The organism is Sphingobacterium athyrii, from assembly GCF_003071065.1.
Taxonomy (GTDB): domain Bacteria; phylum Bacteroidota; class Bacteroidia; order Sphingobacteriales; family Sphingobacteriaceae; genus Sphingobacterium; species Sphingobacterium athyrii.
Window position 1 is genome coordinate 851985 of the sequence record NZ_QCXX01000001.1, and the last position, 461373, is coordinate 1313357.

Consider the following 461373-nt stretch of genomic DNA (forward strand, 5'->3'; position numbering starts at 1 on the left):
AGTTCCAAACTCTTCAATCTTAAGTAAGCTGTACTGACGCGATTGAATTCAGAGTTTTCCTTTGGATATCTTCCCGTAAAGGCATAATATCCTTTCACCCATGCTGTTGCCGGATCATAGGGATCAGCGGAAGGATCCACGGGATGCCAGCGATCAAGATATTGTTCCAGCGTTCCACCACCATTTGATCCCCAGATTGCATAGAGAGGTTCTTTATACTGCATGGAACCGAGAGCAGACCCTTGCAATAATAAGTTCATATCAAAATTTTTGTAGGAAGTCTCAAGGTTCATACTATAGTTAACCCAAGGTGTCTGGTCGAAGGCAAAGGGATGCTCATCTTGACCATTAATTTCACCATCTCCATTCCAATCCAGGTATTTATAATCTCCGGGCAATACATCACGTTCCTTATAAATCGGGTAGCTCCAGATATCTGCCCAATTTTCGTATCTACCGGCTGATTCATAGCCAAACTGAAGCCCCTGATAACGATTGTTCAGATTATCATTACGCCAGCGATCATAGGAATTGCTATAAGGTCCATTTTCAACGGAAACCAAATATTTATTCCTTGTTACCGTGGCGATCGCGCGAATATTATAGGAGAAATCATTGATTCTATTGCGATGTTTCAATTCCAGTTCTAGCCCCATATGACGATCACTATCCGCATTTTGCAAGGGCGGAACAGCCCCGATTACTGTAGGGAATTCGCTTTCAGGACGCTTAAATAGTCCTGATCTCGTGCGTTCAAAATAATCCAAGGTAAAACCAAATAAACCATTCCAACCTTCAAAGTCTATACCGGCATTGAATGTTTTTGCAGTAAACCATGTAATTAACTCGTTTGCAATAGGTTTACGCGTAACTCCAGTGACGTATTTACCACCAAAAATATAACCCGGAGCATACTGATTGTTATAGCCGTTTTCGGCATTTCCGCTAGTTGCTGGATAAATATAGCCCGGTAACCAGCCAAAATCCCAGTCTTTGAACTGATCATCACCCAATGCGCCATAACTTGCTCTCAATTTTAACTGATTGACAAAAGAAAGTGCATCACTAGACTTGAAAAACGGTTCTTCAGAAATACGCCAGCCTACTGAAGCTGATGGAAAAAATCCCCATTGATGCCCTTTTGCGAAACGCGACGATCCATCATACCGAAACTGGAATTCAGCGATGTATCGGCCTGCAAAATCGTAGTTCACCCGCCCAAATAAAGCCGATTTCGCTTCGTTGTAGTAATCACTGATCGCGCCATACATTGAAGTCATCTGACCGTCTTCTACGCCAGCGAGCAATTGATCAGAACCAAAAGCAAGATTTTTCAGTCCATAAAAGTTATCGCCGTCACTTTTTTGTGATTCCCATCCCACAAGTCCGGATAGCTTATGTTGCTCCCCAAACGTTCGATCATAATTCAAGATAAATTGCCCCAATACCTGTTGTTTATCGAAAAACTCCCGTTTCATTTGATTCGGGCTGCTCAGATTATAGAGTTTCTGATCATATTTACCCGTTGTTTTATTCAACGCATATTGATAATATTCCTTTCTGAATAGGGAATTGTTATCCGTACGGTAATCATAACTAATCAATGCTTTTGCGGAAAACCCTTGCAGAAGAGGTGATAAATTACTCAGATCGTAGTTCAGCGCAGCGGAGGATTGAAAGGTCTTCTTTTTGAATTTGCGGTATCCGGAAATATCTGCATCCATCATCGCGACAGTATTTTGTTCTAAATCCAGTCCCTCATAATTTAACAAGGTATTTTCGGGATCAGCATACGCGGCGAATAACATCCCCTGTTTCCAATAGTTTCGAATAATATCAACAGAGCTGTTATAGGGATTATTTTGCTGATCGGCCATACCACTAATATTCAGATCCAATTTCAATCCCTTGGCCAATTCTGCCGAAATATTGGAACGTAGGTTGTATTTATTATAATTGAGATCACCTGATTTAAAGAATCCTTGTTGATAAGAATAGCCCCCGCCAATATAATACTGAACTTTATTACTACCGCCAGAAAAGCTAATATCGTGCTGAGTCTGCGGTGCATATTTGGAGAAGATTAACGAGGTCCAGTCTGATGAACGTCGTGTCCCATTTCTAAAATCTTCGAAATCTTTTTCCGTATAAATAGGACTACCACCATTGATGTTGTTCATGGACTTCTCATTGTAGATCGTCATTGCGCTGATCGCATCGGCCAATACAGGTAGACCCGAAGGCCTTTGGAAGGTATAAGATCCATTATAATTCACTGTGGTCTTCCCTTCCTTCCCTTTTTTGGTTGTAACCAAAACAACACCATTAGCCGAACGCACCCCATAAATTGCTGCCGATGCATCCTTTAATACCGAAACATCTTCAATATCACTTGGATTCAGGCGTTGAAAGTCTTCGCTCGTACGAGGAACCCCGTCGATCACAACCAGTGGAGCACCAAGTCCACGAATGTCGAAATTAGCACTGTAGGCACCCGGCTCTGCACTTCTCTGCCACACGCGTACGCCGGCCACACGACCCGTCAGCATATTCTGCGGATTTTCATTTTTCGTCTGCCTCATTTCCGTCCCCTTTACGGAGGAAATAGCTCCTGTAAGAGACTGCTTTTTCTGCGTTCCATAACCGACAACAACCACAGTTTCCAACTGTGTATCATCGCTTTGCAACACAACATTAATTGTGGATTTTCCCTCAGTAAGCTCTTCCTTAGCGTTGAAACCAAGTGATTTAAATAAAAGCTTTTTCCCTTCCGGAACACTGATAGTATAACTACCATCCGCATCAGTCGTTGTTTCAATGCGAGTACCGGCATTCTGAACCGATATTGTCACTCCGGCAATAGGCTTATTGTTACTATCGAGCACTTTTCCACTGACATTCTTCTGTTGTGCCCATCCGATGGACGGAATGCCCAGCGCCATCAGCACGAGCAGCGTGCTGAGTCGCCGCCTTGATTTCCCTATATCCTTTTTCATCTTAATAAATTGGTTTTTAAATAGTTATCATACTACCTGATGTATTTCATGAGCTCGAAAGCCCGGTTTTTATTGGTATTCGTTTTTCTTATTCACAATTGTTTATGCCGATCTTTTGTTCATCGCACTATCCGCCGGCCTCATATTGCGATAGCATCGCATACTGTGCCGCATAAGCGAACATGAACATCCCTTCCAGGTTATTTTTGTCTTTGTCCGCATGCCATCCTCCAAGAAGGTCCTGTGGTAATAAACCGGAGCGCAAAAAATGGCTATACCCGTAGTCCAAATTCTGCTGAAAGGTGTCCATGTAACTTCCCGCTTTTTCAAAGACTGGAGAAATCTGAAGAAACCCCCGAAGTAATACACCATTAAACCAGTTGTTAAACCCGTCCGAAGCATAGGTATAATGCGCCGAAACCTGTGAATCAGGCCTGGCAAAGTACCGGAAACTGGCATTCGCGAGTTCCTTTCCTTCTTCCAAATAGATCTTAGATCGGGTCGCGCGGTACAGATCAGCAGCTCCAGAAATCATTGTTCCACTGTTGTAGGAAAAAGAGGTTCCGACGGCTTTCCTTAATTGGGTATTTTTGCGGTATTTTACGCCATCAACAATTTCGTAGGCAATGCTACAATCTGGATAACAGTCGCCCATCATATCGTCATAGACACCTTTATTATTCAATAAGTGATCTTTTTGCCAAGCATAAATCCTTTTAGCAAAATCCAAATAAAAATCACTTTTTCGGATCATTTTAGAACGGCGGGATTGTTTATCCTTGGCATCAATATAATTGTATGTTATCTGGTCCTTCTTTTTCTTATAGATTTCATGCAGCCAGACCAAAGGGCTAACCATTGGGGCATTGCTACAGGCATGTTTGGTCACATATCCGGGGCCCCACGGGATTCCACCGTTCTCATTCCCTTGATCATTGCGGGTACAGTCCCATCCATCCAGGACGTAAGCTGTTAGATATTCTGCTTCTTTCAAATAGGTATCTTTACCGGTCAGGTGATAGGCTTCTATCAACTCGCGTATCATCCACATTTGATCGTCATAAACATTCAGAATACCTGTTGCGTTAGCTTCGCCTTTTTCGCGCGCACGGTCCACCGCATATACTGTCCAGTCCTTAGTTTGTGTAAAAGAAATCAGGTTGAATTTCCCCAAATAATAAGCAGCATTTTCATGGAGCTGGGCCAACAGGTCAACATAGCGCTTATAATGTTTATCAAATAGGCCATGATTCCCCTTTTCTTTTTGCAGTCTGAGACCACTCAATATCGCATTGACAGCTTCTATTGAAGCGGAATACATCCATACGCTTGCCTTTTCTTCGGGACGCACCTTTGTATCCGGGTTATAAAAACGATACATGGCTTGCCTGTCGGCTGAGAAATAAACTTCCATGGACCGATCAACGAGTTCCATCGCACGGACCAAGTTTTGCTCTTGAACAGACTGAAAGTTATTGATATTGATAACAGAAAAGGAGGTTCGTGTTTCACCGTGCGCGTGCCGAACAATCATCATTGATACGCAAGCAACAACAATTAATTGCAGCTTTTTAAAGACTTTCATAAGTAAGATTTCGATTTATAATTAGTTCGAGTTCCCACTGGAAATACCTGCAGGAATTCTAACGCAAGGTAATGTCGAATGATTAATTTTTGGGTTAAAATCGGGTTAAAACGCAAAAATAAAACAATAACCCAGCGACTATTTTTTTATAGCTTAATAGGAGACACAAATGCCTGTCGTGATTGTAACGTAGCTTTTATTTTATTGCGCGCATTTTTTTGCATACTTTTAATCCTGTAAGATATTGATAAGGGATATCCTAACCGTTACGATTTCATAAAAAGCCGACAAGGAACAATCTTTATATTGAACAGCTCATTGTCGACAACTATTGGTTTAAGTTTTTTTGATTGCGCTATGCGACGCTGTATATTATATATTGTTTTTTTACTTTTGATTCCGATACTTTCCCGATCTCAGGGGCTCAAGTTTAGAGCCGGACATGAACCTATAGATAAGCGAACCTCCTATGAATTATTCGACAAAAAGGATATTTCTTTTGAAAAGCAGTTTACCCTAACATTCCAACTATCCATTTATTCATCAAACTCATTAGGCAATATCTTCCGTGTCAAGAATAAAAACAATAACACGGTTTACAATCTATTTTATGATGAGGAGGCCGGAAATTGTATCTTCCGTCTGAATGAAGAAGGCAAAAGTAGCCTGATCATTGCAAAAATAAGCCAACAGCGACTATTTAGAGAAGAGTGGATTGATATCCAATTGACTTTCAACCTTCAAGATCAACTATTTGAACTCAAAATACAAGATCAGACTTTTCAGTCTCCAAAGGTGAAACTACCGCAGCAATATAGCCCCCAGGTTATTTTTGGAAAAAGTGATTACCTGATCGATGTACCAATGATGTCCATCAAAAATGTACGTATTGGAAATAAAAAAAATAATTATTCCTTCCCGCTAAAAGAAAATTCGGGGCATATTGTCCACGATGAAAACGGTACGGCTTATGGGCGTGTCTCCAATCCAACCTGGCTGATTGTGGATTCTTACAAATGGAAAAATATTTTTACTGGCAATTCCCCATCACAGGCCGGTTCTAGTTACAACGAGCGCACAAAAGAGATTTATTATTTTAATCAGGATTCCATTACCATATTCAATGTAAAGAACAATCAGACAAGGAAACTCGCTTTTCCTAACCCCTGCCCTGTCAAACTGGTTTTAGGAAACAATTTTATAGACTCGACGACAAATAAACTATATGTCTATGAGCTTTTTTATACGCAACCTTACTTAGGTCCCACTGTCGCCAGTCTCGATCTTGAAAATTTCGAATGGAAAGTTGAGAGCGACGACCTGATGAAAAAAGAGCTAAACCATCATGGTTCTTTCTATGATGAAAGACATCGGCAGTTCTATATTTTTGGTGGTTACGGAAATATGGCTTATAGTGGCGAATTTAGACGTTATTCCCTAGACTCCGGTAAATGGCAAACCGTAGATGGATGGTCAGGCGATAAAATTTTCCCACGCTATTTTCTGACGGCTGGACAAGGACCTAAGGATCGGACAGCTTATATATTCGGTGGTATGGGAAATGAATCCGGTGAACACATTGTCGGACGAAAATATCTTTATGATTTCTATCAGATTAATCTGGACAGCAAAAAAATCACAAAAAAATGGGATATCGTTTGGAAAGACAAACATATTGTACCTGCCCGTGGTCTGGTCTTCCCTGATAGTGCTCACTTTTATGCCTTATGCTATCCGGAGTATCTGACTAAATCCAATATCCAACTTTACCGCTTTGCTGTTCAAGATGGAAGTTTTGACATATTAGGAGACTCTGTCCCAATCTATTCAGATAAAATAAGTACGCATGCCCAACTTTATTTTGATAAGCAATTGGGACGGCTTTTGATATTGGTTCAAGAATCAAAAGATGACATACAATCTACGCTAAAGGTTTATTCGTTAAATATGACGCCAATAACCCTCGCTGAATTAAATAGCTTCCCCACATACCGTTCAAACCACAAGGTGCTCTTATTGTTGATCTTGTTTGGCACATGTGGGCTTGGCGCTTACTTTATCTGGCGACGAAACCGAAGGAAAAGAAGCATGATCCATAGAACTGAGGAACCAACACTTAGTACGGTTCCAATAACAGTAACAAATCAATTACGACAAAATGATGAATATATTCGCGCTAATTCAATTTTTCTATTTGGCGAGTTTCGTGCTTTTGATCGCAATAAACGCGATATCTCCTATTTATTTAGTACAAAGCTAAAGCAGGCATTTTGCCTCATCTTGTCCCATAGGTCCGGAATCAGCTCGCAATATTTCAGTCAGCTGATGTGGCCTGACAAATCAGAAGATAAGGTAAAAAACTCGCGCGGAGTTACGATCAACCATTTAAGAAAAGTGCTGAGCGAGTTTACAGGAATAGAACTTGTACATAAGCAGGGCCGATTCATTCTTGAAGAAACAGATGAATTCTATTGTGATTATGTCGATTGTATCCAATTGATGGCAAACCCTTCCAATATCAATGAAAGTAGATTAATTCAGATCATTCAAAGAGGTAAGTTTTTACAGGGATTGGATCAACCTATATTTGATGCCCTAAAAACTGAAGTTGAACAAAATTTACTTCCCATTTTACTGGCAGAACTTCAGCAGGCGGATCTCGGACACCAGTATAAAAAAAGTATTGAGCTGGCACATACGATTTTCTTATTGGATCCCTTAAATGAACAGGCTTTATTTTCTGAAATAAGAGCGATGTTTGCTTTAAATCAACAGCATGATGCCCGTATTAAATTTCAGCAATTCTGCCTCAATTATAGACAGCTGATGAATGAGGACTTTCCGCACCACTTGGATAAGATTATATAAATAAGGCCAATCATACGGCGAGGTATGATTGGCCTTATTTATATAAACCACCAAACAATTTAGGAGACCAATACCTCGCGATGACGTTTTACGAATTGCTTTTTGAGCAGATATAGTTTATAATGATCATACAAACCTATAATCAGCAATACGAAACAAACGACATAAAATGTTTTATTGGACAGGTAATTAAAGGAAATTCCGCTGAGTAGTCCCCCTATTACATAACTTGTGACAATGGTCAGCAACAAATGAAACTTATCCACCAAATCTTTATTGCTTCTATTGGCTTCTTTGGTGAACATGGATATCAATATCGCCAAATCTGTTGTTAATCCCGTCAAATGGGTTGTTTTCACAACAGAATTGGATATACTCGCCGTCAGTCCATTTTGCAGGCCCATTGCAAACAATAAGGCTCCGACCAATATTTCGGTTTCCTTTAGCGAATCTTCATAAAAAAGATCGAGGTATATCCCGACAAATAATATACTTAATATCTCCAGCACCAATGGTATCGAATGCGTCAGGTATGCGCTGAACTTTCCCTTTCCATGGATGATAATCAAATTGGAAAACATGCTTCCAATTAAAAACAACAAGATCCAAAACAAAACAACAGCGCCCTGATACCAGTTTCCTTTCGCTATCTCCTGTGCAAAAACGGCATAATATCCTGTTACATTAGATGTAAAGGAAAAAAATACAATAACAGAAGCAACATTGACCATGCCGGCTGAAAATGCCGTTAGTCCGCCCAGCTTAATATTGTCTTGAATCGTCCGATGGTTGCTATATTTCCTTAGCATATTTTTCCTTTCCTTCTTTTTTCAGCACGATACGTGCTATTCCTTTAGTTTGCATATCCAGGTTGAGATGTAAGACGAGCTGGTTTTTATTCAGTTTCTGAATAATAAAGCTTTCTACAAGCTCATTATTTTTACGCAGCTCAAGGATATGTCCCCTTCCTTTTAGAAACCAGTTATATTGTTTATCCTTGTGGTGGGCAACAAAATTCTTCTCACCCATCCTTTCAAAGTGCCAAAGGCCATCCTGTAGTGGCGGCAGATGTGCAATCGCAGCATCCTTAATTTCTTCGTGGATAATCGCCTGTTTTTTGAAAGTTGGTGATTTTTCTACCTTTTCAAAGTACCACCCCTGTTCTTCCCACTCTCCTTCCAAAAGCCTCTCGGGGTTTTCATAAAGCATAACCATTGACGACGCCCCGAAAAGCAACAGTGCCAAAAAAACAAAGTTGAATCTCGCCAGTATTTTTCTTTTAGTAATTAACATCCCATTTTTTATTAAAAAATAAATCCGCCAAGACACTCCTTCCCGTTTTGTTCGTTGCCGGCTTTTCGACAATATTCACATGCTTACGCTTAGTCTTGTTCAAATGCAGCAATGCCTGTCCAACATCAAAGAAATGTCTCGTTCTTTTTTCAAATTGATAATCCGTAGGAATCTTGACCTCGTCAATTCGCGCTCCAGTCAGATAATGATGTAAATAATTGGGATTGTCTGTACCGATAATATCTGCGTAAATATTCAGTTTGCGGTTTTCATATCGATGGCAAATCATCTGACAAGCCTTTAAAAAGTCTTCAGATTGAAGATCATTGAGCCGGTCCTCCAGTGTGATTCCTAATAACTCACTGATTGAAGTGCTGCTCTTATTTCCGTAAACCAAAATAATATCCAGCTGTTCGGCCTGAGACTGCTCGATACTATGGATTACAAAAAAAAGAGAATCAATTGTAAAATCACTTGGAATCAATACACGCGTTGTTTTTGCCATACCCAATTATTTTTTTAACAAAGTTAATTGGCGCGCATGGCAATGGCATGAAGCTAGAATTAGCTTTCCATTAGAATTTTAACAGATTTATTAAAATGAGATTAAAAATACAGCACGAATTAAAATGAGATTAAAACCTAATGTATGTTGGCAGTTCAATCTCTACGGTTGTACCCTCACCAACCACAGAATTAACCTTCAATGTTCCACCGTGTAGTTTGATTATATTTCTCGCCAATGGAAGGCCGATACCGTATCCATCGATTCCACTCGTATTGGAAGCCCTAAAATAGGGATCATAAATATATTCTAATTCTTTTGAAGGAATCCCGATTCCCTTATCTTTTATCAGAATAAACACTTTATTATCCAACGCCCCCAGAGCGATATAAGCTGTCCTATTAGAGGAATATTTACAGGCATTGCTAATGATATTGGATAATGCCAGTTGGAGTAAAATTGCATTTCCATTGACTTTAAGCCGCATACTATCATCAGGTAACAGACTAAAATCAGTCGTAATTTTAAATTTATCGTTGATGGCTTTAACCGTCAACTCGGCATCCATAACAATCTGGTCTATACGAACAGGATTGAACGTTGTTGAATTGCTTACAAAACCTGTACGGGCTAACAACAAAAGTGCTTTGGTCTTTTTTTCTAAATGTTCAGCTGATTCAATAATTTTACCCAATGTACGTTGATATTCGTCAACTGTTCTTTCTTTCGAGAGCGCCAGATCAGCTTGTCCGATTATTGAGGTCAGCGGTGTATTCAACTCATGTGAAGCATTACTGATAAAGTTTTTCTGGGTTTCAAATGAAGTTTCCAAACGCGTCAACATGTTGTTGAATGTAAATGCCAGATCATGAAGCTCACCCTTATATTTCTCTTCGTCAAGCCGTTTATCGAGATTCTCAGAACCAATCTGCTGGACTTCTTTCATCATTGTGAGGATAGGCTTCAAAAATGAACGTTTCATGAATACTGAAACCAACGAGATAAAGAGAATACCCAAAATCAAACTAATAATGAGCAAATTACGCAGGTAAGCCAAGTGATGTGTATAAAAGTAATTTTCAGCCGATGCACCGATAATATAATTTTTATTGTTTTTTGAGAAGTACTTTGTCGAATAGAATTGATGTCCAGCTTTGAAATTTGATGTTCCGGTCTTATTAATTTTATCCCATAACGCTGAATGAAAGCCCTGACTTCTTAAAATCTCCCCGTTCTTATCAAATTCAACAAAAAATTCATGTTGATTATTTAGATTTTCTATAAAATCCAAACTCCACTGATCTGTTTGTGATGCAGATTTACCATTGAGGAATTTTTCCGCCGCAATATTTCTCCGCAGATCCAGGCGTTTATAGAAATCCGTAAAAGCAAAGTTTGTAATCGAATAAAAGATAAAGCCAACGAAACAGCTGACATATATAACTAATATTGCTATTAGATAGATGAGTTTCCTATTGTAATTATTCATTTTAACCTATTCTGCATTCTTAACCAATTTAGTCTTCGATTTTTAACACATAGCCCATTCCGATAACCGTATGGATCGCTTTTTTGTTGGTTACCTTCTCGATTTTCTTTCGTAGGTAATTAACATATACATCAACGACATTTGATCCGATATCAAAATTAATTCCCCATATTTTATCCAGCAACTCACTACGCTCAAATACTTTCTTAGGGCTTTGAATGAATAGTAGAAGTAACCGATATTCGGTACTTGTCAAGTTAAGCTCCTGACCTTCGCAATAGGCAACTTTTTTGTAATCATCAATCGTTAGAAACCCATAATTAAATGTATCTTTCGAAGGTTGTGCTTCGCGTTGTGTTGCCTGAACTATGGATTGCTGTCTACGGATCAACGAACGTATTCTGGCCTTGAGTTCGATGAGTTTAAATGGCTTGGAAAGATAGTCATCGGCGCCATTATCAAGTCCGAGAACCACATTTTCGGGTGTCCCAAGTGCTGTTAACATCATGACTGGCAAATCGGTATACCCCCATTGCCGAATCTGTTTGCAGATATCAAGTCCATTCGTGCCCGGCAAAAGAATATCCAACAGAACAAGAGCAACATCTTGTTTGGCCAATAATTGTTCGAGTCCTTCTGAGCGTCCAAGATGAATCACCCTATAACCTTCTTCCCCCAAACCCTGAACGATTAAATCTGCAACGTCCTGCTCGTCTTCAACCAAAATAATTTTTTGCTCCTCCATATTCGTCATAATCTATATTTCCTGTTATCGCTCCGCATCCAAACCATAAAAATACTGTTTTGATACTATAGACACAAATCCCTTAGCCGTGATAAAGGGTAGCAGGGCTAGATATATCAAAAGAAGTGATTGTTTCCGCAAACAGCGCATCATATACAGGAATAAAAATTGAAAAACTATATTTGTATAACTAGTAATACGGCAGTTTATTTTACGGAATTATCTGATATAGTTCATTTTTTAACCTTAATCAGTGCATCGTTTATTGGTTGTTAGACATAGCCCCCCATTCCTATTTATATGACGGTTAGCGCTATGCTCTGCTAAGCTCACTTGTGAATTGACTTCTTCGCTCTTCTTACGACGTTTGTTAGCGGATTTATCCTCTGCGACACCAATTTTCCAAAAGGAATAAACGTAAAGTTCTTCCCTTTTCCAACCAAGATCCTTACGCAAATAGTTTCGTATTCCTCGAACGGTTGAAAATTCGGCAGCAACATAAGCTAACCGATCCGTATATCCTGTATCCCATCAGAGATCGATTAAAATATCCGCATTAATTTTTCAATTTACTTGGTGGAAATCCAAATTTTCGTCTAAAAGCGTCTGAAAAATGACGCTGATTTTTATACCCAACGGCATCAGAGACTTCACCAATGGTCATATTTTTGTCTAGGATGAGTTTTTTGGCATGTTCCATTTTTGCATCATTCCAAAAACCGAAAACTGTTGTACCAAAAAGCTCCTTAAAGCCCTTCTTTAATGTAAACTCATTTGTCCCAACCAGATGAGCCAGATTGACAAGTGTGTTATTTGAATCCATATTATTCAATAGAAATTCACGGACCGCATAGATTTTATCGACATCAGACTTTTTAAGCGTCGTGTTCGAAAGGCTATTGTCGGCTAACTGCTCCAACTGAAGCAGCAATAATTCCATGATCTTCGCTTCGAGAAATATTTTTTTAAAAATACCCTTACGTTCACAATTTATGATACGATCAATAATAGCATGCATGTCATGGGTAATTCTTCTATTAATATCTGTCAATAAGCCAGATTTTCCCTTTTCAATACTATTTCTAAAGTCATTAAATAAGATGGAATTATCGGGTAAAAATTTCTTAAAAAAATCCGGAGCTAAATTTATCTCACATATCTGGAATTCCTCACACTCCCATTGCATCTGACCACAGAGCGAATTGCCGTAAAGAATATTGTGTTGGTAAGTTCCAAAATCTATGGCTGCAGTTAACATCTCCCCTGCAGCCCGGCTTCTCCCCTTCAATGCAAAATGCATCTCAACCGTCTCAAAGTCACTTTCAAAACGAAACAGTATCCGTTCATACAGATTTGCATGACCAAAGCCAATATGGACTCCATCAAAAAAGATTTCTTTGTAATAGCCTTCACCAAATGGAGCTTCCAGTTGTGTGACGCATTCCTGAATACCGGCATCGATTGAAAAGAACCTCTGCGGATAGTTTCTTTCCAACAATAAACTAGCCGAATCAATATCATAAAGTCTTAATCCCATTCCATATTTCTTTAAGTTTCAACTATTCCTTTTCACGGACTTTTTACTCCTCATTGCATACCCGACGATAGTACTTTTCCTATTATCTTTGACTAAATTACAAATTTATTTAGAATGATTCTTAATTATTTAATACCATTTGGCGTATGCAAAAGAAAAATATCAATCTTGAGCTGTCGTTAACAGATGACATCGACATGCACTTAATCCCGGATAGCATCTATAATAATATCAAAGTCGGTAATCCTCTGGCGAGTAAGCTTGATGTTATCTATGCGGCAGAGAAAGCGATGGTACTGGACTTTGCCTGGGAATTTCCTAAAGGCCTGGACACTTTTGTCCATGATGAACGCTACCCACTTTCTGTTGAACAAAAGCAACAAATTAATTTAGCACGGATATATTTAAAAAACACGCAAAATACGACATCTGGCATCGATATTTCGAGTTCTGACGTATTTTAGTGAGCTATCTACCGGGAAGTAAAGAAGGGGGAAGCAAAATTTAACCCCATTTGAAAAAATCGAATGGGGTTAGACAAAGCAGTTAAACTTAGGAACTATTCAGGGATTTTTAGCAAAGAACGGTGCTCCGCCAGCCAATTTCTTGCCGCATCAGCTTTATCTCTTTTTCCTTCCATTTGTACCAAGAGATCCGCCATCGTCCCCTCATCAAAGTGGATGTGTGAAAAGAGATTTGCCAATTCCGGTTGATCTTCGCCAAAGTCTTTGCGTGCAAAGATTTTAATCTCTTCTGTACTTCCCAATGTCTTTTTAGGATCGTTTAAAAATTTCAATTTCATCTTACCAAACATCCAATGGGGCTGCCAACCCGCCACGACAATCCACCTATGATCCTTAATAGCATTTTGCAGCTCAGTAATCATCGCCACTGTGGATGAATTTATGTGTCTGTAATTCAATTCATAATCTTTAACAACCTGATCTACAGCCGCTGTAATCCCTGCGCCTTTTTCGATCCCAATAATGCTATTATTGAATGCTGCTTCATGCTCTTTCAATTGACCGATATCATCAATGGAAACATAATCGGGCACAACAAGACCATTGCGTGCGGAAGCATAACTGGTACCTATTTCCTTTAGATTTGGGAATTTCGCTACCTTAGCGCCATGTGTCAAAGGTAGCCAGACATCCATATAAAGATCTGTATCGCCATTATTCATCGAAGCCAAGATCATATCTGGGGTAGCACGCTGTATAACCACATGATACCCTTTCTCCTCCATGATCGCTTTGGCAATATAGGTCATCGCAACCCCCTCTGCCCAACCGTCAACCATCCCGATATGGATGATATTATTTTTCTTGCCACTATGACAAGCCGAAAACAAAAGCACGATTACACAGCATACTAGTATCCTAATTTTCATCATTATTTATTTTTTATTTACAAAACCTTGTGTTATCCGGTCTAAAATAATTGCTAGAATCACCACGGATAGTCCACTTTCAAACCCAAGGCCTATGTCAAGATTATTGATTCCCTCAAGAACTCTTTCGCCCAAACCGCCAGCAGCAATCATCCCCGCAATTACCACCATCGATAACGATAGCAATATTGTCTGATTGATCCCGGCAAGAATGGTTTTAGTTGCCAAAGGCAATTCGACCTTAAATAAAATCTGCCGATTGGTTGCTCCAAATGAACGGGCAGCCTCAACAATATCCTTCGGTACCCCATCAATACCCAGCGTGGTCAAGCGAACCGCTGGGGGCATGGCAAAAATGATCGTAGCAAAGGCACCGGGTACTTTTCCGATACTAAAAAACAGTACTGCTGGTATCAGATAGACAAAAGCAGGCATCGTCTGCATTAAATCCAATAAAGGCCGGATGATCTTTGCTGCAAATTTATTTTTGGCCGCCCATATCCCCAGCGGTACAGAAATAAGTAATGCTGTCACCGTCGCGACCAGCACCAAAGCCAATGTCTCCATTGTTTCCGTCCAAAATCCCATCAGATAGATCAATGTCAATCCCAGGAATGTGGTCAGCGCAACGCCTTTACCGGATTTCCACCAGGCCAATGCGGTAAAAAGTGCGATCATAACGAAAAACGGGGTCGCGATCAATAACCATTCAAGACCAAGAATAGACGTATTTCCGGTATTTTTGATCAGGTCAAAAAATGGTTTCAGATTGTCTGTCAACCAATTGACAGCGATGGCTATATATTGTCCTATGTCGATTACTTTATTCATATCTATTGATTATTTGCTTGCTCTTTTAATTCTATGATTTCCTCTTCGTTGTATTTGGTCGCCTCAATAATTAATGAAGTCTGGGTTACGATTCCCAGTAAACGGTTGTGTTCATTGACCACAGCAATGGGCGATCGCACTTCTGATATCAGAGGTAACATTTCCTCCACAGTCACTTCTTTTGATACAGTAGGAACATTTGCGTGAATGATGGCCTCAACGGTCGGTTCTTTGCGTTTGGCCGACTGGATCACTTCGTTGATATGCACAAATCCGAAAAAATGATCATGCAGGTCCACGACAGGTAATATATCTATACCTGAAGCACGCATTTTGCGCAGAGCACCTTCGGGACCATCTTTTTTGAACCGCACAACAGTCGGTTTCTCAAACATCAATGAGCCTGCAGTAATAATTGCTTTCCGATCCACTTTTTCGACAAAAGCTTTCACATAATCACTTGCTGGGTTCGTCAGGATATCCTCAGCAGTACCAATCTGCTCAATTACTCCGTCCTTCATAATGACGATACGATCGCCTAATTTGATGGCTTCGTCGAGATCATGGGTAATAAAGACAATTGTTTTTTGTAGCGTATCCTGTAGTTCAAGCAGCTGATCCTGCATTTCGGCTTTGATCAGAGGATCCAGTGCCGAAAATGCTTCATCCATCAGTAAAACCTCAGGATCATTGGCCAAGGCTCGGGCCAATCCCACGCGTTGCTGCATCCCGCCGGAAAGTTGAGCTGGCAATTGCTGTTCGAAGCCGTTCAATCCAACGATATCAAGAGCCTTTTGCGCTTTTGCTTCACGTGATTCTTTGTCCTCCCCTCTTATTTCCAGTCCAAATGCAGCATTACTCAGCACCGTATGATGCGGCAGCAAGCCGAATTTTTGAAAGACCATACTCATTTCTGTCCTGCGCACCTCCAAAAGCTCTTTATTATTTTTCCCGGTAATATCTTCGTCATTGACAAATACCTTTCCTGAGGTAGGCTCATTCAATCGGTTTAAACAACGAAGTAAGGTCGATTTGCCGCTTCCCGAAAGCCCCATGATCACAAAAAACTCACCTTCATGGATCTCGAAATTCGCTTTGTTGATCCCTATGGTACATGCCGTTTTTTCTAATATTTCTTTCTTCGAAAATCCTTCGTCCAATAATTTCAAAGCCTGTTTCTTTTGTTTACCAAAAACAATGGTTAAATCTTCAACTTTTACCTTTACCTTCCTAGTTTTATCCATTTTTTATTTTTTTTAAACATAAATAAAACAAAAGAGCATGAGTAAACCACTAAGGCTGCACACCTACGTAGTTTTCATTCACATAAAATATCCCTACAGTTGAATTCGTTTGATCGAAATTTTAAACTTCAGTTCAATCTACTTATTAACTAAGACGCTTTACTCTCGGTTCGATAAGAGCAACGATGAAAAAGAAACTAATCTTTTAAAGATGAGCTATGCTAAACACAGCTCCAAAATATACTTCAACAAGTACAACGAACAACTTCGACTGTGCCTCAAAAAGGCTCCAGTCCTAGCGGAATAAACTCACGCCATTCTGTCTTTTGACAGCACAAAGGTACGAAAAATAAATTAAACACCTTTTTAACCACATAGACAACTCACTGTAAGCATATTATAAAAAACACCACACAAAGTAAAAATAGGTGCTAGTAGACACTACCGCGGCAAGCTTTCAGGCCGGCGCATCCGATAGGAAGTCGCTGTGATAGCATGTAAAAATGCTTCGATATCTTTTATTTCCTCTTTACTGAGATTCAAAGGTTGCATTAAAGGATCTGTAACTGGATAAAGTGGATCTTTGGACTTTTGTTCTGGTTTCGCCGAATTCATTTGCATCCCGCTGTTATACATATTCAACAATCCTGTCATATTCCAGAATAATCCATTGTGCATCCATGGATCAGTATTCATGACATCCCGCAACGATGGTGTCCTAAAACGTCCTATATCAGCGGGATCTTTGGTAACCTCATATCGCCCTAGGTCCTGATATTTACGTTTATAATAAGTCAATCCGATGTTATGATAAGCATCATCCGTAAAAAACTGACCATTGTGACAATTCATACATCTCGCTTTTGTCCTGAAGAGATGTAGTCCGCGTACTTCTTGCTCGGATAGCACCTTATAATTACCATCCAAAAACTCGTCAAAGCGACTTCGTCTGCTTGTCAACGTCCGTTGAAAAGCGCCTAAAGCCCTTAAAACCTCTGGCATGGAATAATCTTCCTCTCCAAAGGCCGCTAGAAACAGTTTATTATAGGACGGGATAGCTTTCAATTTTGGAATCAATTTGGTCAGTTCCATGTCCATTTCATGATGCGCTTCGATAGGACCCAACGCCTGCTCTTCCAGCGATTTGGCTCTTCCATCCCAGAACAGTTCTTTTCGCGCATACACATTCAGAAGTGATGGTGTGTTTCGGGTTCCTTCCAAATGGTCGTTGCCGACAGGGACTGTCGATTTATCAGCCCATGATGTTTGGGGATTGTGACAGCTGCTACAGGAGATCTGATTGCTTCCGGACAGAATTGGGTCAAAGAAAAGATATTTTCCCAATTTGACATCCGGCTTCTCCATCAAAGAGAAATAACTTGTATCAATTTTGGGCAATGAGCTAAATTCCTTCCAACTTATCCCAGCATCAATCGTCGGTTTAGGCCACTCGCTTATCGGTCTTCGATAAAGCAACTGAATTTCTTCATTCCATGCTTTTTGTTGATCTTTCATGGAAAGTAAGCCAACCAGCCCGATAATACTGACCAATACTGCAAAATGTTTTTTCATAATTAAAACAACCTTAAATATTTTAAATAAATACCTACTGCTTCTTCACAGCGGTATAGATCTCCTTAGAAAATATACGAAACACCCAATTTGCCTAAAAGCCAATCTTTACCGGGTAAGGCGGACACGTCATAATTCAATGATGTCAAATCACCACGATGCTGATAATCTAATTGAAACTGTACACTCCAGTCTGTTTTGCCCCGATGTGCCATCCATACCCATGATGTTGTCCAGGTGCTGCTTGAGGCTGTCTCATAGAGGTAATCCTGATAAAGAATTTGCTTCGCAAAATTGCCTGTATTTAAATCCGATACACTCAATTTATTTGCTGGGGACCATTGTTTTGAAAAACAAAAAGATCCCAATAGATCTGATCGCTCATTTATGCGAAATCTGTGATTCAGACCGAGGGCCGCTTTGATCTGATCGATATCCATTGCGTTACTGGTTACTCCATCTTTTTTTCTAAGATTTCGTACTGTAATACCGCCTTCTGCCTGAAACTGACGAAAATCAAATAGCCCCTTTATTTGCAACTGATTCTGTTGATAGGTATAATTATTGGATAAATAGGTATAATTAAAGTCTTTCCCCTCTTCAATCTGCCCAATTAAAGCTAGTTTCAATGCTGTTTGGTTATGCATCTGACGGCTCCATAAAAAATCCACTGAACTGATATCCTTTGTATAGTCATTTAACAATGAATAAGTCTGTTTAGAATTATCATTTCTTCTGAAAGACTGTTTTTCATTAATATAGCGCCCGTTTAGGTAGATCCTATCTGCTCCATTCGGTTTTAACAGCAGGTGCCCGCCAATTCCGGTCCGATTGATGACGTCATCATAATTGATCTCGCTTATCTTTTCGCGCGCATTTCCGAAACCATTCATTATCCAGTTAACATACAATGGATCTTCGGTATTTTTTGTATATTTTTCATTTTTATAGCCTACATTTACGCGTTCAGAACCGTAGCCCCAAATACCCGAAAGATGATAAGAAATTTTTGGTAGATTGTGCCCGACACTCAGTTCAAACTGCAAATTCATGTCTTTAACATCTCCCCTTGGGTCATTATTGGAATAATGAGAACCTAATCTATAATCAATCCCCAGGGTAATGGGCAAGCGATTATTTAGGAATGCATGTTGCATTCCGGCATCCAGTTTATATGTTTCCCGATTGTATTTGTTTTTTTTAAACGAGCCAAAATAAACGGGTGCGTCTTCGTTCCATCTCGATTGGTGGCGCAAAGCAGTACTGTCCTCTGAACTATGGTCGTAGGAAAATCGTCCCCAAAAATTAGTCTTTCGCCATTTTGTCTTTCCTTCGGTATAAATATAGGTCTGTTTTAGTCCATCGGCACCTTGAGCGGGCTGGAAACTTCCTTTGGCGATCGACTGTCGAATCCCTAATATGGAAGACTTATTCTTCATTTCCTCAGAAATCCACACCCTATTTCGCACAGCCATATCATGCGACATAATAGATGAAGGCTGGTACCAGTAAAACGTGGGCGCCAGTGAATCCACCGTTGCACTGTTTTTTATTTGTCCTTGCACGGCGATACAGCTTAAAAAATATACGGTAGCGGAAGCAATATATTCAATACTTTTCATCTAAAGAATTATTTATTAATGAACTGCTCACGGTACACTGAGCCTGCAAATAGAAATCGTCCGGGGCGTTTCATTAGCTATTTTTTCAAATTTCATCTGCTTGCTTGACAGGAAGCAGATGAAATAAAATCGTTTAGTGCAATTTAATCCGCAAATCCGAATGGATTTGCTTTTATGACAACGAAATCCACCGTTGAATTATTGGTATCCTTCAATTTTCGGACACCATTCGTGGTTTTGTCGGTTTTTCGCATCACGGATTGCGATGAATAGCCACCAAGTGTTACGAATGTAAAACCTGCATCTAAAGCCGGAGGGAGTTTTTTAGGAATCCTAGCATCTGTCGTATTCGGTTGAACATCTACTGCATCCATAATCCAATTGATTGGCAACTGTCTGTACTTTTTTGCTGTAGAACTTGGTGGATTTATGGACGGTTCAGGGTAGCTAGGAAGGTTTGCTACTGCAGCGCGATCAGCATGTTTAAATATCACATAAGCATCCCGTCCTAAATTATCTAAAATCCAATCGTTGCCCACATAATCCAAAATTTGCACATTAGGTACCTTTGGATTGTCGATATCAGACGCGAATGGTTTATTCCCAGGAATATCACCATAATATACTTCGAAGCTTGCGTTGCTCAGATCAACTGTCAGTTCCGGTTTTTTAATTGTGACTTCTTTTCCGTTATTTCCGACAAACGGTACTTTATGGTTTAAAGCATTCTGCGCAATCACAATACTTTTACCAGGTTCTACAGGATAACTTTTTCCATTTCCGGGAATCATAAACAGATCTCTTAAATAGACATAGTCTGTATTAGCAGCTTCTGCGCCAATCATACCCAATGATTTACTCCAATCCAATTGTCCATTGGCCTGATAGTAAACGGGATCAATTGTTGTCCGCTGTCTCCCCCACAGACGCCCAAAATAAAGGCTATCAGCATATAAAACTCGGTCGGTATTATTATAAACTTCAAAAAACTGATCTCTATAAATAGCCCCTTCTTTATTGTCCGACCCCGCATAATAGATCTGTTTTATAACAAAATTGCCCAAAAGGCCGGCAATTAATTCAAGATCCAAGCTTGAGGAGCTGGTAAGGTTCACTTTTTTTACCGACGCATTAAATGTGACATCTTCAAAAGTAGCTTGCCCCGTTGCATTAAAATACTGTTCTTTGGGAATCGTAATGGAAGCATCGATGTCGTACTCACCTGGCATAATGGAAACCAGATTGACCACACCTTGGGTCGGCGAATAGGTCATACTGTTTTTTGTCGACAGATTAGTCACTTTAACAACTACCTTACCCAGATCTAACTTACCATTTAGTTCCGCGGATGCATATTTTAAATTTAATTTAATATCCAATGGCTGCACACCATTTGTATTATCTTTTTTACAGGAAATAAAAGGTAATAATAGAAAAGGAATCAAATAACGTGTTTTCATATTGTTTAGTTTTTGAGTTTAAAATTTATAGGTTATCTGGGCACCATAGTTCGGCGACGAATTGGGAGCCTTCACCCCTGTCGCCCCAGCTCTGTAAAACCGCGGTTGATAGTCCAGGAAATTATATACATTAAAAGAGAGATAGATATTCTTGCCTATCTCCTTGGCCATATTGAGATTAAAGTTCCAATACATATAATTATTATCGGCATTGACACGATCCGCATCGGCTTTTCTCTTTTCATAGAGTTCGAGATGTTTTGGATTTGTTATATCAAATGGATCAATAACATGATATTCGTAGTCGCGGGTATAGTACCCTACAGGTATAATATCGCCATAAGCAGTTTTGCTATAATTATACAGTTCACAGTCCGCACTCAATTCGATTATCAATCGTAGCGCCGGAAAATGTGTTGAGCTCCGGAACTGCGCTCTGCTCAAATAATTTTTGGTAGACTTAGCGGGGAAAAAACCAATTACAATATCATCCAATGCTGTTCGTTCGGCATTAAACTCTAAACTATTTAATGCTGAGGAATTTGCATTGGCAAACGTAAAGGCAGCCGTTGCCGAAAAAGTTGTCATAAGAGAGGGAATGCGCGGAGCTGAATACATGACCTCAAGGCCGAAGTTGGAGGAACTATTACTATTGTCAAAATACTGATTAGACAACAGATACCGCTTTATTCCGGTCTCGCTGATAACTGGTTTAGCACCGGGGACCGGGATTGCCGAATATGTAGGTAGCTCCCTCACTTCATGAGCCGTAACGGTATTGATACTACGTGCATTCTTTTTATAGAAAAGATTAGTCCGTAAATAATGACCATGTTTGGTCCAGGACAAGGACGATTCTATGGTTTGGCCCATACTACTTTTCAGATTGCTATTATCTTTTTCATACCGTCTCAAATAAATCAAAGCTGTGCTCTCGTCCTCTCTGCCGTTATAAGCATTGAGCAAAATTATCTCATCAAATGTCGGCCCGGGATACAACTGAGCCAATCCGGGAGATTTAAAAGAGAGTCCATAAGCCAGGCCAATCTGTGTGGATTTGGAAAGTGCATAATTGATATTCGTTCTGGGAGAAAAAGAAGAATGACCATTCATTATGTCCCAGCGAAGACCTGCCCTTATGGCCAGGTCTTTATTAAACAATTTCATACGTGCGGCGTCCTCGGCATAGAAACCAAAATTTTGCAAGGCATGTATTAATGAGAAATCGTAATATCGATCTGACCTACTGCCGAGATCCTTCTTGGGTATCGAAGGGTCAGCCATACGCCCTTTACCGCGATTGATATCATAACTGTAATTGGCTCCAAAATTTATTTTATGAACAATACTTCCGGTGATTGCAAAAGCATTCGCTTCAAGTCTACCATTTAAATTTAAAGGTCTATTGTCTGCAGCATCGAGCGCAGTATATTGACCTGGCGCGTATTGTCCCTCCACAATACCTGTCTGAACAGAATCGGTATAGAGCACAACAGCATCATTATAATAATGTTCACGGTAGGTATTCTGCTGGCTGGAGCTTATACCTACATTAAAATTGATGTTTTTGAGAAATTCCTGATCCAATTTGTAACTCGTGCGGCTAGCCGCATTCCAGCCCCAACCACCAAATGAAATGGCATTGGACTGCGGATCATCCGGATCCTTATTCACCCGGTCAATCACTTTATTATAAGATCCCGAAAGAGTTTGTTTTAACCTTTTTTCAGCTCCAAAATAATTTGTCCAGATCAATGTCCCATTAACACGGTCATATTGTTTCAACTTATCTCTGTTGTCCGCATAGGATTTAACATACCCTATATCAGCATTTACTGTCCCCAATTTCTTTCCCAAACGCATACCTTTGGATAAGCCGTATGAGGTGGCATTACTTCGAACCTGAAGCCGGAAAAAAGCCGGTGTTTTACCTGCCTGTCTTTCAATAATAACAGCACCGTTTGATAAATCGCCATAACGAACCGGTGCGACCCCCGATATTACCTCCAAACGTTCGATATTTTCTACAGGGATCTGACGCAGATCAACACCCCCAAAAACATTCTCGCCTGAATAAGACTTTGTAGTCCCTGGTCGGCCCGTCAGTCCATAATCCGAAGGTCTAATCGAATTGGTTGCTCCCGACATCCCAAATATACCGGGGTTACGTCCTTGCATATTCCCGTTATTGCCAAGGGTAATATCATCCATAACGATAGCAACCCCAAAAGCATTATTGAGCTCGTCCGCATTCCGGGAGCCGCTAATAGTTTCCTCAAAGGCTCCACGCAGTGTCAACATTTGCATATCTTGCACGGAAGGTGCAGTATTTTTCCGGTTAGGGAGGCGGTTCAATAGGTCATTTACACTCAGCGCAGGATATCTTTCGATCATTTCGCGGTCAAATACCAGTGAGGAGTTACTTAGTTCCCCCTTTTTTGCCTGTACAGCTACCTCATCGAGTGCGAGACTCATATCCTGCAAGACAAAATTCTCCACTTTTTTTACTGAGTCCAATAAAATCGTCCGCTCAATCCCCTTTTTCCCCAAATAAGAAACCGATAAAGTGATTGTTTTCCCTAACTGCTCGTTTGGAATTTTTAGACTATATTCACCTCGATTATTGGTGATACTTGATAGATCCAGTTGATTCAGCATTACGGTGCTTCCCGACAATAACGCCTTCCTATTATCAGTAACTTTCCCCTGAATTAATACGGATTGTCCATATACATCCAAAACAAGACAAAGGGAGGCAAAAATAGTCCAATATTCTTTTTTCATAAGCACGAACAAAAACGCATTTCAAAACACGCTTGTTTAAAATCGTTCTAAACAGCTGCAAATATATACTATTTGAAAGCATTTATTCAAATTATTTTTAATAAATCTAAATTATAAAACGCAACATAAATCATTAAAGTAATTGAAAAACGCATAAAAATGAAAGCAGATATAAGCTCAATAACTGGATAATAGTTTGTAAATGGATGATCTAAGGGAAGGTAGAAACGGAAAAACGCTGGGTTAATAAAGGGCGCTTCGTCGATGAAAACAATCCGAGAGCAGTTAATTAGGAAAAATTACCATTAAAACCTGGGGTTCATCGGTAAAAAAAGGTCTGTCTTAGGAGTAAGAACAGACCTCGAATGCACGGTAATTAGTGTAGGGGTGTTATAGTTACTTCATCAATAAGTTTCCCCTGTTGGTCAATAATTTTAAAAGACCCTTTAGCAGCTAAATCTACTTTAAGCAAATTGTTGTTGGAATTCACAATAATAGGAAAATTAACCTTATCAGACACCTGTTTAATAATATGCCTATGCAGATGTCCACACAGCATTATTTGCGCACCGGATCTATTTAGAATAGGAACAAATTTATCCAGGATCTCCTGTTCGCCATGCCAACCGCCAAATGGTGGCATATGACATATGATTATCTTATATTTTGCATCTTTATAATCCGGCTTTTCCACGGCTTCCTCTAACCATTTAGCTTGTTCTGTACGGTAATTATCCATCTCTACAATGCCACTGTATTCCATATCAGAATCGGGTTTATCCTCCCCACAGTCCAACACGATAAAAGCCGTTTCACCGTGTTTAAATTGATAATAGAGTTTTCCTGTCGGTGTCGGGAAGTATTGTGGATAAGTGGTAGCGAAAGGCCCTCGAGTTTCATGGTTCCCTCTTGCATAGAACATAGGTTTCTCACTTGCAAATCGTTTGATTGCTGTATCCATAAAACCGTCAAATAGCTGTTGCTCACTCAATAAATTATCGACCATATCACCATTAAAAACAATAAAGTCCTGCTTAGGAAGATCAGAGAGATCAAGTAATTTATTCAACACATCGTTACGACCATGTATATCATTAACCACAGCGAAACGGGTTACTTTAGTCGGTCCGAGCGTCCTGAATATCAGCGGTTCCTGTCGATATACATTGGTTGCTACAATTTTGCCGTATTCCACGTTGACCCCGACATGTTTAGTTACCTCTTGGCTGTATACTCGGTAACGGTATTTTGTCCCTGGTTTTAACCCGTGTAAATTTACTTGGTGAACAGTCCCGACTTTTTTAAAACCATAGGCTGCAGCATAATGTTTAGGTCGCTCAATATGATAAAAATGGCTCGAATCATCTGGCGCCAATTCTACCCAACCCGTTGCTGGACGATCCGTCGTCCATATAATGGATACCGAATGATCGGTCAAGCCTTGGATATAAGGCAAATGTGTCAAGTTAATTTTTTCATCCTGCTGTGCATTACAGTGCAAGGTTACAAACTGTAGTGAGAGGATCACTGCAATACATTGGAGGTACTTATACATAAGATTTAAATTAGGTTTAAAAACGTAGGTCACTCATCATGGATGAGCGACCTAAAATACGAAAATTCTTAATTTCCCCAACCGGGGTTTTGCTTTAAGTTTCTATTTAACTGCAGTTCTTGCACTGGTATCGGATACAAATAGTCTTTAGTTTCATCGAATGCTTTTTTAATATGCGAATTGATGATCACATTTCCTTTATTTCCATTTTCCAACAAAATTTCTGATCCAAGTTTCAGATTGATCAACTTCGCGAGATATAAAATAGGTTGTAGCTATAGATATGAGAATCAATAAAACAGACTATCCCGCAATCCATATTGTGAACACAACGAACTAGCCTTATTTGCAAAAGCATGGCGGTAGTAATCCGGCAATTTTCCATCTGCACCAAATAGTCGCTGATACTTTTGTAATAGCTGAGGATAATGTTTTCCGATAGCGCGCATGACCAATGCGCTATTGTCCGCAGGATCATTTCCGTATAGGGCGAGCGTAGCAGGAAAAACATAACTTGCACCAATAGTCTGAAAAGTCTGAAATAGCAATTCCAGACTCGCCCCAGTATCCGATATATAGGGCAACAGTGGCATCAGACTGACGCCACTATAGAGCCCCTGTTCAAGCGCTTGCCTTAATGCTTCCAATCGTAGTGAGGGCTTAGGAGCCCCCGGTTCGAAAATACCGGCAACGCGATCATCTATAGTCGAAAATGAAAAGGTAACAAACGCCTTATGTGTTAATTTTGACTGAAGATCTTCAGGAAGTATTGCCGCTGCATCAATCTCTCTTAACAAATCAAAATCCCGGGTAACTAAGTTCGACTTCGTAATAATATGTACCGGAAAACGATAGTGCAGGATGACTTCCAGCAACTGTCGGGTAAGCAATTCGGACTGTTCCAGCTGCAGATACGGATCTGTCGCAGAAGAAAGAACGATAATTCCATACTGTTTTTTTCGCGCACGCAGAGACAACTGTTTTTCCAAGAGTTCGACAGCATTGCTTTTCATACTCAATTTTTCAGCCATGTTTATCCCGTACTTACTTCCCCTGATATAGCAATATAAACAATTGAAAGAGCAACCACTATAGGGATTTAGCGTATAATCGTCAAGAAACCAAGGGTCTCTTCGTTTGGTCTTATTGAGAATGGATTTCGCAATTAAACGGCGCATAATATCCCATTCACTTTAAAACGTTCTACCCATACCTCTTGATGCAGGCCACACCTCCTTAAAACCATATTGTGCATAGAGCTGGAAAGCAACACCATCTGCGATCAAACTGACATAACAGCTGTCAGGGAGGTTTGAATTCATATATTCATCAAGCTTCTGCATAATCAGTTTTCCAAGCCCTTTTTTCTGATGTTCAGGGAGCACACAGATGTCAACGACCTGGCAATGGCAAGCACCATCGCCAACAATCCTACCCATACCTACTATTTCATTATCATTGTCCTCATCTAAAATAGCCACACAGCATAGGGAATTTTCCATTCCTAGACGTGCAGCTTCCTCCGTTTTTGGAGATAACCCTGAGTGTTCCCTTAAAAATTGATAGCGCTTATAATCTATCTTCTGATATACGGCTTGATAATGCATAGTAAAATGATCAGTTTATTTGCTATGAAATTATTCATAATAATACATTTTTCAAAACTGCATTGATTATACAATACTAAAAAACACATACATAGTTATTCTAAAATACGAATTCCAGTTGGGGATCAGCACGCTATTTTTCCTTAAATCACCTCAATGAACTGGTTTTCGCTGTATTTTCACGGCCGGAAAATCACTTCGGAGGGGCTAATGCCCCTAAAAAATCTCTATATTCAGTGGATAATCGCAAATATTTAATTTTCAATGCATAATAAATATTTTAATTCATTACCTTTATAGCATTGAAACAAAACTCAACACCAGCCATGTTTATCGGCGCTGTCAAATGGTTCGACAATAACAAAGGATTTGGTACCCTTGCGTTACCTTCCGGAGAAGAACTCTTTGTGCATATACGCAGGTTTAAAATTCCTCCGGAGCATATTATTCAGCCTGCTGAGGTAATAGTCGGAGACAAGAAGTCTGACCCCAAGCGGAGCGGTTACTTAGCCCACAACTGTAAAATCCTCAAGAGACCTGAAGATTGGAAATTCGTCATCTCTCTCTTTGAAAAGGATCATACTGTACTCATCCCCGATAACCACGGCCACGAGCAAAAGCACAATCTCACCTCATTAGCAGCAAGACAATTATTACGAACCCAGGGCAAAGACAACGTAGTTTCCATGTTGACCTCTCATTTTGATGTCCGTTTCAACAGCTCCATTTTCTTAGCTTATGCTGAATTGCTTGACAAAAGTATCTCAGGTATTTTTGAAAAAGAAATAGCATCTGAACTTCTCGCTCAGATTTTCTCATACTTTGGAAACCATGTTTCACATCAGATTTTATTCAGGGTTTGGAAAGAAAGGATGTTCAGGTATATTGGCTATCCGGCCGATGGCGACTATGAGATTCCCGAAGAAGTGCTTAATCTGAACGCAACTGAGATAAATTACGACGATTTAACACGAATCAGGGCTTATAGTTTTGGTAAATCTTTCTGTAATGATTTTGTAGAAGCATTATTTGACGATTTGGAAACAATGGACAAGCAAGATGTTGAGCCCTTGATTCCCTATATTGATTTCCTTGAAAACGAAGATTCTATTGAGAAAATTAATCTAATCATGCAGTAAGGTGAATTGAGAATGGGAATAACAATTGTATTTATTGCTATACTCGTTCTTATACTCATGTTAATTATTCGTTCCAAACTGCCCATAACTCAAAAAATAGCAGTATCAATCGGCACCATTTTACTGCTGTTCTTCCTACTTGCTTATCTATTTATCAGTGGATTCGACAGCGGGAGAACACCGAAAAAAACAGCAGAAGAATTAAATCAAGAAGAAAAAAAATAAAACAACAGTCTTTCAAATATTAAGATAAACGAGTAATTTAGTTAGCGCAAAGCGACCATTAAAACAAGATAAAGCCGTAAGATTAATTAAATTAAAAATAATGCCAGAATTATTATTTACATTACTAATCAAATTCTTACCGAGTCATTATCATATAATTGACTCTTTCCGTAACGACGATGACTTTTTAGCGGTACTGCTCCTGATGGGTTCATTCGTGTTTCTGGCACTCACGGTCATAAGCATCCTTCTTGGTTTACTCTTTGTAGCAACAATCATCCTGCTTATTAGCGCTGGCATTATTTCAACATCGGTTATCGTCGGATTACAACAGCGGTCCGTAACCAAAGGATTCAAAACCCTATTCCTTTCTTCAGCCATTGTGGGCAGCACTATAGTTTCCGTTATATTTTGCATTTTCCTCAATGCAGTTTATGATTGGCACAGCAATAACATGGCTATTCTAATTGGCATCGGCCTGGGCATTGTTTTGGGTATAGGATTAGGTTTACTCGCCTTCAAAGCCATGACTGGACTTGTCAGGTTTTTGACGAATAAATACCGGAAATAACACCCATCTTCGCAAATTATCTCCTTCCTATTCCACATATTTAAACCGAAGAGCCGTTAGACTCGCCTTATCACCATTACCTTCGATCAACGAAACACTAATTTTATACCGTCCTGTTTTGCTGAATTTCATCCAGCCCCAAGGATACCAATTATATACATGCGCCGATTCCTGTTGGTTCTGTAAAAGTTCTCCTGCCGAATTTTCAATACGCCACACCATCCGTCCTTGGCCCGCATAATTCATGTCTATCTGATAGTAGCCTGGCTTTTCAATAACTATTTCATAAGATAACCGGCTTTTTTCTGTCCATTTACTGGCCTGAACGACATGTTTCCATTCACCAAATTTCTCCATCCAGGATTTCCCTTCTTTCGTACAGTTCACCACCTCTCCAAAATCAACAGGAATAACGGTTTCGAGCGCAGGATCAACACCCAGCATTTTTTCGACCTGCGGCGTACCGTCTACCTTAATCTCAATAACGGACACCATCTTATCAGGTGCGATTCTTGGAATGTTAATTTTAAGCCAGTCCTTTTCAAGCGTATAATTTAATTTTTCCTGATTGTCCGTTCCCATGAGTCTGATGGACTGTACCCCTTTGCTCAATCCCGGAACGTATAAGGCTCCATCGGTAGGCCAATGATAGACCAGTAAGGAAATTCGATCCCCCTGTACGGTGGCGTCGCCCCAGGGTAGCGCATGTTTCCAGGGCGATGCTTGCGCACCGTATACAGTTTCTGGATAACGTTTGATCCAAGCACCCGCATTGCGCAGGGCTAAACCCGCCTGATCCGGAATAGAACCATCCGGTTTCGGACCTACGTTCAACATATAGGTACCTCCGCGTGCAACAGTTGATAGCGTTCGCTGCAATAGCTCCTGACTACTCTTCCAGTTGTTATCATACCAAGCGTAACCCCAGGAATCATTGGTCACATCAACAGTTTCCCAGATACCATCCACATTCTCCCTGGGCACTTCCATATCTCCTAGCGTGGAGTAATCGCCCAGCCCATGCCCTACCCTTCCGGAGACATAAGCGCCAGGTTGATTTTTATGCACGAGTTCTACGAGTTTCTGTGCATATTTTTTGTCCATTCCACCCGGTGTATCAAACCAGACCAGTTCTATAGGGCCATAGCCTGTTGTAATTTGCTGTACCTCAGGGTAACATTTCTCCCAAAAATAATCATCAAAAGATTTCGCTTTTCCCTGCGCATCCAGCTTGGGTCCTCCGTTTCCACCGGGATAAGTCCAGTCCTGATTTTGAGAATAATAAAATCCAAAACCAATACCACCTTCCTTACAGGCTTTAGCCAATTCAGTCATCGGATCGCGTTTATAATCCGTCGCATCAACAATATTGAATGGGTTCACTTTCGAATGAAACATCGAAAATCCATCATGGTGTTTACTGGTAATAACGATATAACGCATTCCAGCATCTTTCGCCAGCTGCACAATAGCCTTGGCATCAAACTGATCCGGATGAAAAGAAGACGCTGCCAACTTATATTCCGCAGGGGGAATATTCGCCATGCTCTTGTTCATAAGCCATTCTCCGATTCCATAATAGGTTTTTCCCTGCCATTTATTTGCTAATTGGGAATAAATACCCCAATGAATAAATAGGGCATATTTGCCTTCTCGAAACAGCTTTCCCCTATTTTGTGAAACAGCACTTTTCCCGCCGGCACCATCCCACATCTCTTCCATTCGTTGCGCAAGGGCATGATGTGTACATAATATACTGACTGCTACCCCGAATACGATCGTTTTAAAACTCATCGCTAAAAACTTTGATACATCCGGATACAACATTATACCTTAGGCATACTATACCCATTTTGATAACTTTTAGCCAGATAGCGATCTGCATCCTTATCATTGAAAGTGCGCTTATTTTTATCCCAGTACAGCTTCTTTTTGCTTCGATAAGCAATATTCCCCATCTGGGAGAAAATGGCAATATGAGCACCCGCCTCAATCGGCGCATGCAGTCCTTCACTGGATTTATTGCGAACAGCTTCTATAAAATTGACCATATGCTTATCCAGTCCATTATCTTTTGAAGGTTGAAAAGCAACCGCCTCCATACGACCTTTTTCGGGGATAACCTCCCAGCCTTCACGATTGACCACCAATGTGCCATTATTACCGATAAAAGCGACACCATGTGTTTTTTGATAAGGCCCTAGATCTATTCCTGTTGCCTGTTCCCACTGGACATTGAATCCGTCAAACTCATACACAGTGGTTAAACTATCCGGAGTTTCAGCCGCATCATCAGGATAAGCAAATTTTCCTCCGGCAGCCATAACGGATACCGGATCGGAAACTTTCATTCCGATCAGGGCATAGTCCAGCATATGGACGCCCCAATCTGTCATCAGCCCCCCCGCATAATCCCAGTACCACCTAAAATTAAAATGAAAACGATTGGGATTGAAAGCCCGTTTTGGAGCTGGCCCAAGCCACTTGTCATAATGAACACCGGCCGGAACCGAAGCATCAGGCAGCACCGGAATGCTTTTCATCCAACCTTGATACGCCCAAGCTTTAACCAAACGGATTTTACCCAGTTTTCCACTATGGACAAAAGCCATGGCATCCCTAAAATGCTGCTGGCTCCGTTGCCATTGTCCAACCTGCACCACACGTTTATATTTTTTTGCTGCAGCGACCATGAGCTCGCATTCCCGAATGGAATTCCCAATAGGTTTTTCAACATACACATCTTTTCCCGCTGCAACCGCATCTACCATCTGTAGGCAATGCCAATGATCTGGCGTAGCCACGATCACGACATCCACATCGTTTGCTTTGAGCAGATCTTTATATTCTATATAAGTTTTGACCGTAATATCTCGTTTTTTTAACTCTTCGGCCCTATTCCGAAGTATATTTTCATCTATGTCACAAAGCGCAGTACACTGGACGCCGGGCACCTTCAATATCGCATTTAGATTAGACCAGCCCATTCCATTTACGCCGACCAGCCCGACACGCACAGTTCCAGATTGCCTACCGAAAACAGGTGTATTGGCAAATAGCACTGAGGCTGTCAGGATTCCGGTATTACGGAGAAAATCTTTTCTTTTCATTGTTTAATTTGGTTTAGTTTTGTATTATTTTGATTAGATCTACCATCTTTTTGGTAAAGACGATTCATGCAGCACTTTCCCTAGAGATACCTAATATAACATTTAATCATGAAGATCAGGAAAAATAAGGAAATTCTCTTTCCATTGAAATGAGTTTTACATTTTCAGAAAGTGGTCATCGGTCTTTTGGCGATGTGCCGTCCTGCCTTCATGCCCGAAAAAATGCAACCACCCAAAAATGTCCCTTCCAATGCCCTATAACCATGCATACCTCCGCCTCCAAAACCAGCTACCTCACCGGCGGCATACAGTCCTTCGATGATATGGTCGTCTACTGTCAGAACCTGTGCGTCTAGGTTTGTCTTAATCCCGCCCAACGTCTTACGTGTAAGTACATGTAAACGTACAGCAATCAATGGTCCATTCTTCGGATCCAATATCTTGTGTAGAGACGAGACCCTTCCAAGCCGATCGCCGAGATACTTTCGCGTATTACGGATATAATTGACCTGCGTGTCTTTAGAGAATTTGTTATCCAACTCGCGGTCTCTTGCCATGATCTGTGATTCAATAGATTCGTAATTTAACAGATCATCTCCGGACAGGAGGTTCATTCTTCGGACCAATTCCGATAATGTGTCCGCAACGATAAAATCGACCCCATTCTCCTTAAACGCTTCAACTGGTGCGGGGGCCTTTTTACCGAAAATCCGTTTGAGGAAGAGTTTATAATCCCTATTGGTAATATCTGGATTTTGTTCGGAGCCGGAAAGTGCAAATTCCTTTTTGATGACTTTTTGCGTCAAAATAAACCAGGAATACGAATAGCCACTATCTTGTATATGCTTTAGTGTACCCAACGTATCAAACCCCGGAAAAAAAGGCGCCGGAAGTCTATTTCCTTTCGCATCGAACCATAGTGAAGAAGGACCAGGTAAAATACGTATACCATGATTGGGCCAAATCGGATTCCAGTTCCGTATGCCTTCGGTATAATGCCACATACGATCTTTATTGATCGTATGGGCGCCGATTTCTTCGGCGACCGCAATCATCTTTCCATCTACATATGCCGGAACTCCAGAGATCATTGCGGATGGAGCCGTACCCAACCGTTTAGGCCAGTTCTTTCGTACCAGTTCGTGATTGGCGCCAAGCCCGCCCGAGGCAACGACAACGTGCGGAGCATGATATTCGAAGGTGTCAATGACATTTCTATTGGTCGCAGCCCCCCTTTCTTTATCATCATCTTCTAAAATATCACCAAATACTCCTTTTATAGCACCATTTTCTGTAATCAACCTCGTAACACGATGTCTAAATTTAAATTGCAAGAGTCCATTTTTTTCTGCGGTATAGGCCTTTTCTATAAAAGGTTTAACGACTCCCGTTCCAGTTCCCCAACTTACGTGAAATCTGGGAACCGAGTTTCCGTGACCAGAAGCACGGCCATCTCCACGCTCAGCCCAGCCTACCATAAACATGAATTTAACACCTAGCTTCGTTACATATGCATATTTTTCACCGGCGGCGAATTTCAAGTAGGCATCGGCCCATTGACGGGGCCAGTAATCCGCTGCCCTATCAAAACCTGCGGTACCGAACCAGTCTTGCTGTGCCAACTCCAAAGAATCTTTGATCCCCATACGACGCTGTTGTGGTGAATTGATAAAAAATAGACCGCCAAAAGACCAGAATGCCTGTCCCCCGATATTTCTTTCGGTCTCTTGATCCAATAGAAGTACCTTCTTTCCTGCGTTGGTAATTTCCATTGCCGCAGTTAATCCTGCCAGACCAGTCCCGATAATGATGGCATCAGGTTTAAATTGTTCTTCTATCCGCATACTATAAATATCAATGGGTTCTATATTCTCTACGGTTCTTGTGCGTAAGTTCACTTTTGGTTCCCTTAAATTTACTTGTTTCTCTTCTGAAGTACAAAGAGAAATAAAATTCAATCTGTGAACAAGGAGTGCAAACTATCATTAAAATTATACACAAAAGCAATTTAAGCGGCCTGCTTTAAAGACACACCACCCTTAGGTTTAATTTTTGAACTGCCATAGCATCAGAATCGACACCTAAAAGCATTGAAATCTATCGTTGGCCTACTTTATGGTCACTTATTTTATTTTAGCAAAACAATCAATAATTTCCATTAACGTCAAAGCCTCCTCCATAGGTGCAGGATTTGGACCATTCCCCTCAAAGAAAGCCACTGTACTAGCGATCATGGGATATTGTATATGCTCAGGATGCTCAAATACAAATTCATTCTCTTCATCATCAGATTGAACCGTTACCAAATTGCCAAATATGGAGAAGCTAATCTTCCCGCGGCTACCTATGATCTCACAGCGATCTACATGATCTTCTTGCCTGACATTGAAACACCAGCTTCCATTAAAAACAACCTGATGCTCAAATAATATAGTTCCAGTTGTGTGATCAGCGACAGCAGAGGCTGCATCCTGGATCTGGCTAAATCCTTCAAAAGAAATCGGCAAGCCAAAAAAATACAACATCAGATCCAATTGATGTGGTGCAAGATCAAAAAAATATCCACCTCCGGATATTGCTGGGTCTGTGCGCCAGTCTGCCGCCCCCTTGGTCACTAATTCCGGCAACCGACTTTGCCATAACCGGAGCTGAACAGTCCGAATTATTCCTATCTGTCCAGCATCTAACAACTCTTTTACTTTGAGAAATAGAGGTAACTGTCTTCGATAATGCGCAACCACCAACTTGCCATTAGTCTTTCTGACAACATCCAAAAGCAGCCTTGCTTCATGTGCATTTAAGGTAACCGGTTTCTCAACATAGACATCTTTTCCGGCTTCTAAGGCCTTCAATGCATAGTCAAAATGTGAAGAGGGCGGAGTAGCAATGTAGATGGCATTCAATGCCGGATTGCCCAACATGTCCTCGACCGTCGAATACCAATGCGGGACTTGATGTCTATGGGCATAATCGGCAGCTTTAGCGGCATCTCTCCGCATTACAGCCAATAATCTACTATCTTTAACTTTATTAAACGCGGGACCGCTTTTTTTTTCTGTAACATCGCCGCACCCTATGATTCCCCACCTTACCTTTGCATCTTCCATTTTTATTTATTTTTTGAACTAATCCTCGAACAAACTTTTTTATTCCGGTTTCAGGCGCCCGATAAACGCGTTTTTACCAAGCAAAAATCCGATTGCCTTTTCAATATTTTTACGTCGGCTTTCATCTGTCTTCAAGAAAGAAATGTAACGGATAATCTCTTTTCTTTTGGATGGTGCCAAACGGTCAAAGACTGCTTTTGCCACTTCATTTTCATTCAATGCCCGCTCAAGTTCGGGATGTGGCGCTAAACCTCGTTCAGTGGGATCAAAAATAACAGACACTTTCAATAGTTCACCGATCCGCTTAGGGGAGTTTGCCAACATCTGGGTATTGATATACAATCGCCACTCGCCCTTATACCGTAATAAGGTCTGTTTATAAGCTTTACCATTTACCTTCCCGCAAATAGGGATATATCCCTTATCCACTCCAGCTTCGGCAAAGAGATTACGTAAAATTTCATCGGGCACAAAAACAAAAGGGTTGATTCCTATTATCTCCAATTTGGCTTTAAAGGCAAACATATATATCGACATGTATGGTTTATCCAAAAATTAAGTTGTAGATAGAATCGCTTCTATCAGTTTAAGCTCTTCCTGACTAAAACTTAAATTTTCGAGCGACTTTAACGAATCCGTCAATTGCGCACTGTTTCTCGCTCCGACCAAAACCGATGTCAGGCGTTGATCCTTCAATAACCAGGCAATTGCCATCTGTGCCAATGATTGTCCACGTTGCGCAGCAAGTCCATTCAAAGCAGACAGTTTTGTAACAAGCTCGGATGTAATGGCGGTACTCTTTAAAAAATGCTCTTTTGAGGCCCGAGAATCTGTTGGAATACTACCCTGTAGGTATTTATTGGTCAGTAGGCCTTGGGCCAAAGGGGAGAAAGCGATAATCCCTATCCCCTCTTCATCCAGCACGTTCAACAGCCCTTCTTCCGGGGTACGCACCAACATGGAATACTTTGGTTGGTGGATCAAACAAGGACAATTCAGATCACGTAATATAGCTGCCGCTTCCGTTACCAAATCCGCGGGATAGTTCGATAAGCCTACATAAAGTGCTTTTCCCTGTCGTACAACATCACTTAACGCGCACATGGTTTCTTCCAACGGTGTATTGGGATCATTCCTATGATGATAAAAAATATCAATATAGTCCAACTTTAAACGTTTTAAGCTCTGATGTAGACTCGCTATCACATATTTACGGCTCCCCCAATCGCCATAGGGTCCTTCCCACATCGTATACCCCGCTTTGGTCGATACCAAGAGTTCATCCCGGTATCCGGCAAAATCCGTGGTCAATATCGCTCCAAAATTTTGCTCCGCACTGCCGGGAGGCGGTCCATAATTATTCGCAAGATCAAAATGTGTGATACCGTTGTCAAAAGCCGTACGTAGGGTCTGCCTAAACACTTCTTTCTGATCAATATCACCAAAATTCTGCCATAGTCCAAGGGAAATAGCCGGAAGTTGAATACCACTCTTCCCACATCGCCTGTAGGGCATTATATTATATCGGTTTGGATTGAATGTCACGTTGTCAAGTTTATATATGCAAAATACAAAACTATTTTGAAGAGTCTGAGCAATAACTGTCAATGCGCTAGAAATATTTCGACATGCAACAATTGAATTAAAATTTATACCATTCCACACAACAGATCTATGCTGGTATCACAAATATTTTTATATTTTTGATTATCGTCCATTAATAGCACAGCGTTAAGTAACAATGTCCCATGATCAGTAGATTCTTTAGAAAATTCTATTTACATATTGTGATATGGGTTATTCTGCTCTTACTGCCTTTTATTACCTATCTCTATCAGCCTGACAAAATCGCTGATTTTAAAATCTATTCGGCACTATCCCATCTTGCCAATATCATCTTTCTGGCGAGCAATTTTTATCTACATTGTTACCTTGTCGCGCCGAGGTATTTCTTTGGTCGTAGAAAGATTTTTGCCCTATTTATCGCACTGGGCTTTGTAGCCTACGTCATGCTCAATTATGCAATCGTCTATTTCAACCCCAATGGAGAATTAGCTCATTTTAAAAAGGAGAATATACTTTTTGTTCGTCTTGTTGTCGGTCCTGGAATTATCTATTCGCTTTGCATGATCACCTCGTCCATGATCTTTCTTTATAATGAACAGGCGAGACAAAAGGAACTTAATAAACAAATCGCATTAGAAAAGACTACAGCAGAACTGACTATTTTAAAACTCCAGATCAGTCCACATTTTTTATTTAACACCCTCAACAATATTCGTTGGCTGATCCGCAAACAATCCCCCGATTCCGAGGGTACAATAGTCAAACTGTCCGAAATGCTGCGTTATATACTCTATGAAGTCGATGGACCGAAGGTCGAACTTTTCAAAGAAATTGACCATATGCGCAATTTCATTGCTTTACAGACATTAAGGCTTCCCATTCCGGGGGAAGTTGACCTGAAAATAGAAAGTACCCTCAAGAACAGAATGATCCCTCCTTTATTGTTTATTCATTTTGTAGAAAATGCATTCAAATATGGCGTGGATAGTAAAAATATCCCCAACATACAATTTCAATTCATAGACATTCCGGGCGGACTCGTATTTAAATCTACGAACAAAATATTGCAATATACCGAGCATCGGTCAAATGAAGGCATCGGGTTAACAAATGTGAAACGAAGACTACAGTTGCTTTATCCCAATCGCCACGATCTATCCATCAAAAGAACAGCGGATGGATACTTTGAAGTTGCACTCAGACTAATGACAGATGAAGATTAAATGTATACTAATTGATGACGAACCATTCGCGCTTAATTTGCTGGAGGATGACCTATTGAGTTTTGACCAAATTGAAATTCTACAGAAATTCCATGCCCCTGTCGATGTTGCTGAATACCTAAAAAATCAGGCCGTGGACCTCATTTTTCTGGACATCCAGATGCCCGAACAATTAGGAACAGAGTTTGTCCGGAACCTTGAAGATCCACCCCTATTTATATTTACAACTGCTTATCATCAATATGCTGTTGAGGGATTTGAATTAAATGCAGTAGACTACCTTTTGAAGCCTATTTCAAAAGAACGACTTATGACGGCTATCCGCAAAGTCGAGGATATCATGACACTACGCAACAAACAGGTTGTCGAAAAAGACCATATTATCGTGCATGTGGAGTATAAAAAAACAAAGATTTATCTCAACGAAATCAGCTACATCGAAGGTTTAAAAGATTACGTAAAAATCTATTTGGTTGACCGGCAGACCCCGCTGCTAACCCGAAGTAATTTACGTGGTATGGAGAAGCTATTACCAGCAAGCGATTTCCTACGCATACACAATTCTTTTATTGTTAACAAAGCTAGAATCGAACATTACACACCAGCAAAAATCACATTACCTGAAATCGCTTTACCCATTGGCAAAAAATATGTCAAAAATATGGCGCAGTTCCATATGAAAGCTGCATCGAATCAAGATAACATCATCCGATAACGACCATTCGTCTACACATTTGGTTCGTCGGTCTACAGATGATTGCATAGTATAAAAATCATTTTCAAATTTGCTTGGGGTCAATTTGTCCAACACCGGCTATTGATCCGTATAGCAAAGAAAAAATGAAAAAAATTATAGCAGCACTCCTATTGGCAACCGCTGTTGCCCCATTACATGCCCAAACGGCTCCAAGTGGCCGTCCAAGTAGTTTCTCCGTCGCTGAAGGCAAACTCTCCGGTCAACTGACCGACCTTCAGGGCAAGCCAATCGCACAGGCTTCTGTCAATCTGCTGCGGGTGATCCATGATCAGTCCACGGGCAAAGAGCGGGAGATCTTGTTCAAAAGCACGAGCTCACTCGACAATGGGAAATTTAATTTTACCGCGCTCTCCACTAAAGATAAATGGAAATTAAAAATAAGCTCAGTAGGTTATACCGCTAAAGACATTACTGTCGAATATGGATCCGATGGCAAAGTATTGGATAAAGACCTCGGTACGATCACTTTGGAGAATGATAATCGAAAGCTGGAAGAGGTAACCGTTACCGGCCGTAAAGCTTTATTGGAAATGGATATCGACAAAAAAGTATACAATGTAGAAAAGAATATTGTAGCAGCAGGCGGTACCGCTATTGATGTCATGCGCAATATGCCTTCTGTACAAGTCGATATTGACGGGAATGTCAAACTCCGGAATGCAGCGCCGACTATTTTTGTAGATGGCAAACCGACAACACTAACGCCAGACCAAATACCTGCTGATGTAATCGAAAAGATCGAAATCATCACCAATCCTTCTGCCAAATACGATGCTTCGGGAAGTATGGCCGGAATTTTAAATATTATCCTGAAAAAGAATAAAAAAACAGGTTATAACGGTATGCTTACTCTTGGGGCAGATCGTTTCGGCGGAACCAATTTTATGGGAAGTCTCAATTTGCGTCAGAACAAATTCAACATATCCCTCACAGGAATGAATATGCGTATGCGGACAAATACCGAAGGCGATAGCTACCGGGAAAGCACAATTGATGACATTAATTCTACCGTTAAACAAGATATCGAGGGTAAAACAAAGGGTATGATCACCTTTGGGAGGCTCGGATTAGATTATGACCTTAGTCCCCGCACGACGGTATCTGTTGCCGGAATCTTTGTCGAAGGTAAATTTCGCCCCAATGAAAATACAATGATAACAACGGAATCGCAAGGCAATAGCAATAGAATTTCCGAATCTGAACGTAGTTTCAAACCAAGGGGCTTACAGGCAGGCCTAGTTCAGAAATTCAAAACTGAGGGTGAGGAATTGACTGCGGATTTCAATTATTTCGGTGGAACAAACAAATCTAATGGCACTTACACCACCAATTATTTAGCTGATAACGGGGGAATCATTGGTTCACAGATCCAAAAAAACGATGGCTCTGGAGATAACAAATTCATGACCGTACAGGCAGATTATGTCAAACCATTCAAAAATGGGATGAAACTTGAGACGGGGGTTCGCGCGCAGATCAACAAGCTCAAAAATCTGAATAACAACAGTCTCAAAGCCCGCGGTGAAGATGAGTATAAAGACATCAGCGCTGCGTCAGCCAATTACGACAACAAGAATACAGTCTATGCGGCTTATGCTTCACTTGGTGGCAACCTCAAAGATTGGGTATCTTATAAAGTCGGTATGCGTGTAGAAAATTCCACCTATGACGGTGAATTAATCAACACAAACCAAAAATTCCACAACAGTTATCCGGTCAGTCTCTTTCCTTCACTATTCCTGAGCAAGAAATTGACAAAGAAAGATCAGCTACAGATGAGTGTCACCCGTCGTGTCAATCGTCCTAACTTTTTTCAGTTAATTCCATTTGTTGATTATACAGACAGCTTAAATATCACGCGTGGTAATCCGGACCTCGTTCCGGAGTTTACTACTTCTGGTGAATTGTCTTATAGCCGGACACACGGTAAAGGCACCTTCCTGGCTTCGGTTTACTACAAAAAAACCACGAACCTGATCACCCGTTTCCTGACTCAGGAACTCAATCCCATTACCGATAAAATGGATTTCATCAATACCTATATTAATGCAAATTCCAGCAAAAACTATGGGGCGGAGTTTACCTATACCAATAATTTAAAAAAATGGTGGGACCTTACAGCTGACCTCAATTTCTACAATTCAAAAATTGAAATAGATGACAACACACCATCGGAAGGTATGTGGACCGTATTTGGAAAATTAAATAATACATTCAACCTGAAAAAGAATTGGAACCTTCAGCTCGCCTTTGAATATCAAGGGAAAACAAATATGCCGGTCACACAAAATCAAACCTTTGGTCCGCCAATGAATCAGGCTCAAAGTTCCTCTCAGGGATACATTAAACCGTTTTATGGAATTGATTTTGCCATCAAGAAGAGTTTCTTGAAAAACCAGGCTGCTTCCGTGACATTGGCTGTAAACGATATTTTTAGGACCCGCGGCAATACCATAGTCTCGTCAGGTGATGGTTTCTACCAAAACTATTATCGACTCTCCAATCCGCAGCTTGTCAAATTGAATCTATCCTATCGTTTTGGCAAAATGGACATGAATATGTTCAAGAAAAATAAAAACCAAAATTCGATGGAAGGGATACAGATGCAATAGATACGCACATTTAGATGATCTATTACAGCAGAAAGAGACCAAGTGGATGGTCTCTTTCTGCTGTAATTCTTTTTATATTATCTTTATTTATTAAACCACCTGACATTTATTAAACCACCTGACTCGGGATATTGTATTTCTTTATAATCGGTACAATTTCCCATAAATCATCTATGATATAATCCGGATTGGCTGACTTTAGCTGATCAGCGTGGTGAGCTCCTGTCGTAATACCAATACTTAAAGCACAACCAGCATTCTGACCTTCCTGAATATCAATAATTGAATCCCCTATTTTCACAACAGTTGTGGGATCTGAAATTGAAAAATTGGCTCTTGCAAGATCAATCATATCTGGATAAGGTCTATTTTTAGGTACATCGGATGCCGTAATCAATGCATCAATATCCCGTCCGACAACCCAGTTAAGCTTTTTCAGAAGAGATTCTGCTGTTTTTCGGTCATACCCCGTATTCAACACCCTAAGTATATCCATGTCCTTCAAAACCGCAAAAAGTTCATTGGCGTTTGAATTCGGATAAATATCTTCCACCTCATAAGCTTTCTCAAGTGCTTGTAAAAATGATTGGAATATCTTCTCGGCCAGCTCCTCGTCTTCCACGTTCACACATTTTTTTAAGACGGTCTTAATGGCCTGTAATTTTTCTTTCCCCGCTCCATGCTCCAATACCTCCGTCAGTGGAAGTTCATAACCACCGATTTCATTAATCGCATGGCGAAGTGTCTTATAAACTATATTATTCTCATTTACGGTAGTACCTGCCATGTCAAATACCACCATCTTGATCGCTTCTCTCATCTATTTACTATTAAATGTTTAGCAAAAATAAAAAATTGTTAAACAAAACTAAACTTTTAAATGTTAACTTATTGCTATATTTAAGTTAAGAAGACGCAAGTTAACACAGTACAAAATAATAAGTCCAGCAAATCAAAAATACCTGAAATGGGATCCGAAACCACAGATATCCGGTACCTTTCCCATCATACGTTGCCGTTTCATAATTTAAGTGCCTTATACTGGCGAATATATTTGTCGGTAGTATAAGGATAAAAAAGACAATCAACAGTATACCCGTGAGACGGCTTAGGGAGGGTACAAATAAACCGAAAGCGGCCATGACTTCCAATAATCCGGTCAAATAGATCATTTCTTTTTTCAATGGAATAAAATCAGGAAGCATCAGCATCATACCTTTTGTGTAGATTAGGTGTCCCAGTGAGGTGAAGAATAAGGTTGCAGCTAAAGCGATCTTCCCTGCCAGATGGTAATCCATATAGCCTCTGTATTGTCGTATAACCAAGTTGCCAATGATAAAGACAATAAGTAAAACAAAAAGTGGTTTCATAATCTTTTTTTATTCAAAGCTATAGGCCTTTCTGTTCCCTATCAATGAACAATTGTTAAGAAATTTCCTTCCGGATCCTACTCAGTGACTGAGGTCTGATTCCGATATATGATGCGAGATATTTTAAAGGAATATTTTTAATCAGCTCAGGCTGTTCTCGCATCAGATTGAGATACCTTGTCTTGGCTGAATCTTCAAGAAGGGTGAATTCGCGTTTCATTTTCTTCAAAAATATATCTTCGATTGCCTTACGACCGATAAAATTTCCCACCTGTGTCGTTTTATACACGGTATTCAAATCAGCATAAGATATCCGCCACAAGACACAATCTGTAATCGCTTCAAGATTATAGGACGATGGTGCCTGGGTAAGAAATGAATCATAGGCGCTCACAAAAGAGTTTTCAAATGCAAAACCAAATGTAAAATCATAATCTAATTTTGGAATATTGAACCGAATAATACCTCTTTCAATAAAAGACAGGTATCGCTCTGTTTTACCTATTTCCAGAATCAGTGATCTTTTCGGAAAAACTGCTTTGGTAAGCATCGACGAAAAAATATCCCAGTCCTCCGTCTCCATCGTAATGAGCGAATCGAAATACGCTTTGATTTTATCCATGCTATCCATACTTCAAAACAAGATAAGAACTTCTGGTCAAACATAAAAAACGTAAACTTATTAATTATTTAAGCACTTAATTTCATGGATAAATATTAAATTAATCACTATAAACTTTCATAATGACTTCTATGCCAGACAGCAGTATCAAAATATGGTCCCCATCAAAGAAATTCATCTTCCGATTTTCATTTATTTTCATTTTTTCATTCCTATTTGTATTCAATAATGGCGCCTTTCCGATTTTCGGGTACATCAGCAAACCGCTAACCGACCTTATGCATTGGCTTACTCCCTGGTTTGCGAAAACCATTTTACGGTATCATTACGATTATACGATTTTTATCAATGGCAGTGGAGACACTTCCTATGGCTGGATATCATTACTTCTCCTCCTCATAATTGCTTCGGCAGGTACAATTATCTGGTCTCTGTTTGATGCAAAGCGACCAAACTATGAAACTTTATATTATTGGCTGACCACAGCAATACGTTACTATATTGCACTCATGTTGATAAACTATGGAGTATTCAAAGTAATGCATTTGCAGATGCGACCGCCCTCGCTGGTACAGCTCATGCAGCCCTTGGGCGAATACACTCCAATGGGATTGGCCTGGACATTTATCGGTTTTTCTAAAGGCTACAATATCCTCATTGGCATAGCAGAAATATTGTCGGGACTGCTTCTATTCAGAAAAATGGTTGTATTGGGAGCTTTGGTCACCATTGTTACCAGCATCAACATCATGTCCATCAATTATTTTTACGATGTCCCTGTCAAGATGGTTTCGACCGCACTATTTTTACTTTCACTGTTTTTGTTGCTTCCTTTCGTTCAGACACTGTTTTCCATCTTTATAAAAGGACGACCAGCACAGTTGACCACGATTCAACAACCAAGATTCAATAAAGCCTGGAAGAGAAAAGGACTTGTCATCGTCAAAATACTATTACTTACCGTCTTTGGCGTACAACAGGTAATTGGAATTTTTAAAACCCTGGAGCAGATGAATGCCTACTATAAAAAATCACCGCTCTACGGAATCTACCATTTTGAAAAAAATGATGAGAATATCAAAACCATCCCAAAAGAATGGCGACAGATTATTTTTCAGCATGACAACGATCATGCTTTTGTCCGTGATATAGACTACAATCCACAGACCTTACCGATCTCAATTGATTCCCAAAAACATAAACTCACATTGAACAGTTATCAATACGATTATGCAATCGATCAAAATGGAAATATCTTATTAACGAAGACTGTTGAAAACAGTATGGAAAAAATTAAGCTTATCAAACAGGATCCCAAACAATTGGAATTAAAAAAACATTCTTTTCATTGGATACAGGAATATCCAAACAGCCGATAGACAGCTCTTCAATCGGAAGGCTTTTGTACGAAAATTATCAATATTGTCAACTTTGATCAAAACGCAAACGTTTGTTCAAATTGGCAGTCCGGGCAATAGGGAGGCTCAACGCGAATGCCCCATCCGCCCCGGTAATAAAAACAGTTAAATTATGTATATTGCTTTAACAATTTAATAAACTAGTCAAATACAATTCGTATACATTTTTTTTAATACAGCATGGATACAGCAAGTGATTTTTATCAGCCAATAGCTCTTGCCCAAGATTGGGTCGACGCCTGGAACCAACACCTTTATCTGACCAGAAGAGCTGGTTATGTCACAATTCGTAAGGCAATTTAAACAAATTCAGTTTAAGATTGCAAGAAAAAAGCGACAAACCATCCCTAGTGCATTCAATTACTCTTTTCCTCGCGAACAAGAAAATCATAGGAATACCAAAACTTCAAAAGTGAAAAATCATCAAGACTCCGAAGTGAATAGCTTATGGGAAAATCAAATGAATTACTTTGCTTTTCAAACTCTTTTTTAAATTCCTTTACCAATTTTACTATTCCTTCTAGACCGTTTCCACGTTTGATAAAGCTTTCTTTTTTGCCCCCGCGTAAATAAATCAACAGATCCGAAGCGTTTAGGATCGTTTCCTCTTTTTCAGTCAATGGTTGACCGCTCAGCAATTTATCGAGTGCGTTTTTAAAATCAATTCGCGGAAAATCACTCTCCCCCATCATAATCACATGAGTACCGTAATTCACAACATTCATATAATAGGGATTAAACCCATCCTGCATTAGCTGAACGACATCCTTACTTCGAAAGGCAGACGAAAATTCATTGAGTTGCGCCATTAATGAAAACGAGATATTTTCACTACGCATCAAACAGCTATATGCTCTTTTAATTGTGGTTGAATCATGGTGTTCCACAAGCTTTAAGACACTGTCTACGTCAGGACTATTATTGAGATGATAGCGAATCGACTCATAATCAAAGAAATCTGTCACAGAAAACCCCGACATAGCGGGTTCTGAACTTTTATTTTTTCGGGCATAAGAACGAATACCTTCGAACGTAGGTACGATCTTCACACTTGGAATAACAGGAGTGGTGGGCACTAATGTGATTTTAAACGGCTTATAATGACTGCGCAAGGGAGTTAATCCAACGGTAGGCATGGTATCTTTCAGTCCCCACACCGTTCCCAAATAAAAATTTTTGTCTACGGTTTGGTCCACATAGAGCTGGTTTACCGAAAAACCAACAGAACGACTAATAAATTGATTTTTGTTTGCAAATGTACTACCATCGATCTCCATGGAATCATGATCAACTTCCTCCTTGTCACAACTTGACAATAAAAACAAACCGAGCAACAGTACAAAAAAATATTTCATGATTCAAAAATTACCCGTTCTCCAAAAGTCAAAATATTTCCGTACTAACAGCGGCAAGGCTAAAGGCTTTTGGTTCTCTATCAAAGATATAGAAAAATACTGTTCTAACCTATATAAAAATCAGAATAACAAATGAATAAAAAAAACATCTCCACAAGCACGGGGACAGCATCTTGTGCCACCATCAGAAGATAGAAGTAATCATCAAAGTCGAAAATTCTTAAAAAGCGAAAGCCGCTGAAACGGGGAATTCCGAACGGCTTTCTTCTAACCTAATGAAAAACAGCTATACCGTTGCCAGTAACGTGTTGATCTCCTATTTCAAATATATCAAGTCTATTTCGCCTGTATACCATCTATTTACAATCCGTCTTCGTGATTTACGATTCGTAAATACCCTATGTCTGCAGATGATCGCTGATATTTGACAACCATTAAGGGAAGTTGACCAAAAACTGGCTTATCGGCCATTTGCATCGCTCCAGCAGCAAGCCAGATAAAAATGATTTTTTTATTTTAAATCAGTCTAAATAATCGGAAATAATTGTATGTTTGCGCCGACAAATAATTTAGACTAATTCAATATTAACAATGAAAGGATCTTTTCTGGGGCTTATCTTAAGTTTAGGATTGGTGGGGGCCATGCATCTGGATGTTTCGGCTCAAAGTAAAGGGCTACATGGACGTGTAAAAACGAAAAACGGCGTACCAATTGAGTCAGCAACAGTAACCATTATGGGACTAGGTAAATCAACTTCGACTTCTTCTGATGGCAGTTTTCAATTTTCCAATCTTCCGGATGGAACATATACCCTTCGGATCAAAAGTATAGGAAATGCGATTACAGAACAGAAAGTGACGGTTAAAGACGGTAAGGCTTCAACAGTTAATATCGCGATGAATATTTCTGAGTCCCAGTTGGAGCAGGTTGAGGTACTTGGATACAACTCCCATAACAACCAAACAGTCCATGTTGGAAAAGCTGGCATTATTGATAAAGACTTACCACAAAGTGTACAGATCATCAATGAACAGGTTATTGCCGACCAACAGGTGAATCGGTTAAGTGATGCACTCAAAAATGCAAATGGTGTTGCCTTAGGTGCCAACCGAGGTGGCGTCAATGAAAATTTCTACGCTAGGGGTTATAGTTTAGGCGCGAACAATATTTTTAAGAATGGAATCAGAACAAATAATAGTGCATCTATAGAAGCCTCAACCTTGGAATCCATAGAAATCTTAAAAGGTAGTGCAGCGCTATTATATGGCGGTGTAAGCGGCGGAGCAGTTATCAATATGGTCACTAAAAAACCTAAATTCAACTATGGCGGAGAGGTTAGTTTCCGAACTGGGAGCTATGATTTCTACAAGCCGACTGTTGATGTCTATGGACCATTATCCAATACCGTAGCATTTCGACTGATAGGAACTTATGAAAACGCAAAAAGTTTTCGTGATGTCGTCGAAAATAAACGGACCTACGTAAACCCTTCATTACTCATAAAAGCTTCGGAAAAGACCGAGATTGAAATAAACGGAGATTACATGAAGGCAAACAATACGCCTGATTTTGGTATCGGCACCATTGATGGTAAAATCGATCAATCTATTGGAAGAAAGAGATTTCTTAATACAGTTTGGGCTTTTAATAATACCGAGCAGGCTAATTTCCAAACCGCGTTAAATCACAAATTTAATGACAATTGGAAGCTAAATATCGCATTGGGTGCCCAATCCTACAATAGAGATTACTTCGGTGCAGAACGAGTGCAGATTCAAGCAAACGGCGACTTAAACATTGCTTTGAATAAAACGAGATCTAAAGAAATCACCATGAATCAGCAGGTAAATTTGACCGGTAAATTTTATACTGCCGGAATTAAACATACCATATTGGTCGGTGCTGATGCTGATCAATCCGATGTTAAGAACTTTGCTTTTACAATTTCCGATAAAGGAAATGTAATCGGTGTAGATGGAAAGACAAAAGTCTATGACCTCATAAACATCTATCAACCGGGAGGAGAACGTACGGATATCCCAGATGCATTCTTCAAGAATTCCACGAGAACAGATATTTACCGTTCAGGTGTATTTGTGCAAGATTTAATTGAACTATCGGAAAAATTCAAGGTTTTAGCAGGAGTAAGATACACCTATCAAAAAACTCCGGAGTCTAGGATCATAGATAACCAGGGAAACCATACGTTGACTGAAAATAAACCTGCAGGTCCAAAAATTGATAAAGCATGGTCTCCTAAATTTGGTCTTATTTACCAACCGATTTCTAGTTCAAGCATATTTGTGACTTATGCAAGCAACTTCGAGGCTAACTCTGGATACGATCGTGAATATCGTTCATTAGGACCTTCCATCATCGATCAATATGAATTCGGTGTAAAAAATGAGTTTATGAATGGCCGTTTGACAGCGAATGCTTCCGTATATCGAATTAAAAATAATAGATTCGCCCAAGCGATTATTTCAGAAGATGGCACGATCAAGGATGCGCTGATGAAAGAATTCACCGGAGAAACAGCATCGGACGGTGTTGAGCTGGATTTACGTGGACAGCTTACAGAAGGGTTAAATATTATTGCCGGTTATAGTTATAATTTTAGAAGATATACAAAGACTAGTGAGATGGGGAACGCCGAGGAAGAAAGACAGGTCGGGTCTACACCTCACACCGCAAATGGAACCATATTTTATACCTTGCAAAATGGCAGCTTGAAGGGACTCAAACTAGGATTCTCTTCGTTCTATACCGGAAGACGTAATGCCGGATGGAACAATACGAAAGCAAATATCCGGGATGGTGTAAATCGTCTGATTTCTGTCAGTCCATTTACAACTATTGACTTTTCTGCTGGATACGGCTATAAAAACTGGAGTATTCTTGGAAAACTGTCTAATATTACCAATGCATTTAATTATTACATCCACGAAAATTATAGTGTGAATCCAATTCCACCGCGCGGTTTTATGGCAACGTTGTCGTATAAATTTGAAAAAAGATAGATGAGACTATTTTTTTAGATCTAGAAGAGGACGCTTTTGCACAAAAAAGCGTCCTTTTTTTCTATTTTCTGAATTCAAACAATAGAACTTTATGCTTCATTTTTATTTCTTTTTAAAAGATTGGTTGACAATAAAGCAGTAATGGATGTCGCAGTCAACGCAGAAATTCCAATATTTAGCGTACTGACCAAAAAGTGATCGGAAAGTAAATACATAATACCATAATAAGTAATGGCGTAAGTAACCAAATAAGTGATAAATGCTTTAATAATTTCCATAATATTGACACATGGGATACAGCTACAACAATTTTTGATGCAAATATAAAGAGTTACTTTCCCCCCATTTCCGCCCGCTTACGATTCGTCTTAGATGATTTATGATTCGTCATTTTTAACGATAATAACGGCATAAAAATTCTAACCTCTTGCGTAAATATGATGTACTCCTTCTCTTCCCCAACGTTGTGCGAGAATACCAAGACTGGAAAATTACTGGCTAGCGTGTTAGCTTTTTTGATTCAGACCATATCAATTGTGTTCCACCTTCTTCTTTAATATTTTCAAACGGTCCCGGTAACGGATTGGATTGTTTTCTTGGCTCTCCTAAATAATCACGATCAATCCGAAGTGCTGATCCATTATGATTTTCAAATGGTAATCGGGAAATTATTGTTGGTAACAATGATGTAGAGGTTACCAAGTTTCTCTTTTGTTTAAACCATTTTTTTGAAAACGGAAATTCCAGATAAACTTCTCCATTCATTTCCATTATCTTAACGTCAGCTACTCCACTGGTGTCAATAAATAAATTCTTTTCCACTGCGCCGTGCAGTACATAGGATTTCATTTGCTGCTCGGCATTGGCATGAATTTCGCCCATCCGTTGATTGATCTTATTGGTCGAAACCCCGATACTGCCCTTTAAATAAATATTTCCATCTAACAATACGGGAAGGTAAGCCTTGTTATAATCGCTGATATCCGCCCCTTTCGCAAAAATATTATTGATGAACTGTACGTCGCCACCGGGGTTGTCTTTTAACGCAACAAGCTCTGTTGAGTGCGGTTTAAGATAGGGGGTCAATCGGCTATCGTAGGCAACCACTTCGATTTTTCCAGCAAAAAGATTATGCACAAATGCGGCTCCCTGCGCATTCATTAACAGATTTTTTGTAGAAAGCATGATGTTATTGGCCAATATCGCAGGTCCGTGCGTCACCTCCAAAAATACATCAAGATCATTGTGATCAAAGAGGTTGTTCGTGATCTGTGCTCCTTGAGCCATCCAATCCAACCAAAGTCCCATATTTGTCCGGAAAATGCGATTATTTCTGATGCTCACATCTACGGCTCCGTGGAATTTTATCCCAGCCATTTCCGCCCCTGTAAACAGCCGTTCAATATGAATATCATGGATCGTGTTATGTTCAACTGTACTAAATGAACAGCCCATGCTCCCGACAATACCAGCCTGCTCACAATAGGCAATCTTATTGTTACCTACATAGTGACTACCGATACTATCCTTGTTCCATCCAAAAGTGAGCGCTCTTTTGATTGTGCCGACATAGCCTTCGGCAGACTCTGTATCTTTATTATCGTGGTTATCGCCATATTTGCCCAATGCAATTCCCACACATTTCGAATACTGTATGGTATTATTTACAATACGCCAACCCTTGCTCCAGTGTGTCCCTAAAAGCCCCTCTTGCTCCGCTGTTGGCGGGGCCCAGTTGGTGGCGGCCTGCTCCAGTACAAATCCATCCACAGTAATGAAATTAACAAATGGTTGATCCGGATAAAATACCCGGGGGCGCACATTGATTTCTATCTGATTTTGATTGGGGTCAGTATGTGGAAACCGAGCCCATATAGAGGTTTTTTCTTGGTCTACCGAGGCCCACCAGCCCCCTTTCGATGAGTGATCGTCCATGAGCTTTTGCTTGGATTCAGCTTCCATTAACCAATGCCCGTTGAGATAGACTGCACCACGATGGTACTTCCGTTCTTTTGGCGTAGGCCAAAACCAGTCCCCACGGATCTCTTCTTGATAAGGATTGAATGCCGCAAAGAAAGAATTCGGCAATTCTACCTGCCAGACGTCGTTTTCCAATAACTTCCAGCCTTTTATTTCTTCCGATCCCCTGATGACCACTTTTTCGCCCTTTGCCGCGCGATAAGTAATTCGTTTTGCCTCTGACAGCCCTCCACGCGGCGGAACAATAATTTCACGATATACCCCCGCATGTACGGTGATGGTGTCGCCCGGCATAGCCAGCTTAGCTGCCGCCATTATCGTTCGGAGAGGGTTTTCTTTCGTACCAACCGCCCCATCTTTACCTACAAGGGCAACATGGTATTCATTAAATTTGGATTTTTTTTGCGCATGCAAAGAACCAAAACCTAATAAGAAGCTACATACAATCAACAATTTTACATTCATAAGCATCCAATTATTTCATTACCTTATGTTTAGAATAAACCGAGCATAGGCTTTCTCTTAATATCCTTTTGCCCGTGTCAGCTTTGAAAAGAGCTTTTTACCTGATCCATCTTTATTCAAACGATAGAGATTCCAATGATCCCTATCCAATTCCTCCAGTCTAAAACTTTGGCTCGGATCCACCAAATTCTTTTTCACCCAACTCGGAAAAGCATTTGCTGCGCGTGCGTTCTCCCAGGTACGTAAGGCATTAAAAATTGCATCCTTCTGTGGACAACTTTCCACTTGCTGTTGATTCAACTTCAAGCTATACGTTGATCCCGTACCCACAGACATCGCCTGAATATGCTCGTATTCTTCAACAGTCGATTTTTCAGTAATTGGGAAGTTTCCACCCATTCCCACAGGAAAAAAATTAGCATAACAAACATCGCGCAAATCCTTCCCCTGGCTTGTCGCACTTCCCCATTCCCGTGTCTGGGCATCATACAAATTCTTCCCTCCGCCTACATTCCATATGCTTTGGTAGTGCCATGATCCTTCCGACAAAGTCGCCCCGGTAAAACGGATATCCGCTAAGCCCCGCTGTTTTGCCCGCTCGAACATCTTACGGAAAAAACGTTTCGCTGAATAATAGCCATGACCGTTGTTAAATAAAAATTCCTGACCGTCAAAATCGTAATACCCCAGGCCATTGATCGCACAGACATCCGCATAGTATTCAGCTATTTTATCCTGCAACTGTATATTTGGAATTAACCCGTCATAACCATAGTCAATTGTTACCTGCAACTTATACAGGGTATCAAGTTGCTGATGGAACGTCGCTTTGGAACCCCAATAACCACGTGTCACATTCAATAATCTATATGGTTTGCTCTCACTCACCCCCAAATAATGAATAAGTTCTTTCCCAATTTTAATAATGTTTAAGCTTTTAACATGTCCTTCCCAGCTACCGATTTCTTCCAGATGAGTTGGGTCATCCACATAGATCAGGGTATCCGTCGCATTAATTGCTTTGGCCAGCAGACGCTTTTGCTGGTACCAAATACTGTCACTCGGAACGGGACTTGCATCTTTTGTTCCGGGAGCCAAGGCGTTTGTGATCGGTGTACGACCGATCACAATATTGTGTTTGGCTGCCAGTTGTGCAAATTCTTTATGCGATAGTGCGCTCCCGTCTGAAAATTTCAACGGTTTATGCTCAAAATTTTTACCATCAATATATCCATCATTCCCACGGTCCGGACGTAGAAATCCTTGGTCGTATAAGCTGATTGCTTTAAATCCCAAACGGTCCGCATAACTGATCATATTATCGTAACGACCACCTTCGGTCAGTACATCCGGTACATAGGCGGCAGGATCTTTCACCCACTTGCCATTTACCATTGGATAGGGCAACCCCTCTTTGCGTACAATATCCTGCACAACATCCATTAGGGCCGTACTGTCGGGACTGCCCCAAAAAGCAATCGAAGATCCAATAAAATCTACGCCGGGAATAGGCTGTACCTGCAAGTGATTTGGTCTGTTGGATGGCATATTCGGAATCAACGAATAATAAACTTCACGTGGACTCCTGCGATCCCTGGACTGGTAGGAGATTGAAATCCGTCCATTTTTGTCCACTTCGGCCGCATTTCCATACATAATCCGATAATAAGGTTCTTTATGAGCATAAAAAGCCACATCACTGATACCGTTGCCCCCAAGGGTAAACACCTGTCCTTCATGCAAATCATTTGGCAAAGGAAACCGTGAAGGATCCGGTGAATGGATAATATATTGGAATGGTGCTGCATCCCCCTGAATATCCGCTGTTCCGCCCAAAGTATTATCATTTAACGCCAGCATCCCGATTGCATAATTAACGGATTCACTGGTATCCCTACTCACACCGATAATCTCGCCCAATAAATTAGTGATATTTGTATGGTAGGAACCCCACTGAATCGCCTCAATTTCTTGTGAATTGGTCAATGAAAGCAATTTCATTTTGAAATACTTCGCTTGTGGCAATATGCTGACCCGGGCTGTAGAACCATTTGAATAACGTAGAGTCATGATCTTATCATTCGCAGAATAACTGGCCTGCTCCGGATAATTGTATAACCGTTTTTTGCGTTATAAAGTACCATTAAGGGTGAAGGTTTGTCCACCGGACTAAACTCTCGACTCGGTTTCTTTGTAATATTCTGCATGCTGGTGATATAACCTTTTTGGTCAATCACAATTTTAAAATAATTGGTCTTTAATGTTGTTTGGCTATAGCCCATAGTTGACAAAATTGTCAATCCCACCGTTAGCCCAACGCATCGTAAGCTAGTTTTTAAAAAATTCATTTGCTTTATTTTTAACATCTTATCTCCTCATGGCGTTATTTATAGCACGACCGATACGGTGGTTCCTGCCTTGATTTTAATCTTTTTATTCCAGTCCAAAAATGCATTTTCGCCCAAAGGTTTAGCAGCTTGCGCTGCATCCTCTATTAGCAGCGAGACATTCGCGTCATAGGTTGTTGGGTTGTACAATGACAAAGACAAGCCTTGATTTGTTCTCTTTATTTCTTTCACAACGATGTGATCAAAGACATAAGCCGTTCCTTTGTCCTTACGGACATAAAGCCCCGGAATTTCCAGCGCCATCAGTGCACCATTGGTTTCATTCCAACCTGTTTTGCCGCCATCCCCACGTGATCCGCGGCTATCTGCATCACAATAGGTCAAACGTTCGGTAATCTTTCCATTTGGTTGTATACCTTCCGCATGCGCGTGGATAACATCACGGATCAGGTCGGCATACAGCTTTACACCTGTCTCCCGAAAAAGTTTAAATAAGACATCCCCCGACTGTGTACAGAAGCCCGGAGCACCATGCTTATTCTGCGTACTGGCCCATACGGCGCCTGTAAGATTAGCTCCCAGTTTTGCCAAAGCTGTATTTTCTGGTAGCTGATACGGAAAAGAGACCGTCCACGAAGCCGTATAATTTGCTAGATTTTTTGTCTGTTCCAAATATATATGATCTCCCGTCTGTTCAAAAAGTGTCATCAAGGAAGTTGTCAACGCAATAGCCGTTTCCGAATCCGCATTTTGAAGAATATCGCCACAGGCGCCCGAAGTAAAGCCGACCAACGCAAATTCGCCATAATATTTTTTTGCCGCTTCCTTTGCCACAGCCATGTAATGGTCATTTTGGAAATAGGATGCGGCTAATGCCAGTCCACCGACTGCCATGGCACCGCCAGTGGTGTTATATGCCGCAATCTTACCCGATTCAATGGCCAGATAATTACCCCAAGTTCCCTCCTCCTGCCAAGTTTTCACAAAGGCATCGGCTAATTGTCGGATTGAATTTTCCCATTTTTCAGCAATCAAAGAAGACTTCCCCTGCTTTTTCAATAACATAAATTGCTTCACCATCCAGAATAATACATCAGCATTTTTACGCGTCAGCCCAATGCCGGGATTTAATTTTGCGCCATCCCGATAAATCACTTCCCCATCGGCACCAAGCACATCATAATAATAACCACTAGCTCCACGACCTTGTGATAGCGCAAAATTGAATGTATTGCTCACCCGGCTAAAATGCATCATATCCCCCAATGCAAGCATGGGATAGGTATTGATCAATCCGCCAACCCAACCATAGGACATCCAATCCGCATTCTCAGGACAATAAAACCCCACTCCGTCCTTTGCATAATAACGTTCATCAATATTTTCTGCCATCCGGGATAACACCTCGCTCATAGGCATTAAATTGCGAGGAGCAGCTTCGCGAAAATGCAATTTTCGCTCTTGCATAAAACGTCCATATAGATTAGTGACATTTTCTGCCTGAAATTCCATCCTTGTGACCCGAATTTCCAACTCGTCTCCCTCAGCAACAGCTATTCCACGATCCGGACTATCACTGAAGCCAATAAATTCAGGTTTACGTGATCGTACTCCCGGGGCACTTACCACAAAAGTAGCGATGCTACGATTCGGACTTTCTTCAATAATTAATGCATGGTCTTTCAACTCATTCTTCCAGGTTATCCCCTGATCAGTAAAAAGGAAAACTCCCTTTTTTTTCTTTCTATCGAGATATGCCATTAACGGTGTACTTGTATTGCTAATATTGACTTCCAATTGGGATTTAGCACCAAATTCGGGGGAAAGCTGGGGAATTGGATTTGATGTCAATGCCAGATCTTTTCTAAAATAATCTGTTTTATCAAGACCAGTCGCATATTCGCGATTAACAATTCGCTGTCTATTGCCATTATAGACGACAGCAGGTATCATAACAAAATTGTCACTCGACCAATCATACACATCGAAAGCCACTGCTACGCCCGCATCTTTCATCGCTTTTTTTGCCTTAAAAGTAAAGCGATAGGTCACAGCATTGCTTCCTTTCTTTCTTAAAACCTCCTGTTTCACCTTCCATTTGTCTGACCCTGCACCAATAACAGAGCTTTGTTCCAACTTTGCACCGTTGTAACCACAGTCCAACAAGCGGAAAGTCACCTTATTGTTCTGGTGCTTAGGTAACCAGTCTTGAGAAAAACTGTTGAAAGTGTTTACGCAAAGCAAAAGGCTCCCAATTATCTTTAATATTATATCGCGTTTATTCTTCATTTATAGATTCGCTTATTATGCTGAGGCATACTTTTCAAATTGCAATTTCTCTTATCTATTTTCCAACCTTACATATTATTTATCAGGGACAATAGGTTTATATTAATCATTTCCGAGAATTTTAAAAAAGCGCTAATTCCCATAGAGAGCATTGTTGTATGCTAGTTTAATTTCCTCGTATTTTTGATCTCCACTTCCTTATTCACGGAATGAATGCGCCGTCTTGAACTTGGTTATTTATATTATATACGCTGTTATCGCTAGGTGTAAATTTCGTAATAATGCAAAAGCTGAACCACCAATAAATTGCTCTTTTATTATGTTATTTTGCACATTAAATTTGAAATATACGCTTTATAAATGCTATAAATTAACAAAAATTTTCTCTACCTTTAATGAGACGATGCAACCGGTTGCTATAATACAATGATTTTTAAACCAATTTAAGGCCTTTATTATGATGCAGCATATTTATGAAAATTTCACCTTTCCGCCGGATCAATCCTTTACTGTCCGCAGTGAAGAACTGGAGATCAAAAAATACACTTCGTTAAAGTCGCACGTAAATTTTGAGATTACACTCTTGGAAAATTGTATGGGAAAGCGATTTATTGGTGATCATATCGAAGACTTCGAAGGGGATGAACTGTTGCTATTGGGTAGTTATTTGCCACATTGTTGGCAATACTACAATACGATTGATGCAAACAAACCTGCTAGCGCCACAATTATCCATTTCTACCCTGATTTTCTAGGAAAGGACTTCCTCACTAAGCCGGAGACTATTCTCCTCAACCAATTGTTTATCAATGCTGCTAAAGGGGTATTATTTTCTGGTCCTATTGTCAGACAATCCAAAGAAATTCTCCAAGATATGTTGAACGCGACGGGCTTGTCGCGCGCTGTATTAATGTTACAGCTTTTGGACAAATTAGCCTTATCGCGATCTTATAAAACTTTGTCTTCACCGTCTTTCAACATTATTGAAAATTCAAGTGATGCCAACCGGATTAACAAAGTCTTTGACTACATATTCAAGCATTTTAGGGAAGACATCACTTTAAATGATGTGGCATCCATACTCCCCATGTCCGCATCCGCGTTTTGTCGCTTCTTTAAGATGCAAACCAATCGGACTTTAGTGGATTTTATTAAAGAAATACGCATCGGTCATGCCGCCAAATTATTGATGGAAGGCAAGTATAATATTACTGAGACCTGCTACAAAAGCGGGTACAACAATATTTCAAATTTCAATAAGCATTTTAAAGATGTCAAGGGCAGTTCGCCACGTGAATTTTTAAAGCAATATCGAACATCGGAAGCTATTTACTTTTAAATTCATAAAAAAGCGTTGTTTCCGCCCATTTCTGTCCTTTGGCTGTCCCATGAACGCCTTGCTGGTATGTATTCATCAGTGCATTCCACTCAGCACATTTTGGGCTGTAGGATTCGGCGATTTCCCCCATCTTTCCCAAATCTGAGCCCGCAGGTACCCTCACTGTCATTACAATTAACTTATCGAAACGATAAAGGGCGATTCGTTGATAACCTGCTTTTCTAAATCCAGCTTCAACTTCGGGCCACACCCGCTCATGATAGGACAAGTATTCCTTTAATTCCGCTGCATTGTCAACAATACTTACAACGAACACATGTTCTTCATCGTTTGGCTGTTGGGAACCGGCATTTCCCCCTTTACAATTGATAAATAGCGCTGAACTAAACAGCAGCAATAGATAAATAAGAATTCTCATTTCAAATGTGTTTATTCCATCAGCAAAATTGGAAGATATAATTAAATTGTATGAGCGACCAATCCACTGCTAGTATCAATTAAAATAAATATAAATCATGATCATCACGATCGCCAGCCCCAGCCAAGTCAACCAGACAGCTCTAGGCTGCTGTTTCATCTCACCTTCTTTTCGGTCAAACAAAGTCGGTACTTCCGAATTTCCCGTCGATCTAGTCAAAAGGGAGACAGTGACGATGACTACGCTCAAAACCACAAAAATATAAAAAGAAAGCATTAAAAAATGTGGCCAATAGCCCTGATAGGGATAATTTAACACATGGCAGATACCCAAAAGCAGGCAAGCCAAACCGCCTCCATAAAGTACAACTTCGGCAGCAATACCATTGATACCTCGCCAGATAACTCCCCAGAGAAAGACGACCGCCAGGGGTGGAGCCAGAATAGACACCAAACCTTGAGTCAGATCAAAAAAGCTTTTTCCAGAATAAGAAAATAACATCGCGATTCCTATACCGGCTAATCCAACCAGCACTGTTACCCACCTGCCCATACGTCTTTGCTGGCCAGTGTTCAACATTTTAAACTGTTGAACCACATCCAGCGTAAATACCGTACAGAATGAATTTAAGCTTGAAGATACCGTATCCACCAACGAAGCGATCAATGCTGCAATACTCAACCCCAATAGACCATGTGGCATTAATTGTTTAATCATTGTAATATATGCGTTATCAGCCGCGGTGTCTCTAAACAATACAAAGCACATGATCCCCGGTAAAATAAATATGATCGGCATAATAATCTTAAGTGCTCCGATAAACAATGCTCCGTATTGCCCTTCTTTTAAATCTTTAGCAGCTAGCACCTTTTGCACAATAGTCTGATCAGCACACCAATAATAGATCGCCACGACGGGATACCCCAGCACAATGCCTATCCAAGAATATTCAGGGTTAGTTGCAGGTAAAAACAATTTCCAATACGATTCCGGCGTCTGACTCATCAATGTATCCATAGAACCTATCTTTTGAAAGCCGAGGAAGGTCAAGATAATAGAAGAGACGATAATGATGACGGACTGAAAAATGCCTGTGCGAACAACCGCCTTCAACCCACCAATCGCCGTAAAACTAGTTGCCACAACAGCAATGACGACTATTGCCGGAAACAACCGACAGCCAAAAACCCCCGAAATAAGCAAGCCGCCAGCGTACAAAGCACTACCTAGCCATACCACCAATATGGAAATCAAGCTATATACGATCAAAAAATTATAGGATCTTTTGCCAAAACGGAGCAGGAGAAACTGCGGGATTGTGCTTATTTTGGTCTTTAAATAATAGGGTAAGAAAACCATGGCCAGCAACATCAGGAAAATCCAGGCCAACAATTCGAAATTACTGCCTACAATACCATGGGAAAATCCGATACTCGCAAATCCGATCAACATCGTGGGGCCAGCATTCGCTCCAAAAATAGAGAAACCTATCTGCCACCACTTCAGCGATCGGCCGCCTAAAAATATATCCTGCTGGTTTTTTTCTTTTTTGCTGAAACGAAAACCGATATAAAACAGAGCTACCGCATATAATACTAAAACTAAATAATCAATACTATTAAATGTTAAGCTCATTATATTCTACTTTTATCGTACTACATGCTAACAAGTGGATTGTATCCCGGTACATCCTGTTTTAACCAAACCTGTTCTCTTACAATTTTATTTTCCTTGAAACAATAGTCCCAATTGATTCTCACAGGCAATCCTTCCGATTCTGGTAAATGAAAATATCCATTTTCCAATATTGGGCGAATTAAAAAATATTTTTCCAAGCCATACATCAGGGAATACAAGTACTCGATCGTACTAGTTTCACTTGCTGTAGTCATTAAAAAGCTCGAATATAAGGAATACCCACCGGAAGAAAGCTGCAAATTACGGTCAGCACATAAATCCCTAACCTCCATCCACTCTTTTATTCCACCAAACTGGGTCGGTACGGGCTGTAAATGTTTGACCCCACAATTGGCCAGCATCGGGAAGATCTTGGATGTTCGCTCTGATTCACCATACGCCACCATAACGGCAGTACGTTTACAGAGTTCCTCAATCTGATCGTATGCAGCGGAATGTACGGGTTCTTCGAGCCAACATAGTTCTTCTTCGCCGATGGCATCGATAAATCTAAATACGTCTGCTGAAGACCAGATCTGATTGGCATCCACAGCGACTTGCATCCGGTCGCCAGCCAATTTTCGCACATGTTTTACCCGCTCGATATCGGCAGTCATATTTGTTCCAAAATCCTTCCCGATTTTCATCTTATAACAATCTACTCCAGCGTCCAAAAATAGGGCGACCTCATTTTCCAGCTCTTGTAGCGTGTAATTGGTTCCTCCACCACTGCCATAGATCTTTACGCGGTTGCGTTCTCCGCCGATATAACGATACAGTGGTATACCACGACGTCTGGCTGCCAGATCATGTAAGGCCATATCAACCTGCCCTAATAAAGCCGAGGCAGCACCTTTAAATCCTTCATTTCGAATAGACCAATATAGCTTTGGAAAAAAATCCAGATAAGACATTCCCTCACAATGAAATAATATCGGAAACAGGCAGGTTTCTAAAATATTTGTATAACTGTTATAAACAGGCGCTTCACCAACGTTGCCCTCTATATCCTCAATACGAATGATTGAAAGCCCAAAGCTTGGAAAAGGACCCATTGTTGCATCCTGAAAAGGAGTTATTGTCGCTACAGGTTCTAAAACTCGAATACTAATTTTTTGGATATTAAAAGTCTCCTGATCTATTCTGTTCATCTATTCTCATTAAACGTTTGAAGTACTTCGTTATAAATAGCGGCAGGCAGCCTGCCTCGGTTAATTGCATTTAGGGAATTATTCAGCTGATGTTGATTTGCTGCTCCTATCACTATTTTAAAGGATGCCGGTATGGAGTTTAGAAATCGCAAGGCCAATATATCCAACTCTATACCTAGCCGTTCGGCGATTGAATTTACCCGACCGGCCTGTTTCACCGTTCCGGAATCCAGCCAATCCGGAACCGACTGGGAAAATTGCTGAAAATTGCACCCCAATAAGCCCATATTTAACGGACTTGCAGCATAATACTCTTTTTTGTACTGTTCGCATATCGGAATTGTGCTGTCAAGCGCTTCCAGGTTACAAGCATTCAATCGGTTAAATTCCATGAGCACATCAAATTGCCCGTCTTCTAAAAAAGGGGTAAACCATCTTGGTAAGTTACCACCCAGTCCTATGCGCTTTGCTAAGCCTTGCTCTTTAAAGTGTAACAATTGCCTTACCACTCCCGCAGCCATTTCTTCCGGGACGACGGCAGGTTCATGTAAAAAAAGAACATCGACCTGAGGGATACCAAGGCACTTTAAACTGTTTTCCAAACTTCTTTCCATCCCTGCTGCCGAATAATCATATTCTGCCTCTATAGCACTATGACCTTTTAACCGCCCCACTTTTGTACTAATTTCAGGCTTCACACCGTTCCATTGTTTCAGTACTCGACCAACAAGATTTTCTGCATCCCCATAAGCAGGAGCAGTATCCAATGCAGTAATACCAAGTGACAAAGCGTTAAGTATTACTTTTATAGACTCTTCTATATTCACAATTCCCCAGGCACCGCCCAATGCAGCTGTCCCTAATACGATCTTATCTATTCCGCGGTCATACATGCTATTCAATCAAAATTTCAGCATCTAAAGTACTAAGAAGCCACCATATATTCTTTTAAACTAACAGTCAATACTTTAAGCGCTTTGGTTATATGATACTCCACCCCTTTTAGTGAAATCCCCAATTGTTGAGCGATTTCTTTACCACTAGCACAACTTAAACGGCTCAATTCAAAAATCTCTCTCGTCTTCATAGGCATCGTATCCAGGGTTTTCTGTGTTATTTCCTTAATTTCTTTCAGGAAAATTTGTCCCTCATTTACCTCGTTTAAGTTGTCAATCCACAGTTGCTGTTCCCGCTCGTCCCAGTTATCCATAGGTTCTATCAATTGCCTATGAATTCGCTGATGCTTCAAATAATCCAGCGCTTTATTTTTGATCACTTTTAACAAAAAGCTTTTTGGCGAAAGTAAATTTTCCTCTTGCATTCGTATCCATGTTATCATAAGTGCGTCAGCAGTGATATCTTCGGCAACTGCATCGATATGAACAAAAGATTTTGCAAATAAAAACGACCGGTAGTGATACGCTTTAAATAATTGATCAAAATTGTCTGCTATCTGTTTCATTACAAAGTTTAGAAATGTCGAAAACTTTTGCTTTCATTGCAATGGAGCTTTATTTCTCCTTGCTCAACAAATTGTTCCATTCATATCTGTAAAGTTTCAAATATGTCCACACTTCAACCACGTCAAATTTGACTATTATCGGTGTTTTCTTTGCAGCATCTTACTTTCATGATCATTTATCTTTTTCGCATGTAAATAGAAATCAGCGGAACCAAAAGAGTAAATAAAATAACCTTTATTATTATAAGTTTGATTTTTTTTCTAAAGAATAACTCTTGGTATAAAACGTACAGAATCAGCGCAGCCCTGGTATGCTTCTTGAGAAAAATGAAACCTAAACTATTGCGATCACTGGCGTGATTTGGCTTTCCGTAAAATTTCAAATACACACTCTCTCTGCAAAAGCCACATGCCCAGCTTATCTTCAGCCACACCGTCTGAAAGTTCATAGGTAAAGATAAGCCCTTTATGTTTGTCCAGTTTCACTCCCAAATGTTTCATTACTGCGCTTTTTCCCTTCAGAAAAGAAGAAATTTCGGTGATATGAGACGACAGCAAGAATATACTATTGTCAAATCCGCGGAGGCAGCTGATGAGTTCTAACGTCGCCTCACTGGCATCATTATGATTTGTCCCCTTAAATAGCTCATCCATCAGCACAAACATTTTTTTGCCCTCTGCCAGTAATTCAGCTAAGTGTTTTACGCGAAGTACCTCATTAAAAAAATGGCTGGCACCGGCACTGATATTATCCCCTAGATTTATTGTCGCCGATATGCCATCAAAGAGCACAGTTTCCATCGCGTCTGCGGGAACCGGAAACCCTAGATGTGCCAGATACACGCAGGTACCTATTGTTTTTAATAATGTCGATTTGCCCGTCATATTCGCGCCAGTAAGGTACCATAAGTTACCACTGCTTTCTATTTCAATATCATTCTTGACCGGATTTTCCAAAAAGAGATTATATCCACCCCTGATCCGAATCATATCCGAACCTGGGTCATGATCCTCTATTCCGGGAAATACAAGATGCTTTCCTTTGGTACATTGTGCCACGCCATACAAAGCGTCCAGCTGATACAAAACAGTAAAGACTTCACGTATCGCATTCCGTTTGATATTCCTAAAAAGATAATCGTATTTAATCATTAGTTCCAGTGAAAGTTTATTTTCAAGCAATTTTTCAAACTCTCCCAGATCAATATCTTCCAATACGCGATCAATTTTATTACAATAATCGACAATAACACTTCTGGTAGGATATTGGGAGTTAACAGCGCCAAGAAATACGTTGAGATAGTCTATTATTTTAGCTATTTCATGAATAGAGCGTCTAATTAATAAATCACGTTTCTTAAAATCCGCCGAAAGAAAATTTGCGGTGACAAGCTCTAAATAATAGGAGGTTTTGGTTGGCGAATACGGTTCCAGTGGTAAAGATAAATATTGTTCCAGGTCCTGCATCATATACTTGTCCAAAATATCCGTGATATCTACATCTTGCATAAAACGGATAATCCATTGCCTATCCAATATTTCAGATTTAGCTGAAAGAGGCTCGAGAAAATAGGAATACAGCATATCGCGCCCTCCCAATGTAATCGTACAATCGAACAGATCAAACAAATCTCTACATTGACTGTTCGTAACATTTAAGTCTGCCAGAGTTTGCTTGTCAATAATAAACATATTTCTTAAGGAAGTTTTCTATAGTAGCTTTTTTTACCATATTCCTAAACTTACCTAAAATCACGGCCATTGGCAATACTGTATCAGAATAGTTATACTAAACATCCTCGGGTAAATAAAAAAAGCTCAGCACCCTTACTGGATACTAAGCTTTTTGAATCGGTCACATGTATAATCTTCTTTTACTTATTAGTGAATCTAAACCAGTTAAAGTCAGCATAGCCGTCCACTCCGGCAGCAGTTTTGCTGTAATTGAACAATGCAAAACGGTTTGCTGTCCAAGGCAGGCCCAGCTGCATATTTAGATCGTTGCCAATAACATAAAAGTTTTCTCCATCTGTACTGTAATAAAACCTCGCAATGAACCCCCGATCGGTCACACGCGCCCTCACCCAAAGTTTGTCCCCTCGAAAATCTTCTTTGCTCTCAATAATCTTATCGTCATTGCTCATGATGATTCTACGTTTGCCATCGGTCTGTTCTACCGCAACGAAAGCATAAGGAAATTCAAAAATCCCAAAACCAGCAATATTTCCATTTTTCAGTCCTTTCAGATCAATTTCAATGGTACCCTCCGAACTCGGTCCCTGCACACGTTGAGTCAAAGTATTGCGCGCCGTTTTTAAAGAATCTGCTCGTGAAGCATGTAAACGCATATAGCCTTTGCGTTCTCGAAGTGACCATTTACTATTGTCAGGGTTATGGTTCCATTGCCATTGTAAGCCCAGTTTACTTCCATTGAATTCATCCGTTGTTGCAGGAGTTTTTATCGGATAGGACTTTCCAACGTTAGGTTTCTTGTAAGTAATTACGTCCTTGTTTCCTGTTCCGAGCATCGGCCATCCATCTTCCCATTTGACAGGCAATAGATGAGGAACCCGACCTATGGCACCGCGATCTTGCATGATAATAAACCACCAGTCCCCATTTTTCAATTGCACCATTCCCCCTTGGTGCAGACCGTTATCAGGATAGGAACTATTATCATTGAGAATCAATTTATGCTCATAAGGGCCATAAATATTATCAGAGCGCAAACAGATCTGCCAGCCCTGTGTTCCTCCCGCTGGACAAGTTATATAATATTTGCCGTTGATTTTGTACATGTGAGCACCCTCCATTCCAAAATGTCCCCCAAGTTCATTGGCATTCTTGAAACTCCCCTGCCAGATCTTAACTTTATCGCTCTTCACAGATTTAACATCTGCATTTAATTCTGTTAGATATAATGTACCCTGGCCATGCACGACATAAACCTTACCATTATCGTCGAAGAACAGTCCCGGATCATAGAGATATTCGGGAAAGATTGTCCGCTTCCAGGGACCTTCAGGTTTATCTGCTTCACAGATTGAAAAATTTCCTTTTTCCCGTCCCCAACCATATGGTGTACAGAATCCAGCGTAGAATTTCCCATTGTGGTGCTTCAAGGTTGCTGCCCATGAACCATTCAAGTACAACGTGCCCCCTTCCATATTATAACGGGGATCTTCTTCATAGCGATCCAAGACATAGCCCACCATTTCCCAATTGACCAAGTCTTTCGACTTCACAATCGGCGCCCCGGGTACATAGTGCATGCTCGTCGAGATCATATAAAAGTCATCACCAACACGGATAACATCGGGATCAGGCCAATCGCCCCAAAGCAAGGGATTCGTAAAGGTTCCATTGCCATTGTCTGGGCTCCAAACCTGCTGTGCCAGTGTTTTAGAATAAAAGGTAATTAATAAAACTAAAACAAATGTTAAGCGCAAATATCCTCTCAAAGAGCATCTATTTTTAGTATCTATCATTGTATATTATTGTTTCAAATCTTTCTCAAGTCCACCCTAAAGCCCCTACTTTTTAACTAAATTCAATGGTTCACCTTTCATACGTGTATTGTATCTAATGATAACCTCTGGTTTTTCATCTCCTGTGTTGTCACAAGAAAATGCTACTGCGGAACCACCTTTCGGCAAGGAGGCTGTTCCCTCTACAGATAAAGCAGCTATTAAACGATAATTCTTATCCGTCAAAGTTGCTTTTCCCTTGTGATCTAATAAGATGTATTGATCCTTTTCTAGTTTACCCAGGATTTTGACAATCCCTTTCTCAGTTTTAATAGAAGGGTTTTCGATCACACCATCGCCCTCCACTTTAATTCGCAAAGCGAATGTACTTTCCTCTGGCGACTCCCATGACCAATCTGCGCCACCCGGTTGTCCAGGTTGCATCGAAGAGAGGTCACAATGAAATCTTTTGGACACAAATAATGGATACAGCATAAATTGGGTATCATTGATCTTTTCCAAATGCCATTCGGTATTTGGATCCTTCAATCGCAATTTTTGTTCAGCTGTAAAAACATCGGCAAGTCGCAGTTGATCCCAATTCTTCATGCTTTCCAATAGCTGATCGATCTGTCCATGCTGCTGTAGAGTCTTCATATCGATACTCATTGCATAGCCTGCATCAAACCCTGCAGATTCAGACAGTGCCCATTCCAGATCTTCCAAAGAGGTGGCTTCAAACTTTCTATCCGCTAGCCGCACCAAAAACCAACCCAACATTCGTGGGAACAAGTTCCGATAAAAATAAGCTTGGTTCTTGATCCGGTTTTCGACCTGACCCATACGCATTTCTTCTCCCCAGGGCTCACCCCAATTCATCCGGGTATGGACATGCCATAAATAATGGTCGAGGCGACTGGCGTCATTGATGAGATCCGTTTTATTGTCCAGTCCCCGATAGAAATCCGACACAAATTTGCCCGATGCATAATAATCCTGTCCGGTATACATGCAGCCCTCCAGACCATCAAATGAAATCTGTTTCACACCGGTTTTATTGAAAATTGCGGTCAGTCTTTTGGCATATTCATCCTGAAGCGTTAAATCCGGAAATAAAGTCTTATAGGGATAATCCCATAATTTATAGACACTTTCCTCTATCCCATGGCTTGCTTTTTGGGTACCAAAAGCTCCCCGCACACAATTGGTCAATACCCATTGTTCGCCTTTCTGCTCAGCCTTACCATAGGTAATCAATTCGTCCCCAATCTGTATCGTATTAAGTGAAAGTGGTAGAGAAAAAAGCTGACTATTCTGAACAATAATCTGTTGCTGATTATCGTCCAATGCCGCAATGAGTTTCAATTCGCCCTGTTTGAGTAGATGCTTGCTGGGGACTGGTGTAACATAAGGATCATTCGTTGTCGTAAAGTTAGACAACGTATGAATTCCAATATCGATTCCCCGCTGTGCAGCCCTATCGACCAATTTTTTCATGCCAACATCAGCTTCTGTACTCAATTCTTTACGCCACTCGAAATGTCCCCAATTAAGAAAGGGATCAGGATGGTATAGATTTTTAAATCCCGCGAGTTTCGTTTTTTCCAGCGCAAAGTCCAGGTTCGCCGCCGAAAAATTTGTAATCAAATAAGAACGCATTGCCTCCCGTGAAACCTTGCCCCATTCCCCTGCGATCATCGGATGGGGTAAGCCCTGCTCTACCTCCACTCTTCCGATCCGCGTTAATATCTGGTTGCGTTTATCACCAAAGAGTGCCACTTTAGCCCCAATGATTAATCCATCCGAACCTTCAACAGGCAAGGTCATCATATTGTTCAACCCTTTCACCTGTTGAAGTTCCCTCCCACTCCGATTTTTGGAAGACAACTGAAATATAGTTCCATTTCCAGCATCGACAGCAGCAAAATGTCCATAAGAAATACTAGCAACAGATAGATCACTATTTGCTCCCTTGTAACCGAAAGTTGTACTATAATTCCCAATATAATCTTCGGGAATGCCAGCAACGGTTTTAACATGTAAAGATTGCATACCAAAAGCCAGGTCTTCACCTTGTGCGACGCCCACTACTTCGCCTACAACCTCGTGAAGTTTAATTTTTAAAGGGCCAAACACCAGCAACTTATAATCTGGTGATAATTTTAAGACCTCATAAGTGATTGCTTCCTTATGCTGACCAACTTTCAGTTCGACGGCCTGACCGTCTTCCATCATCAAAGAAAAACGATCCCCGTTAACCTTAAGCCCCTTTGGTTGTATGATTTTTTGATCTTTATACACCGACACGATCGGATATTTGCCAGCCTCGAGAAGTTCCTTACCATCTATTTTGATCGACTTATAGTAACCTTGTTGGTCAAAGCGTATTTGTGTTAAATTCGTTTTTACCTCCTGTGCCAATACAGGAAATCCCACAGCAGAGATCAATAGGACAACCAGAAACGTAATATTTTTCATATAATCTATTTATTTGTATGTAAACAACTATTTATTCGTGTTTATTTAACTGAGGTTATGAGCTCGCTCCTTCGCTTTTTCTAGCCCCCGATTGTCTATCGCAACATGCTATTTGTTTACAAATCGCTCGCTTGTTATTTTGCAGTCAACTTCTAGGTTTTTTATTTTGCTTTCCGCGGTATCAATTCAAGATCAAATCGGTAAGTTACCGTTCCACCAAACCACATCCTAAAATTTGTTCCCCAAACATTATTAAATAGGCAAAAATGTAAGCCGCCATTAATATCTGGTTGGCGCGTTGAATAATTGAGTAGATCACGATCACCAATAGCAACCAACAGTGCATCTTCGCTTCGAATACGTATTTTCCCCGCTGTAGTAACAATTTCGACATAACGATCCAATCCATGCATCTGCCGATTACCACCTTCCACAACATCCAGTATACGAACCTGTTGGCCTAATTTTTCAACGAGTACATCTAAGACGTCATCTGGATAGAAGCTCAACCAATATGCTTCTGGCAGCCGATTGGCGGGTTTATCCACCAAAGTATAGCTCAACTGAATATGATTTGTTTTTTCATCGACCAGATAAGTACTATAAATTTGTGAAGGAAGAACTTGCTGTTCGATTCCACATACAGAACTTAAGATCAATCGATTATATATTTTATTTTTTACTTTATCATAGACAGATTTTTGGAGCGATGCCACCAAAGTACGACTTTCGGACATATCGGGAGTCAGCCCCGGTTTTCCAAAGTCCCGAATAGCCCAGTCCACTTTTTGAGTAAGATAGGAATCCATAAAACGTTCAAATTCCTTAGTCGAAAAACTCTGGTAGCTCAGCTCCCCCATTTTCATACGAAAACCTTTTTGATCCAGTAGGAAGGAGCCGTCCTTGGTAAATTTTTGAGATGCATCCACTCCCTTTGATGCTGGCTTAGAAACCACGGCCAGTTGCTGCAAAACAGCTTCAGCTTCTATCCGCAGATCTTTGGGAAGATAAGACAGCGACCGCTCAATATGGGCTTCCTTTTCGGCCCAAGATGCTTCTATCTTTTTGAACTCCGGTAAAGCTAAAGCTTGTGTAAAGTCTGAAAATCGATACTTATCCCAGTGCTGCAAATGAGTTTTCACATCCAGCCCCCAAGTATGTTCAGCCACAAGTCCCAGATTAATGGCAAAGTGAATAGCAGTTTCACTGGCCGGATTTATACGGCCATCTATAACCCATTTTTCATAACATCTGGATAATGCCCGAAAACGGTTCATCATCAAAGGCGAGCTTCCGAAGCCATGTATCCAGGTGTCACCTATTTCTTGCGCCATCTCAGGGAGCTTATTTTTCATGGGCCTTAATGCTTCAGCCACATCACTTAGGGTAGAAGCTTGTAGCTGGGCATTCGGATAATGTTTCCCTATGGATGCATAAATTTCCTTTACTTGCTGTACCGTATGTGGGCCATGATTATCCCCAGTAAAAGCGATGACTATAGCGGTCTTTCCATCAGGTAGTATCATATCACTACCGTAGTCCTTTTGGTACATCAACATCACCTCACTGCCGTCGGGACTTTTCCAGCGACATAAGGCCGGAACATTGGGAACCTTGCTCGCCGGATTCACCCCAACCTGCAAGAAATCGATTCCATTTTCTTGCAGCAAAGGAACAATACCTCTGGTGTGACCTGGAACGTCAGTCATCTTTGCTGCTTTGGTCTGCTTACCAAATTGACGATCCAGCTTTTTTGATAACTGCAGCATTGTTCCAAACAGGGCTTTATTCAGTGATTCAGATTCCACAGTGTAAGGAATGGCATTCCATACAATATCACCACGACGGATAGCTGATTCCAATTTCGCTTTATTTTCCGGACTCGCCTGTGCCATATAAGTAGCAATCAACCAGGAACCTGTTGTCCAGATATAACGTTCTTTGGCTCCTGAACGTCTTAATTCCTCAGAAACCGCAATGGCTTTCGGAATAAATTCATCGATATAACGTTGCTCGACGACCGAACTGAGTTCAGTAAATCCAATATCAAGATGGGTTTTGAAGATCAAGTGCACTTTCTCTACATCATCCTGTTTTGTCTGTGCATATCCAGCAAATGACATAAATACAAAAAGGAAACAGGGATATAGACTTCTGCGTTTCATGGATAATATGAGGTTTATCTTTATCAAGTATCGTTATTTTCTGTTAAGACGATTGAAAAGGATATATCCCTAAATAGAAAAGTAAGATTGAATGAAAAAATCGGAAATAACATCACCAACGGCTCATAAAAAAGGCCTGTACATGATCGTTTGTACAAGCCTTTTTTGTTGACAAGATTACTTTACTATATAAAGTCCAGCCAAGCAGATAATCAAAAAGAATGCTTTTACGCTCAATTCATTACTGCAAGGGGTCAAAGGTTCCGCCCCACTCTTTGTTCTGAGGTAGCTGATCTGGTTCGATAGAAATCTGTGCCGGATTCAACGAGTTAAACCAATGTTTAAGGCTAAGCTTATAAAATTGATTCGCAGAAGCAGTTTTATCCAAGTTTTCTATGACAACAGCAGAAAACTTGGTTCTTACCGCAGCATTCATAATATTATCGGTATTACCCGGCAGTGCCTGGCCTTTATTCAGCATCAATAATAAACCTCTTCTAGTACCTTGCGTATTTAAGATATCATAACGTTTCCATCTTCTCAAATCATTATATCTAAATCCCTCAAAAGCAAGTTCCACCTGACGCTCATTCATAATTGCCTGGCGAATATCTACCTGCCCAGTTGCTGTAACACCATAATTTGTCGCTGTTCCCGGAGCAATCCCTGCGCGTTTACGAATGGCATATAAAGCATTTAATGCTTCTCCGCTTCGTCCCGTCTCATTTGCAGATTCAGCCAGATTTAGCAACAGTTCGGCATAACGCATCGGTGAAAACCAGCTTTTCGCATTGGCCGCAACGCCTACTAGCGCATTTCTATCCAAGAGCGTATCCAAACCTTTACGTTGAAAAAATCCAGTCACACCATTTTCATCGCCATTTTGAATCAGTGGAGAAATCCCTGAAAACAAACTATTATCCCTAGCAGGAAGTACTGTATTCGGGGTTGCCGTGTCCTTCCAGGTCCAGGCTTGCCAATAAGTGCGTGATCGGGGTGCTGTCATGCCAATTACATTCACATCAGGTGTTGGGTATACCGTACCACCACACCAAATTGTTGCATAGAACCGGTCATCACGATTCGTATAGAAATCCGTCAAAAACTGTTTGTTATATGCTGGATTAGACAATTGATCCTGGTCAAACTGTATCGGGCTACCGTCACGTTTGGGATAGGCGATCAATAAAGGCAATATCGGCTGATCATTGTTTGTACTGCCATTGGTAAATGCAATAGGCCTAATCGGTGCAAAATTCATGTAGCTATCGGGATAATAATATTGTCGTGTCATAATCTGTTCTTTATTGCGCGAATACCAGATCAACCGATAGTTCTCAAAGAGCCCAAATCCTCCAGCATCCGCGGCCTGCACAGCGGCTTTGGCTGCGTTATATGCATTTGTCCAGCGCGTCTGGTCATTTGTTGCATTAAATAATGGGCTGGCGTACCATAACAAGACCCGAGCTTTAAGTCCCAAGGCCGCGGCACGGTTTATCCTGCCATAATCCACCCCGCTGTAATTGGGCGGTAAAACTGAAGCGGATTCATCCAGATCTTTTATGATCTGTGCGATACACTCTGAAGTTTTACTCCGGGGCACCTTCAATGAATTAATGTCACTCCCATTTTGTGTATGCAAGATTAAAGGGACGCCACCTATGGAACGGACCATATCCCAGTATTTCCATGCGCGCCAAAATTTTGCTTCACCGACCAATCTATTTTTTGTCGTTGTACTGATTACCGACTCCGGTACGTCTACCAGTTGGTCCATAAAATAATTGGCCTTATCGATATAGGTATAGTCTAAATTGGTGAAATTGGTTGCCACGTCAACAATACCCTGCTGAAAACTGCCCAAATTCCCCCCCGAGCCATTAATACCTTCGTCCGCATTTGCTCCACTTCCAAGCTGCCATCCGGGCATAAGGCCACCATAAACATCATTTAAATATGCTTTAATCAGAACAGAATCTGTCCAGACATTTTTTGGATTTATTGCTCCGGTATTTTCATAATCCAATCCTTTTGTACACGATGAACCGCCCACAGCAGCAATTAGGACAAGATAAAGAACCGTTTTAAATTGATTTAGATATTTCATTTTGATTTCCTTTTAAGGTTAAAATTTAGAACGTTAAGCTGACACCAGCATTAAATGATTTAACGATAGGGAAAGATGTACCAGCATCCATCTCTGGATCATAGAATTTTTTATTGAATTTGCTGATCACAAAAAGGTTGGATCCCGATACATAGAAGCGAATGTTGTTCGCATATTTTTTATACCACCTTTGAGGAAGATTATAAGCAATGTTCAAAAACTTCAAGCGCACAAAACTTGCATCTGCCAGCCAGAAATTACTGCCACTCGTGTTCACCTGAGCGACCTCATCGTTTGCGCTGTAACGGTAAGGTAACCATGCATCGGTATTCTCCGGACTCCAGGATTCATTTGCCCAAGGGCGCCACATCCGATTCCACTCTACACCACCACTTAAATTATTGAAAGACTTTTTATAACCGAGCGAACCATTGAAATTAGCAGTGATACTTAGACCTTTCCAATCCGCGCTAAGGTTTAACCCCAGCACTTTAGGATTGTTGCTCTTATTCAATACTGTGATATCATTCTCATTAATGGTATTGTCGCCGTTAAAATCTTTGTACGCAAATTGTCCGGGTTTAGGTGCGTTACCTTTAAAATTATAGCCCGGATGAGCCGCCAACAATGCATCTACATCAGCTTGATTTCTGAGCATACGGTCAACCTTATATCCAGTGATCATATTCGCAGAACGGCCATTCCCGATTAAATTCTGATAATCATAGGTGATATTTAAATCTCGTATCGTATACCAAGAATTACCATATGTAAAATTAAGGCCAATATTATAGTTTAAATCACCGGTTCTATTCATATAGTTTACACTAAGATCAATACCATTCGCTTTCATTTCTCCATAATTGACTGAAGGTAAAGGACGACTGAACGTCGGTGGTGTCGATTGGATCCGTGTGCTTAAAATATCATAGGTACGTGTTTCCCAATATTCTGCTGTCGCATTAAAATGTTTCAGGAAACTGATATCAACACCAAAATTTTTATTCAGATATTTCTCCCAGGTAATATTTGCATTTGGAAGAACATCATATTGTATACCCGGATTGAGTGTGGGCGTTTCACCGAAAATCACATTGTTACCAGTCACATACTTATCTTCATATTGCCAGCGTTTGGCATTTGCATCATCCTTGGCTCCGTTTGGATTTATCGCGACGAAGTCATTTCCGGTCAATCCGACTGAAGCTCTGACCTTTAGCGACTCTATTCCATTGACATTTTTAAAAAAGTTTTCCTTAGAGATGACCCAAGCCGCGGAAACCGAAGGGAAAAAGCCCCATCGTTTATCTTTGGGAAAATTGGCAGAGCCATCATAACGATAAGTAAAGGTGGCAACATATTTGTCTGCATAGTCGTAAGCAAATTGTCCGATATAGGATTTACGTCCCACTGTTGGCAGAAAACCATAGCTATTATTAATACTTTTTGTGGCGGTACCACCTACGACCCCCGAACCTCCAGTGGATGCCCACCATTGGTCAGTCATATAGATCGGAAAACCATTTATCTTCGCATCAATACCATCATAACTTCTTTCCTGACGTTCGTACACCAATGCCGCATTGACATGATGTTGACCAAAATCCCTTTCAAAGTTTAGCTGTAAGTTTATTTGATCCTCCTGATTCCAGGCAGCTAATTTTTGAATACCGGGGGTATGATAAGTGAGACGTTCTCCCACAATATTATTTAAATCCCAAACTACGGGCTCTATCTGGGCTAGCTGATAATACGTAAACGGGTGGGAATATATTTTCTGATTGCTATTGTTAAAGGTTTTGATGTAACCAACCTTCGCACTTAAACCTTCTAAAAATGGCATTTTGTAGGTTAAGCTTAAGTTTACAACAGACTTAAGTCCCTCCGACTTATTATATCCCGATAGCCCCTGAGCTTCACCGGATTTATTGGATATCCAAAAATAATCTACAGGTAAGCCTGTCGCGGTAAAAGAAGGCATGTAAGGTTGCCATAGAAGAAGTTTGGGAAACATGTCACCCGTCCAATCCCCTTCGGGTGAATTAAATTTATTATTGTTTAAGCTCAGCCCTGCAAAAACCGAAACGTTTTTTGTTAGATTAGCCGTTATATTGGTTCGAACATTGTATTTTTTTTCATTTGTGTTTTTAATAAAAGTCTCCTGATTAACATAAGAAGCCCCAATAAAATATTGAAGTTTATCGGTTCCTCCCGATGCACTTAAGTTATGCGTGGTGATGGAAGGATTTACATATACATCTTTTAAGTGATCAAAGCCGTAGCCCTTCCCTCCTCCAAAATCCCGGTCTTTAAAATACGCTTTTGCGGTTTCTGTCCAAGGTGTATTGGCCGGGCCACCGGCTTCGCCCCAGATTCTGTTTTGAATCTGCCCCCATTCCATGATACTCGTTAACTCCATGTTTTTCCCGCGGACATCCCGCCCTGTATTCACGGAGTAGTTTATGGCAACTTTTCCCGCCTTACCACGTTTGGTCGTAACCAGGACAACACCTGCGCCGGCTCTGGCTCCATAAGCAGCCGTAGTGGCCGCATCTTTTAAGATAGACACTTCTTCGATTTCATTGGGACTTAAATTATTAAATTCCGCAGCATCAATAGTCACCTTTCCATCAATAACGTACAGCGTGGGAGATGCATTCCATGAACTAGCAGTTCGTATGCGGATATTGGGCTGAGCTCCGGGCACACCGCTGGGCGTGGAGACATACAACCCCGGCATTCTACCTGCCAATAGATTTCCGACAGAAGTCGTGGGGATCTCAATATCCGCTTCCTTAAATTTAACAGATGCAACGGACCCAGCCAGAAGGCCTTTCTTTTGTGTGGTGTAACCGACCACCACAGTTTCATCCAATGCGACAGTGGAGGAAACCATCGCTATAAGTACACCTTGTTTTGCAACGACGGTTATGGGGTTATAACCGATCATAGTTGCTTTTAGGTTTACTCCTTCATTCGCTGTAATTGTAAATTTACCCGCAGCATCGGTCTGTACGGAAGTGAGCGCGGAATTTCCCTGTGCCCCTACAACAACAACTGTAACTCCTGCCAATGGAACTTTTTTCTCCGAGTCCATGACCGTCCCCGATATCTTAATCTGTGAAAAAACATGATGGGACAGCAATAACATAAAGACAATTCCGAGCACCCTAAGGTGCATTTTTAAAATTTCTTTCATAATTTCGAGTTTTTTGGTTTTTCAGAGGTATATTTTATTAATACATCCGTTAACAACAAATAAAAGCCGAATATTTCAGCCAAACCACGCTAATCTTAGCAAACATCTATGTTTTTTTACTTCGCTATTTCACTTTCAGATAGACTTATGAAAAAAATTAACGCCCTTTACAGTATCCTGTAAAGGGCGTTAAAATTAGAAATGTAAATGAGCTGTTAGTCAAACTTATCAGCGTCATATGTAGTATGCGCCTCGGAAAAATCGTCCATGAATTACAGCTAAGTGACGAAAGTCATCTTTTAAAATTATTTAAAAAACAAAAAGGACTTACACGGAATGGATACAGAAAATAAAAATCTTAACAAAAAAAACACCCGATAGCATGGGGTACTCCGGGTGTTTTAGCCATATTATTAACCTATTTTATGAAAAGTGCCCGTGATGGGCAACACTAAAGTAGAAAAAAACTTTGTATAAACAAAATAAAAAGTAAAAAAAATAGATTTTCAACTTCAGCTAAACCGGTTAAACATTGATTTAGACAAACAACATAATCTTCTTTATCCGGTACACAAGCTCGGGCCTAATTAATCCCAAATCCGATAGTAACATCGTAATTACAGGGATATAACAGGGGGTTAACAGGGGTTTAGCAGGGGTAATTCCCTGTTAACTCCCTATTAATACAGTATAAAAGTAGTGTTATTTCACTTTTAATTTCGAAAATGGTATTAACTTGGTAATAAGACGTATACTACGACGCTATTCCATCCTTCCTATCCAGTGAATAATCAAAAATATATAGGCGCTCCCAAAAGAAGATACACGGCTCTGAGATTAGGAGATTTTGCTTAATTTTAGTCCATTAAATAACTGTAAGCTATGACCGGTCGCGAAATTCTCAGGCAACATATCAATAAAACCGTCCATTTAAATGATGAACAATTTGATTATTTCTTTTCTTTTTTCAAACCGGTATCCTTTAAAAAGAAACAATCGATTATCAATATTGGCGATACGGTGGAATGCGAATATTTTGTCCTCAATGGCTGCCTAAAAACTTTTGTTGTCAATGCTGAACAAAAAATGCATATTCTACAGTTTGCCACACAAACTTGGTGGGCATCCGATTATAATGCCTTACACAACTATATGAAAGCAACTGTCAACCTAGATTGTGTAAGCGATGCAGATACGCTTTGTCTACTTGCTGAGGACCGTGAACGTGTATGCAAGGAAATCCATGAAGTGGAGACATTTTTACGATGGCGTTCGAATAAGGGGTATATCGGTTTACAAAAGCGAATTCTATCCCTACTCAACAATGATGCCCGTAGCCGTTATGAGGAATTGATGCTGCAATATCCGGAATTGTACAATCTTGTTCCAAAACATTTGATTGCAGCCTATCTTGGGGTTTCCCGTGAGACGCTCAGCCGGCTCTATCACAGTAAATAATGTGATCTATATCACCAAAACAAACCATTCTTTAAAATGTGATGTACATCACATAGGGGTCTAATGAATTATGCCCTACTTTGTGTTATCATTTAAACAATTAAATTTTTAAAAGATGAAAAAAGAGAACTTAAAGGTATTGGTCGTTTTGACTTCACATGACCAACTGGGAGATACAGGAGCTAAAACAGGTTTTTGGGTGGAAGAGTTTGCAGCTCCCTACTATGTTATGGCCGACGCAGGAGTTACTATCACAATTGCTTCACCCAAGGGTGGACAACCACCTATTGATCCCAAAAGCGCGATGCCTGATTTTCAGACAGCAGCAACAAAACGTTTTGATGCAGATATGGAACTTCAGAACAAATTGGCAAACAGCATTGTCCTAACAGCGGTGGATGAGCAAGATTACGACGCAATTTTCTATCCAGGGGGCCATGGCCCGCTCTGGGACCTTGCAAATGACAAGACTTCTATTGCATTGATTGAATCATTCTGGAAACACAATAAACCTGTAGCCGCTGTATGCCACGCGCCAGGTGTTTTTCGATTTGTTAAGAATACCGATGGTAGTCCACTGGTACAGGGTAAGAGGGTGACAGGCTTTTCCAATTCCGAAGAAGAAGCTGTACAATTGACAAACGTCGTCCCTTTCCTGGTTGAGGATGAACTGGTCAAGCTTGGCGGAAAATACAGTAAAGGTGCAGATTGGAGCAGTCATGTGATCAAAGACGGCAAGCTGATCACCGGTCAAAATCCCGGCTCGTCGGAAGAGACTGCAAGGGAACTATTGGCTCTGCTGGAACAATAAGGCGCTATCAATTAAAATAGCGCTTTCCGTTCTGAAATAGACAATGATACGCTAGGTAATAAACGATGCCAATAACACCAGAATAAAATCCCATTTTTATATATTGAGAACGATAAAAATGGGATTTTTGTTAACTTTCTCCGAATGACTTATATCATTATTTAATTAGTTTCGTTTCCAGTTCCTGAAGGTTATTTGCGCTTGTATTATTCCCGAGGTCGGCGGCCTGTTTCCAATACACCTTTGCTTTTTCGATCTGATATACTTTAATGAAAATATGGTTATTTCGCAGAATAGGCACCGATGATCTTCTTGAGATCGATTCCCTTGCCTAATACGGGTTTAAAAATATCACCCATACTAGTTATCCGTTCCATTGCATTAAAAATAGTAAAATCGGTCATTTTTAAGCCCTTCTTCACCTCATCCCAGTGAAGCGGCATGGATATGGTAGCGCCGGGTTTGGGTCTGACCGAATAGACAGACGCAATGGTCGCATGAGGTCTATTTTGAAGAAAATCCAGATACATTTTCCCTTTTCGGTCACGTACCGTGCGTTCGAGACTAGTATAGGCTGGAATTTCAGCATGTACCAACGTAACGATGATGCGGGCAAATTCTTTAGCCTGATCATACGTGTATTTGTTTCCCAAAGGGATATAAATGTGGAGCCCCGTCGAGCCACTAGTCTTGCAATAACTGGGAACGCCCATACTGTCCAGAATCTGCTTGGTCACCTGAGCTGCTTCGATCACCTGATCAAAAGAGTTTTTATCTGGATCAAGATCAATGATACAGTAGGTTGGATGATCCGGTTTTTTTATCGTGCTATTCCATGGATTCATTTCGATACAACCTAAATTGGCCATATACAATAACGTTGCCTCATCCTTTCCGACTAAATAATGTCGATCTCGATTATCCGCCTCACTTTGATACAAATAAAGTTCGGCCCAATCCGGTGCGGTATCGGTAACATCTTTGAAATAGAACCCCTCTCCATTGATACCATTTGGGAATCGGTTCATGCTTTGCGGCCTACCTTTTAGGTATGGTAAGATAAAGGGGGCAACCTGGTAATAATAATTGATAAGGTCGCCTTTGGTGATCTTTTCCTTTGGCCAAAAAATCTTGTCAAGATTGGTAAACTTGAGCTCCTGCTTATTGATTTTTTTTACTTGGGTTTTCTCTGTTGGATTTAACAAAGTCTTGCGTCCTCCAGCCATACGCGATTTAACCATATGATTCGTTTTATCTTCAACAATCTGTTGTACTGGCTCTTCCTTTTCGAGCATTATTTTCTTTGGATTTTTATCTTCCCGCATACCAACAAACGAAGGATGTCGCATAACGCCATCATTCGTTATTTCCGTAAAACTAACCTCACATACGAGTTCAGGTCGCAACCAAGTCACCGATGCATGTGGTGGATTGGGACGGAAGCGCGAAGGTTTATTGACATTAGGCTCCTCTGCAAAAGGTGTCTCTTCTATGATCAATGGCTTAAATAATGTCATCATTTCTTTTTGCATCTTAGCATTGAAACCGGTACCAACCTTTCCGGTATAAATGAGTTTTTTCTCTTCGTATATGCCTACAAGCAGGCTACTAAATAACTTACCTGAATCATCGTTTAGGGTATAACCACCAATAACAACTTCCTGACGCTTATTGGCTTTAATTTTTAACCAGTCATGTGAGCGATTATTCACGTGATAGCTACTATATTTTCGCTTAGCCATGATCCCTTCCAAGCCTAGCTTTTTCGCCTCCTTAAGAAAGTCGGCTCCGGAAGTATCAAAATGCTCACTGAAAAGAATTTGTTCGCTTTGCGGAAGTACTGTTTTTAAAATGGCTTTTCTTTCGAGAAGAGATAGGTTCTTTAAATCTTTACCCTCATACCACAAGATATCAAATACATAATAGACAAGATCACCATCGGCTTCACTGCGCCAATTCTGCAGACCTCCGAAATTTGCAACACCATTTTTATCCAATACAACCACTTCCCCATCCATAATCGCATTGAGTTTTATTTCCTTGAGCTGATCGTAAATAGGGTAAAACTTTTCATTGAAACTCTTGTCATTTCTAGACTTCAAATCCACGTCCCCTTTATGCATAAAAGCAACTGCCCGATAACCGTCCCATTTCACTTCATAAACCCAGTCACCATTGTCAAAAGGTTTATCAACCAAGGTTGCAAGCATAGGCTCAATATGCGTATAAAAGGCTTGTCTGGGACATTTTTTCAGCAGTTTATCTCGTACCGCCTGAGTTTCTAATTGTTCTCCAGGCTTTGCTTCAAGCTGTTCGCTAATCATTTCAGCAGCTTTTTTTGTTGTACTGTGTTTATCTTTTAGTGTGCTATCTTTTTTAACAATGCTTTTCCCATATACCTTATCTGGTGATTTTTCCATCTGTGCGATGGTCTTACCGGAGATAACGGATTTATCTTTTTTTGTGATATCCTGATCGCTGGCATATTTATCCTCAAGTTTCATCAGCAACCAGCCGTTATCCCCCCGTCCATGAGCCTTGACCAGCGCAAACTCTCCTTTCAGCTTTTTTCCATGAAGCTTGAATTTTAGTTTTCCGGAATAGAGCTGGTGTCTGAGACTTTTGTCCATAGTGGCGATATCATCCTTTGCACCTTCTACGGACTCATATGTTCCTTGATCCCAAACGATCACAGTTCCGCCACCGTATTGACCTTTAGGTATAATTCCCTCGAAATTTCGGTAATCATAGGGATGATCTTCGACCATCATAGCAAGTCGCTTGATCGTTGGATCGAGCGAAGGCCCTTTTGGCACTGCCCAGCTTTTCAGCACTCCATCCATCTCCAAGCGGAAATCATAATGCAAATGAGAGGCATCATGTTTCTGTACAACAAATCTCAGTTCCTTGCCGTTCGGCTTTCCGCCAAAGGGTTCCGGTGTTTTTTCGGCAGTGCGTTTGTTTCTATATTTCGTTAATCCCATAGCACTATTCGTTAATGATAAATAATGTTAATCATAACACAATGCTGCAACTAAAAAGGTTTAAATAAACAAAATATATTTCTCCTGAATGCTGTTATAATTTTCATTACACATCCCATATCAATGTAATATTTTAAATACATTGGCATAGCATTTGTATCAGGTGTTATAAAAATACTAACTATGAAAATAAATTTAATTTTCACTGCATTAGCAGCCGCAGTGCTGTTAGGCAGTTGTAGTGAGGATGATAACCAAGCTACACAAACAACTCCCGTTACCATTAAAATCACGGACGCTCCTGGTTATTATGATGCCATTCATCTAAACATTGATGAAATTGAAATACGTACAAGTTCAGGCAGTGAAAGTTTAGATGTTGACGGAAACCCATTTAACATTCTCAATTATACAATGGGTAAAGATACCGTAATTGCTGGTGATGACGTTCCTTCAGGTATGATTCAGGAAATCAGACTAAAACTTGAAGATGAAGGGAATGAAATTTGGGTTGATGGAACCCGTCATCCGCTCACAACTCCCAGCGGTCAGTCTTCGGGTGTTAAGATAAAAGTGCAAGACGAACTGATTCCCAATGTCGCCTATACACTTTTACTTGATTTTGATGCATCGAAGTCAATCGTACAAACTGGCAATGGTAAATACCTGCTTAAACCGGTCATCCGCGCAATTCCAGTAGCGACTTCAGGTGCAATTACCGGCACTGTTAATCCTGCAGCTTCACTGGCACATGTGTTCGCCATCAATGGAGTCGATACCGTTGGAACTTTAGCTAATTCCGTCGGGAAATTCTATTTTCCGGGGATGTCAGAAGGTACATACAAAATCGTTATTCAACCTACAGTAACAGGTTACATGGACAAAACTATTGAAGACGTTCAAGTTGTAAAGGGAAGCGTTAAAGATATAGGTACTATTTCAGTCCAATAACAAGCGTTAGCTAACAAGAAGCCTATTACGATTATTTTCAAAAGCACGTAGCTTTCTCGAACATAATCGTAATGGGCTTCTTCGCATTCCATATTGTTCGCTCCCTTTTGACCCCCCTCAACTACCAATGGATAACATATTGGCAAAGAGGCGATAAGCTCCGACCACACCAGCGGGAAGTTGCCTAAATAAAGAAAGACTGCTATTGATATAGTAACCTTTGCCTTTTTTACTTACAAGCAACAAGCCGTCTTCGTTTCCCTTATCCGAATTTTGAGTACGCACAATCGGTTCAAACTCTTTACCCCAATCTTTTGGAAAAAACAGCCCCCGATCCTGTATCCAGTTGTCAAAATCTTGCTGACCTATCTTATTCGGATAATTCAGAATCCGATGAGTGGGATTCAAAAAGTGAATAGCCGATTTAGCATCGCTAATCCGTTCGCCTGAAACAGACAAAGGATACGGACCGACCTCCGCGACAGAAAGGTCATAGGGGGTATTGTATTGATTGATCAAAACCCCTCCTGCCTGGATATATTCCTGCAACTGTCCATGAAAATCCACCAGGTACGGATCCGTATTATAAATTCGGAAACCCAAAATTACTGCATCAAAAGCCGATAGATCTGTATCTTTCAATGCTGTAGGAGGTATCAATTCTAAATGATTCACCAGCTGTTTTAAGCTTGCTATAAGTTCGTCATTTTTGCCCGATATGTAAGCAATTCGACTAGCCAGACTTGCAACCGAACTATTTAAAACCCGTAACTCTGCTTTAGGATAATACACCACCTCTTCAATATGGGGATAACTGACCGATTTTATATTATTTTGATGGACACCATAGACAGTTTCGATTTCGAAACCAAGCTTTTGTATTCTTTCAGTATGTCCCAATGACGTTAACTGAAAATTGACTTTTTCAGAAGCATTGCCGCAAATGACCACAGTCTGTTCTTTGGGAAAAAGTTCCAGTCCTTCCGCTCCGGTTAACCTCACGTTGACAGTCTCCACCGTGGCTACATTGGATTGTATCTCAAGTGAAATAGAACGACTTGTAAAATCCGTCAAAACAACTATCTCTGTTTCAAAAGCTCCGGTAAATGCAGGGGAAATAGTGACGGGCTTATTGTTGGTCAACACAGGTACAGTAACTGCGATGGATAAAGCTGCAAACTGTAACTGCAATTTCACTACGGTCGGATTGTCCTGTTGGGGCAGTACAATATCTCCGGAAGACTGGGGAGAATAACTGCCCCTATCTCCCTCCTCCTTTAACCAAATCGGAAATGAGGGATTGATCGTATGACTGAGACGTCCAGTAATTTCAATCCGTTCAGTCTGTGATAATTGATAGGATTCATGATACACGGTTTCAAAAAAGGGAACTGTCACACTGTTCAAGATCAAATCAGACTCCTTTGGTATGTTGACTTGCAAAGATAAGTTAACGTTTGCCCCTGGTACCCACCTGTCATCTGTCGAATTTACTTCGAAAGATGCGCCCAGTGAGCGAAGCAAAAGCAACTCCAAATCACCGCGCTTTTTCTGGATGGCACTATTTGCGGGCACCGTATTCATCCAGAGCAAAATTGTCGCTATGGTCAATGAGAATTCACGATTGTTTTCATAAACATGCTTCATCAGCAAACCATCAACAAGTTTCTTAAAAACAGGAATATACCGGTCCGAAGTTTCTGGTGATGCAAAAAGAGAATCAAGCGCTATTGTATCCACAGGCTCACCCTTCAATAGTTCAAAATATTCAACGGAGGGGGTATGCTGTGTTAAACTAGCCATTGCTTGGGAGCGATGTTTATTGCGGCTTTCGGCAGCTATCTCACCATAATGCACCCCAGAATACCGATTATACACAGGCATGTAAAGCGCAAGATACTCAGGTAAAGGCGTTACATTACCGCCAATATCTTTGACACCACTTTCCCGATAGACGTTCCAAAGAAGATGTTGTGCTTTCCAGACAGACAGCTCCTCTAATTGTTCAGGATATGCCTCCGGATCTGCAGCAAGGTCATAAGCCCGCTCAGTCAAAATTGCCGAACTCTGATGATGGCCATGCAGATCCGGAATATTCGGTGAAAATCGGGTAATAATGACCTGTGGGCGAAAATATCGGATAGTCCATACCATATCGGCGAGTACCGTTTGCTCATTCCATATAAACATGGTTTCATCCGCAGATTCTACAAAGCCAAAGTCCTTTGCACGCGTAAAAAATTGCCTCGTACCTTCCGTCTCTCTCGCAGATAGCGATTCTTGTACACGGAGTACACCTAACTCACTTCCTTTTTCAGCACCTATAAAATTCTGTCCCCCCTCGCCTCGTGTGAGTGACAAATATGCCGCATCAGCAAGCTGGTCCTGAGCAAAAAATGTTAATAGTTTATTATTCTCATCATCGGGATGGGCACCTACATATAAAATTCGATTGAAAACCTTCAACTTGCTTAACTCACGCATGGTGCTATCGTATTTTTTTTGCGTAGAAATTCCGTTTAAAGACTGTTGTCTGGTTTTTTCTGCGAGAAATTTTAATGCCATATCCATCTATTCTTTTAAGTGCGATGGATCAAATATAGGAATAATTTCACAAAGACTACTAATTCGATAGATATTATTATATTTTCTAAAATAAGTGCAATCAAGTGCTAATTGAGGTCTTGTATCGGCTATTATGCATGTTAAAAATCCCCTTAGCTATCGGCAAAACGGGAGCTTATTTTGTATACGTGACCAATAAAATTACGCAACCTCATAACGGCTGTCCCTGGTATTTAATTTGCCAAACTTCGTTTAATTCCTGTTCCAAAAATTTCTGACACTTTTACATCCCGATAAAGATAGTAGGCCGATGACAAAAAATGGCTTTTTTAACTCAAAATCCGACGATAGCATTAAAAAGTATTGTCTTATTATGTTAAACTTTTTGAATTAACACTTTTTAACCGATATATACCGTAGCTTAGCACTTTATCAACAATTAGAATCAACCAACAGAATGCCCTTTTTAGATCATGTACTCCAAACCCCCAGCTACGGATGGAAAGACGACAATGGAGACCTTATTAAACCGAGCCCAAAACAAATATTCAGCGAATTTTTCAAAAGATTGAATGTTTTTAAGGACCAACGCAATTGGCTGCCCTTTTTTAGCTGGCTGAAAGTAGCTTGTCTTATTCCATTTTTCTTTGTTTTTCTCTTTGCCCACCTCAGCTGGTGGACGGTTCTGGCAGCTTTTATTTACAGTATGATCATTATGGGTACGCATGGTACCATCTGGCATCACCGGTTTTCCACACATGGTGCCTTTAAATTTAGAAACTCCTTCTGGCGTTTCTTTACGCAAAATCTCACTATAAATGTAATACCCGAAGAAATTTATGTAATTTCTCATCATGTCCACCATGCAAAATCAGATCAACCCGGAGATCCATACAATGCACAGGCAGGATTTCTCTATTGCTTCTTGGCAGATGTAAACCATCAACCCATTGCCAAAGATCTGAACGAAAACTCTTACAACCGTGTCAAACTGCTTATGAAGCACACTGGCGTTACAGCCAATAGCTATGCACAATATCAAAAATGGGGTTCTTATGTTAATCCGACCCATGCGATTCTATCTTGGGTGTTGAACTGGTCATTTTGGTATATTGTATTCTTTTTGATCGGTGGACACGCTCTGGCCTGTTGCTTATTTGGCGCGGCTGGATTCTGGGCGATTGGCGTACGTACTTTTAATTATGAAGGCCATGCCAAAGGTGAAGATAAACAACGGGAAGGAATAGATTTTAATGAAAAGGACAAATCCATCAATCAACTTTGGCCCGGTATCGTAGCCGGTGAGTGGCACAACAACCATCACCTCTATCCCAAAAGCGCACGGAGTGGTTTTAGGCCTTACCAGATCGATCTGGCCTGGTGTTATATCAAGTTGATGCACAAGTTAGGTGCCGTCAGTAGCTATCGCGACGACAAAAAGCGGTTCAATGAGCAGTACCACAAGCCTTATATTGATGCCAAAAAATAACATTTAATAAAGAGTAACATTGCTATAAACTATTTCACTGGCATTTAACCCTCACGAATCGACAAGCAAAGTAGCTAAATATTAGCTACTTTGTTTGTCGATCCCAACTCTTTATTTAATAATTCATCCGCACGATATACTATAATTCATGCTATCTTGGTTCTGACAGGTAACGAGCCTTATCTATCATTCTAAGGATTTCCCAATCGCCCAATACCTTCTCTGATATATATTCCTTTCGTTTTACTTAGGCTCATTTACTGAGACCATACGCCCCTTTTTGTAAGATCAAATGTTCCGGCCCCTTTGGATCCAAGTTGGTCATAAAAGACAGTTTTTTTTCTCTGGATACAATTTATCTCCTTTCCAGTTGTCAGAACAAATCCAAACGATGACATCATACATTGTTTTTATAAAAAGCGCTTACTGATAAATGGTTATTCTTAGGTTGCCATACTTCGATTCATATCATTCAGGTATAAACGCAGCAAGTTGCGTATTACTTCGGTCAACTTTAAACATCTTCGATCGGTTCTATATAAAAAAGACATTTATATGAAACCATTCAATAACAAAAAAGTTGGACATCGGGGTATGTTCATCTTTCTTATGACAATTATTCCCAACCCGGACCCAAGGGAACGAAGTCCAGATGTAAGTAAGCTAAATAAAGACATCTTCACAGACGAAGACGATAGCACCGCAGATCCGGACGAACATAATAACAATCCAAATACAGATTTATCAGGTATTAAAGATGATCGCACACATGATCCTGAAGAGGCTCAGGATGAGCAGGAAGACAAAGAAGATGATAAACCTGATTTATCCGGCGACATTAACGTCTAAAAAATACCCATGCATTGAAATTGTAATTATCGAAACTCACTGTTATTATGCCATTTTTAAAGTTTCGATAATCAGTTCGTAAAAATACTTAGCAATAGATTAAATACCTGAATCGCATATAGGGCAAACGAAGCAAGCCCTTGGCAGGTCTATTAAATGCAAATAAATCAAATTTAATATGGAAAATAACATCAATAACCCCGAAATTATCAATGACATTATCAAGATCAATAACGATAGAATCGAAGGCTACAAAAAAGCGATCGAACTTGCACACAACCACGGACTGCATGAACTGGAACCAGACTTTAGAAAATACGTCGATCAATCCCAATCATTTATTGCAGATTTGACACCTTACATGGAACTTGAAGGAAAAGAGCCTACAGACGGTACCATGCTCAGCGGTAAACTTTTTAGAGCTTGGATGGGTATAAAAGTGAATGTCACTGGCAATGATAAAAAAAGCCTGCTGGAAAGCTGTGAAAAAGGTGAGGACGCTTTTAAAGCCACTTATAAAAAGGTACTGGAGGAAAACACTGATGAGCTAACGCCCAATGTCAAAAATGTACTGACAATGCAATTAAACAAACAGCTGGAAGCGCATGACAACATAAAAATGTTGCGCGATAATGCTTCGCTATAAATAACTACTGGCTAGGTTAAATTGACATCTGGATTTCTTCACAATCCGAATACCGAAGCCTTCAAGGCTTCGGTATTATTGTTTTACATATACAGGTCACTCCTTATTCAGGTTTCTGGATTTTAGTTCATCATCAAGCGCTTCGTCATTTTTTTTCCAACGCATAAATGCCCAAGCACCCATGACGAGGAGCAGAAATGTGAAAATAGTAATCCCCTTATTCACGATACCATAAATCAATACACCGGCACAAAATCCAACTAGCACGGCATTGATTAATTTGTTGCTTTTTTGCTGCTTTTTTCTTTCCAATAATTCCTGGTCAGTCAATTCATTTAATTCTCGGTCTTTCATAGTGTCAATGTTTTGGTCAGTCTATATGAATCAAATATACACACAAAAAATTATCCGCATATGTCACTACGGGGATATATACTCTTTTTTTTATCAGAAAATGGGATACCCTAAATTCTGTTATGTACTTTAAAAACTTTCTTGGCTTAAGCAAGCCTGGGATCTCATGCATTAATAACGGGAAAATCTCTTTTTAAACCATATTAAAAACCAAACGTGCCAACAAAAAAAGTCTACATAAAATATAATATGTAGACTTTTGGATCTATTCTTTGCCTGCGATTCAGCTGTATGTATATTCCTATAAACGCTGTTCTTAACGCTTTAAAAGGTTATCTTTCTTATTTTAGGCGGACACAAAATGATATCTTAGCTTCCGGCTCCGAGATTTAAATCACCTTCCCTGCCAATATCTTCGGAATTACCAGTTACCGTCGCCTTCAGCATGTTAAAAATATTGACAATCTTATTGGAATTCGAGTCCCAATAATGCGCATCCTGAGGAGTTACACGCACTAGCCTAATATTGGGATCTTCCTTTCCCTTTTTAAACCAGCCTTCCATCATTTTGTTCCAGTAACGATCAATTCTTGCCTGATCCCTGGATAAACTAGCCGTACCATTGACGCTCAAAAAGGTATAATTTTTTGGATCTGCATAAAAGAGCGATACTCTAGGATCATTTTCGATATTTTGATGAGTTTCGCTTTCTGCGGAACAAATATACCATATGTCGCCCGCAGGGTCGACTTCCTGTCTACTCATAGGAACACCATGTGGATATACAGACTCCTTGCCAAAAGAACAAATAGTGCCTACGTCGATCTGATCGATGATTGTTTTCAGTTTATCCAATGCTTCCTGATTGTTCATATTTTTCTCTGCCATAATATGTCGTTTACTATTGAACAACCGCTCCCACCAAATAGTTCGATTAAGTTTGAAACTTGGTACAGGTACTTACCCGGTAAAAGATTATATTTCCCGAACAATATTATCGACATCATACATCACCTTTTTTTGCCATCGGAAACAACATATTTAACAGCGAATCCACCGCATATAGTTCATTTCCCTAAACGGATACTTTCGAAGAGTTTATTCCAATATAACTTGTATTATCATCGCGTAGGTATAGGTATGTTCTTCCTGACATAACTACAGAATTATTTTTGCCATTACCGTATCTGAATTACTAATAAAAATAGTAATTTTACATAAATTACTAAAATATTGATCATGATTGGATTTGACGATAAGTTGAGGATCTTAGCTGATGCGGCAAAATATGATGTCAGCTGCAGCTCCAGTGGGGGAAAACGCAAAAATACCGATGGCATCGGTGATGCATCAGCGAGCGGTATCTGTCATACCTATACCGAGGATGGCCGATGTGTCTCCTTGCTGAAGATTTTAATGACCAACTATTGTATCTACGATTGTTCATTTTGTGTGAGCAGACGTAGCAATGATGTCCAACGAGCTGCATTTTCAGTTAAGGAAGTCGTCGACCTGACGATGAATTTCTATCGTCGTAATTATATCGAAGGCCTGTTTTTAAGTTCCGGTATTTTTAAATCCGCAGACTATACGATGGAAAGATTGATGCTCGTGGTAAAAAAACTTCGCACCGAAGAGAGATTTAATGGCTATATTCACTTAAAAGCTATTCCCGGAGCCAGCGAGTCCTTATTGAAGCAGGCCGGCCTATATGTTGACAGGATGAGTGTCAATCTGGAAATCCCTACGGAGGAGGGCTTAAAGCTTGTTGCTCCGGAAAAAGACCATCAATCCGTCCGTGAGCCTTTGGCGATTGTCAAAAATGAAATCCTTAACATTCAACAGCATAAAAAGATTGTTAAAAAACTTCCGTTGTTTGTCCCCGCGGGCCAAAGTACACAGATGGTCATTGGAGCTACCCCAGAGACAGACCTACAGATTATGCGGACCGCTGATGAATTTTACAAAGATTATAAACTTAAGCGCGTTTATTATTCAGGTTACATACCCATAAACGCCACGGATAGTATGCTTCCACAAATCGGCACCACACCACCTCTTGTGCGTGAAAATAGACTTTATCAAACAGACTGGTTATTGCGGTTCTACGGATTCTCCCTTCATGAAATCCTAAATACCAAACATCAACAGCTTGAACTGGATATAGACCCCAAGCTCGCTTGGGCCTTACGTAATCCCCAGTTCTTTCCGATCGATATCAATACGGCCGATTACAGCTCAATTATTCGAATTCCCGGAATTGGCAGACAGTCCGCAAACAAAATCGTGCAGGCGCGTCAATACGGAAAATTAAAGGAATACCAGTTGCGTAAGCTAGGAATTGCGTTTAACAGAGCCAAATACTTTATGATTTGCGTAGATACCGTTATAAGTGCCGGATTTCATTACCCGGAACAGATTCGAAAAACTCTTATTGGACACCAGACCAGCACCAAATCCAATAGTAGTCAAATGCAGTTAACATTATTTTGATGAACTATATTTTCGATGGAAGTTATTATGGCTATCTATGTTGTGTTTTCGAAGCTTTTGAACGAAAAGAATTTGACGCTATTCCAACCACTTCACAGCAGCTGGAAATCAATATCTTTTCACAGAAACGACAAATCCATTCAGATGAACTTAAAGCCTTACGTATCCTGACCGCAATGAATAAGATAATTGGACTGCAAAATGCCAAGATCTTTTATCACAATTTTCTAAGCGATAGTCCCTCCGAATGGATCAACGGCTTTCGGCTGATGGTAGAACTTTTCAAATCCGGAAAAATAGATATACAGAATTACGGACGGCCAGATCTGCTGCGTCTACATCAGATGGTCAAGAAAGTGAGCCGGGAGAGACACCGGATGCAGGCCTTTATACGATTTGTCAAATCCGACAATGGCTTGTATACAGCTATTGTGGAACCTGATTTTAATGTCATCCCATTGGTAATTAACTTTTTTAAGAATCGCTTTACTGACCAACAGTGGCTGATCTATGATATACGGCGAAATTACGGGTTTTATTATGATTGCCGACGTGTAGAGGAAGTATCTAGCTGTGGTGAAAATGAAGTTCATCCCCCCCACAGTTTGGAAATAGATCTAGACCCCAAGGAAAAAGAATTCCAGCATCTTTGGAAAACCTATTTTAAAAGCACTACGATCGAATCTCGAAAAAATTTAAAACTTCACCTGAGACATGTTCCCAAGCGATATTGGAAATACTTGACCGAAAAACAATAGGCAATCATCGGCGCAGGGCCATTAAATAAAACGTTCATTCGAGGTCCTGCTCCGATCCCCCTTTTTTCGATTATTTAGAGCCGCCGAATAATTTGCTAATGATCCATATAATAATTGCTACGACGACTACAACCAGCAATATACCCGACCAGACACCTGCCTTAAATATACCTTCAATGGCAGCGCAGCCGGAAACAAGGACCAATAAACTCGACATTAAAGCAAAAGGAATTATTTTTTTCATAAGATTATATATTTTACTCATTTAACTAATCATAAGACAATATATAATCTGAAATTGTTTCAAAAAACAAACTACTCCTATATTATTTTATAAAAGCCCTGATTTCTATTATTACAATTCTAGTTACTACCAATGAGCAAGATAGCATCAAAGGAAAAGGTCCGATTGATAACAATCTAGCCTTTAACTATACAATAATCAACTTTTATTTTTTTATCCGGCTTAAATATCTTGCAGACTACATTCCAATTCAGCCAAATATTTCTATTATCCAATAAATTGCCGATATTAAATAGCACATTATCGACATTTACTTGCAATATCTTGCAGCAATTTCTGAACTAATTATTTATTATTGTACGGAATAACTCACCTAGCTCATTATGATAAACAGGGAAAAGAATAGACTAGATTTTACATTGTTAAACATCGGATATGCTGTGCACGATGCAGACTGGAATTTTAAAAATATCAAAAGTCCTTTTGCCAGGATACACTATGTCTGCGAAGGAGAGGCACAGATTATTCTACAGAACGAAGTGATTAAAATGCTCCCCGGGCATCTATACCTGACACCGGCCCATGTCCATCATAGCTATGAATGCATTGGTAAATTCTCGTTATACTATATTCATATTTATGAAAACCCTAATATTACCTCAAGTATTTTTGACCATTATATTTTCCCTAAGGTTATCAAGGCCGATCAACTGTTGCAGGAGCTCATCATCCGTCTTCATCAGATCAATCCTGGAAGTGCTTTGTCTATTTATGACCCTCAGCGTTATGAAAACTCAACCGAATTAATGAGAAGCATTGCCTTACAGGTAGCATCCCCATTTGCTCGTGAAGCCGAAAGCCACGCAATTATACAGTTACTGATGAGCCGGTTCTTAGCCGCCGCAAGCGATAAAATACCTCAGGTCGAAAAGCGCCTCAATCGAGTATTGAACTATATCGACGAGCATATCCACCAGTCCATTTCCATTGACCAACTTGCCGATCTGATCTTTCTTTCCAAAGATCATCTTATCCGGCTTTTTAAAAAACACATGAATGACACCCCTGTGAGCTATATGAACCGAAAAAAAATAGAAAAAGCCCAGTTAATGATGCTGGTTGATGATAGCAGCATTCAGGAACTGAGCTTTAGGTTGGGGTTTGAAAATATATCTTACTTCAATAGACTATTCAAAAAAGTGACCGGAGAGACACCGACAAGTTACAAACGCAGCGTGGCAACATTAACAAATGAGCCATCTACCCCTGATTAAATTATGCCGGAAACGGCCAATTCATCCCAAAATTCCATTGGAATCACCCGATTCACCATCGCCACATTGTCTTTCACTTTTTCCGCTCTACTCGTGTTCAATGCGACTGCTTTGACACCATCAATTCCGAAACCATAAGCAAAACAAGCTTCAGCGGGTTTAACCGCAAATTTTTCACAAATTTCCCAAAATTGCTCTCTCCATTTATATAATGTTTCACCTTCCACACTTTCCCTATTCACCAACTGATAATTGTAGTAATCACTACCGACTAAAAATCCGCCATTAAATACCGCCGAATTGATCACAGCAATATTTGCGGCCGCTAATTTGGCAATAAACTCCAATAATTCTGCCGGATGATCGTGTAATGTTAAACTATTGGCGATCATCACCCAATCCAATTCAACATCCTGAACAATGCGCTGAATAACTTTCCAACTTTTGGACCCGACTCCAACAGCGAGTACCTTGCCTTGATCTTTCAATTCATTCAGCGCACGGTAAGCTTCCAAAATATCCTGATAGCGCTGGTCCTCATCGGCTTGATCCGACGCCTTCGCCAGATATTCATCAGGATCATGTACCGAGACTAATTGTGCTGGATAATCTCCCAACAATTGATTTCCCTGATAAAAACACGATAAGATCCCAGCGTAACTAATGCGCTGTTCAGCATCATAACGAAGCCCTTTCCATACCCCGGGCTCAAAGGTAGGTTCTTCCGTTTCCAAAGGAATACGATACCAGCCGAGTTTGTTGCTGATCAACACCGTTGACGGATCAACATTCAATTGCTTGAGTCCTGCACCTATGGATTCCAACGATAGGCCCGCGCCATATTTACCTGCCGTATCGAAAACAGCCATGCCTTCGGCATGCTGAACACAAGCTCGGATAATTGCTAATTTGTCTGCAAAAGACATTTCTTTATACAAATTGCCTAAACTACTTGTACCATAAATAACTTTTGGAAGCCATGCAAAAGTCGTTTTCCCGATCGCTTTAGACATCATTAATTCTCTTTTTAAGAGACAATTTTACGGAGAATAGTACAATATATTTTATGCTATATCGACTTAAAGTATGCACATATCGACATCATGAAAATACAGCCTCCGATGACGTCATCGTCATTTTTGCTTTCGTCAACACTAAGACACCATTCGTCAAAGATTTTTCCATACTGGTCCGAACATTTGTTTTTTTGCGCATATCAAAACAATAAAAATGAACAGAAAAACAATTTTATCATGCGTTGTACTCTTCGCAATGATGTTAAGCAAAATGGTATTCGCACAGGAACAACCCCGCATTCAGATTGGTATCAAAGGTGGAAGTAGCCTGAACAAACTCAATACGGAACTGGCGGATCTGGACGACAAATACGCCTTGGGCCTTCATCTAGGTGGTATGGCACGTGTCAACTTCGGTAGTGCCTATATTCAAGGGGAGGCCCTCTTCAGCAAACGGAAAGCCGCTCTTAAACCACAAGGACAGACCGAAACCAAACTCAAATGGAATGCGATCGATATTCCCGTGATGGTCGGCTATAAATTCATTCAACAACAGGATATGAACTTACGAGTATTTGCGGGTGCGGTATACAATTACACCTTGAATGATAACCTATCTCCGCTTAAAGCTATTAAAGAAGGTGTCAAACATTTCGATAAGTCCAATATCCAATTTACAGGCGGCCTTGGGGTCGATATCCAAAAGTTCAGCATCGATTTTCGTTACGAACGCGGATTTTCTGACCTTAGCAATTCATTTAAATCCAAGCCACAAGCATTTTCCATTGGGGTAGGTTATTTCTTATTCTAACGTAACCTTTAAACATGAGAACCTTTGGAGGCAATTGTATTCGCCTTCAAAGGTTTTTGTTATATATTTGACTATTTTTGTCCCATGTTTCTCAAAAAAAACTACCTCCATCGGCACCTGTTTCTCACACTCTTCTGGCTTGTCCTCTGGTTTGCCCTGTGGATACAGGTGAAGCAGGATATGGATACAGCCAGCGCACTGATCCATAGTTCATTAATCATGATCTGTTCCATCAGTATCTCACAATTCCTGAGTGACAATATTTTGCCTAAAGCTATTAAGACACAAAAAATGAAGCCTTTTGTTTTCAAAGCTATCTTTTTCGTCCTTATTTTAGCGCTACTGATCAGTGTGGTGGATGTCTATTTTATTATGCATAGCCAAGTACTACCGGAAGATGAACGGGCCTCACTATTACTTGTTCAATGCTATAAATCTATTCCATCCTCTTTGCTGATCAATGGCACAGCCTGTGGCATCCGATTCTATCAGGAACATGCCAATATTCAGCAGGACCATAGCCAGTTGCAGCAGAACTTTCTGGAAAGCCAGCTCAAATTGTTGCAAGATCAGGTCAATCCCCATTTTATGTTCAACGTATTGAATCATATTCATATCCTGATGAAAAAAAATGTAGATATGGCCGATTATTTACTATTAAAATTTTCTGACATCCTACGCTACCAGCTCTATGAATGCAACCAGTCTTTCGTGCTGTTAAGCCGTGAACTGCAATATTTACAGAATTTCATCAGCATTGAACAGATGCGTTGGGGAGATGAACTGGAAGTCAAATGTAATTGGTCACAGTCAACAGAAGATCTCCATATCGTACCGCTGATGTTGATTTGTTTTGTCGAAAATGCCTTCAAACATGTGGACCGGCTTCCAAATCAAAAAGGCAAAATCAGCCTCAACTGTACTGAAAAAAATGGCCATTTCCGATTTCAAATCAGCAACAGCTATCAGGCCTATCCACAACAGGCTTCGACCAGACATTCCGGAATTGGATTGGAAAATGTCAAAAAGAGATTGGAACTGCAATACGAAAAAAACTATTCCCTGACGATCAAAAAGCATGATAACAGCTTTTGTGTCGAATTGACAATTGATCTTAATTGCTAAAAAATGGAACAAACAAAGATGAGATGTATCATCGTAGACGATGAGCCATTGTTACGGCAGCATATTGCCGAAATGACCGAGCAAGTTGATTTTTTGGAGCTTGTGGATACTTTTCCCTCGGCCCTTGCGGCGGCGTCCAGGTTACAACAGGGTGATATCGACCTCATATTTTTGGATATTAATATGCCGTACCTCAATGGGATTGATTTTTTGGAGTCTCTCGAGAATCCACCCCTATGCATTTTTATTACAGCATATTCGGAGTATGCTTTGGAAGGTTTCCGCTTACAGGCCATAGATTATCTCCTAAAACCAATTGTTTTTCAGCGTTTTTTTCAGGCGGCAACCAAAGCCTATCAACAATTTGTGCAACGTAGCAAAACGTTACAGGATCCCAGTCCCAACGACACCATGCTCTTTGTCCGACAAGGCGACGCCTTTGTCAAAATCTCATGGACCGACATTCTTTATGCCGAAAGTATGCAAAATTATACCAAATTACATTTTAAAGAGCGGACACTTACGATCCATCAGACCATGTTGGCACTGGAAGAGGCTTTGCCCGCTAATCATTTCTTTCGTATTCATAAATCTTACCTTGTCAATGTCAACCATATTGATATCATCTCTGGTGGGCGGGTATACATTGCTGAGCAAGAATTGCCCATTTCGCGTACAAAAAGGGAGGAGCTTCTCCAAAACGTCGTTTTTAAGAAGCTCCTCAGCCGTTAATAGGGCATATTCCATTTAAATCCAGCAGAGGCATAGAACGTTGGCGAGAAACGGGGATCAGCCTGTTTCTTGTCTTTGAAAATACTCTTTATGGATCTATCGTTTTCGACATACATCCGTGCGAGTGTGCTTCCCCCCGTTAGTTGTAACTTGAGGTGTTTGCCGAGGTTAAACTGGGGCTGAAGACCAGCTGTCAAAAGCATAAATCCTCCGAGTGTGGACTTTCCGTCCTTTTCGCGTTCGGCCGTCATCCCGTCTAGATTGACCACCGCTCTTAAATCCATAAACTTGTTAACTTGATAAGCAGCGGAAAGACCTTGGGGAAAATTCACATTGAATTTTACTTTTCCATTTGTTTTCCAGTCAAAATACAATCCAGGTAGGATCATCGGTACGCCGAAGCTATTGCTCAATATCGGCCCAAAACCAAAAGCTAAATTGGGTTTAAACCGTTTGATAAAAAGTGCCCCTCCCTGCCCCAGCACATCTTTACCATCTACTTTGACCAGATCAGAATAAACACCAACAGAAGCAAAGGTCAGTAGAGACCAATTTTTCTTTAGCGAGGTCAAATATTGCAGTCCTATCTCAGCATTCAGCATTTCTGTCGGAAAGAGCGATTGCTCATAGTTACGATTTTCCATTTTCGCATAGGCAGCCCCCACTTTCCATGACCAACGTTTGATGTTGCCCATTGAATCCACCTTGGTCGACAAGGGGATCTCAAGATTAAACCGTATCCTTTTGAAATCACTTTTTGAACCAGTCTTTACACTATCTTCCGGTCGGATATAGTTTGATAGCGGTACGTAATCAACAACAACCTGTCCAGATACCGCATTTTGGGCATGTGCCGTCATTGTCGCTAAGCTACTGAACAAGATAGCACATAAAATTTGTTTCTTCATGTTTTTTCAGCAAAGGAAGGTTTTGCTGCTCAGAAGCAGGAAATATTTTGACGTAGTGCTGCTCACCGTTGACCAAATGCATCGCTATTGCGATCTCGACAAAACAACAGCACTATTCTTTGGTATTTAGAAAACAAAGAGCTTGAGGCCCCACTTTATATCTCATCAAACGGTGTATGTAAAAAGGGTGACATCAAAATAAAAAATTAATGCAAGTAAATATATGTAGCATAAAGATTTGCCTTATCGTTATAAATGTTAATGAAATAATTTTATAAACCATTTTATTAAGCCATGAAGCACATTTTATTATTATTGACAGTATTTATTTTTTCCGCATGCTCAAAAGAGAAAGGATACGGCCGGTTTAACTTGAAAGAAGGGCAAGAGGTCGAACTTTTAGTCAGCCACCGTTATGGCTCTATCCATGACCAACCATTACTTTTACCACAAAGTGAATCCCCAGAGCTACCATTGTCTGGCTTTGAGGATCGAGAACCGGGGTATAATTATAAAGTTAAAGCAAAGATGGTTCCTTATAAAGGTCCCGAACTAATGGACGGAGGCCCTTCAGACGTGCTTCAGTTTATTAAAATTATTAGCAAGGAAAAATATACGGATAACGAGACTTTTGAAATATCACTGATACGGGGAATAATCCCCAGCCCCGATGTAGTTATACTTCAAAAGGAAGGAAATAAGTATTTCATCAATATAGGAACCACCATCCATCTCAGCTATAGCGATGAAATCGTCGGCGAAAAATTAGAAGAAATCTGGCAAGCTATAAAACAAAATGTCAATACCGGAAATCGACCAGTATCTAAATGGAAATCCATCCGGGCGACCGTCAGTCATGATCAGAAAAATTTCGGAAAGACATACCTGGTCTCAAAAATCGAACTGGCGGAATAGCGCAACAACTTTCAAAAACGATTCGAGCAACAGGCGAATGAGCTAAATTCTGGCCTGCTGCCGAATCTTGAGGTTATGTAAAAGATCTTAATAGAGTCCTTTAATAAACTGATAGTTTTTTTCTAGACGATCATCACTATGCCACAGCGTATTGTCCTTTAGCATAAATAAGTACAGACTAGAAATATGTATGCCTTGAAAAACCACAATCAATGCTGAAAATATTGCTGTCAACACCGTCAGCCATACAAGAGGCACTTTGTGTTGATACCATGTCCAGGCCGAGGCTATCAATAAAGTGGCCTCTAAGAGATACAAAAAAGACAGATAGCCTCTTGAAACTTTAAATTTTCTCATGCTGTTTATTTTACTATTTCCAAAATCATATAAATGACCTGTCCTAACGCCACGCTTATCAGTATCATATCCAGCAGCAGATCCTTATCACGGTTTAGTTTATTCAAATTCATCGCCTTTTTATTTTATCGACAACACATACTTCGTTATTTCGGTCAGTTCTACCTCCGACAATTGTGGAAAGCCAGGCATTTGCGGGTAATCTACTCTTTTCTTACCCGGCGCTTTGATCCAGTCTTTCAATCCTTTTTCATTGTCGCGATAGATCGTCATCATTTCCTGAATCGGAGGACCTACCAAGCGCTGTTTTTCCTTATGGCAGCTGGAACAATTTTGTTTAAATAACGCCGAACCTTTCGCTAGACTCCCCAACGCGGGATCAATATCCAAGTTTTCAGCATCGCTGACCGGACTTTCCCGGGCCTTTTTACTCATCTGTTCAAACGCCTTAGTTTTTGCTGCCATCAGCTCGCGATGCTGATGCAACGCTTGTTCGCGGTAAAGTTGACGACTTCCTCCATAAACCAGAATAAAAAACAGGATACTGATCAAGACCTTCCAAAATTGTTTATCCCGTTTGAGTTCGTTATCCGCAGACAGTGCTTTCCAAGAAAACCACATCGCTACAAGGAGCATTATCCCACCGACTACCATCAACTCAATGACTTCAAAATTTATCCCCTTTGCAGGTAAACTGATCATAACAATGAGGCCAAAGATTTCCTGTAAACCAAGTCCAACTGTGGTGATATAATAGCCCAGTCTTTTCAATCTGTCCCGGCTGAATGTCTCATACAACAGATGTACCTGGTATGACTTTCTACCGTTATACCAAACGATAAATATACCTGTGACCGTCAGACAAGCACCAATAAACTCCAGATACCGCGGCAGCACATTAGGCAGTGTCAATGCACTTAAAAAACCTTTAATATATCCCCACCGTTCGGGAAACAGCATCAGGTTAACATTTGTCAAGAATATCGTTGGAACAATTAAAAAAATCATCACAGCCAATGCAATGATACTGATGTGCAAATACTTGTAGCTGGCCATTGCTCTCCAAGTATATTTGTGTAAATAGGTCAGCAAAAAAGCAGCGGTTACCAACGGGATAATCATAAACCAGGCCAGCCCCGTTAGCGCATTGGCCGAATAAAAATAGATGGTATAAAGTGTATTGATACTCAGTAAAGGGGCAACCCCAAGTACGACTGCCATACTCTTATTGACCGTCACCGTCTTGGCTATTTCATAAGCAAACAAATCGTAGTCACGATTTTTCAATCCTTTAATTTCTGCCCAAAGAGTAATGATGCTCCCTCCAACCATTAATTTGACGAATATGATATGAAGCAAAAATGAGCCGATCAATAAAGTGACCAATAGCCATTCGGGTAAAGGAAGGTCCAAAGGTAGATCCCTGGGAACGGGTGTAGTAGACACCTGTAGTAAATTCACTTGCATTTTTAAAAGTTCTTTTTTTTATTTTTTTGAAACTAATACTGAATCTCCGTACGCTTTTACTGCTTGCTCCATATTCTGTAACGGATTGACCTTAATACCTTCGACCTGCGCACCCTGCAGGGATTCTCTAGTCCCTTGCAATTGTTTGATGTAAGCAACAATTGCTTCAAGTTCTTTTTTATTTCCGGGAAATGGGGGCATAAACGTACGTCCCTGGTGCATATTGGGGATATAGGCCGACATGGATTCCTCATCCAGCGGCTTGCCCCGTCCATACATTTTTTCAAAAACATCAACGATGGAATTGATGCCATTACTGGTGTGACAACGGCTACAGGTAAGCATGAAAACATTTTTACCAGCCTCGATTTTGTTTTCCGGCGTTATTTCCTGGACTGAAGTATAGGTGGCATGTTTTAAAATTCCTTCCTTTTTATACAGCGCATAGTCTTCTTCCCGCAACAAATTCGAATACATATACCCACCGATGACATAAGGTTTTCGGACAAACTCGCGTACCCGTTCGAAAATCCCCAGAAAACCAAAGATCAATAAACAGGGGACGGTCACCAACATGACGTTTACTTTTTGAGGTTTCCAAATTGCCCAGATCGCAAGCAGAACAGAAAGTATCGTGGCTCCCACAATAAAATACTTGAGTATATCATAATATTCAGCAAAGTCCATCGATCCCACTGCTGTGCTCATATTAGCTTTCATGGCCTCAGGCATTGCATTCCAGTAATAGAGTGCTCCTGCAAGTGCAATCGGTGTCCAGCTCAAGATCCATTTGCCGCCCAGTCTGACCACCTGAATGCGGAGCGTTGATCTTTTTTTTGTAAATAATGTCGTCAGCAACATACCGAATACACCGCCCATCAGCATGGCGACCGGAGTTCTAAAAAATAGCTGTGGAATATAAATTGGATTCGTAAAACCGTTGACAAGACTCTTATGCGTATTCCAATTTCCCGGATCCATCATAAAACTCAGTATGGAAACGATAATAACCATGGTAATCCAGGAAGCAATACTCAAAAATGCGCCAAATCGGATATGTTTCAACTTGGAGCGGAGCGATTTATTGGCGCTTTCCCAGCTCAGGTAGTAAATAGAAATCAGAACTACTTCGGTGACGAAAACGATCCATTCGGTAAACCAAGCCCAATAAAATACCCGAATTAAACTTCCTATCGAGCTAGGGCTGACGAGTGCAACCGTAAACCATATCCCCACACCGGTCATAGCGCCAATGGTCGTCGTAATGATAAAACCGACTTTCATTTTATTATGGATAAGCCTATCCCACTCCCAATCTGCGATCTGGTCCCTGCCAGCACGCTGTACCCCTTTAAACTCAAGCCAAGTAATGTAAGGGATAAAACCTACCGCAAGGCCATGATTGATCATTACATGTATAATCGCCACCGCAGCGATTAAAAATCGGTCATTCAACCAATCTAAATGAAACATTGGAAAATCCATCGCTATTCTTTTTTTCAAAGATCCAGCTATATCCTTTCAAAAAGCAGAAATAACAGTTCCGATACCTTCTATTTCTATCCGATCTCATTCGATAAAGGGTCAACATACTTCCATTTTCGTAACTCTCGCCCATTAGACAGTCAAAGCGTCTTTTTCATCAGATGAAAAAGACGCTTTGACTGTCGTTTATGTCTCCTGGTTTTTTCTAAACTCCTCTGGGCTGCGCCCCTTCTTAGCTTTAAAAAATGTGATGAAATAAGGCACATTTTCAAACCCCAGTTCAAAGGCAATTTCCTTTACCGTTTTGAAGGTATGGTACAATAGGCGCTCCGCCTCCAATACGATCCTATCCCTGATCAGTGCACCACAGCTAATAGCTCTCTTTTCACGACAAATTCGGTTCAGATAATTCACTGAAATATTCAGCCGTTCAGCATAGAAAGACGGAAATCGTTTATGCTTATAATTTTCATCAACCAAGGTCTCAAATGCAACTATTCTTTCCTCCTTTTCATCCATCTGCACAAAGCCGAAATTTTTAGTGATTTGCCGACCCAGCATCTGAAGTAAAATATTCAGATAATTGCGTAGCACTTCTCTTGAACCCAATTTTGCTATATCATATTCCACCTGCATCAATTCCATCAAATGAATACAACGTTCAATTTCATCACTTGTCAATACAAAGCCATGCATCTGGTTACATTTTAAAAAGTTAAAATAATGTATCACTTCCGTATTGTACCGCTGCATAAAAAATGCTTCTGTAAATAGAATAATACATCCTTCAACAGGTACATGATGCTGGAAACTACAGACGCAATTGCAACTTATGCTGACGATATCATGTCTGCCCATGGCATACATTCTTTTATCTGCTACCATCATCAGGTTGCCGCTCTTTATCAACAGCAAGCTGTAGAACGAGCGTGCATGCAATGTGTTCTGGTTTCCCTTGACTTGTAAATACTCGGCTATGGGCATAATAACAATCCCGTTGGAAGCCGAATCAATATCTTCTAGTCTTAAAAAATCTAGTTTTTCTTTTCGTATTACCATTGTCTTAGTCTTTTCATTAATAAAAAATTCAAGGGGAATGGTTATACGATAGGGGGTTTAAAAATCCGCATAAAAATACCTTGAGACAATTGATGACCTCTGGATTGCGGATAACATATTTTTAAAATAAAGCTAAACGGACACTCCGAGCTTACGGCATCGTCAAGTCGTGCGAATAGCAGTATCTCGGCACTTTTCACCTTGACGAGCACATCGCTGACATCCTTCTGTTCGAGTGTTTTTTCGCTAATGTAGCAGAAACCTTTACAGGTCGCGGCAGGACCATAGCGATTGATACATAGGTTTTGTTCGATATAATCACGATTGCATTCAAAGCCAATAAATACCCACAACAGATTTGTTGCCTGCAGGCAAATTGCCCAGGCCATCAGTACACTGAATAGTGCTTTCAATTTGTAGGATTTCATTCGTTTCAATCTATCACTTTGTCACACTATTCCGCTCACGGAGGTATTCCAAAATTGCCCGCGCTTCTTCCTGCTGCAAGCCCAGACTTATCATTGGAGACGCAAACTCCTTACTCAGTGCCTTAGCATCCGGATCTTTGTCAAGCATGGTCGCGGGATCGAGCATCATATTCATGATCCATTCCGGTGTACGGCGCTTGATCACTCCGTCAAGCGATGGACCTACCAGTGTCCGGTCAAAACCATGGCACATTGCACATTTTGAGACGAATAGTTCCACCCCTTTGTTTGCAAGCTGCGCATCGAAGGGTTTGTGTGTAAAAGATGTAATAGCGCCTACCCCTTTGGATCCTTCCGTTTTATAATCCAACATTTCATTAGTTGATTTAGTCTCTGCTGGTGCTGCAGCAGGACCTGTTGAGTCCGTTTTTCTGCCGCCATTGCCTCCACAGGCGATGAGGACAATAAACACAAGACAAGTAAGGACAATATTCATTCTAGCTTTCATTTCGCTCTCTTTTTTATTTTTGTTTAAAACAGTAAATCAGTTTTCCAACCCATATTGCTGCCCGTTAATCAGACAATTCGATATTCTCATCAAGCTTGCTGATCTGACCTAGACAACTGGTGTCCCAATCGGCCCCCGAAACATACACTGGGGAGTAATAAATGGCACGGAAAACTATGCAAAAGTCATCCCTAAAGGGAAAAAGACACAGGGATTGCCTCATTAGTATAAAAAGGCAATCGATTTATCCCGTAAGTTCTTTAAAAAGACATTAAACGAGCGGTGGGTGAAAAATAGAAAAGATGGGGCTGTAAGCATATTCTTCGTTTACTTCCGGAAAAGTGCGTGTTGCGGCAGCTTCGTCATAAACCGAAGTTTCGAAGATAAAATTCAGGGGATTGTTGATAAAGACAACATCGATAATGCGTGTTTCAAGATTTTTTTGCTCCTTTTCTTCGTGCTCACGCATCTTTTTCATCAGTATGCATTGCCCTCTACAGGAAAGGGCTTGTTCGTTAAAGCGGTTGACACATTCATACTTGGCAATATAATCCCTATTGATCTGAAAAACGGTCCATATCCATACTGTTGAGAAGCTTTGTAGGAGCATCAAAGGCAGTAAGATCCATATGAATTGTTTCGCTTTCATGAGTTGGCAATGTAGCAAATATAATAATTGTTGCCATTTGAGCTAGAATTATTTTAGCATTCGCCCTAAAGGATTGATTTAGGGCTGTCCATGTATTCACAAGCGACGATCAGGTATGTTACTATACCTGATCGTTTTACTGCCTAAGGTTTCAAGAAATCCAGCTCAGCTATGGCCAATGAGCGGCCATTTCCGGCAATCACTGTAGATTCAATTTTTACGAAACGTGCTTTTTTAGTATTTTTTAATCTAAATATACGGGCCGTAGGGTCATTGATCAGAATTCGACCAATATCCGGAACACACTTCCGGGATCTTTCACCCAGGCGCTAAGAGCAGCATGTGCTCCGTCAGGAGTGCAGACAGCGGTAATCAGTTGTTCCACTGGGCAGGTGCCTGATTTTAAATAATCCATCACCGCTTCAAAGTCTTTTGGCAATGCGTTCCTTGATCCCATGATATCCAGTTCCTTTTTCACAAAAAACTGTGTATCAAAAGGAATAAGCTCCTTTGCATAACCAATGAAGACCACTCTTCCAGTAAACGTCACCGCATCAATTGCCGCCAGATAGGTTTCCTGTCTACCGACCGCCTCAATGACGACATCGGCGCCCATGAAGTTGGTCAGCTCATCCAGTCGCTGCTTTAAATCCTCCGTCGCTGTATTGATGCTGAATTTTGCGCCAAGACGTTTGGCCAGAGCAAGCTTACTTTCGCTTACGTCTGCAGCGATAACCGAAGCTCCACGTCTGACGGCCCTAATTATTGCCCCTATACCGATCATGCCACATCCCAAGACCAATACGACATCATTATCGGTTACCGATGCCCTATCTACGGCATGAAAGCCCACACTCATCGGTTCGACAAGCGCCAGCTCCTTTGCAGACAGGCCGTCTCCCGGGATTACCTTTTCATAGGGTACCGCTATATAATCCGCCATAGCACCATGACGTTGTACACCCATAGTTTCATTGAATTGACAGGCATTGGGTTTATTATTTTTACATGCGGCACAACGTCCGCAATTGGAATATGGATTTACGGTGACCCGCATACCCATTTGAATTTCAGGTGATACATCCGCTCCTATTTCGACCACCGTCCCCGCAATTTCGTGGCCGGGAATAATGGGCAATCTGACAAGCGGATTCAGTCCCCGAAAGGTGTTGAGGTCAGATCCACAAAACCCTACATAATCTATTTTGAGCAACACATGTCCCACCCGCAAATCAGGTCGTGGCAATTCCACGGTTTGTACAAGACCTTCTTTTATAATTTTTATCGCTTTCATTCCCTTGATGGATATTTTTGTTTTTTAAATCAGATATTATTGATTCATGGCTTTTTAGGTTTCTCCCCACTTTGCGACGACACAGGCGTGGCAACCAAAAAGTACATAAAATACCTTCTTTTTCTATTGGTTCGTTTTATCTAACTAACAAAATTAGAAGTAATCTCTTTGAATAAAAACCACTTTATCGACCAAAACTTTCACAAAATCGACAATATCTCAATAAAACTGTATCAGCTTAAAAGTCGACTCAACTTCCTCAATAGCGACTCAGTTTTATCGTGAAGAATAATTTTTTACATGATTTTAAGCATTTATTACATGGTCTACTGGATTTATATCCCGTCTTTTGATTAAGGTGTCAAATCATTAATCAGTTCATAAGTTTGGAGTCTACATCGCCAGACGCTCCATTAAAATATCTTAGAATCCATGAGGCCAGTTTATGCTAAAGCGCTTGAAAATTATAAACACCGTATTTTTGAAATCCGAAAAGAGAATCAATTTTCCGGAGCATATCATTTTCATAATGAATGCCAATTGACCCACATTATTGAAGGAAATGGCAGCAGATACATAGGAAATCAATTCGATGATTTTGAAGCTGATGAGCTAATATTTATTGGACCGGGCCTTCCTCACGTTTGGTACCATGAAAAAAACGTAGGTATAGACAGCCCAGCCCCCGAATCCCTATCTTTATTTTTTCACCCCGATGCAATCAGCTCAATGTGTTCGTCGTTATTCGACATTACAGTTCTCAATGCATTCTTAGCCAGATCTAAGCAAGGGATGTTATTTTATGGGACCACAAAAAGTAAACTAAAAAAGTTGCTCCGAAAAATGCTCGGTGCGTCCGACATTCAAAAAACGGCCTGTTTATTTGAGTCCCTAGCAATTCTTCTTGATACGGATGAGTATACTTTGCTAAACAGTGAGCCCTATCTTATTAGTCCTTCAAAGAATTATGGTGAGGCCATTGATAATGTTTACAATTATGTTTTTAAAAACTTCGAAAAGAACATTTCGTTAGAAGAAGCGGCCAGGTTAGCTAACTTGACAAAACCCGCATTCTGTCGTTTTTTTAAAGCGCGTACAAAAAAAACCTTTTCACAGTTCGTAAATGAAGTCCGGATACAGGAAGCCTGCAGACTGTTGGGCCAAGACGAAAACCAGATCACCCATATTGCTTATGCCTGTGGATTCAATTCTTTACCCAACTTCAACAAATTTTTTAAATCCATCAAAGGCACTACGCCATCCGACTATAAAAGTAGATTATTCATATAACAAAGGGATTTCGCTAGATTCAGATCATGAGCTTCTTCTACTGACATAGCCCGGTAGCTCCATATCGACTATAATTCAAGCTTCCAGACCGACGTCCCTGTCTTCTAATCCCCCTGCATTAAACCCGTCAAATAAACTAAACAATAAAGTTGTCATTTATAGCAAGAGAAACCCTACTTATTTTAGATAGTTTTTAGTATTTTGTATCCCAAATTGGTTAAACCTATCTAATATATGAAGAACCCTTTAGGCATCAAGGATATCGCCCGGATGCTCCAGATTTCGGTATCAACAGTTTCACGGGCTTTTCGGGATACACATGATGTCAACCCCGAAACCCGGGAAAAGGTGCTGGCACTTGCCAAGAAACTGAATTTCAAACCCAACAAAAATGCCTCGGCCCTTGCTTCCGGTTCAACAAAAAATATTGGCGTGATCATCCCCTTTATCACCAATTATTATTTTTCCATGGTGATTTCAGGTATCCAGGAGGAAGCCTATGAACGTGACTATAATGTCATATTATATGTGACCAATGATAATGTGGCACGCGAGAAAACGCTTTTGGAAAACCTTTCAACAAGCAGTCTGGATGGGCTTCTGATTTCGATCTCTTCAGACTCATCGACCAATGCGCATTTCGAGCAGCTCATGGCCAGAGGAATGCCCATCGTATTCTTTGATCGGGTACCCCGCGACATCCGCGCTTCAAAAGTTGTTCAGGATGATTTTGCCGGTGCCATGCAGGCCACCGAATACCTGATCCAGCAGGGCTACCGTCGCATTGCCCACATCGCCGGTCCCGAAAACCTGCAGTTTACCCAACAGCGCCTAAACGGCTACCTTCAGGCATTGGAGCAACATGACATCTCCGTAGATAAGCAGCTTATTGTGTTCTCCGGCTTCTCTCAGGGACAGGGTGCCACAGATACACAGCAACTGCTTGCTCTCCCCGATCCTCCTGACGCCATCTTCGCTGCCAATGACCGCAAAGCCGTAGGTGCTATCCTGACCATCAAACAGCATGGGCTACGGGTAGGCCGCGACATCGGCGTCATCGGATTCACAAATGATCCCATCGCTGTTGTAGTCGAGCCCAATTTAAGCACCATCGAAGAACCTGCCATGGAGATCGGTAGAAAAAGCTGTGCGTTGCTGATCCGCCATATCAAAAATCGGGATTTTGAAGTTCAGGACATCATATTACCCGGAAAGCTGATCCAACGGGATTCGACCAATCGGCCGCGTGGCTAGTCTTTATTTGCTATACCGCAGTTCACCTGCAATCAGGCTGTGCTGGATATTAATATGATCATCAAAAAGCACGAGATCCGCATCCATGCCTACTGCTATCGATCCGATCTGATGATCTAGTCCAAGCAAGCGCGCCGGATTGACTGTCATCATTTGTACTGCCTCTGGCAGGCTCACGCCCCCCTGATTAATCATAGTCCGGAGCAGGCGGTCTGCCGTAGCCACACTGCCCGCAAAGGAAGAGCGATCAGGCAATTTGGCGACACCTTCCTCTACAATCACTTCAGTCCCCCTACGCAGGCTTCCAAGCACACTTTTCCCTTCGGGCATGCCTGCGGCACGCATTGCATCGGTAATCAATATCATTTTGTCCGTGCCCTTCACTTTATGGATCAGCCGCAGGAAAGGTTCGGGCAAATGCACCCCATCGGCAATAATCTCCACATCGACCTGGTCGAGAAGAAAACAACTTTCAATGGCTCCGGCATAGCGGTAGGCATTGCGCCGCGTCATACCGGACATTCCCGAGTAAAAGTGCGTGGCCAGGCGGTAGCCCACCTCCACTGCAGGCAGGATCTCCTCATATACCGCATCAGTATGTGCCAAAGCCAGCAGGATGCCGTAACTGCGTACCGCACGTCCAAAGTCCAGTGCCCCCGGTAATTCCGGTGCAGCACTCCAACGGCTGATGATAGGATGATAACGCTCGAGGATGGGAATATATTCCTTCGGGTCAGGATTTCGGATGTATTTCGGATCCTGTGCCCCCCGTTGGTTCATCGCAAAATACGGACCTTCCAGATGTAGACCCAGAAAACGGCTCCCCACTGTGTTTCGTTCCCGCGCCAATTCATAAACCGAAAAAAGTTCCAGTAGTTCTTCGGGTTCACTGGTCAGGGTCGTGGGCAGCATAGCGGTGGTACCATGGCACAGATGCGTTTCGGCAACCGTCAGAAATGCCGCCACGGTATTGTCCATAAAATCCGCTCCGCCACCACCATGCACATGAATATCAATAAATCCCGGTGCCAGATAAAACCCTTGCCCATCCATCCATTCGGCAGCCGACCAGGCTGCATCGACGGCCTCCCTGGCTACATACCCTTCCTTGATGGCTACAATTTTACCATCGGCAATCCATAGTGTTCCGTTTGCAATCATGCGGTCAGGCATGATGATATTGGCATTCGTAATAATCCGCATATTAAGTTGTTGTCTTCGTTTTTCCGGTCCATCGCTGAATCCGGTGCCCTTTAAAGGCATAAAATACCAAGTATAAAAAACAGGGCGTCAGTATCCAATAAGCTGTTTTAGGATCAATGGCATCCGCCAGTATCCCATAGAGCAAAGGTAGGAGTGCATTACCGCAGAGCCCCATGATCAACAGGGCCGACCCCTGCTTGGCCAGCGGACCAAGCCCTTCCAGCGCCAATGGCCAGATACCTGCCCAGATCAGTGCATTCGGAAACCCGATCAGCACGATAAACCAAATGGAGATATCCAGATCCATCTGAAAGAGAACAACATGTCCATGTGTCGTCACCACCAAGATAGACAAAATCAGCCCAAAAACCGTGCAGAAACGCAACATTGTTCGCTGGCTAAATACCTTAGGAATCAGTATAATTCCGGACAAATACCCCAGTATCGTTGCCGTCAGTGTATACGAGGGCAGCGCCTTAGCTTCCAGCAGTGATAAGCCCATCGCGCCCGCATAGTTTATAATCGTATCAATCGCAATAACCTGTGTGCCGACATGCAGAAATATGGCCACAGCGCCCAGGATCAGGTGCGGATATTGAGAAATACTTCTGTTGCCACCATAGCTATTTTCCGCTGCCCCCTGCTGTTGGTCGAGTTCAGGGAGGATAGAAAATTTGACCAGCACCCCAATTAGAAACAAGATGATACCGACCACGGTATAAGGGCCGACAACACGTAATATCAATTCATCCAATGCCAATGCACGTACGGCATCCGCCATATGGGGCAACTGCTTAAAGAGTTCATTGTCCTGTGGTCTCAAAATGACATAGGAAAAGAGTAAAGGAGCCAGTATTCCGGCGCCCTTATTGCAGATCCCCATGATACTGATGCGTTGTGCCGCCCGCTCCTTTTCGCCGATCAGCGTAATATAAAGATTGGCCACCGTCTGTAGTAGCGCCAGTCCACTCCCCAAGGTGAATAGCCCCAGCAAAAAGATCGGATAAGCCCGGTTATAAGCCGCGGGAACAAATAAAAATGCCCCCAGGGCCATAATCCAGAAGCCTATCATAATTCCATTTTTGTAACCTATTTTTTTAAGCAGGTAAGAAGACGGCATTGACATCAGCAGATAGGAAATATAAAATGCAAAAGCAACGAGGTATGACTGGAAATTACTGAGTTCACAGGCTATTTTAAAATACGGAATAAGGATGGCATTGATCCAGGATACGAATCCAAAGATAAAAAACATCGTACCGATGATGCCTATGGATATCCAGGTGGTTTTCCGATCGGGTGCTAGTGCTGTCATAAGATCCCAATTAGTCTAAAAGTGATGCCGATTCAGCGTCCAGGTAGCAGGTGCAGTCGGGGTGCTGCTGCAATATACTGGCCGGATACAAGTTGGAAACCGGTTTTGTCAGGCAGTTTTTCACCGCCTGAGCCTTGCGCCCGTCCGGTACGGCACAGATAATTTTCCGGGCCGATAGAATCTGCTGGATAGACATACTGATGGCTTGCAGGGGCACTTCCGCCAGTGAACCAAACCAACCTTCCCCCAGTTGCTGACGTCGGCACTGTTCATCCAGGTTGACCAGCAAATAGGCCTCTTTGACGTCAAAATCGGCGGGTGGATCGTTGAAAGCCAGATGGCCGTTCTCCCCAATTCCCACAAAGGCGACATCGATCGGATGCGCTTTGATCTTGTTATGCAGACGTATGCATTCCGCGGCCGGATCCTCCTCACCATTGATCAATACCACTTCTTTTAACGGTCCTACCTGATTCACAAAGCGCTCGGTCAGGTATTTTCGGAAACTGGCCTTATGACTGATCGGCATACCGATATATTCGTCCAGGTGAAACATGCGTACCTTGCTCCAGTCAATGGAATCACTGGATACCAAGGTTTCAAGGGTTTCAAACTGGCTCTGTCCCGTCGCCAGGATAATGTTGGCTTCGCCTTTTTCCGCAATGGCGGCATTGATAGCTTCAATTCCTGCAGTTCCTGCATGTTGTCCGAGTTCTTCCCGGGTTTTAAATGTTCTAATGTTCACGTTTCTTGATTTTATAGCTTTATTCTTGTTCAATTTTCATTTATGATGTGGCGGCGACCGTCTCCGTTACCAGGTCTATATCATGTACTTTATTATTTTTCCAGTTGCCACAGGTAAAATCCGGCACTTCAATCGGTTGGGAGCCATTGGCGACAGACCATTCGCTCAAGGGACCAATGACGCTCCAGCTGGCCGCATCATAGACATCCATATCCATCGGCAGGCCATTGCGCAGGCAATCGATCAGGCGCCAGTCCATCATAAAATCCATACCGCCATGGCCCCCGATCTGCTTGGCTAGTTCCCCGATCCTTTTGACTATCCCCGGCGTATATTGCTGCTCCAGCTTGGCCATCTCTTCGGCAGGCAGAAAGTCAGCATGGCCGATGGCGATCTTACCCGGCAGCGGATATTTCTGTGCAAAAGCTTTGGTGCCACTGATCAGATGAAGCCGCGAATAGGGTCTGGGCGAACTCACATCGTGCTGCAACATGATTGTACTGCCGCTATGGGTCAGGATATTGGATATATTCATATTTCCGCGGAGCGGCTTTTCCGCATAGCCCTCAAACTGTTTATCTTTCGCTGCCATTTCCTTCGCTTTCTGCTGGAGCATAAAATCTTTGGAAGACATGGAACTCATATATTCCATCTTATTTCCGCGGTTTACTTTCAGCAGCTGACATACTGGTCCCAGACCATGTGTGGGATATAGATTGCCGTTGCGCGCTGCATTCTCCTTAAGCCGCCAGAAATCAAAGCGCTTTTCGGCATCGAAAAAACTTTCCAGGATATCATGGATATAAGCGCCCTCACAGTGAACGATTTCGCCAAAAAATCCATTCCGGGCCAGGTTTAAGGTCAGGAGTTCAAAGTAATCGTAACAGCAGTTTTCGAGCATAACGCAGTGCTTTTTAGTTTTCTCCGAAGTCTGTACCAGTCGCCAGCAGTCCGCTACGCTCGTCGCTGCAGGGATCTCCAGGGCCACATGTTTTCCCTGTTCCATCGCATAAATGGCCATCTCAGCGTGCAGTTGCCAGTGTGTGGCAATATAGATCAGATCATACTCTGCCTGTTCACACATTTTTTTCCAGTGTTCCGCATTTTCAGTAAAAAGTTGGGCAGGATGGCCGGCAGTTTTGATCCTGCCTTTGGCTTCAGCAGCTTTCTCGGGCCGTACATCACATATACCGTTGATTGCTACACCTTCGATCTGGCTCAGGCGCTCTACCGCGGCTGAGCCCCTATTGCCTACGCCAATAAAGCCGACCCTTACCGTGGGTATTTTTGGAGCTGCATAGCCTGACATATTAAAAGTAGAACTGTATTTTTTTGTGGCCTCCAACCTGATATGATCCAGTTTGGCCGTTGTCGGAGCCTTATTTTCCTGTGTACAGCCAGTCATCAATCCAATTCCGGCCAGTCCTGACAGTTTTAAAAATGATCTTCGATTTGTTCCCATAGTATTTAGTTGATAAGGAGTACTCCTTCGTTATTCAATTGCTTTTTATAGCCCAGTACTTTGTCCTGTAACTGCTGTTTTTCGGACTGATCACACAATTTACCGTTCAGATGATAGAGCTCCTCGAGGCTGGCTTGTTGTTTGTTGAGGGCCAGTAGCATCGGGATATCACCCCAGCGGAGTATACCCTGCATATGAATCGCCATATTGTAGCTGTCCAGTACACCGCTCTCGTCCGGCAGGTAACTGACAGGCAACTGCCGCAGCAACAAGGGCTGCCCGGTGTCAACCAGCACATTGCTGATCAATGCAGCGATGGCGGTCTCACGGTCAGCAACAAGCAGCCGTTTGTAGCTGCTATATTCTTGTTGCAGATAGTCGTTGATAAGCCCGATTTCAGCTGCCCAGATCCCCATCATGTTGCTGCCCGTCCAGAGCAGGGAGCGAGATAACGTATGAAAGCGTGGCAGGGCACCATCGATCTGATCAGCATTCATGGAGGCGCGCTCTCCGAGCCCGTATAGATCTACCAGCACAACCCCCTCACCTTTACTCCGTAGGGCGTCAATCTCCGACAATGGCGCCTCTTGTTTACCTTTTGAGGGAAAGTAGACATGCATGGCATTCGCCGCTGCATGGGGCGGGCTAATCAACAACGGAATCAATTGCCCGGCGGTATTCTCCAGCACAACCCGATTCCAGCCCTGCTGCGGCTCCAGCGACTGCACATGGAGTAAGTGGTCAGCAGTATCCATCAGGATCATTTTTTGCAGTTGTTTTTTATATGCATCTCCGTCCAGCGGCGAGGTGGCTATCTGCGATTCAACACGGCTGAATTCTCGGCTGACAAATGCTGGGATACTGAGGATACCAGCTTTCTTGCGCCCTTGTTTCAATACAGCCAGCGCATTGGTATCCAAAGGATGGAAATCGGAAATCCGGTGATGATCTCCCCGGCGCCGCACGGTAAACACCCTGTCAAACCAGCTGATCATACTTCTGTTCATTTCTTCGGTATAGCTGTGTGGCTCATCAAAGAGTTCATAGTCGAGTAGTTCGGCTATACCCTGCTCCACATAAGCGCGCTTCGCAATGCGAAAAGATTTGAGCATCTGTTGTGCATTGAAGGCCGCATTACCATCGCGGAGTGCCGTAATAATTTTGATTGCTTTGGGTGCCATTGCCTGCAAAAGTTGCCCTTCTTCAAAATGCAGCAACCCATTCGGATGGAGTTCACAGACACAGTTGCTGTTCATGATATAGGCGCGGAAGGTGCCGACGCTAACGACGGGGACAGCTGCTTTGACCCGAGGGTCCATAGCTGCCAGCCACATGGTCTGATTGCCACCACCGCTGGCTCCGGTAGCTCCTATTCTTTCGGGATCCACCTCAGGCAGATCGCAGAGCAGGTCAATCGCACGGCTATTTTCGAGCAGCTGCATTCCCATCAGGGGCGTGCCCAGATCGAGCAGCGCCGACCCTAGGTTGGCCCCATGATATTCATGCTGATGCCCGCGGCCACGCTCGCCCGAGCCCATGGCATCAATGCATAAACATACATAGCCGCTGGATGCCAGCATGTGCGCCGTGCGCTGGACAATTTCACTGCGCCTTCCCGGAGGCCAATGCCCATGGCTGTTCAGTATTGCCGGGAAGGGGCCTTTGCCTTTGGGTACATATAAGCTTGCCGGGACATATACTCCAGGTAAACTCTGGAAGACCAAGGTATGAATGGTATAGCTCTCCTGCTCGATCGAAGAAATAAGCTGCATATCCAATGGCGGCACTTCGAATCCGTCCAGCCTCAGGTTATTTCTTACTGTCTGGATAATTTCCTGCGGATCTGCTGCAGCGTCATAATTCAGTGCCGCCATAAGCTGTTCCACCCGGTCGTCCATCCCAGCCTTTAACGGATCTATTTGTGCCGGCATTGCCAGTACATTAGGTAATACTGGATGTTGTTGTGCTTGTATGTTCGAATTTAATCCCATAAATATACCTAAAGATATCAGCCCTATTTTGAAGTCTATCATTGTAATTTACCCAAATTAGTCCACATCCCACCAGAGTTTTGTTGCCGCATTGTCGGTACCGCCAAGCAGCGCGCGCCCCTTGTTAAGTTCGGTCAGATTGTCCGTCGCTTCAGTCAATGGATAAGGTAACCTCTTGATAAATGTCCCTACAGGCAGATCCGCGTTATCCGACTGGATCAGCGGATACATTTTAGGGAATCCTGTACGCCGGTATTCCGCCCAGGCTTCCATGCCATTGGGGTATATGGCCAGCCACTTCTGTATGCCGATCTGTTCGCGCTGTTCAGCAGGACTCGCCGCCCATCTGACAGGGGTACTGGCTACTGCAGCCGAATTGTAGTAGTCACCCGGCGCTGCAGGTACACGATCTGAAATTATGTAGCTGTTGATCTGAGCCGATTCCGTTACCCCCCATTGTTCCATACTGGTTTTTATGCCATCTTCATACAGCTGTTTGGCCTCACCCCCCATATTCCAACCATTTAGCGCCCCTTCTGCCCGAAGGAAAAAAGATTCAGCGGCACACATCACATGAAAGTTTTGCGTAAAGTTTCCTTCGATGGCTGCACCATTGTAGCGTACCCAGTATGTACCCACATTGGAATTGGACCCCGACTGGTTGCGTACATTGCCGAGGTCGGTTGCCGTAGCACCATTGCGGACACTATTAAATACTTTTCCAGTGTAACTGGGCTGAAAATAAATACCTAGCCTCGGATCGGCATAGCCTTTTAAATAAGAGGCTATGGTAGAGCTCATGGAAAACTCATTCCATACGGCAACTTGAGCAAGTCCGTTGGTATCATTGCCCGATAAAGACTTGAGCATGCTGGCATTGTGGGAATTGCTAGACATTAATCCTGCTGCCACAGCGGCCTCCGCTTCGGTTTTTGCTTTACTGGCATCCACTTTAGCGATGCGCAGGGCCAGTCGCAGACGGAGTGAGTTAGCAAAACGGATCCAACGATCGGTATCCCCGTCAAAAATCAGGTCGTAGCCCTGAAAGATCTTCGTCCCCGCAGGGAGCCCCTTTAAATTAGCCACGGCAACCGTCAGTTTTTCAAAGAAATCCGCATAGATCTTATCCATGGGATCATAGGGAATGACATCATTGGCTTCGGCGGCACCGAAATACGGTATCGGTCCAAAATGGTCTGTCAGGCGATGGAAGGCATAGACCCACATAATATTGGCCAATGCAGCCTCCCCCGATTTGGGATCGGTATTTTCAAGAATACTTTTGAGCTGAGGTGCCGTATCCACATAGACAACGGTCCAGAACCGGCGCTGCCAGTCCGGCGTCAGCAGATAGCGGTCCGTGCTGAAGGAATTCGTGGTCAGTGCAAAATACTGGGCATATAAATCTGCGCCCAGGTTTTGTACTGTCTGGTAAAAAGATCTGTTCATCGCAGCCGAAGACTGGGCCTTGGCAAACATAAAAGGTAATTCACGCTGTGTGATCACCGTGATATTATTGGGATCAGTATTGACATCCTGAAAGTCTTTGGTACAGGATAGCAAGCTTAATGCTAATAGCGAGGTATATATCGTGCTCTTTCTCATTTTTTCAAGGATTTAAAAAGTTAACTTCACATTCAGCCCAAAGGAGCGGACTGTAGGCGGCAGGCCCACTTCGACTCCCTGAAAATTACCGGCGCCAAGCGCTGCTTCCGGATCAATAGGATTATCCGTTTTGCCTATGCCCGGAATATCCAGCTTGGATTTTCCGCGGTAAAAGAAAAATAGGTTGCGGCCCGTCAGCATCAGCTGCGCACCTTTGATCGCCGCTGTGCTCTTGAGGTTAAACTTATAACTGACAGACAGTTCACGCAAGCGTACATTGGTCATATCATAGGTAAAGAACTCACCCCAGGCATCACGGCCATTCTGCGACACGCGAGTCCAGAGCTGCTGTGCCGTGATGGCCTTGGTATTGGTGGCACCACTGGCATCCACGGCATCCAGCACCAGACCTCCATCGCGATAATCAGCAGTATAATCCGCCACACCGAAAGCCGCCAGGTAAGCCGAAGTTCCCGATACGATCTCACCGCCGATACGAGTATCAATCAAGGCATTGACCGTGAAATTTTTGTAACGCACCGAATTGGACCAGCCCAATAAAGCCTTTGGATTAAAATTACCCAGTTTCTGATTGGCCTCGACCACAGGAAGACCACCATTGTCCACCACATATTTACCGGTCTGCTCATCTCTTATCCACTTATAGCCATATAGATCACCATACCGCTCTCCTTCATTGACTACGACTGAAGCATATTTGGTATTTTCGCTGATCGTCGCACGTTTTGTTTTTTCGTGCAGTTCTATCACCTTGTTGGTATTGGCGGCAAAGTTGAGGGTGGTCTGCCATTCCAGATTTTCTTTTTTCAGGGGTGATGCGGTCAGCTGCACCTCGATTCCCCTGTTTTCAATATTTCCGGCATTGATATACTGCCGGCTATAACCACTTGCCATGGGCAGACCGAGAGACAGCAGCTGGTTGATCGTATTGCTTTTGTATACGGTCAGGTCAAACCCCAGTCTGTTGGCAAAGAACTTCATATCCAGCCCGGCTTCATAGGATTTTGTCAGCTCCGGCTTCAGTTCGGGGATCATTTTCATTGGTGAGCGTGAGATAAAGCCCTTTCCGGCACCAAGACCAAAAGAATACAGTTGCTGGAGCAGATAAGGATCCGGGTCGTTACCCACCTGCGTATAGGAGGCACGCAGCTTGCCATAGCTGACCCAAGCCGGTAGTTTGAGCCATTCGTTAAAGATAGCAGATACACCGACCGAAGGATAAAAGTAACTGTGCGGTGACTTCAAGGTCGAGGTCCAGTCGTTTCGTGCCGTCATATCCAGAAAAATATTGTCAAAAAAAGCCAGCTGCGCACTTCCGTAAACTGAATTCATACGTCGCTGATAGCCATTGATCAGGAGAAATTCAGGTGTTGTAGCCATTTTTAGGCTAAATTCATTGGGAATGGATAGCCCATTGGCCATATTCTGAAAGCTGGTATACTGCCGGTTTAAAAAACTTGCACCGACATTGTAACTGATTTTAACGGCTTCACTGATTGAATTCTTTCCGTTAAATAAGAGATCAAAATTGCGTTCCTGATAGCGCGCATGTGTTTCAAAATACTTACCGCCAGGACGGACATCCCCAAGGGAAACTGTACCCGCATAGAAAGAACCGTCTGTCTTATCGATGTATTTATCATAACTGAACCGTCCCATGACATTTAACCAATCCGTCAGCTGGTAGGTTGCCGAGCCCATGGCGGTAATACGGTCCCGGACCTCATTGACCGAGGTACGATTGGTGCTCCAATAAGGGTTGTCGTAGACGGCAGACCCGGACCAATATTTCCGTTGTGGCTCGCCGGTGACGGGATCGATGGTTTCATAATCCTGTAGTTCAGCCTTATCCATATCCCTTGGCATCACATAAGCTTCTACGGGGATCCCCATATCACCCAGTCGGGGCCGGTTGTCGATCTGCTGGTTGACATAGTTGAGCTTAACATCGGTTTTCAGCTTAGGGATCAGCTCCGTATTGACCCGCAGGTTGAGGCTATTCCGTTTGAGGTCGTTGCCCGGAATGATGCCGCCGATCTTATTATTGGTGTAGGAAACGTAGCCCTGCACCTTTTCGGTACCACCATAGGTACTGACACTGTTATTGAAGGTAGCCGCATTTTCAAAGAAATCACGGACATTATTTTTGTAAGTCGTGCCCAGCGGGCCCCAGCTTTCGCCAACATTGGTACCCGTGACACCTCCATTTCCACGGCCATAGCTATTCTGGAATTTACTGAGCAGGTTGACCTGGTCCAGGGATGCGCTGCCGTTGTAATCAATTTGGTACCGGCCCGCTTTGCCCTGTTTCGTTGTAATAAGGATAGCACCGTTTGCTGCCCTGCTTCCATAAAGCGCTGCAGCCGAAGGCCCTTTGAGCACATTGATGGATTCGATATCATCAGGATTGATATTCGCTGCCCCGTCACTTGTACCATAATTGTAGGTGGTGCCGCTGGCCTGCTGCCCACTGGAATTATCGTAGGGCACACCATCCACTACAATGAGCGCATTGTTGTTGCCCGTAATAGATTTGTTACCGCGGAGAACCACCCTGGCAGACGCCCCAGGCCCTGTTGCTGCGGTGGTGACCACAGCACCGGCGACTTTCCCCGTCAGGCTGCTCAGCACATTGCCACTATTGTCACGGGCATTGTTGACCGCAGCACCATCCAATTGTTGCGTCGCATAAGTCAGTCCCCGGACCTGGCGCTTGATCCCCAGTGCGGTGACGACCACCTCTTCCATCTGCTGGCTTTCCGTTTCGAGTGTGATCTGAAGGTCGCCCGTGGCGGGAACAGCGATTTCAACGGTTTTGAAACCGAGCAGCGAAATCTTGAGCCTATCTCCCCCATTGGCCGTAATACTAAAATTGCCCTGTTTGTCAGTCTTTGTGGCTAGCTTGTTCATCAGGTTGCTAACCGTAGCCCCTACCAGGGCATTTTGGTCAGTAGCGCTGCTGACCCTTCCTTTGACGGTTGTCGTCTGCGCCGCAGCGATGCCTGTCCAAAGGAAGAGACAGCCCAGCATCGTGCCAACGGCAACTGTGCGATTACTGTGGATATGAACTATCATAATTTATCCATTTTTAGGTAAGATTTTGAGTTTATTCAATTGCGTTATATCCCAAAGAAAGATCTTAACGAATAGAAATCCAACAGATTTACCGGATAAAGTAGCGGTAGCGTTATCGTAAATTGAGCAATCATAGCTACATCAAGCGCTTCAAAAAAAGGTAAAAATACCAGTCCACTTCTGTTAATTCTAGATCATACAATATCATTTTGGGGTAATAATAATCCTCAAAAAAGAATCTTTTACTATCCAAAACTTACTTTTGAATTCAAAAAGTCAATAAAGGTATTCAAATGAAAAAAAAATGCACATACATCGCACTGTTCGCCGTTCTCTTTCTTATCCATGGCTGTAATATGTTTGATGTCCATCCCTATTCCGGAAAAATCGATGGAAGGCAACATATTAATGCTGAAAATATTGCAAAAATAGAGCATGATTACGCCCAACGAGATACCATTAGATACGCTTTTATCAGTGATTCGCAGCGATGGTACGACGAACTTGACGATTTTGTAAAAATAGTCAACAAACGTAACGACATTGATTTTATTATTCATGGTGGCGATCTCAGTGACTTTGGCCTTACCAAAGAATTTCTATGGCAGCGTGATATTCTGGACAAATTAAAACAGCCTTATGTCGCCTTGCTTGGAAATCACGACTGCCTCGCCAATGGTGAAGAGATTTTTCAGCAGGTGTTTGGCAGTCCCAATTATAGCTTTATAGCTGGGAAAACAAAATTTCTATGCTTAAATACAAATGCATTGGAATCTGATTATTCCACGCCGGTACCCGATTTTTCATTTATTGAGCAGGAGCGTCAGACGGATAAAGGGCGCTTTGAGCAGAGCGTAGTGGTCATGCATGCCAGGCCGACATCCGATCAGTTTAACAACAATGTGGCATCTGTCTTCCAATACAGCATTAAACAATACCCCAACTTGCTCTACTGCAATAATGGCCATGACCATACTTACCAGAAAGATGATATTTTCAAGGACGGCATCGTCTACTACGGCACCCCCAACATCGGCAAACGTCAATTTCTAATTTTTACAATCACCAAGGATCACTATACTCATGAACTTGTCTCCTATTAAAGCACACAGATCATTCCTCTTGTTTGTTTCCCTTTTCTTTTCCACAATCAGTGCGGCCCAGATACTCGTCCAAGAGCACGGCACGATTCCCGGTACCGACAGCAGCAGCGCGCATATTGACAGCAACAACAGCAGGGAACTAAAAAAAGCGGCCTTCAGGCTTGTACCATCGAGTTACCTCGTTCAGTACGCTGGATCCATCGGTTTATTTTCGGCAGGTGCAGGTTGGGATTATGGTCGGCAGAAACAGTGGTCGACCGACTTTTTGCTAGGCTATGTACCCAAGTATGATACCGACCGTTCCAAGCTTACCTTAACCCTTCGTCAGACCTATACCCCTTTTAAGGTCCAACTCCATGAGCAGATCAGTTATCATCCACTGCGCACCGGGGTTTACCTCAATACGACGCTGGGCAAACAATTTTGGTACCAGGAACCCGACAAATATCCGAACAGCTATTATAGCTTCTCCACTAGACTACGCATCAATATTTTTGTTGGCCAGGACTTCAGCTATAAATTAAAGTCCAATTCCTCCTACTTTGAAGGAATAAAATTTTATTATGATCTACATACAAGTGATCTGTACCTGGTCAGTGGTGTTCAGAATAAATACCTAAAATTTGATGACTACATAGGGCTTGCGCTCGGTATCAAATTGCAGATCAGACGGAAATAGGCGAGTCAAATTAAAATAGAAGGTAAAAGACAAAGATATGCGAAAAAGCGGCGCCGACAGACCGCCATCTCAGTCCAATGTACTGAGGGTCTGCATAAGGCTCCGCATATCCTGTTGTATGGAGCGGATAGTCGCCTGAAGCTCATTGTGCATATTGGCCAGATTATGCAATTCCTCCGCGATGAAGACGCCACCCTCCCTAAAATAAAGTTTCTCCTGGGGACTATTCAATTGATCGTCCAAACCATATTTTAACCAGCGTTGCCGGGTTGTCTCCAGCAGTGAAAGATTTTCAGAGTTACTAAATCTCTTCTCCGACAAAATCCCCCAGACCGACGCCGGATAGATCTGCGCAGTATTATTTTGAAACCAGATGCTCTGCAGCATATTGCGTTCCATATGCATTCTGACACGCCTTCCCTTGGGATTTAGGGTCATAAATCCCAATACTGATGTTCCTACCCCACCTGCTATGCTCAGCCCATTATTAAGCTTATCATTTTTGATTGTTGTTGCTGTCACAGCAGTGACAGCTCCCAAAAGTATGGAAGCCACAGTCAGACGCGTTTGCCTATTCGAATTCAATTCATCTATATAGGCGGCTAACTTATCGATACGCTCACCATTACAGTCCAATTCCGCTGCGATGGCATTCAATTCCGTTTCAAACAGCATACATTGGTCAGTTATCTTTTGTTTCGCAACCAGCTTCAGCGGCGTGTTGTCCGGATTGTTCAAATAGGCGATGATAGTCGGCGAAAGGTTGAGGTATTTGACCAATACAAAATCATGAGCAGAGAAAATAGTACTCAGCCTAATGCTGTCAGCAGATGGAATTACTTGTACAGGAATTGATTTATAAGTGACATTTGGCGCACAATAGTTCTTTGTCAGCGTCTGCACCTGCACATTATTGATCCATGTCGAGCAACCGGTCAAAACCAGGTTAGACAATACAAGAAAGGGCCTTAGTTTTATAAGCAGTAATTTCACCATGGGAGTCATACCTTGCATTCAAAAACAATAGACCAAAAAAAATGTTTTGAAAAAACCAACTTCATCCCGCCATACATTTACATACCTATTAGGGAAACATCAATTTTACTGAAGCTTCCGTTGCATTTTTATTTTCTAAATGCAACATTTTAACTGCCCAGATTTCAGCAGATGTTTTTAGACGATCATCTTTTTATTTGTAATAAGTCTAAATAGAACGTATATTTGTTCGCTTTGAAAAACGCAGTACATAAAATAACACTCAACAAAAGGCAATTTGAGGAGTTTTTCCAATTGTATTGGAAGAGAATGTATTCTTTCGCACTCAAAAGCATTGGCGATGAAGATGATGCCAAAGAGATTGTCCAAGATGTTTTTAAATCCCTATGGGAAAGAAGAGCTGATCTTCGGTTGCAGGATGCAGAACGCTATCTTTTGCGCTCGGTGAAATTAAAATCACTGGAATTTCTAAGGAATAGGGGCAACAAACAGCGACACCATGAATTGATCTCAATCAGCAAAACTGAATTTTACGAAGATAATAACCTCTATTACAAAGAGCTTAAAAATCATTTGGATGATGCTGTTGACTCATTACCCAAGCAATGTAAAAATGTATATAAATTGAGCCGTGACGAGGGATTAACCAATAAAGAAATAGCCACAAGCTTACTAATTTCAGAAAGAGCAGTCGAATACCATATTAGTAAGGCATTATCAGTAATTAAAATCAGACTTAAAAAGTACTGTAATATCCATATTGCCCGGTTTCTATTAATTACTTTTTTGTACTTTTGAATGTATACGGATTATCAAAAAATGGAAATCAACCAAGATATACTAAAAAAATATGCTTCCGGTCAATGCGGTGAGGCTGACAAACATTTAGTCGAAAAATGGTTGAACAATGATTCCTGGGATAGTATCGCGGAGAGCAATCCTATAAACGAAGAAATTGGATCCGCCATGTGGGACAAAATTAATTCGGACGCACGGCAAAACAAGCGAATAAACTGGGGCAGGATTATCGCAGCAGCTTCTGTAATTTTTGTGCTCGGTTTTTCTATGTTCTATTTTTCTCATCCTACCTTGGACAATCAGACCTTTACCAATTCATCTGCTGAAAATAGCAAGTTCTTCACCGAAGAATATTACGATGTGCAGTTAAGTAAAAATAGTACGGCCAACATTGATTTGGTCAATAAAAAACTGGCCTTCTCCGGTGATTTTATCATAAAACCTAAACGGGATTTCGAGCTTCTGGATAGTAATCAGAACAAATTTGTATTTAAAGCCGGAAGAGAGTATTTTGTGTCGAATTCTCCGGATTTTGGTAAAATTGTAGCGTTTCAAAAAAGTGATCTGGCTTTTTTACCATCTACTATGCAAATTAAAATCAGGGAACAATTTCAAAGCATTTAATTGACAAGTATGAAGCGATTACTAGTGTTGTTTTTCCTTATAACTTCCATTTTTTCGTGTACGCAAATTTCAGAAAAAAATATAGATCCCAACTTTGTCTTTTGTCTGTTCAATAAAGAAGAAAACCCCACCAGCTTATTGTTTACCGAAAATTTAGATGACGACGGAAGCCCTACCCTCCAGATTCCATTGTCCAGTTCGCGTATTCAGGAGAGAGAATATATCTACAAAAATGGTTTCTTTTATCGATTATCGAGTCAGACGAGTGTCTTTACAAAATACCAATTACAGGGTTCATCCTTTGTCCTTGTAGACAGTATACTATTAAAAAACCGTGATTTTGAAACCATTACCTGGAAAGATGACGACAACCTAATTGCCGTCTGTCGGGAGGATGCCGGAAATAGAACACCGCAAGCTAGACTATATCAGATCAATGTTGCAGGGATGAAAATCGTGAAACAAGATACGATTGTTCTCCCCTTTGCCAACAAGGAATATAGCGTGCTGCACCTTGGGCTTGTGAATATTGAAAACAACGATCTTTGGCTGGCCTACTCCTTCTTTAAATCAACGGGGAAGTATGGCCACACAACATCCGACACGACCTACTACGCCAGCATAAAATACGATAGTTTTAAACTTAAAAATATTCAGAAAGAAACACGTTCAACTTATCCGGGCGGCTTCAATATCATACAATCCTATAGTTTTAAAGACGAAAAAGGCGATTATTACTTTATGACCAATCCTGGCATAGCACTGGGAAATAACCCGAAATTACCAACAGCTATCTTTAGAAAAAAGAAAGGCCAGCAATCCGTTGATCAAGACTATATGATCAATATTTCCAAGTCAATCGGAAATCACGCCTATGGGATCTGGTATGTTGGCAAAGGCAAGGCAATTATCCGCAACGAACAAAAGAAGCTCTATACCGATTTCTCTAATTTTCATGCTGTCTATCAGTTTGAATACAGGTTAGTTGATCTGCAATCCGGTTCTATAGAAAAAATCCAGGTTCCTTTGGATAAAGGGACCCAAAAAGAAAACGTATGGGCGGATGGAAAGTACGCGTATTTTGCCATAGATGATTCAAACGACCAGCACCGTGTCTGGAAATATGATTTACAGACCAAAGAAATTTCGAAAGGACTTAAGCTTCCCAAGATTACCAATTTTACCGTACGAATGGATTATTTAAAATAATAGACCTATCCTCGACAAAAAAACAAACTCACAATCAACCATTTGTATATTTTTTAAAAAAATAATCCCTATCAACATTCGGTAAAAGATAAGTATAAGCAACCTTCCTATATATACTTAATCTAAATAAAATGTTGAAGTCAACATCTACCTTTGTTCTAATATTAATTTTTACTGTGTTTATCCAAGCACAGACCAAAAAAAAGCATGCCCTTTCCGGCTTTGTCAAAGATAACTTTGGGAAACCCATTCCGGGGGCAACCATACGCTTAAAAGATCAGCACACAGGCACATCTTCCGATATAGACGGCTATTATAAATTACAGATAAACAGTTCAACGGACGCCATCTTACGTGTCACTGCTGTTGGTTACCACAGCGAAGAAAGAGCCGTAAACGAAAAGCTCATTCAGGATTTTCAGCTTATAGAAGATCGCAATTATATAGAGGAAGTGACCGTATCGGCACACGGGAAAACTGAAAATGAGAAGAAAGTGGCCGAGATCAAGCGATCGGGATTCAATGTAAGTGTCATTGACATGAACAAACATGCCAACGAAGCAGCCAATCTGACCCAGGTTTTGAAACGCGCTACGGGAGTCACCATACGTGAAGATGGTGGACTCGGTTCTAACTTTGTGTTTCGCATCAATGGACTCGATGCAAAGATCTACATTGACGGTGTTCCCATGGAGAATTTTGGTTCCTCGATGTCTTTAAATAATATTCCTGTCAATCTGATTGATCGTGTTGAAGTATATAAGGGTGTGGTACCCGCTTTTTTGGGTTCCGATGCGCTAGGTGGTGCTGTCAATATCATTACGAAACGTCGCGCGCGACCTTACTTGGACCTGAGTTATTCCTATGGTTCCTTCAATACACATCAGGCTGCGATCGTGGGTACCTTTACCAATCCAAAAAACAAATTATCATTTCGAATGAATGCATTTTATAATCATTCAGACAATGATTATAATATGTATACCAACGAAAAGTACAATGTTCTTATCGAGGAAACGGTCGACAACAAGTATTATGTCATCCCAAAAGCCAAGCGATTTAACGATGCTTACACCTCCGCCATGGGACAACTGGAGGTTGGTTTTCGCGATGTATCCTGGGCAGATCAATTTTATGCAGGCCTGACCTATTCCCAAAATCACAAAGAAAATCAGATCGGTGCTTCCCTCAGCAAGGTATTTGGTGGCGCATGGTCAGAAAGCAACTATCTGATGCCAACCTTAAGCTACAAAAAAAGCAATTTTCTGGTCAATCGCTTATATACGGATATTTTCACAAGTTATAGTTACGACACCCGCTATGTGAGAGATACCGCCATGTATAATTACAACTGGAATGGTGCCTGGGTCTCAAATTACGAAGGCACAACGCCAAATCCCCAAAAAGACATGAAATATAATCTGTCGAACTATTTAGCGCGGGTGAATTTAAACTATGACTTTGACGAAGCCCGTAACCAAAGTATCAATTTCAACTACAACTTTAACAGCAATGATCAGAAAGAGTACGATCTGATCGGCAATTATAACCGCTCAGGTCTGCCATCCTATCTGGGAAGACATATTTTTGGGCTATCCTGGCAGAACCAGTGGTTCGACAAGCGCTTATCCAATGTACTGGCGGTAAAATACTATCGCATGGATGCTTCGAAAGATATTGATGAGCGCAAATTCGATGGAAACAACAATTTGATCAGCGGTGAAATAATTCATCAAAAAAAACAAGGTAATTATTATGGCATGAGCCTTGCTTCCCGGTATCGAATAACCAAGGATGGCGGATGGAAACTATCCTACGAAAGGGCATACAACTTACCCTCTATGACCGCGCTTTTTGGCGATGGTGTCAATACGACGGGCAACTGGGCAGTAAAACCCGAGCATAGTGACAACATCAATACTGGATTTTATTATAATACCTACATCAACCAAAATCATTTTCTGAACGTCGATGTGACAGGCTTCTATCGCCTGGCAAATAACTATATAAACAGCCGGGCGGTCATTCAGAATGGAGTTTCCTATTATCAAAGCTACAACGAAGAAGGTGTGAAGCTCTATGGCTTCGAGGCCGAAGTCAAATACGGTTTTAAAGATCTGCTGGCTGTTACCCTCAATGGATCTTACGATAAAGCCCTATACAATAAAAAATATACAGACGAGTCCCACCAGCAAATCAGTTTAAATTATAACAAACAACTCATAAACCGACCTTGGGTCTATGGAAATGCTGATATCAGCCTCATCCAGAATAACTGGTTTCAGCAAGGAAGCAGAGTTCAACTATCGTACTTATATCAATATACGCACTGGTTTTACCTCACCGAATCAGATCACGGATCGCTTGAATCCAAAGATCTCATTCCGTCCCAAAATATCCACTCCGCTGTGCTGAGCTATGCCTGGGATTGCAATAAATACAACGTATCCTTTGAAGCAAGAAACCTCACAGACGAAAGAGCTTACGACAATTTCCGCCTCCAACGGCCTGGACGTGCATTTTACGTCAAGCTGAGATTATCAATCATGTAAAACAAATAAATACATATTTTTATGAAAATCAACAAATTCGCCGTCGCAATATTCGCTGCGACTGTATTATTCTCTTCCTGCAAGAAATCATCACCTGAAACTACTTCACCGGAAGAGCCAACACCAACTTCAAATAGTCTGTACAGTGTTTGGGTGACAACCGCGGCTGGTTCATCCTACCTACTGACAGCTGATAATCTGATGAAAGATACCCTTTTGACCGCCGCAAACAATCAAGGTATCGATATCACATCGCATTTACCAGCAGCATTTTATGCTATTTACGCCTATGCCTACGAAGGAAAGTATTACCTTTCAAACGATGGAACACGATTCAGTCAATTTGAAGTTGTCAACAGTAAATCCTGGAAAGAAACGAACAACTATGCATTCCCTGGAAATTTTTACCTAGGCAAAGTCCTAAAAGATATTAGCACCAAAGATGAGATGGTCATGACCAAAACAGCGGGGACCACCAATAAGACCAAAAATGTATTGGAACAACCAATCTATTTCATGAACGTTAACAATCTGACAATCAACAAGACCATCGGTATCGAAATCCCGATGATCACATTTAATCCCAAAACACCGGAGGGCAAAGATCACAACCCTTATATCGTACCTACAAGCTTCACGCAACGAGGCGACAAACTATTTGTAGGTCACAAATATAGAAGTAATGAAACGCGTAAGGATATTATCGACACCGCCTATATGTACGTATGTGATTACCCAAGTTTGGCCAACGGAAAAATTATAAAAGATGCTAGAGGCGGTTTTGCAGCTGGCCATTGGGAAGTGCAGACGCTTACTTTTACCGATGACAATAAGGACCTCTATGTTGTAACCAAAAAGACAGACGCGGCGACCTATGGCCTGTTACGTATTAAATCGGGACAGACAACCTTTGATCCAGATTATTTCTTCGATTTAAAAGATTACAACGTGTTCAGCAATAATATATCGCAGGTACAGAAACTAGGTGATGGTAAAGTTTACATCAGTCCTTTCGTCATCGACCCGGCAAATAAAAAGATTGTTGCCGACCTCAGAATATTAGTAGGTGGTGGAGAATCAAAAACGACGATGAATTTTATGGAGAATGGCAAACTATACGATGTCTTTAAAACAGACGAGTCCAAATGGTATGTATATGAATATGATCCAGCAAAAAATTCGGTAAAACGCGGAGCTGAGATCGATCCTGGAATCAGCCAAGTTTATCACCTGAATAAGCTCAGATAAGTTCCAGCAAAATGTAAGAAGTGCCCCGCCGATGTCCCTTTTAAAGGGATGGAAAAAATTTCAGCATACGCGAAATCGAGGCGGGGCAATTCTCTATCCAACACCCCAAAATTTAAACATATGAAAAAATTATTGTTCAGCATCCTTAGCTTTTTTATCATCCTGTCGGCATCGGCGCATGCCGTATTTATTGAAACCTCACTGCAAGGTACCAAAGGGAAATCCCATACCGTAAAAGTGGTTTATGGCGAACCGGATGAACACGAGCTCATCTCCAAATGGTGGTGGTACAAAGAAGATATGCAGGTTACATTGACATTGATCAAACCGGACGGGAGTACATCATCTCTAACGACTACCGCGCAGGGAAATCATCTATTGGCCACATTCATTCCTGATCAGGATGGTGCTTATCATGTATCTTTAAAAAGAGATACAGAGCGCAAAGCAGGCGCCAAGACACAATATCAGATCAATGCAATCGCCACAATTCAAGTTGGAAACACTACCCTTGGTCATACTTCTGCACATCTTGCCAATGAGCTGTTTGTTTTTGCCGACCAAACTGTTTTTAAAAATAAAAAAGAGGTCTCGCTGACCTTATTTCAAAAGGGAAAACCCGCACCAAACGCTGCTGTTCAGATCATTGCCCCAAGTGGCTGGATCAAATGGTTGGAAACCGATGCACAAGGTGTCATCAAATTCATCCCGGAATGGAAAGGCAAATACTACGCCGAGGTATCCCGAAAAGAAAAGATCGAAGGACAGGCTTTTGAAGAATATAGCCGTGCCAGCTCCATGAGTTTTGCGGTAAACTAAATTCGAGATGGCGGTAAGAAAAAAGAAAAATAATTCGGTATTTCGACTGGTCAATAACTGGCTGCACCTCTGGATGGGATTAATCTCTGGCATTATTGTCTTTGTCATCTGCCTGATGGCTTGCCTTTGGGTGTTTAATCATGAAATTATAGATCTTGTTATCCCGAAAAAAGAAAGGCAATATATCCTGGCTTCCAGTCAGTCATTAATTTCTCCTTCGCGGATTGTCGGAATTGCTGACTCGCTTTATCCAAATGCCGTGATAGGTGGCATCACGTATACCCGGGATCACCCTGTTTCTTTTACAGTCAAAGAAAACGATGGTAAGGGAAAGGACGGTGGTCCAAAAGCGAAACCACAGGTGCATCTATTACACCCCTATACAGGTCGTTATTTAGGTGTTCAGGTGGAGGACAATTCGGAAGAAGCCCAGTTAAGAGAGAAATTGAATGGCTTTTTTGCATGGACATTGAACGGGCATCGCTTCCTTTGGCTACCAAGGGATATCGGCCGCCCCATTGTTAATTATGCGACCTTGGTATTCAGTGTTACCCTAATCACGGGATTGATCTGGTGGTACCCAAAAAAATGGACGAAATCAACGCGTGAAAAAAGCTTTCGGATAAAATGGAAAGCCGGCTGGAAACGCGTCAATCTGGATCTTCATAACGTGGTGGGCTTTTATTCATTTCTTTTGGTTTTATTACTGGCAGTGACGGGTATGTATTACGGTATCGAATGGTTCAATCGCGCATTATATTGGTCAACCAACTGGGGAACTCCCCTCGCCGAACGAACATCAGTCCATTCTGATTCAACAAAAATCGATCAACTGGTACATTTTCCGAAAGCTTTTGATCGAGAGATCCGTCGCATACTTACACAATATAAAGATCCACATTACCTGACGATCACTTATCCGGATGCTGAAAAAAAAGATGCTACGATTTCGGTATATATTCGAAACGACATGGATCGGCAGTATAACAACCGCTATTATTCGTTCGACCGGTATACAGGTGCCTTTCTGCCCAATAATATAACACTCTTTAATAAGGATTTTTATGAGCTCCGGACAGGCGAACAATTCAGGCGGCTCAATTACGATATTCATGTAGGGTCTCTCTGGGGCTTTCCGACGAAAGTGCTGGCCTTTGTTCTCACCTTGATCGCGGGTTCTTTACCTATTACAGGATTTGTTATTTGGTACAACCGCAAATGGGGAAAGAAAAAAGGACGCCATACATTGTTAAAGGGCACTACCATCCCCGAAGTTAAGGGCGATTCCGGTACGGTCGCACCTACAACGATAAGAAAACCGCCGATCCGTTTTCGACCGAAGCCTACGGACTTATAAAATTTTATAGGCACAGAATCACAGTGTAAACAGGAAGGTTAAATTTTGAATTCATTGACAATTAAACTTGTTTAATTTATGCTTAAGAAGGTTCTTTCTCACGAAAGAACAGGGGATATTATTTATGACGAAATCTACATTATTTACGATCCTGCTAACAAGTTCAGCCATGGGCATCATGGCACAGACAAAATTATCAGGGAAAATATTTGACAAGGATGGACAGCCATTTAAAGGAGCTACCGCCAGTCTTTTACGCTTACCAGATTCGGCATTAGTAGCACAATCCGATGCCGACAAAGATGGTTTATTTCTGTTACAGGCAGCTAAAAATGGTAATTATATAATTCGCTACAGTTCCGTTGGTTACACGACGGTATTCAGCAAAACCTACCAGTTATCCGGTGCAGAGCAAATTGCCACACCCCTATTTTTACAACCTCTCGCACAGATCATGGAGACGGTTCATATCACCGGAAAACAAGCCGCTGTGCGCCAATATGCAGATAAAATGGTTGTTGATGTCGAAGGAAGCGTATTGGCAGAAGGGAACAATGTGCTCGAGCTCTTAGAAAAAACACCCGGCCTAGTCTCCGATGGTAAGGGAAATTTTTCTATTCAGGGCCGCGCCGGAGCCAATGTACGGATCAATGGGCGCGATATGTATGTATCGGGCGAACAGCTCGCAAGCATCCTTCGCGGTCTCCAGGCCTCCGAAGTTTCAAAACTTGAACTGATTAGCAATCCTTCAGCCCGAGAAGATGCCTCAGGGACAGCGGGGATCATCAATATCGTAACCAAGCGAAATGGGAAAGTAGGCTTTGGTGGCGATGCTTTTGTCCGTGCCGGCCAAGGCAGAAAATTCCATGGTGGTTATGGCGGAGGCCTCCACTATAAAGTAAACGGCCTGGATATGTACCTGCAGGGCAATACAAGTTACGACCGCAGCAATAGCCATAATCTGACCGAAAGAAGCTTCTATAACCAAGGCAGCTTAACCTCCTTTCAACGGCAGCATGAAAGCAAGAAACTTGATGACGCCTCTTTCCATAGCCTACGGGCGGGAGCAAAATATGAATTTTCCGACGGGGGAATCCTCGATGGAAGTGTACATTGGATGAAAGGCAACTATCAACCTCATGCCTCCATTGAGATGGATACCTGGAGCTATCCTGCGAACATCCACACGGAAAAGGCGCGGAGTAAAAACCGCTTTGACGAGACTTTTAAAAACTGGACATTTAATGTGAACTATAGCAAGAAATACGAAGGTGAAGATCATTTTTTAAAATTCAATTTTGATTTCGCGCCCCACGGCAACGATTACAACAATCGTTTTGAAACGGATAAGTTCAATTTACAAACGGATATGAAAATGAGTACAGGACGAACCAATGTACAGGATTTAAGTAATACGACCTATTCCGGCAGACTCGATTATAGCAAACCCTTAACTGATTCAAGCAAAATAGAGCTTGGCTGGAAAGGGACCTACTTTTTCATTAATAATGATGTGGTCAATTCCCTATTGGATAAAGGTACATGGATCCGTGATAATGCCACTTCCAACCGTTTTCAATACACCCAGCATATTGAAGCACTCTATGCCATCTACTCTGGCAAATTCAAACGACTCGAATATCAGGCTGGTCTGCGTGGCGAGTATACCTTTATAAATGCCAATCAGGTGACCTTAAACAAGGAAAATCACCAACGCTATTTCGACCTTTTCCCGAGTGGCTCATTGCTTTATCACCTCAATGATAAAAATACCATAAGGACATCCTTCAGCAGTCGAATTGAGAGACCGGGCGATCACGACATCAATGTATTTCGGATCTATGAGGATGCCTATAGTTACAACGAAGGGAATCCGGATTTAAAACCAGAGAAGAGTTACATTACGGAGATAGGTCATGGTTATAAAAATAAGTTGTTCACTACATTGGGTATTTCTTATGGCCGTGATATGATCAATTGGATTGTTCGCCAAGGGGATCAAGTCGGCGAAAATCTGTCGCGGCCAGAGAATATAGGACGATATCTGAATTACAGCGCCAGCGTGATGTACAATCAGACATTGCGTTCCTGGTGGACCGCAAGCCATTATATCAATGCATTCTACAACAACTATTCCGGTGAAATCGGCGATGTAAAACTAGATTCAAAAGGTTCCAGCTGGACGGCCAATAGCCGCCATACGCTGCAATTCAAGTATGGCTTGCGCGCTGAAATAGCACTTTATTATCGTTCGGGAATTACTACCGGTCCTTCTCGGACCGACAAAAGGTACGGACTGGATCTAGCTGCAGAAAAGAAAATGTTTGGTGAACGTGGCATGATCAAGCTTACAGCCAATGGTTTACTCCGAAATGCTAATCCACAATTAATCAGCGAATACGGAGACCTGAAGGTATTTTACTCCGATTTTCCGGACAACAGAAAAGTACTATTGTCATTGAGTTATCGGTTTGGCAACTAAATGGTATGGCGTAACAGCCGCGCGTCAACCACCACGTCCATCGCGTTCATCAGCGCTTCTAACTGTACTGTCAACGGACAACGGACTGTTGTCGCGAACGGCAACCTCCTTTGCCTGATTCATTCTGATCCCTATTGAAATGATACGTAATTTTACCGTACCGTCATCAAACAAGATCTGTGCAGTTTGCTTGTCTGGTATAACCAGCAAATTGTTATCCGATAATCTCACCGGATCGCTCGGATCAGCTTTTGGCTGTAAAAGAAAATACAAGAGGGTAGCAAAGGCACAGAAAGCGATACAAGCAGCGATCCTAGTCCAAGTTGAGCCCCAGAGGCTTGTCCTGTTTTTTGTAATAGCGGTATGCGTCTTTTTTGCGCTAGATATACCGGACAGGATCCGTTGGAACTGGCGCTGTCTATCGACCTTCGTCGGCTTAAAAGACTGTTCTATCACCCCTTCCCATTGCTGTTCCAGCACGGCCATAAACTCCGGCGTATGAATCAGTTCCAGATGCGTTTGATTCCATCGCGGAACATCAACTTTACCACAATATTCTTTGATTGATTACGAATAATTGGTCTAATCTGCGATCTAAATTAGAAAATAATTCTAGATTCTTTAAATCAAATTATCGAAGCAGAAAAATTCTGCTGCCCGGAATTTATGATACAATCATGCACCCTGCATAGCACAATTTCAGCAAGCAGGACCGGCACAAAAATCAGCAACACAAACACCATTAGCACCTAAAATACAGCCACATAATAAACAAACAAGTTACTATACAATTGTATTATCCAGAGCCATAGTTAGGATAAATCATCGCAATTTCATACATTTGTGTCTTATGGTTAAAACCACTCAATCGGATATAGCATAGTAAACACCTTGTACGTCCAGTATATCGTGTCCCTTCAACTTCTCTTGGATCATTCTATCCAGGAGTAACACTTTATTATTTTTTATTTACACTGCGCAAAAAACAAAAGTGTTTCCTTGCGCCAAAATTTGCTATATCATGAATAATGAGCATATCGTCAACAGAGACGAATTCAGTTTTAACCTTCATCAATATGGTTGGAATGATAAATTAAATCAACTGAAACAAAATTCTCTATTTAAATCGCTCCCACACGGTCGTATTGCGACGGTCCATCGGACCTGCTACGAAGTTATATCCGAAAGCGGACTGCTGCAATGTGAACTGACCGGAAATATGCTTTTCGGAAAATCAGCTTATGAGCTTCCCTGCACGGGAGACTGGATCATTTTCCAGCAATTTGAGGAAGATAAGGGTATTATTGTAGACATACTCCCGAGGGAGCGTGTATTGGACCGTAAAAAAAACGGCACTATTTCAGATAAACAGGCAATAGCCGCTTACATAGACAAAGCATTTATCGTACAGAGCCTCGACTCAAATTTTAACATGCGCCGCGCGGAACGTTTTGCCGTCCAGATTTTTGAGGCAAATATCCAGCCGATACTGGTACTCAACAAGGCCGACCTGGATTTCGACCACGGACCGATAGCAGAGGCGACAAAGCACTTTCAGCTACAGATGCCTGTTTACCTGACAAGTATACACCAGCCGGAGACAATTACGGCTTTACGCAACTGTATCGGAACAGGCGAAACTGTTGTCATGGTAGGCTCATCCGGTGTAGGAAAAAGTTCACTAGTCAATGCCTTATGCGAAAAACCGGCTGTTCACACTTCCGCGATCAGCGAGTCCACAGGCAAAGGGCGACATACTTCCACACGACGGCAGATGGTTGAGATGACTGATGCCGGGATACTGATCGATACCCCCGGAGTCCGTGAATTCGGACTGACCACTGACGGCATCGAAACATTGACCGATACACTGGATATGAAGGACTATGTTGGATTGTGCCGCTTTAAAGACTGCACGCACCACAATGAACCCGGCTGTGCCGTATTGGAAGCAGTCAAGAATGGTAACCTGGATCAGAAGATTTATCAAAGTTATCTTAAACTCGAACGCGAAATCGACCATTTTAGTACGTCATCACATCAGAAGCGGAAAAAGGAAAAGTCTCAATCAAAATTGCTGAATGAATATAAAAAACGGCAAGGCCTAAGACGTTAATACCGCGTATAAGGTCCGGGTATCCAGCTGTACCCGGATCTTTCTACCAATAGTTGGCATAAGCTTTGGATAAATCTCAACGCAGCGATAAATATCTTATTTTTAAAGCAGTTTCATAAAAATCCATGCACCTGCCTCCCGACCAGTATTAATCGGACAAAAAAAACTAGTCTCACGACTAGTTTTTTTTCATGAAGTTCTTTCGATCCCTTCTATTGCAAAAATCAGTCTTTATTAAAGACCAAGCCAGCCGAAAAGCTATACCCGGGAATTATCTGTTCAGCTATTTGTCATGGTAAAACAATACACATTACCTGCAAAATCCGCAACATAGACCTCATTTCCCTGAATAGTGACTTCAGCCAAAATCGGCGTACCCAGGTTAATTTTTTGCACTAAAGTTCCATCCGGATTTAAGACATACAAGTAGCCATCCGAACCTCCAAAAAACAATTTTCCAGCCGCATAGCGAATACTCGACTCAACAGTACTCACTTTTTTATGCTGATCCGGACTGGAGTATGCTGAGGTATAGATCAGCGCTTCACCGGTCTGGAAATTCCATTTTTCGGTTAAATTTCCGCGATCGAAAGCCTTTATCCCATTGGTCGCTGTTGGCATGATCAGCAAACTTTCGGTCAGGAGCGGCGAAGCCATCACTTTAAAATCGTCTTGGCTCTGTGTCCTGTTGATTACTGCACCGGTCTTTTGATCCAACTGAAAAAGGTTGTTCAGGCCAGCGACATACAAAGAAGTGGCATCAGCAGTAGCCCCACCCGTTCTAAACCGCAAACCATCATCATTTTTCTTCCACAGGAGCTTGCCGGTCCTGCAATCATGAACAAATAAGCTATTCCAGTTCGCTCCGGTAATTAGATAGTCGTTTGTGATGAGCAGTTCTCCCGGCATACCTTCGCCGCCATTCCAATCCCGATTTTGCCAGATGATTGTGCCATCGTCAACTTTTATTGCTGACAGGTAATTTCCCGCACCGGTATAATAAATACCATCACGGACGACGCCGGCGCTAACATAGCCCGGAAGCCGTCCGCCACTGAGGTCTTTCTTCCATACAAGTTTACCATCTTTTTCATTGATCGCGTAAATTGTCCCTCCCATATCTGTTGCCAGAATCAAACCCTTGCTATAGGCCAATTTCTGCTTTACCGAATTCTGGGTCTGAAAGGTCCATACAGTCTCACCCGACCGTTTTGACAATGCCTGAATTTTACTTTTACCACCGATGGCATCATCAATACTGGCCACATAAACCCGTTGTCCCTGTACCAGTGGAGAACTCTTCCATATATTCGCCCCAATGTTTGATGACCAGGTCAACTGGAGCAGGTCTGTCGAGGCAGGCTCCTTATTCCAATCAAATTTCTTCAAAGCCTGCGTACCATCTCCATAATTCACTTCCAGCATGATCGTCTGCTTTTGATTGCTATGAGCTGTAGCAGTAATCGTTCCACGCCAGTTCCAGTCACTGGTATTATTCAGCCCGACCGATTTCTGCGGGATACCCTGTTGATTTAATAGCGTAGCATATACAGAAATAATACTCTTTTCGGAGTGGTACACACTGGCACTGATGTCCAGTTTTTGCCCAGTTGCAATCTGTATCTTCCTGCTCTGCGGATAGATCAATGCGATGTGATCCGACAGATAAGGATATGTTGGAGTGACCTTGCTTACCCCGTTTTTGTCTACATCAATAACCATGAATTGCGCCACAGAATTATCTATCCCACCTTTATTTGGTGCGTTTGTGGATATAATCGCTACTCCATTCCTGCTACCAAAACTGTAGTTGTTGTGCCAGTGACCATACAGATAAGCTTTTAGGTTATACTGTCTTAAATCGATGGAATCGGTTTTCCCTTTCATGACAAAATCCTTTCCTACAATCAGGTCATGATTGATAAAAACAAGTGGTTTATCTTTCGCCTTCAGGGCCAAGTCCTTTTTGAGCCAGGCGATTACCTGATCCTGGTTGTAGCTCGGGGCATAGTCACCACCGGGCATCGGGGTAACGACAAAATGTGCCGGTCCGGCCTCAAATGAATAATACACCGGGCCAAATAAATCTTCAAATAGCTTCTCGCCGTATTCACCTTTAACAAGATCGTGGTTTCCTACCGTATAATAAGTCGGTACCCCCATTAGTTCGCTATTGACCTGCCGTGCATGAAATTGCATACCCGGCTCATAGCAGATATCGCCCGTGTGCATAATCAGCGCAGCCTGCTGTTGCTGCGAAAATTTACGGATATTGTCTATCCATTCGCCATATAGCGGTGTTTCGGTATCCGTAATCTGGATAAATCGAAGCTTATCCCCTTGCTGTTTTTCGTCCGCGATTACGCCAAAATCATAACGTTCCAATTTGGGATCAATCTTTATATAATGGGTTCCGCTCGCTTGATATCCAGCCGGAATGCGTACAAAAAGAAATTTAGCTTTTTCATTCTTTTTTAGGCTGAAGCTTCCATCGGCGGCAGTCGGTAAAACATCGTATCCATCGGATATGACCACACCCGGCATTCCTTTTTCATTGCGATCCATCTTTTTGTTCTTATCAAGATCCAAAAAGACATGTCCCTGATATTGCGCATACATCGCGTTGCTGCACAAAAGCAAGAGTGGAAGTATAATCTTTTGTATCGGTCGTCTCATGTCAAAATATTATCTATTCAAAATTCATTAGTTATAATAAAAGGAAAGATAGGATCTTTTCCACCAATTGAATTCACCTATCTTTACCTTTATCAAAAAAACACCACTCAGTTACCAAAAATTTGTCTGCACCAATTTACTGCCATCCAGCACCATTTGGCTATTGGCCACCGGATAGTAGTAATATTTAGGTTTTTCAAATGTCTTCTTTTTATCTCTTGCCACCGTAAACATAATATGGCCGCTGTTTCCATTTTCAAGATAGATGGTCGTATTGTTACCATTGGCATCCTTTAAATAATAGAGGGAAATATTCTTCTTTTCCTCTTCTGTCAGGTCTTTGATCGGATCGGTATCTTTTGCAGATTCAAGTATCGCGATATCTATTTTACCATCTCCCGTTACATCCATCGGGCCTAATGCCTTCACATACATCCCTTGTTGTTGATTGGCGAGGCGATCGCCCACTTCCCAACGGAAGACATCACGGTATCGCTGACCTTCACAAGCCAGTTCGACACGTCTTTCCCTGCGGATCTCGAGAATAAGCCCAACATTGCCACCCTTCACATTTGGATAGTAGGTTTGCAATACGGGATCAATATTGGCATTAGCTTCGCCCAGCTGCATGGCCGGCATGCCCACACGTGCACGCAACAGATTGATTGATTTGTCAAGATCTGCCTGGCTCGTGAGTATCCCCAGCTCCGCTTTGGCTTCTGCAAAAATGAGTAAGATTTCGGCATAACGAAACACAAAAGCATCTGTGTAGGCCGATTCCCAAGCGATCATTTCTGTTATTTCAGGATAAAACTTGATCTGATTGTAACCACCCAATGTCGGTTTCAGGCGATGTGGAGTTGGAGCATTGATTGGCTGAAATCCGGGTTTCATAAAGGTTTGCTCAAAGCGCGGATCGCGGTTAACGAATACTTGGTCAATATTCTTTGTTTTATAACCTGCTTGTTCAGTAAAACGTTTTCCATCTTTCATCAGATAACTTTCCATCAGCGTTTGGCTCAGCGCCCATTCATAGTCCAATACCGTATGCGCATTACGCATTCTTCTAAGATCTTTATCGTAATCAATAAATAGGATCGTTTCAGGATTTGCCTGTAGATTGAGGCTGATAAATAGATCCCGATAGGCACGGTTGACACCGCCGGTGGTACTGATCGAAAATTTGGCCGATTTCATAATTTCTTCGGCAGCAGAAACAGCCCGCTGTAAAAAAGTATTTGCCGATCCACTCAGGTTCAAATACGTGTGATATTTACGGAACGTCCCCTCTTGCAAGGCGAACTGCGCCAATTGAGCCAGGGCTGCCCACTTGGTGACTGTCGATTTGTGACCGTCGGACCTGATATTGGCAACCGCAAATTCAAGATCCGCCATAATGGAATCCACCACAAGCGTTCGGCTATCCTGCTTCTTGTTCAATAAATCAAGATCCGAGGTGCCCATCGTCATACTGTACCAGGGCACATCACTATACTGGTTGACCTTATCAATATAGAAACGAGCACGGAAGAACCGGGCGATACCGAGATAATGGTTTACCTCGGTGGCAGAGGCTCCCTTCACTCGGCCCGCATTTTCAAGAAAGAAATTAATATTTCGTAGGGCAGACCAGCTCCACACGGCTGCATTCTGGGGGCTTATCCCGCCACGCATGATCTCATCAATTGTGCTACCTGAATTGTGATGGGCCAGATTATCTGTTCCCAGATCTGCTATCGGCGCACTCAAACTGCCGTAAAAACCATCTGTATATGTTTTTAGATCGGTTACATTGCTAAAAAAAACTTCGGGTGTAACCGATGTGGTGGGATACCGTTCCATGAAATCATCGTTACAGCTCATGATCAGGAACAAGGCCCCTACCAGCGCTCCGATCTTGATTAGTTGTCTTTTTATATTTTGCATAATAATAGTCATTTTAGAAATTAAAGTTTAAGCCAAACGAGTAAGTCCGCTGAAAAGGATAAGCCGTCCGGTCGCCGACAATTTCAGGGTCTAGATAATCCATCAGTTTGGTAAACTCAAAAAGGTTTTCACCGCTGACAAACAGACGCAATCGGTCTATTCCCCATCTATCTGTGATCAATTTCGGAAGGGTGTAACCCAGGGTCACATTCTTCACTCTTAAATAGCCTGCATTCTGCAAATATTTGGTCTGTGTGGCAGCCAGTTCGATACCGCTCTGCTCAGCTACATAGGACTTGGGTCTTGGCAAATAGGCATTTGGATTCTCGGGTGTCCAATGGTCCAGGTTAAACTTGGTCAGACTCGCCCAGGGCTGCGCATAAATACCCCAAAAATAATGGTCGCCACCCGGAGGATAATAGTTTCTTTTTCCGACACCTTGCAAGAAAACACGCAGATCAATACCATTCCAGCTTGAATTCAAATCAACACCGTAGCTGTAACGTTGTCTCGAATTACCAATTACCTTGTAGTCTCCATGGTTGGCTAAGGTCCAATCACCCCGGTTTATTTCGCCATCACCGTTGATATCGGCAAATTTAAGGTCGCCAGGTTCCAATCCCCTTGTACCAGGGTAAGAGGTCACATTATTTTGATTGGCATGCGCCTTGATCTCTTCCTGCGATTGGAAGAATCCTAAGGTCGTCAGTCCCCACATTTCACCCAATTCCTGACCAACATAATAATCACTTAAGTTATTTATCGGATTATTGTATTTCGTAATATAGGCTCTGCTATCTGCGAGATTGATCCTTGCCGAGACTGTGAACGGTTTGCTGGCCACCATAAATTCTTTGTTGTAACCAAGAGTCAATTCCCAACCATTGGTTTTTAGGTTTGCCGCATTTTCAAATGGTACACCTGTACCCAGCACGACCGGCAATACCCGGCCTGCTGTCAACATATCTTTTGTATCGCGACGATAGATATCAAATGAGCCGAAAAGCTGATTTTTAAATAAGCCGATATCCACCCCAAAATTAGCCTGCGTAATGGTCTCCCAGGTCAGGGTCGACGACACTAGACCCGGACTGCCCACAATGGGTACAACCTTGCCATCCAAGATAGCACCACTGCCCTTGGACATCTCGGCAATGTAAGGGTAATAATTGTCCCTTAAATCCTGGTTAGCCAATGAACCGTACGATCCCCGCAGTTTAAAATTAGATACCGTTTCCTTCAGCGGCTGAAAGAAGTTTTCCTGCGAAACTACCCAGGCAGCGGATACCGAAGGGTTGAATGCGAATCTGTCTTTTTTAGGGAACCGCGAAGAACCATCGTAGCGGAGATTAGACTCGAGGATATACCGGTCTTTATACGTGTAGTTCAATCTGGCAAAAGCCCCCCTTACCGACCAGGCATAATCCGAAGCCCCGACAGAAGGCGTTTGACCCGTCGCTAAACCGATCGTGGGTAGTGAATTGGAAATCAGCTGATCCCGGGATGCTGAGAAAGACTCATAAATCCGCTCTTCCTGGTTGAAACCCAGCATGACCGAAAAATAATGGTCATTGAGCGTACGTTGATATTGCGAGTAGATGTTGTATACATTATAGCGCGTTTCGGCGCTTCCATTGGAAGCATAACTGTTAAAGTTTTGCTTGTTCATCACATTTGGCCCTGTGCTATAAGCAAGCGGCACCTGAAAGAAATGCGATTTGCCTGAAACCCTTCTAAAAGTTGCGTCTCCGTTCAAGGTCCATACATTTTTGATGAAATCGATCTTTGCGCCAAAGCTAGTCTGAAAATCATTATTTCGGCTAATACTACGCCCCCCTTCGGCTACCGCACCGATCATGTTTACCCCGGCTTCGGTATAGGTACCGTCCGGATTATAAACGGTATTTAATGAAGGCTGACGGTTGACATTATGCCAATAGAGATAGCCCTGATCAATTGCTGAAGGCTGATCATATTTATCGTTGGTAAAGGTCGTATTATTGGACAAGGTAAACCAGTCCGTGATTTTATAATCACCTTTTACCCTGAAATTATAACGATCATAGGTATCGGGGCTAATGCGCAGCATACCATTTTGTCTATAATATTCACCCGAGAGATAAAACGAAGAACGTTCATTTTTCTGTGCGATGCTGATGTTGTTGGTATAGGAAGGCTGTATATCTTTATACACTTCCTTAAACCAATCCGTAGACCCGAGATAGAGATAAGCATTTTTATTTTGCGGATCGACAATCACACGCGGCAAGGACGGATCTTCGCTCAGCTGTTTACCATATTCGAGCATTTTCTCATCATAAAGGCTATACCAGGGCGCGGACATGATATTTCTGTATTTCATGACCTGATAAGGGTCGTCTTCTATTTCCACCGACCGTGTAATTGCCTTGGCGCCAAAAATGGAGTTGGCTGTCACCTTGATATCCTTTGTTGTACCCGATTTGGTGGTCACCAATACCACCCCAAAAGCAGCGCGGCTACCATAGATCGCTGCCGATGCGGCATCTTTTAACACCGTCACACTGGCGATGTCCATCGGATTCATGCGATTGAGTTCATCGTTTGTGGCCGGCACCCCGTCGATCACGATCAAAGGTCCACCTCCCGATAGCGAGGTGTAACCACGCACGTTGATTCCAGGCGAACTATTAGCTCTTCCCGATGTCGGTGTAATGTTCAGATTGGCCATGGCGCCCTGCAAGGCCGTCCCCACATTGGTAATGGGTCTACTTTCCAGAAACTTTTCGCCGATCTGATCGACAGCTCCCGAAAGATTGATCTTTTTCTGCGTACCGTAGCCAACCACAATAACCTCATCCAGATGAGACTCGGCAGTTTCCAGCAGTACATCCGCCCTGTTCTTGTCCGAGACATTGACTTCGGCATCTTTATAGCCCATAAAACGAAATAGGAGGATTGCCTTCTCCGGAACACGAATATTGTACCGACCGTCCCTGTCTGTACTTGTTGATATTCCGGGTACCCCTAATACGGTCACGCTTACTCCCGTCATGGGTCCCGAAGCATCCCTGACCATACCTGAGATCTCACGGTCCGTTTGCTTCTTTTCTTTAATGACAATGGTACTTCCCATGATATCGAAGATCAGATTGCGTCCGCGCAATGTTTTTGCCAGCGCGGCCCTCACATCGGATCCGGCCACGGAAATATCCACACGCGAAGCATTTTCAAATAATCTTTCGTCGTAAAATAGACGTAATCTGGTTTGATTGGAAATCTCTTTAAGAACAGTTTCAATCCTAGCATTTTTCAAGGATAGATTTACTTGTTGCGCATATCCTGATGCTCTAGCACCAATCGTAAATGCCAGCAGCAGTACACAAATCAACTTCATAGTCACTATGACTTTAATGCTTAGGGTATAAGAATGACTTCTCCGGTCCCCCTGTGCTATTAATGGAGAAAAAAATTTCATAACTTTGAATTGTTAAGGGTTTAAAAATCTATAGAATTCGCACTTCAATAAATTTGGCTCTTTACAACAGGGGATGCGTCAACATCCCCTTTTCTTTTGTATTGGACCTTTTGGCTAAGTTGTCTGCTTATATCATATTTTATAAATTTTAATTGGTAAAAAATTAACTGTATTAACGAATGACGATATGCCGTCCGTCGATCTCAAACTTTCTGTTGGTCCCGAAGGCCAGAATTCGCAATACCTCAGAGAGCCTTGACTCCCTACTGAGCGTCCCATTAAACCGACTGTTAAGGGGTATATCCCCCACATTGACAAATTCCACATTATACCAGCGCGAAACCTGGTCAATAATCTCAGCAAAGCTACTGCCATCAAGTACAAACTCACCGCGTTGCCAAGCCGTATTCTTTTGGATGTCTGCCGGCTGTACCTGTATTTTATTCGCACTGATGATCGCTTCATTTCCGGGAGAAAGATAAGCCTCGCGCCCTTGGTTCATAATTTTAACCTTGCCTTCCACCAATGAGGTGTTGATTTCCTTGTGATAGGCATTGACATTAAAGCTGGTCCCGAGTACTTCGATAACGGAGTTTTCGACCTCAATGCGAAAAGGTCTGCTGGTATCTTTGGCCACTTGAAAAAAGGCCTCACCGACCAGCTTCACCCTGCGTTCATCACCGACAAATTGATCCGGGTATTCTAATTTAGAGGCAGCATTCAGCCAGACTGTGGTTCCATCGCTCAGCAGGACACTATAGGTTCCGGCAGCTGGAACCTCCAATGTGAGGTTTCCTTTAAATTCGCTGGGTTTTACATTTTCGGAAAGTGTTTCCCTTCCCAATAACTGAGTTTGTCCCTGTTCATTGGACAACTTAGCAAAGCGTTCCCCCGGAAGAATATCGTTTTTAAACATGCCGGAGGTGTCCGGTGTGATTGCAGCGAGCTGTGGAACAGAGCTTGTCTGTTTTTGATGTAGTAATAAAAACGTGGTCGTTAATGCCAAAAGAACAGAGGCAGCTATGGCCACCCGTTTCCAGGTAAAGACATTCTTTTTGGGTTTTACCTGATTTATCTCGCCTTCAAATTTGTGCATCAGCACATTTTTTGAACGCTCCAAGGCCGCCTCTTTTTCGATGATCGGAAGTGCTGGCTCTTCATCAAATGAAAAGAACCATTCAGTTACCATCCGTTCTTCATCTGGATTACATTCCCCCTTGAGATATTTTTTCAGTAATTTTTGAGCCTGCTCTCTTTGATTATCTTCTGTCATATATTTATATAACCCCAGATAAACTGTAGAAGTACCGAAAAAAAATGATTTTTATTTTGCTTTCAGCTTTAAACGACTTAAAGCCAGGGAGATATTATTTTTGACAGTCTGTTCGGATATGGATAAACGGAAAGCGATCTCCTTAATGCTCAAGCCTTCCATCCGGCTGAGATTGAATGCTGATTGCATGGTCATAGGCATTTTGGCGATTTCATGATCCAGCATAAAGGATAACTCCTGAACCAGTAGTTTCTCATCGCTGCTACTGGCACCGACGGGTTCTTCTTCTAATGGAAGCACAAGCCGTTCGAAATGCTTGATCCGCTTCTGATCTTGGATCATCCAGTCGATTACCTCATATTTGGCTGCTTTGAAAAGATAGGGGTAGATTGAATCCTCAATTTCAATTTTATGGCGCCGGTTCCACAAAGAGGCAAAAACGTCCTGAAGAATATCTTCCGCATCCGTAATTGAGCCGATCCGTTTTAGGATAAAGCTTAGTAATGTATTGCCATAGCGATCAAACAACACCGAAAATGCTTGTGTATTGTCAACTTTTACAATATCAAACAGTTCCTTATCAGACAATTCTTTCATGACGCATTGATTATATGTACGCGATATCGGATTTCCAGAGGATTTATGCAAAGTTATAATTGTGATGTTAATATAACATTAAATTGTACATCGTGCAAGATCAAGTTAAAATCTATTTTTCCACAGGATAAGGCTTCTGACAAAATCTTCAAGCTGCATAGTATTGGATCTAAATGTGTAGTCATATCAGTTGTTAAAGCCCAACTTTGGGATTATAGATCAATAAACGGATCCTCGTATTCAATAAAAAAGGCCGGAACAATTGCTGCTCCGGCCTCAAAAAAAACCTTTAACCCTATGTTTACCTATTCATCTTTCTAAAAATATCCACTAATGAACAAGGCTGGCGAAAAGCAGTCCCCACCCCATTCGTTCATTTTCTGAAAGAAAAGCTGGGCGGACAGAAATTTGTATTTAAAATCCGCTAAGACGCGTTCAAAATGCCTGCGCCGAAAATATATTTCCATTGTGCCTGCACAGTGAATCAACCGGTTCCCGACATCAAAACTTGATTGACGACCGACAATAATTCATGTATCTCAAAAGGCTTGGGTAGAAAGTCGTTAGCTCCAGCATTGAGGGCAATATCCCGACCATTATATGAAGCTGAAATACAGAGGATAAAAAGGCCGTTGAATTCTTTATGCATACGAATCTGCCTAATAAGATCCCCACCATTTGTTCCTGGCATATGTAAATCACAGATAAACATATCAGGTTTTTCGTTTATTATCATGTCCAAGACGAGCGAACTGTTGCTTTCGCTTATGACGGTGGCATCAGTCATGCTCAATATCAGCTCCAAAGCCTCCAAAATTACGAGGTTATCGTCACATAAAAAGATCTTTTTGCTCATTGTCTTAAAATCTATCGTAAAAACTACCACACATTGTTCTCTTTTTGTGTTATCATGTGCAAAAAAATGCTTGACTGGATCCCCTCTCTACTTTTGTACAATATTCCCAATCAATAATCTTTATTCCTGCCTGGTCTCTTCTGGACTTAGGTCCTGTTCAACCAGTGGGTTTCGCTGAATCTGGTCACGCATCCAATTGTTAAAATCTACATCCGATGCGATCTTCAGCTTTTTACGCAATCTATTTTTGCGTACCTGTACAGCCCGTACCGTGACAAAAGTATATTGAGCAATATTTTTGGTCGAAAAATTAAGAAAGGTCATAGCGCAAAATTCTAATTCGCTACTACGGATTTTAGGATTAATTTTCTTTAATGAGGCAACAAAATCGGGGTAGATTTCACTGAACAAAGCCAAAAATTCAGCACTATTATTCTTCGCCAAAGCAATGAGATCATTAAAGTTATTCCTTTCCATTATATATTGTTTTTCGGTAAATTTTCATTTCTTATTTCCATCCGCTGACAAATCCCTTTCATCAATAGCTGACAATTAAGCTCGACAGAGTTCAAATGATCCCTGCCGAGTTAATCCCAAATATATTATCACGGGCCCTCACGCAAATCGGGTCCGGGTGATAAACAGCACTGCGAGTATCCAACGTATTAACGGTCTATTTTAGCGATGCTTTTATCCATTAGCTTCTTAGCCGGAATAGCTGGCCCCAGTCTGCTTGACAAATATTTGCATTAAAAGAAAGAATCAAGAAAAACAGCCTTTCACATTAGTATCACATTTTATAAAAACCTAATAAACAACACATTGAAATCACAAAAAAGCTATATTTAATCTAACGCGAAAGTTAGATAAACCTCTTGCTACTCCAAAAGAAAAAGCCATCTTCGCAAGAAAGCTTTCGATTTTGTTATTTTTCCACTACTGCTCGATGTCCAGTTCAAATAATTCCGTTTCCGGAGTAGACTATTAAACTCTTTACTCCCATAAAAAAGCTCGACAGATAGGATAACCTGTCGAGCAAATTGCAGTGGATTAAACAATATCTTCTGGAATATTACCAGTTGATCACGCGATCGTCATCATCCGCTCTATCCCAAGATTCTTGAGGATCGTTGCTGGTCGTTGCAGCAGAACCTGCAGCGATACCTTGTTCCAATTCAACATTGACGGCCTCAATCTTTGGGCTCGTATATATTTTTTTTGATTTATTTGTGTTCATGTCTTATTGTTTTAAATACCATTTTAATGCTTCAAGTATCTAGCTGTACCTATAGGGTACATGCAATTTTCTTTCTACCACTTCCAGATCCCAACATTTTGGTCGCTCCCTGAACAACTTGGGTAATTTTAACGTTATTAGTAGTAGAGCTCCATGGTACCAGGTTAAAATTACCTTGTGTCAGCACCAATGGATATAACGTTCCGCCAGAACTTTTGCTACCATACATTTGCACTTCTCCCGAACGGCTAATGACCACACGGATAATCGGATTTGTCGCAGTACCTGTCATACTATAGATCTGAGGAATAGTGGCTCCTCCCTCGGCATTGGCTCCGTTATATTCACTTCCGTCCGCGAAGCGTATATTCTTAGGCGCAATTGAAATACCCGATTCAAACTGAATCTCTTGTGTTGCTAATTTTGTTCCATTGATTTCCATATTGAAGGAGTTGTCCAATTGAAGGATATCAAAGACAAATCCATAATCTGCTCCCGGAGCAGTAAGATCTTTGGTCACAACATATCCTGCCGGCTGAGTTACTCCATCAACGACAGCTCCACTTCCTGACGCTGCATAATTCCAGTTGAGGTCAGCTCCACCGGTTACCGGTTCTGTACAAGTCTTGAAGTTCAGGTTCAGGTTATAACGCTGTCCTGGCAGTATCTGTAAACCTGCAACACCAACATTGGATCTTGTTTCACCGTCAATCGTAATTGATCCAAAGCTGAATATACCATTTGTTTCTCCTGGATGGATCAATAGCGTAGGATTACTAGTCACCGAACGTAAGCCCGCTCCCAAAAGCGGGAACTGTACCGCAGTACTAGACGTAGTGCCATTATAGGTTATTGCACCATCTGCTAATTTTAAACTCGCATTCGAATGTGTAGGGTTTATTGTCGGTGAAACCAAACTTGTTATTGCACCGGTCATTTCGGTTGCCATGGTCAAGTTAGTGGTTACTTCACTATACTGATGTTTCAGTATCACGTCAAGGTTATTATCACCGGAATGTACGGTTAAATCCTTCTTGAAATACATCAGATCCGCGCTGATGTTGTCCAAGCTGGCGTTAGCTAGATCAGCTTGAGCTGTCACGGCCGGAACTGTTGCCGTGCTATTAACTGAATAAGCTACAAAAGTATAGGTCTTTTCCGCCTCTAACGTGATTTCAGCACTATTGTCGACTGAATTGGTATACGTCTTTTCGGTTACATAATCGCCATCGGCATTATATACTACAACTTTATATTTGACATTGGCTGCCAAAGGCGTTCTTTCTTCGACTACCGCCGCACGGCTACCGGACCAGGCCCGCAACAGGTTGCCACTTGTCGCAGACGACTGGCTAGTCAATGTTGCCTCAAAAGAGCTTGATGCTGTCAATGGGACTACCGTTGTCTGGATCGCTCCCCCAGCGGTATTTCCCTTACCTGCTTTCTTAGTTGTTACGATCGGGTTTTCTACGCCAAGTAACTGAATATTGACGCTCGCTTTGCCACTCGCTGCCACACTGTCTTTGCTTTCCTTACAGGAATACATAGATCCACATACCAAAGCTGATAGAACAAATGTCCTCAAGCTTCTTCCTGTCTGTGTTTGTAAAACCATTTTCTTTCTTAGTTTTTGATGATTAATAAACATTTTAATTAATTAGCGACAAATATCAAAACAATTTCTCAAAAAGAAACAACTACAACATATCACAAACATATCACATATTTATGCGTATAAAACAAATAAAATGCATTAATTAGAAAAATATTATCTTTAAATAACACTAACAAAACAATCAGAAGCACTTGAATCTAGTTTTTTTGAGCGATTACTTTATATAACGGAGTTAAAAAACACCATAAATCAAATCACCTTAAAAATGTGATACATATGCGATATATCTGTGATATCTAAATCAGTCAATTTATTAAACTATAGCATTATTTTTGATGCAAAATGTGTAATATATTGAATCGATATATTAAGTTATGAGAAGTCACCAGAACAGCTAATTATTTAAATGAAGAGATATTAAATACCCAATGTTAATTTTAAAACGCCAAGAATAGTACAAAACAGTAGGAATCTAAACTAATAAAAGGCATTTATTAGGAGGATACAGCTGCTTTGATCCAGTATTGCACAATGTATCCTATTTTAATAGATGTTAGTCATAAACCAAATAATAAAAATACACATGAAAAAGAAAACTGAAAAAAAGATCTACGTGACACCCGTCATCGAGCAGTTAGATGTACTGATGGAGGAAGGTGTGGCCGCAGGCTCGGCAGGGTCAGCCCAACCCGGAGGAGGCTCCGGTGTTAACGAAACAGAATGGAATAACGGTGGATCAGAAACCCAGGATCCGAGTGGCGGTGAATGGTGGAACTAATCAAAATTATTTAAAACAATTATGAAAAAAACAATATTTCAACTAGCAAAAACAAAACTATCCTTGATCATTCTCTTAGCGGTTGCCGTTTCCTGTAGCAAGGAGAAAGGTGAAAATACTGTTGAAGTGAATAAAGGGATAAAACTGGCTTTAACAGAAGCCCAATTCGGCGGAGATAATATATCCGTGGCGAAAGCTTCGGCAAAAGCCGGCGCAACTGAACCTTTAACGATAACTAAAGAAATTCAGTCGGGACCGTTTAGCATCACCGCAGAACTGACCGAAAATACCCCAAGTAACAGCGGGCTTAAAGCATCCACCGGTAAAAAGGCCGCAACGAAATTGCTGTCATTGAGAGGTCCGGTAACCTATCGGGTAGTAGCCTATGAAACAGACGGTACCTACATCGATCAGTCCGTTGGCGATGCTTCGGATTCAACCCAGGTATTCTTTGGGGATAAATTGATCGCAGGCAATAAGTATACCTTTGTGATCTATTCATTAGGTTCTACGACCACCCCTCCTCCTGCAGCTCCAACAACAAACCTGTATACAGCAGGTCAGGTGAATTTCGCTTTTACAAGCTATGAAGAGAATGGAGGTGACTTTATGTATGCCATCGAAAAAGACGTCACCATACTCGGCAACAATACTCCGACTCCGTTGACGACACCATTGCAGCACATGTTTACCCGTGTGACCCTGCTTGTCGACAATAGCGATGCGACGGGTACATTTGGTACTGCAAACTATGTAAAAGGAGGTTACCTTTCGGAGGTTCCGGTACAAGCTGAATGGGTTTCACCTTTCGCTAACCCAACTGTCGACCTGAGTACCGGCGAAACCCTATCCGCTACCAATGCGATAAACGTACCCCCTGTTTCAAATCTAAATGCAACAGCACGGACTTTTATCGTCAACCAGAGTCAGTCAACCAATTTTTCAATTGCATTAACAATACCAAGCGGTCAGATCAAAATCGGTCATGATGTCAATGCGCAAGCGGTAAGCTTTAATTTTTCAAATGCGGGTCTAGGCTTAAAACCGGGCTTTTCTTACACCATGAAATTACGTTTTAACAGCGACCGTTTTGTCAATGCGTCCAATGTCACCAGAAGCGCTACTGCTGCTGATGCACGCTATGCTGTCATCGCCGGCTATCGTTGGGATCGTTTTAACCTTGGTGTGGTCGATGTAAACCCTGCAACCAATAATCCTGATGCCGTTCCTTCTGTACAGGCACTATACGGTAATTACTACCAATGGGGCCGTCAGGCTGCAGTGGCAAATGCTTACAGTGGTGATGCTGCAATCCCGGGATGGGATACTTCATCAGCTCCGGACGGTTCATGGAATAATGGTACCGCAGCGGCTCCTATAAAGGCAGCATTGGATCCATGTGGTACAGGAGATAGAGTACCTAGTCAAGCTGAATATACCCGTTTAGGAACTTATACCCGCCATACTTCCATTGGAAACTGGATTCCAAATACAGGAACTTCAGCTGGATTATCCGACTTTACAGCGGCACATATTATGACCAGTAGAAAAAGTAGTGATATTAAATTAAGCTTTCCTGCAAATGGTCATAGAGAAACAGTTGACGGATCTCAGCGTCTCAGACAAGCAACTGCTATTTACTGGTTAAATATGGAAGTCGGCGGTAATGATAGAGCTTATCAGGGCCGAGGATTCCAAAGTGGTTCTTGGGATGTACAGAATTATTTCAAACGTGCGGCTTACCCGGTACGTTGTATCCAGGATAAATAAGAGGCTTAAAAATTTTCATAAGTAGTCATTATATAATCCCTATTTGACTAGAAATTTCCTATTGAAAACAATAGGAAGAAAAGCCCGGCTGGTTTATCCAAGCCGGGCTTTTTCTCCTATACATAATTTTACTCTCCATTCGATTCAAAGCTATCCATCTCTAACATTGCTTTACTGTTCACCTACGACGCTTCCAATTTCTCCAAGTTCTTAAAAAAATGTACCGGGGAGTTTCAGAAAAAGTCTCTATTGTCCAGATTACGCATCTATACCGGAGAAATAATCACGGCATTTTTGTCATGCGGTTCAATTTGGTACAGAAAGTGTATTACTTTAAATTTATAATTTAAGTTTAACATTAGTTAGGTTAAAACGCTTTAATCTCCCCAGTTCAATATTGATTCTTTTCCTTAAATCACGTGCTGATAGACGAGCAAAGCCGCAGCCAGATCTTCTATCGCTAAACCCGCCGACTTAAATAAAGTGATTTCCTCCAAAGATGATCTTCCCCTAATCTCACCACAGCAAAGTTCTTTAATATCTCCTTTGATACTGTTTGGATCAAGAATTCCAGATGCAATCGGAATCGCCAACTCCCCCGTCTCATGTAGCGCGCCGGCTCGCGAATCCACAAATATGCTACTCTTCAATATAGCCATGTCGTCTACTTCGCGTGTTTTAGGCGTATGGGACCCGATCAGGTCCAGATGTGTACCTGCCTTTATCCACTCTCCTTTTACCAGCGGTTCATGACTTAGCGTAGCACAAGAAATCACATCTGCCCTACCCACAGCTTCTTCCAAATTATCGGCATATGCAACCTTAGTAAATCCTGCCTGTTGTAAGCTGGATACCAGTTCTACACCTTTAGCTGCATTTCTTGTCCAGATCAAAATTTGGTCATACTGACGGACAACAGAATGTGCTTGCACAAGATGCTGGGCAACTTTCCCGCCGCCAACAATTAACAAGGTTTTTGAATCCTCCCGAGCTAAATAAGAAGCCGCTAAAGCAGAAGTACAGGCCGTTCGGCGAGAGGTCAGTCCGGCAGCATCCATCTGAACTAAAAATTCTCCGGTCACTGCATCCATTAAAGTATATAGGGCATGTATTGCCGGCAGGTTTTTACGATGATTCTCGGGAGCAACAACAACCTGTTTGATTCCGATATAGGTATCTGTCCAGGAAGGCATTAAAATAAGCGTATTTTCAATTCCCTCGCTATTTTGATAAAAGTGATGATGCCGAACAGGCATCGTAAAAGCCGATTGAAAAACCTGCCGCAACGCTTCAATCAATTTATCATGGTTAAGTACAGCATCAATCGTTTCTTTTTCAATGATTCTCATATTTTCAACAGCATCTTGTAAAACCATAAACATAGCAAATAATCCGAGCTGCACATCCCTGTAAACTGACCATTCATTACCGTTTTTTACCCAAAGCGCCGCAAGTGCTTAATTAACACTTGACGCTTTGGGTAATTAGCAGCAAAGGATCTTTAACAACAGAACCTGCTCTACTTGGTTACAATCCTGTCGCAGGTGGTCCGGATGAATTAATTGCAGCCACATTTGTCAGCTTCACTTCCACCTCAAATGTTCCCTCCATCAGGACACGAAAGCCAAAAACAGGGTTGATATTATGGTTAGGATGACCATCCATTGCTGCAAAGCGCATCGGTATACGGTAATAAATATTGTAATCCCAATTGGTCTTACCATCATTAAATTTTGTGAGGGGAAACGGAGCCACTTCGTAATCACATACCAATGCCGTGTTTGTCGCAACGACCGGATTGAAACGAACGTGCGATTCAAAGGTCGGACGATCACCACGTTTGATCACCTGCCCCGCACTTGGATCCCATGCGCGACCATTCTTATCGACAATTTTCAAGATCACGCGCGCGCCCTCATCGGAGACTTTGGTACAGGTCAATTTGATGTTATTATTATAAGCCGGTGTAAACGTCTCAGCGGCATTAGATCCGGTCAATGAGGCATAAGTCAACTCAAAAATATCCTCCAAAAAAGGTTCGATGACATGGATCTCCGCAAATGATTTATAGATTTTAGTACCCTTGCGGTTCGTTGCCTGCAAATCAAAAGTATAGACACCCAATGGTAGATTTGCCGATGCGCGATTAAAACTAATCTGTCCGCTGACGGGATTAAATTCCATCGGAGTTACCTGCTTCAATTCACGTTTCGCTTTCAACAGGGCGACCGTTGTATCCGTTGCCGCATTGAAAGTCATGCCTTCCTTAAAAACTTCAATTTCATACATTTTTGTGAATTCCTCCGGTGCAGGCTCTCCCGTCGACTTATTCCGCAGATTTAACATTTTGAATTCAAATGGTGGAGTCGATCCGTCTGCATTTATCCGATCCGAAAGCGTGAGCGTCATTCCGCGCTTACAATAGATCACACTGTCACGATATCGAATGGTATCACTTAAAAAACCCTCCTCTATTTTTGAACAGGAGGAGATGATTATACCGATCATTATTCCCAATAGGATCGTGTACCTTGTTATATGATTCATTTTCATTGACATATATTTTTTTAATCCCTCCTACTTAGTTGGAAGCCATTTTTTCTTTATTAAAAAATAAACGATGATCACCGTGCAACACGTGTATGACACCCGTGGTCGTGATAATCCCCGAAGTCTGTACATCTACGCGCACATCTCGCGCTGCTTCCGGAATCGTATTTTGATCAGGTTCCTCCGAATCCAGCGTTCCATTCACTTTCGTGTAATATAAATAGTCAACATAGTCCACATAGGAACTATAATCTCTCGTTCGTCTCAATCCCAACTGAAATCGAACCCCGGGGATAGGTCCAAACAAATTGGCAAAGTATGCACCATTAATATCCAGCTTATCACGTTCCACCTTTCCTTTAAACATATATATCTTCAGCGAATCCAATCTTTTTGGATCAATATCATCAATGGAAAAGGAAATATTTTCATCGCCTACCTCTGCGATACGCTGTTGTTTCTTGGCACTCACATAGTCCGCTACCCCCCAATTTGTCGTTGCATAAAAGGTGATATCACTGTTCACCAACTCTTTTAAGTTCGCACGGTCAATGATCCGCACCAGCGAATCGAATTTTGGATGCGATGCCAGATAATCATAGGTGCTCATATTAACTTTCGCTTGATGGATACCGCCATCGTTGATATAATCGTTTTTCGAGCATGAGGTCAATACATGAAAAAACAACAGGGCAAACAATAGATATGCACAGGTCTTTTTTATTATTTTAGTCATTATTTCTAAAGATTTTAAGTTTCTAAATCTGTCATTAAATCTTTCCGCGCCAGTATGCTGTCTGAACTAAAAGTCTATTCTCACTAAATAAACGGGGATCTACCGGCCAGAAAAAACCACCTTGTTTAAAACGGGCCTCGCTCAGCCAAGTGATATGATCCGAGTAGGTCCGCGTGCGAATCATATCAAAAAATAGATGACCTTCCAGATAGAGTTCTTTTCCGCGTTCGATTATATATTCTTTCATGACTTCCGTTTTTGTCAGGCCAGGTTTTAATAAACTCGAGGGATCAGCGCCATAGCGCGCTCTTGACGCATTGATGATAGTAATCGCGCGACCGGGATTATTTTGATAGAGGGCTATTTCCGCCTGCAGCAATTTAATATCGCTCAACCGAAATAAAATCAAATTATTACTGTTATAAGGTTCAAGCTGCTGTCCCGGATTCCGAAAGACAATATTGCTGTATTTAATACATACAGGTTTATCCGATGTATAATTGACAAAATTATTTTTGAAGCGTACATCCAATGTATCAAGCCCCCGAGATTGTACAGTTTCCCAGACCCATTGCCTGATATCTTCATGCCATACCCAGTCCTCTTTCTCTTCGATCTTGTAAAAATGACTGCTCAGATAAGCCGGTTTGGTGAAAAAATCGGCTGTTGCAGCATAAGTCGGAATATAGTCACTATTTAAAAATTTCATCCCGATATGTGCACTCGAGCCTTCCAGCGTATTTTCACTGACATTTAATTCAAAAATACCCTCGCTCGATCTCCCTTTAAAAACATCCGCATATTTAGCGGTATCGGCAAGTGTATACCCACCTTGAGCGAGCAAGGTATTGATTGTCGTGTCGGCACGCGTTACATCATCCATTATCGGTGTATTTGATGCCAGATCTGCTGTCGTCGCCCGCCAAAGGTACAGATGTGCCATTAGGGCATAAGCCGAACCTCTGTTTGCCGTAACAGCGCGTTCTGCGGTTGTTTTATAGCCCCAACTCAATAAGCCGATCGCATGGCGGCAATCTTCCTCGATCTGTTTCATCACCGCAATGCGGGGGGTACGACCCAGGTGAGGCGCATTAATCGGATCATCATATGCCTCGGTTACCAGCGGTACATCCCCCCAGATTCTGGTCAGCATGAAATAAGAAAACGCCCGAATAAAATAAGCTTGTCCCATAATTTTTTTTCGGAAAGCCTCCGGATCTGTCTGTTCTAGGATCAAAATATCATTCGATACCAAAGGCATTTCTTTGAGAATGATATTGGACATGGCTATTGTTTTATAAAATACGGTCCAATTGCCATAAGACTGCGCAAAATAATTGCTGGTCCAATTGCCTTTTCCAATTTCAGGATGGCTGTAGCTATCCCGATTGATACCGATATAAATATCCGGCGTCATATCCCCGTAGATATAATAGCGGTTTCCAACGCCATAAAAACCATCCATCAGGGCGTTCCTCAATAGCGCATAATTACCTGCAATAGCACTTTCTCCTGCTTTGGGATCTTTCCAATACACCTCCTTATAAGTGGAATTTCGAGGCTCCTCTTCCAAAAATTTATTGCACGACACGCAGCTCAGGCCGATCGCCAAAAGCAGCACCAACTTCCAATAATTGATTATAAATAATGTTTTCATAATGCGCTGATTAAAATTGTAACTCCACACCAAACGTGAACTTTCTGGGGATTGGATAACCATTGCCCTCATATTCACCATAATAATTTACAGCTTCGGCATCCGGTAATCTTTTCGAACGCTGGAACATCATTAAATTATCCACGATGCCGTACATCCGAATACTCTTCATCCCCCATCCCGATACTAAACGATTGGGCAGACTGTAAGAAAGGCTCACACTTTTCACTCTGAAATAGTCTCCTTTATCCATGAAAAATGTCTGACCCGCCACCGTATAGTAGCGCCAGGATCCTAAAGGGTAAGCCGGATAATCTGCACGATCGCCCGGTTGACGCCAGATATTGATCTTACTAAAATCCGGTGTCGCATACCGTGCAAAATCATAGGTTGAATTGGTCGCAGCACCGTTCTCAAATAGATCAGATTGATATAAATTGAGCACATCTCTGTCGAACAAAAAGGTGAAGAGTATGCCAAGATTGAAATTCTTCCAGGTCACATTATTTGTCCAGCCGCCCGTGAATTTAGGATTTGGATCGCCGAGCGGAAGTTTATCAGGGTTTATGCCATCATTGAAAGGATCGGTCATATAGTCTCCATCCACATCCCTGATCCACATATCACCCGGTGCATAGGCACTTCCACCGGCATTATAGCGTTCACCTGTCAGGGGATTGATCGGAATATCGTTGAGCGTGGAATAGATTCCTAAAGTCTGGTAAAAGTAGAAGGTATTGATCGGGCTGCCCACCGATAAAATATGTGTTTTATCAAAACGGGAACCGGAGACCACCAAATCCCGGCCCGAATTAGGAAGGTTCATAATTTTATTCCGCACATAGGAGACATTCAGGCGACTGAACCACTGCACAGGGCTGGTCCTTGGCAGCGGATTGGCCATCAAGACCACCTCAGCGCCATAATTACGGACGCCCACCGAATTGGTCAATGCCCGGTCATATCCGGTTGTCACAGGCAGGGCTACATCAAATAAAGATTGCTTATTTTCCTTATTAAAAACGTCAAAGGCAAAAGAAAACCGTCCATTGGCAATCTCACCATCCAAACCAATATTCCATTGCATGGAGCGCTCCCAGCTGATATTGGGCTGCGCCACCCCATCGACAAGATTGGGTGTTATGGCGGTGACACCGTTATAGGAAGTAGCATTGTCATTTCCCCAGAAATTTCCGGCGTTGACCCTGTAAAGATTATACTGTAGATAATTATTGCCCGGTAATCCACCTGTCGTGCCCAAACTGGCACGGAGTTTTAACATGGAAAACGGAGACTGCCCGTCTTTCATAAAAGATTCTTCCGAAACCAGCCATGCAACTGAAGCAGAAGGAAAATACCCCCACTTATTGCCCTTCCCAAAACGAGATGAACCATCCCCGCGTATACTTGCTGACAGCAAATAACGGGAATCATAGTCATAAGCCAGCCGCGAATAAAAAGAAGCCATACTGTAAGCCTGATAATCGGAAAAAGCAGTGAGATAACGTTGCTGAAATCCCTGGATGACTTTAATCTGGTCCGAAGCACCATTGGAAGCACCTGCCCCCACAGACCGGTATTGATTGTATTCCAGGTCACTGCCCAAGATCATACTCAGGCTATGTTTATTAAATTCTTTATTATAACTAAAATAATTAGAGGACAGCACATTGACTTGATTATCGGAAAAGACATCCTGTCTGTTTCCGGTAAAATTAGCCACGGAAGAAGGTGTGCTCACATCACGCCTACTGTTTGAATAGATATAAGAAGTCTGAGATGTAAATTTCAACGCTTTTGAAAAATCATACCCTAGATTCAGGTTGAATGTAAATTGATTTCCCGTATTTACATCCGAATCATCATTGTACATCCCAAGAAGATAATTTTTTCGCGTTTCACTCAGGTTGAAATACGATGCAGGCGTGTATCTGGCCGTCACTCCAACTCCACCGCCGCCAGCCCGGGTACGCTCCGTTCGCGAATAAGCTACAATCGGATTGATCATCAAGCGTTCATTCAGCGCTTTGGACATTAAGTTCAACCGTGTTGAATAGCGCTTGAACCCCGTAGCCTTGACAATTCCCTGCTCATCATATAATCCGGCACTGAAACGATAATTGGATCCTCCCGGGCCGCCGCCGCTCAAACTCAGATCCGCATTGTTCACCATCCCTTTCCGATAATACATGTCCTGCCAATCGGTTGATCCGTTAAAAGCGGGATTTAAGCTATCGGTAAGCAAAAGAGATATATTTCTATTTTCAATGTCAGGACGATATTGCTGTAATTCTTCTAAGATGCGCATCTTTTGCCTTCGCTCTTCGGCCCCCAATGCCACATCCCGCAGCTCAGGCCGTTGTGTCAATCCTGTATAGGCCGAAACCATCACCTGTGGCTCCCGGCTGATCCCTTTTTTAGTCGTGATCAGGATCACACCACTGGAAGCCCTTGATCCATAGATGGCTGCAGCAGAAGCATCTTTCAGTACATCGATACTTTCAATGTCCTGCGGATTTATGCCAGCTATAAAATTTGTGCCCGTTCCCGTTACCGGCGAAGTGTACTGTTGCGGTGGCTGAGGAACGCCATCAACGACATACAAAGGTGCATTTCCGACACTAAATTCATCGTACTCCCGATTTAAGCTTGTATTTCCACGTACCTGAACTGTGGGGGTTGCCCCAGGTTCCCCTGTAAAGTTCTGAACATTTACCCCCGATAAACGTCCCTGAAGAAGCTGGTCAAAACTTGCCGCCGGCAGATTCGCCAGTTCTTTTCCCGAGATGCTGGAAATCGCTGCAGTGGCTTTCTTTCGGGAGACTTTTTGATAGCCAATGACAACGGTTTCATCCAACGTGGAAAATGTGGCGTTCAATTCAAAATTTAGCCGTGATTCCGAACTGACCGTTAGTCGCTTTGATTCATATCCAAGCAAGCTTGCCTCGATAATATCGCCTGATTTTGCTACCATCGTAAACTCCCCCTTGCCATTCGTTTGCGCACTTATCTGCGTAGACAAATTTCTCAGCGTAGCTCCTACCATTGCACTTCCCGAAACATCCCGAACAACGCCTGTTACCTGTTGTGCAAATAAATCGACAGAAAGGAGAAGCACTAGGACTAATAAAAGACCTGCGTTTTTCATGATTGATTAATTTGGTTAATTGATATTAGTTGTTAACTGATATTCGAAGTTAACGTAGAATCAGGTCTGATTTCAGTCCGAATTTAACCAATCGCGCTTCGATTGTAACCAAAGGCAACAGTCAGACATCATTAAAAAAATGATCGTCAACCATCATGACTATGATCTCAGCCAATTGATCGGTTGAGATGGGGCAAGAAAAGTGAGTGGGAATAATTTTATGGCTTGTATTTGTAAAAAAAGGGGTACTTCGCCAAGCAAAGTACCCCTCAAAATTTTAGCATATAGTGCAATTATTTCAATGTAACATCCAGATAAACCGAGTGTCGTCCGTAGGTATCATAGAATGGTTTAAAATCAACCCCATCAATCTTAAACGCTAAACTTTGCGGATCACCTGTGATAGATTTGCTGATATCCTTTGCATTCAGCGTCACTTTACGCCAGTCTTTTCTCGCCTCAGGTTCCTGAGCCGCCAATAAGATCGGTCCATAAAATAAACTGGCAATGTTCTGTTGATCCATGACCGGATCTAAATGAAACTGGAAAGGCATTTTGAGCTTGATACGATCACCGTTCTTCCAGTTTCGGCTCAATTTCAAATATGTACCCGGCTCTGCCTGTACTTTTTGATCTTTACCGTTAACAGTCACATAAAATCCTTTAGTTGCCCAGCCCGGCACACGAACATGAAGATCAAATTTGCCGTTCCCTTTTATGGTCAGCTCCGTCTCGTCTTGCTTTGGGAAACTCGTTTTCTGCACTACAGTCACCTTCCGTTCGGTCCATTCCAAAGTAGAAGGAATAAATAGATTGACATATAAAGCCTGATCATCCCTGCTTTTAAAATAAATACTATTTTGCAATTTGGTGCTACTCTCGATTGCAGTACCATTACAACAGGTGAAGCCCGTCATATCGGGATTTCCAAATTGCTTTATTGCTCCCGGTCGCAGAGGCACATGGTACGTATTAGCCGGCGTATTTTCAGCCACAGAAGCTAAAATATGGTTATACAATCCGCGTTCATAGTAATCCATATATTCGGTGCGTTGGTCAAAAAGAAACAAGTTGCTTGTTAATTTCAGCATATTGTAAGTTGCACAGGTTTCATTCTGTCCACCTTCGGAAAAACCATTTTTATATAAGGTGGCCGGTTCTGCTGTAAAAACTTCCGCATTGGCCGGATTGCGCGCGCCCGCGACCCCGCCTATACTGTACATGTAATCATTTACAGCTTTGTACCAAAAGTTGTCGGCCACCCGGTAGTATTCCGGCAGATTGGAAACCTGATATAGCTCGATACTTCCCACAATCTGTGGAATATGCTGATTGGCATGCAATCCACGAAAAGTATCGACATTCTTAGCCAATCCATGTGCATGCTGCGCATTACCAAAGAACATATCGATATTGTCAAAAAATTGCGCGGTTTTCAGATAATGCTCCTTATGGGTGATGCGGTAAAGATGTGCCAATGTCTCATTCATTCCTCCAAATTCACCGGCAATATACGTATTCCACACCTGTATCAGCGTTTCCTTTGGCAGCTGACTAAGCCGCGCATGCACCCAGTCTGCCATACCCGTGGCCACCTGAAGCGCCTTTTCATTGCCACTCACTTCATAGATATCAATTAAGCCGGCCAAAATTTTATGTAAAGTATAATAGGGCGCCCAAACCTGTGTCTTCTGTCCCCCATATTTCGCTCCTTTTTCCAACATAATAAATTGATCCGGTGGATAAGCGCTAATATAGCCCACCCCCCAATTCCAATAATCCGTGCGGATTCCTTCGCGGCTCAGATCCGAGTCATAGGTTGATTTACCCGGCCCATAAGGGATGGCGGTCGGGTCAGCTACGGACGCAGCGCCTGCCTGTTGCGGTCTACCCGACAATTGAGCCAGGTCATACAGCGTATTGACCATGTAGTTCATTTTCCCGGCAAAATTAGCTTGCAATATTTTATCATATCCGGTACTCGCATAAGCCTGTGCGATCGCAGTCAGATAATGACCCGTCGCATGGCCTCTGAGTTTGGTATCCTGACTATCCCATACCCCCAGCGGTTTAGCGCCCTGCGGTTGTGGTTGTCCAAATGCATCGCGAAACATATAGAGAAAAGAGTTGGGATCAGTAGCCGCCAAAGTCTTGATAAATTTATTCCGATTTTCAATAAATTTTGTTTCTTGATTTTGCGCGTCAGCTTGCAGGGAAACCTGACTAAGATCAAAAGCTTCCAGCTTCAACTTTGGTGCGGCAGCGGTCTTGCCTGCCTTTATGGTCACGATTGCTTTAGGCTGTATCGTTGTTCCCGGGACCCGGCCCGTAATGGTATAACGTCCGGCTTCCAGAACGGTACTGTTATCCGCTGGCGAAGGCCATAATACCCGTACTTTGGGACCGATCACTCCCTCTTTATAGGTGCCCGGTACATAGCTTGGCAAACGTGGCAAATCTCCCAATGCCGTTTCCACCTGCACATCCGGGACAGCAAGCAAGTATGCATTATAGAGTTGCGCTTGCGTCAATGGAAATTCAGGCAGGTTATCCTCTACCTTAGTTACATTTACAGCACGATTGCTTACTCCACGTTGCGAATTGGTATAAATCCCCGTAAGCTGATTTTTACTCAACGGAACACGGTAGATCCGAAAATCATGCAACATACCATCCAATGTCGGCGATCCTGCCAAAAGTGATTTTCCGATATACAATTTATTCTTATCTCCGGATGATCCAAACACTTCCGTCAATTCACGCGGTATTTGCTTCGATTCACCAACAGGTACAGCATCTACATAAGTCGTCATCGTTTTAGCGGGAATATCCACCACGATCGTCAGGTAAACCCACTTATTCAATACCAATGCCGGCGCGATAGCTCCTTTTTGATTATTTTCTCCTGTAGTCATTACACTTTGGAACCCAGCTTGAGCATTCGTTCCCGAAGGAGCCGCAAAGAAATGCTTATGCGCATCTTTTCCAAAGTCAAATAAAACCTGGCCTTCTCTTTTCGAACGCAAATAAATCCACCCCGAGATACTCAATGACTCCATATCGGTCAATGCATCGGCAGGGATCTGTATAAAATCATTTTTTTCACCCGATAGCGACAGCACTTTTCCAAAGCGCTTGTCGTTGACAAAAGTAGCATGCTGGCCGGCTGTAGCATGCAGGTTGTTGCGGGACCAATCTTTCAGATCTCCGTTAAATACATATCGCGCGATCATGCCCGTTTCACCGATTCCATCCAATATCTGATCACCGCTTTGTGCCCGTACCATAACGAACCCTTTCGTCAGTATTGTGGCAACAAGAATAAAACGCAAAAAAAATAGGTAACTTTTCATCGCTATATCATCAATTATGAGCTCGCAAGCTCGATTTTTGTTCGCTAATAAGTATTCCAGGCCGGAGGTTCTACCCCGAGTAAGTGTTTCACGAAATAATCGCGACGTTTCTTTTCTCCAAAATCACCGCCAGAGGCATGCCCCATTCCTGGAACCATAATGAAATCATGATCTTTACCATGTTTGATCAACTGATTGACAAACTGGTAAGTTGATGTAGGGTCCACATTATCATCCAGCTCCCCTACGATCAACAGCAACTTTCCTTCTAATCTATACGCATTTTCAATGTTAGAACACGCCGCATATTCAGGCCCGATCGGCCAGCCCATCCATTGTTCATTCCACCATATTTTGTCCATACGATTATCATGACAGCCACAGGATGAAACCCCTACCTTATAAAATTCAGGATGAAACAAGAGCGCTCCGGCAGATGACTGTCCTCCGGCAGAAGTGCCATAAATACCGACTTTTTCGATGTCCATAGACGGATATCTAAGCGCGGCAGCCTTCATCCATGCAATACGGTCAGGGAAACCCGCATCTTTCAGATTTTTCCAGGCGACATCCTGAAAAGCCTTTGAACGATTGGACGTTCCCATTCCGTCGATTTGCACCACGATAAAGCCCAGTTCAGCAAGCTCAGCAAGTCCTGCCGGATTAGCTGAAAATGATTTCGGAACAAAGGCGCTATGTGGACCGGCATAGATATACTCAATCACCGGATATTTTTTGTTCGGGTCGAAATTTCGTGGCCGGACGATAATGCCCCAGATATCAGTTTTACCATCTCTGGCCAACGACTTAAACACTTCAGGTTTACGCCATCCCGTAGCCTCCAGCTCCAAAATATCCGCCTGTTCCAGATTCATGACGATCTGTCCGTCGGCTACCCGACGTAATACGGCCTGCGGAGCCTGGTCAACCCGGGAATATAGATCGACAAATAAAGAATGGTCCGCATTAAATGTTGCCTGATGATTGGCTGCTTCCGGAGTAAGTTCTTTCAAACCCTTGCCATCAAAACCAATTGCATAATAACGGATAAGATATGGATCCTCTTCCTTATGCATGCCACTCGCCTCAAAAATAATCTTTTTGTTATCTTCATCGACGTTGACAACTTTGCGCACCACCCAATTTCCTTTTGTGATCTGCTGTTTCAATGCACCTGTTTTTGCATCAAATAGATACAGATGATTCCATCCGTCACGTTCCGACGCCCAAATGATATCCGCTGTTTTTTTGAGATCATTCCGGTATTTCTTTCCGCTATAATCAATAAATGTCGCACTACGTTCTGAAATAACGGTTCTGGTTTTTCCGTCCATAGCACTCAATTCCATCACATCGTACCGTTGATGACCACGTTGGTTATATTCAAATGTGATTCCACTGTTATCCGCTTTCCATACAAGTGCAGAAAGTGAAAATTGATTGGCTACCTGAGCAGGATCTACCGTTATCACCCGCCCCCCGATGACATCAATAATGGTCGGATAGTATTGCGACAGCGCATCTCCGGGTTTATTATAGTCTCTGGTCTGCAATTTTGGCTGCAATTGATCAGTCGGCGAAGATTCCAATAAAGTCAACTGTCTGATTTCAGCCTTCCTCACTTTTGAAGCAGCCAATTTTTTTGAATCATTGGACCATTGGATACGGGCGCTATAATACTCCCCGGGACTTCCATCAAAGGTCAACTGGCGCTCACTTTTTGAATCCTCTTTTTTGCGGATATATACATTGCTATTTTTAATATAAGCCGTATAGACCTTATCGGGCGAATCTGTCGGTTCACCTTTACTATCGTCCCAGCGTGCTCCCCAATATCCACCCGATCGACGGTCAGTACCAGTTGTAGGCATATCACGCAATCTGCTCAGCTTATTTTCCTCCCCATTCCACTTCCACACCACGTTGTCTTCCGTAAACTCAACCTCGTTTGCCGACAGCACTTTCAGATCCCTTCCCCACAAAACACCTAATTTCACTTCTTTACCCAGCTGAGCGGATAACTGTTTTTCAATCAGGGCAACATCGGTAGCTATTTTTTTTCTGTTGAGCGCATCCACCAGATATAGGCTCCTTTTGTTGTCTTTCTGATTCACCCAATAACAAAAACTATCTCCTTTTTCAGACCAGATAATCTGCTGTGGTACCTGATATACCTTGCCAAATGAACTTCTGATCTCTTTGGCACGTTTATAGTCCGCCAATGTCCCCTGTGCCATTGTCGTAAGCTGAAATATCATCAATAAAACAGCTGTAAATGTTAACTTCATATCTGTTATTCTTTAAATCCTATGTGTTGTTTTGCCTCCTATTGCAACCAGGCAAGATTAAAAATAAGTAGGTTTATGTCTTCGCTTCCTTTTGTTTCACAAAATAATATAACGGAATCCCCAAAAGTGTGATAATAATGCCCGGCCAGGTAAATTGCGGTTTATAGATGACCAACAAAACAATAAACGAGATCCCCATCGAAATATAGACGGCCGGAATAAAAGGATAGCCAAAAGCTTTATAAGGCCGCGGTACATCCGGTCGTTTATATCTTAGCCAAAAGATGCCGATGATGCACAAAACATAGAACATAACTACCACGCAGGTAATCATATCCAGCAGATCACCATACTTACCTGTCAGACACCATATCGATGCAATGAGCGCCTGTAACCACAAGGCGTAAGCCGGTACTGCATTCTTATTTAGGGTCGCTGTCTTCTTAAAAAACAAACCATCCTTAGCCATGGAGTAATAGATCCTTGCACCAGCCAGAATCAGTCCGTTATTACAGCCAAAAGTGCTGACCATAATCATGATCGCCAAGATGGCGATTCCAACGGGACCGAAAATTTCTTGCGCCACGAGCATAGCCACGCGATCTTTAGGTGCACTGGACATCTGTTCGATCGTCAACACACCGGTATACATCACATTGGTCAAAATATAGATCACCGTCACGATCAGGGTACCCAAGGCTAAACTCAAACCAATATTGCGTTGTGGATTCTTGATTTCGCCCGCTACCGCAGAAGATGAATGCCAGGAATCGCTGCTGAATAATGCCCCCACAAGTGCTGCAGACATCGCACCAAATGCACCGAAGGTAGCATAATCCACTGTCGATCCATCCACATTTAATCGCTGTAGATTCCACATACGCGCTGCAGACCAGTTTTGATTCCAGACCTCCGGATCGAAAGCCGCAAAGCCGAAGATGACCAGCAGCACCAAACTTAATATTTTGATCAGTGTCAGCACGGTCTGTACTGTCTTACCATTCTTTACACCACCGGTATTAATAAAGGTGAGCAGCAAAATAACAGCAATAGCCAACACCTGAGCAGATGAAATATGATAGTCTCCTATCACCAGCAAATAAACATCTTCATCCAGTACCGGAAATAAATAAGCTGTAAACTTAGCGAAAGCTACCCCTACGGCTGCAATCGTAGCCGTCTGGATAACGGCAAAAAAAGTCCAGCCAAACGTAAAGCTGACCACCGGTCCATAGGCTTCTTTGAGATAAACATACTGACCACCGGCTTTCGGAAACATGGCACTGAGCTCACCATAACTCAAGGCGGCAGCCAGCGTCATAAATCCGCAGATCAACCACACCACCATCAGCCAGCCGGCAGAACCCGTATTTCGGGCGATATCCGACGATACAATAAAGATCCCCGAGCCGATCATGCTTCCGGCAACGAGCATCGTTGCGTCCAATAAACCCAATGACTTTTTGAAATCTTGACTATTTTCCTGATTACTCATAATTTAGGGTTGGATCACACTTATTTAAAATTATAAAATTTCCATTTCGCCTGATGGTTAGGTTCAAGCTTTTGGTTTGTCAATGTCGCCCTGACCATCTCCATGGGTAAGTAATTTTCCTTGATGACCTGGTCATGAAATTCCGCGTAAGACATTTTCCCCGACCCGACCAATTCATCACTGATACTCAACAGCTGTAGGCCACCGATCAAATAAGCCAATTGATATAAAGGATCATAAGAACCTTCAAAAGATCGCTTCACCTCTCCATGTGCATTTGCGGGTTCATGGCCGACCTTGTTGACTAGGTAGTCTATACATTGTTGCGGTGTCCATTCGCCCAAATGAAATTTAATGCTGAAAGTAATCCGCGCACAACGATGCATTCGCCAAAATAACATCCCGATACGTTCTTCCGGTGTCTTGGCAAAACCCATTCTATACAACAGTAACTCCCAATATAAGGTCCAGCCTTCGGTCCAGAATGGTGTATTGAAATTCTGCTCCCGATAGGGCTTATATCTTTTATTCATAAAATACTGTAAATGATGCCCCGGATTGAGTTCATGCTGCACCGTACCCAAAGAAAAGTATGGATTGTTACCGCGCATGCTCATCATTTTCTGGTCATAGGTCATGGTATTGGTTGGATAAGAAATACTGATCTCCCGTCCTCCCGTAAAAAATGGATTGACCAATTGCCGCTCAGGAGTCATCATGATCATCCCCCAGGTTTCATCTGCCAGTTCAGGAATCGTGATGAGCTTATGCTGCTTGATAAATGTCTGAGCTCGATCATATAACTGATTGATCAGACCGGGCTGCTGTCCTTCCGGTACATAGGTATTTTTAACCTTTTCTTGCGCTGCTTTCCAATCGTCTCCGAATCCCATCTCACGGGAAGCTTTTAATAACTCTGCCACACACCATTCCCATTCCTGATCTGCGATACGCAAGAGTTCATCCGCATCGTAAGCAATCATTTCTTCGCGCAGCTTTTTGTCAAGCGCAGTTTTTCCGATCGGCTGTCCGCCAATATTACTGCCATCATTAAAGACTTTCCAATTGCTCCTGGCCTGCAAAGCACTTTTATATTGATTTAATTTTTCGTTTAAACTTTCATAAGATTTGGGCACCCACCAGGTAAACATCGGATCATATCCATTATAGAAATCAAATGCGCTTTCCAAACGGGTTCGCAATGACTCTACCATATTGACCAAAAAATTGACATCGGCAGATTCGATCGATGATACATTTGTTAGATTTTGGATCGCCGCCTCGACCTGATCTGTGGTTTTTTCAAATATTACCGCCACGTCCTTTCCCACGACCGCGGCACCCCTGCGACGCTTCTGTTCAAATTGAAGGATATTGTCCGCAAACGGTAAGTAAAGCTGCAACCGATTATATAAAGCGGATGTCTCTTTGAGCTCCTCTTTATGCCGCAGCACTTTTTGGTTCAATAGCACGTAATCGACCTGACCGTTGGTATTCAGCCGCTTATAATCAAAACTTTTCAGTTTAGCCAAATAGTCATCATCTACTTTGATCAGTCTATTGATCTGCTCGGGGGAGGCCGCTGACTGCTGAAATCCCCAGTTTTTGGGCATAGGGCCATAAAAGTAATTAACAGCCTGCAGATCATGGCGGTATTGAATGATATAAGGCTCAATGGGTGTTGTGTGTTGATACAAATCCATCTCTTGGGCATCTGTTAGCGAAGAAGCCATACAAAGCACGCCTATGACTATAAATTTCTTTGGGTTAGGGTTATTGTGGTTTTTCTTCATCATTTGATTTATTTTTGTCTATTGAAACCGATCCGGACTAAAGCCCCTAATATCCGTTTCGGTGGCTTTGTCGGACAGTAAAGCCGTAATCGCTTTTCCATAAGCAGGTCCCAGACTCAAACCCATCATCCCCCCTGCCCCCGCGATGCTGACATTGCCATATTTGGAAGTCCTGCCCAAATAAGGAAGTCCATCCGGTGAACACGGCCTGTAGCCAAACCAGATATCCTGCGGATAATCGACCTGTAGATCCGGGAAATATTTAGGGATAGATTCGACGATACCTTTGACGCGATTGCTGTATATCTTATCATTTGCCGGACCTAATTCCATAGTTCCACTAAAGCGAATCTGATTATTCATTGGCGTCACCGCTACGCGAGCCTCCAAGAGCAAAGCGGCATGGATCATCTGGTTATTGCCCGTTGTATTATACATGAAAGAATACCCCTTTCCGGGCATTAAAGGCAACTTTAAATGCAGCTTCGACGCTAATGCCGGTAGCGATGCTCCCCCGGTTACGACAATTTCATCAGCATGAAATGCTCCTTTTGACGTACCGATTTCGGACACCCTTTTGCCTGAAAACCTGAACCCTGTCACTTCCGTCTGATAGTTGATCTGTACCCCATGGGCAAGCAGGTAGTCTGTCAATATTTTCATTAGTTTTGGGGGATACAAGATACCGTCGCATTTGTATAAAATACCGCCGATCGTATCCATTCGTAGATTAGGCTCCAAAGCCTGAATGCCTGCCTGATCAAAAATTTCTACATCCAGTCCCAGGTTTTGGGCTTTTTCTGCGAGTTCAATTTCTTCCTGCTCGACATGACCGGACTTGTAGAGCATCATAATACCGTTTTGCCTAAGCTCAAAATCAAACCCCTCCTGCCGGGCCAGTTCATCATATGAGCGGCTGCTCGCAAGATTCAGATCACGTATCGCTGCTGCATTTCGATTTACATGTTTTTCATTGGCATGTTTCAGGAACTTCAGTCCCCAGTCGATCAATGAAAGATTCAATGTGGGTCTGACGTAAAACGGGCTTTTACTGTTCAACATCCATTTTACTCCCTGTGCCACGATGCCCGGTGCGGCCAATGGGGTAAAATGGCTGGGAACGATCATTCCTGCATTTCCATAGGAACAATTGTCCAGCCCGTCACCTTTCTCCAAAATCTGAACCTCCCAACCATCCTGTAAGAGATAATAAGCGGTGGACAATCCTGCGATACCCGCTCCTATGATAGCCACTTTTCCTTTATGCTGTGTTGACACGTTTTTTGCTATTTTAATAATAATTACATAACCTGAAATCCTTCTTTATACGGGTCTTCGTCATCAATAATGATCTGACTGTAGCCCGTAATTCTTGCCCATCCCTCTACCGAAGGAATAATTGCTGGCTGGCCCGTTATTGTCGTCGTTTCTTCTTCGATACGACCGACGAATTGCGAACCGATGTAACTCTCATGAACAAATTCCTCTCCCTTTTTCAACTTCCCTTTGGCATACCATTGTGCCATGCGCGCAGAAGTTCCCGTACCGCAAGGAGACCTATCCAATGCATTTTCACCTACCAACACCGCATTTCTTCCCGTGGAATTTGCCTTAGTTGGTTTTCCGGTCCACTGAATATGGCTAAGACCATATATATTTTCATCTTCGGGATGAATAAAGTCCGTTTTCTCATTGAGTAAACGGCGAATAATTTTCCCGTAATGAATGAGCTGGCTCGCCGAAAAATCACTGATGTCCCTAAAATTTTTCTGAGGGTCAACGATGGCGTAGAAATTTCCGCCATAGGCAACGTCGACGATAATCTCCCCCAAATCCGGGCATACGACGCTAAGCCCTTCTTTGTAAAGAAAAGACTTGACATTTGTGAGTTTCACGGTTTTAACCTTTGGCCCATCTTGTACATAATCAATCAGAATCAAGCCTGCGGGTGTCTCCAGACGGAGCTTTCCAGGTACTTTAGGTCTTACCAGCCCCTCTTCGATGGCAATGGTCACCGTACCGATCGTCCCGTGGCCACACATCGGAAGACATCCACTCGTCTCAATATAAAGTACGCCGGTATCGTTGTTGGGGTCTATAGGCGGATAAAGCATACTCCCGCTCATCATATCATGTCCACGCGGCTCAAACATCAATCCTTTACGAATCCAGTCATATTCTTTTATAAAATGTAGCCGGCGTTCCATCATCGAATGCCCTTGCAGCACCGGTGCTCCTCCTGCGACCAACCTCACCGGACATCCACAGGTGTGGGAGTCGATACAAAAAAATGTTTTCTTCATCAGTTGCTATACAAAAATGTCTTAAATACTTGCTTTTGTCGCACTACCATTTACGATACGTACGATGCCCAATGCATTTTCATTTTTCAACTCCACTGGCAGGAATTCATCAGGCCAATTCTGAAAAGCTAAGGGGCGTACAAAACGCTTCACCGCATCCGGTCCGACAGAGGTAAATCGCGGATCCGTACAGGAAGGAAAAGGGCCGCCATGCTGCATGGCATAGACCACCTCTACCCCGGTTGGCATACCATTAAACAGCAGCCGTCCCGCTTTATCTTTCACCACATTGAAAATCTCCTGATGTACCCGCACATCTTCGTTTGTCGCTGCAATGGTAATGGTTAGCTGTCCTTTGAGCTGTCGCGCAATTGCCAGTACTTCCTCCGCATTTTCAGCTTCCACCAGGACAGCAAAAGGGCCAAATACTTCTTCGCTCAATACCTGGTTTTTTAAAAAATTGTGTGCTGAGGTACTGATGATTCTGGGACGGCCCTGCCCTTGGACGGCTTCGACACTTGATTCTGCGAGCATGCTCACCTCAGCCTGTCCGCTTAAAGTCGCTTTATTTTTTTCAAAATGCGCATAGATGCCCGTATTTAGCATTGTAGCCGGTGCAGTAGCAAGGATGGCCGATGCCAGCGCTTTTTTGAAACGCTCCAGACCATCGCCTTTTACCGCTATAAATACCCCGGGATTGGTACAGAACTGTCCTACACCCAAGGTCAACGAAGCCGCATATTCCTTGGCCAGTGCTTCAGCGCGATCCTCTAACAGCTGTGAAAAGGCAAACACCGGATTTACGCTACCCATCTCGGCAAACACGGGGATCGGTTCTTCGCGCTGATTAGCAATATCAAACAAGGCTTTTCCCCCCCAGTATGATCCGGTAAATCCGACCGCTTTAACTCTTGGGTGAGCAGTCAGATAGGCCCCTATCTTCGTATCTGTTCCTATGACATTATCCCCTAGAATATGGCTAAAGACCCCTTCCGGCCAGCCATAATCTTTGATAACCGCGGCGATCGCATCAGCCATCATAGTCGACGTTCGGGTATGCCCGGAATGTCCTTTAACAATTACCGGACATCCTGCGCCGATCGCACTCGCCGTATCACCGCCAGCTGTTGAAAAGGCAAATGGGAAATTACTCGCTCCAAATACCACTACTGGCCCTATCCCCAAATTAAACTTCCGAATATCACTTTTACCTGTTTCACTATTTGGCAAATCAATGCGGGCTTCGGTATAGATACCTAACGCTACCGCATTGGCATAACTGCGCCACTGCCCTACCGTACGCGCTTTCTCTCCTGTGAGCCGGACTAAAGGAAGTGCCGTCTCCGCATGGGCAGTGTCTAACAATTCAGGGCCTAATCCCTCAATTTTATCAGCAACAGCATGCATAAATGCAGCACGCACAGCAATCGTCGTGGATTTCAAAAATTGAAATGCCTCGACCGCCATACAAACCCGGTCATCTAAAAATTCTTGTGGTTGATTCATTCTATTTCGGATTTTTTTTTAAAAAACGAGCTGTAGGCGAACAGTATCCACCAATCGCCTACAGTATCTTATTTCTGTTTAATCTGCAGCTCTTAATTTAACTGAGGACGACTGGCAATCCCGTCAGCAATAACCTGATTGATCCGTTCAGCCTCTTCACCCACCAATGGTAGTCTAGGGGCACGTAAATGCGGCGTGCTTATTCCTTCTGCCGTTGCAGCCAACTTAATATATTGAATAAGCTTTGGATGAATATCCAGTTCCAATAACGGCATAAACCAGCGGTAGATTTCCAATGCCTTCTCATAATCACCATTTACCGCATGATTATACATGGCAACAGTTTCATTCGGAAATGCATCGACCAAACCAAAAACCCAGCCATCGGCTCCAACGACCAAGGATTCCAGTGAGATTGTATCCACCCCACCTAAAATATGAAATCTATCGCCAAATTTGTTTTTCATCCGGGTGATATTTGTCAGATCGCGCGTGGACTCTTTCACCGCAACAATCGTGGGACAGTCTTTCAGTTCATCGAACATATCCGTTGACACAAAAACCGAATAATCCACTGGATTGTTGTAAATCAAAATGGGCAAGTCCGTCGCATGCGCTACTGCTTTAAAATAAGTGACCACTTCACGGTCGTCGGCCCGATAACGCATTGGAGGCAATAACATTAAACCATCCGCACCCAGTTCTTTTGCTTTAATGGCAAAATTAACCGCATTTTTAGTTGTATTTTCTGCAATATTCAGTATCACCGGGATCCGACCTGCAATTAGCTGACGTGCGAAAGTCAATAGTTCAAACTTTTCATCGGTATCAAGTACGGCGGCATCACCCAATGATCCCGCGATGATAATACCATGCACCCCTGCTTTGATCTGTGCTTCCGTATTCTTAGCAAACATGTCAAAGTCAATCTCACCATTCTCTTTAAAGGGAGTCAGTACTGCTGGGTAAACACCCTTCCAATTTAATTCAGCCATAGTTGGTTTTTACTTAATTAGTTTAAATATTTTCTTTTATCAAAGAAACCAACTATAAAAGAAGTATACTAACCGAGTTTTAATAATTACTTATTGGATATTAACATTTAGACCTACCCGTAAAGTAAATTCCTATAATTAGCAACATACATTTTGGGTGAGATTCCTAAGATACTTCGAAAAACGCGGTTGAAATTGGTAACACTATTGAAACCGGCGTTATAAGCAACGATCGAAATGCAGTCGTAGTCTTTTCCGCCAAGTAAACGGCAGGCCTCTCTTACCCGCAATTCATTCAAATAAGAAATGAACGTTTTGCCCGTACTTTTCTTGAAATAACGACAGAAGGCCTGCGGAGTCAAATTAGCCTTTTCGGCGATCTCATTGAGACCGATATTCTCCTTGTAATTATTTTCGAGAAAATCACATAAGGTCGCAATTCGAAACGAACCACCTGTGACAAAATCAGCGGCAGTAACCCCCGAAAGGGGCTTAAGATTCAATGAAAGTCGATTTAATGACTTTAACAGATAAAAAAAACTAACAAGCTGACCTAGACTATCCGAATTTTTGAGCGCCTCTATTCTCCTGCTGACTTGTGGCAGATGTGTTTTAGGAACTTTAAAGCCGCGTCCATTTTTATCAATAAAATCCAGCAGCATACTTAATTCAGGCAAATTCAAGATCCCGGACAATGTTCCTTTTAAATTAAAAAAGACAGAAACAGACTGAACAAATCCGTCCATAAAATCATTTTTAAAAACATGCGCCTGGTTAGAGCCTAAAAGGAAAATATCGCCGCGTTCAAAATGATGTACATTATCATCGACCAATAGCTGTCCCGTCCCCTCCTTGATCCAAATTAACTGGTACTCCTCGTGACGATGCATATAAGGATAAAACTTATCCAACAAATCCTCCTGAATAAAAACGGTCCTATCTTTGGGAATAGGTACTTGGTATTGAATTGGTTTCATAAATTAGAATCGTTTAAGGTTAAAATGATTTTTAATAAACGTCATTTATACACTAAATTTAACATTTAGATGTTTACAAAACAACTCGTTCAGTGGAAATATCAAAAACGTACTGTATTAGGTTAAAATCTGGCAATTAAAAGAGCGCTCAATAAATCAAATTTGTACCAGTTTACTTTCCGATCCATACAGAACAATAAATTTATAAACCTGACAATATGAATTTAAAGAATAGTTACTACATCCTAATTACTTTATTTTGTGTCCAGCAGACCAATCCTGTATTCAGCCAGCAGGATGAGCACCCCGTATGGAAAGCTACCAAAAGCCAGCCTGCGACTCTGGGTATCGATCAGGGATCCAAAAGCTTTGCTTTAGCTAAATTAAAAATAAAGGTGCTCAATAACTCACAGACTTTATCAGCCTTTCAGCCACTAAATGGTGACGCTGCTTTCGACTATACGCCTGTGGAAATGTTAGCAAAACGGGACCGCAACAATTTCTTTCATATCGGCGACATCAACGTCGGTCTTAAACGTCAGGGAGAAACGCATTGGTCGTATTATTCTTCGGCCAAAGACCGCAAGAAGGTAATCGAATTGTCCCCTTCCAAAACGATCTTAGCTGCCGCGGACATCACGCCGACATTAGGCGACATTCCCCTAAAAGTCAAGCGCAGCTGGGAGAATGCTGGGGGCGATCTGATCCTAAAATTTCAGCTAACAAATCCTACCGGTCAGGCAATTGAAATCGGATCATTGGGAATACCCCTTCCATTCAACAACAATATGGATTGGAAAAACCTGAATCAAGCACATGCACAAAATGTTTTTTTCGATCCCTATATCGGTAAAGATGCAGGTTATATGCAAGTCAACCATTTACATGGAAACGGACCGAGCCTATTAGTCTTGCCCTATATCAATGCTGGATTCGAAGCATACAATCCCCTGAATAGTGACCCGACACCAAAAAGTATCACGTTCGAAGGTTTTCATGAATGGATGATCCACAGCAAGGCACTTGCCGAAACCGAGTGGAAGGGAGTAGAACAATGGAACATGGCGACTTCAACCCTATTAAAACCCAATGAGTCCAAAATAGTTGCCCTCAGATTTGTACTGGCACCGAGTATAAGAGAAATTGAAAGCACGCTTTTAAAAAACGACAGACCCGTAGCGATCGGAGCTCCGGGCTATGTTGTTCCTTTGGATAATCCGGTCAAACTATTTGTCAAATACCACAAAGCAATAAAAAATATAGCTGTTTACCCTGAAGGTGCTTTAACCGTTTCCAAGCTGAAAGACACTCCGCACAAATGGCATCAGTATGAGATAAAGGGACAGCAATGGGGCCGGGCGAGATTGACCATTACCTATCAGGATGGTATCGAACAAACGATTCAGTATAAAGTCATCAAAGCCGAAAGAGATGTGGTCAATGATCTTGGAAATTTCCTGACAACCGCACAGTGGTACGAGAATGACAAAGATCTTTTTGGCCGGTCACCATCTGTTATCACCTACGATTACGAAGAAAAAAAACTCGTTACCCAAGAACAGCGCGCCTGGTATGCCGGTCTGAGCGATGAAGCCGGAGCAGCAAGTTGGCTGGCAGCTATCATGAAACAGGTCTTACAACCCAATCTTGCTGAGATCAGCAAATTAAAACGTTTTGTCAATGAAACGATGTATGGTCATATCCAGCACAGGGAAGGCAGTCAAAAATATGGGGTGGTCAAGAGCTTATTTTACTACGAACCGGATACTATGCCAGCAGGCACCTACCGAACGGATATCAACTGGAAGACCTGGTCGGCATGGCCTAAAAAAGAAGCCGATAACATCGGACGCTCCTACAATTATCCCCATGTTGCGGCAGCACATTGGGTCATGTATCGACTCGCTCGCAACTACCGCAATCTGATACAAGAAGAAAGCTGGGATATCTATTTAGACCGTGCTTTTCAAACCAGCATGGCGATGATCGAAAAAGCACCTTATTATGCACAGTTCGGACAGATGGAAGGCAGCATATTTTTGCTTGTCCTCCAGGATCTGCGTCGTGAGGGTTTCACAGATCAAGCTAATCAATTGGAAGCTGTGATGCGTAAACGCGCCGAACACTGGAAAAGCCTTGATTATCCATTCGGGAGTGAAATGCCCTGGGATTCAACCGGTCAGGAAGAAGTCTACTTATGGTCTCGCTATTTTGGTTTTGACGACAAAACCCGGGTTACCTTAAATGCCATCCTAGCATATATGCCTACCGTGCCGCATTGGGGATACAACGGTAGTGCCCGTCGCTACTGGGATTTTGTCTATGGCGGTAAATTATCCCGAATCGAACGTCAGCTTCATCATTATGGTTCAGCTTTAAATGCGATCCCGGTATTAACCGAATACCGGGACCATCCGGATGATTTTTACCTCCTTCGTGTAGGCCATGCCGGTATGATGGGCGCATTGGCCAATGTCACCATAGATGGCTTTGGTCCTGCAGCATTCCACTCCTATCCTTCGACATTAGCTAACGATGGTATATCGGGTGATTACGGGACCGGGTTTTATGGTTATGCTGTCAATTCAGGCACTTATATCCTGGAACATCCCGAATTTGGCTGGCTGGCATTCAGCGGAAATCTCAAAGTAGCTAAAAACAACATCGAAGTGGCCATAAAAACAGCTTCCAAAGGCCGCATTTTCTTGGCAAAAGAAAATTTATGGCTGACGACTGATGCCGGAGAAATCGAAACACTGACATACAATCAAACGGATAAAAGTGTGGTGTTAAATTTTAATACAAGTCAATCGGCTATGGTGCCTAATTTTTTACTAAACGTCAATCCGGAAAGTGGGTATGAAATTGAAGGGATCAAGAAAGATAAACTCAATCGTTACGAAATTCCATCTTCTACCAGCACGCTGATACTTAGAAAAACAAAATAACTTCAGTGCTAATATTAAATCTGATGATTCCCAACTGTACCCATAAGTTATTCATTTTTGTGACTGCGGTATACCAAGGGGGATTGCCCAAGATGGCCTTTAAAAAACTTGCTAAATGTACCAAAATCCGAAAAATTAAGTTCCTGCATCACATCCTTTACCGACATACTGGATACATTCATTAAAATAACGGCCTCAGAAATCACAATTTCCTCGAGGATGGCCTTTGGGCCAAAGCCAGTTACATCTTTCACAATACGGGTCAGATGTTTTCTCGAGATAAACAACCGGTCGGCATAATACTGTACCGACCGATTGGTTTTAAAATGAAGGGATGCCAGGTTCAAAAACTCCATCACCATCCTATTTTTGCGCTCAAATCCGGCGCGTGTCCGCTCTAGGTTGTTACTCACCTTTGCGCTGATCTCATAGAAAAGTAGCATCAGCGTCATTTTGATGATTTCCAGGCGGAATAGCGCCTCCTGCGGCGCCGTATTCTGATATTCTAAATTCATCAAATATTCATAAAAACGGTTTGAATCACTTTTATCAAGGTGAAGGATCGTGTCATTCTCATGCCCCAATTTCTCCATGGAATAGACTTTATAAACAGGAAGTCCTATTTTTTGAAAAAAATCAAACTCCGTAAACAGCGTGTACATCTCGATATCGTCCGAACTCTCCATCACCTGCATAACGACCATGGGCGACAAAAAATATATGGTGTCAGCTTCAAGTATATGATCGACAAAATTAAGTGATAATTTTAATCTTCCTTTCCGTATCAAACATATGCCCAAATGATCAATGCGGATGGGCCGACGGCATAAATAATGCTGAATTTCGGCTTTTGTGGACCGATACATAATCAGACCTTGATAAAACCTGTTATCCATCGCTTTTTCCGATAGATAATCTTTAAACGAGAGCTTTGTTATTTCTTTGACCATCTCAGCTGTCTTTCGTGATACAATACTTAAAATACGTGATGTCCGGCTCAGAAAAAAAATATTTTTCCAAAAAGCCCTGCAACAAGTCACCTTCATTTTGTTTGATTGCTTTCTTCAACGGCTCCAAACGTGTGGAAAAAAAGTCTTTTGTTGCAAAATATTGTTTCAGGATGGGATTTCCGGCAACAAGTTTTTTTCGCATCGCAATGATATTTCCCAACAGTTCTTCCCTATTTTTTGTATGTTGAATTTTCAGCGCAATCAAACGATAGCACTGCGATAGCTCATGGTAGATTGTCAGTTCCATGATACCTATCATACCTCCAAAATACCGAAAGAATTTTGCTTTGGAGATTTTTGTCGACGTCAAAATATCCACTACTTTCGCTTTTTGAAAGCCCTGATTCAGAAATACCGGTTTCGAATCCTCGATGGCCCGTAGTATAAAATCTTTCGTTGCAACCATAATTATAGTGTTAAAATCCACTGATTTTGGAGGGCCTTGTTAGTTCAGCCCCCCACCCAGCGCTTTATAAAGTGCTACCTCTGCATATAACATTTTGCTTTTCACCTGCATCTGATCGAGCTCCGCCTGCAGTTTGCTCTGCTGCGCTGCGAGCACCTCCAGGTAGGTTGCCATATCATTCTTAAATAAAATTTTTGCCTGTTGGATCAGCTGTCGATTACGTTCGACCAATTGGTCATTATAGCGTTGTTGATCTTGAAGGGAAGCAATTTGTTCCATCGTGGTAGACACTTCACTTGCTGCCTGCAGCACCGCTTCTTTAAACTGTAGTTCGGCCTGTTCGGAGCGGATGACAGCTTGGTTGAGTGCAGTTTTCAGCCGTCTTCCTTGCAGCAAAGGCTGTGTCAATGATCCAGATACCATCCCAAACAAAGATCCGGGAATATTGAACCAATTGCTTGACGTAAACGAGTTTAATCCGCCTTGTGCCGTGATCCGTAGCGCAGGATACATATTGGCCCGACTGACCTTAACATCCGATACCGTCTGTAAGAAAGCATATTCAGCTGCCTTGATATCCGGCCTTCTGCTCAACATTGCCGCCGGCACGCCAGTACCGAATACCGTGCGTTCTTTCAGCGCCAGCAGGCTTCCCCTGCCCGTTTGCAAAGCCGGTAATTTTCCCACCAGCGCAGACAGTGCATTTTCCTGAATAGCCGTATTTTCTGCTATGATACGGATAGATTTCAGCAAATTGTCGCGGCTATTTTCCATTTGTTGCACCGCCAGCGAATTGCTCAACCCAAGACGCTGCTGCACTTTGGTGATGTGTAATGTACTATCTATAATGGCCAAGTTCTGCTGGCTAATGATCTTTTGCTGATCGAACAATAACAGGTTATAATAGCTTTGGGCTATGCCCGCGATCAATCCTGTTCGCACCGCATTAGCGGCTTCCTTTTGTGACAAGTACGCCGCTAATGCTCCCGCCTTCTGATTTTTGATCTTACCCCAGATATCCGCCTCCCAGGATATTGACAGTGTGGAGGAATAGTCTTCCATATACGATTTACCCATAAACTGACTGGCCATCATACCATTCATACTATTGTTGGATGGTCTGTTGATGGAAGCAGCGCCGATAGACAGGTCGGCCGTCGGAAGATAGCCCCACTTCATCTGTTTCAATGTTTCTTGAGCAGATTCAATTTGTTTGACTGCAACAAGCATATTATTATTACGCTGCAAGCCGCTGTCGATCAAGGCAACCAACTGTTCGTCGCTAAAGAAATCGCGGTAGGAAAGCTCCGCAAAGTTCGCACTTGTATCAGTCGCTAAGGACGCGCTCCTATTTAAAAATTCAGTTGGCAGCTGTTCCTTTTGCAACTTTGGAATTTCTTTATTCGTTTGGCATCCGATCATGGTCAATAGACCCAACGCTAGTCCCCACGAAAAAATATTTTTTGATCTCATTATCATATTCTTACTAATTTCTGAACTTTCTTAATGCTGTTCCTGCAACAGCTGTTCTTCATATTCCCAATCTTTTGGATCAATCGCTTTACCGCTTACCCGTTCCTGTACATATTGGAACACGACAAATAGGATCGGTGTAAAAAAGACCCCGAGTACTGTTCCGGCCAACATTCCGAAGACCGCCGCATATCCGATCGAATGGTTACCGATAGCTGAAGGCCCTATCGCCGTCAAGAGTGGGATCAAGCCCGCTATAAATGCAAGGGAAGTCATCAGGATAGGCCGCAAACGCGCTTTTGCACCCTCAATAGCCGCTGCTGCCAATGGCTTTCCGGCTTTGCGCCTTTGCAAGGCAAATTCCACGATCAAAATTGCATTCTTGGCCAATAGCCCGATCAGCATGACCAAGGCCACCTGTACATAGATGTTGTTGGAAAGCCCACCGATGGATATTCCCCAGAATACCCCTAGTAACCCCACAGGAATTGCCAACAGTACGGCAAACGGTAAAATATAACTTTCATATTGCGCTGATAACAAGAAATACACAAATACGATACATAGTCCAAAGATTGCCGCCGTCTGTCCCGAAGCTCCCCGCTCCTCGCGTGCCATTCCCTTCCAATCGACGGTATATCCCTGCGGCAGGGAAGATTTACCCACCTCTTCAATTGCCGCCATGGCCTGTCCTGTGCTATAGCCCGGGGCTGTCATGATGGTGAGATTAATGGCATTGAAAAGGTTAAAGTGTTCCACATTTTCAGGCCCTGACACCGGCTTTAAATCAACCACACTCTTCAAAGGCACCATCTGTCCCAATTTGTTCTTGATGCTAATGGTCTCGATCGACTTTGGATCAGCCCGGAATCCAGGTTCGGATTGTAGTACCACCCGATAATATTTCCCAAAACGATTAAAATCAGAGGCCTGCATGCTGCCGTAGTAGGCTTGCATCGCCGCCAATACATCGCTCACATTGAGGCTGAGCTGTTTTGCCAGCCCTTCATTCACTTTCATCTCATACTGCGGAAAAGAGGCATTAAAGGTTGTGAACGCAAAAGCTATTTCTGGGCGCTGCATCAGACTGCCCACAAATGAATTCGATACGTCATTAAAAGCTTGTAAAGTACCCGAATTACGATCCTGTAAAACGACTTCAAGCCCCGAGGTGTTTCCAAATCCAGGCACAGTAGGCATCCCGGCCACTAAAAATGTCGTTTCATCCTGTTGGGCTAATATCCCTTGAAACTGGCCGATCAATTGATTGATATCCCGTACTTCCCCCCGCTCCTTCAAGGGCTTCAGGCGCAGCATGATCGCTCCGGCAGATGAAGACGTACTGAAACTCATCATATTGAGCCCTGATATATTGATGATACTTTCGATTGCAGGATGATCCTTCAACAAGTTTTCAGCTTGCTTAAGGTGTTTGCTTGTCCGGTCCAGGGAAGCTCCCGGAGGGTCATTTGCCAATACCATCAAGAAACTCTGGTCTTCATCCGGAATAAAACCCGTTGGCGTTGACCGAAAGGCATAGACAAAAAGACCAATAAAGAGTATCAGACCGGCGAAAGCTACTAATTTCTTTTTGATCAAAAAGATAATGGACTTGGCATAACGATTGGTCAACTTATCAAATCCGGCATTGAATCCAGCAAAGAAACGCTGTTTGAAAGAAACCTTTACATCCTGGTGATGGTCGTGAGATTTTAGCAGAATTGCACAGAGCGCCGGACTTAATGTCAATGCATTGATTGCTGATATCAAGATCGCCATGGCCAATGTCAATGCAAACTGCTGGTAGAATACCCCGGTAGGACCATCCATAAAAGCGACAGGTATAAAGACGGCAGACATGACCAAAGTAATCGAAATGATGGCGCCAGTGATCTCACTCATGGCAGACATCGTTGCCGAACGAGCATTCAGCTTCTTCTTCTCCATTTTGGCATGTACAGCCTCAACCACCACAATGGCATCATCCACCACAATACCGATGGCGAGCACCAGCGCAAATAAGGTCAATAAATTGATCGAAAAGCCAAATACCTGCATAAAGAAAAAGGTTCCGACAATAGACACCGGTACTGCAATAGCTGGTATCAAGGTTGACCGAAAATCCTGCAGGAAGATAAATACCACAATAAATACCAGGATGAATGCTTCCAGGAGTGTGCTCAACACCTGCTTTATCGATTGATCCAAGGACTCTTTTGAACTATACGGAACTTTATATTTTAATCCAGGAGGAAACGACGCTGATAATTCTTTCAGACGCTCATTCATCGCAATTTCCACCGCATTTGCATTCGATCCTGCGGTCTGATACAAAGCAACCATGACCGCAGGCTTGTTGTCAAAACTCGTGGTCACGGTATTGGTATAAGAGCCAAATTCCACCCGGGCAACATCTTTGAGCAATAAAGACGAACCGTTGTTATTGGCCCGCAGAATAATATGCTCATACTGTTCGGGTTCGGTATACTTTCCCTGATAGCGAATGGTGTATTCGATCGCCTCCTTGGAGCTTTCGCCAAACTTGCCCGGAGCTGCCTCCTTATTTTGTGCCTGTATGGCTGCTGTAATCTCTTCGGGGCTGATATCATAAGCAGCCATGCGTTGCGGATCCAGCCATATACGCATCGAATAATCCTTGTTGCCAAATACCTGTGCATCCCCCACACCGGTGATACGTTTTAACTCGGGAACAATATTGATTTTGGCATAATTCTCCAAAAAGAGCTCATCAATCCCCTTTTTATCGGCATACAAGGTCACCATGGCCACCATACTATTCTGCCGCTTCATGGTCGTCACACCAATTTGATTGACCTCAGCTGGTAACATGCTCGTGGCCTGGGAGACCCTATTCTGCACGTTTACCGCAGCCTGATCCGGATCTGTACCGAGCTTAAAGACAACGCTGACCATCAAACTTCCGTCATTACTAGCCGTTGACGTCAGGTAGTCCATATTTTCTACCCCATTGATCGCATTTTCCAACGGCGGGGCTACCGATTTTGAGATAACCTCTGCACTCGCTCCGGGATATGTCGCCATCACCGTCACCGTAGGCGGCGCGATTTCGGGGAATTTGGTGATCGGCAAGGAGGTCATCGCCACCACGCCCAAAATAACCAATAGTATTGATATAACGGTCGCGAGTACCGGCCGTTTTATTATTTTTTTCAGCATAATATTTTGATAAATAAGACCCAGCAAATTGTGCTGCGCCGATAGATATAACTTACTTTTTAGGTTTTACGACAGCACCTGGCCGCACAAACCCCAGGCCACCTGTGATCACACGGTCACCGGCCTGCAATCCGGACTTGACATAATACTCTTCGGTGGTTTTTCCCGCGATCTGCAGTTCCACCTGTTCAGCCTTATTGTCTTTATCCAGTTTATAAGTATAAATTTTATCCTGCACAGCCAATGTCGCTTTTATCGGAACAAGCAGGACATCGTCCAGCGCTGCAGTCATCTCGATCCGGCCCGTATTCCCGGCACGCAACTGCCTATTTGGATTGGCAAAACGCGCCCGAATCGATATCGATCCCGTATTTTTATCAAACTGTCCCGTCACCGCATCAATGACACCTTTTTGTGTATATTTTTTTCCATTCGATAAGATCAGGTCTACCGAATCTCTGGCCGATGAGCTACTTTTTTTATCCTGAAAATTCACAAAATCAGCCTCACTCATGCTGAAATAAGCATACACCTGATTGATATCCGTCAGCAAGGTCAGCGGTTCTACCGAAGCGGCATTTACCAGACTTCCCAAGCGATAAGGAATACGGCCGATATAACCCGATACCGGAGCTTTTACCAGGCAAAAGTCAACGTTTATTTTAGCCGCATTCATTGTTGCCCGGGCCTGTTCGAGGCTCGCAAGCGATGCTTCATACGAAGCTTTGGCCTGGGTGACCTGTAGGTCAGATACAATTTTATTGTCCACAAGCTCGACCTTACGGTCGAGATCAATTTTAAGATTTTTCAAATTTGCTTCCGCGACATGTACAGCCGCCTTGGCAGTTTTGTATTGTTCTACAAAAGGTCGATCATCAATTTTAAAGAGCGCCTGTCCTGCATGTACATAGGCACCTTCATCGACAAAGATCTTACTTAAATAACCCGATGTCTGCGGCCTCACTTCTACATTTGTGATCCCTTCAATAGAGGCCGAGTATGTATTTTTGGAAATTCCGTTTCCAAGTTGAACCTGATGTACCGATACTTCCAGGGCTGAAGGGTTTGCTGCCGGCGTTCCTTTGCTCTGACACGAAAAAACACTGACGAGTATTCCTAAACCTACAACAGTATTTAGACTGCTCTTTAAATTCATATATTTTCCTTAATTTTTTATGCGTACAAATATAAAATCCACGTTTTCGCCTCGAAAGACAGGAAGATCCATCAAGTTGGTAAAAAGACGTATACCATCATTATGACTTAAATCGGATAAATCTGAAAGGAAAATAACGGACAAAAGAAAAGGGACAATCCTCCTGCCGGATGACGTCCCTCTTCGCTGTCCTTATAATATACACGTAAAGTTACCTGCGCTTCAGGTATTTTAAAAGTTAAAAAGATGCTTTCTATTAGGGAAAAGAGCCCCTTTTCGCTTTTTTATGGCATCAATAAAAACTGATTGTATTTTTCTTAAAATTTAGCGTCATTTTGTACTGATTTAAAAATGGGGTACCCAACAGCCCATCAATGGGCAGCGCATCATGGCCAATGCCTCCACCAATAGATTGATCTGTGATCACCGTGTACATATCCTGCAAGGGAAGTCCGCCCAATTTTCCCCGCATCAGATAAGCGATACGGTTTCCTTTGCTGGTACCATTTACACCATTGATGTCCACCTCGCCCTCTTCGTAATCAATAAAGGGTTTCAGTGTTGTTTCAAGCGATTTCTTCAACACGTTGGCATTTGCCCCACAATCTATCCCCATTGGGTATGTTTTTGTTCCAAACGCGATATCCACTATTGGAATATGTCTCTTCATCCGCAACGGAAAACGCCCCATTAATTTACCTTTCAGAATTTCCTTCGCGAGTAGCTCACCGCTATTGTCTATCCGCTCCAGCAGTAATAACTGCTGGGCATAATCCAAAGTAAACTGATAATCCTTGAGCAAACCTATTCCAAGTAATCCAAAAATTGGCGTACCGTCTTCGAGAGCCATGTCAGCCATATTCGAAACCGGAGCTTCAAAATTGTCCAGCACTAGTGCTCCGATTGCCAAACTATTGTCCGCCGACCAGACGACACCGTCCATTTGCCCGCCAACACCAAAGAAATCGACAGATACATCCGGCCTAATCTTATCCGCATCCACAAATTTCTTCCGCAAGATAATTACCGGCGCACCGCTATCGAACTGGAAGCAGCCCTTAGCGCCGTTCAGTGTCGATTCGATGTAGATCAGACCATTCACCAATCGAAACGGAATGCTTAATGTATCAGGCAACCGCGAACGAGTCAGGGCGTCGGACAATGCTTTTTCAGGATCACCTTTCAATCTTCCCTTAATAATGCCCAGATTAACGATCTGCCCCTGTTTATTGAACAAAAAAGTAGGCTTCCCCGGTTTTCCATCGTGATAAGTGACTTCTACTTGAATCAATTCATCGCCATTATCCTGTTGATTTCGATGGATAACTTTAAACGTATTAATCGCCGAAAATTTTTTCAGTATATCCGGCACCGCAATAGTATTATTCAGCTTGGGAAGATTACCGATCTTTGCAGTATCAGCCATCATTGAAAGCAGTGCATCCGCATCTTTCTTGTTGATGGATTCAATAATTCTATCGAGCGATTTGATATTGTCCACCTGTTGAGCCGAGACACTATTTCCTAGCGCACCCAAGAAGAATATAATAAAAATAACCTTCTGCATGATTATTTAACCGTTTGACCCAGCCATTTTACAATTGAATCCAATGTACTGTCGGGTATGTCACCAAGTTTGCTATATTCTGATGGCGTACATTCCTTACAAGGCTGCAACAAATGGTTTACATTTGGCAATAGTAGCGTCGTTACCTTTCCCAGCTGCCCCGATCGGCTATATTGCTTCCAATAATCTAAATTTACCGGATCTACGAAAACGTCTTTACTCCCATTGATCGCCAAGATCGGTACATCCACGTTACCTAAAAAAAGCTGCGGCTCATATTTTACAAAATAACGGTACCAGGGGCCGATCGCATATTGCACATAAGACCAGATCGGAAAACGGAAGTGATCAAATTCAATACCGAGTGTCTTAAAATAGCTATCATCTTTTTGCTTCCAGTAGTTGTATACAGCATTTAACTTACTTTCCAGACTATCAGAGGTAGCATATTGAAAAGCAGTCGCAAACATCAGGCGATTGATTTCATTGGACCTTTTTTTGTCGACTTCTGGTAAGGGGGAGTTATTGACCAAATTTTCATTTTGCACAAATAGCGACTCCAGACCATTTGAAGCCAGGCCAGCCAGACTCACTAAAAATGTCACATCTTTACTTTTGGAAGCCGCTATAGAAATAACTGCTCCCCCTTCGCTATGTCCTAGCAGACCGATATGATTGAGGTCTACATTCTTTTCGGCTTTCAAAAATTCCACCGCGCCCAATACATCCAGTGCAAAATCCGCTGTCGTTGCATAGCGGTATTCGCCCGTGGTTTTACCTACACCACGGTCATCCATCCGCAGGACAATATATCCTTTTGGCGTCAGATAATTGGCAATACGCGCAAACATCTTGGTACCGCCCATGGTCCCATCGCGATCCTGCGCCCCTGTCCCCGAAGCAATAATTATTGCGGGGTATTTACCGGCCTTTTCCGGCGACGAAATAGTCGCCCCTATGGTAATACTGTCTGCTTTTGATTTAAAAACAACATCTTTGCTTTTAATATTTTGCGCAGATAGCTGCCCCACAGCAAATAAAAAAACCGAAGTTAACGCAATCGCAATTTTGTTCATTTTCATCCTTATAAATTGTTTATTCTTTTATTTTCCTGATTTTAACACACTGACCATTTCAATAATTTCATCGGATAGCTCCGAAGCGCTTCCCATATACCCCACTTCAGAGAATCGAATTTTGCCGTTTTTATCGACAACTATTTTATGCGGGATTGCGCCTACGCCAAAACTTTTTGACACACTGCTTTCTGTATCGAGCAAGACGGTGAATGGATAATTATTTTCTTTTACGTAATTAGCAACATATTCCTTTGCGTCCGGGCGCTTTTCTTGTGTATCTACAAAATAAAAGACAACATTGGGGTCATTTTTAAAGTGTTCGACAGCTATTTTCATTCCTGGAAAAGCGGCCTTGCAAGGTGCGCACCAAGAGGCCCAAAAATCAAGAATAACGATCTTTCCCTTTTGCTGTTCTAATGTCACTGTATTTCCAAATTGATCTTTTAATTGAAATGCCGGTGCATTTTTATTGACCAATTGCTGAAGAACCTTATTCTTTAATTCGCCCTGAAGGTTGGCATCCTTAAGACCGGACAGATAATCGGTATATCCCTTATCATTTCCTTTTTCGGCAATGTAGATCTCTTTCATTAAATCCAACATATACGGCGAGCTCTGATTGACCCGATAACTAGCTTCGAGGCTTTCTTTCAATTCCTTTTTCTTACCCTGTGCTTTTAATATACGCGTGAATGTGTCATTTAAGCTAGCATCTTCAAAGCCTTTCTCACTTTTAGCAGCAGTAGCATATACAAATGCCTCATCAAAAAGTGCATTATCTGCCAATATTTTGGCAAACAAAGCGGCATTAGCATAATATAGCCGGCTATACTCGTCACCCTGAAAATTATCCTTATAATAATTCAAGCGATCCAGTACAACGCGGGTATAGGGCAAAATTTCTTTGGCTGTTTTTGAGTTCTGTGAAATGTAAGGAACGGAAATACTCCTGTAGATGACATTTGCCAAAGACATGTAAGGTTCAGCTTTTGACACATATTTTTTATACATTTCAAAATCATTCTTCATACTGGTATAGACAGAAATCGTCCAATAAGCACTGATATGACTGATCCGATGTGCCTCGTTAAAGGCAACTTCCGATTCACGATAAGGGTGCTTATCCACAAAGTCCATTGCGGCTTTCAATCGCTCGTCATCCGTTTTTGCTTTTTGAATAAGATTAAAATCTGCCAATCGTTGCTGATCCTTGACATATTGTCCCTGCGGATATTGTAGACGGATCTTTTGTTCCAGCTCATTTGTTTTCACCGTATCGTTCAGCACCTCTTTATATACCCTAAATACCTGCAATAAATCCTCTTCTTTCACATTAGGCATGGACTGCAGGGCATTCAGCTCATTTTGGAGTTTTGACAGCGATTCAGCTGTATTGATATGCTTCAAGGCATTGGCGACAGGATATAATACTTTAAATCTATTTTCAGGATGTCCTTGCAACTCATATTTGGCCCACATGATCAATATCTCATCGGTTTTATAGGCGGATTTATCCACTATGAAAGGAGTCCCCGGAACGATATCCGGTGTGCGTAACATACCCCATCCGATCATACCACCCGAGACCTGTTTCCCGTCTTTTCCAGAAATCAAATAAGAATAGGTTAGATCGCCCCCCCGATCATAAAGCGTATCTGCCTGAAACGCAAAATTGACCAGCGCCATCTTCTCCGGAACAATATAACTCGCCGTCCAAATGGAATCTTTTTTGGTAAACTTTAAGGTATTCTGCACCCAACGAAAATCCTGGTATCCCGTCAGGGTACCCGAAATGGACTGCGCATCTTTCAGGTTTGTCTTACGGGCGTCATATACAAATTGTATGGTATCACGTTCTTTTGGCAATTCGGGAATCACTTTAAAATTAGGCGTTTGTGCTTGTACAGAGGCAGCGACACCAAGAAATGCTGTACCCAACATTGCTCCCAATGATTGTTTTGTTTTCATATGAATAGTTTGTTTAATTTTTTATGGATTTTGAACAATTTCTGGACTTAAATTAATCTCATACTGTGCTATTGGAAACACATAGCGATTGCTATTTGGCGCAAGGGAAACTGTTTTACCGGCAAATGTACGCGTATATGTCTTTTGGAATAATGCATCATCTTTCAAGCGGCGCATATCCCACCATCTCAGCATGCGGAACATAAATTCCCGGCGGCGCTCCGCAACGACTTTAAGCAAGGCATCATTGGCGTCGCTAGCCGATAAATTGACGGTTCCCTTCGAAAGGATTCGCCTGGCCCGAAGCTGGTTGACTAAGGCCATTGCCGCTGCGGGTTTATTGTTTCGCGCTTCGCTCTCCGCTTTAATCAATAGCATTTCAGGGACGGTGGGCCCAACATTTCGGCCTTCGTTCATGACGTAATCCAGGTAGTAATATCGGCCTTCGTATACATCCCAAGACGAAATAATGTCACCATTTACGGTAAATAAATTATAGCGTTGGTCATGTTCTCCAAATAGTTTGATCAGGTCGCTGCTCAAACGAAAGGCCGTTGGGGTATAAGCGGATACGCCATTTACAGGTACCTTTGATAGCAGAATCTCCTGATTAAATACTCTTTTGGGGTAATTGGAGGCCGTCAGCTGATCCAAAGCAGTCAAATCAATCAATGTACTGTTTAGCGCCAGGGCCTGATCTGCCGCCGCAGCAGCCTCGCTATAGCTGCTCATGTAGAGATAAGTACGTGCCAGCAATCCATATGCGGCGGCCTTGCTGGGCAGCGTCGTATATTGCTGCTCATTTGGCAACAATGGAGTGGCCTCCTGAATATCCTTTAGAATGGCATCATAGACCGTCTGCACAGACACCCTTACCAAAGGTTGCTCTGTCGACGGGGACAGCAACAGTGGAACCCCCAGATCAGTGCCTGCTGTTGCCTGTTGGTAGGGCTTGGCATAGGTATTGACCAGCATCAGATAAGCGGCGGCGCGATGAATTTTGGCTTCGGCCATCAATTCCGCCTTTTCCAGATCACTTCCATCCGTCACCGACGGAACCTCGTTGATCACTGTATTTGCATAGGCAATCGTATTGTACAGCGCACCCCATGCATCATCTTTATGGTACATATTTTCAATTGGATAGATCACATCTGACCATTGATAAGCCCGGCTATAGTAGCCATAATAATCGCTACTCACCAGACCTTTCTGCTGTGCACTACCATCTATAATTTCCAGGTCATCAGCTGCCATATCAGAAATGGAAGGTGCAGCTTCAAATGCATTTGTATTGTTCAGCAGATAACGATAATTTTCAATCGTACCCGGAGTCAGTTGCCCCTGCGTTTTGATGTCAACATATTTTTCACAGCTTGCAAATATTGTCAGGGAAATTGCTGCTAAAGCTGTGGTATAAGAAAGGTTAAACTTCAATCTTCTCATAACAGATTGATTGCTATTATTTTCAGTTGTTCGGTTTTTCATATCAATCCGGGTTAAAAGCTTACATTAATTGAAAAATTATACGAAGGCACCGGACGCAGATTGGTCGTATTGCCCACGAGAGTAGTAAAGTCAGGATCATAGCCTTCTTTATTCGCTGTCCAGATCAGACCCAAATTCCGCACCGAACCAGCTAGCTGGATATTTTCAACTTTCAGTCTGTTCAGCAGATTTTTTGGTAGCCCATAGCTCAGTGAAATTTCCCGGAGACGGATATAATCTCCCTTTAAGACATTGATATCCGAATTTTGATAACGTTGTAGACTATAGGAGCTATAGATATCGGCAGTTAAGGCCGGAACATTTGTAAAAGCTTCATCACCTGCCTCCCGCCATCTATCCGCGATGTCAGCGCTCAGATCAAATTTAGGGATTGTCAACCCCCGGCTCGGAGCCATATAAGACTCTACGCTAGGTTTCATAAAAACATTGCCAAACTGATAAGAAATCAAAGCGTAAACCGACCATTGTTTATAGCGTAAATTGGTCCTAAAAGACCCATAGTATGGAGCCACCCTGCGACCGGCATAGGCCAGATCCTCCACCCCGCTTAAGGTCTGCGTGACTGGAATAATTTCATTATTCTTATTATAAATCTGCGTCAGTCCCTTCTCATCTAAACCAGCATGGCGAAAGACAAAGATTTTATCACTGGGATAACCTTCTAGATAACTGATGCCAATGGGATTATACGAGTAGGTAAATGCAGAAATATCTTTTGGATCAAATCTATTGTCAGTGATCGTATTGGTATTGTACGAAAAGTTCAATGTGGCATCCAAGTTCCAATCCGTATTGCGCACAAAAATACCTGTTAAGCCCAGGTCAATCCCTTTGCCCGACATGGATGCTGTATTTCTTTTTAATGAACCGGCACCGATGGTTCCGACATAAGGTGCTGCGATCGGGAAACTATATAAGAGGTCTTTACCATTTTTACGGTAATAATCGATAGTACCGGTAAGACGGTTATCCAATAGACCAAAGTCCAGACCTAAATTGGTTACATAAGTCTTCTCCCAACGCAACTGCGGGTTTGCCACAGCGATAATGCTTGCCGAAGGCTGACCTGTCGGGTTGTAAGCAGCATTATCAAAAGAAATGTAAGTAAAAGGTCTGACATCTTGTGTAATGTTGCCATTGACACCATATGTGGCACGGAACCCAAGCTGGTTCAACCAGGTAAACTTTTGCATAAAATGCTCTTTTGCCAGATTCCATTTTAGGCCCGAAGACCACAAGGGCGTCGCCCGAAAGCTACGGTCCAAGCCAAAATTGTTATAATCATCGTACCGCACACTTCCTGAAACCGTATACTTTCCATTTAATGTATAAGCAGCATTAGAAAAGTAAGATAAAAAACGTCTTGTTCTGTCGGCTTGCGTGGGGCCTCCACTTAAGCCCGAGAGATAACCCATCAGCGTATTGTAACTATTTTGGGCATAGCTAACATCTGTATTAAAACCCGTCTGTGGATTGTAGCCGTACATCGTTTTCATCCCCTGACCAGCCTGTGTCTGTCTGATCTCCGAACCGGCGATGGCCGTGATCTCATGTTTTTGATCGAAGGTTGCATCGTAATTCAGTTGTCCACGAACCGTATAGTTGTTGATGCTGCTGTTAATGATATTGTAGATTCCACCCTTGTTAATGCCAATGGTATTTGTCGTCTCCCCAATTGGAGTAAATTCATTCAGCAGCAGGCGATTTTTATAGGACTTCTCGTCATTAAACGCCCTATTCTCACCAAAAGAGCGTTCATTTGCATAACTTACTGACCCTTTTAAGCCCTTATACAAAGGCACTTCCAAGTTAATGACCGCTGAATAGTTATTATCTTTCTGCAGGTTGTCCAGCAGTTGCAATTCCTGCAAATAGTTATACCGCCAGTCCTTATAAGCTGGACCTAAAGGTTGCGTAAACCCAGGGTTTATTCGATTATAATAAATCCCATTTCCGTTCTGGTCAGCCAAAAGTTGATAAGGCAGCAAAGTCGAACTATTTGCATCATACAGCTGGGCAATATCAATTCCATTTTTGCTGTTTCTGAAGAACGTTCCCCGGACACTGGTCGAAAGAGTGGCAATTTTAAATATCTTCCAGTTATTGTTTAAGCTAAAGGTAAACCTCTTTCCATTTTCACCTTTTGTGAATGGGTTTTCGTTGGCATACGATGCCGAGTAGAAATAATTATTATTTTCCGTGCCGTTGCTGATGGACAGGTTGTACTGCTGGTTGTTCATCGGGCGCAGCAAATATTGCTGGATCTGCGCCCTATTGTCAATCTGCTTCAATGGATTGACAAGCGCATCATAATCGGCCTGGCTTATCAGTCCATTTTTGAGGCGTATTGCAGCAGCAGCCACTTCACCCGGGTAATAGCTCGACGCATACATGTATAAATTCGCTGCAATATTGTTTGAATTCAAGATATTTTTTGCGACGAGCTCCTCTTGGTAATCGATCATTTGGGCACTGTTCATGGTACGGAGATAGCCCAGATCAGGTTTACCGGAGAATGCGGTATTAAAAGAAAAGTTTATCCTTGGCACCCCGGTATTCGATCCTTTCTTTGTCGTCACCACAATGACCCCATTGGCTGCACGGACTCCATAGATGGAAGCTGCGGCGGCATCTTTCAAGATCGTAATGTTATCCACGTCGTTGGGATTGAGCATAGCCAAATCGATATTGGATATAGCGCCATCAATCACGATTAGGGGCGACTTTTCGGTATCTGTGTCTATCGATCCAACACCACGAACAGTGAGGTTATAGTCATTTTGTCCGATGGTACGGGTACTGGAGTAAATCCCCATTTGATTGTTGTTGTAGGTAAAGGTACGATCCCCCGAACCGAGGGACACCTGAAGACCGGGGGCCAAACCCTCCATTCGGTTGATTAAGTTGGGTGATGGATTTTTTTCCAATTCCTTGGCGCTAATTACTGTTGCCGATCCTGTAGCTCTTTCCTTGGAGATTTTTTGGTAACCTGTAGAAATGACGACTTCTTCGAGCATATTTTCTTCAGCTTCCATGACAACCACCATTTGCTCACGATTTCCGACCATCACAGTCTTACTTTTGTAACCTACTGCTGTAAAAACAAGTTCGTTTGTTGGCGCTAGGTCATACAACATAAATCGGCCATTTTCATCTACCTTCCCACCCTTGCGTGTATCTTTTATCCAGATACTTGCAAAAGGTATGGTTTTGCCACTTGCAGAACGCACTGTACCCGACACACGCTCCATTCCGGTGCTCGCAGTCCGGTCATTTTCGGATATACTTTGCTGATTCCGGTTACTTGTTTCCTGACGACGGACGATGGAATAAGACCTATCATCGACATATAAGAATACCAGCTGATTGGGATACAATACTTTTTTAAGTACTTCCTCTAAGCGATTTCCTTTTAACGATGCCAGATCCACAAATTTGCCGTTCAGAAGGTTGTGCTCATAACTTAAGTTAGCGTTGAATTGCTGCTCGATCCGTTTGATTGCTTGAGCAAGCGGCAACTTCTCTTGGGCCAATGCCTGTTGCCCGACAGTAAATAGTAGCGAACAGACCGGAACCATCAAGATGCTCCGTATCGGCTGCCACCTGTTGTCTGTAATTTTCATTTTTAGTTAGGTTAGCTATAGTAATGTATTAGATTGATATTGTTTTTCTCATTTAGGGTCAAGGTAGATGGTATCTTTTTCCGTGCGGATGTTGGCTTGTAAAATATTAGCAATCGTGTAAACAATGCTTTCTGGGGAGTTTAACGAGATACGGCCATCAATTTTTCGGTTTAACAATGCTGTATCATTAACGATGATCTCTTTTCCATAGACATAGCGAAATTCATTGATGAGATCAGCTATAGATAAGTTTTCCCCCGTCAGTGTCTTTTGGGTCCAGGCTACGGTCTGCTGCACGGTTCGGTTGTCACTAAGCACATTTCGAAAACCCTGGTCTCCAGCCATAACGATATCACCGGGGGCAAGAATCCGCGGCGCTCCGCCCTGTTTCACATTGCGCAGGGCAATGCGTCCTTCCAATAGTGACACGGTTACTTTGTTATCTCTATTTTTTAGATTAAACTTGGTGCCTAGCACTTCTACGGCCAGCTCACCGGTATAGGCTGTGAAACGCTCCTCCTGCCGAATAGCGGTAGTGTCCTTATTCAGATGCCTTACTGTTAATAAGGCCTCACCTGTCGTATGTACTTCCCGCTTAGATAACCAGTTCCAGGCACGGCGATAGGCCACCGAGGAGTTGGCATTCAACTGAACAGTACTGCTATCCGGCAAGATTACGGTCTGTAAGGCACCGCTTCCAGTCTGTATCACAATCATGGATTGGTAGTACCAGGCTGCTGTTACAAAAAGAGCCAATGCCGCTGCGCCCGCCAACGATGCCCATATGCGGATGATATGGTTTCTTCTTTTCTTTCTATTATCGACGATGCCTCTTTCAATATCACGGAATAGGCTCTCCGTGAAGCCCAGGTCAGGCCGTATGCGCGTGATCCCCATCAGGGCCTGGAGGTAAGCTAGCGCCTCATCATACGCTTTTGCATTTGGCGGATTGCCCGCACGCCATTTATGCCAATAGCCGAATTCCTCCTGATCCGGGTTTTTAGCAAAACGGACAAAGTTCAGGTCGTCCAAAAAATCCTGCGTATTATAGGTATGATAGTTTTCCATGAGTAAGCCTTTGTTAAGTAGATGACAAATTGGGATTGGATTTTATCCCATGTAATTTTATTTTTTTTAAAAAAACTTTAAAAGCTATCTATAAATCTTGTCAAATTCATAATTTCGTAACCAAACAAGCCCTTTTAAACCAAGTTTTTAGCGGAATTGACAATCTCCTGACGATAGTGTGCTATTTAAACGCAGGCTTATGTTAATGTTATTAAATCTTTACTATTTTTGGAAAGCGATAATCTATTTCTTTAACTGACGCAAACGCTGAAATGAGTAATACGATCATAGATCTGTGTTGGAATGATTTTATTGAGGGCGATAAAAAGGCCTTCGAGCAGATCTATCGTGCCCTATTGCCCAGCTTGTACGAATATGGCATGCGACGTGTAAAAGATGAAGATTATGTCAGAGATGCTATCCAGGAAGTATTTATCAAATTTTGGGAAAATCGCAATAAATTAAAAGTCATATCCAATCCGAAGCATTATCTACTGGTTGCACTTAAGAACAGCTTATTAAACACGCAATTACGTGACGGGAGGCTGAGCTCATTTGGTGAAAATGATGATTTCCAGCTGACTTACGATGTGGAGTCCAGCTACATCGCTGCCGAGGAACAGCGAAGCAATGCACTTAAACTGATTCAGGCACTTGAACAATTAACCGGCAAACAGAAAGAAGTTATTTTTCTTCGATATTTTGAAGAACTGAGCTATGAAGAGATCAGCGTGCTGACCAATATCTCCGTGAAAAGCTTATACAAATTGAATAATCGCGCTATGGCGACACTCAAAGAAATCATGGGTATGCCAAAACAATCTCTCCTTGTGTTGCTTTATATCATTAAATTTTTGTATTCATAACAATCTATCGAATGGATCGGGAGCTAACATTCAATTATTGGGGCAAAAAAAAACACAATCTTATAAATTGTGTTTTTTTGTTATTGCTTATTTTTTATAGACAAGTAGTGGTTTATCCTTTCTGACAATGTAAGTTGCGAGTTCAGACGCTTTGCCCGTTCCAATATTTTTGGCAGAATGATTCTTTCCTGCGGGAATAAAGAGTACCTCGCCAGCTTTCAGTACAACAGGCTTCTCGCCTTCCAACTGGTATTCAAAAATACCTTCCAGGACATAGATAACTTCTTCCCCAGGATGTGAATGCATCCCTACAGCTGTGCCAGGCGCTAAGTCTATCCGCGCTTGAATGGTTTCATATCCGACGGCTTCAAGCGGATGTCTTTGGAGATCTGTCCGTTTGACGCCAGATTGTTGCGCATATACCCCAGTCGATACGAATGTTGTCAATAAACCCACTGCTAAAATTATTTTTTTCATGATCTTTGTTATTTGTGCTTGTTGTTAAAAATTTATAATACAAAGTTGGGCTAAATTAAGACGCCCTACAATGGATAGCTTTCGCTTTGGATTGCACTTTTTTACCTAGCGCAATAATCAAAAACCATTGTAAAACAAAACGCTTTTTCAAAATCTTCCACATTGTGGGATTAACGAAGGAAATTCCTTCATTTCTTAACCGCAACACATTCTATTTCGATGCTCGCATTTTTTGGCAATGAAACCACCTCGATCGTACTTCTGGCTGGGAAACGATGGCCAAAATAAGTACCGTATAAGCTATTGACCATTTCAAATTGGGTTATATCTGTGATATAAATCGTTGTCTTGGTTATATGTGCTAAATCCGAATGATTATTTTCAAGAATCACTTTTAGATTTTCAAAGATCTGAACCGTCTGTTGTTCGATTCCAGGCTTTAGGTTGTTTGTTTTGGGATCCAATCCAATTTGCCCCGACACAAATATCAGATTGCCGGCGCTAGTCGAGTGGCTATAGGGGCCTATTGGTTTTGGTAAATTAGGATGTTCAATGATCGCGATGTCTTTCCTTATGCTGCAGGATGCCATTGATAGTAAAAAAAATAGGAATAATACAATTCTGTTCATGTGGTGATAGTTTATAAAGGTGGTCAAAAAGTAAAGCAGAAGCCCCGAGAATTCGATTGCTAAAATATTCCTGTAAAGAGATCTAGGAGAAATAAAAATAAGGCTGTCCAAACAGATTGGACAGCCTTATGCGATTAGCGCTTATTTTTTAATGAAATTTAACAGTTCGGTATTGAATTTTTCCAGTTCTTCGATGAAGAGTGCGTGGCCACTTTTTTCGAATGGAACCAAGGTTGAATTTTTAAGCAAAGACTTCATCTGTTCGGCAAGATCATAGGAACAAATTTTGTCAAGTTTGCCATGAAGGATCAATGTAGGCACAGTTATTTTTTTCAGGTCATCACGCAAATCGCTATCCCGTAAAGTTTTTAATCCTTCAGCCATTGCATAGGGCGAAGCCTGAGCCTGAATTGTTCCTAACCAAGCGCCATGTCCAGCAGATACACTGTTTTCATTGGCAGGGAAGATTTTACCGAATGTAGCAAACAGTTCCGGGCGATTTGTATTGTTGAGGTTGATCAAACCATTGACATCCTCTTTTGTCCAGAGCCCATGGTTGAAGTCCGCACGTTTTGTCCAGATCGGTGCCGCCGCTCCGAAAAGTGCCATTTTGGACACATGGGCTGCATTGTATTTCGCTACATAGTGAATGACAGTCGCTCCGCCCATCGAGAATCCACCTATTGTAGCATTTTCAATTTTTAATTTGTCCAGTACAACTTTGATGTCATCGGCAAAAACATCGTAATTATATTTTCCTGCGGGCTTATCAGATAAGCCAAAGCCTCTCAAGGTGATGCCGATCACGCGGTATCCTTTTTGTATAAAATCGGCATATTGGTATTCATACATGGCATCACTCAAAGGCCAGCCATGAATCAAAACAATGGGTTGCCCTTCGCCAAGATCCGTTACATGTAGCCTGACATTTTTTTCAACCTCGATATATTCTTCACGTCCAAATGAAGCTGCAATTCTGTTGGTTTGCGCAAATACAGCGCTGGATAATAATGTTGTGAAAAGTACGAATGCTAAAATTAAATTTTTCATGTTTTCTAATATTAAATTGTTTTAAATGCTGTTGTTATTTTGATATCACAAAGTTGGCCCAATTCTGCCCGTCTTACAATGGATGGTTTTCCCTTTGCATTGCACTTTTTTCTCTTCTTTATTTTACGCAGGATTTTTTAGCACGTAATCTCTTCAGATGTGCTGTTAGGGGATGGCTTAAACGAAAAAAGCACAATCCAGGGATTGTGCTTTTTTCGTTTTCAATAAGGAAATGTTATTATTTAAACTGTTTTCTAAATGTGATTGGTGAGATGCCCGTGTTTTTAGTAAAAAAGCGGATAAAATAAGCATCGTCCTCATAGTTAAGACTGTATGCAATTTCTTTAACCGTCATTGTCGTATGGGCCAAAAGGCGTTTGCTTTCCAGGATAATTCGATTTTTAATAATTTCGTTGGGAGTTGCTTTACTGACCAGTCCTATTTTCTTACTTAAATTTTTGGGCGTAACAAAGAGTAGATCTGCATAGTCTGCGACTGTATGCCGTGTTTTATAATGCTGTTCGACCAACTTACTGAATTTTCTTAAAAACTGTACGTCAGTTTGCTGGTCTTTTGTGGCAAGTTGATGCTGCTCTTTCCAGATACGTGTCGATTTGAGGATAATCATTTTTAGGAGTATCCTTAACATTTCTTCCGTACTGGAATCTTCATTGTTCATTTCCACTTGAATTTCCCGAATAATCCGCTGTATGTCATCGGACTGCGCTTGGTTCAAATTAATAAAAGGAATTTCAAAGACATTATTGTATAAAATACCATCACAGGCTACTTCCTGATCATGAATTTCGATACAGTAAAAATCTTTATTAAAATGCATCAGCTGGCCGCCAACGGTCTCACAGGGCTTTAAGACTACATTGGGGTTAATAAACAACAAAGCGTCGGTTTCCATTGCTATTTCCTGAAAATCGACTTGGATAATTGCATTTTTAGGAATAAAAAGGATCTTGATATGCCCCTCGATTGCGGTCAACGCATGATCTTGTAGCGCGGATTTGCTGAATTCTAAATTGCCAAATTGTTTGAATGAAAATTCTTTGATCATATAAGCTTAAAGCATGTTATAAATTTCTCTTCTCAAAAATAGCAATAAAAATGTGGCAACATCGGCTTTTGATTCGGTAATGCAGATGCAGCTGTATAAAAATTGTTTAGCAGCTGGATCACACCACAATATTTTGTAGTTTTAACACACTAACAAAACAAAAAATGAGCAATAGGATATTTATTGGAGGAATAATTGGAGCATTTATTTTGGCAAGCGCGAGTTCATGCTCCAGCCAAAAGAAAACAGTTAATATGGAACAACAAGTTTCACAACAAGAAATTACAGGCACAATTACAGCCATTGAAAACGGAAAAGATGGCTATATGGCAAGCGTTAAGGACGAAAAGGGTACAATATCGATTGTAACCATAAGTGTTGTCAATCTTCAGAAATCAGGTGGAACATTCAAACGTTACAATATTGGGGATAGGATCCAAGCCAAAGGAGAATTCTGGAAAGACCAGGCCAGTGTCATGCATATCACTGCCAAGTCTATAATGGAAGTCAAATAGATTTATTTCCAGTCTATCGAATGTGGATGGAATAAAAGGACGGACCGACATAAGTCCGTCCTTTTCTATGTCACAATTCAATCAATCGGATCCGCTATATCTTTCCCTTTTAGTTATCAAAAAGTTCTTTCAGTTTTTCACTCAATGTCTCTCCACGTAGGTCTTTGGCAATAATCACACCGTTGGGATCAACGAGCAAGGTACTCGGAATTCCCATAATACCATAGTAAGAAGAGACTTCATTATTAAAACCTTTTAGATCAGAAACCTGAGTCCATGGCATTGCATCGTCCTTAATGGCCTTTTTCCACTTGTCTTCGTTATCATCCAGTGAAATACCCAAAACTGTAAAGTTCTTATCTTTATATTTATTGTATTCTTTCAAGACGTTGGGATTCTCTTGCCGGCATGGCCCACACCAGCTTGCCCAAAAATCAACGAGTACATATTTTCCTTTAAAGGATGAAAATGACACTAACTTTTTGTCGAGGTCTGCCTGCGAAAAATTTAACATTGCAGTACCGATAGCACTACGTTTTAATATGTCTAATCTATTGGCTAGCGCTTTTCCCTGCATGGTATTTTTCATCGGTGCTGTTAAGACGGCATACAGGGATTGGATGTCTTCATACTTACCCATCATAGCACGGTCAGCAACTAAACTAAGGCTATAAAAACTGGACGGATACTTCTTGATGTATTCTGCGGCGCGTTCCCTTTTTATATCTCTAAATTTACTAATCTTCTCTTCAATTTGCTTTTTTTCTTCCGCGGTCGCTTTTCCATACTGTTGATAGAGTGGATTTTCCTGATCAGTTATATCTTGTAAAGATTTTTGATAGGCATCCGCTTCGTCTTGTAGAGGAGATCCTTTTACTTGCAGTTTGCCTAATTCTTCTGCAGTTCCAGTTAACGTCATATTTTTTGCTTCAGCAAAAAATTCAACATACCGTTCTGGAAACATGATGGAAATTTTCTGCGGTTCATGGAGCTCTGCTGACCAGGTAAATTGGCCGTCTTTGGTTTGAACGGTGTCCATTTTGGGCGCTCCATTTACTAATCTATAAAAGACGATCTCCCCATCTTTTAATCCCTTAATATTTCCGTTGAGCTGCGCTTTCTGAGCCAATGCAGCGCAGGTCACCAATAGTAATCCTGCCGTTAATTTAATTTTGTTTATCATTTTATATTTCTTATATGTGATAGTAATCTTGTTAAGCTTATTAAAATATTTCAGTAAGCTTTTTATCAAGGTCTGCATCTGTGCCGGCGCCACTACCATAGCGTCCAATAATTTGACCTTGGGGATCGATCAATATTTTTGTTGGTAATGTAGTTATGCCATATTGACCACCGATGTAGTTATCATCCCGCTCTCCCTTTCGTAATTTCTCGATATTTTGTCCTGACAATACGTGCTTCCATACAGCAATCTTATCATCTTCGACAGCTTTTCGCCATGCCTTTTCATTCCCATCATCAGATGCTACGCCAATGATCTCAAGGCCCTTTTCCTTGTATTTTGCATAAAGGGCCAGTAAATGCGGATTTCCTTTACGACAAGGCACACACCAACTTGCCCAAAAGTCAAGCAATACATATTTGCCTTTGTGAGCCGATAAACTTAATGGAGTACCATTGATGTCGGTACTCGCAAAATCGGGTGCATTTACCCCCACAGACCCACGGCGAATGGCCTGTATCTTAGATTGGACATAACGACCTGCGATACTGCGTTTGGCTCCCGTGCTGAGGGCTTCATATCTTTTCGCAGACTCTTCCAGCGGCAACTGGCCTACCGCATACATCAGTCGATTTGCGGCAGTAAATCCGTTAGGATAATGTTCCAATACTTGATCCTCGGTCGCACGAATTTGTGCATGAAATGGCTCCATTTCTTTCTGAACAGCATTCATTTCAGCCCGTATATTTTTTGATGCTGCCGTATCTTTCTGTTCTCTAATAGCCAAGTATTTCTCTACCACACGATTATAGTGTTGTTGGGCTGGTTGCATATTGATCCGGATGCTGGCTTGTTTTTTATTGAGCATATCTTGCTCCGCATTGGAAACAGAACCTTTAAGCTCGCCTAGCTCAAATTGGTTGTAATCGATGGACAACGTCATCTCTCCAGGCTCAAGAATAAGAGGTAAACGCTTATCTGCTAAGCGTTCACTCTTTTTTTCCATCAAAATTTCGGCTTTCGTGGGGTACTCGAGCTGTCCTGTGAAGATAAATTTCCCTTGATTTAATTGTATACTATCCATCCGTCCATTTTCGCTATCTGCAATCGACAGGTAGATATAGCCATCCGCTTTTCCAGCTACTTTTCCAATCAGCGTAAATGATTTGGACTGCGCGAAAAGTGGCCCAGCTATCAATAGCAAGCTAATTTGTATTATAATTTTTATTGCCTTCATCTGTAAATTATTTACTAAAAACCGCATTCAATTTTGCATCAAGATCAGCATCAGATCCGCCTCCGGAACCATAGCGACCAATAATAACGCCCTGGGGGTCAATTAATATTTTGGTGGGAAGCGTATGAATCCCATAATGTTCGGATATGTCCTGCGAGCGGTCGATGACGTTGTTTTCCATTTTAAGTCCACGAAGAACATGTTTCCAGATCTGGATCTGATCCTGTTCCACCGCTTTCTTCCAGGCAGCTTCGTTACGGTCGTCATCAGAAATACCGATGATCTCGAAACCGGCATCTTTATATTTATTATAGACGCTGATCAAATGTGGATTTCCCTGTCTACAAGGTACACACCAGCTCGCCCAGAAATCGAGCAGCACATATTTGCCCCTATAATCCGCCAAACTAAGGAGTTTACCGTCTATATCAGGTTTTGAAAAGACATAAGCAGGATTTCCCGGAGACCCGCTACGCATTTTATTAATTTCATCAAAGACCTCTTTTCCATAACTGCTTTTTTTTACGTCAGAAGTGAAAGAATTGTATACTTTTTCCGCTTCCGCCAATGTCATCCCCGATATCTTAAAACGCATCAGATAGGCCGATACAATAGACTGAGGGTTTTTCGCTATAAAGTCGCGATCTATCGCGTCCTGCTGCTTTTGGAAAGGTTCAAACTTGTCCCGGAAAGCATAGTTATCAATTTTCATAGCCTCTACCTGCTGTTCCATTTCTTTTAGCGCTTTGCTTGCTTTGGCATATTCTTCATTACGCTTCTGATACTCGGCACGCAGCGGTTCCATGGCTTTATTGATCGGTGCCTTTTGCTCATCAAGGCTTTTTAATTTATCGTTCTCTTTTGATCCGGTAAGTCTACTTTTATTTATACTGTCCCGATCGAGCGTCATTTTCATTGTTGTAGGTTCGAGAACAACTGAAAAAACATCGTCAAACGAAAGTGCCCGCCCGCCCAGGCTGATGTAGCCAAATGTTGGCCCGGCAACGACTCCAGTAAACTTAAACTTTCCGTTAGCAACCACAACACTGTCTTTTATTTGATTATCGTTACCGGTACCATAAGACAGATGGACATACTTTCCATTCAGCTCTGGAGCCTGTCCATTAATCACAAATTTCTTTTGGGCTGACGCGGTTAAAGTAGCCGCCATTAGGGCCATAAGGACTATAAATTTATTACTAGTATTCATGTTTTATCTCTTTAATTTTTACTTTTTGTTTATTCCTGCCAATGCTTTTTAAATCAGGCATATCTGCTATTCTGTTGATGTCAACTATAGTTATGGGTTTTGCACGAGATTTGGATTGCTCGCAATTTCTTCATCCGGGATCTTCATCAGTATTTTTCCTTCGGTAGGTTGTACCGTCATAGGCGAAGATTTGCCCGATGCATAATTGCGTACCATCGAAAGGCCATTTCTAAATTCATCGTAACTCGCATGGCCTTCAAAGGCAAGTTCAATTTTACGCTGTTTTAAAATCTCTTTGAACAGCGCCGCACCAGCTAAGTTCTCAAGCCCAGTCAATCCCGCACGTTTCCTGATGATGTTTACGTCAGCAAGAGCCGCAGCATTTTTCCCCAATTTGACCAATGCTTCGGCTCTATTCAGATACATCTCTGCTAATCTTAGGTAACGGTAGGGAGAACGACTGTATAAAGAAGCATAGCCAATATTGTATTTATTGCAAGCCAAGTGATCCTCTGGAAAGCCCGGTGTTATATTTTCGACATAGAATGCTTTTCTAAGGTCCTTTTCATCAAATAGAGAAAGAAGATAAGGTGAAGGTCGATAGAGCCCACCGGTATAATTTATTTGTGAAGGCATCTTAAAGAGGTTGGCAATCAAACCATTCATAAATTCACCATTGATAGCAAATATGTCTTCTTTGTTGTTCAGGTTGTCCGTATCGTAATATCTTTTAAAGGCATCCCCTTGTATAAGTTCGTAGCCCCCTTGACGGATGACCTTATCGGCGTATTCGAAGGCATTTTGATTCGCTTCGTTATTTGGTGACGAAAAGGTACCACCCCTGTAGAGTTCCACCCGCGATAACAGCGCTTCCGCCGCCAAACCGCTCGCATAACTATTGGATTTCTGCTGTTTAAACAATGGGATCGAAGTCTTCAGATCGGATACGACCTGCTCATATATTTCAGCGACAGTTGCTCGTTTAGGTGCGAGGCCCGGCGCAAATTCATCATTGACCACCAACATCACGCCCAGCGAATTTCCATTACCTTGGTAGAATGGCATTCCATACAAACGGACCAGATTAAAGTAAATATAACCACGAAGAAATAATGCTTCCGCCTTTGCCTGCAGAATTATTGGATTAGTTTCGTCGTTTTTCACGTTGGCAAGCACTTTATTAATGTGCAACAAAACGTTGTAGCTATTGCGCCAAAAGGCATACGTATAGGAGAGATCTCTATTTGAAGAATTAATATAGTCAAATAGGTCAGTATTCCGGTTTACTTGCGCATCCAGGGCACGTATGGTATTTCCCCTGGCTTCTGAAAGAAAAATCTGCAAATCGGTAAAGCCAATCCCTGTAGCGCTTTCTGACCCAACAGTAATTAGATTATAGATACCCAACACTGCTTTTGAATAGCCAGACGGCGTATCAAATTGTCTTTCTTCAAAAATGACGTTGTGCGGTCTGAGCTCATCAAGTTGTTTGTTGCAGGATGTAAGGCCTAACAAAGTCGATGCGATTAGAACAACATAGCGTAATGTATATAATTGTCTATTTTTATATTGAATATTTTTCATCATTTACAAATTAAAATGTCAGCTGCATCCCGAGTAAAAACCTTCTTGGATTGGCAAAACCGGTACCCGCCCCACCATAGCTTGTGTTTACCCCTCCTAAGACGGCTCCTTCCGGATCTACGCCTACAAAATCCTTATGCTTGATCACATATAAATTATCGCCGCTAACAAAAACATCTGCGCGAGCTAGCTTCAAGGCTTTTAACACGCCGTTAGGCAAGCTATAGGTGAACCTGACATTGCGCAAACGGGCATGGCTTGCATTTCCCCACATTTTGGATGAACGATAGGTGAGTGCAGTCCATGCATTCGGATCGGTGCTGAATACATCAGGATAATTCGCTTGCATATCCCCGGGCCCCTGCCAGACATGTTGATTATCGGCAAAAACAACATTATTACGGCCGAGCCTAGGCGCAGTTGGAGCCTGGAAATTATTCACTAAAGACATTTGGGTATAGTTGCCCACCTGAAACCACCACTCGACATTTAAGCTGTAATTTTTGTATTGAAAGCTGTTGGTAAATCCACCGAAAAAGCGTGGCGTAGCCTGCCCTACCCGTTGCCAGTTGGCCAAGTTGCTCACTTGCCCAATACCTTCCACAATTATTTGATTACCCTTTTCATCAAAATTATAGTGCTGCATATTACCGTTCTCGGGATTGATGCCTGCAAATTGGATCGCTTTGATCACATTGATATCTTCGCCAATTTTTCGATAATATGATCTGGAGTAAGAATCCAAAAGCGAATCCTGATACAGTCTGGTAAGCTTATTTTTATTGTAACTAAAATTAAAACTGGTATGCCAGTTGAAATGAGCAGACTTTACATTATGTGTGCTCAACGATACTTCGATACCCCGGTTAACGATCTGTCCAACATTCTGATATTGTGTTAATGCACCCTGTGCAGAAGGCAAACTGACCTGCTGTAATAGACCATCACTACGTTTGTGGTAGATATCCGCAGACAAATTGATCCTATTCTTTAAAAGCGCGATATCGAGACCGATATTGCTGTTGTGAAGTGTCTCCCAAGAAATCATCGGATTAGCCAATTGCGTGATCACTGCGCCGATATTATCGACCTGCTCATATCGAGCTGTCTCCGAATAAAATGTCGTATTTAGGTATCCGTCGCCCAGGTCTCTACCAGATGTACCGTAAGAAGCGCGAAGGCGCAAATTATCAATAGCCTGAATGTTTTTAAAAAAGCTCTCTTTGGATATATTCCATCCGCCACTGAACGAGTAAAAAGTACCGTATCGTTTGTCGCGTCCAAAATTGGTCGTCGCATCCGTACGAACGGAAATTGAAGCCATATAGCGGCCTGCATAGCTGTAGTCAGCCTGCCCGAATACCGAAAAGGTGGCGCGTTCCTGATAATTTCCCGATGGTTTGTAAGGAAATCCATATGCCACATTGATCACACTTCCAAAATTTTGTGCGGCCCCCATATTCCGCTCACTGGGCAATACATTATACATGTCTATGTCCATGATTTCTGTGGTCCTTTTGCCCCATTCTTGTCCTACCAACGCACTGATAACATGATTACCGCCGACTGTCTTGTTGAAATTCAATGTATTGGACATAAGGTAATCAACGAATTTAGTATCATCAATCTCTAGCGTTCCATTAGGTAAAACTGCACTTGTCGGAGAGAATAAATAAGGGTATCCACCATACTTTCCGGAAAATGAACGTGGATCTAAGTAAGAATTGACATTGGTGCCTACAAAATTAAGCGAGTTGGAAGTCTGAAAGCTTAAAAAAGGAAGTATATTATACCGCAGACTTATGCTGGCTAAATGATTTTGTACCTTTGTCAGCTTCGTATTATCATATCCCGTTTCCGCAAGAAAATTTTGCGTCCATGTTGTGTAAGCAGGTCCATAATTACTCGACTGTCGCACAGGCAGACTGTCCAATAGATTGCCGGCATTATCATACGGATACATAAATGGCTGGATCATATATAATTCAGGCACCCCGTTGCGTTTGGTGATCCGGTCAATAATAGAGCTTACATTGATACGTGCAAGTAATTTACTTGAAATAGCATGGTCAATATTAAATCTTATATTTTTTCGGTCAAAACCATTATCATATAATGCTCCATTTTCCTTAAACCACCCGACTCCCATATAAAATTTAGTTTTATGGGTACCATGACGTACCCCTACTTCTGTATTGGTAAAATTTCCATTGCTATAAATTTTATCTTCCCAATTGAAATTACGCGTACGATCTTCATCCGTATAGACGCGGCGTTCGCGAATAAAATCGGCGACGTTCGGAAATGTCGTCCTTATGGAAGGAGTTTGCTCCCAATAGCGTTTCATCTGCGTATCCATAAAATCAATAAGTTCGGTCGTATTCATAAACCGGATGTCCCTTACTGGCTGTATTACCCCAGCCTGCACCCGCGCTTCCACTGTGCTTTTACCAGCCTGTCCACGTTTCGTAGTCACGACAATGACCCCTTGGGCAGCCCGGGATCCATAAATGGCTGTAGATGCAGCATCTTTCAGTACGCTGATGTCTTCAATATCAGCCGGATTGACGGCATCCTGTAAGGACTGATAATTGGTGATCACACCATCGACAACAATTAGCGGACCGAGGTAATTGTTTGTAGGAGTGGTCATTGACGATTGTCCCCTTGCAACCACCTGCCCTTTTGCCCCCGACTCTCCGGTACTCTCGGTAATATATAAACCTGTCGTTTTCCCTTTAAGCATCGATAGCACATTGGGGGTACTGACGCTGTTACGAAGTTCTTCACCCTTGACAGATTGCACTGCGCCGGTCACTTCAGAAGCCCGTTTTGTTATGTATCCCACCACAACAAGCTCTTCAAGGCTTTCAGCAAGAACATCCATCCTGATGGTTCCTATATTTTCAGTCGCAGCCAGATGAAGGCGCCGATAGCCAAGCAATGATATTTCCAAAAAACTTTGTTTTGGGACACTTTCAATAGTGATTTCCCCATGGCTATCTGATTTAGACTCCTTTACAACACGTTTATTAGCCGAAATAACCCTGATGGTCACGCCAATTAGGGGCCTGGCCAGCGAATCGACTATCCGCCCCCTAACTATTATCGTCTCTTGTTGTCTATTATCGCCTATTTGCTCAAGATTAGCTACTGTTGGGGTGTTTTCTCTTTCTCTGATGGTGATGAGCTTGCCCTGTATCTTGTAGCTTAGCTGTAAACCATGAATAATCTGTTGGATGGCTTGATCCAACTCCATGTTTTTTATATCAATGGCAATTCGGGTATTGCTATTGACCCGCTTTGCAGACCACAGATAATGGTAACCAGTTTGCTTATTGACTTCACGGAAAGCCTCTTTGAGTGTGATGCTCTTATTTTTCAGTGTCACCTTTTGCGCAAGAGCCGTAGCACTTATCTGTAGACAGACCAAAAAGCAGCTGATGGTTGTCAGTGAAATTTTCATAATGTAGGGTTTCGTTCGACTAAAAAGCCGATGCACATCTTTTTTAATTATTTTATACATTTGTTTGGTTAGTTAGGTATTAAATGAGTTTTCAAGATGGTTTGATAACGGCTAACTTAATGATCGGGAGCGCTCCAACGCTCCTGATTATTTTTACTGTCCATACGTTATCTTTTTGTCGCTTTTCTTACTTCATAGGCTATCGGGTATTTTAGCTGGTTTATAAAATCTATTTTCTTTTCACGTATACGGTATTCGAATGAACAGTAAATTGGACTTCACCGGTACTCGCTAAGGCGTCCAATACAAAAGTTAAATTCTGGTTACGGGGTAATACCCCTTCAAACTTCAGTTTTCGTAAACTTTCGTCCTCATATTTCACCTGTACATTATACCAGCGGCCTATTTGATTCAAAATATGATTTAGGTCTTCATCAGAAAAGGTAAATGTGCCATCTTTCCACGAGACATAATTTACTGGATCAACCGGAATAAAAGTAATGCTGTTATTCTGGACAATCGCCTGCTGATTGGGTTGCAGTTGATGTAGCTTTTTATTTCCTTTTATATTAATAGCCACTTTACCTTCGACCAAAGTAGTCCGAGTAGCCTCGCCCGAATAGGCCGAAATGTTAAATGCTGTACCCAATACTTGCACTGTCTGAGTGGACGTCTTAACGAGAAAAGGCACTTTGATCCGCTTGTTGTTCTGAATAATATATCTTGTAGCCACCTCAAAAAAAGCTTCTCCCTCCAGGTCCAATTCTCTAGGTTGTTCTTTACTTCTGATTTTATACGTCAATCTGGAGTCCGAATTTAACCAGATCTTAGACCCGTCTGCTAATATGATGTGGTAGGTCCCACCTTTCGGTACCGTGATTACCATGTCCTGATGTATCGATTCATGGCTTTCCAAACCTTCGACGGAAGCCCCATCCGCGTACATGAGCTCATCGCCAAGAACGATACTTTCGTGTTTATTACTGAGCGCAATTTCTCTTCCGTCGGCGAGCCGTAATGAGGCAATACTCGTACCCGGTTTTATCGTATTTCGCTCATCGTTATCCAAACGTGACAGCATCCACAAAGACGCTCCGATACTGACGACTAAGAGTGCCGCTGCAGCTACCGTTTTCTTCCAATTCCAGTTTAAATAGCGGGTTTTAGATCGAGTGCTTCTTATATTTGCCAATACATTAGTTTCCAATTCTGCAAACCAATTCAGTTCAACATGTGGATACTCTTCCACATTAGCCGATATTTCATTGTCGATCAACGAACGTAGAGCTCGTTCCTGATCATCTGACGCCAACAAAAGTTGAAATTCTAACATTTCATCCTTGGTTAGCGCATCGTTCAGATATTTATTGAACAGCTCTTCAAATCTAGGGTTTTGCATACGTTCTTTTCTTACATATACGTTTGGAAATGAAAAACCAATGAAGTGAATTCAAAAAAAAATAAAGAAAATATAAAATTAGGTTTAAGAAATTGTTAAGTGTTCAACAATTTCGCAGAAAGCAGTGCCAGCACAATAAGGAAAGACAAATCAGGTCGCTGCTGAAAATAATTTCTAAGCGTCATATTCGCGTTTGTGATATGGGTATTTACTGTTGCCACCGAGATTGACAATAAGCGGCTTACTTCTTCATAACTTCGGCCTTCAATCTTACAAAGTATAAAAACACGTCGGCGCTGCTCTGGCAACTGTTCAATTGCCTGATTTAAAATATCTTTGGTTTCCTGATTAAAAACCCCCTCCTCGATATGGGAATAAACTTCAGTAAGGTGAGTAAAATAGTCTGCAACAAGACGTTTTTCATGCGCTAACTTACGCAATCGATCGTATACCAAATTACCCGCGATCCTATATATAAAAGCATGAAAAGACAGCTCAGTATTGATATCCTGCCTACGTGTCCAAATACGGATAAATAGCTCCTGCAGCAGATCCTCTACCTCTTCCTGCGACTTAAGGATACGCATCATCGACTGCGCTAACGTGCTTTTATATGTCGTGATCAATTCCTTCATGGCTAATTCATCTCCATCCTTGAGGCGATTAATTATTGAAGTATCTACGAGACCATTGCTTTTCAAATCGATGCTTTTATTAGGTCTCTAAAGGTAGTTAATCACAGGTAAAACTCCAAATTTACAATTTATCAAGTTTCTGCATCTAATTCTCTTGATACACACGAGTACGGGACCAACGCCAATTGTCGTTGGCAGCCTACCCGCCTTTACCCCATTAACCCTAACCAAGGCTAAAATCCAGTCCTTAAGGCGCGGCAACGGCATTAACAAGCAATACATCTTTTTTTAGGCCTTTGCTTTGCGCCTGTACCTGGATCTTACCCGCCTCTTCGGCAGCCTGCACGATCAATGTAAGCTGTCCGTTAAACAAGTGCATCTGTGGCTTATGAAAAGCCTCAAGGTTGGTCGGATCGCCATTGGCCAAAGCCTTGAATGTACCGGCTCCTTTTACCTCAAACTGTACCAGCCCGTCTGCATGTGGGCACAAATTCCCATCTTTGTCCACTGCCTTAACGCGAATATAAGCCAATGCGCGGCCATCTGCAGCAAGAGTGCCGTGCGCCGTCTCCATTTTTATCTGGTACGGTTTTCCAGCTGTCTGTACAATCTTCTCATCTGCGGCTTTTCCATTTTCATCGTAGGCCACCACTTTGATTTCTCCGGGTTCGTAAACCGTATTCATCCACATTAGGCGGTAACGTTCTTCGCGTGATGCTTTGCTTTTTCGTTGTATTCCCTGGCTCTTACCGTTAATAAATAGTTCGGCACTTGGATAATCCGTATACACGAATACCGGAGTTTGTTGCCCTACACGATCAGGCCATGTCCAATGGGGCAGTATGTGCAAGGTATGTTCATTTTTATTCCAAAGGCTTCGGTAGAGGTAGTAGCGGTCCTTGGGTATGCTCGCCAAATCAATAATGCCAAACATTGAACTGTGGTTGGGCCAGGCATCCGTATCGTAAGGCGATGGTTCGCCGAGGTAATCAAAACCAGTCCAGACAAATTGCCCCATGGTCCAATGATGGTCTTCGGCCAATGCAAAGTCCTCATCCGGCAAGTTTGACCAGGAACAATGTTCCATATCATAGGAAGAAGACTGATGGTCGGGATATAGCATGTCTCCCTTTTTCACGACCGGAAATTTATATACACCACGGGAACTCACCGTTGAGGCCGTTTCCGAACCCAGCACAAGGTTTTGTGGCAATTTGGCATAAGCTTCTTCATAACGGTGCGTACGGTAGTTGAGCCCCGGGACGTCCAGCAGACTGGCAAAACCATTTTCCAGTACACAGGTCACTTGGTCCATCCCGCAGGTAACAGGCCGCGTAGGATCTTCACGATGGCAGATATCCTGCAAAAATGAAGCAACCTTATACCCTTCGGCACTACACTGCGTCGGCACTTCATTTCCGATGCTCCACATCACCACCGAAGGATTGTTTCTAAAATGATGGATCATATTGACCATGTCGCGTTCTGCCCATTCCCCAAAAAAGCGATGGTAACCATTCTTGCATTTGGCAATATCCCACTCGTCAAAAGGCTCGATCATCATCATCAGGCCCAATTCATCGCAGAGCGCCACTAACTCCGGAGCGGGCATATTGTGCGCCGTACGAATGGCATCACAGCCCATATCTTTGAGCAACTCCAACTGGTAGCGCAAGGCCGAGACATTGATTGCAGCCCCCAAGGGACCGAGGTCATGATGATTGCAGACCCCCTGAAATTTTCGAATTTTACCATTTAGCATAAATCCTTTATCCGCAATGATACGGACCTCCCGAATCCCAAAGCGGGTTTCAAAGTTATCCGTCAATTTGCCATCGATATATACTAGTGTTGATGCCCGATACAGATTGGGATGTTCTGGGCTCCATAGCGCAGGGTTCGTCACCTCAAAATTTTGTACGAAAGGCTTGCCGTAGTTTATTTTTTGTTGATTTTCCTTCTGCGCCACCACACGCCCCTTCGCGTCGGTGATGGCTGTCACCATCCGTACCAATTTGCCATCAGCATTTTTCAGGCTAGTTTCGAGTTTCACCGAAGCCAGGCTATCCGACACAAAGGGCGTCGTTATATACGTACCCCAGACCGGCACATGCACCTTTTCGGTAACGATCACATGGACGTTGCGGTAGAGACCCGCTCCCGGATACCAGCGCGAGGACTGTACTTTATTTTCCAGGCGCACAGCAAGCTTGTTGTTCATTCCATCGGCATGCAACAGCTCCGTCACATCACAATGAAAAGCATTATAGCCGTACGGCCAGAAGCACGCTTCTTTTCCATTGACATAAACCCGAGCCTCACTCATGGCGCCATCAAATTTCAGGACCACACGTTTTGTGTTGGCGTCAAATTGAGGAATATTGAACTGATTGCGATACCAGCCCACACCGACATAGGGCAAACCACCTGTCCGGCCCGTCTTTACGGAAGCCTTCTTCTCCCCATTCTGTGTTACGGCCACATCCTGCAAATCATGTGCACGGTCAAAAGGCCCATAAATAGCCCAGTCATGCGGTACGGTAACATGTTGCCAGGTAGCATCATTCAGCGCAGTGGACTCGCCCCGATCGACCTCACCCTGAAAAAAACGCCAGTTTTTCTCCAGTAAAAAAGAGTTTCGGGTCAGCTGTCCTTGTGATGTTGTCGGAATAAAGAAGAACAAAAGGAACAGAAAGTAAGTAGCATGCAGTAATTTCATCATTCAGGTGTTTGTCGTCTGTCGTTTAAGCTGATCATTCGCCGTTTAAAGCGTATAAATATACTATTATTTAAATGCATTCAATGCCTTTGTCGGTCGTCCATTATTATCCAAGGCGCCTAAGGTATAACCATTCCAGCCATTGTGCGCCAAGGGCTCCCAATAAAATATGCCCAGCACGTTGTGATCGGGGATTGCCTCCACCGCACTGAAAAGATCGTTGAGCCAGATTTCGGCCGTATCTGCCTCATCCCAGCTCATGCCCACCTCACAGATCATTACCTGCGTGTTGTACCGTGCGATCATATCTTTGATATTGCCGACACAGGCAGTATTACGTTCTTTCCAATTATCTTTTGTTGGATACAGTGACATCCCGATCACATCCCATTTTCCCTCGTTATTTTTCAGCCCATCAAACATCCAGCGGAACAGCGCATTGTCGTAGCCATTATGGAGGTGTATGATGACTTTAGCCGCTGGAAAAACAGCTTTCACCGCATCGTAGCCTGCATTGTTCAAAGCAGCATAGTTAGCCATGCTGACCGAGGCTCTACCCTCCTCCCACAGCATCCCATCTCCGGTTTCATTGCCCACCTGTACCCATTCCGGTTCAATGCCATTGTCCTTCAGCAATTGCAATACCGCAGTGGTATGGTCGCTTACAGCCTTCTTTAAGCCATCAAATGCTAAGCCTTTCCAGGCCGCAGGTTTTGTTTGCTGCCCAGGATCCGCCCAGGTATCGCTGTAATGGAAATCTACCATTACACGCATCCCCAAATGATGCGCCCGACGTGCTTTGACCAATACATCATGTTGATTACACCAGCCCCGTTCGGGATCTACCCATACCCGCAGGCGTACCGCATCCATTCCAAGTCCATGCAGTAGCTTGAGCCCGTCCACCGCTGCACCCCCGGCGTTAAAAAACTGCACTCCGGCAGCCTCCATTTCCGTCATCCAGCTGACATCCGCTCCTTTGGCCAAATGCGTTGTATTTTCGGCTGGCACAAGATTATCCTTGTCGCTGCAACTTGACAGGCCAAAATACAAACCTATTAAGCCTAATGCCATCCCTATTTTTAGTGCTTTCATTAAATCCTTTTTTTATAGCGTGTTATAACCTAAAATGACTACTCCACATGATATTTGAATTGCTTTGGATCAGTCAGATCGAGGATCAGGGTATACGTACCCACCTTATCGTAGGCAAATCCACTTCCATCGGCCGTGTATAATGCACAGTTACCCTCACCTTCCGCTGCACCAAAAAACCAGGTCCAGCTGCCGTTGATCAATACTTTAATGCCCCATTGTTCGGCTGCCGTAGTTGTAATTGTTGCTTTCCATACCTTTGCCGCCTGATCATAAGCCATCGGAGTGGCCGTGGCGCTCCAACCATTAAAATCACCGGTCACAGCCAGCGACTCCACGGAGGTTTCCTTCCAGCTCATCTTATTGATGTCAGCCGTTAGGTACAGGTAGCCGCCCAGGCTCGTCCAGCAGTTCCAACGGTCTGCCCCGCTATATAGGATATATTGGCTACCGTCCAGTGGATAGGAACCATAGATCAGCGAAGCATTTGCACTTTCTTCGTTTGTGAAATAAAAATTATACCATTGGTCGAGCCGTACAAATCCATCGTAAACCCCATCTTCTTTGCGCGAACACAGTTTCCAAGAAAATTGGTTTAGCTCCTTATTCGCCAGATAGAGATAAGCAGCATCCTGGATGGGTGCATAGGCGGTAACCGCAATGGAGACCACGTTGCTATAAAGCCAATCCGTATTGGCTCCCAGTCGCGAGGCAATGCGGACATAAAGCGCTTTTTTCTCGCCGGGTACAAATCCCATACCTGATACAAGACTGTTTAGCTGCTCATGGGTATAACTGATTGCACTAGCCTCCTGTTCAATGCTTTTCGCGAGGGTTGAAAAAGAAGCATCAGCAGCAATCTCAATCTTATTTTTCAGTGCCGATTGCGCCATTGCCGCATCACTCTGCAAGATCGCCTCATCCCATACAAGTTGCAGTGCGACGGCTTTTCGGTCCGTGGCCTTTAAGGTAAGCTCCTGCGTGCTGCTGTGCAATACAGCTGGCCTGATGCCAGTGACGGCAGGCATTCCGCCTTCCTTTTTACAGGCCACAAAGAGCAATGCCAAGATATAGAGTGTCAATTGTTTCATGTGTCAATATTTATCGTTAAAAGGCCATATGGAATATCCCATGTTAGCCTATTCCTGTGTCGTTAACCAAATTCAACCATTAATAGCCCGGATTTTGTACCAGATTGGGGTTTGCGCTCATATCCGTCGTCGGAATTGGATACAGGTTAAATTTAGCATCCACACTGCGGCCATTTATTTCACCGCCTTTCCATTGCCAGAGGTACGCGTTGCCGGTAAATCGTCCAAACCGGATCAGGTCTGTACGACGCGTGCACTCCCAGAACAATTCCCGGCCCCTTTCCGCCAGGATAAAATCCAGTGTCAGCTGCGCCTGATCAATAGATCCAGTAGCATTTCCGTAGGCACGTTCACGAAGACGGTTGACCAGCGTAATGGCTTCCTGTACACTGCCGCCACCGCCACGCAATACCGCTTCGGCATACATCAGATAGACATCAGCCAGGCGGATCATCGGGAAATCAGTGCTCACCAATCCTTCATCCGTTTTATAGCTGCCATCATCGTTCAAATTTGTAAACTTAACTATGCCATAGCCCTGGCTTGACGCCCCCGGGTCTTCGACATCCAGTGACTGCCCATTTTTCCAAAAATCCCCCCTTTTATCTTGCGCCTGAAATAAGGCGACAAATTCACGTAAGGTACGGAAACTGTTCCAGCCCGACAGCACACCATAATCTGATGCTTTCATGCTGCCTACAATCGGGCCATTGACCAGATAAGTGGTGGCACCCCAGGTCGTCGTATGCGCCACATCAGCCTGAATCGGAAAAATGATCTCATTTGTACGTTTATCATTGTCTGCATTAAACAGCTGCTTGTAATTGGAATGTAGCGCGTATCCGCCATCGATTACTTTCTTGGCATAATTTAGGCAGTCCGCATAGCGCGCGGTGCCCGTATAAACTTGCGCATTCAAATAATTCTTAGCCAATAAAGACCATGCCGCAGCACGGCTCACACGTCCATATTCATTCTGGCGAGCTTCAGGTAGCAGCATAGCTACTTCGGTCAATTCTTTTTCAATAAATGCGAAAAGATCGCCCCTTGTCATCCTTGGCGGGAAAAATGCCGCTACCGGATCCTTTTCTGTTACAAAAGGAACATTTCCATAAAGATCCATGGCATGGCTATAAGCCAATGCACGCAGAAAACGCGCTTCGGCGGCAAAAGCAGCAATTTGAGCCTGTTCAGTCGAGCTGAAGGCTGCCAATTTTTCCGCTGTTGCATTCCGTAAAAACTCGTTGCAGATCGCTACCGTATAGTAAATCCGGTAATACATCGCATTGACCCATGTATCCGAAGCACCCCAGGTCATATACTGGATATCGGTCATGTTGTCTCCTCCGGCCCAGGTATAGATCACCTCATCCGTCGGTACCTCCTGTAGGTTAAAATACACCCGAAGGTAGCCCCAGGATGCGGTGCTGCTCGCCATATCCGGATCGGCATCCCCACGGCCATTGCCCGCTACAGCAAACGAGCCGTATAATTTGGCAAGCACAGCCCGGTAGCCATCCACCGAGGTGTATACCGACTCTGAGGTCGTCTCCACCGTAGGGTATTGGTTCAAGTCTTTTGTACAGGACTGCAGCAGCAAAATCATGCTCAGCAATCTAAAACAATATATTCTTATCTTTTTCATCCTTTTCATTTGTTTTTCAACTATTTATCTATTTTTCAGGTATCGCTTAAAAATCCAAATTGAGGCTTAACGAAAACGTCCGCGAGCGTGGATAGAATGAACTGTCAAATCCACTCGGAACCTCAGGGTCCATTCCACTATAGTTGCTCACAATAAAGACATTCTGTGCCACCGCACCCACACGTAGGCTCGATATCTTCCCGACCTTGCCAAAATTATAGTTCACCGAAAGGTTTTCCATGCGGAGGAAGGATGCGTTTTCGACATAGTAATCCGAATAATATTGCCTCGTTTGAAAACCAGTATTGAAATAGTCACGATGTAAGTTATTGATCGCCGGGTCCACATATTGCAAGGTCTCCCAGGCACTCAGGTTCATTTTTGTATTGTTAAACACATAGTTTCCGACATTTGCCCGCAGGGTGGTTGCTGCAGTCCATTTTTTATAGGTCAATTGCGTATTGAAGCCAAACAGCCATTTTGCCGCCGGAGACTGATAGCGGTACAGATCTTTTTCATTGATGGCTCCATCCCCATTCAGGTCCGCATAAACACCTTCCAGGGGTTTGCCCGCTTCATTATAGAGCTGTTTATAGACATAGAACATATTAGGCTGATAACCAGTCGTGAGGATTTGAATTCCTCGGCCACTGACATTCGGACCTACATAGGTCCCCACAGCATTCGCATCCTGAACCAATGCAATATTGGTCACTTTTGTGTGCTGGTTGGTCGCATTGAAATTAACTTCCCAACGCAGATTATCCTTTTCTACGGGGACCGTATTCAATTGGAATTCAAATCCGCGGCTTTCCACATTGCCCACATTAATGGTGGCATTCTGGTCAAAGTTTGTTCCTGCAGCCACTGGGACATTGGCCAGCAAGTCATGTGTTTTTCTCGTGTAATACTCCACCGAACCCGAAATCCTGTTCTTCCACAGGGCAAAATCCAAACCATAGTTAAAAGCCTTGGTCGTTTCCCAGCGTAGATCCCGGTTATACACCGACGGGCGGTACACCAGATGGTACTGATCGCCAAAGCGGTATTGCGCGTAAGCCGTTCCCAAATTATAGACCGGCAGATATTCGTAATTCCCTATGCCCTCCTGTTGCCCCGTCACGCCATAGCTGGCACGAAGTTTTAGGTCGTTCAGGAAGGAGATTCCTTTCATGAACGACTCCTGTGAGAGGCGCCAGGCCAAAGCGACCGAGGGAAATGTCCCCCAGCGGTTTTCGGGACTGAAGCGCGAGGTTCCATCCTTTCGAATGGTGGCCGTCAGCAAATAACGGCTGTCATAGTTGTAGTTGATCCGGCCATACCAGGAGATCAAGGTATGGCGCTCGTCCGATGCAATTGCCGTAGAGCGTATATTATCGCCAGCCTCATTATAGTACACGATTGGCGGCCGCTTTGCGCTCCAATATTGATAATCATGGCCCGCGGTCACATCAATTGTACTCTTGATGTCCGAAAAGAATTTATTGTAATTTAAATAGCCGGTAAACAGCCTATTCTTGAGCGTCTGCTCATAGCGGTCAAAAGCACCACCGACTGTGAAATTATTGGCCGCACTTGCCGGGATCAGGTTGGACCCATTTCCTTTGGCATAGTCATATCCCAAAGTTACGTGAGCTTTTAATTCCGGCAGCATATGTAATTTATAGTCCAGGTCAAGGTTACCTACAGCTCGATTGACCGTACTGCGGTGTTTCTCCTGCTTAAGTAGCCCCAGCGGATTGAGATTGGCTCCTGTTGCCGGCAGTCCAGCATTATCCAGGCTCTCATAATAGCCCCCATAAGCATCCTCACCCGAGTAGATCGGTTGTGTGGGATTAAAAGCCACAGCAGACCATATGGCGTCGGTATTGGCAAAACTGTTGTTGTTCCGTGCAGCTTTGACATTCAGGTTTACGGTCAAGTGTTTATTGAAAAATGTAGGGTTGACGACCAATGCGCCGGTCATACGTTCCGTTTTGTCCGTCCGCAGGGTACCCTGCTGGTTATAATACCCCACTGAGGCACGAAAAGGCAGGACCTTCCCCATCTTTCCCTGTAAACTCAGGTTATTATCCGTACCCATGGCCTGCTGAAATACCTCAGACAACCAATCAGTCGAACTATTGCCCAGTAAAGCTTTCTGTGCCGCTGTCCCCTTGCTATTGATCAGCTCGGCAAACTCATCGCGCGACATCATATCAGCTACCCCCAGCGCCTGCTGCATGGATACAATAGAGGAAAAAGACAGCCGGAGCGCATCGCCCTTTCCTTTTTTTGTTGTGATCAACAAAACACCGTTTGAGGCACGCGATCCATAGATCGCTGTAGAAGATGCATCTTTGAGCACCGTCATGCTTTCAATATCATTGGGATTGATCAAACTCAGAAAATTGCCGCTGTTGCCACTAATTCCACCCGTCTCCAAGGGGACGCCGTCCAATACGATCAATGGATCATTGCTAGCGCTTAATGAAGCACCACCGCGGATCCGTATGGTACTGCCAGAAGAGGGCGAACCACTGTTGGACATCACCTGCACGCCAGCCGTTTTACCATTGATCAGCTGCTCGGGAGAGCCCACCAGTCCGCCATTAAAATCCTTGCTCCCGACGGTATTGACCGCACCTGTCAGGTCCTTTTTAGTTGTACTGCCGTAGCCCACCACCACCAGTTCTTCCAAAACATTTCCGGCCGGCAGCATGTTAACGTTCAGCGTCGTACCCGCCACTGTCAAGGTCTGGCTGCTATAGCCCACCATGGAAAATAGCAGCTGCGATTTCCCTTTCGGTAAAGCAATGCGGTACGAACCGTCACTTGCCGTGGAGGTACCCACCGTAGTTCCAGCCACCAAAACCGTCACGCCCGCCATCCCTTGTCCTTGCTCGTTACGCACCACACCGCGGATATCCTGTTGTTGCATCAACCCTATCCACCTGCTTTCTGCACCCGTTGCTGCTTGTAGCTGCGTTTCCCCAAGACAGGATAGCAATGACAAGCCCAATAAACTTGTTTTAAATGCAAAACCCTTCATTTTACTTAGATTTATATTCGTTTACAATTGTTTCTATTTCACGTTATTCCCCTTATGATAGCGCTGCCTGCGGCTACAAATAGTCCAGCCAGGCTACTCCAACCAGATCGTTGGCCCCATTGCCCGCCAGGTTGTACGACCGCTGCAGTTTATTGTCCGGCTACTCCAGCCATACAGCCCCAATGGATAAAGATTGCCCCTCCATCTGCTGTCCCGATACGATCAGCTTTTCGATATCCATGCTGTCAAACTCAGCAGGAACAGCCGGTTTAAAAAACCGTTCAAGAAAGACGGGATAAGGCGCAGGCAACAAGGCTGTAGGCACGAGCTGTAGATCCGCCAGCTGGATACGAACCGTTGTTTCTGCCGAACCAAGCGGAATATCTTTCATATAGGTATAACCATTTTTTGTCACAAAACCAGCTTTGAGTGCAGCCCCTTGCCCCGTATACTTTAATAGAAGGCAAAGCTGTCTGGCAGCAGCCAGTCCCGCAGGCCTTCCCTGCGCCACTGCTTTAATATCCTTTACCCAAAAATATTGAGCTCCGGCATCCTTTGCCTGAAACGTATACGTCCAAACAGGGATCTGTCCCAGATCCTGCTGTTGCCGCACCGAAGTCATATGAGCCGTTTCGGGGATCGCAAAGCTTTCGAAAGAAGACGCCTTGTCAAGCGATTCGAACAATGGAATCCGGGCATGCTGTTCGTACAATTCAACCGTCCAATACCGTTTGACGCTATAATCCCAATCGAGCGGAGCACCGGCACGATTGTCCGGGTAGGTCACTTGTTTGCCACCGACGAATACAGTAGCGGTATATTTCAATTCATTTCCTGATAACCAGGATGCCGGTATTTCCGCTTCATAGGTATCCTGGTCTTTGGCGACCAGTTTGATGTAGGGATTATTGTCTTTCCAAAACGAGACCTGATCCGTCTGTAATATGATCGAGTCAGGCTGTTGCTCATAGACCAGGCGGAACTGCAATTTTGCCGAGCGGCCTTTTTCCAATACTTCCGGCTGCTGATGGATCAAGATCGGCTGCTTCAGCGGCTCGGTCTTCGGTGCATAATAGTCGTCCAGACGGCCATTTTTCCATATTGAGGATGCAGTCCAGCTCGTATACAGCTGTAGATCCTTACGTTTTAAGAGATAAACGCCAGGCTGGGCGACAAAGGTCGTTGCATCTACAACAATGGCCTTTGTGGCGTCATGCTGGCCCAAAAGTGGCTGCACCGTAAAGCGCTCGCCCAAATCAGGGATCCGGATAGCGATCTCTTGCGGCCGGTATAAGATATGCACGACCTCACGGTTGAGCGAGGGCTTGGCAAAGGGATCCGCAATTTTTTCGGCATCCGGCATCACTTCCAAACGCCATAGTCCATCTTCCAGACGGTCCAAAAAATAAGCCCCCGAGCCCGCGTAGTTTACAACAGGAGAAGAACCCCGGCCAGCAATATGCTGTAGCTTTTGCGGCTGTACCGGCTTGACCTTAGTATCATTGCTATAAAAAAACTTATCGGGCGCATTCATCAGCGAGAGATCCTGTTCATAACTGACCAGGAAATTGCCAAACGCCGTATTTTGGGGATAGGGCGGAAATTTTTGGTTTCTTGGTATATGATAAGCCACTTCGGCAGCAATCATCGTACTGATCGCTTTTGCAGGAGTGTAGGCCAAATTGAGATAATGCGTCTGATATTCGGTATTATAGGCTGCGATGTCCATTGGATCGTAAGCAAACTGGGTGATCCATTGAAATCCAGCCGAACGGAAGGTACGGCTCATCGCGGGATGCATATAGCTGTAGAGGTTATCCGCAGGATCATACTCATAGACCGCCTTGGCTTTACTGGCAAATCCCTTCAGGTTTGAAAATGGAATGGCATATTGATCGATATAGGGCAGAAAATTGCCTTGGCGTTGCCGCCCGGCCACCAGCCCGACAGGATACCATTGGTAGGTGGTGCCCTGGATATCGGCATTGAAGTAAGCCGAAACATGTTCCATGTTATGGCTTACATTGTAAAAGATCGGCTTTTTATTTCCACTTTTCTTCATCGCCGCAACCATGCGCGCAATGTAGGCCGAGGTGGTCTGCACAGCCCCCATGTGACAAGGTTCATTATTGATCTCGAAGCCAATGACGTACGGATCCTCCAAATAGGACTGACCAGTATAAGGATTGACATGGCGCAGCAATTGTCCGATATACCGCTCCTGAGCAGCTATAGCATCAGGGTGGGCATGCACCTGGCATTTGTCATAGTGGTAGGTGAATGCATCCGTATTTTCATTCCGTTCCGGATAACCGTTACCAAAATTGGTCATGCCCGTAATCAGGATACGGATCCCTTTTTGCTGGAGCTTAAAAAATAAATAGTCCAGCAGGTCCAGGTGCTCATTACTGATCAGGTTTCCATTTTTATCCGAGATTTCAACATCCCAGATATGGATGCGATAAGCATTATATCCCAAACGCGCAAAATGGTAAACATCACGGTCAATGGCCTGCTTATGGTCAATCCCCTTTTCGCGCAGCGCACGGTAAGCATGGGCAAAAGGGACTGTATAGTTGACACCATAAAAGGATGCCTCCGCTTTGGTATCAGACCAACGCATCACACCCTGAGGGTCGACAAATACCGTTGGCACCTTTTTGTTGACCTTAATCTGTGCATAGGATTTAATATACCCCAAAAGAGCAAAGCAGCATAAAATAATTACACGCATGGATTGTATCGATTTATAATTTTCTGGTTATTACTATTGCAAACCTATCAATCCATACGATCTTTTAAAGCTACAAATCGGACAAAGAACAACACAAATTAGACATTTTTCGCTTGTCCAATTTGGATCAAAACCCAAAAAAAACTAAACATCAACAACTTACTTAAAACTATCCATATAAGACTTTGGCGGCATACCAAATTCCGACTGAAAGCATTTTGAGAAATACGAAGCATTGGAGAAACCGACCATATACATGACTTCAGCCACGGTAAACTTTTTTTGCTGCAGCAATAAGGCTGCTTTTTTGATGCGGATGCTACGGATATATTCTACCGGTGTATAGCCTGTCAGCTGTTTGATCTTGCGGTAAAGCTGTTTGGCGGCCACATCCGTCAGGTCGCTGAGGCGCTGAACCGAAAACTCAGAATCATCGATATGCTCTTCGATGCGCTGTGTCACCTGTGTCAGGAACTTTTCATCTGGCGATTGCACAGCGAGAGGCTCCGCTGGTTTGCTGATTTCGTCGATACGCAATTGCGTTACGAGTTTTTCTTTTCTGTCCAATAGCTGGAGCAATTGCATCTGGAGGATTTCCAAATCAAAAGGTTTGGTCATATAAGCATCTACTCCGGCCGTCACCCATTCGCGCTGGATCAGGTCATCATGCTGTGCCGTCAGCAGGATGATCGGTATTGTTGCTGTAGCCGTATTTTGGCGAAGCTTTCTGACCATTTCAATTCCACCCATATTGGGCATCATGGCGTCCGTGATGACAATATCGGGCATAAAAGTATGTCCATCGATCAAGTGCAGCGCCTGACGGCCGTCCCCTACAATGCTACAATCATACGTCGTTTGTAAAGCGTTTACCAAGAAATCAGCAAGTTCGGCATTATCTTCGACGATCAGCAGTTTAGGTTTGTCGCCCCGATCACGATTTCCCGCATCTACCTTAGGGTTATCCTCCTTGTACGTATCGTCTATGCGAGCTAGTTTCAAGTGAAGTGTCACTTTGGTTCCCTCCTGATTACTTGCTATCCCGATGTTCCAGCCCAACTGATCACAATAGCTTTTGACCAAGAATAAGCCGACCCCGGTCCCCTGCACCCCACTCACCTCTTTTAAGGAAGAGCGGTAGAATTTGCTAAAAACATAAGGCAGGTCATCCAAAGCGATTCCAATTCCGGTATCCTCCACGACCAATTGCACGTCGGTATCCCTTGCCCGCAGGGAAACATCCACCCTTCCATCCGGCCGATTGTATTTGCAGGCATTCGCAAGCAGGTTATTGACGATCGATCCCAGTTTGGCCACATCCGTTTGTACAAAAAAACTTTCCAAATCACTATCAAATCGAATGGCGAGGGTTGTATACTCAGGGAGCTGCTGCCAGTCTTCGGTGATCTGCCTGAGATAAGGCACAAGGTCAATCTGTGATGTAAGCAGTCCCTGCAGCGGTGTTTCCTGCTGCTCCACCCGATCAAAGGTCATGAGTTCCTGAATCAGGTGACTGATTTTTAAGGCATTTCGGTGTACGCCATCCAGCTGTTTCTTTTTATCGCTGTTTTTTGTCTGCCGCATCAGTTGGCTCACGGGCGCCAGGATTAAGCTCAATGGTGTTTTCAGCTCATGTGATATGGCTGCCAGAAAGTCCATTTTCATCTTTGTTAATTCGAGCACCTTCCGTCGCTCCCGCCGCTCCCATTTCAAGGTATTGCGCACCCGGAAAAAATTGACGATCCAAAACAACAGGCAGACTGCGATAAGCATATAAACGCCCTTAGCCCAATATGAGGCATACCAAGGATAGCGAATCCGGATATGATAGGTATAAATTTCAGAAACAACATGGCCAGCAATATCCACTTTGGCCAACTGTAAATCATAGCTACCCGAATTTAAATTGGATAGCAGCACCTTATTATCGCCACGTTCCATGGGGATCCAGGTTTCGTTTTGACCTTTAAAGGCATAGGCCAGGCGATAGCCGGGATGATTTCCGTAGTCCAAGTCCGAAAATTCAAGCCTAAGGTTGTTCTGATCGTGATCCAACGTAATTTCATTGCGGTAACGTAAGCCATAGCCATAATTACCGAAAAGTTCATTGTTGATATACATTGCAGTAAGTACGATCTTTTTTGATCGCCCGATACCTTCAGGCTCCTTTTGGGCAGGTAGCAACACCACTTCATCAATTCCACCGAGCACCACCTCAGCCCTTTCGGCATCGTAATACATGGACGAAATCCGTTGTCCATAGCGCAGCAGTTCGGCTTTGAGGCTTTTCTTATTGATCTGCCAGACCCCAGCATTTGTGGCCACCCAAATAGCGTCATCCACTTCGACCATGGCTGTGACCTCGCCCCTACCAACAGGGTCAAAGCGAATCCGTTTACTTTTCCCTTCTGCGCCGATCTGTCTTAGCTCGCCGTGCTCACCTATCCATAGCGTGTGCTGCTTATCTTTCAGCATAAAGGTCGCCCGCGTAAAGGACTGTCCGGCATTATCTTTCAATTCACTTATCTTGCCGGTGCCCCTATCAATGCTACTGATACCCTTATTATAAAATAAGGCCAGCATCTTGCCCCGGCCATTGTCGACGATCTGGTTGGCAAAATCTTCCAAAAGCCCGTCCGCTTTACTAAAATTCTTGCTTGCCGTGATTGGCCCCTTTGTTTCCAATAGCGTATTGCGGTTGACGACAAATATCCCCCCCATGTAGGAGGCAATCCACAGATTATCCGCCTCATCTTCCAGAATATCGTACGCCCACTTTGCATTTCTTCGCCCACTGGCGTCTAAGATCGTAAAGTTTCTGAATTGCTGGCTATGGGCATCAAAAACATTTACTCCGCCATCAGAAGCAATCCACACCAAACCGCTACGATCCTCATAAATATCCCGAATACGATTATGGGTCAGACGATAGTCCTTGGCATCCATGCGATACCAAAAGCTTTCCGAAGCGCGGCCGCCCAATCCATGGCTACGGATCAAGCCATTATCCCCGCCCAGCCAGTACCATCCCTTGCGGTCCTTTGAAATTTTGTAAAAACGGTTGCCGTCACTGCTTGACGTCAATTGGTAGATGGGTAATATTTTTTCCACCTTACGGTTTGACCATAAGGAAAAGCCGAGATCGGTGCCCAGCCAGATATTTTCCGATCGGTCTTTAAAGATACTCCATACTATATTGTTGGCCAGTGAGTTTCTATTGCGCGAATCATGTTTAATCCGCGTGACCAACTGCCGATCCAGCTGATAGCTAAACAGACCATCATCCGTCCCCACGAGTAAAGTGCTTTTGTCCTTGGAGGCCATTGCCTTGATCGGATGATTCTGAAGCACCGGGGTCTTTCGGAGCGTAGAGGAGCTATTTTCATACAGATACAGGCCGTATTCGGTCCCGATAAAAGTTTTGGTAGACCCCTTGATGGTAAATATCGAATTCACAAATTGATTGCTTCCCGGTCTATAATCAGGGAGTACCAACGGCAATGCCTCTTTTTTGGCAGGGTTCAATTCAAAGAGCCCATTATACGTACCGATTAAGAGCCTATCCCCGACCTGATCGAGGGCATAAACAGCAGTTTTGATCTTATTTTTAGCGACAGATTTGCCATAATCCACAAGCTGCCGCGTCGCGATATCATAGCAGTATAAACCAGCGATCGAACCTATCCACAATTTATCACCCGCGCGTAGTAAAGCCCTGACATCCGAAGGCCCACCTGCCGGAAAAGATTCAAAGCGATCTTGCTGATAATTGTAAAGCAGCACACCTTGTCCGGTACCCAGCGCAAAGCGCTTGTCGTCTATCAGCGCAATACAGTAGACAAAGGTCTGAAAAGGAGATTTGGCCCCGGTGAGCGCCTGTAAAGAATAGCCATCGTAATTAAAAAGACCATTATTACTGCCCAGCCAGAGCATTCCCAAACTATCCTGCGCAAAGGAATGCACCGTATTTGCATTCGTTCCCAACGAAATATTCCGAAAAGAAGGCTGATACAGTGATTGCCCAAGGAGGGAGCTACTGATCAACGAACTGACAAATAAACAATAGAAATAAAAAGAATGCATGATATACGCGCTATACTACAAACTTAATTAATTCCCCATCGTTTTCAATTATTTCCTACATTTCCGCTACAAAAAGATTCCTCAGGCTGTTATCAAACTCAACATTATCCCTTCTCTGCCAACCCGCGCATCCAGGTGTTGAAATCTGCATCCGAAGGGATTTCAAGCTTCTTGCGCAACCTGTTCTTGCGAACCTGTACAGCCCGGATCGTGACAAAGGTATATTCCGCGATGTTCTTTGTCGAAAAATTAAGAAAAGCCATGGCACAAAACTCCAGTTCCGTCGTTCTGATATTGGGGTCAAGGGTTTTCAGGGCCTGGATAAACTGCGGGTAGAGTTCAGCAAATAATGTCAGGAATTCCGGATTATTACTTTTGGCCAGGTCGATCAGATTATTGAACTTGTTTTCGCCGATCTGCTCTGTAAGCTCCTTGTTGAGGGTTTCTGTTTCCTGTAGCGCCTCTTCCTTTTGTCCCAACAGCTTACGGTTGTGCCTTACGCGCCATACAAAAAATGTAACGGCAATAATAAGCACTATCAGGATGATTATTGAAATCCTAAGAGATTTCGATACCTTGGTATCAGATTCCTCGTCTTTTAATTTCAAAATCTGATTGAGCACCTGATCAACGACCTGTCTATTTTCCCTTTCCAAAGAATCGTTGAGCCGGCTAAAGGCCATTTCGTATTCATCGGCTTTAGTTTTGTCTAAATTGCCCTCTCGATAACAATCAGCTAACTGCCTATAGGAATTTTTAATTCCATTTCTGATACCGATCTTTCTTTTATTTTCTAGACTCTTTTCATAAAAAACCGCTGCTTGTTTATAATTTCCTTTCGCTAGTTCCAAATTCCCAGAAAGTTGCATTGTATTAAACAATACTGGAATTTTATATTTTTCCACGAGCGCCATGGCTTTATCCAGGTATCGTTGCGCGTTCGAGAAATCACGTTTGTTAAGATATAACTGTCCCAAATTATCATAAACGATCAAATAACGCATTGGTTCTTTTTTTTCATCAAAATCTCGCAAGTTTTCCAATTGAAGAAGGCTATATTTTTCCACGGAGTCGAGTTGTTTTAAATGATCGAAAACAACACTTAAATTTTCATAGGTAAACTGATAGGATAGTTTTTGTTTCAGGCCCGTTAGATTCTTGATTAAGCCCAACTGTAAACGAAATTCCCGTACGGCTTGCTGATACAACATTAGCCCGCCGTAAGCTCTTCCCAACACCCGATGTACTTCGGATTGCATAAGTATTTTCTCCTTATAATGGTTCGTACTCTTAATAAGTTCAAGATGCTTGAGTCCCTCTTTGAAAAGTCCCAGATTTACAAGCCCTTCTGCTATATAAAAGCGCGACTTTGCCTTTCCGTCATCATAGTTAGCTGCGTTAGATAAATTAAGCGCTTCTATTGCAGTTTCCAGATGCGGTAACAATTGGCCTGCATCAATTAATTCTTTTGTTTTTTTCAAAAGTGAATCAACCTCTTGCTTTTTGCTATCGTTAGCAAATGTTTTAAGCGTCAACAGGCATAAAATAAATAATAAAAATTGTCTTTTCATCGTATTATTAGGTCATCATTTAATTTATAAGGTAGATATCGCTAAATTCCAGGTCTAAATTAACGTTTTTTTTTAGACAATACTTTCGTTTTTCAATAAAAAAAAATGTGCTTTCCGACTATTTTTATTCTTCATTGTGTGTTGTTCGTCTCAACAACTACAAAATTGTCGTTTAATCATATAGAAATCAGCAATACACATATCTATCACAAATATATCTCTTCTTTTCCAACAGATAGTAAACAATATCACTTTCTGGCCGGAGATCACTTCGGACTAGATTTGAGAACTAAAAAAGGAGTTCGAATCCATCTTCGAATGTTAGTATTACAAAAAAAGCTAGATCAAAGCGTCGGTTAAAACCATACCTTTACTGATCCCTGATTCAAGTTCCTGATAATAACCTTCAGCCTGTAGATTACGGTATAGCTTGTGATTTACTACTCAGTAGACGGATACGCGCACAATAGTTTAACCTATTCTGCAAGTACTGATAGTCGTCGTAATATGGCAGCTGCCGAGCTGTTCGACACCGTTGTTCTACTTACAACAATTTTTGCTCCGGTTACAGGATCAACTATAATACTTACTCTTTAACCATAAACTTGCCCTTACCAATAATATCAGGACAGGCACTTCCACCAGCGGACCGATAACCCCTACAAAAGCCTGCGGAGAGTGTATTCCGAATACAGCTATAGCAACGGCTATGGCCAGTTCAAAATTATTTCCCGTTGCAGTAAAGGCAATAGAAGCATTCTTTTCATAAGGAACATTCATCGATCGATTGATAAAAAAGCTGAGAAAAAACATGGATACAAAATAGATCACCAAGGGGATAGCCACTTTAACAACGTCCATAGGTAGTTCCAATATTTTACCACCTTTGAGACTGAACATCAACACGATGGTAAAGAATAATGCATATAACGTGACAGGTGAAACCTTGGGTATAAACTTCCTGTTGAACCATTCTTTTCCATGTATACTGATCAGTATATATCGGCTTACAAATCCAGCCAAAAAGGGAATTCCAAGATAGATCAGAACACTTTGCGTCACATCCTTTATCGATACACTTACGTCGAATTCAGCCAACCCCAACTTACTGGGCAGGATATTGATAAACAACCAGACCATAAAGCTGTAGGTGAAAACCTGAAAGATACTGTTCAGCGCTATTAGCAGGGCCGCATATTCCCTGTTCCCCTTTGCCAGGTCATTCCAGACAATCACCATAGCGATGCACCTTGCCAGTCCGATAAGGATCAATCCGACCATATAGTCAGGCTCATTCCGTAAAAAAATAACCGCCAGTGCAAACATAAGGACTGGGCCGATGACCCAGTTAAGTAAAAGTGAAATGCCAATAGCCTTTTTATCCTTCACCGCTAACGGGAGAATCGAGTAGTCCACCTTTGCAAGTGGCGGGTACATCATCAGGATCAAACCGATTGCCAGCGGAATATTGGTTGCCCCAACGGAAAGGGAGTTCGTAACATGAGCTATTCCGGGGAAATAATGACCTATCCCAACGCCGATTGCCATAGCAAGAAATATCCATAGGGTAAGATAGCGGTCAAGAAATTTTAGTTTTGGCTGCATAGGTTACTTTTTGATCTGTGAAAAGACGTAGAACATCTCGCGGGCAATCTCCAGGCTCCGTTGCCGGTAAACTGCTGTCTGTTCGGGCGTACCATCCGAAATCTTTGGATCTTCATATTTTATAGAAAATCTTGCCTCGGCACCCATCACCAGGGGGCACCCTTCATCGGCATTACTACATGTCATGATAGCTCCAAATCCGCTCGCCGGATTGAACCTGTTGTCGTAAACTTTTGAAAAGCACATGATCGGCGGTTCATTTAAGGCATACTTAACAGCATAGACGGGATTGCTGCCCTCTGCCAATTGGAGGATCTCAAAACCCTGGCTGGCGAGTGTTTCTGCGACCTTCGGGAACATCGCCGTGGCTTCCGTTCCGCCAGAATAGCAGAACAGATCTTTCAATCCAAAATGATAGGCCATGGTTTGTGCCCATACCTGCGAGAGGTGGCTCCTGCGGCTATTGTGGGTACAGATGAAATTTAAACGGATACGTTCCCCATTGTCCACTTTCTCATTTAAATAGGCTATTAAGGGTTGTAGGCATATCTTCCTTTCCGCTGGCACATTTTCAGCCGAAAATCCTCCTATTGTTTTTAGTATGTTATCGTTCATGTTTTCTCGACTTAATTTTTTCTTTTGTGCCGCGATTTTTAGCAACAGCCACTTCCGGGGGTACATGAAGAACCGGGATTGACACCGAGCTGTACGAGGTTTATCTTTTGTTTTTCAGCAGGGATCCCACAGCCATCCTGCGCCAGGCATGTCGTGGTCTTATTTTTCAGCACAAATGTCTTTCCGTCAAAGCCGAGGTCATATTTGCCGATCGTACCACTTTGGTATTCTACCTCGATGTCGCCGTCTTCAAGCCCCAGCTTTTCTTCCGAAAGTTTGATGATATTTAATAGTTTTCCGGGTTTTAGACGATGTTCGTAATCGTCCGCATTCCATAGCTGAAAATTGACAGACTTTTCTTTACGGATCACTCCGCCACAGTCAATGAAGTTTTTGGTGATCTGACCAACTTCGGTTACGTGGAAGTACTCCGGTACAAATGTACCATCTTCCAGCTTAAACGCTACATTTTCTAATCCCTGTAGGATTTCCTTGATTTCTGATAGTTTCATGATCCTATAATTAAATGTTATATTGCTATTTTACGATGATATTATAAAAAAAAATGCCTAACAGCATTTCCTGGCGCAGACATCCTGGTCAAAGAACAAATTGAACTGCTTTTGAAATTCTTTCCAGATTTTTTCGTCAATGCAATAACAGACGGACTTTCCTTCAATCGTTCCCTGAATGACGCCAATATTTTTAAGTTCTTTTAAGTGCTGGGAGATCGTTGCCTGGGCAAGCCCCAACTCCTCAACCAAGTCATTACAGATACAGGTTTTCTGATCGATAATATACTGGAGGATGGCAATCCTTGCAGGATGACCAAGTATTTTAAGCATCAAGCCCAGCTTGTTGTGTTCTGCACTGTATATTTCTGTCCTTGTTATTCCCATTACAATTTTATCATATCGCAATATTACGATATATATTTCTAATGTGCAAATATTTATTATAAAAACCTTCATCCTTTTTCTCCAAGAAAAAATAATCCTCAACCTAGTCTTCAAGTAATAGAACTAAACTATGATCTGATGTAATCATTTTAATTTCTATTCCATGGAAAAAGCAAGCGATTTGCGACCTCTTGTCCTTGCGAACATTAAAAACGAAATTTTGGCTTGCCTTATTGGCGCCATGACCATGATCCCTTATCCTTTACCAGTGCGCTTTTGGACCTTCATCTTAAATTTTTATTTGCATTGCTGCTGATAAACATTTCATTCTTCTCTTCGGAAATAATTTCCAAAAAGCGTTCATAGTGTTTGAGCACATCACTGATCAGCTCATTCTTGGTAAAATACTGCACATCATATCCCTCACGGGCATCTCCAAAATAAGATTTTGGGAAATAAGTTTTCTTGTCTTCGAGATCGGGTAGATTATCCTCTTCCATGACATAATCCGAAACTACTTTTACCTGGTTCTTTACACCATATATAAAGTTATTGACCACATCGTAGCGGATTTCAATTTCAATAGTGCCCGGACTATCTACTTTTTTGATCTTCGCTTCGATCCCATTCTGTTTAAATTCTGACTGAAGTTCTTCGAATGCTAGCTTTACCGTCGTATCGATAAATTGATCAACAGAAGCACTGCTTTTGAACGAAATGATCTGTTTTAAGCGGTCCTTCCAAAATTCTCCCGACCAAGGGACAGTGCTTACCGAAAAATCCCGATCATAATAGCTGCGGTCTATAACAAGAGCTTTGACCAAGCTGACACAGAAAAGTAGCATAATCATAGAAAATGGTAAAGCTGTAATAAGCGTCATGGTCTGCAAGGCCTGCAAGCCCCCGGTATTTAGTAGCATCAGGGCCAGGATAGCCAGTAGCGCTCCCCAAAAAACCATCTGCCATTTGGGCGATCTGGCTGCATTCTTGGTCGCGATACTGTTCATCACGAGTATTCCTGAATCTGCAGAGGTTACAAAAAATATGACGATGATCAGAATGACCAGGTAACTAACCAGCTCAGAGAGTGGCAGAAAATCCAAAAACTTGAACATCAATGCATCGGGATTATCTGCCAAAGCACTCAAAGCACCCTTTGCAATGTTGATGTCAAACCAGATTGCACTATTGCCAAAAACAGACATCCATATGAAATTAAATAAAGTCGGGATAATCAGCACGGCAGCGACAAATTCGCGAATGGTACGCCCTTTTGAAATTTTAGCAATAAACAGGCCCACATAGGGTGACCAGGATATCCACCAGGCCCAATAGAGAATCGTCCAATTGTAAAACCAGGGTAAGGTGGCCTCGTCATAAACATGTGTATCGAAAGTCAGACCGAAAAAATTGTTGATATAATTTCCGATCCCCTCTGTAAAACTTCCGATAAGATAAACAGTCGGCCCGAGAAAGAGCACAAACAACAAAAGTACAACCACCGCGATGACATTGATGCTACTCAATAGCTTTACGCCTTTATCCACCCCTGAAGTTGCGGATATAATTGAGAGCAGGGTCAAGATCCCCACAATAATGATCTGGTAGGTAAAACTGCTTTCGGCCACAATTCCCAAGGTCTGTAAGCCTGCATTCACCTGTACCACGCCAAATCCTAAGGTCGTGGTAATACCAAAGAAAGTACTGCACAGCGCAAATACATCAATGGCATTGCCCATTTTTCCATTGATCTTGTTCTTTAAGAGCGGATAAAAACAGCTGCGAAGTGAAAGCGGCAGTCGGTAGCGGTAGGCAAAGTATGATAAAGCCAATCCTACCACGCCATAAATAGCCCAGGCATGGATACCCCAGTGAAAGAACGTATACAGCTGTGCATTTTTAGCGCGATTAATATAGTGATTTGCTGCAAAGACATCGGTCGAATAATGCTGCATGGGCTCGGCTACACTAAAATACATTAATCCGATACCCATACCCGCTGCGAATAGCATTGAAATCCAGGAGAAGAACGAGTATTCCGGTTTACTATCGTTGCTACCCAGCTTCGTCTTTCCAAATTTGCTAAACATCAGATAGACCAGAAAGATAACAAACAGCGTCACAGCCCAGACGTAGACCCAATTGAGGTTAACAAAAATAAATTCCTTGACCGTATCTAACAGACGTACAGTCAACGTAGGAAGAAACACAGATAACAGGCATACCCCTATGATAAAGATCAAGCTAGGGATAACAATACCTTTATTAAAAGTCGATTTGGAAAAGATCACTCGATTTTATTTTATATAAATGAGAAAGCGTAGATCCAAGGTTGATCTACGCTGTTAAATTACTTCTATGAATTACTCCGGACCATGAACCTACCAAATAAATAAGTAAAGCAGAAAGTACGGCAGTAATAATACGAGGAGCCCAAGCAATGGCTGAGGAGATAAATCTATCCCAATGTTGTTGGACTTCGTTTAATTCTAAGTTGTTCATAAGCACGAATTTTATTAAAAATGTAAGGCAAAGGAATTAATATCGTTAAATTTTAATTTTATTTCAAATAAAAAGTATTTTATTTACATTTTTAACAATTGGAAAACCCGATTGTTCACAAAAAAATGAAATTCATGATGGTATATCCGCTCTTATGCTGGCTCAGAATTCTTATAATATTGTTGTGCAACATTTGTAGACAGATACCTTAGCGAATAAACAAAGCCGGTCTTTGTTTAACAGAAGTTCAGCCTTTGGACAATAATGCTTAATCAATCCCCTACCGGTACGCCGCGTGATCGCCTCTTGCAGATCCTCCTCACGGTAGTCATGTTTGCTTCCCGAATAAATGGGCTTGAGATAAAATTAACTTAAAGTTTTTTCGGCACAAAATAAATAGTAATTTCAGCCCTACAACCGATTATTCGAAATTGCGTGGATAAAATCAATATAATGCAGCGATGTTTATGTTTTCTGATAGCTTGTCTGATCACCATACAACTAACTGCACAAACCATACCCATTGCTCGTTTCAGCCATTTGACCACAGCGGAGGGCCTATCACAAAGCACCGTCACCTGCATCCTAAAAGATAAATATGGCTTTATGTGGTTTGGTACCATGGATGGCCTCAATAAATATGACGGTTACCAGTTTAAAATCTATAGAACCAAACAAAACAATAAGAAAAGTCTTCCTAACAACCAGATAAAATCACTGTACGAAGACCCACATGGCGAACTTTGGATCGGGACAATGGGTGGCGGCTTGGCCCGTTATGATCGGGACAATGATTCTTTTGAGCATGTCATAAAACCCCAAATCGGAAATAACAGCATTGATGTGAGCGTCAATGCCATTCTGGAAGATAGCAAAGGAAACTTTTGGGTAGGGACTTATGCCGATCTCTATTCAATGGACAAAAAGACAGGCCATCTGACCCGCTACCAGTTCAGAGATACCAAGGGGCGTGCTATCACAGCTGTTGTTACTTCCATATTTGAAGATGACAGGCGAAATCTATGGGTAGGAACGGAAAACGGCCTTATCCTATTGAACAAAGAAACCCAGCGCAGCACTTATTTCACTTCTACAGGCGCCCGGGGCGCACTGAGCAATAACAAGATCAATGTAATAACACAGGATGGAGACGGGTATTTATGGGTAGGGACGTATGGTGGCTTGAACCGGTTTGATTACCGTACCAATACATTTACCACTTACAGAAAAGAACAAGGCAACAGCAAAGCAATAAGCAATAATGTTGTACTTTCAATCGTTCCCGGCGGTGAGCATAAACTCTGGGTAGGCACCGAAGAAGCATTAGAATTATTCGATTGCCAAACCGGACATTTCACACATTATCAGAACAATTTCGCCGACGAGGAAAGCCTGAACCATAATTCGATATACGCGCTTTTATTGGACAAGGAAGGGATCCTATGGATAGGAACATTTGCCGGAGGGATCAATAAATATGACCTGAATCATACTTATTTCCAGGTTTTTAAAAATTTTCACGTCACATCAGGTCAGAGTACAAGCACCATTACTTCATTCGCCGAACAAGCTGACGGAGATATATGGGTGGGTTCGGACGGTGGATCACTCAATCTTTGGAAACGGGCAACAAATGAATTTATCCACTGGGATCCCAATGATAAAATGGGATTAAATTCATTCTCCGTACTCTCTTTACTGACGACAAGAGATAAAAAAAGTCTATGGATCGGAACCTATGAACGCGGGCTTAAAAGACTGGACCTGAGCACAGGTACATTTAGCCATTTCTATAGCGGTAAGGGACCGCTCCAGTTGAGCAACAATACGATTTATGCGCTGACAGAAGATCGACAGGGTAATATTTGGCTTGGAACCAATGGCGGCGGAGTCAACATTATACAGAAAAATACACCGGAGATCAGGAAACATCGAGCCGATGGACAGGCCCATGCACTAAATAACAACTATATTCGGGCATTTTATGAAGATGACAATGGCGATATGTGGATCGCAACCTATGGGGGTGGCATCAATATCTATCATCCGGCGGACAACCGTTTCACCTGTTACAACAGAGCAAACAGTAATCTCCAGAGTGATATCATCAATACCATTTATGGCGATTCTGACCGCAACATCTGGATCGGTACGATTGACGGGGGCTTACACCGTTTTGATAGACAGCGCAAGACATTTGTCAATTATCGTGAAGAACAGGGCCTGCCCAGCAATGTGATCAACAGTATTGTTGAAGACAATAATAGACATTTATGGATCAGCACGAACAATGGGGTAAGCCAGTACAGTCTGGATCAGCATACTTTTTCAAACTATAACCGCTATAATGGATTACAAGGAAAAGAATTCCTCGCAGGCGCAGATCTCAAAACGAGCAAAGGGGAAATTCTGTTTGGTGGCAACAACGGATTTAATGTTCTTCATATGGCTAATATCCGGCGAAATGTACATGCTCCTCCGGTCATATTTACCGATTTCCAGCTATTTAACAGACCTGTTGTGATAGGAGCCGAAAACTCTCCACTGACGCGCAATATCAACGAGACCAAAGAACTGGTGCTGGACTATGATCAAACTGTATTCACCATTGAATTTGCGGCGCTCGGGTACACCATTCCCGAACAGAATCAATATGCTTATCTACTGGAAGGGTTTGACAAAGAGTGGAACTATGTAGGCAATAACCGAAGAGCTACGTACACCAATCTGGATGCAGGCACATACACGTTTAAAGTAAGGGCCGCCAACAGCGACGGGATATGGAACTCCAAGGAGGCGATATTGAAAATTGTCGTTGCTCCCCCTTTTTGGCGGACCGCCTGGGCATATTGCCTATATGGGCTGATCACCGCTGTTATACTCTACCTGCTTTTTCTGGAAATAAAATCAAGGGAAAAGCTCAAAAATGATGTGCTTTTAGAGCGATTAGCCGCGAAGAAGAATGAAGAGATCAATGCGATAAAGGTCAATTTCTTTACCAATATCTCACATGAATTACGCACTCCCCTTTCATTGATCCTGGATCCGCTTCGAAAAATCATCCATCAGGACATCAGCATGGATCAGGTGAAGACCTACAGCAGGCTCGTGTACAAAAATGCAGACCGCTTGCTCAACCTGGTCAATCAGCTCCTGGATTTTAGACGGCTGGAAAATGGGGCTGCGTCATTCAAAGCGCATACCGTAAACGTGGTCGAATTGATCAACGAAATATGCGAAGCTTTTAAAGAACGTGCCCAGGTACGGGAGATAGACTTTTCTACCCGCTATGCCAGCCCAGTAATACGGCTTTCCATTGATGAAGATAAGTTTGAGAAAATTCTTTCCAATCTGCTTTCCAATGCATTTAAATTTACACCGAACGGAGGAAAGATCGAAGTTGCGGTAGAACGAAGCGAAACTGTCGTCGAAATCCACGTCATCGATAATGGCATTGGAATTCCGGAATCGGACAGGGAACGTATTTTTGAAATATTCTACAAAGTAGATGGGGTACATCCTTATGAAAACAAGTCATCCGGCATCGGTCTGGCTTTGACCAAGGAGCTTGTCGAATTGCACGGCGGAAAAATAACCGTTCAAAGCGAGGTCGGCCGGGGCTCGGACTTTACCGTCCATCTAGCTACCCAAGGCACGATATTGCAGGATAAGGACGATGCTTTTGTCGCGCGGTATGAAGAATTGCTGTCGCCCCTGTTCCGTCAGGAAACAGAACAGATACAGGCTAGCGAAACAGATACTCATCTGAAAGAAGACCGGCCGATCGTGCTGTTGATTGAGGATAATCCCGACCTACAGGCCTATATCCGTCACGAGCTGTCGGCATATTTTGAAATTCTGAGCGCCACCAATGGACTTGACGGTCTGGAACTCGCCAGACAGTCTGTTCCTGACCTGGTAGTCAGCGATATTATGATGCCCAAAATGAATGGTTTGCAGGTCTGTCAGGAACTCAAAGCAGATGAACGCACCAGCCACATTCCGATTGTTTTACTGACGGCCAAGCAGACCGACGACAATAAGATCGAAGGGTATACACATGGTGCGGATGCCTACATTCCAAAGCCCTTTGCGATGGATCTATTGATTGCACGCATCACTAACCTGCTCCTTTCAAGAAGAAAATTACGGGAGCTATTTGACAGCACACACAGACAGGATACCTCCGGAAAATTACCGGAGCTGAACAACCTTGGCGCGATCGACCGTGACTTTTTGCAGAAAGTAGAACATCTGGTGGAAGAAAATCTGAACAATAAAGGATTTAATGTTGATCTGTTAGCTGAGCTGCTTCATATGAGCAGACGCCAGCTATACCGCAAGATAAAAGCCCTGACAAATCAGGGCGTACAGGAATACATATTGGGCGTCAGTCTCAAACACGCCCGCAATATGCTGCTCACAGGTAAATACACCATAGCCGAAATCGCCTATAGGGTCGGTTTCTCAGAACCCTCAAATTTTAGCAGGTCATTTTCCAAATATTTTGGGATGAGTCCCAAAAACTACCTTGAATGGGCTGAAAAGCAAAATAATTAGCTTTTTGGCATTCGCTGATATGCTTTTGGCACGCAGTGATAATTACATTTTTCACATTTAAGTCTAATATTGCCTATTGACAGTCTGGCGTCCGGTCGGGCAGCTTAAGGCATAACTAATTATAGTGTGAATGGGAAAAAAACGTAAACAGTATTGTACATGATCAGATCTGTACGCCAATTATTTTATCAAAAATTTAAATAACCAATTTTATATGATCTCAAAGTTATTATCTAAGCCGATCGGTCTGGTCTGGCTTGTGAGTGCGCCTGCCTTGCTAACGGCGCAGGTTGCAAATAAAAAAGTGGATGGCATCGTCAAGAATGAGTCAGGTTTGGTATTGTCCGGCGTGTCGGTCAAAGTAAAAGACGGGACGGCCACCGCTGTGACCGATCGCTTCGGTCATTATCAGATCAACGCTGCTCCTACAGACGTACTGATATTCTCCTATATCGGTATGCAGACATCGCAAGTACCTGTCGGAAATCAGGCATTGGTCAATGTCACCCTGACTGCTGCTGCTACGCAGCTAGAAGATGTCGTCGTGGTGGGCTACGGTACCATGAGGCGTGCCGACGTCACCTCTTCGATCTCTTCCGTAAGTGCAGAAGCCATAAAGGACCTGCCTGTTGCAGGTGCCGATCAAATGTTGCAGGGGAAAGTCGCCGGGGTAAGTGTGTCGGCTAATGGTGGCCAGCCCGGCGGAGGAATATCCGTACGCGTAAGGGGGCTGACTTCCATCAATGGAAACGAACCGCTCTATGTGATAGACGGTATTATTGTCCCTACCGGAAAGAGCTCCATTGCACAGGATAAACTTGGCGGAATGGCCGGATCTACCTCCCAAAGTGGAATTGCAGGGATTAACCCCAATGATATTGAAAAAATAGATATCCTCAAGGATGCTTCCGCGCAGGCCATCTATGGTTCACGTGGCGCCAATGGCGTAGTACTGATTACCACAAAACGCGGAAAAGCCGGTGAAGGAAAAGTAAGCTATGATATGTATTATGGCGAGTCAAAAGTCCCTACCCGCCTTGATCTGATGAACTTAAGCCAGTTTGCACAATATAACAATCAGGTATTGCAGGAAATCAGTACCGTTACCGGAAATCCCTATGTACCTATCGGAGAATATCAGCGTCCGGAAGTCCTGGGAGAAGGGACCAACTGGCAAGATGCCATCTTTCAGAAAGGCAAGATGCAGAATCATCAATTAAGTTTTTCGGGAGGAAGTGAAAAGACGACCTATTATTTGGGTTTAAATTACTTTAAACAGGACGGTACGATCATCAACTCCGGATTTGACAGGTTGTCCCTGCGGTTTAACCTTGACCACCAGATCAAAAGCTGGCTGAAGGTCGGTATCAGCAGCAGTACCGCCCGCACCAATCAAAAAACCACATTGACCAACGGATCTGATGCCATCGTCAACGTTGCCGCTTTCAATAGTCCAGCCGCCCCGGTCTTTGGACTGAACGGCGATTTTGCACCACCGGTATCCATAGGAGGCTATGCTTTTGGCAACCCCGTCAATCCTGTGGCATTGGCGCAGCTGCGTCAAAATACAGGCGATCAGTTCAAAGCCTTTGGAAGTGTCTACGGAGAGTTGATTTTCACCAAGTTTTTAACCATGCGAAATGAGATCAACTATGACGTTACAAATGATAATAACATGTCCTTCCAGCCCTCCCTTTCCTCGGGCGGAACGACAATACTCGCGCCAAGTAAAATCGTCGAACAACGCAATCCCAGCTACTACTGGGCATTAAGGAATTACCTGAATTACAACCAATCCTTTGGTCAACATAACATCAATGCACAGATCGGACATGAAGCCCAGGCCTCCTATTATGACAATATATTGGCTTCACGGCAAAATCTGGCCCTCAATATACCGTCTATTGCAGCAGGCGAACAGGAAAATCAGGTCATCGAAGGAGGCAAAGGAGACTGGGCCATGGAGTCCTATTTCCTGCGGGCCGGTTACGCCTATGACAACCGCTACTCTGTTAACCTCTCCCTGAGACGTGACGGCTCCTCCAACTTTGGACCGGACCGCAAGCTAGGCTACTTCCCTGCGGCCTCCGTGGGATGGACAGTTACAAATGAAAAGTTTGCCAAAAATCTCAAGGTATTGAATTACCTGAAAGTACGTGCCGGAGTCGGAGCTGTGGGCAGTTCAAATGTCGGCGGGGCAAGCTATGCAACCAATATCCGTCTATTCGCCACCGGCCCCTTTGGCGCGGGCGGCATACCCGACAATGTCGGCAATCCGGCACTCGGCTGGGAATCTGTCACTACCTACAACGGTGGATTTGATGCCGGTTTCCTCAATGGACGTCTGGATGTCACCTTCGATATCTATAAAAAGATCACCTCTGACATGCTTATGGCAACCCGGCTGCCCAAATATACAGGCATAGGGACAGAATGGAATGATATCAAATCGCCCAATGTCAATGCAGGCCGGATGACAAACACCGGATTTGACATCGGTATATCTTCTACCAATATCAATAAAAATGGTTTCACATGGAAAACAAACCTCGTGCTATCCCATTATAAAAATCGTCTGGACAAACTAAACAGCGAGCAGGCTGACTTGATGCGTTATACCGAATATAGCAATGCCGTTATCCTGACCCGTACCGTTCCGGGAGGACCTATTGGCCGCTTTTATGGATTTATATCCGATGGTTTGTTCACTTCCGAAGATGACCTGCACAACCATGCGAATCAAGGCCAAGCTATTGGTGCAAAAGGCTTATGGCTGGGCGATGTCAAATATCGCGATCTCGACGGCAATAATGTCATCAATGATGGAGACATGACCTATATAGGAGATCCTAATCCAAACTTTACTTTCGGATTGACCAACTCGCTCAAATATAAAGGATTTGACTTATCTGTTTTCCTGCAAGGATCTCAGGGTAATGATATCCTGAATTATACCAAGAGATCACTGGAAACACCGGTCAATGTATACTGGAATCAATTGCAGACCTCCTTGACAGACCGCTACTCCGAATTGTTCAATACCAATGGAACGGTACCGCGGTACAATCAGTGGCATCAGGATAATAAACGCGTGTCGAGCCGTTTTGTCGAAGATGGTTCATACCTACGGATACAAAATATTACCCTCGGCTATAATTTGCCCGCAGCCTGGATCAACAGAATCAAAATGCAGGCCGCACGGATTTATATCTCAGGACAGAATATCTACACCTTTACAAAATACAGCGGATACGATCCTGAATTGGGCTCTTACAACAATGACGCGCTGATGCAGAATATTGACCTGGGCAATTATCCCAATCCGAGAACCTTTACGATCGGTGCTAATATAACTTTTTAAACCATTGAACAAGACATTATGAAGACAAAACTGATATACACAATAATTGGCAGCCTATTGTTTTTGGGATCCTGTAAAAAAAGTTTTCTGGACAGGCCTTCACAGAATAATCCAACGTTGGATACCTATTATAATTCCGATGCCGAAGTAAGGGGCGCAACCGGCTATCTGTACAATACCGTATGGTATGATTACCAGGATAAAGCCTTCCATGCCATCGGTGAGGTGCTGTCGGGCAATATGTACACCGGTGATCCCGTTTACAATACCTTCTTGAATTTTACGGTCTCCGGAACCGACGAACAGGTGAGCCGTTCCTGGTATTCCTTTTATAAAGTAGCAGGAAACGCTACTGTGCTGATCAACACCTTTGAAGAAAAAATGAGCAAAGGCGGTGATCCCTCCTATCTCACGCAGGGCATTGCGGAAGCAAAGTTTATCCGGGCGGTCGCTTATTTTTATCTGGCCCGGGTCTTTAAGGATGTTCCCATCGTCACCGACCCGGTCGCAATGGCCACGACGGGCAACTTTAATACACCACGGTATCTGCAAGCCGATGTCATTAAGTTTGCCTTGGATGATATGGCTTTTGCAGAGGCCAACCTGAAAGATAACGATACTCCTGGACGAGTGACCAAGCTATCGGCTACGGGCATGATGGCCAAAATGTATCTCTACTTAAAAGACTACGAAAATGCGCGAAAGAAGGCGGAAACGGTCATCAACGCTAAAAAATACAGCCTATATCCCGATTATGGGAAGATGTTTACCGATCAGAGTGCCAATAATAATTCCGAGAGCCTCTTTGCCCTACAATGGGTAGCATCAGGGGGATACGGTGTAGGCAATCCTATCCAGGCCTATGTAGGTCCCGAGCCATTATTGAAAGAAACCACCGGAGCCGGATGGTCCGCTATTATCCCGTCAATCGACCTATTGGACAGCTATGAAGTGGGCGATAAGCGCAAAGGCTGGTCCATTATGGAGCAGGGATTTCATCGGGATGACTGGAAAAATTCGGCCTTTCCGAACGGCTTTACCTATGATACCACATGGACAAGCTCCAATGACAATGCACGGAAGATAAAAACAGGTACCCGTTCCAATGCGCTGAAATACGTGGTCGGTCCGGGCGGCGGCGGTCAGGATGTTAATGGTACCTCTACGAGCATCTGTACCTACATCTTGCGCTACGCCGATGTATTACTGATCTATGCAGAGGCCGTATTGGCTGATCAGGCGCAGAGTACGGATGCAAAAGCACTGGCCGCTGTCAATGACGTAAGACACCGCGCCGGACTGGGTACCTCACGCGACCTGACCGTATTGACCCCAGCGAATATATTACATGAGCGACGGGTAGAATTTGCATTTGAGGGAGATTATTGGTTTGACATTCAACGCCAAGGATTTACGAAGGCCAAACAGCTGGTGGAAGCGCAGGAAAGAGGCACCTATAGTGCCCTGGGCAAACCATTGGTGGATCACCTCAGCGTGACGCTCAGCAGTGAAAGCAAGTTATATCTTCCGATCCCGACAACCGAGGTGGTCAACAATCCAGAGCTGGCCAAACCCGCCGTTCCTTATAAACCTTAATATGATAATGAAAAAAATTATGAAGACCTTATATCACTACGTCTGCATCCTCGCAATAGCCTGCTTTGCATTTGTTTCCTGTAAAAAAGACGATAAGCTGTCACCATCAGGAAATCCCCAGGCTGATCCATTGGAAGTAACATCCGGTGCTCCGGGTACGGTAATCGTACTGACCGGCCAGGGGCTTGCGGGCATGAAATCCATTATTTTTGAAACGGGAAATGTTCCTGCCGGCTTCAATCCAGCTTTTAACAATGACCATGCGTTGGTATTCCGTGTACCGGACACAGCGGCAGCAGGACAGCAGGACATCATCCTGACCAATATGTTGGACAAGCAATTACGGGTTCCCTTCAATGTCACACCGCTACCTTCCGTTGCCACAGTTTCAGACTACAACTTTACCCCCGCGGTCACCCAGCTTACCCTGAACGGCAACTATTTAAATGATGTAACGGAGGTGACCCTGACCGGTACGGGTGCAAAGGCTAGCATCGTGAGCAAAAGTCAACGTCAGCTGGTGGTGACCCTACCGCAGACAGAAGTCAGCAGAACAAAACTCGATATCAGAAGCGAAGCCGGAGAAATTACGACAACGCAGGAGTTTGTCAACGTTGATCAGGCTTTCAGACTCTTTACCGATTCCTATCAAAATGGTTTTGAAGGCTGGGGCTGGGGAGCTGTAACAATTAGCACGGCAACCTTTAAGTCGGGAAATGCATCCTCAAAAATGGTTTACGGCAAAGGAGGCTGGTCTGCCAATGGCATGGCCAACTGGGGTGACGGCATGGCCAAGAATGCCGACTTAAAATTCCTTTCATTCTGGATCAAAGGCGGTTCGCAGGACTATACACTTTATCTTACCAGCGACGGGCGCACTGCGGGCTTTGGAAATGCCGACAGATCAACTCCCATCCGTGTGCCGGCAGACGTATGGACCTATGTCCGCCTGGATCTCGCGGATATCGGTCTATGGAGCAAAGGCAATGCCTTCAAACAGCTCGGCCTCTGGATCGAGGGCCCTGATGCACAGGATGAAACGTTCTATTTAGACGACGTTATTTTCTTTAAATAGCAGGTCAATATCACTATTGCAGCGGCATTTGGTCCCGATCAAATGCCGCTCAGTAAAAATTGTCGATTATTCGGCGAGCTAGCACCCCTTACAAATGATGAAGCATATAAGAATTTTTACGGTAGCAGTGATCCTGTGCCTGCTCCATAACAGCGTAATTTCCCAGACCGTAGTACAGAGGCATGGAAGCCTCAGTATAAAACAAGGAAAAATAGTAGACCAACACGACAAGATCGTCCAATTGCGAGGCATCAGTTTCTCCTGGAGTATATGGGGCGGCAAAAAGTACTATACCCCAGAAATCGTTGACCGGCTGGTCGAGGATTTTAATGTCAATTTGATCCGTGTTGCGCTGGCCGTGGAACCGGACGGTGGCTATCTGCAATCTCCCGAAGAGCAATTCACACTGATCAAGAACGTAGTAGACCGGGCATTGCAGCGTGGCATCTATGTCCTGATAGACTGGCACGACCACCATGCGGACCGAAATATCAATCAGGCAAAAGCTTTCTTTACCCGGATGGCACAGCAGTATCCGGATCATCCACAACTTATTTATGAGATCTGGAATGAACCCGAAAGAACGAGCTGGCAAGTGGTCAAGTCCTATGCTGTGGAGCTGATCCATACGATCCGCAAGGATGCCAAAAACAATATTATTGTCGTCGGATCTCCGCATTGGGATCAAGATGTGGATAGTGTGGCCAATGATCGGATTCAGGGCTTTAATAACATTGCATATTCTTTTCATTTCTATGCGAGCGATCCGAATCATCAGGAGCAGCTGAGAGACCGTGCTCAGAAAGCAATCGGGCAACAATTGCCTTTGTTCGTTACCGAATGGGGCGTAGGAGAAGCCGATGGCAATGGCCAGTTTGATCTGAAAAAGACGAAGATCTGGCTCGATTGGATGGAAAACAATCAACTCAGCTGGGCAAACTGGAATCTGACGGATAAGGACGAAACAACCGCTTTGCTTAAACCGATGGCTCCCCTGCATGGCCATTGGAAGAAACAGCATCTTACCCCGGCGGGGCAATACATCAAGGCGCAATTGAGAACACTTAACCCCTGAAGCATGAGAATCCTCCTATTTGTTAATTTACTCATGCTGGGGCTGCAGAGCTGGGGACAGCGGCAGCTGATTGATAAAAATGCAACGGTTCAAACACAGGCGCTGTATAAAAACCTTAAAAGATGGGCCGGCAGTCATGTATTGTTCGGCCATCAGGATGCCACAGCCTACGGACATGGGTGGCAGGGCGATAAAGACCGATCGGATGTAAAATCGGTCACTGGTTCACATCCCGCTGTCATCGGCTTCGACTTTATGGGTTTTTCAGGGCAATCTACCAAAGCCATTTCCGATAATCAGCAGATGCTCCTGCAACAGGTCAGCGATACATACAACCGTGGAGGCATTACGACCATTTGCTGGCATTTTAACAATCCGGTTTCCAATGATGGTTTTTACTGGAACGACTCCACATCCATAGCGGCGATGGCCGCCATTAAACCGGGCGGCACACATCACCGGCACTATAAAAAACTGCTAAAATCCATAGCGGCATTTGCACATCAAGCCAAGGGACAGGACGGAGCAGCAATACCTATTATTTTTCGTCCTTTCCACGAATTTGACGGAGACTGGTTCTGGTGGGGGAAAAAATATACCTCGCGCGAAGATTTTATAGCCGTCTGGCGATTTACGGTAAGTTATCTTCGGGATCAATTGAAGGTACATAACTTTATTTATGCCTTTTCGCCCGACTGTCAATTTAATTCCGAGCAGGATTTTTTGGAACGCTACCCGGGCAGTGACTGGGTAGATATCGTTGGAATGGATAATTACGCAGATTTTGGCCGCGATGGCCATTATGATCTACCGGCAGCGGTCCATAAACTCAAAATCTTAAGTTCCTTTGCGGAAAAGAACGGTAAAATTGCCGCATTAACCGAAACAGGTCTGGAATCCATTCCCCATCCGCAATGGTGGAACGATGTATTGCTGAAAGTGCTAAAAACAGCGGGTGTTAACATGGCCTATGTATTGGTATGGCGCAATGATAAGGAAAGTCCGGCACACTATTATGCCCCTTTTCCCGGGCAGGCCAGTGCGGCAGACTTCCTAAAATTTTATCAGGATCCATTTACCTTATTCGAAAAAGATCTAAAACAACCCTATCAATAAGTCCAATAAACAAAGAGGGCTATTTGCGCATAAAATCAGATAAGATTTTTTTGCTTAACCTAAAAAAATGCTAGCCCCCGGATGTCAAGGGCTAGCATTTTTTTAAAACTTCAACACATAACTTTTCCCCACTTGTGTACGGATTGTTTTCACTTGATCCTTATACTTGAGTTTGCAGGTTCCTCCTTTCCGGGCAAGCAGTTTTACCTCTTTTAACTGCCCCTTGTCCCAAGTAAAAAGGTCGGACATAACGACTATTGCTTACAATACGATGAGCATTGAATGTGGTTTAAAAAAAAGACTGGCCCCGCAAAATACCGGGCCAGTCTTCAGAACCATAGCACGACACTAACTTTACCAGTTGATCAGTCTATTGTCGTCATCGGCTTTATCCCAGGATTCCTGCGGATCGTTGGTCGTGTTTGCCGCCGAACCTGCGGCGATGCCCTGCTCCAATATTACTTCCATTGTTTCAATGCGTGGACTTATATAAATTTTTCGTTCTATATTTTTCATGATCTGATCAATTTTTCATTGTTTTTACTAACGGACTTAATTCTATCGGGAGTTATGGACAAGCAATCTTTTTTCTACCGCTTCCGGCGCCGACCATTTTCGTCGCTCCCTGTACTATCTGCGTAATTTTTACCGTATTGGATGTAGAGTTCCATGGCACGGTGTTGAAAGAACCCAGTGTCAGCTCCAACGGATATAATGCTCCGCCATTGCTTTTGCTGCCATACATGGATACCTCACCGGAGCGGCTTATGACCACGCGGATAACCGGATTGGCTGCAGTACCGGTCAAGCTGTAGACCTGGGGCACTGTGCCTCCTTCCGTATTGGTTCCACCATAAAGACTTCCGTCCGCAAAACGTACATTACGCGGTGCAATGGCAATGCCTGCCTCAAACTGAATCTCCTGTGTCGCCAATTTTTGGCCATTTACTTCCATATTAAAGGAATTATCCAGTTGCTGAATATCAAACACAAATCCATAATCAGCACCGGGCGCAGTTAACTCTTTGGTCACTACATATCCGGCTGGCCGCGTCACTCCATCGACAATGGCACCTGATCCCGAAGCCGGATAGGTCCAGTTTAGATCAGCTCCGCCAGTCACTGGTTGTGTACAGGTTTTGAAGTTCAGGTTGAGGTTATACCGTTGGCCCGGTACGATGTTTAAACCTCCCACAGATACATTGTTTTTTGTTTCGCCATCAATGGTAATCGTTCCAAACTTAAAAACTCCGTTTGTTGCCCCCGGATGGATCAACAGTGTCGGTGTACTAGAGACCGTACGTAGGCCGGCCCCCAATGTGGGGAATACAACATTAGCCGTCGTGGTAGATCCATTGTAGGTAATTGTACCGTCAGCCAGTTTTAGATTTGCGCCTGGATGTGTGGGGTCAATCGTCGTCGTTCCCAGAGCGGTAATGGCCCCCGTCATTTCAGTCGCCATGCTCAGGTTGGTCGTGACTTCACTGTACTTATGTTTGAGGATCACATCCAGGTTGTTATCTCCCGAGTGGACCGTTAGATCTTTCCTGAAATACATCAGATCGGCACTGACGTTGTCCAAGCTTGCATTGGCAAGATCTGCCTGTGCTGTTACCGCAGGAACTGTCGCGGTACTATTGACCGAATAGGCCACAAAAGTATAGGTCTGTTCTGCATCCAACGCGATCGCAGCCGTATTGTCGACTGAATTGGTATAGGTCTTTTCGGTCACATAATCACCTGCGGCATTGTACACCACGACTTTATACTTGATGTTATCCGCCAATGGTGTCCGCTCTTCGGTCGTCGCAGCACGGCTACCGGACGATGCCCGCAACAGGCTGCCATTTGTCACGGACGGCTCGCTGGTCAATGTGGCTTCAAAAGAACTTGAATTTGTCAAGGGGATCACCACCGTCTGGGCGGACGCAGCGCTGCCACCCTTACCTGCTTTTTTGGTGGTGACGACAGGGTTTTCTACGCCGAGTAACTGAATACTCACGCTGGCTTTGCCGCTTGCCGCTACACTGTCCTTGCTTTCTTTACAGGAATAAATGGTTGTACAGGCTAAGGCTGCAAAGGACAACATTCCCACGCTGCCAATACTTCTAAATTTCGATTTCATGTTAATTAACATTGATTTGAGACTATTTACTTTTCTACTTATTCTATGCGTCAACCGTACGTAAAGAGATGTCCGGGAATTTGCCGCAAATCAACTACAAACAAATGCGATTATCAATTAACAGGTGGTCGGATAGCAAATTTTTGCTATGCTTTTAGAACCATATAACAAATTTTTGCTACGAAAACAACACGATAAATCAGCAGTAAATAAAAAGAAATGTCAATTAAATAGGTAACTTTGGATTCCTGAACTCAAAATGCGCTATGTTGACAAATGATTCACAACTTGCTGTTATCTTAGATGATCATGGTCTATTTGCCACATCTTTTTCCTTACTTTTAGAAAAGTACGGGCTCTTTCATTTTGTAAAATCATTTGACCGTAAGGATGACTTCCTGCGGTTTTTAGCATCATCAGGTACCCAAAAAATCTATATTTTTTTAGATTACTACCTATCAGAAGAAACTGGGCTTTCCCTCTTGCCTGAAATAGACCGGTTGAATAAAGATGCGAAGACGATTTTTTTGACCAGCGCGCTCTCGCCACTGCTTATTCAAACATTGAAAAATTATAATCCCGATGGAATTTTAAGTAAGTCCTGCAATCTTGACACCTTAAAATCATGCCTTGCTTCGGTCCGCTTAGATCAGCATTTTATTGATCCGTTTTTTGAAAAGCTGCTTGAAAACCATCAGTCCACCGCTGTCAGATTTACACCGCGCGAAATTGAACTTTTAAAACATTTCGCCCGTGGAGATACCATTGCCAAAACAGCCGAAAAATTATTTTTGAGTTCCCACACCGTCGTGGCCCACAGAAGGAAAATGATGGCCAAGATAAACTGCCAGTCCATCACACAATTAATTACATTTGCCCGGGAACACGAAGTGATCTAATATCTTGTATATGTCGTCCATCGGTAGGCCGGTCCAGTTCAAATCGGACAATGGATCCCTGCCCTTCCCGGCTCTCGATTAAAAGTTCACTGTGACTTAGTCCCAGATAATAACGGCAGAGCTGCAGTCCGATACCATACCCTTTTTCATTTTTTGTTCCCCGGTGGCTGACAGGTTCAGTGACAGTGGATAAATTTTCCTGCACCTGTCGGGACATCCCCACCCCCGTATCAATGACACTAAACGTAATACGATTGTTCTGATCGTTTACCGCTGCCCTTAACGTGATCTGATTATCCGGTTTACAGAATTTGATCGCATTGTCAACCAGATTGCGAAGAATAATCATGACGACCTCGGCATCAGCCAGCGCCTTCAGGCCCTCGTCACATTCCATCAGCAATTTAATTTTCTTTTCCTCCAGACGTTTTATGTATATACCATGAATCTGCAGAAAAATATCCATGACATCAAATTCTCTTATGACCAGATCCGATGCGTGCAGATGTTGATTGACCCAGAGCAGCAAGTTTTCAATTAGATTGATCGTTGAATCAAATTCCTCACTATTGGAGGAAAGTAATTTTTTAATTTCCTCCGGCGGCACAAGTCCATCCCTGATCAGCATGAGGATACGGTTTAAATTATTGATCGGGGCGCGCACATCATGCGTCACCAACGCTAAAAGAGACTTTTTGAAATTATCCGATTCTTCCAATAAGGCATGCTGCTCTTCAATAAATTCATTTGTATTGCGGAGCGCCTCGTTGGCTTTCCTTTTGTCTTTCACATTTTTCACCAACAGAACCGCAATGACCAACAACGAAACAATCAGCACGGTGGCCACCAGCAAAATGTAATTCCGTCGCAAAACTTTGGCACGATACAGGGATTCTAGCTCATTTTGTTGCTTTTTAAACTTAAATTCCTCTTCATTCCGTACCAGCTGTTCTTTGTTATCGGCACTATAGAGCGAGTCCGATGCGGATTTATATTCTTTATAAAAGAAAATTGCCCTGGATAGTTCCTGTTTTTTTTCCAGCATCGTACCAAGCCGGTTCGCAGCGCTTTGTATATAATACAACTGTTTATTCTGCTTGGCCAATTCATAACATAATTCTGAATAATGGATGGCCGCATCCACATGGTCCATACGCAGATAGCATGTGGCAAGATTGTCCAGCAATCTCAAATATTCGGTCTGCTCGCCCGTGGATTCAAGGGTGGCTTTGGCCTTCAGGTAGTAAGACAACGCATGATCCCAATCTTTCTTTTCCATATATAAAGACCCCAATGACTGGAGCGCGTTTCCGATGGCTTTGTAATTCTTATTTTTTTCAGCCAGGTTTAAAGATTGATCATACAGCTCTTTGGCATGTTGCAGATCATTTTTATGTAAATAGAGATGGCCGATATTTCCGAGAATAAAGGTTGACCGGGAGGAGTCGCCCAATGACTCGTACAGCCTGAGACTCTCCCTATAATATAAAATAGCGTTATCATCCTTGTGCTGGTAATGGTAGACCATTCCCATATTATGAATAGCGTGCGCCTTTATCAAGGGCAAATGGTAGCTATCGGCCAGTTCGATAGCCAGGTTTAACTGTTTGAGTGCCTCGGTATGGACACCCAGGGCAATATAAGGCATTGCCAGATTACTTAATATTTTGGCTTTCCGGCCATGGTCGTCCTCCTCCGTGGCAATCGATATGGCCTGATTATAATACGCAATGGCTTCACTGTACATCCCCTTCTCATAGGCCCCGATCCCAAGATTTCGGAATGCATCTATTTTTCCGGTCCTGTATTTGATGCTGTCACTCAGCGCAAGCGCTCTCCTGCCCAGTATCATGGTCGAATCCGGAGAACTGGACCAATGCGCATAAGCCTTCAAGTTGAGCCTATTCACTAATGCGGTATCCTGTAATCCAGCATCGGCATCACTTTTATGATCAGGAGAGAAACATGAAAAATTTAATACGATTAACATCAAGAGCGTTATTCTCCTGAATACATGACACTGTTTACCTTCCATTATAAATAGTAATATGAATGCTGTAATGCGTTTGGCTGACTTATTCCGCTCAAATTTAATCATTATTCCAACTTCATGAAATTATATTATCCTAAAGTTGACCGGCTTTGACATAAAAAGATATATACCAATACAAATTTTTCTAAATCTCATGTGAATACTACATACACTGTGCGAGCTCTATCCTATTTCAAGCCTTATAGCGACGACAAACGGACTACTTTAGGTAATTATGAGATCAAGCAGCTGACATTCAGGCCGAGCGCATCAGCCCCCATTGAAGCTGTTATATATATTTTTCTGCCTCCAAAGCATTGATAGTCTGTTTGCTGGCACCGACCAAGTCCGCCAATTGCGCTTGCGAATAATTTTTCATTAACCGATGTATCCTGATAGGTTTAAGTAATACAGCGAATAATCACTACATTTATATGAGATCAAAACATTGCCTCAAATTATTAAAGAGATGAAAACAATCGACGAAATATACCATGCTATTGCCGATAATATAAAAACTGTCATCGGAGAAGAATGGGGCTCTGCAGAGCTGAAAATAGAAACCATTGGGACTATGGTCAGTTTTACCGGCGAGTATGCGGATCTAACCATGGATAAAAAACAAATCAACGTGGATGAATTCGATTTCCAGCTGACATTTGACATTCTTGAACTTCACCGTATTACCACAGCAAATGAAAGCAACAAATGGAACAAGGCTACCGTCCATTTGACATCGGCAGGAAAGTTTAGTATGGAGTTTTCGTGGGATCAACGCTACTATGACGAAATAGATCGTTTATCAAAGCAATAAAATAGGCTAGGGAATTACGACCTAGCCTATAAAAAATACAATAAATCTAATGCCTAAGGTAATTGGACAACCATTGTCAGGGCAAGAAGGTTTTGAAAAATTTTCTAAATCTCCAGCCGAGCAGAAGAACGGTCGCTCCTATAAAAGTGATTAACCAAAGATTTGGGATCGTCCATGTGCTGCGTTTATCTCTGCTTGACCTTAACTCGGTTTGCACGTTCCTTTCACTAGCTTGGGAGGAAAGTCCACTTTTGAGGCGTGTAGTCACTTTCGATTCCAGCATAACAAGTTTTCCCTGTTGTCCGATGAATCCACTATCCGGATGAAAACGATAACTGCTATCCGTCCAAAAATACCAGCGGCGAGAAAGCGTATCCTGCCGGAAGGTATACAGCCGTTGGCGCAGTTCGGTATGCTGCCAGTCTATTTCAACTTCTTCTCGTTTATCGCGCTTTTTATGCTCATATAGCTTGCAGGAAATCAGGATAAGCAGCCCAATAGAGACACATAAAATTTTGATTCGCTTTATTTCCATAATCACCATCCTTTCAATCCAGCCAATTTGAAAACGCGTAAATAGCCGATACAGCGCGTCGCTTGGATACGACCCGATCCGCCACGTTTCCCTCCACGGTCAGTATCCAGTTCCGCTCGATCTTTCGAACGATGCCCACATGGTCAATACGCCTGAGCCTATGATTATAGATTGCAAAAAGATCTGCTGGTCGGACAGCATCCTCCTCGACCTGTTCCTTTTTATAGCGTCGAGCCATCGGAAATAGGGCCGGGCTCCAAGCATTTCGAGGTACCGGAAGTCCAGCCTGGCCGTAACACCATGAGACAAATGCCGCACACCAAGCATAGCCTTTTCCGAGGCCGGTATAAGCAAGGTATTCCTCGACACGCTTGCCATCATTATTTCCGGTGGCTTCACCGATGCCGATCTCCTGCACAGCGATATTCACAATGTTTTCGCGAAAATTTTCTGTTCGATCCGCCTGCCCAGGTCTGGCCCCCATAGCCATAGATCTGGGTTGATCTTCTGCCACTTCTCGCTCTATAGCAGAATTGCCAATACCGCCAAGAAAAAGAACAGCGAGAAAAAGAACACCGAAAAATAAAGAATACATTGTTGCCATGATGTCAATTGATTAAAGTGATAAGAAATATCCTGACGAAAGAACTTAAAAGGCTGCCAAAGAATTTCTTGCAGCCAGTAGCAGCAGTAGATTGCGAGCAACCCCGCCAAAATTCCGAATAGCAGCACGGACAATATGCCAATATCCAATACACCCGTAGTCGGATCTATGGCCTGGAGCAAAAGACCTGCTGAAATAAAAAATACAAGCAGACCAGCCAGCACAATGCCGAGCAGCTGTCTATTTGTTAGCGGCCAATAGATATCCTCGATATCGGAGGCCAGTTGTTTTTGTATTATTTTCATTGATTATTTAAATAAGTTCATCTATAATTCTATGGCTAGCAGCTATTCAAATAGCCCTAAGTATTGACTATTGGAAAAATTGGTTTTGTCTCTATCATGTACAATCAGGTACAGATGTACCGGCAGTTCTTCCATTCCTTCCGGTAGTTCCATTTGTAGTTTCCCCTGATGCCGAAGCACTGGTTCTTCATTGATCGCCGCCAGTTCATGCATTATAGCATAAGCACATAGAATAATACTGTCATCCCATTCATCGCATCTGACCTTGTCCGTTACCGGATCCCAAGCGAGCAGAATAGCTGCTCCCAGACGCTCAACGGAATAGACCCTCAGAGGAGTCTTCACGCCAGCACTCAGTTTCGCTTTTGCAGGGTCAACTTCAATATTGGGGTACGTACCGACCATGGCCCCCTGTAATATTGCGGACATCGCCCTGCCGATAGGCGTCTTTCTATTTTTATTCTTTCGCGATGTATAACCCATCTGTAGGATATAATTCACTGGGTTGAGAAATTTTCTTGCTTTGGTGAATTTCATGCGAACGGTTTCTGTTCCATTCGCAACAAAAGCCCTTCTTTCCTTTTGTTTCGTTAGTATTTTCATTTTATATATTATTAGTCCCTTTTTATACAAGCTTAAATCATCACAATGTACTATAGTATGACCGGTACCTGGTACCGGCCATAACCTATCGTTTTTTAAACCAGGTCTAACTCACCCAAATAGTTTGTCCGACTGATTCGCTTGTTCTTTCGATCCGCAAAGAAGAGCCACAGCTGTCCTTTACCGCCTAAAAAGTGTTCTGGCAGTTCGATATCTACCGTTCCCAAGCCCCGCGTTGGAGGCTCGGGAGCCGTCAGGAATTCGTCCAGCTCCGGATGGTAGAGTAAGATGTAAACATTATCGTCCAATTGCCCCTTTTGAATAGCAATCGCCTTATTTGTCCAGCTGATCATCAACATTCCAGCAGCGACCTCCGCTTTCACCTTACCGCCGGGCTGCAGACTTCCCTGCGAAATTTGTACCTTAGCATAATCAAGCATAAAGTTGGGGTACGTACCCACCACAGCAGTCTTGATATTGGCCTGCAACGCTGCATTTGTCGGCGTCATCGTATCCGCATTGATCTGCGAAAAACCTACCTGCACAAAAGGTGCGATAGGCATAATAAATTTGGCAATGGTATAGAAGCGCGCCTGCTGTATCAGTTGCTCTTCTGTTGCGGGCTTGTTGCTCTTTTTTGAAAGCCCACGGATATAATCAATGCTTTTCCAGCTAGCTCCTATTACGGATCCAGCCTTACCGCTAAATCCACCATTTGCACCTTTTCTAATTGTTCCCATGTTATTATTTTTTAAAAGTTTAACACATGTAAAAACTTGATTTATACCGGTATATCATGCTTTACAGCAACAAACATAAAATCGATAATTGGCAAATTCAAGGTAGGAAATCGGATAGTCCGATCGCTGTCCTGGCCCTATTTTCCAAGGGATTCACAGCGCGTACAATTGTCCGTTTACTGTCCGGGGCAAAAAGATCTTTGTAACCTTGTCCATCAGGCATCATCCCGATGTTGCTTCAATCCTGCTTCGGGATTGGCCCGTATCAGGTTTGGCATTTCTATCCGGCCTGTCTACTTATTCCCTACTGTTTTCCTACTCTTTTAGTAGGGAATTAGTGGAGGATATGTAGCGGAATATCGCAGTGATTGCGAATATGGTATGAAGCAGAAGCGAAGAAGCTTTGAATGAGTGCCGAAAATTGAAAGAAGAAAGCTGTTCAAAAAATCGAAACAAAACGAAAGAAGAAAATAGAAAGTTCGGATTCTAGGGAAATCAATCCGGGAGGTGGTGATATTTCTTTTTAAAGTCCACCATATCTGCATGCAAAAAATATTTGCCGGTATGGTCTTTTTTGAATGGGAGTATTAAGCCCTGTTTTTCACAGCGGTATAGTGTTTTTGAAACAATGCCCACATAGCGGCATACTTCTTTGCTATGCACCAGCACCAGCGGTGGATCGGGCAGTTTTCGGAGAATCAACGTTTTAATCTGCTCGGATGAATCCGTGATCCTGTCAACAAGATACCTGAATGCGTCGTGTAAGCAGGGCTGCCGACATTCTTTTGGCTTCGCAGAAATGTCAAAACAGCCTTCACAATGTATAAATTTATTCATAGATTGGGATTTAGGATCAATCGCCCTCCCCTTCCATTGTTGGAAAACCAATTGATCGGGTTTATAATAATTGAAGATTTTCATACCGGCACAAGGTACATTATCACGTTTATTCATGAATTTTAAGGATTTTATTTCGGTATTGCATAGCCTGTTCAGAAAGTAAATTGAGAAATGTGCTTTTGAGCCTATTTGAGCTTTTGACTATCAGATTAGACCGCCTTAAAATTGCGTGAAATGCCAGCTTCAGAAAGGACAGGATTTCCGTATGGGTGGTGCTGACATTTTGCAGCATAAATAAGGTAAAAAATGCTTTTGTAGGCTTATTCCCCACTCCTATCAGTGTAATCCCCTCGCGCATGACCGATTCATAATCATAGAGTTCGATCCATGCTCCTTTTATTTTTTTACCTTCCAGAATGATGGGATTGAGGTATTTCACGAGCTCATCGACCTCCGCCAACAATCCTTCAACAGTCTTTTGCTGCTCAAACTTACCATATACATTACACTCATGAATGAGCCGCAGCAGTTTTTCAAAAGTATGCCTATCCCAGATTTCTTCACTGTCAATGGCAGCATAGTTTTCAAATATGGTACGAAAGCGGGACGATAAGTCAAAGCGCTTTATTTTTCTCAGAAACTCTTCAAAGGTGAGTTTTTCGTCCACAATATGATGATAGTACATAAAGATCTTAAAAAAGGCCAGTTGTTCAAAGCCCACCAGATGAAATAGCGGCACTTCGGAGCATACCATTTTTATCCAGGGACTATCCTTGCTGGCCAAGATTTCCATTTCCTCGCACAGCGCGTCGATATATTGTTGAAGGTCGGTGAATTCGAGGCGCAATAAGGGCATATAATTGGAGTCGATTGACAATACAGTTTGTGGTGCCCGGCCCGGTGATTTTTCAAGTCTGCCTTCTGCTGCGGCTTGCTGTTGCAGCTGTAGTTCGATATCGTACAAACGGATATCGAAATGGCGGGCAAGCCGGTAAAATTCGGGACCAGTCAAATATGTAGTCCCCCTTTGCCGATTGCGCAGCGAACGTTTTTCGACGCAAAGCAATTCCATCATTTCCGCTGTCGTTCGTTCAGGATCTTTTATTTTTTCTTCGATAATCTGAAACAGGGCAAGTTGTATATCAATATCGGGCTGCATAAATTGGATAACGCTAAAGTTAATTATTTAAAATAATAAACTTTAAATATATTACAAACCTTAATTAATTAAAAATAAAACTCGACATGAAACAGTTATTTTACCAAACGGTTTATCTAACGGTAAAATTTTTACCGATAAGCAACTAAAAAGGTTAATCTTTTGCTAATCCATTTTGAATGTACTTTTTATTTTGTCTACCAGCGTAGGTTCTATCTGGTAATAGCTTGCAGGCTTATGCTGACAGCGGTAAGAATAAAGTTTACTTTGAACACTTTTTCTGTTGATCTTTTCAAACAGCTCTTCGAGGGCAGGAGATATAATAATATAGTGCTTTTCCAGATCAAATAACATAATATGGTCAGCACGAATATACAGCGTGCTGTTGATCTGTATAAAAATTCCTTCAAAAATAGTATCAATTGGTTCATCGTCATCAGCTACAAAAGGGATCGCATAACCTTCGTTAATGATAACATAATCAAAACCTTCCCCATATATAAACGCGAAAAAGTCCACATCTAAAACCTCGCTATCTGGATCAGTAGATTTAATTTTGTCTGTATCAGCAAATGTATTGGCAAGCTTTTGTGCTTCGTCTAATAACCTTTTTTCTTCAACATCTTTTGACCTAGTTTTTTTAGTTGGATTTTTAGACTCAGCACTCAAAATTGCAAGCATTCGTTTTTGATATCCTTTGAAGAAGATCAATACCAAATAGCCAATTATTACTGCGGATAAGTAATATTTTAAATCGGCCTGTTGATAAAAGGCCAGGATTTCTGATTCGTCCCTCGACATAGGCACTACATCTAAAGCTTCGTCCAGTGCGCTGCTATTCCGTCTTGCATTAAAGATGGCATATCCGAAAAGTAAGTTGGTTAACGTGTAAGGTAAGACCGACCATAATACCAGATTATGGGGAGGTCTATATTTAAAATCTGATTGCACGACGAGCATAACAACAGAAAGCCAAAACACATAAAAAGTCGCCGACGATAGAGACCAGATAATTCGGTCTACAATCATTTTATCATAAAGCTGCTCGGGTAAAGACCGGAGCGCAGGGATATAGGCCGCAAAATTACAGATAGCCACCACAAAAATACCGGCAACAATGCAAATAACATAATCATACCACCTAGGCTTACTTTTCGTCTTAATCATAACTGAGCAAATAATTGACTGTAAATATATTAATTAAACAGGTTCAACATAGGTAATATATTTACCTTAACGCAGACTCTCAAGTAAAACAATTACCTTTTGAATGAACCTCTTAGGACCTAAATTTACTTTATTCGAAATTCATCCTAGTTGAATACCGAAAACATATATAAACCTTATGAGCAATGGCCTACTATTGAATATGCTATGCCATACTAAAATAACGATTTAACCAAATGGGAACATACTATTCAGGAAACGATTCGCTTGTGACATTTTACAGCTATTGGGAAAAATTATATCCCGACCTTGAAGATTTCCATAAGCGCTGGCTATTGAAAAATGGTGAGATTATACCGATGAAAAGAGGTCAGATCCTATCGGAAATGCCGCATATGCAATCCGCGCTCTACATTGTATTAGTAGGCATATTGGCCAAAGAGCGTTATTGCCCTGATCGGGATGAACAACTGATCATGACCGTAGCCCTACCCCATATGGGATTCTTTACGACCATGCATTTTTTTAGCAAAAGTCCTGCTTTGGGTGATATAGTTTGTTTAAAATCGGGGCTAGTCTTAAAGATCCCATATAAAGCCATAGGCCCCTATCGTAATCAGGAAAAAGCTATCGACACGTTGATTGATCTCTTGGTCAATAAGAAAAAATACCAGCTTGACCATCTCCGGGTAATGGATTCATTGCTTATATCCACGGATCGTTATTTCTATTTCGCGGATCACCTACCGCAGCTCTACAATACGCTCAGTCAAACCGAGCAAGCTCGACTATTACGTATGTCCGTGCGATCTATTCGTCGAGCCAAACAATTATATGTGCGACGAAGGTGATTATAGGCCACCTGATGACCTCGTTTTGGCCAAAATTCCTGGTATATCTTTGAATTAACGAAAGAAGAAAAATTAAAAGATCAAGGAGACATGGAAAAAAACAGGAAATGGTTTCGGAATAAATTTGCGGTATTTCCCGCAGGGGTACAGTCAACACAAAATGCTGATTGCGGACTCAAGATTTGAGGCGGCACAGCCGTTCCAGCAATGGGGCGTGACCAATTTGGAGTAAATTATGATAGTTTTTAATCGTTAAAGAACGGAGGTCGTTATGGCATGGTTTTCATTAAATCCAGGCGGTAATCCTACAGTTCCAAATGACTATACTATTCAGGGAAGCCAACCTTCCTGTGCGGGTACTGATCATATTTGTGCTGTGCAAGCTACACCCGATAGCAATAATAAGCCACAGTTGACAGATGCGTTGAAAAACGAAATGATCATTGCCCTGGACAACAGGTCTGCTTCTACGAATGTAAGTCTCAAGGACTCATAGGAAGACAGCATACATTGTTATAGATAGAGGGACGCCCAGGGCGACCCTCTTCTGTTATTTTCTATCACTGAATTCCAGAACCTCAATGTCGGCAACTTTTTCTATAACTTTTAACCCATAATGTTTCAGGTGGCGGTTCAATTCCACAAGATTTTTAAATTCTGGTAGTATGATCTGCTTTTTGACATTTACACGATCTACAGCAACAGGGTACTTACCTGCGAGATCTAAGTAAAATGCGAGCACTCCAGTACCCTCCATATTCAGACCATCCAGAGCCACTTTTGCAGGTTTATATTTCCCCTCTATCACCCAGGCCTTCCTGCTGCGTGAAGTCCACCGCACATTGATATTAAGCCAATTGTTAAGGTCATTCAGTACACGTATGGCCTGCAGGCTATCTGTTTCCTGTTTTTTGTCAAACCGTTCATAACAGATTCCATTCTGAGCCAGCCAGATCTGTCCGGTACCTGAGCCGCCAAAATTTTTATAACGGCTAGAGTCCGACACCTGCCAGCTGATCCGGGCATCGGTTTTTAAAAACAAGGTCTTTTTTATCCGGCTCCATATCGCGATGTAAGTCCCGAAAATTGGTTGATTGATAAAAGAGGTCCTGTAATACCCCGTAATCGTATCCAACTGACTGGAATAATTACTAGCAGGTTTGCCATCCTGGTACCCGGAAAAGCGAATGATTGTACTAAATGCATTGGAGGAATCTGCTGCCGGTGTCAACGGCGTCTCCCGTATGTCAAAATCATTTTTCAAGGGCAACTGAATTTTCTTATTTTTGTATAGCGAGCGGACGTTGCTTTCCAAAATGAAATCGGAATGCGTAATTGCCTGCACTTTTCCTTTATAAATCCAGGCGACATGAGGAATAGCACGGTGCGGAAAATACCCCTTTAACACGGTATCGGCATAGATAAGGGGGAGCTCGATCTTATGCTCCCTGATGAATGCGTTGTTTTTCCAAAACCGTTCTATCGTTGCCTTATCCTGCCAGGTCACCAATACTATCCGTACTTTATCGGACATCTCCTGCTGTATCTTTTTGAGTTTGGGCATGGACGCGATACAAGCGGTGCAGTACGTATCAAAAAAATCCAGTAGCACCACCTTCTCATTACTGTCCAAGTTTTTAGTTGTGCCGGTACCGAACAGCCAGTTTTCAACTTGAATTGTTGGGAAACTATCGCCTACTTTCAATTGTTTACGAAAGACTGGTAAAGGAATGGACTGTCCATAGACAGCACCCATCCCCAGCAGTATAAGTGCGATATGTATCATATATTTTTTCATGGCTATCTTTGATTTTGTATCATCCCCGACTGGTCAATGACGGTTTTGGGTATTTTGATCGCGTATTTTAGTGAATTAGGTTCCAGTGTATATGTCCTGCCGTCAATTATCCGCTTTAAGGTGGTCGAGGAACTGGCATCTAGGTTTAACCTTTTGAGGTCGGCCCACCGTCTACCTCTAAAAGGCAACTCTTTGCGCCGCTCCTGAAGAATAATTTTTAACAAGCGATCTGGATTGGTTTCTGTGATCGGAGAAAACGAATTCTTGGACCAGCGTTTATTCAACAGCGTATTTAATGAACTCAATGCTTCCTGTATTTTCCCGAGCCTTACTGCTGCCTCAGCACGGATCAGCAGGGTCTCACCTGTCGTCAGTCCGACAAATATACCAGTATCGCTTCCATCGTACGATCCTTTGAACAGGTGGCTACCATCGCCTTCTGGAGCAGCCTGAAAGAAAACAATCTTTCGAAGATCCCCCTCATTGTAGAGGGCCAACAATCCTGTATCCACACGTGCGGAATACTGGCTCAGGGCCCCGGCCAGCGTTGTGGAAGCCGGAAAGATCACTTCTGAATTAAACCGGGAAATGGGCTGCGAGCTACCGGGGGCAAGATCATTAAAATCCAATAGATAATTTTTGACCTCGAGTGCCGAACCGGCATAATTAAATGCATGTTGAAACTCGCTCATATCAAGATATACACGTGCTAGACCAGCATAAGCAGCCGCTTTTGTAGGGCGGCCCAACTTTGTTTCCGTAGCAGGCAATAGGGTTATCGCCTTCTTATAATCATCTACAATACGGTTATAGGTATCCTCCAAGCTAGCCCTTGAAGAGACTCCACCTAGTTCAGGATCAAGTTTGAGCGGTATACCAAGCGCCTGTGCCCCTTTCCCGGACTCATAAGGCGGTGCATAGACTACTGCGAGCTGATGAAACGCAAAAGCCCTAAAGAAATAAGCTCCACCCTCAACTCTCCGGTAGTCTGCACCCGTGCTTTTGCTGTCAATATCCGCAAGAATTTTAAGAACCTGGTTGGCCTGATAAATTGCTTTGTAGGCACTTTGCCACTGCATGGAAGACATAATGTCATCGTCTGCCCATATATAAGTCTGTTTTTCATCCGCATCGGAGAGTGATTGCCAATTGGCTGTACTGAGATAGGAATCGTCCGAAGCGATCTGACCCCAGCTCGGATACACGGTGTTCATTGTCGAGTAATCGTTCAGCAGTAGATCTGCATGCGTAAGGGTCTTTGGTACCACCATTTTTTGATTCGGCTTTTTGTCCAAAAACTCATTGCAAGAGCTGAGGAAAAGCATAATGAATAATAATTGATAAATTTTCATAAGTCTAGAAACTACAGTTAAAACCTAGGGAATACGTACGCGGCAATGGAATATTGGTTCCAAAATCCGGGTCTACTCCCCATTTATTGGCGCGCCAGAGCGTGCAGATATTTTGCACATAAGCATACAACCTTGCATTTTTTACAGGCAATTTTGCCATCATGGGCAGTTGCCAGCTCAGTTGGATGTCTTTCCATTTGATCTGGCTGGCAGAACTAACTAGTGCGGACGAGGCGCGGTAGAAATCCGACGAATACAATGCGTTGGGATAATTGAACGCAGGTACATCTGTCCGGAGCTCATCGCCCGGATTCTGCCACCGCAGCGCATAATCTGCGTGGCCAATTCCCTGATCAATAAAGGATTGATTGTCGAACGATTTCCGAATAAATTTATGTCCCAGCTGGTACCCGATATTAAACGATAGCTCAAAGTCTTTCAGGTTAAATGTATTTCGGAATGAGCCAAAATACAGGGGAACCCTACTTCCATGGTTGTCCACATCCTCGATTTTGGAGTCGTACACGATAGCAGCATAATCTTTAGAGACCTCCCCTTTGACAATCCCCTGCGGTGCACCTGTTGCTGGGTCGAGACCCGCCCAGGGGAAAGTCAGCAGGCTATAGAGATCCATACCCTCGATGGGGGTCGCCAAGGAAGCACCGATCCCTGCTATATAGTTCCGCGCCACATTGTTGCTAATATAAGATCTGGTCACCTTAGTCCTATTGTAGGAGAAAACCAGATTGGTCATCCAGCTGAACTGCTGCTTTTTGATATTAGTCGAATTGAGCATAACATCCACTCCCCTACCGTCGAGGTTACCACTGTTGATAGTGAGAGATGCAAAGCCCGTGGTCGGATCAACTTCACCTGCAGCGATGAGGTCTTTAGGCCTTTTGATATAGTATTCTATTGCACCGGACAATCGGCTTCTGAGCATGCTAAAGTCGAGACCAAAATTCCACATGCCCACGCGCTCCCATCGGAGTTTGGGATTTGGTGGCGACTGGATACTGGCATAGCTCTGTCCAGTCATATAATGGGGGGATGTCGACAGATAAATGATCGGATAGGCAGCGACACTGTTATTCACATTACCATTATAGCCATAGGTAGCGCGGAGCTTGAGCAAGTCTATGGTTTTATTTTTTAGGAACTGCTCCGCTGATAAAAGCCATGAGGCCCCAAGGGACCAGAATGGCTGCCCCTTGTCATTGGACTTTACGCCAAAAATATTGGAAGCATCCTTCCTGACGCTTGCGCTGAGGGTATATCTATCTTTATAAGCATATGCCGCATTAGAAAAATAAGAGACATACCTGTTTTCATAGGCCTCAATCTGGCTGGCGTCTATCAGGGTTGTAGAACCGGCGATTCCATTTAGATAAGGTACTCTTTTACCGTATTCGACAGGTTGAAAGGTAAGATACTCCGGATCATAACCATAGAACACAGAGGAGATCATATCACTGGAAACCATGCGGAATTCTGCTCCCGCGATAGCATCTAAGCGGTGCTTACCTTTCCATTCCCTGTTCCAATTCATCTGTATACGGCCCTGCTGTGATTTATTGGTTCGGTGAAGCTTATTCAGATAGTCCCCAACGGGATAATGAAAAGTCACCCCCTCCACGTTCCATGCGGTATGGTAATTGAGCCATTCGCGCTGCTGTACAGATCCGATACCCCGCCAGGACTCCGTTGGCTGATAGGCTCGCAGATAGGAGTATAACATGCTCAGCTTTAGCGAGGGCAGCAATTGGTAATTTAGTGAGACATTGGCAAAAGTTTCACGTACGAAAGTATTCTGATGGGTCTGACCGAGCTCGTCGAGAGGGTAGTAATCCCAGTTGAGCAATCTTCCACCCGCTACTGTATCCCTAAATATCGGGTTGAGGGCTATGGCATCCACTTCCAGCGGATTTCCCTTTTCGTCTGCGAGCCGCAGGTAAGGATAATTGCGCACCATCATATTATATCCCATCGGGATATAACTCTGTTTGTTATGCGACTCAGTATAGGTAAGTCCGAGGTCAATAGTCAGGTTCTTCACTGGATTGACCTGCGTATTATTTTTTGCTGTAAACCTATCGTAGGAAGAAGTAATAAGGTTATCCAGATTTTTATCATAGCCGAAGGAGAACGAAGTGTTCAGCGTCTCCCCACCGCCGCGCATCTGCAGGTTATATTGCTGCGCTACAGAGGGGCGGTACATATAGGTTAGATAGTCCTTTCTGACATCTACATTGCGCAGCATATCCAGTTCACTTTTCAGTTCATCCGATGTTATGCTATTTTCTTTGAATTTTTTAAGCAATTGGATTACAGGTGTCATACTGCCGTTATACCTTTTGATACGTGATGTCCAATAGCCCTTGTCAAAGAGCAATTGCTCCAGATCAATATAATCCGAACTTTCCATCTGTGGGGCATAATATAGATCCGGTTTCTCCCCGATGGTAACATTGGAATTAAAATCTATCTGGAAAGGCTGATTATATTTCCCCCGTTTTGTGGTGATGACGATCACACCATTTCCGGACTGTGCACCCCAGATGGAAGAAGCTGATGCATCCTTCAGTACCGTTACATTTAGGATATCATTGGGATTGATATTCATAAAGTTGCCATTGAGCAGATCAAAATTATTGGGATAGGGAACGCCGTCGATAACGACTAGGGGCCAGCTTTCGGAATTCATTGTACTCACTCCGCGAACATTAATATTGAGCAATCGTCCTTTATTTTCTGAAAAGAATTTCGTGCTCGAGATGCTAGGCACCACATCCTCCAGCCTGCTCACAAAATCTGTGGAAACTTTACGATTGAGCAATTTACTATCGACGAATTCAAAACTACCTGTCGCCCTTTCCTTGGGGATCTTTTGGTAGCCTGTGGAGACTACCTCCACCTCTTCCAATTGATTCTCTACAGGTATCATCTTTATCGTTAATGATACTCCGACGGAGTATTTGACTTCAAGAGGCTTGTAGCCTATGTAAGTAAATTTCACTAACCCGTTTCTATGTTTGATCGGAAGTGTAAAACTACCATCCTTGTTGGATGATGTCTGCTGGTTCTGGGCCTCGACACGAATAAATACACCCTGCAAGGGCTTTCCATCTGTAGCTGAAACTACAGTACCTTGCAGTACCAGATTATATAGCCCATCGGCCCCGCTATCCTTGCGGGGCGTCTGAGCCGATAAACTAAACATAGAAAACATTACAATAGCCCAGAAAAGGATTGACAATTTTAAGCAGTTCGATTTAGTTAGTTGTGGACAGGAGCATTGCGTACTAATAAGCAGTTCACTCCCACCCTTGTAAAAATGAGTCATTTTTAAAGGTGTTAATAGGGCTGCGACCTGCTTGGATTAGGAGTTTCTTCGATACTTACAAACGCATTGTTTTACTCCTAAGCCTTGCTTAGGTCACAAATAAATAATAAGGTTAATAAAAAATCGAAGGGCGTTTGAATGGTTAGTTTCAAAGGTATATATTAGGATCGTCACGCTCTTTACGATTAAAAAAGTCGTATAGACTTTTCGCCTCTAGAGCTACTCCGGAGAACGGACTAAATTTTTATACAACTGTTTTTTCATACTCGTTTTATTGGTTAAACGAGTCTTTTTCGGTGGGTATATTGCTATAAGCATGGAGCCCCAACCTATGGTCCTGGAGGGTTGGAACGCCCTTGAACACACATAAGAAGGGAACCCCATACTTGTAGCATGGGAGTTCTTACTTCTCATCTCGTGTTCCATACGAAGGTTCCAATTTCCAGGACAAGACTCGAAGCAGAAGCTTCATTTCTTTCTATTTGAAGTTCTGCAAAGTTACTAAATCAAGTAAACTTTTACTGATGATTTTCTAAATCAATTTTCAACAATTATTTATACACAAAATTAAAGAAAAAGGATAAATATTACTATTTTTTTTAGTATATTTACCCTTGTAAAAAGTAGCTAAAAACTACTTACCAATTTAACTTCAATAATCCAGAATGAGTAGATTTGTAGCTTATGGCAAATGAAGACAAACATCCATTTTTAGAATTGGATAACAAAAAAATAGGACATAAAATATATATTCAACGAAAAATTGCTGGTCTTAAAGCCTTTGATGTAGCCGAACAACTAGGTATCAAGGAAGCCGCTTATACCAAATATGAACGTGGAGAAACAAAAATTACTATTGATTTTGTTAAGAAGATAGCAATGATTTTCAACATTGACCCGCTCTTAATATTGTCTACTGCACCGGATACGTTTTACTCCCAAATTACGAATTCGACTATTCTCAATGCGTCACATTTCCAAAATTTCCATGGTACTAGTGAAAAACAAAATGAATCAATTTTGCTTTTGATTGATAATGTCGTAAAATTAAATGAACGTATGATGTTGTTGTTAGAAAAATTAGATAAAAAAGATACTGAAACGTCCAAGAATAATTTATAATCACATTGATAATGGAAGAAAAAAATATACAGCCAATAGAATTAGATCACAAAAGAATAGGTTTCGAATTCTATCTACATAGGCAAAATTCTGGTTTAACTACGCAAGAAACAGCGCAGGGGCTGGAAATTCTAAAAGAGGATTATGAAAATCTAGAAAAAGGAAATGGAAAATTTACTATTGAATTAATTGAGAAAGGAGCTCGATTGTTTAAGAAAGATCCACTGCAGTTCCTTTCGCACAATTCCAGCCATACATTTAACGATATTGAAAACGCAACCATCCTTAATGCTTCTACCTTCCATACTTTCATTGGAGTGAACGAAAAACAGAATGATGCTATACTAGCGTTAATAAACAACGTTACAGAAATGAATAAAAAAATATTTGAAATGATTGAGCAAAAGTAACTTTGCTCTTTAGATGCGGGCAGCTCCCCTATTTGTTGCTCGCATTTTAATAAAATACTAGCCAATCATTTTTTAGTTCTTTTTTTATGAAAAAAGAACTAAAAAATGGAATTATTAAGACTTGTCGAATAGTTTTACAACAACAGACATATCAAAGTTTTTAAATTTGAAAAATTATAATGCCAAATTATAAGCATATTTTAAGGCGAGAAGAATCAGCTGGCTATTCGGGGAATATTAATGAGAAAAGTATCCCAATTCTTAAAAGTAAGGATTATATTGTCATAGACAAGCCACTAGACGGGGACGCACCAAAGGCATTTTTAAAAGTATATTCGTTTAAAAAAGGTGGGAGCAACAAGAAATGTAACCAACAGAGCTGGGAGTCTTATATAGCAAAAACAGGTGAAAAGTGGTATCCACAAGAATCTGTTATTGAATTTATGATAAACAGAATAGGACAAACTCTTGGTTTGAAAATGAATGAAGTTTGCCTACTAAAAATCAATGGACAAATCAGATTCTTGAGCAAATATTTTTTAAATCCAAAACATGAAGTCATGAGCCATGGTGCCGAAATATTCGGTGAATATTTAAACGATATGGAAATGGCACAAGAGATAGCCAATGACAAAAAAAGATCAAGAGAAAATTTCACTTTTGAATTTCTAATAGGGGCTATTGAACATAAATACCCTCATTGCCATCAGAATATAATCAAAGATATTGTTAGAATGATTACTTTCGATGCAATTGCTGGGAATAATGATAGACATTTCTATAATTGGGCAGTGATTACTTCTATTAGAAAAAATAGTAGCTTACCCCGCCTTGCGCCTATATACGATTCTGCAAGAGGCCTCACTTGGAATTGGAGTGAAGAAAATTTGATAAAGTATGTAGCTCAAGAAAAGAACAATGGCAAGAAAATTGCAAGATATATCAAGGAGGCATGCCCAAGGATAAGTACCGAAGGGAATTTTAACATAAATCATTTTGATTTAATCTTTTTTATTAAGAACTTTAGAAATAGTGAATATTTAGAAATAATTAACGATCTTTGCAGTCCTTTAAAAGAAGAAGAAGTTATTACAATGATTAAAGATGAATTTTCATCAATTTTCAGTGTTATTAGAATTGATACCATAATACATATTATTAAAAGAAGATTTAGCATTTTAAGAGAGGAGGCGTCATGTTGAATATTATTAATAAATTGATCCGTAAGAAGAAAAGTCTTGATAAGATCAGTGCTCCATTAGTACACCAAATTTCAAAGCGTGATGAAGTTTTTCTTCTAAAATACGAGAAGCTCCTTATTGGAGAGCTCCGTTTTAATGAAAATGAATGGGAATTCAAGTATTCGGAAGATTTTAAAAAAGTAAAGGATAAGTATAACCATATTGCTGGTTTTTCAAATTTAAATAAGGTTTACCGTAATCATGAATTATGGCCGTTTTTTCAAAGCCGTATTCCCGGTCTTAAACAACCTGCAGTCAAAGAAATCTTAAAAATTGAACGCATTGATTCCACAAACAAATTTGAACTACTAAAACGCTTTGGTAAAGAAAGTATTAATAACCCATATGAGTTAGAATTTGTTTAAATCTATCTACACAATATTGGTTTATAAGAAGAGAGGCTCATACAAGCCTCTTTTTTACATTCCGAAATAGGTAAAGTTCCTCCCTCACAAAAATTAAGAATAGTTGGGAAAATAAACTCTGATCTTCCTTAAATTCATGAGAAACTCGAAAGCAATAACATATCAAGCCTCTTTATTGAGAGAAAAAATAGATTGCTTTCCATTAACAGAGGAAGTCCGAGATACTGGACTTGCAAATAAAATCGGTAGTATCAGTTAAGCAGTTTTTTAAAGATATTTTTTTCTGTTATTAAATTGCTCTATTGTAAGGTTTCCCAGTGTAAATAATTAAATTTAAGCGAAAAATAAGGGAAATTAGAAAATAAGAAACCTTCAATTATTTCGAAAAGGGGGCTTTATCAAAGTTCATATATTCAATTATATCAAATAAAGAATTAAAACACTACAAAATTATTTTTTTAAATTTCGATAAATCGAATAGGAGGCAAGACCAATAACCAATCCTACCATTAACGTAACCCAAGTCCCTTTGTCTGCGACAAGAGCCAATACAACAAATATACCTGCTGTAAGTGCCATTGTCTTAGACAAAACCTTCAAGCCATATTGGTTTTGTGCCTCTGTATCTTCTTCGTCCTCCGATTCGTCGGAGAGCGAACCAATCTGTTCCTTTTGTTTCATCTTATAATCCAAATAACTAGGAGAAACTTCTTTTTTACTTTTGGCCCAGATTTCATATCCTCCCAGTAAGACAAATGGGGTAATAGCACCTGCAAGCATCTCCTCTGCTCTGTCAAATGAAAAACCTGTCACAATAGGATGTAATAATTTGAGATATACATTAATACCAAGCCCCAAAAGTGTACAATACAGGATTGATCTACCGGAGTGATATTTAGAAAATAATGCCCAGATAGGAGGGCCATATAATGAACAGCCCGTCACGGCTCCTACAGTTATTACCACCTCAACAATACCTCCCGCCGATGGTACAAGTAGAGCTACACCGATAGTTAATAAACCAAATACCACGACAGCTGTCTTTGCAACAAACATCAACTGTTTAGGTTTACTGCTAGAACGTATTACCTTATACAAGTCATTGGTAAAAACCGCGGCTGCCAGGTTTAAAGTAGCATTGACCGAACTGGCAGTAGCGAATACCATTCCTCCTAACATAAGTCCTATTAAGCCTTTTGGCAAAACCTCCTTGCACATGAGCAGATATGCACCTTCAGCTTCCAAACCTACCAGGTTTGAATTCACAATCTTGTATATCATGGGAGGTAACATCCAGATAAAGGGACTGAAAAAATAAAGGGCAGCAAATAGATAACCTACCTTCCGCGCAGATTTTGGACTTTCTACAGAGGTGTAGCGCTGTACGTAAGCCCAGTTTCCGCCTATAAAAATTCCATTATAAATACCAAATGCCAACAGGAATAACCAAGAATATTCTGGTGTAACAGGCAAGAAATAATTAGGAGGGGCTTGAATAAATAGCTCGCGAACTCCTCCAATTCGATCAAAGGCCAAAGGCACAACAATAATGACAGCCGCTGTAAGTACTATAAATTGGATTACATCCGTAATCATTGCCCCCCAAAGACCTCCAACCACAGTATAAAGAATAATAAGAAGTCCTAGAATTATTACACAAAATTCGACAGGAAATCCAGTTGAGACATTAACAATCTTAGCAACAGGATACAAGAAAGCTCCGGTATACATCATGGAAATGAAAAGAATCAGATAACTGTAAAATTTTTGTACACTAATCCCTAAACGCCGGGATACAAACTCGGCCGCTGTCAAGGCATGGGATTTCTGCCATGCAGGAGCAATGAACTTGCCAACCAATACCCCACCGATACACATCGTCAGCTGGATGACGACAGCAACCAGTCCATATTGATAAGCAATGGAGCCCCAAACCACGAATGTGCCTGCAGAAAAGAAACTCATGAATAAAGACAGTCCACTGATCTGCCAAGGAACCGCGCCTCCTGCAGCAAAGTAAGATTTCATTGTTTTGCCGGTCTTCCCGAAAGACAGGCCAGCCACGATGACTATGCCTGCAAATAGTAACATGACTATATAATCTAATACACTCATTTTTTCTCTTAATTATAACAACGAACAGAAAACAAAGAGGCAGGGACCTTAGCTGATGGATGTTGGACAAACACTTTTAACGATTTACTAATCACTGTATTTTCTAGACTAATCTGGTTAAATGTCTGATAGTTATTATTCTTCTCAATTATAACTATCCCTTTATCATCTATAATCTTATAGTTTCGCACACAGAATGGCATAATATCTTCGGAATGCCCCATAAGAACACTTTCCATAGCATGATCGTAGTCCGTATCAAAAAACAGATCAATATAATTGATTGTCTGGGGTTCGCTCCAAGTTAATTCAAGATAAGGATCGGGATCTTCGAGATCAGCTACCCAGGCATTAGGAGCAGTTGTGGGCCTATATATACCCGATTTGATGTTATCAACGTCAAAAGGTTGTAGTGAAGTCCCAAGGGTAAAAGCTAAATTATGCCCTTCCGGTCGTCTTTGTGGACACCAAAATTCAAAAGCCTCCATCCCAATATCCTCCGGAGGTGTTTGCTTACCAAAATTGGACACTGCTTTATTGAATGTATTAAATACCGACAGAATACCTGTCATTCGCTGATCAGTATGGCCGACTGCTATATCCTTATTTTTGTGCAAAATAATAAAAGCATAGCTATCTACAGGCATTTGGGCATTAAATACAACAGAAAAAGACCGCATTCCAACTTTCAGATCTATGACTTGACGATCTAACATTACATCGGGTGTATAATTAGTGCTTTTACTACTAATCCGTAATTCGATCTCCAATGTCGTATCCCTAAACACCTGAGCAAAGAATGTGACGTTTGGGATCTTCCCCTTTTTTAGAGGTAACATTTGCGCTGTAGAGATGTCTAAAATTTTGTTAAAATTAACAGGTAGTTCTTTCAGTACTGTGGTACTAGAAGAGGAAACCAATGCCTGTTGCACAAGGTCTGATTCATCCTCCAGCATCAATTCAGGAATATGTTGTCCAACTTTCAAAAGCTCCTGTTGCAACTCAGCGATAAAGCCTTCGGTCACAATTTCTCTTGGAGTCAGATACGCAGACTCGTAGATTCCAATCTTGGAGCTTTCAAATACCGGTTTATTGCCGCCTCTATTAGCGGAATCATAAACCTCATTCATAGCTAGTTCTACCATTTGACTAGCTTTATGTTTAGCAATATAGGCTGCCATACCAATTGCTTGACCAATATGAGCAGCGGTAGCCATCACTCGCGTAGAAGCAAAAGCCACATGGCTAGCACTAATAATTCGTCCGCCGAGGAATAAATTTTTAATATTTTTGCTATAGAGGCTACGAAGAGGAATTTGATAAATTCCCTTCGTATGCCATTGATTACAGCCTGGTTTTTCACTGAATACCCCATCTGCAGGATGTAAATCTATTGACCATCCCCCATACGCCACCGCATCTTCATGCTGTCGCTGTTCCACTATATCTTGCTGCCGAAGCATATAATCTCCTTCAAATCGTCGGCTTTCTCTTTTTCCAGGAATTGTCCCCACCCATTCTAAGGTTAGGTTTTCAGCCTCTGGATATTCTCCTGAATTCTTGATATAATCCCATGCACCGTATATCACTTTCCATAGATCCCATTTGATTTCCTCGGTATCATGGACAGTATCCATCCGGCCGCCATGTTCTAACCACCACAATTGACATCCATGTTCTTTGGCATTAAACTGCTTAAATTTTGGAACTTCCTTAGTAACATCAATTGCAAATCCAGGGGCAGTATATTTCACCGGACGTCCAGTATCTTTGGTATAGAAATACATACTATGCCCTAAAAGACTTCCGTATTCTTTTGTTGGTGCAAATTTTTCACCGAATTCCTCCATTGATTCCGCCCCCATACGGAAAGCAGCTCCAGATAAAAAACCGACAATGCCATCTCCTGAAGAATCACAAAACAATGGAGCATGAATAGTATATTCCGTCGAATTCTGGCTACAGAATCCCTTTACAGATTCAATTAGATCATCTCCAGCTTTGTTGATCTCGTATATTGCAGTGTTTAGCAATAAGGTAATATTGGGTTCAGCTTTAATTTTGTCCAACAAAAGAGCATCGAATATTAACGGATTACCCTCCTTGTTGATATAGGTGTTTTCCACCAAGATCTCATCGATCACCCCCCCTTCTCGACTCCATCGATTGTTGTTGCCCATATGTGAGGTAGCACCCAATATCCATAAACGTACCTCGCTGGATGCATTGCCTCCCAATACAGGTCTATCCTGTACGAGAACTACTTTAACCCCTTTTCGGGCGGCGGTTATTGCTGTACATATTCCCGATAACCCTCCCCCAACTATGGCCAACTCAGTATATAACTGTGCGGATCTTAATTCTCTTTTGATCGTTTCCTGCTCTTTTACCATTATTTTTTCTTGCTAATTTTTCCTAACATATTTTTTTAGCTCCTTAAACCATGTTTCCGCCATCTTTTCGGCTCCACGCGCATTGGGATGCACCATATCCTCTATCGTATCAGATCTCCAATCGAATGTAGCGGCTTGATCTACCAAATAAATTCCTGACCAGGTATTCTGCAATTCACCCACTAGAGATTTTATCTCTCTATTCAATTCGGGGATATAAGAATACTTAGGCAATTTCCCGCTTTCGATGACCTGTGCGACAAAGATTGCCGCATTCGGATTAATTGCTTTTATCTTTGAGATAATAGACCTTTGTGCCTCAATTATTACGGAAATCGGTTTATCTTCAACAAAGTAGTTGTGACCTGAGTGGAGCAATACGACATCAGCTGGGAACTTACGATAGATACTGTCGATTCGCTTTTCTAAAAATTCAGCGTTCTGTCCACCAAAACCTGAATGATTAAGAGTTGTATCTTTCAAAGTCGTCTGCTGTGGCCCGACAAAATTGACATTATATCCCGCTTCTTTTAATTTTTTCCATAACGAAAAAAGATAAGATGGGGTTTTAGAGCCTCCCTGTGTAATCGAATCCCCCAAGCCCATCAATGTAATGGCAGATGTTTGATTCAGTTTACCTTCCTGAGGTAGGAGTCCCAAAGGTGTCATCCACAGTACACAAATTATCATGGTCTGTATATTCCATATTCTATTCATATTCCTTCATTAAAGTATTAACTGGGCTTCTTTTTTCATAAACCCGAATCCATAACTCGTTGTAATTACCCCATTGCTCATAGCTACTAGAGATTCTCCGTCACAGTTCGTCAGCTTTTCACCTTTAATCTTAACTTTTCCGATGAGTGTATCCGAGTAACGCGATACCTCCTTTAGTTCCACATTTAGCTTTTCACCGACTTCGTTTCTCAATTCGACAATCAAAGGCTCATCATGGTCGTAGTCGAAATTAATAGGTGCCTTAACCTTCACAATTACTTCATCCCCTTCTCGCTGGAGGGAGACCTCACTATAATAGTTGGTTAGGTATGCCAGACTCAAATTATATGCTGTATTGAACTGCACCCATCCCTCTGTCCAACCTAAGTTTCCAACCTCTGGGTGATTGGGGTAATGAAAAGATTTTGGAGAGCCATCAAAGACAAAGCGAACTTCATCTAGTAGGCCTATTCCTCCCTTGTGCCTGCTATACCAACCAAGATCGACACCTTCTATCTCTTCGGGTCCTTTATAAGAAAAATGTCGTCCAGTTGGGTTTCGACCAAACGCATTGTCAAAGTGTGACCATGCCAAAATTTCCAGTTTTTCAGAAATAGGATTATCTCTAAGAATAGACATTGCCGCAAATACCGCAGCAGGAAACCCCAGTACATTCCCCGTTTCATTCCAACTTGGCGGAGCCCATTCGTCGTCACTATATTTCCGAAAGTCCCAATAGTTGCCGGACCGCGAGAGCATGATTTTAGCCCAATCTTCTGTTTTCTTCTGGATACCTTCAGGCGCTCTATCTGGATAGTTCTGCCAGAAATAAGCAAAAGCCCGCATTGTCACGTTTTCGGACATTCGCTGTCCTTTAGTTGTCATCGGATCCTCCCAGTTGAGATTTTTAATCATCCAATCCAATTGGTTATAAGCCGCTTGAAAGTACTTTTCCGCATCGTTTTCTCCCTGCCTTTTTGCAACTTCATACATCATCAGGTTCGGTATCACAGAGTATCCTGGAGGCAGTTCTCCTTTGGTGGTCCCTAGCTTGGTTTTCAAAGCCAACAAATCATGTTCAGGACTGATATCGTATTGTGTAGTCGAATATTTTTCTACTTCTTTTTTAGTCCATTTTTTCTTGACATAGCTATATACCATATCAAAATTTTGCTGGGGTAGCCATTGTTTTAAATAAGGCCATGCGTAAAGAAAATAAGCTAGTTCAGCTTTTTGTATTTCGTGTTCGAGCCGCTGACTTATCTTCACGTCCGCGTCCCAGTGAATCAATTTCACAATATCTGGAGCTTCCGGTAAATAGGGCTCCAAGGCCCCCCATTTACCTCGGTACTCTAAAGGGAAAACACCATTAGGATCGTATTGGATAGTTCGTTTCATCCGATCAAAGACCTGGGGATTAGATAAGTATAAAGATACCATACTTTGCTGTGCCCAATTGAAAAAATCACCGTCACGCCATTCCCAGGAGAGTGACCGTATCAGTTTCGTGCTTCCCACGTAATGCCTAGCCCCCGCCATAAAATCAACCATATTACGGTAACTGACCCGCTCCAACCAATTGGGACCAATCCTAAATGAGTAAGACTCCTTCCCATCTGCGTAGACGAGGTACTCACTATCCGACTGAGGATTGAATTCGGAAAAATCACCCACCCCATCTTGTATTGTCCCTCTATACACTTCCTTCCGTTGAGGTAGCTCCAGAATTTTAAATCTGACTTTTCCCAGTAGATCGGGGGCAGAAAATCGTTTGACACGGAACAGGTTGTAACCGCTTTGATTGACTAATATTTTTTTTACATCTTTAGCAGTACTATCCACATACACCTGTCCATACAGTTCCAGTTCCGCAATTTCTATAGGCATTGTTGTTTTTGTTATGAAACGAATACGATCCGACAGTATTGGTTTTTCAAGCTCTACTATGAGATTAGAGTCTGTATTATCCACTATTTTCTTGACATCGTACCATGCGCCGCTACGCATAAACTGCAGATTAAAATCCTTGATTATAGGCGACGTACTTCCCGACCGAACCCCAACTCTGACAATTTCGGTCGCACCTGGCAGTCGGACAATGGCCCAGGGATGCTGATCGCCTTCTCCACTCCTCCAAACAGATCCAGGTTTTCCATCAATGATATGTTCTATCCTATACCCATTAGCAGAACTACTGGACATTGTCGTACCGGTACGCGACAGATTGTTTTCTTGACTGCGTCCGGATACTGACAACCCCATCAAGCTACATACAACAATAACATATTTAAGATCTATGTGTTTTCTATGCATATTTACTATTCTAAAAAATTAGTTTTTCCCTCTGTTCACTTGTTATCGGCATTGAGTAGTTCCAAGGCCTTCAGACAATTATAATGACACTCCCAGCACCCAATACATTGGGACAAATCCCCATGGATTTTGTTAAATTTTCTTGTTTTATTATCAATCAATCTTTTTATAGGTTGCTACTCTGATACCACTCATCGCCCCTTGGGGAGTCCGAACAATGCATTTTACGGTTACCGAATCCACGGAAGTTAAATCAATACGAATCGGTGAATCGTAACGGATCCCTTTTCGCAATAAGTTTTCTTCTCCATCGAGGCTATAATATATTATAGAACCTTTAATGGATGGCTCTAATTCAACTTCAATACTCGACTCCTTCGTTTCCTGATCTTGGAGCCCGAGGGGCTCAGGAATCCGGTAATTTACTCCCATTTTGGTTAACCATGGCAGATTTTGCCCCATCCGTCTGTAAAACTCCATATAATCTTTTTGAGAATCACTCCAGCCAATCTCTGATAAAGCTAACATTCTTGGAAATGTCATATAATCTAACTTTTCCTGACTATGTATACATTGTGTCCATATATTACCCTGGACACCCTTGATAAACTTTCGATTTTCGAGGGGAATATTTGCCAGCGGATCGTAATTGTACACTGTTGGCAGTGTCAGCATCTTCGCAAATGCTACCGGTTCAAATTCCTTCGGTCCCTGAAAATAATCCAAATAGAGAAAATCAGCTGGTGACATCACTACAAATCGCTGTTGTGCTGAAGCTTTTATCCCCCCTTCTTCGCCACGCCAGCTCATCACCATCGAATTGGGTGTAAGCTCTCCACCTTCCATTATTTCATCCCAGCCCATCATCGTTCGTCCATTGCTTTCAATGTGAGTGGCCATTTCACGGATAAAATAACTTTGTAATTCATCTTCATCCTTTAATCCCTTTTCTTTCATCTTCTTTTGGCAAGAGGAGCATTTCTTCCAAGCCTCTTTATTGGCTTCATCTCCTCCTATATGTATTATTTTAGATGGAAATAATGCCATAGTTTCGTCCAAAACATCCTTTACAAAAGCATAAGTGTTGTCAGAACCCAAACAAAGGACACCAGCATTATTATTAAGATCACAACTTAAAAATGGATAAGCATCCAATGCAGCCTTAGAATGACCGGGTACATCTATCTCTGGGATAATAGTTATATGTCTTTCCTCTGCATACTTGATTATGTCTTTTATTTGTTTCTTTGTATAAAATCCGCCATGAGGAAGCTTATCATAGGTGGTTGGTAACTTTTCTCTAGCCGCTGGAGCGGTATACGTCCCCATACGCCACGCACCTACTTCAGTAAGCAATGGATATTTTTCAACTTCTAAACGCCATCCATCCCCTTCGGTCAAATGCCAATGAAAAGTATTCAGCTTATAGTAGGCCATAAGGTCTATAAAGCGCTTAACCTCTCGCACAGAATAAAAATATCGCCCCACATCCAACATTGCTCCTCGGTATGAAAATTTTGGACGATCCTTTATTTCAATACACGGAATCAGCAAACTACCGTCCTCATCAATTGGCATCAATTGCAACAAGCTCTGCAGACCATAAAACAGTCCAGATTCTCTTCCCTTTATCACAATAGTTTCGAGGTTGATATCAAGCAAGTACTCTTCTTCTGCAAATAAGGTATCTATGATAAAAGAGAAGCCGTATCCACCTTTATTCTTGCTTGCTTTCTGCACTTTAACCCCATAGTGCTCAGAAATAAAACGACTTAGAAAACCACCCATCTTACCATCTTGGGAATCATCACGTATAATTTCAGCCGTTGGCAAAATCTCAAATGTCCCTTTGCGTTGCATGACTTTGTGGGGTTTGGGAATGATAGGACATTGATATGCATGGCTTATAGCGAAGCAAAACATCATTACATACAGCAACATTATTTTTTTCAATTTCATCTATAGTAGTTTAATTAAAATGACCATCCTATCCGACGATTATGGAATTACTGTTCCATTGAATGAGATTTCTGTTCCCCAAACCCCTTCTATATTCCCCCATGTTTTCAAACACTTGAATCGGACATACTGCACCGCGGGGACGGTTGACGTAAACGGGATCCTTTCACCTTCACTCGCATACACATAATCAATGTCACCGGCAACTGGCTTATCGGTTCCTCCAGATGGGCGCACGGACTCAAATGGAGTTTCGGTAAGTAGAATCCAATCTTCATCTGGCGAGTTGGGATTCTTCGCAACCGCAGCATCATTTGTTCCGTAAATTTCAATGGTCTTTGGATGCCTCAACACAAAATAGTTGTCCGCTCGGCCCCAATATCTCAGACTCGTTAATTTAGCTTTCACACCTAAGTCTATGCCGAAATACGTAACTGTTTTATTACTGATATAAAAAATATCTTTGGTTCCTAGGCTCGTAGAGTTATTATTCCACAAGGTGCTTAGATCCGATGTGCCATAAGGGCTAAATTGAAATTGAGAAGAGTGTGGAAGTGCTACAAATTTTTTATTGTCCAATATATTTTCTTCTAATCCTCTTACCGTTATTCTAATAGAAGCCGATTTCGATTTATCAGAAGCCGATGTTGCCGAAATAATTACATCTCCTGGTTTCAATGCGGTAACCTTTCCTTCACTAGTAACTGTAGCAATAGTTTCGTCACTGCTTGTCCAGTCCAATTCCTGTGGGGCCACAACGGGATGTACGGTTGCGGTAAGTTGCAATACCTCATCGGGATCCATTAAGGTAGGCGAAGCTACATTCAGCTCGATCTTTTCAACCGAAATAGAATTTACGCGAACCCGGATTTCCACTTTTTTCTCAGGGTCTGAATCAGATACTGCTGTAATCACTGCATTACCAACAGCTACCGCAGTGATCATCCCATCCTGCACAACAGCCACCTCCTCATTACTACTTTTCCAATTAATATTTTTATTCGTCGTATGTATAGGCACAATTTTCAACTTAATCGTTGTAGAAGTGCCTTTAGTTAGTATAATATAATCTGCGCCATCCAACTGCAAGTTGTAAATGGGGACAGCCACATCTTTATCCTTACTACACCGTACAAAAAATCCAATAGCAAGGAAACAGCAGCAAAAAAACAGGACTTGTTTTAATAAGCTATTTTTACACATAATCAATTCGTTTAATAAAAGATTTAGTCTTTCCAGAAAAACACAGTGATATCCCCCGGAGTCAACAATTGTGCGCTGTTGCCTAATTCCACCGGTACTGCCTGTCTATTTAACCTGTACAGATTTCCGTTTCCAACAGCTTTTACTTTGATGTTTTCATTGATCCCATGATTGACAACCACCAAAAAGTTATCTTCTCCTTTTTTTATGGATGAAACCAAAGCACCAGTTCCTTCCACAATTTCGAGGCTTTTAAATACATTTGGAAGTTTCGATTTATCCAGTTCTACACATCCATCCGGAATTTCGCCTGTATGTGCAACCCAATTGACTTTTGAACCCAGAAAAACAGGTGCTAAATACTGGAACTCTCGGTTCATTTCCTGCAAAAGATACCAGGTTGAGGTCTTTGAACCATCCGCTGCAAGTGGTGCCTGTCCATATCCAGCTGTGGTAGACGGCACATAAGTAAAATATTGCAATGCTTGCATACCATATGCTAGATTACTGTATACCTGCAGACGCAAATCGTTAACCGTAGGTATAGGATAAGTGATTCCTGCAACCGAATGTGCAGTCGATAAAGCAAATGCCCACAAATCTTTATTTGTTCTTCTCGCTTCGCGACTCATTAATTCAAGCGTATAATACCAGCCAGGCATTAGTCTACGTTGTTGTGTTGCCGCATCAATATTTACGGTATAACGATCGACCGAAAGCATCGGCGTACTAATATTATCAACGTAAGTCCGCACAAAATTTGCGCATGGTGACGGTTCTATATCGGTACACCCTATAATTTCTGGTGCCCAATTTGAACCTCTACAATCACATCCTGCTAAGTTGATATAACTAAAATGATTATTATCTATCTGTTGAATACGATCAACCCAACGAGATAGCGAATCTAGCCATTGATATGTCGTCGGTTCGTCTCTGACGAAATATCCTGCAAGCGCTGGGTGCGCTTTTAACCGGGCTAAATCCTGTTCATTCAGAAAATCCAACCACATTGCACCTACCATTTGTTTCATATTCGCTTCATTTGCCCTGTCAAGCGCAGTAAATAGATGCGGAATATTCTCTGTCGTCGGTTTTGCTCCTAAATCATAGCCGTAATTAATCGTAAATCCAGCATCAGCCATATCCTCGTACATATTGATAGAACTATGCCGATTGATACCACCCCAAGCGATGATGGGTATCTTATTTCCGGTCTGATCGGCTAGTTGAATGTTTTGGGCGATTATTTCATTTTCAGTAAAGACTTCCAGAGACCCAAAGTCGCTTGAAGATGAACATCTTACAAAGATAAAGCTCACTATGCAGATTAATAACGATAACTTTTTCATAATATAATATTGTTTAATATTGTGGGTTTTGATTTAACTTAGGATTCATATTTCTTTCGGTCTGTGGTATTGGCCACAATTCATGTTTTCCTTTAATAAACAATCTATTTTCTATTACCCGATAATCTGTTGAAGGGTGTGGCGCATAGTTGTTCACATTGTAAACAGGTTCATCATTTAGGTCATATGTTATGTTAGGCCATTCTGTATAGTTGCCTTTAAATGGACGACCTAATATTGGCACATTTGCATATATTTCTGCAAGCCCCCAACGGCGTAAATCAGTATACCGATGTCCTTCAAACGCCAATTCTATCTTCCTTTCATGACGAACTTTTACTCTTGCCTTCTCCTGCCCTCCCAAGGAAGCAAGGGTAAAGGCCGGCATCTTCACATCAACCCTGTCCTGACGAATAGCATTTAGGGCGTCCAATACCGACTGATCTATTTGATTGAGCTCTATTTTTGCCTCTGCATATGTTAACAATACTTCTGCATACCGCAATAATATAATAGGATAATCACATTTTGTATTACGACCAACATACTCTTCATCATTATATTTCCTTGTCAAATATCCTGTAAATGAAGTAAACTGATTAATTGAATAGCTGTCGTTGTTTGTTACCATTCTCCCTGTAGAGTATTGATAGCAGGTTACGCTATCCATATGAGTTTGGTATCGATAGTCTCCAAATTTTTCTCCAGGCAGAACTATGCTAAGTTTTAACCTCGGGTCTCTATTTTCAAAAGGTTTGGCTTTATTAAACCAAGTTGATTCAGAAATATTCTTATCATCTATACAGTGATATGAATCTACGAGATTTTGAGATGGTACAGATGTTGACCAACCACCAGTATTGCGAGAAGAATTATGTAATGTAAGTTCTGTATACTTAGCAATTTCTGCACTAAAGTCCTCCGAAAAAATCACTTCTTTATTGGCGGGATCCCTTAACCCCTTGCTTACAAACAAATCTCCATATTTAGCATATAGGCTATACTTTTTCGAATCCATTACAGCCTTCGCAGATTTTGCAGCAACATCATACATACCAAAATAGAGTGCTGCACGAGCTTTGTATGCGTTTGCTGTCCCTTTCGTTGCTCTTCCAAGATCTACAGGATTACTATACGCTTCGGGCAAACGCAGCACAGCGTCGTCATAATCTTTCATTATATGAGCTATGACCTCAGCCTTAGGAGTACGTGTGACATTACGGGCTTCATTTAATGTTTCAACTGGCTTCAATAGTAAAGGTACATCACCAAAATAGGTAACCAAGCGCGTGTAGTAATATGCACGTAAAAAAAGTAGTTGACCCTCCAAAAATTTCCTTTGTTCATCTGTCAATAGATTTGACTTTTCGTTTATCACCGTTTGCATATTATTTACTCGGTTAATTCCAGTATATGATGACCTCCAAACGGTTAGAAAAATATCAGCCTCACTTGAATGCTCACCTTTGGCTATTTCTTTAAATCTAGAATCCTGACGTGGAAAACCAATATCGGTCATCAGATCTAAAGACATGGGAAAATTATACATATTCGTACCAGTCTCACGCAGATTATCATAACAGGCATTTACACCACGTTCTATTTCTGACGCACTATTATAAAAGGTTTCAGCTGACGGCTTGTCCAATGGGTATTTTTCCAACACGTCCTTACAACTAGCTAAAGTCAGTGTAGCGGCGACTGAAAATATAAATATCTTTTTCATCTTCTTGGTTATTTTAAAAGTTTACGTTGAATCCAAACGAATAGGTACGCATCAGCGGCGTTACTGCTTGGGCCGAGCCACTGGTTACAGGCATCTCAGGATCATATCCCGCCTTCATGTGTTTGAAGGTAAACAAATTCTGACAGGAGATATAAAAGCGCATATTTTCCATGGATATATTTTTCAATAAGCTCTTAGGTAACGTATAGCCGAATTGTAAATTTTTCAACCTTAGATAAGCGGCGTTCTGCATCCAATAGCTGGATGGCTTAATGTTGTTGGCGCTAGATATAAACATTCGTGGATAGTCCGCATCTGTCTGCCCCTCTTGCCACATGCCATCTCTTTGCCATTCCTGCACCGAGCTGCCATTATTAAATGCCCATGCTAGATCATAACTGAGATAGCCATCACGTTTACCCACTCCCTGAAAGAATAGTCCTAAATCGAAACCCTTATACTTGCCTGAAATATCAAAGCTATAGGTATAACGAGGAATGGTACTCCCCACAACGACATAGTCCGCCTCGCTGATCAACCCATCTCCGGTATCCAATACACCATCGCCATCTGAATCTACGGTCGGTTGATCTACATATTTGATATCTCCACCTTGTAATTTGCCAAATTGCGTTACGCTATAGGCCTGGGCATCAGCAAATGTCGGAAACATGCCATCATAGACCAATCCATACACCGATCCTATAGCATATCCGGCTCTATTGGTCAGTACTCCATTATAGTTACTGATTACATCTTTCATGTCAACAATTTTGTTCTTGACATCAGACAGCGCTCCCAATATACGATATGAAAAATCCCCCTTTTTACCATTGTAGGCTAAACTCAAATCCCACCCTCTATTTTCCACCTCGCCAGCATTTTGTCGAGGGTTGTTTTCATACCCCATTATGCCGGGGATACTGAGGTTCATCAAGATATCATTGGTATTTTTATAGTAATAATCAAACACCAGTTCGATTCGATTGTCCAATAATCCTAGGTCAATACCAATGTTAGTCATGGTTGTTGTTTCCCAGGAGATATCTCGAATAGCATAATCTGTAGCAGCATAACCTTCGGCCACTCTACCGTTGAATACTACAGGCACTTTAAGATTGATATCCGAGGAGAAGGCATAGTCTCCTACTCCATCTTGATTGCCCAGCTGTCCCCAAGAACCTCTGATTTTTGCATTGCTTAGCCATTGTACTTTCTTCATAAATGCCTCTTCGGAGAAGCGCCATCCTGCCGAAAATGAAGGGAAGACCCCCCACTTGTAGCCCGTATAGAAGCGAGATGAGCCGTCATAACGTAAGTTGGCTTCCAGCAAATATTTGCCTGCAAAATTATAATTCACACGCCCAAACCAAGATTGTAATGCCCATTCGTTAGCCGCCCCGCTTCCTTCTTGGTTAATATTTGGAAAAGCAGAAAGCTGATCATAGTGGAATTCACTATTTTCCCGACGGGCATACATGGATTCATAATTGTTGGTTATTTGTTGAAAACCGACCAAAGCAGTGATATTGTGATCACCGAAAGCCTCCGAGAAAGTTGCCAAAGCCTTGATGTCCTGGTTTAAAGTGAATGTCTTCTCTTGACGTATAGACCTCATCTGTGGACTGGTATATACTACCTTTTCCTCCATATTATAATAATTGATCAGATTATTGAACATTTTAACGGAACTGAAGTTAAACTTCGGTACGTAGGATAAATCAAAGCTAAGCGACTTGATGGGCTTATAATTTAGCTTGAGATTAGCAAATACCTCATAATATTTCGTACTGGAATACCCTTTATCGCCATCCCACTGACTGGTAGCCCATGGATTACTATTTAAGGCATTAGCTGCTGGCTTACCGCTTGGTGTTTTATAAGCAAATATCGCTGGCGTCCGATATACTGCGGCTATACCCATGCCTGCTGGCTGCCTATTTTCTGACAGGCGTCCCAAGATATCTATCCCTGCTGATACTTTACTGGATATTAGATAATCTGTATTCAGGCGGATATTATGACGTTTTAGTTTTGTACCAGGGTATAGCCCGTTTTGATCCTGTATATTCAAAGAACTCAAAGCTCGCAGTTTTTCTGTACCACCGCTTAGACTCAGATTGTACTGCTGCTGTACCGCATAATCGTCGAACACTACATCTGCCCAATTGGTATTTGGATAGATATAAGGATCAATCCCCATCATCTTGCTATAATTAGCAATATAATCCTGACCATAGGTTCTTCCTCCCGCAACACCTGTGTTAAAATTTCGCGTATCGTTAGAAACCGCTAGATCATATAATTCGAGATAGTCTAACGCTCCTAGCATCTTTGGGTTATCAATTAACGATTGGATAGCAGCATTTGCACCAAAATTGATAGATATCCTACCATCTTTTGCTCTTTTAGTTGTCACAATGATAACCCCATTAGCTGCACGAGAACCGTAAATAGCTGCGGAAGCTGCGTCTTTCAAGATAGAGATGCTTTCAATATCATTGGCATTGACAGCATTAAGCGAACTCGCTACTCCGTCGATCAGAATCAGCGGATCGTTATTATTCAGAGTACCTATCCCCCGGATCCGGATACTTTCCCCTTCAGATCCGGGCTGTCCAGAACTCGAAGTCACTGTTACACCTGGTGCGATCCCCTGAAGCGCTAAAGTAGTACTAACCACAGGTCGTTTTTGCAATTCTTCCCCCTTGACAGCTACTACAGAACCTGTCAGGTTTACTTTCTTTTGTGTACCATAACCTATTACTACCACTTCTTCCAATTTTTCGCTGGAAGACTGCATTGTTACTGATATCGGGACTTGATTTTGCAGTATAATACGTTGTTCAATCAACCCCACACCACTAAAGAGAATTTCAGCTGGCAATCGCTCGACCGAAATTTCAAATTCACCTTTTATATCGGTTCTAGTAGAACCCTTCATTGAATTATTCCTTACGGTGACATTAATAATTGGTACACTGTCTTTGTCAACGACTCTACCTTTCAATTTTATCTGACCAAATGCTTGGCAGCAAAATAAGAGCGAAATAGAAAAGATTAATATTTTCATAAATAAAAAGTTTATAAATCAGACCAAAATCTAGTTTGGTCTAGTATGGTTTGCATTACAAAACAAACATAAAATAAGAAAACTGAAATACCAAATTTTTTTTAAAAAATCATATCTTTATATAAAATTTGTAAAATCTTGAAAAGAAATCATGAATTTGAAAAAACGGCACAAGACTAAAAGGAAATTAATAACTGGACTGATCTGATCTTTTAGAAAACACAATTAGACCTATTGTTTTGTGTATATTTTTCACTAAAATCTATCAACAATTGAAAGAAATCTCTAATTCCATATCCAATCAAAATGTACCGCGGCTGAAATACATGCAGTTGGTTGAATACGTCTTGTCACAAATAGAGCAGGAAAATTTACAAATAAACGATAGACTTCCGTCACTCAATCAGCTCACATCCAAACTTGAGATAAGTAAAGAGACAGCGCTGAAAGGTTTACAATATCTTACGGAAAAAGGTATTATCGAAGCAGAATTCCGTAAAGGATATTATGTCAGACGCTTGAATATCGATCACACCTACCGTATTTGTTTAATATTAGACAAAATGAATATTTTACGTGATCGTTTTTATCAGTGTTTCCTCGAAAGCATGGGGGACCAAGGTGAAATCGACATCTTCTTCCATCACCACAATTACAAAGTATTCAGTGATATTATTCTGGGAAATCTCAATAACTACACCCATTTTATAGTAGCAACCTTTTTAAAGGAAGACCCAAGTTCCGTGCTAAATCAGATCCCTGCCCATAAACGCATAATAATAGATTATAATGAGGAAAACTTAGAGGGGAATTATTCGGTAATATATCAGGACTTTGAACACGATATTTATAACAGTTTAACCAAACTTCAAAAGCAGGTTAACAAATATAAGAAATTGGTTCTTATCGCCCATAGTGAAGCCTCACATGCCGAACAAGTCATTAAGGGATTTGTTAAATACTGTGAGAAAAAATCTATCCTGCATGAAGTGCAATCAGAGGTAACAGAAGAAAAATTTAAAAAAAATACAGGCTACATCACATTCAGTAGGTACGACACCGACGATGTAGCACTTATCAAACTAGCAAAAAAACAGGGCTGTATACTAGGAGAGGATATAGGGCTTATTTCTTACAATGATACAGCGGTTAAAGAAATTTTGGAAGGCGGTATCACTGTAATATCTACAGATTTTGACCGGATGGGGCGTTCTGTGGCCGATATTATTTTAGGCAAAAAATCAATACAGGAGCGTAACCCAACGCAAGTCATCATCCGAAATTCTTTTTAGAAAAACCCCCTTGAAATTGTTCCCAAAGTGGTTACAAAACATCTGATTTGACAAATAATTACTCATGCCTTTTTCAACCAATCGGTTATCATATCAAATTATTAGAATCACTAGAGTTAGAGCAAGCAGAAATCGGGCAGACCCCTATTTTTCTTCCCCATGCCCTGCGAATGGAGTTTTGAGTATCCTCTTATATCTCCTCGCCTAATTATAATATCAAGCCCCTTTCTGGTATACTGGACAGTATACTTAGATGGATTTGGGCTATATTATATCGAATTGTCAATATAACCGGCGTGGATATAATGTCGATGTTGACCCCTCCGCTGGACATACTGACCCCTCTATCAAGGCTTTCTTCAGTCCAACTGATGACCTGACAATGTAATCTCACCTAAAAATAGCTACACTTATCAATGTAGTTTGATAAATTGATGTAAGCGGAAAATAGTACATCGTCAGCCAGTTTCGTAGAGCCTGACAGGCCGTTGATAGTTTGAGCTTGTTGGCCTATTTATGGTAACTAACGTCAGATGAAAAGTGGCCCCTCTTGTAATGACGGCAGAGCCACCTATCAACTTAGATATTTATGATTTCGGACTGAACGTAACGCCGAATTAAAAAAGAATTTTTTAAGTTGAGTCAACTGTTTAGGAAATCCGAACAGTTTAACAGGTTGGGAATAAAGTGGGCATATCCAGTCAAATATAGCAACTTCAAATTTTATTATTATCTTTACTGTAAAGTGACAGACTAAATCATTTAACTGATTAATCATTAAATCTCTATGCGTATTAATCATTTAATAGGCATGTGAATTTTGCTTCAATTGATTACATGGAATAAAACCGGAAATTATGTTCATAATCGATATCCGTTGGATTTTTAAGCTATTGTTCAACCTAGCGATCCTCGTTGTAATCGGCAGGTTATTTTATGCACCCTATGAGCCAAAACTGCAAGGAACCAATCTCGTGTATATATTTCCTTGTATTGGAGTAATAAGTAGTTATCTCTATCTAGCGGTCTGGTTTGGCTGGAAAAGAGCATTTAGGATATTACTATACATTGGCATATATATATTGTTAACATGCTATTTTGTACTGAGGGGATCCTTACCAAAATGGTTGGACTATACTTTGACAATTTCAATCCTCATATTGCTTGGATATGGTGTTTACCGTATCATTAAATACCTAATTAGCTTGGTTAAAAATATAAGAACGCGGTTTAATAGCAATAAGATACGTAATAGAAATAAAATTGAAAATCGTTGAGCCAGACCGCAAATCAGCATAAATGGTTAAAATGTTCGCTCCGTTAAAGTCTTAAATCCTATCATCGGCTTCAAAAAGAATTAACAAAAGGAGATCTAATCAGAGATTACGGTCATTGAGACCATGAAGTGGATAGAATAGTAAAATAAATTCACTAATCTATCCACCGAATCAGTCTTAACCAGACTGTTGTCCGCTGTTTCTATCCGCTTGAAATTTTGAATTTAATAGCTGCTTCAATTCATTAATCAACTCAACAGATTGATTGTACTTAGATTTCAGATCATTTAATAATTCTAATGAGGTAGGTAAATCTATAGCATCAGGCAAAAAGCTGGTTGTCGAATTCTGTACAGAAGAATCTCTGACGGCTACTGATTGAGATACAAGTCCCCTTCCATTCAAAGATGCTAAATCATCTCTAAAAACAAACTCTTTTAAAGATGACCAATCAGTAGTTGATCCAGTTGCCGCTATTTTTTTGGTAAAAAATAGTTTGGAATTGGTATCCGATTTACTAAAGATTTTAAAGGACGAAATCGAATTGGTAGTATCAAAGTTTGAGGTCCGATCCACTGCTAGACCACAACCGTTGCTTGCAAAGAATTCGTTATTAGTCGCAATAAAAGGAGTAAAGCCACCTTCACTATCGGTGGTATTGATTAGTGAAGAATTATTAAGTGTTTTCAACTTGATAGCATCAGCTTTTAAAATCCCAGTAAGCTGTAAGTTGTCTCTCAAATATTCGTCTGTATTTAATTTTGTAATCAGCTCTTTCTTAGTATTCGTACCGTTATCAACAATCTGCCCCCCTTCTTTCCAATGACTATAATTTATTCTTGAAAGAACGACATTTCTGGCTCCAGCCTGAACATCAATTTTTTGTGCATATCCGCCCTCAAATTTACTTCCAAGACAGGTAGACCCAAATCTTACTTCGGAATAAGCATAGCATCCGATAAATGATGTCATCTTACCATTATCGACAATATCAATCGCATTTTTGTTTTCAAATCCTACTCCAATAAATGTATTAAACTTTGAATTGATTCCGATAACTAGGCCGTAGATACTATTTGCTTCTGGGCTACCGCCAATAAAATAGTTTTGGTCTCCATTAGCGATATTGAGTCCATAAGAAGTTCCCTCAAAATAGCAGTTCCTAAAAGTATTATTCGTTGAATTCCCATAAGTTTCACCATTTCTGTGCCCCACTGACAAAACCATTCCCCACATAGGCTTTGATGTATGTTTAAAATGATTATCTGTAAAACCGCATCTTGTGAATTCGTTCAAGTGAGAGGATGCAATAAGCCACCCAAATCCATCCGATGCTGGTTTACCATTACCGCACCAAACATTTTCAAACTGCCCCCGGCTGATACCTTGAACAAATATTGTATTCTTAGTGTTTTCATTACCTGAAATGATAAAATTTGAGATAATCATCCCTCTTGCATGCTGGTCGGCAACATCACCTCCAGTAAATGCATTGAATTCAAATGCATTATCTGCGACTCCGGTAAACTGCAATATAGTTTTAACTCCTTGGCCGACTAAACGTCCGCCATCAAAAGCAAAATTAATTGTTTGGCTATAAAGTATTGTTCCTGCTGGCATAATCCCCATTACACTTCCATTAATCTTTAAATAATTGAAAAAAGCAGAAAGTTGGTCAAAATTATCAGAGAGTGTCGTACTGATGCCGAAGTAAAGAGCATTAACTTTCTCTTTGAATATAATCTGTAGCTTAATACCGCCAACAACAATAACGCTCCCTCCATCATCGCCCCCTTGTTCGGTAGCGGAGTAATAATATATGATCGGTGCTGGGGTATCTCCTTTTTTGTAATAGCCCAATAACTTTACGCCTTCGTACGTTCCATTTTTCAACGCTGTGATTTCAGCCGCAGATAATCCCCGCATATCTGCCATCGTGTTTTTAATTAAAATCTGATTTGCCATATTTCTTTTTCTTTTAAAGTGTATAGCAAAAGTAGGTTTGTCAATAGCGGTATCTGAGGAAAAGAAGGCATATTTAAGCGGTATCGGAGAGATACCGAAAAGTCAATATGGGCGATAATTATGATAATTTTCAATATCAGAATAGGCTTTCCCTAAACTCCCCCCTAACAACTTTCTTAAACTGGGATTTTTAGAAAAATCTAATTTGCCTAAAAAGCTTATATAAATGGCATTCTGAATTCGCTTATCAACCAAAGGCAAATTCTTCGTTAAAAAATATACCATGGAATTAAACTTGCTCCGGTCATTTTCATCTATAGCCGCCTGCATAAACCGTCTGAAAGTCCCCATTTGAAATGTAATAGAATCGCTATTGTCTTCATCTAAAAGTTCCTCCTCTAAGCTTGGAAACAACTCAACCAACTCATTAATAAACAGATTTTTACCTTTCATACTTTTATATTAGGACAACTTAATCATTTTCCCCCCTCTGCCAATTCCACATATCTTGAATTCAAATATAAAAATTATCGATTTATATCATCTCTATACTCTTCCTGAATCATTCCTGCAGCAGTATATTTGTGAGGAGACGCTTTGTAGGTCGCTTCTGCAAATCCCAACGCTTCAGAAATTGAAGAAAAAGTATGTATAACTTATAAAATAGAATCAATAACGGTGTAAACACCCACCACCAGAGAAATCAAAAGAAAAGCAAGTACAATAAAGCAGCCTATGGTCACAGATCGATCTTTCCAGCTCGATTGAGCGATTCCCGTTTCACTGACATTAATCATCGAAGGATCTTCAATATGTTTTAAAACAATTTCTGAATCTTTAAGCACCCATGGAGTTTCATCCAATATAATCTTTTGAAATACCTGCTTTTTCTCCTGGTCCTCTAAATCTTTGGCGGCGCATAATAGCTGATAAGCAAAAAGTTTCAGTCCTTCTTTATTGGCTTTAATGAAGTATACATCATCCCTTTCCCTGTAATCAGAATAAATAGCAAACTGTCCATTATCCAAAGATTCTTCTAAATCTAGATGAGTTTTCAAGGAGTCCAGCAATTCATTGTCCATTGCAAGCTTGATTAGTCTTTAATATAATTATAATATATGGCTATTTTTGAATAAATAACAGAAGATCATTGTCCAATCTGCATTTTTGATGTTATCGGACCTGAATTAAGACCTAATCTTCTATCGTAAAATCGATCGATTTGTTAAATTCTTCTTTTTCCGGTTCCGACAGCTGATCACGCATCGCACGAATCGTATAACCACCTCTCAATATACCTTTATCCAAATACATCCAATCTGATATTTTTTGTTTATCGATCAGTACGGTGTCACCAAGGGCGACCTCTTTCGTTGAGACAGGGCTATTATGGACAACACCTGTAAATTGGTTATTTATATAAGTGAGATTACCAATCCAAATGTGCTCCAAACTTTGGTCAGGTGTATGATATGCTAGTTTGAGGGCAAAACCTTCATATCCTTCCTTTGGTTTTTGAAACGCCTGCACAAATAGATCGAGCGAGTTTTTTGCCTTTGCTATAGCTGCATTCATAGCTTCATCGTCAGAGCGGAAACCAATGACTTCATCATTTTCAATTTTATCTTTTACTGAAGGTGACTGGCATGCCATCAATACAGCGCTGCCGATAGCAACAAATAAAATAGGTCTAATAATTTTGAATCTCATCTTTAAATATTTTACATATGTAATTTCTTCTGGACTCTTTAAATAGAGCCCAGTCTTCTAAATATAACATAGGTATTTTTACTCTCCATATAAGGAAAATAAATCCTATCTCAACCTCAACCCCAAAAGATACATATTAGGTTTTCCATCGTAATGATCCCTGATACGTTGCTCAACATGGATCGCATTCCAAGTCGCCAATCTTTCAAACCCAATACATTCAATTTTAGAAACTTGAATTCTTTCACCATTATAATCGATCCAACATAAGTCATCATTGCCTATTTCCTGTACGAAAAAAGGGACTACAGCTCTAAATTTTTCTTCGAGAGGCTTTATTGCCAAAACCTTCCATCTTTTAGAGGTAATAGCAGCCCAACCAACATGAATTGAAAAAAGAATATTCTGTTCTAATAGCATATCCAAGTCAATATCTTCCTTTGATGATTGGAAATCAAAGAAAACAAAAATATAACCTTCGATGATTCGTCCAAATACATAATAATCGCCTAAATTGATAACAAAGTATGTTCCTAATTTAATTGGTATCTTCATTATCTATTCCTGATAAATTAGTGTTTCGATTACTTTTTGCTGACATCTCATTCTCGATTCTTTTTTTATTTTTTAAATTGTTCGAGTTCATTTTCAGAATAGTATCCACCACAACTGACTGCTGATACACCATTGGGTATCCGCGCATTTACAAATGGTGCGTCTAAAAGTACATTATCCGCGATAAAAGCTATACGGCCCCTGTTTCGACTCGCTTTTTCTGTTGCCGCCGCCCATTTCAGAGTCCCAATTTCATCAAATTGCATAGCAATGGTTTTATCTTTTGTAGCATTTTCACTTATCGTGACAGATTCAAAATTTGAAACTGTCAGAATAGGAACGGGGTGTAGAAATAAGATTGCGGTGGATTTATCCAGCTGCTTTGCGATAGCATTCGGGGCACCCTCTTCCAGAACAAAGTACCAACCAGTGGGAAGAATTGTATCCTGATCAGCGCTGGAAACCTCATTATTTTCTTGATGTTGGAAATTAACATCCGACGACTGATCATTGTCACCTGAGGCTGTCAATATGACCATCAGGTTTATCAAAAATACAAGGATATATTTCATAAATGGGCTTAACAATAATTTAAAAATAATAAATATTTTGTGAATGGGTGAAAAGTATTATTGGTGATTATCCCAAGTGGTATTTTTGACTTTGGTATTTTCTACACAACACTCTATATCCCTATATAATTTTGTATCTTATTATCGCGAAGTACGATAGGAACTCTCTAATGTAAAAAATAATTAATTAATCAATAAATTAATAACTGTAGCATTCTGTTGCAGTATAGCGTTTAATAAACAATACAACACTATAATTATGAAAAAAGCATTACTACTATTAGGGGTAATGTCCTTTCTATTTTTTTCTTGTGACAAAGAAGGAGGGCCAATACCGAGTGACAAAAAACTAGAGATTCAAAAAGATGGCGTAAACTATGTCGATGAAAGATCAATTATTCTTCCACCAGGAGCATATGATGGCCCCAGACTTATATATAACGCTCCATCTACAATTAATCCTAGTGGAATTAAAGAAAGTATCCACTTTACATCCTCGCCTTACAAAAAAGGAAACCGAAATAATAAAGAATTCACCTTCTCTATATACTTTCCTGTCGAAGGTGGTGTTAGCTTAAACAAAAAATATGAAATTAAGCCAATTAATGGAAAAGAGATATTTAACATCGAGAAAGATGGAAGGATCTGGGATCATGAAAAAGATTTGGCTTATATTCGGTATACCGAAGATTACAAAACTTATCATTACGGTACTGGATATATTTCATTTACACATTTTGATGATAGCGGTTTGAAAGAAAATATCAAAGGTTCTGGAACAATAGAATTCTCGATCGCTAATGAAAATGGCAGCAGAACAACTTTGAAAGGAACTTTTAAGTTATAAAGTGTAAAAGTTAAGACTTAATCTGACAGTTAAACAACACAAATAGTTGATGGCCCAATTCAAAAGAATGCCAGTTAAACTATCTTAATCTGGTATTTTTTTATATTTATCTTTTTTATTAATTCAATGCATGCCACCTTTCAAATTTCTATCATTTATTATTTTTAATATTCTCAGTTACTCTTGTACAAATAGCACTGGACAGCGGTCTCCCGACGTTTTCTTGAGTGAGAACTTTTCGTATTCAGAATTGAGCAATGAAACGAAAGAAATATTGGAATTATGGCAACCTTACCTCGATTCTCTGATAAAAAACGAAAAATTTAATGTAGACTCCTCTGTATGGGATACAGAAATTGATTCAATAGGCGGTATCGAGTTATACTATCATATAAAGCAAGCGGATGGACCAATAAATGCTGAAATATTAAATATCCAAAAATTGGATTCAAATAAATATTCTGTAAAAACAGCATTTTATAATCTCTCTGAATCTGGAAAGTCAAATAACCCAAGCCTTAACTGTATTTATGATATTGTAATAAGAAAAAAAGGAAAGGCATTTAAAGTATATAATTTTTTATCAGAATATACCGAAGATTGGTCCAAAAAAGAGGTTGGCAATATCGTGTACCATTATACTCCTTCATATCCATTCAATCTGATTAAAGCTAAAACAATGAGCAAATACTGTGATTCTCTAGCGAAATTTTTCTCAATGGAGTCTCCTATAATCAATTATTATATTTTCAAAAATTCTCAAGAGACATTTTACTCAATGGGATTTTTATATAATAGAGATATGTACGATACTTATCAAATATTCGGCCGGGCTGATCCAAATAGAAATATAGTATATTGTGGCAATAATTCAGAAATTTTTCCCCATGAGATAGTCCATCTTTATACCCACAAATATTATAGTACCCTACATAGCTTCTTTGACGAAGGATTTGCAGAATATCTTGATTTTTCTATCCAAACGAAAAAAATAAGCAAAAGGAAAGTAATGGCGAACTATCTTAACAACAATCCACAGATAAATCTTTCTAATATTTTGGAATTAGACGATCGAATTGGTAATGGAACTAGTTATAAATATGACATTTCATGTTTATTGGTAGAAAAGCTTTTAGAAAAGGATCCTAAGCAGGGGCTCCATAAAATTTTAAGTGGAGGAACTAAAAACGAGGATTTTTACGCTACTGTTACCTCTATTTTAGGTATAGAAAAACGAGAAATAAACAATGTAATAAGAGGGTGGTTGACCAATTACTAGAAATTTATATACTAATCTCCTTAGACTGTTTTAAAAGTCCATTTTACCTAATATAGTTGAAATATCTTTGGGTTAAAACACCATAAATTTTATTATTTTATCCATCAAACTTGAGGTACTTCCGGCAGTTTGATCCAGGACGAAAAATCCGCTTTCAAAATATCTTGTTCGAAAAATCATCCTGTCTATCAGACTATCAACGAGATGCAATGCGTTAGATATGCAATTCTGTTTCTTACCCTATGCATAGTCGGTCGAAGAACAAATCTGTTAGATTTGTAAGACTGCAAATGATCAAAATCCAGATAGAATAGATAAATGTTCCTAATATGAAATCAATATTTGAGAAAAACATAAGAGAAGCGGTCATCGAAAGAATTAATTTATTACACGAGGACAGCGATGCGCTTTGGGGAAAAATGACAGTAACGCAAATGGTCAGGCATTGTATATTATGTGAACAATATTATCAAGGATCCATAAAGGTTAAGCGTTCATTTTTAGGGCGAATGTTTGGTCAAAATGCGATAAAGGGGATATTGAAAGATGAAACAACAAGTTTTGGCAAAAACGCACCCACATCCTCTGTATTTATCGTAAATGAAGACATACATGATTTAGAAATGGAGAAACGAAATTGGAAATTATTAATCGAGAAATATGAAACATTTGAAAAAGATACATTTGTACATTGGTTCTTTGGTAGAATGTCCAGAGCCCAATTAGGTCAGTTCATATACAAACATTGCAACCACCATTTAAAGCAATTTGGAGCGTAACCCAAAAAGCCACAAAACCGCTACATGGATTAGGCGTTATAAGGGTTTCGTTCTATGGCAGGTATCTGAAAATGGAATAAAGCTTCTGCCATCCTCTTCTATGAAAATTCAATAATATCCGACACTTAAAATATATCAGGGTTATGTATTGCCAAGATAAAAAATGGAGATGGAAATTATCGTTAATGAGCTATTTATTTTGCCTTTTCACATCTTGTTTTGTAAATTCAAAAACCAGTAAAGCCATATCATGAAGCTAGTTGTGAAAATATTTCAGGTCTGTATTGTTATATTACTTTTGTTGGGATATCAAAACGGGGCATTGGCAAAAGCTATTGCAACACCATTGGCAACAGATTCATTAATCGTATTGCATTTTCAGACAAATGACTCGCTGATATACAGTCGGGAGGATTTAGACACTATCTTAAGTAATCATCCTGAATTTCTATTTGAAGAGACATTTGATCCTACATTGAGCTATCATCTCCAAAGAGATGTGGAGTTTAGTAGTGAGGCTGGACAGGATAATTATTGTATGCTCTATTCCTACTTCTTAATGCAGGTAAATGGTGAGCAAAAATATGCAGCACAGCGTAAAAGGTTATTTCAGCTATTTTCAAAAATAAATGAATTATTTGCATTAATTGAGCAAGGAGGTACGTACTTTGGACATCAGCATAAAAGGCTCCTGGCGGAAGTAGAATATGCAATTTACCTAATGCCAAAAGATAAGAACGAGCTTCGAAAAACATATGTTATCGATAAACAAAAACAGATTTATATTCAGTGGCTAAGACAACTTGTAGCTGATGAAACAGCGAATAATAACGGGATTGAACCTCAGCGGAAATTGAGTCAAACCAAACTGCTTAACAAAGTAATAGACAGCATACATCAGCTCATTACGGATAATTTCTCTCTCAGGAGGGCGCAATATTTTCAAAGCAATTATTATGAATATTACTGAACAACAGAGAACTGTCGCCTGTTAACTATCGGATAGCTTTTGTCAATGGGAAATAAACTAATTAAAACAGCGCTGAATAAATATGGATCATTTAGAACCTATACCATTATGGACATTAGTAGCTAACATCAAACAGGAAATTAGCTGTGGTCAAGGGAAAATAGAAACTCGCTATAGCACGAAACAGTTTAGCCCGGGCACCAAAGTGTATATTATCGATTGGTATGCCGGTATGTGCCAAGCTATCACCTTAATCGGCATGTCCAGAGATACGAAAAGATTAATTACTATTGTTATACGGGCTGAGTGGGTCGAAAACTTCCGAGTCAGGTTATGCTACAATCCTAAAGTCTGTTCAAAAATAAAGACCTACTTTGATAAGGAGGAAACTGGAATGCAGCGGTATACAGAAAAATTTGTAAATGATATGTTTATTGGTATACCCCAATGGAATGATCTTACCAATTAGTTGACGGTGGATCATTGAATAAAATATAACAGTATCAATTCCTGTCGCTCTATAATCCATAATTTAAGATTGTCTTCTCTATATGTTAGAAGTGTTAGTTACTTCACTGAGATCTTACGATCTTAACCTCAATCTAAAAAGATACAATTTTGAATTTCTCCTCCAACAGTATCATAAATAAAAACGTGATGTATGAATTTAGTAAATTGCATTATGGAAAAGAAGACTTTTTGACATCATTTTTAAAATCATTCGCCCTATTTTATGAAAGTATACTTCTTAATACCCTTCTTATTTCTTGTTGTAGCTTGTCAAAGCTCCACTAAAAAAGCACCTAAGGCAAGAATGCCAGAAAAACGCTTTGATTATTCTAAAGTTGAAAAAGACTATGCGGAAATACTAGAAGCAATACTTACCTATAACTCTTATATAAATGGAACGATCAAATCTGAAGAACCTAAAACGTATATCGAATCCATATTTACCAAAGATTCCATAAGCACGTCTTATAAGGGGGATCATCCCCTAGGAGATGAAATTGGAATCAGGGAATTATTTAATCATCTCAGTAGTAGCCGGCAGGATTCTATAAATTTCCTAAATCAGACAAGAGACAGGGATATAGTCTATATTCCTCCGGCGATAGCCCGCAAATTCAGAGTCAAAGACAGCAATAAATTGATCGCTGAAGAACGTTTTTTCACAAAGTTGGTTTTCCACTTACCGATCCTGACGCACGACCGCCAAAAAGCATTTGTATCCCTGGATTATCTATGTGGTGGATGGTGCGGCGAAGGCTGGTATTTTATTCTTGAAAAAACAAAAGGCAAATGGAAGGTGGTTAAATATCAGGGTACTTGGGAAGCTTAGTACGATTAAATAATCTTTTTGGGGATAACACAAAAAGATTAACAACAATACATGAGGGTTACCGACAACGAAACATTGACATGATACAAATTCGAGCAACGACCTTACTGGTATGTTTTCTACTTGAGCTATAGCAATTATATAAATTTTATAAGACAACGGTAAATTACTTTGTACTGAATTTCAGATAATAGTCTTTCATCGGTATACCATCTGCTGTCCGGAATGCATTTCCAGTAATGATAATTTCATAGGTTTTGTTTGATTCCAATTCCCAATCAATGATAACAGATTTCTTATCTGGGGAATAGCGTTGCCCTTTTATCAGCGGAAAACTTTCTTTTGAGATTCCCCTAAATGACCGCCCCTGCCCTATTAGCGGCTTATCGAAATTTATCTTCAACTGCCCTATTGTGCTGTTGACAGTGTTTTGTCCATCCTGAATTCCATCAAAAGAAATAATTTTTGGTCTTCTTGCTTCATAGGTAGCATCTAAAGAAGAAATATCCGCAGCATAGGATTGATAAGCCTTGGCAAGTACAGGCATATAGTTTTCCAAAGTGGGATATCTGTCGCGCTGACGGTCAAAGTTATCAAGTTCATCAACAAGTCTTTCAATCCAAAGAAATCCTCTATCGAGCTGTTCATTCGTTTCCTTTGCGATCTCTTCGGTCGTGAAATTATGATCCTTCTGATATTTAATAACCGCAGCTCGCACCAACGCCTCATTCAGCATCGTTTGCCAGCTCCCATATGCCTGCCGGTTCATTTTTTCCTTTACGACTCTATATAATTTTTCGCCGCTGTCTCTAAAAATTGTGGTGTCTTTTTCTAATAAATAATTAACAAAGGAGTGGTTAAACTCGTGAAGTAAGGTGGGGAAATAGCTCTGTAAAGGAAATTTAGCCATGCCAAGGCTATCCATACTCCATGTCCCCATAATAGCGTAGACTTCTTTATATCCCCGCGGATTTTTAATGGATACCCCATAATTACCACCACCATTCCCCAATCCGTTCACAATCAAAAACTTTTCGGATGGTTTCTTACCATAGAATTTAGGATACCAGCCCAAGTCAATATGTTCATAAATTGGAAGAAAGCGTTTTTGTACCTCTTTGTACAATGCCTGATTTTCCTGAAAGAACCGTTTACTATTACTGTTCTTGTAAAACTTCTGTAACAGTGTTGCAAACTGAACCGCATTATCCTTACTCCATCTTTTGTCTAGTGTTTCTTCGATATTTTTTTGTTTAAGATTGAACTTGTTATCAAGATGTATGGCCATACTCATTACGGCATCATAACCTATACCATTTTCATTTTTAACCTTTTTGACAAAGGTGATCAGTTCGTGTTCTTTAAAGGGACCATAGTGCTCATTGACCCGATCAATGTAGCGCTTAAAAACATCTGAGTTGTACTCTCGATTGCCGGCTAACCTAAATACTATACTAAGGATCTCGATACGCTCGTCAACTTTGGGTCTATCTATAATTTGAGTACGCTGTCCATAGGTAAACATAAATGACAAGTTGAATAGGACAATCAATACATATTTAGAAATTTTTTCGAACATAGCGGAAATAGGTTTTATCATCTTTAATTCGTTCTATACTTTTAATGGAGCTGCCAAATGGTTTGCCAAAAAAATAACATCCTATTTGACAGCAAAATACAAACAAATTCCTCTTAGAATACTGACCGTTATTGAACACCAGCGTTCAGTATTGAACAGGATGCCAGCTGTTTTGTATATTCTTATTCGCTAGTATTAGTTATGCTAGGACATCCAATAGACACACAATGGCACTAGAATTAATACCTGCAATAGAAATTGGATATAACAATCAGGGCATTCCTGTGCCTGACAGACCTCCTTATTGGGAACACTCTGTAATCGATTATAGATCTTTTAGTGTATCTGAGTGTTTGGGAGAAGATAGATAACTCCGATTTTAATTACCCCGAATTCGAGGCAGATATATTAATAACCCCTAATTCATCATTAGGATCCATCTTTTGTTTCCATTCGTCTTCCTCTAGACAACTCGCATGTCGTAAATCTATCCTTTCTCTTGCTGCTTTAAGCGTTATATATTCAGCTATAGGAAAATTACCTACCTCCCATTTTTTCTTATAGCCAACAAAGCCAAAATCTGCTAGCATCTCCTCTAGTGATTGATAAATGGCATCGAACAATTTTCTTGTTTCAATATTTTCATGAATTAGCATCTCTTTATAATCCAAATTAGAAGATGATAATTGATCAATTTTGATATTAATATGGGAATCAACAGAATTCATACTGATGGTCCAGTTATAATTCACACGATCGTCCTCCCACAATACCGTGGTAGAATAAGGAAAATACGCTACATCTTTTTCTTTTATGATTTCATAAATAAAGAAAAACTTGTTAAGTAGCTCCTGGAATTTATCGCCATAATCTGAACTATGGCCTATTTTAAATCGTTTGGTCTCGGATGAAATCTCGGCTACAATGTAGCCCAAGGTCACTATTCTAAATTTGACTTCCATTTATTTACAATAGTAATTGTTCGCAGCGAATTTTCCTAAGACTCGATATAAATATCGCAATAAATATACTGCGCAAATACCCTGCGTCCCTTTAGAATATATTTGTTTAGTAAAATGAGGATTAGCAATTATAATATATGACACTTGATGAATTAACACTTGAAATTTATGCGGAAAGGGCATTGACTTATTTCGAAAGTAAACACCTGGTTACATGGGCTGTAAATGTTGTAACCTTGGGCTATGAGAGTGACAACCTGTACATTTTAGCTGGTTTGGATAACGCATCTACGGAGGAACGCGAAATCTATTTTTGGAAATCAATTGCTGATCTCAAGTTGACTATAGAGAAAAGCAAAGAAGATTTAATGGAAAACTATGCATTAACAATCGCAAAAAAAGCAATCAGAAAAGAAGTCAGTATAGAATATGCCTTTGGCCAAATGTTGAAAATTGTGTCTGCGAGCGAGTATGACGATAGGTATAACGCCTTTTATGAAATTGACGAGGATCTGGACTATTTGAAATATGACAATTCAACCCTTTTTAACACAGGACTTACGCTTGAGAATTCAAAAGAATTCATCTTGGAGGAGATGAAAATCTTCGTCGAAATGGAAAGCTTAAATATCCCCCGCGAACAACGTAACAAATGCTATTGCGAGACTTGTAAAAACCTTACTAGCCCAATAACGAAAAATAAATTTCAGCTTAAAAAACCATTTAGATATACAGTTTGGGCTTGTGGGATATGTGGTTCAGATAAACTTAAATACAGCAGCGATCATGATGTTAAAAGGAAAATAATAGAACAGTCGAAAAAAGAATAAAGTTGTAAATGCTGGAATTCTTTAGTTTTGGGTGTAGCTAGCTAGGGTGAGATTACAATGTTTCTGGTGCTGTTTTTTCCATTCAATCCGTTTGGATAATTTTTCAATTGCAGCCGTTAGTTCATCAGTATCCACTGGTTTGAGCAGATAGTCCAAAGCATCCGCGCGCAGGGTTTCAATGGCATATACATTATACGCAGTAACAAAAATAACCTCGAAATCGATGTTGCCGAGATCTTCCAAAAACTTAAATCCATCCATCAGCGGCATTTCGACATCCAAAAAAACAATATCCGGACTAATGGATGGAAGTTCCTGTAGGGCAGCAAAGGGATCACTAAATATCCGTTCGACAGAAAGCTTATCAGAAAAAGCGCGGAGTTTATGCTGGAGCAAAGTGGCACCTTTCAGCTCATCATCAATAATGACTGCCTTGATCATAATCTATTTCGTTTACATTGATAAGCTCGAAAACAATCGAATAGTTATCTTAAATATACAATATATTTAGCAAAATATTTCACCTGCGTTCCATTCCCGACATCTATATTAGAAAGACAGCTAGTAGTTTACCCTTCTCGATCAGCACTTTTTTAGTTTAACATTTCTATTCCGATTTTAATGCTGCCTCAACCTGATTCGCATCGTTTAGATCGACGCCCTTACGTTTCAGGCTTGCCATGGTTCCGCCCGGAATAATTACATAACGGTACATAATTTGAGCAGGTAATGCCACGAGATTTCCACCATCATAGACAAACCGGTAGACAATGATCCTATTCTCTTTCGGATGGTGGGAAATTGTACTCATTCTCCCTCCGGCTCTTGACGTATAAGGCAGCTGGAAAATTCCGCCTCCATAATCCAGATAAACAATTACAGTTCCACTACTCAATATGGTTGTGGACAGCCCTTTGGCAGCAAGATGGCCAATTCTGACCGTCGTACCATCCATAATAGAATCTTTAACCATTGTAGCACTTTGCCAACCACTGTAGAGTACATTAGCAGTACCCGTAGCTCCTCTCAGGTTAACCCCTGTTCCCCATCCGGATGCAGTCTTAGGGCCAAAAAATTGATAACTATCCACTTTAAAGTAGAAGTCACCTATGGCACCTAACGACACTGCTGGAATTTGGGTCCCGCTCAGGATTTTGGATCCCGCCGCTCCATTGGCACCTGTCGCTCCCTTGAAAGAGGTAGCTTTGCCCCATCCGGCATCCGTTTTGGGACCATACATTTCGGAAGTCGTTTTACGGATATAATAATCTCCAGCTTTCCCCAGCGTAGCGACAGGAAGAGCATCCCCAGAGAAAATTGTCGCCCCGTCATCACCTTTTACCCCCTGAATTCCCCTGGCGCCCTGCTCGCCTTTTTCCCCAACGGCTCCCTGCGGACCAGTGTCACCCTTTTTGCAGGAGAAAAAGATAACCAGTCCTAGACTGACCATCAACATGCTTTTTAAAACTTTCATTTGAATAATTAGTTTTTAAACTTTACCCAAATATATTGTTGGCTCAGTTGTAAAAAATCAGTAATGAGCGAAACAAGAGTTTCATTGAGTGAATAAACCTAAATATTTAGTAAAGAAACGAAAGGGAAAACCTGTTCACCTAGCAGCACTTACATCGGGTGGAGGACAGGAGAGTGTTTGCGGGTGGCTGAAAGACAAATACGGGTTAAGCTGGCGGGTTTCGCCTGAAAATTGGGAGGAACTCAACAAAAGACCCGGCGCATTCAATTCATCCCATTCTGCTAATTGTGATACTTGATATTTTTGTCTAGACAGCTCTTTTCGAAACAAAGTGATAGCCGTTCGCTTTGCTACTAAAAATAAAAAAGGAAAGATAGCTTCAGCGGAGGGGATTGAATTGCGTTTCAGAAAAAGTTGCACAAAAATCTCTTGCATAATCTCCTCCACGTCTAATTCCGATGAACATACACAGAGGCAAATGTCGCCCTAGCTAAAATACAGAAAAAAGTTTTAGATAATTGGAATCTATTCAATCAAGAGAACAAAATTAATTTTACCTATAACCGCCAAATAGAGAAATTACCCCTTTTAGAGTCCCACCATCTGACACAGTAAATTCTTTTGTAATCAATGAAAGCGCAGTTAAAACATTCTGGTTTCAATCCCCCGAAGATGCTATTGGTAAGATTATAGGACAGGGAAATAGGATATTGCCGATCTTTACAAAAAGGAACAACAGCTTCTAAAATTGACGAATATCAGTACTGCTCTAGCAATTTTGATCAGCTGTCTAGGCCTATTGGGTTAGCAACAATCATCGCCTACCAACGAAGCAAGGAGATCAGTATACGCAAAGTGTTGGGGGCGTCGGTTTCGAGTATAGTCAGCTTACTATCGAAGGACTTTGTGAAAATGGTATTCATTGCTATTCTTATTGCTGCTCCTATAGTTTGGTGGGCAACTAATAAATGGCTTCAGGACTTCGCGTACAAAATAGACGTAAATTGGGTACCTTTTACGTTGGGTGGTACAATTGGTATATTGGCCGCGTTATTGACAGTAAGTTATCAGGCACTCAAAGCAGCAAAAACAAATCCGGTAGATAGCCTTAGGGATGAATAAAAATACAACAAGTAGAATTTGATCAAATGTCTATTTATACATTAAAAGTACGCCCCTCATCATTACTGATTAAGGGGCGCTTACATACAATCCATAGACAAGTTGCCACCTACAACTTTGTCTTTTAGATCATTGATTTTTATAGTTCCACAATCCGAATGGCAAAGCCACCACCAGGTGCCGACTTCTGCTTTAACTTACTTTTATTATTTATTTTAAGTTTTTTAATCACATACGCCTGGGGATTGGTTTTATAATGGGCGTCTGGAGCATCGGCGTAGATCGTAGCTTCGTATTTTTTGCCCTTTGTTAAAAAACCAAAATCCAGGATAGATTCATGTCCTTTCTCCCCGCTGACATTCCCGACAAACCATTCATTTTTACCTTTTGATTTACGGGCTATCGTTAGGTATTCTCCAGGTTCTGCTTCGAGATATAGGCTACTGTCCCAATCAACGGCAACATCTTTGATAAACTGAAAAGCATCCATAAAACGCTCATAATTCTCAGGAAGGTCCGCTGCCATCTGCAATGGGCTGTACATGGTCACATACAAGGCCAGCTGGTTGGCCAAGGTAGAATTGACATGGGATGTATTCTTAGGATTGATCTTTTGGATGTCCATCTCAAAGATGCCCGGTGTATAGTCCATCGGTCCGCCGATAAGCCGTGTAAAAGGTAAAATGGTAACATGGTTTGCATGGTTCCCCCCGAATGCCTGATACTCTGTGCCACGTGCAGACTCATTACCGATCAGATTGGGCCAAGTACGCGATAAACCTGTCGGACGTACGGCTTCATGCGCATTGACCATGATCTTATACTTAGCAGCTTTCTCCAAGGCATATTGATAATGGTTATTGATCCACTGACTATAATGATATTCGCCTCTGGGAATAATATTGCCTACATACCCACTTTTGACAGCATCATAACCATTATCTTTCATAAATCTATAAGCGCTATCCAAATAGCGCTCATAATTGCGGACTGCTCCCGAGGTCTCGTGATGCATAATCATCTTGATGCCCTTGTGCTTGGCATAATCCCGGATGCTCACCAGATCAAAATCGGGATAGGGTGTGACAAAATCAAACACATGATCTTTGGCATTGCCAAACCAATCTTCCCAGCCAATATTCCAGCCTTCAACCAACACGCCATCAAACCCGTGTTTTGCCGCGAAATCAATGTAACGTTTTACATTCGCCGTCGTAGCACCATGTTTGCCATGAGGCTTCACTTTGCTATAGTCAGTTTCACCTAGATGTACACTAGGAAGGTTATAGGTATAGGACCACTCGCTCTTTCCGGTAATCATCTCCCACCATACACCTACATATTTGGTAGGCTTTATCCACGAAGGATCTTTAATTTTAGTGGGTTCGTTGAGGTTGAGCGTCATACGGGAAGCCAAAATATCTCTGGCATCATCACTCACCATAATTGTGCGCCAGGGGCTCCGGGCAGGTGTCTGCAAATTGCCTTTGGTCCCATTGGCATCGGGTGTAAGCCAAGATTGAAACACAAAATTTTTGTCATCCAGATGAAGATGCATACAGGCATAATTGATTAAAGCCGCTTCGTGGATATTGATATATAGCCCGTCGTCACTTTTCATCATCAAAGCCGTCTGTACCCCTGTAGGCGAAAATGGGGTCTGCGAGGCATTGGGCGTAATCGCTTTGGCCATCAATCCTCTGATTTCAGACAGACGAGACTTGGTGTAATCATACTCCTGGGTATCGTAATCTCCGGGAATCCAAAAAGCTGTATGATCGCCATTCATTGCAAATTGTGTTTTTTCCTCCTTTACAACGAGATAAGTCATCTCTTTTTGTTCGGGAAATTCGTAGCGAAATCCTAAACCTTGATCAAATAATCTGAAACGGACCACAAGTTTTCTTTTGGACGTTTTCTGTTGCAAGCTAACGGTTAGTTCGTTGTAATGGTTTCGAATCTCACTTTCTTCGCCCCAAACAGGATTCCAGCGTTCATCAACCTGTTTGCTTTCTTGTGCCATTTGTTCAAACTGGTCATACAATGAACTGGATAACGATTCTCTATCACCTTCTCCCGCCCCTGAAAATTCAACTTTCTTGGTATTGCCGGTCAATTCCAACCCTAACTTGCTGGGTTTGATGACAGCTTGGCCTTTATAACTCAAGCTATACGTCGGTGCACCTGATGCATCCAGTGAAAACTGAAGTTTCAATTTTCCCGAAGGCGAAAGCAGCTCTTGGGCCCGAAGTCCCAAAGTGACTAAAAATAAACTCATCAAGAGTGTAGTTTTCTTCATTTTTTATGATAATTAGTGGATTTTTATATTTTTCGCATTTCGATCATCCGTCAGTTTAATGATGCAGCTTCCCTGTTGGGCATCCCATGTCCAGCTCGGTTCATTGTTCTTTATCGTTGACGTTCTATTATTGTCCACAACAGCATAGGATATGGTCTTCCCATCAATGGTGACGTCATTGGGCCTGCTTTCAAGATGATAGCATAAGTAGAGCTGCCTTCCTTTGGCAGGTGTGTATCCTTTATCCCGGGGTTGAATAGCTGTTTCAAAATCGCCTTCAGCCAGGGTTGTGCAGGTAAAGCGTGTCGTAGAACCAATACCTTTGAGATAATTCTGTGTCTCTCCATCGTCTTCATAAAGTTCAAATGTAGCGGACTCACCCTCATAATTGGGGAAGATATGGATATAAAGCGGATGCATTGGATCCTGGCCGATATATTGCATGATCGGCATCATGGGTACGATAGCACCTCTTTTGACAAACATCGGGATTCGGTTTAGAGGTGCGCGGTAGGCAATCTGCTGCCCCCCAAGGTATACCGTCTTTTTGTCATTAAAATCAATCCATTCGCCATCGGGCAGATAGAGTTTTTTGACCCGTTCGCCTTTTTTCAGCACAGGGGCCACAAGGATTTCCTGTCCAAACATAAACTGATCATTGATCCCAATAACCTGGTCGTCTTGTGGAAATTCCATAAACAAGCCCCTTAATATAGGTAGACCAGTCTGATGTGCTTTGTGCGCATAGGAATAGAGATATGGAAACAGTTGATATTTGAGTTCAATGGCTGTCTTGGCATTTTTTTCGGCGACCTCACCAAATAACCAGGGTTCGACCGCATTGTTGCCCTCGTGATGGGCGCGGCTCAATGGATTAAAAATACCAAATTGCATCCAACGTGTATACAGCTCTGCCATAGCAGGGTAATCTGTAATATCTCCACAATAACCTGAAATATCTGTCGTCCAAAACGGAATACCGCCAAGACCCGCCGATAATCCGACCGCAACCTGATTGGCCAATTGGCTCCAGCCTTCGGTCACCTCGGTCCCACTGCCGCTATCGCCAGACCAGCCAAAGGTATAGCGCTGAAGTCCGGCATAAGCTGCGCGTGTCATCTGAAAGATCCGCTTGTTGGGATTATGCTTGTCAAACTGCTCTTTCACCACCTTATCCCAGGTAAGACCGTATACGTTGTGGATCTCGGCATGCATGCCTAACTGGTGTTGCATATGAAGCCGATCAACATCCTCTTCATTGCTCCAGGCAGGCTCCCCCATATCTGTCCAGAAACCACTCACACCATCGGCTAGAGGTTTCTGCTGGAGTTGCCCCCACCAGTCGGCCACAGATGGATTTGTAAAATCAACGACCCCACAATTACCACCCCATGGCCAAGGCATATCATAAGATGTACCCGTACGGCGGTCCTTGACAAAATATCCTTTTTGATGGGCCTCCTGCCACTGACTTTTATTTGCTTGCGACACCACTGGATCTTGTGAGAGAATCATCTTAAATCCTTGATCATTCAGCTTTTTGAGCATTCCTTTGGGATCTTTATAATTTCCTTTACGCCAGTTGAAATCTTGCAGTTCCTGTGTCCAGCCTATATCCTGATAGATGATATCACAGGGAATTTCCCGCTTTCGAAATTCGGAAGCGATCTCCAAAGCCTGGTCTTCCCGTGTATAAAGTCCACGACTCTGCGCAAAACCAAACGCCCACCTTGGTGGCATGATCGGTTTCCCAGTCAATGCGATATATTGCTGGTGGATCTCTTTATAATCCTTCCCATAGATAAAATAGTAGATGAAGGGACCATCTGGTGCTTCAAAAGAATAGGATTCTGTACTGCTGGTTCCAAAGTCAAAAGCTGTTTTATAGGTATTGTCCAAAAAAATACCATAATGGTAGCTGCTCATGAAAAAAGGAATACTCTTATATAATGGATCTTCTTGACTGCTATAACAGGGTTTGTCGCTATTCCACATCTTGTAAGACCGGCCTCTTCGATTGAGCGGTCCAGTCTTTTCGCCAAGGCCAAAGAATTGCTCATCGGGACGCAGTACTTTATGTGCCACGGTTTTGGTGCCGCTCGTGCTGTGTCCAAGACTTTTATAATCACTAAAAACCAACTTTTGCCACTTATCGTAAACCAGCAACTGCATGGGATCCTTGTTGAGGCGGACACGCAGCTTTCCGGTGAAGATTTCGAAGCTTGCCGGTTCGTTATTCACCTTGATTTCACCGATGTCCTCAAGCTGTTCATGAACTACTGCAAAGGAAGCGTTCTTCCTTTGTAGTGTGCCGCTGGCATCATACCATATCCGAACAACAGAACTGCTGCAAAAATAAAACTCCAGCTTAGCACCGTCGCTGCAATTGAAAGTCACCTTTCGCCCCTCGATCTGATAATCTTGGCATTGTGTCGCTTTCATCACCTGCCCTGCTGCTCCATGAACGATGGAGATCAGGCAAAACAGCATCAAATAAAAAGATTTTAGTTTATGCATAATAGGTTTTTAATATTCGATCACAACCATGTCCCAATACTTGAGCCCCGGCAGATCGATGGTCAATTTATTTCCTGTCTGCGCTTTAGTAAGCGGAATAGCGACGCCCCCTTGCATATCGGGCGATGCCAACCATACTCGCTTGACAGTACGTGTCACGTCGAGCTTGATCTGTAGGCCATCGATACGGGAGGGTTCCTGTTGGGTCCCGTTGGTGTCGCGCCATTCCATAGTATTGGCATCCTTAAAATTGATCAAATGGATTACATCACGGTTAGCAAAATGTCGCCCATAGCTTGTAATACTGCCTGATCTTGCTTTACCATTACTAATAGTCAAAGCGTTTGTACCGGTGACACTAAAGACCGCGGCTGTACCACCGTCTCGCAATACGTTTTGGTAAGCGACCATAAAGTCATAATATTGGATCAGCTTTTCCTTTGTTGTTCCTTTAAGCTGCAGGTTGTTATTTGCAAAATATTCATTGGTCAAATAATGTTCTCCCATTTCAAGGTGAGCCCCTCCATTGGCAAAAATGACCGCATTGGTCAGCAACACACCTGGTTCATTGACAAAGCCAGCCTGATTGGACTTAGCATAGTTCATATAAGCTGCTAATACGGTATTCTTATTGTAATTGCCAAAACGGTCATTGTCCTGAATAATTTTCACCAATTCATCGTATGATTTGTTGGGATCCCAAACTTCGGCATATAAAAAATCAACAGCTGATGATGCTATCCCAGACTCCTGACCGTATTGATTAACTGCATTCATCACGTGATACTTACCCGGAAAAGCCTTCTTTGATGCTGCTATGAATGAGCCGTAGCGCTGCTCTAGTTTCACTTCTTTGCCGGTATAGTCATATAGTTTTCCGCGGTCTCCCAACTGATCGATGTGATAGCCGTCAAAATTATAGACCGCAAATACATCTTGATGTCTTTTGTTAATGTAGGTCTGCCAGGCGGAGTTGCCGGGATCGACCAAATAGATATTGCTGCGAAAGGGTGCATTCAAGGGATGCCTATCTTTCTCCTGATGTTGATTATCCTTAAAAAGGTACCATTGTTCGGATACCCCATCACTTGCCGCATTGGACAAAGCGCCATACAACAAGTTGTAGAACATCGCTTTCATACCTTTATCATGAGCGGCCTGAATATACCCATCCACGGTAGATTTGTAATTAGTCCGGCCGATAAGATCCAGCCAGGAATCAGCCGGACTGGATACTGAACCGGCCAAAGGTTTATGCTGATCCATCTGCCAGTCATAAAACTGGATTCCATTGATATGGAAACGGTTGAGCGTTTCGACATTGCGTTGTATTGCCTGCTGATCAAGGCGATCATAATTGGATACAAATCCATACCGTGGAAACTTGCGCCAGTCAGAAGATATATCAACGGCTATGCTGTAGAGCGGCTTTTTAGTTGTATCACCAGTTTTAAAAAGATAGACCATGTAGCCCCGAAAGTCTGTCGTAGGCGGTGTCCAGGTCCAGCTCAACTGCGAAAGCGGCTCCTCCTTGATCATTTCGCCCAGATAGGTATAGGCGACACTCAAATTATTGTCGGAGATGGCAGCTGTAAATGTGATCTTTTCCCCAGGTTTATAAACTGCCTTATCTGTATTGATGACAGGCTTAAAATAGGTCTGCCCATAGGTGATCGGATCTTTGTCAATATCGTAATAGTTGTTGCAGCTCCCGCTTAGAAGCATCCCGCTGGCAACCACAAGTCTGAATATTCGTTTCATCTGTAAATAATTATATCATGCACTCAGAAGCTTATTATTTTCCTCCATTTTGTTGATGGAGGAAAAAGCTTAAGATTGATTTATTGTTTGATAATTGTGACTGTTTCCTGTAGCTGATCCAGTGTGATACTGTAGGTACCCGGAGTGGTCACTTTCCACTTATTATCTGGATTAGAGCCAGACTTGCTAAAGATCATCTGCTCGGTCTGCCCTGAGGGTATCCTGCCATTTTGTGAGGCCAAAAACCATGCGCCATTCCAATCGGCCTGTTTATCGCAACTGAACTTTAATTCACCGGCTTTAAGTGTTCCAGACCAGGTAAATCTGTGGGGTGTATCACCATTGACCATGGGGGTTGCTGCGGCAATATCCCAACCATTGGGTGTCGCATCGCCCACAAGATAAATAGCCGCAAACGGTGTAAAAGGAGCAATGGTAATTTTATTGGTCCGTAGATCCAGCCTGATCTTATAGGTTCCTTTATTAATCCGCCATTTATAATCATTTTTATTTTCACTCTCGGACCACTTGACGACAGGTAGGTCTGTTCCAACGCCTTGTTGATCTGTCTCTGGGCGCAAAAAGACAACGCCTGGATCAAAATCTGGCTTCGTTGCAATCTTAAACTCGTCTGTGCTATTACCAGAGTTTAAGACGGCATGATAGGTAAAAATAAAGGGGTCATTCGGGTCTTTCGCCATAGGCTGAAAGTTCCAACCGGTAAAGCCACCCACAAACCACAGTGCATCATACATAGCTCCTTCAATTTCGGCAATGGCAATAGATAGATCGATCAGATTGACTTTGACTTGGTATAGTCCAGATTTGGCAACGGTAAATGGAACATCGTAGGGATCTGACTCCGACTCACGATAATAGAGCTTTTCATTACTTGTTCCTTTGTTGTACGAAGGTGTAAAATTGCCCAAAGTGCTGATAAACTTAAACTCGCCCGGGCTCAGTACGCCTTGCCATATAAAGGCTCCTGGCGTACCCTGTATCGGATTCATCTTGCTGGCTTTATTCGCATCCCAGCCGTTGCTTGTTGCGCTACCAAGGATATAGAGTGTTTCGGTAACCGGCTTGTAGGTTTTGACTTTTAAACTAATTATTTGAGACAGCTGTGCTGCGCTTTGTCCGTCTTGAACCTCTGCTGTGACACGAGCTTCCAGCTGTGCTCCGCTTCCTGCTGTGATGCCAAGCTTGTCAATCAACAATTGATTAAAATCTTTGGTAACATATCTTTGTGACCGCAATCCTTTCTCAAAAGTACTGCTAATGACAGGCTTAAAATCTTTACCTTTTTCACCGATTTCAAGGGTATACTTGATGGCTGCATTCGTTCCAAAATTAGAACCCGATGTCCAATCGAATACGACAGCTTCCTGCTCCGGGGCGGCAACATTCAATACAATATCTGATGTCGAGACACTGAGTTCTAAGGGGCCATCAGGATAGAGGACATGGTTAAAATCGTCTTTACAGGACTGACAGCACAAGGACGAAATCAAGATCAAATTGATAATATAATATAGTCTTTTCATCTTTTAAATTTGTTAGTTGGTTAATTACCAAAAAGATTTAATAACCGGGATTCTGCTTCAAATTTGGATTGGCGTCAATCTCAACTTGAGGAATAGGTAACAACAAATGTTTTGCGGTCGCATTGAGCTTACCGATGCTGTGCAGAAAGTTAAGTGCATACTGTCCATTGTCCCAGCGAATCATATCAAACCAGCGTTGTCCTTCAAAAGCAAGTTCTATTCTTCTTTCGTGACGGATCTTTTCGCGCATATCAGCCTGGGAAAGCCCTGTAATTGACTTTTTGTCGGTCAACCCAGCTCGTTGTCGCACCAAATACAAGGGATCCACCGCTTGAGCCGTATTGCCAAGTTCATTGAGTGCCTCAGCCTTCATCAATAGCACGTCTGCATAACGTAACACAACGATATTCGCCGCATTGGTATTATAATCGGGTGAAATGGACAATGGAACCAAAAATTTGCGCACGTTATATCCTGTGGAGGACATATTGGATTTGTAGGCCTTACCGTCGAAAAGTGGTCCTCCTTCATACAAAATAGTTTTATCTTTGCGCAAGTCTCCAGTTTCATATTGGGAGACAAACTCCGCTGTTGGCTGATTCCAACCATAGCCACCGCCCACCCAGCCGGAATTGCGTGGTCCCATATAGGTACTCAGCCAGTTTGCCTGATTTTCATCGTCCCAAAATCCGGCCTTGGTCAGTCCATAATATTGCACTTCAAAGAGCGATTCGGCTGTATTTTTATGACGGGGCTCACCCCCAAAACAATCACTATAGTCGGCATTAAGCACATACCCCAGCGACTCAACCTGATTGCATTGATCAATGCACAACTGATATTGTTTTAGTGTGAGGTAAACTTTTGCCAAAAGGCCTGCCGCAGCTCCTTTACTGACGCGCCCCTTATCCTGATCGGCATATTCCTCACGACGTGGTAAAAGTGTAATGGCTTCCTTAAGGTCTGGAACAATGACTTCATTATAGATGCGTTCTTTGCTCACGCGAGCCGGTTTGAGATCATCTCCGGGTTTCGCGGGTACCAACGAAAGCGGCACATCGCCAAACAGCTGAACCAAGATAAAAAAATAGTTCGCACGGAGGAATTTGGCTTCGCCGATCAATCTGTTTTTCAATTGGAGATCTATATCCATCGAAGGGACATTTTCTAGGACGGTATTACAATATAAAATACCGGGATTGGGGCCTCGCCAAAGATCAACCGCCGAGAAATTGTCTGGGCCAGTAGAAAAATTGGATAGTTGGATCGTTTCTATTCCATCATCGCCACCACCTGCGCCCACGACACTATTCCCCGCCATAATGTCTAATGACCATATCCGCATATTGTATAACTTGGGCCGTTGGAGTGGCTGATATGCCGCATTGATCATTGCTACGGCAGCGGAAGCATCCTTGACGGACTCGGCACTGGGATCCTCAAGAGGTTCTTTATCCAAAAATTTTGAACATGAGCCCAACCAGAGGGGCATCGCCGCAAGGGCCATATAAAATATTTTTTTCATCATCATGAGTCTAATTGGTTAAAATCTAAGGTCCAATCCCAAGCTAAAGTTTCTTGTGATCGGGTAATTACTATTGTCAACACCTCCTATCACTTCAGGATCGAAGCCGGAATACTTGGCCCAGGTGAACAAGTTCTGTCCTGAAAAATAAAACCGCAACCGCCCTACATGCAGCCGTTTGGCTACAGCCTCAGATAAGGTATAACCTACGGTCAGATTTTTCAGACGTAAGTATTTTCCCTGCTCAATAAAACGGTCTGAATTACGTGTATTCTTATTAGGGTCGCTGTAAATCGCTCTGGGCACCTCGTTGCTTGATCCTTCAGCGGTCCAACGATCAAGAACCTTAGTCGTCTGATTTCGAATTGTATACATACCTTCCAGGGTAACCCTATTGGCATTATAGATCTGGTTTCCGGATACCCCCTGAAAGAATACTTCAAGATCTATATTTTTATAGGACAACTTATTATTCATAGCAAAACTCCAACTTGGTGTTGGATTGCCTAAATAGGCACGATCATAGTCATTGACGACTCCATCTTTATTGATGTCCCTAAATTTGATATCGCCGGGTGCTGTACTATTGGCTGGATCTGCCCCTTGATATTGATAAGCATAACTATTCACTTCGGCCCAGTTCTGAAAAATACCATTGGTCAAATAGCCATAAAATGATCCAACAGGCTGTCCAATGGTATGGGATTGATAACCATAGTAAATAGGTACATCGCCATCAAGTCTAACGACCTTATTTCTATTATAGGAGATATTGAAATCGGTATTCCAAACCAATTCTCCTTTTAGGTTTTGGCTACGTAAATTCAATTCCCAACCCTTGTTTTCGACCTCTCCGGCATTGATCATTGGTGTATAGCTGTCCGAATATCCTGTCGTAATGGGCACGCTCATCCTGACAAGCATATCTGAGGTTCTTTTGATGTAAGCATCCATCGTCAACTGGATCCTGTTCTTGAAAAAACTTGCATCAATTCCAACATTCTGTTGTTTGATAGTCTCCCAGCGTATGCCTGGGTTAGGCATAACGAGTGGGTACAATGTCGAAACGGGAATACCATTGAAAACATATTGACCAGTTTTTAAGCGGGCTGATGCAGCATAGTTGTCCAATACGGCCTGATTACCGGTAACTCCATAACCGATACGGAGTTTAACATCACTCCAAAAGTCATTTTTGTTAAAAAAAGACTCTTCAGAGATACGCCAGGCGGCGGAAAAAGAAGGGAAAGTCCCCCAGCGGTTGGCCGAAGCAATTCTTGATGTACCATCACGACGTACAGTCGCCGTAAGGAGATAACGATTTTTAAACGTGTAATTGGCGCGTCCGAAGAATGACAATAGCGCCCATTCGTTGCGGCTCCCACCTACGGTTGGGGCTAATAAACCATTGTTTAACTGGTTATTATTATCAGAAAGAAATTCCTTGATGCTTCCATTCATGTAATTATAATCATTGTTTTGCGCACTAGATCCTAACATCACATTGACTTCGTGTCCACCCGCGAAAGCATTTGCATAAGTGAGGGTATTGTCCCACAAATAGGTCAGGCTCTTGTTGAAGCTTTCACTCCGATAGGAATTGGGAACTGGGATGGGTTTCCAATTGTATTTAGGCGAAAAGGTCATATTGTCCCAAGCCTTATAATCAAGGCCAAGCAAAGATTTGAAGGTGAAATGATTCAAGAAACTTGCTTCTGCATAGATATTTCCAAGAAGATTATAGCCTTTCGTTGTATTTTGTTCAAGCATGGCAGTACCGATTGGATTGCGCAGGTCGCCATAGAATATAGCTTCATTTCCAGGACCTGAATAGGTACCGTCTTCATTGAAAATTGGTTGTGTAGGCAATGAGGCCAACGTATTCAATACGCTGTAGGAACCATTGTGTTTTACATCATGGCTTAGCGTGAGTGTATTCCCCAATTTGAGCCATGCTGTCTGTTTAGCTTCATTGTTAAACTGAAAATTATACCGTTTGTAATCGGTGTTTTTCACGATGCCATCCTGATTGAGTATACCAGCAGAGACGTAGTATGTATTCTTTTCGCCACCGCCAGCATAACTAAGGGCATAATTAGCTAATTTACCTGTCTGTAAGAGCGCATCTAACCAATCTGTTCCTCGGCCAAGCAATGTAGGATCGGCAAAATCCGGTCGTTGACGGTTATTGTTATTGGCCATCATCTCATTGTGCAGCGAAGCAAACTGCTGTGCATTCAGCATTTTGGGCAGGCTTGTTGCCTGCTGAATCGCGTAATTGGCACTTGCCGTAATACTACCTTTATTTTTATTACCCTTTTTTGTTGAAATCAATACAACACCATTGGCTCCTCTGGAACCATAAATGGCAGTAGCAGAGGCATCCTTGAGGATATCGATTGTCTCCACATCATTTGGGTTGAGCGCATTGAGCGACAGATCCGTTGGAACGCCATCAATCACTAACAATGGAGCACTATTGTTGATTGACCCCAGCCCCCGGATCTGTATGGACACGTTACTTCCGGGCGCGCCGGAGTTGATAACCTGTACACCAGAGGCACGTCCTTGAAGTGCTTCGCCAACGTTTGCCACAGGCTTATCTTTCATTGCCTCGGCACCCACAGACGCTAGGGAACCTGTCAGATCTTTCTTCCTAACGGTCCCATATCCGATAACAACTACTTCATCAAGTGCCGTGTTATCCTTAACTAGTATAATATCGTAAATGGATGCATTATCTACTTTTACTTCCTGAGTCTTGTAGCCGATATAGGATATACTCAAAACTGAGCCATGCGCAGCGGTCATTTTAAAATGGCCATTTCGATCTGTCTGTACTTGTTGGGTTGTTCCTTTGTTGCTGACAGAAACAGCTTCAATAGCTAGCTTATTTTCGTCTCTTACCGTACCCTGAATCTCCCGCTGTTGTGCAAATGAATTTAAACTGATCAAAATCATTAAAAGCATAAGAATGGGATACGTAAAACGTAATCGCCCCTGGTTTTTCATAAAATTTGATTTCTACGTATTACTTATAATTGTTATTTAATTTCGATTTGAACCTAGTGTCAAATCGTCCCCTAATTGGTTTATCCAAAAATAGAAGGATCAAAGAGCAGATAAAAGAGGTGTATCGCCGAATATAGAAACAACAAAAACGTAAAAGTCTAAAGAACAGAGTATTAAATCAAATACTTCAAAGAAATATATAGAAGATTAGGTCAATATTTTAGGGCTTTTCGACCTATTTTTGTGACCAATTCATCAAAATCTTCGCGCGGAACAGCAGCTTTGTTTCTGAATTTGGTCCGATAGGTATAAATGGTATTGGTTGAATAGTGTAGGAAACGGGCTATCTTTGCACTGTCTGTAATACCCAAACGTATCAATGCAAAAATACGTAGCTCCGGGCTCAGTACTTCATTTGGCTTCAAGACAACTTGCATATCTGCGACTAGTAGTGCGTTGAAATCCTCTACAAAGTTCGGATACAAATGCAAAAATACATGATCAAAAGTGGCGTATAATTCTTTTACTTCATGGTCGATCATATCACGTGATTTAAGCATCTGCTTGAGCTCTTCGATCTTCTTGGCCATGACCATCTTGTTGAGCGAAATCTGGAATTTTTCGAGCTTATCAATATATAAGGAACATAGGTTGAGGAACTCACCGATATATGCTTCTTTGATATGATTGCTTTCTGCCAACTCGCTATTCATAGACAGCACTTCACTATTGGTGGTATGAAGTTCGTCATTGGCAGTATTCAATTGATGATTGAGCACCTGCAATTTTTGATTGAGTTCGAAGAGCTCTCTACGGACGCGATTTACCCGCTTCATCTGTCTGTATATCAAAATAACTGCTATAACGAGGCACAATGATAGGATACTAACAATCGTTAGAAAGATGGTCAATTTTGCCTTTTGTTGTAATTCGTTTTCTTGATAAGCTGAGTTTATGATCGGAAAAATTTGGGAAGCTTCATAGGTCCGGAAACGGGCATTACAGAATATAGCGTCCTCCATAGAAGATTTAATACAGCTATAGGCTTCTTCAATATGATTTGATTTATACAATAAGGTCGCTAATGCCTGCATCGAGGCATTTTCCTTGATGGCATTTTTAATGTCGCTAATCGCCGACAGCGTCAAATACTTGCGCTGAAGGTCAACATTGCCTTCCTTTTCGTAGATATTTGCCAGGGCATAACATAAGATGGCATGTTCATGATCCTCTTTTTGGGAAAGATCAAGCATATACATCAACGTCTTTTTCGCTTCCTCAAATTTGCCTTCATCATGGAGCTTTTCGGCATAAACAATACGGTATTGACTACCTGTCGTATCCAGTTCACCTAAAAGCGAATCGCGATAGTGGTCACTCCGAATGGCATACTGCCGATCATCGGTATTTGAAAATGAATAAAATTTATAGAGCCTTTTCCACGCATCAAAATACTTGATCAATAGTTCCCTAGGAAGCTTGTTCTTATCTGCAGTGACCAATATCTTATAGGCGTCAATATACATACCTGCTGTGAAGTAAAATGAAGCAAGATCCAGATTACTTTCATTGATTTGGAAGGAATTGCCACTCCTTTCTGCTAATTTTACATTTCCCCTAGCATATATAATCGCAGAATCTAGTTTATAGGAAGCATATTCTTGGTAAAGAAGTTTGTTTAATTCGTATTGTGCGGAAGTGTTATTTGTTGATTTCTGAAGCCGTCGTACCAAGTCGTCTATTCTCACTTCTTTGATGGCCATAAACTCTTCCTTTTTGTCGATCATCTGAAGCAGTTGTATCAACGACGTATCCTGTTCGGTTCCTGCTTTACATAGGATAACCGATATAACAATCAACAGGATACATACGACAGGTCTATACATGATACTTTAAACCAAAAGTGACAAAACACAATAGTAACATTTTCTAGGCTTAAAACAAAACGTGCGTATATTCTAAAGGCAAATTTCATAACGAATATACTGAGGGTTTTGTCATGCTGTTGAACTTTTGTAAGGGATCTTTGGTTTATAATTGTTAGATTTTAGCTATTCATCTGCTACTTTTTTATAACAATTTTGATTTGGGATATCAGCAGAATAATGGCCAACACAAAATTCTATCCTACCGCTATTTACACCTATATATCCAATTCCATTACTTATTGTATCGTTTAAAAGCTCAGGAAACTTCACTAAATCTCCATCCAAATTCCAAAAATAAGGGGGTTCGAACACTATTAAATCGTGATCTAGCGATATACAAAACTTATAATCGATACTGGAAATGTAAATACTGTACCGACAACAAACCATTCGTTATAAAACGTATCATCAGGAAAAATCGAACATACAGATAAAGTACCTATACCTACATACGCTAGAGCAATAAAAAATGGTAATCGCTGTTCTTTTAGATACTTTATCATAGGTCTGCAGTTATAAAAATGCTTCGCTTTTATTTGCGTACTAATTGTCTTTACACGAATCTTTTTAGCTTACTCAGTTATTTCCCTAGAATATCTTCCAGTTTTTTTAAAAGCTCCTCTCCCCTAAGATTAGTGGCTATAATCACGCCCTTGGGATCCAAAAGAAAATTTTGAGGAATTCCTCTCACATGATATAATTCAGCTACATCGCTTTGCCAGCCTTTAAGATCGGAAACCTGTTGCCATACCAATTGATATTCTTTAATGGCTTTAAGCCATCTTTCTTTCGTAGTTTCATCATCCAAAGAAATCCCTAAAATTTCAAAATTTTTAGCTTTGAATTTTTGATAGGCTTTCACCACATAAGGATTTTCCTCTCTACACGGTCCGCACCAACTTGCCCAGAAGTCCAACAGCAGATATTTTCCTTTTAAACTGCCTAGGGATACAAAATTTCCGGATGTATCCTTAGCACTAAAATCAGGTGCTATTTTCCCAATTTGAACAGCGTTCATACGATCAATCTGCTTGCGAAACTCTTTACCATCGAATGTTTGTTTGATCCTATCATCCAAACTATCAAACAATTTTTCTATTTGTCTTAATTTTAATCGACGGGAGAATCTTTCCAGCGTATTTAAACTTGGGAAGCTTCCAGGATGGTTAATAATGTAATCAACGGCCAGATCCGTTTCGTCCTGTTCGAGTTTTTGATATTCAATACTATACTTATTCAGCTCAATACTATCTTGACTAGCAGAAGCTTTGAATTGATCATATCTTTCATACCATTTTTCCCATGCTAAATAGGCTGGCTCTAATATCCGTTTAAGTTTTTGAAAATCTTTGTCGATCGGAGACCCTTCTATACGTGATTCATTCAGATTTTCATCCACAAAAATCTTAAAATTTACTGGCTCAATCGAAAAATCGAACTGATTTCCATTATCAGGATCCGCTGCGCCGTTTTCTTTTAGCTGAATATAGGCATGTGTTCCATATACTGGAATACCTTTAAAATAGAAAGCTCCATTTTTAATAAGGGATGAATCCTGTTTAAAACCTTCCGTACTTTGATAGTTGAGATAAATATATTTATAGGCCGTCTCCTTGGCCAGCTTTCCTTCAATAGTAAAATAATCTTGTTGTCCATAAGACAATTGTCCGCTTAATAGCAAGGCTAAAGTGAGAAATGCTAATTTCATAAATTTATATGTTCAGGGGTATAGTTTAACTTAGATTTTGGATTAATTCCAAATGCGAAAATAGAAAATTTTTAATGATTTTTTTAGCATAATATATTTCCAAAAAACAATTAAAAACCGCTTTTAGACCTACGTATTTCAGTAGGGAGTGCCGAACACGCCGCACATCCCCGATGCCCAACGGTCAGATGAGGAATGAATGTATTTCCCTGTACTGCCCCCAATTTTAAACCCGTCGAATTCGATGGGTTTAGAACTAAAAAACACCAATGCAATTGGTATTCTATTCAAGAATTTAGATATTGAGGATGACAAGAATTTTATTCTCCAATATTATAGGATAATAGCATTATAGAAATTCGATTCTCAATGCTGTCTTGGTAATTATGAAGCAGGTGAAACCACTCGTTTGACGAAAAGTGTAATAGAACAAATTTGGCATTTTCATCGCATTCATTTTATCCTCAGCAATATAATTTTTCATGCGATTAAAATAGCACAAATGGCTATTGAAAAACTCTTCAAAGCTGTTTTCAATTTCAATTACATTAAAGATATTGACAAAATCAAACTCCGAAAACTCCTGCCAGACAACATTTTCGAAAATCATTTTCTTAATCGGAGGCGCGTTTTCTGTTATATACTCACCATAATATATTTCCGTGACTTTGTTTTGAAAATTCACACTTAGATTGTAAGCGAATAAATCGCCAAACTCTTCATTTAATTTAATAGCATCCATATTGATTAGATAGTTCTCATAAGAGGGGTTATTCTGAAAATATCGTCTTCATTATCCAAAGACCAATAATCTATCAGTTCAATAAAATATCTTTTATCCTTTGTTAACGTCGCTTTAATTCTATCCCATCGGCAATCTACTGCTAGGTCATGCTCATTTAGATAATCATCATAGGATGCAACAATCAGAGACATTAAAGCCATCCTTTCTTCAAATGCTAAATCATGTTGGTGATACAAATCAATAAATTCATTTATCCGCGAGGAGTCTGCCATTTCGATATCCCAGTCCTGCTCTGTTCCTTTGTAAGGGAGAGACAACTTTTTGCTGAGTGCTATGATGATGTCTTTCTTTAATATCATTCAGTTATATAAAAGTTTTATCAACCTGGTTATAGGATTGCCATCCTTCACAATCAAACACTGTTTTGACTGGGCCTATTTTTGAGCATCAAATTTCAATAAATTATCAATTCAAGCCAAATTTAAAATAGAAATGATAGCAACTATCTTTACTTCCCGAATTATTCTACAACTCAACTATCATCGCTTTTGCAAATACCTTTAATTCTATCCCGCTATAAAAACTTATATAGTACAACGAGCGCCCAGAACGATCAAATTCAGCTAGCTCATTCCCATTTTCAAATCGACCTCGATACAACAGCTCAATAGTCCTAAATTCCTCAGAAACATCTTCGTCAAAAACAAATAGGCAAGTATCCATAATAGCATCAATAAACACTACATCAACTAGATCATAGTTAGCATCAGTTACTAGATTGACACGTTTAAAAGTAAGACGAAATTCGTTATCTACTGTCGTATACGCTAGTCTAATGCAGTCATAGTCATTATGTAGATCAAGATAAGTGCCTTCCAAATCTATCACTATACTATTTTTAAATAATTCAGATTGTGGTAAACTAATCTTTCTCTTTATTATTTCGCTAGCCATGTACTAATCTCCTCTCTGTAACATCATATTATGCTATATTTTAGCTCATATTAATAACATCTAATTCATCTTTAAGAGCTATCTTTTGTCTCCACTCTTCTTCCTCTAGGCAACTCGCATGTCGCAAATCCACCCCTTCTCTAGCGGCTTTAAGCGTTATATATTCATATATTGGAAAGTTACCTGCCTCCCATCTTTTCTTATAGCCAACAAAGCCAAATTCTGCTAGCATTTTCTCCAGTGATTGATAAATTGCATCGAACAATTCTTCTGTTTCAATATCTTCTTGAATCAGTACCGCTTTATACAATACATTAGAAGGTGATAATTCTTCAATTTTGATATTGATGCATGAATCAATCGAATCTATACGAATGGTCCAAGAATAATTAACACGATCGTCCTCCCACAGTACATTGGTAGAATGAGGAAAATACGTTGTATCTTTTTCTTTTACGATTTCATAGATAAAGAAAAGCTTATTCAATAGCTCTTGAAACTTATCACCATAATCTGAGCTATGCCCTATTTTAAATCGTTTCGTATCGGATGAAATCTCGGATACAATATGGCCTAAGGTTTCGATTTTAAATTTGATCTCCATTTTTATTTACCAATTAATTACTCCAACAGTAATTTCAATACTGATTTACCACCCAAATCCTCTACTTCTAAAAATCCTGTTTTTCATCTTCCTGAACAACACCCAACCATTGCTCCACAGATTTCCCTAGTCTCAATCTGGCTCTGATTTGATCATCCTTTAAATACTATACCATAAATAAAAGCGTAATACATGAATTTAGTAAATTGCATTATGGAAAAGAAAACATTTTGACATCTTCTTTTAAATCATTCGCTCTATTTATGAAAGTTTACTTCTTAATACCGTTTTTATTTTTCATCATAGCCTGTCAAAACCGCGATCAAAAACAGAGAGTGGCCACAACGCAAAAACAAGCATTTGACTATGCTACCGCTGAAGATGATTATGCTGGAATCTTGGATGCTATAATTGCCTATGACTCCTCTTTTAATGAAGTAGCTAATTTTAATGAAGTAGCTAAAACTAAAAAACCAATGGCCTATATTCACCAATGGTTTATTAAGGATTCACTATATAATGCTTACGATAAAGACGTTATGCCCGACGGCCAGCGGATTCAGAAACTACTGGGCTTACTCGGTCATAGCCAGCAAGACTCTACAGGATATCTCAATCAGGTCAGGGGAAGAGATACCGTATTTATCCCAATACAGATCAAAAAGAAATACAACGTTGCAAACCATAAAAAGCCAGAAAGGATGGAGCAATTTTTGTCAAGGTATACTTTTCACTTGCCCATCTTGTCACAGGATGGCAAAAAAGCTTTTGTAGCATTAGATTATTTCTGTGGCGGTCTTTGCGGTCAAGGTTATGATTTTATCCTAGAAAAAATTAACGGAAAATGGAAAGTGATAAAATGCGACTACACTTGGATAGCTTAGTACGATTAAACAAAAACAGTACACCTAACCAACTGAATACAAACAATTTAATTTCATTTGTTAAACCCTAATAATATTACCACTGTTTATCCATACGAAGTTACAGAAAAGGTGCTGATGTAAAACAGCTCTTATCACCCCAAAATAAAACTACAAATATTAGCCTAAACAACTCATTCTTTTAATATATTTAATATAATGTATATGAGAAAAACTTGATATGAATGCAGCATTAGAATGGCGATATTATGAGAAAAGCAATTTTGCGGTGCTGTAACCCAAGGTTTTTAGAAAATCTCCGTTTCATCAATAGTACTAAATAACAAGATGCTTTATATTAGCCAAATCCGAAATAAGAAACCACTGCACGAACGCAACCATTATCCGTATAATATTCCGTCATTGTCCGGTCTGGATGAACTAAAATTTCGGAATCCTGTGACCTTTATCGTAGGAGAAAATGGTATCGGAAAATCAACATTAGTAGAAGCCATAGCCATAAACGCAGGTTTCAATCCCGAAGGTGGAAGCCGCAATTTTAATTTTAGTACCATGGATTCCCATTCCGCTTTATTTGAAGATATCCAAGTGATACGAACGGCATACCGCAACAGAGATGGATATTTTCTCAGAGCTGAAAGTTTTTATAATGTTGCCACGGCAGTAGATCAATATGAAGCCCAGAAATCCTATGGTGGATCGCTACACGAACGTTCTCACGGTGAAAGCTTTCTATCGTTATTACATCATCGCCTAAACGGAAACGGACTCTATATTTTTGATGAGCCAGAATCAGCACTGTCTATCATAAGCCAGCTAAATATGCTAAGCCGAATAAAACAGCTTGTAGAACTCAGATCGCAATTCATTATTGCAACACACTCCCCTATCCTGATGGCCTATCCTGAAGCAGATATCTATCAAGTATCTGAAAATGGAATAAAGCTGATTGCATACCAGGATACTGAACAATATAAACTGATGAAGTATTTTATGAATAATCATGAACGGATGTTATCCGAACTAGGATTTGATCTGATCCTTTAACGCTGGACAAGAACCTACAAAGAACAATAGCCGAGGTGAATTACCATATCCATACGGGCCCACTCGATCAGATGCCAGTTTTTTTATGATATCAGTTCGATTGGACGTAGTATTATTAAGTTTCTTTAATATTCGGAAAATAAAGCGTTAAAAAAACTTTCAGATTCAAACCCAACTAGCGTATAAGCCCGATGTTATTATTCATCGCTTATATAATTCCGAAAATTGATGACTGAAATCACTACGTTAAAAATTGCTAAATAATAGAGGGACAAGGCGATTGATTTTATAATTTTAATTATATTGTAAGTTCATTAATATTCAGAAAATATGAAATGTCCAAACTGTAACGAAACACTACTGATGACGGAACGTCACCGAATTGAAATTGATTATTGCCCAAACTGCAGAGGAATATGGCTGGATAAAGGAGAACTGGATAAATTGCTGGAACAAGCCAGCAATAATATGGACAACAGTAGCCAAGCTCACAATAAAGATGTTAGCGATTACAATAAGTACGAAAGAGAAAACTATCAATCAAAGCAATCCTACCGTGAAAATGACCACTATACGGACAATCACAAATATCCACATGGACGAAAGAAGAAATCTTTCCTCTCCGATCTCTTTGATTTTGACTAAAAAGAGTCTAAAGGAGTTTTAAAACAAGAAGCCCGCTGAAGAGCAGGCTTCTTGTTTTATTAGCCTGCAGATTGAAAGCTATATTTTGTAATGCTAAGGCCTTTTACGACAAGTTTGTCATCTGCATAAATAGCATAGGAAACTGGCTTAAAATGCGAACTATTTAACTTATCCCAGGATAACTCTATAAAATCTTTGCTTGCGGCGCTCACAACAAGATTTAAGGGATTTAATTTTTCGGCCTTTTCTATATATTCATTGGCTTGGCTATAATACTTTCGTTTTTAGAAACAGTTTTCCTTTGTACGATCATGCTGTATAAAAATGACCAGATCCCCGTTCTTTCTGAACGCCTCAGAAAGTCTGTTGATCCGATCAATAACAGCAAAGGTATCATACCGCAGCTCATAGGGTTTAAAACTCCCCAATTGCATATCTATTATTAGTAAGGCTCTCATTAACGTAAAATTATCGATTAATATAATCCCTATATTCTTCTTGAATCATTCCTGCAGAAATATATTTATTAGGAGACGCTTTGTAGGTAACTTCCGCAAATTCCAACGCATCAGCAATTGAGGAAAAAGTAAGTATCACGCCAAATGGCTCATCTGGATCAACCAACGAAAACGCATAGATGTCCAAGAAATTTTCATTTTCTTCGTCAAAGGATTCAAAATAAATCACAGAAAAGCTTTCGTCGCTTTCCTTATCAATGCTTAACCATTTGAGTATGGTATAATCTGTTTCCTGAACAACACCCAACCATTGCTCCACAGATTTTCCTAATCTCAATCTGGCCCTGATTTGATCATCCTTTAAATACTGTATCATAATAAATAGAAACCCAATGAATGAATTTAGTAAATTGCATTATGGAAAAGAAAAAATTTTGACATCTTCTTTTAAATCATTTGCTCTATTTTATGAATGTGTGTTTCTTAGTCCCAAAATGGCGTCGAACCAAATATCCATAACGATAGTGTTACTTGCGTGTCCAAAGCAAGTAACACTGGTCACAGAAAACCACTACATAATCTTCGTTAATTCTATTATAATTCTTTCGTTTTATTTTATTATTTTCGCATTGAAAAGTATTAACCTCAAATTCATGAAAAGTTATATTCAATTCTCTTGCATATTCCTGTTTATAATTTTCTTCAGTTGTAAAAAAGAGAAGCAAGAAATTCAGCCTCCAAGTATTCCGCAAATTGCACAAATCGAACTTCTGGAGCCGAATTATCCAACCGACGGTGGACTCAATCTTGGGTTAAAGATTAATAGTGTACCTGAGCCACTATACAATATAGGCATTCTGATTGCCCGCGACTCAACATTTAAAGATATTGTCTTAAATAAAAATTTTGAATTGCCCCTTGAAGTTAGGACCTATAAACTCAATATAAAATCGGGTTTAGAACTGAACAGTTCTTATTATTACACCTATTTTGTCAATAATAAAATAAGCGCAACAAAATCTGAAATATTAAAATTTACGTTCGGAAAAGAATCCAAATTAAAAATAGACTCCATATCAATGGCCACAAGATCTGTAGGTGACACATTGCGGCTTTATGGAGACTTTGAGGGATTTCAACTAAAAGAGGCTGGTATCGGAAATGTAAAATTATCCGCTTACAAAAAGTCCGATAAAGTGATCTTGATGCCCTTAACAGATAAAACTCCAGTTGGAGACCAAGAGGTATATCTACATTCTACTTATCAGAAAACTGTATATAAAGATAAATTCAGCCTATCAACAGTACAGATCAAAGATTTTCCAAAAGAAGTAAAGATTGGAGAAGAGGTAAAAATAACTGGAACAAATTTTTCAAAATACCCAAATGGCAATAAACTATTCATAAACGATGAGGAAGTCACGATCAAATCGTTCGGCATGGACTTTATTAAATTTGTTATTCCAAACACGATAAAAAGTGCTACTCTCCATGTCAACTTGAAATGCAATAATCAAACCGTCGCCCCAAAGGACAATGTACCTATGCATATCAAAAGACCTGAAGTAGTGGAATTGCCAAGTGAGATCGCCATCGGTGATTTCTTGTCAGTCACATTAAAGGATCTCCCCAAAACTGCAGTGCAGTTTTTCATTGATGACTATGAAACAGAGTTTATCCATAGATCGGATGATGACCGCGAAAATACGTCTCAAATTTCATGGAGCACTTTTATAAATAACTACACAAATAAATCCGTTCAGCTCGAAGTGAGATACTTAGATGAGAAAATAAAACTTTCGCCTTCAATTAAAATAAAAGACCCTTGGTTTATAGGCAGTAACGAAATCCCTTTTAACGCAATTGATATGACCAATCCAGCAGTCGTGGTCAACAAAACAGCGTATATACTCGCAAGCAACCCAAATGGAGATGGCGGGCTCAGTTTTTGGAGGTTCAACAAAACTTCGGGAAACTTTACTGAATTAAAGGTGCCTTTCAGGTGCGAAAATCCCAAGATGACAGCTTCCAAAAATAAAATATATCTATACACAGGGAATCAAAACGGTCAGTTCTATGAACTTGACCCTTCAAACAATACATTTAAGGAATTGGAAAAATACCCTGGAACAGTACGTACAAATGGAACAATTAACAGGGTCAATGACAAGCTCTATATGGTCACAGGGCATAACCCCAGCCCCTATCCGTTTGGGAGAAGTGAAGGCGATAGGACAATGTACTCCTATGATATCGTGGATAACAAATGGGAAAAAAGTATAGACTTTCCCGAAAATGAAGTAGCTAGCGTTTACGATAGAATGAGAACATCCTCATTCGTTATCGGCAGTAAACTATTTGTGATCGGAGGCTCAATGCATACAGGGCAGGTACAAAGTTATGCCTTTGACACCGATACCAAAAGTTGGGAAACGAAAGCTGATCTACCTTATTCTTTTAGTGATAAAAGCTCGCTGGGAATGGCCGAATATGGCTTTGCCTTTCTAGGCCCGCTATACCGTTACACCGCCACCAAAAATATCTGGGAACAAATACCACACATCATTCCCTATGGTCACGAAGCGTCTAATTCAATTGCTTTTGTATTGGACGATCAACTTTATTACAGTATTGACAGATACAACAAGTTACTCAGAGTTTCAGTAAATGAATTAAAAAAATAACCATGCAAAAATTATATATTCTCTTTCTCGTACTTGCCATTTGCATATCCTGTAAAAAAGACGAAGTGGTTCCGACTACAGACAAACATGCGACGTTAAAATTACAGGTATGGGATGAATTCAAGACAACAGCGCTAGATTCAGTCAAGGTCGTGTTTCCTGAATTGAACAAAAGCTATACGTTGACAAAAGGCAAGCCCTATATTAGCGATCTTCCAAAGCAGGATCTTAAGGCTGAGATAAGTAAGCCAGGATATATAGATGTAAGCAAACGGTTCGATTTTAGCAAAAGGGATACCATCAATGATAATATTATTATGCCTTATGATGATATGATCCTTACGGTTCCAACAGATAGTTTATATGCTTCTTATCAAAGTAAATCGTTTTCATTTACAGCCCGGAGAAATAAAGGATTTAACATCATTGCTCCTGATTGGATCCGAGTGGATACCCTTTCAGAAAAAGCATTTGAAATCAAACTGATTATTCGCTTTTTACATAATAAAACGAATGCAAACCGAACAGCAAATATTATTCTAAAAAATGGGGAGAGCAAACGGACTATTCCGCTATTCCAATTTCGCAAAAATCGAATTGAATCGGTTTATGTAGAACTTGGTGATAAATCCAAATGGGAAGCTAACATGATTGACCCGTTGGACAATATAGGTTACATAAGATCGACCTCGAACTTTTGTCAATCGGAAATTACAGGAAAATCATTTAAAAATAAAACTGTAAGTTTTGCCTCCGGATGTGCCCGGATCGGATTGGGCATGACTTATGAATTTGTAACCCAAAATAAAGGTGGACTGGATACGGTCCGTTTCAAATTTGATGGTTACGACAAAAAAATAGACATGCATAAATACCATAGCGGTATATGGAACTTGTATCCTCTCGGGTCAAACGATTATATCTTTTTTACCAATGATGCCGGAAAACGGATCGGAACAATTGACCTGGAACGTTTTGAAATCATCAATGACCCGAAAGTTAATTTTGATACCCGAAATTTGGTATTCAACAATTACAATGGTAGTTTTTATATTACTTCCATAGATGACAAATTGCGCCGAATAGATGTGAGGAATGGGCAGGTATTAGAAGAGATTCAATTCACTCCGCAGTCAAATGATCATCCGCAATCCCCCTATTTAACCCCACAAGAGGTTGTCTTCAACAAAAATGGATTAGCGTTTTTAACACTTTTAGGTAATAACATTAGCGGTATGAATGTGGCGACGGTGGATATCGCAAATAAAAATAAGTTTGAGCTTATATCGGGCTACAATTCTGTATTTTATTACTCGGGATTGACAGTGATGCCGAACGGTATTGATTTTGGAATGAGAGAAAATTATCAAGGTTTGTTTACCTGGGATCCGATAAAGAAGGTCTCGAACTTCGTTTATGATGAGATTAGTATTTTACCCTTCCCAGATCTGGCATTCCTAGGGAATCAATTGATTAGCTATAAAACAAAAACACCTATTGGTCAACCACTCCAAGGCTATTATTGGCAATTTGATACGAAAAATAAATTAATATATGGGATAACCTCCGACCAGCAGAATAGCACCTGGATCGTTTGTTATGACCTCAATGCAAAAGAACTATATCGAAAACCTTTTTTCTATGATTCGGGTGGCTCAAGCTATATGAAGTTAGCTGGAAACGGAAAATATATTGTCTATTACAATGCATTTTCGGAAGAACTGTTTCGGTTTTCAATAGATTTTTTCAAAGGTAAAACGAAGTTGGAGAATTGGGAATTGTAAGAAGCAAATAGTCAAACAACACTCGCTTCTCAGATTAAATTAAATGCTTTGAGATAGTGTCCAGGGCTTTGTGATGACCTCAAATCCCTAGACACAGTTGATGTACTTCCCAAAGCACATTAGTAACTTTTCCCGATCTGCAGGGGATTCAGCGAACTATAAAACTTCAATAAGATCTTTATACTTCATGGTTTTGTCGTGCATCGTCATGATAACTTCGTTTTTTCCTCTGGATGCAAATGCCGGTACGATAAATCGAAGTTCTTCAGAACTTCGAAAGACGCTGGTCGCATATGCTCCACCTAAGGTCACATTTATTTGGCTGAGCCCCCGACCTTTAATCGTGACGACATCACCGGGATACCCTTTTAACGGAGTAATACTAGTGACCTCAAAATTGTGAATATATAGCTGCTGTTTTTTTGGTGAATAATAGTTCTCATTATAATTGTAATTTACACTATAACCGATCTGAATTTCTGTACTGCCAATAATATAACCTGGCAAGGCAAATTGTATTTTACCGTCTTGAGCAACAGGATATTCGTAAATTCCATTTCCAGTAACCGAATAAGTCTGGCCATCGATGAAATTGCCTGTAATCGTAAATGGCTCACCAACAAATTTTGTCAAATCTGCAGGTGTATTCCACTTCAAGGTCCTAACCTCCACACGCTCTGTAGAACTGACTGAATAATAAGGGCTGCTGTATCCAAAAGTGTAAACGCCATCTGGAACATCGCGTACAGTAAAGGTCTCGATACTCCCGGTACTGCTATCAAAAAAATGAGCGATGCTATGTTTACCTAGATAATAACTAGCTTTTTCTGGATTCATTAGATAGGTATACATATCAATCCCATCGACCTTCATTAAGGAAGGAGAATGGATCACCTTTTTTGTAAAATGGATATTGCTGCCAAGTGGTCTGATCAATTCAATGGAATCTTTGAAAATAACGGAATCCTTCCCATTATGGTAGCCCAATTGAAATTTACCTCCTTTTAGGCTTTCAATTTCATACAGATTGACCTGGTGATAGCATTCAACTTTTTTTCCATTGATCAGCATATAAAATGGCGCCGACATAGGCATTCCATCCCATTTTATTGCGTTCCCCCTGATGGGTATAGGCTCGTTTAGATAAAATTTAGTTTTTACGGGTGGATTGGCTACACCTAAAACTTCAATGTTAGCTATTGTCCTATTGCTGGCATAACCCGATTGATCTTTAACACGTAAAAAAACAGATACCTTATTTCCATGATAGAAGTTATCAGATTTTGGGAAAATAAAACTAAGGCTTTTTCGATCACTGCCGACTTGATAGGGTATGACATGCTCACGCTGATATTGGCTCTGATAATATAACTTTATATTTTCGGAGAGGAACTGAAAATCACCAGTAATGGTTACTTTATTGTTATTAGGCACAAGCTTATCTTCCAAAAGATTGATCTTAATTCCATCCACTTCAAACGTATTGGGCTCGCCACGATAGAAACCATTCTTTGTTTTTACATACAAAGTATACCGATAACGATCTCCCAACTCAAAATTACTGTTGTGCCGGTATTTCAATGTGACATTCCCCACTGTAGCTTTTTTTCCCAAGCTGACAACAATTTCCTTCTCGCCGTTTGTGGTGGTTATCTTTTGGATTAAGAATCCGTAATCCTCCACAGGTATCCCATTTAATCGAGCTATATGTCCATTTAAGGTAACCGTTTTATCTTCCAAATCACTGAATGTAGTGGTTTCCAGTTGAACGGGACTGTAATCGACAGGCTCAATGACTTCTTTCTTTTTGCACCCCACTAAAATGCTTAAACTGCTTATAAATAGCCAAAGCAAAAAAAATGCAACTATATGTATAGATCTGGTCTTTTTCATAACTTATTTTATGCGATTAAAGTATTTCAAGGTAATCACTAGCGAAAACGACGTTTTCAATGACATAATTAAAAAATCTGGCGTTCACACGGTATTTACCTTTTGGTAGATCATCCGGTACTTTAAACTGTATTTTATCGTTTTGGGATAGCGTATGTTGAATCTCCCTATCAGCTATTCGCACTTTGTATCCGTTCAATCCATGTCCCTCAATCGTAATCAGGGTTCCTGCTGTAGCACGTAATGGAGAGATCGAATTGATTACAGTAGCCTTGACTTGCAAAGGAATAGCATTGGAATAGTAATTTTTCTGTTGTCCCATCTCGCTGAAATATGTCACCTGAGCTTGGTAATTTCCGGCTTTGGTAGCCGGTACTTCAAACATGATCTCACCCGACGTATTACAGGTTGAAAAATAGCTTTCTTGAGCCGGATCGATACGCAACCCATAAGACCGCCCTTGTATAAATGTACCTTTTAACCTTATTTTATCTCCAGCATAACATTCCCTATGACTGCTTGAACTGATATGTACGCTCTTTACTTTAATTTTATTGTTGCTTATATAGCTGAAGAAACTATTCTTCATTTCCAAGGGGTATTCACCGTCTGGAATATCGTCTATGGCTAACTCCCCCTTTTTTAATGTATTATCCCGAAGTAAATAGTAGGCTTTCTTATTTCCAACAGTAGCATAACCATAAAAATCAAATCGACCAGGATCTGGACCTACTACTTCAAAATTAGTCCCCGGATGAACATACTCTGGGATCATCTTGAACTCATCGGGATCAGCTTCGTTAAGCTGCAAAGGCTGTGGAAAGGTGATCGTGTCGCGACCATTCGTGTACCCTATCGGAAAAGTCTTACCTTTCTGACTTTTAACAAAGTCATAAAGTCTCAGGTAATTGGAGTGCTTCAAAAAAACATTACCGACGAAAACTTGCAGCCTGGCATTGTCATTATATTCTCTTACAGATGAGGGTAACTGAAGATTTTCGTCAACATAGTATGTATAGATCGCAGGGGGAACTAATGTCGCCAGAATAAAACCTTGAGCGACAATAGCGCTTAATTGTCCGCCATTTTTGTCTTTGCCAATGAATCTAAAGGTCGCATTATTGCCCTGCTCTATTCCTTCTGGGACTTTGAAACGAATACTTTTGCCTGAATTGACAACTTCAAAGGGCACTTTCTGATCTTCGGATGGTAGGTAAGAGTAGTATAAGGCGTAATTCTCTGCGACATTGACAAACTCGCCTTCAACAGTGATGATCTCCCCTACAGCTACTGTAAGATCTTCTTGAGGCTTTACCTTAAGGCTACTTACCAAAAACCTAGCTGGTTGACTGTAATAAATTCCTTGATCCGTCCGGACAAAGTACCTATAACTATAGTAAACACCTTCTTCGTAATGCTCAGGATCGGGCACTTTAAAGGTTATACGACCGGATGTTAAACTTGTGGTAATGGCATATTCCTTTTTTACATAATTCTCTCCAGTATATTTTTCAATTAAAAAGCCATGCGATTGAACAACGTCACTATTGTTCAAATACCTGATTTCAGCCGCTAGGATCAGATTATTGCCCGCATTACTCTCTGGTGCCAAAAGGACCACATCTGTCGGATTTTTGTCGGGGGGTACTACAATTTCTTCCTTTACACAGGAAACGGTTAGGAATATAAGAATACTACATAGAAAAGCTATAGTCTGCCTCCCCGTAATTTGTTTAATTACATAATTACATTTCATTAGATCAAATAGGCTAAATATCGTCAGCAAATTACCAACAATTCTACGATATAAAAAAATTAATTAACTTAAATAATTAATATTTACTACAGGCCCTTCTATTTTCAAACAATGCTGGATATCTCGATAATGAAGTCTCGGAGTTTAGGACATCCCCCAACAACCTTGGAAGAGTAAAAACAGTGTAGCAAATAATTAGAAAATCAGTATAATAAAGCATAATCAATAGTAATTCTTAAAGTAGATGAACTAAATTTGAATTTTAAATTGCGAAGCATGCCAAAAAGTGATTCTATTTTATTGAACAGAATGGATTCCAGCAGCAGTATTGCTGTGGGAGCCCCTCAGAATATGCCGAAAAGTTAAATATCTCGGTAGCACACCTGAACGATGTTGTTAAAAAGGTGACCGGCTTATCCGCATCAGCACTGATCCAGAAGGAAATACTGAGCGAAGCACAGCGCCTACTCTATTATTCGCAATTGAGCGTTAAAGAAATTTCGGACCAGCTAGGCTATAAAGATACAAAGTACTTCATCAGGCTTTTCACAAAAAAAGCTGGCCGGTCACCGGGTGATTACAGGAAGACACTACGTTCAAATCCGGAGCAGGATTAGACAAACCATCCTATTAAACTTAATTACTATTCCATTTTTTGTCCACCTTTTACCTTTGTTTGTCAGTTTTCCTGCATTTATTTTTTGATCAATTTTGTACTATAGTTAACTGTACAGTATAGTACATTTTTTAATATAAATTCTTAGGTCTTATGGAAGGTCATAATTTAATAGAAGGTCCAACTTATAAATTATCAACCACCCCTGAAGGTATTGTTGATTCTCTTTTGGATCATTTTAATTCCAGGAATATTGAAACTATGCTCGGCTTCTATGAGGATGATGCCGTCATTATCAGTATCAGTGGAGAACCCAGACGTGGAAAAAAAGAGATCGCCCGTGAGCTACAGCAGTCATTCGGATTCGGCCTGCCAATAAAAATTACTGATAGGAAGATCTATTCTACCGATAATCTGGCCTCATTGGTATTGGAGTGGAAAATCGCTGGGACAGGCAATAACGGCGAAAAAGTAAATATTACTGGAACTTCGAGCGATTACGCAAAGAAAGGACCTGACGGATATTGGAGATGCTGGTTTGGAAATCCATTCGGTGTACAGGTAAGCAGCTTATTTTAATCAATTTTACAATTTACATAATTCACAAATGAAAATCTTAGTAATCGGTGGTACAGGTCTTACTGGAAGGCTGGTCACAAAAAAACTGGCAAACCTTGGTCATCAGGTGGTCATTGGCTCGCCTTCACATGGAGTAGATATCATAACAGGAGCAGGTCTTTCCCAAGCATTGGAAAACACTGAAGTGGTTATAGATCTATCCAACTCTTCCTCTCCTGAAGAAGAAAATGCAATCCATTTTTTTCAGAACGCAGGAAAGAATCTGGTGCAAGCAGAGCTGGCTGCAAACATCAGACATCACCTAGTTCTTTCCATTGTCGGAACGGACGATGCACTACAGATCGGATATCTTCGCGCAAAGAAATATCAAGAAGATAATATCAAGAACTCAGGAATCCCATATACTATAATTCGTTCAACACAGTTTCACGAGCATACCGATGCGATAATCGCAGTACAGGGAAATGAGGAGGAAGTATTTGTTTCCAAGATCGACTATCAGCCCATTGCGCTGGAAGATGTAACAGATTACATTGTACAGTTTGCACTCGAAGAGCCCAAAAATGGCACTGTCGAGATTGCGGGGCCTACCCGGGCAAATATGGATGATTTTGTTGCAAAATATATCGAGATAATCGGAAAGCCTATAAAGGTTGTTTCTGACGAAGAGAGCAAATATATGCATCTTGTTGTCCCTAGATCACTGCTTGTTCCTGCTGGACAATATAATGCGGGAAAGACTCATTTTGAGGATTGGGCTTTGGTTAAGGTAAATGAAGTTCCCCTGAATATGCATGATCATCATTAAATGCCGTTTGAAATTTGTTTTGCTACTTCATTTGGAGTTTTCCCGAACTCCTTCTTGAACGCAAATGAAAAATGCGACAGATCTTCGAAGCCTACCTCTAGGTACACTTCACTCGGCTTCCGGGATTGCTCAGCAAGCTGAAAATAGGCCTCCTGTAACCTTTTCTTCTTGAGCCAGATGCCGGGAGTGGTTCCAAAAGCTCTTTGAAAATCCCGCTTGAACGTTGATAAGCTTCTTCCCGTGAAAAATGCAAATTTCTCCAGACTGATGTTGAATCTGAAATTTTTGTTCATATATTCCTTTAAGTTGATTCTAAATGGCAAAGAGAAACTGAACAAAATATCGACTAGGTCAGGATCAGATTTCAATAAAATCAGGAGTAGTTCTTCTCTTTTAATATCAGCAAAATCCGCACTGATCTCAAGGTCTCCGGTGTAATAGGGTTCGAGCGATGTAATAAAATTCTTTATAAGCTTATTTTCTGGTATAAATATGTATGAATCTCCAATGACAGAGGGTTTTGCTTCATAAGCATGCCGTTCAAGGAACCTTTTCAGAAATGCTTCATCCAGGGTGATGATAATTTTTTCAAAGGCATCATTGTCCTTATATTTCGTATAACGTACCAAATGATTTTTCCGGGCGATACAATAATCGCCCGGTGTTATTGTGTAGCTTTTCTCGCCGTCATAAGCCTTCATGCTTCCTTTCAATAAGTATAGGAAATAATTTTCCGCTATGAAATTTTCGGGTGAAATCTCCGGACCGAGGTGACAGGATTGGATATTGTTAACTTTCATGCTTTACCAAATATACTAAGCCACAGATTAATTCTGGACATTACTGAGTTTAAAGCTGTCCACGCTTGCAAGAATTGCTTCTTCTTTTGGGCGGGGATGCCAACCCAGTGCTACCGTTGCTTTTTTGTTTGACATCACTGTATACTGATCTGTCGGAGTTGGCTGCATGGGGGCTATGTTTCCGGACAGCTGCGGTCGCTCCTTTCTGATCAGCTCAGCCACATCATAAAAACTCATCGCACCTGTCGATGTCGCAAGGAATCGCTCACCGGCAGCATCGGGGTGCAACATGGCCTTAATGTGGATATCGGCAACATCGCGTACATCCACCACTCCGAAGGTAAACGGTGCATTTTCCTTGATGGATCCCTCAACAATTCCTCTAACGACAGTATCCAGGGAGGCTGAAGAAATTCCACCCAAGATGGGGCCAAATATTCCGACTGGATTAATGACCGTCAATTCCATGTCAGAAGCATGATTCTTTATAAATTCCCATGCGGCCTTTTCCGCTATTGTTTTTGATTTTATGTAAGGCTGTATAAGTGCATTTTCATCCGTCCAGTCAAGTTCCGTAAAAACATGATTTTTGGGATCAATGCTATAACCAATAGCCGCAAAAGAGGATGTAAGCACGACACGTTTAACCCCCGCCTTTTTCGCAGCTTTCAACGCGCGTAAAGTACCTTCCCTTGCGGGGATGATAAGTTCATTCTCATCTTTGGGCTGCTCCGCCACAAATGGCGATGCTACATGTAGGACGTAATCACAGCCTTTCGTGGCTTCATCCCAACCGTTATCCGATAGCAGATCGGCCTGATAAAATGAGACCTGATCAAAAGTACTAATCCCACCTTCGCTCAGGGCATCCAAGATTTCGTTCTTACGTGAAAGCGTTCGCAGCGTGGTTCTTACGTTAAATCCTCTCTTCAATAATGCAAGAATCGTATTTACGCCTAAAAATCCGGTACCACCGGTTACTAAAACTGTCGTATTGTTCATTTTGGATTGGATATTAAAATTTATAGGTTAACTGTGTGGCATTTTCAGCATAGACCCAGAGCTTATTTGCAAGAACTTCATCTTTCATGGCCGGGGTGCTGTGGGCTGACAGCGCGGGATATCCTGCATATTCTTTTTCTCCGTCCGGGCCGTAGAAATCCCCGCCCTTGACCGATGGATCAGTGGCTGCGAATAAGCTAGGAAGGGCTCCCTGCCAAGGTTCCATGACCTGGTCAAAGGAGGCAAACATCCCTTCTAGGTTCTCACCCGGAATATTCCGCTGTAGATCAGTTCGCGTAACGCCAGGATGTGCTGCCACTGAAATGGCTGAGATACCGGCATTTTTGAATCTTCTGTCCAGCTCGTAGCTAAACAGGATATCTGCCAGCTTGCTAATAGCATATTCACGCCATTCATCATAGTTTTTTTCAAGCCTGAGATTGTCAAAATCTATCGTATCCACTAAAGTAGCTGCGCCGCTGGAAAGTGTTACCACCCTGGAATGCGATGTTTTTTTTAGTAGTTCCAGCAAATGTCCTGTCAAGGCAAAATGACCGATATAGTTTACCCCGAATTGCAGCTCAAATCCGTCAGCTGTTTTGGAAGCTGGCGGAACCATCACCCCGGCGTTGTTTATAAGCAGATCAAGGTTCGAGTGCTTTTGCATAAAGTTTTCTGCAAATTTTTTAACACTGCTTAGATTGCCAAGATCTAGCACTCCAAAGCCCAACTCACCTTTTTCCACTGTCCCGGACCGGATTTTTTGAATGGCCATTTGAACCTTCTCAGGATCTCTTGCTGCTATGGTCACGCGCGCGCCCGCTTCATACAGTGCTTTTGCCGTTTCAAATCCTATACCGGTATTTGATCCGGTAACAATGGCTACTTTTCCTGATAGATCAGGGATATCAGTTGTTGTCCACATAATCCTATATTTTATTTCTGTACAAAATTCGGGGAATTGCTTTTAAGAAGTTTTGTTGTGGAGTTCAATTTAACTTTGTTGTGGGGGTCATGTTATTTCGCTGTTTTCGCCACGGCCGCATGATTTAGGATTTAGGGAGCTAATGAACGACTTCTTGTCCTTTTCATTAGCTCCGCTGTGTGGTACACATTTAATCTTCTATTTCAAGATGGGTGCTCAAGGCGATCCTGTTCCAGCCATTGATGGTCACAATAAGCATAATGATCTGAGCGATCTGGTTTTCAGTGAAAAATTCTGATGCCTGGCGGTAGGTATCTTCACTCAGCCCGCTGTGGTGAATAAGCGTTATTTCTTCTGTCATGGCCAGTATGATCTGCTCCTGTTGCGTGAAGAATTTGGTTGCTTCTCTCCATGCACTTATCAGGAAGATACGTTCAGGGGTCTCACCATTTTTGATGGCATCTTTGGTATGCATGCTGATACAGTAAGCACAGTTGTTGATCTGTGACGCACGGATTTTGACTAGCTCTTTTAGCGTTTGTGAAATATCAATTTTTGAAAGATAACCTTCTAATCCTAACATCGCTTTGAATGCCTGTGGTTCTACCGTGCTGATGTTGATTCGTTTTTCCATTTTTCTTTTGTTTTAATTTGATACTACAAAATTGGAAAATTGAAATCGGGAAAAACTTAAACGGGTTTAAGAAAAATTCTTTTTACGGATTTCGCTCAGATATTCGGGTGTGAAGCCGAGATAGGAAGCAATCAGATATTGTGGGACCCGTTGCAGAAAAGCCGGATAATTTTTGAGAAATTGACGGTATAATTCTTCCCTGGAATGTTCATAAAGCAACTTGACGCGCATCTGTGCTGCGGCGTAAGCTTTCTGATAAATGCAGCGGAAATACTTTTCCATGACCGGGTGTTTTTCCAATAGCTCATCGTAGGCCTTCTGGCGGATTACCAAAACCTTGGCCGGCAGTACGGCCTGGATGTAAAATTCTGTTGGTATCTGGTTGATGTAGGAGAAAGTCTCTGTCATCCACCAGTTTTCAACAGCAAATTCAGTGGTCTGCTCGACACCTTTTTCATTGATAAAAAATTTTCTTAAAATTCCATCCAGCACAAAATAACTTGCTTTGCAAAATTGGCCTTCTGTTAGCAGGTTTTCCTTTTTTTTGAAAGTCTCCACCTGAAAATATCCGGCTATTTCCACAAATTCCTCATCGGAGACACAAATAAACTTCTGAATGTGTTTTTTGAATTGTTCGAGCATTATCTTAAGTCGGTTTTCACTATGATCTGCGCCTTTAAGATAATAAAAAATAGTGATCAATTAACTATTTTTTATTGCTCTATATCAATGATATGACTATCCTAAAATTTATATTGCTTGCACTTATATCAGCTGTTTGGTCACTGCGTTCTGCTACTGCGCAAAACACACTTCCTAGAAATCTAAAAGAAACAGCTTTATTCTTAAATCTTAACGTTTCAGACAGTCTAAAAAATGTAATCAAGCATATTGATGAGGAAGAGTTACATGAATTAACCGACAACGAGCTCGAAAGTGCATTTGAATTGATTGACTCGCTCCTTTCGTTTGGTAAATCTCCATTATTTACATATTTGAATAATAAAGGAATCCACAACTTAAAAAAGATGTGATATTAAAATACTATAAACAGCTGCTCTCAGCTAGTTATTATGTAAAAGAAGATTCTCTCCTTAAGGCATTTAAACCTAAGGAAAACAAATTGAAAAAGGAAATTAAAGAGCGAATGAATGCGGACACAATTGCCGGTATTTATATTCCGATAAAATACAGATAGCAGTCAATGCAAAAACAAGCATTTGACTATGCTACTGTTGAAGATGATTATGCTGGAATCTTAGATTTTTGTAAAAACGACCCATTACCTATGTTTTAACTAACCTATGATTACAATCAATTAAAAACAACTTTTGATAAAATAGTTTTGATTTTTTTCATTACCAGCTATCGGTCCGAAACGGAGAGGCCAGCAGCTGTTGCCTGTTGATCAGATTAGCATCCTCCGGATTATCACTCCAGGCATAGCGTACCGCCACGGGGTGGGCTATATCCCTATGACTGACCACGACGGTATTGCCCTTGACAACAGCGTCCGCCCAGACAAACTGGCGGTCCTGCCCAGCGATGGCAAAGTGTCTCAATGGCTGCCCGTCCCTGCTTGCCAGTCCAGTGCCGACCTCCTTAAAAAAGAGCACGATCCTGCTGTCCTTGATTTCCATACGCTCATAGACGGGTCCTGAGCTTACCAGCTTTTCACCGTACACCAGTTTGCGGGCAGCCAGCAGCAACCGTGCAGCAAGGTCTTTTTTATTCAGGGGATGAATATCGTTCCACTCGCCAATATCATAGTTGACCGTCAGCGCTGTATAGGGGACCTCACGGGATACCTTAAACTGCGCTTCACGTATACCGGCCCATCCCGATTCAGAAGGACGCTCCTGTTTGCGCATATAATTAGGCAGCTGCACCAGCAAAAAAGGTAGCCGCGGGCGCTCCAGCGTCAGGCGCCAGTCTTTGATCAGCAGACGGAGATACTGCTCGTAGGTCTGCGGATTGCCAGTATTAGCCTCTCCCTGGTACCAGATCACGCCGCTCACTGCGACATCTTTTATCGGATAGATCATACCGTTATACAGCTTTGATCCCACTTCATTTATATTTTGGAGCCGCGGCAGATAGCTTTTGACCAGATCGGAATCCATACCCACCTGATATTTCCATGCTCCAGCCAGATTGATCTCGTTGTCATTGACCTGCAGCTTATAGGACTTGCCTTCCACAAATCCCCCATGACCGGTGTTGGACCGCAGGCGTATCGTCACGGTATTGTAACCTGCACGCAGGATACCTGCGCGTACAGCGTACTTGCGAGGCGGATACATATAGCCGGTGGCACCTACAAAGTGGCCATTAACAAATACCGAATCACTGTCGATCAGCGTTCCCAGATACAACATGCCGTACCGGCCCGCCAGTTCGGCCGGCAATTCAAATGATTTTCTAAAATAGAGCACTCCTTTGCTATCCAGCTGTTGATCCCGCCACCAGCCCGGCACGGTAAAGGTAGGCCAGCTGCTGTCGTCCCAGTCTGGTTTTATCCAGTCCCGGATACCCCGGTCCTGCTGCGCCAGCTGCATGCTGTCCAGTGCGGAGCGGTCGAGCAGCAGCCTCGGAAATTCTTTGAGCTGATCCTGGCTGATCCAGCTTTCGATGTTCGAGCCGCCGAGGCTCGACACGAGCATGCCCACGGGTACGCCGGTATGGGTGTAGCTCTGCTGTGCATAGAAATAGGCCAACGCCGTCCAGTTCATGACTTCCGAAGCCACAGCGGAGTACCAGCGCCCGCCACCGGCTATTTCGCTGCGGCGTTCCAGCACGCTCTGTGTCGGCACCTTAAAATAACGGATCATATGGTTATTGGATGAATTGATCTCCGGAAACCGTTCCACCAGCCTTTCTATTGGTGTCTCCATATTGGACTGCCCTGAGCAAAGCCACACATCGCCGATCAGGACATCGCGGACAGCGATCTCATTGACCTGCAGCAGATAGGGGCCTCCGGCTTTTTGTGCCGGCAACCTGATGGCCCAGTTACCGGCCGCATCCGCCTCGGTCTGGTAGCTTTGGCCACGAAAACGTACCGTTATTTTTTCACCGTTGTCGGCCCAGCCCCAGATTTTCAGTTCGGTATCACGCTGCAGCACCATGCGGTCTGCTATCAGCGCAGGCAACCGCACCGCTGCGGACGACAATGCAGCGTAGAGGAGCAGAGCTAAGGTCAGGGCAAGAGCACAAGCTTTTCTTTTTTTCATCTTCATAGATTGCAAATTCCACAAATAGCGGTGCAGGACTGCTCATCCTGTACAGATGGCATGTCCTGCAGTCCTATTAGTTATATCCCGGATTCTGGTAAGCTGCTTTTTCGGCTGCCGACATATCCATGGCATCCAGCTGTCCCTGCGGGATAGGCCGCAGGTAGTGGAAGGGTTGTATCGACCGGGTGAAGGTTGCTGGCGTGTGGTCACCTACATTCGAACCGGCAATACGGTAGGTTTTAGCGATGTCGGACCAAGTCTGTGTACGCACGAGGTCATACCAGCGGTAGCCCTCACCGTAATACTCACGTGAACGTTCGGCCAAGATGTAATTGAGCGTGATCTGAGCCGGCGTCGCAGCCAGCATTTCGGCACGGTGGTTGGCTTGCTTGGCCGTGTTGCCGTTGTTGTCCCAGCGCCATACCCCCGCGCGGCCGCGGATCACGTTGATCAGGTCGCGTGCACTCTTGCCGGCTTTGGCCGTCGCACCCTTTACTGCCGCCTCGGCAGCGATAAAGTACAGCTCGGAAAACTTGGCAATATTGAACGGCCGCGTACTGCCCGCATTAGGTTGTCCCAGACCATTGCCATTGTCGGTGCGGTAAGGGCCCAGTTTCCACAGTCCAGGATAGACACGTCGGCTGATGCCCTCCGGAGAGATCACGTAGTCGGCCCGGCCGGGGACTACCCCCGCACCGATACTGCTCTTGTAGGTTTTGTTGTCATAGTTGATCGGCGTCTGTGGCTCCTCATTCAAAAAAGTCAGGATGGCCTCTCCCGGTTTGACGGGCATGTTATTGGCGTTGAACAGCGAAGAGTTGCTGATATTTGCCTTGTTCCAGTTACCGCGGTACACCGTGGTAAAGGTGCCGTCGTAGCGCGAGTCGTTGGTTTTGTCGGCAAAAGTCTCGGTCACCACATTAATCGTCGGTGCCATCCGTGTCCATGGGCGTCCCAGTGCCTGTGCGGCCTCCCGCTGTACCGAGTTCACTAGATCGGCGGTATTCCAGGCCGTTGTTTTGGAACTCGTGATCGACGTGTAATTCCAGGTCATCATCCAGCCCGCAAAGTTGTCGGGTGCACCACCACTGCCATAGCTCAGGCTGCCGCCGTTGTACAGTTCGCTGTCTTCGGTATGGTCAGCAAAGAGCAGAATCTCGTTGTTGCGGTCATTGGTCCCGACGTTTACATCGTAAAAGGTGGGCTGCAGGCCATACAGTCCCGGGTTTTCAATAGCAGCCACGGCCATGTCGTAAGCCTGCTGAAAATACCAGGCACTGGTCTTGCCGTCGGGATCCGTCCGTGCAGTCTCCGGATAAGTCGGTATATTTTTCGGATTTTCCAACCACCAGGCGTAGGTCAGATAGGCCTTTGCTAGATATAAACGGGCGACCGTCTTACTGACGGCTCCCTTTAAGCGCGGTGCATCGGGCAGATCGCTAATGGCCTTGATCAGGTCGGGGAAAACTGCCCGGGTATACACCTCGGCCACGGTATTTCGTTTGGACTTACGTTCCACGGACGTGCTGTACTTGAGTTCGCCCCCACCCAGGTCGAGCGGCACACCTCCGAAAGTCTGCAGCAGCAGGAAATAATCAAATGCGCGGAAAAAGTGTGCTTCGGCGATGATCGCGGGCGAAGTGCCCACTGCCGGCGCATTCTCGATGATGCCCGAGGCCATGTTGATGTTGGGCAGGGCGGCCTGCCATGCCACATCCGCCCTGCTATTTACAGCCGTCATCGTACTGAGACCTGTAAGGTCCATCACCTGAAAGTTTTCGTCCGCGCTCTGCGCATAGGTCACCTCATCGGTCCCCGTCAGGCAGGCATTGTAATAATAGGCCTGTCCATATATGTTGCGAAGGTGGGCATAAAGTCCCACAATACTGTTGTTGATACCGTTTGGTGTCTTAAAATCCCCCGGCGTAAAGATTCCTCTAGGCTGTTCATCTAAAAATTTGGAGCAGCTGTTCATGCCGAGCATCAGTGAACCAACGCAGAGCCCTATGATAAGTTTTGAATTGAAAGTTTTCATGCCTGAATGTTTTAAAATGAAAGATTGAGCCCCAGAATATAACTTCTCATTGCCGGTGTATTTGTACCGACCACCAATATCCGTCTCAGGCCACCCACGGCGACATTCTCGTCGCCATAGGAATTGGGTTCCGGATCACCGCCTGATTCCTTGTGGTAGGGCGAGAATAGGACGAATGGATTTTCCACCGTCGCATAGAGGCGCAGACGGCCGATGCCCATGCGTTCCACCCACTTTTGTTTAAAGTTGTATCCCATCGTGATCGTACGCACCTTCAGATAGGACGCATCGAAATATCCCAGCGTACTGCCGTATTTAGGGTTGTCACCGCTCTGTATGCCCCCCGGTTTCGGATATTTGGCATCCGTACGATCTTCACGCCAGTATTCGACGCTCACGTTGTTGCCCGCGCGGGTATTCAGCTGGTTAAGGTAACCGGTGCTTCCGTAGAGCGAACTGATCAGCGTGCCCCCATTCTGGAAGGTACCCACCACATTCAGGTCGACATTTTTGTAGGCCAGACGCGTATTGAAACCACCCAGAAAATTGGGCTGGATATTGATGATCTGCCGGTCCGCAGCACCAATCGCCCGTGTAGGCACGCCATTTTCGTCGTATTCACCCGTATACTCCACTTTGATCATCCCCGCATTGCCACCCGGCTCCAGGATATCCCTATACGGATCGTCGGCCTGCCACAACCCGATTTTCTTGTAGTCAAAGATCACGTCGATCGGATGGCCGACAAACCATTGGTTGCCTTCATCGCGCTGGCTTCCGGAGGTCAGTTCGACGAGCTTATTGCGGTTTGCATACAGGTTGACCCCCACATCCCATTTCCAGCCGTTTTCATTGTCGATCACCGCACCGTTTAGGGAGAGTTCAAAGCCTTTGTTCTGCGTCTTTCCGATATTGGCCATGTAGCTGCCGCCGCCATTAGTAGGTGGCAGTCCCACGCGCAGCAATATATTGTCGGTATTCTGCACATAGTATTCCATGGTACCGCTGACCCTGTTGTTGAAGAGACCGAAGTCCAGACCGTAGTTATAGGTCTTGGAAAACTCCCAGCCCAGCGAAGGATTGGGCAGTTCGGACATATAGTAGCCTGTCAGGAACTGCGTATCGAAATTATATGGTCTTGTACTCAGCAGCCCCAAGGTCTTGTACGGATCAACTGCCTGATTGGACGTCTGACCATAGCCGAGGCGCAGCTTGAGCTGGTTTATCCACGGCAGGGCGGACATGAACTTCTCGTTGTGGATGTTCCATCCTGCCGAAATCGCCGGATAGGCGTGCCATTTATGCCCCGGTGCCAATCGCGAGGAGCCGTCGCGGCGCATGGTCATCGTCAGCATGTAGCGGTTGTCAAAGGTATACATAGCGCGCCCCATAAAAGACATCAGGCTGCTCTTGGCATAGCCCTGCTGGTCGGGGTTGACAATGATCTCCCCCTGTGCGCGGCCGATATTATAAAACTGGAATGCATCGATCGGAATATCGCGGGCCGATATCAGCGTGCTGTTGGTAGTGTTCTGCTCGGCTGAATAAAGCGCTACCAAGTTGAGGTTATGCTTCTGCGCAAAAGTACGATCGTAGGTCAGCAGGTTTTCCATCACCCACTGTACCGTTCTGCCGTTTGCGACCGAAGCTGTGGACACATTGTCGGGGGTACCGCTGAATACGCCTTGTCCGGTATAGCTGCCATCATTGTTCTGACGGAAGTTGAGACCAAGGTTGGTGCGGTAGGTCAGCCCCTCCACGCCGGGAATCCGTATCTCCCCGTACATGTTGTTGTACGAACCGAACACGCGCTGCTGGTTGATATAGCTGTCCCCCAGCGCCTCATAGGACTCGCGGGTATGCACCCACTGCTGACCCGATGTCTGCTGCTGAATACGGGATTTTAGTGTGCCATCCGTATTAAAGGGATTGGCTATCGGCGAAGCGCTCAGCACACCATACAGGCCTAGGTTGTTGCCATTGGTAATGCTATAGCTCTGGTTGAGGTTGAAGCCAAATTTAAATATTTTGCCCACCTGCTGGTCCAGTGCAGCACGGAGATTGTAGCGGGTATAGTTCTGCAGGGGAATCACACCTTCATCGCGGAAGTAACCGGCACCGAAGTTGTAATTTCCTTTCTCTGCCCCGCCGTTGACACTGATATCGTGGCTATTGACCATTCCATTTTTGTAAAAGAGGTCCTGCCAGTCCGTATTGGTGTCGTCCGACTCATCGAGGGTATTCTGGAACTGTCCCACATAGCGGCGCATTTCGGCAAACTCCGGCCCCGACATCATTGGATATTTGGCAAATACTGTACGCAATCCGGTAAAACCGTTGTACGCCAGCTGCGCTTGCTGCCCCATCCGTCCCTTGTTAGTGGTCACGAGGATCACGCCGTTGGCACCACGCGAACCGTAGATTGCCGTTGCCGAAGCATCTTTGAGCACATCCACACTCTTGATGTCCGCGGGGTTGATGTCTGAGATGGAACCTGCAAACGGAATTCCGTCGAGCACGATCAGCGGATTGTTGTCGGCGGTCAGCGAGCGTGTACCGCGGATCCGGATCTGCATCGGAGAACCCGGCTTGGACGAATTCTGCTGCATATTGACCCCCGCAATACGGCCCTGTAGGGCGCGGCTGATGTTGGCTGCTGGCACTTCGTTCATCGTCGCACCGCTCACCGAGGCCACCGAACCCGTCACGGCTTCTTTGCGCTGCGTACCATAACCGATGACCACCACCTCTTCCATGGCAATATCATCGGATTGCAGCGTCACCTGCACGCGGTTATTGGCGCCTACCGGCACTTCGGCTGTTTTGTAGCCGACATTGGTGAAGACCAGCACAGCGCCGTTGCCGGCCTCAATGGCAAATGTGCCCTTACTGTCTGTTGTCGTACTCTTGGTGCCGCCCTTGACGGATACGGTCACCCCTTCAATGGGCTGTTTCTGCTGGTCTGAGACCAGCCCATTGACCAGTTTATCCTGTGCAAAAGCCAGCTGCAGCGCTGCCAGCAAAAAGAGCAAGGACAGTATTCCATACTGTAGCCATCGTTGTCGTTGCACAGGAATCGTAAACTTCATTATTCTCATAACTTAGGGATTTAAGAAAATTTTGTTTTCAGTTGTGTTTATAATCGTCATTTCAATAGTCTTTACGCATTCAGCTGTCTATCGGATCCTGTTCGCTGTCGTGCTGTACAGGCCGATCAGCGCGCCCGTGAATCCACCGGCCACGTCCGTCGACAGAATGTCGCCTGACACAGTATTGCCGATTTTCCGGAATGGCCCCTTCCCAACGGCATAGGCAAACTGATAGGCGTCGCCAGCGGCTTGTACCTTCAGCTGCACCTTCGCGTTTAGATTGATTTTCTCTTTGGCCAGGATCCGGGTGCTGCCGTTTTCGTTTTTGGCAAGGACGATATGGTCCTCGTTATCGAGCTTGGTGACGCCGAGCACATAATGGTACTTTTCACTTTGCAGACAGGTGATGCCCGCCAGGTCCGAAGCCGAGGCCGGCACGTAGTCCAATGATACGCTGCTCTCAAAATTTTTGTGCTGTTGCCGATAAAATAAGGCCGAAATTGGTTTTTGCTCACTGATATCCACGGCATACGATCTGAAGACAATGCCCTTGTCCGTGGCCTGCAAAAATTTCTCGCGGGCACCACGCAGGGCGACCCAGCGGTGATCTAGCACTGCGGTGGTCAGCGGATCGGTGAACGTAAAATTGCCATTGGGAAAATAGCCCGGGGCATGGCTCCTGTTGTTGACGCCCGCAGGCATCCGCACGCTCGGTTTGAGCGCTTCCATCCCCCCTTCAAAGATCGGCCATTCACCCGACCAGTCGACCGGTAGAATAAAGGTTTCGCGACCCGTGTTGACCCGTTTCACTTCGTTGGGTCTGACGCCCAGAAATACGCCATACCAGGATCCATGCGGACCTTCGACCAGATCCGCATGCCCTGCCCATTCCACTGGGTTGGGCCTATTTTTGTCCAGATGGCGCTGGGAGAGTATCGGATTTTTGGGTGCCGGGCTGTAAGGTCCTGCGACATGGTCGCTCGAGAAGATCACTTCACTGTGATCGCTGCCCGTGCCGCCCTCGGCACACATCAGGTAGTACCTGCCATCTTTTTTGTAAATATGCGGTCCTTCAATCCAGATGGGATTTTCAGCCGGATGCACACCACCGTCCACCAGGATCCGGTCACTTCCTTGGATGACCTGATCCTTTTCGGTATCATATGCCCAGAGCTTAATCACGCGGTGGCCCTCATAGCGTTGTTTGCCTTTATCCGGCGCATCGTTATGCACGACATAAGCTTTGCCGTCATCATCAAAAAACAGGGCCGGATCAATGCCGTCAAAATCCAGCTTGACAGGGTCGGACCAGTTTCCCGCTTTGGGGTCTTTGGTCTTGACAACCATATTTCCGATGCCCGAAGCAATCTGCGTCGTGATCATGTAAAACGTGTCGTTGTGCCGGTTGTACACGATATCTGGGGCATATATTCCCGCACTGATGCCTGCCGTCTGCACTTTCAGCTGCGATTCACGGTCCAAGACATGCCCCAGCTGGGTCCAGTTGACCAGATCCAAAGAGTGGAAAATAGGCACCCCCGGAAACACCGAAAAGGAGGAATTCACCAGGTAATAGTCATTACCTTTACGTGTAATGCTCGGATCGGGATAACATCCCTGTAGAATGGGCGAATAGAACTGCCCCGGTTTTAATGGATTTTCTTTGTAAACTGCATCTTCGCCTTTATAGACAAAATCCGAAAATACAGGTTCAGAGAGGCGATCTCCCTGCAATTTGCGTTTATGCTCTTGTGTACTGAATGCTGTTAATGTAGCCAATATCACTACAGACATGCCCAGCATCGTTTTCCCCTTCCGCTTTAACATGATTGGTTTATTTATAATTTGGTTTATTTGCCTACAAACATAGTTTTAAGTGTATAGGCAACAATTAAAATTTGTAACAAAAACATTTCAATTTGTTACCACATCCTTTCTTCTTTCTCCATTGCCCTTTTACGGCATTCTGGACGGTCTCTCAGTAAAAAAAATGCGCCCGGTGCCAGCTAATTATGATGCTTGAGGTCCAGCCTGATTTTTTTCAGTTCGTCCAGTTCATGCACGGGGCGTTCCAGTGCAGCCGGAATCGGCATCTTGGAGAAGGTTTGAAAATACAGCAGGCAGGCATCACGCCACCATACTGCGTCCCGTGCCTGAATTTTTAGTTTGGACTGCACCTCTTTAAAGCGCTGTGCATCCATTTTCCTTTCCAGGCTATCCCATTCCCGCTGAAAATTCCGCACCTGATCAACGCCCAGCTGATAGGTATAGCAGAGGTTGTCCCATAGGGAGCGACCGTTTTTCATGCGATGGTTCCAGGGCACATGGTGAAACCAGAGCAGGTATTGGTCGGGGCAGCTGCCGATCTGGCCAAACTGCTCCCTGAGCGGGCTGCGGTATTGTGCCACGGCATTGCTCCCTGTGGCCGTACGGTCAAATCCGATACCCAGCGAATCCGCGTTATGATAGTACCAAGGCATCCAGTCCGGCCTTCCGCCAGGAATATCGCCCCAGGGTTGCGGCCCATAATGATGCTCAAAAGCAAAAATATGGTGCAAGCCCAGCGGCATCATATAGTTGACCACAGCCTCTCGGGATTTCACCATCAGCTCCGACAGCGGATTGACTAGGGTCGGATCCGGTGAGAAGGTCATCGAGAGCCACTCCCGCGCCAGGCTATCGCTGGACAGGTCGGTATTCCAGGCTAGCCTTCCAAAGGCGTACCAGTTAGCCTGGGCAAAGTGATGGCCGCACCAGTTGCGGTCCTCCCCGATATTGGCCACACCCGCAATGGCCGATATCGGATGCGGCCCCCGCTGCGTTATCCCCGCTACCGTGCCTGCCTCGGGGCGGAAATAAGTCTGGGCATCCAGCGTTTCCTTAAACAGGGGCGCCAAGTAGACCAAGTGGTTGGAGAAGCCCAGGTATTCCTGTGTAATCTGGAATTCGACCATCTGACTGGTTCTAGGCATCGCACCGAACAGCGGGTTAAACGGTTCACGCGGCTGGAAATCGATAGGCCCATTTTTGATCTGAAGGATCACATTGTCGTCAAACTGGCCATCCAGGGGTACAAACTCCTGATATGCCTGTTTGGCCCGGTCTTCCGCCGAGGGGTTGTATACAAACGCCCGCCATAAAACGAGCCCCCGGTGCGGTCTGAGTGCTGCGGCTAGCATATTGGCTCCATCGGCATGCGTACGGCCATAATCCTGCGGTCCGGGCTGCCCCTCCGAATTGGCTTTGACCAGAAAGCCGCCAAAGTCCGGTATCAGCCGGTAGATCTCGTCGGCCTTGTCCTTCCACCAGCCTGCCACCGCCGGACGGAGCGGATCCGAATCCGGCAGATTTCCCAGCAGTGCGGGAGCGGAAAAATTAATGGACAGAAACACACGGATCCCGTAGGGCCGGAAAATATCGGCCAGAGTCTTTACCTTTTCCAGGTAGTCGCCGCGCAAGATCAGCGGCGATGCGTTGACATTGTTGAGCACAACGGCGTTGATCCCGATCGAGGCATTTGCCCGTGCATACTCGCGGTACCGCGGTGAAATTACACCGGGGAGCTCTTCCCATTTCCAGAGCGAATGCCCTGCATAGCCACGCTCGACCGTGCCATCCAGATTATCCCAGTGGTTGAGCATCCGTAGTTCATAGCTGGGCTTTTCGCTGATGTCGAGTCCATGCAGCGCCGCGCCCTGCTGCTGTAGCCGCAGCAGGTGAAAAGCCCCGTACAGGAGCCCAGTGCTGTTGCCCGCACTGATCACCGTTTTGCTGCCCAGCGAGCGGATCCGGTATCCGTCCGGCTGGCGCTTTGGCCACTTTTTGTTCAGCTGCAGATCCACATCTCCCTGGCGCCAGTAGTCCTGCAGCTCCACCGCTGCCGTACTGGCCACCGCATCGTGGTACGGGCAATGGATCTTGCGGAGTGCAGCCTCATTGGTGGTTACCCTAGCATAACGCAACCAAAGCTGGCTGCCGTCCTCGGCCTTACACACCTGATGGCAGAGGACCCCCAGTAGACATACGATATACCAGATGACATTCCCCATCAGCTGCCCTCCACAGTTAGGATACGACCATCCGCATCGTAGTCGATCTCCACCACTTTCATGCTACGCAGCCATGTCCGCCCGCCCGAAGGCACCGAATCGTGATGAAACAGATACCAACGCCCCTCAAACTCGAGGATACTGTGGTGAGTGGTCCAGCCCACTACCGGCGTCAGAATAACACCCTGGTAGGTAAAGGGACCATAAGGGTTGTCCCCTATCGCGTAGCACAGCAGGTGGCTGTCGCCCGTGGAATAAGAAAAATAATATTTACCCTGATAGCAGTGCATCCACGAAGCCTCAAAAAAACGGCGGTCGATATCCCCCTGCAACAGGGGCTGGCCCTTTTCATCGAGGATCAGCAGGTCCCGAGGCTCCTCGGCGAACTGCTGCATATCGTCCGACAGGCGCACAACCTTGGGACATAGCGCCGGTTGCCCTACCTCCGGTAGCTGCCCGGGCATAGTCAGCTTGTTGTTGCGGTAATACTGCAGCTGCCCACCCCAGATGCCACCAAAGTACAGATAGTGCTGTCCATTGTCCTCAAAAGCACAGGGATCGATGCTGTAACTGCCGCGTATGGGATCCGGACAAGGTACAAAAGGCCCCTCCGGCCGATCACCGACGGCCACGCCAAGGCGGAAAACATCATTCTTGTCCTTTAGCGAGTAGTAGAGGTAGTACTTCCCGTCCTTATGGGCCACATCCGAATCCCAGAGCTGCCTTCCCGCCCAAGGGATGTCGCCCACGGACAGGATACACCCGTGGTCGGTCACCTCGGCATCTACCGAGCTCAGTGAAAAGGCATGGTAATCCTGCATGTCAAAATGGTCGCCATTATCGTTTTCGGCGATACCACTTTCACGGTCGTGGGACGGATAAATATAGATTTTACCCTCAAATACATGCGCTGACGGATCAGCCATATAGTCTTTAGGAAATAAGTAACGTGCTTGCTTTTTCATGTTTATATCTGTTCAGTTCATTTATATTTATTTGGTGGCCATTTTTATCAAGTCCTGCACAAAAGACTTGGGCTGATAGTTGCGGTCAAACAGCAAGGGATAATCCGTACGTCCGGGCACCGGCCAGTTGTTTTTCCAGGAGTCGCCATCTGTGACACCCCAGACCGTGACGCGGTCGATTTTGTCACGATGTTTGAGAAACAGCGTAAAGAAATCCTTATAGCGCTGCGCCAGCTGCTGTTCCTTATCCGCGGGTAGTCCCTTGGCGTATGGGTTCAGCTGTTTATCGTATTTGAAATGGGTGCTGACCTCGGCTCCCATGGTCTGCCGCGGCGAGGGAAGCACCGAGATATCCATTTCAGTGATCATGACCTTCACACCAAGGGCGGCAAAAGCCAGAAGGCTATCTTCAAAGTCGGACACCTTGGGATAATCGATATTCAGATGGCCCTGCATGCCGATGCCATCGACCTTGACCCCTTGCTGCTGCAGCTGGCGAACCATGCTGACCACGCCTTTGCGTTTTCCTTTCAGGAACATGGAGTAATCGTTGTAATAGAGCTGTACCTGAGGGTCTGCCTCGCGGGCAAACTGGAAGGCCAGCCGCACAAAGTCCTCGCCGATGATGTCATAAAACTTGCTCCTGCGCCATTCACCGTTGTCGAGAATGGCTTCGTTGACCACATCCCAGCCCTTGATCCGTCCCTTGTAGCGGGACACAACGGTATGGATATGCTTGCGCATGCGTTCGATCAGCACCTCGCGGGATACGTCCCGGCCATCTTTGCCTTTAAAAAACCAGGCCGGTGCCTGCGAATGCCAGATCAGCGTATGGCCGATCAGGCGCATGCCATGCTTTTCGCCATATTCCACAAAGCGGTCGGCATCCTTGAAGTTAAACTCGCCCTCACGGGGCTGCAGGTACATGGCCTTCATGCAATTTTCGGCGGTAAGCGCGTTAAACTGACTTTCGATCAGTGGCATAACCATCTTGTCCCGCTCATAAATCTGTTTGAGGCTGAGCGCTGTGCCGATGTCAAACTTGTCAGCAAAAGCAGCTTTTAGCGTACCACGCTGCGCGGCCTGCTGTGCCAACAGGCCCGGACCCGACAACAGCATACATCCCGCGATCAGCATCGCCAGCTTTTTTGTTGTATTCATACGTAAATTAGTTATTTGATCAGGTGTCCGCCTTCATGTGTATTCATGAAACGTTCACCCTGTTATTCAATTCAGTTCATTTCAAATGATTGTCTGAGCGCAGAGCCCAGCTATTTTTTAAGATTGTTCAGGGCTTTTGCTGGCTGATGTGCGCCGCAGATGAAGCTCCGCCTGTAAATCTTCATTCACCTGCTTGGTAATCGGATAAAACAGCAGGGCCACCACCCCGACCAGAAAGGTCATCGCAGGAATCACGCTGGCACTCAGCCGGATGCCCAGTATCGCCTGTTCATTCTGAACCGTGTTTGCCACAAAGCCGAATGCGTCGATAAACGAGCCGCAGAGCGCCCCGCCAATACCCAGTCCGGCTTTTAACGCAAAGACAATTCCGGCAAACACGAATCCTGTTGCCCGGCGGTGGTTTTTCCACTCCGAGAAATCCGCCACGTCCCCCATCATCGCCCAGAGCAGTGGTATGGTCGGTGCATAGGCCAGGCTTTTCAGGATATTGATCACAAACAGGCTGCCGATAGCATCAGCCGGCACCATAAAGAGCATAGCCGTAAAAATGGCGGTCAATGCCAGGCAGACGATAAAGACATTGCGTTTCCCGAAGATACCCGACAGCCAGCGGGACAAGAAGATCACGCCCAGCAGCGTGACCAGCTGGCCCGCCATGTTGAAAAAGCTAAAGCCTACAGCAAATACCTGTCCGGGACTATAGACAATCAACCCGAAGGCATCCAATATGCGGTGTCCAAACCCCGTTTCAGCAGCCGCATCCCTGGCCAGACCAAACTGTGCCATAAAGGCAAACAGCGCTTCCTTATCCACATAATAATTGAAGAAGTAAGACATGCTGCTTCCCCAGAGCGCCAGGGTGATGAACAGGAATAAAGTCAGCACAAACATCGCTTTCCAGGGGCGGCAGGAGAAGATATCGCGAAAGTCCTGACGGACCGAACTCGTCTGTCCCGCTGGCGGGGTAATGCGTTCGCGTGCCGACAAAAAGGCCACCAGCAGCAGGACGAAGGCCACAGCGGCGTAGATCATGATGGTATACATCCAGCCGCTGGCCGCGTTGCCATTACCGAGCTTAGCCACCAAGGGCAGCGTGAGCCCCTGGACCACAAAGGTCGCGATGGTCGCCGTCACAAAACGTATGGACGATATGCTCGTACGCTCCTTGATGTCGCTGGTCATCACGCCACCAAGCGAGGCATACGGCGTATTGTTGAACGAATAGATCGACATCAGCAGCGTGTAGGTAATGCCCGCATACCATATTTTTCCACGTTCCTCCAAGTCAGGTGTTGTAAAAGAAAGGACAAAAAACACCGCAAAAGGCAGCGCAGTCCAGAGCACCCAGGGGCGGTACTTGCCCCAGCGGGTATGCGTACGGTCGGCGAGAATACCCGCCAGTGGGTCCACAAAGGCATCGAAGACTCTTGCAAACAGCAGTATAAATCCAGCTGTGGTCGCTTTTATGCCGAATACATCGGTATAAAAAAACAGCTGAAACATCATCATCATCTGGAAGACGAGGTTGGCTGAGCCATCTCCCATGCTGTAACCTACCTTTTCCCAGAAACCAACCTTTTGTGTTTTTGCATTCATATATTAAATCATATGTATAATCATTCATTTTTAGCAGGCATTTGCGCTGCCTGTGGCGTTTATCCTTGTCGGTCCCTAGTTCGCGGGACTTTGCGTCGCACTCTCCCGCGGTCCCAGGTACGAAGGCTTGAGCCCGCCCAGGTCAATGAGGATGCGCTGCAGGACAATGCCCTGATCCACGAAGCGGATTTTAAGCGAATGCTCCCCCGGAAGCAGGCTGTGGGTCGAAACACTTTCAATGATGCGGCGCGCCTGCCACTGCCCCAGTTCCCCCTTGTAGTGGCCGTTAAAGTTGACCAGCGTTTCGGGGCCACCGTCTATTGAGATGGCATAGCGCAGCCCGCGGTTTCCATTGAAATTCAGCGTGGGCGACAGCAGCACGATGATTTTCGCTTCGCGCTTTTCTTTCATGCGTATCCTGTATTCCAAGGCCGTATTGTCCCCCAAGTTGGCCGTGACCGGAAGCGTTGTCATAGCCGAAACGGTCTTTCCGAGATCAGGGATCTCCGTCCATATGACGCCCGGAGCGCTGCCTGCTGCTGCATAGCTTGCCGCTTCCATGGCGATATAGCCATCCGCCTCGACAAATACCCTTGGTACAGAGGCGGTAGCAGGTTCCGGCAGATAGCGTACTGTGGGCATGACCGCCCGTGGTGGCTCGTTCCAGCTGCTGTAGCCGATACGCACCTGGTCCATCATGTGTTGCCATTTGCCGTCGGCGATCTTATGGTTGTAGTGGTAGCTGAACAATGAATCTCGGCGGAAGCAGGCTTTTACCTTGTCGGCCCAGTCATTTGCCTTGCGGTCATTTCTTACATAGCAGTACTCGTTCATGGCTTTGGCATGGTACATTTCATACAGGTTGGCGCAGGCATTGATCGGAAATACCACAAGCTGGTCAAATGCATCCTTTAGCGAATCCGGTAGCAGGTAATAAAGGCGCGAGGCTTCCATGGCCAACGTTTTATAGTCGTTGACGACGCTGTCAAACTCGCTATAATGTGTCAGACTAAATGTCTTTTCGTTCAGCAGTTCGGGTGTGACCCGATGATTGTATTTGCTATAGCGATTGATCAGTCCGGCGGCTTCGGTCGCATAAGCCTCGCCAAACTGCTGCCGGCACCACTGCTCGGTATAGACCATCAGGTTGCCGGCGTCAAAGCGGTCCGGATCCCAGGCCATGTCCAGAAAAAATGAGATAGGAAATTCCATCGGCTTGAGATCGCCGACGTTGACGATCCAGATGCGGTCCACGCCGTGCCGGTAGGTCAGGTTCATCTGCTCCCAGACACGCTGTATCTGCGATACATTGATCCATTTGGAATTGCGGGGACCGCCTACATAATCAAAGTGGTAATACATACCATAACCGCCCGGGCGTGGCTTAGCATCCCGTTCGGGTAGCTTGCGGACATTGCCCCAGTTGTCGTCACAGAGCAGCAGAGTCACATCGTCCGGTACGCGCATACCCTTATCATAATAGTCCTGCACTTCTTTGTAGAGAGCCCATAGCTGCGGTGTTTCGGCAGCCGGCCGGCCCGTTGTCTTGGCGATCAGGCGGCGCTGGTCCCTGACGATCTGCTCGAGCAGTCCGACATTCTGCTCTTCGCTCATGGGCTCATCCCCGTCGCCGCGCATGGCGATGGTAATGATGGACTCCCAGGCCCGCGCGCGTTGCATACCACCGCGCCAGAACTCCTGCAGGCCCGCTTTATTCTTGGTATAATCCCAGCTGCCACCATTTCCGTAGCGTCTCCATTCGGCCTGAGCCCTTGCCATCGGTTCGTGGTGCGAGGTTCCCATCACGATACCCATCTCATCCGCCAGCGATCCATTGCGGGGATCATCATCGTAAAAGGCGCTCCCCCACATGGCCGGCCAGAGGTAATTGGCTTTGAGCCGTAGCAGCAGTTCGAACACCTTTTCATAGAAATCCGCGTTAAACCCACCGAATGTAGCTTTAGACCAACCACTTAGTGCCGGAGCCTCATCGTTCAGGAAAATACCGCGGTACCTGACCTTTGGCTCCCCCTGTGTATAGACTCCGGGCTTGATATACAACTGTGCCGCTTTTCGGACCGGTACATCCGCCCAGTAATACCAGGGCGACACGCCAATCTGAGCCGACAGTTCGTAAATGCCGTAGATTGTGCCGCGCTTGTCGCTGCCGGCGATGACCAGGGCCGATTCAAGCCCGTCCAGGGGCTGCCTGACCACTGTCATCACAAACTTTTCCCGCTTTCCAGCCAGCTCTTTGCTGTTCAGAAGGCCTTTACGGACAAGGCTGTCGATCAGCGCCGATTTGCCATAGGTGCCGATAATTATTTTGGAGCGGCTCTGTTGCTGCTGACCGGGATTATGGCCCGTGACGCGCAAAAAGTCTTTTTTCAGATTATCGAAGGCCCGATGTACCCCCTTATGGTCCTGGGGATCGACGAGCATGGGCAACGGCAGGCCATCCCTGACCAGCGGCAGATAACCCGGCTGGGCATCCCGGACCACCAAGCCCGTCGTTACCGTATCCGCTGCATTATGGGACATAGCCCGGGTATTGCCTGCATAGCAAAGCAGCACCGTCGCAGCCAACAATGCCTTGCCGTAGCGGTACCCAGTCAAAAGACCGGTACAGATCCGTGTAGCGGATAACTTCATTTTATTCAATAATAACATGATGACCTTATTTACAATTGGTATTTTTCCCTTTCCTGGGTTCAGCACAGACAGCAACCTATCCCTGCACAAGGCGGGTCCCTGGGATGCAATACATTCCCCTATTCTGGAAAATCTAAAATTAGTAGTCCCGGGCGGTAGCGACATTCGTATCTGTTACATTCCCTTTGGCCTTTGTTGCAATAGCACCCAGTCATGTTTCATATTTATTTCAATTTGTTTCATCAGCGCCAAAAACAGCGTTTACTGGGCCGCAAACGTTTTTTTCTTTTCAAGGTTGCGCAATAATATGTATCTTCAACACCTAAACCAATAAAACCAATGCGGAGGGATTTTTTTTCGACAGTCATCCTATTATTTGCTTTTGTACTCTATGCACATGGACAGGCCACGCGTATCTATGACAATCGGGACTATGGCTTTGGCGAACTTTCTTCCAACCTGACCAGCAGTATCAGTCAGGACAAGCACGGTTACATCTGGACCGGCACCGAATATGGGCTCAACAAATTTGACGGCACCCGTTTTGTGCAGTATCTGCATGACGTGCAGGACAGCACCTCCATATCCAGCAACAATATTATCATTCTTTATCTGGACCATGACAAAAGGCTGTGGGTAGGTTGCAACAACGGTTTGCAGTACTATGATGAAAACAGCGATCAGTTTGTGCGCATCCGTTTTCCCAACCAGATCGCGCCACACATCACGGATATCATCCATAAAAAGGACGGACACATCTGGGTGGCCACTTCGGGTTGGGGCATCTTCGATATCCAGGCCAGCCGCAGACAGGCTGTATCGCTGCCGAGAATCAATGCACAGGTAGGTGGCATGTTTGCCCGCAGCATCTTTGAAGACCAGCACCGCGCAACCTGGGTAGCGGTGGACCGCGTGGGCGTATCACGTATCTCGGCCGACCAGAAACAGGCCAAGCGACTTGTTTCCGACCTATTGCCACAGCCCAAGGGTGGCAATTACGACATCGTCGAGCAGACCGACGGCAGGCTCGTATTTGCCTCACCCTCCAAAATATGCCGTTATGATGCGGTGAAAAACAGTTTTGAAGTCGTGGACTTCAAGGAAAAATTCCGGTCTACCGTGACAGGGATCCAGCTTTCCAATACCATAAAAAACCATTTGCTGATCAGTACCGAGGAGGACGGCCTCTGGTATCTGGATCTAGGACGGGCGCCGTTGATCGCGGCACCTGCCGAACTGCCCAATCTGGACAACGACTACCGGCGGGGGCGTATCCGTACGATTCTGCAGGACCGCGAAAACAACCTCTGGCTCGGCTGGTTTCAGCGGGGGCTGGTCTTTATTCCGGGGCAGAGCAAGCAGTTTGAATTCTGGCGCATCCTGAGCCGTGAAAAAACTGATCAAAAGAACATCACCGCGATCACCCGGGATCGGGACGGCAACATCTGGTATGCCCTGGAGCACGGCGGCATATTCAAAACTGATCCACAAGGCAGCTCACATCAACAAATAAATACCATTCAGGATGTCACCAAACTCGAAACTGGGGCAGACGGCACGATCTGGTTCAGCTCGTACGAAAAAGGCTTAGGAGGCATTGATCCGCATACCGGTAACACTGATAATCTAAATATCTGTTCCAACAAACAGGTCAAAGCATTTGCCCTGGGCAGAAACAACAAAATCTACATCGCTACTTTCGGTACCGGATTTGTCGAGTACGACAGCCATACCGGAGTATCTCGAATTTTCAGCATGAACACCGCCAATTCGACAAAAGGTGCACTGGCCAATGACTGGATTTCGGCTGTCCTGTGCGATCAGGATGGCCTCGTGTGGCTGGGTCACCATAAAGGTATCAGCTGCTATGATCCTGTCCGTAACAGCTTCTCCGGACAATTTACCGACCATAGGCTCTCCGAGCAGATCACGATCTCACTCCTCGAGGACCGAGCCGGCCATATCTGGGCGGGAACCTACAATGGGCTCTATCAAATTAACAAAAAAAACGGCAAGATCCGCAGTTATACCAGCAACAATGGCTTGTCCAGCAACGTGATATCAGGTCTGGGCTGGGACCGAAGGGGCCATATCTGGTGCAGCACCTTCAAGGGAATCAACTGTTTGAATCCAACGTCGGGAAAAATCGTAAGCTATTATACGGGGGATGGGCTAGTTGACCGGTCCTACAACCGCAGCGTTTTCTTCCAGGATAATGATGGGAAAATATACTATGGCGGCAGGCAGGGCATCACCTCTTTTTTTCCCGAAAAGATTCAGTTGCAGACCTACTCCTACCCGGTGCTGATTACCAACCTCTATGTCAAAAATCAGCCGATCAAGCCGGGTATGTCTCCCAGCGGCAGCGTCATCTATCAGGGCGACCTGATGGCCGCCAATGCGTTCTTTTTTCACAACAATGACGACAGTTTTACCTTTGAACTGTCCACTATGGACTTCAACAGTCCCGAAAACGTCCATTACGAGTACCGCATCAAGGGCATCAACAAAAGCTGGAACGCCACGCTGGCCGGAGTCAATCTGATTACCTACAACAACCTGTCTTCGGGGGAGCATGAGCTCGAAATACGGGCCTGTAAATTTGGCGCCTATTCGCCGAGCCGTACGGTGTTACTGCATATCCTGCCGCCCTGGTACCTCAGCGGTATGGCCTATTTTGTGTATTTCCTGCTGATTGCCGGTCTCGTCTTCCTGATCAGCAAATACCTGCGCGAGCGGCGGCTCGAACGCCTGCATGCTTTCAGGTTGCAGCTCTTTACGGATATCTCCCATGAAATCCGCTCTCCGCTGACCCTTGTGATGAGTCCGATCGACAAACTGATTAGGCATGCTCCAGATCCCCAGACGAGTTCGACGCTGCAGAATATGAACCGCAATGCACAGCGGATCCTCAGTTTGGTCAATCAGCTGCTCGACATCCGCAAGCTCGAAAGCGGACACCTGAACCTCAAGTTTGCCCCTGTCAATGCTGTGAACTATGTGAAGCAGGTCATCAGGGCCTTCGAGGATCAGGCGCTGGCCCATCAGATCGAGCTGTCGGTACACAGCGAAGCCGATGAGATCCCGTTATGGATCGATGCGGGCAGCTTTGAAAAGATCATCCACAATATCGTGTCCAATGCGTTTAAGTTTACGCCTGACGGCGGAAAGATCAGCCTTTCGCTGGCTGTCCAAGCAGGGAAAAACGGGGGCGAAAGTCTCCAGCTTGTCGTCAGCGATACGGGGACCGGTATACCCGAGAACGATATCCGTCATGTGTTCAAGCGGTATTACCAGTCCACTGCGGACGGTGCCGCCAAGCGTCAGGGATCCGGCATCGGCCTCCACCTGACCAAAGTACTGGTCGAACTACATGGTGGACGGGTACATGCCGAAAATAGAAAGGACAGCAGCGGCTGCTGCTTTGTGATCAGCCTTCCGATGGGCCATAGACACCTACGCAAGGAAGACTTGGTCGCCTTTCAGCCACTGCATACGCCTATCGATCAACAACCTGAAAAAGCCGTCGTTAGTGATCAGCAGCCGCCCAAAAACGGCTACCAGAAGACAGGTTATAAGGTTCTGGTGATCGATGACGACTGGGACATCCTGCAGTTTTTGCGTCAGGAGCTGGCCTGTGGCTATAAGGTTCTGGTTGCACAAAATGGCAGTGAGGGATTTCAACTGGCCCTGGCCGAGCAGCCCGACCTGATTATTTCTGACGTCGCCATGCCGGCCATGGACGGCTATACCCTGGTCAAGAAAATTAAGAGCAACAGTACCACCAACCATATACCGGTAATCCTGCTGACAGCGCGCACCAATACGGAAGACCGTATGGAAGGCATCGGCCTGGGTGCAGATGCCTATCTGACCAAGCCTTTTATGGTTGACGAACTGCATCTGATGGTCGGCAACCTGATCAAAAACCGCATGAAAGTGAAAGGGAAATTTTCGGGGGCGCAGCAACAGGATGGCAAGGTAAAGACGATCAGCTTCAAGTCCAGTGATGAACAGTTGATGGAACGTATCCTCAGAACGGTCAACCAATATCTGGAAAATCCAGAGTTCAATGTGCAGTTTCTGGCTGACGAAGTCGGGCTGAGCCGCGTACAGCTGCACCGCAAGGTAAAGTCCCTGACCGGCATTTCAACAGGGGAGTTTATCCGAAATATCAGGCTGCAGCAGGCTGAAAAACTGCTGCTGGAGAAAAAGATGAATATTTCGCAGGTGGCCTATGCACTTGGCTTCACTAATCAGACGCATTTCACCACGTTATTCAAGAAGATGTACGGACTAAGCCCGACCGATTATATCCAGCGGCACGGCTACAAGGAAAATTGAAGTGTTATAGGATTGCCATCCTTGGTGCGTAAAAAATAATTTGAACTGCATTTCTCGCATAATGATCATCGTTAATTTGGCTATCAGAAACACCAATGTAATTCGTATCTTATTTACTCATCCCTCAAGCTATTCACTGGATTTGCCAAAGCCGCTTTTATGGACTGATAACTAACTGATAGGAAGGCTATAAAAATTGCGCTTAACCCTGTAATAAAAAATATATTCCAACTTATGTTTGTCTTATAATCAAACTTTGATAAAAATTTATCCATCAACCAATAAGCAATTGGAAAGGCTACAACACAAGAAATCAGAATTAAATAAATAAATTCTTTGGACAATAGGTTAGTTACAGATAATATAGAGGCTCCTAATACCTTTCGGATTCCAATTTCTTTGGTTCTATTTTCAGCCATATATGCCGATAAACCAAATAATCCTAAACAGGAAATAAATATTGTTAATCCTGTGAATAGATTTGCTAATAATCCTAACGTTTTCGTCTCCTCAAATTTCTGCGCATAGGCTTCATCAACAAATTTGAATTCAAAAGGGTAATCAGGGTTATATTTTTTAAATATTTCTTCTGTTTTCTTCAAAGCCTCTTGCGTAGGTAGCTGAGGATGGAATCTAATATTAGTAAATGCTGACCAACCATATGCTCCTTCAATAACCATAGGTGTTATTGAACCAAATGGGGATTCTTGAATATAATCCTTAATGACACCGATGATATGCCAATCTCTGCCTTCGTCGTGAACAATCTGTCCAATGGGGTCGTTAAAATTCATTTCTTTTGCCGCAGATTCATTAAGTATCATCGCAGAGGAGTCAGTTGGGAATTTTTGAAGATCAAAATCCCGCCCAGTAATTAGGGTAAGACCAAAGGTTGTTATGAAATCTTCATCCGTAGAAATTCGATTAAATTGGGTTGTATTGTCAATTGGTTTGCCTTCCCACTCCATTATATTTCCACTCCAATTTTCAGTAATTGGGCTTTTACTCCGAGATACAGATGTAGCTATGCCTTGATCTAATAACTCCTTTTTTATTTTGGAATAGTTCTTTTTCAAATCTCCATCATCATTGATGTAAATAAGTTTTTCTTTGTCAAATCCTGATTCTCGATGTAGGCCGTGTTGGATTTGTTTTGCTGCAATAATTGAAATCAGGATGAAAACGATGGCCATAGTAAATTGGAAAACCACTAATATTTTTCGAGCACTCATCCCTCCAGCAATTTTTTGTAAACCTCCCTTTAAAATCCGAGTAGGTTTAAAAGAAGAAAGAAAAAATGCTGGGTAACTACCAGCGAGTACCCCAGTGAATAATGAGAATAAAAAAATAGAAATCCATAAATAAGGGGATTTTAAATTAAAACTCAGCTGAGTGCCAATCAAGTCATTAAAATATGGAAGTATTATTAGAAGTAGGATTACTGCTATAAAACTTGCAATAAAAGACATGATTAAAGCCTCAACTAAAAATTGGGTTATCAAACTGCTTTTAGTCGCTCCCACTACCTTCCTTACCCCTACTTCTTTTGCTCTTTTCTCACTCTGAGCAGTACTCAGATTCATGAAATTAATACATGCAATTAGTAGGATAATGCCTGCTATAGATAAAAAAATAATGACTAGATCAACCCTCCCTCCGATTGCAATTCCATTTTCAAATTTATTATATAACCAGCTTTGGGAAATTGCTTGCAGATAAACCTCATTTTTAGTATCTCCGTGTTGCTGGTAAAACCCCTTTATTTTGTTTTGAAAGTCTATAAAATTTACACCTTCATTAAGTTCGATAAAGGTTTGTGTCGAATTGTTTCCCCAATTCTGGTCTGACCAGCCTATTTTTTCAAGAAATTTCCATGACAGAAAGTAATTATGATTTCTAAATCTTGAATTAGATGGAATATCCTTTAAAACTCCTGAAACTGAAAGCATCTCTGTACTATCAATTCTAATCATTTTACCTAAAACATCGGTGGATCCAAATATTGACTTTGCGAGTTTTTCGGTAAGCACAATTTCAGAAGGACTTTTTAATATAGTTGTTTTATCTCCTGATAAAAGAGGAAGCTCAAACATCTCAATAAACGACTGATCAACAAATGCACCATTCCCCGGCTTCAATTTCTTGTCACCGACGGTCATCAAAAAGTTCTTGCTAAATTCTAGTCGTGAAATACTAGCAATCTCTGGAAATGCTCCCGAAGCTGCAGGACCAAAAGGCTTAGGAGTGGAAAAATAGACTCTTGTAATGCCATCTAATATGCCTTTATTCCCAACAACGTAAAGCTGATCCGTTTTTTTATAAATACGATCATAACTTATTTGATTGTATGCCCAAAGCATAATGAGAAAAGATGAAGCCATTCCAATGGCCAATCCTATAATATTTATCGCGGTAAAGCCCTTATTCTTCTGAAGATTACGGAAGGCAATTTTTATGTAGTTGGTCAACATAAGGTGAAATTGAAATTCTAGTACTAATTATGATGTTTCAATTCGTCTGCCAATCCTATAAACAGTTTAATATCAATACAATAAAAAGTTTAAAGTTAAATAAAATTGTTCAATTTCGAACATTTTTTTGTTCAAAACTGAACAGAAACCTATAGCGTTCCTTTTTTTAGCTCGTGTAAAAGTAAGTATGAAAAACACATAATTGGAAAGACGGAGACATTTCAATTCTGATTGACTTCGAAATAGAAACACTGTTGAATACCGAGGTATTTGGAAAAGCATTTATACCCCACTTTCTATTTATGGCGAATTCGCCATGAATAAAAGTCAGGCAAGACTTACCGGTTATAAAATCAGTATTTAAAAATTGGGTTGAGAAGACAAATGCCATCGGCTTAAAAGAGAACGTAGGACGTTAGAAACAAGGAAACAGTATACGGAAATACGGGCTATAACCATTTAATCTGTCTCAAAAATAAACGCAGAGGTAAATAACGAAATCATTTGCATCTGTACTACCGATTATCGTGTGGCATAACCCCCATTTGCAAAAATAGTCTGTGAATAATATAAGTAACCCGTAAAGATGATTACGACAGAAAATGTTCAATAACAAATTTTACTGACGAACTCAATTTTAATAATTAGGTATTAAGTTATGGCAAGATAAAATAAAAATGATATATTTGATCAAAGCAACCGATTGCATAAAACTAAATTATTGTACAATGAAGCCTCATATCTTTTTAATTGTGATGCTACTGACCTTGTCTGGGATCACGTTAGGGCAGAAACCTACTCCCATAAAGCCCCGTGTTCTTATTAGTACAGACATTGGTGGCACAGATCCAGATGACAATCAATCCATCATTCATCTATTTATGTATAGCGATAGATTTAATCTTGAAGGCTTGGTCTCCTCACCCTCATACGGAGAGGGAAGTAAAGAGGAGATATTACGAATGATCAACCTCTATGAGAAAGACTTCCCTAAATTAATCAAACATCAGAAAAACTTGGCTACTCCACAATTGCTGAGATCAATCACAAAACAAGGAGCAAAGGGCGCTACGGCCTTTAAGGGTTATTTATCTTCCACCGAAGGTTCCAACTGGATTATAAAAAGAGCAAAAAAGAAAAGTAAAGATCCACTATGGGTACTAGTTTGGGGTGGATTGGATGATCTGGCTCAAGCCTTGCACGATGCACCCGAAATTCAGAAAAATATTAAAGTATTTTGGATCGGCGGTCCTAATAAAAAATGGAGCGCAAATAGTTATGCCTATATCGTAGCTAATTTTCCAGATCTTTGGTTTATTGAAAGTAATTCCTCTTATTATGGATTCTTCTCGAAGAATACTGAAAACGATATTTCTAACAAAAATTATTATAATAATTTTATTAAAGAGGCAGGTTTTTTGGGCAAAGACTTTCGTGCAAATCGTTATAATGGAAATGTAAAAATGGGTGATACTCCATCCCTCCTTTACATGATGGATGGAGATCCCAATAATCCGCAGAAAGAAAGTTGGGGTGGCAGCTATGAAAAATTCACACGAAGTCCTCGTGAAGTATTTGAAAGAAATCTAACGATTAATGATACAGTCGCAGTTTTCTCAATTGTAGAATTAAGGTTTAAAGGGCCCAAAACCGACATCAACAAAGACAAGCCATGCTTCAAAATGGTTGTAAAAGCAAAAATCGGAGAGCAAAGCTGGGATGGCTTCTATATTGGAGATGGTAATTATGCAGTACGTTATATCCCTAAACAAACTGAAACTATAAACTATGAGATAAGATCCGATATCCAAGATTTAAAAGGTCGCTCTGGACAGTTTTTCGTCAGCAATGTTTGGCCAGGGAAGAAAAATGATACGGATTATTTATTAGGTTCCAATTATTACACAGATAAGCAAGCCCCTGATTTGTACGACGAAAAATGGCAGGGCGGTAAAACTGTCCTAAAATGGCGTAGTGATGTCCTGAGAGACTGGGCAGAGAGATGGAAATGGTTGCAGTAGGCCTCTTGAACAGGAGATCAACTTCTATCGCTGAACGAGTATTTACATGAATTACTTGTAGTCGAACTAAAAGATATTCTAGAGGCGGAAACAACTTTTAAAAAGTTAAAAAATAAGCAAAGCAGCCAACGAACAACAAGCATTCGATGAATATTATAGGCAACTAAAGGACAGATCATACAACTTAAAAAAGTATTCATTTTTTGGAAATTATAGCAATCTAATTTAGTGATTATTACCTTTGTTCAAAATTTTGAAAATGAAAAAAACGTTTGTTTTACCAGTTCTTGCAGTAGGATTTTTAATTTGGTTTTTGGCAACGTTGGCTTTCCGTTTTGCGGGGCAGTTCTTTTTTATCACAGATTCAGCAGCCATACTTATTAGTTTATATATAGGTGTAATCCCTCCATTGATTTTGATTTCAGTCCTAACTTTTAAAAGATTTAAACTTTCAGGTCTTGAAATTATAGTCGCTGGCGTACTATTGATATTACCAGGAATGGTTCTCGATACGTTCGTTATTCAATTTTTTGAACAGATCTACCCCAACATGCCGTCAAGCCAAGCTGCAACATTTGGTTCTTGGCTCATGTGGGCATATAGCTTGGTATTATTGACATCAATCTTTATTGGGTTGCGACAAAAAAATCTTAACAGGGAGTAAAAAAATGCGAGCGCTAAAGAATAGCCTCTACTTTAGCACCGATTATTTTTAGCATCCTTTCAAATCCGACATCTGTCGGATGGGTACCGTCCACGGTTCCTTCCGAATCATCGCCTATTAAATGGTCGGTTGGCAAGTAGTACAAATCTTTATATCCGGCTTGCAGCAGTTTTTCATATTGTAACCTAAAATTCTTATTCTGCTCAATCAATCTTGCTTTCCACTTCAAATTGTAATTGCTTATCTGCCGTGTGATACTTTCTATGAGCAATATGGGGACCTTCGGATGAGATTTACGAAGCCGCGCTACGAAATTAAAGGTCCTTTCTTTCACCTCCTCTGGACTGCTATTTGGAACACAATCCATGATAATCAAATCTATAGAACCGATATCGCTCAGCATATCAGCTACCTCAGACTCCATACGGGCATTACCACTGACTCCCATGTTAATTACATTGGCATTCAACCTACGCCCTAATTGAGCCGTATAAGCTAAGCCTGGACGGCTTGCCGAAGCGCCATGAACAATACTAGAGCCATAAACCACCACAGTTTTATTAAAGTACTGCCTAGTGGCTACAAAGGATGCTTTCTCATCAATAATCACGTCAAAATCCGCTAATTCTTTGTACAAGGGAAAATAAAGAAGAAATTCTTTTTCGGTTGTGGCCATATCTTCGACCAATATAGCCTTACTTTCTGCATTCTTGAGATCTGGACGGGCCACTCCCGCAAAGCACCAGCCGGTTGCCTCTCTTACATATACATCAAATCCCCGTGACATAATCGGAGTTGAATTATTGCCCAGTTCCGCATCGACAGTCTTCCATCTCAGCGATAATTTGCTGGTATTACTCTTAAAAGTAACAAACATTCCTGTCGCATGTGTATACAATTTCTTTACGGCAGCAGGGAGTTCTCTATACTTTAATGTGTCTACCCTGTGAAATTTTGGGGTATTTTCAAAAAGCCTTCCCTGAATCTCAAATTTAGAAGCAGGAATAATTTGTTGTGCGTAAATAGAAAATGAACCACAAATAAGGATGAGTAAGAGAAGAGTACTGATCTTTTTTTTCATTGCACTTTAAATTACTATTAACAGAAATCATAATTGGTTTAATCATTGCCTTATCAACGCTTGAAACGGCTGTCTCCAGAAATTCGTATAATACGCTGATAAACGTTTGATATCACAAGATAATAAAATTCGCCCCCATAAGGAGCGAATTTTATTATTTACTGAGCTTAAGCTCTATAAATGTTGGGTAATGATCAGAAATATAATGTGTATATTCATTCTTGATGATACCACTTTTGGTAATCCGGGATGCTGCTACTAAATTGGCCCAAATAAAATCAATACGTTTAGGATGACCGGTATTATTTTGCTTGATATTTCCATTACCATCCTTATAGGTCGGAACGGAACTTTCAAACTCCTTATGGAACAAACGATAAGTATCCTGAAATCCTGCTTCATGTAATTTGCCTAATACAGAATAATCAATTGCTCCATTACGCAAGTTACGGATATGATCATGTTTTTGCTCACTTTGCTGCATAGCGTTCAAGACCTCCTTTCCATATTGGTCCTTGTCCGATATATCCAAGGAGTTAAAGTCACCCATGATCAGTATAGGTTCGTTACCTGGGATCTCATTGACTTGTGCCAAAATATCGGTTACTTCCTTCAATCGCTTCTCATAGCTGAATGGCGAAAAATGAATGACAAAAAAGTGTACACCTTTTATCTTCGCATAGATGTAGCTATGCCACATATTTTCAGTGACTTTCCTAAAATTGACCAGTGGATATTTCGAAGTAATAGCTACTGGAAATCCCTCTTCTTTAGATTGAAGAACATAGTCGTGACCGATCTCATGACCTAATTGTTCCAGTGTCTTTTGCGTATATCCATTCATTTCTTCGAGCGCTATGACATCTGGCTTCCAGTCTTTTGTAAACTTTACAAACCGATCTATATTGGCGGAATCTTTCTTTAATCCATAAAGCACATTATACGAGACAATCTTTAATGTTTCCTGCGCATTTGCTACGCCCAAATTCACCGCCATGATGATGGCAATAACAATCGTATTTTTATAGTTTTTCATTTTCTTTTTCTTTTAAGTTCCTGATTTGTCCCAACCTTTGTTCTGTTCGAGCTTGGGATTTAACTGAAGTTCTTGTGTCGGAATTGGATAGTAGTAATCTTTTTCCTCTGTCCATTTTTTAAGGATGTCCGGCAAATTGACAATACGGCCCCCGCTCTTTCCATTTTCTAAAACGAGCTCACCTAATTTCTGATATTGGACACCGGGCTTTTTGACTGGTGCAGTGCCTTCATAAATAACAAGATCTAATTTGCTATCCCGATCTAGGTCATACTCCCCCGCCCCCGGAAAATACATACCGTAAAAAGGCCTGGCAACTTTCGCTCCTTCTTTCCAGCGCAAAAGATCATCGTAACGCAGTCCTTCTTTGACCAGCTCGATGCGGCGCTCTCGTCGGATTTCCAATATCACCCCTGTTTGGCCACTTTTGCTAACATTAGGATAGCTGGACAAAAGATAAGGATCAATTTTGGAGTTGGCATGGGCTAATACCAAATTGGGCATATTAACGCGATCTCGCAGTAACTTAATAGACCTATCGATATCATTTTGGCTGATCGTACCTAATTCGGCCTTTGCTTCGGCATAGTTTAGCAATACCTCTGCATAGCGGATAATGGGCATATCATTGCTGCTTTGTCCTGCATCAAAAACCGGCGAAAGAATATACTTTACATATTGATAACCTGTTACTGATGTTGCAAAATCCGGAACTGAGGTGGTACTTGCACCGATACGTTTGTAACCTGGCGTACGAATGGTTTGCGATAGCCTCGGGTCACGGTCCTGCGTTTCGTCGTAAAACGATAGTTTATCAAAATTAGGTTTGTCCGTAAATCGACTTCCATCTTTCATCAAATAACTGTTCACAAGTTCTTTAACCATCCCTGGACGACCATAAGAAGCCGACAGAATATAGAAATTTGCAGAGTGTACAAAAGGAACAGTTGCGCTATACTGCCTTGCCAAGATCATTTCCGCTGGATTGGCTTCCTCAGCAATAAACAGTTCCTGATAAGCCTTACTGGGATCGCCTTTGTAAATACTGTAAGTATTGGACCTCATCAATTCGTCTGCAGCCGCCACACTTTGTTGAAGAATATCTTCCCAATCACCCAAGCCATGGTATTTGCGAAAGGTCCCTTCGAATAAACACATGCGGGATTTGAAAGCAAGAGCCGTCCATTTGCTGATTAATTGTGGACTTTTGTTTGTATTACAGTTCGCAATAGCAAAATCAAGATCTTCAAGTATTTTAGCGAAAACAACTTTGCGGGAATCCCTCGGTTTGAACATAGCAGGATCATCAAGCTGATTTACTTTATCGTACCATGGCACGTCACCAAAGCGTACGATCTTGTCATAATAGAAATAAGCACGAAAAAAGCGAGCAACACCGTCATACTGTAAACGTGCTGCCTCATCGGCACATTTGTGCGAATTTTCAAGATAGAAATTTATACGGCGGAGTGATGTCCATGCCCACCCGCCACCACTCGCTGGGGTTGTACGGGTACCCTGAAATTCAGAAGCCAGTGTATTACGGGCTTCGTCATCGCCCTGACCGGGCGTATTGTAATGTATGGCGAGTGCATCAGGAAGATCTGCGTAAAAAGCATTAGTAAAAGTCTGTAACTCGGAGGCTGTCCGGAAATAGTTTTCAGGTGCCAATTCGGCTATGGGATACCGCTCCAGATAATCGTTATTGCAAGAACTAACTGCAAGTCCAATAATGAGCGTAAAAATATTAAGGTTTCTTTTCATGATTTTTCATTTTAAAATTTACACGCACAAACTAAAAAGACAACTGAGCGCCAAAAGAATAGACGCGGCCTACAGGGTAACTCCTACCTGTATTATCGCTCATTACTTGTTCGGGATCAATATAATCGGTCTTCAATTTGGTCCAAGTGTGTAGGTTTTCTCCACTAAAGAATAGACGTAGTTTATTTATTTTTGCCTTTTCGGTAAGTGCAACAGGAAAGGTGTAGCCTACAGTCAGATTACGCAGCTTTAGGTAGGAAATATTTTGTATATACATATCATTGGCAACAGAAAGTTCAGAGTTTTGCGCTGTATAGCCCCGTAAAAATGGAAAATAAGCATCTGGATTCTCTGGTGCCCATATTTTATCCTGAAAATTGGCCGGAATAAATGAATCGTATGGTCTCGCATAAACGGACCAAAAAGCTTGTGCTTCTAGGTTAGGATACCAGTTTTGTTTGCCAATACCCTGAAAAAATGCGGACAGGTCAATGCCATTCCAATTCGCTCCTAGATTTAATCCATAAGAGTAACGTGGCTGATCGTTACCGATGATTGTGCGATCTCCGGGATTAGACAGCGTATTATCTCCGGCATCAATGATGCCATCGCCATTAAGATCCAATATCTTGATATCTCCTGCTTGAAGCATACGCAGGTCGGCCGTGGGAGCTTGCACACGACGCCTATTGATCTGATCTTGGTTTACATGCTTGGCATATTCCTGTGCCTCTTCGGTTGTCTTAAAAAATCCGTCGTAATGATAGCCCCATATTTCGCCCAATTTTTGTCCTTTATAATAATTACTCAACAGTCCGGCATCGTTGGCAAACTTGGTGATTTCAGCTTGATAATCGGATAGCATCGCTCGCACGGAATAATTAAAAGGTCTTCCGCCGACATCAAAACGGTCCTTCCATAAAAGAGAAAGCTCAAAGCCTTTGGTCTTTAAATCTGCTGCATTCTCTTTGGGCTCGGATGCGCCAAATACCGCCGGCTGGGTCTTACCTTTACTGAGCATACCTTTGGTCTGCCGGACATAAAAATCAGATTGAAAATCCAGTTTATTATTGAATAAACTAAAGTCGAGACCTATGTTGCTAGTCGTGATTTCTTCCCAGGTCAGTGTGGGCGCTACTGGTGCGGGACTATTGGCGACATTTAATTTCTGACCATTAACTAAATAAGAGATCTGGCCCGTACCCATCGATGAAATATAAGCATAGGTATCCACTTCCTGGTTACCAAGGGAACCATACGAATACCTGATTTTTAGATTATTGACCTTATCCTTTAGCGGAGCAAAGAATTTCTCTTCGCTGATACGCCAACCTGCAGAAAAGGATGGAAAGAATCCAAAACGGCTATGCTTCGGAAAACGCGAAGTACCATCGTAACGACCACTGACTTCTAGCAAGTATTTGCCTTTGTAATCGTAATTGGCACGATAAAACCCACCACGTACTGCCCACTCGTCGCCACCTGCTTCAAACTGCTTCTCCCCGATCACCAAATCAAGATCGTTTAAATTTTCGGACAATAGATCCTGACCAATTCCTCCAATCCGCTTGTAAAAACGATCTTCTTGATTAAAACCGCCCATCATAGTAAGGTGGTGATCGCCAAAATCTTTTTGGTAAGTGGCGAAAATGTTTATAAAATGCCAAGCATATTTGCCCATATTTTCGCGAAGCTTATCTTGGTTCAGGGCACCTAGAGAAGACAATTCGAGCTGTCCGGGATATTTCGAATAGTACTGTTTGGTCTGTCTATAGGAATAGTCAGAACGATATTCACGATAAGAATAGTTTCCTGTTAGGGATAAACCTTTTCCCAATTTCAGCACCGCTTCAGTCATGTTGGTAAATTCGGTACCGCGTGTGTACCCCCGCATCGTGCCGCTTTCGAGTGCATTGTGCAGGCCGTACCCAATGGGGTAGCTATTGATACCGGAATAACCAGTAAGTGTGCCATCCGGATTTCGTGGCACGTACATCGCATGGTAATGGTAAGTAGGACTATTGCTTACGTTGTTGGCAACAGTACTGAAATTATTTTCCAATCCGGCCCAGTCATAGGTAGATTTAAAAAAGTGTGTACTATTACTGATGGTCAGCCAGCTCCGGATATCTGACGCGATATTTGCCCGGAGATTGTAGCGTCCAAATTTATCGGGATCAATATTGAATATCCCCTGTTCACTCGCTTTGGAACCGGATACCGCATAACGCGTATTGCCCGAAGATCCGGAAAATGAAAGATTATGCTCGTTTTTTGGTCTTGTCTTTTTGTACAAATAGTTGAACCAATCGAAGTTGGCATAGTACCGATAGATGTCATTGCCGCTGGCATCTTTCTTGACTACGACCCAAGGTCTATCTGGATTTTCGGTCTTATCGTTAACACGTGCTAGCAATTCTTCATAATCTTCATCCGTATAGCGTGTGGTCCGATACCCCAATGCATTGTACATGGCGTCATCATTGATCTTGGCATTCCAATAACCACTGGTTATAAAATCAGTGTTGGTGGCATGAGTGGTGAAACCAATGTTGTTATTATATTCAATGGAGGTCTTTCCATTTTTACCACCTTTTTTGGTTGTGACCAAAACGACACCAAAAGCACCACGCGCCCCATAGACAGCCGCTGCCGATGCATCTTTGAGTACCGTAACTGATTCTACGTCATTGGGGTTGACACGGTCCAATGTTCCTAAGATACCATCGATCAAGATCAAAGGACCACCGCCGTTGATGGAGGTATTCCCGCGTACATTTACCGAACCGCTGGTACCTGGTTTCCCGGACCCAAAGACAATATTGAGATTGGGAATATTGCCCTGCAGAGCTTGGGTAAGTTGTGTGACAGGACGATCTTCAAATTCCTTGCCCGATATCTGGCTAACTGCCCCTGTTAGATTGACCTTTTTTTGTTCTCCATAACCGACTACCACAACTTCATCCATGGCTGTGATAGCCATATCGAGCCTAACTTGAATCTTATTTTGTCCACTTACATTAATTTCCTTGGACTGGTAGCCAAGCATCGAAAATATAAGCTGATCATTGTTTGTTTTGAGACGAATCTCAAATTGGCCATTTTCATCGCTGGTTATTCGATTTTCCGTCCCTTTTTCCGTTATAGTGACATTACTAATTGGGTTTCCCTTCGAATCAACAACGTTCCCAGCTACACTGCGCTGTTGGAGGACAACAGTATGATTGAGACCTGCAACATAGCGATTCCATGAGGTTGCTGTTGGTGTAGAAGCTGGCCTGCTTAATACGACATTGTTGTCCATTATCTTATAGACAATCTGATAGTTTGCAAGAACATCTTTCAGTGCGTATTCGAAAGGTACATTCTTGTAGTTGACATCGATGCGTTTAGCGTCGTTTAGCAGAGCGGCTTTATACAGAATATTGTAACCGCTCTGCTCTTCAAAAACCTTTAATATGGTTTCGAGCTTAGCATTCTTCTTTTGGAAATTGACTCCTTGTCCAAATGTAATTGCACTCAACTGGAGGTTAGAGGCCAGCAACAAGGGAATCGCTAATGACATTTTCATAGCAAATTCTTTTTTGGTAGAGATCGTACTTTTAGGCATAGGGTCTCCATACCGTTTTTTTTTGTACTTTTGCATACGGTTGTAATGGTTTTTAAGTCTATTAAATCTTTTTCAACTAGTCTTTTCGAAGACAAAATTCAGGAGCGATCGCAACGCTCCTGAAATCTTCTTAATTGGTTATCTTTTCACATAAATTTTCCTCCCTTTTACTTCAAAGTGAATATCTCCGACTAATTCGATTGTACGGAGCAATTTGTTGATATCATCATATCTTGACACAGTGCCCGAGAACGCAAAATTTTCGGGACGATAATCAAAGTGAACTTCCACGTCATACCATCTACTGATAATTTCCATGACTTCGTCAATAGATGTATTATAGAAAGCAAATTTTCCTTCTTTCCATGCGGTGAAGTAGCGCGGGTCAACTGCAGTCTTTAAAAAGTTTTTGTTCGTAAAATGTAGCACGGCCTGTTCAGCAGGACTTAGGTATAGGTTGTCCTGTGGGCTATCGTGAACATTTAACTTCACCTTGCCTTCTACCAAGGTTGTCACGATCGATTTCCCATAGTTCTGAAGGTTAAAAGATGTCCCCAAAACCTCCAATGTCTGATTTCCCGTATTGACAATAAAGGGGACACGCCTTCCATGGTGAACTCGTTTGGAGACTTCAAAATAAGCTTCACCCTGTAGTTGGATTTTTCTCTCATCGCCATTAAAACTAATCGGATAACGTAGTGTAGTGGCGGCATTCAGCCAGATCTTTGTACCATCCGCCAACAGTAGTTTATATTCCCCTCCCCGTGGCGTAACGATTGTATTATACGCTGTCTGCTGATTACCAGCTTTTGAGTTCTTCAAGCGATAAGATATAATGCCTTTGTCCGATTTTATAATCTCAAATGCACCATTATCGATGACCGTATCTAATTTTAATTTTTCGAGATCTATCCGCTCTCCATTTTCTAAAATTATTTCGGCTTTTTGGGAACCTGGAACTACAGCTAGTGAATTGGCAGCCACCGATTGACTTTCATGTCTATTTTTTTGCACATAAAAGAAGATCGAAGCAGATATACCGACGAGTAGTAACATGGCTGCTATGCGGACATATCTTAGCATATAGATTGTTGATTTCTTTTTATCCGAGCTGGATACAACTTGATCTTTTATTCGTTTATCTTGAATGATTGTCTTAAAAAGATTATCATGCGCAATTCGATTGTTTGGAGACTGCTCTATCTCTCCCTCCTCCAAAAGCTGTTGCCATGCTTCCAAAAAATCTGGATCATTGAGATAGTTGGCAAAATTTTCCTTTGCACGCTCGTCTAATGTTTTTGCCAAAAACTGACTGATAATGATTTTATATGCTTCTACTTTGGACATCCTTATCTATTGTACTCTATAATAATATTCGTACAACCGGATAGAATGAACTAGTCAAAAGATATTTTTTATTAAAAAAAAGATTAGAAGTAAACTATCAAGTTTCAAACGTACAAACTGGCATGCTGCTACGAGGTGGTTACGGACGGTATTTTTGGAAATACCAATTTCTTCGGAAATTTCAGCATAGCTCATCTCATCTATTTTGCTTTTGTTAAAAACAATCTGCTGTTGCGGTGGTAAACGGGATACAATTGTTTGAAGTATTTTATCCAGATCTTTATGGGCGATCTTCCGTTCCAATTCATCGCTCAATTCATCCCATTCAGCCAAGTGCGACACTTGATATTTTTGTCTCGATAGTTCTTTTCGAAACAAAGTGATAGCCATTCGTTTCGCTACTAAAAATAAAAATGGAAAGATGGCTTCCGTACAGGGGATTGAATTGCGTTTCAAAAAAAGCTGTACAAAAATCTCCTGCGTAATCTCCTCCACGTCTAGGTCGGAAGTACATACACGACGTACTTTGTGATACATCAAAGGTCTGTAAAAATCAAAAATCTTTTTAAAAACCTTTTCGTCTCCCAATTTAAAGCGATGAAATTCATCAAGACTCAATGGAACTGCATTTAAATCCATGGTTATATTTTCCCTAGGTTACACTTGGTCTAAGCAACAAAACTCATATTAAATCTATATAAATGCAAGGTTATTTCAAAATGAAATGTACATATCCCGAAATTCGAGCCAGTTTTCAAGAACGCTACGAAAAATGCAGTCACGTCATTTTTCGTTTATATTCATTTTTTTTATAGAATTCATGTGTTTAACCATGAACTTAAGCAAGCTTGAACAGGATTTTTTTGTAAAAAAAAGACCGTATCAAAAAGGCACAATATGATTCTTTAAAAGTCGTTAACAATCAGCTGCATATACTGGAACATTGGCAAAGCAATAACGCTCAAGCAGAAAGAGGGGCGGCAAAAAGATCAATAGTACAAAAACTATCTACTGAGCTTCAAAAGAAGTTTCTGGATATAAGTGGATTTTCGACAACAAACCTGTGGTATATGACTCTATTTTATAATGAATATAATGATAATCCGAATATCCAACCATTGGTTGGAGAAATTTGTTGGACGAAGCATATCGCCATATTATCTAAATGTAAGGATTAACAGGAGTGTAAATTTTATATACAAGCGACCAAAAAATTTTGCTGGACAAAAAACATATTAATTAATCAAATTGAAAATAAGAGTTTCGAAAACTAGCATGCTGTTAGAGATTGGTCTGTATGCTACGCTGGGTTTCAATAACAAAAATAACTGTCATTCGCTGTCTTCTAACTTTATTTTCCTTATTGCATGAGCTACTTGAGGAATTTGATATTGACGATATATTATGACACATCACAGCCAAAAAGCATTTATTTCTGTGGAGTATATATGTGGTGGATTGTGTGGCCAGGGATGGTATTTTATTCTTGAAAAAAACAAAAGGCAAATGGACAGTTGTAAAATATGAGGGTACTTGGAATAGCTTAAGCTTAATACGAATAGCAACATTGGGTGATCGTCAACACGGCTTGAATAGGTTCTCGGATTATTAAATGGAACAGAATTTTCAATTGCGTATAAAAAATTAATACTAAATGCTATTTTTACAGAATATTCGTATTTGGCAACCAATTGATAATAGCAATATGATGGCAGACGACGAGCTTGAAAATGTAGATCCAGACGACATTAGTGATTTACTTGTTAAAGTTGAAAAATCATTTGACATGAAGTTTGGGAGCACCGAACTGATGCACATTTTCACTTTTGGTGAACTCTGTGATCACATCGCCAATAAAATCCAACTGGAGCATTCCAACGACTGCACAAGCCAACAGGCTTTTTATAAGCTTCGCGATGCAATGGCATCAACGTTTCAAATAGACCACAAAACAATCACAACCAGCTCTGCCCTCGTTGGTCTTCTGCCAAAACAAACCAGACGTTCTCTGGTAAAAAAATTGGAAGTGCACCTTGGTTTTAAACTTCATATCCTACGACCACCCTACTGGGCTTCCGTGACACTTGGGATTTTACTTATTGTATCTTGCGTCGCTCTATTCTTTAATTGGCAGATCGGACTTGCAGGACTTGCATTTTCAAATGCTGGACTTTGGTTTGCAAATAAATTCGGTAACATACTTGACCTACAAACTGTTGGTCAAGTAGCAAAAAAAATGACAAGTGAAAGTTATTTCAAATCTAGACGCAACCCAAAGACTTTTAATAAAAGCGAAATTGAAGAAATATTGACTGATTGGTTCAGTAATGACTTAGGCATAGACAAAAGTAAACTAACAAGAGAAGCGAAACTCAGCTAGCTTTACATTATGGAACCTATCCAATTATAAGGCATCGGTAAGTTTGAGCATGCTGTTGCTCTTTATATCTCTCAATAAGGTCTATCATAGATTAGTTCGATCTCCATGAGATTTAGGTTCTGAAATCACAACAAATTCTAAATCCTCGGTAGTTCGGTTGAAAATTCTGTGTATTTCATTTGCTTGAATATGAAATCCACTTCCTTCTTCAACGGAATAAATTTCGTTATCAACCTCGAAAGTTGCTGTTCCTTTAAGGATATAAAAGAATTGCTGTGCTTTAGTATGAAAGTGCAAACTTTCTTCAGTATCAGGTGGCATTTTTTCTTGGATTATACTTAAAGAATCAGATTTCAATAAGTGCCATCCATCACAATTCTCTCCCCAAATATAATGTTCGGAATTACTGGTATTTTTTATCATTATTTATAATCTTTTAAAATTTATTAACTATCATATTTAATTTGTACTGAATTTTAGATAACGATCTTTCATCGGTATCCCGTCGGCAGTCCTGAATGCAGTTCCTGTAATAATGATCTCATAGGTTTTGTTTGGTTCCAATTCCCAATCTATAAGCACGGATTTCTTATCTGAGGAATAGCGATGGCCTTTTATTATCGGAAAACTTTCTTTGGAAATTCCCCTAAATGACCGTCCTTGCCCCAACAGGGGTCTATCGAAATTTATCTTCAACTGCCCTAACATGCTGCTAGTATTGGTTTGTCCATCCTGAATTCCTTCAAAAGAAACAATTTTTGGTCTTCTCTCTTCAAAGGTTGCATCTAAAGAAGAAATATCCGCAGCATAGGATTGATAAGCCTTGGCAAGTACAGGCATATAGTTCTCTAAAGTAGGATATCTGTCGCGCTGACGGTCGAAGCTATCAAGCTCATCCACAAGTTGTTCAATCCAAAGAAAACCCCTTTCGAGCTGTTCATTGGTTTCCATTGCAATCTCTTCTCGGCTGAAATGATGATCTTTCTGATATTTAATAACCGCAGCTCGAACCAATGCCTCATTCAGCACCGTTTGCCAACTACCGTATGCCTGCCGGTTCATTTTTTCCTTCAAGACGCTATATAATTTTTCGCCGCTGTCTCTAAAAATTGTTGTGTCTTTTTCTAATAAATGATTAACAAAGGAATGGTTAAACTCGTGAAGTAATGTGGGGAAATAATGCTGTAACGGAAATTGCGCCATACCAAGACTATCCATACTCCATGTCCCCATAATAGCGTAGACTTCCTTATGACCCGCTGGATTCTTAATGGTTACCCCATAGTTACCGCCACCATTCCCCAAACCATTCACAATTAAAAACTTTTCGGATGGATTCTTACCATAGAACTTAGGATACCAGTCCAATTCAATATGTTCATAAATTAGAAGAAAGCGCTTTTGTACCTCATTGTACAGTGCCTGGTTATCCTGAAAAAATCGTTTACTATTACTGTCCTTGTAAAACTTCTTTAACAGTGTCGCAAATTGAAGGGCATTAGCTCTGCTCCATCTTTTGTCCAGGGTTTCATCAATATTCTTTTGCTTAAGACTAAACTTATCATCAAGATGTACGGCCATACTCATCACGGCATCGTAGCTTATACCATGTTCATTTTTAATCTTATTGACAAAGGTAATCAATTCGTGTTCTTTAAAAGGGCCATAGTGTTCATTGATCCGGTCAACGTAACGCTTGAAAACGTCTGAATTATACTCTCGATTGCCCGCAAGCCTAAATACAATACTTAGCATCTCGATACGCTCATCAACTTTGGGCCTATCCATAATTTGATTACGCTGCCCATAGGTAAGTATATATGGCAAACTGAATAGGATAATCAATACATATTTAGAAGTTTTTTCGAACATATTGGAAATAAGGTTTTACCATCTTTTATTCATTTCTTTCAACGGGGATCCCAAATAGTTTGCCAAGAAAATTAACACGCTATTTGACAGCACACTACAAACAATTTCTTTTTTAATACTGACCATTATTGAACACTAGTCGTTCGATATTGAACAGATCGAATGGCACTGGCCCCTACAACAAGCGGGTTATTTCTAGGAAGGCTAATTGTAGGGCTTAGAGGGGGCAGTATGTCAGCCGCACATCTTTAAATTTGGATCGAGTGAGCAAATGGTGGTTATCTTTACCCCTTATTGTTTATCTATAGAGGCACTTATAATTCTAATCCAAATAACCATTTGGAATAAAATCCAGCGAACTTGATGAACCTATATAAGCCTCCAAGATAAAATCAGTATTAATTTCTTTCATCGTAGTAAATACTAAAGTTGTCGGTGATAATTTGGTTGTTGGAAATGACGGTAATTCCTAATTTACGCCAAGTAATGAATGTACAGCATCATAAAACTGACTGTTGCTTCCTGTTAAATCAAATTTATGTTCGGTAGGTATGTTTCCCGTATTTGTAGATTTTCCACTCTCGTCTGATGAATAGGATAACAACAGAAACGGAGTTTTAGTCTTTCATTTTTAGAGATGCTTTAATGATTATTTTTTTAGTATCCACACTTGATTTTTTTCATCATAGCGACCGGAAAGGTCATTTTGCTTTATATCTATTAGTTTATAATCCTTGCAGGGCGACTTTTCGTCAATTTTTGAAGTATAGCTAATTTTGTCTAAAACATTGGAGTTAAGTTTGATATAGAATACCCCGGATTCAACTTTGTCCAAATTAATCGTAAGAAATTTTGCATCCTTATTGATGTTAAATGTCAGAGGCACAGCTATGTCATTCATTATGATCTTATAGATCTTTATCTGGTCTACCAGATATTTAGCTTGGTCACCAAAAAGTAGCTCCTTTCCATTTGAATCTGTATAATTTATATTAACTATTAATGGACGGTAAATATCTTCACAAAGACCTAATGGTTCTTTTTTATCTTGACAAGAGACAGAAATGAAAATAAATAATAGAATAATTAGTTTTAGAGAATATTTCATAATTGATTTGGATTATTAATACTCTTAACGTTTCATTTTGATAATTCGCTACACGAATAATTATCCTACAGATTATTAATTTACTACACAGATTGTGTAGCTTTCCACTTAGTCAGCTAAATATGCTAAGCCGAACGAAACAGCTAATCCATCTGATATCGCAATTTATAATTGCAACACATTGTCCTATACTAATGACCTACTTTGAAGCAGACATTTTCCAGGTAGCTGAAGATGGAATAAAATTAATTGCATATCAGAATACTGAGCATTATGCACCTCACATTAGCTTTGCTAGCGGGCCTTCTTTACTTACTACTTTGGACCAACCTAGAAAAGTACCTACTCTAAGTTTCGCTATTAGCTGACCTGCAACATGAATAGAAGCTACAATTCCGTTATCCTCGCACCAGTTAACTTCCACCAGCGTGTCTTCTCGAAAAGGTTCAAAATTTTCCCTAACAAACTCTACAGGGTTCAAAAATGGCAAATTTTCCTTGGTATGCCATTCTCGTTCCTCAGAAGTTTGCACACTATTGTACATCCATATATCACCGGCAATCTTCTTTTCTCTATACAAATAGCATAACAAACCTTATCATCATCAATAACCACAGAAAACTCAGGCTGAATGTCACAAGAAAATTGTTTAAAATAACTCATATTTTTATTTTTTCATTTACCCCACTATATCTGCCGTCAGATGAGATCCACAGAAAAGACGGAAATTGTTATTGATCTAATTTCAATAAAATATCCATTATAGTCAAATTAAAATAAGGCAATTCTCCCTGCATGGCAATCGAAAGAGGGATCTGATTAACATAGCTATCAAAACGCGACAAATAAATCCTGACCAGCCTGGTATAACCTCATATGGAATGTTTTCAAAAATCTGCTTTCCAATTTTGATGTTTGATCTTAAGTCTTTTTACTGTCTTATCATAAAATTACATTTCGGTTATAGACATCGCCAAGTACAAATTCAGTGAAATTTGATAACCCGCTAAAATGCAGCATATAATTTCGAACTTGGCCATGTAAATACTTTTAATTGATTATGACGATGTAAACTAAAACAAATTAGCCCAATCTTTATAAAAAGATTGGGCTAATTTAATATTTAAAAGTTTGAATTTATTGAAGCTTAGTAATCAAAGGGAAAATAGAGCTTTCAACATGAGCTTTTTCGATCAGACTACGTAATTCCATTACCTTTTTTGGATTGTCGATAGCAATATTATGCTGCTCTTTTGGATCTTTCTTGAGATTGTACAATTCCATTGTTGGTGAACCGCTCATAACTTTCTGCAAAATAAGTTTCCAATCACCTTTACGGACGGCCTGACGTCCTCCATCCTCATGGAACTCCCAATAGAGATAGTCATGCTGCTTTTGCTTTTTACTATAACCCAGCAATGTCGGCACAAAAGAAATTCCATCCGTATATCTTGGATGGTCTGTTTTTGCTAGATCAGCCAGCGTTGGCATAATATCCCAAAAAGCACCTAAATAATTTGACGTTTTTCCTTTGGCAATTTTACCTGGCCAATAAGCAATAAACGGTGTCTTTATCCCACCCTCATAAAGATCCCGCTTCGTCCCCCGCAATCCACCCGAGCTATTGAAAAAATTTGGATCTGCTCCGCCCTCTTTATGTGCCCCATTATCACTGGTGAATATAATAATTGTATTATCAAGCAGGTTATTTCGACGTAATCGTTCAACAATTTGTCCTACATATGCGTCCATCCGACTTACCATACTGGCATACATCGCATGGGGCTTTTCGACACTGTTGTACCCAGGGACTGTTGCTTTGGAACCATAATCGTTTCCTCGGTAAGGCTTTTCATCAAACTTTTGAGCGTATTGCTTATAGTACTCATCCTCAGGCCCTGCGAGTTCGGCATGCGGTAGTACCGTGGGCACATAAAGAAAGAAAGGTTTATCTTTGTTGGCATCGATAAAAGCGAGGGTTCTCTCCTGAATCAATGCCGGAGCATATTCACCCTGTGCCATCAACCCATTGCCATCAAGCTCTATGCGCTTTGTATTGTGCCAAAGATGAGTGGGATAATAACGATGGGATTGACGTTGACAATTGTATCCATAAAATTCGTCAAATCCTTTCTGGTCAGGCGCTCCAGTTGTACCCACCATGCCCAATCCCCATTTGCCAAAGGCACCAGTGGTGTAACCGGCCTTTTGTAATAACATAGCGATAGTCTGCACTGAATCGGCCAATGGCTCTTGACCCTCTGGTTCAATCTCTTTATTGCCCCTGACGTAAGTGTGTCCTGTATGCTGACCGGTCATCAAAGACGAACGTGATGGCGCACAGACGGAAGTGCCTGCATAAAAGTTGTCAAACTTCATACCTGAGCTGGCCAATGAATCGATATGTTTGGTTTCAATCTTAACCTGCCCATAGGCCCCGAGATCGCCGTAGCCAAGATCATCGGCCATAATAAAGACAATATTCGGTCTTTTACTTCCATTTTGTGCAAAAATACTACTTGTTGTTGTTACCAATAATATAGCTAGGACCGCTTTCTTCAGCGCGATAAATATTAGTGCTTTCATGTGTTCTAAATGAGTGCTAAAATATGAAGGTTAGGATGTTATTTACCAAACCTCGTTCTGTTTTAAATTTTTATTCTGTACCAATTGACCTTGACCAATAGTTCTCTTGGAAGCTTGCTCTTCTCTGCGGTGGCCAATATCTTATAACCGTCAATATATATACCTACTGTAAAGTAAAATGCCGCGAGATCCAAATTACTATCATTGATCCGATAAACAACACTGTTCTTAATGCCAACTGTAGATTCTCTCTAGTATAGGCAATGGCAGAGTCCAGCTTATAGGAAGTATATTCTTGATAAAGTAGCTTGTTTAATCCATATAGCCGAGAAATAGTCTTATTCCCATCTCTTCTTTATTTTTGAAATGATAGTAAAAGACCTCCTTGGTCACATGTGTCGTAGCCAAGATGTCATCAATACTTGTGGATTGAAAACCTTGCCTGTATATTAATTTCATTGCTCTTCTGAGAATATCTGATCTTATTGCCTGTGCTTTTGACATAAACATACCAATTAGTAAAGCGAAATTCAAATCTGGATAAACAATTACAGCAAAATGGTAGAGCAGGCATTACACTTTCTGCCAGTGAAAAAAGCAAAATTACAGTCTTCTTAACAACCTTAACATACAAAGATTTTTTAACTGATCCAAGATTTCAATGACCATGAAAGTGTAGAGCAATATTGCCGCAATTTAATATAATAAATTATCTAAATACCATAGCACTCCTCCCTTCTAAATGTATAATGATTACTTACCTGTTACTCCTCATATTTAATGAACTAGAAATTCCCTGAATTATCCGCTTGGATGGAGACGGACAGGTTCAGGAAAGATCATTGCTAATTTGTAAAAAAGAAAAAGCTTATGATCAACTTAAAAACTTTCTATATCGCGATACTCATTGCGGTAAGTTATTTCACCGCAGCAGCACAGGTAAACTCCAAAACAAATTCCAATACCACCATTGCGCAACTGCATAAACAGCTCGAAACCGTTATACAAAAGGAAAACATCCCGGGTCTGATGGTCGCGATTGTTAAAAATGATAGCATTCTTTATTCTGGCGGACTGGGCTATGCAGACCTTCAGAAACACCGTCCCGTAGATCAGCTCACCCAATTTCACTTTGCCTCCGTTACTAAATTTTTCGTGACTATGGGCATACAACAATTGATTGCTAAAGGAAAGCTTAAACTCAGCGACCGTATTCGCGATATAGCACCTGAAATTCCATTCAGCAATCGTTGGGAAGATACAGATCCAGTTAGGGTAGTTCACCTCCTAGAACATACAGCAGGCTTTGATGATGTGCAGCTCAATAGTATGATAAACATAAGCGAAAAACCTCTACTTGGTATTGACGCGATCAAGGCTGTCAGCAATTCACTGACCGTTCGCTGGAAGCCCGGAACGATGATGTCCTACTCAAACCCGGGTTACAATGTACTGGGCTATATCATTGAAAAAGTGACGGACATGCCTTGGGATAAGTATCTACACAAGCAGATTTTTTTGCCACTGAATATGCACAATAGCTTATTTGATCGGAATGGAGCACGCAGGCCTACCTTCGCCATAGGTTATGATTTTCAAGATGGTGAATTCAGGCCAATGCCATTCTATCAGCCAGGTAGCAATGGAGCTGGAAGTGCACTGGTATCAAATGCCTATGATATGGCCAAATTTATGCTTTATCTGCTCAATGGCAGTACTGACAGCACACTACTAAATAATGCTTATTTAAAGGAGATGGAGACTATCCACAGTACTTTAGCCAGCCAGGCGGGATTACAGACTGGCTATGCCCTGGGAAATGATCTATTTCCGAATAATAAAAAGGTTAGCCTGCGAGGCCACAACGGCAAAGGGGAAGGTTTTGTATCCTGGCTATTTTTTAACCGTGAAGCTGGTTTAGCCTATGCCATAGCAGCCAATAGTGTCGTCAATATGTGGCCAATCTCGCAGGCTATCGAAGAATTTCTGACAAAGGACATTGCCGCTCGGAAACCAGTCAGTCTACCAATAGATGAGCAAAAAATAAAACCGCTATTAGGTTACTACCAATTTATGAATCCCAAAAATGACCGTTGGGAATTCTATCGGCGGATCTTTGGCGGCATTGAATTAAGGGAGATCAGCAAAGATCGACTCCTCGTCAAAAAAGAGAATGGACAGATAGATTCTCTTGTCCATCTGGGCGATGGCATATTTCGCGCAAAAGATGATATTCTCCCTTCTTTTGTATTAGCCAAAGATTCCAATGGTCAACCTTTCTTTCAAGGTTATGGCAATAGTTTCTATCGAAAAGTGTCCCGGGCTTCCCTTTTAATACAAAAGATTCCTATCTATCTAGGTTTTTGTGCCATTTCGATTTATATGATCTTTAGTCTGGTGGGAATAGTGCTTACACTTTTTCGAAAAATGAACCTGATGGACCTCGGAATTCCTTTATTGCCAACAGTAGGGACCTGTTGTTTTATTGCAGCCTATCGTCTCATGGGATTGACAGATGCCAGTCACAAGGAGTTGTTTACCTCTTGTAATACAACAAGTTTTTCCATTTTTCTGGGCATGCTCTTATTTGCAATATTAGTTATGGTCAGTAGTTTACTTCTCTATAAGCGTTGGTTTCAACTAAGCCCCAAATGGTTGCGTCTGCTCTTAGCGCTCTGTAATTTCTTTTTATGCTACCTGGTTGCACTACTGTCTGTAAATGGTTGGATTGGTATGCCGATCTGGATGATGTAGTTTCTTTTGATTAATTATATTTAAATTCACGGTACAAAGATAGGTTAATACAAACCATGGTCAACATACTCTATACTTTTCACGCTTTTTCAGCGGGTGCGCTTTGGTTGCTCGGAACTTTAATCTTTATGGGGGTCAACAAAACAGGTATCCGGGCCGATCGCTGGCTGGGCACATACTATTTTCTGTTGGCATGTTTATTTACCCAGCTCTTTCTCGAAGGTTTTCACATCGACAACGAAGCATTGATCCATGTCCTTGAACTACCCCGCTGGGCCACCCTCCCCTGCTTTTATCTTGCGGTTCATTACATGGTCAAACCGACGAAACCGATTCGGTATTGGGGATTACATTTTGTTCCTTTCCTGGCTTTTCTGCTACTTTCTGTTATTTACTTAATACCGGGGCTTTTTAATAGTCACATCCATCCGCCTCAATTACCGCAGTGGATCATATTTGCTGTTAAATATTTCTTCTTTGCTCAATGTATCTTTTACTGGCTTGCTTGTTACAGACTCTTCAAAATACATCAGAATAACATTCGACAGTTATCTTCTTACACGGAAAAGATCAACATGATCTGGTTGAAATATCTATTGATCGCTCTATTATTTATGATCGTTGTCCGCTTACTGGCGTTGGCTCATTTCGCCTTTAACTCCTTTGCGCCAATCCTATATTTTATGGGCACAGTGGCACTTGGGTACGCAACTTTAACACAACGGTCAATATATACTGTTGAATCTACCGATAATCTGATTGATGAAAGTGATACAACAGAGAAAATTAAAACCGAAGAGCGGTTGACAGAACAACAGGTAGACACATTAAAAGAAAAACTCGTGCAGAAAACAACAGCTGAAAAGCTATATCTCGATCCGGGATTAACCCTCTCATCCCTCGCAGATCATATCGGCATCAATCCGCATGATCTTTCCTATATTATAAACAATGGATTGAAAAAAAACTTCTATCAATTTATTAATGAACTCCGTACGGAGGAAGCCAAAGTACTGCTATTATCAGCAGAGTCAAAGCGCCTCGATATGTTTGGGATCGCGATAAGCGCAGGCTTTAATTCAAGAACAACTTTTTATAGCAGCTTTAAAAAGGCGACCGGTATTACGCCGACAGAATATATGAAAGTCCATGGTAAAAAATTAACTTAACGCATGGCAAAGTGAAGTTTGTTCGATTGCATCCATTCGGACGTTTAGCCTATCAAAAAGACTTATTCTTGTATCATATCAACAAAAAAAATTATGATACAACAAATTAAACCACGTATTCGCTCGAAAGCGATACGCCAAATTTCTAAAGCAACCTTCGGTCTACTAGTGGGAGCATGTTGCTTTTTAGCCTCCAATGATACGTTTGCACAGATCCGCTCCACAAGTGCCTCCTACCAGCAACATCAGACTCCACTGAAATCATTTCAGGGCTACTACCAGCTACCCAATAAAGTAGCTTTCATTGCTTTCAACGAGCAAGATAATACGCTACATGCGACACAGCTATGGGATCAGAAAAAAAGATATCAGCTCGTCCGTAAAGATGATACGCATTTTGAATCCAAAAACGAAGGCTATGCGATAGAGTTCTTAAAAAATAGCGCTGGAGATTTTAGCCAAGCCAAGATCCTTGGCAGAATTGTATGTGAGCGTGTACCGTTTGACCCCAATAAAATTGTAAGTCTAACCGCATCTCAACTGAAACAGCTTGCCGGAACTTACCTTATGGCCAACGACAACAATTTAAAAATTACCATAGAACCTTCAGCACAAGGCTTAATCCTTAAACAATTGTGGGACAACAAAACAATTTCATTTACCCCACGTTCGGAGCTTTTCTTCCTCAACGAAGATGGTACCTTTCCTTTGACATTTTCTGTTTCTAATGGAAAGGTGGAGCAGATGACATGCTTTGAAAAAGATCTTTGGCTGAGGGCTGATTAATAATCCCAATAAAAAAATCGTATGAAAAGAATGATTGGCTGCTTATCCATTATACTGATGGGTATAGCACAACTAAAGGCGCAGCAGGTAGCTGATGAACAGTTTCATTATCCCATTACCGATCCGCACCATCGGGTCGGTAATGGGCCTCTGCTCCTGTTTGACGAAGCGCACAACAATCCGGTTACTTTGCGAGGAGCTTATGCTGCCTTTTCAGATCTCTTAAAAGCTGACGGGTATAGCCTCCGAAGTACCAAAGAGAAAGTTAGTTTTGAGAGCCTGAAGGAGGCAAAAGTATTCATCAGCGTAAATGCGCTATATGATCCAGAAGACTGGAGCCTACCAGCCCGTTCGGCTTTTACTGATAAGGAAATCGATCTCCTTCGTCAATGGGTATCTGACGGCGGAAACTTATTTTTGGTCACAGACCATATGCCCTGTGGTGGTTCAATACAAGCTCTTGCCGCCGCATTCGGCATTCATGTTATCAATGGTTTTGCGCTACGCAAAGATGAGCAGCCCGAAATTTTTTCAAGAGATAGAAAAACACTTTTGCCCAATGAAATCACAGCTGGATCAGGTAAAGAAATAGACAGTATAATGTGCTGGGGCGGTACGGGATTTACAGTCCCTTCAACCGCACATATTATCTCGTTGTTGAACGAAGAATATGAGATTTATCTACCGAGCGACGCTAATCAGATAAAAAGACCCATTCCAGATGATATCCCCCGGATATCGGGCAAGGGATTTGCCAATGGTGCTTATCTTAGGTTTGGGAAAGGAAGAATTGTGCTATTCGGGGACGGCGCTCCTTTTTCGGCACAACTCCATGGCATCAAAAGTAAAAAAAGGGGTATGAATCATCCTTCTGCTTACCAAAATGCACAATTGCTACTTAATATCGTTCATTGGCTCGACCAATGAACGATCAATCAATCCCAGTAACACGATATTGAAAAATTTCATGTCAGTTCCTATATTGACAGGCTTATTTTCAACTTTTATTCCGGAAGTTCAGGCATCGCAATCCGACGTTGCGTTGGTGTACTTAAAGCCTGTAGAAAAGCTATCACCGCATCAACTTCCTGTCGCGATAAATTCAATTTTTTTAATAATGGTGAATGTATGGGTCTTGTCTTTTCATCAATTTTCACATGCCTTTGTATAGGTGCGGGATTGCCCAGATTATAGAGTTCGACCACATCACGCAAGGTTGGAAAGTTGCCGTGATGCATCCAGGGACCTGTAAGTGCTATATTTCGTAGCGATGGCGTACGGAATGCGCCAATGTCTTTTTGATCTCCTGTGAGATGGTAGCGGCCAAAATCCTGCTGTTTGCTTCCGTAGAGTGTCTGTCCATCATTATGAAAAAGATTGTCCGAGAACAAAGGTGTATTGTGGCAATTTATACAACGAGCCTTTGTACGAAATAAATGTAGACCGGTAAGTTCCTGATCGTCCAGTGCATCAGCCTGTCCCTGCACAAATCGGTCAAATTTTGTCGGATAGCTTACGATACCGCGTTCAAAAGTGGCAAGCGTCTGTTGTATTCGGAGCAGCGTAACCTCTTTATCTCCAAAAGCCTGTTTGAAGTAGGGCGCATAGCCGGGCACAGCTTTTACATGTGCTATTAACGTATCCAACGGCGTATTCATTTCAACGTGATCCTGTGTCGGCAGCAGTACCTGATCTTCAAGGCTCTTAGCGCGGCCGTCCCACATAAAAGATTTGTAAAATGCGACATTGTACAGCGTCATCGCATTTCTTTTCCCCTCTCGCCTTCCATGACCGTGCGCGAGGCTTTTCCCATCTCCAAATCCCAATTGCGGGTCATGACAGCTTGCGCAGGAGATTTGCTTCGATGCCGAAAGTCTGGGGTCAAAAAACAATAACTTTCCGAGCAGCGATTTTTCCTTGCTATAAGGATTATCTGCCGGATAGCTTACCTCGGGCAATACCCCGATATCCACAAAATTAGGTCTCACAGCTGAGTCGATATGTGGTTTGGGCCATAGTTCCTGGCGTCCGCTACTGTAGCGTTGGCGCAATGCCTGTAGATCTTCCTGCTCGTCAGTACGATTTGCAAATGCCGAAATCAACAAAGGAGCAATAAAGATTACTATAACAATCAGTGTATTCTTTTTCATCAGGGGCAGCCTCTTAAAATCCATATGCTACCATTAAATTCACTTGTTTCCGGGTAGTCCCTATAGGGGCAAGATTCTCGCGATTCAGATCAGATAAACGTCCCGCTTTTTGATAATTGTAGTCTGCTATCAAGTGAATGAAATTCCCCTTTCTTAAGCGCTGTTTGAAACCCAATTTTACTTTACCGCCATATAAATTTGCACGATTGTAAAGGACATCATGATAAAAAACATATTGATGGAATACATTTTCATTGATTTGTGGTAACGACCAGGATGTACCTATATTTTGGCGAAGGGAACCTGTGAGACCAAATTCTATTTCTTGATTAGTAGCGGTTATATAGGTCCACGCTCCATTGAGTTGATAGTTTAAATGCTCGTAGTCCAGACTTGTACCAGTGCCACCATCCCTTCTGATTTCATTCAATACACTAATTTTCCCGCCGTAATAGTGTCGCCACTTCTTCTTCGCTAGCATATAAGATAGATTCAATGCGCCATTATCATTCTGGTAAACATAATTCTGTGCGTTGCCACTTTCCGTTACCCGGTCCTTTCCACGTATGCTCGACCAATCAAACGATGCCATATAAGAATGAATTCCTTTCGACAGCTGCCATACCAAATTATAGTCTAGTCGATTTAAATTATACTGACTGAGTTCATTGATGCGCGACTCGTTGCGCAGCGTTTGTCGATACTTCTGTTCTTCACGCAAATAAGCGGCATTGCCATAAAAGTCACCTATTGAAGAATTCCATGAGAAGTAAACCTTACCGCCGAAGCGCTTCATGTCATTCTGATAGAACATCTTCTGCTCCAGGAGCCAGTCACTTACCTTCCATCCGTAACCTCTGATAATATAGTTCATATAGGGTGACTCCACAGCGCTTGTGGCCGTATTCCCATTTTTATAAGCTATTTCAAAATCCTCCTGTCCATAACCATACTTCCCTTCGATACCAATATCAAAATCTGTGGCTATACGCATGCTACCGCCCGCTGTACCGTTCAGTTGCGCTACGCGGATGCTACCTCTCGGATCATTATTGCTAAAATGATTGCCTACCTGGTAATCGAATCCACCAAAAACAGCATATTTTCTGTCTGCAAAATAACGCTGTCCGCGTGTCTGGATACGATAGGTCGTTCGTTCATAAAGATTGTAACCATAGGAGCCAAAATACCAGGGGGAAGAAGTGTTTTCTCTGGTCTGATGGGCAAACCTCGTACTGTCCTCGACAGATCTCGTATAATTGAAACGCCCCCACAAGCGTACATCTTTAATAGTAACAGCTCCCTCCGAACTAAAATTCAGCGTATTTACCCGCTGTGCGTCCTGGGCGCGGTGATAATCGCCCGAGGTGGAATTGTATCCCATACTAATCAAACTGTAACGCTGCGGCACCTTCTTTTCCAGCCACATCGGATTATCGACAGCATACTGCCGTAAGCGCAATTGCATGCTATCCTGGTCAATATATTGAATATAGGGTATGGTATCTTGTCTTGCTATCGCTTTGGCCTGAAGCTGGGACAACGCCCCAACAATTAGGCATAAGGTAACTTGAATATAATTTTTCATTTTTCTTTGCTTAATCAATAAATCCCTTTGGATTTGCCTTCATTGACACAAAATCATCACTTGAGTTATTAGAATCCTCCAGTATTCTTTTTCCATTGATAATCTCTTTTGTTTTCCTAATAACTGAATTTGAGGAACGCACACCTCCGTCTACAGTGATAGACCCTGCATCGATTTTTGCCGTAAATCGTTTCGGATATTGTGTAGAGGTTGAGGACTGAATTTCCACACCATCCAAAATATTAGCTACTGGAATCTGGAGGTAATCTGTGCCCAAATTTTCCCGTCCATCAGCATATGGCGGCATATAGCCCTTCCAACTGATTACCGGTCCCATGTTCTGATCACGGAAAATGATCCAGCTTCGTTGGCCCGCTTGGTTCATAATCATGTCAGCACCAACACCCCGGTTGATCAGCCTTATATTGGGAACATTTGGATTATCGATGTCAGATGCCAAAGGTTTGGTACTTCCAAGATAGGGTACATAATAAGCTTCAAAATCTGCCTTGCTGAGGTCGATGGTGAGGCTCGGATTCTTTACGGAGATCGCGACCCCGTCAGCTCCTATATAGGGCGACTGATGGTTAGCTGCTGTTGAGGCGACAACAATACTCTCGCCCGGCAGAATCGGATAGTCCTTTCCACTGCCCGGAAGCTGGATGATCAGATGAGCGTAGACATAATCATTATTGGCATCAATATCCTGTGGCATACGATACGACTTACTCCAATCATACTGTCCACTATTGGGCTGGTACACATAGGTCGTACTCGCATTTGTCGTACCAAAAGCTTCGGCTATATAGAGACTGTCTGCATAACGGACCTGATCGGAATTATTATAGATTTCGATAAATTGATCCCTAAAACTAGCGCCTTGATTGGCGTCTGAACCTGCGTAATAAATCTGTTTGATAACCAAGCCCTCCTCATTACTATTACCGGTCAGGAGAGAAAGGTCCCAATGTGTCGCCGCCGACCCTTTGACGACTTCGATCCGACGAATCACCGAACTAAAGGTAACCTCACTGTCTTCACGCTGCCCTGTTAACTGGTTGAATTCTGCAGCACTGAATTTTTTCACGACCTGAACATTATACGTATTAGGCGCCAGATCCACGAACTCAATTACACCATTTTCATCAGATTTTACCGTCAACAACAGTTTGCCTTTCAAGGTGTAAAGGTTTAAAGTAATATCATCCAACGGCAATTTATTGGCATAGGTTTCACTTTCGTAGGACGCACTCAACGAGATGTCTACCGATCCATTTTCGGCATAGCTATCTTTTTGACAGCCGCTAAAAAGATAGCTGGAGCCAAAGATTAAAAGTATAAGTTTAATGATGATTTTCATGGCGTTATAGTTTAAGTCTGAGTTGCGCACCGTAAGTAGGTTTGCCATTCGGAATGATCATGGAATTATCAGAACGTTTGTACTGTGGACGATAATTAAATACGTTATAGACATGAAAAGCCAAGCTTAGCCGTTTACTGATTTCCTTCGATACATTTAAGTGGAAATTTGTATAGACAGCAGGCTGGTTCTGATTGTTGATTTCTTCTATTGGCTTTAGCGTATGCGCATAATTGACATTGTCACGATCAAAATTGTCTATGGCATGGTAGGCTCCATCCTGCGTATAATAACCGATAGGTATGCCGTCGGACGCATCGGTATTCGTTTTATTCATGAGGTTAAATTCGGTCGTAAAATTGATCAACAGTTTAGCCTTAGGAATATGCGTACTTGAAGTAATTGCCGCATTGCTTACCGTAGTCGTCCTGCGCTGTGTTGGATATATTGCAGATTCTGCACGATTGGGATTGTCGGTGTTGTTGGGAAATGTCGCCATATTCTGCAAGGGTCTATAGGTTGATTTGGTCAATCCCGCCCTTAGATTAAACGAGGTAGCGATGGCCATCCATTTTGGGGTCGATAGCATGAATTCGATCCCCTGAGTTCTTTTGTCGTCAGCATTCATAAATTCAAATCGCGATAGCCTATATTGTTTTGTCCCATCAATAATATAGGGAACTTCCGCATTGGGATCGGGATTATCGTTGTATTTGTCCAGCACGATTTTCTCAAAACTGTTGACGGTAACGACATCTCTGTAATTCCTTTTATGATAAAGGTTCACCCCCCATTTAAAATCTTTATATTCATAGGTGGCTGAAAATTCGAGCTGTTCGGACAACGAAGGCTTAAGCTTACTATTATCCGGTGTAAATTTATCTACATACATCAGGTAAAGGCTATTTGCCTCATCGACACTTCCCCCATTAAAAGCGGTATGCTGAAATAAAGGAATCTCATAAAATACCGGGCCCGGATACAATTGCGCCAATGCGGGCGCTTTACTTGCCCAGCCATATGCTACCCCCACTGTCAGCGCAGGGGTAATTGCATAGTTAATATTCGTACGTGGTGAAAATGTAAGATATTTTTCAAATTTGTCCAACCGTGTACCAATACGGACGTTCAGGTCACGCTCAGCGATTTTCGCCGTAAAGAGGTCTTCCGCATAAAATCCCAGCTGTTGTTGTCCATGGATACGTGAGACATCATAATAGCGTTCTTTGCGAATATCAGCATTTGCTGCGATGGTATTATTGCGTGGTCTGGACGGGTCGACAATCTGTCCCTTTCCTATATTTTTTGAGTAATTAAAAAATGAACCAAAATTCACTTGATGCAGTAGGTCGCCCGTCCGGAATGTGCCCGTCAGATCCAGGCGTGCTGTTAAATCGATGGGTTTACCCTCAATATTGGTTACCGCCTGATAAATCCCGCTTGCATATTGGCCTTGATGAACTCCTATTTCTGTGGCATCTGAGTAGATGATATAAGTACCGTTGACGTCCTGTTCTTTATATGTATTCTGATAAGTTTCGCTGTAACGGACATTCAACCCGATATTGGAAAGAAAACCTCGGTCAATCCGATAATTGGCGCGGCTTCCGATAGCGAAATTATATGATTTGAAGCGCATGACCGCAGCCGTTGGATCATCACTATCACGACGGACTTTATCCATGTTGCGGCCATAATCTATGGATAAGGTATTGGTGAAAGCTTTTTCTTTTCCGGCGAAAGTGCTCCACATGATATTTCCGCCAACACGATCGTAGGATTTCATCTTATCCCTGTTGTCTTCAAAGGAGCGCGTGAAATTTCCACCAACAGTGAAAGCTCCAAACTTACGGGTATCAATACCTTTACTAACTCCGTAAACGGTTGCATTATCGCGAAGTTGAACATTAAAATTGAGCGGCGTTTTTCCTGCAATACGATTGATGATAATCGCACCATTTGTCATATCCCCATACTTCACGGAGGGTACGCCGGCAGCAATTTCTATACTTTCGATATTGTCTGTGGCAATCTGGCGGAGATCGGTACCTCCAAAAGTATAATCACCGGTATAATTATCTGTACTGGCATCACTGCCACTCAGCCCAGATATCTTGCCACTGACGTAGGAATTACCCATACCATAGATTCCCGCATTTAAGGTCTGCATATTGGCGTTGTTGGACAATGCGATACCATCCATGATTAGGGCTACACCAAAAGAATTATTGAGTGCAAATGGATCTTTGTTGGAAAAAGAATTTGTGCCTAATGTTGCACTTCTTAAATTAGCTTGCTGGACCTGTTGTAAAGAGGGTGCGGCAATCTTTTGTCCAGGAATAAGGCTCAATAAATCACTGATACTTAATGCGCCCGACTGTTCGATCACTTCGCGGTTGATATAAAGTGAACTATTGCTTTCCAGTCGCCTGTTAGTCCGGGGAGTGACGGCTATTTCTTCCAGCCCTACACTCAACGTTGGTAATATGATGTCGGCAATAGCATTATTTGTTCCATTTAAAACAGTTGTCATGGAAGTCCCTTGTCTTCCGATCATGGAAAACTGCAAATTTGCTGACTTCAGCCGATGGGCCGGAAACTGGAATTTAAACGAGCCATTATTATCCGTAAAATAGTACTGGTTCAGTTCTTTAAGATGTACGGTTACCAATGGTATTCCTTGCCCATTCTCATCGACAACTCTACCCGATAGCACACCCAAAGAAGCCTTACTGATCAAAATATTCTTACCTGAGACCTGCAATTTGAGATAAGTTAACTGTTCCAGCTGATTTAAAACCTGTGGAAGGGCCCCATTTACCTCGATATTGATACGGCGCTCCACATTGATCTGAGATTCGTCATAGAGAAAGCTATAACCCGATTTTTCTTCAATCTGCTTCAAAACAGACCTTAGTGGTTGATTTTTGCTTTCAATCTTCAGTTGTTGTGCATCTACAACTAACACCTGAAAAGAAAGAAGTACACCAAGAAGCAGGGCGCTTCTATTGATGGATTTAGAAGACATAGATATATGATGTTATTTTTTGCGAACGATAAGTGTATTGGATTCGATGTTGAACCGGTAGTCTGTTGTCATGGAAAGTTTTTCAAGCACCATTTCCAATGGCTCGTGTCCTATGGTCCCTGAATACATCAGTTTGATATCTGGTCGGTCCTGCACGATGATTCCATATTTTCGGTTCAGCTGTCTGGCTATTTCGCTGAAAGTGGCCCTCTCAAAATGCAAAACACCCGCCATATTTTCCTTTTCTTTCGCTGGATCAAAGGATTCTACCGCAAAGGTCGCTTTGTTTTTATTATATACAATAGCCTGACCTGGATTTAGCTGTAATCTCTGGGCTCCCTTTAAAACCTCCACCTTCCCCGTAAACAAAGCTATTTTTGACAGTTCATCATCTTCAAAAGCGTGTACATTAAAAGAAGTTCCCAACACTTTGATTTCAAGTTCACCTGTTTGAATAATAAAAGGCTTATGGCTGTTATGAGTAACTTCAAAATAGCCTTCCCCATTCAGGCTAACTATCCGCTTATCTCCCGTGAAATGCTTCGGATATCGCAGTGTAGACGTTGGGCCGAGCTTCACCTTGGTACTATCGCTCAAAAGTACATTCATATACTTACCGGTCGGTACCAGCTGGCTGACAAGCTCAATTTGACTGGCATTTTCCGCTAGCGGCAATTGTCTTTTCAAAAATAGCAAACCCATGGATACGAATAAAAGACTGACAGCGGCATAGCCGATCCACCTGTAGTTTCGTAAACGATGTACTGGAGTGTTATTTTTATGGATAAAGGCCTGAAGTCGGGCACGCTCCTCAGCTATCTCGACCGGACTTGGACCAGCCTGCATCAGTTCGACTAATCCTTTCGCATCTTCTATAAGCTGCCGATGCTGCGGATTTGCCTCAACCCATTGTTTCCAATATTCCATATCCTCAAGCCCTGCTTGCAGACAATAATTGATAAAGGATTCATCACAGATCAGTTTTTCCAAAGTAGGTTGTTCCATTGCTTGATGTTGCGTTTATACAATAGTGCAGCAAAGGCTCTTTTTTTACCTATTTTTATTTGGAAAAATTTAAAACAACAACAATAATAACTGATAGTGAGCCTTTTAATTTTTTGATCGCTTCATGAACAACGTTGTAAACTGTTCTTAGTGCGGCATTTTCCATGTCCGCGATTTCCTCATAACTCTTATTTTGAAAAAACTTTAGATCAATATAGCGATGCTGTTTTTTCGTCAGGTTGTCCATCGCTGCACGCAGCGCCTGATCCCGTTCCAACGTTTCTTCAATTATGATTTTTTGCGATTCGATAGAATCCTCTATCGGTGTGTGCAACAGGTCTTCCAGCGGTATATTTTGGTAAGTATGCTGTTTGTAGATCACGCGTTTTAGCCATACAAAGAGATAATATTTTGGATCTGTAGTTAGCATGGGTAATTTTTCCCGTTTTTCCCATAGGTCACAGAATAAGATATGGATGGATTCTTTTACAACTTCACGGTCGGCATTAATTTTCAATCCGTAGCGGAACAGGGCTGTATATAACGAGTCGTATAAGGCCAAAAAACTGTTGCTATCGCCGGTTTTAATCGAGTTCCATGTTTTTAGTGCATCCAAGTGCGCAAAATAAACAATTATTTAGATCTATTCCAAATAATATTAAATCTTTAATATTCCATCTTTTTCACTTAGAATATGACCTGTCCAAAAGAACTGGATTATTTAAAAGACACCATCACTACCCAACGATTCATAAATCTCATCTTGCGAATTGTAAGTCCATTCATAAACAAATACAAACCTCTATATATTTAAAATTTAATTAAAGATGACTATGTTGAGCAAATACAAATTCAGTAAAAATCCACTGCATTATATTTATGCCCTGATCTGGTTGGGGGTGTTCGCTACTTTTGCTTTTTATCTCTTCACTGGGGAGATGTTCAGGCCGGAAAACGGCAAGATCCATATTGTAGCAATTCTTATCGCTTGGGTTGTACAATATCTTGGCCTTACACTGACATGCCTGATCATCCTATTTTTAGGGGTATACAAAGCATTACGAACCGTTTTAGACAAGAAAGAAACTGAATCTTAATAAGTTGATACGCATGGTCAAAAATACTAAAGGCAAATTTTCCCTTCAGCAAGTCACAGCATTACCATTTGTTAAGACATACGGTCATTAAATTTTTTGTGATTATTTGCGTTACCGTTTTTTTTTCCAAAAACTTTTGAAATAAATACGCTGTATGTCAAAATCGGGATTGTCTTTCAAAAATTTATATATGGCAGTGGCGTTTTCCGAATCGCCCAACACATAGGCGACTGTATTTTTGCCATCTTTTGGAAAATGAATGTTGATTAGGTCTAAAATACTTCTAGAGTCCATTGGACTTAAAATATAATATTTTAAAGGAAAACTATGGTCAATATCCGGGAATACATCCTCTTTGCTCCCTGCATAAATCAGACTGTAGACCTCTTTACTGACTGCAAGTGCCCGGTTGATCTCGTACAGATGCGATAAAGCTGTGATGTCACCAATTAAAAAATAATTTTCTCCGGATTGATCTATAACTAAGTCGCCTGAAGGTTCTTTGAAAAATATCGTATCCCCCTCCTGTATGCCTTTTACCCAGTCTGTACCTTCGCCGTTTGAGAATGTATTAATAGCAAGATCAGCTATGTTATAGACCGGTTCGTAATTCCAGAAAGAATATTCGCGGGAAACGCTGTGTGGATTATAATAAGGGTTGGAAAGAAATACATCCGTAGTAAAGCCTGCAACATATTTAATTTTGGAAAAATCAGCACTCTGGATTTTGATATGAATAGTATGTTCGGCTATCCTACTTTTTTGAAGAATAATACCGGTAAAGATTTCTGAAGTTGTACCCTGATTGCTCATTGTCTGAAAATTAATGATGTAAATTTGCTAAGACCTGCATCCTAAAACATTGACTTGAGTCAAAAAATGAAAATCAAAGCTTAGATTTCAACCGACTGAGTGTTTCCTGTGATATATTAAGATAAGACGCTACCATTTTGTTGGACAGCCGGCGCACTATAATAGGACTTTCGTCCAATAACTGACGGTATTTTTCCAATGCATCCTGAATAAGAAATGACATCAGTCGTTTGGTATTGTTAACGTAAGCAATTTCAAGATAAATTCGGTAAAACTTTTCCCATTGTGGTACAATCTCCAAAAGTTGGTAAAAATTTTTGTGCGTGATATAATAGACTTCTGAATCTTCTACTGCCTGAATAAATTCCTCGGAAGGTTCCGAAGTTATAAAACTGACTAAAGCAGTGGCAAACTGATTTTCAAAAGCAAAATACCGTGTAGAATCCTGTCCTTCTTCATTAATAAAGAAAATACGCACGCAGCCCTTTACCACGAAAAACGTCCGTTGGCTGGATTGTCCGTGCGTAAGAAGCAACTCATTCTTCTTCGCTTTCATCGGTTTGAAATAAGAAAGAATAGTCGCCAATTCCTCATTTGTTACGGATATTTTGCTTTTGATATAGGAAATTAAAAGTTCTTCCATTCCATTGAAATCAGTCTCAGTCAAATTTACCATTAATTGATAAAACGTAATATTGCCTCGATTTAAAATTTATCGTTCAGATGGTATTTCTTTCATCTTCTGATGCTCCGGCTTTCCAATAACTGCATGTGTAAATGAGATGCGGATTCCATTCCATTTCGTTTCGGAAATAGTTACGCAGTTCTTTTACCGTTTTATATTCCGCAGCAACATAAATGTAAGTATCTTTTTCATTATCTGAAAAACTATTCAATAATGCCTTTTCTGCTAAATGACTTCCGTTTTCAGGATTGGTGTTATGCAACCATTCCACTTCAACATTCGCAGCCGAACATAGCAAAATTTCATCTTCTTTGCTGTGGACTTCCAATATAGCCTTTGCTGACACTTGCCAAGGCAGCTGTTCTAAAATTACTGTTATCACAGGGACAGCAGTGGCATCACCCACAAAAAAATAAGCATCTGCTTTAGGAACTAATGCTCTTTTGCTTTCTTTCATCCCGATTCCCAAAGGGTCGCCTATTTTTGCATTGATTGCCCAGGCAGAAGCCGGGCCATTTTCCCCGTGAGCCACAAAATCAATCGTCAATTCTTTGTTTTTCAAGTCGATTTTGCGGTTGGTATAAGTTCTAGTAACAGCGGAAAATTCCGTTTTTATTTGCGAACCACCTTCTAGAAAATAGATAATGTCCACATTCGTCGGTGGTATGAAAATTTTATTATTAGAACCTTCCTGCACATTGGACAATAATGGCATTTGTTCATCTGAAATTCCGAACACCACGCGGATAAAGTGCGGCGTAAGGAACTCTTTTCTTTTGACGGTAAATACAGAGCGTATTTTCCGTGTATTGGTCTGATTTATCATTACACATTTGTTTTATAAAAACATCTCAGTTTTCAGTGGGAATTCCACTGTATGTATTTTCTGTACGCAATAATATCCTCAATAGATAAAACCATCAAGTTATTTTTACCGGCAAATTCTATAATCTCTGGCAGGCGTGACATTGTGCCATCATCATTCATTAATTCGCATAAGACAGAGATCGGTTTTAATCCAGCCAGTTTCATCAAATCAATACTCCCCTCAGTATGTCCGTTTCTGGCCAAAACACCGTTATCACTGGATCTTAGCGGAAATATATGTCCGGGACGTACCAAATCGCCGGGTTGGGCATTGTCTGCGCATGCTGCCTTGATGCTTGCAATTCTGTCGGAAGCAGAAAGGCCGGTTGTAGTTCCTTTTTTCGCATCAATAGAAACCGTAAATGGTGTATGAAACGGACTGGAATTATCATTCACCATAAAAGGTAACTCTAATTCATCTGCTTTTTCATTGGTAAGGCAAAGGCATACGACACCACTACAATGCCGAATCATCTGTACCATATCTTTTGTATTCATTTTTTCGGCGGAAAAAATAAGGTCGCCTTCATTTTCCCGATCTTCATCATCAATTAATAATACGCCCTTGCCAAATTGCAATTCTTTTATAGCGTTTTCAACTCGTTCTTTTGCGTTAGCACCGAATATTTCTAAGGTGTTTTTCATTCTTAGATTTTTTTACTTTTTGTTAAACATTAAAATTATAATCGACAAGACACAGCTTATGCCCCCGAATAAATATACTGCCTGATAATTGAACCATCCTGCTATCAGCCCCGCCATCGGACCGGCAATACCCAACGATAAATCAACAAATGCAACATAAGCTCCAAGAGCCGTTCCTCTCATTTGAGGTTTCACCTTTTTGATGGCTAATACACCCAAGGCTGGAAATACCAAAGAAAAACCGATACCGGTCAATCCGCATCCGATAATAGCAGCGGTTTTGGAAACAGAAGTCCAGATGAATACCTGCCCCACAACTTCTATAAACAAGGATATTAATGCAATTTTGTAACCTCCAAATCTGTCGGGAAAAGATGCAAAGAATATCCGCGTCAGTACATAGCACGCTCCAAAAACCATAAATGCTAGAGAGGCATCTCCCCAGTTTTTCTCAGTAAAGAACAAGGCGATAAATGAAGCAATACACCCAAATGCCAAAGAAGAAAATGCAAGACTTAATCCCTGACCAGATATTGCTCCGATTACTTTGTAAAAAGGTGTTCTGATATGGTCTTTGTCTATCGGGATTGCAGGAAGTTTTGCCGTGGCCAGCCAGCTCACAAATGGCAATACTATAATCAGCAAAAATGCCGGTAAATCCGCGAAAGATCTTTCTAACCAAATACTTAGTGGCGCTCCGATTGCGATACCCGCATACATTGCAATACCATTCCAAGTCATTACTTTGCCGGAATTAGAATGACCAACCAAACCGATACCCCAAGTTAAAGCACCGGTTACTAAAAAACTTTCCCCAACACCGTGAATAATCCGCGCTAAAAGTAGTAATACCAGAGCAAGAGCTCTGTTAACCTGAAAATAAACAGCCAAAACGTAAACAACCCCGGCAATGACAGCCAAAACAACACCTGACATTTTGCTTTTCTTCGCACCTTGGGTATCTGTAATTTTACCCGAATATGCCCGGGTTATTAAGGTTGAAACAAACTGTAAACCGATAACGAGACCGACAATGATACTGTCGTAACCGAGATTGCTCTGCACAAACTTTGGAAGTATACCTAATGCAATCCCTATGGTAAGGTACACCCCAAATACAGCTATAATAATCGGTGTGGTAGCCTGATAAAAATTAATTGTTTTCCCTTTTTCTAATGTTACACTCATAAAATTTTGTTTTAAAAAATAATTCAAGTGCAAATATGCAATTGCCGGAAAGGGTAAACATTGACTTGAGTCAAAAAAGGAAAATAGTTTAAAAAGATTGCATTAGATGAAAAACAGTATAAACAATCATTTGATGGTATTTTATCAAATCCGCCCCCGTTCGGTTCAAAAGGAGACCTGCAGATCTAGCCGCTAGGCTTACAGGGGAGAAAGTCTAGAACTTTTTTGGAGCAGTCAAAGAGTTATCCAACATGTATTTGATCATGAGCATTCAATTGATACAAATGTAGTAGCACAATTGCAAAAAAAATATTCAGAAATATGACTAATGAGATTAAATTGATGATTTAATTAACACAAAAGACCAAAAAAAATCATTATACATCAATAATTACAATAAAAATAAAAGATTTACAAGAAAAATAAGGTATTTACCACATAAAATAACAATAAAACAAACATAAAAATAAAAATACATAGACAACAAAACAAAAACATAATAAAAAAACACAAAATAACATAAATAATAAAAATAAAAACAACCAAAAACATGTTTTATATAATATTATTATTAAATTTGGTATAAATAATTGAAAAATAACATGATAAAAATCATAAAAATTCTTATCGGAAATGATTTTTTTAAAAATTAAAGCTATTCATTACAAATGAAAAAGAATAAAACGTGTTTTTTTATCGAAAATAAGATCAAAAACATTTTTATGAGATTTATTTCAACAAAAATTGACTCTAAAAAATAAAAAAAAACAATCAACATGAAAATTTAGATAATTATTTCAATCATCAACCCATAAACTTATTAAATCATGAACCTACAAGATCAACCTCTTAACAAGCTCCGTATCTTTTCTTTTAAGGGGGTACAGATGCGTACCTTTCACATCACATGGATCACCTTTTTCTTTTGTTTCTTTGGCTGGTTTGGTGTTGCCCCGCTTATGCCACTGGTGCGAGAGGAACTCGGATTAACTAAAAATGAAATCGGAAATATCATTATTGCATCTGTTTCAGCAACCATTATCGCGCGATTATTTGTCGGGAAGATGTGCGATACACTGGGGCCACGAATTTCATACACCATCCTCTTAGTTGCAGGCTCCATCCCTGTTTTACTTATCGGATTAAGCAATAGTTACGAGTCATTTTTGTTATTCCGTTTTTTCATCGGTATTATCGGCGCATCTTTTGTGATCACGCAATTTCACACGTCAATGATGTTTGCGCCCAACATTATTGGCACGGCAAATGCCGTAACCGGAGGCTGGGGTAATCTTGGCGGTGGGGTCACCAACCTAGTGATGCCGCTTATTGCCGCCGCGTTCGTTGGCATGGGCTTCGTTAGTCAATCTGATTCTTGGCGGATCGCTATGGTTGTTCCGGGTGCTATCCTACTCATTATGGCATACATCTATTATAAATACACACAAGACACACCACAAGGTAATTTCAACAAACTGTCCGCAGGTCAGGCAACAAACAAAAAGAAAAATGGTTCTTTTTTGCTCGCATTAAAGGACTATCGCGTTTGGATCCTCACACTCGCCTATGCAGCTTGTTTTGGAATAGAGATCACCGTAGACAACGTCGCTGCAACATTCTTCATGGATCGTTTTGATACAGGAATTATCCTGGCTGGAGCTTTGGCCAGTATCTTCGGCGGCATGAACCTTTTCGCCCGTGCACTTGGCGGAATTGTAAGTGATAAAGTAGGGCGAAGTTACGGTATTAAAGGCAAAGGCTTGATTTTGGGCATACTGTTGCTTCTGGAAGGAATTGGCATCAGCCTGTTCGCCACTTCCAATACCTTACTTCTTGCTATAATTACGATGTTGCTCTTTGCGCTCTTCCTTAAGATGGCGAACGGCTGTACGTATGGTATCGTTCCATTCATTAACAAGGATAACATTGGCAGTGTGAGTGGAATCGTCGGTGCCGGAGGGAATATAGGAGCCATGTTAGTCGGATTTCTTTTCAAATCTGAAACGCTCAGTTATGCTGATGCCTTTCAGTACATTGGTATCGGTGTTTTTGTTATAGGTTTCACTGTCCTCTTCGTACGCTTTCATCCCCGAACTGAAACTGTTGTTCAGAATGTATCATTAGAAGTGTAAAATTAGTATCCTTTCACTATGAATAAAGAGTCGAACAGTGTGTATAAAAGTACCTGCTGCTACTGTGGTGTGGGTTGCGGGGTGAAGATTTCGGTCGAGAAAAACCAGCTGATTTCAGTGACCGGTGATACCGAACACCCTGTCAACCAAGGCAAATTATGTAGTAAAGGCATGAACTTGCAATATACAGTCAACGATCGTTCAGACAGACTCCTCTATCCGCAGATGCGCCATCACAGATCCAGTCCGCTTCAACGTGTTTCATGGGATGAGGCGTTGGATCGTGCTGAAGCCGTCTTTCGTACATTGATTGCAAAATATGGTCCTGACGCAGTGGCATTTTATGCTTCCGGACAATGCCTTACGGAGGAGTATTATATCCTCAACAAACTGGTCAAGGGATTTATTGGCACAAATAATATTGATACCAACTCTCGTCTTTGTATGAGCAGTGCTGTTGCTGCTTACAAAAAATCGCTGGGAGAAGATAGCGTGCCGATATGTTACAATGATATCGAGCTTGCTGATTGCTTTCTGGTCGCAGGAGCCAATCCCGCCTGGTGCCATCCGATCCTTTGGCGACGTATTGAGGCGCACAAGGCTAAAAATCCAGAAACCAAAATTATCGTTGTAGACCCTCGTATTACGGATACCTGTGCATTGGCTGATCTGCATTTACAGATTAATCCGGGAACGGACATTGTGCTCAATTATGCGCTAGGAAGATTGCTTATAGAACAGGGAGATATAGACCTTGATTTTATAAACGATCATACCGAAGGGTATGAAGCGTACAAAGAGCGAGTATTCGAACGCACTTTATTGGAATCTGCTATAATATGCGGTGTCCCAGCGGAGGACATTGAACGTGCAGCCAGCTATATTGGCGAATCTAAAGGCTTTTTGAGTTTGTGGACAATGGGCCTGAATCAGAGTGTGGTAGGCGTTAACAAAAACCTGAGCCTAATTGACCTCAACCTGATCACAGGGAAAATCGGAAAACCAGGAAGCGGCCCTTTTTCACTAACCGGGCAGCCCAATGCTATGGGTGGCAGAGAAGTTGGCGGACTGGCCAATCTCCTGCCTGCTCACCGTGATATGGATAATAAAAAACATCGCGATGAACTTCAACAGTTCTGGTCGGGAACTATTGTGAGCGGCAAACCGGGGCTAACAGCTACTGAAATGTTCGAAGCATTAGCCGATGGACGATTGAAAGCAATTTGGATTCTTTGCACCAATCCCCTCACCAGCCTTCCCAACGCACGGCTTGTGGAAAAAGCATTGAAAATGGCTAAATTCGTCATCGTTCAGGAGATATCCAATAAGCCCCAGACCCTGGACTTTGCGGATATTATTCTTCCCGCTGCTGGATGGGCAGAAAAAGAAGGTACAATGACGAATTCAGAACGCAGGATCAGTCACCTGCACAAGGCTATCCCTCCCCCGGGCGAAGCTCTTCCGGATGCAGAAATCTTTTCACGATTTGCACAGAAAATGGGTTTTAAAGGATTTTCATATCCTACACCTGAGGATATCTATAAAGAACATGCCCAGTTAACCTCCGGGACAAGTATTGACATTTCTGGCTTAGATTACACACTTATTGACAGCCTGAAAACCGTACAATGGCCTTTTGATTTGAAAAAGAAACAAGGAACAACACGTCTTTTTCAGGATAAAAAATTCCTTACACCGAGCGGTCGTGCACAATTACATAGCCCTCCTGATCAGCATCACAGCGAACTGCCTGATCAAAATTTTCCACTTATCTTGACAACAGGACGGATCCGTGACCAATGGCATACAATGTCGAAAACAGGTAAGGTAAGTAAGCTTAATCAGCATATTCAGGCTGCATTTTTGGAAATTCACCCAAACGATGCAGCAACGCTGAACCTGGCTGACGGACAATTGGCAAATGTTTATTCCATACGAGGAGAAGTTCGTGTCAGGACACGGGTTAGTAAGACGATTAAGCCCGGAGTGGTTTTTCTGCCCATGCATTGGGGCAAGCTATTGGGATCTGATCTTCATAGAGCCAATAACCTGACCAACGATTTAGTGGATCCTATTTCCAAGGAGCCCGACTTTAAATTTTGTGCTGTACGTGTTGAAGCCCATGTGAAGAAGAAAGAACGTATTGTTATTATTGGCGCTGGTGCTGGAGCACATGGCTTTGTTCGCTCCTTTCGGGAGTTAAACAAGACCGATGAAATTGTCATTTTTAGCAATGAAGATCTGCCCTTCTACAATCGTGTTATGTTGCCACATTATGTGAGCGGAGAGCTTCAATGGGAGCAATTGGTCAAGATGAAAGATGCCGAGGAGCCCTTACTGGATATACAACATATACGTGGTGTGCAGGTTAACACGATTGACCGAGACAATAAGTGCGTCTGGGATTCCCGGGGAATCAAAACACAGTATGATGTCTTGATTCTTGCGACAGGCAGTCGTCCCAGTCTACCAAAGCATGTACCGCAATTGCCCGGTATTTTTACAATGCGCCGTCGTACGGATGCCGATCTTTTGAAACGGTACCTTCCCGAACAGGCACATGTCGTTATTGTGGGAGGAGGTCTATTGGGGCTTGAAATGGCAGCTTCACTCCGCGAGAATGGAACGAAAATCACCATTGTGCAACGCGTTTCGCGTTTTCTGAACCGGCAACTTGATTCTCTGGGAAGCCAATTGCTTCATGAACAAATGGTAGATCTCGGTTGTGATATATTCTACAATGATGAAGTTCAGCTATACTGTGGCCGCAATAAGCTGACAAAGATCGAATTAAAAAGCGGGCGACAGATAAAATGCGATGCTGTTATCCTGGCAATTGGCACTACTCCCAATATTGAGTTGGCTAAAGAGGCTAATCTCATATGCCAGCGCGGCGTGGTTGTGGATCATCATATGCAAACCAGCGACCCCACAATCTATGCTATTGGTGAGATTGCCGAATTTGAGGGAACACTCTATGGTATTACTGCAGCGGCCGAAGAACAGGCAGCTATTGTAGCGCATTACCATCAAGGTGATATCAGTAGTCATTACAAGGGAAGCCTATTTATGAATATTATCAAAATACAAGGTTTTGACCTCTGTAGCATTGGTTTGACGGAAGCACCAAATGAAGACTATGAAGAGATTATCTTTATCGACAAGGCTAAACGTTATTATAAAAAATGTATTATCTATCAGGATAAACTTGTCGGTGCCATTTTAATTGGAGACAAAAATGAATTTCTAGAATTTAAAAACCTGATAGCAAACAAGATTGAATTAAGCGAGAAACGTCTGCAGTTGCTACGAAGTGGTGCCGCAAAAGAAGATGTCATTGGCCGTTTGGTATGTTCATGCAGTCAGGTTGGAGAAGGAAACCTACAGCGACGTATGAGTGATGGATGTATCGATCTCCAGGAGTTATGTACATTAACTGGAGCCGGGACGGGTTGTGGATCTTGTAAACCCGAGGTTAAGCGCATCCTGGAAAACTATAGAATAGAAAAGGATCAGGAGGTAAAATCCTATGCAAAGTAAAACAATGAAAAACGAACAGTTCGTTAAGATTAACCTCTCGGGTGGTGCAATCTCCCCAGGAGAACTTACCAACCTATTGATCCCTCTGGAAGAAGCGGGTATAACGGAGGTTAAATTCGGTAGTAGGCAGCAAATGTACTTTAGGATAAATGATGTACAACTTGAAGAATTGGAGTACACATTGCTCAATCAGGAGTTCGCTTATGAAATTTGTCAGGAGGTATATCCAAATATTGTGAGTTCTTACGTCTCAGACGGGCTTTTCAATCAGAGTTCGTGGATACGTGAAGGGGTATATAAGGATGTGCTGGATAGTTTTGATTTCAACCCGAGGTTAAAAGTGAATATTGTGGATTCTACTCAATCTCTTGTACCCTACTATACTGGAAATCTAAATTTCATCACTTCCGAACTTAGTAATTATTGGCATCTGCAGCTTCGATTTCCAAAAAGCACATTATTTCATTCCTGGTCAACTTTAGTAAATACTGACGATATTGCTGGACTCAGTCAGTTTTTGGAACCGATGATGATTGAAACAATGATTACAACAGCAAATGAAGGACAACAACTTGGTCAAAAATTGGAGGGATTGGCTGCTGCCTCAGGAAAATTTCTTTTTCAGCCCATTGGGCAACCCTTTCCGGAAACCGCATTCAAACTCCCTTATTATGAAGGATTTAACACTTATCAAGATAGGCTTTGGCTAGGGGTATACCGGCGCTCTGAAACTTTCCCAATCACTTTTCTACGCGATATATGCACCCTCTGTATGCAACACAGGATTGGCCAACTCTATACAACACCATGGAAGTCGATCATTATCAAAGATATTCAAATCAGTACAAGACCATCCTGGGATGTTGTATTGGATCGACATCGGATTAACTTGCGTCACGCCCTCAATGAGCTCAATTGGATGACGGAAGATTTTGATCCCACAGCATTAGCCCTTAAGCAGGAATTGGTACACCATCTGAACTGGTTGGACATTCGTACCTACAAACTGTGTTTTGGAATTAAAATGCATCCCAAGAGCGGGATTTGGGGCTCTGTAATTTTGCGTTTCATTGACTCCAGCGATAATAAATCCTGGTTCCAAGTTGAACATACGCACGATTTTAACCCCAATTCAAGAGACTTTGTCACTTACCGTAAACGTGTGGAGCGCGGAGAGCTCACAGGTGTAATTTTGGCGCTTTGTGAAGATTTCTACCAGCTTCAAAGTCGAGAAGCAGTTCGTGAATTTTCTAATATCCCTATTCCGGCTACCACGGAAAAATCTGATCTAATCAGTATTACCTATCAATGCCCAGCCTGTCAGACAATCTACGACCCCATTTGGGGGGACAGTACACAGGATATCGCCCCAGGGACCTCATTTGAAGATCTGCCTGCGACATATTGCTGTAGTATTTGTGAAAACGAAAAGTTAACTTTCAGCAAATTGATAAAATAGTACCGATTAGACTTTCCGTTTTGACATATTTTCTTCCAGATATTGTTTGAGAAAAGGTTGCCGATTCTCTGTGGAAACATCGCGTGTAAATGGTCATCTTCGTCCAGTAAAGGCACATTGTCTTCCTGACGACCGTTTACACATCGCCGATCAATCAATACACCGTAAACTTTAGAAAATGATGCTACGGATTTCACGCCATCAAGTTTAACAAAATCATTAAGCGCCTCGTTGATGGAAGCGTTTCAAATTTGCGGTGAAAATATGTAACTTCAATAAGATTGATCCATTAAAAACAGTAATGATAGTTCCTAATGATAATAGAGCATATCCTTTAAATGGCCTGGTGCTTATCGGCGGCAGAAGTCGACGTATGGGGAGTCCAAAAGAAAAGATCAATTGGCACGGTAAAGAACAAGTGTATTATTTAGCCGATTTATTACAGAATTATTGTAAAGACGTATACATTTCTTGTCGTCCAGAACAGTTAGATGAAATAGACTACGGTAAAAAGACGGCGTCAAACTACGCATGGCTTTCCGATCGTTATAAAGATATAGGTCCTATGGGCGGTATTTTGACTGCTCTTGAATTTCAGTCAGACCAAGCATGGCTTGTCGTCGCTTGTGATTTACCCCTATTGGGGCCAGAAGCAGTCGATTACTTAGTCCAAAAACGTGATCCTCGAAGGATTGCCACTGCATTTACAAGCTCAAAGGACAATTTGCCCGAGCCATTGTTTGCAATTTGGGAACCCGATAGTTTGCCCCTAATCCAGCAAATGTTTGCGCAAAATAGATTATCTCCACGCCGGATTCTAATAGAACATCATGCATTGTGCGTTCAAGCGCCCGATCTGCAAATACTTACCAACGTAAATACACCTGCTGAAGCCAAAATTGCAGCGGCAATGATAACCAACAAAGGTCAAAGCCGCTGAAGTGCATCACAGTGAAGCATTTCGTCTACCTTTTTGTATACCTCAAGATTGTGTTTTTTTAATTTTGATCTTCACATATTTAGACGCCGGCATATTGCTTTCTTTTACTACATTGTTGATCGAAACAAATCCATTCGTCTCCGGAAATACGTCACTGTATTTCCGATATGCTCAGCATTTGAGATTTGGATTCGGAAAGTTGTCACTCTGATCCTCCATGGTATTGTCGAGGCAAGCAAAATCCTTTTCGACGAGTATTTTAACTGGTCCTGACTGACCTTCGAAACCTATTCTTTCTGTGTCCACCAATTCCTTTATCATATTGGTAGGTAATCCGATCACAATTTCATTTTCAACAAAAGAGGCAATGATTTGTGCAGTATCCGTTTGCACAATACGATATACAAAGGGCTGGTTGATAAATTCAGTTCGACAGTCAACCTCCCCAACATTGCCCAGTTTATTGATTTCAGACATGGTCAATCGCAGTCTAACGGAATTATCTTTAATCCTTATTTTCATTTTTATATTTTTTGTTCAAATTCTTTTTTAACTACTTAGATCAATTGGCAAGGTGTAGATCCGCTTCCCTGTTGCAGCATAAATCGCATTACAGAGTGCAGGTGTAAATGGCGGTACTGGAGGCTCTCCTACTCCGGTCGGTTTTGCGTCGCTATCGATAATATCCACATGGATCTGTTTCGGGGAATCAGGCATTCGAATGATCTGATAACCATCAAAATTACCCTGCTCTACCTGACCATCTTTTACCGTGATCGTGCTTTTGAGTGCCAGACTTGCCGAAAATTGCGCACCGCCTTCAAATTGAGATTTGATACGGTCCACATTCACGGCTAGCCCACAGTCGACCACATAGTAAACATTGGGAATACTGATTTTCTTGTTCTGATCCACATTTACCTCCACCACGCAGGCAACGTAAGTTAAGAAGCTTTTATGTGCAGCAAAGCCCAGTGCACTCCCTGCTGGCATGGATTTACCCCATCCGGAAAGCTTGGCTACCCGCTCGATCACCTTTTTCATGCGTGCTGTATCCCAAGGGTAATCTTCGATCTTCTCTCCATAATTGGGATAGCTTGTCTTGATCAGTTCCTGCTCAAAGGTAATGTGGCGGTCTTCACCGAGTAGCTCCAGGGCATTCGAAACAGCATCAATACCTCTTGCTTCAGCAATTTCGTCGAGCATTGTCGCAGCGGCAAAAACCTGTGGAATATTGCGCACAGACCTCAACCAGCCAATCCGCAGATGGGCTTTCGCATCATGCGTGGCAATATTGATCGCTGGAACATTGTAAGGAAAATCCGAGGCTCCCAACATTAATTCGCCATCACTGGGTTGTACCACCGATAAATCCTCTGTTGCAGAGATAGATGGATTGGCAATATGATGGGCCCAGCCGCTCAATTTATTTTGGTTGTCGATGGTAGCGACAATTCGTTGTACGCTCATGGCATGGTAGTAGTCATGACGGATATCATCCTCACGTGTCCACTGCACCTTGATCGGTAGACCAGATTCTTTGGCCAATATTGCTGCCTCCAAGATAAAATCAGGCTTTGACTTTCTACCAAAACCGCCGCCCAAGAGGGTTACGTTCATTTTCACCTTGTCCACTGCGATCCCCAGTTCGGTGGCTACCGCATCCCGTGCTCCCTGCGGATTTTGTGTACAGGCCCACACTTCGCAACTTCCGTTTTTCACGACAGCCAAAGCACAAGGCGGTTCAATGGTGGCATGCGCCAGGTAAGGCGCGATGTAAGTGTGTTCAATAATTTTTTTTGCATTCGCTTTTGCGGCATTGAAATCGCCACGCTTACGTCGGAGCGTTCCCTCCTGTGCCACCACCTGCTTAAGTTCTTCGATTTGCCTGGCTGAATCGTAGCCGGCATTGGGTCCCATTTCCCATTCTACCTCCAGCAAGTCGCGGGCTTTTATGGCGGCCCAGGTATTTTCAGCGATGATAGCTACCCCGCTCAATGGCTTGGATAAGGTGGCTGGCAGTCCGGCACCTTTGATCGTAATCACCTTGAGAACGCCAGGGACAGCCAGGGCTTTACTGTCGTTTACGGCTTTTACTTTTCCTCCCACCACCGGGCAACGCTTAATGACCGCAATTTTCATCCCTTCGACAACAGCATCAATTCCAAACACAGCTTTCCCAGTTACAATATTGTGTAGATCAATGATCGGTGTTTCTTTGCCGATCATATTGAATTGCTGTCTGTCTTTTAGTTTAACTTCGCTAGCTTTCGGAATAGGAAGGGTTTTTGCAGTTTCCACCAGGTCTCCAAAATCTTTTTTCTTGCCGGATTCCCGTTGGATGACCTGTCCATTTTTGGTGTCCAATTGGTCTACGCCAACGTTCCATTCTTTGGCTGCAGCACGAATAAGGAGTAATCGCGCTATAGCACCGGCTTCCCGCATAGGTTTATAGAACATCCGTACTGAAAAGGAACCGTCCGTGTTTTGGTTACCATATTTTTTTTCATCACCTTCAGCCTGGATTATTTCCACCTTAGTCCAGTCGGCCCCCAATTCATCGGCAACAATAAGAGGAAGAGAGGTGCGGATACCTTGCCCCATCTCTGAACGATGTGCGACAATGGTGACTTTACCATCTGAACCAATCGTCAAATACACATTTGGAGCCACAGTGGCCACTTTTTTACCTTTGTCATCACAGCTAAAGAAGCTTACACCAAGAACCAAGCCACCAGTAAGCAAGCCGCTAGCTTTTAAAAAGTCGCGTCTAGAAACAGTAAAAATCTCCGAATTGACCTTGTCGGTTTTTCTTTTTTGAAAAGGAGCTAATATTTTCATCTTGTTTATATTTTTGATCAATACCTAACCGTTTGTAACTGGTGTACCGGCTGCTTCTAAAATGGCTGCTTTGATTCTATTATATGTGCCACAGCGACAGAGATTGCCCTGCATAGCTTGCTCGATCTCCGCTACCGAAGGTTTCGCATTTTTCTTCAAAAGAGCAGCTGCATTCATGATCTGTCCGGTCTGGCAATAGCCGCACTGAGGTACGACATATTTTTCCCATGCCTCCTGAACAGGGTGATCACCCTCCTCCGAGAGCCCTTCAATTGTTGTAATTTTGCCCTCGCCGATCGCAGAGACCGGAAATGAACAGGATCGGATTGCAGTATCGTTGAGATGTACGGTACAGGCACCACATAGCGCTTTCCCACAACCAAACTTGGTCCCTTTAAGACCAATGATATCACGGAGTACCCAAAGCAAGGGCATATCCTCAAGCACATCAATTTCGTGCTTTTTGCCATTTACTAAAATTGAATATTTTGCCATAATCGTTATTTTTTCTTGTTTATGTAAGCGATATTTATCGGTCCGTATGGGATGAGCTCTCTCACTTATACACTAGCATTCAGTTCATTCAGTTATACAAAATCGTTAATTAAATTAATCAAATAATTATACATTTCACGGATGTTTTTACCATTATTACAGTTTTGGTGTTTTTTAACGCGTAATTCACTAAATTTGATAAACGGCATTGTATCATATCGCTGTTGATTTAATCATTATATCCGAGTTTCAATGCCTTGCCCGTATTTGCATGAAAGAGATTAAAGACATTGTTTTAGCTGCAGGTGTAGCTGCTTCCGAAAATATCAGGATGGTGCTTGCCACTGTGGTTAAGGTTGAAGGTTCCTCCTATCGAAGACCCGGGGCCCGCATGCTGGTAACAGAAGACGGGCAAATGACGGGAGCCATCAGCGGCGGATGTCTGGAAGGAGATGCCCTAAAAAAGGCTCTCTTAACTATCCATCAACAGAAAAATCGACTGGTGAGTTATGATACGAATACTGAGGAAGGTTCGTCAATCGGATTACAACTTGGATGCAACGGAATAGTTCATATTCTTTTCGAATATGTAGACCTTCAACGAACGGATCATCCAATCGCGTTACTGCAGCACTTGCTCCAACAGCGTGAAGAAAGCTTGTTGATTACGTTCTTTTCTACAGACAAACAGGGAGAACAAAAAGGAACCCGTTTACTTATTAAAGATTTGACGGAGCAGGTTTTTGCCGTAGATTCTCACTATTCGGCACTGCATGCACATATTCAATTCGCAAAAAAAGAACGGAAATCGGTCCTCACTTCCTTTCAGGAGAAAGGGGAAAGCAGCGAAGTGCTCATTGAATACCTCGTTCCTACCGTGCACTTGGTTATTGCCGGTGCTGGTAATGATGCACAACCTCTCGTAGAGATAGCGCATGTGCTCGGCTGGGAAATTACGGTGATCGATGGACGTGCCAGCCATGTCAATGCCTCGCGCTTCCCAAAAGCCGCTCAGCTTCTTGTATCTCCGGCACATGAGATCGCGACTAATCTAAGCATAGACCCATGGACTGTTTTTGTGTTAATGACACATAACTATGCTTACGATCTTGCACTCCTTAAAGATTTGATGCACACGTCGACACGTTACATTGGCTCATTGGGCCCGAAGATCAAATTACTACGTATGTTCGACGATATGCAAGAGGCCGGTACAACCATTACTGAAAGTCAACGAAGCATTATCTACGGCCCAGTAGGACTCGATATCGGTGCCGAAACTTCCGAAGAGATCGCCATAGCAATCGTTGCAGAGATTAAAGCTGTGCTGAACTGTAGGCCAGCAACTTCATTAAAGTTCCTCAAAACGAAAATACATACTGAATACCCTACAATAATTTAGAAATCATGCTAACGGATACATTTGGACGGATACACAACTACCTGAGAATATCGCTTACCGATAATTGCAACCTCCGTTGTTTCTATTGCATGCCGGAGGAAGAGTATAGCTTTACACCGAATGACAAATTGATGCAGGTGGATGAAATTGAGCAATTAGCTCGATTGTTTGTCGATCAAGGAATCAGCAAAATACGCCTAACAGGGGGGGAACCATTGGTCCGCAAGGATGCAGCCAATATTATAGCCTGTCTGTCCAAACTTCCGGTTGAACTCCATATAACCACCAACGGAATCCGTATCAACGACATGTTGTCTCAGATTGTAGACGCAAAATTCAAAAGCATCAATATCAGTCTGGATACCTTGCAACCCGGAAGATTTTTTCAGATCACCCGAAGAGATTATTTTGACCGTGTGCGTGCCAATATAGACCTTTTGCTTGAACATGGAATCCATACCAAGATCAATATGGTGGTCATGAAAGGCGTTAATGACGATGAGATTTTAGATTTTGTTGCATGGACAGCGATGAAGCCAATAGAAATCCGTTTTATCGAGTTTATGCCATTCAGTGGTAACAAATGGACCAGCAACCAAGTATATACACAGGCCGACATTTTAGCGACTATCAAGCGGAGCTATCCCATAGAACCGATCACTGCAGGTCCACACGATACCGCTAAAGCATTTTCGATTGTAGGACATGCTGGGCGTATTGCTATTATAAGTACAATGACCGCCCCTTTTTGTGCAGGATGTAACCGGATACGGCTTACAGCGGACGGGAAACTTAAAAATTGCCTATTTTCTTCAAGTGAAACCGATCTATTGAAAGCATTACGGACCGGCGAAGAAGTGCTTCCATTGATCCGAGCTACGATTAGCGCCAAAGCAAAAGAATTGGGGGGACAATTAACAACAGATTTTGAACATATTGACACCGATTTTCTCAAGAATCGGAGTATGATAACGATTGGCGGATGACAAAGCAAACAGGTATAGTCATATTGGCGGCCGGAAATTCTTCGCGGCTCGGCCTACCTAAGCAACTGCTCGAATTTGAGGGTGAGACTTTATTGAAACGTATCAGCAGGGAGGCTCTTGCAATACCCGATGTTAAGGTATCTGTCGTGATAGGTGCTTATCCTGACCCAATCAATACGGCATTGAAGGAAAGTAATGTCTCTGTGGCAATCAATCCGCATTGGACAACAGGGATGTCTACCTCTATTGTTGTGGGCTTAAGCGATCTGCTAAAACATCATCCCAATCTGGACCGTTGTATAATCAGTCTATGTGATCAACCTTTTGTTGACCGCCATGTCTTTCAGCAACTTATTCAATTGGCAAATAGTACTGATAAAGGTATTGTAGCAACCGGTTTTTCCGGAATATGGGGAGCCCCGGTACTTTTTGACAAAAAATACTTTGAACATCTGATGCGCCTGGAGGGACAACAGGGAGCTAAAAAAGTCGCCGAACAATTTTCCGACGATCGGGTCATATTCTCTTATGAGCCCGCAAAGTATGATATCGATACGCAAGAAGATTATTTCAATCTACCTCATCAGTTTATCAGTGTTCAGCAGGCCAAAGATATTATCCATCATCATCTGCCTGCTCCAAAACAAATACGGCTTCCCTTAGCGGAAGGGTTGGGCTACACGCTGGCCCAAACCGTTGTTGCCGAGCAGTCAATCCCTGCTTTTCCGCAGTCATCGATGGATGGTTACGCTATTCGATATAGCGACAAAGATCGTGGACTTCCTGTCGTAGACAAAATTCCCGCAGGTACCACGGTTGAAAAAATATTGACAGAGGGACAGGCGATGCGCATTTATACTGGAGCTCCGTTGCCTCGAGGAGCAGATACGGTGGTGATGCAGGAAAAAGTAGTTTTGAGTGACGCAAATACAATCCGGATTAGCGATGAAACCCTCCAGTTGGGGGACAATGTACGCCCTACAGGGTCAGAAGTTCTGGCAGACAGTATCGCCATGCTCACAGGAACAGCATTGACCCCGGCGGCTATTGGCTATCTCGCAGGCATCGGATGCAGGGATGTTCTTGTTACTGCGCCACCGCGGATACAACTTATTCTAACCGGAGATGAACTGAAACCTATTGGTACAATACTTGGATATGGGGAAGTTTACGAGTCTAACTCCTATCAGCTAAAAGCCGCACTGCAGCAGCTAGGCATACTGCATGTCGAAAGTCGGCATGTACCGGATGACAGAAGCCAACTTCGGGCAGCTTTGGAGAATGCATTGGATGAAGCTGATATTGTTCTTTTAGTTGGCGGTGTCAGCGTAGGTGACTACGATTACGTGGTGGATGTGGCTAAGGACTGCGGTATTAAACAGCGTTTTCATCGTATCCGACAAAAACCGGGAAAACCCCTCTTTTTTGGCACACAAAATGAAAAGCTGGTGTTTGGGCTACCCGGCAATCCGTCCTCTGCCCTAACCTGTTTTTACCTCTACGTCGCTCCTGCATTAGAGCGTATCATGCAACTTCCGGAGCGAACACGTTCCATCAAAACCCATACAACACATGCTTATAGTAAAAAGCCCGGTTTAACTCATTTCCTTAAGGCACGATACGACGGACTTACTGTTGAACCTTTACACGCGCAAGAGTCTTATCGCCTCCAATCCTACGCACAGGCCAATTGCCTGCTGATTCTCGAGGAGGAGAGCAATGGTTGTGCCGCTGGAGACGAAGTTTTTATCCATCTTTTAACGTAATCGCGCCATGCAATTTGAGCTTTTTTATTTTTTCCTTTTTATTCTGGCTTTTCTTTACGCATCAGTAGGGCACGGTGGTGCAAGTGGCTATTTAGCATTGATGGCAATCTATGGGATCGCACCGCAGGAGATGAAACCTACAGCACTGGTACTTAACCTCTTTGTTTCTTTAACATCCTTTATACAATATTACAGGGGTCATTATTTCAAACGAAATTTGTTTTTGATGGTAGCCATCACCTCTGTTCCCATGGCATTTATAGGCGGTATGATTACCTTAGAAGATCATTTGTACAAGAGGTTGCTGGGACTACTGCTACTCTTTCCGGTTTTTCGTTTTTTCTTTTTCAGAAGTCCAGCCGAAGATGAGCTCAAACCGTACAACAGTTATGGTGCACTGGCAATTGGTGGCATTGTAGGACTACTTTCAGGCATGATTGGTATTGGCGGTGGAATTATCCTCTCCCCTTTTCTGATCCTGCTTAAATGGACAGATCAAAAACAAACTGCAGCTATCAGTGCTGCATTTATTTTCGTAAATTCATTGTCGGGACTTGGGGGTATGCTGACAAAAGGTGTATCGTTCAATGCCCATATGTGGGGGTATATTGCAGTTGCATTCCTTGGTGGCCTGTTAGGAGCCTATCTCGGATCGAAAAAACTAAAACAGGATGCTTTAAAATACGTACTTGCCACAGTACTGTTTGTTGCAGCCTATAAATTGCTATTTACCTCGGCTTAATAAATTTAAAAAACAATATGACTCTATTTCTCCGAATTGGATAAAATAAGCATAAATAACACGTCTTTCGATTGTGGGATGGGGCGAAGCTGAATGAAAGAGGTGAAAATTTGAAAAAAAATGAATTAAAATATGAAAGTTCAAGTAAAGACCTTTGGCTCCTTGACAGATATATTGGCAAAGGAGTTTTATATAACAGCCAACGATACGACAGAGTTATTGGCAACATTAACGCACGACCATGCTGAATTAGCACAGCGTAGCCTATTGATAGCCGTGAACAATACCATTGTTAAGACAGCAGTGACATTTCAAGAAAATGATATCGTTGCCTTAATGCCACCCTATTCAGGAGGATAAGCGATGCGAAATGAACGGTATTCGAGGCATTATATCCTCCCGGGTTTTGGTGAATTAGGCCAAAAAAAGCTGCAAGCTGCCCGCGTACTCGTCGTTGGTGCCGGAGGACTGGGTTGCCCTGTACTCCAATATCTGGCAGCGGCAGGGGTTGGAACACTTGGTATCATAGACCATGATCATGTCGGATTGAGCAACCTGCACCGTCAGGTTCTGTATGATACCGACGACATCGGTCGAGCTAAAGCTGAGGTAGCGGCTAATAAGCTCAGGCAGCAGAATCCTGAAATTGAGATCCGCTATTGGGTAGAACAATTGTATTCAAATAATGTCGCCGACCTGATCCGTTCGTACGACCTGATCATGGATTGTACAGATAATTTTGCTGCGCGATATCTACTTTGCGATGCTTGCCGCTTATTAGATAAACCATTGATTTTTGCTGCAATCTACCAATATGAGGGACAAGTAGCTGTATTCAATGTGGCCGATAAAGAAGGAATCAAGACAAACTATCGGCATTTGTTTCCTACAGCTCCAACACCCTTGGAAGCTCCAGATTGTAATGTAGCAGGGGTATTGGGTGTATTGCCCGGTATGATCGGAATATTACAAGCAACCGAAGCCATCAAGTTGTTAACCGGTGTTGGTATCGCTTTGATTAATAAATTAATGACGGTCAATATGCTTGATAATAGCAGCTTTATCTTTGAAATACCCTTAACGGCATCCGCAGGAACTGTTTACCCACAAACTTTAGCAGAGTTGAGTACGTTTAATTATGAACAATACTGTGCATCGGAGAGCCAACTAATACAGGCGATAGATGCAAAAGAGTTCGTTGAAATGTGGTCTGCAGAAGATGTTGTCCTTGTCGATGTGCGCGATCCAAATGAACTTCCGCGCCTGTCACATCCACATCTATCCATTCCGCTTTCTACATTATCAGCACAAATCAAAAAAATAGATAGTACACGTGTTATTTTTATCTGTCAGAGCGGAAAACGGAGCCTGATAGCTGCCCGGTATTTTTATGAGCAGGCGGATGCCGGACAACAAATATTCCATTTGAACGGCGGCATGATTGCCTTAGAAAACTATATAAATGACTAAACAAAAAAACGACATATTTTTTCAAGGACCCATTCCGGCCACTTTGGTTGCTGAAGCTATCTCACAGCATCACAATAAACCTAAAATAGGTGCACATAGTATCTTTCTTGGACAGATTAGAGCAGATCAGATCGATGGAAAGGCTGTAAAATCCATCGATTACACGACAAATCGAGAACTGGCCCTGCTTAAAATGGCAGAGATTCGCGAAGCGGTATTTGATAAGTATCCATTAGCCTGTATGCATGTTTATCATAGTGAAGGTGAAGTACGGGTTGGCGAAATTTGCTTCTTTGTATTCACATCTTCAGCACATAGACGCGCAGCGATGGATGCTTGTGACGAACTTGTTGAACGTATAAAAAAGGAAATGCCCATCTGGGGGAAAGAACTATTTGAAGACGATACGCATCAATGGAAAATTAATAAATAATATGGTTGATATTACACATAAAAGTGCGACTTTAAGGAAAGCAACAGCAATGGCCACGGTACTTGTTTCTTCTGAAAATACCATCAAGCTTATTGAACAACGACAGGTTCCGAAAGGCGACATATTTGAATTTGCACGTGCCTCTGCATTACTCGCAATCAAGAAAACTGGCGATATGATTCCAGATTGTCACCCTTTACCAGTAGAATATGCAGCTATCCGGTATACCCTATCGGACTTGCAAATTCATATAGAGGTTGAAGTACATACGGTCTATAAGACTGGTGTTGAGGTTGAAGCCATGCACGGAGCATCTGTTGCAGCTCTTGTTATTTATGATATGCTAAAACCCATAGACAAACAGGTGGAGATTGGTGGTATCCGATTACTTGAGAAACGAGGAGGGAAGAGCAATGATTCCCAACCTTGGATCACGGATCTTAAAGCTGCAGTCGTAGTTTGTAGCGATTCGGTAGCTCGAGGAGATAAAGAAGATATCTCAGGCAGGCTTCTTTGCGATCTTTTGGAGCAACAAGGCTTACACGATATTGCCTATGCGGTAATTGCTGACGAAAGGAATGCGATACAAGAACGTCTGGAACACTATGGGCAAGCCGGCATAGATCTTCTGGTCTTCACGGGTGGTACAGGACTCTCGGATCGAGATATTACACCAGATGCTGTGATGCCATATATTACCAAAAATATTCCCGGAATTATGGAAACAGCAAGACAATACGGACAGCAGCGTGTTAAAACGGCTATGTTGTCCAGAGGTATTTCAGGATTTGTTGATCGCATGTTGGTGCTTACCCTGCCGGGGTCACCTAACGGTGTACGCGAAAGTGTAGGCGCATTATTTCCACAGGTGTTGCATGTCTTTCAAGTGAGAGCAAATGTTGGACATTAAGTCCTCAGCTTTTCGACAAGCTGTTTGACCCGCATAATGGTCTGGCTGATTTCCGCTTCACGCGTAAATCGGCCCAGACTAAATCGAATGGATGATAAGGCATCCAAATCTGACAGCCCCATAGCCTTGAGCACATGTGAGGGTCTTGAGGTCACCGCAGAACAGGCCGAACCACTGGATACCGAAATTGTACCCAATCGCGTAATCAGCTGGTCTGACAGTACACCTTTAAAGCAGATGTTTGTCGTGTTGAATAACCGATGGGACGTACTTCCATTTATGAATGTATCTGGAATAGTGAGGAGTTCGCTCTCGAAGTGATCTCGAAGCTGTTTTATATGGTGTTGATCTACTTCTAAGTCTTCCAGCGCAATTCGCAAAGCTGCAGCCATCCCAATGATGCCGGTGGTATTGACAGTGCCGCTACGCCAGCCTTGTTGTTGTCCGCCTCCATGGATTTGAGGTATCACCTGCTCTTTAACCCGACTGGCGGTATACAGCCCCCCTATCCCTTTCGGTCCGTAAAATTTGTGTGCTGAAAAAGCCATAAAATCCACATCTACATGCTGAAGACTTATATTCATTTTCCCAACTGCCTGTGTTGCATCACATAAAACAAGTGCATGGCTTTGATGCGCTATTTCACAGATCTGTTTTATCGGTAAGATAATACCCGTTTCATTATTCACGAGCATGGTACAAATCAACAGCGTATCCTCGCGAATGCTTTCTTTAAGCAATCTGAGATCGAGCATACCTTGATGATCTACCTTTAGAAAGGAAACTTCAAATCCCAATCGCTCCATAAAAGTGCAGCTTTCCAAAACAGCTTTGTGCTCTGTGGAAATGCTGACAATATGTTTTTTTGGCGAAAATTGGAGTCCCTTTAGGACCAAGTTAATTGATTCAGTCGCACCCGAAGTAAAAATAATATTTTGGGGCAGTGTACTCAGTCTATCAGCAATGTTTTCGCTCGCCTGATCCATTGCATCCTGTATGGTTAAACTAAACAGATGCGAACCACTTGGATTAGCATATCCCGTCCTAAAAAATGGAAGCATCTCATTCAAAACACGCTCATCTACCGGGGTGGTCGCATTGTAGTCGAGATAGATAAAGTTTGAGTTTATATTGTCCATTTAATTATCCTATAGTATCTTTCTATCAAAAGTTTTTCGTTCTCATTTTCAACAGCTATTTTAGTTCCTTTTTACCTTTAATAAACGACTCAGGATAAAAAAAGTAAGCACAAACATAATCACCTGAATGATAAATATTGGGCAAAGGAGATCTGCTTCGGCATTACGGTATCCAAAACTTACAATAGTTACCGGCAATGTAAATACCAGACCAAAAAGAGACCATTCTCCGTAAAAGGGATCTTCACGAAAAAGTGAATATACGAATAAAGTACCTAATCCTACATAGATCAAAGTAAAATTAATGTCAGCCTATCATATTGATAATCACCCTATCAAAATGATCGTTTTTTGTATATATTATCTACCTAAAAACAATATAACACCTTTATATACAAAAACTTAAATAAAAAAACTCCAGAATGGAATAGATTTTGGCATAGGGGATAGAAAAGAAACTAGAAATGAAAAAAGAAAATGTAAAATGGCGACAACGGAAAAAACCTCCCCAGTTTCCAAAATGGCTAAAATCATATCATCTTTTGTTTTTCGCATTTATAGTGGTGTTGATTTTCGGGGCAATTTTCAAAGAGTTAAGTGAGGCATAATTTAATAACATGATGACAATAATTTTGGCGCTAGCGGGTTTAGCCCATTTCGGTCTATTTATAAATGCAATTGATTTTTTTGAAAAAATATAGTATGTAGACTGAAATCTTATCAGCCAATAAAAAAGGAATAATTAAATGAAAACAAAAATTATAAATACCATATGCCAATGGGCTCCTGAAGCCAATGACCTTATGTCGGATATCGAACGCATAGATGATACCCTCGCAGACTATGAACTACTTCATAAATTGGCGGAAGTATGTATGCAAAAGATCCACTCAGGATCGGAAAATGAAATCGAACGCGTGCAGGAAATAGCAAAGGTTGTTAATCTGCTTTATCAGGGTGGGAACCAGTATACCCGCAACGCCATTGAGAATGAATTTTTAACAGTAATGTCGTTTGATGAAAGTCCAGGAAGTCTAAAAAGACATCTTGATCTATTTCCTGCTGAATTGCGAAAAGGATATATCAAGACAATCCTGGAAAATTAGCTTTCTTCCTGTATCGTTAACGAAAGACCAGTTAGCGGATATCCTAACATATTTGAGCGTTGAGTCAATAAAGAGGAACGAGCGAGTGCTATTTCAAATCGTTTTTTTAACAAAAGCTGCCTACGTCTTTATTTTCGCAACGACGAGATATCTGCCAACAGCGGGGATCGAAAGAATCAATCTTTACATGGCGCTGGGCGCAAATGGTCTTATGAATTTTTAAATTTCACAAACTTCCATAAAAAAAAGCTAATCAAGAGATTAGCTTTTTTTTATGGAAGTCTGTAAGAAAGCGCGATACGGTCAGCGTACCAGACAAGTACAAGAAAGGGTCTTGTAACTATCATTATACCCGGCACGCCTTTAAATATGTTGGTGCGATCAAATCGTCGGGCGAAGCAATTATATGTGCGACGTAAATGATTTTTAGGGCACTTAATGTCCTCTTTTCGAACAAAAATCTTGAAATAGAAGAAATACGATTATGGCATGGTTTCAATTAGTTGCTAACGGTGATGCCACAGATCCTAACGATTGCATTATAACAAGCCTGCCAACACCTGCACTCAACACTTCATTGCGGCACGAAATGATCACTGCATTAAAGAATAAAGACAGTACTCATGAAAGAGAGTATTAGGTTAGCAAATCCCCGTTACAAAGGGATACTTAAACTTTTATTCTGGGTAAAAATGAGCATCGCTCTTAGATCCTACTCCAAATAACCCTCAGCCCATAATCACGCAATTTAAATTACAATATATTAAAACATCTATATTAAAAACTGTAAACATTTCTCTACAACCAAACTCATAGACCTAAAAACATCATAGTTAATCAAAAGGATACCAATATAATTGTAACACGAAATTTTAGAAGTTAAAGAAAAACATATAAAGCGAAGACTAGCTAAATCACACTTATATAAAGTCTTTAGCTATATGGTATAACTAAAACAAATAATTACACAATTAAAAAAAACAAAATCATGGACAAGAAACAAAGTTATTGCACACCGCAGATCCACATATCTGTGATCGAACTAGAGCAGGGAATTGCTGCAGGCTCAAACTCCCATCGACCTGAACATTCACATGAAGGAAAGGAATGGGGGCAAAGTCATAATCCTCATAATGATATAGACGAATAGCCATTATACCCCAGGAAATAAAAATCTTGGGGTTCATTTTTTTACTTCAAAACAGCCCCCTTTCCTGGTCTGGCATAAATTCCTTATTTACTGGATACCTTCCTTTATGCAATTATAAATACTGGGCTATGAATCTCAGGCAGCAATAAACTACAAAGCATAAAGTCGCTCGGAATTTTTTCCAAACGACCTTGATTTCTCACGTTCTTCAATAGTATTAGCATAGCTGCCAGTATATCTATCACTTTACAGATCCCATATGCTTGGACTTTTTCATCATACTGTTTATAGGATTTGGGCGTGCAACCTTACTGTTTGGCAGTTTTACATAATAGGAAGTATGGTAACCGTTTCCTGGTCTAAAAAAATCTGTAGAAACAATTTGAGCGCCACTGTTAAATGCCGCATCTGCCCTACTGTAATCGTTGATCTTGGCTTCATATGTTTCAATATCGGATCTACTCCTAACGATATACCCTGCTCGCACCAGATCCTGAATTTCCTGTTGACGAACCAGCGCATTATCCAACAGAACAAAAGATGCAAAGCTATCATTGGGATTTGACTGCACAAACATCATCCGCTTTTCAAGATTAGGTCTGTTTTTGGTATAAGCAGATTCAAGATTCATCCCTGCTGTTGTTGGCAGTAGCAAGAAAATAAATTTTCCACGGGATGCCTTGACACTGGGCCAATGACCAGCACGCACTGCTTCACGCAAAGTACTGTAATCCCCACGTATATTATCAGGTGTAATGAGCTTTTCTTTTCCCAACACCTCGACAACTTCGGCATCCAACTCATCAAAAGCTTTTTCATCAAATGGAAGTATATCGGCACTATTGGGGAAAAGCGGAATGCCCTTATCTTTAGCTTCGACCATAATGAAAACAGGTAGGTGTCCGGGGTTCTTTTCTGACCAAGCCCGCAAAGCTATAAGCCCGCTACGGAAGGAGGCATAATGTGATCGAAAATCAAAATCCGCTATATGTAGCATCTTGAAACCGGGTTTTTCCAGCTCTTCTTTTTGATATGGAGCCAGATCCGAAACTCCCATTTTATTTAGTACTTCATATCCGGCAGGTCTATCAAACCGATGTCCTGTGGGATCGTAATATACATCCATTTCTAAACTTCTGATACCGCTATCAAGTTGTACGTCAAACGCTGGGTGATCGTATTTCAACCCTTCACTCATTGTCATTGGATTGGGATGGAATTCTTTAAATGAGCTCAGTTTATCAGGAGGAAATAGTGTTGCCATCTTCTCCGACATTTTCGAAAAAATGGGGTCAGCATATGCCGCGAGACGTGGATCTACTGGCCTTGCATAACTATTGTGTGTACCAAGCACCTGAATCTGATTAATCTTGAGCTGATCAAGCTGTGATAACTCGGGCTGCTGAGCAAAGGCTGTTCCTATACCCAGCGAAAGCAAGGATACTTTGATGAAAGTGATTTGTTTTAATTTCATATTGCTATTGTTTAAAAAAGTTTTGCGCTGATTCCGACCTGGCCGCGTACAGAATACCATTCGGCTTGTTCTGCACGATCATAAACACCATGATAATAGCGTACTGGGGCACCAGTAATGTTATTTAACTCAGCGAATATTCTGAACTTGGAGTTAATCGAATAAGAAGAAGAAAAGTCCACTGAAAAATTGCTCGAATACCACCGGTAATGTTCAGGTCCGGCAATCTGCCGAATGGCATCGAGGTATTTTCCTTTGTAATTTCCGGCAATACGGGCCATAAATTTGCTATTTTCAAAGATTAGGGAAAGATTGAAAATGTGTTTAGCCTGCTTGGGAATCACGCTTTCATCTTCTATTCGTTTTCCCTTGTCAAAGCGCGGAACTTTAGCCTTAGAATCTGTAAACGTGTAGTTGGCATCTATACCAAATCCTTTCCATATCCCCGGTAAATCGACAAATCGCTTGGATATCCCGGCTTCAAAACCTGCTAACCAAGCATTTTGGAGATTATCCGGTTCGTTTACATTGAACATGACACCATTGATATTTTGGGTAGATTGATTTGAATAAATCAAATTGGAAAGTTTTTTATAGAATGCTCCTACCGACACCATACCAATACCACCGAAATAATGCTCAGCCATCAGGTCAAAGTTGCTGGCAAAAGTAGGTTTCAAGTTGGGATTTCCCCGTGTAATGATCCGGTTGATATCGTCTTGGGTTGTACCCGGATTGAGGTTTCCAAAATCGGGACGCGCGAAGCTTCGCGTAAATGCCAGTCTAATAAGATCATTTTCAGTCGCATTGATCTTCAGGTGCAACATAGGTAGAAAGGCGTTGTAGCTATTGTCCTGATTAATGGCCTCGACTTGAGTGGATTTGTCTCCGAGAGTAGATACTTTGCTGCCAGAGAAAGTGACTTTGTTGTATTCGTTTCGTATACCTGCAATTACTGTAAGCTGATCAGTCAATTTGTATTCAGCAGAGCCATAAATGGCGTATACATTTTCTCTTCCACTGTAATAGTTAGCTGCACCTGAGGCGTTTTCAGCAGAATCAACGCGGAAAGGGTACAGCTTATTGTCTGCAATCCCTGCTGGCGAGGCAAGCTGTCTGACTGATTCCATCGACATCTGGTCGATAAGCACATTGCTGTAAGGTGATCCAATTTCGGTCAAAAAACCGCCACGATATGGATAGGGTTCAGTGCCTAAACCGGCGAGTGCCGGAGCTGGTCCTGAGACACCTGCCACATAAACGCTATAGGGATTTTCTACGTTTTTGTCCTTATGAATAAATTTTCCACCAACTTTGATGGTAAGCGAACTGCTAGGCGTATATTTTAAATTGATTCCAGCACGTTTGTTACTCTCCTGGTTTTTGCTCCTGATATTGACAACTTGTGTTAACTTCATAGCCTCAGCACTAATAGGGGTGGTAGATGAAAGCTGTGGTAGAATTTTGTCAATATAGTCCCCCTCTCCATCCGGTGAGTCCATGGCGAGGTATTTCTTCCCATCTGCAGCCATACCATCGTAAGAAACTTTTTGAGAGAAAGTCGCCATAGGATAGTAGTCCGGATCTTTAAATTTAAATGCAGATTTATCCATGCTAAAGGACCAATCCAATCCTATCTTTTCAGAAAAATTCGATTGTCCGCTCAGCTCTCCGGAATAAAGATTTGTATGATAATCCGCGGCTCGCGTTGTTATAGTTGCTGTTTTAGTATTAAAATAAAAATAATTTTCACGCACCCGTTGCGCATCCAGGTACTCACTATAAAGTCCCTTGAAGATAATTTTATGCATTTCATTGAAAGCATATTCAAGACCTCCATTAAACCCAATGGTGCGTCTGTGGGCTATATAATCGCGTAATTGGAGATCGGTAATAGAAAAAGCTTGGCTCGCATTGCTGTTTCCAAAATCATAATTTAGATTGTATCGATCTTGGGCGGCTGTTCGGTCCCAGATCACTGCCGAAAGGATATAGCCCAATTTTCCCTTGGCAACACGATCGCCAAAGAGAAGAGAGCCATTATATGATGCTCTTTGAGACTGCCCATTGTATCCACCGGCAGCACTGATGTTGAGCGTACGCTTAAGTGGCGCTGTCTTGGTAATAAAATTGATCGAGCCACCAATGGCATCTCCTTCCATATCAGGCGTGATCGCTTTTGACAATTGTACATATTGAATCATTTCGGATGGAAAAATATCCATCTGAATTCTTCTGTCCGCATAATCGAGACTAGCAGAAGGAAGCCTATTTCCATTTAACAGTGAAGCGCTCCATTGGATAGGTGTACCCCGTACCGAAACATACCTTCCCTCGCCTTGATCCCGTTCGATAGAGACGCCTTGAATACGTTGGACGGCTTCTGCTGCATTTCGATCTGGCAGTTTACCAATGGCATCAGCAGCCAGCACCTCCATAATAGCATTTGCACTCTTTTTAATATTCAGTGCTTTAAGCTGAGAGCCGGCAGAAGAGCCTACTACAATGACCTCACCCAAGCTATTGTTTGAGGGTTGTAATTTAATGTTTCCCAAATGGATACCTTCTGTGGAAACTACTGTATCCAGTGTGAATCCCTGGTAACCGGTGTAGAAAATGGAAAGTTGGATACGTCCTTTTTCTTTTAAGATCAACGTAAATTTACCCTCAAGATTGGTTTGTGTCGCAACCTTTCCAACTTGTACTGTTGCTCCGGGCAATACCTCATCGGTCGTTGAAGTGACAGCTCCTGTGATTTGTTGTGCCTGTAGAAAAATAGGCATCAACCAAATCAAAAAGAATAACGTTCTTTTCATATCATGCAATCAATTTTGTTAATTTGCTGCGAAATTGATATTTCATAGAATAAGGGTCGTCTTTCTCGATAAAGAAGAACGTACTACTTGAAACAGAAGACATAAACACTTGTACCTATGTTAGTTACAAATATTAATTTTTTATTAAGCTTTGATTATCGACGGATTGGCACCTATTTAATGACACTGAAATACTCTTTTCCCTGACGTATTGAAAAAGTTTTTGCGACTGATAAAGCAATACATATTAGGTATTAAGTAGGTTATAATATGGTTTTTCTTTTAAGTAGGCTGATGGAGTACAGCCCTGGACTTTCTTGAAATATTGATTGAACGAAGATTTGGAATGGAATCCAGCCTGAAATGCCAACGAGAGGATATTGATGTTCTCTCCCCTACTTCTATACTTATCCATCAGGCTAACCACTTCCATAATCCGATACTCGTTGACATACTGATAAAAAGATTTTTCTTTATACTGATTCAATGTTTCGGAAAGGTGATGACGTGATACCCCGGCCCTTGCCGCCAGGCTCTCGAGTGTAAGATTGGGATCTAAAAACACCTTATGTTGGGTCATCAAGTTTTCTACGTTCTCTAAGATACCGGCATAGTCCACACTAGTGTTCTTTTCATTTTCTGCTGCAGATAGATAAGTAGGCGTGTCACCCATAATCGCTATCGAGTCTTTAAGATTATCGGCAGAATTTGGCTCGTTTAGTTCTTCTTGTTGATACATGTGAACGTAAAGAAAAGAACTTACTTTGACATAAATTATGGATATACAGATAATCACCAAAATAGAATAGATAAATACCCGAAACCATAAATGGATAAAAGAAAAATAAGTAGATATATCAAATAGCTGGGCCCAGGAAGTGATGAAAAGAAATGCCAAGCCGATCAATAGGAATAGACAAGCTGCTAATTTGATCATACGCTTTTCCAACTTCCAGAACGTCGGTATCTTCTCAATCCCAGCGAGAATCTTCAAAGGGTAATGAATATATAATATCGTATATGCATAACCAGATATCGAATTGTACATTTTAATAAATGGCGGTAATTCACCGGAACGGTTAATCACATAAGCGGCGATCCAAAAATAGCCAACCAACGCGCACATCGATGGAAACATAGCCAAAAGGATATCAATAGGCTTTCCTCTATGTTCAAGATAGCTCATATAACACCATAACAGGCCTGGGTAGGCCAAAGCAATAAATGTATTGAACTGTTGATGGATCTTTGAATTGGGCCAAAAGACATTCAATATAAAGGTGATAGCCAAGTGTAAAAAAATGGCAGCTAATAAATACGAAAGAATATTATCATGCTGCCGATTGTTTTTCTTATTTTTTAATAAAATACCCAGTGCCAATAATGCTTGGGTTGCCCCTACAATAATAATATAATTCACGTCCTTGATCTGATTATGCTGCTCAACAAAGTTAATAATCAGGTATTATCAAATTGTTAAATAACAGAAGCCTTCAAGCTGAGAAATCTAGGCGATTATTATTTCTGATTTTTCATAACTATTCAATTATTGTCAAGAGATCAAGTCGTTAATATCCATTCTGTCAATACATGTTTTAAGCGTCTCCAATTTGCAGTCATGAAGGTTAATTAATAACAAATGTCCAATCTATTTTTCCATAATTTTTAGTCCAATAGCTTGTTCATTTCCGCAAACCGATCATTTGTAGAGTCATCGTCCCAATTATATTCCGTTCGCTGTGCAATAGCCAAGGCTTGTTCCCTGCCAAATAGTTTCGCGATAAGTGCCAAAGACATATCAGTTCCTGCAGATATTCCCGAGGACGTAAAAAAATTAGCATCCTCCACCCATCTAGCTTTATGTATCCAGTTAACTTTCTCATTCTGGCTCACGACCCAATTATATGCTCTCTTATTTGTTGTTGCTCTCCTGTCATCTAATAACCCTGTTTTGGCCAAGAGTGCTGCCCCAGTACAAATGGTAGCAACATGCTTTGAGCTTCTGGCCAATCGGCTAATTTTTTGAATAAGGCTCTCATTGGTCACTTCCGTTCTCGTGCCGGCACCCCCTGGAATCATTAAAATGTCCAAGGCCGATAGGTCTTCAAACGTTTTGTCGACGATAACTGATGGGCCCGCTGTACTTTGAATCTTTCCAAGCCTCTCTCCGATCAGAAAGATCTCCACCTGCTCTTTAAGAAACCCGAACATCTCTAATGGACCGAAGACATCTAGCAATTCAAATCCCTCAAAGACAAGCATACCTAATACTAATTTCTCATTTCTCATCTTCAATATTATTACTCTACATATAATGCATCTTTGAAATCCTAAAATAAGCACTTCCAATTAAACAACAAAGGTTTGAAATTTAATTAGTTTTAACGTTGGATTTATAATTTATCAATGGAACTTTTGCTGAATACCTATCCTTCAATGTGCCAGAAGACTTTGGATTTAATGATGCATTGAATAGGGATTTCCCTTTTTTCAGCTTCTAATTTACGTGTTTTACATAGGTAATTTTAAGGTCACTAAATGGAACAATTACTTACAGCTGGTGCCGAAGCACTGAGAAAGGCTGCTACAGGACATTGTCGAAACAAAGTAATCATTAGTATTAGAAAGTTTATAGTATATACAACCCTAATTTTAAACCCCTCGAATTCGAGAGGTTTAGAAAACAAGCTGGTCTCAATAGTTGAATTAACAGCGCTCAACTTAAAAACGATTCCTTGCGATTTAGTACTGTTTATCCGTCGGGTAGCGGTTCATCGGGCTATTATTAAATTTTCTTTTCAGAAAGAGATTAGTTTTAATGGAATTGGAAAATTTCCTTTTACCCTAAAGTAGCTACTTTAAGGTATCGTTTATACTGATTTCTATTGGGATATCAATAAGCTTTTCAGGCCCTTGATCAATTTGTAATTTGAGCTGTACCGAACCTTTTAATTTAGAAAAAAATTGTTTGGTCTGTATCATTACACCTACATTTTGACAGAGTTTATGATCATAGTCCCAAAGACCAAAACGTTGCAGATATAATGGATTTTGAACGGTATCCATCAAGTTCACTTCTTCGTTTTTTTCATTCCTAAGCTCAACATGTGTGAGCGTGCAATGTATTTCATCTGCTAAATCCGTTGCAAAGCTACCTTGTTGCTTAGATGCAAGCTCCATGGCCTTAGTTTCCGCTTGAGTCAATGGATAATAGCTCGCCAATAAAAACTGATTGGCCGGAATACGCTTTGCTTCGGTAAGATCGGTAATGCTATGATGCATGTGACTGCCTAACGCATCTAAAACAGCTTGCTGTTCCGATACGCTCATCCTATCAGGCGTAGGTTTCGAATCGTTGTGACAATTTGAAAATAAAATTGCCGAAACTAATATTGGGAATAGTCTATTCATCATCTATTATTCATTAAATTTCATTGACTGGCTTTACTTACGCTGTAATCCAACACATCCTTTTCACTAAAATAAGTACTTTTTAAGCATTTTGTCAGGACAGTTACAATTCGCTGAGGCTAGTTTATTATTTGTTGAGCGTAAACTGATAAGCGCTTTGTAAATGAAAGCGACAATTCATAAATGAATTCAACTGTCGAGGTTAGTTTTCACAAGATTTTCTAACAAATTCAACTTGATCAATGAAATCAATCGTTTCTAAATTTAAATTTTTGGAATATGAAGATCTTCTGTTCCTATCACATAATAATATTATTTGGATTAACAATGGTCTGTGCAGGTCTCGCATCTCCCCATATATCTCTTATCTCATTTTCAAGAGTATAACATATGTGCGAAATAGGGATATCATTTGGGCCGCCCTCAAAAGGATTTTCAGTACTTTCTCCCACTTGATCTAATGATGTATATACCCAGGATATTATCATGCTGAAAGGGATGACAAGCCACACCATGTGGCCCCTCATCCATCCAGTTGTAAATTCATTGAATGAATTAAACTCCTTTAACATAGCAAAAGGCAGCAGAAGACAAAAAAGCCAAACAAATATCCGATTAACAGTGGCATACTGCCTTGGGTAAGGAAAATTTTTTATTTTTTCACTTCTCGCTTGTAAGGTAGAAAATTCACGCAAATATTTGTGTAGTTCGAAAAAACGGGAATTATCAAGCGCACCGGTATCAGACAACCTCGCCAGTGCGGCGCTTTGTAGACTCATCAGCTGTGTCAGGGGATTACTGGAGGAAATCACTTCTTCAAGTTCTTCATGACGAATATATTTTTGTAGTACTGTTGATAAGGCTATTTCCCGTTCTGGAATCGTATAGAAGCTAGCGTATTCGCGATTATAAGACTTATCAATATTTTCCCAAGCCCGCTTGGAGCGTAACTCATACCGCAGCAATGTGAGCCATGCCAAATGGCGAAATGCAATCTCCCGCGCAATATCGCGGTCTTTGATAAAATCGCGACACATTATTGCCCAAGCCCTGCTCATGCCGATCTTCAGCCCCCAAATGTCACGTGCCTCCCACGTCCTGTTATAGGTCTGTTGGTTTTTAAATCCGACGACAAAGGCTGTTGCTGTTCCTAAAAACGCTACTATTGGCCAGGGTACTACCAGCCATTGAAGGCCCAATAATTCATACATCAAGACTGGAACAATACTGATCAAGAGCAACAAAAAACAGATTTCGTCGCGTCCAAAAAAGAAATTCGGTTATTTTATAGGTTCTTCCAATGTACATCGTTCAATGTCTTATTAAAAATAATGATAATCAATCAGGTAAAATATTCGCTCTTTCGAATATTTAGTTTTTTCATTTTTGAATGTAGGGTGTTGCCGGGAATCTGCAGAATTTCTGATGCACTTCCCGGTCCCGAAATCTTCCCGGAACAACGCTTTAAAACCTGGATAATATAATTGCGCTCCAATTCATCGAGTGAATAATTTAAATACTGCAGCTCTTCCTGTCCAGATTCAGCATGCACCTTAGGAAGATAAACATAGTCAATCTCTGCAGTTGTGGTCAAAAGAATTGTCCTTTCAATCAAATGTTCGAGTTCGCGTACATTTCCGGGCCAGCTATAGCTACGCAATTGCTGAATTACTTTTGATCCTATTTTCTTCATTTTACGCCCTGTATTGCGACTATATTTCTGCATAAAAAAGTCGGTAAGCTGGGGGAGATCTTCCAGCCGCTCTCGTAGCGGCGGTAGGTGGATCGGAAATACATTGAGCCTGAAATACAGGTCGGCCCGAAAACGTCCTGCCTTTACCTCTTCTTCCAAATTACGGTTGGTCGCTGCAATAAGTCGGACATCAATTTTTATGGTCTGCTGCCCACCGATCCTTTCCAGTTCGCGCTCCTGAATAATCCGCAACAATTTTGATTGCGCTTCTAACGGAAGTTCTCCAATCTCATCCAAAAAAAGTGTGCTTTGGTGCGCCAATTCAAATTTACCGATACGACGTTCTACGGCGCCTGTAAATGCGCCTTTTTCGTGTCCAAATAATTCGCTTTCGATCAGATGGGCAGGCAGAGCTGCACAATTTACCTTGACCATGACTTTATCTTTTCGATCCGAGGATATATGGATACCCCGGGCGACCAGCTCTTTTCCAGTCCCGGTTTCACCTGTAATCAAGATGGTAGTAGCTGTACCCGCAACGAGCGACATCAGGTGATATACGTGTTGCATAGCCTCTCCACTGCCGATGATTTCAGAAAAATTGTAAATAGTTTTGATCTGCTCTTTTAAGTAATCATTCTCTATTTCCAGATTCTTTTTATAGGCCAATAGCTGCTCATTAGCACGGATATTGTCAATGGCAATTGAAATCTGTGAACAAATGCCTTTGATAAGCATCTTATTGAGCTGGTCCGCCAGCAACCATATCGTACCGATATTTTTGTCACCGATCCGCAAAGGCAGACCATACATATTCCTTCGCCCTGTGGTCTTCCATAACCGGGCATAATCGTTTCCTTTTTTTATTTCCTCCTCAACATTGAACACAAGTCCCTCCTTGCTGGCCAATACTTGGGCAGTATATAGCTCGTTGACTGTAATAAGATTGTTCGCTAATTTATCAAAATCGGATTTTGCACCCGCAAACAGTGCGGCATCATACATAAAAGGAGATAAGTGGATGCCATCGGCTTCGATCACACGGATCATGGATAATCTTGTGGACAGGGTTTTATCCAGAACCCTACTGATCGCTGACTGGAGGTCTTGCTTTGTCCTCAGCTGGGTAATATCATTGCTGAAATCTAATAAAAAAGATTGCTCTTGCTGCTTTTTAACCAGCTGTTCATTAGCTAGCGTATTGGAAATCGCTGTTGAGATCTGCGCACAAATGCTCTGGAGTAAGGGGATATTGATTTCGGCTGTCTCCAATAACAACAGTCCTAAATTGGTCTCACCATTCCGCAAGCGTATCCCTGTAAATTTCGCTATCCCCAATGACTTCCAATAATGGAGATAACCTGAGGAAATACCACGCTGCACCTCCCGGTCTACATCAAATAACAAAGGAATCGCACTTGTTAAAATACGATTCTGTAAACCATCATTGAGGGGCAATTGTTGGAACCAATCCACTTTGTTTTTCGGTACGGGATGCGTTCCGAAATCATAAATATAGGGTTCCGTAAAAGATTTCGTATCACCACAGATTCGTCGAATGACAAAACTTCCCGTCGGACTAAGTTGCTTCAATACATCGCGAACAGTCTCCGTTAACTCTTGCTTCGTCCGAACGGAGGCCATTCGGCTGCTGAATTCGAGCAGAAAAGTCTTCTCCTTTTCCCTTTTAAGTAGCTCTTCGTTTTTTATGATATTGGAAACTGCACTCGATATTTGGGGAATAATACCAACGATGACATCTCTGAAATTCTGGCTAAAGCCATTTATTTTATCGGTATAAATATGAAGGAAGCCAATAGCACGTCCCTCACGCATCAATTTGGCCATTAAAATTTCCCGTACACCTTTTTCATAATTGACGCGCAGAAATTTTGGGCTTCCCGGATCGTCCATAATATCCGATAACACAAATGAAACTGGCTCGGTTGAATTCAATACAGCCTGAATAAATGGTTCATTAAGGGGAAAACGGGCTTTTATCATTTCTGCATAACGTGGATGATCCCTGATCGGGGACCCGTCATTGTCAAGTAGAAAGGGACTGTAGGTATCGTCTTTGTAATCGATGGTCGTAACAATGGTATGGGTAATAAAGTATAAGCCTTTTATGCCTTCCTTAAAAAGCCGAATGAGATCATTTTTGTCTCGAACTTTTGTTAGATCATTGCCCAATGCTAATAGTATCTCGCGCTCTTTCTGGTAATATGCGATACTCGGCTTGGACACCTCGTTTTTAGGACTGGTTGTTTTATTTGCTTTCATGATATACAGAAGTGCGGTACGGCGGTACCCTTACATTTTTACTCATGCGTTTATGTAGTTGGCTATAATTCGAATATACGCAATTCTGAGTAATCAATTTATCCACTTAAAATAAATCGACAGTGGCATCAAGAATAATACAAGGGGCACAATTACTGAAAAGCTTGTTCCCATCCATTTTATAAAACCATTGTACCGACGATGCGATATACCGAGCGAAGTAAAAGCACTGGTAAAACCATGCAAGAGATGCCAAAATAAAGAGACACAACCAAATAAATAAACCAACACTTCCAGCGGGTTGCTAAACTTCTCCAGCATCAAATCATAAAGTGGCAGCTCCTCATCATAACGAAACTGGTGAATACGATTTGGTATCCAAAAGTTGGAGGTGTGTATCACTAAAAACAAAAGCAAAAGTGTCCCCAGCAAGGTCATACTCTTGCTATACCATTTTATTTTAGGCGTAGCCAATGGATAAGCATATTTGATGGGGCGCGCATCTCTATTTTTTTTCCATAATAGAAGCCCTTGCACGATATGGAGAACAAATCCAACAATAAGAACGATTTCCAAGGTCCTGATCACGGGATTTGTGGCCATAAAATGTGCGCCAATTGTAAACGTCGCTCCGCCATCATTATAGAATATGAGTGCATTGACCGACATATGCACCAACAAAAAACTAATAAGGAACAGTCCGCTCAATGCCATTGTAAATTTTCGGCCCAAAGAGCTCGTAAAGGTGTTATAAAAACTCTTCATAGTTATAATCTTTTTAAGAAGGGATAGATAGGCTTCGAAATCCAAGGGCATTATCTGCCCTTGGATCGGAATATATTTATTTTTGAGCACTAAGGCGAAACCATTCTTCAAAGGTTAGCTTACCCAATTTTGCATCCGCGGAAGGCACTAAAGTTAATTCTTCCAAGGGCGTACCAAAATATAAGGCATCCTTACTTCCAACAACTTTTTTGGAATTTTCTGTTTTGATCAAATATTGTTGCACCAGGCCTGCAAGTTCAAATTGTTCGGGGCCACCAATTTCCACGATTCCATTCATAGGCTGGCCAAGTGCGAATTCGGTAACAAAAGAAGAAACATCCTCAGCTGCGATCGGTTGTATTTTAGCGGTCGACAGATTGATCACATCTCCATCCTGTGCAGAAGCAACGATGCCGCCTAAAAATTCTAAAAATTGCGTGGAATGAATGATCGTGTAGGGAATGCCTGATTTGACAATAAAATCCTCTTGTACTTGTTTTGCCCTAAAATATCCACTTGCCTGAAGGCGGCTCGTACCAACAACAGACAATGCAATATGGTGTTTAACTCCAGCATTAATTTCGGCTGCCAACAAATTTTTCCCAGAAGTCTCAAAAAATTCCATCACATCCTTGTCCGCAAATGATGGTGAATTAGCAAGATCAATCACCACTTCGGCTCCGTTCACAGCTTCTGCTAAGCCTTCGCCCGTAATCGTATTTATACCAGTATTAGGGGATGCTGCAATAACTTCATGCCCGAGTGCTCTCAACTTAGCTACAGTTTTTGTTCCGATCAATCCTGTGCCTCCAATAACTAAAATCTTCATATTTTTAAATTTAAAGTTTATCAATTCTTTATGGCGACTGAGACAACAGTGAGGCCAAAAGAAACAACTCTTTAATAATCAGATTTTTAAAAAACTACAACTATTTAACAGTTCCTGAAATAAAGTGATATCACCCGAATGATCACTATATATCGTGATTCTGCGTCTTTTAATTGTGTCTAAGAAATAGAGATTCCACCATCCACTGGTATAATAGTGCCTGTGGTCCACTTGGAATCTAAAATAGCTACGACAACAGAAACAATGTCTTCAACATTCCCTCTACGTTGCAAAGGAATTTGTACTAAATCGCCTGAAGGTTCTTTGGTTTAATCATTTATCTCCTGCCAATACGGTAGCTCAGTGCAGCTTTTCCATATGCCATGTTGGAAATAGAGAAATCATTGACTGTCTTTTGTTTGCTGTCGAACAGTTCATAACGATTCAAAAGTCCCATGCCGCCTTGTACCTGAAGCCAGATTCCTCCTATCAGACGTTGATGTACCTGTAGGCCACCATGTATAGTGGAGAACTGCGCATAATCGACTTCCTTACCACTGTAACCACGATAATTTTTCAAATTAAATCGAGTCCAATCTATTGACCCCGCTAAACCAACCTGTGTGTTTGCACTCACACTATAAAGCACATTTAATCTGGGCCAATAAAACTGGGCTAACCATTTGTTATTTGGACTCCGATAATCAATTGATATTCCTGGAGTAATTAAAGTCTCGCCAAAGGAATGTAAAGCATGAACACCAAATCCAATTTCGAGATTCGATTCAGCCCCAAATTTTTTCGATACACCAAGTATTCCGTCCAGGATCAGGTCATCTAAGGAGAGCGATTTTTTAAAATCCGTAGCAAGGGTTGGCATTGCTATTCCCAAAATAGACCATTTGCCTGAAATGGGGTGTCGGATAATAATTACTGATTTTATCTCATGAATTCTTTCAATCCGGTTTGGATCTTCTATCGTCTCGTTGCCATAATTGAAATCCATTAAACGATAATTCAGATTACTAAAAACGCTTGTTCTGCCAATTTTTAAAGGAGGAATAGGCAGCCAGGCATCATAGGTCTTCAGTTGAAATTTATTTCCTGAAAGGGAACTTTCTGAAGGCAGATCTTTAAAGTTAGCTTTACCATGGACAGTGGTGGCAATACCGCCAACATCCTGAATGATCTGACTATTGCTTTTATTTGAAAAGAGGAGCGTTAAAATAAAAATACCAAGATATGACCATCTGGGTGTCATCCGGTTTTTACAATAGGAAGTAAATTGGAGGTCAGTCCTGATGCCAAGGTTTCTAATAGCGATTAGTGTTTTCATTTTCTTTGAATTTAATAATACAAAGGTGGACTGAAAACATGCATTGCTTTAAAACTAAACCACTTTTTACTCGGACAAATCTTGCATAAAGGCAATTCTATATTCGGATGGGGTTACTCCGGTTATCTTTTTAAATAGACGCCCGAAATAGCTAGGATCGCCATAATTGAGCTCAAAAGCAATTTCAGAAATACTCTTGGTCAGGTCCTGCAAAAGCAGCTGGCTCTGCAGGACACTAACTTTATTGATCCATTCCTTTGGACTTTCACCGATGGTTTCCTTGACACATCTATGGAGATAGTTTTCAGAAACAGACAGCTCGCCGGCATAAAATAAGACTGACTTATGTTTCAGATAATATCTGTAAACCAACTCTTTGAAGTTAAAAGTAATCTCTGCACCCCGATTTATACTTTTATTCAGTTCTTTACTTGAGGTAAGAATTTTCTGTAGTCCTGCCTGCAAAAGAGAATAGCAAACACCAAGATTCGGATTTGGGTAATATATCTCAATGCTCAATAGTTCAAACAGAGATGTTAACCATACGCTACTCTCCTCTGACAGATGAATAATTGTATTCGCAGAAAAGAGTTTAATGAGCTCCTGTTTTGACAACAATTGACTGAGTGTCTGATCTTCAAATAAAATCATGTATCCCGCAGCATCTGGGCTGACCTCCTTTAATGAAGTTACGTTTCCTTGCCTGACAAATAAGATTTCATTCTCTTTTATTGACACCAAATTAGCATCTACCTGTTGTTTTGCGCTTCCCCTTGTAATATGAACAATGAAGTTGAACTCGGGTCTATGTAACGGCGTGGGGACTTTAATGAAACCAGATGTTTTTCCGATATCATGTATCTGAACAGGTGTTCTTAAAATTGCAAAGTCAGTTGACATCTCTGACATAAACTGCCCCCTGAAATCTGTTGGAGTTATTCTCTTTATTTTAGTCACAGCACAAAACTATAGGGTAAATGATATCATGTATAAGCTTTCATTAACAAATGAACGGAATTTAGATTTATCATTGTTGTTTTTATTGATAAAATAACTTCATTTTCTATTCTCAAATCATTTTTTTTAAATTCCTCTCCAGACATTATTAAGTCTAAAGGGTTGGGTTCAAGATGCAAAGAATAACTTATGAAATTAAAAATAACAGTAAGGAAGTCCTAGCTGGCTACAGTGATGCTTAAGGCCTGATCTAGGACAATTTCCTTCAATACCACAAAACACGAGGATTTATTTTATTTTTACCTTTCAAATGACTTACATGACTAGCAAAACAATTATCGTAAAAGATAAACTCGAACCCCAGAAATTATTAAAGGTTGTTGCATTTGACAATTCAAAAGCCATAACCAAACCACATAGGCACAATGGATACCTTGAATTGGTGTTTTTATCAAAAACATCTGGAAAACAGCTTATTGACAACTGCAAAAGCCTAGTTAAGACGCCATGTATATTGATTATTCGCAAGGAATCCGTACATTGCTGGGAATTGGAGGTTCCAATCGAGGGCTATGTGCTCTTACTAAAAAAATCTTTCGTAGAACAGAGCTTAGATCTTGAAATCGCAAGGTTAGTCGATGAGATCAGTCAATTTGACATTCTTTACCTAAAAGAAAATAAAGTCATTCCGACCCTTCTGCAATTGCTATCACAGGAAGAAAACAAAATATGTCAGGAGGGATTGTTTAAATCACTTTTAGCTAAAACTCTTGAAAATATTGGCAAGACGGAGCAATCCACATCGGTCTCCAACGACCTGTATGTAAAATTTATTGAGCTGTTAAATACTGATTCGAAAATCATAAACAATGTCGCTTACTATGCAGGCCTGCTCCATACAAGTCCTCAAAATCTGAGTGCAGCTTGCAAGAGAAATGCCAATTACACGGCCTCTCAGGTATTGGCAACTTATATTATCAAAGAGGCGAAAAGGCTTATTTTCTATACCAACAACTCAATCGCCGAAATTGCTTTTGTCTTGGGTTTCTCCGATAAATCAAACTTTTCAAAATACTTTAAGCGATATACGAACTTCACCCCTTCCGAATTCAAGAGACAACATAACTAAAATTCTTTTTCGCCAAACTCACTCTTAGGCAGTTTCAAAAGCTGATTCAGCTTATAAAAATTAAAATTGAGGTTAAGCATCAATATATTCTTTTCATAAATATAATTAGTGGTGGTGAAAAAGTCATTTGAGGATGTCGTAATACGCTGCTCATTGACTCCCCATTTACCAAGTTCAATGAACTGCCATTGAAACTGTGCTTTAATTGCTCCTTTCAAAAAAGCCTTGCTCAGATTAAAGTGGGGGGCGACAAACCTGGAATCCTTTCCCTGTACCGTAGGCCTTTCTGAGAGATAGTTTACCTGCAAACCTGTACTCCAATTATTGGCCAGATCTGCCTGAACCCCAGCGTTCAGGGAATACACCCAGTCACTATTACTGTTTGTCTCCTGATAAGTAAGCACCCGTCCAGATATCTTATAACGATACAGGTTAAGTCCACCGTTGACTCTTAACCAAGGGAGAAGCTTTCCCTCCCCTCCCAGTTCTGCCCCCAAACGGGTAGCATAGTCAGCATTGGTAAACACCCGATTGAGTATTGTATCTGCATACACCGAATTGACCCGTTGGATCGGATTTTTCGTGTGTTGGTAGTAGGTGTTTAAGAATATACTTCCTGTTTTTAACTTCTTCACAATACCAGTCTCGACATTAGTTGTAAATTCTGGAAGCAAGTTGGGATCTCCTTGTTCCAATGTCTCCGAGTGTTCACGTTCGGGTATGGGATTTAGCTCAAAATTATTGTTTCGTTGAACTCGACGGGCAGCAGCAAATTTCCAGGACCAATCCTCGCTGAGGTTATGCATTAAATTGAACGTAGGATACAATTGATGGACGGAATATGGATATTCCATCCCGGTATTGACTAATAGTACATCACGTTGATAATATTCATAACGAAGTCCAAGTGACAACTGCGTTCTTTCAAGTTTATGATCATATTGGCTAAAAATAGCATGCACCGTATTATTTGCATTTAACTTTCCTGTAAATTCGGGTATAAGTTTAATTGCCTCACCTGGCTTTTCCGTGGCAAAATATTCAAAGTTACCTTTCTGCCGATCATTTCTTAGTTGATAACCACTCAATAGCTCCCCATGCGACAATTTCCATTGATGTTGGACTGAAATCCGTAGCCCGTGTAAAGGATTGGTATAATTGTTATTTGTCCATTGGACAGTATCAATCCGATGTTCGATATTCGCGTTCTTGGTCGATCCATATATATTGGCGTATTCATAAATAGCACCTGCCTGCAATAAATGGGTATCACTAAACTTGTACTTATAATTGAAATCGATAAGATAAAATTCTCCCTGTTTATTCTGCAGATTGGAGTTGAAATAATTTATTTTTGAAAGTTCTTCACCTGTTGATGGACGAACTGTTCGATTTGTATAATCGATATCGGCCAGTCGGTCCTGAAATTTCCGGGATGCCAACATACCTAAGTTAATTTGCTGTTTCTTTGATAGTTCATATGAACCATTCAATCTGAGACCAAAATTATACTTGTCAAAACTCCGTTCGCCTTTAGATGGAAAGAACGTCTGCCGGTCGCCAATAATGGTATAAACGCTACCTTCTCTGAAACCAGCATTGTCGTTGCGCAGATAATTGGCCGAGCCGCTCAATTCGAGCTTATTTTTTTTTAGCTGAAAGGAGATATCTCCACCAAATCGTTTTTGTCTCCTCTTGTTCCCATGATTATCTATACTCGGCAATCCACCTTGGAGATTAACTATCCAAGCAAATCCATCCGATGAAGCTTTTTTCGTCCTGAGATTGATAATCCCTCCTTTGCCATCAGGATCAAATTGAGCTGAAGGGCTGGTAATATACTCTACATCGGTTACATCATTAGCTGCGATCTGGCTTAATATTGTCGCAGGATCTAGCAAGGAAGGTTTACCATTGATAAGTACAATAATGCCCGTATTCCCGCGCATGCTTATATTGCCATTCCCATCCACAGCAGCCGAAGGTAGATTTTTCACGATATCCAAAGCTGTACCGCCAACAGCATTTCCATACTGACTAGCCTGATAGCGCTGCCTATCAGCGGAGTGCTTCTGCGCGGCAAGCTCTCCAGTAATCTTTACTTCGGTCAACCGCTGATCCGTACTGACAAGCGCGATTTCAGCTAGATTGGTCTGGCTTCTACCATCGAAGTCCACTACTAGTTTTTTCTGGCGGTAACCGATAAATTTAACCACAATAGCATATTGTCCTCTTTTCAGATCGAAAAATCGGAAACCACCTATCGAATCCGCAACCGCACCATCGACAACATGACCATCCATATCGAGGACAGCGATAGTAGCAAAAGAGATTGGCAAACTTGAGATAGAATCCTTTATACTTCCAAAAAGCAAGGATTTTTGCGCATGCACTACTGTTAGCGTAAATAAAAGGTAGAATAGAATAAAAAATCTTTTCACGGGTGTCTAAGTTTCCCCAAAAATAGAAAAGTTAATAAAGATGGTGTACATACCTGAAAATTATACCACAGTTTTTTCAAATCGACCTTAATCTTACTGAAACAAAATGTTATACCTGGCGTTGCTATCTTTAAAATCGAATAAGAGTGGACGTCTGAACCATCTTCATTCTTATGTTACTCCACCCAGATTTCATCACAGGCGATAGAGACCTTTCGTGTGGGATGATAGCGCCATTCTGGCAAGGAGGGAAATGGTAAGGCATAAACGCGAATTATTTTAACATCATCCGCTACTGGAGCTTTAAATTTGACTTTCTGCACCGTATAGTCCTCGTCTATTTCTTCAATTTTAGAGGAAAGTAACTCCTTAAAATTTTCACCATCTTTTGAAGCCGTGATACGGATCTCTTTTGGAATAAAAATCCAATGCCGTGCATCCTGAAGGAAATTGAGTTCTATAGTGTCCACTTTTTTTTTCTTTTCGAAGTTAAAGGCAATCTCCATAGGTTCTCCAGTCCATAAGAGCCAATTATAGCTATAATCCAGATAGCCGGGGACACGATCAGTCAGGGTCTGCATACCGTTGGCAGGGAATGAAGGGTCAAAAGGGTATTTCATCGTCATTTTTGCTTCAGCAGCTTTATTCACACGTACTCCTGTGCTAAATATCTCGCTCCATTCTTTCGCATATTGGTTGGGTGAGCCACCGCCCTCGGCAAGTTCAGCTACGCCGAGTTTCTTGGCATCTTCAACAAACTGTTGCAGCTTGCGCTGTACATTCGGCCTTACGTGCCACTCTCCATTCTCATTGCTAAATATCCCATGTTGACGTGGCCCATAAAAACGTGCCTGTTGTAAATAGGTATAATCCAGACCTAGTCCCAACCGTCTGATACGTTGTTCCAATACCAGGTTGCCTTCACTCCATATTTCAGCCTTTTCCAGTAATGTACTATAGTGATCCATTTGCTCCGGACTTAAATAATCCTTCCTATTATCAATGGGATTTCCATAGATCGATAGCGCTGATGAGGCAGCAGGCAGAGCCTTTCGCCGAGCATTGAGGTAGGCTTTGACAGCTTGACCGGCCTTGCCATAATAAGCATTTACAAATTCATCCGTAAGCTGTTCTTCAAAGATCGTATTGTCCCACAACAAGTGGGACAGAATATAAGCATTTAGTTCAGCCATATCACTATAGCTAGCACCCCCACCCTGCAAAAACACGCCCTCCACGCCTTGCTGTTTTAAATAACCCAGACTTTTTTGCAATGTTCCCTGAATAGGAAAAGGAACCAGATAATTTGTAAACTGTGTTAAATAATCCCATACAAAGACATGTGCAGCTTTGGATTTCCAATCACGCAGCTGCCTGCGGAATGTCGCTGCAGAAGGTTCGTTGCCAATATCACCTTTACGAAAAGCATCAATATTGCTTAATATCACCGAAACATTATTCGCCACGCGTAGATGGGCGGGGGCATTCGCTGTCTGTAAGTATGCGAGCGTTGTAAATTGATTATCCGGAAATTTAGCGGCTACTTTATTCACAAAATAGATCAATGACCCCTGGGCTCCGCCTTCGCGTTTATCAATCGCTTGACAGCGATCACAGGTGCAGCTACCAATGTCATCATTTTGCGCTATCGACCAGTATTTAGCTTGCGGATTTTCAAGCATTCTTTGCCTGAAATATGCAACGGTATGTTCAAAAACAGCTTCGTTGGAAAGGCAGAGCTGGGTAGCTTGTCTTTTCCCATGATACAGCGAGTAGTATTCGGGATGTTCTTTAAAATACACGGATGGCGGTAATATCTTGTTGAAGGTGTGTCCCCAGTCGCCCCATTTTTCTTCTAAATTATGCAGTCCATACCAGTCCAAATATTCCTGATCCAATTCGATCGGGAAATAAACTTCGCGAAACTGGAAGTTAGGTTTCGCGAAAACGTGAAAATCGGCATCCACCACCAGCGAAGACAACTCGGGAACGAAGGTATTCTCCCTACCGGTATACCATTTCCTTGCACCGATAATATCTCTCACGTAACGGTAAGCGCCATAAAGAACCCCTTTTCCACTACCTTTAATATACATATTAGCCCCTTTAAACTGTATCGAATAGCTGTCTTCCGGGTAGCTTTTGCTTAGCTGCACCTGCTCCAGTATAATTGCCGGCCGATCCTGTTCCCGGGCCTGCAATTCAAAGCCCGTCCCCGTGCTCAATAAGGTAAATTCGTTGATTACCGCTGCTGCTTTCAGCAGGGCCGAGTTGTTTTGGTCAGTACGGATAACATAATTGGCCACACCTTCATTCACCAATGTAATCCGTTCTTTAGCCTGAGCGATTGTTGTGAAAAAAAACAGCGCTAACATATACTTCCACATATTAAAAATATTTCCTTAATGAAAGATTCAGATCATACTGATTGATAAATCTGTTTTCAGCCACCTTATAATAACTCCATCCACCCATAAGCGTAAATCCCCAGCTTTCGATACGATGTTGCCATCCGGCGTTGACTGATCGTGACAAAAAACCAAACCTGTCGTTTAAAAATTGGTACCGAGAAGGATCATCCGGAGATGTTCCGATATTAGCAATGACGGTGACATAAGAATTAGGCTTTTCACTATTGTAATAGTGCCTTACTGCCAGCGAGTAGGCCTGATTCCAACGCTGTTCATCATGCAACAAAAATCCCCGGAGATAGACAAAGGTCGGCCCAAGATACCGGCCTACCGAGGCCACCATGCCATAGTTTCCGTTATGGTCTGCCGATCGCACGTAACGCCCGCCTACATCAAAGAGCCAGGGGCCGGCCTCCCGATAAAGACTATATGCCGCCCGCCATGTCGGAAATACTGTTCCATCGGCCCAAGACAAATGATGATAGGCATATATTTTTGCGCTATAATTCAACCAAGCATCCAATCCCACCTGATACCCTTTTTCTCCTCTTCTGTTTCCATAGTTAAACTGACCAATGAACATACCCTTTGTGCCCACTTTCTTCCCATATTCCACTCCAGAAATAAAGAAGTGTCCGTTGGGCCTATCTTGTGCGCTTTGGGTATGATTTAAGCCGACATAGAAGCTATAGGGTAAATTTTCCCGGTAGACTTTTGCCTGTTGACGATAACGTTCCACTTGTGGTGATTGCCGCGACAGTCGTTGCATATAGGTCAGAGCGGTCTGATAATCTTTATTTGCAACAGCGATATTCGCTAACTGTTCTTGTATAAACACGGTACTATCCCCTTTATCCCAAAGCATCTCATAGCCACTTTTGGCTTTATTATAGTCGTTAACGGACATATAAGCACTGGAGCGGAGGTATAAATACCGGTTATCGCCAGCATCTGCCCGCTGCATACTGTCCGAAATTGATATGGCTTTTTGCAGCTCTCCACGTGAAATACATTTTAGGCCTTCTTTGTACCAATTGTCGATGTTATTGTTGACAGCATTTCGCATGCTCCTAGCTTCATATTCCCGGTAAGCAGCTGCCAGCTCCATATCATCAGGAAATCGCGTGCGTGCCAGCTGCCAAACTTTATCGGCTTTGTCTAGATCGCCTTTCGCTTCATACAATAATGCTAGGGGCGAGTAGCAGTCTTTATACTTCGCATCATTTGCCATTACCTTTTCGAAATACGGAACAGCCCAATCTCCCCGGCCCATCTTTTGATAACTCAGTCCCAAAATATAGTTAAAATCGGTGTACTGCGGGTATTTTACCAACACGGTGCGGCTCAGCATAACCGACTGATCAAGCTTTCCCTCATGCAGATAGCTGATTGCCTGCGGCACCAAACTATCCACATCGCATTTTTTATTTTGCCAGATCACCTGTGCGGAAATGGTATACGCTAACAAGGATTGCAAGAAAACGACCATCAATATCAATAATTTTTTCATTGCTCTATTTTTTAGTCCCATTCGGTGATAAGGCTGTTAAGGTACCTTTGCGTTTCATTTCTCCCCAGGCATGTTTTTTACCGAAAAGCTCCTGTATATATCCTTTTATGGAACTGTATACAATGATCGGATGATATATAAAAGGTTCTAAAAATACAGTAAGGCATAAGCGGACAATATCCTCCCTGCGCTTGTAATACTTATAGACATAATTGTCCAACAAGATCGAAAAGCTGGTTAAAAAAACCGAAAACGCATATACGAAAATCAGTAACAGGATGGCCATCTGCCAATTGATACCATTTGTCAAGATCAGGTAGATATAAAAGAAAATACCCAGAATTTCCATAACCGGCGCGAAGAATTCAAAAATGGCATTGTAGGGAAATACGACCAGCCCGAACCTTTTATAGCTGGGATTGAAGAAAGCCCTGCGATGGGTGCGCATGATCTGCATCAAGCCCCTAGCCCACCGGATCCGCTGTCGGGTCAGCATTTTAAGGCTATCCGGCCCCTCAGTCCAGCATAATGTCTGGGGAATATATTTGACCTCATATTTTTCGTTATTGTCGCACATCTTCATACACATCCTGGTCACCATCTCCATATCCTCCCCTAGGGATTTTGGGTCATACCCACCCGCCATGATAAGTATTTCCTTGTCAAATAAGCCAAGGCCACCAGATACATTGGGGATACAATTCAGGTAATTCCATCCCATTTTACCGAGAAGGTATGACCGGATATACTCCATCTCCTGAAATCGCGCCAAGATGGGTTTAGGTAAGGCTGCTTCGACCAACATCCCTGAGTCCACATAGCTTGAATTGGACATCCGTAAAGTGGCCCCCACGGCGATGACCCGTTCTTTAGCGTCCAATACCGCCTCCATCAGATATACCAGTGTATCATTGGCAAGCACGCAGTCAACATCTGTATTCAATATGTACGGAAAAGCCGCAACGTTTATCCCTGCATTGACCGCATCCGCCTTGCTTCCACCGTTTATCTTGTCAACGACAGTCAGGTGTTTATGGGAAATATCACGCGATTTATAAATGGCTTTAATTTCCTTACAGGGAACCAAATAATCGACCAGAAAATCGACCGCTACCAGATCAAATTCTTTGATCAGTTTTGCCAAAGTATCATCCTTACTTCCGTCATTAACGATAACCACCTCATATCGCGGATAAAACAGCGTCATCAATGAACGCACGTTATTAACGATAGTCACGGACTCATTATAAGCAGGTGCGACAATACTTACCCCTGGCGCAATTTCCGATTCCATCAGCGTCTGGACATGTCTAGAACTGTGTTTTTGGAGATTCCTACGAATTGATAGCCATGACATGCGAAACAGCATCACATATACGACCAGCAGCAAAAGACAGTACAATCCAAAAACAAACTCTACTGAAGAAATAAAATGTGTCATATCAAACCCCTTCCTTTTAACTCTTTAAATGTAATGGACCATTGGGTGATTAACATAGCGGATGAGTTTACTTTCTACGCGATCCACCTGTTCATCTATTTTTCGCAAAAGCGGTATACTGTAAGGCCTTTGAGCGACCAATGAGCGATAAGCATGTTTTCGCAGGCTTAATGGCAAATTGCTGTCCATAAACAATCGGTTCAGAAAATCATTGGATTTTCCTTGTCCGACACGGCCGAGTGCCTTTAGTATTTCCAGCTTGGCTGCCAAGCTGCTTTCCTCTGTATATAAATCCTGCAATCGCTCCTCACTATCCTTAGCCAATAGCTTTCCCAACGAGTTAATGGCTTTTAAAGCAGTTTTTGATTCTTTATTGGCAGTAATTAATGCCCAGAGCCCAGCTTCGTTTAACTCCTGATAGTAGACCATCAGGTCCATGAACAAGCTGTTAACGGCAAAGGACTTTGACACATTCAACCATTGCGAAAACATATAGTTACCGTAATAGTCTCCCTGAACAACCGTCTGAAAGATATCGAGCGCCTGAAGCTGACTGATCCCAATTAGTCCTTCAAATACCCTGTCAAAGGCCTGTTCGCCTTCTACTTGCAGGAGGTATTTAGATGCTGCGACACGGATTTCAACCTGAGGGCTTTTGAGCAGCTGATCCAGGATCTTTTCCTGAATGGGTACCTTCATCAAGGCCAAATTGGCCAGAGATCCCACTGTTGTCACCATGTTTGCGGCCGAATGTCTGATTTCATATTGCGCTTCTTTATCAAAGCCCAACTCATTGAAAAGACGCCGCAGACTCTGCCCTTTCTCTCCGCCGACGGTGAAGATAAACTCGTGTATAATATGCCGGACCACATTACCTACGAGCTTATTATGCAAGTCCAGTCCCAATTTATCCACTGGGAAATGACTGGCCTTGTTGTTCACCAAAATCTGCTCATAGATAAAATCCCTTAATGCCGGATAGATCCGGGAATAGACATTCCGATATCGATAATCACGGTAATAAAAGAAGGCGATTCCAATTAGACAAATAGTCCAAAACAACACGCTCAAAAGCAGGGCTACGGTAACAAGTACCGCCCAGCCGTCACCTTCAAAAAAGGCGCGAATATCACGGATGATATGTACCAATGTGCTAAGCATGGCCAATTCTCAAACGTACACGTGAAATCAGCTCGGTAGGCGATATAGGCTTTTTCATATAATCGTTTGCCCCCACTTCAAAACCCTCAACAATACTGTTGTCGTCGTGATAGCCCGAAATAATTATAACCGGTACCTGATTATTTGTATTGCTCTTTCTGATCCGGTCTATAATTTCAAAACCATTGGCAAAGGGTAGTGCCAGATCAGTAATGACCAGATCAATTGATTCGTCCGAGACCAGAGTAAGAGCTTCCTTGCCTGATTTGGCTAGGAGTAGATCATACCCCTCACGTAAAAGAACAAATTGCATGGTGCCCAACAGAATCTCATTATCTTCGACAACAAGGATTCTCTTTTTTTTGTCCCACATAGTGTGTTTATATTAGTTTTTCATGGTGAAACAAAATTTGATAAAAAAAAAATCAATCTCTGTAGTGGAAGCACTACAGACTCGTTTAATGCATTTAAACTGCATTAATCACAAAAAACAACCAATAAAATGACATTAAAAAGACAATAGAAACAAAATTTGTATCAACTTCTAGTTGAGCTATTATATAAATTTAAACTCTTAGGATCAATCGCATCAAAATTGCTATAAGTCAACTCCGCCCCACTTTCTGCCATATCACTAGCGCTGTTTCTACCTAACACTCAGCGCTATATTGTCCTAATTTGGCCTTGTGAAGTCAGCAGATGAACAATACGGAAGGTTCATACTCTCGACCAACTTAATTAGTAATTGAAATATTTATAGCGCATAGTTATTTTATACGCAAAACAACAATAGGGCATTGTTCGGTCTGCATTTGAGGTATTCACTGGCTGGAACAATAGCTAATCTTCTATCGTAAAATCGATCGATCTGTTGAATTCTTCTTTTTCCGTTTCTGACAGCTGGTCACGCATGGCGCGGATCGTATATCCGCCGCGTAATACTTCTTTATCCAGATACATCCAATCTGATATTTTTTGTTTATCAACGACTACGGTGTCACCGATAGCTACCTCTTTTGTAGAGACGGGGCTGTTATGGACAACACCCGTAAATTGACCATTTAGATAGCTGAGATTTCCTACCCAAATGTGCTCCAAACTGTTGTCGGGTGTATCAAACGCCAGTTTGAGGGCAAAACCTTCATACCCCTCTTGCGGTTTTTGAAAAGCTTGTTTAATTTCTTTTCCTATGCCAAGTTGACCGAAAAACAAATCGTTTAAATTTGTAAGACTGTAAATGATCAAAATATAGATAGGATGAATAGAAGAACCTCAATTGTTTGTTTACCGATTTTAAAAAATCGCCGGAAGATACCTGACATAAATTTAAACAGCTGGGGATAGTCGATTTTTCAGGTCCTAAGAAAATAAAAAAATAACCAAAATATAAAAGCTATGCAAAAGATAATTCCAAACCTATGGTTTGACAGCAACGCACAGGAAGCCGCAGAATATTATCTGTCGGTTTTCAAAGATGGTAAGATCATCAATATTACTTATTACCCGAATTCAGAAACCGAAGGACTGGCTGATTTCCAGAAGGATTTCGCGGGGAAAGTACTTACCGTTGAGTTTGAAATTCTGGGAATGCGTTTCATCGGGATCAATGCCGGACCGATATTCAAATTTAACGAAGCTATTTCGCTGATGATCCCCTGCAAAGACCAGACTGAAATAGACTACTATTGGGAAGCACTTACATCGGGTGGAGGACAAGAGAGCGTCTGTGGCTGGCTGAAAGACAGATACGGATTAAGCTGGCAGGTTTCTCCTGAAAACTGGGCGGAACTCAACAAAAGACCCGGTGCATTCAAAAAAATGATGGGAATGAAAAAGATCATTATTGCTGATTTCTAAAAACAAGGTAACGACAAAGTCCATGTTCCAGCGCTATAAACTGGAAAAGAAGCTTATGTGCTGGTACATTGGGCTTAGTTGTGCTATAAGCAATGTTCAAATATCGAAAATCCGATAGTCGAGACATCTAAGGCAGCATTGGACAGAATAACAATTGCTTTTTGGGATTTATCATCAAATGCAACAAAAGACCTAAATCCGCCTGTACCTCCAGAATGATGAAATATCTTTCTGTTTCCAGCTTTTTTAATACGCCAACCCAACGCCATACTTTGATCATTATCCACAAAAGTTATCTGATGGGTCAAATGAATGGCTTTTGTCAGTTTATTCTCGGAACCTAACTGTGCCTCCATAAAAGTAATCATGTCATCCAATGTCGATCTTATGGCCCCAGACCCCGCCAAAGATCCCAAGTGCCAATACGAGGTTGGTCTTCCTTTTTCATTGTATCCTTGTATGGCACCGGCATCTTTTAATGATGTATTTTTCATTCCCAGGGGCATACAAATATTGTCAATGACCAATTGTTCAAAACTTTTATTATTATGGCGTTCTAATGCTACACCTAATATACCTGCGCCTAAATTTGAGTAAGAAAACTTGATTCCGGTTTGAGACAAAACTTTATATTTTTTCAAAAAATGGAAGAGCGAATCTACCGTGTAATGACTATATGGATCAGCCAGAATAACATTGGTCGTAAAAATATTCTCCGGGAGCCGAGGGAATCCCGCGGTATGATTGGACAGTTGCACCAGTGAAATCGGATGACCACGCCATACTAAACGAGGAATAGAATCGGGCAGATATTTACTGATCGGATCGTCCAATTGCATATTGCCGCCAACTACTTCTTTTGCCAATAAAAGTGAGGTGAAAATTTTTGTAACCGAACCGATCTCAAAAATACTTTTAGAAGCGTGCGGGAGTTGATTGCTTGTCTTAGCGATAGTCCCATAACTATATTTTCTTTGCTGCTTTCCATTAATTACCGCTAACATAACACCTGCGGTAGCGCCCTTTTGGATATACGGCCTGACGAATTTTTCAACCAGTAAATCTACGGAGTCTTTTAATGGATTATTGCTCCCGACCACGAAATTCTTATCTTGTATGACAAATGGAATTTCTTTGAAATTCATCCTTAGGACCCGCTTTTCATGATCGAGCAGAACAGAAAATAATTGGTCAGAGTTTTCAAATTTAATGGTATAATTGTATCCGCTGGCAGTCGAATCAACAAAAGAAAACTGCTCCATTGCGCCCACATTTGCCACAAATTTCTTCATACCCAGTGAAAACTTTTCTTTTGAAATTTTAGCCTGATAGATGGCAGATGATCGCCCATAGATCTCACCCGATTTTTTTTCATTGAAAAGCCCTTGAAACTCTTTCATAAAAGAATCGTAATCGGAACGAGTAACTTGGGCAGGCAAGAACTGAACTGAAAGCAGAAATAAAACAAGGAGAACGTAAAACTTATAATTTAGTTTAATTTTCATTTTATTACTAAATCAACTCATTCGCCAAAAACGCAAGAAACTTATAATGAACAAATTAAACATGTCATATATTTAGAGCTTGTTCAAAATCGGACAACTTATGTTCATTTATGAACAAGCTAAAAAGCTATTTGGATAAACTCTAAAATCGACATGTGATATCAAGGCCTTGTTACAAAATATGCTATTAATATCTGGAGTTCCACCGAAATTGGATATATCGAGTTACCAGCCGCTTCCATATTGTTAGCCCCCCAACGGTTCATAAATCGCATTAAACGAATTGTAAATCCCTTCATAAATAAGACAAAACCTCTATATATGTAAAATTGGAAGGCCTGTAATACTTGCCGTTATTAGGAAACTTATAAAAAAAAGAAGCCGTATCTAACTTTTAACGTTTTGATACGGCCTCATTCCTTTCTAACCAAACATATGCCAGCACAGGATAGCTGGTACCGGCAAAAATCTATTTTGCAAAAATTTCTACCAGTTTTTTATCTAGCGCCTCACCACGCAAATATTTAGCGATGATTTTGCCGTTCGGATCCACTAAGAAATTCATTGGGATTGCCTTCACATCGTACATCACCCCGGCTTCATTTTCCCACCCTTTGAGATCTCCGACCTGTTTCCAGGTAAGTCCATCATCCTGGATCGCTTTTAACCACTTCGCCTTATCGGCCGCCTTATCCATCGATACGCCCAGGATCTCAAATCCTTCTTTTTGATATTTGGCATATGATTTTACCAGATTCGGGTTTTCCCGTCGGCACGGTGCACACCAGGATGCCCAAAAGTCGATCAACACATATTTTCCACGGTAATCGGACAACTTCACGGGTTTACCGTCAACATCAGGTTGTGTGAAATCCTGAGCCTCCACCCCTTCGCTTGTTTTTTTGACCAATGCGATGCGCTTTGCCAGGTCTTTCCCGAGGATGGAAGCCTGTAGGCTTGGATCTAATGTGGCAAATATCTTTTCGGCTTTAACAGCATCGAATTCAGGCGGTAAAGTAGAATTAAAAGCCATTAATCCCATATAGCTTTTTGGATTCCTGGCGACATAGTCCAATTTGGCGTCAATCGTCTGCTGCTGTATCGCATTTGCCCGATCCTCCAATGACTTGATATATTTCGGATCCTGCTGATCCGCAAGAGATTTGGCCTTATACTCATTATTCAAAGCCTCATATTGATCATAAATCGGTTTTAATAACGCATTCACGCGCTCGTTCTCCGCATTTAAAGGTGATCCCGAGATTTTGGCATGTTTGATGGAATCCGCGGCCACAAATTTAATCGTTGCTCCCTCAATTAAAAATGGCAGTATATCTTGTTTCGGTGGTTTGGCCGGATCAAAAGGAGCATTGTCGTGGATTATACGCAAATGCGCTTCCATCGGTGATGGGATACTTCCCTTAAATTCAAATTTTCCATTTTTCATCTCAACCGAATCGATCCGTTCTTTTCCGTCGTAATTAAGACGCAGGTAAGCTTTCGCTGGCTTATCTAATTTGCCTACTGTACCCTGTATTGTATAGTTTTGTTGTGCATATCCCAATACCGGTAATACACATGCCAGGGCCAGCGCCCATTTCATATTCTTCATATTTATTTAGTTTTTATTTTATGCTGTTCTACGTTTTTTTGGGAAAGCTGTCCCACGGTTCCTGACTGTAACAATTGTTTATATAGATTTTCGTCACGAAGTACAGCTAAGGCTTGCTTAAAACTTTGGTTAGCTTCATTACGTACGCGGGCCTGGTAATCACCGTCTGTATATAATAGTGAACCCACTTGCGCCTTAAATTCAATATCAATGGCCGTATGTGCCCCAACCTGTTCTTCGGGCGGAACAGCCACAGCGAGTTTACGTGCAGCTCCAATCAGCTGCGAGTGAACTTCCCGGGGCACTTGAAAACGGGTATTGAAGGTAGGGAAGTCTGGATAAGCCTTAAGAAGAGCCTCACGATTTTGTTGTACAAACTCCAGACCTCCTTTGGCTACAATCCCATTGTTCATGAGCTGTGCCATCCACGTGCTATACTCATTTGTATCGATAGGCACAAAGCGGTCCGGCATAATCCCGCCACCGCCGTAGACAATTCTTTTGCTGGCAAGCGTTGTATATTTTAAGGAATCAGGAAAGGAACTATGTCCTTCTTCCAGCAATTCTTTGGATGCCATCCGGCGGTTAAAATCCTGAAAATAATCATCTTTCCCTTTGGTATATGGTTTCTGAATCGAACGTCCCGAGGGGGTATAGTAACGGGCACCAGTAAGCTGCATTTCCGAACCGTCAGATAGCGGAACGGGTTTCTGCATCAGCCCTTTTCCGAAACTGCGGCGGCCGATCACGACAGCACGATCCCAGTCCTGTAGCGCTCCGGTTACGATTTCACTGGATGAAGCGGTGGATTCATCAATCAGGACAACCAACTGACCGTCATAAAACTGACCGTAACCGCCTGTGAAGTAGTAATCCTTTCCGCCTTGGTTGGGTACTGAATAGAAGACTATTTTCTCTTTGGGCAAAAATTCGTCAACCACGCCAATAGCAGACTCCACATACCCACCGCCATTACTCTGCAGGTCAAGAATCAATTTTTTCATACCCTGCTCCTTAAGTTTTTTTAAGGCGGCGTCTATCTCCTGCCGGGTAGTCCGATTGAAAATCGTAAGCGCAATATAGCCGATTTCCTTATCCACCATATAACTTTCACGAACAGACTTCTCCAGTATATTTTCTCGAATAATGCGCACATTCTTCACATCCCTGCTTCCTGATGATAAAATCCCGAGCACCACGGGTATATCTTTTTCACCGCGCAATTTTTCCATAATCTCCCGATTGCCCCATTTTTTTCCGGCAATACTGTCGCCATCAATACGAAGGATCTGATCGCCAGCCCGTATTCCTGCACGCATGGCCGGGCCATCGGGATTGACTTTAGTGACAATGGTCTGGTCATTATTTTTTAGAAATTGAATGCCTATCCCGGCAAAGCTTCCACTCATGGCTACGCGCATTTGCTCTGCTTCCTCACGGCTTGTGTAACGCGAATGGGGATCTAAATCCGATATCATCGCTTTGATCGCTGCATCCACCAGATGTTCTTCATTGACCTGGTCCACATAATTCTGCTGAATAAGCTTCAATGCCTCCTCAAATTTATATTTTGGATTCATCTGTGCTTGTAAGGACAGACTCAGACCTACCATCCCTACGAGCAAGCTCGTTGCTTTCCTGTTCATATATTGTATAAATGATTTAATATTCTATTTTTCGTTTTTGAGGGTTTCGATGGCCAGGGACAGCTCGTCCATCAATTTACTCGGGCTTCCGGAGTAACCTCCGGAACAATAGCGCACACGACCGTCTTTCACGATGATCTTACGCGGAATGGACGAGTCCCCAAACAATGGAACCAATTGTTTGAATACCAGGTCCTGCTCATTGGTCTTTGGATTGACGGAATCGTGCAACAAATTGAAACGAAAGCCTTCTCCACGAACATAGTTTACCGATTTGCTCCTGTAATCTCCGGTCTGCATGGTTCCCAACATATAAACGGCTACATGGCTATCCCGGGCATATTTGTCTACCAGCAATTGCATCCCCGGAAACGCCATGATACAAGGCCGACACCACGTGGCCCAGAAATCCACCACAACGATCTTATCTTTCCAGTCTTCAGGTGTAATAAATAGTCCATCTGCAGTTTCCAGGCGGAAATCGGGCATAGGATGATTGACCCAATGATGATCCACATAGGCTTTCATTGCCGCTTTTTCTTCGTTGGATTTTAATCCCGCCAGATAAATTTGATACCCGCTTTCATCGCCGGCATGTTCTTTTACGTAAATTGCCCTGAGTTTATCAAACATGCGCGGTGTCATCGCATTGTACTTTGCAGTCATCTCCAATAAGGGCAACAATTGCTTGTCATCTCCCAAGCCCTCCAGCACCCGTAGATTGATCTCGTTCAGTTCAGCATTGTTGTATTTGCCATCTTCGGAGAGCAACAAGAAATATTTTCGGGCTTCCACATACTTTTTGAGGTCATTTAATAAGGAGATATGCGTGAAAAGGCGGTCATCCAAATTCTTAACCACATTGGAATCTGCCTGTGCCCTGTGGTCAAAATCTTCTTTGTATGAATTGTCGCCCCGGCGTGCAATCAATTTAGGCAGAATTGCCTCAGATACTTGATAAAGACTGTCTTTACCTACCATTTTAAACATGTAAGCACGCATGATGTTCCACCGCATCAGTTCATTTCCTGTACGGAAATCGACCTCATCGTAAAGCTTCGCGAACTTGTCAAACTGTTTCGATTCGAAATACGCCGTCCCCAGTCCACGGTACACCGTATAGTAGATGAATCCCTGACCATTGGGATGCTGGCGCCATTGTTGAACAGGAAAACGTCTCAAAAAATCCTCATACGAAGCGATTACGGCAGCCTTGTCCGGACTGCTTCCCAGGGTATTGCTATAGGCAATAAAACGTGCTGTCGCACCGCTCGGAAAGTCATTATTTACTCGTTTTTCAATCAATTGAGTCAATTCCTTATCCTGGAGACGGCTACTTGAAAATGAATAGAGTTGATTAAGAACTTGGTCCGATACATCTTTTTGTTTTAATCCATCCACAATCAATTTTTTGGCATAAGCCGGAAAAGCATCTCCCAAAGCCAGCTTCTGCAAGCTCATAAAAGGCTGAAAATAGCTGAGGTATTGTTTTCCGGATAAAGCATACTCATGCTCGGCCAGGCTCTTCAGATAATTAGCGGGCAACACTTTAGGTTGATTGGTATAATAAGAAAAGATTCCGCCGCCGGCTATTGTAGGCACCTGAAAAGCAGCCTCGCCCAGATAGGCGCCCGGTACTGCTTTCCCTTTTGCATCGCTCAGGGAGACTGCATAGCCTTGGTCCTGATTGTTGTCCAGTAGATCCGGATGGTCAAGTGTTCCCTGATAGAATTTTGCGGCGATAAAGGCTGTTGTTGCTTTTACCGGTACCGTTGCAATCCATAGGCCAGCCGCATTCTTTTGCAGCGGTACGCTGATCTGCCTCCATGCGTAATCTTCGAATAAATATAAGGCCGCCTGTATGTCATCACTAAATTCCAGGTCCTTGTCTTTGGCATCGTAGACCACTTGCACAAGCGCCGTTGTTGTGGGTTTCGTCGGTTTAAAGACAGTGCTGTCAAATCGAGGCTGCGCATATAACACAGCCTGGACAAACAACAGCACTAAAAAAATCGTCTGTTTTTTCATGTTCTATAAATTATCGAGGGTTCTGACCAATTTCTGGGTTGAGTGTTAGCACTTCCTGGTTAATCGGATACACCAACCGTGGGCTGGAAGCTGTTAGGGTATAGGTCTGTCCATTGAATGTCCGACTGACGGGTTTAAAATAAGAGCCATCCAAAGTAAGGCGGCGCATATCATACCAACGAAGGTCAGTACCCACAAATTCCCTACGCCTTTCATCGATGACCGACTGCAACAAGTCACCACTGACGTCTGCTGCTGTAAGGGCTACATATTTATCTGCTGCAAAACGCTTTTTTCGCAAAAGGTTTAGCAGCGCCACCACCTGAGCGCTGTTGTTCTGCCGTGCATATACTTCGGCACGGTTAAGCAGTATTTCGGGACTGCTCAAACCGACATAGGAGTTATTGGTGTAACCGCTGCTATTAAAAACCGGTTTCATATACTTGTATCCCTTATATGTGCCAGCATCATTTCCGATGAACAGTTTCAATCGAAGATCACCCTCCCTATATAAGGAAATAAGTTCCGGATT

346 protein-coding genes and 1 pseudogene (2 of these 347 running past the window's edge) are annotated in these 461373 nt (G+C 42.1%); 103 read left to right on the top strand and 244 right to left on the bottom strand.

Translation table 11 applies throughout. The features are described from left to right. Both DCO56_RS03920 and DCO56_RS03925 read right to left on the bottom strand, forming a co-directional pair. Positions 1 to 2996: the 5' portion of a SusC/RagA family TonB-linked outer membrane protein gene (locus DCO56_RS03920; protein WP_108632411.1), read on the bottom strand. The gene continues 184 nt to the left of window position 1, outside the view; the window shows 2996 of its 3180 coding nt (coding positions 1-2996); it begins with the start codon at positions 2994 to 2996; the stop codon falls past the left edge of the window. A gap of 127 nt (positions 2997 to 3123) precedes the next feature. Continuing rightward, on the bottom strand, positions 3124 to 4581 hold the full coding sequence (locus DCO56_RS03925; RefSeq protein ID WP_219929299.1) for a glycoside hydrolase family 76 protein: 1458 nt from the start codon (positions 4579 to 4581) through the stop codon (positions 3124 to 3126). Between the two features lie 393 nt (positions 4582 to 4974). Between DCO56_RS03925 and DCO56_RS03930 the strand changes: the two genes are divergently transcribed. Beyond that, positions 4975 to 7449 carry a Kelch repeat-containing protein gene (locus DCO56_RS03930; RefSeq protein WP_146190971.1) on the top strand — a complete coding sequence of 825 codons (2475 nt, stop codon included), beginning with the start codon at positions 4975 to 4977 and terminating at the stop codon, positions 7447 to 7449. A 59-nt stretch (positions 7450 to 7508) separates the two neighbouring features. Here DCO56_RS03930 and DCO56_RS03935 read toward each other — a convergent pair whose 3' ends face one another. From DCO56_RS03935 to DCO56_RS03965, 7 genes and pseudogenes are all read right to left on the bottom strand, one after another. Next, positions 7509 to 8258 (bottom strand): YoaK family protein, encoded by a 750-nt coding sequence (locus tag DCO56_RS03935; RefSeq protein ID WP_108632413.1) that lies wholly within the window; start codon positions 8256 to 8258, stop codon positions 7509 to 7511. Further along, positions 8242 to 8742 (bottom strand): hypothetical protein, encoded by a 501-nt coding sequence (locus DCO56_RS03940; protein WP_108632414.1) that lies wholly within the window; start codon positions 8740 to 8742, stop codon positions 8242 to 8244. The genes DCO56_RS03935 and DCO56_RS03940 overlap by 17 nt, the downstream gene beginning before the upstream one ends. Beyond that, positions 8729 to 9247 (bottom strand): hypothetical protein, encoded by a 519-nt coding sequence (locus DCO56_RS03945; protein WP_108632415.1) that lies wholly within the window; start codon positions 9245 to 9247, stop codon positions 8729 to 8731. Before DCO56_RS03945 ends, DCO56_RS03940 begins: the two co-directional genes overlap by 14 nt. Before the next feature lie 130 nt (positions 9248 to 9377). Continuing rightward, the gene (locus tag DCO56_RS03950; protein WP_108632416.1) at positions 9378 to 10736 is read right to left on the bottom strand and encodes a HAMP domain-containing sensor histidine kinase; all 1359 of its coding nucleotides are present in this window, start codon (positions 10734 to 10736) and stop codon (positions 9378 to 9380) included. A gap of 28 nt (positions 10737 to 10764) precedes the next feature. Then, complete coding sequence (locus DCO56_RS03955; RefSeq protein ID WP_108632933.1) at positions 10765 to 11481, bottom strand: response regulator transcription factor; 717 nt, start codon at positions 11479 to 11481, stop codon at positions 10765 to 10767. Positions 11482 to 11727: 246 nt separating this feature from the next. Further along, positions 11728 to 11982: pseudogene (locus DCO56_RS29835) on the bottom strand (SIP domain-containing protein); the annotation flags it as partial. 55 nt (positions 11983 to 12037) lie between these two features. Beyond that, the gene (locus tag DCO56_RS03965) at positions 12038 to 13018 is read right to left on the bottom strand and encodes a helix-turn-helix transcriptional regulator (RefSeq protein ID WP_108632418.1); all 981 of its coding nucleotides are present in this window, start codon (positions 13016 to 13018) and stop codon (positions 12038 to 12040) included. A gap of 146 nt (positions 13019 to 13164) precedes the next feature. On the opposite strand from DCO56_RS03965, the gene DCO56_RS03970 reads away from it, so the two are divergent. Further along, entirely contained in the window at positions 13165 to 13482 is a 318-nt protein-coding gene (locus DCO56_RS03970; RefSeq protein WP_108632419.1) for an ABC transporter ATP-binding protein/permease, read from the top strand. Positions 13483 to 13577: 95 nt separating this feature from the next. Here the strand turns inward: DCO56_RS03970 and DCO56_RS03975 are convergent, their stop codons facing one another. The 11 genes from DCO56_RS03975 to DCO56_RS04025 form a co-directional block, all read right to left on the bottom strand. Beyond that, the gene (locus DCO56_RS03975; protein WP_108632420.1) at positions 13578 to 14414 is read right to left on the bottom strand and encodes a glycine betaine ABC transporter substrate-binding protein; all 837 of its coding nucleotides are present in this window, start codon (positions 14412 to 14414) and stop codon (positions 13578 to 13580) included. A gap of 3 nt (positions 14415 to 14417) precedes the next feature. Then, positions 14418 to 15242, bottom strand: coding sequence for an ABC transporter permease (locus tag DCO56_RS03980; protein WP_108632421.1), 825 nt, complete (start codon positions 15240 to 15242; stop codon positions 14418 to 14420). 2 nt (positions 15243 to 15244) lie between these two features. Next, positions 15245 to 16486 carry a quaternary amine ABC transporter ATP-binding protein gene (locus DCO56_RS03985; RefSeq protein ID WP_108632422.1) on the bottom strand — a complete coding sequence of 414 codons (1242 nt, stop codon included), beginning with the start codon at positions 16484 to 16486 and terminating at the stop codon, positions 15245 to 15247. A 441-nt stretch (positions 16487 to 16927) separates the two neighbouring features. Further along, on the bottom strand, positions 16928 to 18058 hold the full coding sequence (locus DCO56_RS03990; protein WP_108632423.1) for a cytochrome-c peroxidase: 1131 nt from the start codon (positions 18056 to 18058) through the stop codon (positions 16928 to 16930). A gap of 65 nt (positions 18059 to 18123) precedes the next feature. Next, positions 18124 to 19680, bottom strand: a complete 1557-nt coding sequence (locus DCO56_RS03995; protein WP_108632424.1) for a DUF6850 family outer membrane beta-barrel protein — start codon at positions 19678 to 19680, stop codon at positions 18124 to 18126. Between the two features lie 143 nt (positions 19681 to 19823). Next, entirely contained in the window at positions 19824 to 21140 is a 1317-nt protein-coding gene (locus tag DCO56_RS04000; RefSeq protein ID WP_108632425.1) for a DUF4876 domain-containing protein, read from the bottom strand. A gap of 18 nt (positions 21141 to 21158) precedes the next feature. After that, positions 21159 to 23924, bottom strand: a complete 2766-nt coding sequence (locus DCO56_RS04005) for a TonB-dependent receptor (protein ID WP_108632426.1) — start codon at positions 23922 to 23924, stop codon at positions 21159 to 21161. 376 nt (positions 23925 to 24300) lie between these two features. Then, positions 24301 to 25479, bottom strand: a complete 1179-nt coding sequence (locus DCO56_RS04010) for a purple acid phosphatase family protein (RefSeq protein WP_108632427.1) — start codon at positions 25477 to 25479, stop codon at positions 24301 to 24303. A gap of 68 nt (positions 25480 to 25547) precedes the next feature. Beyond that, the gene (locus tag DCO56_RS04015; RefSeq protein ID WP_181390442.1) at positions 25548 to 25727 is read right to left on the bottom strand and encodes a RagB/SusD family nutrient uptake outer membrane protein; all 180 of its coding nucleotides are present in this window, start codon (positions 25725 to 25727) and stop codon (positions 25548 to 25550) included. Positions 25728 to 25769: 42 nt separating this feature from the next. Further along, positions 25770 to 26657, bottom strand: a complete 888-nt coding sequence (locus DCO56_RS04020) for an SPL family radical SAM protein (protein ID WP_108632429.1) — start codon at positions 26655 to 26657, stop codon at positions 25770 to 25772. 15 nt (positions 26658 to 26672) lie between these two features. Next, on the bottom strand, positions 26673 to 27086 hold the full coding sequence (locus DCO56_RS04025) for a GNAT family N-acetyltransferase (RefSeq protein ID WP_108632430.1): 414 nt from the start codon (positions 27084 to 27086) through the stop codon (positions 26673 to 26675). A gap of 302 nt (positions 27087 to 27388) precedes the next feature. Between DCO56_RS04025 and DCO56_RS04030 the strand changes: the two genes are divergently transcribed. The 3 genes from DCO56_RS04030 (at position 27389) to DCO56_RS04040 (ending at position 29021) form a co-directional block, all read left to right on the top strand. Next, on the top strand, positions 27389 to 28225 hold the full coding sequence (locus DCO56_RS04030) for a cold-shock protein (RefSeq protein ID WP_146190972.1): 837 nt from the start codon (positions 27389 to 27391) through the stop codon (positions 28223 to 28225). Between the two features lie 12 nt (positions 28226 to 28237). Further along, positions 28238 to 28450 (top strand): hypothetical protein, encoded by a 213-nt coding sequence (locus DCO56_RS04035; protein WP_108632432.1) that lies wholly within the window; start codon positions 28238 to 28240, stop codon positions 28448 to 28450. Positions 28451 to 28550: 100 nt separating this feature from the next. Beyond that, positions 28551 to 29021 (top strand): hypothetical protein, encoded by a 471-nt coding sequence (locus tag DCO56_RS04040; protein ID WP_108632433.1) that lies wholly within the window; start codon positions 28551 to 28553, stop codon positions 29019 to 29021. Positions 29022 to 29048: 27 nt separating this feature from the next. On the opposite strand, the gene DCO56_RS04045 is transcribed toward DCO56_RS04040, so the two are convergent. The 6 genes from DCO56_RS04045 to DCO56_RS04070 all read right to left on the bottom strand — a co-directional run bounded on the left by DCO56_RS04045 (position 29049) and on the right by DCO56_RS04070 (position 36783). Beyond that, positions 29049 to 30815: an alpha-L-fucosidase gene (locus DCO56_RS04045; RefSeq protein WP_219929300.1), complete on the bottom strand. Its 1767-nt coding sequence runs from the start codon at positions 30813 to 30815 to the stop codon at positions 29049 to 29051. Positions 30816 to 30847: 32 nt separating this feature from the next. After that, a complete protein-coding gene (locus DCO56_RS04050) occupies positions 30848 to 32131 on the bottom strand; it encodes a Gfo/Idh/MocA family protein (RefSeq protein WP_108632434.1) in 1284 nt (427 codons plus the stop codon). A 164-nt stretch (positions 32132 to 32295) separates the two neighbouring features. After that, entirely contained in the window at positions 32296 to 34029 is a 1734-nt protein-coding gene (locus DCO56_RS04055; RefSeq protein WP_219929301.1) for an FAD-binding dehydrogenase, read from the bottom strand. Positions 34030 to 34254: 225 nt separating this feature from the next. Continuing rightward, the gene (locus tag DCO56_RS04060) at positions 34255 to 35238 is read right to left on the bottom strand and encodes a Gfo/Idh/MocA family protein (protein WP_108632436.1); all 984 of its coding nucleotides are present in this window, start codon (positions 35236 to 35238) and stop codon (positions 34255 to 34257) included. A 39-nt stretch (positions 35239 to 35277) separates the two neighbouring features. Beyond that, on the bottom strand, positions 35278 to 35775 hold the full coding sequence (locus tag DCO56_RS04065) for a YdeI/OmpD-associated family protein (RefSeq protein WP_245935771.1): 498 nt from the start codon (positions 35773 to 35775) through the stop codon (positions 35278 to 35280). Between the two features lie 18 nt (positions 35776 to 35793). Further along, the gene (locus tag DCO56_RS04070; protein WP_425444055.1) at positions 35794 to 36783 is read right to left on the bottom strand and encodes an aldo/keto reductase; all 990 of its coding nucleotides are present in this window, start codon (positions 36781 to 36783) and stop codon (positions 35794 to 35796) included. A gap of 203 nt (positions 36784 to 36986) precedes the next feature. On the opposite strand from DCO56_RS04070, the gene DCO56_RS04075 reads away from it, so the two are divergent. The 3 genes from DCO56_RS04075 to DCO56_RS04085 all read left to right on the top strand — a co-directional run bounded on the left by DCO56_RS04075 (position 36987) and on the right by DCO56_RS04085 (position 41396). After that, positions 36987 to 38027, top strand: a complete 1041-nt coding sequence (locus DCO56_RS04075) for a sensor histidine kinase (protein ID WP_108632438.1) — start codon at positions 36987 to 36989, stop codon at positions 38025 to 38027. Continuing rightward, complete coding sequence (locus DCO56_RS04080; RefSeq protein ID WP_108632439.1) at positions 38017 to 38742, top strand: LytR/AlgR family response regulator transcription factor; 726 nt, start codon at positions 38017 to 38019, stop codon at positions 38740 to 38742. Before DCO56_RS04075 ends, DCO56_RS04080 begins: the two co-directional genes overlap by 11 nt. Positions 38743 to 38867: 125 nt before the next feature. Next, entirely contained in the window at positions 38868 to 41396 is a 2529-nt protein-coding gene (locus DCO56_RS04085; RefSeq protein WP_108632440.1) for an outer membrane beta-barrel family protein, read from the top strand. Between the two features lie 109 nt (positions 41397 to 41505). On the opposite strand, the gene DCO56_RS04090 is transcribed toward DCO56_RS04085, so the two are convergent. The 3 genes from DCO56_RS04090 to DCO56_RS04100 all read right to left on the bottom strand — a co-directional run bounded on the left by DCO56_RS04090 (position 41506) and on the right by DCO56_RS04100 (position 43388). Then, complete coding sequence (locus DCO56_RS04090; RefSeq protein WP_108632441.1) at positions 41506 to 42216, bottom strand: HAD-IA family hydrolase; 711 nt, start codon at positions 42214 to 42216, stop codon at positions 41506 to 41508. A gap of 100 nt (positions 42217 to 42316) precedes the next feature. Beyond that, positions 42317 to 42766, bottom strand: coding sequence for a DoxX family protein (locus DCO56_RS04095; protein ID WP_108632442.1), 450 nt, complete (start codon positions 42764 to 42766; stop codon positions 42317 to 42319). Positions 42767 to 42821: 55 nt separating this feature from the next. After that, positions 42822 to 43388: a Crp/Fnr family transcriptional regulator gene (locus tag DCO56_RS04100; protein WP_108632936.1), complete on the bottom strand. Its 567-nt coding sequence runs from the start codon at positions 43386 to 43388 to the stop codon at positions 42822 to 42824. A gap of 122 nt (positions 43389 to 43510) precedes the next feature. Here DCO56_RS04100 and DCO56_RS04105 point away from each other — a divergent pair, with 122 nt between their 5' ends. Further along, positions 43511 to 44767, top strand: a complete 1257-nt coding sequence (locus tag DCO56_RS04105) for a DoxX family protein (protein WP_146190973.1) — start codon at positions 43511 to 43513, stop codon at positions 44765 to 44767. A gap of 219 nt (positions 44768 to 44986) precedes the next feature. After that, positions 44987 to 45109, top strand: coding sequence for a hypothetical protein (locus DCO56_RS29840; protein WP_277603203.1), 123 nt, complete (start codon positions 44987 to 44989; stop codon positions 45107 to 45109). 53 nt (positions 45110 to 45162) lie between these two features. Here DCO56_RS29840 and DCO56_RS04110 read toward each other — a convergent pair whose 3' ends face one another. Next, complete coding sequence (locus tag DCO56_RS04110; RefSeq protein ID WP_108632444.1) at positions 45163 to 46161, bottom strand: hypothetical protein; 999 nt, start codon at positions 46159 to 46161, stop codon at positions 45163 to 45165. A gap of 591 nt (positions 46162 to 46752) precedes the next feature. On the opposite strand from DCO56_RS04110, the gene DCO56_RS04115 reads away from it, so the two are divergent. Then, the gene (locus DCO56_RS04115) at positions 46753 to 49182 is read left to right on the top strand and encodes a TonB-dependent receptor (protein ID WP_241254957.1); all 2430 of its coding nucleotides are present in this window, start codon (positions 46753 to 46755) and stop codon (positions 49180 to 49182) included. 89 nt (positions 49183 to 49271) lie between these two features. Here the strand turns inward: DCO56_RS04115 and DCO56_RS04120 are convergent, their stop codons facing one another. From DCO56_RS04120 to DCO56_RS04135, 4 genes are all read right to left on the bottom strand, one after another. Next, positions 49272 to 49460, bottom strand: a complete 189-nt coding sequence (locus tag DCO56_RS04120) for a hypothetical protein (RefSeq protein ID WP_108632445.1) — start codon at positions 49458 to 49460, stop codon at positions 49272 to 49274. A gap of 220 nt (positions 49461 to 49680) precedes the next feature. Then, positions 49681 to 51627: a right-handed parallel beta-helix repeat-containing protein gene (locus DCO56_RS04125; RefSeq protein ID WP_181390443.1), complete on the bottom strand. Its 1947-nt coding sequence runs from the start codon at positions 51625 to 51627 to the stop codon at positions 49681 to 49683. A 57-nt stretch (positions 51628 to 51684) separates the two neighbouring features. Then, positions 51685 to 53697 (bottom strand): hypothetical protein, encoded by a 2013-nt coding sequence (locus tag DCO56_RS04130; RefSeq protein ID WP_219929302.1) that lies wholly within the window; start codon positions 53695 to 53697, stop codon positions 51685 to 51687. A 317-nt stretch (positions 53698 to 54014) separates the two neighbouring features. Continuing rightward, a complete protein-coding gene (locus DCO56_RS04135; RefSeq protein WP_219929303.1) occupies positions 54015 to 56264 on the bottom strand; it encodes a hypothetical protein in 2250 nt (749 codons plus the stop codon). Positions 56265 to 56721: 457 nt separating this feature from the next. Here DCO56_RS04135 and DCO56_RS04140 point away from each other — a divergent pair, with 457 nt between their 5' ends. Beyond that, positions 56722 to 57603: an AraC family transcriptional regulator gene (locus DCO56_RS04140; protein ID WP_108632447.1), complete on the top strand. Its 882-nt coding sequence runs from the start codon at positions 56722 to 56724 to the stop codon at positions 57601 to 57603. On the opposite strand, the gene DCO56_RS04145 is transcribed toward DCO56_RS04140, so the two are convergent. From DCO56_RS04145 to DCO56_RS04195, 11 genes are all read right to left on the bottom strand, one after another. After that, complete coding sequence (locus DCO56_RS04145) at positions 57590 to 58021, bottom strand: L-rhamnose mutarotase (RefSeq protein ID WP_108632448.1); 432 nt, start codon at positions 58019 to 58021, stop codon at positions 57590 to 57592. The genes DCO56_RS04140 and DCO56_RS04145 overlap by 14 nt on opposite strands. Positions 58022 to 58096: 75 nt before the next feature. Further along, complete coding sequence (locus DCO56_RS04150) at positions 58097 to 59656, bottom strand: SLC5 family protein (protein ID WP_108632449.1); 1560 nt, start codon at positions 59654 to 59656, stop codon at positions 58097 to 58099. A gap of 20 nt (positions 59657 to 59676) precedes the next feature. Then, positions 59677 to 60849 carry an enolase C-terminal domain-like protein gene (locus DCO56_RS04155; RefSeq protein ID WP_108632450.1) on the bottom strand — a complete coding sequence of 391 codons (1173 nt, stop codon included), beginning with the start codon at positions 60847 to 60849 and terminating at the stop codon, positions 59677 to 59679. Continuing rightward, on the bottom strand, positions 60846 to 61742 hold the full coding sequence (locus DCO56_RS04160; protein ID WP_108632451.1) for an aldo/keto reductase: 897 nt from the start codon (positions 61740 to 61742) through the stop codon (positions 60846 to 60848). Before DCO56_RS04160 ends, DCO56_RS04155 begins: the two co-directional genes overlap by 4 nt. 32 nt (positions 61743 to 61774) lie before the next feature. Next, a complete protein-coding gene (locus DCO56_RS04165; protein ID WP_108632452.1) occupies positions 61775 to 62311 on the bottom strand; it encodes an RNA polymerase sigma-70 factor in 537 nt (178 codons plus the stop codon). A gap of 348 nt (positions 62312 to 62659) precedes the next feature. Further along, a complete protein-coding gene (locus tag DCO56_RS04170) occupies positions 62660 to 64003 on the bottom strand; it encodes a MutS-related protein (RefSeq protein WP_108632453.1) in 1344 nt (447 codons plus the stop codon). A 182-nt stretch (positions 64004 to 64185) separates the two neighbouring features. Continuing rightward, a complete protein-coding gene (locus DCO56_RS04175) occupies positions 64186 to 65799 on the bottom strand; it encodes a glycoside hydrolase family 43 protein (RefSeq protein ID WP_108632454.1) in 1614 nt (537 codons plus the stop codon). A 45-nt stretch (positions 65800 to 65844) separates the two neighbouring features. Beyond that, entirely contained in the window at positions 65845 to 68256 is a 2412-nt protein-coding gene (locus tag DCO56_RS04180) for a hypothetical protein (RefSeq protein WP_108632455.1), read from the bottom strand. A gap of 161 nt (positions 68257 to 68417) precedes the next feature. After that, positions 68418 to 70421, bottom strand: a complete 2004-nt coding sequence (locus DCO56_RS04185; RefSeq protein WP_108632456.1) for a DUF5054 domain-containing protein — start codon at positions 70419 to 70421, stop codon at positions 68418 to 68420. A gap of 241 nt (positions 70422 to 70662) precedes the next feature. Beyond that, a complete protein-coding gene (locus tag DCO56_RS04190; RefSeq protein WP_108632457.1) occupies positions 70663 to 72528 on the bottom strand; it encodes a RagB/SusD family nutrient uptake outer membrane protein in 1866 nt (621 codons plus the stop codon). 25 nt (positions 72529 to 72553) lie between these two features. Then, positions 72554 to 75727, bottom strand: coding sequence for a SusC/RagA family TonB-linked outer membrane protein (locus DCO56_RS04195; protein ID WP_108632458.1), 3174 nt, complete (start codon positions 75725 to 75727; stop codon positions 72554 to 72556). An 882-nt stretch (positions 75728 to 76609) separates the two neighbouring features. Here DCO56_RS04195 and DCO56_RS04200 point away from each other — a divergent pair. Both DCO56_RS04200 and DCO56_RS04205 read left to right on the top strand, forming a co-directional pair. Beyond that, positions 76610 to 77185, top strand: a complete 576-nt coding sequence (locus DCO56_RS04200) for a Crp/Fnr family transcriptional regulator (protein WP_108632459.1) — start codon at positions 76610 to 76612, stop codon at positions 77183 to 77185. A gap of 115 nt (positions 77186 to 77300) precedes the next feature. Beyond that, positions 77301 to 77996, top strand: a complete 696-nt coding sequence (locus tag DCO56_RS04205; RefSeq protein WP_108632460.1) for a type 1 glutamine amidotransferase domain-containing protein — start codon at positions 77301 to 77303, stop codon at positions 77994 to 77996. 281 nt (positions 77997 to 78277) lie between these two features. Here DCO56_RS04205 and ligD read toward each other — a convergent pair whose 3' ends face one another. Further along, the gene (gene ligD / locus DCO56_RS04210) at positions 78278 to 80980 is read right to left on the bottom strand and encodes a DNA ligase D (protein ID WP_108632461.1); all 2703 of its coding nucleotides are present in this window, start codon (positions 80978 to 80980) and stop codon (positions 78278 to 78280) included. A gap of 183 nt (positions 80981 to 81163) precedes the next feature. Here ligD and DCO56_RS04215 point away from each other — a divergent pair, with 183 nt between their 5' ends. Further along, entirely contained in the window at positions 81164 to 81931 is a 768-nt protein-coding gene (locus DCO56_RS04215; protein WP_108632462.1) for a DUF4382 domain-containing protein, read from the top strand. A 117-nt stretch (positions 81932 to 82048) separates the two neighbouring features. Here the strand turns inward: DCO56_RS04215 and DCO56_RS04220 are convergent, their stop codons facing one another. Beyond that, positions 82049 to 84496 carry a PIG-L family deacetylase gene (locus DCO56_RS04220; RefSeq protein WP_181390444.1) on the bottom strand — a complete coding sequence of 816 codons (2448 nt, stop codon included), beginning with the start codon at positions 84494 to 84496 and terminating at the stop codon, positions 82049 to 82051. Positions 84497 to 84953: 457 nt separating this feature from the next. Between DCO56_RS04220 and DCO56_RS04225 the strand changes: the two genes are divergently transcribed. From DCO56_RS04225 to DCO56_RS04235, 3 genes are all read left to right on the top strand, one after another. Beyond that, positions 84954 to 85985 carry a fatty acid desaturase gene (locus tag DCO56_RS04225; protein WP_108632464.1) on the top strand — a complete coding sequence of 344 codons (1032 nt, stop codon included), beginning with the start codon at positions 84954 to 84956 and terminating at the stop codon, positions 85983 to 85985. A gap of 555 nt (positions 85986 to 86540) precedes the next feature. Beyond that, positions 86541 to 86834, top strand: coding sequence for a hypothetical protein (locus DCO56_RS04230; RefSeq protein ID WP_108632465.1), 294 nt, complete (start codon positions 86541 to 86543; stop codon positions 86832 to 86834). Positions 86835 to 87012: 178 nt separating this feature from the next. Further along, positions 87013 to 87480, top strand: a complete 468-nt coding sequence (locus tag DCO56_RS04235; protein WP_108632466.1) for a PA2169 family four-helix-bundle protein — start codon at positions 87013 to 87015, stop codon at positions 87478 to 87480. 96 nt (positions 87481 to 87576) lie between these two features. Here the strand turns inward: DCO56_RS04235 and DCO56_RS04240 are convergent, their stop codons facing one another. Both DCO56_RS04240 and DCO56_RS04245 read right to left on the bottom strand, forming a co-directional pair. Further along, on the bottom strand, positions 87577 to 87834 hold the full coding sequence (locus DCO56_RS04240) for an FUSC family protein (RefSeq protein ID WP_108632467.1): 258 nt from the start codon (positions 87832 to 87834) through the stop codon (positions 87577 to 87579). Between the two features lie 369 nt (positions 87835 to 88203). After that, positions 88204 to 88722 (bottom strand): pyridoxamine 5'-phosphate oxidase family protein, encoded by a 519-nt coding sequence (locus tag DCO56_RS04245; RefSeq protein WP_108632468.1) that lies wholly within the window; start codon positions 88720 to 88722, stop codon positions 88204 to 88206. Positions 88723 to 89073: 351 nt separating this feature from the next. Between DCO56_RS04245 and DCO56_RS04250 the strand changes: the two genes are divergently transcribed. Both DCO56_RS04250 and DCO56_RS04255 read left to right on the top strand, forming a co-directional pair. Then, entirely contained in the window at positions 89074 to 90327 is a 1254-nt protein-coding gene (locus DCO56_RS04250; protein ID WP_108632469.1) for a putative DNA modification/repair radical SAM protein, read from the top strand. Next, positions 90327 to 91085: a TIGR03915 family putative DNA repair protein gene (locus DCO56_RS04255; protein WP_108632470.1), complete on the top strand. Its 759-nt coding sequence runs from the start codon at positions 90327 to 90329 to the stop codon at positions 91083 to 91085. The genes DCO56_RS04250 and DCO56_RS04255 overlap by 1 nt, the downstream gene beginning before the upstream one ends. A gap of 70 nt (positions 91086 to 91155) precedes the next feature. Here the strand turns inward: DCO56_RS04255 and DCO56_RS29170 are convergent, their stop codons facing one another. Next, a complete protein-coding gene (locus DCO56_RS29170; protein ID WP_181390445.1) occupies positions 91156 to 91329 on the bottom strand; it encodes a hypothetical protein in 174 nt (57 codons plus the stop codon). A 383-nt stretch (positions 91330 to 91712) separates the two neighbouring features. Here DCO56_RS29170 and DCO56_RS04260 point away from each other — a divergent pair, with 383 nt between their 5' ends. After that, positions 91713 to 92603, top strand: a complete 891-nt coding sequence (locus DCO56_RS04260) for a helix-turn-helix domain-containing protein (RefSeq protein ID WP_108632471.1) — start codon at positions 91713 to 91715, stop codon at positions 92601 to 92603. Here DCO56_RS04260 and DCO56_RS04265 read toward each other — a convergent pair. Continuing rightward, positions 92600 to 93619 carry an aldo/keto reductase gene (locus DCO56_RS04265; protein WP_245935772.1) on the bottom strand — a complete coding sequence of 340 codons (1020 nt, stop codon included), beginning with the start codon at positions 93617 to 93619 and terminating at the stop codon, positions 92600 to 92602. The genes DCO56_RS04260 and DCO56_RS04265 overlap by 4 nt on opposite strands. A gap of 214 nt (positions 93620 to 93833) precedes the next feature. Between DCO56_RS04265 and DCO56_RS04270 the strand changes: the two genes are divergently transcribed. The 3 genes from DCO56_RS04270 (at position 93834) to DCO56_RS04280 (ending at position 96287) form a co-directional block, all read left to right on the top strand. Further along, complete coding sequence (locus DCO56_RS04270) at positions 93834 to 94430, top strand: porin family protein (RefSeq protein WP_108632473.1); 597 nt, start codon at positions 93834 to 93836, stop codon at positions 94428 to 94430. A gap of 84 nt (positions 94431 to 94514) precedes the next feature. After that, positions 94515 to 95555, top strand: coding sequence for a sensor histidine kinase (locus DCO56_RS04275; RefSeq protein ID WP_108632474.1), 1041 nt, complete (start codon positions 94515 to 94517; stop codon positions 95553 to 95555). A gap of 3 nt (positions 95556 to 95558) precedes the next feature. Further along, entirely contained in the window at positions 95559 to 96287 is a 729-nt protein-coding gene (locus tag DCO56_RS04280; RefSeq protein WP_219929305.1) for a LytR/AlgR family response regulator transcription factor, read from the top strand. Here the strand turns inward: DCO56_RS04280 and DCO56_RS04285 are convergent. Next, positions 96284 to 97195, bottom strand: coding sequence for a DUF6268 family outer membrane beta-barrel protein (locus DCO56_RS04285; RefSeq protein WP_108632475.1), 912 nt, complete (start codon positions 97193 to 97195; stop codon positions 96284 to 96286). The genes DCO56_RS04280 and DCO56_RS04285 overlap by 4 nt on opposite strands. Before the next feature lie 294 nt (positions 97196 to 97489). Here DCO56_RS04285 and DCO56_RS04290 point away from each other — a divergent pair, with 294 nt between their 5' ends. Then, positions 97490 to 98110: a hypothetical protein gene (locus DCO56_RS04290; protein ID WP_108632476.1), complete on the top strand. Its 621-nt coding sequence runs from the start codon at positions 97490 to 97492 to the stop codon at positions 98108 to 98110. 87 nt (positions 98111 to 98197) lie between these two features. Here the strand turns inward: DCO56_RS04290 and DCO56_RS04295 are convergent, their stop codons facing one another. The 8 genes from DCO56_RS04295 to DCO56_RS04330 all read right to left on the bottom strand — a co-directional run bounded on the left by DCO56_RS04295 (position 98198) and on the right by DCO56_RS04330 (position 105357). Then, positions 98198 to 98467 (bottom strand): hypothetical protein, encoded by a 270-nt coding sequence (locus DCO56_RS04295; protein ID WP_108632477.1) that lies wholly within the window; start codon positions 98465 to 98467, stop codon positions 98198 to 98200. A 120-nt stretch (positions 98468 to 98587) separates the two neighbouring features. Continuing rightward, entirely contained in the window at positions 98588 to 99934 is a 1347-nt protein-coding gene (locus DCO56_RS04300; RefSeq protein ID WP_219929306.1) for a c-type cytochrome, read from the bottom strand. 18 nt (positions 99935 to 99952) lie between these two features. Beyond that, positions 99953 to 101419, bottom strand: a complete 1467-nt coding sequence (locus tag DCO56_RS04305; protein WP_108632478.1) for a c-type cytochrome — start codon at positions 101417 to 101419, stop codon at positions 99953 to 99955. 186 nt (positions 101420 to 101605) lie between these two features. Then, a complete protein-coding gene (locus DCO56_RS04310; protein ID WP_108632479.1) occupies positions 101606 to 102478 on the bottom strand; it encodes an AraC family transcriptional regulator in 873 nt (290 codons plus the stop codon). A 41-nt stretch (positions 102479 to 102519) separates the two neighbouring features. Next, positions 102520 to 102906, bottom strand: coding sequence for a hypothetical protein (locus DCO56_RS04315; RefSeq protein WP_104382829.1), 387 nt, complete (start codon positions 102904 to 102906; stop codon positions 102520 to 102522). A 13-nt stretch (positions 102907 to 102919) separates the two neighbouring features. Continuing rightward, positions 102920 to 103414: a c-type cytochrome gene (locus tag DCO56_RS04320; RefSeq protein ID WP_108632480.1), complete on the bottom strand. Its 495-nt coding sequence runs from the start codon at positions 103412 to 103414 to the stop codon at positions 102920 to 102922. Positions 103415 to 103685: 271 nt separating this feature from the next. After that, positions 103686 to 104063, bottom strand: coding sequence for a hypothetical protein (locus tag DCO56_RS04325; protein WP_104382831.1), 378 nt, complete (start codon positions 104061 to 104063; stop codon positions 103686 to 103688). A gap of 277 nt (positions 104064 to 104340) precedes the next feature. Then, a complete protein-coding gene (locus DCO56_RS04330; protein WP_108632481.1) occupies positions 104341 to 105357 on the bottom strand; it encodes a zinc-binding alcohol dehydrogenase family protein in 1017 nt (338 codons plus the stop codon). A gap of 432 nt (positions 105358 to 105789) precedes the next feature. Between DCO56_RS04330 and DCO56_RS04335 the strand changes: the two genes are divergently transcribed. Together DCO56_RS04335 and DCO56_RS04340 are read left to right on the top strand one after the other, a co-directional pair. Further along, a complete protein-coding gene (locus DCO56_RS04335; protein ID WP_108632482.1) occupies positions 105790 to 106647 on the top strand; it encodes an AraC family transcriptional regulator in 858 nt (285 codons plus the stop codon). Positions 106648 to 106881: 234 nt separating this feature from the next. Further along, positions 106882 to 107901 carry a LacI family DNA-binding transcriptional regulator gene (locus tag DCO56_RS04340; RefSeq protein WP_108632483.1) on the top strand — a complete coding sequence of 340 codons (1020 nt, stop codon included), beginning with the start codon at positions 106882 to 106884 and terminating at the stop codon, positions 107899 to 107901. Between the two features lie 3 nt (positions 107902 to 107904). On the opposite strand, the gene nagA is transcribed toward DCO56_RS04340, so the two are convergent. Genes nagA through DCO56_RS04375 form a run of 7 tightly spaced genes read right to left on the bottom strand, consistent with a single transcriptional unit; the run spans position 107905 to position 119318 of the window. Next, positions 107905 to 109104: an N-acetylglucosamine-6-phosphate deacetylase gene (nagA, locus tag DCO56_RS04345; RefSeq protein ID WP_108632484.1), complete on the bottom strand. Its 1200-nt coding sequence runs from the start codon at positions 109102 to 109104 to the stop codon at positions 107905 to 107907. A 1-nt stretch (position 109105) separates the two neighbouring features. Continuing rightward, the gene (locus DCO56_RS04350; RefSeq protein ID WP_108632485.1) at positions 109106 to 110419 is read right to left on the bottom strand and encodes a sugar MFS transporter; all 1314 of its coding nucleotides are present in this window, start codon (positions 110417 to 110419) and stop codon (positions 109106 to 109108) included. A gap of 10 nt (positions 110420 to 110429) precedes the next feature. Further along, positions 110430 to 111164 (bottom strand): glucosamine-6-phosphate deaminase, encoded by a 735-nt coding sequence (locus tag DCO56_RS04355; protein ID WP_108632486.1) that lies wholly within the window; start codon positions 111162 to 111164, stop codon positions 110430 to 110432. A gap of 40 nt (positions 111165 to 111204) precedes the next feature. After that, positions 111205 to 112626: a Gfo/Idh/MocA family protein gene (locus DCO56_RS04360; protein WP_108632487.1), complete on the bottom strand. Its 1422-nt coding sequence runs from the start codon at positions 112624 to 112626 to the stop codon at positions 111205 to 111207. 5 nt (positions 112627 to 112631) lie between these two features. Continuing rightward, the gene (locus DCO56_RS04365; RefSeq protein WP_108632488.1) at positions 112632 to 114659 is read right to left on the bottom strand and encodes an alpha/beta hydrolase family protein; all 2028 of its coding nucleotides are present in this window, start codon (positions 114657 to 114659) and stop codon (positions 112632 to 112634) included. A gap of 15 nt (positions 114660 to 114674) precedes the next feature. Continuing rightward, the gene (locus tag DCO56_RS04370; protein WP_245935773.1) at positions 114675 to 116222 is read right to left on the bottom strand and encodes a SusD/RagB family nutrient-binding outer membrane lipoprotein; all 1548 of its coding nucleotides are present in this window, start codon (positions 116220 to 116222) and stop codon (positions 114675 to 114677) included. Between the two features lie 12 nt (positions 116223 to 116234). Then, positions 116235 to 119318 carry a SusC/RagA family TonB-linked outer membrane protein gene (locus DCO56_RS04375; protein WP_108632490.1) on the bottom strand — a complete coding sequence of 1028 codons (3084 nt, stop codon included), beginning with the start codon at positions 119316 to 119318 and terminating at the stop codon, positions 116235 to 116237. A gap of 293 nt (positions 119319 to 119611) precedes the next feature. Here DCO56_RS04375 and DCO56_RS04380 point away from each other — a divergent pair, with 293 nt between their 5' ends. Continuing rightward, a complete protein-coding gene (locus tag DCO56_RS04380) occupies positions 119612 to 120421 on the top strand; it encodes a metallophosphoesterase family protein (protein WP_108632491.1) in 810 nt (269 codons plus the stop codon). Then, entirely contained in the window at positions 120402 to 121100 is a 699-nt protein-coding gene (locus DCO56_RS04385; protein WP_108632492.1) for a hypothetical protein, read from the top strand. The genes DCO56_RS04380 and DCO56_RS04385 overlap by 20 nt, the downstream gene beginning before the upstream one ends. 69 nt (positions 121101 to 121169) lie before the next feature. Here DCO56_RS04385 and DCO56_RS04390 read toward each other — a convergent pair whose 3' ends face one another. Next, positions 121170 to 122096: a hypothetical protein gene (locus DCO56_RS04390; protein WP_181390446.1), complete on the bottom strand. Its 927-nt coding sequence runs from the start codon at positions 122094 to 122096 to the stop codon at positions 121170 to 121172. Positions 122097 to 122330: 234 nt separating this feature from the next. Here DCO56_RS04390 and DCO56_RS04395 point away from each other — a divergent pair, with 234 nt between their 5' ends. The 8 genes from DCO56_RS04395 to DCO56_RS04430 all read left to right on the top strand — a co-directional run bounded on the left by DCO56_RS04395 (position 122331) and on the right by DCO56_RS04430 (position 133185). Further along, complete coding sequence (locus DCO56_RS04395; RefSeq protein ID WP_245935774.1) at positions 122331 to 122894, top strand: RNA polymerase sigma-70 factor; 564 nt, start codon at positions 122331 to 122333, stop codon at positions 122892 to 122894. A gap of 21 nt (positions 122895 to 122915) precedes the next feature. Continuing rightward, a complete protein-coding gene (locus DCO56_RS04400) occupies positions 122916 to 123518 on the top strand; it encodes a hypothetical protein (protein ID WP_146190974.1) in 603 nt (200 codons plus the stop codon). 9 nt (positions 123519 to 123527) lie between these two features. Then, complete coding sequence (locus DCO56_RS04405) at positions 123528 to 124727, top strand: hypothetical protein (protein WP_108632496.1); 1200 nt, start codon at positions 123528 to 123530, stop codon at positions 124725 to 124727. Positions 124728 to 124858: 131 nt separating this feature from the next. Further along, on the top strand, positions 124859 to 127279 hold the full coding sequence (locus DCO56_RS04410; RefSeq protein ID WP_108632497.1) for a TonB-dependent receptor: 2421 nt from the start codon (positions 124859 to 124861) through the stop codon (positions 127277 to 127279). A gap of 21 nt (positions 127280 to 127300) precedes the next feature. Further along, positions 127301 to 128527, top strand: coding sequence for a hypothetical protein (locus DCO56_RS04415; protein WP_108632498.1), 1227 nt, complete (start codon positions 127301 to 127303; stop codon positions 128525 to 128527). Between the two features lie 120 nt (positions 128528 to 128647). Further along, positions 128648 to 129346, top strand: coding sequence for a DUF4198 domain-containing protein (locus tag DCO56_RS04420; RefSeq protein WP_165306173.1), 699 nt, complete (start codon positions 128648 to 128650; stop codon positions 129344 to 129346). Between the two features lie 7 nt (positions 129347 to 129353). Beyond that, on the top strand, positions 129354 to 130703 hold the full coding sequence (locus DCO56_RS04425; protein WP_108632500.1) for a PepSY-associated TM helix domain-containing protein: 1350 nt from the start codon (positions 129354 to 129356) through the stop codon (positions 130701 to 130703). A gap of 124 nt (positions 130704 to 130827) precedes the next feature. Next, complete coding sequence (locus DCO56_RS04430; protein WP_108632501.1) at positions 130828 to 133185, top strand: TonB-dependent receptor domain-containing protein; 2358 nt, start codon at positions 130828 to 130830, stop codon at positions 133183 to 133185. A 24-nt stretch (positions 133186 to 133209) separates the two neighbouring features. Here the strand turns inward: DCO56_RS04430 and DCO56_RS04435 are convergent, their stop codons facing one another. Beyond that, positions 133210 to 133671: a hypothetical protein gene (locus DCO56_RS04435; RefSeq protein ID WP_108632502.1), complete on the bottom strand. Its 462-nt coding sequence runs from the start codon at positions 133669 to 133671 to the stop codon at positions 133210 to 133212. A gap of 535 nt (positions 133672 to 134206) precedes the next feature. On the opposite strand from DCO56_RS04435, the gene rsgA reads away from it, so the two are divergent. Then, positions 134207 to 135301 (top strand): ribosome small subunit-dependent GTPase A, encoded by a 1095-nt coding sequence (rsgA, locus tag DCO56_RS04440; RefSeq protein ID WP_108632503.1) that lies wholly within the window; start codon positions 134207 to 134209, stop codon positions 135299 to 135301. A 279-nt stretch (positions 135302 to 135580) separates the two neighbouring features. Here the strand turns inward: rsgA and DCO56_RS04445 are convergent, their stop codons facing one another. The 9 genes from DCO56_RS04445 to DCO56_RS04480 form a co-directional block, all read right to left on the bottom strand. Beyond that, positions 135581 to 137977 (bottom strand): outer membrane protein assembly factor BamB family protein, encoded by a 2397-nt coding sequence (locus DCO56_RS04445; protein WP_108632504.1) that lies wholly within the window; start codon positions 137975 to 137977, stop codon positions 135581 to 135583. Between the two features lie 111 nt (positions 137978 to 138088). After that, entirely contained in the window at positions 138089 to 139903 is a 1815-nt protein-coding gene (locus DCO56_RS04450; protein ID WP_108632941.1) for a RagB/SusD family nutrient uptake outer membrane protein, read from the bottom strand. A gap of 13 nt (positions 139904 to 139916) precedes the next feature. Next, complete coding sequence (locus DCO56_RS04455; protein ID WP_245935775.1) at positions 139917 to 143279, bottom strand: SusC/RagA family TonB-linked outer membrane protein; 3363 nt, start codon at positions 143277 to 143279, stop codon at positions 139917 to 139919. 253 nt (positions 143280 to 143532) lie between these two features. After that, entirely contained in the window at positions 143533 to 144633 is a 1101-nt protein-coding gene (locus DCO56_RS04460) for a FecR family protein (protein ID WP_108632506.1), read from the bottom strand. A 51-nt stretch (positions 144634 to 144684) separates the two neighbouring features. Then, positions 144685 to 145230 carry an RNA polymerase sigma factor gene (locus DCO56_RS04465; RefSeq protein WP_108632507.1) on the bottom strand — a complete coding sequence of 182 codons (546 nt, stop codon included), beginning with the start codon at positions 145228 to 145230 and terminating at the stop codon, positions 144685 to 144687. A 484-nt stretch (positions 145231 to 145714) separates the two neighbouring features. Beyond that, positions 145715 to 146086, bottom strand: coding sequence for a response regulator (locus DCO56_RS04470; RefSeq protein ID WP_108632508.1), 372 nt, complete (start codon positions 146084 to 146086; stop codon positions 145715 to 145717). Positions 146087 to 146206: 120 nt separating this feature from the next. Continuing rightward, on the bottom strand, positions 146207 to 146563 hold the full coding sequence (locus DCO56_RS04475) for a helix-turn-helix transcriptional regulator (RefSeq protein WP_181390447.1): 357 nt from the start codon (positions 146561 to 146563) through the stop codon (positions 146207 to 146209). Between the two features lie 595 nt (positions 146564 to 147158). After that, a complete protein-coding gene (locus DCO56_RS29175) occupies positions 147159 to 147323 on the bottom strand; it encodes a hypothetical protein (RefSeq protein WP_165306163.1) in 165 nt (54 codons plus the stop codon). Positions 147324 to 147372: 49 nt separating this feature from the next. Beyond that, positions 147373 to 148938: a fimbrillin family protein gene (locus DCO56_RS04480; RefSeq protein WP_146190975.1), complete on the bottom strand. Its 1566-nt coding sequence runs from the start codon at positions 148936 to 148938 to the stop codon at positions 147373 to 147375. Between the two features lie 550 nt (positions 148939 to 149488). On the opposite strand from DCO56_RS04480, the gene DCO56_RS04485 reads away from it, so the two are divergent. Continuing rightward, on the top strand, positions 149489 to 149716 hold the full coding sequence (locus DCO56_RS04485) for a hypothetical protein (RefSeq protein WP_206531896.1): 228 nt from the start codon (positions 149489 to 149491) through the stop codon (positions 149714 to 149716). Positions 149717 to 149737: 21 nt separating this feature from the next. Next, positions 149738 to 151486: a hypothetical protein gene (locus tag DCO56_RS04490; protein ID WP_108632510.1), complete on the top strand. Its 1749-nt coding sequence runs from the start codon at positions 149738 to 149740 to the stop codon at positions 151484 to 151486. 410 nt (positions 151487 to 151896) lie between these two features. Here the strand turns inward: DCO56_RS04490 and lhpI are convergent, their stop codons facing one another. The 14 genes from lhpI to DCO56_RS04560 form a co-directional block, all read right to left on the bottom strand. Beyond that, entirely contained in the window at positions 151897 to 152835 is a 939-nt protein-coding gene (lhpI, locus tag DCO56_RS04495) for a bifunctional Delta(1)-pyrroline-2-carboxylate/Delta(1)-piperideine-2-carboxylate reductase (protein ID WP_108632943.1), read from the bottom strand. Positions 152836 to 153013: 178 nt separating this feature from the next. Continuing rightward, positions 153014 to 154033 (bottom strand): DUF5007 domain-containing protein, encoded by a 1020-nt coding sequence (locus DCO56_RS04500; RefSeq protein ID WP_181390448.1) that lies wholly within the window; start codon positions 154031 to 154033, stop codon positions 153014 to 153016. Positions 154034 to 154067: 34 nt separating this feature from the next. Continuing rightward, positions 154068 to 154772: a hypothetical protein gene (locus DCO56_RS04505; RefSeq protein WP_108632512.1), complete on the bottom strand. Its 705-nt coding sequence runs from the start codon at positions 154770 to 154772 to the stop codon at positions 154068 to 154070. Between the two features lie 34 nt (positions 154773 to 154806). Beyond that, positions 154807 to 156429, bottom strand: a complete 1623-nt coding sequence (locus tag DCO56_RS04510) for a RagB/SusD family nutrient uptake outer membrane protein (protein WP_181390449.1) — start codon at positions 156427 to 156429, stop codon at positions 154807 to 154809. A gap of 10 nt (positions 156430 to 156439) precedes the next feature. Next, positions 156440 to 159577, bottom strand: a complete 3138-nt coding sequence (locus tag DCO56_RS04515) for a SusC/RagA family TonB-linked outer membrane protein (protein WP_108632514.1) — start codon at positions 159575 to 159577, stop codon at positions 156440 to 156442. Positions 159578 to 159870: 293 nt separating this feature from the next. Continuing rightward, positions 159871 to 162930 carry a beta-L-arabinofuranosidase domain-containing protein gene (locus DCO56_RS04520; RefSeq protein ID WP_108632515.1) on the bottom strand — a complete coding sequence of 1020 codons (3060 nt, stop codon included), beginning with the start codon at positions 162928 to 162930 and terminating at the stop codon, positions 159871 to 159873. Between the two features lie 44 nt (positions 162931 to 162974). Continuing rightward, entirely contained in the window at positions 162975 to 165218 is a 2244-nt protein-coding gene (locus DCO56_RS04525) for a S9 family peptidase (RefSeq protein ID WP_108632516.1), read from the bottom strand. A gap of 73 nt (positions 165219 to 165291) precedes the next feature. Next, positions 165292 to 166713, bottom strand: coding sequence for an APC family permease (locus tag DCO56_RS04530; RefSeq protein WP_108632517.1), 1422 nt, complete (start codon positions 166711 to 166713; stop codon positions 165292 to 165294). Between the two features lie 20 nt (positions 166714 to 166733). Then, complete coding sequence (locus DCO56_RS04535) at positions 166734 to 168509, bottom strand: DUF885 family protein (protein ID WP_219929308.1); 1776 nt, start codon at positions 168507 to 168509, stop codon at positions 166734 to 166736. 15 nt (positions 168510 to 168524) lie between these two features. Further along, on the bottom strand, positions 168525 to 169784 hold the full coding sequence (locus DCO56_RS04540; RefSeq protein WP_108632519.1) for an NAD(P)/FAD-dependent oxidoreductase: 1260 nt from the start codon (positions 169782 to 169784) through the stop codon (positions 168525 to 168527). 23 nt (positions 169785 to 169807) lie between these two features. Then, positions 169808 to 170809: a 4-hydroxyproline epimerase gene (locus tag DCO56_RS04545; protein WP_108632520.1), complete on the bottom strand. Its 1002-nt coding sequence runs from the start codon at positions 170807 to 170809 to the stop codon at positions 169808 to 169810. 21 nt (positions 170810 to 170830) lie between these two features. Further along, positions 170831 to 172315, bottom strand: a complete 1485-nt coding sequence (locus DCO56_RS04550; RefSeq protein ID WP_108632521.1) for an aldehyde dehydrogenase (NADP(+)) — start codon at positions 172313 to 172315, stop codon at positions 170831 to 170833. 92 nt (positions 172316 to 172407) lie between these two features. Continuing rightward, a complete protein-coding gene (locus DCO56_RS04555) occupies positions 172408 to 173310 on the bottom strand; it encodes a dihydrodipicolinate synthase family protein (protein ID WP_108632522.1) in 903 nt (300 codons plus the stop codon). 113 nt (positions 173311 to 173423) lie between these two features. Further along, entirely contained in the window at positions 173424 to 174287 is an 864-nt protein-coding gene (locus DCO56_RS04560) for an AraC family transcriptional regulator (protein ID WP_108632523.1), read from the bottom strand. 218 nt (positions 174288 to 174505) lie between these two features. Here DCO56_RS04560 and DCO56_RS04565 point away from each other — a divergent pair, with 218 nt between their 5' ends. Next, positions 174506 to 177235, top strand: coding sequence for a DUF5695 domain-containing protein (locus tag DCO56_RS04565; RefSeq protein ID WP_108632524.1), 2730 nt, complete (start codon positions 174506 to 174508; stop codon positions 177233 to 177235). A gap of 47 nt (positions 177236 to 177282) precedes the next feature. Here DCO56_RS04565 and DCO56_RS04570 read toward each other — a convergent pair whose 3' ends face one another. From DCO56_RS04570 to DCO56_RS04620, 11 genes are all read right to left on the bottom strand, one after another. Beyond that, complete coding sequence (locus tag DCO56_RS04570) at positions 177283 to 178185, bottom strand: AraC family transcriptional regulator (protein ID WP_181390450.1); 903 nt, start codon at positions 178183 to 178185, stop codon at positions 177283 to 177285. 1 nt (position 178186) lies between these two features. Continuing rightward, positions 178187 to 178651 carry a hypothetical protein gene (locus DCO56_RS04575; RefSeq protein WP_108632526.1) on the bottom strand — a complete coding sequence of 155 codons (465 nt, stop codon included), beginning with the start codon at positions 178649 to 178651 and terminating at the stop codon, positions 178187 to 178189. Between the two features lie 39 nt (positions 178652 to 178690). After that, positions 178691 to 180124 (bottom strand): efflux transporter outer membrane subunit, encoded by a 1434-nt coding sequence (locus DCO56_RS04580; protein ID WP_108632527.1) that lies wholly within the window; start codon positions 180122 to 180124, stop codon positions 178691 to 178693. 30 nt (positions 180125 to 180154) lie between these two features. Beyond that, entirely contained in the window at positions 180155 to 183322 is a 3168-nt protein-coding gene (locus tag DCO56_RS04585) for an efflux RND transporter permease subunit (protein ID WP_108632528.1), read from the bottom strand. A gap of 52 nt (positions 183323 to 183374) precedes the next feature. Continuing rightward, positions 183375 to 184478, bottom strand: a complete 1104-nt coding sequence (locus DCO56_RS04590; protein WP_108632529.1) for an efflux RND transporter periplasmic adaptor subunit — start codon at positions 184476 to 184478, stop codon at positions 183375 to 183377. 292 nt (positions 184479 to 184770) lie between these two features. Then, the gene (locus DCO56_RS04595) at positions 184771 to 186045 is read right to left on the bottom strand and encodes an aspartyl protease family protein (RefSeq protein ID WP_108632530.1); all 1275 of its coding nucleotides are present in this window, start codon (positions 186043 to 186045) and stop codon (positions 184771 to 184773) included. A gap of 2 nt (positions 186046 to 186047) precedes the next feature. Beyond that, on the bottom strand, positions 186048 to 187127 hold the full coding sequence (locus DCO56_RS04600; protein ID WP_108632531.1) for an alpha/beta hydrolase family protein: 1080 nt from the start codon (positions 187125 to 187127) through the stop codon (positions 186048 to 186050). Positions 187128 to 187148: 21 nt separating this feature from the next. Continuing rightward, positions 187149 to 189092, bottom strand: coding sequence for a TlpA family protein disulfide reductase (locus tag DCO56_RS04605; protein ID WP_108632532.1), 1944 nt, complete (start codon positions 189090 to 189092; stop codon positions 187149 to 187151). Between the two features lie 21 nt (positions 189093 to 189113). Further along, on the bottom strand, positions 189114 to 190580 hold the full coding sequence (locus DCO56_RS04610) for a RagB/SusD family nutrient uptake outer membrane protein (protein ID WP_245935776.1): 1467 nt from the start codon (positions 190578 to 190580) through the stop codon (positions 189114 to 189116). Positions 190581 to 190591: 11 nt separating this feature from the next. Beyond that, complete coding sequence (locus DCO56_RS04615; protein ID WP_108632533.1) at positions 190592 to 194224, bottom strand: SusC/RagA family TonB-linked outer membrane protein; 3633 nt, start codon at positions 194222 to 194224, stop codon at positions 190592 to 190594. Positions 194225 to 194272: 48 nt separating this feature from the next. Then, positions 194273 to 195292 carry a FecR family protein gene (locus DCO56_RS04620; RefSeq protein WP_108632534.1) on the bottom strand — a complete coding sequence of 340 codons (1020 nt, stop codon included), beginning with the start codon at positions 195290 to 195292 and terminating at the stop codon, positions 194273 to 194275. 272 nt (positions 195293 to 195564) lie between these two features. Here DCO56_RS04620 and DCO56_RS04625 point away from each other — a divergent pair, with 272 nt between their 5' ends. Then, positions 195565 to 196158 (top strand): RNA polymerase sigma factor, encoded by a 594-nt coding sequence (locus tag DCO56_RS04625; RefSeq protein WP_108632535.1) that lies wholly within the window; start codon positions 195565 to 195567, stop codon positions 196156 to 196158. A gap of 87 nt (positions 196159 to 196245) precedes the next feature. Here the strand turns inward: DCO56_RS04625 and DCO56_RS04630 are convergent, their stop codons facing one another. The 4 genes from DCO56_RS04630 to DCO56_RS04645 all read right to left on the bottom strand — a co-directional run bounded on the left by DCO56_RS04630 (position 196246) and on the right by DCO56_RS04645 (position 199380). Then, a complete protein-coding gene (locus tag DCO56_RS04630; RefSeq protein ID WP_108632536.1) occupies positions 196246 to 196635 on the bottom strand; it encodes a cupin domain-containing protein in 390 nt (129 codons plus the stop codon). A gap of 188 nt (positions 196636 to 196823) precedes the next feature. Continuing rightward, the gene (locus DCO56_RS04635) at positions 196824 to 197264 is read right to left on the bottom strand and encodes a Rid family detoxifying hydrolase (RefSeq protein WP_219929309.1); all 441 of its coding nucleotides are present in this window, start codon (positions 197262 to 197264) and stop codon (positions 196824 to 196826) included. Positions 197265 to 197405: 141 nt separating this feature from the next. Continuing rightward, positions 197406 to 198314: an alpha/beta fold hydrolase gene (locus DCO56_RS04640; protein ID WP_108632537.1), complete on the bottom strand. Its 909-nt coding sequence runs from the start codon at positions 198312 to 198314 to the stop codon at positions 197406 to 197408. A 238-nt stretch (positions 198315 to 198552) separates the two neighbouring features. Then, positions 198553 to 199380: a helix-turn-helix domain-containing protein gene (locus DCO56_RS04645; protein WP_108632538.1), complete on the bottom strand. Its 828-nt coding sequence runs from the start codon at positions 199378 to 199380 to the stop codon at positions 198553 to 198555. Positions 199381 to 199544: 164 nt separating this feature from the next. Between DCO56_RS04645 and DCO56_RS04650 the strand changes: the two genes are divergently transcribed. After that, positions 199545 to 199895: a hypothetical protein gene (locus DCO56_RS04650; RefSeq protein WP_108632539.1), complete on the top strand. Its 351-nt coding sequence runs from the start codon at positions 199545 to 199547 to the stop codon at positions 199893 to 199895. A 109-nt stretch (positions 199896 to 200004) separates the two neighbouring features. On the opposite strand, the gene DCO56_RS04655 is transcribed toward DCO56_RS04650, so the two are convergent. From DCO56_RS04655 to DCO56_RS04755, 21 genes are all read right to left on the bottom strand, one after another. Then, complete coding sequence (locus DCO56_RS04655) at positions 200005 to 201078, bottom strand: redoxin domain-containing protein (RefSeq protein ID WP_181390451.1); 1074 nt, start codon at positions 201076 to 201078, stop codon at positions 200005 to 200007. Between the two features lie 40 nt (positions 201079 to 201118). Then, positions 201119 to 202315: a TlpA disulfide reductase family protein gene (locus DCO56_RS04660; RefSeq protein ID WP_181390452.1), complete on the bottom strand. Its 1197-nt coding sequence runs from the start codon at positions 202313 to 202315 to the stop codon at positions 201119 to 201121. A gap of 7 nt (positions 202316 to 202322) precedes the next feature. Next, positions 202323 to 203525, bottom strand: a complete 1203-nt coding sequence (locus DCO56_RS04665) for a redoxin domain-containing protein (protein WP_108632542.1) — start codon at positions 203523 to 203525, stop codon at positions 202323 to 202325. 90 nt (positions 203526 to 203615) lie between these two features. Further along, positions 203616 to 205112 carry a RagB/SusD family nutrient uptake outer membrane protein gene (locus DCO56_RS04670; protein WP_108632543.1) on the bottom strand — a complete coding sequence of 499 codons (1497 nt, stop codon included), beginning with the start codon at positions 205110 to 205112 and terminating at the stop codon, positions 203616 to 203618. A 7-nt stretch (positions 205113 to 205119) separates the two neighbouring features. Continuing rightward, positions 205120 to 208575, bottom strand: a complete 3456-nt coding sequence (locus tag DCO56_RS04675; RefSeq protein WP_181390453.1) for a SusC/RagA family TonB-linked outer membrane protein — start codon at positions 208573 to 208575, stop codon at positions 205120 to 205122. A 229-nt stretch (positions 208576 to 208804) separates the two neighbouring features. After that, positions 208805 to 209974, bottom strand: a complete 1170-nt coding sequence (locus tag DCO56_RS04680; RefSeq protein WP_108632545.1) for a FecR family protein — start codon at positions 209972 to 209974, stop codon at positions 208805 to 208807. A 95-nt stretch (positions 209975 to 210069) separates the two neighbouring features. Next, positions 210070 to 210675 (bottom strand): RNA polymerase sigma factor, encoded by a 606-nt coding sequence (locus DCO56_RS04685; protein WP_108632546.1) that lies wholly within the window; start codon positions 210673 to 210675, stop codon positions 210070 to 210072. Positions 210676 to 210856: 181 nt separating this feature from the next. Further along, positions 210857 to 213331 (bottom strand): glycoside hydrolase family 2 TIM barrel-domain containing protein, encoded by a 2475-nt coding sequence (locus DCO56_RS04690; RefSeq protein WP_108632547.1) that lies wholly within the window; start codon positions 213329 to 213331, stop codon positions 210857 to 210859. Between the two features lie 63 nt (positions 213332 to 213394). Further along, positions 213395 to 214423, bottom strand: coding sequence for a glycoside hydrolase family 53 protein (locus DCO56_RS04695; RefSeq protein WP_108632548.1), 1029 nt, complete (start codon positions 214421 to 214423; stop codon positions 213395 to 213397). 38 nt (positions 214424 to 214461) lie between these two features. Beyond that, positions 214462 to 215514, bottom strand: a complete 1053-nt coding sequence (locus DCO56_RS04700) for a DUF5111 domain-containing protein (protein WP_108632549.1) — start codon at positions 215512 to 215514, stop codon at positions 214462 to 214464. A 79-nt stretch (positions 215515 to 215593) separates the two neighbouring features. Beyond that, entirely contained in the window at positions 215594 to 217159 is a 1566-nt protein-coding gene (locus tag DCO56_RS04705; RefSeq protein ID WP_108632550.1) for a RagB/SusD family nutrient uptake outer membrane protein, read from the bottom strand. Positions 217160 to 217205: 46 nt separating this feature from the next. Beyond that, entirely contained in the window at positions 217206 to 220190 is a 2985-nt protein-coding gene (locus tag DCO56_RS04710; RefSeq protein WP_219929310.1) for a SusC/RagA family TonB-linked outer membrane protein, read from the bottom strand. Between the two features lie 160 nt (positions 220191 to 220350). Beyond that, positions 220351 to 222924 carry a hypothetical protein gene (locus tag DCO56_RS04715; RefSeq protein ID WP_219929311.1) on the bottom strand — a complete coding sequence of 858 codons (2574 nt, stop codon included), beginning with the start codon at positions 222922 to 222924 and terminating at the stop codon, positions 220351 to 220353. Between the two features lie 159 nt (positions 222925 to 223083). Next, positions 223084 to 227007, bottom strand: coding sequence for an ATP-binding protein (locus tag DCO56_RS04720; protein ID WP_108632551.1), 3924 nt, complete (start codon positions 227005 to 227007; stop codon positions 223084 to 223086). Positions 227008 to 227111: 104 nt separating this feature from the next. After that, entirely contained in the window at positions 227112 to 228578 is a 1467-nt protein-coding gene (locus tag DCO56_RS04725; RefSeq protein ID WP_108632552.1) for a tetratricopeptide repeat protein, read from the bottom strand. A 573-nt stretch (positions 228579 to 229151) separates the two neighbouring features. After that, positions 229152 to 230183, bottom strand: coding sequence for an ACR3 family arsenite efflux transporter (gene arsB / locus DCO56_RS04730; RefSeq protein ID WP_108632553.1), 1032 nt, complete (start codon positions 230181 to 230183; stop codon positions 229152 to 229154). A gap of 3 nt (positions 230184 to 230186) precedes the next feature. Continuing rightward, a complete protein-coding gene (locus DCO56_RS04735) occupies positions 230187 to 230798 on the bottom strand; it encodes an arsenate-mycothiol transferase ArsC (RefSeq protein WP_108632554.1) in 612 nt (203 codons plus the stop codon). Between the two features lie 38 nt (positions 230799 to 230836). Then, entirely contained in the window at positions 230837 to 231310 is a 474-nt protein-coding gene (locus DCO56_RS04740) for a DUF6428 family protein (RefSeq protein WP_108632555.1), read from the bottom strand. Between the two features lie 57 nt (positions 231311 to 231367). Continuing rightward, positions 231368 to 231697, bottom strand: a complete 330-nt coding sequence (locus DCO56_RS04745; protein WP_108632948.1) for an ArsR/SmtB family transcription factor — start codon at positions 231695 to 231697, stop codon at positions 231368 to 231370. 284 nt (positions 231698 to 231981) lie between these two features. Then, complete coding sequence (locus DCO56_RS04750) at positions 231982 to 233988, bottom strand: BCCT family transporter (RefSeq protein WP_108632556.1); 2007 nt, start codon at positions 233986 to 233988, stop codon at positions 231982 to 231984. Positions 233989 to 234034: 46 nt separating this feature from the next. After that, entirely contained in the window at positions 234035 to 234199 is a 165-nt protein-coding gene (locus tag DCO56_RS04755; protein ID WP_181390454.1) for a hypothetical protein, read from the bottom strand. A 453-nt stretch (positions 234200 to 234652) separates the two neighbouring features. On the opposite strand from DCO56_RS04755, the gene DCO56_RS04760 reads away from it, so the two are divergent. From DCO56_RS04760 to DCO56_RS04785, 6 genes are all read left to right on the top strand, one after another. Beyond that, positions 234653 to 238759: a hybrid sensor histidine kinase/response regulator transcription factor gene (locus DCO56_RS04760; RefSeq protein WP_108632557.1), complete on the top strand. Its 4107-nt coding sequence runs from the start codon at positions 234653 to 234655 to the stop codon at positions 238757 to 238759. A gap of 214 nt (positions 238760 to 238973) precedes the next feature. After that, the gene (locus DCO56_RS04765; RefSeq protein ID WP_108632558.1) at positions 238974 to 242120 is read left to right on the top strand and encodes a SusC/RagA family TonB-linked outer membrane protein; all 3147 of its coding nucleotides are present in this window, start codon (positions 238974 to 238976) and stop codon (positions 242118 to 242120) included. 18 nt (positions 242121 to 242138) lie between these two features. Next, on the top strand, positions 242139 to 243716 hold the full coding sequence (locus DCO56_RS04770) for a RagB/SusD family nutrient uptake outer membrane protein (protein ID WP_108632559.1): 1578 nt from the start codon (positions 242139 to 242141) through the stop codon (positions 243714 to 243716). A 19-nt stretch (positions 243717 to 243735) separates the two neighbouring features. Next, positions 243736 to 244791 (top strand): cell shape determination protein CcmA, encoded by a 1056-nt coding sequence (locus tag DCO56_RS04775; protein WP_245935777.1) that lies wholly within the window; start codon positions 243736 to 243738, stop codon positions 244789 to 244791. Between the two features lie 94 nt (positions 244792 to 244885). After that, a complete protein-coding gene (locus tag DCO56_RS04780) occupies positions 244886 to 245866 on the top strand; it encodes a glycoside hydrolase family 5 protein (protein ID WP_245935778.1) in 981 nt (326 codons plus the stop codon). 3 nt (positions 245867 to 245869) lie between these two features. Beyond that, entirely contained in the window at positions 245870 to 246982 is a 1113-nt protein-coding gene (locus DCO56_RS04785) for a glycoside hydrolase family 26 protein (protein WP_108632562.1), read from the top strand. A 102-nt stretch (positions 246983 to 247084) separates the two neighbouring features. Here DCO56_RS04785 and DCO56_RS29180 read toward each other — a convergent pair whose 3' ends face one another. The 3 genes from DCO56_RS29180 to DCO56_RS04790 form a co-directional block, all read right to left on the bottom strand. Beyond that, positions 247085 to 247231 (bottom strand): hypothetical protein, encoded by a 147-nt coding sequence (locus DCO56_RS29180; RefSeq protein WP_165306117.1) that lies wholly within the window; start codon positions 247229 to 247231, stop codon positions 247085 to 247087. Positions 247232 to 247336: 105 nt separating this feature from the next. Beyond that, positions 247337 to 247498, bottom strand: coding sequence for a hypothetical protein (locus DCO56_RS29185; protein ID WP_165306116.1), 162 nt, complete (start codon positions 247496 to 247498; stop codon positions 247337 to 247339). A 52-nt stretch (positions 247499 to 247550) separates the two neighbouring features. Further along, complete coding sequence (locus tag DCO56_RS04790) at positions 247551 to 249107, bottom strand: fimbrillin family protein (protein ID WP_108632563.1); 1557 nt, start codon at positions 249105 to 249107, stop codon at positions 247551 to 247553. Positions 249108 to 249373: 266 nt separating this feature from the next. On the opposite strand from DCO56_RS04790, the gene DCO56_RS04795 reads away from it, so the two are divergent. Further along, positions 249374 to 250006 carry a response regulator transcription factor gene (locus DCO56_RS04795; RefSeq protein WP_108632564.1) on the top strand — a complete coding sequence of 211 codons (633 nt, stop codon included), beginning with the start codon at positions 249374 to 249376 and terminating at the stop codon, positions 250004 to 250006. Here the strand turns inward: DCO56_RS04795 and DCO56_RS04800 are convergent. Beyond that, complete coding sequence (locus DCO56_RS04800; protein WP_181390455.1) at positions 249975 to 251996, bottom strand: tetratricopeptide repeat-containing sensor histidine kinase; 2022 nt, start codon at positions 251994 to 251996, stop codon at positions 249975 to 249977. The genes DCO56_RS04795 and DCO56_RS04800 overlap by 32 nt on opposite strands. Before the next feature lie 331 nt (positions 251997 to 252327). Then, a complete protein-coding gene (locus tag DCO56_RS30030) occupies positions 252328 to 252435 on the bottom strand; it encodes a helix-turn-helix transcriptional regulator (protein ID WP_394342609.1) in 108 nt (35 codons plus the stop codon). A 72-nt stretch (positions 252436 to 252507) separates the two neighbouring features. Between DCO56_RS30030 and DCO56_RS04810 the strand changes: the two genes are divergently transcribed. After that, entirely contained in the window at positions 252508 to 252852 is a 345-nt protein-coding gene (locus DCO56_RS04810; protein WP_108632567.1) for an immunity protein YezG family protein, read from the top strand. A 76-nt stretch (positions 252853 to 252928) separates the two neighbouring features. Here DCO56_RS04810 and DCO56_RS04815 read toward each other — a convergent pair whose 3' ends face one another. From DCO56_RS04815 to DCO56_RS04850, 8 genes are all read right to left on the bottom strand, one after another. Continuing rightward, entirely contained in the window at positions 252929 to 253387 is a 459-nt protein-coding gene (locus DCO56_RS04815; protein WP_146190976.1) for a hypothetical protein, read from the bottom strand. A gap of 13 nt (positions 253388 to 253400) precedes the next feature. Continuing rightward, positions 253401 to 253991, bottom strand: a complete 591-nt coding sequence (locus tag DCO56_RS04820) for a CHAP domain-containing protein (protein WP_108632569.1) — start codon at positions 253989 to 253991, stop codon at positions 253401 to 253403. After that, entirely contained in the window at positions 253910 to 254296 is a 387-nt protein-coding gene (locus DCO56_RS04825; RefSeq protein WP_108632570.1) for a hypothetical protein, read from the bottom strand. Before DCO56_RS04825 ends, DCO56_RS04820 begins: the two co-directional genes overlap by 82 nt. A gap of 42 nt (positions 254297 to 254338) precedes the next feature. Next, positions 254339 to 254899, bottom strand: coding sequence for a DUF6266 family protein (locus DCO56_RS04830; RefSeq protein WP_108632571.1), 561 nt, complete (start codon positions 254897 to 254899; stop codon positions 254339 to 254341). A gap of 95 nt (positions 254900 to 254994) precedes the next feature. Then, positions 254995 to 255639 (bottom strand): DUF6266 family protein, encoded by a 645-nt coding sequence (locus DCO56_RS04835; protein ID WP_108632572.1) that lies wholly within the window; start codon positions 255637 to 255639, stop codon positions 254995 to 254997. A 495-nt stretch (positions 255640 to 256134) separates the two neighbouring features. Then, complete coding sequence (locus tag DCO56_RS04840) at positions 256135 to 256593, bottom strand: hypothetical protein (protein ID WP_108632573.1); 459 nt, start codon at positions 256591 to 256593, stop codon at positions 256135 to 256137. Beyond that, positions 256586 to 257638 carry a hypothetical protein gene (locus DCO56_RS04845; protein WP_108632574.1) on the bottom strand — a complete coding sequence of 351 codons (1053 nt, stop codon included), beginning with the start codon at positions 257636 to 257638 and terminating at the stop codon, positions 256586 to 256588. The genes DCO56_RS04840 and DCO56_RS04845 overlap by 8 nt, the downstream gene beginning before the upstream one ends. A gap of 165 nt (positions 257639 to 257803) precedes the next feature. After that, positions 257804 to 258805, bottom strand: a complete 1002-nt coding sequence (locus DCO56_RS04850) for a hypothetical protein (protein ID WP_108632575.1) — start codon at positions 258803 to 258805, stop codon at positions 257804 to 257806. A gap of 236 nt (positions 258806 to 259041) precedes the next feature. Between DCO56_RS04850 and DCO56_RS04855 the strand changes: the two genes are divergently transcribed. Both DCO56_RS04855 and DCO56_RS04860 read left to right on the top strand, forming a co-directional pair. Next, on the top strand, positions 259042 to 259656 hold the full coding sequence (locus DCO56_RS04855) for a cyclic nucleotide-binding domain-containing protein (protein WP_108632576.1): 615 nt from the start codon (positions 259042 to 259044) through the stop codon (positions 259654 to 259656). Positions 259657 to 259927: 271 nt separating this feature from the next. Then, on the top strand, positions 259928 to 260152 hold the full coding sequence (locus DCO56_RS04860) for a hypothetical protein (RefSeq protein ID WP_108632577.1): 225 nt from the start codon (positions 259928 to 259930) through the stop codon (positions 260150 to 260152). 54 nt (positions 260153 to 260206) lie between these two features. Here the strand turns inward: DCO56_RS04860 and DCO56_RS04865 are convergent, their stop codons facing one another. From DCO56_RS04865 to DCO56_RS04875, 3 genes are read right to left on the bottom strand one after another with little or no spacing between them, the layout of a single operon-like run. Further along, on the bottom strand, positions 260207 to 261454 hold the full coding sequence (locus DCO56_RS04865) for a TlpA family protein disulfide reductase (RefSeq protein ID WP_108632578.1): 1248 nt from the start codon (positions 261452 to 261454) through the stop codon (positions 260207 to 260209). A 2-nt stretch (positions 261455 to 261456) separates the two neighbouring features. Further along, positions 261457 to 262806 (bottom strand): RagB/SusD family nutrient uptake outer membrane protein, encoded by a 1350-nt coding sequence (locus DCO56_RS04870; RefSeq protein ID WP_108632579.1) that lies wholly within the window; start codon positions 262804 to 262806, stop codon positions 261457 to 261459. A 4-nt stretch (positions 262807 to 262810) separates the two neighbouring features. Then, a complete protein-coding gene (locus tag DCO56_RS04875) occupies positions 262811 to 266026 on the bottom strand; it encodes a SusC/RagA family TonB-linked outer membrane protein (RefSeq protein WP_181390456.1) in 3216 nt (1071 codons plus the stop codon). A gap of 807 nt (positions 266027 to 266833) precedes the next feature. Between DCO56_RS04875 and DCO56_RS04880 the strand changes: the two genes are divergently transcribed. From DCO56_RS04880 to DCO56_RS04895, 4 genes are all read left to right on the top strand, one after another. Further along, on the top strand, positions 266834 to 267271 hold the full coding sequence (locus DCO56_RS04880) for a helix-turn-helix domain-containing protein (protein WP_108632581.1): 438 nt from the start codon (positions 266834 to 266836) through the stop codon (positions 267269 to 267271). Positions 267272 to 267282: 11 nt separating this feature from the next. Beyond that, on the top strand, positions 267283 to 267681 hold the full coding sequence (locus DCO56_RS04885; protein WP_108632582.1) for a hypothetical protein: 399 nt from the start codon (positions 267283 to 267285) through the stop codon (positions 267679 to 267681). 179 nt (positions 267682 to 267860) lie between these two features. Further along, positions 267861 to 268883 (top strand): HipA domain-containing protein, encoded by a 1023-nt coding sequence (locus tag DCO56_RS04890; RefSeq protein WP_108632583.1) that lies wholly within the window; start codon positions 267861 to 267863, stop codon positions 268881 to 268883. Beyond that, on the top strand, positions 268877 to 269287 hold the full coding sequence (locus DCO56_RS04895; protein WP_108632584.1) for a HipA N-terminal domain-containing protein: 411 nt from the start codon (positions 268877 to 268879) through the stop codon (positions 269285 to 269287). Before DCO56_RS04890 ends, DCO56_RS04895 begins: the two co-directional genes overlap by 7 nt. Positions 269288 to 269737: 450 nt before the next feature. On the opposite strand, the gene DCO56_RS04900 is transcribed toward DCO56_RS04895, so the two are convergent. The 9 genes from DCO56_RS04900 to DCO56_RS04940 form a co-directional block, all read right to left on the bottom strand. Next, a complete protein-coding gene (locus DCO56_RS04900) occupies positions 269738 to 271378 on the bottom strand; it encodes a sodium:solute symporter family protein (protein ID WP_219929312.1) in 1641 nt (546 codons plus the stop codon). A 32-nt stretch (positions 271379 to 271410) separates the two neighbouring features. Beyond that, a complete protein-coding gene (locus tag DCO56_RS04905; protein ID WP_108632586.1) occupies positions 271411 to 273795 on the bottom strand; it encodes an FAD-dependent oxidoreductase in 2385 nt (794 codons plus the stop codon). A 12-nt stretch (positions 273796 to 273807) separates the two neighbouring features. Next, positions 273808 to 274512 (bottom strand): GDSL-type esterase/lipase family protein, encoded by a 705-nt coding sequence (locus DCO56_RS04910; protein ID WP_108632587.1) that lies wholly within the window; start codon positions 274510 to 274512, stop codon positions 273808 to 273810. A gap of 9 nt (positions 274513 to 274521) precedes the next feature. Then, positions 274522 to 276825 (bottom strand): discoidin domain-containing protein, encoded by a 2304-nt coding sequence (locus tag DCO56_RS04915; RefSeq protein WP_108632588.1) that lies wholly within the window; start codon positions 276823 to 276825, stop codon positions 274522 to 274524. 153 nt (positions 276826 to 276978) lie between these two features. Beyond that, positions 276979 to 278784: a beta-N-acetylhexosaminidase gene (locus DCO56_RS04920; RefSeq protein WP_108632589.1), complete on the bottom strand. Its 1806-nt coding sequence runs from the start codon at positions 278782 to 278784 to the stop codon at positions 276979 to 276981. Positions 278785 to 278823: 39 nt separating this feature from the next. Next, entirely contained in the window at positions 278824 to 279894 is a 1071-nt protein-coding gene (locus tag DCO56_RS04925; protein ID WP_219929313.1) for an Ig-like domain-containing protein, read from the bottom strand. Positions 279895 to 280010: 116 nt separating this feature from the next. After that, entirely contained in the window at positions 280011 to 281339 is a 1329-nt protein-coding gene (locus DCO56_RS04930; protein WP_108632591.1) for a hypothetical protein, read from the bottom strand. 13 nt (positions 281340 to 281352) lie between these two features. Further along, a complete protein-coding gene (locus tag DCO56_RS04935; RefSeq protein ID WP_108632592.1) occupies positions 281353 to 283065 on the bottom strand; it encodes a RagB/SusD family nutrient uptake outer membrane protein in 1713 nt (570 codons plus the stop codon). Positions 283066 to 283078: 13 nt separating this feature from the next. Continuing rightward, on the bottom strand, positions 283079 to 286138 hold the full coding sequence (locus DCO56_RS04940) for a SusC/RagA family TonB-linked outer membrane protein (RefSeq protein ID WP_108632593.1): 3060 nt from the start codon (positions 286136 to 286138) through the stop codon (positions 283079 to 283081). A gap of 326 nt (positions 286139 to 286464) precedes the next feature. Between DCO56_RS04940 and DCO56_RS04945 the strand changes: the two genes are divergently transcribed. Then, complete coding sequence (locus DCO56_RS04945; RefSeq protein ID WP_108632949.1) at positions 286465 to 287430, top strand: GntR family transcriptional regulator; 966 nt, start codon at positions 286465 to 286467, stop codon at positions 287428 to 287430. A gap of 1454 nt (positions 287431 to 288884) precedes the next feature. Here DCO56_RS04945 and DCO56_RS04960 read toward each other — a convergent pair. The 6 genes from DCO56_RS04960 to DCO56_RS04985 form a co-directional block, all read right to left on the bottom strand. After that, the gene (locus tag DCO56_RS04960; protein WP_108632596.1) at positions 288885 to 290672 is read right to left on the bottom strand and encodes a hypothetical protein; all 1788 of its coding nucleotides are present in this window, start codon (positions 290670 to 290672) and stop codon (positions 288885 to 288887) included. Between the two features lie 102 nt (positions 290673 to 290774). After that, a complete protein-coding gene (locus tag DCO56_RS04965; RefSeq protein ID WP_108632597.1) occupies positions 290775 to 291125 on the bottom strand; it encodes a DUF7674 family protein in 351 nt (116 codons plus the stop codon). 203 nt (positions 291126 to 291328) lie between these two features. Then, positions 291329 to 291754, bottom strand: a complete 426-nt coding sequence (locus DCO56_RS04970; RefSeq protein WP_108632598.1) for a hypothetical protein — start codon at positions 291752 to 291754, stop codon at positions 291329 to 291331. A gap of 112 nt (positions 291755 to 291866) precedes the next feature. Further along, positions 291867 to 292382 (bottom strand): YegJ family protein, encoded by a 516-nt coding sequence (locus DCO56_RS04975; protein ID WP_108632599.1) that lies wholly within the window; start codon positions 292380 to 292382, stop codon positions 291867 to 291869. 105 nt (positions 292383 to 292487) lie between these two features. Then, complete coding sequence (locus tag DCO56_RS04980) at positions 292488 to 292937, bottom strand: Imm26 family immunity protein (protein ID WP_108632600.1); 450 nt, start codon at positions 292935 to 292937, stop codon at positions 292488 to 292490. A gap of 65 nt (positions 292938 to 293002) precedes the next feature. Continuing rightward, positions 293003 to 293509 (bottom strand): preprotein translocase subunit SecD, encoded by a 507-nt coding sequence (locus DCO56_RS04985; protein ID WP_108632601.1) that lies wholly within the window; start codon positions 293507 to 293509, stop codon positions 293003 to 293005. Between the two features lie 259 nt (positions 293510 to 293768). Between DCO56_RS04985 and DCO56_RS04990 the strand changes: the two genes are divergently transcribed. The 6 genes from DCO56_RS04990 (at position 293769) to DCO56_RS05015 (ending at position 298723) form a co-directional block, all read left to right on the top strand. After that, positions 293769 to 294356, top strand: coding sequence for a hypothetical protein (locus tag DCO56_RS04990; protein WP_146190977.1), 588 nt, complete (start codon positions 293769 to 293771; stop codon positions 294354 to 294356). A 250-nt stretch (positions 294357 to 294606) separates the two neighbouring features. Beyond that, positions 294607 to 295635 carry a hypothetical protein gene (locus DCO56_RS04995; RefSeq protein ID WP_146190978.1) on the top strand — a complete coding sequence of 343 codons (1029 nt, stop codon included), beginning with the start codon at positions 294607 to 294609 and terminating at the stop codon, positions 295633 to 295635. A 329-nt stretch (positions 295636 to 295964) separates the two neighbouring features. Next, positions 295965 to 296414 (top strand): DUF1569 domain-containing protein, encoded by a 450-nt coding sequence (locus DCO56_RS05000; RefSeq protein ID WP_108632604.1) that lies wholly within the window; start codon positions 295965 to 295967, stop codon positions 296412 to 296414. Positions 296415 to 296664: 250 nt separating this feature from the next. Further along, on the top strand, positions 296665 to 297384 hold the full coding sequence (locus DCO56_RS05005) for a hypothetical protein (RefSeq protein WP_108632605.1): 720 nt from the start codon (positions 296665 to 296667) through the stop codon (positions 297382 to 297384). Positions 297385 to 297466: 82 nt separating this feature from the next. Further along, positions 297467 to 297853, top strand: coding sequence for a hypothetical protein (locus DCO56_RS05010; RefSeq protein WP_108632606.1), 387 nt, complete (start codon positions 297467 to 297469; stop codon positions 297851 to 297853). Positions 297854 to 298198: 345 nt separating this feature from the next. Further along, positions 298199 to 298723, top strand: a complete 525-nt coding sequence (locus DCO56_RS05015) for a hypothetical protein (protein WP_146190979.1) — start codon at positions 298199 to 298201, stop codon at positions 298721 to 298723. A 166-nt stretch (positions 298724 to 298889) separates the two neighbouring features. On the opposite strand, the gene DCO56_RS05020 is transcribed toward DCO56_RS05015, so the two are convergent. After that, the gene (locus DCO56_RS05020) at positions 298890 to 300302 is read right to left on the bottom strand and encodes a DUF4932 domain-containing protein (protein WP_181390458.1); all 1413 of its coding nucleotides are present in this window, start codon (positions 300300 to 300302) and stop codon (positions 298890 to 298892) included. Positions 300303 to 300685: 383 nt separating this feature from the next. Next, the gene (locus DCO56_RS05025) at positions 300686 to 301264 is read right to left on the bottom strand and encodes a hypothetical protein (RefSeq protein WP_108632609.1); all 579 of its coding nucleotides are present in this window, start codon (positions 301262 to 301264) and stop codon (positions 300686 to 300688) included. Positions 301265 to 301401: 137 nt separating this feature from the next. Between DCO56_RS05025 and DCO56_RS05030 the strand changes: the two genes are divergently transcribed. After that, positions 301402 to 302094 carry a hypothetical protein gene (locus DCO56_RS05030; RefSeq protein WP_108632610.1) on the top strand — a complete coding sequence of 231 codons (693 nt, stop codon included), beginning with the start codon at positions 301402 to 301404 and terminating at the stop codon, positions 302092 to 302094. 21 nt (positions 302095 to 302115) lie between these two features. On the opposite strand, the gene DCO56_RS05035 is transcribed toward DCO56_RS05030, so the two are convergent. After that, positions 302116 to 302535: a LytR/AlgR family response regulator transcription factor gene (locus tag DCO56_RS05035; protein WP_108632611.1), complete on the bottom strand. Its 420-nt coding sequence runs from the start codon at positions 302533 to 302535 to the stop codon at positions 302116 to 302118. Positions 302536 to 302701: 166 nt separating this feature from the next. Further along, on the bottom strand, positions 302702 to 303568 hold the full coding sequence (locus DCO56_RS05040) for a collagen-like protein (RefSeq protein ID WP_108632612.1): 867 nt from the start codon (positions 303566 to 303568) through the stop codon (positions 302702 to 302704). A gap of 88 nt (positions 303569 to 303656) precedes the next feature. Here DCO56_RS05040 and DCO56_RS29020 point away from each other — a divergent pair, with 88 nt between their 5' ends. Together DCO56_RS29020 and DCO56_RS29485 are read left to right on the top strand one after the other, a co-directional pair. Beyond that, complete coding sequence (locus DCO56_RS29020) at positions 303657 to 303866, top strand: VOC family protein (RefSeq protein WP_146190980.1); 210 nt, start codon at positions 303657 to 303659, stop codon at positions 303864 to 303866. A gap of 557 nt (positions 303867 to 304423) precedes the next feature. Next, positions 304424 to 304690 (top strand): ABC transporter permease, encoded by a 267-nt coding sequence (locus DCO56_RS29485; RefSeq protein WP_245935779.1) that lies wholly within the window; start codon positions 304424 to 304426, stop codon positions 304688 to 304690. A 139-nt stretch (positions 304691 to 304829) separates the two neighbouring features. On the opposite strand, the gene DCO56_RS05055 is transcribed toward DCO56_RS29485, so the two are convergent. The 12 genes from DCO56_RS05055 to DCO56_RS05115 form a co-directional block, all read right to left on the bottom strand. Further along, positions 304830 to 306989, bottom strand: a complete 2160-nt coding sequence (locus tag DCO56_RS05055; protein ID WP_108632614.1) for a glycoside hydrolase family 97 protein — start codon at positions 306987 to 306989, stop codon at positions 304830 to 304832. Between the two features lie 12 nt (positions 306990 to 307001). Beyond that, a complete protein-coding gene (locus DCO56_RS05060; RefSeq protein ID WP_219929315.1) occupies positions 307002 to 309506 on the bottom strand; it encodes a glycoside hydrolase family 31 protein in 2505 nt (834 codons plus the stop codon). 9 nt (positions 309507 to 309515) lie between these two features. Beyond that, positions 309516 to 311267, bottom strand: coding sequence for an endo-dextranase (locus DCO56_RS05065; RefSeq protein WP_108632616.1), 1752 nt, complete (start codon positions 311265 to 311267; stop codon positions 309516 to 309518). A gap of 80 nt (positions 311268 to 311347) precedes the next feature. Further along, complete coding sequence (locus DCO56_RS05070) at positions 311348 to 312811, bottom strand: SusE domain-containing protein (RefSeq protein ID WP_108632617.1); 1464 nt, start codon at positions 312809 to 312811, stop codon at positions 311348 to 311350. A 37-nt stretch (positions 312812 to 312848) separates the two neighbouring features. Then, entirely contained in the window at positions 312849 to 314342 is a 1494-nt protein-coding gene (locus DCO56_RS05075; RefSeq protein ID WP_245935780.1) for a RagB/SusD family nutrient uptake outer membrane protein, read from the bottom strand. Between the two features lie 12 nt (positions 314343 to 314354). Further along, a complete protein-coding gene (locus tag DCO56_RS05080; protein WP_108632618.1) occupies positions 314355 to 317348 on the bottom strand; it encodes a SusC/RagA family TonB-linked outer membrane protein in 2994 nt (997 codons plus the stop codon). A 212-nt stretch (positions 317349 to 317560) separates the two neighbouring features. After that, a complete protein-coding gene (locus DCO56_RS05085; protein ID WP_108632619.1) occupies positions 317561 to 319234 on the bottom strand; it encodes a DUF6377 domain-containing protein in 1674 nt (557 codons plus the stop codon). A gap of 622 nt (positions 319235 to 319856) precedes the next feature. Next, entirely contained in the window at positions 319857 to 320984 is a 1128-nt protein-coding gene (locus DCO56_RS05095) for a TlpA disulfide reductase family protein (protein WP_108632621.1), read from the bottom strand. 349 nt (positions 320985 to 321333) lie between these two features. Beyond that, a complete protein-coding gene (locus tag DCO56_RS05100; RefSeq protein ID WP_108632622.1) occupies positions 321334 to 321726 on the bottom strand; it encodes a hypothetical protein in 393 nt (130 codons plus the stop codon). 5 nt (positions 321727 to 321731) lie between these two features. Beyond that, entirely contained in the window at positions 321732 to 322088 is a 357-nt protein-coding gene (locus tag DCO56_RS05105; protein WP_108632623.1) for a hypothetical protein, read from the bottom strand. A 166-nt stretch (positions 322089 to 322254) separates the two neighbouring features. After that, positions 322255 to 322683: a hypothetical protein gene (locus DCO56_RS05110; RefSeq protein WP_108632624.1), complete on the bottom strand. Its 429-nt coding sequence runs from the start codon at positions 322681 to 322683 to the stop codon at positions 322255 to 322257. Positions 322684 to 322723: 40 nt separating this feature from the next. Next, positions 322724 to 323287, bottom strand: a complete 564-nt coding sequence (locus DCO56_RS05115; protein ID WP_108632625.1) for a hypothetical protein — start codon at positions 323285 to 323287, stop codon at positions 322724 to 322726. A 263-nt stretch (positions 323288 to 323550) separates the two neighbouring features. Here DCO56_RS05115 and DCO56_RS05120 point away from each other — a divergent pair, with 263 nt between their 5' ends. From DCO56_RS05120 to DCO56_RS05130, 3 genes are all read left to right on the top strand, one after another. Then, positions 323551 to 324171: a hypothetical protein gene (locus tag DCO56_RS05120; protein ID WP_108632626.1), complete on the top strand. Its 621-nt coding sequence runs from the start codon at positions 323551 to 323553 to the stop codon at positions 324169 to 324171. Between the two features lie 327 nt (positions 324172 to 324498). Continuing rightward, entirely contained in the window at positions 324499 to 325218 is a 720-nt protein-coding gene (locus tag DCO56_RS05125) for an AAA family ATPase (RefSeq protein WP_108632627.1), read from the top strand. 330 nt (positions 325219 to 325548) lie between these two features. Beyond that, positions 325549 to 325863, top strand: coding sequence for a TFIIB-type zinc ribbon-containing protein (locus DCO56_RS05130; RefSeq protein ID WP_108632628.1), 315 nt, complete (start codon positions 325549 to 325551; stop codon positions 325861 to 325863). Between the two features lie 284 nt (positions 325864 to 326147). Here DCO56_RS05130 and DCO56_RS05135 read toward each other — a convergent pair whose 3' ends face one another. Both DCO56_RS05135 and DCO56_RS05140 read right to left on the bottom strand, forming a co-directional pair. Continuing rightward, the gene (locus DCO56_RS05135) at positions 326148 to 326321 is read right to left on the bottom strand and encodes an isochorismatase family protein (protein WP_108632629.1); all 174 of its coding nucleotides are present in this window, start codon (positions 326319 to 326321) and stop codon (positions 326148 to 326150) included. Between the two features lie 10 nt (positions 326322 to 326331). Continuing rightward, positions 326332 to 326697 (bottom strand): hypothetical protein, encoded by a 366-nt coding sequence (locus tag DCO56_RS05140; protein ID WP_108632630.1) that lies wholly within the window; start codon positions 326695 to 326697, stop codon positions 326332 to 326334. A 277-nt stretch (positions 326698 to 326974) separates the two neighbouring features. On the opposite strand from DCO56_RS05140, the gene DCO56_RS05145 reads away from it, so the two are divergent. Both DCO56_RS05145 and DCO56_RS05150 read left to right on the top strand, forming a co-directional pair. Further along, positions 326975 to 329005: an IPT/TIG domain-containing protein gene (locus DCO56_RS05145; RefSeq protein ID WP_146190981.1), complete on the top strand. Its 2031-nt coding sequence runs from the start codon at positions 326975 to 326977 to the stop codon at positions 329003 to 329005. A 2-nt stretch (positions 329006 to 329007) separates the two neighbouring features. After that, complete coding sequence (locus DCO56_RS05150; protein WP_108632632.1) at positions 329008 to 330789, top strand: BACON domain-containing protein; 1782 nt, start codon at positions 329008 to 329010, stop codon at positions 330787 to 330789. 156 nt (positions 330790 to 330945) lie between these two features. Here DCO56_RS05150 and DCO56_RS05155 read toward each other — a convergent pair whose 3' ends face one another. Further along, positions 330946 to 332682 (bottom strand): IPT/TIG domain-containing protein, encoded by a 1737-nt coding sequence (locus DCO56_RS05155; RefSeq protein ID WP_108632633.1) that lies wholly within the window; start codon positions 332680 to 332682, stop codon positions 330946 to 330948. 16 nt (positions 332683 to 332698) lie between these two features. Beyond that, positions 332699 to 334438 (bottom strand): IPT/TIG domain-containing protein, encoded by a 1740-nt coding sequence (locus DCO56_RS05160; RefSeq protein ID WP_108632634.1) that lies wholly within the window; start codon positions 334436 to 334438, stop codon positions 332699 to 332701. 299 nt (positions 334439 to 334737) lie between these two features. On the opposite strand from DCO56_RS05160, the gene DCO56_RS05165 reads away from it, so the two are divergent. The 3 genes from DCO56_RS05165 (at position 334738) to DCO56_RS05175 (ending at position 336441) form a co-directional block, all read left to right on the top strand. Beyond that, a complete protein-coding gene (locus DCO56_RS05165; protein ID WP_108632635.1) occupies positions 334738 to 335055 on the top strand; it encodes a helix-turn-helix domain-containing protein in 318 nt (105 codons plus the stop codon). A gap of 152 nt (positions 335056 to 335207) precedes the next feature. Beyond that, entirely contained in the window at positions 335208 to 335633 is a 426-nt protein-coding gene (locus DCO56_RS05170; protein WP_108632636.1) for a YybH family protein, read from the top strand. A gap of 28 nt (positions 335634 to 335661) precedes the next feature. Then, complete coding sequence (locus DCO56_RS05175) at positions 335662 to 336441, top strand: SDR family oxidoreductase (RefSeq protein WP_108632637.1); 780 nt, start codon at positions 335662 to 335664, stop codon at positions 336439 to 336441. On the opposite strand, the gene DCO56_RS05180 is transcribed toward DCO56_RS05175, so the two are convergent. The 5 genes from DCO56_RS05180 to DCO56_RS05200 form a co-directional block, all read right to left on the bottom strand. Then, positions 336438 to 337241 (bottom strand): helix-turn-helix domain-containing protein, encoded by an 804-nt coding sequence (locus DCO56_RS05180; protein WP_108632638.1) that lies wholly within the window; start codon positions 337239 to 337241, stop codon positions 336438 to 336440. The two genes, DCO56_RS05175 and DCO56_RS05180, sit on opposite strands and share 4 nt — an antisense overlap. Before the next feature lie 27 nt (positions 337242 to 337268). After that, positions 337269 to 338243 carry an SDR family oxidoreductase gene (locus DCO56_RS05185; RefSeq protein WP_108632639.1) on the bottom strand — a complete coding sequence of 325 codons (975 nt, stop codon included), beginning with the start codon at positions 338241 to 338243 and terminating at the stop codon, positions 337269 to 337271. A gap of 13 nt (positions 338244 to 338256) precedes the next feature. Further along, positions 338257 to 339168 (bottom strand): oxidoreductase, encoded by a 912-nt coding sequence (locus DCO56_RS05190; RefSeq protein ID WP_108632640.1) that lies wholly within the window; start codon positions 339166 to 339168, stop codon positions 338257 to 338259. 190 nt (positions 339169 to 339358) lie between these two features. Continuing rightward, positions 339359 to 339802, bottom strand: a complete 444-nt coding sequence (locus tag DCO56_RS05195; RefSeq protein WP_108632641.1) for a carboxymuconolactone decarboxylase family protein — start codon at positions 339800 to 339802, stop codon at positions 339359 to 339361. A 66-nt stretch (positions 339803 to 339868) separates the two neighbouring features. Further along, positions 339869 to 340504, bottom strand: a complete 636-nt coding sequence (locus tag DCO56_RS05200) for a Crp/Fnr family transcriptional regulator (RefSeq protein WP_342749288.1) — start codon at positions 340502 to 340504, stop codon at positions 339869 to 339871. Positions 340505 to 340536: 32 nt separating this feature from the next. On the opposite strand from DCO56_RS05200, the gene DCO56_RS05205 reads away from it, so the two are divergent. After that, positions 340537 to 340836, top strand: coding sequence for a hypothetical protein (locus tag DCO56_RS05205; RefSeq protein WP_108632643.1), 300 nt, complete (start codon positions 340537 to 340539; stop codon positions 340834 to 340836). A gap of 324 nt (positions 340837 to 341160) precedes the next feature. Here DCO56_RS05205 and DCO56_RS05210 read toward each other — a convergent pair whose 3' ends face one another. The 9 genes from DCO56_RS05210 to DCO56_RS05250 all read right to left on the bottom strand — a co-directional run bounded on the left by DCO56_RS05210 (position 341161) and on the right by DCO56_RS05250 (position 358624). Then, the gene (locus DCO56_RS05210) at positions 341161 to 343035 is read right to left on the bottom strand and encodes a sialate O-acetylesterase (RefSeq protein ID WP_219929316.1); all 1875 of its coding nucleotides are present in this window, start codon (positions 343033 to 343035) and stop codon (positions 341161 to 341163) included. A gap of 76 nt (positions 343036 to 343111) precedes the next feature. Beyond that, positions 343112 to 345073, bottom strand: a complete 1962-nt coding sequence (locus DCO56_RS05215) for a RagB/SusD family nutrient uptake outer membrane protein (RefSeq protein ID WP_108632644.1) — start codon at positions 345071 to 345073, stop codon at positions 343112 to 343114. An 11-nt stretch (positions 345074 to 345084) separates the two neighbouring features. Then, entirely contained in the window at positions 345085 to 348171 is a 3087-nt protein-coding gene (locus DCO56_RS05220; RefSeq protein ID WP_219929317.1) for a SusC/RagA family TonB-linked outer membrane protein, read from the bottom strand. A gap of 78 nt (positions 348172 to 348249) precedes the next feature. Then, complete coding sequence (locus tag DCO56_RS05225; RefSeq protein ID WP_219929318.1) at positions 348250 to 349989, bottom strand: glycoside hydrolase family 43 protein; 1740 nt, start codon at positions 349987 to 349989, stop codon at positions 348250 to 348252. A 179-nt stretch (positions 349990 to 350168) separates the two neighbouring features. After that, a complete protein-coding gene (locus tag DCO56_RS05230; protein ID WP_108632646.1) occupies positions 350169 to 352211 on the bottom strand; it encodes an alpha-glucuronidase in 2043 nt (680 codons plus the stop codon). Continuing rightward, positions 352211 to 353176, bottom strand: coding sequence for a glycoside hydrolase family 43 protein (locus tag DCO56_RS05235; protein WP_108632647.1), 966 nt, complete (start codon positions 353174 to 353176; stop codon positions 352211 to 352213). The genes DCO56_RS05230 and DCO56_RS05235 overlap by 1 nt, the downstream gene beginning before the upstream one ends. A 27-nt stretch (positions 353177 to 353203) precedes the next feature. Continuing rightward, positions 353204 to 354337, bottom strand: a complete 1134-nt coding sequence (locus tag DCO56_RS05240; protein WP_108632648.1) for an endo-1,4-beta-xylanase — start codon at positions 354335 to 354337, stop codon at positions 353204 to 353206. A gap of 117 nt (positions 354338 to 354454) precedes the next feature. Continuing rightward, complete coding sequence (locus tag DCO56_RS05245; protein WP_108632649.1) at positions 354455 to 355954, bottom strand: MFS transporter; 1500 nt, start codon at positions 355952 to 355954, stop codon at positions 354455 to 354457. 75 nt (positions 355955 to 356029) lie between these two features. Next, positions 356030 to 358624: a glycosyl hydrolase 115 family protein gene (locus tag DCO56_RS05250; RefSeq protein WP_245935782.1), complete on the bottom strand. Its 2595-nt coding sequence runs from the start codon at positions 358622 to 358624 to the stop codon at positions 356030 to 356032. A 321-nt stretch (positions 358625 to 358945) separates the two neighbouring features. Here DCO56_RS05250 and DCO56_RS05255 point away from each other — a divergent pair, with 321 nt between their 5' ends. Further along, positions 358946 to 362950 carry a hybrid sensor histidine kinase/response regulator transcription factor gene (locus DCO56_RS05255; protein WP_108632650.1) on the top strand — a complete coding sequence of 1335 codons (4005 nt, stop codon included), beginning with the start codon at positions 358946 to 358948 and terminating at the stop codon, positions 362948 to 362950. A 113-nt stretch (positions 362951 to 363063) separates the two neighbouring features. Here the strand turns inward: DCO56_RS05255 and DCO56_RS05260 are convergent, their stop codons facing one another. Beyond that, the gene (locus DCO56_RS05260; RefSeq protein ID WP_108632651.1) at positions 363064 to 365421 is read right to left on the bottom strand and encodes an ABC transporter permease; all 2358 of its coding nucleotides are present in this window, start codon (positions 365419 to 365421) and stop codon (positions 363064 to 363066) included. Between the two features lie 728 nt (positions 365422 to 366149). Between DCO56_RS05260 and DCO56_RS05270 the strand changes: the two genes are divergently transcribed. Together DCO56_RS05270 and DCO56_RS05275 are read left to right on the top strand one after the other, a co-directional pair. After that, complete coding sequence (locus tag DCO56_RS05270) at positions 366150 to 367442, top strand: nucleoside hydrolase-like domain-containing protein (RefSeq protein WP_108632652.1); 1293 nt, start codon at positions 366150 to 366152, stop codon at positions 367440 to 367442. A 259-nt stretch (positions 367443 to 367701) separates the two neighbouring features. Then, a complete protein-coding gene (locus DCO56_RS05275; protein WP_108632653.1) occupies positions 367702 to 368106 on the top strand; it encodes a DUF5367 family protein in 405 nt (134 codons plus the stop codon). Positions 368107 to 368119: 13 nt separating this feature from the next. On the opposite strand, the gene DCO56_RS05280 is transcribed toward DCO56_RS05275, so the two are convergent. From DCO56_RS05280 to DCO56_RS05305, 6 genes are all read right to left on the bottom strand, one after another. Continuing rightward, positions 368120 to 369187, bottom strand: a complete 1068-nt coding sequence (locus DCO56_RS05280; RefSeq protein ID WP_108632654.1) for an SGNH/GDSL hydrolase family protein — start codon at positions 369185 to 369187, stop codon at positions 368120 to 368122. Between the two features lie 154 nt (positions 369188 to 369341). Further along, a complete protein-coding gene (locus DCO56_RS05285) occupies positions 369342 to 370223 on the bottom strand; it encodes an endonuclease/exonuclease/phosphatase family protein (protein ID WP_108632655.1) in 882 nt (293 codons plus the stop codon). A gap of 12 nt (positions 370224 to 370235) precedes the next feature. After that, a complete protein-coding gene (locus tag DCO56_RS05290) occupies positions 370236 to 371987 on the bottom strand; it encodes a RagB/SusD family nutrient uptake outer membrane protein (protein WP_108632656.1) in 1752 nt (583 codons plus the stop codon). Positions 371988 to 372018: 31 nt separating this feature from the next. After that, on the bottom strand, positions 372019 to 375633 hold the full coding sequence (locus tag DCO56_RS05295; protein WP_108632657.1) for a TonB-dependent receptor: 3615 nt from the start codon (positions 375631 to 375633) through the stop codon (positions 372019 to 372021). A gap of 102 nt (positions 375634 to 375735) precedes the next feature. Next, the gene (locus tag DCO56_RS05300) at positions 375736 to 376944 is read right to left on the bottom strand and encodes a FecR family protein (protein WP_108632658.1); all 1209 of its coding nucleotides are present in this window, start codon (positions 376942 to 376944) and stop codon (positions 375736 to 375738) included. 54 nt (positions 376945 to 376998) lie between these two features. Continuing rightward, the gene (locus DCO56_RS05305; RefSeq protein ID WP_108632659.1) at positions 376999 to 377583 is read right to left on the bottom strand and encodes an RNA polymerase sigma factor; all 585 of its coding nucleotides are present in this window, start codon (positions 377581 to 377583) and stop codon (positions 376999 to 377001) included. Positions 377584 to 377825: 242 nt separating this feature from the next. Here DCO56_RS05305 and DCO56_RS30035 point away from each other — a divergent pair, with 242 nt between their 5' ends. Both DCO56_RS30035 and DCO56_RS05315 read left to right on the top strand, forming a co-directional pair. Continuing rightward, positions 377826 to 378122, top strand: a complete 297-nt coding sequence (locus DCO56_RS30035) for a DUF1016 N-terminal domain-containing protein (protein ID WP_108632660.1) — start codon at positions 377826 to 377828, stop codon at positions 378120 to 378122. Positions 378123 to 378598: 476 nt separating this feature from the next. Then, on the top strand, positions 378599 to 379324 hold the full coding sequence (locus tag DCO56_RS05315; protein ID WP_219929319.1) for a hypothetical protein: 726 nt from the start codon (positions 378599 to 378601) through the stop codon (positions 379322 to 379324). 84 nt (positions 379325 to 379408) lie between these two features. Here DCO56_RS05315 and DCO56_RS05320 read toward each other — a convergent pair whose 3' ends face one another. From DCO56_RS05320 to DCO56_RS05345, 6 genes are all read right to left on the bottom strand, one after another. Further along, entirely contained in the window at positions 379409 to 379747 is a 339-nt protein-coding gene (locus tag DCO56_RS05320; protein WP_108632661.1) for a cupin domain-containing protein, read from the bottom strand. 36 nt (positions 379748 to 379783) lie between these two features. Continuing rightward, positions 379784 to 381196: a DUF4932 domain-containing protein gene (locus DCO56_RS05325; RefSeq protein ID WP_108632662.1), complete on the bottom strand. Its 1413-nt coding sequence runs from the start codon at positions 381194 to 381196 to the stop codon at positions 379784 to 379786. A gap of 649 nt (positions 381197 to 381845) precedes the next feature. Further along, positions 381846 to 382304, bottom strand: a complete 459-nt coding sequence (locus tag DCO56_RS05330; protein WP_108632663.1) for a hypothetical protein — start codon at positions 382302 to 382304, stop codon at positions 381846 to 381848. 280 nt (positions 382305 to 382584) lie between these two features. Then, entirely contained in the window at positions 382585 to 382884 is a 300-nt protein-coding gene (locus tag DCO56_RS05335; protein WP_146190982.1) for a hypothetical protein, read from the bottom strand. A 557-nt stretch (positions 382885 to 383441) separates the two neighbouring features. Continuing rightward, the gene (locus tag DCO56_RS05340; protein WP_108632665.1) at positions 383442 to 384890 is read right to left on the bottom strand and encodes an arylsulfatase; all 1449 of its coding nucleotides are present in this window, start codon (positions 384888 to 384890) and stop codon (positions 383442 to 383444) included. A gap of 312 nt (positions 384891 to 385202) precedes the next feature. Next, the gene (locus DCO56_RS05345; RefSeq protein ID WP_108632955.1) at positions 385203 to 385394 is read right to left on the bottom strand and encodes a TetR/AcrR family transcriptional regulator; all 192 of its coding nucleotides are present in this window, start codon (positions 385392 to 385394) and stop codon (positions 385203 to 385205) included. A gap of 366 nt (positions 385395 to 385760) precedes the next feature. On the opposite strand from DCO56_RS05345, the gene DCO56_RS05350 reads away from it, so the two are divergent. The 4 genes from DCO56_RS05350 (at position 385761) to DCO56_RS05365 (ending at position 390526) form a co-directional block, all read left to right on the top strand. Beyond that, positions 385761 to 387644: a serine hydrolase domain-containing protein gene (locus tag DCO56_RS05350; RefSeq protein ID WP_108632666.1), complete on the top strand. Its 1884-nt coding sequence runs from the start codon at positions 385761 to 385763 to the stop codon at positions 387642 to 387644. A gap of 56 nt (positions 387645 to 387700) precedes the next feature. Continuing rightward, entirely contained in the window at positions 387701 to 388813 is a 1113-nt protein-coding gene (locus tag DCO56_RS05355) for a helix-turn-helix domain-containing protein (RefSeq protein WP_108632667.1), read from the top strand. 93 nt (positions 388814 to 388906) lie between these two features. Then, a complete protein-coding gene (locus DCO56_RS05360) occupies positions 388907 to 389599 on the top strand; it encodes a hypothetical protein (RefSeq protein ID WP_108632668.1) in 693 nt (230 codons plus the stop codon). A gap of 21 nt (positions 389600 to 389620) precedes the next feature. Next, positions 389621 to 390526, top strand: a complete 906-nt coding sequence (locus tag DCO56_RS05365) for a hypothetical protein (RefSeq protein WP_146190983.1) — start codon at positions 389621 to 389623, stop codon at positions 390524 to 390526. Positions 390527 to 390603: 77 nt separating this feature from the next. Here DCO56_RS05365 and DCO56_RS05370 read toward each other — a convergent pair whose 3' ends face one another. The 6 genes from DCO56_RS05370 to DCO56_RS05395 are packed head-to-tail and all read right to left on the bottom strand — an operon-like array spanning position 390604 to position 399346. After that, on the bottom strand, positions 390604 to 391749 hold the full coding sequence (locus DCO56_RS05370; RefSeq protein ID WP_108632956.1) for a cytochrome-c peroxidase: 1146 nt from the start codon (positions 391747 to 391749) through the stop codon (positions 390604 to 390606). 13 nt (positions 391750 to 391762) lie between these two features. Beyond that, entirely contained in the window at positions 391763 to 393337 is a 1575-nt protein-coding gene (locus DCO56_RS05375) for a DUF6850 family outer membrane beta-barrel protein (protein ID WP_108632670.1), read from the bottom strand. 10 nt (positions 393338 to 393347) lie between these two features. Next, positions 393348 to 394697 carry a DUF4876 domain-containing protein gene (locus DCO56_RS05380; protein WP_181390459.1) on the bottom strand — a complete coding sequence of 450 codons (1350 nt, stop codon included), beginning with the start codon at positions 394695 to 394697 and terminating at the stop codon, positions 393348 to 393350. Positions 394698 to 394701: 4 nt separating this feature from the next. Beyond that, positions 394702 to 397725 (bottom strand): TonB-dependent receptor domain-containing protein, encoded by a 3024-nt coding sequence (locus tag DCO56_RS05385; RefSeq protein ID WP_108632672.1) that lies wholly within the window; start codon positions 397723 to 397725, stop codon positions 394702 to 394704. A 12-nt stretch (positions 397726 to 397737) separates the two neighbouring features. Next, positions 397738 to 398730, bottom strand: a complete 993-nt coding sequence (locus DCO56_RS05390; RefSeq protein ID WP_108632673.1) for a FecR family protein — start codon at positions 398728 to 398730, stop codon at positions 397738 to 397740. A 55-nt stretch (positions 398731 to 398785) separates the two neighbouring features. Next, on the bottom strand, positions 398786 to 399346 hold the full coding sequence (locus DCO56_RS05395) for an RNA polymerase sigma factor (RefSeq protein WP_181390460.1): 561 nt from the start codon (positions 399344 to 399346) through the stop codon (positions 398786 to 398788). 217 nt (positions 399347 to 399563) lie between these two features. Here DCO56_RS05395 and DCO56_RS05400 point away from each other — a divergent pair, with 217 nt between their 5' ends. Further along, entirely contained in the window at positions 399564 to 399827 is a 264-nt protein-coding gene (locus DCO56_RS05400; RefSeq protein ID WP_108632675.1) for a hypothetical protein, read from the top strand. Between the two features lie 111 nt (positions 399828 to 399938). Here the strand turns inward: DCO56_RS05400 and DCO56_RS05405 are convergent, their stop codons facing one another. The 5 genes from DCO56_RS05405 to DCO56_RS05425 form a co-directional block, all read right to left on the bottom strand. Next, positions 399939 to 400640, bottom strand: a complete 702-nt coding sequence (locus DCO56_RS05405) for an SIP domain-containing protein (protein WP_108632676.1) — start codon at positions 400638 to 400640, stop codon at positions 399939 to 399941. A gap of 73 nt (positions 400641 to 400713) precedes the next feature. Beyond that, positions 400714 to 401283: a Crp/Fnr family transcriptional regulator gene (locus DCO56_RS05410; RefSeq protein WP_108632957.1), complete on the bottom strand. Its 570-nt coding sequence runs from the start codon at positions 401281 to 401283 to the stop codon at positions 400714 to 400716. A 76-nt stretch (positions 401284 to 401359) separates the two neighbouring features. Beyond that, complete coding sequence (locus tag DCO56_RS05415; protein WP_108632677.1) at positions 401360 to 402151, bottom strand: siderophore-interacting protein; 792 nt, start codon at positions 402149 to 402151, stop codon at positions 401360 to 401362. A 32-nt stretch (positions 402152 to 402183) separates the two neighbouring features. Continuing rightward, positions 402184 to 402837 (bottom strand): 3,4-dihydroxy-2-butanone-4-phosphate synthase, encoded by a 654-nt coding sequence (gene ribB / locus DCO56_RS05420; RefSeq protein WP_108632678.1) that lies wholly within the window; start codon positions 402835 to 402837, stop codon positions 402184 to 402186. A gap of 12 nt (positions 402838 to 402849) precedes the next feature. Next, a complete protein-coding gene (locus DCO56_RS05425) occupies positions 402850 to 404052 on the bottom strand; it encodes an MFS transporter (protein ID WP_206531885.1) in 1203 nt (400 codons plus the stop codon). An 800-nt stretch (positions 404053 to 404852) separates the two neighbouring features. On the opposite strand from DCO56_RS05425, the gene DCO56_RS05430 reads away from it, so the two are divergent. The 4 genes from DCO56_RS05430 to DCO56_RS05445 all read left to right on the top strand — a co-directional run bounded on the left by DCO56_RS05430 (position 404853) and on the right by DCO56_RS05445 (position 412096). Next, positions 404853 to 406157 carry an MFS transporter gene (locus DCO56_RS05430; protein ID WP_108632680.1) on the top strand — a complete coding sequence of 435 codons (1305 nt, stop codon included), beginning with the start codon at positions 404853 to 404855 and terminating at the stop codon, positions 406155 to 406157. A gap of 18 nt (positions 406158 to 406175) precedes the next feature. After that, complete coding sequence (locus DCO56_RS05435; RefSeq protein WP_108632681.1) at positions 406176 to 409697, top strand: nitrate reductase; 3522 nt, start codon at positions 406176 to 406178, stop codon at positions 409695 to 409697. 4 nt (positions 409698 to 409701) lie between these two features. Further along, entirely contained in the window at positions 409702 to 411156 is a 1455-nt protein-coding gene (locus DCO56_RS05440) for a rubredoxin (RefSeq protein WP_181390461.1), read from the top strand. A gap of 256 nt (positions 411157 to 411412) precedes the next feature. Beyond that, entirely contained in the window at positions 411413 to 412096 is a 684-nt protein-coding gene (locus DCO56_RS05445; RefSeq protein ID WP_219929320.1) for an NTP transferase domain-containing protein, read from the top strand. A 171-nt stretch (positions 412097 to 412267) separates the two neighbouring features. Here the strand turns inward: DCO56_RS05445 and DCO56_RS05450 are convergent, their stop codons facing one another. The 3 genes from DCO56_RS05450 to DCO56_RS05460 are packed head-to-tail and all read right to left on the bottom strand — an operon-like array spanning position 412268 to position 415432. Next, entirely contained in the window at positions 412268 to 412618 is a 351-nt protein-coding gene (locus tag DCO56_RS05450; RefSeq protein WP_108632684.1) for a DUF7009 family protein, read from the bottom strand. A gap of 27 nt (positions 412619 to 412645) precedes the next feature. Continuing rightward, positions 412646 to 414937: a xanthine dehydrogenase family protein molybdopterin-binding subunit gene (locus DCO56_RS05455; protein ID WP_108632685.1), complete on the bottom strand. Its 2292-nt coding sequence runs from the start codon at positions 414935 to 414937 to the stop codon at positions 412646 to 412648. Between the two features lie 24 nt (positions 414938 to 414961). Beyond that, complete coding sequence (locus DCO56_RS05460; protein ID WP_108632686.1) at positions 414962 to 415432, bottom strand: (2Fe-2S)-binding protein; 471 nt, start codon at positions 415430 to 415432, stop codon at positions 414962 to 414964. Between the two features lie 271 nt (positions 415433 to 415703). On the opposite strand from DCO56_RS05460, the gene DCO56_RS05465 reads away from it, so the two are divergent. The 8 genes from DCO56_RS05465 to moaCB all read left to right on the top strand — a co-directional run bounded on the left by DCO56_RS05465 (position 415704) and on the right by moaCB (position 423141). Beyond that, complete coding sequence (locus DCO56_RS05465) at positions 415704 to 416834, top strand: XdhC family protein (protein WP_108632687.1); 1131 nt, start codon at positions 415704 to 415706, stop codon at positions 416832 to 416834. Positions 416835 to 416839: 5 nt separating this feature from the next. Beyond that, on the top strand, positions 416840 to 417820 hold the full coding sequence (moaA, locus tag DCO56_RS05470) for a GTP 3',8-cyclase MoaA (protein WP_108632688.1): 981 nt from the start codon (positions 416840 to 416842) through the stop codon (positions 417818 to 417820). Further along, positions 417817 to 419586 carry an NTP transferase domain-containing protein gene (locus DCO56_RS05475; RefSeq protein WP_108632689.1) on the top strand — a complete coding sequence of 590 codons (1770 nt, stop codon included), beginning with the start codon at positions 417817 to 417819 and terminating at the stop codon, positions 419584 to 419586. Before moaA ends, DCO56_RS05475 begins: the two co-directional genes overlap by 4 nt. A 7-nt stretch (positions 419587 to 419593) precedes the next feature. Further along, positions 419594 to 420328, top strand: a complete 735-nt coding sequence (locus DCO56_RS05480) for a sulfite exporter TauE/SafE family protein (protein ID WP_108632690.1) — start codon at positions 419594 to 419596, stop codon at positions 420326 to 420328. A gap of 132 nt (positions 420329 to 420460) precedes the next feature. Beyond that, positions 420461 to 420688: a MoaD/ThiS family protein gene (locus DCO56_RS05485; RefSeq protein ID WP_108632691.1), complete on the top strand. Its 228-nt coding sequence runs from the start codon at positions 420461 to 420463 to the stop codon at positions 420686 to 420688. Positions 420689 to 420691: 3 nt separating this feature from the next. Then, positions 420692 to 421798 (top strand): HesA/MoeB/ThiF family protein, encoded by a 1107-nt coding sequence (locus DCO56_RS05490; RefSeq protein ID WP_108632692.1) that lies wholly within the window; start codon positions 420692 to 420694, stop codon positions 421796 to 421798. After that, positions 421791 to 422231: a molybdenum cofactor biosynthesis protein MoaE gene (locus tag DCO56_RS05495; protein WP_108632693.1), complete on the top strand. Its 441-nt coding sequence runs from the start codon at positions 421791 to 421793 to the stop codon at positions 422229 to 422231. The genes DCO56_RS05490 and DCO56_RS05495 overlap by 8 nt, the downstream gene beginning before the upstream one ends. 1 nt (position 422232) lies before the next feature. Then, positions 422233 to 423141 carry a bifunctional molybdenum cofactor biosynthesis protein MoaC/MoaB gene (gene moaCB, locus DCO56_RS05500; RefSeq protein WP_108632694.1) on the top strand — a complete coding sequence of 303 codons (909 nt, stop codon included), beginning with the start codon at positions 422233 to 422235 and terminating at the stop codon, positions 423139 to 423141. Here the strand turns inward: moaCB and DCO56_RS05505 are convergent. Then, entirely contained in the window at positions 423138 to 424280 is a 1143-nt protein-coding gene (locus DCO56_RS05505) for a cysteine desulfurase family protein (protein ID WP_108632695.1), read from the bottom strand. The two genes, moaCB and DCO56_RS05505, sit on opposite strands and share 4 nt — an antisense overlap. 746 nt (positions 424281 to 425026) lie before the next feature. Between DCO56_RS05505 and DCO56_RS05515 the strand changes: the two genes are divergently transcribed. Beyond that, on the top strand, positions 425027 to 425386 hold the full coding sequence (locus DCO56_RS05515; RefSeq protein WP_108632697.1) for a DUF7674 family protein: 360 nt from the start codon (positions 425027 to 425029) through the stop codon (positions 425384 to 425386). Positions 425387 to 426374: 988 nt separating this feature from the next. Continuing rightward, on the top strand, positions 426375 to 426536 hold the full coding sequence (locus DCO56_RS29195; protein ID WP_181390462.1) for a hypothetical protein: 162 nt from the start codon (positions 426375 to 426377) through the stop codon (positions 426534 to 426536). A gap of 241 nt (positions 426537 to 426777) precedes the next feature. Here the strand turns inward: DCO56_RS29195 and DCO56_RS05520 are convergent, their stop codons facing one another. The 4 genes from DCO56_RS05520 to DCO56_RS05535 all read right to left on the bottom strand — a co-directional run bounded on the left by DCO56_RS05520 (position 426778) and on the right by DCO56_RS05535 (position 433115). Further along, on the bottom strand, positions 426778 to 428010 hold the full coding sequence (locus DCO56_RS05520; protein ID WP_108632698.1) for a Ca2+-dependent phosphoinositide-specific phospholipase C: 1233 nt from the start codon (positions 428008 to 428010) through the stop codon (positions 426778 to 426780). Between the two features lie 11 nt (positions 428011 to 428021). Beyond that, positions 428022 to 430826 (bottom strand): TonB-dependent receptor, encoded by a 2805-nt coding sequence (locus DCO56_RS05525; RefSeq protein WP_108632699.1) that lies wholly within the window; start codon positions 430824 to 430826, stop codon positions 428022 to 428024. A gap of 247 nt (positions 430827 to 431073) precedes the next feature. Next, the gene (locus tag DCO56_RS05530) at positions 431074 to 432246 is read right to left on the bottom strand and encodes a helix-turn-helix domain-containing protein (RefSeq protein ID WP_108632700.1); all 1173 of its coding nucleotides are present in this window, start codon (positions 432244 to 432246) and stop codon (positions 431074 to 431076) included. A gap of 245 nt (positions 432247 to 432491) precedes the next feature. Next, positions 432492 to 433115: a DJ-1/PfpI family protein gene (locus DCO56_RS05535; protein WP_219929321.1), complete on the bottom strand. Its 624-nt coding sequence runs from the start codon at positions 433113 to 433115 to the stop codon at positions 432492 to 432494. 249 nt (positions 433116 to 433364) lie between these two features. Here DCO56_RS05535 and DCO56_RS29200 point away from each other — a divergent pair, with 249 nt between their 5' ends. Continuing rightward, positions 433365 to 433679: a hypothetical protein gene (locus DCO56_RS29200; RefSeq protein WP_181390463.1), complete on the top strand. Its 315-nt coding sequence runs from the start codon at positions 433365 to 433367 to the stop codon at positions 433677 to 433679. Here DCO56_RS29200 and DCO56_RS05545 read toward each other — a convergent pair whose 3' ends face one another. The 7 genes from DCO56_RS05545 to DCO56_RS05575 form a co-directional block, all read right to left on the bottom strand. After that, the gene (locus DCO56_RS05545) at positions 433680 to 434240 is read right to left on the bottom strand and encodes a hypothetical protein (RefSeq protein ID WP_146190984.1); all 561 of its coding nucleotides are present in this window, start codon (positions 434238 to 434240) and stop codon (positions 433680 to 433682) included. Between the two features lie 296 nt (positions 434241 to 434536). Beyond that, the gene (locus tag DCO56_RS05550) at positions 434537 to 435481 is read right to left on the bottom strand and encodes a bestrophin family protein (RefSeq protein ID WP_342749289.1); all 945 of its coding nucleotides are present in this window, start codon (positions 435479 to 435481) and stop codon (positions 434537 to 434539) included. A 98-nt stretch (positions 435482 to 435579) separates the two neighbouring features. Then, a complete protein-coding gene (locus DCO56_RS05555) occupies positions 435580 to 438213 on the bottom strand; it encodes a sigma-54-dependent Fis family transcriptional regulator (protein ID WP_108632702.1) in 2634 nt (877 codons plus the stop codon). A gap of 93 nt (positions 438214 to 438306) precedes the next feature. Then, positions 438307 to 438978, bottom strand: a complete 672-nt coding sequence (locus tag DCO56_RS05560; RefSeq protein ID WP_108632959.1) for a succinate dehydrogenase cytochrome b subunit — start codon at positions 438976 to 438978, stop codon at positions 438307 to 438309. A gap of 76 nt (positions 438979 to 439054) precedes the next feature. Then, positions 439055 to 439807, bottom strand: coding sequence for an SDR family oxidoreductase (locus tag DCO56_RS05565; RefSeq protein WP_108632703.1), 753 nt, complete (start codon positions 439805 to 439807; stop codon positions 439055 to 439057). A 337-nt stretch (positions 439808 to 440144) separates the two neighbouring features. Then, positions 440145 to 441143 (bottom strand): DUF6268 family outer membrane beta-barrel protein, encoded by a 999-nt coding sequence (locus DCO56_RS05570; RefSeq protein ID WP_108632704.1) that lies wholly within the window; start codon positions 441141 to 441143, stop codon positions 440145 to 440147. A gap of 66 nt (positions 441144 to 441209) precedes the next feature. Beyond that, positions 441210 to 442052 (bottom strand): AraC family transcriptional regulator, encoded by an 843-nt coding sequence (locus tag DCO56_RS05575; protein ID WP_206531882.1) that lies wholly within the window; start codon positions 442050 to 442052, stop codon positions 441210 to 441212. A 367-nt stretch (positions 442053 to 442419) separates the two neighbouring features. Between DCO56_RS05575 and DCO56_RS05580 the strand changes: the two genes are divergently transcribed. Beyond that, positions 442420 to 443229 (top strand): AraC family transcriptional regulator, encoded by an 810-nt coding sequence (locus DCO56_RS05580; protein ID WP_181390464.1) that lies wholly within the window; start codon positions 442420 to 442422, stop codon positions 443227 to 443229. Here the strand turns inward: DCO56_RS05580 and DCO56_RS05585 are convergent. From DCO56_RS05585 to DCO56_RS05615, 7 genes are all read right to left on the bottom strand, one after another. Beyond that, positions 443226 to 445670 carry a TonB-dependent receptor gene (locus DCO56_RS05585; RefSeq protein ID WP_108632707.1) on the bottom strand — a complete coding sequence of 815 codons (2445 nt, stop codon included), beginning with the start codon at positions 445668 to 445670 and terminating at the stop codon, positions 443226 to 443228. The two genes, DCO56_RS05580 and DCO56_RS05585, sit on opposite strands and share 4 nt — an antisense overlap. Before the next feature lie 176 nt (positions 445671 to 445846). Continuing rightward, complete coding sequence (locus tag DCO56_RS05590; protein ID WP_108632708.1) at positions 445847 to 448057, bottom strand: DUF4838 domain-containing protein; 2211 nt, start codon at positions 448055 to 448057, stop codon at positions 445847 to 445849. 1 nt (position 448058) lies between these two features. Further along, positions 448059 to 449591 carry a YaiO family outer membrane beta-barrel protein gene (locus tag DCO56_RS05595; RefSeq protein ID WP_181390466.1) on the bottom strand — a complete coding sequence of 511 codons (1533 nt, stop codon included), beginning with the start codon at positions 449589 to 449591 and terminating at the stop codon, positions 448059 to 448061. A 4-nt stretch (positions 449592 to 449595) separates the two neighbouring features. Beyond that, the gene (locus DCO56_RS05600) at positions 449596 to 451032 is read right to left on the bottom strand and encodes a glycosyltransferase family 2 protein (protein WP_108632710.1); all 1437 of its coding nucleotides are present in this window, start codon (positions 451030 to 451032) and stop codon (positions 449596 to 449598) included. 24 nt (positions 451033 to 451056) lie between these two features. Further along, complete coding sequence (locus DCO56_RS05605) at positions 451057 to 452193, bottom strand: hypothetical protein (protein WP_108632711.1); 1137 nt, start codon at positions 452191 to 452193, stop codon at positions 451057 to 451059. Then, positions 452186 to 452566, bottom strand: coding sequence for a response regulator (locus DCO56_RS05610; RefSeq protein WP_108632712.1), 381 nt, complete (start codon positions 452564 to 452566; stop codon positions 452186 to 452188). The genes DCO56_RS05605 and DCO56_RS05610 overlap by 8 nt, the downstream gene beginning before the upstream one ends. Before the next feature lie 467 nt (positions 452567 to 453033). After that, complete coding sequence (locus DCO56_RS05615; protein WP_181390467.1) at positions 453034 to 453405, bottom strand: DUF2314 domain-containing protein; 372 nt, start codon at positions 453403 to 453405, stop codon at positions 453034 to 453036. Positions 453406 to 453588: 183 nt separating this feature from the next. Here DCO56_RS05615 and DCO56_RS05620 point away from each other — a divergent pair, with 183 nt between their 5' ends. Then, on the top strand, positions 453589 to 454050 hold the full coding sequence (locus tag DCO56_RS05620) for a VOC family protein (protein ID WP_108632714.1): 462 nt from the start codon (positions 453589 to 453591) through the stop codon (positions 454048 to 454050). An 83-nt stretch (positions 454051 to 454133) separates the two neighbouring features. On the opposite strand, the gene DCO56_RS05625 is transcribed toward DCO56_RS05620, so the two are convergent. From DCO56_RS05625 to DCO56_RS05645, 5 genes are all read right to left on the bottom strand, one after another. Beyond that, positions 454134 to 455555 (bottom strand): serine hydrolase, encoded by a 1422-nt coding sequence (locus DCO56_RS05625; RefSeq protein WP_108632715.1) that lies wholly within the window; start codon positions 455553 to 455555, stop codon positions 454134 to 454136. A 469-nt stretch (positions 455556 to 456024) separates the two neighbouring features. Continuing rightward, the gene (locus DCO56_RS05630) at positions 456025 to 457167 is read right to left on the bottom strand and encodes a TlpA disulfide reductase family protein (RefSeq protein ID WP_108632716.1); all 1143 of its coding nucleotides are present in this window, start codon (positions 457165 to 457167) and stop codon (positions 456025 to 456027) included. A 2-nt stretch (positions 457168 to 457169) separates the two neighbouring features. Next, entirely contained in the window at positions 457170 to 458813 is a 1644-nt protein-coding gene (locus tag DCO56_RS05635) for a S41 family peptidase (RefSeq protein ID WP_108632717.1), read from the bottom strand. Positions 458814 to 458837: 24 nt separating this feature from the next. Continuing rightward, a complete protein-coding gene (locus DCO56_RS05640) occupies positions 458838 to 460841 on the bottom strand; it encodes a TlpA family protein disulfide reductase (protein ID WP_108632718.1) in 2004 nt (667 codons plus the stop codon). 10 nt (positions 460842 to 460851) lie between these two features. Continuing rightward, positions 460852 to 461373, bottom strand: partial view of a RagB/SusD family nutrient uptake outer membrane protein gene (locus tag DCO56_RS05645; protein WP_108632719.1) — the 3' end only. It continues 849 nt past the right edge of the window; 522 of the gene's 1371 nt are visible here — the last part of the coding sequence; the start codon falls outside the window, past its right edge; the stop codon is at positions 460852 to 460854.

Bases quoted from the DNA above. Each gene is read 5' to 3' on its own strand.
- DCO56_RS03925 (WP_219929299.1), bottom strand. From the start codon at position 4,581: ATGAAAGTCTTTAAAAAGCTGCAATTAATTGTTGTTGCTTGCGTATCA.
- DCO56_RS03935 (WP_108632413.1), bottom strand. From the start codon at position 8,258: ATGCTAAGGAAATATAGCAACCATCGGACGATTCAAGACAATATTAAG.
- DCO56_RS03940 (WP_108632414.1), bottom strand. From the start codon at position 8,742: ATGTTAATTACTAAAAGAAAAATACTGGCGAGATTCAACTTTGTTTTT.
- DCO56_RS03945 (WP_108632415.1), bottom strand. From the start codon at position 9,247: ATGGCAAAAACAACGCGTGTATTGATTCCAAGTGATTTTACAATTGAT.
- DCO56_RS03950 (WP_108632416.1), bottom strand. From the start codon at position 10,736: ATGAATAATTACAATAGGAAACTCATCTATCTAATAGCAATATTAGTT.
- DCO56_RS03955 (WP_108632933.1), bottom strand. From the start codon at position 11,481: ATGGAGGAGCAAAAAATTATTTTGGTTGAAGACGAGCAGGACGTTGCA.
- DCO56_RS03965 (WP_108632418.1), bottom strand. From the start codon at position 13,018: ATGGGATTAAGACTTTATGATATTGATTCGGCTAGTTTATTGTTGGAA.
- DCO56_RS03970 (WP_108632419.1), top strand. From the start codon at position 13,165: ATGCAAAAGAAAAATATCAATCTTGAGCTGTCGTTAACAGATGACATC.
- DCO56_RS03975 (WP_108632420.1), bottom strand. From the start codon at position 14,414: ATGATGAAAATTAGGATACTAGTATGCTGTGTAATCGTGCTTTTGTTT.
- DCO56_RS03980 (WP_108632421.1), bottom strand. From the start codon at position 15,242: ATGAATAAAGTAATCGACATAGGACAATATATAGCCATCGCTGTCAAT.
- DCO56_RS03985 (WP_108632422.1), bottom strand. From the start codon at position 16,486: ATGGATAAAACTAGGAAGGTAAAGGTAAAAGTTGAAGATTTAACCATT.
- DCO56_RS03990 (WP_108632423.1), bottom strand. From the start codon at position 18,058: ATGAAAAAACATTTTGCAGTATTGGTCAGTATTATCGGGCTGGTTGGC.
- DCO56_RS03995 (WP_108632424.1), bottom strand. From the start codon at position 19,680: ATGAAAAGTATTGAATATATTGCTTCCGCTACCGTATATTTTTTAAGC.
- DCO56_RS04000 (WP_108632425.1), bottom strand. From the start codon at position 21,140: ATGAAAACACGTTATTTGATTCCTTTTCTATTATTACCTTTTATTTCC.
- DCO56_RS04005 (WP_108632426.1), bottom strand. From the start codon at position 23,924: ATGAAAAAAGAATATTGGACTATTTTTGCCTCCCTTTGTCTTGTTTTG.
- DCO56_RS04010 (WP_108632427.1), bottom strand. From the start codon at position 25,479: ATGTATAAGTACCTCCAATGTATTGCAGTGATCCTCTCACTACAGTTT.
- DCO56_RS04020 (WP_108632429.1), bottom strand. From the start codon at position 26,657: ATGCGCCGTTTAATTGCGAAATCCATTCTCAATAAGACCAAACGAAGA.
- DCO56_RS04025 (WP_108632430.1), bottom strand. From the start codon at position 27,086: ATGCATTATCAAGCCGTATATCAGAAGATAGATTATAAGCGCTATCAA.
- DCO56_RS04035 (WP_108632432.1), top strand. From the start codon at position 28,238: ATGGGAATAACAATTGTATTTATTGCTATACTCGTTCTTATACTCATG.
- DCO56_RS04040 (WP_108632433.1), top strand. From the start codon at position 28,551: ATGCCAGAATTATTATTTACATTACTAATCAAATTCTTACCGAGTCAT.
- DCO56_RS04045 (WP_219929300.1), bottom strand. From the start codon at position 30,815: ATGAGTTTTAAAACGATCGTATTCGGGGTAGCAGTCAGTATATTATGT.
- DCO56_RS04050 (WP_108632434.1), bottom strand. From the start codon at position 32,131: ATGAAAAGAAAAGATTTTCTCCGTAATACCGGAATCCTGACAGCCTCA.
- DCO56_RS04060 (WP_108632436.1), bottom strand. From the start codon at position 35,238: ATGGAAGATGCAAAGGTAAGGTGGGGAATCATAGGGTGCGGCGATGTT.
- DCO56_RS04065 (WP_245935771.1), bottom strand. From the start codon at position 35,775: ATGTCGATATATATGTTTGCCTTTAAAGCCAAATTGGAGATAATAGGA.
- DCO56_RS04075 (WP_108632438.1), top strand. From the start codon at position 36,987: ATGATCAGTAGATTCTTTAGAAAATTCTATTTACATATTGTGATATGG.
- DCO56_RS04080 (WP_108632439.1), top strand. From the start codon at position 38,017: ATGAAGATTAAATGTATACTAATTGATGACGAACCATTCGCGCTTAAT.
- DCO56_RS04085 (WP_108632440.1), top strand. From the start codon at position 38,868: ATGAAAAAAATTATAGCAGCACTCCTATTGGCAACCGCTGTTGCCCCA.
- DCO56_RS04090 (WP_108632441.1), bottom strand. From the start codon at position 42,216: ATGAGAGAAGCGATCAAGATGGTGGTATTTGACATGGCAGGTACTACC.
- DCO56_RS04095 (WP_108632442.1), bottom strand. From the start codon at position 42,766: ATGAAACCACTTTTTGTTTTACTTATTGTCTTTATCATTGGCAACTTG.
- DCO56_RS04100 (WP_108632936.1), bottom strand. From the start codon at position 43,388: ATGGATAAAATCAAAGCGTATTTCGATTCGCTCATTACGATGGAGACG.
- DCO56_RS04105 (WP_146190973.1), top strand. From the start codon at position 43,511: ATGACTTCTATGCCAGACAGCAGTATCAAAATATGGTCCCCATCAAAG.
- DCO56_RS29840 (WP_277603203.1), top strand. From the start codon at position 44,987: ATGGATACAGCAAGTGATTTTTATCAGCCAATAGCTCTTGCCCAAGAT.
- DCO56_RS04110 (WP_108632444.1), bottom strand. From the start codon at position 46,161: ATGAAATATTTTTTTGTACTGTTGCTCGGTTTGTTTTTATTGTCAAGT.
- DCO56_RS04115 (WP_241254957.1), top strand. From the start codon at position 46,753: ATGAAAGGATCTTTTCTGGGGCTTATCTTAAGTTTAGGATTGGTGGGG.
- DCO56_RS04120 (WP_108632445.1), bottom strand. From the start codon at position 49,460: ATGGAAATTATTAAAGCATTTATCACTTATTTGGTTACTTACGCCATT.
- DCO56_RS04125 (WP_181390443.1), bottom strand. From the start codon at position 51,627: ATGAATGTAAAATTGTTGATTGTATGTAGCTTCTTATTAGGTTTTGGT.
- DCO56_RS04130 (WP_219929302.1), bottom strand. From the start codon at position 53,697: ATGACTCTACGTTATTCAAATGGTTCTACAGCCCGGGTCAGCATATTG.
- DCO56_RS04135 (WP_219929303.1), bottom strand. From the start codon at position 56,264: ATGAAGAATAAACGCGATATAATATTAAAGATAATTGGGAGCCTTTTG.
- DCO56_RS04140 (WP_108632447.1), top strand. From the start codon at position 56,722: ATGATGCAGCATATTTATGAAAATTTCACCTTTCCGCCGGATCAATCC.
- DCO56_RS04145 (WP_108632448.1), bottom strand. From the start codon at position 58,021: ATGAGAATTCTTATTTATCTATTGCTGCTGTTTAGTTCAGCGCTATTT.
- DCO56_RS04150 (WP_108632449.1), bottom strand. From the start codon at position 59,656: ATGAGCTTAACATTTAATAGTATTGATTATTTAGTTTTAGTATTATAT.
- DCO56_RS04155 (WP_108632450.1), bottom strand. From the start codon at position 60,849: ATGAACAGAATAGATCAGGAGACTTTTAATATCCAAAAAATTAGTATT.
- DCO56_RS04160 (WP_108632451.1), bottom strand. From the start codon at position 61,742: ATGTATGACCGCGGAATAGATAAGATCGTATTAGGGACAGCTGCATTG.
- DCO56_RS04165 (WP_108632452.1), bottom strand. From the start codon at position 62,311: ATGAAACAGATAGCAGACAATTTTGATCAATTATTTAAAGCGTATCAC.
- DCO56_RS04170 (WP_108632453.1), bottom strand. From the start codon at position 64,003: ATGTTTATTATTGACAAGCAAACTCTGGCAGACTTAAATGTTACGAAC.
- DCO56_RS04175 (WP_108632454.1), bottom strand. From the start codon at position 65,799: ATGATAGATACTAAAAATAGATGCTCTTTGAGAGGATATTTGCGCTTA.
- DCO56_RS04180 (WP_108632455.1), bottom strand. From the start codon at position 68,256: ATGAAAAATATTACGTTTCTGGTTGTCCTATTGATCTCTGCTGTGGGA.
- DCO56_RS04185 (WP_108632456.1), bottom strand. From the start codon at position 70,421: ATGAAACGCAGAAGTCTATATCCCTGTTTCCTTTTTGTATTTATGTCA.
- DCO56_RS04190 (WP_108632457.1), bottom strand. From the start codon at position 72,528: ATGAAATATCTAAATCAATTTAAAACGGTTCTTTATCTTGTCCTAATT.
- DCO56_RS04195 (WP_108632458.1), bottom strand. From the start codon at position 75,727: ATGAAAGAAATTTTAAAAATGCACCTTAGGGTGCTCGGAATTGTCTTT.
- DCO56_RS04200 (WP_108632459.1), top strand. From the start codon at position 76,610: ATGACCGGTCGCGAAATTCTCAGGCAACATATCAATAAAACCGTCCAT.
- DCO56_RS04205 (WP_108632460.1), top strand. From the start codon at position 77,301: ATGAAAAAAGAGAACTTAAAGGTATTGGTCGTTTTGACTTCACATGAC.
- ligD (WP_108632461.1), bottom strand. From the start codon at position 80,980: ATGGGATTAACGAAATATAGAAACAAACGCACTGCCGAAAAAACACCG.
- DCO56_RS04215 (WP_108632462.1), top strand. From the start codon at position 81,164: ATGAAAATAAATTTAATTTTCACTGCATTAGCAGCCGCAGTGCTGTTA.
- DCO56_RS04220 (WP_181390444.1), bottom strand. From the start codon at position 84,496: ATGGCATTAAAATTTCTCGCAGAAAAAACCAGACAACAGTCTTTAAAC.
- DCO56_RS04225 (WP_108632464.1), top strand. From the start codon at position 84,954: ATGCCCTTTTTAGATCATGTACTCCAAACCCCCAGCTACGGATGGAAA.
- DCO56_RS04230 (WP_108632465.1), top strand. From the start codon at position 86,541: ATGAAACCATTCAATAACAAAAAAGTTGGACATCGGGGTATGTTCATC.
- DCO56_RS04235 (WP_108632466.1), top strand. From the start codon at position 87,013: ATGGAAAATAACATCAATAACCCCGAAATTATCAATGACATTATCAAG.
- DCO56_RS04240 (WP_108632467.1), bottom strand. From the start codon at position 87,834: ATGAAAGACCGAGAATTAAATGAATTGACTGACCAGGAATTATTGGAA.
- DCO56_RS04245 (WP_108632468.1), bottom strand. From the start codon at position 88,722: ATGGCAGAGAAAAATATGAACAATCAGGAAGCATTGGATAAACTGAAA.
- DCO56_RS04250 (WP_108632469.1), top strand. From the start codon at position 89,074: ATGATTGGATTTGACGATAAGTTGAGGATCTTAGCTGATGCGGCAAAA.
- DCO56_RS04255 (WP_108632470.1), top strand. From the start codon at position 90,327: ATGAACTATATTTTCGATGGAAGTTATTATGGCTATCTATGTTGTGTT.
- DCO56_RS29170 (WP_181390445.1), bottom strand. From the start codon at position 91,329: ATGAAAAAAATAATTCCTTTTGCTTTAATGTCGAGTTTATTGGTCCTT.
- DCO56_RS04260 (WP_108632471.1), top strand. From the start codon at position 91,713: ATGATAAACAGGGAAAAGAATAGACTAGATTTTACATTGTTAAACATC.
- DCO56_RS04265 (WP_245935772.1), bottom strand. From the start codon at position 93,619: ATGATGTCTAAAGCGATCGGGAAAACGACTTTTGCATGGCTTCCAAAA.
- DCO56_RS04270 (WP_108632473.1), top strand. From the start codon at position 93,834: ATGAACAGAAAAACAATTTTATCATGCGTTGTACTCTTCGCAATGATG.
- DCO56_RS04275 (WP_108632474.1), top strand. From the start codon at position 94,515: ATGTTTCTCAAAAAAAACTACCTCCATCGGCACCTGTTTCTCACACTC.
- DCO56_RS04280 (WP_219929305.1), top strand. From the start codon at position 95,559: ATGGAACAAACAAAGATGAGATGTATCATCGTAGACGATGAGCCATTG.
- DCO56_RS04285 (WP_108632475.1), bottom strand. From the start codon at position 97,195: ATGAAGAAACAAATTTTATGTGCTATCTTGTTCAGTAGCTTAGCGACA.
- DCO56_RS04290 (WP_108632476.1), top strand. From the start codon at position 97,490: ATGAAGCACATTTTATTATTATTGACAGTATTTATTTTTTCCGCATGC.
- DCO56_RS04295 (WP_108632477.1), bottom strand. From the start codon at position 98,467: ATGAGAAAATTTAAAGTTTCAAGAGGCTATCTGTCTTTTTTGTATCTC.
- DCO56_RS04300 (WP_219929306.1), bottom strand. From the start codon at position 99,934: ATGCAAGTGAATTTACTACAGGTGTCTACTACACCCGTTCCCAGGGAT.
- DCO56_RS04305 (WP_108632478.1), bottom strand. From the start codon at position 101,419: ATGGATTTTCCAATGTTTCATTTAGATTGGTTGAATGACCGATTTTTA.
- DCO56_RS04310 (WP_108632479.1), bottom strand. From the start codon at position 102,478: ATGGTAATACGAAAAGAAAAACTAGATTTTTTAAGACTAGAAGATATT.
- DCO56_RS04315 (WP_104382829.1), bottom strand. From the start codon at position 102,906: ATGAAATCCTACAAATTGAAAGCACTATTCAGTGTACTGATGGCCTGG.
- DCO56_RS04320 (WP_108632480.1), bottom strand. From the start codon at position 103,414: ATGAAAGCTAGAATGAATATTGTCCTTACTTGTCTTGTGTTTATTGTC.
- DCO56_RS04325 (WP_104382831.1), bottom strand. From the start codon at position 104,063: ATGAAAGCGAAACAATTCATATGGATCTTACTGCCTTTGATGCTCCTA.
- DCO56_RS04330 (WP_108632481.1), bottom strand. From the start codon at position 105,357: ATGAAAGCGATAAAAATTATAAAAGAAGGTCTTGTACAAACCGTGGAA.
- DCO56_RS04335 (WP_108632482.1), top strand. From the start codon at position 105,790: ATGAGGCCAGTTTATGCTAAAGCGCTTGAAAATTATAAACACCGTATT.
- DCO56_RS04340 (WP_108632483.1), top strand. From the start codon at position 106,882: ATGAAGAACCCTTTAGGCATCAAGGATATCGCCCGGATGCTCCAGATT.
- nagA (WP_108632484.1), bottom strand. From the start codon at position 109,104: ATGCGGATTATTACGAATGCCAATATCATCATGCCTGACCGCATGATT.
- DCO56_RS04350 (WP_108632485.1), bottom strand. From the start codon at position 110,419: ATGACAGCACTAGCACCCGATCGGAAAACCACCTGGATATCCATAGGC.
- DCO56_RS04360 (WP_108632487.1), bottom strand. From the start codon at position 112,626: ATGGGAACAAATCGAAGATCATTTTTAAAACTGTCAGGACTGGCCGGA.
- DCO56_RS04365 (WP_108632488.1), bottom strand. From the start codon at position 114,659: ATGATAGACTTCAAAATAGGGCTGATATCTTTAGGTATATTTATGGGA.
- DCO56_RS04370 (WP_245935773.1), bottom strand. From the start codon at position 116,222: ATGAGAAAGAGCACGATATATACCTCGCTATTAGCATTAAGCTTGCTA.
- DCO56_RS04375 (WP_108632490.1), bottom strand. From the start codon at position 119,318: ATGATAGTTCATATCCACAGTAATCGCACAGTTGCCGTTGGCACGATG.
- DCO56_RS04380 (WP_108632491.1), top strand. From the start codon at position 119,612: ATGAAAAAAAAATGCACATACATCGCACTGTTCGCCGTTCTCTTTCTT.
- DCO56_RS04385 (WP_108632492.1), top strand. From the start codon at position 120,402: ATGAACTTGTCTCCTATTAAAGCACACAGATCATTCCTCTTGTTTGTT.
- DCO56_RS04390 (WP_181390446.1), bottom strand. From the start codon at position 122,096: ATGGTGAAATTACTGCTTATAAAACTAAGGCCCTTTCTTGTATTGTCT.
- DCO56_RS04400 (WP_146190974.1), top strand. From the start codon at position 122,916: ATGGAAATCAACCAAGATATACTAAAAAAATATGCTTCCGGTCAATGC.
- DCO56_RS04405 (WP_108632496.1), top strand. From the start codon at position 123,528: ATGAAGCGATTACTAGTGTTGTTTTTCCTTATAACTTCCATTTTTTCG.
- DCO56_RS04410 (WP_108632497.1), top strand. From the start codon at position 124,859: ATGTTGAAGTCAACATCTACCTTTGTTCTAATATTAATTTTTACTGTG.
- DCO56_RS04415 (WP_108632498.1), top strand. From the start codon at position 127,301: ATGAAAATCAACAAATTCGCCGTCGCAATATTCGCTGCGACTGTATTA.
- DCO56_RS04420 (WP_165306173.1), top strand. From the start codon at position 128,648: ATGAAAAAATTATTGTTCAGCATCCTTAGCTTTTTTATCATCCTGTCG.
- DCO56_RS04425 (WP_108632500.1), top strand. From the start codon at position 129,354: ATGGCGGTAAGAAAAAAGAAAAATAATTCGGTATTTCGACTGGTCAAT.
- DCO56_RS04430 (WP_108632501.1), top strand. From the start codon at position 130,828: ATGACGAAATCTACATTATTTACGATCCTGCTAACAAGTTCAGCCATG.
- DCO56_RS04435 (WP_108632502.1), bottom strand. From the start codon at position 133,671: ATGGCCGTGCTGGAACAGCAATGGGAAGGGGTGATAGAACAGTCTTTT.
- rsgA (WP_108632503.1), top strand. From the start codon at position 134,207: ATGAATAATGAGCATATCGTCAACAGAGACGAATTCAGTTTTAACCTT.
- DCO56_RS04445 (WP_108632504.1), bottom strand. From the start codon at position 137,977: ATGAGACGACCGATACAAAAGATTATACTTCCACTCTTGCTTTTGTGC.
- DCO56_RS04450 (WP_108632941.1), bottom strand. From the start codon at position 139,903: ATGCAAAATATAAAAAGACAACTAATCAAGATCGGAGCGCTGGTAGGG.
- DCO56_RS04455 (WP_245935775.1), bottom strand. From the start codon at position 143,279: ATGAAGTTGATTTGTGTACTGCTGCTGGCATTTACGATTGGTGCTAGA.
- DCO56_RS04460 (WP_108632506.1), bottom strand. From the start codon at position 144,633: ATGACAGAAGATAATCAAAGAGAGCAGGCTCAAAAATTACTGAAAAAA.
- DCO56_RS04465 (WP_108632507.1), bottom strand. From the start codon at position 145,230: ATGAAAGAATTGTCTGATAAGGAACTGTTTGATATTGTAAAAGTTGAC.
- DCO56_RS04470 (WP_108632508.1), bottom strand. From the start codon at position 146,086: ATGAGCAAAAAGATCTTTTTATGTGACGATAACCTCGTAATTTTGGAG.
- DCO56_RS04475 (WP_181390447.1), bottom strand. From the start codon at position 146,563: ATGGAAAGGAATAACTTTAATGATCTCATTGCTTTGGCGAAGAATAAT.
- DCO56_RS29175 (WP_165306163.1), bottom strand. From the start codon at position 147,323: ATGAACACAAATAAATCAAAAAAAATATATACGAGCCCAAAGATTGAG.
- DCO56_RS04480 (WP_146190975.1), bottom strand. From the start codon at position 148,938: ATGGTTTTACAAACACAGACAGGAAGAAGCTTGAGGACATTTGTTCTA.
- DCO56_RS04485 (WP_206531896.1), top strand. From the start codon at position 149,489: ATGTTAGTCATAAACCAAATAATAAAAATACACATGAAAAAGAAAACT.
- DCO56_RS04490 (WP_108632510.1), top strand. From the start codon at position 149,738: ATGAAAAAAACAATATTTCAACTAGCAAAAACAAAACTATCCTTGATC.
- lhpI (WP_108632943.1), bottom strand. From the start codon at position 152,835: ATGAGAATCATTGAAAAAGAAACGATTGATGCTGTACTTAACCATGAT.
- DCO56_RS04500 (WP_181390448.1), bottom strand. From the start codon at position 154,033: ATGAATCATATAACAAGGTACACGATCCTATTGGGAATAATGATCGGT.
- DCO56_RS04505 (WP_108632512.1), bottom strand. From the start codon at position 154,772: ATGACTAAAATAATAAAAAAGACCTGTGCATATCTATTGTTTGCCCTG.
- DCO56_RS04510 (WP_181390449.1), bottom strand. From the start codon at position 156,429: ATGAAAACATTATTTATAATCAATTATTGGAAGTTGGTGCTGCTTTTG.
- DCO56_RS04515 (WP_108632514.1), bottom strand. From the start codon at position 159,577: ATGAAAAACGCAGGTCTTTTATTAGTCCTAGTGCTTCTCCTTTCTGTC.
- DCO56_RS04520 (WP_108632515.1), bottom strand. From the start codon at position 162,930: ATGAAAAGTTACCTATTTTTTTTGCGTTTTATTCTTGTTGCCACAATA.
- DCO56_RS04525 (WP_108632516.1), bottom strand. From the start codon at position 165,218: ATGAAGTTAACATTTACAGCTGTTTTATTGATGATATTTCAGCTTACG.
- DCO56_RS04530 (WP_108632517.1), bottom strand. From the start codon at position 166,713: ATGAGTAATCAGGAAAATAGTCAAGATTTCAAAAAGTCATTGGGTTTA.
- DCO56_RS04535 (WP_219929308.1), bottom strand. From the start codon at position 168,509: ATGATGAAGAAAAACCACAATAACCCTAACCCAAAGAAATTTATAGTC.
- DCO56_RS04545 (WP_108632520.1), bottom strand. From the start codon at position 170,809: ATGAAGAAAACATTTTTTTGTATCGACTCCCACACCTGTGGATGTCCG.
- DCO56_RS04550 (WP_108632521.1), bottom strand. From the start codon at position 172,315: ATGAATCAACCACAAGAATTTTTAGATGACCGGGTTTGTATGGCGGTC.
- DCO56_RS04555 (WP_108632522.1), bottom strand. From the start codon at position 173,310: ATGGCTGAATTAAATTGGAAGGGTGTTTACCCAGCAGTACTGACTCCC.
- DCO56_RS04560 (WP_108632523.1), bottom strand. From the start codon at position 174,287: ATGAAACCAATTCAATACCAAGTACCTATTCCCAAAGATAGGACCGTT.
- DCO56_RS04565 (WP_108632524.1), top strand. From the start codon at position 174,506: ATGAATTTAAAGAATAGTTACTACATCCTAATTACTTTATTTTGTGTC.
- DCO56_RS04570 (WP_181390450.1), bottom strand. From the start codon at position 178,185: ATGGTCAAAGAAATAACAAAGCTCTCGTTTAAAGATTATCTATCGGAA.
- DCO56_RS04575 (WP_108632526.1), bottom strand. From the start codon at position 178,651: ATGGTTGCAACGAAAGATTTTATACTACGGGCCATCGAGGATTCGAAA.
- DCO56_RS04580 (WP_108632527.1), bottom strand. From the start codon at position 180,124: ATGAGATCAAAAAATATTTTTTCGTGGGGACTAGCGTTGGGTCTATTG.
- DCO56_RS04585 (WP_108632528.1), bottom strand. From the start codon at position 183,322: ATGCTGAAAAAAATAATAAAACGGCCGGTACTCGCGACCGTTATATCA.
- DCO56_RS04590 (WP_108632529.1), bottom strand. From the start codon at position 184,478: ATGAATTTAAAGAGCAGTCTAAATACTGTTGTAGGTTTAGGAATACTC.
- DCO56_RS04595 (WP_108632530.1), bottom strand. From the start codon at position 186,045: ATGCAGAAGGTTATTTTTATTATATTCTTCTTGGGTGCGCTAGGAAAT.
- DCO56_RS04600 (WP_108632531.1), bottom strand. From the start codon at position 187,127: ATGAAAATGAACAAAATTGCGATTGCGTTAACTTCGGTTTTTTTATTT.
- DCO56_RS04605 (WP_108632532.1), bottom strand. From the start codon at position 189,092: ATGAAAACAAAACAATCATTGGGAGCAATGTTGGGTACAGCATTTCTT.
- DCO56_RS04610 (WP_245935776.1), bottom strand. From the start codon at position 190,580: ATGAAAAACCGAACAACTGAAAATAATAGCAATCAATCTGTTATGAGA.
- DCO56_RS04615 (WP_108632533.1), bottom strand. From the start codon at position 194,224: ATGAAAATTACAGACAACAGGTGGCAGCCGATACGGAGCATCTTGATG.
- DCO56_RS04620 (WP_108632534.1), bottom strand. From the start codon at position 195,292: ATGGAAAACTATCATACCTATAATACGCAGGATTTTTTGGACGACCTG.
- DCO56_RS04625 (WP_108632535.1), top strand. From the start codon at position 195,565: ATGAGTAATACGATCATAGATCTGTGTTGGAATGATTTTATTGAGGGC.
- DCO56_RS04630 (WP_108632536.1), bottom strand. From the start codon at position 196,635: ATGAAAAAAATAATTTTAGCAGTGGGTTTATTGACAACATTCGTATCG.
- DCO56_RS04635 (WP_219929309.1), bottom strand. From the start codon at position 197,264: ATGAACAGAATTGTATTATTCCTATTTTTTTTACTATCAATGGCATCC.
- DCO56_RS04640 (WP_108632537.1), bottom strand. From the start codon at position 198,314: ATGAAAAATTTAATTTTAGCATTCGTACTTTTCACAACATTATTATCC.
- DCO56_RS04645 (WP_108632538.1), bottom strand. From the start codon at position 199,380: ATGATCAAAGAATTTTCATTCAAACAATTTGGCAATTTAGAATTCAGC.
- DCO56_RS04650 (WP_108632539.1), top strand. From the start codon at position 199,545: ATGAGCAATAGGATATTTATTGGAGGAATAATTGGAGCATTTATTTTG.
- DCO56_RS04655 (WP_181390451.1), bottom strand. From the start codon at position 201,078: ATGATAAACAAAATTAAATTAACGGCAGGATTACTATTGGTGACCTGC.
- DCO56_RS04660 (WP_181390452.1), bottom strand. From the start codon at position 202,315: ATGAAGGCAATAAAAATTATAATACAAATTAGCTTGCTATTGATAGCT.
- DCO56_RS04665 (WP_108632542.1), bottom strand. From the start codon at position 203,525: ATGAATACTAGTAATAAATTTATAGTCCTTATGGCCCTAATGGCGGCT.
- DCO56_RS04670 (WP_108632543.1), bottom strand. From the start codon at position 205,112: ATGATGAAAAATATTCAATATAAAAATAGACAATTATATACATTACGC.
- DCO56_RS04675 (WP_181390453.1), bottom strand. From the start codon at position 208,575: ATGAAAATTTCACTGACAACCATCAGCTGCTTTTTGGTCTGTCTACAG.
- DCO56_RS04680 (WP_108632545.1), bottom strand. From the start codon at position 209,974: ATGCAAAACCCTAGATTTGAAGAGCTGTTCAATAAATATCTGAACGAT.
- DCO56_RS04690 (WP_108632547.1), bottom strand. From the start codon at position 213,331: ATGATGAAATTACTGCATGCTACTTACTTTCTGTTCCTTTTGTTCTTC.
- DCO56_RS04695 (WP_108632548.1), bottom strand. From the start codon at position 214,423: ATGAAAGCACTAAAAATAGGGATGGCATTAGGCTTAATAGGTTTGTAT.
- DCO56_RS04700 (WP_108632549.1), bottom strand. From the start codon at position 215,514: ATGAAACAATTGACACTCTATATCTTGGCATTGCTCTTTGTGGCCTGT.
- DCO56_RS04705 (WP_108632550.1), bottom strand. From the start codon at position 217,159: ATGAAAAAGATAAGAATATATTGTTTTAGATTGCTGAGCATGATTTTG.
- DCO56_RS04710 (WP_219929310.1), bottom strand. From the start codon at position 220,190: ATGAAGGGTTTTGCATTTAAAACAAGTTTATTGGGCTTGTCATTGCTA.
- DCO56_RS04715 (WP_219929311.1), bottom strand. From the start codon at position 222,924: ATGCGTGTAATTATTTTATGCTGCTTTGCTCTTTTGGGGTATATTAAA.
- DCO56_RS04720 (WP_108632551.1), bottom strand. From the start codon at position 227,007: ATGCATTCTTTTTATTTCTATTGTTTATTTGTCAGTTCGTTGATCAGT.
- DCO56_RS04725 (WP_108632552.1), bottom strand. From the start codon at position 228,578: ATGAAAAGACAATTTTTATTATTTATTTTATGCCTGTTGACGCTTAAA.
- arsB (WP_108632553.1), bottom strand. From the start codon at position 230,183: ATGCAGCCAAAACTAAAATTTCTTGACCGCTATCTTACCCTATGGATA.
- DCO56_RS04735 (WP_108632554.1), bottom strand. From the start codon at position 230,798: ATGAACGATAACATACTAAAAACAATAGGAGGATTTTCGGCTGAAAAT.
- DCO56_RS04740 (WP_108632555.1), bottom strand. From the start codon at position 231,310: ATGAAACTATCAGAAATCAAGGAAATCCTACAGGGATTAGAAAATGTA.
- DCO56_RS04745 (WP_108632948.1), bottom strand. From the start codon at position 231,697: ATGGGAATAACAAGGACAGAAATATACAGTGCAGAACACAACAAGCTG.
- DCO56_RS04755 (WP_181390454.1), bottom strand. From the start codon at position 234,199: ATGAACAACTTAGAATTAAACGAAGTCCAACAACATTGGGATAGATTT.
- DCO56_RS04760 (WP_108632557.1), top strand. From the start codon at position 234,653: ATGCAGCGATGTTTATGTTTTCTGATAGCTTGTCTGATCACCATACAA.
- DCO56_RS04765 (WP_108632558.1), top strand. From the start codon at position 238,974: ATGATCTCAAAGTTATTATCTAAGCCGATCGGTCTGGTCTGGCTTGTG.
- DCO56_RS04770 (WP_108632559.1), top strand. From the start codon at position 242,139: ATGAAGACAAAACTGATATACACAATAATTGGCAGCCTATTGTTTTTG.
- DCO56_RS04775 (WP_245935777.1), top strand. From the start codon at position 243,736: ATGAAGACCTTATATCACTACGTCTGCATCCTCGCAATAGCCTGCTTT.
- DCO56_RS04780 (WP_245935778.1), top strand. From the start codon at position 244,886: ATGATGAAGCATATAAGAATTTTTACGGTAGCAGTGATCCTGTGCCTG.
- DCO56_RS04785 (WP_108632562.1), top strand. From the start codon at position 245,870: ATGAGAATCCTCCTATTTGTTAATTTACTCATGCTGGGGCTGCAGAGC.
- DCO56_RS29180 (WP_165306117.1), bottom strand. From the start codon at position 247,231: ATGTCCGACCTTTTTACTTGGGACAAGGGGCAGTTAAAAGAGGTAAAA.
- DCO56_RS29185 (WP_165306116.1), bottom strand. From the start codon at position 247,498: ATGAAAAATATAGAACGAAAAATTTATATAAGTCCACGCATTGAAACA.
- DCO56_RS04790 (WP_108632563.1), bottom strand. From the start codon at position 249,107: ATGAAATCGAAATTTAGAAGTATTGGCAGCGTGGGAATGTTGTCCTTT.
- DCO56_RS04795 (WP_108632564.1), top strand. From the start codon at position 249,374: ATGTTGACAAATGATTCACAACTTGCTGTTATCTTAGATGATCATGGT.
- DCO56_RS04800 (WP_181390455.1), bottom strand. From the start codon at position 251,996: ATGTTAATCGTATTAAATTTTTCATGTTTCTCTCCTGATCATAAAAGT.
- DCO56_RS04810 (WP_108632567.1), top strand. From the start codon at position 252,508: ATGAAAACAATCGACGAAATATACCATGCTATTGCCGATAATATAAAA.
- DCO56_RS04815 (WP_146190976.1), bottom strand. From the start codon at position 253,387: ATGGAAATAAAGCGAATCAAAATTTTATGTGTCTCTATTGGGCTGCTT.
- DCO56_RS04820 (WP_108632569.1), bottom strand. From the start codon at position 253,991: ATGGCAACAATGTATTCTTTATTTTTCGGTGTTCTTTTTCTCGCTGTT.
- DCO56_RS04825 (WP_108632570.1), bottom strand. From the start codon at position 254,296: ATGAAAATAATACAAAAACAACTGGCCTCCGATATCGAGGATATCTAT.
- DCO56_RS04830 (WP_108632571.1), bottom strand. From the start codon at position 254,899: ATGAAAATACTAACGAAACAAAAGGAAAGAAGGGCTTTTGTTGCGAAT.
- DCO56_RS04835 (WP_108632572.1), bottom strand. From the start codon at position 255,639: ATGGGAACAATTAGAAAAGGTGCAAATGGTGGATTTAGCGGTAAGGCT.
- DCO56_RS04840 (WP_108632573.1), bottom strand. From the start codon at position 256,593: ATGAATAAACGTGATAATGTACCTTGTGCCGGTATGAAAATCTTCAAT.
- DCO56_RS04845 (WP_108632574.1), bottom strand. From the start codon at position 257,638: ATGCAGCCCGATATTGATATACAACTTGCCCTGTTTCAGATTATCGAA.
- DCO56_RS04850 (WP_108632575.1), bottom strand. From the start codon at position 258,805: ATGATTAAGACGAAAAGTAAGCCTAGGTGGTATGATTATGTTATTTGC.
- DCO56_RS04855 (WP_108632576.1), top strand. From the start codon at position 259,042: ATGGGAACATACTATTCAGGAAACGATTCGCTTGTGACATTTTACAGC.
- DCO56_RS04860 (WP_108632577.1), top strand. From the start codon at position 259,928: ATGGCATGGTTTTCATTAAATCCAGGCGGTAATCCTACAGTTCCAAAT.
- DCO56_RS04865 (WP_108632578.1), bottom strand. From the start codon at position 261,454: ATGAAAAAATATATGATACATATCGCACTTATACTGCTGGGGATGGGT.
- DCO56_RS04870 (WP_108632579.1), bottom strand. From the start codon at position 262,806: ATGAAAATTTATCAATTATTATTCATTATGCTTTTCCTCAGCTCTTGC.
- DCO56_RS04875 (WP_181390456.1), bottom strand. From the start codon at position 266,026: ATGTTTAGTTTATCGGCTCAGACGCCCCGCAAGGATAGCGGGGCCGAT.
- DCO56_RS04880 (WP_108632581.1), top strand. From the start codon at position 266,834: ATGGCAAATGAAGACAAACATCCATTTTTAGAATTGGATAACAAAAAA.
- DCO56_RS04885 (WP_108632582.1), top strand. From the start codon at position 267,283: ATGGAAGAAAAAAATATACAGCCAATAGAATTAGATCACAAAAGAATA.
- DCO56_RS04890 (WP_108632583.1), top strand. From the start codon at position 267,861: ATGCCAAATTATAAGCATATTTTAAGGCGAGAAGAATCAGCTGGCTAT.
- DCO56_RS04895 (WP_108632584.1), top strand. From the start codon at position 268,877: ATGTTGAATATTATTAATAAATTGATCCGTAAGAAGAAAAGTCTTGAT.
- DCO56_RS04900 (WP_219929312.1), bottom strand. From the start codon at position 271,378: ATGTTACTATTTGCAGGCATAGTCATCGTGGCTGGCCTGTCTTTCGGG.
- DCO56_RS04905 (WP_108632586.1), bottom strand. From the start codon at position 273,795: ATGGTAAAAGAGCAGGAAACGATCAAAAGAGAATTAAGATCCGCACAG.
- DCO56_RS04910 (WP_108632587.1), bottom strand. From the start codon at position 274,512: ATGAATAGAATATGGAATATACAGACCATGATAATTTGTGTACTGTGG.
- DCO56_RS04915 (WP_108632588.1), bottom strand. From the start codon at position 276,825: ATGCATAGAAAACACATAGATCTTAAATATGTTATTGTTGTATGTAGC.
- DCO56_RS04920 (WP_108632589.1), bottom strand. From the start codon at position 278,784: ATGAAATTGAAAAAAATAATGTTGCTGTATGTAATGATGTTTTGCTTC.
- DCO56_RS04930 (WP_108632591.1), bottom strand. From the start codon at position 281,339: ATGAAAAAGTTATCGTTATTAATCTGCATAGTGAGCTTTATCTTTGTA.
- DCO56_RS04935 (WP_108632592.1), bottom strand. From the start codon at position 283,065: ATGAAAAAGATATTTATATTTTCAGTCGCCGCTACACTGACTTTAGCT.
- DCO56_RS04940 (WP_108632593.1), bottom strand. From the start codon at position 286,138: ATGAAAATATTAATCTTTTCTATTTCGCTCTTATTTTGCTGCCAAGCA.
- DCO56_RS04945 (WP_108632949.1), top strand. From the start codon at position 286,465: ATGCAGTTGGTTGAATACGTCTTGTCACAAATAGAGCAGGAAAATTTA.
- DCO56_RS04960 (WP_108632596.1), bottom strand. From the start codon at position 290,672: ATGGCAAATCAGATTTTAATTAAAAACACGATGGCAGATATGCGGGGA.
- DCO56_RS04965 (WP_108632597.1), bottom strand. From the start codon at position 291,125: ATGAAAGGTAAAAATCTGTTTATTAATGAGTTGGTTGAGTTGTTTCCA.
- DCO56_RS04970 (WP_108632598.1), bottom strand. From the start codon at position 291,754: ATGGACAATGAATTGCTGGACTCCTTGAAAACTCATCTAGATTTAGAA.
- DCO56_RS04975 (WP_108632599.1), bottom strand. From the start codon at position 292,382: ATGAGATTCAAAATTATTAGACCTATTTTATTTGTTGCTATCGGCAGC.
- DCO56_RS04980 (WP_108632600.1), bottom strand. From the start codon at position 292,937: ATGAAGATACCAATTAAATTAGGAACATACTTTGTTATCAATTTAGGC.
- DCO56_RS04985 (WP_108632601.1), bottom strand. From the start codon at position 293,509: ATGAAATATATCCTTGTATTTTTGATAAACCTGATGGTCATATTGACA.
- DCO56_RS04990 (WP_146190977.1), top strand. From the start codon at position 293,769: ATGAAAAAAGCATTACTACTATTAGGGGTAATGTCCTTTCTATTTTTT.
- DCO56_RS05000 (WP_108632604.1), top strand. From the start codon at position 295,965: ATGAAATCAATATTTGAGAAAAACATAAGAGAAGCGGTCATCGAAAGA.
- DCO56_RS05005 (WP_108632605.1), top strand. From the start codon at position 296,665: ATGAAGCTAGTTGTGAAAATATTTCAGGTCTGTATTGTTATATTACTT.
- DCO56_RS05010 (WP_108632606.1), top strand. From the start codon at position 297,467: ATGGATCATTTAGAACCTATACCATTATGGACATTAGTAGCTAACATC.
- DCO56_RS05015 (WP_146190979.1), top strand. From the start codon at position 298,199: ATGCCAGAAAAACGCTTTGATTATTCTAAAGTTGAAAAAGACTATGCG.
- DCO56_RS05020 (WP_181390458.1), bottom strand. From the start codon at position 300,302: ATGTTCGAAAAAATTTCTAAATATGTATTGATTGTCCTATTCAACTTG.
- DCO56_RS05025 (WP_108632609.1), bottom strand. From the start codon at position 301,264: ATGGAAGTCAAATTTAGAATAGTGACCTTGGGCTACATTGTAGCCGAG.
- DCO56_RS05030 (WP_108632610.1), top strand. From the start codon at position 301,402: ATGACACTTGATGAATTAACACTTGAAATTTATGCGGAAAGGGCATTG.
- DCO56_RS05035 (WP_108632611.1), bottom strand. From the start codon at position 302,535: ATGATCAAGGCAGTCATTATTGATGATGAGCTGAAAGGTGCCACTTTG.
- DCO56_RS05040 (WP_108632612.1), bottom strand. From the start codon at position 303,568: ATGAAAGTTTTAAAAAGCATGTTGATGGTCAGTCTAGGACTGGTTATC.
- DCO56_RS05055 (WP_108632614.1), bottom strand. From the start codon at position 306,989: ATGAAGAAAACTACACTCTTGATGAGTTTATTTTTAGTCACTTTGGGA.
- DCO56_RS05060 (WP_219929315.1), bottom strand. From the start codon at position 309,506: ATGCATAAACTAAAATCTTTTTATTTGATGCTGTTTTGCCTGATCTCC.
- DCO56_RS05065 (WP_108632616.1), bottom strand. From the start codon at position 311,267: ATGAAACGAATATTCAGACTTGTGGTTGCCAGCGGGATGCTTCTAAGC.
- DCO56_RS05070 (WP_108632617.1), bottom strand. From the start codon at position 312,811: ATGAAAAGACTATATTATATTATCAATTTGATCTTGATTTCGTCCTTG.
- DCO56_RS05075 (WP_245935780.1), bottom strand. From the start codon at position 314,342: ATGATGATGAAAAAAATATTTTATATGGCCCTTGCGGCGATGCCCCTC.
- DCO56_RS05080 (WP_108632618.1), bottom strand. From the start codon at position 317,348: ATGAAAAACCAGGGGCGATTACGTTTTACGTATCCCATTCTTATGCTT.
- DCO56_RS05085 (WP_108632619.1), bottom strand. From the start codon at position 319,234: ATGTATAGACCTGTCGTATGTATCCTGTTGATTGTTATATCGGTTATC.
- DCO56_RS05095 (WP_108632621.1), bottom strand. From the start codon at position 320,984: ATGAAATTAGCATTTCTCACTTTAGCCTTGCTATTAAGCGGACAATTG.
- DCO56_RS05100 (WP_108632622.1), bottom strand. From the start codon at position 321,726: ATGGATGCTATTAAATTAAATGAAGAGTTTGGCGATTTATTCGCTTAC.
- DCO56_RS05105 (WP_108632623.1), bottom strand. From the start codon at position 322,088: ATGATATTAAAGAAAGACATCATCATAGCACTCAGCAAAAAGTTGTCT.
- DCO56_RS05110 (WP_108632624.1), bottom strand. From the start codon at position 322,683: ATGGCTAGCGAAATAATAAAGAGAAAGATTAGTTTACCACAATCTGAA.
- DCO56_RS05115 (WP_108632625.1), bottom strand. From the start codon at position 323,287: ATGGAGATCAAATTTAAAATCGAAACCTTAGGCCATATTGTATCCGAG.
- DCO56_RS05120 (WP_108632626.1), top strand. From the start codon at position 323,551: ATGAAAGTTTACTTCTTAATACCGTTTTTATTTTTCATCATAGCCTGT.
- DCO56_RS05125 (WP_108632627.1), top strand. From the start codon at position 324,499: ATGCTTTATATTAGCCAAATCCGAAATAAGAAACCACTGCACGAACGC.
- DCO56_RS05130 (WP_108632628.1), top strand. From the start codon at position 325,549: ATGAAATGTCCAAACTGTAACGAAACACTACTGATGACGGAACGTCAC.
- DCO56_RS05135 (WP_108632629.1), bottom strand. From the start codon at position 326,321: ATGAGAGCCTTACTAATAATAGATATGCAATTGGGGAGTTTTAAACCC.
- DCO56_RS05140 (WP_108632630.1), bottom strand. From the start codon at position 326,697: ATGATACAGTATTTAAAGGATGATCAAATCAGGGCCAGATTGAGATTA.
- DCO56_RS05145 (WP_146190981.1), top strand. From the start codon at position 326,975: ATGAAAAGTTATATTCAATTCTCTTGCATATTCCTGTTTATAATTTTC.
- DCO56_RS05150 (WP_108632632.1), top strand. From the start codon at position 329,008: ATGCAAAAATTATATATTCTCTTTCTCGTACTTGCCATTTGCATATCC.
- DCO56_RS05155 (WP_108632633.1), bottom strand. From the start codon at position 332,682: ATGAAAAAGACCAGATCTATACATATAGTTGCATTTTTTTTGCTTTGG.
- DCO56_RS05160 (WP_108632634.1), bottom strand. From the start codon at position 334,438: ATGAAATGTAATTATGTAATTAAACAAATTACGGGGAGGCAGACTATA.
- DCO56_RS05170 (WP_108632636.1), top strand. From the start codon at position 335,208: ATGGAAGGTCATAATTTAATAGAAGGTCCAACTTATAAATTATCAACC.
- DCO56_RS05175 (WP_108632637.1), top strand. From the start codon at position 335,662: ATGAAAATCTTAGTAATCGGTGGTACAGGTCTTACTGGAAGGCTGGTC.
- DCO56_RS05180 (WP_108632638.1), bottom strand. From the start codon at position 337,241: ATGAAAGTTAACAATATCCAATCCTGTCACCTCGGTCCGGAGATTTCA.
- DCO56_RS05185 (WP_108632639.1), bottom strand. From the start codon at position 338,243: ATGAACAATACGACAGTTTTAGTAACCGGTGGTACCGGATTTTTAGGC.
- DCO56_RS05190 (WP_108632640.1), bottom strand. From the start codon at position 339,168: ATGTGGACAACAACTGATATCCCTGATCTATCAGGAAAAGTAGCCATT.
- DCO56_RS05195 (WP_108632641.1), bottom strand. From the start codon at position 339,802: ATGGAAAAACGAATCAACATCAGCACGGTAGAACCACAGGCATTCAAA.
- DCO56_RS05205 (WP_108632643.1), top strand. From the start codon at position 340,537: ATGACTATCCTAAAATTTATATTGCTTGCACTTATATCAGCTGTTTGG.
- DCO56_RS05210 (WP_219929316.1), bottom strand. From the start codon at position 343,035: ATGAAAAAAAGAAAAGCTTGTGCTCTTGCCCTGACCTTAGCTCTGCTC.
- DCO56_RS05215 (WP_108632644.1), bottom strand. From the start codon at position 345,073: ATGAAAACTTTCAATTCAAAACTTATCATAGGGCTCTGCGTTGGTTCA.
- DCO56_RS05220 (WP_219929317.1), bottom strand. From the start codon at position 348,171: ATGAGAATAATGAAGTTTACGATTCCTGTGCAACGACAACGATGGCTA.
- DCO56_RS05225 (WP_219929318.1), bottom strand. From the start codon at position 349,989: ATGTTAAAGCGGAAGGGGAAAACGATGCTGGGCATGTCTGTAGTGATA.
- DCO56_RS05230 (WP_108632646.1), bottom strand. From the start codon at position 352,211: ATGGGGAATGTCATCTGGTATATCGTATGTCTACTGGGGGTCCTCTGC.
- DCO56_RS05235 (WP_108632647.1), bottom strand. From the start codon at position 353,176: ATGAAAAAGCAAGCACGTTACTTATTTCCTAAAGACTATATGGCTGAT.
- DCO56_RS05240 (WP_108632648.1), bottom strand. From the start codon at position 354,337: ATGAATACAACAAAAAAGCTGGCGATGCTGATCGCGGGATGTATGCTG.
- DCO56_RS05245 (WP_108632649.1), bottom strand. From the start codon at position 355,954: ATGAATGCAAAAACACAAAAGGTTGGTTTCTGGGAAAAGGTAGGTTAC.
- DCO56_RS05250 (WP_245935782.1), bottom strand. From the start codon at position 358,624: ATGTTATTATTGAATAAAATGAAGTTATCCGCTACACGGATCTGTACC.
- DCO56_RS05255 (WP_108632650.1), top strand. From the start codon at position 358,946: ATGCGGAGGGATTTTTTTTCGACAGTCATCCTATTATTTGCTTTTGTA.
- DCO56_RS05260 (WP_108632651.1), bottom strand. From the start codon at position 365,421: ATGTTGACCAACTACATAAAAATTGCCTTCCGTAATCTTCAGAAGAAT.
- DCO56_RS05270 (WP_108632652.1), top strand. From the start codon at position 366,150: ATGAAGCCTCATATCTTTTTAATTGTGATGCTACTGACCTTGTCTGGG.
- DCO56_RS05275 (WP_108632653.1), top strand. From the start codon at position 367,702: ATGAAAAAAACGTTTGTTTTACCAGTTCTTGCAGTAGGATTTTTAATT.
- DCO56_RS05280 (WP_108632654.1), bottom strand. From the start codon at position 369,187: ATGAAAAAAAAGATCAGTACTCTTCTCTTACTCATCCTTATTTGTGGT.
- DCO56_RS05285 (WP_108632655.1), bottom strand. From the start codon at position 370,223: ATGAAAAACTATAAAAATACGATTGTTATTGCCATCATCATGGCGGTG.
- DCO56_RS05290 (WP_108632656.1), bottom strand. From the start codon at position 371,987: ATGAAAAGAAACCTTAATATTTTTACGCTCATTATTGGACTTGCAGTT.
- DCO56_RS05295 (WP_108632657.1), bottom strand. From the start codon at position 375,633: ATGCAAAAGTACAAAAAAAAACGGTATGGAGACCCTATGCCTAAAAGT.
- DCO56_RS05300 (WP_108632658.1), bottom strand. From the start codon at position 376,944: ATGTCCAAAGTAGAAGCATATAAAATCATTATCAGTCAGTTTTTGGCA.
- DCO56_RS05305 (WP_108632659.1), bottom strand. From the start codon at position 377,583: ATGGATTTAAATGCAGTTCCATTGAGTCTTGATGAATTTCATCGCTTT.
- DCO56_RS05315 (WP_219929319.1), top strand. From the start codon at position 378,599: ATGCTATTTTTACAGAATATTCGTATTTGGCAACCAATTGATAATAGC.
- DCO56_RS05320 (WP_108632661.1), bottom strand. From the start codon at position 379,747: ATGATAAAAAATACCAGTAATTCCGAACATTATATTTGGGGAGAGAAT.
- DCO56_RS05325 (WP_108632662.1), bottom strand. From the start codon at position 381,196: ATGTTCGAAAAAACTTCTAAATATGTATTGATTATCCTATTCAGTTTG.
- DCO56_RS05330 (WP_108632663.1), bottom strand. From the start codon at position 382,304: ATGAAATATTCTCTAAAACTAATTATTCTATTATTTATTTTCATTTCT.
- DCO56_RS05340 (WP_108632665.1), bottom strand. From the start codon at position 384,890: ATGAAAGCACTAATATTTATCGCGCTGAAGAAAGCGGTCCTAGCTATA.
- DCO56_RS05345 (WP_108632955.1), bottom strand. From the start codon at position 385,394: ATGTCAAAAGCACAGGCAATAAGATCAGATATTCTCAGAAGAGCAATG.
- DCO56_RS05350 (WP_108632666.1), top strand. From the start codon at position 385,761: ATGATCAACTTAAAAACTTTCTATATCGCGATACTCATTGCGGTAAGT.
- DCO56_RS05355 (WP_108632667.1), top strand. From the start codon at position 387,701: ATGGTCAACATACTCTATACTTTTCACGCTTTTTCAGCGGGTGCGCTT.
- DCO56_RS05360 (WP_108632668.1), top strand. From the start codon at position 388,907: ATGATACAACAAATTAAACCACGTATTCGCTCGAAAGCGATACGCCAA.
- DCO56_RS05365 (WP_146190983.1), top strand. From the start codon at position 389,621: ATGAAAAGAATGATTGGCTGCTTATCCATTATACTGATGGGTATAGCA.
- DCO56_RS05370 (WP_108632956.1), bottom strand. From the start codon at position 391,749: ATGAAAAAGAATACACTGATTGTTATAGTAATCTTTATTGCTCCTTTG.
- DCO56_RS05375 (WP_108632670.1), bottom strand. From the start codon at position 393,337: ATGAAAAATTATATTCAAGTTACCTTATGCCTAATTGTTGGGGCGTTG.
- DCO56_RS05380 (WP_181390459.1), bottom strand. From the start codon at position 394,697: ATGAAAATCATCATTAAACTTATACTTTTAATCTTTGGCTCCAGCTAT.
- DCO56_RS05385 (WP_108632672.1), bottom strand. From the start codon at position 397,725: ATGTCTTCTAAATCCATCAATAGAAGCGCCCTGCTTCTTGGTGTACTT.
- DCO56_RS05390 (WP_108632673.1), bottom strand. From the start codon at position 398,730: ATGGAACAACCTACTTTGGAAAAACTGATCTGTGATGAATCCTTTATC.
- DCO56_RS05400 (WP_108632675.1), top strand. From the start codon at position 399,564: ATGTTGAGCAAATACAAATTCAGTAAAAATCCACTGCATTATATTTAT.
- DCO56_RS05405 (WP_108632676.1), bottom strand. From the start codon at position 400,640: ATGAGCAATCAGGGTACAACTTCAGAAATCTTTACCGGTATTATTCTT.
- DCO56_RS05410 (WP_108632957.1), bottom strand. From the start codon at position 401,283: ATGGAAGAACTTTTAATTTCCTATATCAAAAGCAAAATATCCGTAACA.
- DCO56_RS05415 (WP_108632677.1), bottom strand. From the start codon at position 402,151: ATGATAAATCAGACCAATACACGGAAAATACGCTCTGTATTTACCGTC.
- ribB (WP_108632678.1), bottom strand. From the start codon at position 402,837: ATGAAAAACACCTTAGAAATATTCGGTGCTAACGCAAAAGAACGAGTT.
- DCO56_RS05430 (WP_108632680.1), top strand. From the start codon at position 404,853: ATGAACCTACAAGATCAACCTCTTAACAAGCTCCGTATCTTTTCTTTT.
- DCO56_RS05435 (WP_108632681.1), top strand. From the start codon at position 406,176: ATGAATAAAGAGTCGAACAGTGTGTATAAAAGTACCTGCTGCTACTGT.
- DCO56_RS05440 (WP_181390461.1), top strand. From the start codon at position 409,702: ATGAAAAACGAACAGTTCGTTAAGATTAACCTCTCGGGTGGTGCAATC.
- DCO56_RS05450 (WP_108632684.1), bottom strand. From the start codon at position 412,618: ATGAAAATAAGGATTAAAGATAATTCCGTTAGACTGCGATTGACCATG.
- DCO56_RS05455 (WP_108632685.1), bottom strand. From the start codon at position 414,937: ATGAAAATATTAGCTCCTTTTCAAAAAAGAAAAACCGACAAGGTCAAT.
- DCO56_RS05460 (WP_108632686.1), bottom strand. From the start codon at position 415,432: ATGGCAAAATATTCAATTTTAGTAAATGGCAAAAAGCACGAAATTGAT.
- DCO56_RS05465 (WP_108632687.1), top strand. From the start codon at position 415,704: ATGAAAGAGATTAAAGACATTGTTTTAGCTGCAGGTGTAGCTGCTTCC.
- moaA (WP_108632688.1), top strand. From the start codon at position 416,840: ATGCTAACGGATACATTTGGACGGATACACAACTACCTGAGAATATCG.
- DCO56_RS05475 (WP_108632689.1), top strand. From the start codon at position 417,817: ATGACAAAGCAAACAGGTATAGTCATATTGGCGGCCGGAAATTCTTCG.
- DCO56_RS05480 (WP_108632690.1), top strand. From the start codon at position 419,594: ATGCAATTTGAGCTTTTTTATTTTTTCCTTTTTATTCTGGCTTTTCTT.
- DCO56_RS05485 (WP_108632691.1), top strand. From the start codon at position 420,461: ATGAAAGTTCAAGTAAAGACCTTTGGCTCCTTGACAGATATATTGGCA.
- DCO56_RS05490 (WP_108632692.1), top strand. From the start codon at position 420,692: ATGCGAAATGAACGGTATTCGAGGCATTATATCCTCCCGGGTTTTGGT.
- DCO56_RS05495 (WP_108632693.1), top strand. From the start codon at position 421,791: ATGACTAAACAAAAAAACGACATATTTTTTCAAGGACCCATTCCGGCC.
- moaCB (WP_108632694.1), top strand. From the start codon at position 422,233: ATGGTTGATATTACACATAAAAGTGCGACTTTAAGGAAAGCAACAGCA.
- DCO56_RS05505 (WP_108632695.1), bottom strand. From the start codon at position 424,280: ATGGACAATATAAACTCAAACTTTATCTATCTCGACTACAATGCGACC.
- DCO56_RS05515 (WP_108632697.1), top strand. From the start codon at position 425,027: ATGAAAACAAAAATTATAAATACCATATGCCAATGGGCTCCTGAAGCC.
- DCO56_RS29195 (WP_181390462.1), top strand. From the start codon at position 426,375: ATGGACAAGAAACAAAGTTATTGCACACCGCAGATCCACATATCTGTG.
- DCO56_RS05520 (WP_108632698.1), bottom strand. From the start codon at position 428,010: ATGAAATTAAAACAAATCACTTTCATCAAAGTATCCTTGCTTTCGCTG.
- DCO56_RS05525 (WP_108632699.1), bottom strand. From the start codon at position 430,826: ATGAAAAGAACGTTATTCTTTTTGATTTGGTTGATGCCTATTTTTCTA.
- DCO56_RS05535 (WP_219929321.1), bottom strand. From the start codon at position 433,115: ATGAGAAATGAGAAATTAGTATTAGGTATGCTTGTCTTTGAGGGATTT.
- DCO56_RS29200 (WP_181390463.1), top strand. From the start codon at position 433,365: ATGGAACAATTACTTACAGCTGGTGCCGAAGCACTGAGAAAGGCTGCT.
- DCO56_RS05545 (WP_146190984.1), bottom strand. From the start codon at position 434,240: ATGATGAATAGACTATTCCCAATATTAGTTTCGGCAATTTTATTTTCA.
- DCO56_RS05555 (WP_108632702.1), bottom strand. From the start codon at position 438,213: ATGAAAGCAAATAAAACAACCAGTCCTAAAAACGAGGTGTCCAAGCCG.
- DCO56_RS05560 (WP_108632959.1), bottom strand. From the start codon at position 438,978: ATGAAGAGTTTTTATAACACCTTTACGAGCTCTTTGGGCCGAAAATTT.
- DCO56_RS05565 (WP_108632703.1), bottom strand. From the start codon at position 439,807: ATGAAGATTTTAGTTATTGGAGGCACAGGATTGATCGGAACAAAAACT.
- DCO56_RS05570 (WP_108632704.1), bottom strand. From the start codon at position 441,143: ATGAAAACACTAATCGCTATTAGAAACCTTGGCATCAGGACTGACCTC.
- DCO56_RS05575 (WP_206531882.1), bottom strand. From the start codon at position 442,052: ATGTCAGAGATGTCAACTGACTTTGCAATTTTAAGAACACCTGTTCAG.
- DCO56_RS05580 (WP_181390464.1), top strand. From the start codon at position 442,420: ATGACTAGCAAAACAATTATCGTAAAAGATAAACTCGAACCCCAGAAA.
- DCO56_RS05590 (WP_108632708.1), bottom strand. From the start codon at position 448,057: ATGTGGAAGTATATGTTAGCGCTGTTTTTTTTCACAACAATCGCTCAG.
- DCO56_RS05595 (WP_181390466.1), bottom strand. From the start codon at position 449,591: ATGAAAAAATTATTGATATTGATGGTCGTTTTCTTGCAATCCTTGTTA.
- DCO56_RS05600 (WP_108632710.1), bottom strand. From the start codon at position 451,032: ATGACACATTTTATTTCTTCAGTAGAGTTTGTTTTTGGATTGTACTGT.
- DCO56_RS05605 (WP_108632711.1), bottom strand. From the start codon at position 452,193: ATGCTTAGCACATTGGTACATATCATCCGTGATATTCGCGCCTTTTTT.
- DCO56_RS05610 (WP_108632712.1), bottom strand. From the start codon at position 452,566: ATGTGGGACAAAAAAAAGAGAATCCTTGTTGTCGAAGATAATGAGATT.
- DCO56_RS05620 (WP_108632714.1), top strand. From the start codon at position 453,589: ATGCAAAAGATAATTCCAAACCTATGGTTTGACAGCAACGCACAGGAA.
- DCO56_RS05625 (WP_108632715.1), bottom strand. From the start codon at position 455,555: ATGAAAATTAAACTAAATTATAAGTTTTACGTTCTCCTTGTTTTATTT.
- DCO56_RS05630 (WP_108632716.1), bottom strand. From the start codon at position 457,167: ATGAAGAATATGAAATGGGCGCTGGCCCTGGCATGTGTATTACCGGTA.
- DCO56_RS05635 (WP_108632717.1), bottom strand. From the start codon at position 458,813: ATGAACAGGAAAGCAACGAGCTTGCTCGTAGGGATGGTAGGTCTGAGT.
- DCO56_RS05640 (WP_108632718.1), bottom strand. From the start codon at position 460,841: ATGAAAAAACAGACGATTTTTTTAGTGCTGTTGTTTGTCCAGGCTGTG.